Raw genomic sequence first — 461373 nt, 5'->3', positions numbered from 1 at the left:
CTGACGATAGCGGGGATTTTGTTCCAGAAATGGCCAGAGAGTGGTCATCACTTCACGGACTGCCTGAGCAAATTCGCTCTGATGCGGGTCACGCTGCTGAACACGATTCAGAAAGGAGTCAAGGGAGCAAGCCTGGTCCATAACTATAAGTTCCTCTAATATATTGGGATTATTTAATTTGTAACAAATATCTTCGTGATGTTGTGTTTTTCGACTATACCACCCGACAGGCTTTGTGACGCAAGCTAAATTTCGTCCTCAAGTTAAATTCATTAAACGCGCCGGGTCATAATAAAAAACGATGACCGAGGGGGGATTAAAGCTCCGCGCTGTTTTTACCGTTATAGTGAATATCAGAACATAACAGGAAGAAGCGTCGATGAAGCGTATTGTGATGGCTGTTTTGCTTGGGGTTTTCGCGGCTGGCAGTCAGGCCGACCAGCGGTTTGGAACCGGGGTGGATGTGAATATCCCGCCGGAGATCTTTAGCTCCAGCGGTCAGCGTCCACCGCCGTGTAACCAGTGCTGCATCTATCAGGAACAGAACTATTCAGAAGGGGCGGTGGTAAAAGCCGAGGGGGTCCTGTTGCAGTGCCAGCGCGATCCTAACGCTCTGAGTACGAATCCGCTGGTGTGGCGTCGCGTAAGAGAATAAACGCCTGTAACAAAGGGATATCCGCCGGGGCGAGGTTGTAATCCAGCGCCTCGTGCGGTGAACACCATACTAACTGGCTGTGATAGCGCGTTTCCGGCGTGCCGCTGAATTCCGCGACGTGCCAGGCGTGTAGGTTAATCAGCCGCTGCGACACTTCCCGTTGATGGCTGGCGATATACTTTGCGGGGCAGGCCTCAATGCCTAACTCCTCGCGCAGTTCACGCACTAACGCCGCGGGCTGGGTTTCCCCCGCCTCCACTTTCCCCCCGGCAAACTCCCACAGACCGGGCTGATCCGCATGCAGCGGACGCTGCGCCAGTAAAATTTTGCCATCCCGTTCGAGAATAGCGCAGACAACATCGAGTGTTTTTAGCATGGTCGTCAATAATGAATAAAAGAAAAAGAGTTAGGATCTGCGCACTTAACACGCCAGGAGCATCCTGTGAACGAGAGACCACCCGTCTGGGTTAAACCCATCGAATCCATCCCCACCATTCTAACGCCTGTCGCGGCAATGCAGAAAAAACATTATGGCGCAGTGCTTAATCCGCTGCGCTGGTGGGGAAGAATGCCCCGGCTGTTCTGGCTGGTGGCGCTGTTTGTAGGCTTTCTGGAACGCAAAAAATCGCCCCTTGAGCCGGTGCTGCGTTCGCTGCTGATGACCCGCGTCTCGCAAATTTGCCACTGCGCCTTTTGCATCGATGCCAACGCGCTGCGCCTAGCGGAACGCAGCGGCGGGCTGGATAAGGTGCAGGCCGTCGCGACATGGCGCGACAGCAGCCTGTTCAGCGAAGAAGAGCGCGCCGCGCTGGCCTATGCGGAAGCCGTTACCGCCACGCCGCCGGTGGTGGATGAGGCCACCAAAGTGGCGCTGCGCAAGTACTTCAATGACGAGGCGATTACCGAGATGACGGCGCTGATTGGTTTTCAAAATTTATCCGCCCGATTTAACGCGGCGCTGGATATCCCCTCCCAGGGATTATGCGCGATGAGAGGAGAAAAACCCGATGCTTGACCGTCACCTTCATCCGCGCATCAAGCCGCTACTCAACCGGCTGGTCGCAACCCTGGATAAACCGGGCATCACCCCGGATGGTATTACGCTGATCGGCTTTGCCATCGGGGTACTGGCGCTGCCGTTTCTGGCGCTGGGCTGGTACCTGGCGGCGCTGGTGGCCATTGTGCTGAACCGCTTGCTGGACGGGCTGGACGGTGCGCTGGCACGGCGGCGTGGATTAACCGATGCCGGAGGCTTTCTCGATATCGCCCTCGATTTTCTGTTTTATGCCCTGGTGCCCTTTGGGTTCGCGCTGGCCGATCCGGCGGTTAATGCGTTGCCAGCCGCCTGGCTGCTGTTTGCCTTTATCGGCACCGGGAGCAGTTTTTTGGCGTTTGCCGCCCTGGCCGCAAAGCACGAGATAGACAATCCAGGCTATGCCCACAAGTCGTTTTACTATCTGGGTGGCCTGACGGAGGGGACGGAAACGCTGCTGCTGTTCGTGCTCTTTTGCCTGTTCCCGGCGCATTTCGGGTGGCTGGCGTGGGTGTTTGGCGCGTTGTGCTGGCTTACCACCACAACGCGCATCTGGAGCGGGTATCTGACGCTGAAGGAGATTCAGCGCCAGCCGGGATCAGAGTGAACTGTCTGGCCCGCGTTCACCGCTCACCACCGGGTTCTGCGGATTGCTGCTCCACTCATACCAGCCGCCGTCATAGACGCCGACATTTTTCCAGCCCATCGCCCGGGCATACATAAAGGTTTCTGATGCCCGCCAGCCGGTGCCGCAGTAAAAGGCCACCTGCTGATCCGGCAGAATGTTCCACTGCTTCCACATCCTGGCGATATCATCCGCGCTGCGCATGGTGCCGTCCGGGTTATGGAAATCCTCCATATGGGTCGAGTCGCTTCCGGCGTGGCCCCAGCGGGCGCCCTGGATTTCACCTTTGGGTTTGATGTAGCTGTAGCCGCTGGTGACACCGGTAAACTCCGGCCACGAGCGAACGCTCACCAGCGAAGCGTCCTGACGATGCAGCAGGCCGCGGGCCTGTTCGGTGCTCAGCATCAGCTGCGGCTGACCAGGGATCGGTGCGCCAAAATCGGCGGCGGGTTTGACATTGTCGGGCGTGCCGCGCTCGACCGGCAGCTTCGCGTCATCCCACGCTTTCCAGCCGCCGTCCAGCAGGCGTACATCTTTCACGCCGGCATACAGCATGATCTGCGCCACGCGCGCGGCGGCGTAGACATCGCGTCCGTAGAGGATCACCGTGGTGTCATGGCGGATGCCGTGTTTCGCCAGCATCGCCTTCAGATCGGCATCAGAGACCTTGTTCCACAGCGGCTCGCTTTCCACTTCGTTGGTATCGATATAGTCCGCACCGGGAATATGGCTCAGCAGATAAAATTTCGGCGCACCCCAGGCGGCTTCAATCACTTTCCACTCGCCGGCAGGAGAGGCAGGGACCGGTTTTCCCTGCTGGAGCTGATGCAGCCACTGGGGATAGACCAGCTGTTCGAAATGGGCGAGACGCTGCAGGCGAGACGGGGTTTGCAGGGCATCATCGAGCAGGGTGATGTTGCTGAAGCCCGCTTCAGTCAGCCGCGCCTTCACGGCCTGGTTATCGCTGTCGCTGCCATATAACGCGATGGGGGTGGCCAGCGTCAGTTGATGCCGCATGGCCCAGGCTTTCAGCTGCGCCTCGGTCATGGCATCCAGCCAGTTGGCAGAGAGGTTAAGGGCCGAAGGTTCATGTCCGGATGGGCCATTCAGCGTCTGGGGCCAGCCGTTGTAAAAGGCGCTAATGCGGGTATCGATCACCGCGCCTTTCTGCTGCTGAAGCTCTGAAAGTGTGAGGGAGGGCGCCATATCAGCGGCAAAAGAAAAGAAAGAGGCGAGACCTAACGCGGCGGTCAGCGCGGTCAGTTGAGAAACACGTTTCATCGAAATGCCCGTCGTAAGAAAAAAGAGCGGTGATTGTGGCAATCCTCCCGACAAAAAACGTTGCGTTTGCGCAGGTTGCCATGGGATTCATCGCCAGTTTTCCATCACCAGCACCCGGCCCTCTGCGGAAATATCCTCTTCATCGTGGGTCACCTGAACGACGGGAATGCGCCGGGCACGCACTTCGGCAAAGACCCAGCGGCGAAACTGGTCGCGCAGCGTTTTATCCAGTCGGCTAAAGGGTTCATCAAGCAGCAGCGCCTGGGGCCGGGCCAGCAGCGCGCGCAGCAGGCTTACGCGGGCACGCTGCCCGCCGGACAGCGTGGCGGGATCGCGCTGAAAGAAACCGGGCAAATCGGCGGCATCCAGCGCCGCGATTACCTGCTGTTTACGCTGCTCCCCTTTGATGGACGCCGGAAGCGCCAGCAGCAAATTCTGTCCGACGCTGAAATGATCAAAAAGCAGTGCATCCTGAAACAGCAGACCCAGCCCGCGCTGTTCGGTGGGCTGCGTGTCGCAGCGCCGGGCGTTGATCCAAAGCTCCCCTTCGGCGTGAAAATCAGCGGGCAGGGCGCCCACCATCCAGGCAAACAGCGACGATTTGCCGCTGCCGGAAGGACCCATCAGGGTGAGAATTTCGCCGGGCACCACCGAAAAACTGACGTTGTGCAGCAGCGCCGTCTGGCGCAGTGAGAGCGAAACATCCTTAACCATCAGCATTAACGTAACCCCTGTCGAAAACGGCCAACCAGCCGGGAAAGCAAAATGCAGGCGGCGAAAACCAGCATCGGCAGCAGCAGTTGCCAGAGCGCCTGGGCTGCCAGCACCGCGCTACTGCCGCCGCTGCTGAGCGCTACCGCGTCGGTGGTGAGGGTGGCAAACCGTCCGCTCCCCAGCCACAGGGTGGGCAGATACTGCGCCACGCTGACGGAAAAGCCGACGGCAAACGCCGTCAGTGCCGGGCGGATCATCTGGGGGCATTTGATCAGCCAGAAAATTTTAAGCGATCCCCAGCCGAGGGTGCGGGCTGTCAGGATCATACGCGGATCGAGCCTGCGCCAGGCCGGTTGCATCACCAGCAGCATCCACGGCAGCACCCACAACAAATGTCCCCACAGCACGGCGACAAACTGCCCGTCCAGCTGCAACAGCAGCGCCAGCCGGTACTGCCCGGCCACCAGTGGCAGGGCGGGAAGGGCCAGCGGCAGCCAGACCCAGAAGCCCCCGCGCTGCGGGCCCCTTTCGAGCCAGAGGAGGATCATCCCCAGCGCTATCCCCGCTGAGAGCAGCCCCAGCGTCAGGCTCATCCCGGCCGTCTCCCGCGAAACGCTGGCATTTCCCGCGATCAGAACCAGCACCGCGATGCTGGCGATCCCGGCCAGGGGGAGCAGCAGGCCGCAGGCTCGCCCCAGAAGCAGCGGACGCGGCATCGGGCGCTCCCCGGAGATGGCCGGAATGGTGGTGCGCCAGCGCCGCCAGCTGATAAATATCGCGATGGCAATCAGCTCCAGCAGCAGAAGCAGGATCACGCAGACCAGCATCCCCTTCGCCTGCTGGACGCTGTCCCCCTGCGTCAGCCACTGCCACGCCAGCACTGCCAGCGTGGGAGGATTACCCGGCCCGAGGATCAGGGCCACATCCACCACCGACAGCGACCAGGCGATCACCGCCAGCATCACCGCCCCCAGCGCAGGCGCAATGGCGGGCAAGATCAGCCAGCGCAGCGCCTGCCAGCGTCCGTAACCCAGCGATCGCAGGATCGTCACCTTTTGCGCCAGCTCTTTTTCCGGCAGCGAGGCGTAAATCGCCCAGACCACAAAGGCGCTCTCCTTGACGGCGAGGGTCAGCCCCAGCCCGATCCCGTAGCGATCCACTATCGGTGAACAGAGCGAACAGAGGCGGTAGAGTTCTCCCCCTTCGGCAAATATCAGCAGCACGCTGACGGCAAACGCCACGTGCGGGATCGCCAGCAGCCACGGCAGGTGGTTGCACAGGCGTCGCCAGCGGCTGCCAGGCCACAGCGCGGCCACCACCGCGAGGGCCAGCATCAGCGCCCCGGCGGCGGCAATCAGGGTGGAAACCAGAGTGGCGGCCAGCGCCTGCGGGATCTGCGGATCGGCGGCCAGCGCCCGCCAGTTCTCAAGGGAGAAGATCGGGGGCAGCAGCAGGCCGAAGGCGGGCAGCAGCGGCAGGTACACCGCCGCCATCAGCACCCAGGCAAGCCCGCTTAGTGGGTGCCGTAACGACGCAGCCATTCCTGCTCCAGCGCATTCACCCAGGCGGCATGTGGTTCAGCGAGCGTTGGCGGAAGCTCAGCCGGCATAAACTGGCGCAATTTCTCCGCCTCTGCCGCCGGGAGTTTCTGTGGATCCAGCACAGTGGGATCGCCCCAGTTAGCCGGGTCCGCCTTGCGGATCTGTGCCTGCGGCGAGAGCAGGAAATTCGCGACAACTTTCGCCCCCGCGCTGGCGGAGGCGTTGGCCGGGATCGCCACAAAGTGTACGTTGCCGATCATCCCCTGCTGAAAACCAAAGCTGTAGCTGTCTGCGGGCAGCGCTTTGCTGGCCACTTTCTGCCGGGCGTGGGCCGGGTTAAAGGTGATCGACAGGTTTAAATTGCCGCTGGCCAGCAGGGCATCCATCCGCGCCGGTGAAGGCGGGAAGTCTTTGCCCTCGCGCCACAGATAAGGATGTAGCTTATCCAGCCAGGCCCACAGCGGAGCGGTGACCGCCGCAAAGGTGGCGCTGTCCGGCGGCTGTTTCAGCGCCTCCGGCTGGGTGGTTTGCGTCAGCAGCAGTTGTTCCAGAAACGCGGTGCCGGTAAAGTCGGGCGGCCGTGGGTAGGTGACGGTGCCGGGATGTTGCGTGGCGTACGTCAGCAGCGCCTGCGGGTCAGCCAGCGGTTGCGGCAGGCTCTTGCGGCTGGCGATAAAGGTCAGTTGCGCGCTGCCCCACGGAGACTCGGCTCCCTCGATCGGGATGGCAAAATCTTCGGTGACCGGTTTCGTGGTATCCACATAGCGCCAGTTAGGGAGCATTTGCGCCCAACCGGTCTGCAACAGCCCGGCGGTTTTGAGGGTGCGGAAGTTCTCACCGTTGACCCACAGCAGATCCACCGAACCGTTGGTTTTACGCCCGGCGCTGGCCTCGGTCTGGATGCGCTTCACCGCGTCAGCGGCATCCGCCAGACGGACAATCTTCAGGTTTATGGCGTAGTGGCTTTTCATCTCCCCGCTCACCCAGTCCAGGTAGCGGTTCACCGCCTCATCGCCGCCCCAGGCGTTAAACCAGACGGTCTGGCCGCGGGCATCCTCTTTGATTTTCTGCCAGCCGTCATCGGCCAGCGCGTGTCCTGCCATCAGCAGGCCCGTTAACAACATGCAAAAACGCACACGGCGCATAGTGCCTCTCTGTTATGAAGAAGTGCGGGAAAAGCGGGCGAACAGCCAGCGGGTGATAAGCGGCAGCAGCCCCAGTAGCGTAAAGGCAATGACCACGCCGGGGGAAAGGATATCACGCAGCGCGGCGATCTGCCCCAGCTGGTGTCCGGCATTAAGATAGACGATTGCCCCTGGCAACATGCCGAGCTGACTGACCCACCAGTAGCGCCACAATCCGATCGGGGCGATCCCGGCCAGCAGGTTGACCATAAAGAACGGAAACAGCGGCATCAGGCGCAGGGCAAAGAGGTAGAACGCCCCGTCCCGCGAGACACCGTCGTTAACCGTGCGCATTGGCCCGGCAAAACGGCGCTGCACCCAGTCCCGCAGCAGGTAGCGGCTGCTCAGCATCGCCAGCGTGGCCCCCAGCGTCGAGGCGAACGACACCAGCAGGATCCCCGGCCACAGGCCAAACAGCGCCCCGCCGAGCAGGGTCAACACCGCGGCGCCCGGCAGCGACAGGGTAGTGACCAGCACATAGAGAAGGAAAAAGAGTATGGCGCTTTGCAGCGGGGCCTGCTGGCAGTATTGCTGCAGGGCCTGATGCTGCGCCTGAAGGTTTTCCAGCGTCAGCGTTCCGGGCGGCAGTAGCTTAAAGAGAAGGGTAAAAGCGCCCAGAAGGGCGCAAATAAGCAGAACTTTACCGCGACGTACAGCCATTTACTTCACGTCGAAGGTCGCCCAGACCGGGGCATGGTCGGACGGTTTTTCCATGCTGCGAATTTCGTAGTCGATCCCGGTTTCGATGCAGCGCTCCGCCAGCGGGCTGCTTGCCAGCAGCAGATCGATGCGCAGGCCGCGGTTATCGTCAAAGCCCTTAGAGCGGTAATCGAACCATGAGAAGCGATCCTGGGTCTCCGGGTTGGCGTGGCGGAAGGTATCCACCAGACCCCAATCCATCAGACGGGCCATCCACTCGCGCTCCTCCGGCAGGAAGGAGCACTTCCCGGCGCGCAGCCAGCGCTTGCGGCTCTCTTCACCGATGCCGATATCCAGATCGGTGTGGCTGATATTCATGTCGCCCATGATCAGCACCGGATCGTCTTTCTTCAGCTCGGTTTCGAGGAAGGACTGAAGGTCCCGGTAGAACTTCTCTTTGGCCGGGAATTTCAGCGGGTGGTCACGGCTCTCGCCCTGCGGGAAGTAACCATTGATGACGGTGATGTTGCCAAGCGGCGTGGGTATTTCCGCCATGATGATGCGGCGCTGGGAATCTTCACCGTCTCCCGGGAAGCCGCGTCGCACCGAGACTGGTGTCTCTTTGGTGAGCAGCGCCACGCCGTAATGACCTTTTTGACCGTGATAGAAGACGTTGTAACCCAGTTTTGCCACCTCTTCGAGAGGGAACATATCGTCGTGAACTTTTGTCTCCTGCAGGCCAATGACGTCAGGCTGATGTTTTTCGACGATGGCCTGCAGTTGATGAGGACGGGCGCGCAGGCCGTTGATATTAAAAGAGACAAATTTCATAGTCGCTGCCAGTGCAAGGTGATTAGTGCAAGGATGGTAGCAGAATTTCCTCCCGCTGACTGCCGCCGCTGCGTATGTTCCACCCATTACTGCAACAAATCCTGCCGATAGTGCAATTTCTGCACCGTTCTTGCGCGTTACGCCCTCCGATGGCGCGTAAAAGGTATACAAATTTCGCGAGCGATCACAATTCCAGAATTATATTTTGCCTATGCATAATATTTCTGTTTTTCCTTCGGTAAAGCTGCGCTTGTTGTAAAAATATTCACTTTTTATGCAATAACAGTGAATAAATCCATGTTGTAACCTGTTGATATTTCGTTACCCCCTCCCGTTTATGCATTTTTATCGCTGGCTGGCACGAACGCTGCAATCTACATTCACAGGGCAAACACATAAATATTTAACATTTTATCAACCTTTTATTTACCGGATGAGGTCGCTATGTCTCTGTCAATTACGCGTGAAAACTTTGATGAATGGATGATGCCGGTTTACGCCCCGGCGGCTTTTATTCCGGTACGGGGAGAGGGCTCGCGCCTGTGGGATCAGCAGGGCAAAGAGTATATCGACTTCGCCGGAGGTATTGCGGTTAACGCTCTGGGCCACGCCCATTCGGCGCTGCGCCAGGCGCTGAACGACCAGGCGGCGAAGTTCTGGCACACCGGCAACGGCTACACCAACGAACCGGCGCTGCGGCTGGCGAAAAAACTGATCGACGCCACCTTCGCCGAAAAAGTGTTCTTCTGTAACTCAGGCGCTGAGGCCAACGAAGCGGCGCTGAAGCTGGCGCGTAAATATGCGCACGACAATTTTGGCAGCCAGAAAAGCGGCATCGTCGCCTTCAAAAATGCCTTCCACGGTCGCACGCTGTTTACCGTCAGCGCGGGCGGTCAGCCTTCCTATTCGCAGGATTTCGCGCCGCTGCCACCGGATATCCGCCACGCGGTCTATAACGATCTGCAGTCCGCCAGCGAGCTGATTGATGAGTCCACCTGCGCGGTGATCGTCGAGCCGATGCAGGGCGAAGGCGGCGTTGTGCCTGCCGATAAAGCGTTCCTGCAGGGGCTGCGCGAGCTGTGCGATCGCCACAACGCGGTGCTGATTTTCGATGAAGTCCAGACCGGCGTCGGGCGTACCGGTGAGCTTTATGCCTATATGCACTACGGCGTGACGCCGGATGTGCTCTCCACCGCCAAAGCGCTGGGCGGCGGCTTCCCGGTCGGGGCAATGCTCACCACCGATAAATTTGCCCGGGTGATGACCGTCGGCACCCACGGCACCACCTACGGCGGCAACCCGCTGGCATCGGCGGTGGCAAGTCAGGTGCTGGACATCATCAACACGCCGGAAGTGCTGAACGGCGTGAAGCAGCGTCACGACTGGTTTGTTGAGCGTCTTCAGGCCATTAACAGCAAAACCGGCCTGTTTAAAGAGATTCGCGGTCTGGGGCTGCTGATTGGCTGCGTGCTCACGGATGAATTCGCCGGAAAAGCTAAACTCATTTCACAGGAAGCGGCAAAAGCGGGCGTAATGGTCTTGATCGCCGGGGCTAACGTGGTGCGCTTCGCGCCTGCGCTGGTTGTCAGCGAAGAAGAGGTGCGGACCGGGTTAGATCGCTTTGCGCTGGCCTGCGAACAGGTGAAGTCCGGGGTGTCATCATGATGGTCATCCGTCCCATTGAGCGCGGGGATTTATCCGCCCTCATGCAGCTTGCCGGTAAAACAGGAGGTGGGCTGACCTCGCTTCCCGTTGATGAAAACACGCTCTCGGCGCGCATTGAGCGCTCCATCGAGACCTGGCAAGGGACGCTGCCGAAAGGCGAACAGGGCTACATGTTTGTGCTGGAAGATACCGACAGCGGAACCGTGGCGGGGATCTGCGCCATTGAGGTGGCGGTAGGTCTGAACGATCCCTGGTATAACTACCGTGTGGGCACTCTGGTGCATGCCTCGAAAGAGCTGAACGTCTACAACGCACTGCCGACGCTGTTCCTCAGCAACGATCACACCGGCAGCAGCGAACTTTGCAGCCTGTTTCTTGATCCCGACTGGCGCAAGGAGGGCAACGGCTATCTGCTCTCCAAATCGCGATTTCTGTTTATGGCCGCCTTCCGCGATCGCTTTAACGAAAAAGTGGTGGCCGAGATGCGCGGCGTCATCGACGAAACCGGCTTCTCGCCGTTCTGGAAAAGCCTGGGCGAGCGCTTCTTCTCCATGGAGTTCAGCAAGGCCGACTACCTGTGCGGCACCGGGCAGAAAGCCTTTATTGCCGAGCTGATGCCAAAACATCCTATCTACACCCATTTCCTCAGCCCCGAGGCGCAGGCGGTAATTGGCGAGGTCCATCCGCACACCGCTCCGGCGCGGGCGGTGCTGGAAAAAGAGGGCTTCCGCTACCGTAACTATGTCGACATCTTCGACGGCGGTCCGACGCTGGAGTGTGATATCGACCGGGTGCGGGCGATCCGTAAAAGCCGTCTGGTGGAGGTGGCCGAGGGGCAGCCCGCGCCGGGCGAATTTCCGGCCTGCCTGGTGGCGAACGAACAATATGACAGCTATCGCGCCACGCTGATCCGCGTGGACCCCGAATGTGAACGTCTGGTGCTGACCGCAGCGCAACTGGATGCCCTGAAATGTTGCGCTGGCGATCGTATTCGCATGGTGCGTCTGTGCCCCGAGGAGAAAACGGTATGAACTTATGGATTAACGGTGACTGGGTAACCGGCGAAGGTGAACTTCGCAGCAAACACAACCCGGTGGGGCAGGAGAGATTATGGCAGGGAGCGGATGCCAGTCCCGGGCAGGTTGAGCAGGCGTGCCGCGCCGCGCGCGCCGCGTTCCCCGGCTGGGCGAAGCTGCCGTTCAGCGCTCGCCAGGCCATCGTGGAGAAATTTGCCACCCTGCTGGAGACGAATAAGCAGGAGCTGACCAGCATTATTGCCCGCGAAACCGGCAAACCGCGCTGGGAGGCGGCAACCGAAATTACCGCGATGATCAACAAGGTCGCCATTTCAATCAAGGCGTACCACACCCGCACCGGCGAACAGCGTACCGAGATGGCGGACGGGGCCGCCACGCTGCGCCACCGTCCGCACGGCGTGCTGGCGGTGTTCGGTCCCTATAACTTCCCCGGCCACCTGCCGAACGGCCACATCGTGCCCGCCCTGCTGGCGGGTAATACGGTGATCTTCAAGCCGAGCGAGCTGACGCCCTGGAGCGGCGAGGCGGTGGTCAAACTGTGGGAGCAGGCCGGGCTGCCGCCGGGGGTGCTCAACCTGGTGCAGGGCGGGCGCGAAACCGGTCAGACGCTGAGTGCGTTGAGCGACATTGACGGGCTGCTGTTTACCGGCAGCGCCGGCACCGGCTATCAGCTGCACCGCCAGCTGGCCGGGCAGCCGGAAAAAATTCTCGCCCTCGAGATGGGGGGCAACAATGCGCTGATCGTTGACGATCCGGCAGATATCGATGCCGCGGTCCACCTGACCATCCAGTCGGCCTTTATTACCGCCGGGCAGCGCTGTACCTGCGCCCGTCGGCTGCTGGTCAAACGGGGCGCTGAAGGGGATGCTTTCCTGGCCCGTCTGGTTGAGGTGAGTGGGCGGCTGCTGCCGGGCGAGTGGGATGCCAGCGACCAGCCGTTCATCGGCGGGCTGATTTCCGAACAGGCGGCAAAAAATGTCTATCACGCCTGGCGGGAACATGTCGCCCGCGGCGGCCAGTCGCTGCTCGAGCCGCGGCTGGTGAAGGCGGGAACCTCTTTATTAACCCCGGCAATCGTCGAGATGACTGGCGTGAGCGGTGTGCCGGACGAAGAGGTCTTCGGCCCGCTGCTCTGCGTCTGGCGCTATGACGACTTTGACCAGGCCATCGCGATGGCAAACGCCACGCGCTACGGCCTGTCATGTGGGCTGATCTCCCCGGATCGTGAGAAATTTGATCAGCTGCTGCTGGAGGCACGCGCCGGGATCGTCAACTGGAACAAACCTCTCACCGGCGCGGCCAGTACCGCCCCGTTTGGCGGGGTGGGCGCCTCCGGCAACCATCGTGCCAGCGCCTGGTATGCGGCAGACTACTGCGCCTGGCCGATGGCAAGCCTGGAGACGCCGGCCATCGTCCTGCCGGAGCAGCTGAATCCGGGCCTCGATTTTACACGGGAGAAGCGTCATGAAAGCGCGTGAAGTTAACTTCGACGGGCTGGTGGGGTTAACCCACCACTATGCCGGACTGTCGTTCGGCAATGAGGCCTCCACAAAACACCGTTTTCAGATCTCCAACCCGCGGCTGGCGGCAAAGCAGGGGTTGTTAAAAATGAAGGCGCTGGCGGATGCGGGTTTTCCTCAGGCGGTGATCCCGCCGCAGGAGCGGCCTAACGTCCCCGTCCTGCGCCAGCTCGGGTTTACCGGCAGCGACGAGCAGGTAGTGGAGAAAGCGGGCACCCAGATGCCGCAGCTGCTCTCTGCCGCCAGTTCGGCCTCCTCCATGTGGGTTGCCAACGCCGCGACGGTGGCCCCCTCCGCAGATACCCTCGATGGAAAAGTGCATCTGACGGTGGCGAACCTGAACAACAAGTTCCACCGCGCCAGTGAAGCTGGCACTACGGAACAGGTGCTGCGGGCTATTTGCCGCGATGAGTCCCGATTCAGTGTCCATACAGCGCTGCCGCAGGTGGCGATGTTCGGCGACGAAGGGGCGGCTAACCATAACCGTCTTGGCGGCGATTATGGCGAGCCGGGTTTGCAGCTGTTTGTCTATGGTCGTGATGAGGGGACAGGCCCCGCGCCTGCCCGTTACCCGGCCCGTCAGACCCTGGCCGCAAGCCAGGCCGTTGCCCGCCTGAATCAGGTCAATCCGGGCCAGCTGATGTTTGCCCAGCAAAACCCGCTGGTGATCGACCAGGGGGTGTTCCATAACGACGTGATTGCGGTCTCGAATCGCCAGGTGCTGTTCTGCCACGAGCAGGCGTTTGTTCAGCAGTCAGCGCTGCTGCACGCCCTTGGCAATCGCGTGCCCGGATTTATGCCGATTGAGGTGCCGACGGAAGCCGTTTCGGTGCAGGATGCGGTGGCAACCTATCTCTTTAACAGCCAGCTGCTGAGCCGTGACGACGGCAGCATGATGCTGGTGCTACCCCAGGAGTCGCAGAACCATCCTGGCGTCTGGCGCTATCTGAATCAGCTGGTGGCAGAGGATAACCCCATCAGCGAGCTGCGGGTGTTCGATCTGCGCGAAAGCATGGCCAACGGCGGCGGTCCGGCCTGTCTGCGCCTGCGCTTGGTGCTCACCCCTGAGGAGCAGCGGGCGGTTAACCCGGCGGTGATGATGAACGATACCCTGTTCAACACGCTTAACGACTGGGTGGATCGCTACTATCGCGATCGGTTGACCCAGGCCGACCTGATCGATCCGCAGCTTTTACGAGAAGGGCGCGAAGCGCTGGATGCGCTGACCCGCATTCTGCAACTGGGCTCCGTCTATCCGTTCCAGCAATAAAGGAGGCGTTATGGAAAACTTTCTGGCGCTGAACATGGCCAATGAAACGCCCGCCCGACGGGAGGGCAAAGGGGCTTCGTTTCACTGGCGCTGGCTGGCACGCGGCGTGCTGGAGCTGATCCCGGAGGCAGAGAGCGAGCGAGCCCTGGTGCTCTCTGCCGGGATACACGGCAACGAAACGGCGCCGGTAGAAATTGTCGACCTGCTGGTCAGGACGTTGTTTCGCGGCGAGCTGACGCTGCGCTGCCGCCTGCTGGTCATCTATGGCAATCCACCTGCGCTGAGGGCGGGCAAGCGCTACCTGACCTGCGATATCAACCGCCTGTTCAGCGGGCGCGGGGCGCAGTTTCCGGCCTGCGAGGAGACCGAACGGGCGGCGTTACTGGAGGCACGGGTAGAGGCGTTTTACCAGCAGGCGGGGTCCGATCGCTGGCATCTCGATCTGCATACCGCTATTCGCGCCTCGTATCATGAGCGCTTTGGCGTGCTGCCCCAGCGCAGTCAGCCCTGGGATGAGGCGTTTATTCAGTGGCTCGGCGATGCCGGGCTGGAAGCGCTGGTCTTTCATCAGGCCCCGGGGGGCACCTTCACCCATTTCACCTGTGAGCGCTTTGGCGCCCTGGCCTGTACGCTGGAACTGGGCAAAGCGCTGCCGTTCGGCCATAACGATCTGACCCGCTTCGCCACGACTCATCGGGCGCTGTATGCCCTGCTGAGCGGTGAGGCACCCGAGCAGCATGTTGCTCCTGTCGAACAGTACCGGGTGGTGCAACAGATCACCCGCCGCAGCGAGGCCTTTGTGCTGCATATGGCCGCGCATACCCTGAACTTTACGCCGTTCCGTCAGGGCGTTTTACTGGCGGAGGACGGGGAGGAGCGCTATGAAGTACAAAAGCCGACCGAGTATGTTCTCTTCCCCAATCCGGCGGTGGCGTTTGGCTTACGCGCCGGACTGATGCTGGAAAAAATCCCCTGATAAGTCACAGCCCCGAAAAGCGTAACGCGGCGGGGCTGTTTATTTTCTGATTCATTTCTTCCATCATGCCGTTTATTGCAGATTATTCCTGGTTGTTTGCTTTATTATTAATCTGTTTGTCGGTATACTTCTCCACAATCTCTTTAAAATCATCTGCATGCATATTTTTGTTTCATCTCTCCACGCTTTATCCTTATTTCCTCCATATTTGACGATAATTTGTTTTTTACACTTTCATTGTTTTACCGTTGCTCTGACTAATTGACGATAAACCCCGTAAAGTTAATCTCGTCAACACGGCATAGCGCCGAAGAATAACTGAAAGGAAGGACAAAATTATGCGTAAATTAACTGCACTGTTTGTTGCCTCTACCCTGGCTCTGGGCGCTACCAGCGCGGCGTTCGCCGCTGATACCGCCACCACCACCACGGCTGCACCGACCGAAGGCAAAATGATGCATCACAAAGGTAAGCCGGGCATGCATCACGACATGATGTTTAAAGACCTGAACCTGACGGATGCGCAGAAAGAGCAGATCCGCGACATCATGAAAAGCCAGCGTGACCAGATGAAGCGTCCGCCGGTAGAAGAGCGCCGCGCAATGCATGACATCATCGCCAGCGACTCCTTCGATAAAGCGAAGGCCGAAGCGCAGGTTGATAAGATGGCCGAGCAGCATAAAGCCCGCATGCTGGCGCACATGGAAACCCAGAACAAGATTTACAACATCCTTACCCCGGAACAGAAAAAGCAGTTTAATGCCAATTTTGAGAAGCGTCTGACAGAACGTTCCGCGGCGAAAGGTAAAATGACCACCTCAGCCGAATAATCGGTTCAGCTATTCAAGACCGCCGGAGTCTTGTCCACTCAAGCAGATTTGCTGTGGGCAGGTCCGGCGGTTTTTTCTTTTCCAGCCTCTTGCCAGCCGCCGCCATCCCGGTATTCTCCTGTTATCGATTTGCAGAATGTGTTTGAAATTTCTGACGTTACTTTTTTCATCGTCAGACTAAGGCCCACCCGCACATCTGCCGATACTGTTCTGCAGCGACCTAACGATAACAAACAATAAGCGACCGCCCTGGGCGGGATGCTCTGGCGCGTATTGCGCCATTTGGAGTGGTGATGGAATTCTTCGATATCCGCAAAATGCCGATCAACCTCTGGCGCAACGGCGCGGGAGAGACGCGCGAAATATGTTGTTTCCCTCCTGCAACCCGGGACTTTAACTGGCGCGCCAGTATTGCCTCCCTTGCCAGCAACGGGGATTTTTCTGTTTCCCCCGGTGTTGATCGGGTGATCACCCTGCTGGAAGGGGGAGAAGTGCATCTGGATGGTGGAAAGGCGTTTACTCACACGCTGCGACGTCATCAACCCTTCAGCTTAGCCGGAGAACTGCCGGTCAAGGCGCAGCTGCTGGAAGGGCAGATGTCGATGGACTTTAACATCATGACCCGCCGGGATTGCTGTCGGGCTAAGGTGCGGGTGGCGGACCGCACCTTCACGACATTCGCCTCACGCGGCGGCGTGGTGTTTGTGCTGAGCGGCGCCTGGCAGCTCGGCGAAAAGCTGCTGACCGCCGATCAGGGCGCGTACTGGCATGAGGGCGACCATACCCTGCGATTGCTTAAGGACGAGGGCACCCTGCTGTTCAGCGAGATTTTCTGGCTTCCAGGCCACTGAGCGGAATGATCTCATACTTGCCCGCCAGCAGCGGCTTGCAGAGGATTTTATACCCATCCTGATCAAAACCGGCGGGCGTACGCAGCAGTTCCGCCGCCTCGTCCAGGCTTTCCACCGCGCCCAGCCAGAGCCAGTTATGGATAATGTGGTAGTGGGTCATCTCCGGGCGCGACTCTTTCAGCGCCACGGCGCAGTCCCACGGCCAGCAGGTGACGCCTATCGCCTGCAACCCCTCAACCAGCCGCTGCTGATGCTCTTCCACGCTCTCTTTCCCGCAGCAGGCCCCTGCACAGCGCTTCAGGGCGGAGCGGAAACAGGCCCGCCCACGGCTTAACGACTCCAGCCCGAGTAGGCCGTAACAGAGCTGTCGCTCGTCGGCCAACGTCTGTAAGGTTTGCAGCGCCGCCCGGCGGTTGGCGAACAGGCCATACAGGTTCGGGGTATGGGAGAAATCGACTTCGCGGGCATACACAATCTGCGGTTTGCCCTCAGCGATCTGCAGCGAGCAGAGCTGGCGATTGCGGCGTAATCGTTTATTGAACAGCGGCTGCTGCTCCTTGATTAAACGCGCTTCCAGCAGCAGGGCGCCCAGCTCGCCCGCGGTTTGCGTCCAGGTGATACGCCGGGACTGGCGCAGCATAGCGGCCTCGTCCGGCGTGCGCAGATGCGACAGCACCCGGCTACGGATATTGACGCTTTTGCCGATATAAAGCGGCATGGCATCGCTTTCGCCATGAAAGAAGTAGACACCTGGCTGCTTGGGGAGTGCCTCAAGCCACGGGCGCAGATGTTCGGGATATTCATAGATTGCTGCCGCTTCGAATTCAAGCCGCGGTGCCGATTGACGCCTGCTCACAACATACTCCTGATACTGTTCAGGCATACAGTGTAGCAGCAGTGGTGTGGTTAAAAAAGAGGCGGCATAAGCCGCCTCGTCAGAATTACGCTTTCCAGAAGTCGTCGAACACCGTGATCGGCGGGCGACGTTTGTGCTCGGTCTTCAGATACCAGCCTTCGATAATGCGAGCGGTGCCTTCGTCCAGCGTCTTGCCTTCCAGATAATCATCAATATTTTCATAGGTCACGCCCAGCGCGGCTTCATCCGGCAGGGAAGGACGATCGTCTTCCAAATCTGCGGTAGGGGCTTTTTTATACAGATGCTCCGGACAGCCCAGCGCGGCCAGCAGCTGTTTGCCCTGGCGCTTGTTGAGACGGAACAGCGGATTAATGTCGGTACCGCCATCGCCATATTTGGTGAAGAAGCCGGTCAGGGCTTCTGCTGCATGGTCTGTCCCTACTACTACGCCGCTGGTCATCCCGGCGATGCTGTACTGCGCCTTCATGCGCTCGCGAGCCTTTTCGTTGCCGCGGACGAAATCGCTCAGCTCAATGCCCGCATCGCGCAGCGCTTTTTCGCTGGCCAGCACCGCTTCTTTAATATTGACGGTCAGCACGCGATCGGGCTGGATGAACGCGATGGCATCCTGACAATCCTGCTCGTCGAACTGCACACCGTAAGGCAGGCGTACCGCGATAAACTGCAGGTCGTTATTCCCCGTTTCGGCACGCAGTTCGCTGATCGCCATCTGGGCGAGCTTCCCGGCAAGCGTAGAGTCCTGACCGCCGCTGATGCCCAGCACCAGCGTTTTCAGGAACGGGAACCGGGTTAAGTAGGATTTCAAAAAATCGACGCTACGGCGAATCTCTTCTTCCGCATTGATGGTGGGTTTAGCACCCAGTGCCTGGATAATCTCTTGTTGCAGAGCCATCTAGCCCCTCCGTTACACAAATTTGCCTGATGAATGTACTGTTAAAGCTAACCCGTCATGGGGAAAACGACAAGGATCACAAATTTGAATGGAGCGAAATAGAGCGATTTAGCAGGTTATCTTTGTTTTGCAGGAATTTTCCGAAAAAACTTTGCCGTCACGCTTGAGGTTGAAAAATGTGGTTTTCTATTCCAGGCTTACTTAACACGCTGATAAACAAGAGGACGGAATATGAACAAGAACGTAGCAGGAATGTTAGGCGCAGCGGCTGTACTGACTTTACTGGCGGGCTGTACCGCTTATGACCGCACAACCGATCAGTTTAAAGAGCCTGTGGTCAAAGATGTTAAAAAAGGGATGAGCCGCGCTCAGGTAGAGCAGCTGGCTGGTAAGCCATCATCTGAAGTGACGATGATCCATGCTCGCGGTACCTGCCAGACCTATATCCTGGGTCAACGGGATGGTAAAACCGAAACCTATTTTGTTGCATTAGATGACACAGGTCACGTTATGAACTCTGGCTACCAGACCTGCGCGGAATATGACACCGATCCGCAGGCGCCTAAAGCCTGATAACACTTTCCCTGAGCAGACCCAAACCGGCCAACTGGCCGGTTTTTCTTTATTCCCCTCCCTAATCTTAATTCTTATCGCGAATTATTTGCCCGAAGTGTGAAGGCTGTCATAACTGCAGGTCAATGAGAGACAATTCTAAAACTTCCTGGATTACCACTGACATTTCCCTTGCCGTATACTCATCCCATCAGACCAGCCTGCGAGAAGGACGCCCGGTAAGGGCGCTGATGTCGCAGCTAACGCGGTGGCCATATAAGAGGGAAGTCATTATGGAAAAGAAACATATCTATCTGTTTTGCTCAGCGGGCATGTCAACATCACTGCTGGTGTCAAAGATGCGTGCGCAGGCCGAGAAGTACGAAGTCCCGGTAATCATTGAAGCCTTCCCTGAAACGCTGGCAGGCGAAAAAGGCACCAGTGCCGATGTAGTACTACTGGGGCCGCAAATTGCCTATATGCTGCCAGAAATTCAACGTCTGTTACCGAATAAACCGGTTGAAGTAATCGACTCTGCGCTGTACGGCAAAGTGGATGGTTTGGGTGTTCTTAAAGCTGCTGTAGCAGCGATTAAAAAAGCTGCTAATTAATTTATTTTTTATTTTTCCCGTCAAAGAGCAATTTCACACACACTTACGCCGCAATATTATTGCGGCATTTAAGGGCATTTTCTATGAGTAGATTTATTGCTGCGCTTGAAAAGGTACTCCTTCCTTTTGCAGTTAAAATAGGAAAGCAACCGCATGTCAACGCCATTAAAAACGGCTTTATTAAATTAATGCCGTTAACACTGGCTGGGGCCATGTTCGTTTTAATTAACAACGTTTTTCTTAGCTTCGGTGATGGTTCATTTTTCTATTCATTAGGCGTTCGTTTAGATCCCTCAACTATTGAAACGTTAAATGGTTTCAAGGCCATCGGCGGCAATGTGTACAACGGTACGCTGGGTATTATGTCGCTGATGGCACCTTTCTTTATCGGAATGGCGCTGGCAGAAGAGCGTAAAGTCGACTCGCTGGCCGCCGGTTTATTATCTGTCGCGGCCTTTATGACCGTTACCCCTTATAGCGTCGGTGAAGCCTATGCAGTAGGCGCTAACTGGCTGGGCGGGGCGAACATCATTTCCGGTATTGTGATCGGTCTGGTCGTGGCGGAAATGTTTACCTTTATTATTCGTCGCAACTGGGTGATCCGCTTACCGGACAGCGTTCCGGCATCGGTATCGCGCTCCTTCTCGGCGCTGATCCCGGGCTTCATTATTCTCTCCATCATGGGGACCATCGCCTGGGCACTCTCTCACTGGGGCACTAACTTCCACCAGATCATCATGGACACCATCTCTACACCGCTGGCATCCATGGGTGGCGTGGTAGGCTGGGCTTACGTGATTTTCACCTCCCTGCTGTGGTTCTTCGGTGTTCACGGTTCTCTGGCGCTGGCTGCGCTGGACAGCGGCATCATGACCCCATGGGCGCTGGAAAACGTAGCGCTCTACCAGCAGTACGGCTCCGTTGACGCGGCACTGGCGGCCGGTAAGACCTTCCACGTGTGGGCGAAACCGATGCTCGACTCCTACATCTTCCTGGGCGGTACCGGGGCGACACTGGGTCTGATTATCGCGGTGTTTATCACCTCCCGTCGTGCGGATTACCGTCAGGTGGCGAAGCTGGCCCTGCCATCAGGCATCTTCCAGATTAACGAGCCCATCCTGTTCGGTCTGCCAATTATCATGAACCCGGTGATGTTCATTCCGTTCATCCTGGTGCAGCCGCTGCTGGCCGCCATTACCCTGACGGCTTACTACATGGGCATTATCCCGCCGGTTACGAACATTGCACCCTGGACAATGCCAGCCGGTCTGGGCGCCTTCTTCAACACCAACGGCAGCGTAGCGGCCTTCCTGCTGGCGATATTTAACCTGGGCGTGGCAACCCTGCTCTATATGCCGTTTGTCGCCATCGCTAACAAGGCCCAGACCACCATTGATGAAGAAGAGAGCGAAGAGGATATCGCCCTCGCCCTGAAATTCTGATGTCGTATGACGCGGGGCGACCCGCGTCAGTACAGGAGAGAAAACATGTTTGATTTAGATAATGTGGTAGCAGAAGCGGAAGAGGTCGTAGAGAACGATCTTGAAGAAGTGGTGATGGGACTTATCATCAACTCCGGTCAGGCCCGCAGCCTGGCGTACGCGGCGCTGAAAAAAGCCAAGCAGGGCGATTTCGACACCGCCAAAGAGATGATGGCCCAGTCGCGCACCGCGCTCAATGAAGCGCACCTGGTGCAAACAAAACTGATCGAAAGCGATCAGGGTGAAGGTAAAATGAAGGTCAGTCTGGTGCTGGTACACGCTCAGGACCATCTGATGACCTCCATGCTGGCGCGTGAGCTGGTGGCGGAACTCATCGAACTTCACGAGAAAATGCAGTAAGTCAGACTGATAGCAGGAGGTCAGCGCCATGGAAATCACTACCGCCCGGGAACAACAGCTGTTTAATGGTAAAAATTTTCATGTGTTTATCTACAACAAGGTGGAGAGCATCAGCGGTCTGCATCAGCATGACTACTATGAGTTCACCATTGTGCTGACCGGCCGCTATTTCCAGGAGATCAACGGCAAGCGGGTTCTGCTGGAGCGTGGGGATTTTGTTTTTATCCCGATGGGTTCTCACCATCAGAGCTTTTACGATTTTGGCGCCACGCGCATTCTCAACGTCGGCATCAGTAAACGCTTCTTCGAAACCCACTATTCGCCGCTGCTGCCATTCTGCTTTGTTGCATCGCAGGTTTATCACGTTAAAAGTGAATTCCTGAACTGGATCGACACCGTTATTGCCTCGCTCAACTTCCGCGATAATGAATTCGATGAATTTATTGAAACGGTGACCTTTTATGTCGTCAACCGCCTGCGCCATTATCGCGAAGATCAGCAGGCGACCGACGATATTCCGCAATGGCTGCGCACGACCGTTGAAATGATGCATGACAAGCTGCGTTTTGGTGAAAACGCGCTGGAGAATATGGTGGCGCTGTCGGGTAAATCCCAGGAGTACCTGACCCGTGCCACCCAGCGTTATTATCAGAAAACGCCGATGCAGATTATTAATGAAATACGGATCAATTTCGCCAGAAAACAGCTGGAAATCACCAATTATTCGGTGACGGATATTGCTTACGAAACCGGTTGTAGCAGTCCGAGTCTGTTTATTAAAACCTTTAAGAAATTGACCTCATTTACACCTAACAGCTACCGGAAAAACCTCACAGTTATTAATTAACGTCCGGCGGTATTACCGCCGGGAATATCGATTAACAGACTTGCCCAATATAAGTGGGACGGGATCGCTATACTTAAAAAGCGGATCTCCAGGGAGAATATTATGCAAAAGAAACTTAAAGTCGTAACCATTGGTGGCGGAAGCAGCTACACCCCGGAATTACTGGAAGGCTTCCTTAAGCGTTATCATGAACTGCCGGTCAGCGAATTGTGGCTGGTTGACGTGGCCGAGGGCCAGGAGAAGCTCGATATTATTTTCGACCTGTGCCAGCGCATGGTGAAAAAAGCGGGCGTGCCGATGACCGTGCATAAAACCCTCGACCGTCGTCAGGCGCTGAAAGATGCTGATTTCGTGACGACGCAGCTGCGTGTCGGCCAGCTGAAAGCGCGCGAGCTGGATGAGCGTATCCCACTGAGCTACGGCTATCTGGGGCAGGAGACCAACGGTGCAGGCGGGCTGTTCAAAGGGCTGCGCACCATTCCGGTGGTGTTCGACATCATTAAAGATGTACAGGAGATCTGTCCTCAGGCGTGGGTGATTAACTTCACCAACCCGGCCGGAATGGTCACCGAAGCGGTTTATCGCCATACCGGGTTCAAACGCTTCATTGGGGTCTGCAATATCCCTATCGGCATGAAGATGTTTATTCGCGATGTGCTGGCGCTGACCGACAACGACGACCTCTCTATCGACCTGTTTGGCCTGAACCACATGGTCTTTATCAAAGATGTCCTGGTCAACGGCAAATCACGCTTCCCGGAGCTGCTGGATGGCGTTGCCAGCGGCACCCTGAAAGCAAGTTCAGTGAAGAACATCTTTGACCTGCCGTTTAGCGAAGGGCTGATCCGCTCCCTGAATCTGCTGCCATGCTCCTATCTGCTCTACTACTTCAAGCTGAAAGAGATGCTGGCGATCGAGATGGGCGAATACTACAAAGGCGGCGCCCGCGCGCAGGTGGTGCAGAAGGTGGAAAAACAGCTGTTCGAGCTCTATAAGAACCCGGATCTGAACGTGAAGCCGAAAGAGCTGGAGCAGCGCGGCGGGGCTTACTACTCCGATGCAGCCTGCGAAGTGATCAACGCCATCTACAACGACAAGCAGGCGGAGCACTACGTTAATGTGCCGCACCACGGCCACATTGATAACATCCCGGCTGACTGGGCGGTGGAGATGACCTGCATCCTGGGCCGCGACGGGGCGAAGCCGCATCCGCGCCTGACCCATTTCGATGACAAAGTGATGGGGCTTATCCACACCATCAAAGGCTTTGAAGTGGCGGCAAGCCAGGCGGCGATCAGCGGCGAGCTGAACGACGTGCTGCTGGCGCTGAACCTGAGCCCGCTGGTGCACTCCGATCGCGATGCCGAGAAGCTGGCGCGGGATCTGATTCTGGCCCATGAAAAATGGCTGCCGAATTTCGCCGCCACGATCGATAAACTGAAAAGCGAGCAGCACTAAGAGGGATCGCTATGGAATATCTGCTGATCGTCAATGCCGATGATTTTGGCCTCTCAAAAGGGCAGAACTACGGCATCGTGGAAGCCTGTCGGCACGGCGTGGTGACCTCTACCACCGCCATGGTCAACGGCGAAGCCATTGAGCACGCCGCGGCGCTCAGTCGGGATCTGCCCGATCTGGGCGTGGGGATGCACTTTGTTTTGACCCTTGGTATGCCGCTGACCGCCATGCCAGGGCTGACCCGGGACGGGCTGTTGGGTAAATGGATCTGGGAGATGGCAGAGCAGGGGAGGTTACCCCTGGAGGAGATCGCCCGTGAGCTGGACTGTCAGTTCAATCGCTTTGTCGATCTCTTCGGGCGCGAACCGACCCATATCGACAGCCATCATCACGTCCATATGATCCCGGCCATCTTCCCGCTGGTGGCCGAGTTTGCCCGCCGCAAAGGGGTGGCGCTGCGTGTGGATCGTCAGGTCGACATGCCCGGCGAAACGGGGGGCGATCTGCCGCCCACGACGGACGGTTTCAGTAGCGCATTTTATGGCGATGAAATCAGTGAAGCGCTGTTTTTAAGCGTACTGGACAGGTCCCTACAGCAGGGAGAGCGGTCGCTGGAGGTGATGGCGCATCCGGCCTTTATCGACAATACGATCCGTAAAAGCGCTTACTGCTGGCCACGGCTGGCGGAGATGGAGGTGCTGACCTCGACGTCGTTGAAGTATGCGATTGCCGAGCGCGGGTATCGTCTGGGAACGTTCAGGGATTTGTGAGGAATTGCCGGGTGGCGGCTTCGCCTTACCCGGCCTACAAATTCAATGGAACCTTACGCCGGGTTTTATCCGGTTAGCAAATTACACGGAACCGTAGGCCGGGTAAGCGCAAGCGCCACCCGGCTTTTTTTATGCAGGTATTTGGTCAATCTTACTGCTGCGCGACCATACCCGGTGCGCCGCCATCAGCAACGTCAGCTCATCCATAAATGCACCCGCAGCCGTGTCGCCTTCGACGATTCCTTCTTCGCCCTGATCTGCCACCTTCAGCAGCGGCTTAAACTGACGGGCATCGCCAGCCAGCGCAATCGGCTTGAGATGCTTGTACGCTTCCAGCAGATAGTAAGCGGCGTCGCCGTTATTCAGCAGGCTCTGAATATCGCCGCACGGCACGACGACCGCATCGACGGTCAACGACGGTGAACCGGCGAAGGTGGCCGCCACTGGCAGCACCGAGCCATCATCAGCGGTGACTTCACCCATACGCGAATAGAGCAGTTTGGCATGGACGCCTTTGGCCTTCAGCGCCCGCAGCACCGCCAGCACATCGCTCGCCCGCGGGGTATCGTTCAGCAATACCGCCACCACGCGACCTTTAATATCGCCGCCAGGAACGGCATACAGGCTGAGGGAGGGATCCTTTTTCACGCCGTTAACATCCTGCGGCGGAACCATATTACGCTGCTCGTCGGTAAGGGTGATGCCCAGGTTGTCCGCCACGCCCTGTGCGAGAGTAATATCGATATGAGCCAGCTGATCGACCACCCGCTCGCGGATGTAGGCGCGCACCACTTTGCTCAACTCAAAGCTGAAGGCACCAATGATATGCTCCTGCTCAACGGGCGTCTGGCTCTGCCAGAACAGCCGTGGATGGGCATAGTATTCGGCGAAAGAGGGACTGCGCTCGCGGATCTTCGATCCCTCTACGCGCTCCTGATAGGACTCGAACCCGCCCCGTTTTGGCCCCGGCGGCGTTTCGCGCGGCCAGTTGTCATTGATCGAGTTTGGCTCGTAGTTCGCCGGGTTGGTGTCGATCTCCATGCGATGCATCCCGTCCCGCTGGAAATTATGGTACGGGCAGGTGGGTCGGTTGATCGGGATCTCATGGAAGTTAGGCCCGCCCAGGCGACTGATTTGCGTATCGGTATAGGAGAACAGACGCCCCTGCAGTAGCGGGTCGTTGGTAAAGTCCATCCCGGGAACGATGTGCCCTGGGTGGAACGCGGCCTGCTCGTTTTCAGCAAAGAAGTTGTCCGGGTTACGGTTGAGCACCATTTTGCCCACCAGCTGAACCGGCACCAGCTCTTCCGGGATCAGCTTGGTCGGATCGAGGATATCAAAATCAAATTTGAACTCGTCCTCTTCCGGGATCAACTGGAAACCGAGCTCAAATTCCGGGAAATCGCCTGCTTCAATGGATTCCCACAGGTCGCGGCGATGGAAGTCCGGGTCGCGTCCGGTAAGTTTTTGCGCCTCATCCCATACCAGCGAGGCTTTACCGGCTACCGGTTTCCAGTGGAAGCGTACAAAGGTGGCTTTGCCTTCGGCATTAATCAGCCGGAAGGTATGAATGCCAAAGCCCTCCATGGTGCGGTAGCTGCGCGGAATGCCGCGGTCGGACATTGCCCACATCACGTTATGCAGGGTTTCCGGCTGCAGCGATACGTAATCCCAGAAGGTATCGTGTGCGCTCTGGCCCTGGGGAATAGCCCAGTGAGGTTCCGGTTTTACGGCGTGAACAAAATCGGGGAACTTGTGTGCGTCCTGAATAAAGAAGATCGGTGTGTTGTTGCCCACCAGATCAAAAACACCCTCGTCGGTGTAAAACTTGGTGGCGAAACCGCGAATATCGCGCACCGTATCAGCGGAACCCGCGCCGCCCTGTACCGTGGAAAAGCGCACAAAGACCGGTGTGATTTTATCCGGATCCGACAGGAAATCGGCTTTAGTAATCTCTTTCAGGCTTTTGTAAGGCTGGAAATAGCCGTGAGCGGCGGAGCCGCGCGCGTGTACGATGCGCTCCGGGATACGTTCATGGTCAAAGTGGGTGATCTTCTCCCGCAGGATAAAGTCTTCCAGCAGGGTGGGACCGCGGGTACCGGCACGAAGGGAGTTCTGATCGTCACTGATACGCACGCCCTGGTTGGTGGTCAAAGGGAAGTTTTCACCCCCTTTGCGAACCCCCTCCAGGGCATTCAGTTTCTGGTTGCCGGTATCTGGCGCCTTCATGCTGCCGGGGGCCGTAGGCTCCTGACCTGGCGGAGTAGGGACTGGACTGGCGCGGTGAGAACCGTCCGCCGGGGCCAGCGAGTCCATTCCGGGTTTCGCTTCGCTGGCATCGTGAAGCGGGGATTGTTCAGGTTTATGGGTCTTATCATTTTGCGACATTGCACTCGTCTCCTTTTCATTGCTGAAATGCGGCCGTTTTTGCGTCAAAACTCAATAACTATAGAACATTACGGGTTATAGACCGGGTGAAAGGCCGAACTAAGGCCAGTGCTTATGCTTGATAAAACACGTGAGGCGCGACGCAGGAGGGGCAATCGGCTATGATAAGAATTTGCTGATTTTTATGTTTGTTTAGTGAAACTGCCGCTTATGAAACCTCTTCGCCAACAAAATCGCCCTGTGATCAGTTACCAGCCTCGCGTTGAACCTGCGCCGCCAGAACATGCCACCAAAATGGATGGCTTTCGTGACGTCTGGCTGTTACGCGGCAAATATGTGGCCTTTGTCCTGATCGGGGAGCGTTTTCGTCGTTCTCCTGCTTTTACCGTACCGGAATCAGCTCAGCGCTGGGCGCTGCAGGTCCGTCAGGATGAAGAGGTTGAGGATTAACAGAGATAAAAAAACCGCCGTCATTACTGAAGGCGGTTTTTTTTAACTCAGAAGGCGATTAACGGTGCGCGAGCTCCGCATCGTCTTCACTTGCCAGGATGGTTTTGTCGGTCTGCTTCAGCCACTGGCTGGTCAGCGTCCCGGCGGTCATGGAGCCGCTGACGTTCAGTGCGGTACGACCCATGTCGATCAACGGTTCAACGGAGATCAGCAGGGCCACCAGCGTTACCGGCAGACCCAGCGCAGGCAGAACAATCAGTGCCGCGAAGGTTGCACCGCCGCCCACACCGGCCACACCGGCAGAGCTCACGGTGACAATCCCCACCAGGGTCGCAATCCATACCGGATCCAGCGGGTTAATCCCAACCGTTGGGGCAACCATCACCGCCAGCATGGCAGGGTAGAGACCTGCACAACCGTTCTGGCCAATCGTCGCGCCGAAGGAGGCGGAGAAGCTGGCAATAGATTCTGGCACGCCCAGACGACGGGTCTGCGCTTCCACGTTCAGTGGAATGGAGGCGGCGCTGGAGCGGCTGGTAAAGGCGAAGGTCAGTACCGGCCACACTTTGCGGAAATATTTCAGCGGGCTGACGCCGTTTACGCTGAGCAGAATGGCGTGAACCACAAACATAATGCCCAGACCGAGATACGAGGCCACCACGAAGCTACCCAGCTTGATGATGTCCTGCAGGTTCGAGCCCGCAACCACTTTGGTCATCAGCGCCAGAACGCCATACGGGGTCAGCTGCATCACCAGACGCACCAGCTTCATCACCCAGCTCTGCAGGGTATCGATGGCGGTCAGTACGCGCTGGCCTTTCGGCGCATCATCTTTCAGCAGCTTCAGGGCTGCCACGCCCAGGAAGGCGGCGAAAATCACCACGCTGATGATCGACGTCGGGTTGGCACCGGTCAGATCGGCAAACGGGTTTTTCGGGATAAAGGAGAGCAGCATCTGCGGAACGGTGAGATCCGCTACTTTACCCGCATAGTTGGTCTCGATGGCGGTCAGGCGCGCGGTCTCCGCGGTGCCCTGCACCAGGCCTTCTGCCGTCAGGCCAAACAGGTTGGTGACCAGCACGCCGACCAGCGCCGCGATAAGCGTAGTAAACAGCAGCGTACCGATGGTCAGAAAGCTGATTTTCCCCAGCTGGGAGGCGTTATGCAGACGGGCAACCGCGCTCAGAATAGAGGCGAAGACCAGCGGCATGACGATCATCTGCAGCAGCTGGACGTAGCCGTTGCCGACAACGTTAAACCACTGAATAGACTCTTTCAGCACCGGATGGCTGGAACCGTAAATGGCCTGCAGCGCCAGGCCAAAGACCACGCCCATGACCAGACCGACCAGCACTTTTTTAGCCAGGCTCCACTGTTTATGACGCGCCTGCGCCAGCAACAGCAGTAGGCCGACGAACACCACAATGTTCGCGATTAATGGAAAATTCATCCCCGTTCTCCTGATTTAATATCAGATCGGTATCAGTCCGACCTTATTGGCGCAAGGTTAGCAGAAGTGTGATCCAGTCGCTTATATCCAAATGGAATGGGTTATGCCAAAACGGTTAAGTTTGTCCAGTTACTGCTCACTTTGCAGATGAATAAAGCGGTTGAACTGAAATTGCAGCGAATTGATCATGTGCGAAGACCAGCGCACGGCGCCGTTTTCAGGCAGCGTCTGAGGCATCCAGACGGCCCAGGCAAACAGGGCCATGCACAGCGCACGCTCCAGCTGGTTACCTTTTTGCGGTCGGAGGATAGGCAAACGAAAACGCCAGCGGCAGGGCCAGAGGAGGGGAACTCCTGCCGGGGTGAGCATGTCGGCCAGGATATGGCTCAGGTAACCCAGCACCATTCCCTGAATGGCGTCTGCGGGAATGAGCCAGCTGTCGGGTACTTTTAAATAGAAGAGGGTCAGGGCGGCGAACACTGCCAGCAGGCTGTGGGTAAACCCACGATGGCCGCAGGCGCGGGCAATGGGTTTGGAGATCCACTTCAGCCGCTGCCCGAGCAGCGACTTAGGATGATCGATATCCGGTAACAGGCAGGTCAAAACCGCCGATGGCACAATATGCCACCAGTCACCCTGCGCCAGCACTGGTGTAAGCTCAGCGTTCTTGGCAAACACTGCGCAGGCGAGAGAAAAAAGCAGATGACCTTCCGCCGTCATGATAAAACCCACTAAACTGTCGATGCATCCAGTATAGGGATTTTATACAGTATACGGAAGTAGTGACGGTGTAACTCTTTGTCACAAAGCTGTTAACGCGCCAGCCAGCCACCATCGACGGCAAGGGTATAACCGTTCACATAGTCCGAGGCGGAAGAGGCCAGAAACACCGCCGGCCCCTGGAGATCGTCTGGCTTGCCCCAGCGACCTGCCGGAATACGGTCGAGGATCTCTTTGCTGCGCTGTTCGTCGTCGCGTAGCTGCTGGGTGTTGTTGGTCGCCATGTACCCCGGGGCGATGGCGTTTACGTTAATACCATGTTGCGCCCACTCGTTGGCAAGCAGCCGGGTGAGCCCCAGCACGCCGCTTTTTGACGCGGTATAAGAGGGAACGCGGATCCCCCCCTGGAAGGAGAGCATGGAAGCGATATTAATAATTTTGCCCCCTTGCCCCTGCGCAATAAACTGGCGGGCCACGGCTTGAGAGAGGAAAAAGACCGACTTCAGGTTGAGGTTCATCACTTCATCCCAGTCTTTCTCACTGAAGGTCAACGCATCTTCCCGGCGGATGGTCCCGGCGTTATTCACCAGGATATCGACCCGCCCCATGCCGGTCACCGCCTGTTCAACAAGACTTTCAATAGCATCCTGCTTGCTGAGGTCGGCCTGAATAGCCAGAAACCGGCGCCCCAGCGCCTTCACGCCTGCAGCGGTCTCTTCAGGAACGCGGCGATTGACGCTGACAATATCGCACCCAGCCTGGGCCAGACCCAGCGCCATGCCCTGGCCGAGGCCGGTATCACAGCCGGTAACGATGGCAACTTTTCCTGAAAGATTAAAGGCATCCAGTATCATACAGACCTCAGTGTGTAGGGGGGTATAGTTGTTCTGAGGTAAGCATAGAATCAGTTATCAGGAAGATCAAATTAAAATGAAATGGTGTTTCAAAAATTTTTAAGGCGGTCATGTTTGCGGGCAACAGGGTGCTGCCCGCCAGTGACGATTACCCGCGTAGATGCGCCACGGTGAGCGCCTGCAGGGAGGTCAGTTTGACATCGGCCAGCGCGTAGCGTGCGTCGTGCTGGTTCTCTTCCGCAGGCACGACAATAGAGCGCATCCGGGCCGCTTTACTGGCAATCATGCCATTCACGGAGTCTTCCAGCGCTACGCAGGCGGTTGGGTCGACGCCCAGCTTCGCGGCGCAATCCATATAGACCTGCGGATGCGGCTTGCTGTACGGGAGCTTTTCTGCCGAGGCCAGCGCGTCGAAGCTGTCGCGCAGATCGAACATGATCAGCACCTTCTCGAGCATATGCAGCGGCGAGGCGGATGCCAGACCGACCTTCAGCCCCTGCTCTTTACAGAGTAATACGGCCTCACGCGCGCCTTTGAGTAAGGGACGGGTCTCTTCCACCAGCGTAATGGCGCGGTTAATAATGCGATCGGTCACTTCATCCCGGCCCGGACCTACCCAGGGCTGGTGGGCGTACCAGAGTTCAACCACCATATCGATGCGCAGGCCGAGGGTATCCGGCAGTTCGTGGCGGCGGCTGATATCCACACCCAGACTCGCCATCACATCCAGTTCAGCCCGATCCCACAGCGGCTCAGAATCAATCAGTAATCCATCCATATCAAAAATGGCAGCAACAATTTGACGTGGCGTCGACATGCAACCTCTCCTTTCGTTGGTTTTAGCAGCGGTAAGCGCTACCTCACCCTGGCAATTTAGCATATCGCCAGTAAAGAGCGGGCGAAAATGAGATCCAGCAGGTAGACTTAGCCTCAAAGGATGTAATTCGATTATGAGGAAACAATGACATATCAACAAGCTGGACGCGTCGCGATACTGAAACAGATCGCCGGATGGGTGATTTTTATCCCGTCAGTTATCTCGACCATTATTTCTGTTCTGAAATTTATCTATGACCACAGCGAGAAGCAGGCCGGAATCAACGCCGTGATGCTTGATTTTGCCCATGTCATGATTGAGATGATGCGGTTCAATACCCCATTCCTGAACTTTTTCTGGTACAACTCGCCGACGCCCGATTTTCGGCAGGGGATGAACATCGCATTCTGGATTATTTTTGCCCTGATCTTTATTGCTCTCGCGTTGCAGGCTTCGGGAGCGCGGATGCGCCGCCAGACGCGCATGATCCGCGAAGGGTTGGAGGCGCAGCTGATTCTGGAGAAAGCGAGAGGGGAGGAAGGATTAACCCGTGAGCAGATCGAATCACGTATTGTGGTGCCGAATAACACTATTTTCCTGCAAATATTCACGCTCTACGTGCTGCCCGTGCTGATGATCGTCGCCGGCTACTTCCTGTTTTCGCTGCTCGGCCTGATCTAAGCGTTCGCTGCCGGGCGCTGAAGCCCGGCAGCCTGCGCGTTATGCCGCCAGTACCCGCTCCAGCGCTCGCTGCGCATTCACCATATGCTCCCCACCAAACAGAATGGCGCGGTTCATCAGCGTATAGAGCTGATACACCGGCTGCCTTTCCAGAAAATCTGCCGGCAGTGGGGATATCGACTGATAGCCATCATAAATTTGTGGCGGCTGCTCAGGATGCAGCGGCAGCATGGCGAGATCGCACTCTCTGTCCCCCCAGTAGCAGGCCGGATCAAAGATATAGGGGCCATTCGGACCCAGCGCGCAGTTGTCCGACCATAAATCGCCATGCAGCAGCGAAGGCTGCGGCTGGTGTGAGGCCAGGCGCTGCTGAATATGATCGACAATTGCGTCAATATTGCCGAACTCCAGCCCTTTTTCCGCCGCCAGTTCGAGCTGCCAGCCGATGCGCTGTTCGGCAAAGAAGGTTGACCAGCGTCGCTGCCAGGCGTTGGGTTGTGGGGTGGTAGAGAGATCGTTGTCAAAATCGAGGCCAAACTGCGGCTGCTCGCTCCACTGATGCAGGCGGGCGATCTGCTGCCCCAGAATAAAGGCATTGTGCGCGTCGAGCGGACGGGGAGGGAGATAGTCCATCACCAGAAAACTGTAGTCGCGATCGCTGCCTACGGCCCGGACTGTCGGGACAGATACGGTTTTGCTGCGGGAGAGCAGTTCCAGCTGATCGGCTTCTGCCGTGAATATCGGTAACAGTTCACGTTCGTCGCATTTCACGAAGAGATCGAGGCCCGCATAGCGCAGATGCCACGCGGCGTGGATTTCGCCCCCTGGCAGCTCATTACGCAGTTCAATTTCACCTTCGCCCAGCTGTTCACTTAAAAGATGACTGATAGCCTGCCACATGATCGCTCTCCCATGTTGTCTGCCAGATCATAAAGTTAGCGTGAAACTATGGTAAAAAAATACGAGCTAACGCACAGTTGGGCCGTTTGGTTGGCCCTGGGGCATTTATTGTTGCTCTTTATGCCAGTTTTCCCAGCGCGTGACTTCAACCTGCGGCTCTTTCCCGGTTGCGCTCTCAACCAGCCCCGACGCCAGCGCCTTCACCTCTTCTTCACTCAGCGGGGTAACCAGACCATAAGTATGGGTGCCCAGCTCATGCAGCGTGCCCTCATCGTCAGTCATGGTCAGTAAAAAACCTCCGCGGGTGAGGTTGTTGTTCATTTCGTTGAGCTCGGTCAGCGTATCTTCATGCACTTGAATGGTTACCACGTAGCGCGCGATCTCTCCACTGCTCATCATTCACCTCGTTGTTATCCCGAAATTTTTTAGCATAGTCGATTCATGCTATTTGTCGCCCTCGCCGGATAACCGGGAGGGCCGCCATTACGCATTTGCCAGATAGTTGAATATCTTCTGCGTATCTTCCAGCGAGCAGAGTCGGGTGCCGTGATTAATGGTTGCCGCGCTGCCTGCGGCCACGCCGTACTGGGTCATCTCCCGTAAGGATGCGCCTTGCGCCAGTTTCAGGGTCATGGCACCGACCATGCTGTCACCTGCGCCGACGGTGCTCTGGCTTTTCATCGGTGGCGGTACCACTTGTACCGAGCCGGTTTCATCAACGGCCAGCGCCCCCTGGGGACCCAGGGAGACGACGACCCGCCGCGCTTTGCCGCTTTTCACCAACTCCTCAGCGGCCTTACGTACATCGTCTGGCTGGCTGAGGTCACGATTGACCAGCGCGCTCAGCTCTTTCTGGTTGGGTTTCACCAGCTCAATATTGCCAAGGGTCAGCGCGGCGCTGAGCGCCTCCCCGGAGCTGTCGACAATGCAGCGAATGCCGTTCTGCTGGGCAGCGTGGATCAGCTGCGTCAGTTTTTCAGTTTTCACGCCGGGTGGCAGACTACCGCTGATAACGAGCAATGCGCCGCTCTCGATGGCCAGCACTTTCTCTTCCAGCTGGCGGAACTCATCTTCGCTTAGCGTCGCCCCAGGCATCACAAAGCGGTATTGCTCGTTAGAGGATTCAACGTGAACGTGCAGGTTTTGCCGGGTCCAGTCCTTGGCCTCAACCGTATCGACGGCGACCTGCTCGTCGGCGAGGAGAGAGACGAGATGTTCACCCGTTGCACCGCCCGCGGGAAAGATGGCTGTGGCTTTTCCGCCAAGGCGCGTAATCGCCCGGGCGACGTTAATGCCACCGCCGCCGGGCTCGAAGACCGGCACGCTGCAGCGGAGTTTACCTTCAGGATAGATTTGTGCCGTCAGGGTAGCGCTGTCCAGGGAAGGGGAGAGCGTCAACGTAAAAATACGATCCATGCTTATCTCCTGTAAGTGAGGTTTGCATTAAGCCTGGCACCGAACCCACAGAAGGGAAAGTAATAACAATATGATTTTTAATATAAATATCTTTACGTAACGTGACTGTTTTTTATAAATATTAGAGGGCTTTGAGATCGTTCTTATTCTAAAAATGAAACAAGAAATCATTGCTATGTTATTTGAGCCTTTTTATAATTTGTTACCTTTCCAAGGATCCCATGGCATTGATCCGCAAGAAAGTTTCCGGGACCGTAATGGTCTCTTTTTTTGTTGTACGGACTCTTTATAAATGAAGCTCTTAAAGACAGTACCCGCTGCGATGATGTTAGCGGGAGGCCTGCTTGCGTCAATGAATGCAGCAGCCGATGATTCCGTTTTTACTGTCATGGATGATCCCTCCACTGCACAGAAACCCTTCGAAGGCAACCTTAACGCAGGTTATCTGGCGCAATCGGGCAATACGAAAAGCTCTTCCCTGACTGCAGACACCACCCTGACCTGGTACGGCAACACGACCGCCTGGTCGCTGTGGGGTAATGCAAGCAATACCTCCTCTAACGATGAGCGTTCTTCCGAGAAATATGCGGTCGGTGGGCGTAGCCGTTACAACATGACCGACTATGATTATCTGTTTGGCCAGGCGAGCTGGTTAACCGATCGCTATAACGGCTATCGTGAGCGTGATGTCGCCACCGCCGGTTACGGTCGGCAGTTCCTGAACGGTCCGGTACATAGCTTCCGCTTTGAATTTGGTCCGGGCGTACGCTATGACGAATACACCGACGGCGACACGGAAACCCAGCCGCTGGGCTACGCGTCCGGAACCTATGCATGGCAGATGACCGAAAACGCGAAATTCAGCCAGGGCGTTTCTGTCTTTGGCGCTGACGACACCACCGTCAACTCCGAAACCGCGCTTAACGTGGCAATCAACGCCCATTTCGGGCTGAAAGTTGCATACAATGTGACCTGGAACTCTGAGCCGCCAGCGTCTGCGCCGGAACATACCGATCGTAGAACCATCGTCTCTCTGGGCTACAAAATGTAATTATCGCGGGCCAAGTCTATATTGGCCCTTTTTTGATTTTTGTGCTGATAAATAACAAACACCGTTTTAAAATATAGCGCTAGCCGATATCTCCATATTCTCTCCACAATTCCTCGCTTCGTTAACTATTCAATTTATTTGACACGAATTGATAAATATTTTGACTATGCAAAAGTGTGATCCAGATCTAAACTATGAACACAGGCTAGATATTGCCTTAAGTTGGTCTGTATTAATTCAGTAAGAGAAAAACATTATGAATAAAATCACAACTGCATCTGCAGCATTGGTGCTTTCTGCACTGTCATTCGGCGTATTTGCCGCTGACGCTGTATATAACTCTGCCAGTGACACCTCTACACAAATCGGCATTACTAAAGCCTCTGATGTAGAAGCCGGATCGAACATCGCCCCGGGCTCGCAATCTACCGGGCAATCCATGGATGACGCGTTCGACGTGCATAAACTGGTCGCCGGTGAATGGTCCTGATTGAATTGTCAGATTACCTGAATTCATTTGCGGGCCGTTATTGCCACTAAAAAAAACCGGATTTTGACGTACCGGTTTTTTTATTTTTGTCGTTTTTGTAAAGTTAATTAAAACGAAGTTTTATATTCGCGCCATTATTAAAGGCACGACGCAAAATAACATTATAGGTCAGGGGAAAGCGTTGCGATTACCCCCAAATCATTGCCGCCCAGCGTAATAACAGCATGGCAACGCAGATGGCGATTAACACAATCACCATCTTCCAGTGTTTTTTTGAAAAGCGTTTCGTTGGCATCCGATCATCCTTGTTCATTGATTCATGCAGTCTACCAAAGAACAAAGATAATTGCGCTTCACCGGGGTGCTAAATCCTCAGGCACCTGCAACAACCGCGTCAAAACCAGTGAAACTTATCTGCCAGAATCACGAGTAAGGCGGTGGCAGAAAGAATGTTCAGGATAACGACTGTTTTGCTGGATACGTTCATAATTTGCCCCATGGAATGTTGAAGGACCAGTTCAAGAATAGCTCAGCAACTCGCTATTGCGAGCAGCTGTCTGAAATTCCACGTCAAACTCATGCAAAAGTACTAACGCGTTCATTCTACCTGTAAAGGGTGTTTTCACACTTTCGTTAGTGTTACCATCTCCGGGCTGATCGTAAATTGTCATTTGTCTGATTTCGATCCTGTGCATGGTTGCGGGCCAATTTGACGATTGTTGGTCAGATGGTTTTGCAATTCACTGTAAATTAAAGATTATTTTCTTTGCATATGCTCTTATGTGTGGGGCATCACTGCAAATAAGGACATAAAATGCCTGTTATTACTCTTCCTGATGGCAGCCAACGCCATTTTGACCGCGCTGTAAGCCCAATGGATGTTGCGCTGGATATCGGCCCGGGACTGGCGAAAGCCACTATCGCTGGCCGCGTAGACGGTGAGCTGGTTGATGCTTCCGATTTAATTGAAAACGATGCGAAGCTGTCGATCATCACCGCGAAAGACGAAGAAGGTCTGGAGATCATTCGTCACTCCTGCGCGCACCTGCTCGGTCATGCGATCAAACAGCTGTGGCCTCACACCAAAATGGCAATCGGCCCGGTTATCGACAACGGCTTCTACTATGACGTTGACCTTGACCACACCCTGACCCAGGAAGATATCGAAGCCCTCGAAAAGCGTATGCACGAGTTGGCTGAGAGCAACTATGACGTCATTAAGAAGAAAGTGAGCTGGCACGAAGCGCGTGAAACCTTCGTGAAGCGTGGCGAAAGCTACAAAGTCACCATTCTTGACGAAAACATTGCTCATGATGATAAGCCTGGCTTGTATCATCATGAAGAATATGTCGACATGTGCCGTGGACCGCACGTGCCGAACATGCGTTTCTGCCATCACTTCAAACTGATGAAGACCGCAGGCGCTTACTGGCGTGGCGACAGCAACAACAAGATGCTGCAACGCATCTACGGTACCGCTTGGGCCGACAAAAAAGCCCTGAACGCGTATCTGCAGCGCCTGGAAGAAGCGGCGAAGCGTGACCACCGTAAAATCGGTAAACAGCTCGACCTGTATCATATGCAGGAAGAGGCGCCGGGTATGGTGTTCTGGCATAATGATGGCTGGACTATTTTCCGCGAACTGGAGACGTTTGTACGCTCCAAGCTGAAAGAGTACCAGTATCAGGAAGTAAAAGGCCCGTTCATGATGGACCGTGTGCTGTGGGAAAAAACCGGCCACTGGGACAACTACAAAGATGCGATGTTCACCACCTCTTCTGAGAACCGTGAATACTGCATCAAGCCGATGAACTGTCCGGGTCACGTTCAGATCTTCAACCAGGGTCTGAAATCCTACCGCGATCTGCCGCTGCGTATGGCGGAGTTCGGTAGCTGCCACCGTAACGAGCCATCAGGCGCGCTGCATGGCCTGATGCGTGTTCGTGGCTTTACGCAGGATGACGCGCACATCTTCTGTACTGAAGATCAGGTGCGTGATGAAGTTAACGCCTGTATTCGTATGGTCTACGATATGTACAGCACCTTTGGCTTCGAGAAGATCGTGGTCAAACTCTCAACTCGTCCTGAAAAACGTATCGGCAGTGACGAGACCTGGGATCGTGCTGAGGCGGACCTGGCCGTCGCGCTGGAAGAGAACGGTATCCCGTTTGAATACCAGCTGGGCGAAGGCGCATTCTACGGTCCGAAAATTGAATTTACCCTGTATGACTGCCTCGATCGTGCATGGCAATGCGGTACTGTACAGCTGGACTTCTCCCTGCCGCAGCGTTTAAGCGCCTCTTACGTTGGCGAAGACAACGAGCGTCAGGTTCCGGTAATGATTCACCGTGCGATTCTCGGTTCTCTGGAGCGCTTCATCGGCATCCTGACCGAAGAGTTCGCTGGCTTCTTCCCAACCTGGCTTGCGCCGGTGCAGGTAGTGGTGATGAACATTACCGATTCTCAGGCTGATTACGTTAAAGAATTGACGCAGAAACTACAAAATGCGGGCATTCGCGTAAAAGCAGACTTGAGAAATGAGAAGATTGGCTTTAAAATCCGCGAGCACACTTTACGTCGTGTCCCGTATATGCTGGTCTGTGGTGATAAAGAGGTGGAAGCAGGCAAAGTAGCCGTTCGCACCCGCCGTGGTAAAGACCTGGGCAGCCTGGACGTAAACGAAGTGATTGAGAAGCTGCAACAAGAGATTCGCAGCCGCAGTCTTCAACAACTGGAGGAATAAGGTATTAAAGGCGGAAAACGAGTTCAAACGGCACGTCCGAATCGTATCAATGGCGAGATTCGCGCCCAGGAAGTTCGCTTAACAGGTCTGGAAGGCGAGCAGCTGGGGATTGTGAGTCTGAGAGAAGCAATCGAAAAGGCTGAAGAAGCTGGAGTAGATTTAGTTGAAATCAGCCCTAACGCCGAACCGCCAGTTTGTCGTATCATGGACTACGGCAAGTTCCTTTATGAAAAGAGTAAGTCTTCTAAGGAACAGAAGAAGAAGCAAAAAGTTATCCAGGTTAAGGAAATTAAATTCCGTCCTGGTACCGACGATGGCGATTATCAGGTAAAACTCCGCAGCCTGATTCGCTTTCTGGAAGATGGCGATAAGGCCAAGATCACACTGCGTTTCCGCGGTCGTGAGATGGCCCACCAACAGATCGGTATGGAAGTGCTTAACCGCGTCCGTGACGATCTGAGTGAACTGGCAGTAGTCGAATCCTTCCCTACGAAGATCGAAGGCCGCCAGATGATCATGGTGCTCGCTCCTAAGAAGAAACAGTAAGGCCTTCAAGTAGCAATTCCTGTGGAGCCGACAGGCTTCGCAGGTTTTGTTCGCCTACGTTTCGTTTATTTAACAATGCGAAGTGGAAGTTATTAAAATGCCAAAAATTAAGACCGTACGCGGTGCTGCTAAGCGCTTCAAAAAAACCGGTAAAGGTGGTTTTAAGCACAAGCACGCTAACCTGCGTCACATTCTGACTAAGAAAGCTACCAAGCGTAAACGTCACCTGCGTCCAAAAGCCATGGTTTCTAAAGGCGATCTGGGCCTGGTAATCGCGTGCCTGCCGTACGCATAAGTCGTTAACGTTTAACTTTTTTAACTTAGAATAGATACAGGAGAGCACACATGGCTCGCGTAAAACGTGGTGTAATTGCACGTGCACGTCACAAGAAAATTTTGAAACAAGCTAAAGGTTACTACGGTGCGCGTTCACGCGTATACCGCGTTGCCTTCCAGGCTGTTATCAAAGCAGGTCAGTACGCTTACCGTGACCGTCGTCAGCGTAAGCGTCAGTTCCGTCAACTGTGGATTGCGCGTATCAACGCAGCAGCACGTCAGAACGGTATTTCTTACAGCAAATTCATCAACGGCCTGAAAAAAGCCTCTGTTGAAATCGACCGTAAGATCCTGGCTGACATCGCCGTATTCGATAAAGTAGCGTTCACTGCTCTGGTCGAAAAAGCGAAAGCAGCTCTGGCATAAGCCAGTTGAAAGGGGGAGCTTTGCTCCCTCTTTTCGTTTCAACAGCATCAAAACATTGACAATTTTCTGGCGACCCTTTTCAATAGGGCGACAGGTTCCATACCACACAAGGTAACGCAAGCATGAATGCTGCTATTTTCCGCTTCTTCTTTTACTTTAGCACCTGACATCAGGAGGCTAGCGCGTGAAAGACGAAACGGAAAACAGCGCCAGAAAGCCTCCTGATGGAGGCTTTTTTCGTATCTGCCGCTTGTAAATATCGCTACATAACGAGGAAAACCATGTCACATCTCGCAGAGCTGGTTGCCAGTGCAACGGCCGCCATTAACCAGGCCTCAGATGTTGCCGCGTTAGACAATGTCCGCGTGGAATATCTGGGCAAGAAAGGGCAATTGACCCTTCAAATGACTACCCTGCGTGAATTGCCGCCAGAAGAGCGCCCGGCTGCAGGTGCGGTAATTAACGAAGCCAAAGAGCAGGTTCAGCAGGCGCTGAACGAGCGTAAAAACGCGCTGGAAAGCGCTGCGCTGAATGCGCGTCTGGCTGCAGAAACCATCGACGTCTCCCTGCCGGGTCGTCGTATTGAAAACGGTGGCCTGCACCCGGTCACCCGGACTATCGACCGCATTGAAAGTTTCTTCGGTGAGCTCGGCTTTACCGTGGCGACCGGCCCGGAAATCGAAGACGATTACCATAACTTCGATGCCCTGAATATCCCAGGCCATCACCCGGCACGTGCTGACCACGACACTTTCTGGTTCGATGCTACCCGTCTGCTGCGCACCCAGACCTCTGGCGTGCAGATCCGCACCATGAAAGAGAAGCAGCCGCCAATCCGCATTATCGCGCCGGGCCGCGTCTATCGTAACGACTACGATCAGACCCACACCCCAATGTTCCATCAGATGGAAGGGCTGATCGTGGATAAAAACATCAGCTTTACCAACCTGAAAGGCACTCTGCACGACTTCCTGAGCAACTTCTTTGAAGAAGATCTGCAGATCCGTTTCCGTCCTTCCTACTTCCCGTTCACTGAACCTTCTGCCGAAGTCGACGTGATGGGTAAAAACGGCAAATGGCTGGAAGTGCTGGGCTGCGGCATGGTGCACCCGAACGTCCTGCGTAACGTCGGCATCGACCCGGAAGTTTACTCCGGCTTTGCGTTCGGTATGGGGATGGAGCGTCTGACCATGCTGCGCTATGGCGTGACCGACTTACGCGCTTTCTTCGAAAACGATTTGCGTTTCCTCAAACAGTTTAAATAAGGGCAGGACAGAACAATGAAATTCAGTGAACTGTGGTTACGCGAATGGGTAAACACCTCGCTCGACAGCGAGGCGCTCTCTAACCAGATCACCATGGCAGGCCTGGAAGTGGACGGCGTTGAGCCGGTTGCAGGCGCGTTTAATGGCGTGGTTGTGGGTGAAGTGGTGGAATGCGGCCAGCATCCGAATGCAGACAAACTGCGTGTTACCAAAGTAAACGTGGGCGGCGAACGCCTGCTGGATATCGTCTGCGGTGCGCCAAACTGCCGTCAGGGCCTGAAGGTAGCCGTGGCGACCGTTGGGGCGGTGCTGCCTGGCGATTTCAAAATTAAAGCGGCGAAACTGCGCGGCGAGCCATCAGAAGGCATGCTGTGCTCTTTCTCTGAGCTGGGTATTTCTGACGATCACTCTGGCATCATTGAGCTGCCAGCAGATGCACCGATCGGTACCGACCTGCGCGAATACCTGAAGCTCGATGACAACACCATCGAAATCAGTGTGACCCCGAACCGTGCCGACTGCTTAGGCATTATCGGCGTTGCGCGCGATGTCGCTGTGCTGAACCAGACCGAACTGAACGTGCCAGAGATTGCACCGGTTGCTGCCACCATCAACGATACCGTATCGATTCAGGTTGACGCACCGGATGCCTGTCCGCGCTACCTTGGCCGTGTGGTTAAAGGCATTAACGTGAAGGCACCCACTCCGCTGTGGATGAAAGAGAAGCTGCGTCGCTGCGGCATCCGCTCCATCGATGCGGTGGTTGATGTGACCAACTACGTTCTGCTGGAACTGGGTCAGCCAATGCACGCGTTCGATAAAGATCGCATCGAAGGCGGCATTGTGGTTCGTATGGCGAAAGAGGGCGAGACCCTGGTTCTGCTCGACGGCAGCGAAGCCAAACTCAATGCCGACACGCTGGTGATTGCCGACCACGGCCAGGCGCTGGCGATGGGCGGGATCTTTGGCGGCGACCACTCCGGCGTGAACGATGAAACCCAGAACGTGCTGCTGGAATGTGCATTCTTCAGCCCGCTCTCCATTACCGGTCGCGCACGTCGTCACGGCCTGCATACCGACGCTTCTCACCGCTATGAGCGCGGCGTGGATCCAGCGCTGCAGTACAAAGCCATGGAGCGCGCTACCCGCCTGCTGATCGACATCTGCGGTGGGGAAGCCGGTCCGGTTGTTGATGTGACCAGCGAGGCGCATCTGCCGAAGCCTGCGACCATTACCCTGCGCCGCAGCAAACTGGACCGCCTGATTGGCCACCACATTGCCGATGCGCAGGTGAGCGACATTCTGCGTCGTCTGGGCTGCGACGTGACCGAAGGTCAGGACCAGTGGACAGCCGTTGCACCAAGCTGGCGTTTCGATATGGAGATCGAAGAAGATCTGGTGGAAGAAGTGGCCCGCGTTTACGGCTACAACAACATCCCTGATGAGCCGGTGCAGGCAGGCCTGGTGATGGCCTCCCATCGCGAAGCCGACCTCTCTCTGAAGCGTGTAAAGACCATGCTGAACGATAAAGGCTACCAGGAAGTGATCACCTACAGCTTCGTTGACCCGAAAGTGCAGCAGCTGATCCACCCGGGCCAGGAAGCGTTGATCCTGCCAAGCCCAATCTCCAGCGAAATGTCCGCTATGCGCCTGTCGCTGCTGACCGGCCTGCTGGGCACCATCGTCTACAACCAGAACCGTCAGCAGAGCCGCGTGCGCATTTTCGAAACCGGTCTGCGCTTCGTGCCGGACACTCAGGCGAGCCTGGGTATCCGTCAGGATCTGATGCTGGCGGGCGCTATCTGCGGCAACCGCTATGAAGAGCACTGGGATCTCAGCAAAAACAGCGTTGATTTTTACGACCTGAAAGGCGATCTGGAATCGGTGCTGGATCTGACCGGTAAATTGTCTGAAATTGAGTTCCGTGCTGAAGCCATTCCGGCGCTGCATCCGGGACAAAGTGCCGCGATTTATCTGAAAGGTGAACGCGTTGGTTTCATTGGTGTTGTGCATCCGGAACTGGAACGCAAACTCGATCTCAATGGCCGTACACTGGCGTTTGAACTGGAGTGGAACAAGGTCGCAGACCGCGTCATTCCTCAGGCTCAGGAGATTTCTCGCTTCCCGGCAAACCGTCGTGATATCGCCGTTGTGGTGGCTGAAAATGTGCCTGCCGCAGATATTTTGGCCGAATGTAAGAAAGTTGGCGTAAATCAGGTAGTTGGCGTAAACTTATTTGACGTGTACCGCGGCAAGGGCGTGGCAGAGGGCTTTAAGAGCCTGGCTATCAGTCTGATCCTTCAGGATACCAGCCGTACACTCGAAGAAGAGGAGATTGCCGCTACCGTTGCCAAATGTGTAGAGGCATTAAAAGAGCGATTCCAGGCATCATTGAGGGATTGAACCTATGGCGCTTACAAAAGCTGAAATGTCCGAATATCTGTTTGATAAGCTTGGGCTTAGCAAACGGGATGCCAAAGAGCTGGTTGAGCTGTTTTTCGAAGAGATCCGTCGCGCTCTGGAAAACGGTGAGCAGGTGAAACTCTCCGGCTTTGGTAACTTTGATTTGCGCGACAAGAATCAACGTCCGGGTCGTAACCCGAAGACGGGTGAGGATATTCCCATTACGGCTCGCCGCGTGGTGACCTTCAGACCCGGCCAGAAGTTAAAAAGCCGTGTCGAAAATGCTTCACCCAAAGCAGAGTGAGATGATCTAACTAAAAAGGCCGCGAAAGCGGCCTTTTTTCTTTGCGCTGCTGTAAACCCACCGTAAAATCAATTACATCTTTTTCCCGCAAAATGATTCCAATGTCTGAATTTGCCCGTCTGCAATACCGTTCCGATCTGCATAAAGTGCTCTTACTGCTGCTGGCGCTGATCACCGCGCTGGGGTTGAGCCTCTGCGCGGGCGATCAATGGATCGGGCCGCAGTCGTGGTTTACGCCGCAGGGAGAGCTGTTTATCTGGCAGATCCGACTGCCACGAACCCTGGCCGTGGTGCTGGTGGGCGCTGCGCTGGCGTTAAGCGGGACAATCATGCAGGCGCTGTTTGATAACCCGCTGGCGGAGCCTGGCCTGTTGGGCGTTTCGAACGGGGCGGGAGTCGGATTGATTGCCGCTGTGATGCTGGGTGGGGGAGCCCTGTCCGGTTGGGAACTGAGCCTCTGCGCTATTACCGGGGCACTCATCATTACCCTTATTCTGTTGCGCTTCGCCCGTCGTCATCTCTCAGTGAGCCGTCTGCTGCTTGCCGGGGTGGCGCTGGGCATCATCTGTAGCGCCCTGATGACCTGGGCGGTCTATTTTTCTACCTCATTTGATTTGCGCCAGCTGATGTACTGGATGATGGGCGGCTTCGGTGGCGTGAATTGGGAACAGGGCTGGCTGATGCTGTTGCTGGTGCCTGCCATCGTCTGGGGCTGCTTTCAGGCCGCGCCGCTGAACATCCTGGCGCTGGGCGAAGTCTCTGCTCGCCAGCTGGGACTGCCGCTAACCTTCTGGCGGAACATTCTGGTGATCGCCATTGGCTGGATGGTGGGCGTGAGCGTGGCGCTGTCTGGCGCCATCGGCTTTATCGGCCTCGTTATCCCCCATATGCTGCGTTTGTGTGGCATCACCGACCATCGGTTGCTGCTGCCTGCTGCGGCCGTGACAGGCGGTGCTACGCTGCTTATTGCCGACATCATAGCGCGTCTGGCACTGACTGCAGCAGAGTTGCCGATTGGTGTTGTCACCGCTACGCTGGGAGCACCGGTATTTATCTGGCTATTATTAAAAGCGGGCCGCTGAGGCTGCCACACTGAACATCAACCTGAGGGAATGTTATGCCGAACGATATTCTGAACACCGAAGTGACGACAATTGATGGAGAAAAAACCACTCTGGAAAGCTACAAAGGCAAAGTGCTGCTGGTGGTTAACGTGGCCTCCAAATGCGGTTTGACGTCCCAGTACGAGCAGCTGGAAGCGATGCAAAAGGCGTGGGAAAAAGAGGGGTTCAGCGTGCTGGGCTTCCCATGCAATCAGTTCCTCGGCCAGGAGCCAGGCAGCGAAGAAGAGATCAAAACATTCTGCAGCACAACCTATGGCGTAACCTTCCCGATGTTCAGCAAAGTGGATGTTAACGGTGAGAATCGCCATCCGGTTTATCAGAAGCTGGTTGCGGCAGCACCAACCGCCGTGGCGCCAAAGGGTAGCGGTTTTTATGAACGTATGGCCAGCAAAGGCCGCGCACCACTCTCTCCGGACGACATCCTGTGGAACTTTGAGAAGTTCCTGATCGGTCGCGACGGGAACGTGATTCAGCGCTTTTCTCCGGATATGACCCCAGACGATCCGGCCATCACCTCTGCGGTTGAAAAGGCGCTGGCCAGCTAATGACCGTCCTGATGCAGCTCAGCGCCGTAGCGGTGAAAGGGCGGCTGGGCCCGCTCGATATCACCGTCAATAGCGGGGAGATCGTTCATCTTGTCGGGCCGAACGGTGCCGGGAAAAGCACGCTGCTCTCCCGTATGGCGGGTTTAACCGGTGGTGAAGGGGAGATTACCCTGTTGGGGGAACCCCTCTCACGCTGGTCGCCCACGTCGCTGGCCAGCCGCAGGGCATATCTGGCGCAGCAGCAAACTGCGCCGTTCGCCATGCCGGTCTGGCACTATCTGACGCTGCATCAGCACAATAGCCCGCAAAAAACGCTGTTAAGTGACGTGGCAGCGATGCTGGGTATTGAAGATAAGCTGTCCCGCCACGTCAGCCAGCTTTCGGGTGGAGAGTGGCAACGCGTGCGGCTGGCAGCGGTGATCCTGCAAATCCATCCCCAGGGCAATCCGCACGGTCAACTGCTGCTGCTGGATGAACCCATGAGCAGTCTCGATGTGGCCCAGCAGGTGGCGCTCGACAGAGCGTTAAGCGCGCTGTCACAGCAGGGCGTTGCGGTGGTCATGAGCAGCCACGATCTCAACCATACGCTACGCCATGCGCATCGCGTCTGGCTGCTGAAGCGGGGGCAACTCATTGCCAGCGGGGCGCGTGACGTCGTGCTGACGCCTCCGAATCTGGCGAAAGCGTATGAGATGTCTTTCCGCCGTCTGGACATCGAAGGTCACAGAATGATTATTTCGACGTCACAGGAATAACCGCTTGTTGCACAGCGACATATTCACAGGCTAAATTACAGAAAATTCAAAAAATCAGAGGATTCGTCGGGAATGCGATTCTGTTTTCTCCTGGTAGCCGCGCTATTTCTTGCAGGATGCAGCAGTCATCGCGCACCGCCGCCCAATGCGCGGCTGTCTGATTCTATCGCCGTGATTGCAGGCCTTAACGATCAGCTCCATAGCTGGGGGGGCACGCCTTATCGCTACGGCGGCATGACCCGCGGTGGGGTGGACTGCTCGGGGTTTGTCCTGCTGACGTTTCGCGACAAGTTTGCCCTGCAGTTGCCGCGTGAAACGCGCCAGCAGGCGACAATAGGCACCGAAATTGATAAAGACGATCTCTTACCGGGCGATCTGGTCTTCTTTAAAACCGGTTCCGGAGAAAGCGGTCTGCATGTCGGGATATACGATACTGATAACCAATTTATACACGCCTCGACCAGCCGCGGCGTGATGCGTTCGTCTCTTAATAACGTCTACTGGCGTAAAAACTTCTGGCAAGCCCGGCGCATTTAACCCCGTCGCGCCAGCCGGGCGCGACGCAGCTTTCTCTTTAAATGAGATTCGTTTCTGAGCATTAATTTACAGGGACCAGAGGTGGGAATTAATGTTAAGCAATTGTGGTAGTTAGCGAATACTGGCTATTAAACAGCAACCAGGATAAGATTATTTCAGGACTAAGGAAAATCCGAAAATTAAATGGAACGAATGAAATTATTCTTATTAAAATCCATAAGGTTGAATTGCTTCAGCATATGTTTCAGGATGTCATGTATCGTCTTTAAATCAGGACGGATGCCATGATTGTGATGCTGGATATTGCGTATCAAACAGAATTTTTATTGGTCCCTGCGCGCCATGACTCAGGAGCGCTAAAAGGACTTGAAATAAACGTCAACTTTGTTGGCGTTAACAACCAGGTGCGCATACCTACCGAGCTGGTGCGGCCTATGCTAACGCCTGTGCAGGAGTTGATGCTGTTTCAGGAGCAGCTCGCCTTGCTTGAAACCTGCAAACTCTTTTTTATTCAGCAACAGCTCATCGCCTGGATAAATATCTCGCCAGTCATCGTTGAATACCTGATAACAGAAGACGAAGGTGTTTCAATATGTGAACGATATCCATGGCTGGAGTTCACCATTTATGAAAACTACCCTGACCTTAATAAAGGCAATTTAAATACCACGCTAATGAATTTCGCGCTGCGCTTTCCGCTGGTGTTGGGTAATTTCGGAACCGGGGATGCGTCAACCAAAGCCATTTTTGATGGCATGTTTAAACGCGTCGCGCTGGATAAAAATTTCATTCAGAATCATCTTGCTGAAAATACCTTCGATCCTTTTTTACGGGCTATCTTTGCCCAGGTATCGTCGTACTGTCAGTCGCTGATGGTAGCGGGCGTCAATGATGAGATCGTCTTGCAACGGCTGTCGGTTTACGGCTTCAGTGCCATGCAGGGTAACCTTTGGCCTGCCGTTCCCCTTGAGCGGATCACGTCGCTGGTGCAGTGATAACCTTGGTCTTAACCGGTGTTTAACATCTGACAAACCCACTACACTAAAAGCAGGAGGACCTATGACCCTGTCTTTTACCGCGCACTGGCATGATGAACTACCCGGTTTTTACACGGCCCTGAAACCCACGCCCCTGAACAATGCCCGTCTAATCTGGCATAACACGGCGCTGGCAGACGAACTGGCAATCCCGGCCTCGCTCTTTACCCCTGAACAAGGCGCTGGCGTCTTTGGCGGCGAAACACTGCTGCCGGGCATGCAGCCGCTGGCGCAAGTCTACAGCGGGCACCAGTTCGGCGTCTGGGCCGGACAACTGGGAGACGGGCGGGGGATCCTGCTTGGCGAACAGCAGCTTGCCAATGGCCAAACAATGGACTGGCACCTGAAAGGCGCCGGACTCACGCCATACTCGCGTATGGGCGATGGCCGCGCCGTGCTGCGCTCCACCATCCGCGAAAGCCTGGCTTCTGAGGCGATGCATGCTCTGGGCATTCCCACTACCCGCGCACTGTCGATTGTCACCAGCGATACCCCCGTCGCGCGTGAGACGATGGAGCAGGGGGCCATGCTCATCCGTGTTGCCCAGAGCCATGCCCGTTTCGGCCATTTTGAACACTTCTACTATCGCCGCGAGCCGGAGAAAGTCCGCCAGCTGGCAGATTTTGTTATTCGTCACCACTGGCCGCAGTGGCAGGACGAGGCCGATAAGTACATTCTCTGGTTCCGCGACGTGGTGGCGCGTACCGCATCCCTGATCGCCAGCTGGCAGACGGTGGGCTTTGCTCATGGCGTAATGAATACCGATAACATGTCGATCCTCGGGCTGACTATCGATTATGGCCCGTACGGTTTCCTCGACGACTATCAGCCAGGTTATATCTGCAACCACTCCGACTATCAGGGGCGTTACAGCTTTGATAACCAGCCTGCTGTCGGGCTGTGGAACCTGCAGCGTCTGGCCCAGTCCCTGTCGCCGTTCATTGATGTTGAAGCGCTCAACGACGCGCTGGATGGCTATCAGGAGGTGCTCCTGCAGCAATACGGCAAACTGATGCGCCGCAAGCTGGGGCTGATGACCGAGGAGAAGGGCGATAACACTATCCTGAATAATCTGTTTGCGCTGATGGCTCGCGAAGGCAGCGACTACACCCGCACCTTCCGCATGCTGGGGCACACCGAGCAGCAAAGCGCCGCTTCGCCGCTTCGCGATGAGTTTATCGACCGTCAGGCCTTTGATGACTGGTTTGCGATTTACCGCGCGCGCCTGCAGCAGGAGAACGTTGCCGACGATGTGCGTCAGGCCCAAATGAATGCCGTCAACCCGGCGATGGTGCTGCGTAACTGGCTGGCGCAGCGGGCGATAGAGCAGGCCGAAAAAGGCGATTACGCTGAGCTTCACCGCCTGCATAAGGCCCTTCGGACGCCGTTTGCTGACCGTAACGATGACTATATCAGCCGCCCGCCGGACTGGGGCAAGCGGCTTGAGGTAAGTTGCTCAAGCTAACGCGTGAGAAAACCGGCTGCGGTGGCGAAGAGGTTATTTTGTGAGGATGAGTTTTCCGGCATGTGTCTGGCGCAACAGGTAGTGCTGACCATGATGCTCGATGATGACGCGTCCCTCTTCGCCCAGCAGTTGTTTACTGTCGATACGGCGATCGGTCGCCTCCGGGGCCGGCGCTGTTTTGTCTTCATGACGGGCAAGCGTTGCTGCAGTGTTATCCATACGTGACATATAAATTTTTAAAATAGCAATCAATGTAACATTGATAATCATTATCGATAAACTGACCGGTTCAGCAACTGTTTTTGTGAGAAAAAGTAAGGGGCTTGAGAGATGCGCCCTGAAAAAAAGCCCGGAGTCGCTTAACTTACCGGGCCTGCAGCATCAGATTGTGGGGTTTTGTAGGCCGGGTAAGGCGTAGCCGCCACCCGGCGCAAGTGCTAAAAGCGTGAGTCCACCGCCGCCGCAAGTTTATCCAGCAGCACTTCAGTATCTTCCCAGCTCAGGCAAGGATCGGTAATTGACTGGCCGTAAGTAACAGGCTGGCCGACCACCACTTTTTGCGTACCTTCGCGCAGGAAACTTTCGGCCATCACCCCGGCAATGGCGCTGGAGCCGTTGCGGATCTGCTGGCAAACCTCGTCGCAGACATCAAGCTGGCGACGGTGCTGTTTCTGACAGTTACCGTGGCTAAAATCCACTACCAGCTGTTCCGGCAGGTCGAACTCCCGCAGGGTATCGCAGGCTTCCGCAATATCCTGCGGATGATAGTTCGGCTGTTTGCCGCCACGCATAATGATGTGGCCGTAGGGGTTGCCGCTGGTCTGATAGATGGTCATCTGACCGTTCTTGTCCGGCGACAGGAACATATGGCTGGCGCGGGCGGCGCGGATGGCATCTACCGCGATGCGGGTATTGCCGTCGGTGCCGTTTTTAAAGCCCACCGGGCAGGAGAGCGCCGAGGCCATTTCACGGTGGATCTGGCTTTCGGTGGTACGGGCGCCAATCGCCCCCCAGCTGATGAGATCGGCAATAAACTGTCCGGTCACCATATCGAGAAATTCAGTGGCGGTAGGCACGCCAAGCTCGTTGACCTGCAACAGCAGTTTGCGCGCCAGCTGGATGCCGTGATTGACCCGGTAGCTGCCGTTTAAATCGGGGTCCGAAATCAGCCCCTTCCAGCCTACCACCGTGCGCGGCTTCTCAAAGTAGGTTCGCATCACGATCTCCAGCCGTGACTGGTGCTTATCCCGGAGTCCTTTCAGGCGCTGGGCGTAGTCCATCGCCGCGTCGAGGTCGTGAATAGAGCAGGGACCTACAATCACCAGCAGGCGGCGATCGTCCCCATTAAGGATTTTTTCAATACGTTTACGTGACGTTGTCACGTGCTCGGCCACTGCCGCAGAAACAGGGTACCGCTGGGCCAGCTCTGCTGGCGTCACCAGGCTATCGATACGCGCTGTGCGGAGTTCATCGGTTTTATTCATGGTATTTCTCAGAATGTAGTGCTTCATCGGTAACTTACCGGGAAGTGATGGGCATCACCTTAAACCAATCCCCGCTGATTTCAAGTGCAGGGCACAGACGTGCCCTGTAATGGGGAGCGAGTATAAAGGATTGTGAACTAATGTACTAGCCTGTTAGTACATGCGGCGATTCAGGCCCATAATATCGAGAATTTTGGTGGCGATCTCTTCGACCGAATAGTTGGTGCTGTTCAGACACGGAATATTGTTTTTGCGGTACAGGGCTTCGACTTCAGCCACTTCCATACGGCACTGGCGCATGGAGGCGTAGCGGCTGTTTTCCCGGCGCTCTTCACGGATGGCCGCCAGGCGTTCCGGGTTAATGGTCAGACCAAACAGCTTATGTTGCAGGGGTTTTAACGCCGCCGGGAGTACCAGATTATCCATATCATCAGCGATAAAAGGGTAGTTGGCGGCGCGGATCCCGAACTGCATCGCCAGATAGAGGCTGGTAGGGGTCTTACCGCAGCGCGACACGCCGAGCAGAATGACCTGAGCCTGATCGAGATTACGCAGTGAGATGCCGTCATCATGGGCGAGGGTGTAATCGATGGCGGCAATACGCGCGTCATATTTAGTGATGTTCGCCGGGTTCAGCCCATGGGTGCGGTGCGCCACCGGGGTGGGATCCAGCTTCATCTCCTGCTGTAGAGGGGCCACCAGCGCCTGGACGATATCCTGGCAAAAGCCTTCGCTCTGTAAAATGATCTGGCGAATCTCCGGGATCACAATCGAATAGAAGACCAGCGGGCGCACGCCGGTCTGCTGAAAAATGGCATCGATTTGATCTTTCACCGCTCTGGCGCGGCTCTCATTTTCCACAAACGGCAGGGTGATGCTGTTAATGGAAACCGGGAACTGCGACATCACCGCATGGCCCAGTACTTCGGCGGTGATGGCCGTACCATCGGAAATATAAAAAACGTGGCGATCGACAGCATTATCCATTTTGCACACTCGGTATATCAGATGTAATTGACTGAAAGCATAAATTAAAAAAGTAAAATACAACAGGCAATGTACGCTGGAAAATTAAAATGAAACGCTATTTTTATTTTAATTGAAAGGGGTGTTTCATTTTTCAAAATCACACTAAAGTCTGAGTATTTTTGTGGGAATCCATAAGAATCATCAGGTTAGGATTTAAGCGGGAAGAGTCTGAAAAGCTAAAAAATAAAAGTGCTTACACGATTCACCGTTTTTTTAGTGCGAATAAATATGACAGTATAAATACGCAGTAAGGAACTTCTTAAAACCCGTTCATATATCATAAAAGGATTGTTTCGATGTCCAACAATGGCTCGTCACCGCTGGTGCTTTGGTATAACCAACTCGGCATGAATGATGTAGACAGAGTTGGAGGCAAAAATGCCTCCCTGGGTGAAATGATTACAAATCTGTCCAGTATGGGTGTCTCCGTACCGAATGGATTTGCTACCACCGCCGATGCTTTTAACTATTTTCTGGATCAAAGCGGCGTAAACCAGCGCATTTACGAACTACTGGATAATACGGACATTGATGATGTCTCCGAGCTTGCTAAAGCCGGGGCTCAGATCCGACAGTGGATCATCGACACACCTTTCCAGCCTGAACTGGAAAAAGCCATTCACGACGCCTACAACCAGCTTTCCGCTGACGATGCGCAGGCCTCCTTTGCCGTGCGCTCCTCTGCGACCGCAGAAGATATGCCGGATGCCTCCTTCGCCGGACAGCAGGAGACCTTCCTCAACGTGCAGGGCTACGATGCGGTGCTGGTGGCGGTAAAACATGTGTTTGCCTCCCTGTTTAACGACCGCGCAATCTCCTATCGCGTGCATCAGGGTTATGACCACCGCGGCGTTGCGCTGTCGGCGGGCGTGCAGCGCATGGTGCGTTCAGACCTGGCCTCATCAGGTGTGATGTTCTCTATTGATACCGAATCGGGTTTCGATCAGGTGGTCTTTATCACCTCTGCCTGGGGTCTGGGCGAGATGGTGGTGCAGGGGGCCGTCAACCCTGACGAATTCTATGTCCACAAACCAACCCTGGCCGCGGATCGCCCGGCTATCGTGCGCCGTACCATGGGGTCGAAAAAGATCCGCATGGTTTACGCCCCGACCCAGGAGCACGGCAAACAGGTTCGTATTGAAGATGTGCCGCAGGAACAGTGCGACCGCTTCTCCCTGACCGATGCCGAAGTGCAGGAGCTGGCGAAGCAGGCGGTGCAGATTGAGAAGCACTATGGCCGTCCGATGGATATCGAATGGGCCAAAGACGGTAACACCGGCAAACTGTTCATCGTCCAGGCGCGTCCGGAAACCGTCCGTTCCCGCGGCCAGGTGATGGAGCGATACACCCTGCATGCCCAGGGCAAAATCATCGCTGAAGGCCGTGCCATCGGCCATCGCATCGGCGCAGGCCCGGTGAAAGTGATCCACGACATCAGTGAAATGAACCGTATCCAGCCGGGCGATGTGCTGGTAACTGACATGACCGACCCGGACTGGGAACCGATCATGAAAAAGGCCTCGGCGATTGTCACCAACCGTGGCGGTCGAACCTGTCACGCGGCGATCATTGCCCGTGAGCTGGGTATTCCGGCGGTTGTCGGCTGTGGTGACGCCACGGAACGCATGAAGGACGATGAGAATGTCACCGTCTCCTGCGCCGAAGGCGACACCGGTTATGTCTACGCGGAGCTGCTGGACTTCAGCGTGAAGAGCTCCAGCGTGGATACCATGCCGGATCTGCCGCTGAAGATCATGATGAACGTCGGCAACCCGGACCGGGCGTTTGACTTCGCCTGCCTGCCTAATGAAGGTGTTGGTCTGGCGCGTCTGGAGTTCATCATCAACCGTATGATCGGGGTTCACCCGCGTGCGCTGCTGGAGTTCGATGACCAGGATCAGAAGCTGCAAAAAGAGATCCGCGAGATGATGAAGGGCTACGACTCGCCGAAAGAGTTCTATGTTGGCCGTCTGGCTGAAGGGATTGCGACGCTGGGTGCGGCCTTCTTCCCGAAACGCGTCATCGTGCGTCTCTCTGACTTCAAATCTAACGAATATGCCAACCTGGTGGGCGGCGAGCGTTACGAACCAGAAGAAGAGAACCCGATGCTGGGCTTCCGTGGCGCCGGTCGTTATGTCTCTGACAGCTTCCGCGACTGCTTTGCCCTGGAGTGCGAAGCGGTAAAACGCGTGCGCAACGATATGGGGCTGACCAACGTTGAGATCATGGTGCCGTTCGTGCGTACCGTGGATCAGGCGAAAGCGGTCATTGACGAACTGGCGCGTCAGGGGCTGAAGCGCGGCGAGAACGGGCTCAAAATCATTATGATGTGTGAGATCCCGTCCAACGCCCTGCTGGCAGAACAGTTCCTTGAGCACTTCGACGGCTTCTCTATCGGCTCGAACGATATGACGCAGCTGGCGCTGGGTCTGGATCGCGACTCTGGCGTAGTCTCCGCGCTGTTTGATGAGCGTAACGAGGCGGTCAAAGCGCTGCTGTCGATGGCCATCCGTGCCGCGAAGAAGCAAGGTAAGTACGTGGGTATCTGTGGTCAGGGACCTTCCGACCATGAAGATTTTGCCGCATGGCTGATGGAAGAGGGGATCGACAGCCTGTCCCTCAACCCGGACACCGTAGTACAAACCTGGCTGAGCCTGGCCGAACTTAACAAGTAACATTCAGGTTCTGCACGATAAAAGGTGAGGATATTGATCCTCACCTTTTTTATTTTCCCCGAGACTTGCTCTCCATCACAAATAAATCAAAAAACTAAATATCATAATTTGTCTGTTAATTTAGACAATTGTTAGCAGGCAAGGCGTTGCTAATAATTGAGCCTCGAATGCGCACGAATCTGATTCTTGCGCAGCTGGTTGAAATAATTTTAACCTGATAAAAAAGGCTCATTAAAAATGACAATTTCCTCTGTATTGAGTACGAAGGATAAAATAGGCTATGGATTAGGTGATATGGCCAGCGCGCTGGTGTGGCAAACGGCGACGTTATTTTTGGCCTACTTTTATACCGATGTTTTTGGTCTACCTGCGGCCATTATGGGTACCATGTTTTTAGTCGTCAGGGTAGTGGATGCCTTTGTCGATCCCTGTATTGGGGCGCTGGTCGATCGCACCCAAACCCGCCACGGTCGTTTCCGCCCCTGGCTGCTCTGGTTCGCCATTCCGTTTGGCGTCAGTTGCCTGATTACCTTCTATGTACCGGACGTAGGCGCCACGGCAAAAATTGTCTATGCCTGTGTCACCTACGCCATTTTAAGCCTTATCTACTCCGCCATTAATGTGCCTTACTGCGCAATGCCCGGCGCTCTGACGCTGGATCCGCGCGAGCGCCACTCCCTGCAATCCTGGCGTTTTGGTTTGTCGTTTATCGGCGGCCTGATCGTCACGGTTATCGCCTTACCGCTGGTCTCTTATTTAGGCAATGACAATGTTCAGAAGGGCTATTTTTATGCCATGAGCCTTATGGGGTTATTAGGCATTATCTTATTCTTCTGCTGTTTCTTTATGACCCGCGAACGTTATTCTCCCCGTAATGACACCTCGGGCTCAATGCTGACGGATTTAAAATTGCTGGCCGGAAATAGCCAGTGGCGAATCGTTTTTCTGTTCAATATTCTCCTGCTCACCGCGGTGGTCACGCGTGGATCAGCAACGATGTATTACGTGAAATATGTTCTGCTGCGCCCTGAGCTGATTTTTGCTTTTATTGTCTCGGGGATGGTGGCTTCGCTGAGCGGCGCTTTATTATCCGAACGCCTGCTGGGGAAATTTGACCGGGTTCGCGCATATCAGTGGACCATTATTACCTTCGTTATTTTTGGCGCGCTGATTTTCTTCATTCCGCCTTCCCAGGTCTGGCTGATCTTTGGTTTGAATATCATCTTTAGCTTCATACAAAACCTGACCACGCCGCTCCAGTGGACAATGTTCTCGGACGTGGTGGACTACGAAGAGCATCGCAGCGGCCGCCGGCTCGACGGGCTGGTGTTCTCTACCGCGCTGTTCGCCATCAAATTTGGTCTTGCGCTGGGCGGTGCCGTGGTGGGCTGGGTGCTCGGGATGGTGGATTACGCACCGGGAGAGGCCACCCAGACCCCGCACGTGCTCTCTACGATCAACGCCTTGTTCACCCTGATCCCCTGCGGCCTGTTTATTTGCATGGTGCTGTTGCTGGCGGTCTACAAGCTCAACAGCCGACTGGTGGATAACATTGCGCGTGAACTCGCCAGCAAACGTGAAACCCGTAACGAGGCTGGGCACCTCAGCCCGGCAATTCATTCCGCAACTCAGGAGTAACTGATGACTGCTATTTACAAGGATGCGGGCCGTCCCGTGCAGGAGCGCGTCGCCGACTTACTGGCGCGCATGTCCCCGGAAGAGAAATTTGCCCAGATGCACGCCTACTGGCTGATCCTCGATGAGAACGGCAATCACCGTGAGCGTAGCGATCTGAGCGATGAATTTGCCGGTGTAAGTGAACAGGCCGCCCTGAGCGAACGCCTGAAACTGGGCGTCGGGCAGATCACCCGTCCGCTGGGCACCCACATCGTTGATGCCAGAACCGGCGTGCGTGCCGCTAATCGTCTGCAACGCATGATGATGGAGGAGACGCGGCTCGGTATACCGGCGCTATTCCACGAAGAGTGCCTGGTGGGGCTGCTGTGTAAAGACGCCACCCTGTTTCCCTCCTCGCTGAATTACGGTTCAACCTGGGATCCGGAGCTGGTGCAGCGTGCCGCTGAACAGATAGGTAAAGAGGCCCGCTCGGTTGGCTGCCAACAGGGGCTGGCACCGGTGCTGGACGTCTCCCGCGACGTACGCTGGGGGCGTACAGAAGAGACCTTTGGCGAGGATCCGTGGCTGGTGGGTGTCATGGCAACGGCATATGTGAAGGGCTTGCAGGGCGATAAACGCGATCTGCTGGCGACCCTCAAGCACTATGTTGGCCACTCCTTTAGCGAAGGGGCGCGCAACCACGCCCCGGTTCATCTTGGTTTCAGCGAACTCAACGACACCTTCCTGCTGCCCTTTGAGATGGCGGTTAAGCTGGCGAATGCCGGATCAGTAATGCCGGCTTATCACGATATTGATAATCAACCCGGCCACAGCGACCATTTCCTGCTCACCACCGTGCTGCGCGAGCAGTGGGGCTTTGACGGCATCATCGTGGCGGATTATGGCGGCGTGAGTCTGTTGCATCAGCATCATGGAGTGTCTCACGATGCAGCCGAATCGGCCGCGCTGGCCTTTAACGCCGGGCTGGACGTCGAACTGCCAAAAGATGACTGCGCCCGGCATCTGGCCGGGGCGGTGGAGCGGGGCCTGATGGCCATGGAGAAAGTGGATGAGATCGTCGCCCGCGTACTGACCGAAAAATTCCGCCTTGGACTTTTTGAACATCCCTATGCCGACGAAAACGCCATCGATCTGCAAAGTGACGAGACTCGCCGGGTGGCCCGCGAGGTGGCGACGCGCTCGCTAACCCTGCTGGAGAACCGCGGCGTTCTGCCTCTCTCCGGTAAACCTCGCGTGGCGGTGATAGGGCCCACGGCGGACGATCCGCTGGCGCTGTTAAGCGGCTACAGCTTCCCGGTCCATTTGATCATCAGTGACATGGTGGAAGAGACCGCCCAGGTGACCACCCCGCTGCAGGCGCTGAAACACTACCTGGGCGAGGCCCACGTTCAGTATGCGCAAGGGTGTCATATCATCGAAAAACGTATGGCGGGGGCCCCGGTTTTCCCAGGGGACAGCAGCGGCAAACCGATGCAGCAGTCGCCGGTTTCGCAGGATACTCACCTCATCCCGCAGGCCGTGCGGGTCGCCAACGACAGCGATGTGGTAGTGGCATGCGTGGGGGACCTGGCGGGCCTGTTCCAGAGCGGCACTGTGGGTGAAGGTTCGGATACGGACAGCCTGAATCTGCCCGGCGTACAGCAGCAGTTGCTGGAGGCGCTGGTGGCGACCGGTAAACCGGTGATCGTGGTGATGACGGGAGGGCGACCATACAACCTGCAGGGGCTGGAAGATCGTGTAGCGGCCCTGATGATGGCCTGGGCGCCGGGTCAGGAAGGCGGCTGGGCCATTGCCGATGTACTGACCGGGCGGGCAGAGCCACAGGGCAGGCTGGTAGTCAGCGTACCGAAAAGCGCGGGGGCAATGCCTTTCTACTACAACCACAAGCTGAAAAGCGGCGGTACGCCGTTCGCCTTCCACTTTGGGGCTCGCTATCCCTTTGGCTATGGCCTGGGCTGGACGACCTTCAGCTGGGGAGCCGCACGGCTGGCTGAGAGCAGTGTGCCCGTCGACGGCGAAGTGACGCTGAGCATCGACGTGAAAAACAGCGGCGAGCGCAGCGGGAGCGAAGTGGTCCAGGTTTACGTCCGGGATAAAGTCGCCAGTCAGGTGCGGCCGTTGCAGGAGCTAAAAGCCTTCCAGCGCGTCACCCTGTCTCCGGGGGAAAGCGCCACGCTCACCTTCACGCTGCCAGTGGATCTCTTCAACTTTACGCGGCGGGACGGCAAACGCGTTGTCGAACCGGGTGAGTTTGAGCTGCAGGTTGGGGCATCATCGGCAGATATTCGCGAGGTGGTGACGGTGAACGTGACCGGTCAAACGCGGGTGCTGACGGGTGAGTGGAAGATGCTTAGCAGATGCTCAGTAAGCCAGTTATAACGTAAGTGAGCTTACCCTGGTTCTTAATCAGGGTAAGCCCAAATTAAGTGATTAAAAAAATCCTCTTTTTTCCTTGAATAGCACTAATCCCTCAAAAAAACGGTTCGTATAGGAATAATCTTATGCGCCTGAAATATGCCCTGTGCCGCAAAATAGATCATGCTCAAATATTGCGCAATTATTGGCGGCACTTAATTCGCAAGGGCCTGTTTATCGTTAATAGAATGTCTAGAATTTATTCTTGATAGTTTGCTCATGCAACGGTCCGCGGGCTGAATTGAGCAAGACACATCTCGTTTCAGGATCAGGAATTCCTTCAGCAACGATGAAAATTGATAACAGAATGATAACGGTCAAACTTGTTGCTGAGAAGTTGGAGTGATGTCAGCGAATAATAACTAATGATGGTAGCAAGATTCTTCTAATTTTTTTCAGGAAATATATTTAATGAAACTTAAAGCCGTGGCTGTGGCTTGTATCTGTGCTGTGTCTTTATCTGCGTGCTGTACTATTGTCGATGGAACCAAACAAAAAGTAGCAATTAACACTGATGCACCTGCGTTATTTAGTGTCAGGAATGCTGATGGAATGGAAGTCGCTAAAGGTATCGCTCCTACTACCGTTAATTTAAAACGTGGTGATGCGCCTTATCACGTAGAAGTAAGAAGAACAGAAACAAGTCCTGTTACTCGAGGCGATATAAATGATAGTAGTAATGGCTGGATGTGGGGCAATATTCTGTTCGGTGGTTTAATTGGAATTGGTGTAGACCACTTTGACGGGGCAAGCCGTGAACTTGATAAGCAGATAACACTGGTTACTATGAAAGATCCTAACCACCCTGAGCAGAACGCTAATGATTTTCAGCATGTAAGTGCTTTGGGTGAAGTGCCAGTAACACCTGTCACGATTAACAACACTATAAATAACAAGCAGGGTTAATTTGAAGTTTAAGTCTGAATTAAATGCGGTAGGGAGAGGTAGTTCTCAGAGCAATGGATAGAGGACTGTAGAGCAGGCCGCGTGTTATCGCAACGTGATATTGAAGGGCAGAGCTTTTAGAAGAATGCAAAGAAACCGCTGAGAAGTTTGGATGGGTTTTCACCATTCCGGAGAAGTTGGACACGCACCTTAACGAACGATGCAGGCTGGGCATCTAAGCCAACAGCATGACAAAAGCAGAGTTCAGCTTAGTACAGGCGAAAAGGAAAAAATGGGCCACTCCCGCTTCTAAGAGTGGTGCGCTATGGTTTCAGGCTTGATGACTATTCGCAAGCAAGAACCAGTGCGTTTCACACGCTTCGAAATGACACATATATTAAGCGGTTGATTTATAAGGGGAGATAAAGAGCAGCCTCTTTATACTTCAAACGGTTTGACACTAATGCTCTACGAAGCCGGTAACTTACTGAAAAAAAAGCCCATCGTGGGAGATGGGCAAAGACTACACACAGCAATTCGTTGTTTCACTCAGGGGATTTCCATGCTTATAAATCAAGGTGTTGTTGATTCATAACCGTGACCTAATAGTAGGCATAGGGAATTTTTGCGTCGATCAGATTCGTCTCAATAGTTTAAGAAGCATGAAGAATTTATGAAGTAGATTGAAGGAATTACGAGCAGGAGAGGCTTTAGCAGCGCTTAAGGGAAATCAAATTGATAAGTGGTGCTTAACATTCTGGTGGGCGAACCCACCAGAACGGGAGCGTTACTTTTTGACCTCGTCCGTTTCGTTAAGGGCGGCAAGCAGCATATCAGGATCGGTTGGCGGCAGCGGGACCTCATGGACCCACGCAGAGAAGAGTCGCCAGGAGACGGCCAGCAGTACCGGTCCGATAAACAGGCCGATCATCCCAAACGCAATCAGCCCCCCGATAACGCCGGAGAGGATCAGAATCAACGGCAGGTCGGCACCCATGCGAATCAGAATCGGGCGGATAACGTTATCCATCGTGCCCACCACGCAGCTCCACACCAGCAGGAAGGTGCCCCAGGTGGTATCGCCGCTCCAGTAGAGCCAGACAATCGCCGGAACCAGAACCAGCAATGGCCCCAGCTGCATCAGGCAGGTTAACAGCATCAGCACCGTAAAGAGGGTGGCGTAAGGCACCCCGGCGATCGCCAGACCCACACCGCCCAGCACCGACTGCACCAGGGCCGTCACCACCACACCTAGCGCCACGGCACGCACGGCCTGCGCCGCCAGCAGCATCGCCGCGTCGCCGCGCGTCGAGGCCAGACGGGTGGCGAAATGGCGAACGCCCAGCGCTACCTGCTCGCCGCGCCAGTAGAGCAGGGCGCTGAACAGCAGCATCAGCACGCAGTGGACCACAAAGCGGCCAAGATGCGCGGCGGTACCCACAAACCAGGTGGTGGTGGCGCCAATATAGGGCCGTACTTTCGCCATAATTGCGCTGCCGCCCATATCCAGCAGGTTATGCCAGCCGGCATAGAGCTTATCGCCAATCAGCGGGATATCGTTGAGCCAGGCCAGCTCCGGCAGCGTCATATCGCCGCTGGTAATACTGGTGATGAGCGGGCCGCTGCCGTCAACCAGGCTATTGACCAGCAACGCGACAGGAATGACAAAGAGCAGGACCAGCAGTAACGTCATCACCAGCACCGCCAGCGTCCGGCGGCCAAACAGTAAGCGTTCAAGACGAATAAATAGCGGCCAGGTGGCAATAACCACCGTTCCTGCCCAGGCAAAACCGAGAATAAAGGGTTGAACAATCCACAGACACGCAATAATCATGATTGCCAGAAACAGCACCGACAGCAAAACTTGTGCAACGTCCCTGGGCTGGTGTCGATTGACCATAGATGAAATTTACCTTTTAAGAACACCGGCAAACCGGCGAGAACATAAAACCGCATCACTACAATCATTAGTGATTTCAGCCATTTTTAACAGGCAGATTCTGCCTGTAATTCTGTCGGGCGGATACGTTTAAAATGTGATACAAAATGTGAGACACAACGCAAACGATTATCTACAACTCTTAAGATTGGGCAGGGTCGACAGTAATGATCCCACAAATTTCTCAGGCACCCGGCGTCGTTCAGCTGGTGCTTAATTTTTTGCAGGCACTGGAGCAACAGGGTTTTACCGGCGATACCGCCACACGTTATGCCGACCGGCTGACCATGGCGACCGACAACAGTATCTACCAGCTACTTCCCGATGCAGTCGTTTTTCCCCGTTCTACCGCTGATGTGGCACTCCTGGCCCGTGTGGCCTCCCAGGAGCGTTTCGCTTCGCTGATTTTCACCCCTCGCGGCGGCGGCACTGGCACCAACGGCCAGGCGCTTAACACGGGGATCGTCGTCGATATGTCCCGCTACATGAACCGCATCATCGAGATCAACCCGGAAGAGGGGTGGGTGCGGGTAGAAGCCGGGGTAATCAAGGATCAGCTCAATCAGTTTCTGAAACCTTACGGCTATTTTTTTGCCCCGGAGCTGTCGACCAGTAACCGCGCTACCCTCGGTGGGATGATCAATACCGACGCCTCAGGTCAGGGCTCGCTGGTCTACGGTAAAACCTCCGATCACGTTCTCGGCGTGCGGGCGGTACTGCTGGGCGGCGATATTCTGGATACCCAGCCTGTGCCGGTTCAGCTTGCCGAAACGCTCGGCAAGGACAACACCACCGCCGGGCGCATCTACCGCACCGTGCTGGAACGCTGCCGCGACAACCGCCAGCTGATTATTGATAAATTCCCGAAGCTGAACCGCTTCCTGACCGGTTACGATCTGCGTCATGTCTTTAATGACGATCTCAGCCAGTTCGATTTGACCCGCATCCTTACCGGCTCAGAAGGGACGCTGGCCTTTATTACTGAGGCGCGTCTCGATATCACCCGCCTGCCAAAAGTGCGCCGCCTGGTGAATGTGAAGTACAACTCTTTCGACTCTGCGCTGCGTAATGCGCCGTTTATGGTGGATGCCCGGGCGCTGTCTGTTGAAACCGTTGACTCAAAAGTGCTCAACCTGGCGCGGGAAGATATCGTCTGGCACTCGGTCAGCGAGCTTATCGCTGACGTGCCCGATAAAGAAATGCTGGGCCTGAACATCGTTGAGTTTGCCGGCGATGACGCAGCGCTTATCGAAAGCCAGGTTGCTGCCTTATGCCAGCGGCTGGACGAGCTGATCGCCCGGGGCGAAGGCGGAGTGATTGGCTGGCAGCTGTGTAACGATCTCGCTGGCATCGAACGTATCTATGCGATGCGTAAAAAAGCGGTGGGGTTGCTGGGCAACGCCAAAGGGGCTGCCAAGCCGATTCCGTTTGCTGAAGATACCTGCGTGCCGCCGGAGAACCTGGCGGACTATATCGTTGAGTTCCGCGCTCTGCTCGACAGCCATGGCCTGAGCTACGGCATGTTTGGCCATGTTGATGCCGGGGTGCTGCACGTACGCCCGGCGCTGGATATGTGCGATCCGCAGCAGGAGATCCTGATGAAGCAGATCTCCGATGAGGTGGTGGCGCTCACCGCCAAATATGGCGGTCTGCTGTGGGGCGAGCACGGAAAAGGCTTCCGCGCAGAGTATAGCCCGGCCTTCTTTGGCGAACAGCTCTATGGCGAGCTGCGCAAAATCAAAGCGGCCTTTGACCCGGATAACCGCCTCAACCCTGGTAAAATCTGTCCGCCGGAGGGTGTCGACGCCCCGATGATGCAGGTGGATGCAGTCAAGCGCGGCACCTTCGACCGCCAGATCCCAATAGCCGTGCGCGCCTCCTGGCGCGGTGCGATGGAGTGTAACGGTAACGGCCTGTGCTTTAACTTCGATGCGAAAAGCCCGATGTGCCCGTCAATGAAGATCACCAGCAACCGCATCCACTCGCCGAAAGGACGTGCGACGCTGGTGCGCGAGTGGTTGCGTCTGCTGGCCGACCGCGGCGTGGATCCGCTGGCGCTGGAGAAAGAGCTGCCGGAGAAACGCGCCAGCCTGCGCACCCTTATCGCGCGCACCCGCAACAGCTGGCATGCGAGTAAAGGCGAGTACGACTTCTCCCACGAGGTGAAAGAGGCGATGTCGGGATGCCTGGCCTGTAAAGCCTGCTCTACCCAGTGCCCGATAAAAATCGACGTGCCGGAGTTCCGCTCCCGCTTCCTGCAGCTCTATCACAGCCGTTATCTGCGCCCGATGCGCGATCACCTGGTCGCGACGGTGGAGAGTTATGCCCCGCTGATGGCCCGCGCGCCGCGCACCTTTAACTTCTTTATTAACCAGCCGCTGGTACGCAAACTTTCCGAGAAGCATATCGGCATGATCGACCTGCCGCTGCTCTCCACGCCCTCCCTGCAGCGTCAGATGGTCGGCCACCGCTCTGCCAACCTGACCCTTGAGCAGCTTGAGGCGCTGAGCGCGGAGCAAAAAGCGAAAACGGTGCTGGTGGTGCAGGATCCCTTTACCAGCTATTACGATGCCCAGGTGGTAGCGGACTTTATTCGTCTTGCCGAGCGGTTAGGTTACCAGCCGGTGCTGCTGCCGTTTTCACCAAACGGCAAGGCGCAGCACATCAAAGGTTTCCTCAGCCGCTTTGCGAAAACCGCGCAAAAAACCTCGGACTTCCTTAACCGGGTGGCGCAGCTGGGTATGCCGATGGTCGGGGTTGATCCGGCGCTGGTGCTCTGCTATCGCGATGAGTACAAACAGACCCTCGGTGACAAGCGCGGCGACTTCCACGTCATGCTGGTACATGAGTGGCTGCCGACGATCCTCGATGCGCAACCCGCCCAGGAGACCAGCGGCGAGGCGTGGTATCTGTTCGGACACTGTACCGAAGTAACCGCATTGCCGGGCGCGCCAGCACAGTGGGCGGCCATCTTTGCCCGTTTTGGCGCGAAGCTGGAGAGCGTCAGCGTCGGCTGTTGCGGCATGGCCGGAACCTACGGACACGAGGTGGTGAACCACGCGAACTCGCTGGGCATCTACGAGCTCTCCTGGCACCAGGCGATGCAGCGCCTGCCGCGCAACCGCTGCCTGGCGACCGGCTACTCCTGCCGCAGCCAGGTCAAACGCGTCGAAGGCAACGGCGTGCGCCATCCACTGCAGGCCTTACTGGAGATTATGGGATGATCTGGAAACGCGCAGTGACGTTGCAGGCGTTAAACGCCATGAGTGACGGAAATATGGTGGGCTTGCTGGATATCCAGTTTACCCGCATCGGCGAGGATGAACTGGAGGCTACCATGCCGGTCGACAGCCGCACCCATCAGCCTTTTGGGCTGCTGCATGGTGGTGCGTCGGTGGTGCTGGCCGAAACCCTGGGCTCGGTGGCCGGCTACCTCTGTACCGAAGGAGAGCAGAAGGTGGTGGGGCTGGAGGTGAATGCCAACCATATTCGTTCCGTGCGCAGCGGCCGGGTACGCGGCGTCTGTCGCGCGTTGCATGCTGGCTCGCGCCATCAGGTATGGCAGATTGAGATCCTGGATGAGCAGAACCGTTTATGCTGTTCGTCGCGGCTGACTACCGCGGTGATATAAAGCGAAAGGCCGCGAATGCGGCCTTTTTTCATTTTTTATCACCTTGAAATACCGACGTTTACTGGCGGGCCGCAAGAAATGTTAATTCGCGCACCCGGGTTTATGAGATTATTCCTATGCTCCTTCAAGAGCTAAGCCATATTGAGTGCCGGAGATAAGCGCCGGATGGAGCGAGAAGCCCTTAAGATTACCTCTGGTAGTCTTAAGGGCTTTCTTTTTTCCGCATTCAGTAATCGTTATTAATGTCCTGCATAGCAGACAGGATAACCAGACCGGTAATGACGACGGCAACGACGGCAACGATGGCGATGGTCACAAGTACAATGAGCATTTCCCCTCCGTATGTTGCCCTTTTGCCGAAGCATAGCGCACCCGGCGGCGATCGCCTCAGTCTTCCGACTGATATTCAGAATACGCCTACAAAAAGAGAACACCCTGCTGGTGGGCTGTTTTACCTAGTATCTGGCGGGGAGCTTGTTGATGCTAATCAGTCGACCCTCTTCCATTTCCACGTAACCACCAGCTTTCAGATCGGCTAGAATACGCATCACCCCGCTGCGCGAAAGCTGGGTTTTATCCCGGATATACCTTTCAGCGGTGATCCTGGCGCGAAAACTCTCGTCTTCGGCCATCAATTCCTGCAACTGCTGGCGAATTAATTCATACGCGGTGGGTGAGCCCACTGGCATAACGTGGTGATAGAGTCGGTTATAAACAAACATCAGGTGGCGGGAGACAACGCTCCACAAATCTTTTTCTGTACAGATGTCGTTGACTTTATCGGTCGCAAGCGTACCAATAACGCAAGGCTCAAGGGTTTTGAAGTAGTTGTCGAAGTAGATATCCGTCAGGTTTGCCAGACCCAAAATTGCCGGGCTGTTGGCGGTTGAAAGCAACATATCGTTGCTCTGGCGATAAATCGCCACGCTGCCCTCAATAATCAGATAAAAGACACCCTGACCATTGATACAAAGCTCGAACCGCTCTCCCCGTTGGGCGTGGTGAAGGGTCGCGTAGGGTTGCAGATGGGATACAAGCTCCTGCGCCCAGGGCGACCCACGCTGAGCCTGACCGGGCGGCGTCGTTGGCGATGGCATAAAATGACCTGCTGGATGAGGCTGACGTAATGAGGGTTATTATAGTGCTTGTGCGCCCTCCTGGCTCCGCGTTATGGCTCCTTAATCAATATTTCAGCGGCAGATGATGAATATCAATCAGTACCCCCCGCTGCATGGCGATATATCCCCCGGTTCGTAACTCCGACAGGATACGCATGATCCCGCTTCGGGACAGATAGGTCCGGCTTTTGATATAGGCTGCCGCGGTGGTGTTGAGCCGTACCGAGTCAGGCTCCTGTAACAGTTCGACTAACTGCAGACGAATAATGTCATACGCGGACATTTGCGATATCTGTGAACAGTGTTCATAGATTCGGGAAACCGTATAAATCAGCAGCCGCGAAAAGGGTTCCCATAACCCCTCATTGGCTACGATCTGATTAAATAAGGTCAGAGGCATGGGCGCCACCTCAACATCTTCCAGGGCTCGGGCGTATAAATGTTCCGAACATAGCTGACTGCTAACGCCAATAAGAAAAGGACCCGATTCAGAATTCAGCACTACGCCGTCGCCACGCCTATGCAGGGCTACGCTGCCACTTAATAACAGCCAGCACTGCCGTATCTCCCCATCGTAATAGTGCACCACATCGCCTTTATTTATCGTCACGGTCTCGGTAAAAGGACGAAGATGGGCAATCAGTTTTTCTATATCTGCAAAAGGTTTAAACGCCAGCGAAGAGGTGGTGGGAGTGCCCTTTACCGCCGTCATTCGGGTATTCATCAGGTGACCTCATCTTACTGAAACTAACGGTGATTCTTAACCGGGCGCGATTATCGTAAAAACTATTGATGCTGGGAATATCAGTCTCGGGTCTAAAAATAGACCGGCCGTGGCTGTTTATGATTAACATATTGATAAGATTTGTTTTTCTTGCAGAGTCTATTAATAGACCAGACGCTCAGACGGGGCATTCTATTCACTGAAGAACAAAAGTGAGAGCATCCCGGGCTGAATCTCGGCGCTGAAGGGCAGGCAAAAAAAAGAGTGGCAAAGTCTAAAACTAGACCGAGAAATAATTTGAGTTCAGGAAAGTCTTTATATAAATTGCATCATGTGAGTGAAATTTGACCAGGGTGATTTATATAAAGTTACGATGGCACCTCTTTTACTCACAAAAAGGAACTAGCATAACGGGCATAAAAAAATAAAAGGTGATTCACACCTTATGGAATGCTTTTGCCCAAAAAATGGTGATGGTAAGTGTTATTAAGGACATAATTCTATGAAAAAGACTATTGTTGCGTTAACGGCTCTGGCTGCAGTCTGCACTTCTTCTGTCTTTGCGGCAGCAGGTACGGTTAACTTTGCCGGAAATATTCTGGATTCTGCCTGCGACGTTGCTGTCGCTTCGCAAAACCAGACCGTAGTTATTGGCGATTTTTATAAATCTGAGTTCGCGGGTATGGGAGACCGAACCGCAGCAAAAGGCTTCGATATTATATTAAGAAATTGTCCAAATACCGTAACATCAGCAAAGGTTCGTTTTGACGGTACGCCGGATCTTGTTAACCCAAGTCTGCTGGCCATTAATACTGCGGTTTCGGGTGCGGCAACGGGCGTGGCAATTAATCTGATGTCAGCAGATAAAGTGGATCTGCCGTTGCATGGCGAGAATAACTATAACTATGAACTGACCAGCGACCAGGATAATACCCTGAAATTCTACGCGCAGTATATTTCGACAGCGTCAAGCGTGACGGCAGGTCCGGCAAACTCGGTCGCTAATTTCTCTGTTGTTTATAACTAATGACCTGACCGGACATCAGGTGGGGCCGGAACACGGCCCCGTTGTCACTGAGGTATGTAATGAAATTTGTTCACAAAATCCTGCTCGCCAGTCTTTTTATTGTGACGGGCGTTTCGGCTGTACAGGCAGGGATCGTTATTGGCGGAACACGGCTTATATTTGACGGCAGCAAAAAAGAGGCCGCTATCAACGTCAATAATCCTGATAACTCACCTTATCTGGTTCAGTCGTGGATAGAGGGAGTGAGTGACAGTGCGCCGAAACCGCCTTTTATCATTACGCCACCTCTCTACCGGCTGGATAAAGGACAACAAAACGTTGAGCGGATTGTATTAACCGGGACACTGCCACAGGACCGCGAGAGTCTGTTCTGGCTGAATATCAAATCGATCCCCTCGGCAACGACCACCGAGAATTCGCTGCAAATTGCGGTGAAAACACGAATTAAATTAATTTACCGTCCGGCAGGCTTAAAGCGCTCAACACCAGAGGAACAGGCGGATAAATTAATCTGGCGACGTAACGGCAATAAAATTGAGATCGTTAACCCCACTGATTATGTGATGAATTTTAATGAAATCACTGTTGGGGGTAAAAAAGTACCAGAGGCAACCTGGATATTGCCTCATGGACAAACGGCAATTTTCCTTCCCGCACAAACTATGGGCAGCGCCGTGGTCTTTAAATTGATTAATGATTTTGGCGGCATAGGGGACGCACATACAGCAAACCTGTGACCGCTAAAAGGTTGCAGGTGATATTCATGGAGCAGTATTAAGATGGAAATCAGCGGAAATAAAGCCACCTGGCTGGCAGGGGTTATTACCGTTGTCCTGGCCGGTGAGGTAAATAAAATTCAGGCGCGCGAATTTTTTAACCCCGAACTGATTGAACTCGATAATCCGGGGATCGACAGAGCCGATCTGAATGGCTTTGAAACAGGTTCTCAGGCTGCGGGTGTTTATCATGTCGATATTGTTCTTGATGGTCAGCTGACGGACACCCAGGACGTTACGTTTCATAAGGTGACAGACAGTGAGGGTGAGTCGCGCCTTGAGCCCTGTCTCAGCGTAGACCAGTTGCGTCAATGGGGGATTAAAACCGAGCGCTTTCCGGGGCTCAGCCAGCCAGGCACGCCGTGCGCGCATCTGGCGGCTATCCCTCAGGCCAGCACCGATTTTCAGTTTGCCAGCCAGCGCCTTGCCATCAGCGTTCCACAGGCCGCGCTGACGATACAGGCCAGAGGTTTTGTTCAGCCTGCGCTCTGGGATGAGGGGATCACCGCCGCCATGCTCAACTACTCGCTCAGCGGTGCAAGCATTATGAATAAAAACGGCGGCAGCGACAGCAGTCAGTACGCCAACCTGCGGCCGGGTTTGAATATCGGACCGTGGCGATTGCGAAACTACACGACCTGGTCACGGGGCAGCGAAGGTCAGACGCAGTGGGATAACGTTTATACCTATGCCCGAAGGGGCATTGTCCCGCTGAAAGCCCAGCTGACGCTCGGGGACAGCGCGTCACCGGCAGATGTGTTTGACAGCATGCCTTTTCGCGGCGGACAACTCGCTTCAGACGATGACATGCTGCCGGATTCGCTCAGGGGCTATGCGCCGGTGGTGCGCGGTATTGCAAGGACCAACGCGCAGATCATTATTCGCCAGAACGGCTATCAGATTTACCAGAACTACATCGCACCGGGCGCCTTTGAAATTACCGATATGTACCCGACCGGCGGCGCAGGGGATCTCGAGGTCACTATTAAAGAGGCCGACGGCAGCGAACAGCATTTTACCGTGCCGTTTGCCTCACTCCCGGTATTGCAGCGTGAAGGGCAGCTGAAGTACGCCGTCACCGGCGGGAAATATCGCTCATGGGATCATCGCGTGGATAAAACCCCGTTCAGCCAGTTCACCGGTATCTACGGAATTCCGTATGGACTGACCCTGTATGGCGGATTTCAGGGGGCGAGTAAATACCAGTCGCTGGCCGCCGGAATGGGAAAAAATATGGGCAATTTCGGTGCCTTTTCGGCAGACGTCACCCAGGCCTGGTCTACTCCGCAGGATCGCGCAAAATCGAACGGCCAGTCATGGCGGATGCGCTACAGCAAGAATTTTGTCAACAGCGGGACCCATGTTGCCATTGCGGGCTACCGCTACGCCACGCGGGGTTATTACGGGATGCAGGAGGTGCTGGACACCTATGGCAGCGACAGCGCGCTCAACGACAGGCGCCGTAATCGCGCCGAGTTAACCCTGAGCCAGATGCTTGGCAACCACCTGGGCTCGCTGATGTTAAGTGCCGTAAGGGAAGATTACTGGGATATCAGGCAACCAAAGATCTCATGGAGCCTGGGCTATGCCAATTTCTGGCAGAGCGTCAGCTACGGCCTGACCTATACCCGGAGTAAAAGCGGCAGCGACGGCACGCGTGGTGATGCCAAAGAGCAGATGGTGGCCTTAAATATCAGCGTTCCGCTGGGAGCCTTCCTGCCGCAAACCTGGGTGAATTACGGTATGAGCGCCAGTAAAAACAGCGGCACCACCCACAGCCTGGGGATGAACGGCACGGGGCTGGAAAACAATGCCCTGAGCTGGAATGTGCAGCAGGGTTACAGCACGGATAACGTCGGCTATACCGGCAATATAAACGGTGATTACAAAGGCACTTATGGTGAGGTGACGGCGGGTTACAGTTACGATCAGTACAGCGACCGGCTGAATTATGCCCTCCAGGGGAGCGTGGTCGCCCATGCCGACGGCGTGACCTTTTCTCAGACGCTCGGCGAAACCAACGTGCTGATAAAAGCGCCCGGCGCGGCAGGGGTAGGGATACAAAACCAGTCCGGGACGAAAACCGATTACCGCGGTTATACCCTCTGCAGCAACATGACACCCTACCGGAAAAATGACGTTTCGTTGTTGACCGATACCCTGCCTGACGATGTTGAACTGGAACAGACGGTACAGACCGTGATCCCGACCCGGGGCGCGATTGTGCGCGCCAGCTATGTCGCCAGCGTCGGGCTGCGGATCCTGATGACGCTCACCCGACAAAATGGTCAGCCGGTGCCTTTCGGCGCTATCGCGACGGTGAACGGAGCGCAAAACACAGGTTTCATCGTGGGTGACGGCGGCCAGGTCTATTTAACCGGTTTGCAGCCAGATGTGAAATTAACGGTGAAGTGGGGCGAGGCGGCACAACAGCGTTGCCAGGCTCACTACACCCTTAATACCCAACAACCTCCCGGCGAGATAATTCGTGCGGATGTGGTTTGCCATTAATTGAATGATTGTGGATGACTCGACATGTCTATTATCAGGTGCCTGTTCATCCTGGCGGGAATACTCTTTCCACTGTATGGCTATGGATGTGATTACACCTATATCGGTGCCCCGTATAGCATTAATTACGGCAATATTATCGTTCAGCGCGATCTCCCGGTCGGGCAGGCGATCAGCAACGAAATTTATGGCTCGCTGGCGCTGACCTATAGCTGTACGCCAACGGGGAATGAAGGTTCAACCGCAGGCATGAAGAGCGGGGGACTGGCTTATGCGTTCACCACCGCCAACGGTCGCCGGGTATATCAAACCGGGTTGCCAGGCGTCGGGATCTCCGTGGGATATTATGAAAAAACCACCGCCGGGAGCGCCAGTTTTAATGGAACCACCTGGTTAGGGGCCGATCTTTTCAGCGCCTCCTGGAGCTCGAACGCCAATGAAGTACACGCCAGCAATTTCCAGCCGATTATTCAGTTCTGGAAAACTGGCGATATTACGTCGGGTTCTGTGAACGGACTACTGGCCTCCTTTGTCGCCTGGACAGAGCAATATCGGGGCGGCACGGCGGCACCGGATGTGCCCGTCTATGCCGGAACCGGTTCGATTACACAGGTAGCCTGCGCCATCACCACGCCAAATCTGGTATTCCTTCTCGGCGACGTGCCGGTAAGCCGTTTCGGCGATACGGTCGGCACCCTCCCTGAGGGGGGACAAAACACGCAAAACCTCGGCCTGAACTGCGACGCTGGGGCGAAAATTAACGTCACGCTGAACGGCATTCAGTACCCCGGGCTCAGTAACAACAGCGTGCTGGCGTTAACCGGCCAGGGCTCGGCGGGCGTAGCTGACGGCGTGGGTGTCGAGCTGCTTTATAACGGCGAGCCGCTGGTTTTAAACAGCACGATTGCCCTTAAACAGACGAGTGGCGGTCAGGAGAGTATGCCGATCACCGCCCGTTACTATCAAACCAAAACCTCAGTAAGCACCGGAACCGCGAATGCCAGTGCCACCCTGATCCTCACCTATCAGTAAAAGGAAACGATCGATGAGGCTGAATATTATCGGGATAGCGATCATCTGGCTGTACACCGCTGCAGCGTTGGCGACGGATGCGGTAAGCGTCTCAGTAAAAGGGAGAATTATCGCCTCTCCCTGTATTTTTAATGGCGGAAATTCGAGTGTGAACGTCAATCTGGGAAACATGCAGGCGAAGAATATGGCTACGCCGGCGTCATCCTCCACGCCTGTGCCTTTTTCGCTCAACTTTACCCAATGTCCGGCGGCTACCCAGAGTGTGACGGTCAGCTTAACCGGGACGGCAGATCCCGTGGCCGGAACGCACTATTACAGGAACAGCGGCACTGCCACAAATATCGCGCTGGGCATTATTGAAACCGGTACGGGGAATTTAAAAGGTCCGGGGAGCCGCATGACTCAAAATATTGGCGACGATCGTACTGCAACCATGAATTTGCAGGCCATTGCCTATTCCGCTACCGGTGGCGTCACGCCTGGAACTATCAGCGTCGCCGTGGTCGCGACGCTGGAATACAACTGAACGAGTGAGGGAAATACCGACGATGGTCAACGTGCTTATTAATGAGACAGAGACACTTTACTGTTATGCGCTGAAAAAACTGATTGTCGATCTCTTCGGGACGCAATTCGGGTGTGAAATAGAGTTTATGACGGAATTTACCCGGGAGAATATTAGCAACGCCGATCTCATGGTGCTGTCACTGTGCCGGGGAGAGCCCTTTATCTGTACGCCAGAATTACTGGCGCGCAGGAAAGGGGTGATGATTGGTCTGGTCAATGGCGAACACTACAGTAAAGAGACATTACCGGCCTGTTTTCAGGAGATGATTTTCGTGTCGCGGGATGCGCCGCTGAGCGATTTTTATCGGGTATTCAGTTCGGCCTGGCACACCCTGCAGCGCCACGAAGAGATCAGGGTTAACCCCGTCTGCGCCGAGTGTCAGCACCGGACTTTATCTCCGCGGCAGACGGTGATTATGGCGAGCCTGTACCAGGGGCTCTCGACGCCCGCTATTGCACAAAAGCTGAAGATCGACAGCAAAACGGTGTATGCCCACAAATATGATGTCATGCAAAAATTCCAGCTGGAGAGCGATCACCATCTGCAGGCATTGCTGACCCGAATGCGGGACAAAAATATGCAAATAAACCTGCTGCGTGAATGTCTGAAAGCCTGATTGTGCCTGTGACGCTCTGAAAGATGCCCGCCTGCGCGGGCGTCTTACCTGTCTGGCTATCCCAAAAATAGGCATTTTCTATACATATTTTAGCTTTTGACCATTTCCACCGATTTCCTCCTCTAATTCCCAATATTATCAAACAATTAAACAATCTCCGTCAGGCCTGTTAAGCCCGTCATCAGGGTCTATGCTTAATAAAAGTATTTAAAAATGGCGGTTAAGCCGAATGACCCTGCAAGTGAGGGGTTGAAGTGATAATCATTATCACTAACATGGTGTTATGCCCAGAGGGCGCAATACATGAGGTGGACTTATGGAACAGCATTCAGAAACGTTTGATCCAACAGATTTTGCATGGCGTGGATTATCGCTGACCCCTGCCGCAGCGGCGCACATTCGCGAGCTGGTGAGCAAACAGGCGGGTATGCTCGGCGTGCGGTTAGGGGTAAAACAGACCGGCTGCGCCGGTTTCGGCTATGTCCTCACCACCGTCAGCCAGCCGGAAAAAGACGATCTGGTTTTTGAACATGACGGCGCCCGGCTCTATGTGCCGCTCCAGGCGATGCCGTTCATTGACGGTACGGAAGTGGATTACGTGCGCGAAGGCTTAAACCAGTTATTCAAATTCAATAACCCGAAAGCCCAGAACGAATGCGGCTGCGGCGAAAGTTTTGGGGTATAGGCGGTATTATGTCTCGACATACTGAAGCAACTGACGACGTCAACACCTGGTCCGGCGGCCACATTAATTACAAAGAGGGCTTCTTCACCCAATTGCAGACCGACGAGCTGGCAAAAGGGATTAACGAAGAGGTCATTCGTGCCATTTCCGCCAAGCGTAACGAACCCGACTGGATGCTGGAGTTCCGGCTGAATGCGTTCAAGGCCTGGCTGGAGATGGAAGAGCCGCACTGGCTGAAGGCGCACTACGACAAGCTGAACTATCAGGATTACAGCTACTACTCAGCGCCGTCCTGCGGCAACTGCGACGACACCTGCGCCTCTGAGCCTGGTGCGGTACAGCAGACCGGGGCCAACGCCTTTTTAAGTAAAGAGGTGGAAGAGGCGTTCGAACAGCTCGGTGTACCGGTGCGCGAAGGACGCGAGGTGGCGGTGGACGCCATCTTTGACTCCGTCTCGGTCGCCACCACCTACCGGGAAAAACTGGGCGAGCAGGGGATCATCTTCTGCTCCTTCGGGGAGGCTATCCACGATCACCCTGAGCTGGTGAAGAAATATCTTGGCACCGTGGTGCCGGGCAATGATAACTTCTTTGCCGCCCTGAATGCGGCGGTGGCCTCTGACGGCACCTTTATCTACGTGCCGAAAGGCGTACGCTGCCCGATGGAGCTCTCCACCTATTTCCGTATCAACGCCGAGAAAACGGGTCAGTTTGAACGCACCATCCTCGTCGCCGATGAGGGGAGCTACGTCAGCTATATCGAGGGCTGTTCCGCTCCGGTGCGCGACAGCTATCAGCTGCACGCGGCAGTGGTGGAGGTGATCATCCATAAAGACGCCGAGGTGAAATACTCCACGGTGCAGAACTGGTTCCCGGGGGATAACAACACCGGCGGTATCCTGAACTTCGTCACCAAGCGCGCCCTGTGCGAAGGTGAAAACAGCAAGATGTCGTGGACCCAGTCGGAAACCGGCTCCGCCATCACCTGGAAGTACCCGAGCTGCATTCTGCGCGGGGATAACTCCATCGGTGAGTTCTACTCCGTGGCGCTGACCAGCGGGCATCAGCAGGCCGATACCGGCACCAAGATGATCCACATCGGCAAAAACACCCGGTCGACCATCATTTCGAAAGGGATCTCCGCAGGGCAGAGCCAGAACAGCTATCGCGGCTTAGTCAAAATCATGCCGACGGCCACCAATGCCCGTAACTTTACCCAGTGCGACTCCATGCTGATTGGCCCGGACTGCGGGGCGCATACCTTCCCGTATGTTGAGTGCCGTAACAACAGCGCCCAGCTGGAACACGAAGCGACAACCTCGCGGATTGGTGAAGATCAGCTCTTCTACTGCCTGCAGCGCGGCATCAGCGAAGAGGATGCCATCTCGATGATTGTGAATGGTTTCTGTAAGGATGTGTTCTCTGAACTGCCGCTGGAGTTTGCCGTGGAAGCACAAAAATTACTGGCGATTAGCCTTGAACACAGCGTCGGTTAAGGATTAAGGAAAGCACATGTTAAGCATTAAAGATTTACAGGTCAGTGTGGAAGATAAAGCGATCCTGCGCGGCCTGAGCCTTGAGGTTCGCCCGGGCGAAGTGCATGCGATTATGGGCCCTAACGGGTCGGGTAAAAGTACGCTGTCAGCGACTTTGGCCGGGCGCGAAGATTACGAAGTGGTTGGCGGTTCGGTCGACTTTAAAGGCAAAGATCTGCTGGAACTGTCGCCGGAAGAGAGAGCCGGGGAGGGCATTTTTATGGCCTTCCAGTACCCGGTAGAGATCCCAGGCGTCAGCAACCAGTTCTTCCTGCAGACCGCGCTGAATGCCGTGCGCAAATACCGCAGCGAAGAGGAGCTGGATCGTTTTGATTTCCAGGACCTGATGGAAGAGAAGATCCAGCTGCTGAAGATGCCGGAAGATCTGCTCACCCGCTCGGTCAACGTCGGTTTTTCCGGCGGGGAGAAGAAGCGCAACGACATTCTGCAGATGGCGGTGCTGGAGCCGGAGCTGTGCATCCTCGATGAAACCGACTCCGGGCTCGATATCGACGCCCTGAAGATCGTCGCCGACGGCGTTAATGCCCTGCGCGACGGCAAGCGGTCGTTTATCATCGTCACCCACTATCAGCGCATCCTTGATTACATCAAACCCGATTATGTGCATGTGCTCTATCAGGGGCGGATTGTGAAATCGGGTGATTTTACGCTGGTCAAACAGCTGGAGGAGCAGGGCTATGGCTGGCTTAGCGAACAGCAGTAACGCGCTGCAGCAGTGGCACCGCCTGTTTGAGGCGCAGGGCGGAACCCGCTCTGAACAGGCCCAGCAGCACCTGCAGCAGATGCTGCGCCTCGGGTTGCCGACACGTAAGCATGAGAACTGGAAATATACCCCGCTGGAAGGGCTGCTTAACGGTGAGTTTGTTTCCCGCACCGCCAGGGTGGCAGCGAGCGATCGGGATGCCCTGGCGCTTACCCTGGACGCCACGCGGCTGGTCTTTGTTGACGGACGTTTTAGTCCGGAACTGAGCGACAGCACCGACGGCAGCGGGTTTGAGGTGACCATTAACGACGAGCGGCAAAGCCTGTCGGCACCGATTCAGCCGGAGCTGTTCCTGCATCTGACCGAAAGCCTGGCTCAGAGCGTGACGCATATCAGCGTGAAACGTAACGCCCGTCCTGAAAAGCCGCTGCTGCTGATGCACATCACCCAGGGGCTTGAAGGCGAGGAGATCAACACTGCTCACTATCGTCACCATCTGGCGCTGGCCGAAGGGGCAGAGGCGACAATCGTCGAACACTATGTCAGCCTGACCCCGGCGCACCATTTCACCGGCTCGCGCCTGACCATGAACGTGGCGGCCAACGCCCGGCTGCACCATATCAAGCTGGCGTTCGAGAACCCTGCGAGCCACCACTTCGCCCATAACGACCTGCTGATGGCCGCCGATGCGACGGCATACAGCCACAGCTTCCTGTTGGGGGGCGCGGTATTGCGCCATAACACCAGCACCCAGCTGAATGGCGAAAATAGCACCCTGCGCATCAACAGCCTGGCGATGCCGGTAAAATCTGAAGTGTGCGACACCCGTACCTGGCTTGAGCACAACAAGGGCTACTGCAACAGCCGCCAGCTGCATAAAACCATCGTCAGCGATAAGGGCCGGGCCGTCTTCAACGGGCTGATCAACGTGGCGCAGCACGCCATCAAAACCGACGGCCAGATGACCAACAACAATCTGCTGATGGGGCGACTGGCGGAGGTGGACACCAAACCGCAGCTGGAAATTTACGCCGATGATGTGAAATGCAGCCACGGCGCCACTGTGGGGCGGATCGACGATGAGCAGATGTTCTATCTGCGCTCCCGCGGGATCGATAAGCAGGCGGCCGAGAAGATGATTATCTACGCCTTTGCCGCCGAACTGACCGAAGCCCTTGACGATGAAACGTTAAGACAACAGGTGCTGGCACGTATCGGCCAGCGTCTGCCTGGAGGTGTGGCATGATTTTCCCTGTAGAGAAAGTGCGGGCGGATTTTCCTGTCCTGACCCGTGAAGTAAACGGTCTGCCGCTTGCCTATCTCGACAGCGCCGCCAGCGCGCAAAAGCCCACGCCGGTGATCGAGGCCGAGGCGGAGTTTTACCGGCATGGTTACGCGGCGGTGCACCGGGGGATCCACACCCTCAGCGCCGAGGCGACGCAGCGGATGGAGAACGTCCGTACCCGCGCGGCAACATTTTTGAACGCCCGCTCGCCGGAGGAGCTGGTTTTTGTTCGCGGCACCACCGAAGGGATCAACCTGGTGGCCAACAGCTGGGGCAGCGCCGAAGTGCACGCGGGTGATAACATCATCATCAGCCAGATGGAGCACCATGCCAATATCGTGCCCTGGCAGATGCTGTGCGAGCGCGTCGGGGCGGAACTGCGGGTCATCCCGCTTAACGAGGACGGCACATTACAGCTTGAACAGCTGGATACCCTGCTGGATGAACGCACCCGGCTGGTGGCCATTACTCAGATCTCCAACGTGCTGGGTACCGAAAACCCGGTAGCGGAGATTATCGCCAAAGCTCATGTGGTGGGGGCGAAAGTGCTGATTGATGGCGCCCAGGCGGTGATGCACCATACGGTGGATGTCCAGGCGCTGGACTGCGACTTCTACGTCTTTTCCGGCCATAAGCTCTACGGGCCTACCGGTATCGGCGTGCTGTACGTCAAAGATGAGATTTTACAGGCGATGCCGCCGTGGGAAGGGGGCGGGTCGATGATCGCCACCGTCAGCCTGAGCGGAGGCACAACCTACGCCCGGGCGCCGTGGCGCTTTGAGGCGGGCACCCCGAACACCGGCGGCATTATCGGGCTGGGCGCGGCGATGGAGTATGTGTCAAACATCGGCCTTGATGCCATCGCCGAATATGAACAGATGCTGATGCGCTATGCTCTGGCGGAACTTGCCAGCGTGTCGGATCTTACGCTGTACGGCCCGGCGGACCGTCAGGGTGTTATTGCCTTTAACCTTGGCAAACACCACGCCTATGACGTGGGCAGTTTTCTCGATAACTACGGGGTGGCGGTGCGAACCGGACACCACTGCGCTATGCCGCTGATGGCGTTTTATCAGGTACCGGCGATGTGCCGCGCATCGCTGGTGATGTACAACACACTGGAAGAGGTCGACAGACTGGTGGCCGGGCTGAAGCGTATCCACCAACTGCTGGGCTAAAAAGAGGGCAAGAGATGGCTGCATTGCCAGACAGAGATAAATTGCTGCGTAATTTTACGCGTTGCGCAAACTGGGAAGAGAAGTACCTCTACATCATTGAGCTGGGGCAGCGTCTGCCTGCCCTCAGCGAAAGCGACCACGTCCCGGAAAATAGTATTCAGGGGTGTCAGAGCCAGGTGTGGATAATAATGCACCAGAATGAAGCCGGGGTGATTGAATTAGCGGGCGACAGTGATGCGGCAATAGTCAAAGGCCTTATTGCCGTCGTGTTTATTTTATATCAGCAGATGTCCGCCCAGGATATTGTCGCTTTTGACGTTCGCCCGTGGTTTGAAAAAATGGCGCTCACTCAGCATTTAACCCCCTCCCGATCCCAGGGGCTTGAGGCGATGATCCGCGCAATCCGCTCCAAAGCCGCCAACATTAGCTAAACTATCAGGACAGCCCTCATTCTGCTCCGCGAGACGGCTCCCGCCTCGCGGATTTTTCAGCTTTCTGACGTTCTGTCAGTGAATAAGGAATCTCAGTATGAAGCGCGCGTCTTTATTAACTCTCATTCTTTTAGGTTCGCTCAGCGCGCTTAATAGCGCCCGGGCGGTGGATTATCCTTTGCCACCGGCTGGTAGTCGGTTAATCGGGCAAAATCAGACCTATGTTGTTCAGGAAGGTGATAATAACCTGCAGGCCATTGCGCGCCGGTTTAATACCGCTGCGCATTTAATACTCGAAGCCAATAATACTATCGCCCCGGTCTATCCGGCGCCGGGAACGGTGATCACCATTCCGTCGCAAATGTTGCTGCCGGATACCCCCCGGGAAGGGATTGTGGTGAATCTGGCGGAGCTGCGGCTCTACTTCTATCCGCCGGGTGAAAACAGCGTGCAGGTCTATCCACTGGGTATTGGACAGCTGGGGCTGGACACGCCGGTGACCACCACCCGCATCAGCCAGAAGATCCCGAATCCGACATGGACGCCAACTGCGGGCATCAGAGCGCGCTCGCTGGCCCAGGGGATCAAACTGCCGCCGGTAGTACCCGCAGGGCCAAATAACCCGTTAGGACGCTTTGCACTGCGTTTGGGCGTGGGTAACGGTGAATACCTGATCCACGGCACCAGCGCGCCGGACAGCGTGGGGCTGCGCGTCAGTTCCGGTTGTATGCGTATGAATGCGCCGGATATCAAAGCGCTCTTCGCCCAGACCTCTGTCGGCACACGGGTGCAGATCATCAATGAGCCGGTGAAGTTCTCAGTTGAGCCGGACGGTAAGCGCTACGTTGAAGTGCATCGCCCGCTGGCGACGATGGAAGGGGAGAATCCGCAAACGCTGGCGATTGCCCACTCCAGTGCGCTTGCATCCTTTATATCGCAGAGCGGCAGCGATAAGACGTTGGTGAACAAAGCGTTGTCGCGTCGGGCGGGTATTCCGGTAGAGGTATCGACAGGTGCCGGGGCGAATGTTAACAGTACCGGGCTCTCAGCGAAGAACTTGCTTTCGCCGGTAGGGCATGAACAGGCGATTCAGTAAAGCGAAATGAGGGGCAAAAAAAAATGGCGCACAATGTGCGCCATTTTATTAACACAGGTACTATTACTTACGGTATTTAGTAGCCTGGTTGTCCAGACGCTGGTTAGCGCGAGCTGCGTCGTCTTTAGCAGCCTGAACGTCGGAACGCATTGCGTTCACGTCGTTGCTCAGCTGGTCAACTTTAGCGTTCAGAGTCTGAACGTCAGAAGACAGCTGATCGATTTTAGCGTTGCTGGAGCAACCTGCCAGCAGAGTAGAACCCAGGATTACCGCGCCCAGTACCAGTTTAGTACGATTCATTATTAATACCCTCTAGATTGAGTTAATCTCCATGTAGCGTTACAAGTATTACACAAAGTTTTTTAGGTTGAGAATATTTTTTTGATGGGAATATGCCTATTTTTGATCGTTCGCTCAAAGAAGCACCTGTTTTGACTATTTCGAGGAAAATATTGTGTTAAAACAGACAATTTTCATCGGATTCATCTTAGAAAACGACCCCGTTAAATAGAAAAACCCGATTTGCTTTTTTAATAAATTTGGCTGATAGCGGAAATAAAAAAAGCGCCCCGAAGGACGCTTTTTATACAAACTAATTCGAACGAAATTATTACAGCACGTGAACAGATGCGGTATTAGTGGTGCCGCTTGGAACCAGTGCACCAGAAACCATCACCACTACGTCGCCTTTCTGCGCCAGGCCACGTTCAACCAGCTGCAGGGCCACTTCTTTACCCAGGCGGTAGAAATCATCAGTAGAGGCGATCTCTTTTACCAGGTGTGGAACCACGCCTTTGCTCAGCACCAGCTGACGCGCAGTGGTTTCGTTGGTGGTCAGCGCCAGAATGGTCGCGTCCGGGAAGTATTTACGCACTGCGCGAGCAGATTTACCGCCCTGGGTGGCGACGACAATCAGTGGCGCTTCCAGTTTCTCGGCTGTTTCTACCGCGCCACGGCACACGGCTTCGGTGATGCGCAGTTTACGGCTGTCGTTGTTGTAATCCAGACGGCTCTTCATCACGCGGTCGGTACGCTCACAGATGGTCGCCATGATGGAGACCGCTTCCAGCGGGTATTTACCTTTAGCAGATTCGCCAGACAGCATTACCGCATCGGTACCATCGAGGATGGCGTTTGCCACGTCGCCAGCTTCTGCGCGGGTAGGGCGTGGGTTTTTGATCATGGAGTCCAGCATCTGCGTTGCGGTAATAACCACTTTACGCGCGCGAACACACTTCTCGATCATCATCTTCTGCGCGAAGATTACTTCTTCAACCGGGATCTCAACGCCCAGGTCACCACGTGCAACCATGATGCCGTCAGAAGCTTCGAGGATTTCGTCGAAGTTGTTCAGGCCTTCCTGGTTTTCGATTTTGGAGATGATCTGGATGTTTTCGCCGCCGTGGGCTTTCAGGTGCTCACGGATTTCAACAACGTCAGAACGTTTACGGATAAAGGATGCCGCAACGAAGTCAACGCCTTGCTCGCAGCCGAAGATCAGGTCCTGTTTATCTTTTTCTGCCAGCGCCGGCAGTGCGATGGAAACGCCTGGCAGGTTAACGCCTTTGTTTTCGCCCAGGTCGCCGTTGTTCAGCACTTTACAGATAACTTTGTTACCTTCGATAGCGGTGACTTCCATACCGATCAGGCCGTCGTCCACCAGAACGGTGTTACCGACGGACAGGTCGCTGGTGAAGCCTTCATAGGTCACAGCAACGATTTCACTGTTGCCGACAACAGACTTGTCTGTAGTGAAGGTGAAAGTCTGTCCCGCTTTCAGCGAAACGTCATTGCCGCCTTCCAGTTTAATGGTACGAATTTCTGGACCTTTGGTATCCAGCAGGATTGCTGCTTTTTTACCGGTCTTGCTCATCACGTTGCGCAGGTTCTGGATGCGCTGGCCGTGTTCAGCATAGTCACCGTGAGAGAAGTTCAGACGCATCACGTTCATGCCGGCGTCCAGCATCTTGGTCAGCATCTCTTCAGATTCGGTTTTCGGGCCGATGGTGCAAACAATTTTCGTCTTTTTCATGACAGTCTTAGTCTTTAAGTTGAGAAGGATATGGAAATCTCGCTCCGCGGGCGCAGAGCCCTGGAGTCAAACCTGTGTTGCGAAATTTTTTATGGCACGCAGTAAGGATAGGTGACATCAATTGAGCGTGCAGAAGAATGTGTGCCTGTGTTTCAGCCCAGGGAGAGAGGTTAAGTTGTATGCGTTGTTTTTTGTAGTCCAAGCGCTGAAACCATTCATCAGAAGACAGGCGCGCATTATACGCTGAAAGATGCGCAAAAGGAAAATGAAAACAGCGTTTCAAAAATTATATATGCAGTTTTACAAAGGGTTGTTATCAATGCGTTAAGGTTGACTGCGTAGATGTTGCGCCCGCGAAAAACCTTCAGGCAAATGTCCCATTTTTATGCGTTTCGCCATGGCGACTTTTTAGCTATCGATTGCAGAAAATAAGCAAAGAGCCTTCTCCCCACGCGCCACGCCTCTTATCACTCAAAGTTATAAGATATTCGTTTTCATTCATTCAAAAGCTAATAACGGCTGTTTACTATCGTTTGGACATCCATACTGCTAAACCGCCACAGGCGAACGGATTACCCGAAGAATGATTGTACTCAGGAATATTTCGAAGATTTTTGACAACGGAAAAGTGGCGCTGACAGCCGTTGATAACGTGAACCTGACGATAGAGCAGGGGCAAATTTATGGAATTATTGGCTACAGCGGCGCGGGTAAAAGCACCTTAATCCGCCTGCTTAATGGTCTGGAAAAGCCGACCACCGGCAGCGTGACCATTAACGGACACGACATCTCCGCGGCGAAAGGTGAAACCCTGCGCCAGGCGCGGCTGAAAATCAGTATGGTGTTTCAGCACTTCAATCTGCTGTGGTCGCGCACCGTGAGCGAGAACATCGCCTTTTCAATGCAGATTGCCGGGGTGCCTAAAGCCAAAATCAAAGCCCGCGTGGCAGAACTGGTTGAACTGGTGGGGCTGAAAGGCCGCGAACAGGCTTATCCGTCCCAGCTTAGCGGTGGGCAGAAGCAGCGCGTCGGCATTGCCCGCGCGCTGGCCAATAACCCGGACGTGCTGCTCTGTGACGAGGCCACGTCGGCGCTGGATCCCCAGACCACCGATCAGATCCTCGATCTGCTCCTCGACATCAACCGTCGTTTCAAGCTGACTATCGTGCTTATTACTCATGAGATGCACGTGGTGCGCAAAATCTGTGACCGCGTGGCGGTGATGGAAAACGGCAAAGTGGTGGAAGAGGGCGACGTGCTGCAGGTCTTTACCCATCCTCAGCAGCCGATTACGCAACAGTTTGTGCGTCAGGTCAGCCAGTACGCCGAAGACGAAACCTTTAACAGCGAGCTGGCAAACGAACTGGAAGGCACCGTTATTAAGCTGACCTTTACCGGCCACAGCACTCACAAGCCAGTCGTCGGGGAACTGACGCTACGCTACGGCCTGCCGTTTAACATCCTGCACGGCAAAATGACACAAACCGCCCACGGCGTCTTCGGCCAGCTCTGGCTGCACGTGGTGGCAACAGATGAACAACTGAACAATATCCTCGCCGATTTGCAGCACAGTGATATTGAAGGCGAGGTAATTAAACATGGCTGAGAATCTCTTCCCACACCTGAAATGGGACCAGCTCTGGGCGGCCACCCTGGAGACGCTGTATATGACCGCGCTCTCCGGCGTCGCCACCTTTGTGCTCGGCCTGATCCTCGGTCTGGCGCTGTTTTTAACCGCACGGGGTGGCATGTTCCACAACCGCACGGTCTACAGCGTCATTTCGATTGTGGTGAACGTCTTCCGCTCCATCCCGTTCATCATTTTGATTGTGCTGCTGATCCCCTTCACCAAAACCGTGGTGGGGACCATCCTCGGGGCCAACGCCGCACTGCCTGCGTTGATCGTTGGTGCCGCGCCTTTCTACGCCCGTCTGGTGGAGATCGCCCTGCGTGAAGTGGACAAAGGGGTGATCGAAGCGACGCGCTCAATGGGCGCCCGACTCAGCACTTTAATCTTTCGCGTTTTACTGCCGGAATCATCGCCTGCCCTGGTGTCAGGGATCACGGTGACGCTGATTGCCCTGGTGAGCTACAGCGCCATGGCGGGGGTGATTGGTGCCGGTGGTCTGGGAAATCTGGCTTACCTGGAAGGATTCCAGCGCAACCATGGTGACGTCACGCTGGTGGCAACGGTGACCATTTTGATCATCGTTTTCATTATCCAGTTCTGCGGCGACATCATTACTTCCATTCTTGATAAAAGATAAACACAACAATACACAGGAACCATCATCATGAAAAAGACACTGACGTTGATCGCCGCAGCAACCCTGAGCGCCCTGAGCTTTGCCTCCTGGGCTGATACCCTGACCGTGGGGGCCTCCAACACCCCGCACGCCGAGATTCTGGAGCAGGCGAAGCCGATTCTGGCGAAACAGGGTATCGATCTGGAGATCAAACCGTTCCAGGACTACATCCTGCCGAACACCGCGCTGGCGGGTCGTGACATCGACGCCAACTACTTCCAGCACATTCCATACCTGAACAGCGTGCTGAAAGATCACGCCGGGGATAAAGAGTACGATTTCGTCAGCGCCGGGGCGATCCACATCGAGCCAATCGGTATCTACTCCAAAAAATACAAGTCGCTGAAAGATCTGCCGGAAGGCGGCAAAATCATCATGCGTGATGCGGTCTCTGAAGAGGGACGTATCCTCTCTATCTTCGAGAAAGAGGGCGTGATCAAGCTGAAGCCGGGCATCGACAAAGTGACCGCGCGCATCAGCGACATCGTTGAGAACCCGAAAAAGCTGCAGTTCACCCCGAACGTCGAAGCGTCCCTGCTGCCGCAGATGTATAACAACGACGAGGGCGCGGCGGTTGTCATCAACGCCAACTACGCCATCGACGCCGGTCTGGATCCGGTTCACGACCCGATTGCGGTAGAGAGCGGTGAAAACAACCCGTACGCCAACATCATCACCGTGCACCGTGGCGATGAGAAGAAGAAAGACATCGTGGCGCTGGTGGACGTGCTGCACTCTAAAGAGATTCAGGACTGGATCCGCACCAAGTATAAAGGCGCGGTGATCCCGGTTAACAACTGATTTATCCGTTTGATTTCAAAGCCCGGCGAGCCTCTCGTCGGGCTTTTTTGTATAACGGCGATGAATCTATTAAGCTGGCATTTTAAGGCAACGGAGTGAAAGTCATGGGCAATGTAACCAAAGACGAAGCGCTGTATCAGGAGATGTGTCGCGTGGTAGGCAAAGTCGTTCTTGAGATGCGCGATTTGGGGCAGGAGCCGAAGCATATCGTTATCGCCGGGGTACTGCGCACCGCGCTGGCAAACCAGCGGGTGAAACGCAGCGAATTAACCACCCAGGCGATGGAAACCGTCGTTAAAGCGCTGGCCGGTTAAGCCGCCAGCGTTTCGCCAGCTGTTCAACGCCACAGCACAGCAGGTAATAGACCACGCCAGTAAAAATAAAAATAGCCGCCGGGTAGATCTGAACCCGGTTGTTCACCTGGCCTGCCACGGTGGTCAGCTCCGGCACGTTGACAATAAAGGCCAGCGAGGTGTCCTTCAGCAGGCTGATAAAAATCCCCATCAGCGAAGGCAGGGTGTTGCGCAACGCCTGTGGCAGCAGGAGTAACCCCAGTGTTTGCAGCGCGCCAAACCCCTGCGCCTGGGCCGCTTCATACTGCCCGGCAGGTAGCGCCCGCAGCCCGGCCAGCACGGAGTGCATCACCGCGGCGGCGGTAAACCATGCCAGCGCCAGCGTAACGGTGAGCGCCCCCGGCAGATCGCCGCCTGTCAGGAGCGGCAGCAGATACCACAGCCAGAAAATGACAAAAATCAGCGGGATCCCGCGGATAATCTCCGCCCACAGGAACAAGGTGTTGCGTATCGCCCCCGGAAACCGCCACGCCAGGCCCGCCAGCGCTATTCCAGCCGGGAACGCCAGCGCCGCGGCACCCAAAGCCATCAGTAGCGTCAACAACACGCCGCCGGGCTGCCCGGCTGCAGCCCGCCCCCAGAGCAGATAATCCAGGTTACCGGTAATGACAGTAAGTCCGGCTAACATTTCTCTTCACTCCGGGGGGTGATGGCGGCTTTACGGCGCCGTTCGGTTGAGGGGCCCAGTTTCGTCAGCAGGACGCCCATCGCCACGCCGGTGAGCAGATACAGTACCGTGCCGATGCTGAAAGCCTCCAGCGCGTGGGCGTTATAGCTCTCTGTCTGCCGCACCTGGTAGGTGAGCTCCGCAAAGCCGATGCCGCTCGCCAGCGAAGAGAGTTTCATGAGATTGAGGTACTGACCCACCACCGGCTGCCAGGCGTTCGCCAGCCCCTGCGGCAGCAGGATGTACCGTAACAGCGGCCAGGGGGAAAAGCCCTGCGCCAGGGCGGCTTCCCGCTGCCCGGCGGAAACGGCGCGTAGCCCGGCGGTGATCTCCTCGGTCAAAAAAGCCGAGGTAAAGACTCCCAGCCCCCAGGCGGAGCAGAGAAACTCTGGCGTAAACCACCAGACCTGACCCGGCAGCACTGACCAGGCATGATCGTCCATCACAAAGGTGCGAAACCCCTGCGGCAGCCCGTTCCAGGCGGCGAAATACCAGAACAGCAGCTGCACCAGCAGGGGCGTATTGCGAAACAGCGACACCCACAGGGCGACGATATTCGCGCCGATGCGCCCCCCGGCGAGACGCAACCCCAGAGAGGCGAGAGTAATAAGGCTGGCGACCACCATCCCTGCCAGGGTCACCCACAGGGTGGTGAGAAAACCGGAGAGGATCCACTGCAAGGGCTGGCCGGTCAGCACCCCTTGCCAGTCGAGGGCAGGCATCACAACGCTCCCGGATGCAGCGGGTTCAGCACCTTCTGCAGAAAACGCTGGGTGCGCGGATGGGCAGGATGCTGAAAGAACTGCTCTGGCGGAGCCACCTCCAGAATGTGCCCGCCATCGATGAACACCACCCGGTCGGCAATCTCCCGGGCAAACTGCATCTCATGGGTGACCACAATCATGGTGATCCCGCTGTGGGCGAGGGCTTTCATCACCAGCAGGACTTCGCCAATCATCTCCGGATCGAGGGCCGAGGTGGGCTCGTCAAAAAGGATGATCTGCGGCGAGGAGGCCAGGGCCCGGGCGATCGCCACCCGCTGCTGCTGCCCACCGGATAAGGCTTCCGGATAGTGATCGGCTTTATCCGCCATCCCCACCTGCGCCAGCAGTGCATCGGCGCGGGTGTCGGCCTCTGCCGAATGCCAGCCATGAACGTGCCTCAGCGCCAGGGCGATGTTTTGTCGGGCCGTCAGATGGCTATAGAGATTAAACTGCTGGAAGACAAAACCGACCCGGCTGCGCAGCTGGCGCAACGCCTGGCGGGAGAGCTGACGCGTCGATTTCCCGTCAATCAGGATGTCGCCGGAGGTGAGATCTTCTAACTGGTTGATCAGGCGAATCAGCGTCGATTTACCGGAACCCGACGGGCCGAGAATGGCGACCACTTCACCCGGCGTGACGCTGAGGTTGATGCCTTTCAGCACCGGGCGGTCGCCGTAGCGTTTCACCACCTCGCAAAAGGTGACGCTGGCCTGTTGCAGATGTGAAAAATCCGCGGCACGGGCCGCGGAGCGAGAGAATAAACCTGACAGCATATTACTGGACTTCTATTTTGAAGGCGCGAGGCTGCGGGGAGGGCGTCTGTGGACCAAACCAGACATCATAGATTTTTGCCGCGTCGCCGGTATTCTCCAGCTTCACCAGCTCATCGTTCACCACCTTTAACAGTGCGGTTTCGCCTTTTTTCACTCCGACGCCAATCTCTTCTTTACTTAGCAGATCCGGGAGGATCTTAAAGTTGGCTTTATCGGGCGCCTGCGCCAGCAGACCTGCCAGAATGGTGCTGTCCTGGGTGATCGCCTGCACGTTGTCGTTGCGCAACGCCGTCAGCGCCAGCGGAATATCGTCATAAGAGAGCACGCGCGATTGCGGAAAACGCTGATGCAGCGCCTGCTCCCCGGTCGTTCCTTTCACCGCCCCGATACGCGCCTTGCTGTAGGCCTCCAGTTTATCCGCGCCCTTGGCCGGGACCAGGAACTGCTGCCCGGTCACGAAGTAGGGGGTCGAAAAGTCGATCACCTGTGCCCGTTCCGGGGTGATGGTGATATCTGCCACAATCAGATCCGCTTTCCCGGACTGCAGCAGCGGAATGCGGTTAGCCGGGTTGGTGGCGACCAGCTCCAGTTTTACCCCGAGCGATTTTGCCAGCGCTTTGGCGAAGTCGACATCATAGCCGACGAGCTCGTGGCTTTTCGCATCCACTGAGCCAAACGGTGGGTTGGCATCAAACGTTGCGACTTTCACCACACCCGCCGCCTTAATATCCGCCAGCTGGTCTGCCTGCGCCTGGGTGGAAACCATCCCGACAGCGGCCAGTAAAGCCAGTGCCAGCGTCCGTTTTGTGTGTATTGCCATAGGTTCCTCTGTTTCTGTTTTTATTTTGTCCTCATACGCTCCCATACCCGGCGCGGGTAGCCAAATGCCAATATTGTCTTTGCTTAACGAAAAAAATCATTAGTGAACAGCGCGTTATCCAGCGGTTAAAGCAGCGTTGCTTTTGCGCCTGGCGCAAATCCTCTGCCGGAATCGGCATTTCCATCGCCGACAGATTGCTGTTGTACTGCTTTCAGGCTGAGCACAAGAGGAAGACAGACATGGGCAAACTAATGAGTACGTTACGGCGGTTTTTTACCGCACGATCGGAAGAGAACAGCGCGCAGCGTATTATTGAATCCATTCTGCCTGTCGCCAGCCTCTATGGTGTGGATATCGCCAATATTGACCCGGAGTGGTTCCATGACCAAACGCCACGCTGAACACCGCCTGGTGCGGGAAACATACTGGAATGAGGTGTGCGATCTTCACCGCGCCCTCTGCCATTCTGGACGCTAACATCCAAAAATCGCCGCAAGTTTTGTCCACGGCTTAGCTTCCTGCTAAGGTCTCTGGCGTCCTTTTCCTGCGCCAGTTAAATGAATGAACAGCAAAAACTATCTACAACGAGGGCTCCTGATTTGGCTCACGCTCTGCCTGCTCAGCAGCGTGCTGCTGTATGCCGAGCAGATCCGCCGTCAGTTCTGGGATCGGGACCGGGAGTTCGCCATGGCCTTTGCTGAGGCCGGCGCGGTGCTCACGCAGAATGAGTCGGTGCTGCCGCTATTAAATGGCGATGAAGATCTGGCGGCATTGCGTAAAAAATTCCCGCAGATACGCAACCTGCAAAAGACGCAGGGACGCGCCCTTGACGCCGCGCGGGTTGAACCTGTAGGCGATACGCAGTACTGGCTCTACAACCCCTGGCGGCAAATACGGGTGCTGATCGATACCCGGTCGGTGATCGGCGCCAGCCCGCATTTTACCCGCCTCAGCCTGGATCTCCGCGGCAACGCCTCGCTACCTCCGGGGGAGGCCTTCTGGCACTGGCAGCGGCAGTTCCCGCAACATACCCAACCCTTTACCCTCCAGGCCGAGGCCCGACCGGCCTGGCTGAACGTTGCCCTGCTGCCGTTTGTCCTGCTCTGGCTGGGATGGGCGACTGTAGTTGCAGCAGGCGGCGTGATCCTCTGGCAGCGTAAGCAGCGGCAAAATGCCGACCAGCGCGCCTGGTACTATCAGCATGCCAAGCTCAATACCTTGGGAGAGATCACTGCGGGTATTGTGCATGAGATTAACCAGCCCCTGACGGCGGCGCAGACCTGGATCCAGGGGGCGCAGCGCCAGCTGCGACAGGATAATCCCGAGGCGGTGTCTCAGGCCCTCGGGTCGGCGCTGGTGCAGACCCAGCGGATAGGCGAGCTGCTGACTCGCTTTCGTGAACACGTCACTCAGGAGAGGGTGGAGCTGGGCGAGGTGGATCTGGCCCGCTGCTGGCAACAGGTCGGCAATTTGCTGGAGCACGAGCGCACCGCCAGACACATTCGTCTTACCCATGAATTTGCAGCCGATGCCCGCACGCTCTGCGCCGACCGGCTCTGGTTGGAGCAGGTGTTGCACAATATCCTCAGCAACGCCATTCAGGCGCAGCAGGAGAGTGCGGCGGGCTGGGTGCATATCCGCAGCCAGCGCAACGGCGAGTTTATCCGGATAGAAATAACCGACGGCGGGCCGGGCTTTACTCAGGATGCTTTACACAACGCCTTTATGCCCTTTTACAGCGGGCGGCAGGGCGGGATCGGCCTGGGCATGACCTTAACGGAGTCGTTAGTCACCAGAATGAATGGCACCCTGACGCTGGATAATGCCCCGGAGGGGGGCGCCAGGGTCCGGTTGCAGTTTGCTTATCACGGGAGTCAGGAAAATGGATAACGTCATCTGGTTAATTGACGATGATGCGTCGGTCAGGGAGTCGCTGGTGTTTCTGCTCTCCGGGATGAGCTGGCGCGTGGAACCTTATGAAAGTATTGCGGCCTTTACGGCCACCCACGGCGCGGAAAAAGCGCTGACCGGCTGCCTGCTGCTGGATATGCGCATGCCGGGCAAAGGCGGCCTGGCCTGGCTGGAGGAGGGAACATGGCCCTGGCCGCTGCTGCCGGTGATCCTGATGACGGGCCACGGCACTATCGATGCCTGTCGACGGGCGTTTCATAACGGGGTCTTTGAGTTTTTCACCAAGCCGCTGGATGCCGATAAGTTGATCGAATCCATTACCGCCGCGCTTGCCGAAAGCCAGCAGCGGAGGGGGCGGTGGCTGGAGGCCCGGCGGATCAGGGCGCTCTTTGAGCAGCTCACCGCTCGGGAGCACGAGGTGCTGCTCGCCCTGATGGCGGGGAGCAGCAATAAAGAGGTCGCCGGCCGGCTGAACCTCTCGCCGCGAACGGTGGAGGCGCACCGGGCGTCGGTGTTTGTTAAGCTGGGGGTTTCCAGCCTGGTGCAGGCCATCCGGGAATATGACAAATTGCAATCCGTAGAACTACCAAGATAACTGCGTAGTCGACCGAATAACTTTTCCTCGCCCGCTTCGGTACGCTGCCTCTGTTTCCACTTACCCGAGGATGTGCGATGAAAAAGTTAATGATGGCAGCAGTGTGTGTGGCAGGAATGATCAGCGTATCGGCGCACGCAGAGTCCGTGGCGCAAAAAAATCTCTCTCTGACCCAGGCGAACGCCCTGGCCAGCGCGGCCATTCAGGCCTGTACGGCTAAAAATTATCAGGTCAGCGTCACGGTGGTGGATCGTGCCGGGGTGGTCAAAGCGGTGCAGCGCACGGATAACGCCGGTCCGCACACCCTGAAAGCCAGTGAGATGAAGGCCTTTACCGCGCTCAGTACCAAAAATGCCTCGGGTAAAGTGATGGAGTCTGCGCAGAGCAACGCGGGCGCGCAGAACCTGCGTGATATCCCGGGCCTGCTGCTGGCCGGTGGTTTGCCGGTGAAGGAAGGGGATGAGACGATCGGTGCCATCGGGATCGGCGGCGCGCCGGGTGGGCACCTGGATGAAGCCTGCGCGCAACAAGCCATTGATGGCCTGAAGAAATCGTAAAAACGCCCGGCGGCGCTGCGCTTACGCGGCTCTGAGGGAAGGATGTTGTAGGCCGGGTAAGCGTAGCGCCACCCGGCATAAAACTAAAAGCCCCGGCGCTAGTCCGGGGCTTTTTTATCAGATCTTGCAGGCGTCGCCGCAATCATCATCCGCCACGATCGCCTGGGCTTTTTTATCCGCATCTTCAAGGCGTTCAGCGTTACGTTCTTCGGCTTCGTCCAGCCCGTCAAACACCAGATTGTTGAGATCAATTTCCATCGTTTACCTGCTTTGTTCGGTTTTTGTTCCAGGTCGTATTATAGAGCAAAACAGAGGGAGGAGGCACCCCAGCGCACATAAGGATAATCCTTGCCATACTGATGACTCACCCGGACTCAGGAGGCGTTGTGATCGTCTTATGTAAAACCTGCGGCACGTCTTATGACGCCGACCGCGAACCGCAGCACTGCGCCATTTGCGAAGATGAGCGCCAGTATGTACCCACGACGGGCCAGGAGTGGCTTGATTTTTCCGCCCTGACCCGCACGCACACCAACAAGTGGCAACAGCTTGAACCCGACTTATTGGGCATCAAAACCGTGCCCGCGTTTGCCATCAACCAGCGCGCGATCCTGCTGAAAACCGCACAGGGTAATGTGCTGTGGGACTGCATCGCCAATCTCGATCCCGCCACCCAGGCGCTGGTGACCGCGCTGGGCGGTATCGACGCCATCGCCATCTCGCACCCGCACTACTACACCACCATGCAGGATTGGGCGGCGGCCTTTAACGCCCCGGTATACCTGCACGCCAGCGATCGGCAGTGGGTGATGAGGGAAAGTCCGGTGCTGCGCTTCTGGGAGGGGGATTCGCTGGAGATCGCCCCTGGCGTGACGCTGCACCGACTGGGCGGCCATTTTGCCGGCGGGACGGTGCTGCACTGGCACCGCGACGGCGGTATTCTGCTGGCCGGGGATATTCTGCAGGTCACGCCGGGCAAAGATGCGGTGTCGTTTATGTGGAGCTACCCGAACATGCTGCCGCTCCCGGCAGGCGTCGTGGCTGAGATCGCCGCCCGGCTGGAAAAGGTTTCCTTCGAACGCCTCTACGGCGCCTTTGAAGGCCAGAACATTTCCGCGAACGCGCGGGACATTGTCCTGCGGTCGGTCCAGAAATATATTGCTTGTCTGAAGTCGTGACCGGTGGGTAAACTCAAAAAACCGTGATCTCGATCATGCCTGTAACAATCACAAAAAAATGAGACATTGCTATGCAACATATCATTGAAGGTTTTCTCAGCTTTCAAAAAGAAATTTTTCCGCAACGTAAAGACCTTTTCCGCAGTCTGGCCTCCAGTCAGAATCCCAAAGCGCTGTTCATTTCCTGTTCTGACAGCCGCCTGGTGCCGGAGTTAGTGACCCAGCAGGAGCCGGGACAGCTCTTTGTCATTCGCAATGCTGGCAACATCGTGCCGCCTTTCGGGCCGGAGCCGGGCGGTGTTTCCGCCACCATCGAATATGCGGTGGTCGCCCTGGGCGTGACCGATATCGTGATCTGCGGCCACTCTAACTGTGGCGCGATGAAGGCGATTGCCGACAACGCCAACCTCGAGCCGATGCCTGCCGTCTCTCACTGGCTGCGCTACTCCGATGCGGCGAAAGCGGTGGTGGAAAAGAAAACCTGGGAAACCCCGACCGACAAGGTCAACGCCATGGTGCAGGAGAACGTCTTCGCCCAGCTGAGCAACATCAAAACCCATCCTTCAGTGGCGGTCGGCCTGCGTAACAACGCTATTCGCCTGCACGGCTGGGTGTACGATATCGAAAGCGGCGAAATTCGCGCCCTGGATAAAGAGACGAAAACCTTCGTTTCGCTGTCCGATAATCCTGGCGTTTACTTCGAGTAACACGCCGCATTCAGGGCGGGCGATCCCGCCCTGATTTTCCTTACGGTAGCGCCTCAAGTTTCAGACCCGCGCGCTTCGCCGTTTCCGGCAGCAGATCCGCCGCCGTGACGTACCCGTCCGGATCCAGACAGCGGTTTGCCGCTCTCGCCTGTTGCAGTATCTCTTCATCCCAGTAGACGCGCTTACGCTGATCGCCTTCGGTGGTCAGAATGCACTCCATGTCGCCATCCAACGCGCGATAACGCCGCCAGCTGTTCGCCGGAACCGAAATGACCGAACGCTCAGGGGCGACAATGCTCACCTCTTCGCCCTCTTTATTCCAGGTCACCTCCAGCGTGCCTTTAAAGACCATGATCACCTGCACGTCCGGGCAGAGGTGGCGACCTACCACATGCTCCGTGGCCAGGCGCAGCCACTCAACGGAAAAACCGTGCGGGTTAACGATAGCAGGCGCGGCGTGTTTATCCTGGCTGATACCGAACCCAATCACCGGCGCAATCTCGCCGCCATGGCCCGGCAGCACTGAATCCAGTAACCCCGCCGCAGACCAGCGGCGATCCTCTCCGGTTACCGCCCGCTGACGCATCTCCTCCACGGAGTAGTGGCGCAGGGCGGCGATCTCTTCTGCAGGCAATGGCGCCAGCAGTCCTGCCGGTTCCGGGAGGGTATCGCCCGCATTTACGTCGATAAGCATGTTGTCTTTGCTCAGATAAAGGCCATACTCGCTGGCCGCGTTCAGAATCGACGGATGCCAGATAATCCCCCCGGTGTTATTCCCCCCGAGTACCGTGTAAACCATGCCGCAGGTCTCTTCTTTACTGACATTGGTAAAGCCGCGGAAGATCCAGGTGGGAATAGAAAGAATGGCCGGAGCGCTGAACTCGGCTTCATTTTCCCCGTTGGCTCCCCAGCGAAAACGCCAGGTGCCCTCGTGAATCAAGAACACTTCGGCGGTGAAATGCAGATGTAGATTGTTGGTCACCCCTTTTGGCATCGCCGCGGCGCCGATATTAAAGCCGTGCGGTTCCGGGATGTTCACCACCTGAGCGGAGGACTGAGTGACGCCAGGGCCAATAAAGGAGTAGTTCTGTTTCAGGTGGGAGCCGGGTAGTTTGCAATCGATAAACGCAAGATTGCAGGACACCATATCTTCAGGGGCAACCAGACGGCTGCGAGCCAGTTCGGGGCTAATGTGACGTGCTTTCATCTTTTCTCCTGTTAATAACCTGATGCGCCGGTAGTGGGGAGCGCATTGCCCCGCGCCAGGGCGATGGCTTCGCGTGAGGCGCGGCCAAGTTGCATGACATCGTTCGCTGGGGTGACAAACTGAAAACCTTCGCTAATGCGCCGGGCGGCAGCCTCACCAGAGGTGCAAAAGATCCCGGCGATTTTTTGCCACTGACGACACCGACTGACGACCCGCTCAATGGCAGCCAGCATCTCAGGGTGACGGGATTCGGCGCTGGCGCTGCCGGTCAGGGTCAGCGACAGATCGTTCGGGCCAATAAAGACCCCGTCCAGCCCGTCGGTGGCAAGGATTGCATCCAGGTTCGCCAGCCCATCACGGGTTTCGATCATTGCCAGGGTCAATATTTCGTCGTTGGCGTGCTGCGGATAATCCGCGCCACCGTAGAGCAGCCCCCGGGCAGGGCCAAAGGAGCGGTTGCCCAGCGGTGGATAACGGCAGGCGGCTACAAAGCGGCGGGCCTCTTCAGCCGTGGAGATCATCGGGCAGATAATGCCGTAGGCACCCGCATCCAGCATGCGCATGATCTGCGCCGGATCGTTATCCTGCACCCGCACCAGCGGCACCGCCGGGGTAGCGGAGAGGGCCTGCAGCATGGAGAGCGCGCTGGCGAAGTCAATCATGCCGTGCTGAAGATCGACGGTGACGGCATCAAAACCCTGATGGCCTGCGATCTCCGCGCTGTAGCCCGACGGGATGGCCAGCCAGCCGTTAATGACGGCGCTGCCGTCGGGCATTGCCTTGAGTCTGTTTTTACGCATCTAAACACTCCTGGATCCAGTGACGTAGCGGGTGAGCGACCTCATCCGGCGCTTCAAGCAGGGTGAAGTGCCCGGCTGAGGCGAGGGTGACAAGCGTCGCCTGAGGCGCACTCTCAATAACCCGCTGGTGGTGAGACGGCGTGCAGATGGGATCGTGCAGGCCGTTGATAACAACGATGGGGCAGGCGAGGGCCGGGAGCGCCCCGCGATTGTCCCGCCGGGTAATGGCGATTTCGGTCTGCGTCGGCAGGATGTCGGGCCCGCATTCTCTGGCCATCTGGCAAATCAGATCGTGCAGGGCGGCATCCTGCGTGCGCGTCGGGGCAACGTATTTCGGCCACAGGCTGGCGGAGAGCCATTTCGCCACACCCTGCTGTCGCGCCACGCGCACCGCCTCACGTCGGGGAGCCGCATTTTCTGGCGCATCGGCAAGGGGATTGACTGACAGCAACGCCAGCCCGGCGATACGCTGTGGCGCGTCGGCGACCATCTGCAGGGCCACAATCGCCCCCAGCGAAAAGCCAGCCAGCAGGAAGCGCGGCGGCAGTTCGCGCAGCAGGTTTCGCGAGGCGTCTGCCGCCGACGTCGCGTCGGTCAGCGTAATGCAGAGCACGTCAGAGAGGTTGAGCCTGTCGAGTACCGGCTGCCAGAGACGCGCGTTACAGAGCGTGCCGCTAATCAGCACCAGCGGCAGGGCGTGATTATCCACAATCTTACTCCTCAGGTTGCGGTCCAGCCGCCGTCGACCATCAGCGCGCTGCCGGTGATCATCGCTGCGGCGCCGGAAGCCAGGAACACCACTGGCCCCATCACATCTTCGACGGTACCGGTACGTCCGAGCTTGATATTCTCCAGCACATAGTGGCGAAAGGCGGGGTCGGCCAGCGACGATGCGGTCAGCGCCGTCTCAATAAAGGTCGGGCAGAGGGTATTAACCCGGATCCCCGCCTCGCCAAGCTCCAGCGCCATGGCTTTGGTTAACCCTTCCAGCGCAAATTTCGACGCGCAGTAGACGCTGCGCTTAGGGCCGCCGACATGCCCCATCTGGGAGGAGATGTGGATGATCGAGCCTGCTATTCGCTCCTCACGCATCCGGGCGGCGATCCGCTGGCTGACAAAAAAGGTCGCCCGCAGGTTGATCGCCATCACCGCATCAAAGCTCGCCTCGCTGACCGCCAGAAACGGTTCGTGGCGAGCCAGCCCGGCGCTGTTGACCAGAATGTCGAAGGCGGGCAGGGCTTCGGTGACGGCCTCCACCTGGGCGACATCGGTGATATCCAGCGCCACCGGACGCAGCAGCAGCCCGCGTTCGGCGGCGAGGGTGGCAGCCGCATCCAGCGCCTGGCGATCCCGGGCGGCAATCCACACCTCTGCGCCACTCTGCGCCAGGGCGACAGCGCAGGCGAATCCCAGTCCGCGGGAGCCGCCCGTCACCAGGGCCCGCTTTCCGTGCAGGCCGAAGGAGGGCATCTCAGGAAACGCCATGACTTACACCTTCTCTCTGATCGGCGCCGGGGTGGCGTAAGGCACCTCCACCTGGCCGTAGCGGCGGACGCGGATATTGGCCTGCTCAGCATGTCCGGCGAAGCCTTCCAGCAGCGAGAGGCGCGAGCAGTAGCTGCCGATCTCGGCGGTGGCTTCATCGCTGAGGACTTTCTGCCAGGTGCAGGTTTTCATGAATTTCCCCACCCACAGGCCGCCGGTGTAACGCGCCGCTTTTTGCGTGGGCAGCGTGTGGTTGGTGCCGATCACCTTATCGCCATAGGCAACGTTGGTGCGCGGGCCGAGGAACAGGGCGCCGAAGTTAGTCATGTTGGCCAGGAACCAGTCGTCCCGGGCGGTCATAACCTGGACATGCTCAGAGGCGATGCGATCGGCTTCCGCGAGCATCTCTTCGTAGCTGTCGCAGACGATGATCTCCCCGTAATCGCGCCACGCCTGGCGGGCAATATCAGCGGTGGGCAGTTTTTCCAGCAGGCGATCGATCTCGCGCAGCGTCTCTTTGGCAAGGGTCATCGAGTTAGTCAGCAGAATCGCTGGGGTGGTTACACCGTGCTCGGCCTGTCCCAGCAGGTCGGTGGCGCACATTTCGGCGTCAACGGTCTCGTCGGCAATCACCAGCGTCTCCGTCGGACCGGCAAAGAGGTCAATCCCGACCCGACCAAACAGCTGGCGTTTGGCCTCCGCCACAAAGGCGTTACCGGGCCCGACCAGCATATCGACCGGCGAGAGCGAATCGGTGCCCAGCGCCATCGCGCCGATGGCCTGAATTCCCCCCAGCGCATAAATTTCCGTGGCGCCAGCCATTTTTTGCGCCGCGACGATTGCGGGTGCCGGTTCGCCGCCGAACGGCGGCGCGCAGCTTACGATGCGGGAGCAGCCCGCCACGTTGGCGGTGATAATCGACATATGCGCCGAGGCCAGCAGGGGATACTTTCCGCCCGGGACATAACACCCCACCGCATTAATGGGGATGTTTTTATGCCCGAGAATCACCCCCGGACGGGTTTCAATTTCCAGATCCCGCAGACATTCTTTTTGAGCGCGGGCGAAATTAAAGACCTGCTCCTGCGCAAATTCGATATCGTGAATATCCTGGCGGCTTAATTTATTGATGCAGGCATTAATTTCCGCGTCGCTCAGGCGATAATCCTGCCGATCATAGCGATCAAACTTAATGGATAATTCGCGAATAGCTTTATTACCGCGTTTTTCAATATCCGCCAGAATAAGCTCTACCGTTTCCCTTATTTGACGCTGCGCATCCTGACGTTCCTGAACCGGTTTACTGGTTTTAAGCATATAAGCCACAATCTCTTCCTCGCATAATTAAGGTGACAACTGTCCTCCCGGCGGGCCGGGATAAATGTTTGGGTGATTAAAAAATTACTGGTCGCGCGCGGGCGCGAGTGGGGCGTTAAGGGATAATTCCGCAGACGGCGGCATTTTACGGCTATTCACCCAGCGCACGGAGAGCGGGGTGGCAATGGCCGCGATAACCGACAGGCCAGCAATAAAGAGATAGCCGGACGACAGATTAATGTGCTGCATCATCACGCCCATGATCACCGGCCCGGCAAACATGCCGCAGGAGTAGATGGTCTGGAACAGACCCATGCGCGTGGACTGCTCATCGGAAGTGGTATTGACCACGCTCAGGGACATAAAGGCCGCGAACGCCATCCCGAACGAGAAGCCCGCCAGCGCCTGCAACAGATAGATGACATACATATTGCTGGTGAAGGGGATGCCTAAGGTCGACAACACCTGCAGGACAATGCCCAGCACCGCCGTCTTCATCAGCCCAAGGCGCTGATAAAAGAGGCTGCTGCACAAGGCGATGGCGAGGGCGTAGAAGATCAGATGGATGTTACTCAGCAGGGTTAGGATCCCGGCACGCCCGCCTAACTGCTCGGCATAGATCGGCGTCAGCGTATCGCGGGTAGCAAAAGGCACCAGGATAACGAGGGTCGCCAGGATACCGATCAGCCACACCGAACGATCGGCCAGTTGCAGGCGGGCACCGGCGATACAGGCTTTCAGCGTCGGGGCTTTGACCGGATCGTGTACATCCTGGATGCGGGTGGTGAGAAGCAGCGCCACCAGCGCCGAGACGCAGGAGACGAAAAATGCGATGTTGTTCTCAAAATAGTGAATCAACAGACCCCCGATGCAGTTGCCAAGGAACACCCCCAGCGGCCCTGCCAGCGCCAGAAAGGCCACCGCAGCAGGGGCGTCTTTGCGGTCAAAATAGCGAATAAAGAGAATGTTGTAGAGCACCCAGGTGGCAGCGGTGACGCCGTCAGCCGCCTTCGCCAGATAGAGGGTGAGGGCGTTAGGCTCCAGCCATGCCAGTGGCCAGGCGATAATCGGCAGGACCAGCGCGCCCTGGATAAAGATTTTTCGACTCTTCACCACATCGGAAACAATCCCCAGCGGAAAGCGGATCAGCAGCGTGGCGAGGCCGCTGGCCCCCATGATGATCCCCATCACCTGCGGCTCCATCCCCTGATTGATCATCATCGGGGCCAGGAACGCATCAATGCTGTGAATACAGATAAAAAACAACACGCTGATGATAAAAAAGAGCCGGGCTTCGGGTCGGCGTAACAGTGCTCGAAACATGGTTGTGAACCTCTTAAAACGTAATGGGTTAAAACCAGTCAAGTACAACGTTTACCGGCTCAATCCCTTTGGATACTGACCAGGCTGCCCGGTACAATTGACGGTGTGAATATTTCTCTGCATACGTATTCAAAAATTGAAGTTACGAAAAGGTTTCAAATTTGTAAAGGTCGTTTATCACCATTGTGAAAAAAATAATTTAGGCTGTTGCATACGCATGCAAACATGGTGTAAGTATAAAAAGTACCCGCTTCCTGCGGCGCGGTGACAGGGAATAGCCCTGCCACAAGTGCCGATGAGGGGAGTAACAGGGATAAGGAACTCACGGTAATGAAACGTAAGACTTTTACAGCGGTGACCTCTCAGCAGGTGGCGCAGCTGGCGGGAGTATCACAATCGGCGGTGTCCCGCACCTTCACGCCGGGGGCGAGCATCTCACCGGCAACGCGTGAGAAGGTGCTTAAGGCGGCACGTGAGTTGGGCTATCGGCCTAACGCCATCGCCCGCTCGCTTAACACGGCCCGCTCGCGGATCATCGGCGTGGTGATCTCCTATTTTGATAACCAGTTTTACCCCCAGGTGCTTGAGGCGCTGGCGCAAAAGCTGGACACCCTTAACTATCACCTGCTGCTGTTTGTCGGCGATCGCGACGGGAATGTTGACCGGATTTTCGACCAGATCATGCAGTACCGGGTGGACGGCATCGTGCTGGCTTCGGTCACCCTGTCGCTTGACCTCTCCCAGGAGTGCCTTGCCGCCGGGATCCCGGTGGTGCTGTTTAACCGCAGCGAAGAGAGCGGGATGGCATCGAGCGTTAACAGCAATAACGAGGCGGCATCCCGCCAGATTGCCGAATTTTTACTGGCGGCAGGACATAAACGCTTTGCCTACGTAGGCGGGGTGGCGGACTCGTCCGTCAACATTGCCCGTCAGCGCGGGTATTTGCAGGCTTTGCAGGAGCAGGGCATTGATGATGTCCGGGTGGTGAACGGCAATTACGATGCCCAGGAGACAGCCCGTGCGGCCTATGCGCTCTTCTCTGCATCCCCCGCGCCGGACGCCATTTTTGTCGCCAATGACCATATGGCGGTGATCGTCATGGATGTGGCGCGCTACGAGTTTGGCCTGCGCATCCCTGAAGATGTCTCCATTGTGGGTTACGACGATATCGGCCCCTCCGGCTGGGCATCCTATGCATTAACTTCCGCGTCACAGCCCGTCGAGGCGATGGTCAGCGCCACGGTGGAGCTGCTGATGAAGCAGATCGACAGCGGTACGATCGAACCTGAACAAATTACCGTGCCGGGCAAACTGGTGGTACGCCACTCCGCGCGCCGACCGCATGCGGGGGCTATCGACGCCGAGGGTTATTACATGTTCCAGACGCAGGAGGACAAATGAGCAGATTGCCGGGCTTCAGCCCTCAGTTCGATTCGATCCAACAATTCATTCTCACCCTGACGCATGTGGTCTGGGAACAAAAGGATATCGGCCAGCTTGCCGACTTCTACGCTACGCCGGTAGTCTTTATCACCCCGGAAAAACAGCTGACCGATCTGCCGCAGTTTATGCGCCTGACCCTGGAGGCGATGCACAGCTTTCCCCAGCGCACCGTGCTGACAGAGGACATTCTGGCGACCGAGAATCCCGGCAATGAGTACTACGCCGCCCAGCGTACCATCGCCTGCATTCGTCATATGGGCGAGGGCTTTTTCGGCGCACCCAGCGGCAAAACCCTCTGGGTGCGCACCTGGGCCGACCGTATCTGTGCCGACGGCGCGGTGCGTCAGGAGTGGCTTTTGCAGGACAGAGCGGCGATTGTTGCCCAGCTCGGACTTAACGTGCAGGAATTTGCGCGCAATCTGGCGGGCATGCAGGAGCAGCTGGGTATTCCCCGGGCGACCGCCGAAACGCTGGACGCCCGCTGGGCGGGTGGCCCGGAGGGGGATGATGTCGATGGGCCGATTGCCGGGGTAGTAGAGCGCTATCTCACCATGTGGGCGGGCGGTAACAGCGGCACCGTGCCGGGTCTGTATCATCCTGCCGCCACGCTCTATGCGCCGGGCCACTGCAGCGGCACGGGAGAGCAGGAGATTGCCGCGCTACTGTCGGGATACCGCGCCTCCTTTGCCGACAGTGAAGTGCAGCTTCACCACCTTATCGTGCGCCGGGACCCTGGCGAGCCGGTGCGTATTTCGCTGCGCTGGTCGCTCCTGACCTGGCACGACGGATATGGCAAGTTTGGCGTGCCGACCCGTAAGCCGGTATCGATCACCGGTATCAGTCAGCTTGAATTACGCGATGGTTTAATTATTCGCGAATATCTTGGTATTGATGAATTAGCTATCTGGTCGCAAATCGTCAATTAACCGGAGGACCACCTCCGTTATATTTCTTACCTGAACGTTTTTAAATCCGCCGCAATAAATATTGCGGCTCCATTCTCCATCCATTCCGGGTGCGGGATCGTATTGTCTGAAAACAGAAGCAGGGGTTTATATGTCTTCAACTGAAGCAACAAATAAAGCACCAGCCGTACCTGAAAAAAATAATAAGCTCACCCGTGATGAACCGGTGTTACAGGTTGAGCGTCGCGACTTTATTGATTTAGTGCCGGAGAAACGTCCGCGGGCGCAATCATTACGCGGGTTCGATGAGTGTTATACCGATATTGTCGATTATATTGTTCGCTGCACCCATAAAATATGGGATGAACGCGACGTGGGATTAATTTACACCCACTATACGCACAACTGCGTCTTATATAACGCGCTGGGTACTCTCTATACCCGCGAGCAGGTGGTGCAGGATACGCTGCAACGCCTGGTGGCTTTTCCGGAGCGCCGCGGCATGGCGACCCAGGTGATCTGGAACGGTAACGACGTGGACGGTTTTTACACCTCGCACCTGGTGACCGGCAGCGGGCGCCATACCCAGTTCAGCCACCTTGGCAAACCGACCAACCGAACGTTCGTCACCCGCACCGTGGCCGACTGCATGATCCACGAGAACAAGATCTATCGCGAGTGGGTGGTGAGCGACAACATGTCGCTGATGAAGCAGCTGGGACTGAACACCGATGAAATCGCCTTTAACATGGCGAAAGAGCAGTTCGACAAGGGCTTTCGCGTTACCGATATCGGTGAAAACGGCCGCATGCTGGGGCAGTATCCGCCGGAGATGGTCTGCGATGTCTCCATCGCCCATACCGACACCGAAGAGCAGTGCCTGCGCTGGATGCACGAAATCTATAACCGCCGGATGCTCGGCAAGATCAAAGAGGTCTACGCGCCGAACGTTCAGTGGCACGGCCCGCTGATGAAAGAACTGTACGGCACAGCGTCGGTGACGCACCAGACCCTGGCCCTGATCGGCATGATCCCTGACGGCGCCTGGCTGCCGCAACACATCTGCTCCAACCCGTGCGACGAAGGCGGCACGAAGGTAGCGATACGCTGGATCATCGAGGGCCACCACCTGGGCTACGGCGAGCTGGGTAAACCGACCGGTAAACGTCTGTTCGTGATGGGGATGTCTCACTACCACATTATTAACGGCAAAATTGTCGACGAGTGGGTGCTTTACGATCACCTGGCGCTGCTGGCACAAATCAAACTGGGTCAAATGGAGGAAGCATAATGTCTGTACAGTCAATTGTTGACCAGGTGAGCTGGATCAAACGTCCCCAGGGGCAGGATGCGCAGGCCGACAAATCGTTAACCGACACGGTCGGTGGCATTATTGCGCGGGTAAAAGACGAGGGCGACGCGGCCCTGAGAGATTTCTCGCGGCAGTTTGATAAGGTGGTGCCCGCGCAGTTTGAAGTCACGGCCCAGGAGATTGAGACCGCGCTGCGCGAGATGGACCCGCAGACCCGCCGCGACAGCGAGTTTGCCATCGCCCAGGTCAGGCGCTTTGCCGAGGCTCAGCTTGCCACCATGCAGCCGCTGGAGGTGGAAACCCTGCCAGGCGTGCATCTGGGGCACCGGATTATCCCGGTTCAGACGGTGGGGTGTTATGTGCCGGGGGGCCGCTATCCGATCCTCTCCGCGCCGGTGATGTCCATCGTGCCCGCCACGGTTGCCGGATGCGAACAGATCATCGCCTGTCTGCCGCCCGCAGCACACCCGTCGATGATTGCGGTCTGTCACCTGGCCGGGGCGCACCGGATCTTTAAAATTGGCGGCGCTCAGGCGGTGGCAGCCATGGCCTGGGGAACGGAGAGCGTACCGGCGGTGGATAAAATTGTCGGACCGGGCAACGCCTTTGTGAACGAGGCCAAGCGCCAGGTGTTTGGTAAAGTGGGGATTGACGCCCTGGCGGGGCCGAGCGAGATCTTCACCGTCGCCGACGACAGCGCCGATGCGCGCATTATTGCTGCCGATCTGCTGGCGCAGGCCGAGCATGATGTCCACACCCGCGTCGGGCTGGCAACCACCAGTCGGGCGATCGCCGAGGGGGTACTGTCAGAAATTGAGCGCCAGCTGATGACGCTGCCTACCGCCGCGACCGCGGGCGAAGCCTGGCGTCGTCAGGGTGAAATCGTGGTCTGCGACAGCGAAGAGCAGCTGATCGCCTTTGCGGATCATATGGCGACCGAGCATCTGCAGGTCCATACCCGCGACCCGCACAGCACGGCGGCGAAAATCCGCAATTACGGCTCGCTATTTATCGGCCAGAACGCCAGCGTGGTCTTCTCGGACAAATGCTGCGGCACCAACCACACCTTACCAACCATGGCGGCGGCACGTTACACCGGCGGGCTGTGGGTGGGGGCTTACGTTAAAATCTGTACCCATCAGTGGATCGATGAGCAAGGCATCGCGGCGATTGCGGAACCGGCCATTCGCCAGAGCCGTACCGAGGGGATGCAGGGGCACCGCCGCGCCGCGGAGATCCGTCTGCATCCGGAAGCGCTGGATGCCATCACCTCCGGGCTGCGGGACTGATTGCAACGGGAGGTCAGCGCGCTGCGCTGGCCTCCGGCATGACTGTGAAGAGGACGAAATGCAAAAGAGTCGGTTGATCCCCCCAAGGGATGCCCCCGAAGAGATAGCCCGGCGGCTAGCGATCATCGCCGGGCAGCCGCAGCTGAACGCAATCCTCGGCATCAACCCGGTGGCGCAGGCCCAGGCGCACATCTGCCAGTCGCTGCGGCGTCGCGGCCAGTTGCTGGGGGCGCTGCACGGCGTGCCGCTGATCGTCAAAGATAATATCGCCTGCGCCGGACTGCCGATAACGGCAGGGTGTCAGGCCCTGGCCGCGCTTCGGTCCACAGAGGATGCGCTGGTGGTACGCCGTCTGCGGGCTGCCGGGGCGATAATTCTGGCCCGGGCCAATATGTCAGAGTTTGCCTTCGACGTCCGCTCCCGCAGCTCCCTTGGCGGCGATGTGCATCATCCGCTTTTCCCAGGCATCACGGCAGGCGGCTCCAGCGGCGGCGGCGCGGCGGCGGTGGCGGCAGGGATGGCAGAGGGGGCGTTAGGAACCGATACCGGCGGCTCGATCCGCATCCCGTGCAGCTATACCGGGCTGGTGGGGTTAAGACCGCGGGTGCGCAGGGAGCAGATGGAGGGCATCGCGCCGCTCTCTCTCAGTAAAGACACGGTGGGGCCGATGGTACATAGCGTGCAGGATGCGGCCCTGCTGCACTGGATTATTCACGGCCAGACGCCACGGACCCTTGAACCCGTTTCGCTGAAAGGGGTGCGTTTTGGGGTGATCCGCACCCTGGAAGGGAGCGACTCACACCTGGGAGAGGTATGGCATGCCGCCCTCGCGCAGCTTGCGCGTCACGGCGCAACGCTTACGGAGATCGACCTGCCGATACTGCGCGATGTCGAGGTAGCAACCTGCCTGAGCCTGTTCGAATTTCGCGTGGGATTCGATGCCTGGTTAAAGCAGCAGCCAGGGGCCCCAACGGATCTACATGCGATTGTGGCATCCGGGCAATTTTTGCCGGAGTTTTTGCCGCTGCTGACCCAGATGCTCGCCTGCGACAAACTGAAAACCCCTGCGTGGCGCGCCGAAAGAGAGCTGCGGCGTCGGCTGCGCCACACTCTTGGGCAGGTAGCAGAGCAGGCGGGGGTCGACGCTTACCTTTACCCTACGGTGTGCCGTATACCCGACAGCCTGGATAAGATGCCGCCCGGATGTGCGCCTGAGCTGGCGGCCATCAGCGGTTTCGCCGCGATCACGCTTCCTTGCGGCAGAACGCGCAGCGGCTTTCCCGTGGGGCTGGAAATTCTCTCTCCCGCAGCCGATGAATCTCCGCTGCTGGCGTTGGCCGCCGCCTGCGAAACCGCCTTTACTCCGCCATAAACGGCAATCGCCTGCGTACGCGGGAGGCGGGCTGAACGGCGGCTTTCGCCATCGCTTCGCCGATCTCCGCACAAGCCACCAGACCCTGGACAAAGGGACGATCGTGCATCAGATAGGGCAGAGCGCCGAAGGCGATGCGCCCGCGCAGGTACTCCGGTGCCAGTAGGGTGTAATCGTCGCCGACGTCGGGGATATCTTCTCCCGCAGAGACAAGCTGTTCGCGCATGGAAGGGAACGGCAGGTCTTTGCTTTTCAGCGCTTTCTGCCCGCGGGCGTCGATAAAGGTATCAAAGATCCAGCGTTTACCCTCGGCGTGAATGACCGTCCGGGTCCCTTCTGCGGTCAGTTCATACTCATTGCCCAGCGCCTCGATGCTGATGATGCCCGCCTCGCGCAGGGCCAGCAGTCGGCGCACCGACCGTGAGGGGATCGCCGCATAATTGTCGATAAACATCCGCGCCAGCCCCGTTTTAAAGCGTTCTCTGTCGGTCTCATCCAGGTAGGGCACAATCTTCTCCACGGCCTCATGCAGCCGCAACACGGTGTAGCGCCACGGCAACGTGCGGTGGTTCCGCTTGTTGCGTTCCACTTCATCCAGGTTTGAGACCGCCCAGCGGAACGGGCCATGCTTCTGGCGATCGGCAAACCAGGCGTCGCGGATGCTGTCGGCGGTGAGGGTGTCCAGGGCGATCGCCTTGCTCCACTGCGGGTCGGCCTGCGTCAGCTCTTCAACCATTAGTCTGAACACCCGGTCGAGCAGGCCGGTGGTGCCCTGCTGGATCGCCGCCTCGATGGCCGTTTCCGTAACCACGGTTAACGGCTCGTAGGGGATAGGGCAGTAGAAATCGGCTTCGGGCAGGATGCCAGAGCGGGACATCAGCACAATCTTCAGCGCCTCGCTCTTCTCATCGAGCCGGTAGTGGATCTGCTCGCCATCGGTCTCAATGAATTTGCCATGCTGTACGGCGACGGCCATTGCCGCGTCCAGTCCGCTCAGGGAGGTACCTAAAATGCCCACCTTGCCCGCGCCGATGCTGGCCTCCATCAGCCCGGACCAGGGGCTCGGGAAGAAGTCGCGTGGGGAGGTATCTTCGTCCGGCCAGACGTGGCCGGTGGCGATCACCGCCAGATCGAACTGGTCAGGAGTGAGTTTGCCGTCGGTCCAGATGCTCACCCCCTCGGTGCTGGCCAGCAGATCGCTCACCTGACAGGACTCCTGGACGGTGATCTCGAAGCCCTGTTTTCGTGCATGCGCGATGAGCGTCTGGAACTGGTCACGGAAATACTGGCCCAGCAGAATGCGCGGCAGGAACTGTCGGTCGTGCAGGGTGGATTTCTGCACGCCGTAGCGCGCAAGATGCGTCTCGCTCAGGGTGCGCAGCCACGCGAGGTAGGTGGAGAAAAGGGGCGGGATCTCAATGCTGGCGATGTTGGCCAGCATCATGCGCGAGTTATCTTCATCGCTATAGGGCATCCCGACGCCGGCCTCTTCAGCCTGTTCATAAACGGTGACGGAAAGCGGTGTATTCAGTTTCAGAAGAGAAAAGAGGGTATAGATCCCTGTGGGACCTGCTCCGACAATGGCAATTTTTTTCATTGTGTTTACCTGCTGTTTTTTTTACCGAATCCATGGAAAAAATGCTATGCAGGTTAAGTGTGGTAGAAAACGGGTGATGAGCAACTCAGAAACGAAGCGAAAGTGATAAATCAGAGAAGAAGAGGGATTGCACCATTTCAGAACTGAAATGGTGCGTCCGAGTGGACTCGAACCACCGACCCCCACCATGTCAAGGTGGTGCTCTAACCAACTGAGCTACGGACGCAGAATGGTGCGTTCAATTGGACTCGAACCAACGACCCCCACCATGTCAAGGTGGTGCTCTAACCAACTGAGCTATGAACGCATTGTTGTGTGTGACAACGGGGACGGATATTAGCGGCAGTGGTCGCATGAGGCAAGAGGCAAACCGCAATTTTCTTTCAGATTTCACGCGATTGCTCTATTCCCGCGCAAAATGAAGAGAAAGTAGCCGCCCGCAGGCGGCTGGCGGGTGATTAACGTGCAGCGCGTTGCAAAATCACGCTGGATGGCTGGCGCTGTAAAAAACGCATGCGCAGCATCATCATAACGGCGGCGGAGGTCAGACCGATGATAAAGCCCATCCAGAAACCGGCCGGGCCCATACGATCCACCACCAGATCGGTGAGCGCCAGAATATAGCCGCTCGGCAGACCCAGCACCCAGTAGGCGATAAAGGTGATAAAGAAGATCGACCGCGTATCTTTATAACCTCGCAGCACGCCGCTGCCGATCACCTGGATTGAATCGGAGAGTTGGTACACGGCCGCGAGCAGCATCAGATGGGAGGCCAGCAGCACCACTTCCGGGTTGTCGTTATAGAGCAGGGCGATCTGCTCGCGCAGCGTGACGGTGAACAGCGCGGTGCAGACGGCCATGCACATGCCTACGCCAATGCCGGTCCGGGCCGCGATTTGCGCATCCAGCGTGGAGCCCTGACCGAGGCGATAACCGACGCGAATGGTCACCGCGGCAGCAAGCGACAGCGGCAGAACGAACATCAGCGAGCTGAAGTTAAGGGCGATCTGGTGCCCGGCTACATCCACAATCCCCAGCGGGGAGACGAGCAGGGCGACCACCGCGAACAGCGTCACCTCGAAGAAGAGCGCCAGCGCGATCGGCAGGCCCAGCTGCACCAGACGTTTGACCACCTCCATGTCCGGCTGGCTGAAACCCGCTTTGTTACGGATATCACGCATGGAGCGGGCACGCTTCACATAGGAGAGCATGCCGAAGAACATCACCCAGTAGACTGCCGCCGTGGCAACGCCGCAGCCGATGCCGCCCAGTTCAGGCATGCCGAAATGACCGTAAATAAAAATGTAGTTCACCGGAATATTGACCAGCAGGCCGATAAAGCCCATCACCATGCCCGGTTTGGTCTTCGCCAGACCTTCGCACTGATTACGCATCACCTGGAAGAATAAATAACCCGGCGTCCCCCAGAGAAGGGCGCGTAAATAGCCGACGGCTTTATCCGCCAGGGCTGGGTCAATATTGCGCATGGCGTGAATAATATAGCCCGCATTCCACAGCACCAGCATGATCAACACCGAGACCAGACCGGCCAGCCAAAAGCCCTGGCGGATCTGATGGGCGATACGATCCCGCCGCCCGGAGCCGTTAAGCTGGGCAATCACTGGCGTCAAGGCCAGCAGCAGGCCGTGGCCGAAGAGAATAGCCGGTAGCCAGATAGAGGTACCGATGGCTACCGCGGCCATATCGGTGGCGCTGTAACCACCCGCCATAACCGTATCGACGAACCCCATTGAGGTCTGGGCGATTTGCGCGAGTATCACCGGGATTGCCAGAGCTAATAACTGACGCGCTTCACTCATGTACTTCTGCACGTGAACACCTTTGGTTTTGTTGTTATTTGAATGCAAAAAAAGCCGCTGCGAAAAACAGCAAGAAGAAGATGCGGGGAATTCCAGCTATTGTAGCGGGGATAAGCTAATTATCTAGTGAAAAAATCGCCAGAAAAGGTGGGTACTGGCAACCTCTATTTTCAACTGTTATTGTGGTGAGATTAAACGGTGTTAACACCGAAGGAACAAACAGGAGTCATAAGCATGTTTACTGGTATTGTGCAGGGCACCGCGAAACTGGTGTCCATTGATGAAAAACCCAACTTCCGCACCCATGTCGTCGCCCTGCCGGATGAGATGCTTGATGGGCTGGAGACCGGGGCATCGGTTGCACACAACGGTTGTTGCCTGACGGTGACTGAAATTAACGGTAATCTCATCAGCTTCGATTTAATGAAAGAGACGCTGCGCATTACCAATTTGGGCGACCTGGTTGAGGGCGATATTGTTAACGTGGAGCGCGCCGCGAAATTCAGCGACGAAATTGGCGGGCATTTAATGTCAGGCCATATTATGACCACCGCGGAAATCGCCAAAATCCTCACCTCAGAAAATAATCGTCAAATCTGGTTCAAGGTGCAGGATCCGTCATTGATGAAGTACATCCTCTATAAAGGTTTTATTGGCGTGGATGGCATCAGTCTGACCGTCGGTGAAGTAACGCCTACCCGATTCTGCGTCCACCTGATCCCGGAGACGCTGCAGCGCACCACCCTTGGCAGCAAAAAGCTGGGTCACAAAGTGAATATCGAAATCGATCCGCAAACCCAGGCGGTGGTCGATACCGTAGAGCGCGTACTGGCGGCAAAAGAGGCCGCCGCTATCCAGCAGACGCTCAACGACGCATGATAAAAAAAGACCCCGGCAAGCCGGGGTCTTTTTTAGCGGGCCACCCTCAGGCCGTGCTCCACACCGCGGCTGAATACCACCTGCCACAGCTGAATATCACGGGCGCGAAACGCACCGGCACAGGCATTCAGATAGTAGCTGAACATCCGTTTAAATCGTTCAGAATAGTTGTCGGCGATCTCCGGCCAGCTGGCAATGAAGCGCTCATGCCAGGCCATCAGCGTGGTATCGTAATCAGCGCCAAAATTATGCCAGTCCTCCATCACAAAATGGGCTTCGCTGGCGTTGGCAATCTGGCGAACTGAGGGTAAACAGCCATTCGGAAAGATGTACTTGTCTATCCAGGGATCGACGCGATGGTCGGTTTTTCTCGAACCAATGGTATGCAGCAGGAACAGGCCATCCGGCTTCAGGTTACGATCCACCACCTCAAAATAGGTGTTGTAGTTTTTCGGCCCCACGTGCTCAAACATCCCCACCGAGACAATGCGGTCGAACTGATCGTTCAGATCGCGGTAATCCTGCAACAGGATGGTCACATCCAGCCCGGCGCAACGCGCCTGCGCCATGCGTTGCTGTTCCGCTGAAATGGTCACACCGACTACGCTGACGCCATAGTGCTGCGCCATAAACTCTGCCAGACCACCCCAGCCGCAGCCGATATCCAGTACCCGCATACCGGGCTGTAGCTGCAGTTTTTCGCAGATGAGGCGCAGTTTATCCTGCTGCGCCTGCTCAAGCGTGGTGGCCTCTTTCCAGTAACCGCAGGAGTACTGCATCGCCGGATCGAGCATGCGGCTGAACAGGTCGTTGCCAAGATCGTAATGCTCTTTGCCGACAATCCAGGCGCGCTTTTTACTTTGCAGGTTGAACAGGCGGGCAGTGGCAATGCGAAGGGTATCCTTGAGGTGGCTGGGCAGCTGTGATTCAAGACCCGCGCGCAACACCTTGTGAAAAAAGATGTCCAGCCGTTCGCACTCCCACCAGCCGTCCATATAGCTCTCGCCGAGACCCAGCGAGCCCTGCTTCAGGACGCGTTTAAAAAAATCGGGGTGTTTAATTTGTAGATCGGAGGATGCCGGGCCGTTGATGGTGATACCCGCGCGGCTCAGCAATTCATTGACTATCCGGAACCAGTCATCATTCCGGATGCTGACTTCTTCTATACACGATGAACTCATAGCTTCTCCATCACCTGATGTGATTAGAACCCATAAACAGCGTAGACGCTCTTTATGGAGAGTGAGAAATTTCACGGTGTGACCCGTGAGGCTAATATCCGACGTAGAACAGAGGAAGGGAGAGGACCCTTGCCGAAAGGCCATCCATGGTAAAACGGGAGCACTCCGGCTCCCGTTAACACTTAATATTTGTAGTATTTATCAGAACGCTTCAGTCAGTATAGGACTGATATCATGGTGATTCAACAAGATATTGTTAGCGCGCTAATTAACTATCCTGTCAGGCGTGGGAAGATTCGGCCTGCGGGCGCTCATCCTGCTGGCCCGCAGGGAGATACTGCATCCGATAGCCAAGCGCAGCCAGCACGACGGTTGCGACCATTACGCTGGTGGTGGTGAGCAACGGGGTAGCAATCAGCCAGGAGACCAGCAGGCTGGCGAGGAAGCAGAGTCCCAGTTGCAGGGTGTTCTGCAGCGCCGCCGCGCTGCCGGTCGCCTGCGGGAAGGGACGCAGCGCCTGCGCTACCACGATAGGGTAGATGGCACCGTTCGCCACTGCCATCAGGCAGAAGGGGGCCAGCAGCGCCGCCAGGCTGACGCCCGGAATAAACCCGACCGCCCAGGTGCCGATCACGCTCACGGCAAACAGGCCCAGCAGCCACGGCAGCATCTGGTGACCCGACCATTTTTGCAGGGCGGCGCGGCAGCCGTACCCCCCAATCAGGAAGGCGATGGTCTGCGGCACATAGCTCAGGCCAATCACCGCCGGGCTGTAGCCCATATCGTTGAGGATAAACGGCGAGCCGGTCAGCCAGGCGAAGAAGCTGGCGGAACAGGCAGCGTAGATCAGCACGTTACCGCGGTAGATCCGGGAGCGAAGCAGGGTAAAGAAGGTCACGCGGGAGGTTGGCTGCGCCTCTTTTACCGTCACTGGCTTCAGGAAAAAGGCCGGGAGCATCAGCACAAGGGTAATGGCAAACAGCACCGCAAAAATGGCCTGCCAGCTGAAATGGGCGAGGATCCAGCTGCCGAGCAGCGGTGCCAGCGCCGGCGACAAGCCAACCAGCGGCATGATGGTGGCGAAAATGCGGTTGGTTCGCGAGGCCGGGTAGTAATCGGTCACCAGCGCCTGCCATGTCACCGCCGCGGCGCAGACGCCCACCGCCTGGATGAAGCGCAGCACCAGCAGCCAGGTGGCGTCGCGTACCCACAGCATGCCGAGGCAGCCGAATGCAAAGATGGCTAAGCCAGCCAGCAGAACCGGCTTGCGTCCGAAGCGATCAGACATCGGTCCCCAGAGCAGTTGTGCGAAGGCAAAACCGGCCAGGAAGAGGCTCAGGCTGGCGCTGATGGCGGCAGCCGGGGTTTGCAGATCCGCCTGCATGATGGCGAACGCAGGCAGATACATATCGGTGGCGAGAAAGCCCAGCACGCTCAGGCCGCCGAGCCAGACTAAAAATCCTTTCCCGGGTTGCATTGTTTTATTGTCCTTATGGATGCAGGTTTAGGTAGCCGCTGAGTGTAGGCAGTGCAATCCCGCTTGTGAAACGCTAATATTTGGCGGTTGCATTCAAATTTTTTGCAGGCAGAAAATGTGGTCAGAATATTCCCTTGAAGTGGTGGATGCCGTTGCGCGTAACGGCAGCTTCAGCGGCGCGGCGCAGGAGCTACATCGCGTCCCGTCAGCCATCAGCTATACGGTGCGTCAGCTTGAGGAGTGGCTGGCGGTGCCACTGTTTGAACGGCGTCACCGTGATGTGGAGCTGACGCCTGCAGGGCTGTGGTTTCTGAAGGAGGGGCGCTCTGTTATCAAAAAAATGCAGATCACCCGCGAACAGTGTCAGCAGATCGCCAACGGCTGGCGCGGGCATATCTCCATTGCGGTGGATAACATCGTTCGTCCCGAGCGCACCCGTCAGATGATCGTCGACTTTTATCGCCACTTCGCTGACGTTGAGCTGCGGGTCTCCCAGGAGGTCTTTAACGGTGTCTGGGATGCGCTGGCGGACGGCAGGGTGGAGATGGCGATCGGCGCGACCCAGGCGATACCGGTGGGGGGACGCTACGCGTTTCGCGATATGGGGATGCTAAGCTGGGTCTGCGTGGTGGCCAGCCACCATCCGCTGGCCGCGCTTCCCGGCCCGCTCAGCGATGACACTCTGCGCAACTGGCCGTCGCTGGTGCGGGAAGATACCTCCCGCTCGCTGCCGAAACGGATCACCTGGCTGCTGGACAACCAGCGGCGGATCGTCACCCCGGACTGGGAATCCTCTGCGACCTGCCTGTCGGCCGGGCTGTGCGTGGGGATGGTGCCGGTCCATTTTGCCCGGCCCTGGATAGACAGCGGCAAATGGGTGGAGCTGACGCTGGAAAACCCGTTCCCGGATGCGGCCTGCTGCCTCACCTGGCAACAAAACGACATGTCACCGGCGCTGGCGTGGCTGCTGGATTATCTGGGGGACAGTGAAACGATGAACAGGGAGTGGCTGCGGGAGCCAGAGGTACTGGCTCCCTGAGCGGATCAACGGCGGTAGTCGCGGAACGGACCATCGGCGACGGAGCGGCGTTCGATCAAACGCGGATGCACTTCAATAGACTGCGACTCTTCACGTTTGTTGACGATACGGTCGAGCAGCATGTTGAAGGCGGTCTCGCCCAGCGAATCTTTTGGCTGGTGGATGGTGGTCAGCGCCGGGGTGAAGAAACGGGCGTTGCGCACGTTATCATACCCGATCAGCGAAACGTCCTGCGGCACGCGCAGCCCCATCTCGTCAGCGGCACACAGGGCACCCATCGCCATCACATCGCCGCCGCAGAAAATAGCGGTCGGACGCGGCGTCTGGGAGAGGATCTGCTGCATGGCGCGATAGCCGGACTCCGGCTCAAAGTCGCCCTGCACGATCCAGTTTTCTGGCACCGTGATTAACGCTTCTTCCATCGCTTTCATAAAACCAGCCAGACGACCGGCGCCGGTGTTGCGCTCCAGCGCGCCCGGGATGACGCCGATATCGCGATGACCGCGTTCGATCAGATAACGTCCGGCCATGTAGCCACCTTCAAAGGCGTTATCAATGACCGAGTCGGTGAAGTCGGCTTTCGCTTCGCCCCAGTCCATCACCACCATCGGGATGTTGCGATACTCTTCCAGCATCTTAAGCAGCGGCTCCGGATATTCCGAGCACATCACCAGCAGGCCGTCGACGCGCTTTTGCGCCATCATCGACAGATAGGCCCGCTGCTTCTCCAGGCTGTTCCAGGCGTTGCCGAGGATCAGGGTGTAACCTTTCTGGAAGCAGTTTTTCTCTACCGCTTCAATAATTTCTGCGAAGTAGGGGGCTTCGCTGCTGGTCGCCAGCAGGCCGATCGATTTGGTGTGGTTCACCTTCAGACTACGGGCGACGGCGCTCGGAGAATAGTGCAGCTCTTTGATCGCTGCCCAGACGTTGTTACGCGTCTCTTCCGCCACAAAGCGGGTTTTGTTAATAACATGTGATACGGTTGTAGTGGAAACGTTTGCGCGTTTCGCTACGTCTTTAATTGTTGCCATCAGATGTCACTCCAGACCATATCTTAAGCTCCTGAAAAACCAATAGGTAAACGTTTGCCTTCACTCGCCCTAATTGCGCAATTTGAATTGCGGTACGCCGGGAAAACGACACAGGACGTCAGGAGGGGGTCAATGGCCGGTACGCTAATAAATTTAGCGTGGAATTTTGGCTGATCTTGACCAAAAGGGGAAGAGTAAAAATCGATATCATTCTAAATCCAGCAAGATTTTTACCCTGAACTGTGCAAAAATGAGCAAGCTCACTCTTCGTAGGGTGATTAAAAGGAGAAAAATTGATGAGTACCGATCTTAAGTTTTCGCTGATTACCACCGTTATTGTTCTGGGTCTGATCGTTGCCAGCGGACTGACGGCTGCGCTGCACTGATATTTGCGAGGGAGTTAACGCTCCCTCGTCTCCTTACTCTCATTGTTACGCTTCTTGCAAAAATCTTTTGCCAAATTGTTAACTTCTCATTTTTTGTGATTGATGTCATGCTTTCGCCTTCATTGTTCTGTGTCGCCTGACGACACGGTATCCGGAGTTGAAGTATGAAAATCAATTTTCCGCTGCTGGCCCTGGCCATTGGCGCATTTGGCATCGGCACCACCGAGTTTTCTCCAATGGGACTGCTACCGGTTATCGCCCGGGGTGTGGATGTCTCTATTCCCGCTGCGGGCATGTTAATCAGCGCCTACGCTATCGGCGTAATGGTAGGGGCGCCGCTGATGACCTTGCTGCTTTCCCATCGCGGCCGTCGTAATGCGCTGATCTTCCTGATGGCGATCTTTACCGTCGGTAACGTGCTGTCGGCGCTCTCCCCGGATTACACCACCCTGTTGCTGTCGCGTATTTTGACCAGCCTTAATCACGGCGCCTTCTTTGGCCTCGGGTCGGTGGTCGCCGCAAGCGTGGTGCCGAAGCATAAACAGGCCAGCGCCGTAGCAACCATGTTTATGGGGCTCACCATCGCCAACATTGGCGGCGTACCTGCCGCAACGTGGATGGGCGAAGCTATCGGCTGGCGGATGTCCTTCCTGGCGACGGCGCTTCTGGGCGTGGTCTCGATGGTCGCGCTCTTCTTCTCCCTCCCTGCGGGCGGCGCGGGCGAAAAGCCGAAGGTGCGCAAGGAGCTGGCGGTGCTGATGCGCCCGCAGGTGCTTTCCGCCTTGCTGACCACGGTGCTGGGCGCCGGAGCGATGTTCACCCTCTACACCTACATTGCGCCCGTTCTGCATGACATTAACCAGGCGACGCCTGCTTTTGTTACCGCGATGCTGGTGCTGATTGGCGTCGGTTTCTCGCTCGGCAACTTCCTGGGCGGCAAGCTGGCGGACCGCTCCGTAAGCGGCACCCTGAAAGGCTTTTTACTGCTGCTGATCGCGATTATGTTGGCGATCCCATGGCTGGCACGTAATGAAGTGGGGGCGGCGTTCGCGATGGTGGTATGGGGGATGGCGACCTTTGCGGTGGTACCGCCGCTGCAAATGCGCGTGATGCGCGTGGCAAGCGATGCGCCAGGGTTATCCTCTTCCGTCAATATCGGGGCGTTTAACCTGGGGAATGCGCTGGGTGCGGCGGCAGGTGGTGCGGTGATCTCCGGCGGGCTGGGGTACAGCTTTGTTCCGGTAATGGGGGCCATCATTGCCGCGCTGGGGCTTCTGCTGGTGCTAATGGCCGACAGAAAACAACCTGAACCGGTTTGCGCCGCCGAATAACACCAAAACGCAGAAGGCCCGGCCTTCTGCGTTTTTCGTTATGCCGCGAAGTTCTTCGCAACAAATTCCCAGTTTACCAGCGCCCAGAAGTGCTCAAGGTAGTTCGGGCGCGCATTACGGTAATCGATGTAGTAGGCGTGTTCCCATACATCCACCGTTAACAGCGGGGTAGCGTTGCTGGTCAACGGCGTGCCCGCATTGGACGTGGAAACGATGGCCAGCTTCCCGTCCGCCTCTTTCACCAGCCAGGTCCAGCCTGCGCCAAAGTTTTTCACTGCGGCGTCGGTAAACTTCGCTTTAAATTCCGCAAAGCTGCCAAAGGTGGCGATGATGGCGTTAGCCAGATCACCCGTCGGTTCGCCACCGGCCTGAGGCGCCAGGCAGTGCCAGTAGAAGGTGTGGTTCCACACCTGGGCGGCGTTATTGAAGATGCCGCCCTCAGAACTACGCACGATCTCTTCCAGGGTTTTCCCTTCAAATGGGGTGCCGGCGATCAGGTTATTCAGGTTGGTGACATAGGTCTGGTGGTGTTTGCCGTAGTGATACTCCAGGGTTTCCGCAGAAATATGCGGGGCCAGGGCGTCTTTTGCATACGGTAATGCAGGTAATTCAAACGACATTGCTTCTCTCCTTATTATGGTGAACCATCCAATAACCATATTGAATGTAAGGATAGAGTAGCAAATTGAAAGACCCTACAAAAGAGGAACTTACCCCGCAGGCTTACCCGCGGGGTAGGGGGTTAACGCAGCGTGCTGGGCTTCATCACGCGGCGAGCGCCAACGTAATGGCGCTGCCAGTAGTCTTCGCTCAGGGAGGTGATCTGAATATCCTGGCCGGTGCGCGGCGACTGAATAAATTTGCCGTTGCCAACGTAAACACCAACGTGATCGGCGGTGCCGCGACCCTGGGTGCGGAAGAACACCAGATCGCCGCTTTCGAGCTCACCGCGATCTACCGGGGAGGCGTCACGCAGATGGTACATTTCGTTGGCGGTGCGCGGAATGCGGAACTTCACCAGATCTTTATAGGCGTAATAGACCAGACCACTGCAGTCGAAACCGGTACGCGGTGAGCTGCCGCCCCAGCGATATGGTTTACCAATCTGGCCCATCAGCTTATTTAACGCCGTTTTCTGCGCTTTTTGCACCCGGACTTTGTGCGCTTCGGCAAGGGTCGTGGTCTTGCTGGTTTTCACGCACTGCGCTTTACGTCCTTTACGAGATGTACATTTTTCTGTCACAACGCGGGAAGCGGTTTGAGTTGTACGGGGCGCGCTGCGGGAGGAATTTTTGCTTTTCTTACTGGAGGTGGCTGGCTGTGTTTTAGCGAGGCTGCTTTTTTTGCTGCTGCTCTTTTTACTGGCGGTGCTTTTTTTGCTGGTGCTCTCTTTTTTCGTGGTTTTGCCGGTGCTGCTTTTTTTCTTCGGTTCGGTGGCTTTTGCCAGATGCGTTTTGTGGGCGGCAGAAGGCCGCGCCTGCTCTGAGGCATTTGCCACCGGCGTGAAGGTGAGAGATGAAAACAGCAAAGCACAGAGCGTGATCGAGAATTTATTTATTCGCGCCACTGGGCATTCCCCTGGTAATAGCTGGATATAAATTATCCTGCGTCTGATTTACAAAACTTGTCGATTCTAATCTATAAAAAGCCCCTGCGTTAATAAACTTTTTGCATCTAAAACTGCGTTTCGTTAGCAAGTGCAAAAAATCGGAATTTCAACCGGTTGATTTGTACATTCGCTGAGCAAAGACGCAGGGGGGAACGGGATAAGGTAGTTTTACAATGCAACTTTACGCCACGCGCGGTAAAATCATATACGTGACGAAAATGTTATTTTCCGTAGTCGGCCTGAAACGCTACAATGTCAGACTATTGCCGTAACAGAAGTAAAAGGAAGCAAGACATGAGCACTACTATTGAAAAAATTCAGCAGCAGATTGCTGAAAACCCGATCCTGCTGTACATGAAAGGTTCTCCGAAACTGCCTAGCTGTGGTTTCTCCGCTCAGGCGGTGCAGGCGCTCTCTGCCTGTGGCGAACGTTTTGCTTACGTTGATATTCTGCAGAACCCGGATATCCGCGCTGAGCTGCCAAAATACGCTAACTGGCCGACCTTCCCGCAGCTGTGGGTTGACGGTGAACTGGTTGGCGGTTGCGACATCCTGATTGAGATGTATCAGCGCGGCGAACTGCAGCAGCTGATTAAAGAGACGGCTGCGAAGTACAAATCTGAAGAGCCAGGCGCCGAGTAATCTCGCGCACGGTAAATAAAAAAGCGACCTTCCGGTCGCTTTTTTTATGCGTTGTTGCCAACATCTGGCAGCGGCCAGCCGCCGAGACGCTTCCAGCGGTTAACGATTTCGCAAAACAGTTCCGCCGTGCGTTCGGTATCGTACAGGGCGGAGTGCGCCTGTGTGCCGTCAAAATCGATACCGGCGGTAATACAGGCTTTCGACAGCACGGTTTGCCCCAGCGCCAGCCCGCTTAAGGCCGCGGTATCAAAGGTCACAAACGGGTGAAACGGATTACGTTTCAGCGACGCGCGCTCGGCGGCAGCCATCATAAAGCTGTGATCGAAGGTGGCATTGTGCGCCACCATGATTGCGCGATTACAGTTCTGCTCTTTCATGCCCTTGCGCACCATTTTAAAGATGGCATGCAGCGCGTCATATTCACTCACTGCCCCACGCAGCGGGTTATGCGGATCAATGCCATTAAATGCCAGCGCCTCAGGCTGCAGGTTCGCCCCTTCAAAAGGTTCAACATGAAAATGCAGCGTGGAATCCGGCAGCAAATTGCCCTGTTCATCCATCTTTAACGTGATGGCGGCAATTTCCAACAGCGCATCGGTTTTGGCGTGAAATCCAGCGGTTTCGACATCAATCACGACAGGATAAAAACCACGAAAACGGTCGCACAGACCGGTAAGTTGAGCGTTATCGGACATCTGGATCTCTTACAAGGGGAAAAAAGCAGTGCGTATTATGGCAAATTTTGAGGCGAGATGCAGTAAAACAACGGGCGCATGGCGCGCCCGTCAGGATCAGTTGCCCAGACCGCGACCGGCGTCTTTGGCTTCGATCAGTTCGATTTTATAACCGTCCGGATCTTCAACGAAGGCGATCACGGTGGTGCCGCCCTTAACCGGACCCGCTTCACGGGTCACGTTGCCGCCATTGCTGCGGATACGCTCGCAGGCTTCTGCCGCGTTATCCACTTCCAGGGCGATATGGCCGTAGGCTGTGCCCAGCTCGTAGCTATCCACACCCCAGTTATAGGTGAGTTCGATAACCGCTTCGTCGCTCTCCGGGCCGTAACCGACAAAGGCCAGGGAGTATTTGTATTCCGGGTTTTCGCTGGTGCGCAGCAGGGTCATGCCCAGCACGTTGGTGTAGAAATCGATGGAACGTTGCAGATCGCCAACGCGCAGCATGGTGTGAAGTAGGCGCATATTATCCTCTTAGCTTTTATCATCTTGAACAGAAACGATGTTTTAGTATAGCGGCGAAGTGTCGCCGCTATCAATGCGAGGGCTTATAAAGAGGGGTAATCGGTGTAACCTTCCGCGCCGCCGCCGTAGAAGCTCTCCGGACGCTGCGGGTTCAGCTCGGCTTTGCGCTGCAGACGAGCCACCAGGTCCGGGTTGGCGATATAGGCGCGGCCAAAGGCCACGGCATCGATCAGCCCTTTGTTAATCAGATCTTCGGCTTTCTCCGGTGTATAAGCCCCGGCACCGATGATCACGCCCGGGAAGCGGTCGCGCACTTTCTGACGGAAGGCATCGGTGTATGGCTCGCCGCCGGCCCAGTCTGGCTCGGACATGTGCAGATAAGCGATGCCGCGTTTTGCCAGCTCTTCGATCAGATACAGCGCGTCGGCTTCTTCGTTCGGGCCGTTATCCACGTTCTGGAAAGAACCGATTGGCGAAACGCGAATACCAATACGATCCGCGCTCCACTCTGCAGAAACCGCATCAATCACCTCGAGCACCAGACGGGCGCGATTCTCAACGCTGCCGCCATACTGGTCAGTACGCTGGTTAGAGGAAGGCGACAGGAACTGGTGCAGCAGATAGCCGTGGGCCCCGTGCAGTTCAACCAGATCGAAACCGGCTTCGCGAGCATTGGCGACGGCCTGGCGGAAATCGTTCACGATCCCCGGGATCTCGTCCAGCGCCAGCGCACGTGGCGTGGTGGTGTCAACGCGGATGGCGTTGCCATTCTCATCGCGCAGGGAGGTGCGGGTACCCGCATTGATCGCAGAAGCAGACACCGGCGCCTGACCGCCAGGCTGGATGCTGCTGTGGGAGATACGGCCAGTGTGCCACAGCTGAACCGCGATGCGGCCATCTTCAGCATGCACGCCGTCGGTAATTTTCTTCCACGCCGCGATCTGCTCTGGGCTGTGCAGGCCAGGGGCGCCGGCATAACCTTTCGCCTGAGCAGAAATTTGCGTGGCTTCAGAGATGATCAGTCCTGCGCTCACGCGCTGGCGATAGTATTCGCCCATCAGCGGCGTCGGGATATCACCCGGCTCAATGCTGCGCAGGCGGGTGAGGGGCGCCATAAAGACACGGTTTGGTGCTTCGATCGCGCCCACCTTAAGCGGGGTAAACAATTTTTCAGCTGACATAAAGGCTCCTGAGTAGACCGGTCGTCTAGTAATTTGCGAAATAAAAACGCCTGTTAACTGCCAGGCGTAGCAATAATCGTTTTGACATGATCCAGGGCGCTTTCAAGCGGCAGCGCGCTGCGGGACATTTTGGCCTGCAGATTGGCCCCCAGCCACAGGGAGTAGAGCACCTGCGCCTGGGTGAGCGGTTCCCCGACGAAGGCCAGGGATTTCTCCTCGCGACCCTTCGCCAGCGCCTGCGCCAGCAGGGCGATGACACCCGTGGCCCCTTTATCCATTGCCGTGCGCATATCTTCCGAGAGATCGCACACTTCAGCAGAGAGTTTTACCGTCAGACAGCCGCTGATAATGCCCTGGGCGCAGAACTGGGCCAGCGTCTCCTGATAATAAGCCAGAACACGATCGCGATAATTGCCCTGACCGCTGGCGAAATGGCTGGCCAGACGCTGATGGTAATCCGCGTAATGCCGCTCCAGCAACGCCACGCCAAACGCCTCTTTTGAGCGGAAGTAGTGATAAAACGACCCCTTCGGCACATCGGCGGTTTTCAGTAGCTCGCTCAGACCCATCCCGGTGAACCCGCGGTGCATACAAAGACGCTCGCCGGTCGCAAGGAGATGTTCGCGTGTATCGTGTTCAGTGTGCTTATTCATGTCGACAATGTAATAGACCAATCGGTCTATTGCAAGCCTTACGTTCGACGACAGGCAGTAAGCAGATCCATCTGCGGCTGATAAACGGAGGTGCGAATGTTCATCATCCCCAGCACCGTGGAGAAGAGATTATCCTGCGACACCGCCTCTTTCGCGGCCTGGTTACGCAGGCACTGCGCATCCACGCCAAAGTTCTTTTTATAGTCCTGCGAGAGCCAGAACATAAACGGAATGTGCGTCTGCTGCGAAGGTGCCAGCATGTACGGCGTACCGTGCAGGTAAAGACCGTTTTCCCCCAGCGATTCTCCGTGATCGGAGAGATAAACCAGCGCCGTGTTCATCGTCGCCTGACGCGCCTTCAGGGCATCAATGGTTTTACTCACCACGCTATCAGTATACAGAATGGTATTGTCGTAGGTGTTCATCAGCGCCTGGTGATCGCAGTCCTGGATCTGGTTAGTGTCACAGGTCGGCGTAAATTTGCGGTACTGCTCCGGATAGCGCTGATAATAGGCCGGGCCGTGGCTGCCCATCAGGTGGATCACCAGCACCGTATCCTGTTTAAGCCCATCCAGGGTCTCATTCAGACGATAGAGGTTAACGTCATCAATACAGGATTTATCCTTACAGAACTGATCCAGCTTCCACTGGGTCATGTCGGTATGCGGGATGCGATTACAGGCCCCTTTACAGCCGCCATCGTTATCCCGCCACAGCAGGTTTACCCCGGCGTGGGCCAGCACATCCAGCAACCCTTCCTGATGATGGGCCAGATCGGCATCATATTTTTTGCGTGGCATTCCTGAAAACATGCACGGCACGGAGACGGCAGTTTCCGTGCCGCAGGATGAGGCCTGTGGGAAGTTGATCATCTCCTGCTTTTCCAGCTCAGGGTTAGTGTCACGCCCGTAACCGTTGAGGGAGTAGTTTTCAGCCCGGGACGCCTCGCCAATCACCAGCACCAGCACGGTTTTTTTCTGCTGCGCCAGCAGCACCGGGCCTTTACGCGCGTCTTCCCCGAGGTGGATGAGAGTCTGGTCGCCCGCAAACCAGCGCGCCTTGCCGTACTTAACGATGGCGCTGACGTAGTTTGCTGGCGTCACCATTTTGACGATGCCTTTGTTATTGCGAAACAGCGAGGCGTAGTCCTTATAAAAGAGCGCGGCCACCAGAAGGATCACCACCAGGCTGGCGAGGATGGCCGCCACGCGCATCAACAGCGTCTGCCACCACTTACCCGGACGAATACGAATCAGCGCCAGCACGGCGGCCGGCACCAGCCCGGCTATCGCCAGCCACAGCATCAGCTGCGGGGTGATGAGCGCCGTGGCCTCCTGAGAGTTGGTCTCGAAGACGTTAACCATCATATTCTGGTCAATCACCGCGCCGTAGGTAAACATGAACCAGGTCGCCGCCGCGCATCCCAGGGTGAGCAACACCAGCAGCGGTTTACGGATAAGTGGAATATTCAGAACGCTGAAGACAATGACCCAGCCGCAGAACAGCACCAGCGGCACGGTCAGGGCAAAAACAAAATCATGCAGCCGGACGGGGGCGATGACCTGCCAGCTACGGTGAATAAAGAGGGCGTTTAACAGGGTAAACAGGAGCGCGCAGCCCAGCGTAAATCGCGTGTCGTTACACTGTAACTTTTTTAACATCTGCATCATCGTCAACCAGCAAGAATAGTGATGAGGCGAGTATAGGGAGCGAAGATTAGTGAAACCTTAATGCCACAATTCTGTGGTTGACCTCTTGCGTAACCCCGGCTTAAGGTCTTCACTTTACTGAATCTTGGGTATCGGGAGGTGCGTGTGGCTGAACAACTGGAGTTCTTTCCTGTCCAGAGCCCGTGCCGCGGTATTTGCCAGTCGGATGAGCGAGGGTTTTGTCGCGGCTGTATGCGCAGCCGGGAAGAGCGTTTTAACTGGCAATCAATGAGCGATGCCCAGAAACAGGAGATCCTGCGCCTGTGCCGTCAGCGTCTTTTGCGCAAATTGCGCGCAAACAAGCCCCCTGAAGCTGAAGAACCTCAGCAGCCCTCACTTTTTTAGCGTCACAAACGCGTATACTCTCCCCAGACTTTTTTTAAAGGAAATTGCTATGGTTCAGCGTATTACCCTTGCCCCGCAGGGCCCGGAGTTTTCTCGTTTTGTGATGGGCTACTGGCGTCTGATGGACTGGAACATGTCCGCCCAGGAGCTGGCCAGTTTTATTGAAGAGCATCTGGATCTGGGGATCACCACTGTCGATCACGCCGATATTTATGGCGGCTATCAGTGTGAAGCGGCCTTCGGCGAGGCGATGAAGCTCTCTCCCGCGCTGCGTGAGCGTATGGAGATCGTCACCAAATGCGGTATCGCCACCACGGCGAAAGCGGAGCATGCCCTCGGCCACTACATCACCGACCGCGACCACATTATTCGTAGTGCAGAACAGTCCCTCACGAATCTGGCGACCGATCGCCTTGACCTGCTGCTGATCCACCGTCCCGATCCGCTGATGGACGCCGATGAGGTTGCCGAAGCCTTCCTCGCCCTGCACCAGAGCGGCAAGGTGCGCCATTTTGGTGTCTCTAACTTTACGCCAGCCCAGTTTGCCCTGCTGCAGTCGCGTCTGCCGTTCACCCTGGCGACTAACCAGGTTGAAATTTCGCCGGTTTATCAGCCGCTGCTGCTGGACGGTACCCTCGATCAGCTCCAGCAATTGCGTATTCGCCCGATGGCCTGGTCCTGCCTCGGCGGCGGTCGCCTGTTTAATGATGATGCCTTCCAGCCGCTGCGCGATGAGCTGGCGAAGGTGGCCCAGGAGCTGAATGCCGAAACCATCGAGCAGGTGGTCTATGCGTGGATTTTACGTCTGCCATCTCAGCCGCTGCCGATCATCGGTTCCGGCAAAATTGAGCGCGTACGTTCGGCGCTGGCAGCAGAGCAGCTGAACATGACCCGCCAGCAGTGGTTCCGCATCCGCAAAGCCGCGCTGGGTTACGACGTGCCGTAATTCTCTATTTGTCTGACTTTCCGGTTAAAACGTTGCCCCTGGTATAAACTTAAGGGGCAAAAAATAACCAAGGAGGTCATATGAAGCGATTTACTCTGGCAGCGTTGACGCTGGTGGTTTGTGCAGGTGCGCAGGCTGCCAGCGAAGAAGTAAAGATGAACCTCGTCACCTCTCAGGGGATCGGCCAGTCCATCGGGACAGTCACCATCACTGAAACCGATAAAGGCCTTGAGTTTTCCCCGGATCTTAAAGCCCTCCCTCCGGGCGAACACGGTTATCACGTCCACGCCAAAGGCTCCTGCGAACCGGCCATGAAAGATGGCAAACCGTCCGCCGCTGAGGCCGCGGGTGGACACCTCGATCCCCATAACACCGGCAAACATGAAGGGCCGGAGGGGATGGGCCACTTAGGCGATCTGCCAGCGCTGGTGGTCAATAATGACGGTAAAGCGACCGACCCGGTCGTTGCCCCGCGCCTCAAAAAGCTGGACGAGGTGAAAGGCAAAGCGCTGATGATCCATGTCGGCGGGGATAATATGTCGGATCACCCTAAACCTCTGGGCGGTGGCGGGGAGCGTTATGCCTGCGGGGTGATCTGATCGCTCAGGGTGCCCGGAGCGGGTGCCTGTTCCAGCTGGGATAGCGAGCAGTGCAGCCGCCAGATCAGGGCTGCAAGCTCCTGTCCGGCGGGCTGCGGATGATGCGACAGGGTGTCACAGATACGCTGAAGCTCATCCAGCGTGGCGGCCAGGGGACGCTGCTGTACGCCGCGTTCGCTCATGATGTCACGCAGTAGTGAGACGGCGACGTCCCGCACCCGTGCCAGCGGATCCGAGCGCGTCTCCCAGTCCCGTAACTGCCAGACCACATGGCTGCAGTTCAGCAGCACCACTCCCCAACGCAGCAGCCAGCGTCGCGCCAGCGCATCCTGACTGTTATTGAGCTGGTTCACATGGTGATAGACCAGCGATTCATAGCCATTCTCGCTGAGCCGCGGCTTGCGGCTCAGCTGATCGACAAATCCGCGCCGCAATTCGCGAATGTGACGACGGCTCTTACGCGCATCCGAGCCGGGGCGCAGCACCGCAAAGGCCAGCCACGTCAGCCCCACGCCAAGAATTTTTGCCAGGTTGTCATTAAGGAAATCGGCAAAGTCATACACCGGTGGGTTGGTCACCGAAATAAACGAACCCATAAAGACAATAAGCTGCCCCCACAGACCGGCGAGGGCGGGCATCTGCTGCTTCAGCAGCTGCATGGTGGTCAGCAGCGGGAAGAGAAACAGCAGGAACAGCCAGAGGTCCGAGATCTGCACCATCAGGCCAAACTTGACCACAAAGCTGAAGAGCGAGAGCAGGATCAGGGTGCGCAGCAGCAGGGTGAGCGAGTTAAAGGGCGAGGCCGCCACCGAATAGAGCACGCTGCTGATCGCGGCCAGGGTCAGGGCCGCCCCTCCGGCTTCCCACTGGGCGGTAATGGTCCAGGCGCCCACCAGACTGAGAGCGCAGAAGGTGCGAAACCCGCTCCACAGCGCTTCCAGATTATCGGTATGCCGGGCCAGCGCCGGGCTGCGGGGAACGATAAACTCTGTTATTGGCGTCGCGGTTTCAACGGCTTTTATCCAGCGGCTGCTCTGTAGATAAAGCCGGCAGAAATAGCGTAGCCGCTGCCAGAAAGCACGATGGCGGTAATCCGCGTCGTTGCCTGGTCTCAGCGGAGCAAGGATCCGCGCCACGGTATAAAAATCGGCGTCAGGCCGGGCAAGGGTGGCGAGCAGTTGGTCAATGACCTCCCGGGTGTCGGCGGGCGGATTGGGCCAGTTCAGCAGCATGCGGCGAAGACTGGAGATGGCGCTGGTCATCCGAAGCTGCTGGTGGAGGAGATAATTGAGCAGGGCATTCTGGCGGCGAAAACGGTAGTGGCTCCAGAAAGCCTGAATGCGTAGCAGGTTCATGGTCAGGATCTGGGCGATAACCTTTTCGTGGGCCAGGCGAATGGCATCGTTACTGTCGGGCTGCCACAGCAGGCTGGCGTGCTCCAGCAGCCGGGTGTGCATGGTTTTCAGCGCGGTAATAAGGGCTTTGCCGTCGGAGGTGCTGGGCAGGATCATCATCATTACCCCGCCGCTAAGGATGCCAATAATGACCTCGCAGACGCGGGCCTGGGCGATATCCCACAGCTGGGTGGTGTCGAGAATATCAATGACCGGAAAGGCGATGATCGCCGCGGTGTATCCGGCCAGCTGGAAGGCATAGGCGACGTTATTGGTGAAATGGGCGCAGGCCCAGGTGCAAAGCGCCAGCCAGGCCGCCATGCTGAACAGAAATAGCCACGGATCGTTGAGCGTATGACCAGCAATAATCAGCGCTGCGGTGGCGCCGAGCAGGCTGCCCGCCACCCGGCCAAGGCTTTTACTGATCACACCGCCAACGGTCGGGAAGCTGACCACCGCCGCCGAGGTCATCGCCCAGTAGGGTTCGTCGAGGTTAAGACAGTAGGCGACGGTGAGAGCCAGGCACATCGCAATCCCGTTGCGCAGGGCATAGCGCCACTGCGCCGGAGTCGCCTTTATCCATGGCAGGTTGCGCCAGAAGAAAGCGGGCAGGTTCACCGGGCGGTTCCCACAGAGACGGTGCAGGTCGTGCCGGAGACCAGCGTCAGGTCAGACGGCAGCTTGTCAAAACTGATGCGCACCGGGATGCGCTGCGCCAGCCGCACCCAGGGAATATTGGGTTTCACGTCGGGCACCAGTCCTGAATCGGTCTCCACGCTCTGATCGTAGATAGCCCGGCCAATACTCGATACGTGACCTTGTAACGTTTGCGAACTGCTGTAGAGTACGATCTGCGCCGGTGCGCCTTCGCGGATATGCCGGAGCTTGGTCTCTTCAAAATAGCCCACCACGTAAAAGGAGTGGCTGTCGACCAGGGCGAACACCGGCTGGCCGGTGGTGGCGTAATCGCCCACCCGGGTAGAGAGATTGGTGACCCAGCCGTCCACCGGCGCTTTAACCACCGTCTGAGTCAATTGCCACTGCGCCTGTTTTAGCGTGGCTTCAGCCACCGCTACGTTGGCCTGCATCGCCTTGACGTTGATATTGGCGGTATCCAGATCTTCAGCAGAAATATAGTTTCGCGACAGATGGCGACGTCGGTTTGCTTCGTTGTTCGCTTTCGCCAGATCGGACTGGGCTTTAGCCAGCTGCGCCTCGGCGTTGAGCACCGCAATATGGAAAGGGGTTTCATCAATTCTGAAGAGCACCTCTCCCGCATGGACAAACTGGTTATCCTTAACGTGCAGGGTGGTAATGGTGCCGGAGACCTGGGGCGTCACGCTGACCTGTTCGGCGCGTACCTTTCCATCCCGGGTCCAGGGGGACTGCATATAATAATTCCATAGCCACCATCCGGCGATGATCGCCACGGCCAGAACCAGTAATGATGAAAAATATTTGATTGTTTTCATAAGCATAGTCACCACACAATGAGCAGAACCAGTCCCAGGCAAACTGCAAGGACGAACAGCGAAAGATCCATCAGCATGGGGTGCCAGATTTCACCGGAATAGATCCAGTCGCGGAGCAAGCGGTGGGTGACAAGCCAGAGAATAAAACCCAGCATCACCGCTTTGAACAGAGGGGGAAAGTAAACCGAGGCACCTACTATCAGATCCTGAAGCGGTAACCCCGAGGCGTTAAGCGTGAACGTCACGTGCCGGTTCCTTTGCAAATGGGGAGTGGCCAAAAAGCGCGGCCGCATAACGCGCTGAGGCGTCACAACAAAGTGTAAATCAGACTCTCATCAAGGATGTATGCAGTATTGCATTTGTTTTGGCAATATAAATGCTGCACACTATTCTAAAATCAGTATAATAACTTAGCAAGCTAATTATAAGGAGATGAAATTGGAATCGCCACTAGGTTCTGATCTGGCAAGGTTAGTACGCATCTGGCGTGCTCTGATTGACCATCGCCTGAAACCTCTGGAATTGACACAGACGCATTGGGTCACGCTGCATAATATCCATCAGCTGCCACCCGACCAGTCACAGATCCAACTGGCAAAAGCGATTGGCATCGAGCAGCCATCACTGGTACGTACGCTCGATCAACTGGAAGAGAAGGGGCTGATCTCACGCCAGACCTGCGCCAGCGATCGTCGTGCCAAGCGGATTAAACTCACAGAGAAAGCCACCCCCATCATCACAGAGATGGAGGCGGTGATCAGCAAAACGCGCGGTGAGATCCTCTCCGGGATCACGCCCGCCGAACTGGAACTGCTGATCTCGCTGGTAGCGCGGCTAGAGCACAATATCAATGAGCTACAGTCCCGCGACTAACCTTTAAAAAAGCCTTGCGAACGCAAGGCTTTTTCTTTACTGGAACACGACCACCCGGTTACGCCCGCTCTCCTTCGCCTCGTACATCGCCTTATCTGCATGTTCGACGCACTCTTCAGCGCTGATTTTCCCTGTGGCGGTAAACACGCCCATACTGATGGTGATGGGCTCGGGGAGTTGTCCGTCGGAGCTAGCTTTATCGAAGCTGCTCAGTTTTAAGCGTATCCGCTCCGCAACCTGGCGCGCCGCTTCAGGGGGAGTATGGGTTAACAGCAGGACAAACTCTTCTCCTCCAATGCGCGCCGCAACGTCCTGTGGCCGGACGGAATCCTTCAGCAGCTGAGCGACAAACTGCAACACTTTATCCCCCTGCAGGTGCCCGTAGCAGTCGTTGATACGCTTAAAACGATCGAGATCGCTGACGATAACCGAGACCGGCTCCGTCGATTTTACCGTACGAAGGGCGTGGTTCAGGGCATCATAAAAATAGCTGCGGTTGTAGAGCCGTGTCAGCGGATCGCGAATGGAATTCTGGTAAGACTGTTGGGTAATGACTCCAACGTATTGATAGTGTTTTATGTTCAGATAATGCCCGATGACTTTGTCATGCAGCTCCACCGATTTTGAGAACGACAGCGACTTCCGTCCCAGCCGTGCCAGGTGCTGCCTCAGATTCAGGTTATGCCGCTCAATTCGCTGCGTATATCGCTTGCTGATTACGTGCAGCTTTCCCTTCAGGCGGGATTCATACAGCGGCCAGCCATCCGTCATCCATATCACCACGTCAAAGGGTGACAGCAGGCTCATAAGACGCCCCAGCGTCGCCATAGTGCGTTCACCGAATACGTGCGCAACAACCGTCTTCCGGAGCCTGTCATACGCGTAAAACAGCCAGCGCTGGCGCGATTTAGCCCCGACGTATCCCCACTGTTCGTCCATTTCCGCGCAGACGATGACGTCACTGCCCGGCTGTATGCGCGAGGTTACCGACTGCGGCCTGAGTTTTTTAAGTGACGTAAAATCGTGTTGAGGCCAACGCCCATAATGCGGGCGGTTGCCCGGCATCCAACGCCATTCATGGCCATATCAATGATTTTCTGGTGCGTACCGGGTTGAGAGGCGGTGTAAGTGAACTGTAGCTGCCATGTTTTACGGCAGTGAGAGCAGAGATAGCGCTGATGTCCGGCGGTGCTTTTGCCGTTACGCACCACCCCGTCAGTAGCTGAACAGGAGGGACAGCTGATAGAAACAGAAGCCACTGGAGCACCTCAAAAACACCATCATACACTAAATCAGTAAGTTGGCAGCATCACCAGACTGTTGATACTTCAGATGCGATTCACGATAAAGATTAAATACGTCGTACAGCAGGACAAACATAATCAGCAGCGTGGCGACAGCCTCAAATAACCGTGCGCGATACCACGAGATATCTTCTGCCTGCCCGCCCAAAAACAACATGGCTAGCGTGGCGATATAACAGAGGCATAAGAAATTACCGCCAATCCAGAACAGATTGCGTACCCGCGTGGTACGCAGCAGCGCGGCTAATGCAATAACCCAGAGCGTGATGAGCGTAATGTTAATGGGCCGTTTCCACAGCAACAGATATTGCCGGGTTTCGTTGTCGACCAAATGTAATGATAATAACGCAACGTTGCTGGAGTACAGCCAGGCCAGTATCAATATCAGGACCGTAAATATAAACATGCCTGTAATGACAGAAAGATGGAAAATCCGTGACAGCGGCCGGTTACGGATTGCATACAGCACAGCCGCAACGATAAACAGTACGCCCATCAGCAGATGACGGAACGTAAAGTAAATCATGGCGTCGTTATAGTTAATGATACTGTACCGATAGATATCCAGCCACGCCGGGAAGCTGGAGAGCGTGCCCACCATCAACAGAGCGGAGCCGATAAAGGCGAATGCAAAGCACATCAGATATAAACGCATTCTGTCGCACCAGTATTTCATTACCATAAAACAGGCAATAAACAGGTGAAATACCAACAAAAAAATGGTGAGCATGGGAAAAAGAAGCGGTGAAAATGATGCAGTCTTTTCAACCACTCCAAAAAAGAGAGAATGTAAAATCCCGATGACAATAAAGCAGCCCAAAAAGAACTGCACATACTTGTTCTTAATATAATGATTTATCGCAAGCATATATTTTTTAAATAAAGAGGGAAAAGGATTTGCGAATGATCTCATATGCGCAGATGGAATACTTTGCGCAGGAACAAGCAGTATGAAAATTAAATATAAGCGGCGTGAATGTATCTGGTGAATATATTTGTGGGGATGATACTTAATGGAATAGGGCGTGGTGAGCTGACCACGCCCATAGGGTTATTAACGAGGGGAGACGGTGACCTGGCTGCCGTTGCTGGCCAGTACCACACGTTGACCAGCAGCAAACCGGGTGTTGCCCTGTTTCTGGACCACCATAATGGTGCTGCCGTCATCCTTGCGGATCTCTAACTCAACGCCCTGGGATTTGTTCATCGCACCCTGGACGCCCTGACCCGCAACACCACCGGCTACGGCACCCGCAGCGGTTGCCAGAGAGCGGCCAGTGCCGCCACCCACGGTGTTACCGAGGAAGCCGCCCAGTACCGCACCGCCAAGTGCGCCGATCACGTTGTTCTCATCACCACCCTGAATCTGTACCGGGCGCGCGTTCACGATGGTGCCGTAAGTGACATTCTGAACCTGTTTCGCCTCAGAGGCACTGTAAACATCCCCGGAAAGGGAGTTGTCATTAACACAGCCAGCCAGAGTGAATCCAACCAGCGAAACGGCCAGTACACGTAAAATCATTTGAATCTCCTGTTCACCAAAAACGCTCGTTGAGCATCCGTTATGGCTAAATTATATGGCATCGGGTGCCATAAATCCTATATTTGCTCAAACACAATCAGAATGGTACTCGATTCTCACTCAACCATAGCTATACAAGCGACGATGTCACCCTGCAGGCGATACGGATTATTCCTGGAATGACGCCCAGCAACAGCTATTGTTAAAAAGTATGAGTCCGCCGTAGCATTGATAATCGGTTTATGGTGGAGTGAGTTATCAGCCCAAACGGATTAAGGAAAACGGATGAAATCGGGTCGCTACATTGGCGTAATGTCAGGAACCAGTCTGGATGGTGTGGATGTCGTCCTGGCGGCAATAGACGAGAATATGGTTGCCCAGCAGGCAAGCCTTAGCTGGCCTATTCCCCAGGAGACGAAACAGGCGATCCTGAATATCTGTCAGGGCCAACAGCTGACGCTGTCACAGCTGGGACAGCTTGATACGCAGCTCGGACGCCTGTTCGGCGATGCGGTGCTGGCGCTGATGAATCAGGAGAATCTGCGTCCTCAGGATGTGGTGGCGATCGGTTGTCACGGGCAAACGGTCTGGCATGAGCCTGGCGGCGACGCGCCGCATACCTTGCAGATAGGCGATAACAACCAGATCGTCGCCAAAACCGGCGTGACGGTGGTGGGGGATTTCCGCCGCCGCGACATGGCTCTCGGCGGGCAGGGCGCCCCGCTGGTTCCCGCGTTCCACCACGCCCTGCTGGCGCATCCGACGGAGCGCCGCATGGTGCTCAATATCGGCGGCATCGCCAATCTTTCTTTATTGATCCCAGGCCAGCCGGTACGCGGGTTCGACACCGGGCCGGGAAATATGCTGATGGACGCCTGGATCTGGCGTCAGGCGGGTAAAGCCTACGATAAAGACGCCCAGTGGGCCTGCAGCGGTAAAGTCATTATCCCGCTGCTGCAAAGCATGCTCTGCGATCCCTATTTTGCCGCACCGGCGCCGAAAAGCACCGGACGCGAATACTTCAACTACGGCTGGCTTGAGCGTCAGCTGGCGAACTTCCCGGGCCTGGCGCCTGAGGATGTACAGGCCACGCTGGCAGAGCTTACTGCCGTTTCAGTGTCGGAACAGGTGCTGTTGAGCGGGGGCTGCGAGCGGTTGCTGGTGTGCGGCGGTGGCAGCCGTAACCCACTGGTGATGACCCGTCTCGCCGGTCTGTTGCCGGGCACGGAGGTGACCACCACCGACAAGGCCGGGATCAGCGGCGATGACATGGAGGCGCTGGCCTTTGCCTGGCTGGCGTGGCGCACGGTGGCAGGCCTGCCGGGGAACTTACCCTCGGTAACCGGGGCGCGCGAAGCGAGCGTGTTAGGTGCTGTTTTTCCAGCGAATCCGCGGCAAAATCAGAGTTAACCGAATTTCACTTAAGCCTGGTGTGGGTGAGAATAGCCGAAAAAACGGGAGGGCCTTCGCGCCCTCCGGGACCAAGAAAGTCTTCGGAATTTACCCATGAAAAAACTGCTTCTTGCTTTTACTCCCTTTCTGCTGGCGAGCTGTAGCGTTTACAACCAGTTCGTCGAGCGCATGCAAACCGACACGCTGGCCTATCAGTGCGACGAAAAGCCCCTTACCGTTAAGCTCAACAATCCCCGTCAGGAAGTCAGTTTCGTCTACGACAATAAGCTGCTGACGCTGAAACAGGGAATGTCCGCCTCCGGGACCCGTTACAGCGACGGGGTGTATGTCTTCTGGTCGAAAGGCGACAGTGCAACGGTCTACAAGCGCGATCGCATTGTGCTGAACAATTGTCAGATCGAAAATCCGAAGCGTTGAGATTTTGCAGGGGGCGGCGCACAATAGCGTCACCCATTGTCAACGTCAGTTAACGCCATGCCAGATAACGACGAATTGCAGAAAATTGCGCACCTTAGGCGCGAATACACCAAAGGCGGCCTGCGTCGCCAGGATCTCCCCGCCGAGCCGCTGGTGCTGTTTGAGCACTGGCTGAAACAGGCCTGTGAAGCACAACTGGCCGATCCCACCGCGATGGTGGTTGCCACCGTCGATGAAAATGGCCAACCCTACCAGCGTATCGTGCTGCTCAAGCATTACGACGACAAAGGGCTGGTGTTCTACACCAACCTCGGCAGCCGTAAGGCGCAGCATCTGGAAAACAACCCGCGTATCAGTTTGCTCTTCCCGTGGCATATGCTGGAGCGCCAGGTGATGGTCACCGGTTCCGTTGAGCGCCTCTCTACCCTTGAAGTGGTGAAGTATTTCCACAGCCGTCCGCGCGACAGTCAGATTGGCGCCTGGGTCTCTAAACAGTCAAGCCGCATCTCTGCCCGCGGCGTGCTGGAGAGCAAGTTCCTTGAGCTGAAACAGAAATTCCAGCAGGGCGAAGTGCCACTGCCAAGTTTCTGGGGCGGCTTCCGCGTCTCTGTTCAGCAGATGGAGTTCTGGCAGGGCGGTGAACATCGCCTCCACGACAGGTTTATCTACCAGCGCGATAACGGCGCGTGGAAAATCGATCGGCTGGCACCGTAATCCCCGAAATTTGTTCTCTTAAGCGCTGGCGCTACGTTGGTCAGCGCTTTATTCTATGTACCTTTCGCGTCTGGCGAAAAGTCGTGTACCGGCAAAGGTGCAGTCGTTTTATACATGGAGAATTTGATGGCAAGCAGTAACTTGATTAAACAATTGCAAGAGCGGGGGCTGGTAGCCCAGGTGACGGACGAGGAAGCGTTAGCAGAGCGACTGGCGCAAGGCCCGATCGCGCTCTATTGCGGCTTCGATCCTACCGCTGACAGCTTGCATTTGGGGCATCTGGTTCCTTTGTTATGCCTGAAACGCTTCCAGCTGGCTGGCCATAAGCCTGTGGCTCTGGTCGGTGGCGCAACGGGTCTGATTGGCGACCCAAGCTTCAAAGCCGCTGAGCGTAAACTGAATACGGCGGATACCGTAGAGGAGTGGGTCGCGAAAATCCGCAAACAGGTCGCCCCATTCCTCGACTTTGACTGTGGTGAAAACTCCGCGATCGCTGCGAACAACTACGACTGGTTTGGCAGCATGAACGTGCTGACCTTCCTGCGTGATATCGGCAAGCACTTCTCCGTTAACCAGATGATCAACAAAGAAGCGGTGAAGCAGCGTCTGAACCGTGACGATCAGGGCATCTCCTTTACCGAGTTCTCCTACAACCTGCTGCAGGGGTATGACTTTGCCTGTCTGAACGAGCTGCACGGCGTGTCGCTGCAGATTGGCGGCTCCGATCAGTGGGGTAACATTACCTCCGGTATCGATCTGACCCGTCGTCTGCACCAGAATCAGGTCTTCGGTCTGACCGTTCCGCTGATCACCAAAGCGGACGGCACCAAGTTCGGTAAAACTGAAGGCGGTGCGGTATGGCTCGATCCGAAGAAGACCAGCCCGTACAAGTTCTACCAGTTCTGGATCAACACCGCAGATGCTGACGTTTATCGCTTCCTGAAGTTCTTCACCTTTATGGACATTGAAGAGATCAACGCTCTTGAAGAAGAAGACAAGAACAGCGGTAAAGCGCCACGCGCCCAGTACGTGCTGGCCGATGAGGTCACGAAGCTGGTTCATGGCGAAGAGGGCTTAGCGGCGGCCAAGCGCATTACCGCCAGCCTGTTTAACGGCAACCTGAGCGATCTGAGCGAAGCAGACTTCGAACAGCTGGCGCAGGATGGCGTGCCGATGGTGGAGATGGACAAAGGTGCCGATCTGATGCAGGCCCTGGTCGACTCTGAGCTTCAGCCGTCCCGCGGCCAGGCGCGTAAAACTATCGCCTCCAACGCCATCACCATCAACGGTGAAAAACAGTCTGATGCAGAGTACGTCTTCGCTGACAGCGATCGCCTGTTTGGTCGTTATACCTTACTGCGTCGCGGTAAAAAGAATTACTGTCTGGTTTGCTGGAAATAATCATAAAAGCACAGGGGCGTGGGAAACCACGCCCCTTTATTTTTTCAGGGTTGTGGTAAGAAAATGAAGAATATCCTCGCCATCCAGTCCCACGTTGTTTTTGGGCATGCTGGCAACAGCGCCGCAGAATTTCCGATGCGCCGTCTCGGGGCCAATGTCTGGCCATTAAATACCGTTCAGTTTTCCAACCATACGCAATACGGTAAATGGACCGGTTGCGTGATGCCGCCCGCTCATCTCACAGAGATTGTTCAGGGCATCGCTGATATCGACAAACTCAAAACCTGCGATGCCGTGCTGAGCGGTTATCTGGGTTCAGCCGAGCAGGGCGAGCATATTCTCGGTATTGTTCGCCAGGTGAAGGCGGCGAACCCGGCGGCGAAATACTTCTGCGATCCGGTGATGGGCCATCCGGAGAAAGGCTGTATCGTGGCCCCTGGCGTGGCGGAGTTTCACGTGCGTCACGCTTTACCGGCCAGCGACATCATTGCCCCAAACCTCATTGAACTGGAGATCCTCTGCGAACATCCGGTAAACAGCGTGGAGGAGGCCGTTGCGGCGTCCCGTGAACTGATTGCGATGGGGCCGGAAATCGTGCTGGTGAAACATCTGGCCCGCGCCGGAATCAGCCCGGATCGCTTTGAGATGCTGCTGGTGACCAAAGATGAAGCCTGGCACATCAGCCGTCCGCTGGTGGATTTTGGCAGTCGTCAGCCGGTGGGTGTGGGCGATGTGACCAGTGGTCTGCTGCTGGTGAAACTGCTGCAGGGGGCAACGGTGTGTGATGCGCTTGAGCACGTCACGGCGGCGGTGTATGAGATTATGATCGCCACGAAGAACATGCAGGAGTACGAGTTGCAGGTGGTGGCGGCCCAGGACCGTATCGCGAAGCCAGAACACGTTTTTAGCGCGACCCAGCTTTGACATTAATGCCCGGCGGCGCTGCGCTTGCCGGGCCTACAGAGCTCGTAGGCCGGGTAAGCGCCAGCGCCACCCGGCAATAAACCGCTCTCTTACTTCAACCCTTCCGCTTCCAGTGCTGCCGCTACGGCAGGACGCTCCGCCATACGCGCCATATAGGCGTCAATATGGCTTAATCCTTCCATGTTCAGCTTCACGGCCCGCGCCCAGCGCAGGACGGTAAACAGATATGCATCGGCAATGGTAAAGCGCGGCCCACAGATCCACTGATCGTCTTTCAGCGACGCGTTCACATACTGCAGTTTCTTCTCCAGCAGGGCGCGAACGGTCGGCTTGTACTCTTCCGGGGTGTCCGGGCGGAACAGCGGGGTAAAACCTTTATGCAGTTCGGTGGCGATGTAGTTCATCCATTCAATGGTTTTATAGCGAGCGATAGTGCCGGCTGGCGCCAGCAGTTGGCGATCCGCGACGCTGTCCGCCAGGTACTGCATAATGGCAACACCCTCGGTGAGCAGGGTGCCATCTTCCAGCTGCAGGGCCGGAACCTGGCCTTTAGGGTTTACCGCGAAAAAATCATCGCCGTTTTCCAGACGCTTTTGCATCAGATCAACACCGTTGAGGGTGAAGTCTTTACCGCTCTCGCGCAGCGTAATATGGGAGGCAAGAGAGCAGGCGCCTGGTTTATAGAACAGTTTCATCGGTCACTCCTGTTTACGTAGGTTTACCCTATGTTAGTGCGCGCCATAATAAAAAAAAAGCCGCTAACGCACAGTTAGCGGCTTGTATTCAGTCGTTTCCCGATGACATTACACGGCGGCGGTGCTGCTCGCTTTAGCGGTAGTGTCGTCGTCCTGAGTCATGCGGTTCAGTTTTGGTGCAGTCAGCATCATCAGCACAGCGATAACCGCAGTGGCAATACCAATCTGCAGGAACACATCACCATAGACATGCAGAGACTGCAGCGGATCGGTCACATCAGAAGGCACAGCCATCAGGTTGGCGATCTTACCGGCGATGATAGCAGCGCCCGCAGTGGTCAGGAACCAGCTACCCATGATGAAGCCCATCAGGCGCTGTGGCACCAGCTGTGCAACCATCGCCAGGCCCAGACCGGAGATCATCAGCTCACCGATAGACTGCAGCGCGTAGCTCAGGATCAGCCAGTTCACGGAGACGATACCCGCGTCGCTGGCGAATTCCGCGCCCAGCGGCAGTACCAGGAAGGCACCAGAGCAGAGCACCATGCCCACCGCGAATTTGTGCGGCATTGGCAGGCGGTCGCCCATCTTGTTGTAGATGGCAGCCAGGATCGGGCTACCTACCATGATCCAGAACGGGTTCAGGGCCTGGAACTGCTCAGGCTCGAACGCAATACCCAGGATAGAGTGCTCAACGTTACGGATCGCGAAGAAGTTCAGAGAGGTTGGCATCTGGCTGTACAGCACGAAGAAGACAATCGCTTCAACCATCAGAATGAAAGCAACCACCATCTTACGACGCGCTGCGCCCTGCATGGCAAAGGCTTCTTTCGCGAAGATGCAGACGATACCCAGCGCAACCACGCCCAGCACCGCACGGGCGATACCCTGGTTGTGCAGCAGCCAGGTGGCGATAGCAACCAGCACGACAACACCGACCAGCGTTGCCAGCAGTTTACCCATCTGTACTGGCGCAAAGTCAGGTTTTGAACCGTAGTCTTTCACCCAGCTGCGGCAGAACAGGAAGTTCACCACGGTGATCAGCATACCGACAAAGCTCAGGGCAAACGCCACGCTCCAGCCGAATTTTGCTGCCAGCCACGGGGTCGCCAGCATGGAGAAGAAGGAACCGATGTTGATGGACATGTAGTACATGGTGAATGCACCGTCCAGACGCGGGTCATCTTTCTTATAGCAGGTAGAAAGCAGGGCAGACGGGTTCGCCTTGAACAGGCCGTTACCCACCGCGATGGTCGCCATACCCAGGTAAACCACGCCAGCATCGTGACCAGACCAGGCTACCAGACCATAACCGATCGCCAGAACGATGGCGCCCAGCAGAATGACACGTTTGGTTCCCAGTACTTTATCGCCCAGCCAGCCACCAATTGCGACCAGACCGTAGACCAGAGCACTGAAAGAAGAGAACAGGGTGATGGAATCGGCTTCGGACATACCCAGTTGTTTCACCAGGTAAACCGCCATGATCCCTTGCAGACCGTAGTAACCAAAACGCTCCCACAGCTCAATAGAGAATATGAGATAGAACGATTTCGGTTGTTTGAAAGCGTTAAGACTTACGCTCTCTTCAGCTGGTTTATTGTTTGCAGTAGACACATATACCTCTTTTTTTACATCCCATATTAACGGGGGTGTTCATAGCGTGATGACCGTAGTCCATCCGCTTTATAGTTATAGTGGGAGGGGAAACGGCGGGTAATGTTCACTATCCTGACCCGTCTGGCAAGACGTTTGTAATAGTCTGTTACATTTAACTCCTGCGCTATAATGCGCCAGAAACCTAAATGTTATTTAGCGTTAAATTTTCCCGTTTCGTTGAAAGTGGTTTTTTTCACTGTCTTTCAGGAGAAAAAATCGTCATGTGGCGATATGTTCTGCTGTAAAAGGTGTTGGGCAGTGATATGGCCTATATTCTGAAAAATAACCGGACATATCTACGGGTAGGGAGGGGGTATTTCTTGATGCTGTAGGGCTTTAGTAGCCATTTTGACACATAAAATTAACAGTGTGTGAACAGGGTGATCGCGATCACATTTATATAGAAAATTTTGCTGACGAAAAAACAATTAACCTGTTTGATTGTTATATAGCCGCACAATGCACGAACCCTAAAGTTTAGCTCAGACAGAAAAGCTGCAAAAAGTGAGCCTGGTAGATAGTCATGCTCACTATAAGGATTTTGCGTTATAAAAAAACCGTCTGATGACGGTTTTAGTGGTCTGTTTTCTCTTTATATTCACAGAGATCTTCGATAATACAGGAGCCGCAGCGGGGTTTACGCGCAATGCAGGTATAGCGCCCGTGGAGGATCAACCAGTGATGGCAGTCGACCTTGAACTCCGCAGGAACCACTTTCAGCAGCTTATCTTCAACCTGCTCTACGTTTTTGCCGGGGGCGAAGTTGGTGCGGTTGCAGACGCGAAAGATATGGGTATCCACGGCAATGGTCGGCCAGCCAAATGCGGTATTCAGCACCACGTTAGCGGTTTTACGGCCCACGCCGGGCAGCGCTTCCAGCGCCGCGCGATCTTCCGGTACCTCACCGCCGTGCAGCTCTATCAGCATCCGGCAGGTCTTGATCACGTTCTCGGCTTTGCTGTTAAACAGGCCGATGGTCTTGATGTACGACTTCACCCCCTCAACGCCCAGCTCCAGCATCGCCTGAGGCGTGTTGGCGACAGGGTAGAGCTTCGCGGTGGCTTTATTGACGCTCACGTCGGTGGCCTGCGCGGAGAGCAACACCGCGATCAGCAGTTCAAAGGGCGAGGTAAAATTCAGCTCGGTGGTCGGGTGCGGGTTATTCTCCCGCAGGCGCTGTAAAATGGTTAAACGTTTCTCTTTGTTCATGAGGCCTTCTCAGGGATCCCTTCCTCTACGCTGCGCGTGGCAGCGCGGCGTTTACGTTTCTCATCAATGAGGTATTTCACCGCCAGCATCATCCCCAGGCCAATAAACGCGCCAGGGGGCAGCATCGCCAGCAGGAACGGCGTATCGGTATGGAACACCTCAATGCGCAGGACTTTGGCCCAACTGCCCAGCAGCGCATCTGCGCCATCGAACAGGGTACCGTTGCCAAGGATTTCACGCATGGCGCCCAGCACAAACATCGCCCCGGTCGCCCCCATACCGATGGCAAAGCCATCAAAAGCTGAAATTAGCGGATCGTTTTTCACCGCAAAGGCTTCGGCGCGGCCCACCACGATACAGTTGGTCACAATCAGCGGAATAAAAATCCCCAGCGACTGATAGAGGCCAAAGGCGTAGGCGTTGATCAGCATCTGCACGACGCTCACCACCGAGGCGATAATCATCACGTAGATTGGAATACGAATCTCCGACGGCGTCCAGCGGCGCAGGGCAGAGATCGACAGGTTGGTCAGGGTCAGTACCAGGGTGGTGGCAAGGCCAAGGCCCAACGCGTTGGTAACGGTGGAGGTGACGGCCAGCAGCGGACACATCCCCAGCAGCTGTACCAGCGCGGAGTTGTTTTTCCACAGCCCCTGAACAAAAACCTCTTTTACCTGGCTCATGAACGCTCCTCACAGGCGGGCAGATTGTTAAGTTGTGCGGGCAGCGATTGTGCGTAAATCCCCGCACGTTTAACGGCGTTCACTACCGCTCGTGGGGTGATGGTCGCACCGGTAAACTGATCGATATCACCGCCATCTTTTTTCACCGCGAACGCCGGATCGTCAATACCGTGGATCACTTTACCCGCGAATTGCAAAATCCAGTCGCTTGAGCGGGTTTCGATCTTATCTCCAAGCCCTGGCGTTTCGTGATGCTCGGTCACGCGCGTACCCAGCACGGTGCCGGAAAAATCGGTGCCCACTAGCAGCCTGATAGCGCCGGAGTATCCATCCGGGGCGGTGGCTTCCATCACCACGCCGGTCGGCGTATCGCCTTTACGGTCGATAAAAATACGGTGGGTGCCTTTGCCAAGCGCTGGCGTCTGGACAAGATAACAGCTCTTCTGCAGATCGTTATCGTAGATATCTGCCGGGATCACCTGGTCAAACAGCGCTTTTTGCTGACGGGCCGCCTGTTCATCAATGGTGGCTTTGGTTAAGCCGTTGACCAGCGCGGTCATGCCGGTGAGCACGGCGGCAAAGAGCGCCAGCGTCACGCCGTGTTTTTGCATCGTTTTTAACATGGCGAGATCCTTAGCGATGGCCGTACACGCGCGGACGCGTGTAGTAGTCGATGAGCGGAACGGTGATGTTCGCCAGCAGCACGGCAAAGGCCACGCCGTCCGGGTAACCGCCAAAGCTGCGGATCAACCACACCAGCAGACCCGCCAGCGCGCCAAAAATCAGGCGCCCACGGTTGGTGGTGGAGGCCGTTACCGGGTCGGTAAGAATAAAGAAGGCGCCCAGCATGGTCGCGCCGGAGAGCAGATGGATCTGCGGCGACGCCAGCGACTCCGGTGAGAAGAACCAGCCCAGGCCGGAACAGACCGCCAGCGTTACCAGGAAGCTCACCGGGATATGCCAGCGGATCGCTTTCTGCCACAGCAGGAACAGGCCACCGGCCAGATACGCCAGGTTAACCCACTGCCAGCCCGCGCCTGCCAGCACGCCGCTGTATATCGGGTATTGCAGGATCTGCTCCACGCTATGACCGGCGTGCAGGGACGTTTTAAAGGTATCCAGCGGGGTCGCCTGGCTAATACCGTCGACACCCATCCGCAGGGTGTTCATATCCGCGCCGCTGGCGGTATGGCCGGAGAAGATCACCTGCACGGCATCCATAAAGCCTGGCACCGTCGCGGCAATCTCATGCGGCGGCAGCCAGCTGGTCATCTGCACCGGGAAGGAGATCAGCAGCACCACATAGCCAATCATCGCCGGGTTAAACGGGTTATGCCCGAGGCCGCCATACAGCTGCTTGGCGATGATCACCGCGAACACGGTGCCGAGCACCACCATCCACCACGGAGCGAACGGCGGAATACTGATGGCCAGCAGCAGGCCGGTGAGCAGGGCGGAATTGTCCGCCAGGATTTTGCCCACCGCGATTTTTCGCAGTTTAAGTACCAGTGCTTCGGCTGCCAGTGCGCTCACACAGCCAAGGATAATCTGCAGCAACGTACCCCAGCCGAAGAACCAGAGCTGTACGGCAATGCCCGGCAGCGCGGCCAGGCAGACCAGCATCATAATGCGCGATGTCTGGCGCTGGTTATGGGTATAAGGGGAGCTTGCGATTCTGAAAACCATTTAATCCTCGTTAACTGCCTGCTGTGCGGCTCTCTTCGCCTGTACCCGCGCGATGGCGGCAGCCACTGCCGCTTTGCGTGGATCGTCATTGGCTGCCGGCTCTTCTTCCTGTTGCGCCGCCTTGCGCGCTTTTGCTCTGGCAATGGCGGCTTCGACTGCCGCTTTACGCGGGTCGACGGGGGCGGGTTCTTCCTGTTTTACTTCCGGTGGCACGGCTTTACGGGCTTTGGCCCGGGCAATCGCCGCTTCGACGGCCGCTTTACGCGGGGCGACCGGAGCCTGTTCAACCTGAATATCATCCTGCTGCGCCGCTTTGCGGGCTTTCGCGCGGGCGATGGCCGCTTCGACCGCGGCTTTACGCGGATCGACTGGCGCTGGCTCGCTCTGGTTCTCTTCCGGTGGCGCCGCTTTGCGGGCTTTTGCGCGGGCAATGGCCGCTTCGACCGCGGCTTTACGCGGATCCACCGGAGCAGGCTCGGCCTGAGTCTCTTGCGGTGGCGCGGCTTTGCGGGCTTTTGCGCGGGCAATCGCCGCTTCGACCGCCGCTTTACGCGGATCGGTTTCTGTTGATGCGGCAGCAGCCTGCGCTTTTTCCGCCTGACGGGCGCGGGCCTCTGCTTTGCGCGCTTCGCGGGCGGCAATCATCTCGCTGTTATCCGGGCGCTGACCCGCCGGGATCACCACATCTTCTGTCGCGGTGGCTTTCTTCTCACGCACACGCGCCAGGGCAGCATTAATGGCATCCTGGTCTTTCGCCGCAGGCTGAACTGCCGCTTTCTTATGGCGCTCTTCGCGGGCGGCTTTCTCGCGCTCAAGGCGCTGCTGGCGCGCTTCAAACCGTGCTTTGGCGTCGGCAGCGCGTTTCTCTTCCTGGGCGATGGCGTAAATTTCGGCTTTCTCGACGCGGAAATATTGCACCAGCGGAATATTGCTTGGGCAGACCCAGGCGCAGGCGCCACACTCAATGCAGTCGGCCAGGTTGTGGGATTTCGCCTTATCGTGGATCTGCCCTTTGCTGTACCAGTAGAGCTGCTGAGGCAGCAGATCCGCCGGGCAGGCATCGGCACAGGCGCTGCAGCGAATGCAGCCTTTCTCTTCCTGCTCTTCGCCCATCTCGCTGACAGACGGGGCCAGCAGGCAGTTGGTGATTTTTACCACCGGGACATCCAGCCACGGCAGGGTAAAGCCCATCAGCGGCCCGCCCATAATTACCATTTGCTCGGCGCTCGGGCAGAACCCGGCCTGATCCAGCAGATGACGAACCGGCGTGCCCAGACGCGCCCAGACGTTGCCGGGACGGCTAACCGATTCCCCGGTAAGGGTAACGACGCGCTCGGTAAGCGGCTCGCCGTCAACAACCGCACGTTTAACGGCATAGGCGGTACCGACGTTCTGCATCAGGACACCAATGTCAGACGAGCGACCGCCGTGCGGGACCTGCTTGCCGGTTAAAATCTGGGTCAGCTGCTTGGCGCCACCGGAGGGATACTTGGTGGGGATAACGCGCAGGCTGATATCATGGCTGCCCGCCAGTACCGCACGCAGCATGGAGATGGCCTGCGGTTTGTTATCTTCAATGCCGATCAGCACTTCCTGCGGCTGCAGAATGTGCGCGAGGATGCGAATGCCCTCGACGATCTGCGCGGCACAGTCCTGCATCAGTCGATCGTCCGCGGTGATATACGGCTCGCACTCGGCGGCGTTGATAATCAGGGTTTTGATCTTGTCGCCGCCGCCCTGCAGTTTGTTGCCGGTCGGGAAGCCCGCGCCGCCCAGACCGGCGACGCCAGACTGGTGAATGCGTTCAATCAGCGCCTCGCGGCTGTGGCTGCGGTAGTCGCTCCAGCCGTCGCGCTCAATCCAGCGATCTTCGCCATCGGCGTCGATGATGACGCACAGCTCAGAGAGGGCAGAAGGGTGGGCAACGGTATGAGGAGCAATCGCCACCACGGTGCCGGAGGTCGGGGCATGCACAGGCAGCATACGTCCGCGTCCAAAGGTCAGCGGCTGGCCGCGTAACACGCTGTCGCCAGGTTTAACGCACAGCTCACCCTCAGCACCGATGTGCTGTTTAAGGGGGATAATAAAACGGTTGGCCAGCGGGATCTGGCGCAGCGGCGTGCCGCTGGACTGGGTTTTCATCTCTGGCGGATGAATACCGCCATCGAAATCCCAGATCTTCTCTTTTCTGAAGGCAGAAAATAACTTAAGCATGTTGTTCCACAGGAATAATGCGCACCGGAATGGTCTGAAGATCCCATTTCCAGCTATCGGTCGTGGTGGCTACCGGGCGTAACTCAATGCACTGGGTCGGGCAGGGGGCGACACAGAGGTTACAGCCGGTACACAGGTCTTCCATCACGGTATGCATGGCGCGCGTGGCGCCCACGATGGCATCTACCGGGCAGGCCTGAATACATTTGGTGCAGCCGATGCAGTTGGGCTCATCGATCACCGCCAGCATGCGCACCGGCTCCTGTGCGCTTTCATCACCATCGACCGGCTGAGGGTCGACGTTCAGCAGTCCGGCAATCTTCAGCATCACCGCTTCGCCGCCAGGCGCACAGCGGTTAATTTTTTCGCCGCCGTTGCCCACCGCCTCTGCGTAAGGGCGACAGCCAGGGTAGCCGCACTGCCCGCACTGGCTTTGCGGCAGCAGCTCATCAATTTTTTCGACAATCGGGTCATCCTCCACCGCAAAGCGGCGCGAGGCGTAACCGAGAATGATGCCAAACAGCAGCCCCAGAACACTGAGGGCAGCAACGGCAATCCAGATTGCATTCATTACAACTTCACCAGACCACTAAAGCCCATAAAGGCCAGAGACATAAGACCGGCGGTAACCAGCGCGATGGCGTTACCGCGAAACGGTGCCGGAATATCCGCCGCGACCAGGCGTTCGCGGATCGCCGCAAACAGCACCATCACCAGCGAGAAGCCGACCGCGGCGGAAAAGCCGTATAGTGCCGACTGCAGGAAATTGTGCCCAAGGTTAATGTTGAGCAGCGCCACGCCGAGCACCGCACAGTTGGTGGTGATCAGCGGCAGGAAGATGCCGAGCAGGCGGTATAACGCCGGGCTGGTTTTACGCACCACCATTTCGGTGAACTGCACCACCACCGCGATAACCAGAATAAAGGCCAGCGTGCGCAGATAGGTCAGGCCGAGGGGGATTAAAATCCAGGTATCCACCCACCAGGCGCAGATCGAGGCGAGGGTCAACACGAAGGTGGTGGCCAGCCCCATCCCCATTGCCGTTTCGAGCTTTTTGGAGACGCCCATAAATGGGCACAGGCCAAGGAACTTCACGAGAACGAAGTTGTTTACCAGCACCGTGCCGACAAAGAGCAGTAAGTAATCGGTCATTATTCAGCCTGACATAAAAAAGCCGCCTATTATCGGATAAACCGGCGCAGGCGACAACAGGTTAACTGTAAGGTTATTACGGGTTCACAAAGGTGTTCTTTACGCGGGCCGAGCGCTTAAAGTACGGCACGAACAGCGCGGTCACCAGCAGTGGGAAGAGGAGTTGACGCACTGCCAGCGCATCGGAAACCGGCGAAAAGGCGAAGGCTTTCACGGCCAGCAAGACAGAGACCAGCAGCCAGATAATATAGTGCTTAGGCACGCTGCAGCGGCGTTTAAAAAACGCGATGGTCAGCCACAGCGTGTAGTACCACATGGCAATCGCAAAGGCGAAAGAAATAAACCACATGACGATAGCGGAGGTATTTTGCGCGCCCAGCGTTTTAAGCGCATGCGGCGTAATTAATGCAGTGGAATAAAGTACCAGCGCCAGCGAGGCACTTAATAATGCAACCAGCAGCCAGGCGAGCGGAGCAAGTAACCAGCCGCCAATTTTTTCTCCAGCCGTTGTGGTCATGTTCTCTCCCGATAGTCAGCGAAAAGCGCGAACTGCAAATTAGCAGGGGCGAGAGTATATAACATTTCCAGGCAATGGGTACCCTTTTAGAGCACGTAACGCCACACCGACTTAGGCACTTCGCCAATGTTGAACAGGCGTCCCCCAGAGACCAGCTCAGCGCGGCGATGGTCAGCGGCGCGGTACATGCTGATAATATCCTGATTGTCACTCAGGGTGTAGTTCAGGTGGTCAAACAGCTTTTCCAGGCTTTCAAGGGAATTAATTTTGCGAAATTTTAATAAATAGTCCTGAACTGTCATTTTAATAATTTTCCATATAAGAGTGAGTAATGCCAAAGGAGTAATTCGGTCGAATAATAAACGGTTCAAATAAGACGTAAACGGTTTGCCAAAGCGCACCGGCAAAAATAAGACTTTTCTTGACTGATGAAATCAGGCGTCGGTCGACGCCTGGCGAAGAAGGTTAACGCTGTTCATGACGGCTGGCAATAAGCAACTGACATCATATGTCGCTATTTTTGATGAGCGTATGAGGCTTGGCCTGGTTGACCGTATTTACCGGCTCAGGGGGCTGGTAGTTATCAATATGACTGGCAATGGCGAGCAGTATCACCGACACGCCCAGTACTATCCATCCCGCTAACTCGATAATGCGATTAATTATTGTCGTCATGATTCTTGGTAATGTTTTATCCATAAATACAGATCCAGAATTTTACAGCGCGATATGCCGCTGAGCAAGCGCTTTACATGGATGTTTTGCGATTGTATTCAGCGAGTTATAAAAGTTAATCAGAAATTACTGATTGCTTCTCTTGCTTTAGGGCAAGGTCCGCCAGATTAATCTATTGTGACGGGAGAGGAGATAGTGTGAAATATGCAGGTCAAAAGATGAGAGGCGATTTCATGAGCGACAAAATCCGTGTGGGATTAATAGGTTATGGTTATGCGAGTAAAACGTTTCATGCCCCGCTGATTGATGGCACCCCGGGGATGGAGCTGGCAGCAATTTCCAGCAGCGATGCGACGAAAGTCCATGCCGACTGGCCAACCGTGCCGGTGGTTTCTGAGCCGAAGCATCTGTTTAACGATCCCAATATCGATCTGATTGTTATCCCGACACCGAACGACACCCATTTCCCGCTGGCAAAAGCGGCCCTTGAAGCGGGCAAGCATGTGGTGGTGGATAAACCCTTTACCGTGACACTGTCACAGGCGCGGGAACTGGACGCGCTGGCGAAAAGCCTGGGTAAACTGCTCTCCGTCTTCCACAACCGCCGCTGGGACAGCGACTTCCTCACCGTTAAAGCCCTCATTGCCGACGGTTCTCTGGGGGAAGTGGCATTCTTCGAATCACATTTCGACCGTTTCCGTCCGCAGGTGCGTAATCGCTGGCGTGAGCAGGCGGGTCCGGGCAGCGGCATCTGGTACGATCTGGCCCCACATCTGCTTGACCAGGCCGTTAACCTCTTTGGTCTGCCGGTGAGCCTGAACGTCGATCTGGCCCAGCTGCGCCCTGGCGCCCAGGCCACGGACTACTTCCATGCGGTGTTAAGCTATCCGCAGCGGCGCGTGGTACTGCATGGCACCATGATGGCGGCGGCGGAATCTGCACGTTACATCGTGCATGGCTCCCGCGGCAGCTATGTGAAGTTCGGTCTCGATCCGCAGGAAGATCGTCTGAAAAACGGCGAACGTCTGCCGCAGGAAGACTGGGGCTATGATATGCGTGACGGCGTGCTGACCCGCGTGGAAGGGGAAGAGCGTGTGGAAGAGACCTGGCTGACGCTGCCGGGCAACTACCCGGCCTATTATGCCGGTATTCGCGATGCACTAAACGGCGACGGGGAGAACCCGGTCCCGGCAAGCCAGGCGATTCAGATTATGGAACTGATTGAGCTGGGTATCGAGTCCGCGAAACATCGCGCGACCTTGTGTCTCGCGTAAAAAATAAAGCCCGGCATTGCCGGGCTTTTTCTTATCCGCGTGCGACCTTGTCGCGCAGCGCCTGCTTCTCGGCAGGCGTTAAAAATGCCATCTCCAGACCATTGATCTGCGCCTGGCGAATCTGCTCGCGGCTCAGTCCGGCCTGCGGGGCGGCCACCGTGTATTCGTGAATGATATCGACTCCCTGAACTGCCGGATCGTCAGTGTTCAGCGAGGCCATTACCCCGTGCTCAAGGAAGGTTTTCAGCGGGTGGTGCGCCAGCGTCGCCACGGTGCTGGTCTGAATGTTGGAGGTCAGACAGGATTCGATCCCAATGCGTTGTGCCGCCAGGAAATCCATCAGGGCGCGGTCTTCCACCGCCTTCACCCCGTGACCAATACGCTCGGCGCCCAGCTCGCGGATCGCCTGCCAGATGCTCTCCGGGCCCGCCGCTTCACCGGCATGGACGGTGATGTGCCAGCCTGCGTCACGGGCGCGATTGAAGTGGGAGAGGAACAGACTGCCCGGGAAGCCCAGCTCGTCACCCGCCAGATCGACCGCAGTGATATGTTCCCGGTGAGCCAGCAGGGCTTCGAGTTCCTGAAGACAAGCGGCTTCGCCAAAGGTACGGCTCATGATCCCAATCAGGCGGGCTTCCACATTAAAGGCTTTACAGCCTTCGCGAACGCCAGCGATCACCGCCTCTACCACACCGTCAACCGGCAGGTTGTGGGACATCGCCATATAGCCCGGCGAGAAACGCAGTTCAACGTAATGCAGACCGTTGCGCGCGGCGTCCTCAATATTCTCGAAGGCAACGCGACGGCAGGCTTCCAGCGAGGCGAGGACTTTTACCCCCCAGTCGAGCTTGCTTAAAAAGCTCACCAGATCCGGTTCATTTTCCGTAACCTGCACATGTGGGATCAATGTCTCAAGGGTCTGTGCGGGCAGGGCTAAATTATACTGGCGACCAAGATCAAGAATGGTCTGGGCACGGATGTTGCCATCAAGGTGGCGATGAACGTCAGTTAACGGGAGGGTGGTATCAATCATGGTCGCACTCTTTATTAGGTAAAGTGCGACACATTATAAAAATAAAACGGAGCAAAAAGCTAATTGCGCAAGATAAATATCCGTTGCGCAATGCTATTACCGCAGGGCGTGAATCCCGGCAATCAGTCTTTCCACCCCTTGCTCCAGCTTACTGCGCGGGCAACCCGCATTGAGTCGGATAAAACCGTTACCCTCTTCGCCATAGGTATATCCCGGCATAATCGCTACTTTTTGCTGCTCAATCAGCACGTTTTGCAGCTTTCGGTCGTCGATATTTAGCGGTCGCAGATCGATCCACGCCAGATAGGTCGCCTCTGGTGGCTGCCAGTTTAACGCGGGAAAGGCACCATTGAGTCTGTCGGCTACATAGTGCAGGTTAGCCTCCAGATAATTGCGCAGCGCATCCAGCCAGGCTTCACCCTGTTGGTAGGCGGCAATATGCGCCACCAGCGCCAGCACCGACGGCGAAGAGAGGCCGTCGCGCCCCTTCAGCGCCTGCAAATAGTCCATGCGGCTGGCTTCATCACCGATCAAACCGTATGCGCCGGTAAGAGCAGGAATATTAAAGCTCTTGGATCCGGAGGTGAGAAGCGCCCATTTTCCCTGCGCCACTTCGCACCAGGGGATGTGCTGATGGTTGCCCCATACCATATCCATATGAATTTCATCGCTGATGACCGCCACGCCGTGCCGCGCACAGAGTTCAGCCATGGTCGCTAACTCGCTCCGGGTCCAGACTTTGCCGGTCGGGTTGTGCGGGCTACAGAGCAGCAGGATCTTGTTCTGCGGCTGTGCCAATACCGCTTCCAGTTCGGCCATATCGCACTGCCAGCCCGCCGCCGAGTGTTGCAGGCCGACGGAAACCACCTGACGGTCATTACCGGCAATAGCATTGTAAAACGCATCGTAGGCCGGGGTGTGGATCACTACGCCATCGCCTGCATCCGACCACTGGCGAATCAGCTCTGAGATCATATAGATCACCGAGGGGCCATAGACGATGGCGTCGGTGTCGATAACGCTGTCAAAGCGCTGGCGAAACCAGTGGGCCACGGCGGCCAGGAACTCGTCATTTTTCCAGCGGCTGTAGCCAAACACCCCGTGGCCGATGCGGGTATGCAGGGCGTCGATGATGCAGGGGGCGGTGGCAAAATCCATATCCGAGATGGTAAAGGGCAGCAGATCGGCGACGCCGAAACGGTCGGCAATATAGTCCCACTGAGTACACCAGGTGCCGTGGCGATCCACGACGGTAGAGAAATCAAACATGACGTCGTTCCTTAAAATAAAACCCCCTCATGGCGAGGGGGTTGAGGTATCAGGCCTCTACTGTTCGCATCAGAGTCGCCAGCTCGTCTTTCACTGATTGTACCTGCGGGCCGATGACCACCTGCAAATTATGCTGGTTTAACTGTACCACGCCGATAGCACGGTTGGCCTTCAGGGCGTTGGTATCCACTCTGGACATATCCGCCACCGACAGGCGCAGGCGGGTGATGCAGTTATCCAGCGAGGTAATGTTTTCCGCACCGCCCAGCGCCGCCAGAATGGCAGGGGTGTTGTAGCCCGATTTGCCGATCGTGCCTGCAACTGCCTGTTCAACGCTGGTGGCCGCGTCGGTATCGCGTCCCGGTGTTTTCAGGTTAAAGCGGGTGATGGCGAAGCGGAAGATGCCGTAGTAGACCGCAAACCAGATCGCCGCCACCACCGGCACCAGATACCACTTGGTCGACAGGCCGTGCAGGATCCCGAACACCACAAAGTCGATGACGTTGCCGTCGGTGTTGCCGATGGTCACGCCTAACACCGCCATGATGGTAAAGCCCAGGCCGGTCAGCACGGCGTGAATGAGATACAGCACCGGTGCCACGAACAGGAACAGGAACTCGATCGGTTCGGTGGTACCGCCGACCACGCAGGCGATTACGCCGGAGATCAGCAGGCCTTTAATTTTATGACGGTTTTCCGGGCGGGCGCAGTGGTACATTGCCAGCGCCGCACCCGGCAGGCCGCCGAGGAAGGCCGGCATTTTACCCTGCGACAGGAAGCGGGTCGCGCTCTCGGAGAAGCCGTGGGTGGTCGGGCAGCTCAACTGCGCCTGGAAGATGGTCAGCGCGCCGCTCACGTCGTGACCGCACACTTCCATCGTGCCGCCCGCTTCCGTGAAGCGGATCAGGGCGACAAGAATATGCTGAAGTCCAAATGGCAGCAGCAGACGCTCACCGGTACCGAAGATCATCGGGCCAAAATCACCGGCGCTGTTGATAATACGGCCAATGCCGGTAATGCCCATGGCAAATACTGGCCAAATCAGCGGAATGATCAGACCAAACAGGCCCATCACCACCAGCGTCACAATCGGCACAAAACGGGTGCCGCCGAAGAAGGCCAGCGCATCAGGCAGACGGATATTGTGAAAACGTTCATGCAGCATCCAGATGATCACACCCGCGATCACGGCCCCGAGGATGCCGGTATCAATCGACTGAATACCAATTACGCTTTGAATGTTATTGGCTTTCAGTACTGCCGCGTCGGTGGTCGGCAGAATGCCTTTGGCGGTCAGCCAGAAGTTCACCGCCAGGTTCATCACCGCGTAGCCCACAAACCCGGCAAAGGCCGCCACGCCTTTGTTTTCGCGGGCCAGCCCCAGCGGGATGGCGATGCAGAACATCACCGGCAGGAAGCTAAAGGCAAAGGAGCCGACCTTGCTCATCCAGATAAAGATCGCCTGCAGCACGGGGTTGCCGAGGAACGGGATCAGGGTAATAACATCGTGGCTGCTGAGCGAACTGCCGATACCCAGCATGATCCCGCAGAAGGAGAGCAGAGCCACGGGCAGCATAAAGGTTTTACCCAGTTGCTGGAAAAACTCCCACAGCGAGATTTTTTGTGCTGCTTTCGCCGTCATAAAACGACTCCTTTATTGTTAAAATAAATTTACCTGCCTCAGTGCTGCGAGAAGATAAAACGTTTTATCAAAGTTTAGTGCGCGCTAAATCACATTCTCAGGCTTTGGCAGAGAGTATAAAGATAACGTATTGATAAAACGTTTTACCGATCTCATTATCAGGGAGACACCTCCACACATGGCTGTAGCGAAAAAAATTACCATTAACGACGTCGCGCTGGCGGCGGGTGTCTCCGTGAGCACGGTTTCACTGGTTCTGAGCGGGAAAGGGCGCATTTCCCCTGCGACGGGGCAGCGCGTCAACGAGGCGGTTGAACAACTGGGATTCGTTCGCAACCGCCAGGCCTCGGCGCTGCGGGGTGGACAAAGCGGGGTGATTGGCCTGATCGTCCGCGACCTGACCTCGCCGTTCTATGCCGAACTGACGGCGGGCCTGACGGAGGCGCTGGAAGCCCAGGGGCGGATGGTCTTTTTACTGCATGGCGGCCGGGAGGCGGATCAACTGCTCCAGCGCCTCGATATGCTGCTGACGCAGGGGGTGGATGGGGTGATCGTTGCCGGGGCCTCCGGGGTAAGCAATGAACTGTGCGAGCGCGCGGCAGCCAAAGGGGTTCCGCTGGTGTTTGCCTCCCGCGCCAGCTATCTTGACGAAGCGGATACCCTGCGCCCGGACAACATGCAGGCAGCACAAATGCTGACCGAACATCTTATTCGCCGCGGCCATCAACGGATTGCCTGGCTGGGCGGTAAAAGCTCGTCGCTGACGCGCGCCGAAAGGGTGGGAGGCTACTGTGCGACGCTGATCAAATACGGCCTGCCGTTCCACAGCGAGTGGGTGGTGGAGTGTGAATCCCGCCACAAGCAGGCGGCAGAGGCGATCGGCAACTTGCTGCGCGCCAGCCCCACCATCAGCGCCGTGATTTGCTATAACGATGTTATCGCCATGGGCGCCTGGTTCGGCTTAATCCGTGCCGGACGGCAGAGCGGGGAAGGCGGGGTGGAAACCTTCTTTGGTCATCAGGTGGCGCTGGGCGCCTTTGCGGATGTGTCAGAGAACGCGCTGGACGATCTGCCGATTGTCTGGGCCACCACCCCGGCGCGGGAAATGGGCTACACGCTGGCCGACCGTATTATGCAGCGGATCGATAAAGCCGACGTGCAGGCGGGGCATCAGATTGTATCGGCCCGCCTGGTGACGGTGAAATAACTTTACCCATGCGGCGTGAGCGGGTTACGCGCCAGCCGCGCCTCCAGTGCCTCGACAAACTTGCGCACCTTAAGCGGAATCAACCGCGACGTCGGGTAGACGGCCCAGACGGCCAGCGCTTCCGGCCTGGCATCCTCCAGCGCGATCCGCTCCACCAGGCCTTGCGCGAAGGCGGGCTCAAGGTACCAGCGGGACAGGTTGGCAACGCCCATGCCGCCCAGGCACGCCTCAAAGATCGCCTCGATAGAATTCGCCGAAAACCGCCCCGATACTTTCTGTTTGCTTCGCTGTCCCCCCTGGTCGAACGCCCAGTGGGTGGTATCAGAGGTGGTTAAACAGCTGTGCGCCGCAAGATCGCTGAGCGTTTTCGGATAGCCATGCTCCGCCAGATACGCTGCGCTGGCGCAGAGGTCACGGGGGTTATCACAGAGGCGATGCGCCACCAGACGGTTGTCCCGCAGCGGGGCGATACGTAACGCCACGTCTATTCCTCTGCCGACAATATCAACCTGCTCATCGGTGGCGAGCAGATCGACCTGCAGGGCGGGATGCTGGCGCATAAAGTCGGGCAGCATCGGGGCGATGATTTTACGGCCAAACGCCGCCGAGGCGGTAATGCGAAGCCGCCCGGAAAGGGAGGCGCCATCAGGAAAGAGGTCGGCCAGGGCATTGGTTTTATCTTCCAGCAGCGCCTGGGCATGGGGTAAAAAGACCTCGCCGTCGCTGGTGGGTGAAAGGGAGCGTGTGGTGCGATGCACCAGCCGCACGCCCAGCTCCGCTTCCAGATTATTCAGGCATCGCGAGGCCGCCATGGCGCTCATTGAGAGCCGCCGTGCGGCACCCGCCAGGCTTCCCGCTTTTATCGCTTCAACGAACACTTCCACATCGTCCAGTCTCATTATCTCGCATCCCGTTATACTGGCCTATCAAATTACACATCTACACTAATTGTCGTTATAGCGCCATAGTCACTCCACATCCTGATAAACAGTGAATTCGGAGTGAAGATGAAAAAGATGACAACGGTTTTAGCGCTCAGCAGCCTGTTTTTGGCGGGCTCTGTGTGGGCAGACGCACCCGCGCAGATTAAACAGCAGGTGCCGGGTTACTATCGCCTGGCGGTGGGGCAATATGAGGTAACGGCGCTTTTCGATGGCTACAACTATCTCTCGCCGTCGCTGTTAAAAGGGCTCTCAGCCGACAAAATTCGCGACCTGCTGGCGCAGCATAAGATTGATGCCGAGCGCATGCCCACCTCCTTTAACGCCTTTTTAGTCAACACCGGTAAGCATCTGGTGATGATCGACAGCGGGGCGGGCCACTGCGTGCCGCAAACCGCAGGGCAATTGATTCCCAACATGCAAGCCTCCGGATATCGTCCTGAGCAGGTGGATACTATCTTCCTGACCCACCTCCACCTGGACCATGTCTGCGGCCTGAGCGATGCCGCGGGTAAGGCGCTATTCCCGAATGCCACGGTTTACGTGCCGCAGGCGGAAGCTGACTACTGGCTGGATCCGGCGAAAGAGGCCAGCGCCCCCGCCAACGCAAAAGAGTATTTCGCTATCGCCCAACACGCCCTGGCCTCTTATAAAGCGGCGGGACGCCTGAAAACCTTCGTGCCGCCCGCCTCGCCGATCCCTGAAGTCCAGACGGCCTACGCACCCGGCCATACGCCCGGCAGCACGGTGTATCGTTTTGCCTCTCAAGGGAAAGGTATCAACTTTATCGGCGACCTGATTCACGCCCCTGCGGTGCAGTTCCCGCACCCGGAAGTATCGATTCGCTTTGACGTGGATGCGCAAAAAGCCACCTCATCACGTGGGCAGGAGTTCAACGCCCTGGCAAAAGAGGGCGAATGGATGGCGGCAGCGCACCTGGCGTTCCCGGGCATCGGGCACATTACCGCCAACGCTCAGGGTTACAGCTGGAACCCGGCGATTTATGGCCCGTATCAACGTGCGGCCGACGTGCCATTGCTGAAATAAGACGAGGAGAACAGAATGAAAAGTTACACCGTAACAGCGAATGGCATCCGTCAGTTTGTGGTTGAAGAGGGGGAAGGCGCGCCGGTGATCCTGCTCCACGGCTTCCCGGAAACAAACTACGCCTGGCGCTATCAGATTCCGGTTCTGTCGAAGCATTACCGGGTAATAGCCCCGGACTTGCGCGGGTACGGAGAAACGGATAAACCGGCCTCCGGCTACGATAAACGCACTATGGCGCGGGATATCCTGGAACTGATGAACGCCCTGGGCCTGAAGAAAGTGGTGCTGGTGGGGCACGACCGCGGCGCGCGTGTCGCCACCCGCTTTGCGAAAGATTATCCGGAACGGGTGGATCGTCTGGTGGTGATGGATAATGTCCCGACGCGTATCGTCGCGCGGGATTTAAACGCCTCCATCGCCCGGGCGTACTGGTTCTTTCTGTTCCACCTGGTGCCCGATCTGCCGGAAGCCCTGATTGCCGGTCGGGAGCATATCTGGCTACGCCACTTCTTCTCGGACTGGACTTACGATCCTTCCACCATCAGCGGCGAGGCGTTTGATACCTACGTCCGGGCCTATCAGGCACCCGGTGCCGTGCGGGGGGCGATGGCCGATTATCGCGCCAACGCAGAGGATGTGGCGCAGGATCTGGCGGACGCGGAGGTTAAAATTGCCTGCCCGGTGATGTCGCTGTGGGGTAATGATTTTCACGCCGTGGGTAAGCTGTTTGATATGCAGAGCGTCTGGGCGGAAATGGCGGACGATCTGAGGGCGTATGGTATTGAAGAGTGCGGGCATCTGCCGCAGGAAGAGCAACCGGAGCAAGTGAACGCTCTGCTGATGGACTTCCTGACCGGCTGGAAAGGATGACTGGCAATAAAAAACCCCTCCGCAGAGGGGTTTTGCTGTTTACTGCTGAGGAACCGCAGGCGCTGGCGGAGCAGCCGGTGCTGGCGGAGCCGCAGGTTCATCCGGTACCGCCAGGTTCAGGGCCGGTACGCCAAACATGCCGACAAACTCCTCCAGCGGCATCTTCTGGCCATTCAGGGTCACCTGACCATTGCTGTACTGCAGGCTGGTGCCGATCACGTTATCTTCCACGGTGGTGATGCGGAACATCTGTCCCATCGCCGCCAGGCCTTTCACCTGCTGGCTGGCCAGCTTGCCGGCATCATCCTCGTTATAGCCTTCCAGCTTCGCAATCTGGGTCATGAATTCGGTTGCCATGTCCATCGGGATGGTCAGCTTGCTCTCCAGCGATTTCACGCTGCGATCCACTTCCTGCGCCAGGGTCTGCGCTTCACCGGTGGCGGTGGCGGGATCCTTCATGAACAACGAGAGGTTGAAGTTGGTTTCGCCTTTGCTGTTTTTCCAGCTCAGCGGCGCGATAGTCACCACCGGCTCGCCTTTGAGCAGGATCGGCAGATTACCGAAGAAAGCTTCCGCCGCTTTCTGCTGATAGAGCGCCGGATTGTTGGTCATCAGCTCTTTATCTGCCAGCAGCGCCTGGCTCTGGGCGCGATAATGCTGGCTGAACTGGTGCCATGCCTGACCGTCAATATTGCCGATCTTCAGGGTCAGCTTGCCGGTACCCAGATCCTGATTCTGCACTTTCAGGCTCTTCAGGTTGTAATCCAGCTGGCTGTTGATGCTCTTGCCATCTTTAGAGAGATCCGCGGTGGCTTTCAGATCTGTGCCTTCCAGCACCGCCATCTCTTTGCCTTCAATGGCGATAGCCATTTTATCGAGGGTCAGTTTCTGATCGCCGATGCGCTCGTCAAAACTGGTCAGACGGCTGTTGCCATCAATGCTCAGGTTATTGAAGGTCAGCTGGACTTTCTGATCGTACTCGTTCACCGCGTTGACCCGGCCGCTTGCCGCTTCACCTTTCAGCGAGACGTTTTTGCCGTCGCGATCGGCATCAAGCTGGAAGTTACCGCCGCTGAACGCAACCTGCTCGTCGCCATTCTCGTAATTCAGGGCTTTCAGGGCGATATCAGAACGGGTATCACCGGCATAGCTGATGCGCGTATTGACCTCAAAAGGCGACTCATTTTTCGCCAGATCGAACAGCGGTTTAGAGGCTTCGTTATTGACCAGCGTCGATTTGACCGAGGCCATAGAGGGGATGAGGTTGAAGGATTTCAGCTGGGCCAGCGGGAACGGACCGTGGTCGACATCTTCGTTCAGCACCAGGCTCTGTCCCGGTTGCAGCCACGGATTAGTGGTTCCTGCTACCGGCTTAACGACCATCTGCAGATGGCTGCTGAACACGCCGCGCTGATAATCCTGATAGCTCAGCTCCAGCCCGGCTTCTGGCGCGGTACGCTTAAGTTCACTGTTCGCCTGGGCCACCATCTCGCCCAGACGGCTCTCCAGCTGTTTCCCGGTGTACCAGGCCGCGCCCGTCCAGACCAGCCCTAATGCAACAATAACGCCTGCAGCTATAACCGATTTTTTCATCGTGATTATCCATAAAATGAAACCGAGCGGTGAAAACCGCCCGGTGAGGTCATAAGGTTAGCAATAGCTTAGCAAAAATTGTTAAAAAATTCAGCAGGTCACTGGAGCTTGTTGAATACCCGCGCCAGACGCCCGACGCCGCTGACGCTAACCGGGGAATCATTCGCGGCAATAAAGGCCGACTCACCAGGCTTCAGCACCAGGCGCTCCTCGCCCTTGCTCAGCACCGCTTCACCCTCAACGCAGAAGAGAATAGCCGCGCTCTGCTGGGCAATACGGGTCTCTTCGCTGCTGAGATCGTGCAGGGAAAACGCAAAGTCCTCCACCGGGATGGGGAAGTCCAGCTCTGCGCCGTTTTTAACCGGCTGGGTGAGCAGTTCAGCTGCCGGTTTCGCGACGAATTTGACGTTGGCTACCAGTTCAGGGATGTCGATGTATTTCGGCGTCAGCCCCGCACGAAGTACGTTATCGGAGTTAGCCATTACCTCCAGCGCCACCCCTTGCAGGTACGCATGCGGCGTTTCGGCAAACAGGAACATCGCTTCGCCCGGCTCCAGTTTCACCACGTTCAGCAGCAGTGGAGAGAAGAGGCCGCTGTCGTCCGGGTAAAATTCCGAAATCACGCGGATGGTCTGCCAGGGTTCGCCTTTCTGGCTGTTCAGGGCCGCTTTCAGTACCGCCAGCGCACGGGATTTTTCGTCCCCCTGCATATTCAGCAGGCTGGCGAAGAGGTGGCTCAGGCGATCGGCATCCGGTTGTTCGAGGAAGTGAGCAATGGCGCTGTGCGCCCCGGCAACCGGCTGCAGCAGCGAAACGATCTCAGAGAACTCGCGGAAGGCGTTCATCGCCAGGAACGGCGTCAGGGCAAAGACCAGTTCCGGTTTGTGGTTCGGATCTTTATAGTTACGCTCGGCGGCGTCCAGCGGAATGCCTGCCGCGTTCTCTTTCGCAAAACCCGCTTCGGAGGCCTGCTTGTTCGGGTGAACCTGAATAGAGAGCGGCTGATCGGCGCACAGCACCTTAAACAGGAACGGCAGCTCGCCAAAGCGTTCGGCGACGGCGCTGCCCAACAGCGTGGCTTTATCACCCTCGATAACGTCACGCAGGGAACGTTCGCCCTGGGCATCGGTAATTTTTGAGCTGCTCTTCGGGTGCGCCCCCATCCACAACTCTGCCATCGGGAGGTTGTCCGGGTTGGCGATACCGTAGAGATCCGTTAACGCAGTTTTACTTCCCCAGGCGTAGTGCTGCACTGAGTTGATGAGTTTTTGCATTATCAAGCCCTGTTTCAAATGTGGAATTAACTGCCCGTATTAAAGCAATAAACCGGGCGGATGTAACCTGCGCGCGGAAAAAGTCGTACTAGTCTCAGTTTTTGTTAAAAAATTGTGTAGGATAGGCTGACTCGCTTTTAAGCAGGGCAGCGGAACATCTGCTCTAAATAAACAGACCGAAGCAGTAAGTGAGAGATCAATGTCGAATAAACCCTTCCATTACCAGGATCCTTTCCCGCTGGCCAAGGATCAGACCGAATATTACCTGTTAACCCGCGACCACGTTTCTGTCTCTGAGTTTGAAGGACAGGAGATCCTGAAAGTTGACCCGCAGGCCCTGACTTTACTGGCGCAACAGGCGTTCCACGATGCCTCGTTCATGCTTCGCCCGGCGCATCAGCAGCAGGTGGCCGATATCCTCAGCGACCCGCAGGCCAGCGAAAACGACAAGTACGTCGCCCTGCAGTTCCTGCGTAACTCCGATATCGCGGCAAAAGGCATTCTGCCAACCTGTCAGGACACCGGCACCGCCATCATCATGGGTAAAAAAGGCCAGCGTGTCTGGACCGGTGGCGGCGACGAAGCGGCCCTGGCGCACGGCGTGTATAACACCTATATCGAAGACAACCTGCGCTATTCACAAAACGCCCCGCTGGATATGTATAAAGAGGTGAATACCGGCACCAACCTGCCGGCGCAAATCGACCTCTACAGCGTGGATGGCGACGAATACAAATTCCTCTGCATCGCCAAAGGCGGCGGTTCAGCGAACAAAACGTATCTCTATCAGGAGACCAAAGCGCTGCTCACGCCGGGCAAGCTGAAAAACTACCTGGTGGAGAAGATGCGCACCCTCGGCACCGCGGCCTGTCCGCCGTACCACATTGCCTTTGTGATCGGTGGCACCTCGGCGGAAAGCACCCTGAAAACCGTTAAGCTGGCCTCGACCAAATACTACGACAATCTGCCGACTGAAGGTAACGAGCACGGCCAGGCGTTCCGCGATGTTCAGCTTGAGCAGGAACTGCTGGTGGAAGCCCAGAACCTCGGCCTTGGTGCCCAGTTTGGCGGCAAATATTTTGCCCACGATATCCGCGTGATCCGTCTGCCGCGCCACGGCGCATCCTGCCCGGTGGGGATGGGCGTCTCCTGCTCGGCGGACCGCAACATTAAAGCGAAGATCAACCGCGACGGGATCTGGATCGAGAAACTGGAGAACAACCCAGGTAAATACATTCCGGAAGCGCTGCGCAAAGCGGGCGAGGGCGAAGCGGTACGCGTTGACCTGAACCGTCCGATGAGCGAGATCCTGGCTCAGCTCTCTCAGTACCCGGTCTCCACCCGTCTGTCACTGAACGGCACCATTATTGTCGGTCGCGATATTGCGCACGCGAAGCTGAAAGAGCGTCTGGATAACGGCGAAGGGCTGCCGCAGTACATCAAAGATCACCCGATCTACTACGCGGGCCCGGCGAAAACCCCGAACGGCTATGCCTCTGGTTCCCTGGGGCCAACCACCGCCGGACGTATGGACTCCTATGTCGATCAGCTCCAGGCCAACGGTGGCAGCATGATCATGCTGGCGAAGGGCAACCGCAGCCAGCAGGTGACTGACGCATGCCACAAGCACGGCGGCTTCTACCTCGGCAGCATTGGCGGCCCGGCTGCGGTACTGGCGCAGGGCAGCATCAAGAGCCTCGAGTGCGTGGAATATCCCGAACTGGGGATGGAAGCGATCTGGAAAATTGAAGTGGAGGACTTCCCGGCGTTTATCCTCGTGGATGACAAAGGTAACGACTTCTTCAAACAGATCCAGTCCTCCCAGTGTTCGGCCTGTGTGAAGTAATCTGACAAGCCGGGTGGCCGCACGCCACCCGGCACAAAAAGAGCGCACAAAGCGCCATACCCTTTCGTCGTTCTCATCAATACTTATTTCTTTGAGCTGTGAGCAATCCACTTCAGTGTTATCAAGGAGAAAGTAATGACCACCTCACGCAGTGAGAAAGATTCGATGGGCGCCATTGAGGTCCCGCAGGACAAACTCTGGGGCGCGCAAACCCAGCGTTCACTGGAACATTTCCGTATTTCCACTGAGAAAATGCCGGTTTCGCTGATCCAGGCTCTGGCGCTGACCAAACGCGCCGCAGCCAAAGTAAACCAGGATTTAGGCCTGCTGGCGGCGGAAAAAGCCAGCGCCATCATCAGCGCCGCCGATGAAGTGCTGGCGGGTAAACATCCTGATGAATTCCCCCTCGCCATCTGGCAGACCGGCTCCGGCACCCAGAGCAACATGAACATGAACGAGGTGCTGGCGAACCGCGGCAGCGAGCTGCTTGGCGGCGTGCGCGGCATGGAGCGCAAGATCCACCCCAACGATGACGTCAACAAAAGTCAAAGCTCCAACGACGTTTTCCCGACGGCGATGCACGTGGCGGCGCTGATTGCCCTGCGCGAGCAGCTGATCCCCCAGCTGAACGTGCTGAAGCAGACGCTGAACGAGAAAGCCCGCGCCTTCGCCGATATCGTCAAGATTGGCCGTACCCACCTGCAGGATGCCACGCCCCTGACCCTCGGCCAGGAGATCTCCGGCTGGGTGGCGATGCTTGAGCACAACCTGCGCCATATCGACCATAGTCTGCCGCACCTGGCGGAGCTGGCGCTGGGCGGCACCGCGGTAGGCACCGGGCTCAACACCCATCCTGAATACGCGGTGCGCGTGGCGGAAGAGCTGGCGACCATCACCGGGCAGCCGTTTGTCACCGCGCCGAACAAGTTCGAGGCGCTGGCGACCTGTGACGCGCTGGTCCATGCCCACGGGGCGCTGAAAGGGCTGGCGGCCTCGCTGATGAAAATCGCCAACGACGTGCGCTGGCTGGCCTCTGGCCCGCGCTGCGGCATCGGTGAAATCAGCATCCCGGAGAACGAGCCGGGCAGTTCCATCATGCCGGGGAAAGTGAACCCGACCCAGTGCGAAGCCATGACCATGCTCTGCTGTCAGGTGATGGGCAATGACGTGGCGGTGAATATGGGCGGCGCCTCGGGCAACTTTGAGCTGAACGTCTATCGCCCGATGGTGATCCATAACTTCCTCCAGTCGGTGCGTCTGCTGGCGGACGGGATGGAGAGTTTTAACGAGCACTGCGCGGTAGGCATTGAACCGAATCGCGAGCGCATCAGCCAGCTGCTCAACGAGTCGTTAATGCTGGTGACGGCGCTCAATACCCATATCGGCTATGACAAGGCGGCGGAAATCGCCAAAAAAGCGCACAAAGAGGGGCTGACCCTGAAAGCCTCCGCCCTGGCGCTGGGGTATCTCACCGAGGCCGAGTTCGACAGCTGGGTCCGCCCGGAAGCGATGGTCGGTAGCCTGAAATAGCTACTCCGCCACGTAAAGGTGCAGTCGCGGGATGATCAATCGCAGCGGCTGCGCCTGCGGCTTATAACGGTGCTGAACGTTGTCAGCATCGTAATTCAGCAATTCACCAATGTCCGGGATCACCGCCCCCTGATCGGCATCGTACAGGGCGATCAGCGGCGTCGGGCAAGCGTACTGCACCTGCTTTTGCTGCCCGGCATACCAGACCCGGGCAATAGGCTGCACCTTCACCGGCCGCTTGATCTTCAGCCGCGCTTGCGCAGGCAGGGAGTGAATGGCCGTGTATTCGGCCTCCAGCCGCTCCACCCACTGATCCCGCGACCAGGGCGCGACGGCACGTGGGGACTTCAGGCTTTTTTCCAGCATCGCCAGCACCTCATCGCGGGTGAAATTTTTGATGATGTGCTTATTGGCCCAGCCGAAGCGCAGGGTGGCGGGGTGGTTAATCACCGTTAACGTGCGATAGGCGTTGAGGGTAATCAAACCTGGTAGCTGGTGATGCACCCACTCAAAGCGGGCGGCGGGAGCCAGGCCTGACTCCTCGGTGACGATTTTTTCAAATGCTGCTTTTAAGGCGTTAATGCTCGCGATCTGTTCCGTAAGCTGCATCCGGTGGGCGGCATCACTCTGCAGGCAGATCACCCCCGGCAGGCGCACGGCGACCTTGCTGCTGCGGTTCTCCGACTGCTGCTGGATAAACAGGTGCCGATAGTGCTGGAGCGCCATCGTCAGCGCCTCCTGGCCGATATGCTGTTTCACCGGGATGGCGTTAAGGGGATCGTGCTCGGCGCCTTTGGCGACGTCCGGCAGGGAGAAGACGCGGCCCGCCAGTAAGCGGCAGGTTTGCAGATCGTCCGTGAGTTGCGCCAGTTCGTGCTCCATCTGACGAAAGGTTGAGTTTAAGCGTTCGATAAGATCGTAAGTTGCCATAGCACACCACATTAGTTACAACATACTTAATTTATAGCACAGCACGCCCGGTCAGGCCAGCGTGCGGTAAAGGTCAATCAGGGATGGGCAGGGCGATATGATGCCAGACGGGCCAGGTAAAGCAGAACCGGGCGCCGCCGAGATCGCTGGCTTCGCAGCTGACATCCCCCCCAAGCGCCTGGGCAATAGAATAGACGATCGCCAGCCCGAGGCCGCAGCCGCCGGTGGCGCGGTCCCGGCTCGGGTCGAGACGGACAAAAGGCTCAAACACCCGCTGGCGGGCCTCTGGCGCGATGCCGGGGCCATCATCCTCCACCGACAGCAATGCCCGGCTGCCGTTCAACTGCAACGCGATACGCAGGGTGTTATCGCTGTAGCGCAGGGCGTTGTTAACCAGGTTATCCAGCACCCGTTCCATCAAACGCATATCCAGCGCGCCGTAGTCGCCGTTGACGCTGTCGATCAGCAGGGTGCGCTGCGGGTTGACGCTCTGCACGTCTTCAACGTAGCTGCGCAGCCATGCAGGCAGATCCGGGGTGGTGAGCTTGAGTTCATTCTGCGGACGGTCGAGGCGGGCATAGGTCAGCAGCTCTTCAATCAGCGCCTCCAGCTGGCCGATATCGCGGTTCAGCGCCTGCGACTCCGCCGCGGTCAGGTTTTCACTCATCTCCAGCCGGTAGCGCAACCGTACCAGCGGGGTGCGCAGCTCGTGGGCGATACCGTCGATCAGCTGTTTTTTGCTGGCGATCAGGGCGTTGATATTGTCTGCCATCTGGTTAAAAGCCACCCCCAAACGCTCAAAGCTGGACCCGCTGTCGAAGTGGATCCGCTCGGTCAGGTGCCCGTCGCCGAAACGCTGGGCGGCGGCCTCGAGGCGCAGCATGTCCTGCCAGTGGGGGCGCATCCAGATAAACACCGGGAAGGCCAGCGAAATGGCGATAAAGGCCAGCAGGGCGATATCCAGCAGGCGCATCTGATGCAGGAAGTAGAGATAAGGTACCGGGCCGACCGCCAGGACGTAATGGCTGCGCGGAATACGCTGAATAAAGGTGTACTGATCGTCCAGCGCCACGATATCGCCTTCGCGCAGCCGCTGCATGGTCGGGGCATCCAGGGTGTATTTCTTCAGCGGCTCAATGCGCAGTTTGAATGACAGGTTCAGATCCAGCTCTTTGATGGTGCGTGCCCAGTCGTGAGGGGGGATCTCACGCAGTTCACTGCGCATCAGATAGAGCGAGCTTTTCATCAAATCATCCAGCGACTGTCTGCCCGCCCGCTCGGCGGTGAACTTATAGACCAGCCCAACCAGCATGGTCATCACCAGGAAGCAGACGAACAACAGAAGGTAAAACTGCACAAACAGTTTTTTCATGAAATATCACCCAGCTACAACGCGTTAAAAAGGCTGCCCGAACGTAAGATTGACTCGCTAAGAGCGGGCATCGCCTACTTTACGCAATGGGCTGCCGCATGGCATAGCGAATGTTGAAGGTTTTGCCTTGTTTCATCACGTCCGCTTGCACATGCCAGGCGTCTTCAATCAGAGCAGGGGTCAGCACCGCATCAGGCGGGCCGCTGGCTATCACGCTGCCGGATTTCAGCAGGACCAGCCGGTGGCAGTAGTTGGCGGCGAGATTCAAATCGTGCAGGGCCACCACCACCGTAATGGGTAGCTGCCTAATCAGCGTCATCAGCTCCAGCTGATACTCGATATCCAGATGGTTGGTCGGCTCATCGAGGATCAGCAGCCGTGGCTGCTGGGCCAGGGCGCGGGCAATCTGGCAGCGCTGCCGCTCTCCGCCGGAAAGCTGCCGCCACAGCCGGTGACGCAGCCCGTCAAGTTTCATCAGGCGGATAGCGTGCTCAACTGCCTGGTCGTCCTTTTCACTCCAGCCAAAAAGCCCCCTGCGGTGTGGCGTGCGCCCCAGCCGGACAATCTGCTCCACGTAGAGATCGCCATCCACTCCGGCATGCTGGGGAACAAAGGCCAGCTGTTTGGCCCGATCTCTCACGGAGATTTTATTGAGCGGGGTGCCGTTCAGCTGAATATGGTGCGCATGACGCGGGAGTAACCCGGCCAGACAGCGCAGCAGCGTCGATTTTCCCGAGCCATTTGGCCCTAACAGGCCGACGATTTCACCCGCCTCCAGTTGCAGATTGATGTTGTTCAACACGTTGCGGGACTGGAAGGTGACCTGCAATCCGCTTAATGAAAGGTTCATACGTTTTTCTCCCGGCTGCGATAGAGCAGAACCACAAAGGCAGGCGCGCCGACTAACGCGGTGACCACACCAATGGGCAGGACCTGATGGGTGATGAGCGTGCGGGAAACCACATCGGCGAGGATCATGAAATGACTCCCGATCAGGAAGGTCAGGGGAATTGAGCGGCGATGCCCGGGGCCGCACAGCATCCGGGTAACGTGCGGGATCACCAGCCCGATAAACCCCACCGCGCCAATAATACTGACCATTACCGCCGTCACCAGCGCGCAGGTGAGCAGCAGGATAATGCGCACCAGGGTGACCGGCACGCCGAGGGTAGTGGAGACTTCATCGCCAAAGGTGAAGGTATCCAGCGCTCGTGAAAAGGCGAAGATCACCATAAATCCGGCCAGCACGACCACCAGAGCCAGAATAGCATCCGGCCAGCGAACCCCGCTCAGGCTGCCCAGCAGCCAGAACATCACGCTGCGTGACTGCTCGGCATTGGCGAAGGTGCTGACAATGTAGGCGGTCAGGGCGTTAAAGAGCTGCGTCCCGGCGATGCCCGCCAGCAATATCCGTGGTGGGCTGTCGGTCATGCCGTGGGTGATAAGCATGATAAGCCCGAACGCGCAGCAGGCGCCGATAAAGGCGCCGCCGCTGATGCCCAGCGTGCTGCCGCCAATCCCCAGCAACATCACACAGACGGCCCCCAGCGATGCGCCGGAGGAGATCCCCAGCAGATAGGGCTCCGCCAGCGGGTTTCGCAGGATGGCCTGCATCACCAGGCCGCAGAGCGCCAGCCCCCCTCCGCTGCAGGCGGCCATCAGCGCCCGGCTCATGCGGTACTGCCAGACAATGCCTTGCTCAATCTGGGGCAGCACATAGCTACCCAGACCCAGACCGTTGAGAATGGCTTTACCTGCGTTCGCATACGACACCGGCATATCCCCGACGGTGGCAGCGAAAACCAGCATCAACGGCAGCGTCACTATCCCAACGGCCATCAGGCTATGCTGCCGCCAGCGCGGCAGGGTAAAGGGGGCGCGGAGAGTCATGATACTCATTGTTCAGCCTGGAACGTTGCCAGTTTTTCGCCGATCGCCTCAACGGCATCGACATTACGCAGGGAGGGGTTGAGTGACATCGCGGGTACCACCACGATCTGCCCCTTTTTCACGGCGGGGATGTTTCGGGTCACCGGATCGTCGTTTAAAAAGGTCTTTTTAACTGCCACATCATCCGCAGGGTAGAGACGGCGGGACATCTCAGCGATGACGATCACGTCAGGCTGCGCCTGGGCGATATGCTCCCAGGTCACGGCAGGCCATTCGTCATGGGAATCAATGATGTTTTTCAGCCCAAGCGTGTGGCTGATCCACCCCGGCGCACCGTAATCGCCGGCCACCCAGGGATCGCCTTTCAGACGGCTGCTGGAGAACCAGAACACCACTTTCAGGGGACGAGTTTGTTGCGCGGCAGCACGGACCTGTGCCTGCTGAATACGCTGTTTCAGCGCCTCGTTAAGCGCATTACCTTGCGGCTGAACGTCGAAAATGGTCGCCAGTTCATCGATTTCGCGTTCGATTTCGGCGATGGAAAACGGTGTGCTCCGCGCCCCGTCGCCGTTCGAGCTGTCGGTGACGCTTTTGCCGATGCAGTCGGCAGGAGAGATCCAGGTCGGGATGCCCAGTGTAGCGAACTGTTCCCGGCTGCCCGTTTCCCCCTGCGGCCCGATATGCCAGTGATACTGGGCCAGCACCAGATCAGGACGCTCCGCGGTGACCGCTTCAAAGGAAGGGGCGTTATCCGCCAGCTTTTTCAGTCCGTTACCCTGTTTTGCCAGCGCATCGGGCAGGGGGCCAAACCAGACTGAGGTCGCGCTGATCTTCTTTTCGAGCCCCAGCGCCAGCAGTAATTCCGTCTCGTGTTGCCCCACCGTCACCACCCGTTGCGGGGCCTGAGTAAAGGTCTCCTTGACCCCGCAGTTCTCTACCGTCAGCGGATAAACCGTGGCGGCGACTACCGGCTGCACGAATAAAGTAAGGACAAAAGCCAGCGCCCTGTTTTGATTAAACACGTTCCCATCCTCATAAATGTTATGTTATAACATAATACATATTATGCGGGCGGGCGCAAAAGGTTAATCATCAGGAGTAAAAAAGGGCGGCTGTCGCCCCTGCTATACGTCCCAGGCGTGGGGCGCGAAAAGGTAGCCTTTGTTACGCACGGTTTTAATGCGAAACGGCTCGGTAGCGTTATCCAGCAGCTTCTTGCGCAGGCGGGAGATGGCCACGTCCACGCTGCGGTCCATGCCATCGTAGCTGACGCCGCGCAGGTTTTTCAGCAGCGCGTCCCGATCCATAATCTGTCCGGCATGGGTTGCCAGCTCCCACAGCAGATCGAAATCTGCCGTCGACAGCGCCACCTGCTCGCCGGAAAGCAGCACCTGACGATTAACCGGATCGATGGAGAGTGTGCCAAAACGCAGCGCCTTGTGCGGGGTGAGCTGCGGGGAGGGGGATTCGCTGGAGGCGGCAACGTGCTGGCGCAGATGCAGGCGCACGCGCGCCAGGAGTACAGCCGGTGGGGTGGTTTTCAGGATGTAGTCGTTAGCCCCCATCTCCAGGGACAAAATGTGGTTCATGTCGCTGTCGAGGGAAGTAAGCAGCACAATCGGCCCGTTCCAGCGGGCGCGCAGATCCCGGCACAGGGTCATGCCATCTTTACCGGGTAGCATAATATCCAGCAGCACCAGATCGGGTTTTTCCCGCGCCACCACCTCTTCTGCGCGGTCGCCGCGTGGTTCGACGATGACCTCAATATCATGTTTACCCAGATAAGCGGCGATCAACTGACCGACTTCGGGTTCATCCTCAACGTATACGATCTTGTTCATAGCAAGGCTGTGTCTGCGGAAAACGCCAACATACACCGCGCAACCTTAACCTTCCATTAATCATTCGCAAAATGTTGCCGTTCCGTTATGCTGCCCGACATTGTTATTGTCTTGTTAAGGGGGAAAGCATGGGGCTGGTAATAAAAGCGGCGTTGGGTGCGCTGGTGGTGTTACTGATTGGGGTACTGGCGAAAAGCAAAAATTATTACATTGCCGGGTTGATTCCGCTGTTTCCCACCTTTGCCCTCATTGCCCACTATATCGTCGCTTCGGAGCGCGGGATCGAGGCGCTGCGGGCGACCATCGTGTTTGGCATGTGGTCAATTATTCCCTATTTTCTCTATCTGCTTTCGCTCTGGTACTTCACCGGCATGATGCGTTTGCCCCTGGCGCTGGGCGGGGCGGTACTCTGCTGGAGCCTCAGCGCCTGGGTGTTAATTTTCTGCTGGAGCCGCTTTCACTAACGTAAAGGACGCCCGCCATCCACGCCAAAGGATCGGCCCGTGACGTAGCAGCTGGTCAGAATATAGTCGATCAAATCAATCACCTCTTTTTCTCCCGGGGCGATTTTCATCAGGGACTTATTCAGCGCCTTCTGGCGATAGTCAGCATCGTCATGTTCATTAAACATGATCAGCGACGGCGCGATGGCGTTGACTTTCACCTCCGGGGCCAGCTTGCGGGCAAACGAGCGGGTCATGTTATCCAGCGCGGCTTTGCTGGCGGCGTAAGCAATGTGCTTATCGCTGCCGCGCTCAACCACGTAGTCGGTAAAATGGATGATGTCGCTGGCGGCATGGCCGTGACCGCGCAACAACCCTTGTAGAGCGTGGTTGAGCAGGTAAGGGGCATGGACGTGGATCTGCAACATGCAGGAGAGCGTGTCGCTGAGCGAGTGCTCCGGGGATTCCGCCATCCATGCGCTGGCATTATGGATGATGGCGCGTAAGCCGGTGGTTTCCGCTTTTATCTGGTCGGCAAAGGCCAGAATGCCCTCGTCAGAGGAAAAATCCGCCTGAATACAGGTTGCACCCGCCTCGCACAGGGTCTCAATCGCCGGGTATTTTGTGCGATAGCTGACAATGACAGGCTGGTGAAGATTCAAGAAATGGTGGGCAAGCGCGAGGCCGATACGACGACCTCCGCCAGTAATCAGGATCGGGAGCGGTTTTGCCTGTCCCATCGTGTTCTCCTTATCCGTTCGACGATGGGACGCGGTTGCTTATCCCATCAACATCCACGTTGCCGGTAATGCGGCAACCAGTAATAAGCCAATCAGCACGATTTCACGGCGCTTCAGCGCGTGCTGGAGCTGGTGCGTGCGACGGGCATAAATAAACACCAGCAGTCCCGGCGCATAGAGCACGACGGAGAGCAGCAGATGCATCGGTCCGGAGGCATACAGCAGCCATAAGCCGTAAATACAGGCGCCCATCCCCACGACGGTATGCATCGGTCGGGTAGCTATTTTTAACAAATATGCGCCCACCAGGAAATAGGGTACCAGAATCATCTCGGAGGCGATGGTTAACAACGTGTTATAGTCTGAACCTGTGAGCCAGATCAGCACCAGACAGATCTGCACGCTGATGTTGGTCAACCACAGCGACGCGGACGGCGCATTGTTTTTGTTCTGCCGCGCGAACAGACGCGGGAAGGCTTTATGGGTTGCGGCCAGGAACGGCACCTCTGCCGCCATAATGGTCCAGCTCAGATAGGCGCCGCATACGGAGACGATCAGACCGGCGGCAATCACCACCTCGCCCCAGGAACCCATCATTTTCACCATCAGGCCCGCCATCGAGGGGTTACGCATCTCCGCCAGTTCCGGACGCGCCACCACCCCCAGGGAGAGCAGGGTGACCAGCAGATAGACCCCTAATGCGGCCAGTACGGCCAGCAGCGTGGCGCGACCAACATCGTGCTTATTGCGCGCCCTGGCCGAGACAACCACCGCGCCTTCCACCCCGATAAAGACCCACAGGGTGATCAGCATGGTGTTTTTCACCTGCTCCCAGACCGGGACACCCAGCGCCACGCCGGAAAAGTCCATGCTGAAGAGATCGAGACGAAACGCAATAAACGCCAGCACGATAAAGAGCCCCAGCGGCACCAGCTTCGCAAGCGTTGCGACCAGGTTGATACTGGCCGCGGTCTGGACGCCGCGCAGTACCAGGAAATGCACGACCCACAGCAGCACCGAGGAGCCGACAATGGATTGCCAGGTATTGCCATCGCCAAACAGGCGCAGTTCAGGGGAGTCGGTAAAGAAACTGAGCGCAGAGAAGACGATCACCAGGTAAGAGACGTTGGCGATCACCGCGCACAGCCAGTAGCCCCAGGCGGAACAGAAACCCACCAGCTCACCAAAGCCTTCACGGGCGTAGGTAAAAATACCGCCGTCGAGGTCGGAACGAATGCGCGTCAGCAGCAGCATGGCGAAGGCCAGCAGCAGGATCCCGATGCCGGTGATCCCCCAGCCAATAAGCAGCGCAGACGGGCTGGCGACGGCCGCCATATTCTGCGGCAGACTGAATACACCCGCACCGAGCATGGAGCTTAAAACAAGCGCAGTTAAAGCGCTCAGGCCAAGTTTCTTTTCCATTGGCTTCCTTTTTAAAAAGGGTCAGATCCAGAATAATTATTTCGTCGAAGCGCATAAAAATGGTGGATCACACTAAGGCGCGGGATTTTACGGAGTGTTACGAGCGCATGCAATGAGGAAGGGCTGAATTGTGGCGGTAAAGCGAAAAAAAAGGCGGCATAACGCCGCCTGAGTGAACCCGGGTACTTATTTGTACAGGTCAGCGCTGATGGTCGTGTTATTACCGCGCTCCTGCCACTGGCGGGTGATGTGGTAATACTTGGCCCCTTTCTTCGCCGCACGCTTCGCCACCTGGTAAGAAATTTCGGTCATGTTGCCGTAGTTACCGGTGAACTTGATGCTGTCGAACGGAATCATCTGCGCGGCAGTGGCGTTGTTCAGCTCTTCAATTTTGGTGCCGTCGTTGAGCGTAACGCTGTAACGACCGCCTTTGGTGGTCTGGGTTTCGAAGAAACGGCCCACACCGGCAACGGAAGCGCCTGGTGCAGCGCTGGTCGCCACGCCCGGGATTTCCACTTTCTTCGCTTCTTCGCCGCCTTTGGCAATGGCTGCGCGGCCAGCATCAGAGTCAGCCGGAATGGCATCCGGGCTCTGCAGGACACGTTTTTTCGCATCTTTTTTGTAGATGTAAGCAGTGATGCGCTGGTTGCCGCCCTGGTTAGCATCGATCTGGCGAACGATGTAGTAGGAGTCAGCCCCTTTCGCTTTTGCGGCTTTGGTGATGGCATCGTTCACTTCCGGCTGGCTGCGGTAGAAGCCCTGAATGGTGACAGTATCATACGGCTCAAGCAGAACGGCCTGATCTTTCGGCAGCTCCATCACGCCGTTGATCACACGGTTTTTCACCTCATCCGCTTTCGGGGCATCGGCTTTATAGAGCGCAACGGTGACGCGCTGGTTGCCGCTGCTGCCGTATTCGGAGTTATCCACGACGTAGAATGCGGCGGCGCCCTCTTTATCGGCACGTTTGGAGGCGGCATTAACTGCATCGCCAATTGCGTTAAAACGACCTACGATCGTAACGTGATCGTAAGGTTTCGTTGCAGCCGCTTGCTCCGGCGTTAACTCTGTCGCGGCATTGGCAGACAGAGCGGTCGCAGCAAGGAGTGCGGACGCCAGGAGAGTGTTCTTAAGCTTCATAAAAATAATCCTTCGCCTTACGCAAACCAGGTACTGGTGTAGTTGTTAATTTGAAAACGTTGACGATTATTGCATTTAACACCCTCTGCTGTCTGCGCCATTTTTTATAGCGAGCAGCAAGGGGGCGATCAATTTCCATAACCTTTAGAGATATGTTGAAAAAATACCCGTTTGACCACTAAAACTAATAAAGCATATAACTTTCACAAGTTGATTTAATGTTAATAAGTTGTTTCTAGCTGGCGCTATATCGTGTTTTTACCGCTTCGACTGAGCTAAACATCGGCCCTGGCGACGAAATAAAGGTAGATATGCCTGTCAGAGATGCAGATCACTTATTTTTGACAGTTAAAGGCATAAAAAGTGTTTTCTTGCTGTGGATCACAGGCGGTATTTTCAGTAGGTTATAGAAAGTTTGTTACTGTTTTATTTTCTGCGGATAGTCGTGAGCGGCAGGTTAACGCCTGTTGCTGTCGTTATATATCCGTGATGAATATTCGACAAACCATCATCAAAAACCGATGGAAGGGATTACTATGCGTATTGGGGTACCAAGAGAACGGTTTGCCAATGAAACCCGTGTAGCGGCGACACCAAAAACGGTGGAACAGCTCCTAAAACTGGGTTTTACCGTCGCGGTTGAAAGCGGCGCAGGCAAGCTGGCAAGTTTCGATGACGAGGCGTTTGTTCAGGCGGGCGCAGAGATTGTAGATGGCGCAAACGTCTGGCATTCGGATGTCATTCTGAAGGTCAATGCACCAGAAGAGGATGAAATCGCGCTGCTCAATCCGGGCACCACGCTGGTGAGCTTCGTCTGGCCAGCCCAGAATCCGGAGCTGATGGAGAAGCTGGCAGCGCGCGGCGTCACCGTCATGGCGATGGACTCTGTGCCGCGTATCTCGCGTGCGCAGTCGCTGGATGCCCTGAGCTCTATGGCGAACATCGCCGGTTATCGCGCCATCGTCGAGGCGGCACATGAGTTTGGTCGCTTCTTTACCGGCCAGATCACCGCTGCGGGTAAAGTCCCACCCGCGAAAGTCATGGTGATTGGCGCAGGCGTTGCCGGTCTGGCAGCTATTGGCGCGGCGAACAGCCTCGGCGCAATCGTTCGTGCTTTTGATACCCGTCCGGAAGTAAAAGAACAGGTGCAGAGTATGGGCGCCGAGTTCCTGGAACTGGACTTCAAAGAAGAGGCGGGCAGCGGCGACGGCTACGCCAAAGTGATGTCCGAAGCCTTTATTAAAGCCGAGATGGCGCTGTTCGCCGCCCAGGCGAAAGAGGTGGACATCATTGTCACCACCGCGCTCATTCCGGGCAAACCGGCACCGAAACTGATCACCCGCGAAATGGTCGACTCTATGAAGGCCGGTAGCGTGATCGTCGATCTGGCTGCGCAAAACGGCGGTAACTGCGAATACACCGTTCCGGGTGTGGTCACCACCACCGCTAACGGCGTGAAGGTGATCGGCTATACCGATCTGCCGGGCCGTCTGCCAACCCAGTCCTCCCAGCTCTACGGCACCAACCTGGTGAACCTGCTGAAGCTGCTCTGCAAAGAGAAAGACGGCACGATCACCGTTGATTTTGAGGACGTCGTCGTGCGTGGCGTCACCGTGGTCCGTGAGGGTGAAATCACCTGGCCAGCACCGCCGATTCAGGTTTCCGCGCAACCGCAGGCCGCCGCCAAAGCCGCCCCTGCACCAAAAGAGCCTGAAAAACCCGCTTCGCCGTGGCGTAAGTACGCCTTGATGGCGCTGGCCATTATCCTCTTTGGCTGGCTGGCAGACGTGGCACCGAAAGAGTTCCTCGGCCACTTCACCGTCTTCGCGCTCTCCTGCGTGGTGGGTTACTACGTGGTGTGGAACGTTTCCCATGCGCTGCATACGCCGCTGATGTCGGTTACCAACGCCATCTCCGGGATCATTGTGGTCGGAGCATTATTGCAGATTGGTCACGGCGGCTGGGTCAGTTTCCTGAGCTTTATCGCGGTACTGATCGCCAGTATCAATATTTTCGGTGGCTTCACCGTGACTCAGCGCATGCTGAAAATGTTTCGTAAGGGATAAGGGGTAACCTATGTCTGGAGGATTAGTTACCGCTGCATACATTGTTGCCGCGGTCCTGTTTATTTTCAGCCTCGCGGGGCTTTCAAAACATGAAACGTCGCAGCAGGGCAACAATTTTGGTATCGCCGGGATGGCGATTGCGCTGATTGCCACGATTTTCGGACCGGACACCGGCAACGTCGCGTGGATCCTGGTGGCGATGATCATCGGCGGTGCTATTGGTATTCGTCTTGCCAAACGCGTGGAAATGACCGAGATGCCGGAGCTGGTGGCGATCCTGCACAGTTTCGTGGGTCTGGCGGCGGTACTGGTTGGCTTTAACAGCTACCTCTATCACGAGCCGGGGATGGATCCGATTCTGGTCAATATCCACCTGACTGAAGTGTTCCTTGGCATCTTCATCGGGGCGGTGACCTTTACCGGTTCTATCGTGGCGTTCGGTAAGCTGCGCGGCAAAATCTCTTCTAAACCGCTGATGCTGCCAAACCGTCACAAGCTGAACCTCGCCGCGCTGGTGGTGTCGTTTCTGCTGATGGTAGTTTTCGTGCGCACCGACAGCGTGGGCTTGCAGGTACTGGCGCTGCTGGTGATGACCATCATCGCGCTGGCATTTGGCTGGCACCTGGTGGCCTCTATCGGGGGTGCCGATATGCCGGTGGTGGTTTCCATGCTGAACTCCTACTCCGGTTGGGCGGCGGCGGCGGCGGGCTTTATGCTGAGCAACGACCTGCTGATCGTCACCGGTGCGCTGGTGGGTTCCAGCGGTGCGATCCTCTCCTACATCATGTGTAAAGCGATGAACCGCTCGTTCATCAGCGTGATCGCCGGGGGCTTTGGTACCGACGGACAAACTTCCGGCGGTGAGGAAGAGGTAGGTGAGCATCGTGAAATCAGCGCGGAAGAGACGGCTGACATGCTGAAAAATTCGCACACGGTCATCATCACCCCAGGCTACGGCATGGCGGTAGCGCAGGCGCAGTATCCGGTTGCGGAAATCACCGAACGTCTGCGTGCTCGCGGCATTAAGGTGCGCTTCGGTATTCACCCGGTTGCCGGCCGTCTGCCAGGCCACATGAACGTGCTGCTGGCTGAGGCGAAAGTGCCTTACGATATCGTGCTGGAGATGGATGAGATCAACGACGACTTCTCCGACACCGATACCGTGCTGGTTATCGGCGCCAACGACACCGTCAACCCGGCGGCACAGGACGATCCGAAGAGCCCGATCGCCGGTATGCCGGTTCTGGAAGTGTGGAAGGCGCAGAACGTTATCGTCTTCAAACGCTCCATGAACACCGGTTACGCTGGCGTACAGAACCCGCTGTTCTTTAAAGAGAACACCCACATGCTGTTTGGCGATGCCAAGGCCAGCGTGGATGCGATCTTAAAAGCGCTGTAAGCCTCTCTGATTCACTCTGAATAAACCGCCCACCAGGGCGGTTTTCTTATTTCTGCCGCCAATGTATTCCATCTGTCTATACTTTTAACTTTGTGTAAAGGGAGGAGAGATAATGCGGTTTTTGTCCCACTTCGATTTTTTGGCGCTCATGATGACCCCCACGTTCTGGATTGGCTTCGGTACCGTGGTGGTGGTGACGCTTCTGGTTTACTGGCTGTTAAAGCGCATCATCACCTTTGTACACAAGGGGATCACCAACTGGGGCGATAAACATCCCACCACACGCCGGATGCAGCTGATCCTCACCGAGATGCTGAACAGAACCAGCCGGGTCATGCTCTTTGTGGTCGCTTTTCTTATCAGCCTGCGCTTCGTGGAACTTCCTGACCGCCTCTCCGGCACTCTCAGCCACGCCTGGTTCCTGGTGCTGGCGATTCAGGTGGCGCTGTGGATGGATCAGGGGGTAGTCTCCTGGCTACGACACGTGATGCTGGCGCCGGGAAGCCATAAAAACCCCGTGACGCTGGTGATCACCGGCCTGATCCTGCGGGCGGTTGTCTGGTCAGTGATGCTGCTCTCTATTCTTGCCAACGCGGGCGTTAATATCACGGCGCTGGTTGCCAGCCTGGGGGTGGGGGGTATCGCCATTGCGCTGGCGGTGCAAACTATCCTGAGCGACGTCTTCGCTTCGCTCTCAATAGGGTTCGATAAACCCTTTGAAATTGGCGATTTCGTGGTGTTTAACGATGTGGCCGGGACGGTGGAGCATATCGGTCTTAAAACGACGCGTATTCGCAGCCTGAGCGGGGAGCAGATTGTCTGCGGTAATGCGATCCTGCTTCAGCAAACGCTGCACAACTATAAGCGTATGCAGACGCGCCGTATCGTCTTTACCTTTGGCGTCGCCAGCGACACGCCGCCTGAGAAGCTGCGCATCATTGGCGATAACGTGAAAAAAATCATCACCGATATCGGCGAAACGCGTTTCGACCGTGCCCATCTGCTCGGTTTTGACAAAGACCGCCTCACCTTTGAGGTGGTGCATATCGTCAACACCGCGGATTACAACAAATACATGGATATCCAGCAGGAGATCAATATCCGGATCCTGGAGAGCCTGAATGAGGAGGGGGTAAAACTGGCCCTGCCGAGCATGGTGCTGCATGCGCCGTGGATGAAAGAGGGCGACAGCGCACAGCCTTCGACACAGCCCGCCACCGAGAGCTAGAAAAAAAAGCCCGCCAATTGGCGGGCTTTTTTACATTTAGTCGTCTTCGTCGTCGTCGAGCTCAACCGGGGTCTGGTACTGATCGGGCTTGATGACCAGCAGATCACAGCGCAGATGGTCGATCACCTGTTCGGCGGTGTTGCCGAGGAAGGCGGCTGAAATACCGGTGCGGCCAATAGTACCTAACACCACGATACCAGCCTGCAGATGCTCGGACAGGTCGGGGATCACCTCTTCAGGCAGCCCTTTTTCGACATGAGTCAGTTTTTCATCGATACCAAATTTTTGCCGCAGCGATTTCATCGCCAGCAGATGCTGGCCGCGGATGGCGTCGTTATAAACGGTCGGGTCAAATTCCGGGAGTTCAATGGCGATATTGATGGGCGTAACCGGGTAGGCGCCCACAAGGTGGACTTCGGTATGGTTGACCTTCTCGGCGAGATAGAGCGTCTCTTTGATCAGCTTCTCGTTGAGGGCGTTGTGGTAGTTCTCTTCGCTGGCAAGATTGACCGCCACCACCGCTTTGCCGCCTTCCGGCCACGGCTGGTCTTTGACCATCCACACCGGGCACGGACATTTGCGCAGCAGGTGCCAGTCAGTCGGCGTGAAAATCACCGCTTCCAGCTTGTCGTGCTGGTGGGCCATTTTCAGAAGCAGATCGTGTTCGCCGCTCACCACTTCCTGGATGATGGCTTCAAACGGACGGTTATGCCACACCACCTTAATCTCAATGGGTACACCGGCATCAAGATAGAATTTTGCCTGTTCGCGGATCCAGGCCGTACGCTGGCTGATCACGCCCTGACGCATAGCGGTGCGTTCGTCAGGCGACAGAAGGGTGGTCATTTCGTAAGAAAAGTCATATATCGGCAGAAACGCTTTGATTCTGCCACCAATCCGTTGATGTAAATAGACAGCTCGTCGTAACGCCGGTTGATCGTCCTGATTAGGATCGATGGCCACCAGCATGTTTTGATACTTTGCCATACAGGTCTCCTTACTACTGTCACCACAGTCTGTAAGTAAAAGAGTAACCTATATATATAAAATGAAACAGAGGGGAAGTTTTGCCAGATCAATAAATCAGTAAAATTACCGATCTGGCATACAGCAGTCAGATGAATTTATGCGACGTTACGCGAGTGGCCCGCCAGCACCGCCAGCGCTTCACCATTCTCAATGGTGATGTATTTACCTTTTACCGCCAGCATGCCGCTTTTCTGGAAACGACCCAGCAGACGGCTGATGGTTTCAACGGTCAGGCCCAGGTAGTTACCGATATCGCCACGGGTCATGGTCAGACGGAACTCACGAGGAGAGAAGCCGCGCTCAGCGAAACGACGGGAGAGGTTGTAGATAAACGCCGCCAGGCGCTCTTCTGCATTCTTTTTGGAAAGCAGCAGAATCATATCCTGATCGCCTTTGATCTCACCGCTCATCAGACGCATCATCTGCTGACGCAGGTTAGGCATTTTGCCTGACAGATCGTCCAGAGTTTCAAACGGGATTTCGCAAACCATTGAGGTTTCCAGCGCCTGGGCGAAGCTCGGATGGTTACCGGTGCCGATAGCGTCAAAGCCGACCAGGTCGCCCGCCAGGTGGAAGCCGGTGATCTGCTCGTCGCCCTGTTCGGTGATGGTATAGCTCTTGATGGTGCCAGAGCGGATAGCGTACAGCGATTTCAGTTCGTCTCCCGCTTTGAACAGCGTCTGCCCTTTCTGAATCGGCTTTTTACGCTCGATAATATTATCAAGCTGATCAAGCTCGTGCTCATTCAGGGTAAACGGGATACAGAGCTGGCTGATGCTGCAGTCCTGACAATGGATAGCACAACCGCCAGACTGAATGCGTCGAATAATTCGCTTTTCCGGGATCATAGGTATGCTCAAGCCTTAATTGATATTGGTCAATTTTAACATCTTTTTTGACCCTGCGTAAGCCTGGGGAAACCATCAATAAGGACAAGAAGCGTGAATGTGTTAGCATCTTCTTGAAATTCCACAACTTGGTTGCGGATATTTCGACTAACTTAAGGAATATTAAGCACTAAAAGCCTGGAACTACAGCAGTAAATAGCCTTCATGACGCAGTAACCACTCTTTGCGCTGCACCCCGCCAGCATAGCCGGTGAGGGTGCCGTTACGTCCGATAACGCGATGGCAGGGCACCACAATACTGACCGGATTGGAGCCGTTTGCCGCCCCGACGGCACGCGCCGCGCCCGGGCGTCCAAGCTGTGCGGCCAGCTGCCCATAATGCATCACCTGGCCGCAGGGAATGGAACGCAACGCCTGCCACACCTCACGCTGAAAAGGGGTGCCTGCGGTGGCGGTTGGCAGGGTGTCGATAATGCTGAGATCGCCCTCGAACCAGGCGGTGAGCTTTTCGCTCAGCCCGCCCGGATTGCTGGCGCTGATGCGCTCGTAGCCCTGCGCCCGGTAGTGGATATTCAGCAGTTCCACCATCCGGTTGCTGTGCTCCTCCCACTCAACGGCGCGCAGGTTGAATTGCTCATCGGCAATGACCCATAGCGGCCCGAGGGGCGTTGCAATTTTGTCTTCGAGTAATCTCAGCATCTGGCACATTCCTTAGTTCAGTCGCGGGTAGACCCCTGGCCCGATAGGCAGGCCGACAAGATACCACGCCACCAGCATCAGCAACCATACCCCTAAAAAGATAAGCGGATACGGCAGGACCAGCGAATAGTAGGTACCCAGTTTCGCCTCGGGCTTATAGCGCTGCAGGAAGCCTAAAAACAGCGGTACAAAGGGGGAGACCGGCGCCAGCGGGATCACCGATGAATCCGCCACGCGAAAGAGGATCTGCGCAAAGGCGGGGTGGAACCCCAGCAGCATGAACATCGGCACGAAAATAGGGGCCAGAATCGACCAGATGGCCGAACCGCTGGCGATAAACATGCACAGCAGGGACGACAGCAGCGCCAGGCCCACAAACGCCGGCACGCCGCTCAGCCCGGCACTCTCCAGAATATCGGTCAGTCCCACCGCCATAAATTTGCCCATATTGCTCCAGTTAAACATGGCGACAAACTGCGCCAGCGGGAACACCATCACAATAAACCCGGCCATCTCCTTCATCGGCTCAATCATCAGCTGAGGCAGATCGCCCTGACGACGCACCTTGCCCGTGGCGATGCCGTAGGCGAGTGAGACGACAAAGAAGAAGAGGATGATCAGCGGCACAATGCCTTTAATAAACGGTGAGGGCAGCACGGTATGTTTCACCGGATCGCGCAGGATGCCGCTCTCCGGCACCACCATCAGCGCAATAACGGCGATAAACAGCAGTGACACCACCCCGGCCACCCGCAGCCCCCGGCGCTGCTCCGGCGATAACGAATCCAGCTTTTCATCGCTGCTGCCCTGCCATTTGCCGAGACGCGGCTCAACGATCTTATCGGTGATAAGCCCCCCGACAATCGTCAGCACAATCACCGAGCTGGCCATAAAGTACCAGTTGTCGATCACGCTGACGTGCATCGCAGCATCAATAGTTTTGGCCGCTTCGGTGCTGATGCCCGAGAGCAGCACGTCGGTGGTGACGATCAGCAGGTTGGCGGTAAAGCCACAGCCGACCCCGGCGATGGCCGCCAGCAGACCCGCCACCGGATGCCTTCCCACCGCAAGGAAGATCAGCGCTCCCATCGGGGGCATGATCACCAGCGCGGCATCCGATGAGATATGGCTGAAGAAAGCGATAAACAGCACCATATAGCTGGCGTAACGCGCGCTGACGTGGGAGGCCATCTTGACCATCAGCGCAGGCAGCAGGCCGGAACGTTCAGCCAGACCCGCCCCCAGCACCAGCGCCAGGATGGCCCCCAACGGTGCGAAGCCGCTGAAGTTTTTGACCACGTTCGGTAAAAACCAGTGCAGACCTTCAACGCTGAGCAGGTTCTTTACCGCCACCATGCTGCCGTCAGCCGGATTACGGGCGCTGACGTCAAAGGCCGATAATATGGCGGTAGCGACCATCAAAATCACAATCAAATAGACAAATAGCAGGAAAGGATGGGGCACTTTATTGCCGATCCTTTCAACCCAACCATAGAGCTTGCCGGTAGGGGAATGCGAAGGTATGGATGACATACTCATGGGCGTTCCTCGGGAGTGTTGTGTTGTTGTGTTTTATTATTTTAAAGGTGACGGCGTCACGTTTTCTGGGATCGGGCAAACGTACGGTTTTTCATTTATTTGTTGAGTAAACTCCTCGCGGCAGGCGGCCAGCAGCGCCGGATCCTGAAGAAGCGCCAGGGCGGTTGCGCCCATCACTTTGCCCGCCTGCAGCATGCCTTTATGGGCAATGGAGGTGCGACCCTGGGCAACCAGTTGCCAGGTATGGAGCGGTGTGCCCACGGTAAAGCAGGGGCTGAAGCACTGGGCAACCGGCATTTTCCAGCTCACATCACCCACGTCGGTGGAGCCCGCCAGCACGTTATCGGTGATGGCATAAGGGGCCACCTCGTCAATCAGCAGGGTCTGCTGATGGCGGCGGGCAAACGCTTTACCCGCTTCACCCCCGGTCGCGGCGATATTTTTCAGGCTGTTCTGCAGATCGTTGTCGCTCAGCGTGGCGCGGATCTCCGCCGCGAAGGCGCGCTCCTCGTAGCTCCACTCTGGCGTAGCGTAATGCTGAACGGCGCGGTACATGGCGGCCTCCAGCGTCCGGTTAGGCAGGTAGCTGGAGCAGGCCTTTTCAAAGCGTCGCTCCACGGTGGTTTCGGTCATCAGCGCCGCGCCCTGAGCAATCTTTTCGATACGCTCATAGATCTGCTGCGCGTCGGCCATCTCCGGGGCGCGGATCAGATAGAGCACTTCCGCCTGCGCCTGCACCACGTTCGGTGAGATGCCCCCGGTATCGGTGATGGCGTAATGGACCCGGGCTTTTTCAATAATGTGTTCATTAAGGAAATTGGTGCCGGTGGTCATCAGGGTGACGGCATCCAGCGCGCTACGGCCAAGATGCGGGGAGTTAGCCGCATGGGCCGCGGTGCCGTGAAAACGCCATGCCACCTGGATGTTGGCCAGGGTGCTGACGTTAAACATGCCTGCGAACGCTTCGGGGTGCCAGGTAACGGCGGCATCCACATCGTCGAACAACCCCTCACGCACCATAAAGGTTTTTCCCGATCCGCCTTCCTCGCCGGGGCAGCCGTAAAAGCGCACGGTACCGCTGCCGCCGTGCTGCTCCAGCCAGCTTTTTACCGCCACCGCGGCCGCCAGCCCGGCGGTGCCGAGCAGGTTATGCCCGCAGCCGTGGCCGTTGGCCCCCGGGGTGTCGCTTTGCGGGGTGGCGCAGTGCGCCTGCTGGCTTAATCCTGCCAGGGCGTCATACTCACCGAGAATGGCAATAACCGGTTTCCCCTCGCCGTAGCTGGCAATAAAGGCGTTCGGTATGCCACCTGCCTCGCGGGACAGGGTAAAGCCCGTCTCTTCCAGGGCGCTGGCCAGCCGTTCGGCAGACCAGAACTCTTCGAAACGGGTCTCCGGGTGATCCCAGATCGCATCGGCAATGGCGGTAAACTGCTGCGCGCGGGTGTCGATGGCGTCCTCAACAAAACGGTAAATTGACGACATTACACACCTCGCGTCCACGGGAAGTTAAGCGCGGTACGCGCCAGGGTTTCGATGGCAATCAACATCACCGTCTCATCGAAGTCGAATTTTTCGTTGTGATGTCCGGCGCTGAGGGTGGTACCAAATACCATATAGGAGGCAAGCCCGCCGTTTTGCTGGACCCGGGCCATCATCAGGGTGGCATCTTCTGAGCCGGCAGGGGCTTTCACCTTATCGATAGCCTGCTCAACGCCAGCCACCTGTTGCGCCTGCTCGCGTAAGTAGTTCACCCACGCCGGGGACGGCGTGCTGGAGGTGGCCGCACCCATCAGCCGCAACTCGCTGCTGACGCCATACATCGCCGCTGCACCGTCTATCACCGCTTTGGCGCGCGCAAAGACGTAGTTGTTAATCGCTTCGTTCTCGCCGCGGGTCTCCACTTTCAGCTGGGCGCTGGCGGGCACGACGTTACGCCCGCTGCCCGCCTGCATCACACCGACATTGACGCGCGACGCGCCTTCGCTGTGCGGGGCGATACTGTGCAGACCAATGGCGGCCTGGGCAGCGGCCAACAGGGCATTGCGCCCCTCTTCGGGTTTGCCACCCGCGTGCGCCGCTACGCCGGTAAAGCGCACGTCGAATTTGGTGGTGGCCATGAAGTTATCGCTGCCGCAGATGACGGTGCCCGCAGGGACGCCAGTACCAATGTGGATGGCGGTGAAATAGTCCACGCCGTCGAGCGCGCCGGCCGCCACCATCGCCCGTGCGCCGCGGGTACCTTCTTCGGCAGGCTGAAAGATCAGTTTGATGGTGCCGTTGAGCTGCTCGCGGTACCGCATCAGCAGATGCGCCAGTCCAAGGCCGATAGTGGTGTGACCATCGTGGGCGCAGGCGTGCATCATGCCGCCGTTACAGGAGGCAAAACCTTCCCGGAAAGGTAGATGGTCGTTGTCGCGGGCTTCATCGAGATCCAGCGCGTCCATGTCCACACGAAACGCCAGCGTCGGCCCGGGGCGGCCCGTTTGCAGCGTGGCGACAATACCGGTAAAACCGCCTTCGAAGGCGCCAAGCCATTTTTCAGGCGCGCCTTGCTGACGGGCGCGGGCAAAGGCTTCTGCCAGGGTGGCATCGTCAGGCAGGCCCATCCGGCTGTCGGCATCGACCACATCCCGGCCCATCGCCAGGTCATAGCCCAGGCGATCCAGTCTCTCTGCGACCTTTGCCGCGGTGCGGAACTCCACCCATCCGGATTCAGCAAAATGGTGAAAATCGCGTCGCCACGCGATGAGTTGGGGGAAGAGGGCCTTCAGGTCCTGCGCCAGTGTATGCATATCGTTTCCTGTATCATAAGAATATGTGAACTGCTTCACACTGTGATAGTTTTTACTTATCACTAACCGTTTTTTCACAGATTTAACCGTTCGTGGCTTACCCTGGCACAATCAATTCCATTACAGTAGATGACAGTTTCTTTTCTCTGATAAACAACGGTTATCGGTGCCGACATGACATTTCAGGTTAAATTTCACCAGTTGCGGGCGTTCGTGGAAGTGGCAAAACAGGGAAGCATTCGGGGAGCCAGCCGGGTACTGAACCTGTCGCAACCGGCGCTGACCAAATCGATCAAAGAGCTGGAGGAGGGCATCGCGGCGCAGCTGTTCATCCGCCGCAGTAAAGGGGTGACCCTCACCGAGTGCGGAGAGAGTTTTTATCAGCATGCCAGTCTGATCCTCGAAGAGTTGCGCAGCGCCCAGGATGATATTCGTCAGCGACAGGGCCAGCAGGCGGGGCAGATTAATATTGGCATGGGCGCCAGTATTGCTCGTTTGCTAATGCCCGCGGTTATCACCCGCTTCCATCAGCAACACCCCCAGGTCAAAGTGCGAATTATGGAGGGACAATTAGTTTCGATGATTAATGAATTACGTCAGGGCGAACTCGATTTCACCATAAATACCTATTATCAGGGGCCTTATGATCATGAATTTACGTTTGAAAAATTGTTTGAGAAACCGTTTGCGATATTTTGTCGCGAAGGTCATCCGGCGATTGGCGCTAAATCAATTAATGAGTTACTGAAATACAGCTGGACAATGCCAACACCCCGCGGCAGTTATTATAAGCAGCTGGAAGAGATGTTTTCTCATCGCGAACAGATCCCGCATATAGGCGTGGTATGTGAAACCTTTTCGTCAAGTATCAGCCTGGTGGCGCACAGTGATTTTCTTAGCATTTTGCCGCAGGAGTTAGGCTGCGACCCGCTGCTGGCGCAGCGTCTGGTCATGATCCCGGTTAAAGAACCCCTACCAAAAGCCACCTATTACCTCATTCAAAGAAGGGATTCACGACAAACGCCGTTGACTGCATCTTTAATCACACAATTCAGACGCCACGCCCGGCAGGTTATTTCTTAACCACATTAAGGTTAAAAAAATGGAGCCTGTCGACATCCAACAGACCCCACAGTACACACAGCATTGCTCCACATGCGACTCTGCTTATTGTTTCCATAGTGCAGATACCTTTGTATATATCATTTCCTGACAATAATACAGATAAGAAAGCGCCTGGTTTTTAAAAGTTTTACCTAAGTCATAAACTTTATCATTAATAAAAATAAACTTCAGGCAGGTTTAATTACCAATTAAAATAACTGTATTTATTATTATTTTCTTATCGGTTGTCCTTTGGCCGTGCAGACAGGGCAACGCCGCATTGAGCCAGGGTAAGGGGGGAGGTATAGTAGCCTGTCAGCTAAGCAGGAGGATGCCATGAACCCAGAAGATAAATCGCTTTTTCTCGATGCGATGGAGGATGTCCAGCCCCTCAAGCGCTGTGCTGAGGTCCACTGGCAGCCAGCGCGGACCACGCGCACCCGCCAGCCTGTGGATACCACCCAGCTTGATAACTTTCTGACCACCGGCTTTCTGGATGTGATCCCTCTGGCCGAGCAGCTGGCTTTCCAGCGTGAAGGGGTACAACAGGGAGTTATCGACAAGCTGCGCTCGGGTAAATATCCGCGTCAGGCGAGCCTGACCTTGCTGCGCCAGCCCGTTGAGCAGTGCCGCCAGCAGCTCTACACCTTTATCCGTCAGGCGGAGCGTGACGGTCTGCGCAACCTGATTATCATTCATGGTAAAGGGCGCGACGACAATTCTTACGCCAACATCGTGCGCAGTTATCTGGCGCGCTGGTTAACGGAGTTTGAAGCGGTGCAGGCCTTTTGCGTCGCCCAGCCGCACCACGGCGGCAGCGGCGCCTGTTACGTCGCGCTGCGTAAATCAGGTGAAGCGAAGCAGGAAAACTTTGAGCGTCACGCCAAACGCAGCCGTTAGCGTATGGAAAACACCGCTTTATGCTATCGCCAGTTTGGTGAGCCTGGGACTGTTCTGCGGCGGGAAACGGCGATAAAAGCGCCGCTGCAGCCGGGATATCTTCGGGTGCAGATGCTGATGGCGCCGGTCAACGCGTCGGATCTTATCCCCATTACGGGCGCTTACCGCCATCGCATTACCCTGCCTGCCGTCGCCGGATACGAAGGCGTAGGGCGAGTGACTGCCGCGCCGGACAGCGCGGCTGCGCTTATCGGCACGCGGGTTTTGCCCCTGCGCGGGGAAGGCACCTGGCAGCAGTATGTGGATTGCCCGGCGACGCTTGCAATCCCGGTTCCGGATACCATTCCTGACTCGCTGGCGGCGCGGGCGTTCATCAATCCGCTGGCGGCCTGGCTGATGCTCAGCCTCTATCCCCCACAGGGGAAACGGGTGCTGTTGACGGCCGCCGGTTCGGACTGCGCCATTTTGCTGGGGCAGTGGGCGCTGCGGCAGGGCGCAACCGAGGTCTACGGCGTTCACCGCTCGGCGGTACACGCAGATCGGCTGCGGGCGATGGGGATTATCCCGGTTGCCCAGCACGAGCTGGACAGCGTGCGTGCCCTCGCTGCGGCCAGCGATATCGTCTATGACGCCACCGGCGGCGAGCTGGCGCTGGCGATTCTGGGGGCGATGGACAAAAGTGCCGCCTTTATCTGCTACGGTTTGCTCTCCGGTCAGCCCTTTGCATTACAGCGTCACTTTCCGTCGGTGCACTGGTTTCATATCCGCAACTATCTGGATGCACTCGCACCTGAGGCGTGGCAGGCCACATTTCGCGATATCTGGTTATGGCTTGTCGCCAGCCATTACAGTGACACGACGCTACTGCCTTTTACCGACTGGCAGTCGGCGCTTGCCCATTACCGCCAGGCGGGACGAACCCGCAAGCCGGTGCTGGAGTTTGGCTAACCGTCACGTTTCCCGGCTCATATCGCTGAGCAGCAGGGCAATGCTTTTGCCGCCCTGAGTCTGCTCCAGCGCAATCTTCGCAATAATGGTCAGGGGCACCGACAGCAGCATGCCAACCGGACCCAACAGCCAGCCCCAGAAGATCAGCGACAAAAAGACCACCAGGGTGGAGAGACCCAGCCCGCGGCCCATCACGCGGGGCTCGAGGATATTGCCGAAGATCAGGTTCACCAGCAGATAGCCTGCCAGCAGCACCAGCGCAGCGTAAAAACCGCTGAAGACCAGCACCTGGGCGATAGGGGGAATGGCGGCCAGCACCGAACCGATGTTAGGGATATAGTTCAGCGCAAAGGCCAGCAGCGCCCAGACAAAGGCGAACCGTACTTCCAGCGCCGCCAGCATCCCCCACACCACCAGCCCGGTCACCAGACTGATGGCGGTCTTCAGCACCAGATAGTGCGACACGCTGTCAAGGGCGCGCTGGATGGCAGCCATGCCTTCCACCGGGCGGGTCATCAGCGGCTGGAGTTTCGCCGGCAGCTGTGGCACCTCCAGCAGCATAAAGACCACGGTCAGCAGCAAAAGAAAAATGGAGGTCATGGCGCTGGAGAGCTGGGCCAGCAGGGCGGTTACCAGCGTCATAGCGGCATTGGGGTCGATATATTTCAGCAGCTCTTCCATCGACACTTCAATTCCGGCCCGCTGTAGCCAGGGCTCAAGATGCAGCAGCGGAACGGCCAGCGAGGTGCGATAGTGCGGCAGGGTGCGGGCCAGTTCATTCAGCGAGGTGCCTAGATAAGCCACCAGCAAAGCCATCAGCACCACGATAAGCAGGATCGGCAGGGTAATAGCCAGCACGCGTGGCAGACGAAGCCGCACCAGTCTTCGCACAACAGGCTGAAGCACCACGGCGATAAACAGCGCCAGGATAAAGGGCACGATAATATCCGCCGCGAAACGGATCCCGGTCAGTACAATCACCAGCATGCCAAGCATGATGACTATTTTTAATCCGTTGAGGGTAATAATGGGTTTCGCCATGCTGGCTCCTGATAATGTCCTTTATATTTATTCTAACGGTGCAGCACGTTTAATAAATTAACCAAACGCAAACGATGAGGGTAAAGAAATGAAAAAACTTTGAGTAAAATCCTGGCTTATGGTAGAAATCAGCTGTGTTTAACTACCGGAGACAATTTTCATCTGCAATGACGAGAAGCAATACCGCAGATAATTGTAATTTTATGGACAATCTGTTCAGTACCGTTTTATCAAAAATCACTCCCGCTCTGTTCTCCTCTTTTTGCCTTATGTCTGGCGAGCAACACTGGCGCAACGCGCTGTAGACCCTCTCTCTGCCTGAGCTGGCGCATTGCGTCCGGCTAATCTGTTACGTTTTTTTTATCCGGCTGCCGTTACTGGCGAGCCGCGAAGGATTATATTCTCAAGCAGGAGAAAAAGATGTTTTACTGGATCCTCTTAGGTCTTGCTATCGTTGCTGAAATAACCGGCACCCTCTCCATGAAATGGGCCAGCGTCACCGGCAGTCACAGCGGCTATATTTTAATGCTATCGATGATTGCGCTGTCCTATATTTTCCTCAGTTTTGCGGTTAAAAAAATCGCACTGGACGTGGCCTACGCGTTATGGGAAGGTATTGGTATTTTGTTAATTACGCTCTTCAGCGTGATGCTGTTTGATGAGTCGCTTTCCCTGATGAAAGTGGCCGGTCTGACGACGCTGGTGGCGGGCATCATATTAATTAAATCCGGCACCCGAAAACCGGCAAAATCGCGTACGGAGGTGACCCATGCAGCAGTTTGAGTGGATCCATGCCGCCTGGTTAGCCCTGGCTATCGTGCTCGAAATTATTGCCAACGTTCTGCTCAAATTCTCAGACGGTTTTCGCCGCAAAACCTACGGCCTGCTGTCGATTGCCGCGGTACTGGGCGCCTTCAGCGCGCTGTCACAGGCGGTGAAGGGGATTGATCTGTCGGTTGCGTATGCCCTGTGGGGCGGGTTTGGTATTGCGGCAACGCTTGCCGCAGGCTGGATCCTCTTCGGACAGCGGTTGAATCAAAAAGGGTGGATTGGCCTGGTGCTCCTCCTCGCCGGAATGATCATGATAAAACTGGCCTGATAACGTCGCTGCCTGTCATTACAGGCAGCGAAATTTATCTCCTGTATTACGCTTAGACGGAGGGCATAAAAAAGGACGGTGACTGAATGCGTAACCCTTTAAGCTGGCATAAAATTCCTTCTGCCAAGACCTTGTTTGCCATGATCTTCATGGCAGGGGTCGGCTTAATTTTCTCTGTGGTCGCCTTGCTCTATCTCTCCCTCAACCTTATCAGCAGTAAAGCCAACGAAATCGACGAGCAGCGCACCGCGCTCTCGGTAGAGGGCGCGATTCAGACATCGGTGAACCGGGTCTGGTCGCTGGTGATTGATAACGCGGTCTGGGACGATGCCGTGCGGGAGGCCTATCGCCCGGCGCTCGACATCGACTGGCTCTACAACACCTGGGGCGCGGGCTATAAAGTAAATAATCTCTATGACGGCACCTTTGTACTCGACGAACGGTTTCGGGTGCTGTGGGGATCGTTCCAGGGCCAGCCTTTCGCTGAAAAAAACCTCGACTTCTTTGGCGACGGTTTAAAATCGCTGATCCTGATGCATACCAACGCCCTGCGCTCAGATAAAAATATCTACGCCGGGATCACCCGTACCCGGGCAGGGATTGCTTTTGTTGGCGTTGGCCTGATCCGTCCGACGATTGGCAGCCTGCGGGTGGGGGATAATACGCGTCGTTTTCTGGTGATCACTCGCCACATCAACCCACAAATCCTGCGCGATCTCGGGAATACATTTCAGATCGATAACCTGACCTTTACGCCGGAGCGGGTGAGCGACGTCAGCGTGCCGCTAAAAAGCTCGTCCGGCGAAGTGCTGGGCTATCTCTCATGGCAGCCGCGACTGCCGGGGGCCGCAGCGGCGAAAGCGGCCTCCCTCGACATCACGCAGATCGTCTTGCTCACCGCGGCGCTGATTTTGCTGTTTATCCTCTTCAGCTGCGTGGGGCTATATAAACTGGCGCGGGGGGAGACGCTGGCGCGGTCGGTGGCGCGCACCGACTGGCTGAGTCATCTACCCAACCGCCGGGCGCTGATTGAAGAGCTGGAGCGGGTGAGCCAGCGCGGCGATACCGATCGTAAAAGCGTGGTGTTTATCGATCTCGACGGCTTTAAGGACGTCAATGATATCTACGGCCATGAAGTGGGTGATGCGCTGATCGTCATCATCGCGGGCGCGCTGCGCGACAATGTGCCTAAAGACGGCATGCTGGCCCGGATGGGCGGCGATGAGTTTGCCATGACCATCGGGGGCGACAACGCCGAAGCGCTCGCCTCGGCGTTTGGTGGCTTTGTGCTTGATTATCTCCACTCGCCCATCGTCGTCGGTGAGCGTTCCATCCACATTGGCGCCAGTATCGGCATCGCCAGCGGCACGCTGGTGGAGTGCACCAGCACCGAGCTGTTCCGTCGCGCCGATATTGCCATGTACCACTCGAAAATTACCGGCAAGGGGCGGGTGACGCACTATGATGCCGAGCTGAACAACGCGCGCGAGCGTCGGCTGGCGATTGAGGGGCAGATCCGTCATGGTCTGGAACATAATGAGTTTGACGTCTGGTATCAGCCGATCATCGATGCCCGCAGCCAGAAAATGGTCGGCGTGGAAGCGCTGGTGCGCTGGCCGCGGCGTCCCGAGGGGCCGCTGGCGCCGGATGAGTTTATTACCGTCGCCGAAACCAGCGGTCTGATCTACGGCCTGGGGCAGTTTGTCCTCAGAAGGGCCTGTCAGGACCTGGAGCCATACACGGATTTAAAACTCTCGGTCAACATCTCCCCGGCGCAGTTTCGTGATCCCGAATTTGAAGCCAAAGTGGAAGGTGCGCTGGCCCTCAGCCGCTTTCCCCCCACGCGCCTGCAGCTGGAAGTAACCGAAACCTACGTGCTGGAAAATCCCGAGCGGGCACGCTCAGCCATCAATAATCTTAAGGCGCAGGGCATCGCGGTGGCGCTGGACGATTTCGGTACCGGCTACTCCAGTATCGGCTATCTACGCCGCTTTAACTTCAATACCATCAAGATAGATAAATCGCTGGCCGGGCTGTTGGATCATGACGAACAGGCCTCGGCGCTGGTGAGCGGTACGGTGCGCATTGCCACCGCGCTGGGGATGACGGTGGTCGCAGAAGGGGTGGAGAACGAAAAACAGATGAAGCTGCTGCGTCTGGCGGGCTGCGATCAGCTCCAGGGCTACTGGTACAGTCAGCCGATGCCGATAGAGGCGATTATGGCGCTACGCCAGCAGCGCCAGTGTTAAGTCACTCCTGGGCCAGCTCTGCAAGCTTGTCACGAAAACCGGTGATCGACAGGGCGCGGTTATCGGCCCGCCAGCGATCTTTCGCCGCCGGGGCCGAGCTTTGAACGCCGATAAGTTGCCAGCCTGCGGAGGTATTCAGCATCAGCGGCGAACCGCTGTCGCCGGGCAGGGTATCACACTGATGGGACAGCACGCTATTTTGCGCCCAGCCGGTGACGATACAGTCCTGATGGGTGTACAGCACATCCAGATGATCTTCCGGGTATCCCGCCTGGCTCACCTTGCGATCGGCCTCTTTCAGGGCGGCAGTCAGCTCCGCTTTATCCCCGGCAAACAGTGGTAGCGGGGTGATACCCGATGGCGGGTTGCGCAACACCACTAGACCAAAATCCCACGAGGCGGCAGAAGGCGGCACAATCCAGCCATCGCCGTCGGCTTTCAGCCGTCTGCCTAGCGAAGCATCGACGCGGCCTTCAATGCCGTGGATCTCATAACGCCAGCTCCCCTTTTGAGAGATGAAGCGCAGGGCAACGGCCTTATCCGGTTTACCTTTCGGCGGCACCAGCAGACAGTGTCCGGCGGTCAGCGCCAGTCGAGGGGTGATGAGGGTGGCGGTACAGAGATTTCCGCTGGCTGTCTCCAGCTGGCCAATGGCTTCCCACGGCGCGCGGGACGGATCGGCGACACGCGTGCGATCGTCATGACCAAAAAACAGCGTTTGAATCTCTTTGGCGTTCGCAGCCTCGTTGTCGCCATCGTCCGCATGACTTAATCCAGAAAAGAGAAAAAATGTTCCCAGCACAATCGCAACAGATTTACGCATATCACCCTCTAAAGGGATTAATTATGATTATTAAATATGAACCCTGGTAATTAACTATAGACGGGACAGCGCGAAAGTGGGAGTAAAATCAGCGTACTACAGTCAGGAAATATAAAACACACCCGCGACAAGTGCGCATAAAATAAGCGTGACAAGAATTAACTCAAACCGATAGCGCTGCAACATAACGCCCTCCGGATAAAAAAACGGCGCTGCCACCTTGCCGGTACAGCGCCGATGACCAACGTGTCCGTCTCGGACACGTTAAGCTAAGCGGGCTTATGCAGCCGGTTTTGCAGTTGGAGCAGCAGCTTCGTGTTTCACTGCTTTTTTATGGTGTTTTTTCGCTGCCTGCGCTTTCTGGGCTACAGGTGCGGCCTCTTCTTTCTTCACAGCTTTTTTGTGGTGCTTTTTAGCCGCCTGCGCTTTTTGTACAGCGGCTTTTTTGTGTTTTTTATGGTGCACGGTTTTCGCAGCCGGTGCCGCGGTAGAGGTGGCAGCCGGAGCCGCGGTGTTGGCAACAGCGTCAGCGGCGAATGCAGCAGAAGAGAGACCCATAGCAGCGGCAACAACCAGAGCTAATACCTTTTTCATCATCTTACCCTCGAATTGGTTTTTTCATTTAACCCCACTGCGGGGCCGTTGAAAGAACTATATCCCTGAAATTTCGGGGCTTCCGTGAGTGATTGGTATCGGCGTGTAACCATATGTACAACGCCGGGTCGATGACCCGGCGTGGGGGATTACAGATAGCGCGAGGTCAGATGATCGCGGAAGTAACGGCTGTTGAGATCTTCTCCGGTCGCCTGCTCAATCAGCTGGGCGGTGGTGAAGCGGCTGCCGTGCTGCCAGATGTTCTGGCGCAGCCAGTCGAACAGGGCGCTGAAATCCCCGGCGGCGATGGATGCGTCCAGTCCCGGTAGCGCGGTTTTGGCCGCACTGAACAACTGCGCGGCGTACATAGCGCCTAAGGTGTATGACGGGAAGTAGCCAAAACCGCCGTCGGTCCAGTGGATATCCTGCATACAGCCGTTGCGGTAATTATCTTTTGTTGATAAGCCCAGCCAGGCCTGCATTTTCTCATCCCACAGCGCCGGAATGTCCTCCACCTCGATTTCGCCGTTAATCAGCGCCCGCTCAATTTCATAGCGCAGCACGACGTGTGCCGGATAGCTCACTTCGTCGGCATCCACGCGGATATAGCCAGGCTTCACCCGCTGGTTCCAGGCGACAAAATTCTCTGGTGTAAAGGCCGCCTGGGTGCCGAAACGTTCATGGACGGCCGGGAGCAGGTGGTTGAGGAACGCCTTGCTGCGTCCGAGCTGCATTTCAAAGAAGAGGCTCTGGGATTCGTGGATAGCGGTAGAACGCGCCAGGGCGATGGGCTGACCAAGCCAGTTGCGCGGCAGGTTCTGTTCATAGCGTGCATGGCCGGTTTCGTGGATCACGCCAAACAGGGCGCTCAGCAGTTCGTCTTCGTTGTAGCGGGTGGTGATGCGCACATCTTCCGGCACGCCGCCACAGAATGGGTGAGCGCTGACGTCCAGACGGCCCGCGTTAAAGTCGAACCCGAGGCTCTTCATCGCCTCCAGCCCCAGCTCACGCTGAATGGCGGTCGGGAACGGCCCCTGCGGCGGCACGAAGGATTGCTGCGCCTGCTTCTCGACCACCTGTGCCAGCAGATCCGGTAGCCAGGTTTTGAGATCGCCAAACAGCTCGTCCAGCCGGGCGCTGGTCATGTCCGGCTCGAAGATATCCAGTAGCGCGTCGTAAGGGGTGCAGCCTTTGGCCTCGGCGCGCAGGCGGGCCTCTTCCCGGCTCAGTTTCACCACCTCTTTCAGGTTGACGGCAAAACCCTGCCAGTCGTTCGCGGGACGTTGGGTGCGCCAGGCATGCTCGCATTTACTGCCCGCCAGCGATTTGGCTTCAACCAGCGATTCCGGCAGCAGCGCAGCCTGCTGATAGTGGCGTTTCATCTCCCGCAGGTTAGCCTGTTCAACGTCGTTAAGATCTTCGCTTTCGGCGTTACGCAGCCAGTCGGCCACGTTTTTATCGGTCAGGATTTGATGCTGCAGGACGCTCAGCTCTGCCAGCGCTTCACCCCGCGCGGCGCTGCCGCCCGCAGGCATCATAGTAAACATGTCCCAGCTGGCGATGGCGGAGAGGTGGGAGAAGCGGGAGAGACGCTGGAAGGTGCGGGTGAGTTGCTGATAGTTATTCTTTTCCATTAAGACCTCGTGTCTGCATCAACTGATAGCTAAAAGTACCATCAGGTTGGGCGAAACACGAGGTCACGTCATATTAATGCAGTCGTTTGTGCAGATTAGCCCCCACCACCAGCGCCCCACACAACATCAACGCAATAAACCCGCCCACGCCGTTCCAGCCATACTGATGCCAGAACACGCCGCCGAGCGTCCCGGCGATGCTGGAGCCGAGATAGTAACTGAACAGATACAGCGACGAGGCCTGGCCCTTGGCGCGACGGGCGCGCGGGCCGATCCAGCTGCTGGCGACCGAGTGAGCGGCAAAGAAACCGGCGGAGAAGAGCAGCATCCCGGCAAAAATCATCCACAGGTTAGCGAGCAACGTCAACAGAACCCCGGCCAGCATCACGCCGGTGGAAACCAGCATTACCGGCCCACGCCCGAAGCGGGTGGTCATCGCTCCGGCTTTTGGGGAGCTCCATGTACCAGTGAGATAGGCCACCGACAGCAGGCCCACCAGCGCCTGGCTCAGATGCCACGGCGAGAGCATCAGCCTGTAGCCGATGTAGTTAAAGAGGGTGACAAACGAGCCCATCAGCAGAAAACCGGTGAGAAACAGCAGCGGCAGACCCCGATCCCGCCAGTGCAGGCGGAAGTTAATCAGCAGCGTTTTGGGCCGCAGCGCGGTGGGGCGAAAATGGCGCGACTCCGGCAGGATCTTCCAGAACATCAACGCGGAGGCCAGGGCAAAGCAGCCGATTGCCGCCAGCGCTATTCGCCAGCTAAAGAAGTCGGTAAAGACGCCGCTCAGCAACCGCCCGCTCATGCCGCCGATGGAGTTACCGCTGATGTAGAGCCCCATCGAGAAGGCGACAAAGCTGGGGTGGATCTCCTCGCTGAGGTAGGTCATGCCCACCGCCGCCACGCCGCTGAGGGAAAGCCCGATCAGCGCGCGCATGATTAAAATCCCGTGCCAGCTGGTCATCATCGTCGACAGCAAGGTACAGACCGACGCCAGCAGCAGTGCGGTGACCATCACCGGCTTACGTCCGATAGCGTCCGAGAGCGGCCCGGTAAAGAGCAGGCCGACCGCCAGCATCCCGGTCGAGATTGAGAGGGAAATACTGCTGCTGGCCGGGGAGACGCCAAACTCCTGGGATAGCACCGGCAGGATCGGCTGCACGCAGTAGAGCAGGGCAAAGGTGGCAAGCCCTGCGGAGAAAAGTGCCAGCGTGACGCGCATAAACTGCGGGGTGCCGCGTTTGATAAACCGAACCGGTTGCGCGTTGTTGGGTGAGAGTTCGATATCATTGATTGGGGCGATATCAGCCGTTGTTGTACGACTCACGTAAGTTCCTTGCTTCAACATCCCCGTGATTTCTGGTGACGGGTATGACCACAGGGATCAGGGTAGGAAATTGTAAATATTCTGTCTAATATATTAATAATCTCAAATGATACGTTTAAAATATGGATATCGAACTGCGTCATCTGCGCTACTTTGTCGCCGTCGCTGAGGAGCTGCATTTTGGGCGCGCGGCGGCGCGGCTCAATATCTCTCAACCGCCTCTCAGCCAGCAAATCCAGGTTCTTGAGCAGCAGGTAGGCGCTCGCCTGCTGGCGCGCACCAACCGCAGCGTCGGGCTGACCCCCGCAGGGCGACAATTTCTGGCGGACAGCCGCCAGATTCTGAGCATGGTGGAAGAGGCAGCTGCCCGGGCAGAGCGCCTGCACCATGGCGAAACCGGCGAGCTACGCATCGGATTTACCTCCTCCGCACCCTTTATCAGCGCCATCTCCCAGACCCTCTCGTCGTTTCGCCGCCTGTCGCCGGATGTGCACATCCAGACCCGGGAGATCAATACCCGGGAGCAGATTGTCCCCCTCAGCGAAGGCTCGCTCGATCTCGGCCTGATGCGTAACACTCAGTTGCCGGATACCCTGGCCTGGCAGCGGGTGCTGCGCGAACCGCTGCTGGCGATGATCCACCGGGATCATCCCCTGGCGGCAAGAGCTGAAATCTCGGTGACGGAGCTGGCGCAGGAGCCGTTTGTCTTTTTTGACCCGCACGTTGGCACCGGTCTGTACGACGACATCCTGGGATTACTGCGGCGCTATGGAGTAAACCCGGTGATTACCCAAGAGGTAGGCGAGGCGATGACCATTATCGGACTGGTGGCGGCGGGGCTGGGGGTATCGATCCTGCCGGCCTCGTTCAGACGGCTGCAGCTCCATGAGATGCGCTGGGTGGCGCTCACCGAACCGGACGCGGTTTCAGAGATGTGGATGGTATGGTCAAAACACCATGAACTCAGCGCGGCGGCACGGCGGTTCAAAGATCTGCTTATCAACGCGGCAATGGGTCGCTGACCGGCAAAAAAAGCGGGTAAAAATGTGCTGTAAATCACAAGGCTAAGTAAAAATTTGACGATTACTGTAGAAGTGCTTCACCATAGCCCACAGTTTATTTCGAAGCGCGAAAATAAGGGAGTACGTGGTGGTTGCTGATAGTCAGCCAGGGCATATCGATCAGATTAAGCAGACCAATGCAGGTGCAGTATATCGCCTGATTGATCAGCTTGGGCCGGTCTCGCGCATCGATCTTTCTCGGCTTGCGCAACTGGCGCCTGCCAGTATCACCAAGATTGTGCGTGAGATGCTCGAAGCTCACCTGGTGCAGGAAACAGAAATTCAGGAGCCGGGCAGTCGCGGCCGTCCGGCCGTTGGGTTGGTGGTGGAAACCGAAGCCTGGCACTACCTCTCATTGCGCATCAGCCGCGGTGAAATTTACCTTGCGCTGCGCGATCTCAGCAGCAAGCTGGTGGTGGAAGATCGGCTGCCGCTGGAACTGCAAGCTGTCCAGCCGCTGGAAGTGCGGATCACCGCCCTAATCGACCAATTCTTCATTCATCATCAGCAGAAGCTGGAACGCCTCACCGCCATTGCCATCACCATGCCCGGTATCATTGATACGGAAAATGGAATTGTCCACCGGATGCCGTTCTACGACGACGTCAAAGAGATGCCGCTGGGTGAGGTGTTGAAAAATCACACCGGCGTGCCGGTCTATATTCAGCATGATATCAGCGCCTGGACGATGGCCGAGGCGCTGTTCGGCGCCTCTCGCGGCGCCCGGGACGTGATTCAGGTGGTGATCGACCACAACGTGGGGGCCGGGGTGATCACCGATGGCCGCCTGCTGCACGCGGGCAGCAGCAGCCTGGTGGAGATTGGTCACACCCAGGTCGATCCCTATGGCAAGCGCTGTTACTGCGGTAACCACGGCTGTCTGGAGACTATTGCCAGCGTTGACAGCGTGCTGGAGCTGGCCCAACTCCGGCTCGGCCAGTCGATGAGCTCCGCGCTACACGGCCAGCCCCTGACGGTCGAGTCGCTCTGCGCCGCTGCGCAGCAGGGCGATCTGCTGGCAAAAGATATTATTACCGGCGTCGGCACCAACGTCGGGCGGATCATTGCCGTTATGGTTAACCTGTTTAATCCGCAGAAAATCCTCATTGGCTCGCCCCTGAGCCAGGCGTCGGATGTGCTCTTCCCGGCAATCGCCGACTCCATCCGCCAGCAGTCCTTGCCGGCCTACAGCAAGCACATCATGGTGGAAAGTACTCAGTTCACCAATCAGGGCACGATGGCCGGCGCAGCGCTGGTGAAGGATGCGATGTATAACGGCTCACTATTGATTCGTCTGTTGCAGGGTTAACTGTTTTTTTACAGTCTTACCAAAAATTGCGCTATCTCAAACCGGGCAGATAGCGCATGCCTTAGACTTCCTCCACTGAATTATTTCCTTCATTTATATTTTCAGAGCATAACGGTGGAGTAAGTGATGCTTAAGCGTTTCTTTGTAACGGGTACTGATACCTCCGTCGGCAAGACGGTGGTGTCCCGCGCCTTGCTGCAAGCCATGATGGCCAGCGGAAAGCGTGTTGCAGGGTACAAACCGGTAGCCAAAGGGAGTAAAGAGACGCCAGAGGGATTGCGCAATAAAGATGCGCTGGTGCTGCAAAGCGTCTCCTCTTTAGAACTTCCTTATCATGCCATTAACCCCATTGCGCTTAGCGAAGATGAGAGCAGCGTGGCGCACAGCGGGCTGGTGAATTACACCCTGTTATCGAACGGGCTTGCCAGCCTGAGCGAAAAAGTGGATCACGTGGTGGTCGAAGGGACCGGCGGCTGGCGCAGCCTGATGAACGATCTGCGCCCGCTGTCAGAATGGGTGGTGCAGGAGCAACTGCCGGTGCTGATGGTGGTCGGTATTCAGGAGGGCTGTATCAACCACGCCCTGCTGACCGCCCAAGCCATCGCCAACGACGGCCTGCCGCTGGTGGGATGGGTAGCGAACCGCATCAATCCGGGCCTGGCGCACTATGCCGAAATTATTGATGTGTTAAGCAAAAAGCTGCCTGCACCGCTGGTGGGTGAACTGCCGTACCTGCCGCGCGCCGAACAGCGTGAGCTAGCGCAGTATATCGACCTCTCTGCTTTCGGCCAGGTGCTGACCGTAGATCGAATCATGGCGTAACGTTCGCGACAGCACGGACGCCACCACACAGGCAATCAGCAAACCGGGCAGCAGAACGTACTGCCCGGTCATTTCACAGACCATCAGCGCCGACATGATTGGTGCGTGCGTCGTGGCGGCGAGCAGCGTCGCCATCCCTGCCAGCCCCAGCAAAATCGCGGTGTCAGAGCCGGGCAACCACAGCATAAAGAGCTGGGCAAACAGCATGCCGGTCGCCATGCCGACAAACAGCGTTGGCGTAAAAACCCCACCCGGTGCGCCCGAGCCGCTACTGGCCAGAACCGCCAGCAACTTGCAGATAAATACTCCCGCAATGACCGACAGCAGCGGCGGTGCCAGCAGGAACCCCTGTACCACGCTGTAGCCATTCCCCCAGACCTTAGGGGTCAGCAGCGACAGCAGGCCAACGATGAGGCCACCCAGCGCAAGCTGCCACGGTGGAGAGAGCTTAAGGCGCAGAAACAGGGAATGGCTGAAGGCCATAAGCCACATTAGCGCCGGGCCACAGATGCCTGCCAGCAGGCCCATTCCCACAATCAATGAATAATCTACCCCGGTCAGCGTGTCGCTGAGGTGTACCTCATACAGCGTATTCGCGCCGGGGCTGAGCAGGCGTGTAGTGAGCAGGGCTACGACGGCGGCAATTACTACCGGGCCGAGCGAGGCCAGCATCAGGGTGCCAAACAGGATCTCGGCGATGAACAGGCTCCCGGCTAACGGGGCATGGTAAGCGCTGGCCATCCCGGCGGCGGCACCGCAGGCAATCCACAGTTTCCATTCCGTTTTGGGGGTAAAGCGCTGGGCGAAAAAGGAGGCGGCGAGGGCGGCCAGCAGGATCATCGCCCCTTCCCGGCCAATGGCGCTGCCGCTGGCGACGACCAGCAGCGACGCCAGGGATTTGACCAGGCTGGCGGCGTAGTCAAACTGTCCGTCACCCGTTTCCAGCGCCTCCATATAGTCGGTGGGCGCATGGGGCCGCTGCGCGGTCATTTTCTGCCATCCCCACAGCAGCAGCCCGGCAGCCAGCCCGCCGAGAGCAGGGGTCAGGGCGCGTCGCCAGGGTGACAGAGCGCTGGCGGCATTCACCAGACTGCCGCTTTCGTTACTCAGAAACAGCCACTCCAGTAAATAGAGAGCATGGCGGAACAGGGCCACGGCCAGTGCCGCCAGCACACCGGTGACGCTGGCAATCAGCAACCGGCGAAACATCGCGCGGATGTCAGGGTAAGCATGGAGTCGATGCATGGGTTACGCGTAAATGGGGAAGATACAATATTTTGACGGGAAAACGCGGGGTTAGCAATGCGAAGAGCCGGGCAAGGCCCGGCTTACAATATTAACTGTCGCTGTGAATATTCAGCGCCCGGCGCGTGCGGCCGGAGCTTAAGTATTCCGCAATATAGTCCTGAGAAATTTCGCCGTTATAGCGCCCCTCTTCATCGACAATCGGCATCCAGCTGGTGTTGCTCTCATACAGACGCGACAGCACCACGCGCAGGTTGTCCTCCGCTTTGCCGGTCATGCGGAACGGGTGGAGCAGATCGGCGCAGGTGCCGGTGGCATTGCGCGCTTCCCGGCGCTTCACAAAGCCCAGCGGTTTGCCATTTTCATCCACCACGGTGACGGCGCGAATGTCGTTGTCGTCCATGATGGCGAAGGCTTCCGGCAGCGGCGTGGCTGGTCGCACGGTCAGGGTTGGCTGTTGATCCGTGACATCGCCCGCGGAGACCAGCAGCAGACGCTTCAGGGTGCGGTCCTGGCCAACGAACGAGCCGACAAATTCATTGGCCGGTTTCGCCAGCAGTTCGTCCGGGCTGGCGCACTGAACAATGCGCCCCTGGCGGAAGACGGCAATACGGTCCCCCAGCTTCAGCGCCTCGTCGATGTCGTGGCTCACCAGCATCACCGTTTTTTTCAGCTTGCGCTGCATCTCAAGGAACTGGTTCTGGATCACCTCGCGGTTAATCGGGTCCACCGCACCGAAAGGCTCATCCATCAGCAGTACCGGAGGATCCGCCGCCAGGGCGCGAATCACGCCGATACGCTGCTGCTGACCGCCGGACATCTCCCGCGGGTAGCGGTTAAGGAACTTATGCGGATCCATTGCCACCATATCCATCAACTCTTCGGCGCGGGTTTTACAGCGGGCTTTATCCCAGCCCAGCATGCGCGGCACCACGGTGATGTTCTCTTCGATGGTCATGTTCGGGAACAGGCCAATCTGCTGGATCACGTAGCCGATGTTGCGTCGCAGGGTCACGGTGTCCATCTCGCTGGTGTCCTGGCCGTTAATCTGGATGGTGCCGCTGCTCGGGGTAATCAGCCGGTTAATCATCTTCAGGGTGGTGGTTTTACCGCAGCCGGATGGGCCGAGCAGGACGCACATCTCCCCTTCGGGCACGTTCAGGTTGACGTTGTCTACGGCCTTAAAAGTCTGGCCGTGCTTCTGTGAAAATTGTTTGGTGAGGTTTTCCAGTTTTATCATTATCGAATCCCCTTTGGAGTCAGTACGATCTGCAGGCGGTGCAGTAACCAGTCGAGCACAATCGCTAACAGACAAATCATCAGCGCGCCCGCAATCAACATACGAATATCGCTCCCGCCAATGCCGTTTAGCAGCAGCAGGCCAAGCCCACCCGCGCCGATGACGGCGGCAATGGCCATCACGCCGATATTCATTACGACCGCGGTACGGATGCCGCCGAAAATCACCGGCAGCGCCATGGGAATTTCTACCCAGCGCAGGCGTTGCCAGAAGGTCATGCCGATGCCGCGACCTGCTTCTCGCAGTCCGGGCGGCAGGCTGTCCAGCGCCGTATGGGTGTTACGCACAATCGGTAGCAGCGAGTAGAGAAACACGGCGGTAATCGCGGGCAGGGCGCCAATACCCTGACCGATCATGGAAAAGAGTGGGATCATCAGGCCGAACAGAGCAATGGACGGGATGGTCAGCACGATGGTGGCAATCCCCAGCACCGGCGTCGCCAGCCATTTGTGACGGACAATCAGAATGCCCAGCGGCACGCCGATAATAATGGCTAAGCCCACCGCCAGCGCCACCAGCCACAGGTGCTGGAAGGTCAGGGTCATGATGTAACCCCAGTTATCAAGAATGTAGTGAACGGTATCCATAGCGCCTCCTTACAGCAGCTGCTTGCTACGCAGGAAATCACGGGCGACCTGCTGCGGTGACTGATGATCGATATCCACCTTCTTGTTCAGCTCGGTGATGACGTCGTTGTTGAGCTGGGCGGAGAGGGTGTTCAGCGCCTCTTCCAGCCCCGGGTTGGCTTCCAGCGTATCCTTGCGCACTACCGGGGTCACCGCGTAGCTCGGGAAGAAGCCTTTGTCATCTTCCAGCACCTTCAGGTCGAAGCCTTTTACGCGTCCGTCCGTGGTGTAAACCAGCCCGGCATCGACAAAGCCGTCGCGCACCGCGTTATAGACCAGGCCGGGGTCCATCTGGCGAATTTGCGGGCGATCGAGCTCCATGTTGTAGGCCGCCTGCAGCGGCTTCATGCCATCGCTGCGCCCGGAGAACTCCAGATCCAGACCCAGCATCCAGTTGTTATCCGGGTCGGTTTTGCGCACCTGCTCAATCTTCGCCACCAGCTCTGACATGGTGTTGATATTTTCTGCCTCGGCGCGCTTACGCTGCATGGCAAAAGCGTAGGTGTTGTTCATGTCAGCAGGTTTGAGCCACACCAGTCCGTGCTTCGCATCCAGACGTTTCACCGTCTCGTAAGACTCCTCTGGCGACATGCGTTTGTTGATGTGGTTAAAGATGATCAGCGAGGTACCGGTGTACTCCCAGGTCATATCGATCTGCTTGTTGATCATCGCATTACGGGAAATGACGGTGGCAATGTTGGTCTGAGGCTTAACTTCAAACCCTTTCTTTTGTAGGTACTGCACGGTCATCGCCGAGAGAATATGCTGTTCGGTAAAGCTCTTGGTCGCCAGAATCAGGGGCGCTGCGAGCGCTTGGCTGGTAAAGAGCGCGGCGGTACAGAGCGCCGCCAGGCCGGTAAACAGTCTCATAGAAGCTCCTTATTATTGTTATCGTGCGAGATGCGGGCTCATCAGTCGGCCCAGCGCCGCCAGCAGCGTATCCAGAATCAGGGCGAACAGGGCGGTGGCCGCCGCGCCCAGGATCAGCGTCGGGAAATCATTCAGGTAGATGCCGGGGAAAATCAGCTCGCCATAGCTGCTGGCGCCAATCAGGAAGGCCAGCGGTGCGGTACCGACGTTAATGGCGGTGGCGATACGAATACCGGAGAGCATTACCGGCCAGGCGTTAGGCAGTTCCACCTGGCGCAGACGCTGCCATTTGGTCATCCCGATGCCGTTTGCCGCTTCCAGTAACGATGCCGGAACCGAGCACAGTCCGGCGTAGGTGTTACGCACAATCGGCAGCAGCGAGGCGAGGAACAGGGCGATAATGGCAGGCGTATCGCCGATGCCAATCACCACCATTGCCAGGGCCAGAACCGCCAGCGGCGGCAGGGTGTTGCCGACGTTAAAAATCTGCATGACGTATTCGGCGATACCGCGCGCGGCCGGACGGCTCAGCAAGATACCGCTGGGGATACCGACCAGCAGGGCGAAGAACATGGATGAGAAGACTAAAATCAGATGCTGTTGCCCGAGATAGACCAGGTCAACCTGGCGCGCTTTGATCGTCTCCAGCCCAATTCCCCAGACGAGGAGGGCGACGACCACAATAATCGCGCCGACAAAAAGCAGCGAGCGTTTGAGTAATGGATGCATTGCAGTGTGTCTCCCTGTGCGCATGCGTTATAGCAACCACCGGTTGCCTGTTGTTATGCCATGTTTTGGCAGGGGTACTGGAGCTATAGCAAGGGTTTGGGAAGGGTTCCAGCGAAGCGGTAAAATCTTTAACCTTATGAAAACAGGGGTGATAATGGGTTAAGCCTTACGGGATAAGGGTTGGATAGGGGCAGGCGGAATAGTCTTAAAGATAATTTCGTTAAGTGACAACGTCACTTAACGAGTGGAAGGCATCTGTTATTTACTCAGCGCAGCGCGGACTTTTCGCACGCGTAGAGAGGTCGTTATGATGGAGAAGGCGGCCACGAAAACCAGCATGAATCCCAGCGCCAGCATCGCAGTAAACCCAAACCACCTGAACAGGACCAGCCCGGCAATCCCTCCCGTAATGAACGAGAAAAGGGTGGTGAGATGGGTTGTAAGTTGGCTGCGTTGTGCCGCCGTATCTTTGGAGTAATCCCGGCGTAGCATCGCCACCACCACGGAGGCCAGCGAAATGCCTGCGTCGGTTAAGGTGCCGGTAATATGGGTGGAGCGTACCCGCCCGCCGGAAAGTTGGGTGGAGGTGGAATTATGAATCCCCATCAGCCCGCAGAGAAAAACAATAATTTCCCGGTTAGTCGTGAAGGTATGAAAATAGATTTCATGCAGAGAGACGCCGGCCAGTAATAACCCTTCAATAAACAAAACCTGACAAAAAATGAGACGCACATTGTGCATGATGCCCCATAAAACAATAATCCGCGCAATAATTGCCCCCGTCACAAATGACAAAATAATGGTGGCGAAGAAAATAATATCGTTCAGATCCGTTGAGGAGACTTCACTGGAAAATTGTGAGGTATTGCCTGTCATATGGGAAGGAAAGAAGCCGAAAGCCCCCAGCGCAATGGCATTCAGCAATCCTGCGGAGGTCGCCAGCCAGAGGGCAAGACGACGATCCTCCTGGTGGGTTCGTTCTTTCTTAAGTTTAATCAGCAAAGAATACCTCCGGTTTGAGCTTTGCCTGAATAATCAGGCTAGCAAAGCCTGGTCATGGATTGTCCAGGATAGTACTTAATTATTAAGGCACCGGAGGTGGGCGGGAATTAAGTAATTAAATAAAATAACCTTGATAACAAAGTGCTTATTTACTAGGCAGCATTATGCTCAAAGCATGCCATTATTTCCGTGGTGCAAAAACGCCGGACGCTGATTTAAACGTTCAAACCAGGCCTCGATAGCGGGCACCGGCGGATGCTCAAAAGGGGTCATCTTCCAGCGGTTCACCGACAGCCCCAGCACCACATCGGCCAGGGTAAAAGTGTCGCCCGCCACCCATGCCCCGGTGTGTTGCAGCTGCTGCTCAAGGATCGCGATATGGTGGTTCCACTCCTTAATCCCGGCGGCAATTCGCGCCGGATCGTTAAAGTCCGGGTTTTTACGCCCCAGGGCCGGGAAGACATAGCGCCAGGCGTTGTTAAATTCCGAAGCCTGCCAGTCCATCCAGCGTTCGACGTTAGAGCAGGCTTGCGGATCTGTCGGGAGAAGGTCGTCGCGCCCGGCCTTAAGCGCCAGATAGCGGCAAATGGCATTGGATTCCCAGAGCACGAAATCATTGTCGATCAGCACCGGCACCATCGCATTCGGGTTCAGCGCGCGGAAGGCATCCGTTTCCGTTGAGGCGAAGCCGCTGCCGTAATCTTCCTGCAGATAGTCCAGACCCACTTCTTCACAGGTCCAGAGCACTTTGCGCACGTTAATGGAGGTGGTTTTGCCGAGGATTTTTAGCATGATGCAGGTGTCCTTTGTCGGGTGAGTTAACAACAGAGCCGTTATTCAGTGAGTTTAGGGCAAACTTTGGTGGGGAAGTATTCCTGTTGGCTTACCATCTTCCGATAGGCGGCAGGCGTCATGCCTGTGAGTCGACTGAACACACGCCGCATGACATCCGGACCTGAGAAACCACATTCTGCGGCTATTTTTTTCGCGGGCAGCTTCTCTTTTTCAATCAGCAACCGCGCTTTTGATACGCGCTCGCGCTCCAGCCATTGAGCCGGGGTCAAACCGATCTCCTGGCGAAAAATACGCGTAAGGTGCCTCTCACTAAGGTTGATGTGTTGCGCCAACATGGCAACAGAGCCAATCTCTTTAATATTCTGAATTGCCCAACGCTGAAGATCCTGGAGCGCTGAGCGTCCGTTCAGAGAAAGTTGGCTTCGTCTGACAAAGTGAGACTGATTAACAGGTCGGCGAAAGAACATCACTAACTGATCCGCAACCTCGGCCGCAATTTCCCGCCCCAGATCTTCTTCTACCAGCCTCAGTGCCAGATCGAGGCCGGATGTCACACCGGCGGCAGTACGCACCCTGCCATTGGCGATAAACAGCGCATCGCTTTCCACAACTATTTCAGGATGTCTGATAGAAAGCAGTTCTGCACAATTCCAGTGGGTGGTGACCTGCTTACCGTTGAGTTTTCCGGTAAGCGCCAGCAGCAGCGCGCCAGTACATACGGATCCAAACCGCTCACTTTTTTCGCATAAGGCGGTAATACCCGCCAGGACATTGCTCTCTGGCATATAACCAGACATACCTGGTGCGCCCGCAATGAGAAACGTATCAGGAACGAGTTCTGAAATATCCGCGAGGGAAAAATCTGCCGCAAGCCTGACGCCGGACGAGGCCTGCACAGCAGAGCCACTGACGGAAACGACATACAGACGATAAAATTGACGTCCCAGGATTCTGTTAGCCTCAGCAAAAACATCTATAGGCCCGCCTACATCAAGCAACTGCACGCCCGGCACCGCCAGTATGGCTATGGTATGACTCATTTTCTCCTCCCGGCGTCTGAATAAATCCAGATGTCCCTATTCGTCGTAAAAGTACGGTGGCAGACATGAATGATAAACCCTAATTTAGAGGCGCACCATAGCCATCTAAGGAGTTATTCATGCGTTCTGCAATTAAAGGTATCAGCGTCCCGGACAGCCGTATGGCCAGAGAAGCCACGGAATTTATCAGGGACACCGAAACAGAGCTGCTGTTTAATCATTCAAGCCGGGTTTATTACTGGGCGGCCCTGGCCGGACAGGAAAGGGGTCTGAAAGTAGACAGTGAGCTGCTGTACATTGGCTGTATGTTTCATGACATTGGGCTCACCCATGAGCATTGCAGCTGTGACAAACGTTTTGAAGTAGACGGCGCCAATGCGGCACGTACCTTTCTGGAGGGATATGGTATCGCTCCTGCCGGCATTGATAAGGTATGGACAGCCATTGCACTCCATACCACACCCGGCATACCTGAGTTCATGGCACCAGAAATAGCCCTGGTTACTGCAGGCGTGGAAATGGATGTGCTGGGAATCGATTATGAAAAATTCTCAGAAGCAGATATTAAAGCGGTTACGCAGCAGTATCCCCGTACGCCAACATTTAAAGAGGATATTATTCAGGCATTCTATGACGGTATAAAACACAAGCCGCAGACGACATTCGGTAACGTAAAGGCTGACGTTATTAAGGATAAAGAACCCGGTTTCGCACCTTTTAACTTCTGCAACATTATCCGGCAGTCACGCTGGCAAGGCTGAGCCGCCGCAACGCAATAATCGAATGAGGGCAGCAGTTAAATATCAGGGATGATCTTGAGCATAAAATATGGATGATGCCTTCACAGGCGGCGCATGGCGTTTAGCTGAAGACGTCATGCGCCTTTTTGCGGCAGTTATCGGTTGACGCATAGATAGATTGAGCCAGACCAATGCTGCTGTTTTTAGCGGGGGCAGATCTATCCGCTGCTCTGCCATGAACCCTGCCAGAGATAATTCCCGGGTCCATCAGTCATTGAACGGTGGGACTATGTAACCTCCTGGACCGCTGGCTCATATCGTAACGTCTCAATAATCATCGAGAGTGCTGGCAGGAGCTGGCGCTCGCTGGAGTAGAAAATGTGGAACCCCTGGCGCAGCGGGCACCACGTCTCAAGCACTGATCGAAGACGGCCCTGCTCCAGCCAGGGGCGGGCGAGATTTTCCGGTACAAAAGCCAGACCATATCCCGCCAGAGCTGCATCGAGCGCCGCATATACCGAGTTAAAGATCAAAGGGCCATCGACACGACAAGCCTCCCGAGTGTCACCCTTTTTAAGTTCCCAGGGGCTGATACCCTCTTTCATGGAGTAGCGGGTATTGATGCAGGCGTGTCGGGCCAAATCCTCCGGCGTGAGCGGCAGCTGTCTTGCAGAAAGATAATCAGGGGAGGCCACAATGACGTTTCGCCAGTCGGGTGAAATCCGCACGGAAGCCATATTTTTGCCGATCCTGTCGCCTGGCCTGATACCGGCGTCAAAGCGATCGGCAACAATATCGGTCAGGGCCGGATCGTTCGATACCTCCAGTTTAACGTCAGGATAGTGCAGCAAAGCAGCGGAAAGGCGCGGCCAGACAAAGGTGTTCCAGGCGAAATCCGACGCCGTGATGCGGACCGTCCCGGCGATCTTGCTGCCCAGCTCGCTCAGGGAGGCCAGTTCCCCGGCAATGACATCGAAGCGGGGAGATACCCGCTCAAGCAAGCGCTGCCCGGCCTCGGTGGGAGAGACGCTGCGCGTGGTGCGCATCAGCAGTCGTAGCCCCAGCCGCGCCTCCAGATTACGGATGGTATGGCTTAACGCCGACTGGGAAACGCCCAGTTCGGCAGCAGCCCGGGTAAAACTGCGTTCCCGGGCAATAGTAATAAACGCCACAATATCCCTGAAGATTTCGCCTGACATATTCCGCCTCGGTTATGCGTGAAACACGCCGTTATGCCTGATTCTCATGGAAACGCAACGCTTCAACCATCAGCGTCATGGCCCGGGAATGCTGGCGCCGGTTAGGGTAATAGAGATGCAAGCCCGGCCAGAGCGGGCACCATGCTTCGAGTACCGACACCAGCTCGCCTGAATCCAGCCAGGGCTGAACCATATCCTGCGGCAGGTAGGCCAGCCCCAATCCTGCTTTTGCGGCTTCGAGAATGTCGTAAGCGTTATTACAGATGACGGGGCCGCCGATCCTGACGGAGAACTCACGCTGACCCTCGGTAAATTCCCAGTCATAAAGGCCGCCATAAGTAGAGGTGCGCAGCCGAATACATCTCTGCTGATCGAGTGCCTCAGGCCGCCCGGGGACTGGAAATCGCGTAAAATAGTCCGCCGATCCGACCACCGTATTCTTCACATCCGGACTGATACGCACGGAGATCATGTCCTGCGCCAGCTCCATACCGAATCTGACACCGGCGTCATAGCCTCTGGCGGCAATATCGACGCTGGCATACTCGCTGATCAGCTCAACGGTGATATCGGGATACTGCTGCAAAAAGGGGGAGAGTTTAGGCCACAAAACCTGGCGAATGGCATAGTCAATGGCGGTGATGCGCAGGGTGCCGGTCGGCTTGTCCCGCAGATCGTTCAGCGATTCAAGCTCTTTCTCGATGTAGGCAAATTCGGGCACGATCCTGTCCACCAGATGTTGCCCCGCCATGATCAGGGATACCCGACGCGTGCTACGCAACAACACGCGTACGCCGAGCCGCTCCTCCAGACCGCGGATGCTGGCGCTCAGGGCCGGCTGGGTTACTCCCAGTTGCGCCGCAGCCCGGGTAAAACTCCCGGTTTGCGCCACCGCAATAAGCGCTAAAAGATCGCTGAAACCCTCACGAGCCATTTCTTCCTCACACGGACGCGACACAGGAGATAAGTCAGGTTTAAAAACATTAATGAATTCTGTTTATAAATGCAAGAAACAGGCCGCACTGGTCTGGGTTGACTACGTCAGGTATATTTATTTGCAAGCAAACAAGGATGGGAAGAAATAATTTCCGTCAGGCGTAATCAAGAAATAATTGAAAAGAGATTGAACGGCGCGGGTGAATATTTTTCATCACGCTGAAGGTTCACGAAATTACCATTAAAACAGATCAATCATGCTGATAGAAATATCGGTCAGGAGACGTTATGTCATTATCTAAAGTTTCATTATTGCTGGCATCATTATTTGTTGCCAGCGCTGCATATTCTGAACAACCCCAGCCAACTACCGTTGCCGAAGGTATTAATGCCATGAACGCACAGAAAGTGTCGTTTCAGAATGGTGATGTCAAAATGGCGGCCAATCTCTACCTGCCGCCTGATTACGATAGCGCGAAAAAATACCCCGCCATCGTCGTTTCTCATCCCTGGGGCGGCGTAAAAGAACAGACCTCGGGTCTGTACGCCCAACAGCTGGCAAAGCGCGGATTTATTACCCTGGCCTATGACGCTTCTCACTACGGCGAAAGCGGCGGTTTGCCGCGTGACCTGGAAAACCCGGCAGACCGGGTACAGGATATTCGCAGTGCGATTGGCTACCTGAGCAGCCTGCCGCAGGTTGATGCCGCACGCATCGGGGCGTTGGGCATCTGTGCTGGTGGCGGTTATACCCTCCACGAAGCGCAAACCGATCTGCGGGTGAAAGCGGTCGCCGGGGTCGTGACCTACGACATCGGAGATGCGACCCGAAACGGTATTGAGGGGGCGCCGGTCTCGGCTGCCGACAGGCTGAAATTACTGCAAAGCGTCGATGCGCAGTTAAATAAAGAGGCCGCCGGTGCCCCGCTGAAGGTTGAACAGCTCCTCCCGGCGCGGGATAGCGTCGATGCCAGTACGCCGAATTTTGTGCGGGAAGCGACGGAATATTATCTCACCCCGCGGGGCGCGCATCCGAATGCCCGAAACCGCTATGTCGTGACCAGCCCGGGGCTGCATATGGCCTATTACCCGCTGGAGCATATGGAAGATATTTCTCCCCGGCCGGTATTATTAATTGCGGGCGAAAAAGCAGAGACCCGTAAATTTAGCCAGCAGGCTTTTGATAATGCAAAACAGCCGAAGGAATTAACGATTATTCCTGGCGCATCGCATTTTGATTTATATGACAAGCCGCAGTACGTCACTCCGGCGGTGGATAAACTCGCTGCGTTCTTCGGTAAACATCTTTAACAGCCAGCTTAGTATTTAAACAGGAAAAATATTATGACCTATTCACTCAATAATAAAATTGCCTTAGTGACCGGTGCCGCTTCGGGTATTGGTCTCGCCACCGCCCAGGCCTATGCTGCGGCGGGTGCATCCGTCGTGCTGGCTGATATTAACGCCGGGGCGGTGACGCAGGCCGCAGAGTCGCTGGTGGCTTCCGGCTATACCGCTAAAGCGATGACCTGCAATGCGGCGGATCTGGATGACGTCGCCGCGATGGTGCAAGAGACCGTCGCGACCTTTGGCCGCCTCGATATCGCCTTCAATAACGCCGGGATCCAGAATGTGCTGGCAGAGATCGCGGATGCGACAGCAGAGGATTTCGACCGCGTCACGGCGGTCAACCTGCGCGGCGTCTGGGGCTGCATGAAGTACGAACTGCAGCAGATGCGTAAGCAGGGCAGCGGCGTGATCGTGAACTGCTCATCTATCGGCGGGATTGTGGGCGGTGCAGAACGTGCTAACTACCATGCCGCCAAGCATGGCGTGCTGGGCCTGACCAAAAGTGCTGCGCTCGAGTATGCCGCGCGCAACATTCGCGTTAACGCCGTCTGCCCGGGGCTTATCTGGACCCCGATGGTTGATGCCATGGTTGCCTCAGGCCAGAAAGAGGCGCTGGAGGCGATGGTGCAGGGCGTTCCTATGCAACGTCATGGCAGGGCTGAAGAAATTGCAGACGTGGTGCTTTGGCTCTCCAGCGATGCGTCATCCTACGTGACAGGCCAGTCCATATCCATTGATGGCGGCCTGACCATGCGTTAACGCAAGAGTGGGTGGCGTACAAAGCAGGCTGACGCCATCACGTTAGGCCAGCCTGTCTGAGGGATAGCGCCTATTTCACCAGAGCAAACAGATCGTTCAGCGATTCGCTCATGGTGGGGTGGGTGAAGATCTGATCGCGCAGCACCGTGTACGGCAGCCCGGCATCCATGACCGTTTTTACGATGTTGATCACCTCATGCGAATCTGCAGCCAGTAACGACACGCCCAGTATCTGCTGAGTGTCATTTTCGACCACGGCTTGCAACATTCCCCGGGTATCGTTGATAACGCGTGCCCGCGGGATCGCCGCCACCGGCAGTGACACCACCTGAATATTTTTTCCCTGCTCCCGCGCCTGCGCTTCCGTTAAGCCGATACGCGACAACGTAGGGGTCATAAATACCGAATAAGGGATATTCAGCCGATCGTCCGTGGTACGCGTTCCTTCACCCAGCAGCTGATCGTACACGATGCGGTAATCATCGAGGGAGACATAGGTAAACTGCGGCCCGCCGGTGACATCACCCATCGCCCAGATGTGGTCTGTCGAGGTTTTCAGTCTCTTATCAACCTGGATGGCGCCGCGCGCGTCCGTTAAGACTCCGGCATTTTCCAGCTTCAGCGCCCCGGTGGCAGGGTGGCGGCCGGTGGCGACCAGCAGGAGATCCATCTGGCGATCGCCCTGCGGGGTGTGCAGCGTAACGCCCTCACTGCTGCTGGTAACGGCGTGAACCGCCGCGTTCAGCTCTATTGTGACACCCTGATCCTGCAGGATTGTGGCGACCGCCGCGCTGATGTCGTTGTCTTCCCGCGCCAGAAACTGCGATGCGGTTTCAAACAGCGTGACTTTGCTGCCGAAACGCGCAAACATCGACGCAAATTCAACGCCAATATAGCCGCCACCCAAAATACCCAGACGCTCTGGCAGGCTGGATAAATTCAGAATGCCGGTGCTGTCAACAATGCGTGGCCCGGCGATCAGCCCTTCAATCTGCGGAAAGCGGGCTTCAGCGCCGGTATTAATGAAAATACGGTCCGCACTGAGCGTGCGGATCGCCTCTCCTGACGTGATTTTCAACGTATGGGGATCAAGAAATTCCGCCTGCCCGTCGATGACATCCACTGACTCGAGATTCGCCAGATTGAGATAATTTTTTTCACGCAGGAATTCAACCACTGAGGCTTTCCGCTGCGCAGCCTCAGTAAAGTCAGTGGTGGCCTGCGCATCATGTACCAGCGCTTTGGTGGGAATACAGCCGATGTTAATGCAGGTGCCGCCATACATGGTTTTCGATTTTTCCACGATCGCCACACGCCAGCCAGCGCGGCCCAGCGCCGCCGCCAGCGTTTTGCCCGCTTTACCAAATCCGATGATTGCTGCCTGATAATGGTTCATCTTACTCTCCGCGATAGAAGCGTTAACCGGGTTTTCGCCTCTGGCTACCATTCAACAGTGATTTTCCCGAAGTGCTTTCTGCCGGCCATGTGACTGAATGCTTCACCAACAGAAGCCAGACCTTCAAAACGGTCGGAGATGACGGGACGGATGCCGGTTTGATTCAGGGCTCTGACAAACTCCTGTTGCATACGATTGCTGCCGACCACCAGCCCCTGAAGACGGGCCTGTTTTGCCATTAGCATCGCGGTCGGTATAACGCCTTCCATACCCGTCAGGACGCCAATCAAAGCAATATGGCCCCCAATGCGCACTGCTTCTATCGACTGCGCCAGCGTACCCGGCCCACCGAGTTCAATGACAACATCCGCACCGCGGCCACCCGTGATCTCCTGGACCCTTTCTCCCCACTGCGGCGTTGAGCGATAATTGATGACGTGATCGGCTCCCAGCGCTTTTACCCGCGCCAGCTTCTCATCAGAAGAAGAGGTGACAATCACGTTCGCCCCCATACTTTTGGCAATCTGTAGAGCGGTAATCGACACGCCGCCGGTCCCTAACGTCAGGACCGTATCGCCCGCCTTTAATCCTGCATCGACGACCAGGGCTCGCCATGCCGTCAGGCCAGAGGTGGTCAGCGTGGCGGCTTCAGCATGACTCCATCCGGCAGGCGCAAGGGTAAAATGCGAGGCCGGGCGCACAACATATTCCGCGGCAAATCCCTGGGCGCCATCGCCTGGGGTCTGCCCGAAGTCACCGACTGACGCTATGACATCACCTTCTGTCCACTGAGGGAAAAAGGTGGATAAAACCCTGTCGCCCGGTTTGAAATCAGTGACACCTTCGCCGGTCGCGTCTACCACGCCAGCGCCGTCAGCCATCAGGATGCGCCGATCGGCGGTCGGCACCTTGCCGCTGGCGACGAGTAAGTCGTGGAAGTTTAAAGAGGTGGCATGGATTGCCACGCGGATCTGGCCCGGACCAGGTTGTCCAGGATCGGGCAAATCGGTTAATGAAATATGATCGAGCCCACCGGGGGCATTCAGCACTATCGCCTTCATAATATCGCTCCGAACAGAAGACGGTTCAGTCACCGTCATAGCCGTAAATGAAGGCCAGCGACCCTGGCTGGCCACGGAATTACTGCAGATGGATTTTGAGCTGGGAAGCCGCCTGGTTGATTGCGGTTCTCACCGCTGGTTCTTCGCTCAGGGCATTCAGCAGGCCATAGTCATGGATCAACCCGTTATAGCGCGTGACGGTAACCGGCACCCCCGCCTTATCGAGATTGCGCCCGAACGCTTCACCTTCATCACGCAGCACGTCCAGCTCGGCTGTCTGAATAAGGGTAGGCGGCAGCCCCTTAAGCTCTTCAGCCGTCGCGCGTAAAGGCGAGGCCAGAATCTTATTTCGCTCTTTATCCGAGGTGGTGTAGTTATCCCAGAACCATTTCATCATGTTCCGGGTAAGGAAATAGCCGTCAGCGAATTCATTATAGGAAGCGGTATCAAAGTGCGCGTCCGTTACCGGCCACAGCATGACGTTATAACGGATCGCTGGGGTGTTAAATTGTTTTGCCTGCAGCGCGACGGCAGCCACCATATTGCCGCCGACGCTGTTTCCTGCCAGCGCCAGGCGTTTTCCGTCAACGCCGATTTCTGCGCCATGTTCAGCCACCCATTTCGTGGCCTCATAAGCCTGCGTGATGGCAACAGGATAGTGCGATTCAGGCGAAGGATCGTAATTGACGAAAACAGCCGCCGCCCCCGAAGCGTTTACAAGATCCCGGACCAGTCGTTCATGTGTTGGATAGTCTCCCAGCACCCAGCCACCCCCGTGAAAAAACATGAACACAGGCAGCGTCTGCGTTCCGCTGTTTTCGGGTTTTACCACCGTCAGATTCAGGGGCTTGCCGAGAACGGTAATCGTTTTTTCGCTTACCTGCGCCGCTGGCAATTTAGCCCCTTGCTGGGCTGAGACCAGCACCAGGCGCGCTTCCTGCGGGGTTAGGGCCTCCATCGGTTTTCCGCCGCTGCTGTTCAGTACCTTGAGAAATGAAGCCACCCCGGCAGTAGGCTCTGGCCTGTTTTGTACGGGCGCTGCCCATGCGGCGGTGACCTGCGTCGCTAATAACAGGGCACTGACACTCAGTTTCGTTTTCATTATTTTTTCCTGGGGAATAGTTGATGGTGAATATGCGATGAAAAATACTGATCACTCTGTTTCTTCAGGCATTACACCTTTGAAGAAGGCCGATAGCGCGCCGCAGGTACATTGTGAGAGAAGTCTTCAATGATCGCCTGACGCGCCTGCTCCCACTGCTGAAGACGGTTTTCGTCATGCAGCGAAGGGATAGTGATAAGCTCCCCGCGCTGGAACCCGACCAGCGCCGCATTAACCATATCTTCGGCCTGCATAACGATACCCGGGTCGAGTTGGCTCAGCGGGAGGCCTCCGTTATCCCAGAATGGCGTCGCCGTTGCGCTGGGCAGGACAGCCTGAACCTGAATACCTTTGTCGGCTAACTCCCGGTGCAGAGAGCGGGTGAATGCCAGAACATAGGCTTTACTGCCGCCATATACGCCATTCAGCACTTCAGGCGCGATCCCCACAATGGAGCCAATATTGATGATGGCACCCCGGCCACGCTTAACGAAGCCGGGAACCACAGCGTAAGTCAGTCGGGTAAGGGCAATGATGTTCAGGTTGATCATGCTCGTCATCTGCTCAACGTTACTGTCAACGAGCTGAGTATGGGTGCCCATTCCCGCGTTATTCACCAGCAGCGTGATGCTCGCGTCATTACGCAGTTTCTCCTCGAGGGTGGCCAGCTGCCGCGGATCGTTCAGGTCCGCCGCCACGACCTCCACGTTACGTTCGCTGTCGGCGGTGATATGGCTTGCCATCTGATTGAGCCGGTTATGATTGCGGGCAACAATGATCAGGTCGTAACCCATTCTTGCAAGCCGGGCAGCATACAGCGCGCCCATGCCGGTTGATGCACCTGTTACGACCGCCGTTCCTTTCACTGAATCACTCATTTAAATCACCTCGATAGGGTGTAAGGGATGAATTGAGATTACGTGAAGACGCCAGAGAGAAAATGACGTAAACGGGCACGATTTCGGACATTTTGCGTCGGTGTGTTTTAAATCCAGTAAAAACTGCGTCGCGCCAGGTAATTAACGTATTGCCTGATGAATCGTTTTTTTGGTAAATCTTCCGGGTGAGAAAATAATGACAACAGACGTCCAGCCAGGGGGCTGGGAGCCCACTATAGACAGGGTGATTGAGATTTTACTGAAGAAGGATTAATGACATGCATCGGGTAGGGCTCCTTATTTCCGACCAGTTCCAGTCTCTCGCGTTATCGACGCTGACAATTTTTGAATTTGCTAACCTGGTATTAGGCGAACCCTTCTACCACTGCACGGTATATTCAGAAAAGGGAGGAGAGGTGGCCTCGTCTTACGGGATAAATGTCATCACCCAGCCGCTGTCTGAAGAGAGCCAGGTTGATACCTGGCTTGTGGGTGGCGTACTCACTCCCGTCGCCTTACCGGCAACCGCGGGGGTGATACATTTTTTGCAAAATCATGCGTCCGGCGCGCGCCGTATTGCCGGAATTTGTACCGGTGCCTTCGTGCTGGCTCAGGCCGGGCTATTGCAGGAGAAACGCGCCACGACACACTGGGCTTATACCCACAGCCTGAAAGTCCTTCACCCCACCATACGAACCGAAGAGGACCTGATCTACATTATCGACGATCAGATCTGGACGTCGGCTGGCATGACCGCCGGGTTTGATATGGTCCTGGCGATGGTTGAAAAAGATCAGGGTACCGATGTTGCACGCAATATTGCCCACCGTATGGTCATGAATCAGCGCCGGACGGGAGGGCAGCGCCAGCATTCAGAACTGCTTGCCATATCCCCTAAAAGCGACCGCCTGCAGCTGGCGATAGAGTATGTCCGGCAAAATCTGAGCAAAACGCTCACCGTTGAGCATCTTGCCCATGCTGTACATCTGAGTGCCCGTCAGCTCAATCGCCTGTTTTTAAATGAAACGGGTAAATCCCCGGCGCGGGTGATAGAACGATTGCGGCTTGAGGCTGCACGACTGATGATTGAGAAGAGCCGCTTACCGCTGGAGGTGATCGCCCGTGAGTCAGGCTTCCGGGACCGGCGTCATATGCGCAATGTCTTTATGCGCGGATACGGTATTCCACCGCAGTCGTTACGCACAGGGAAAGGCACGCTGGCCTCCTGATGTTCAGCGCTTACGTGCCGTGAAAAACGTCAGCACTACCGCACTCAGCAGCAAAATAGCACTCATGCCAAAAGTGCTTTGCCAGCCAACGTTATCGAACACCATGCCGCCCGCCGTGGAACCCAGGGCGATAGAGAGCTGGATCACCGCCACCATCAGTCCGCCATCGGCCTCTGCATCCTCGGGCAGAGTACGGGCGAGCCACGTCCACCATCCCGTTGGCGCTGCGGTGGCCAGCAGACCCCAGAGTCCCAACAGCAGGGCGACGATCCAGACGCTGTGCCCGGTCAGGATCAACATTCCGGCAATGATGGCCATCAGCAGGGGAATCGCCATTAACGTCTGGTAAAAACGCGCATTTAAAAAGGCGGCGATAATCAGCGTGCCAACAAATCCCGCGATACCGATGGTAAGCAGGATCAGCGACAAGCCGGAGGCGCTAACGTGGGTGACGGTTTCCAGGAATGGGCGCACGTAGGTGAATAACGCGAACTGTCCCATAAAGAACAGGCCACAGGCTAACAGGCCCACGCGCACCACAGGCTGGCGGAAAAGGCGCAATACCGTACCCTGTGCCGCCCGGTCATTCTCCATCTTCGGCAGGCTAAAGCACTGCCAGATGAATGCGATCATTGCCACCGAAACCAGGCACAGGAAGGCTCCGCGCCAGCCGATGGTGGCCCCGAGATAGCTGCCGACCGGGGCGGCTACCACCGTTGCCAGGGCATTACCGCCGTTGAAAATCGCCAGCGCACGGGAGACCTGATGTTGCGGCACCAGGCGGATGGCCGTTGCGGCAGACATGGACCAGAAGCCACCGATGGCGATCCCAATCAGGGCGCGCCCGACCATATAAACCAGGTAGCTGGAGGCAAAGGCAATAAGCAGCCCGGACGCCGCCATCAGCGCCGTCATACCCAGCAGAAGCGTTTTACGGTTCATATTCCCGGCAATATGGGTCAGGCTCAGGCTGGTCAGGACCGCCAGCGCGCCGGATATGGCAATCCCCTGGCCGGCCAGACCCTCGGTGACGCCTAAATCGCGGGCAATGGGCGTTAGCAGGCTGACCGGCATAAACTCCGAGGCAATCAGGACAAATACGCACAGGGTCATGGCAAAAATACCGCCCCAGTACGCGCGTTCGTTACTCTGTGTGGTTTGGCTCAGTGTGGACATAATCAGATTTCACGAAGGGGGAAAACAACGCCACCTGCCAGGGACAGGTGGCGGAGAGGATTACTTCAGACTGGTTTTGAAGAACTGCTCGAACTGCGCAAACGGGATCTTACCGGCGACATTGTCGTAGAGATCGACATGGTTAGCGCCCGGGACAACCACCAGCTCTTTCTGCTTGCTGCCTACGGCTTTGTAGGCATCTTCAGCGAAGTAGCGCGAGTGGGCCTTTTCACCAGTGACGATAAGTGTCGGGATGGTGATCTCTTTGGCATAGCTCAACAGCGGCATGTTCATAAACGACAGTGGCATGGTCGCGGTCCATGCGCCGATGGAGTTTACGGAGCGCTCGTGGAAACCACGCGGCACCCGGTAGTAATCAAAGAACTCTTTCAGTACCGGATGCGGATCGGCAGGTAACGCTTCCGGCAGAATACGATCAGCGGCGGTCGCTTTGCCGTTTTCGACATAAATATCATGTCCGGCATGGGCAAAGGTGCCGCTCTCTGCGTCTTTCCAGCGCTGCTCGTTCAGATACTCGAGCACAGCATGGCGATCGGCTGCCGAGTAGCGGTCTTTACCATCGCCCACGCCGTGGCCCATCGCCCGGCTCATGTCGTACATTACGCTGGTGGCGACCGCTTTCACGCGGGTGTCCATGGAGGCTGCGTTCAGCGCCATGCCGCCCCAGCCGCAGATGCCAAGGATACCGATGCGGTTACGATCCACCTCTTTTTGTAGTCCGAGGAAGTCCACCGCGGCACTGAAATCTTCGGTGTTGATATCGGGAGAAGCGACATTGCGCGGCTGGCCGCCACTTTCGCCGGTGTAAGAGGGATCGAATGCCAGGGTGACAAAGCCCTTCTCCGCCAGGGTCTGGGCATAGAGGCCGCTGGACTGCTCTTTCAACGCGCCGAACGGTCCGCTGACCGCGATCGCCGCCAGCTTGCGATCGCCCCGGTCTTTCGGCAGATAGAGATCGCCCACGAGCGTAATGCCGTAGCGGGTCTGGAAGGTGACTTTACGGTGATCGACCTTTTTGCTTTCAGCAAAGGTTTTGTCCCATGTGGTGACCATCGATACCGGGGCGTTCGGATTGGTTGTCTCTGCATAACTCATGGTTGTTACTCCACTTAAAGAGGCGCATAGCAGCATTGCAGGCATGGCCGCTGACAGTTTTTGGGTGAATGTTTTCATAAGAGGTACCGGGCTGTGTTGTGATGTTGAGGCCAGTATAGTTAGCAGAAATAGTGCTGATTAGAGGGCGAAAACTGCTAGGATTCATACCATATTGTTATAAATTGGTGGGGCATGATGGCGAAGCGGGAAAATTACAACGAACTGTATCTATTTATGCAGGTGGCGCGAGAGGGCAGCTTTACCGCTGCCGCCCAGCGGCTGGGGCTGGCGCAGTCGGGGATTAGCCGCTCTGTTCGCGACCTGGAAGAGCGGCTGGGCGTGCAACTGCTGGTGCGCACCACGCGCAGACTCTCCCTGACCCAGGCGGGGGAGCAGCTTTATCAGGCGACAGAATCTGCCTTCGATGCTCTGGATACCGGGCTTGCCACACTGGCGCACTACCGCGAAACGCCTTCCGGGACGGTACGCATTAACGCCAGCCAGCATGCCATTGATAAATGTCTGTTGCCAAAGCTGGCGGTATTTAAGCAGCGTTACCCCGATATCCGCCTGGAGCTGATGAATGAGAGCCGCTTCGTCGACATCATTGCCGAACGATTCGATGCCGGGGTCCGGCTTGGGCCGGAGGTGGGGCAGGGGATGGTCGCGGTGCGCATTACGCCCGATATGGAGATGGCGGTGGTCGGTACTCCCGATCATTTGCGTCGCTACGGCTTTCCGCAAACGCCTGCGGATTTAGCGGCCCACCCCTGCATTGCCTACCAGTTTGCCGACGGCAGCCTTTACCAGTGGGAACTGGTTCAGGAGGGTAAGAGCGTCAGGCATCGTCCCGAGGGGCAGTGGGCTCTGTCCGACAGCTACATGGAAGCCGAGGCCGCCCGGCTGGGCCTGGGACTGGCTTACGTGCCGGTTGAGCTGGTGGCAGATGATTTAGAACGCGGGACGCTGATTCGGGTGTTGCAGCGCTACAGCCTGCGCATGGACGGGCTGTTCCTCTATTATCCCCATCGCAACGTGTCGCCCGCCTTAAGAGCGGTGATCGATACGCTGAGAATGTAGATTTCCAGGCCGGGGTTGCGAAGCGCCTCCGGCGAACCATTTCTGGAAGGCGCCTCGCAAACCCCAAATTAACCCTGTGTAATTCAGGGTTAACTCTTTTCTTCACGTAATCAGGGCCGTAAAGTCTTTGCATTGCGGCATATCCGCAACCGGGCGTAGGAACCCGTGGGCATAAAGCGATCGTGTTTTGTCGCCACAGCGCATTCCCCTTTTAAAATCATGGTGGCGCTGGCGGAGCAGCTGTATGGCTGGCCGTTTTCTATGTGGGCGGTATTCCTACCTCCGTCAGCGCTACCCCCCGAGCGTAGGAACTAACGGGTGGTTAACAAAACAACATGTAGAGGAAGTTTTATGATGGCTACTGTTCCAACCCTGACTCATCTGCAGTCTGACGAAAGCGTTATTCAGCAACTTATTACCCACCCGGTGCCGGCCGATGCGGACCTTTTCGTAACCGTCGATCGTTGCGCCGCCCTGGTGAGCGTGCTGCTCGAAACCGATGATACCGCGACCCGCGCTGCACTCTGTGAACGCCTGCTGCAAACCCTTCGTCAGCTGCGACACCTCAGTGATGCCGACCTTCCGCCGCACCTGATAGCCCAACTTATCGAAGGGGAAAAACTCACCTCCTGTGTGCCGGACTGCTGGCAGGAGACCGCGATCCAGGTGGATTATGCTCTGGACCTGACGCAAGCGATTATGGGCGGAACCCTTCCTGCCAGCGTCGCGAAAGGGCTGACCGGTCTGCTGCACGATCTGGTCTGGTTGCTGGCTGCGTTTGTGAAAGAGCCCTATATTACGACGCACTGATTGCAGGCGATGTCTTAGGGGCTTGCCGCCCCTTTGATGACACTATTCAGCACTTCCCAAACGTTTATTACGGTGTCGAGCAATAACCGTAAAGCGCAGGCAAGTAACGATTTTGCGCGAAGTAAAGCGCGACACCTTGTGAGGTTATTGTCCAGTCATTCAGTACGGTTCTCCGATGCCGGGCATGCAGCCAATGTTGAGCATAATGCTCTGGCACATAAGCTAACCAATCAGAACTGATATCTCCTGGAAATCGGCTATATCAGGCCGTTCATCTATAATGACTATTGCAGTTGAAATTGCACAGGAAGCTGCACCCTGGTCAACACTCAGCTGAAAGCGTTCAAATAACGTGGCCATACAAATAAGTAAGTGAGGCCGAGAGTGACTGACTTGCCCCCAATAACACTTAAGAATTAATAAAATTCTGTTTATCCGGGAGATTAATAATGAAAATAGCCAGGTTTGTATATTCCGCTTTAATTGGCGTTGTCGCCAGCTGCCGTTCTATGACGCCGATGGCGGCCCTCGCAGCAGCACGCCTTGCCAGGCGCGACACACCGGGAAGCCTCATGCTATTGGACCGTCCGTTATTCAAATTTGGCGCGTTAGCGATGGGGGCAGGTGAGCTGTTTGGCGACAAGATGAAGTCAGCCCCGGACCGCACCGTATTTTTGGGCTTGTCAGCGCGTGTGGCCAGTGCAGGAATTGCGGGCGCCGCGTTGGCACCCAAGGGAGAAGAAAAAACCGGGGCAGCAATCGCTATCTCTGCCGCTGTGCCACTTGCGTATGCCACACTTGCGGCCCGCAAAAAAGCCATAGCAGAAATTGGGCAGACCAGAAGTGGTATAATTGAAGATACGCTCATCGTCGCTATCGGAGCAGCGGTTGTCTACTTCGCAACACGGCCAAAACGTCTTTGAACGTTCTCAGTCTTAAAAGGTTTATCCCCGGCAGGTCATAATGAAGGGGCCAGTAACGGCTTCTGGCACGAAGCGGTCTCCGGCACCTACTATGATTATGCGCGGCTTTCTGAGCTTAATCCGCAACCAGCCACATATCGGCTTCTTCAAACATCTCTTCGAGCATACGGTTCAGCTTTTCCCGATCGCTTTTACTGGCATCGCTATTCAGGCCGTTCGCCTGCATCGGCTTAACCTTCACCTCGGCATCCGGAAAGATCCGATGCACTCGCTTCGTCAGTTCAGCCAGGATGATCTCTCTGGCGCCCGGAAGCCCGGCAACATTTCGTTTGTCGTACACCAGTTCAACGAACATCACATACCCCTTATAAATACTGTTTTAATGTACAGCATTTTCACCGGGGTAATGATGCCTGTCAAGGTCGCCCGTATGACTGTATTCATAATCGTCGTGCGATGTCCTCTAACCAGTCAGGGAGGTGTGATTGATACCAGGTTTGATACAAGGAGAACGCGCTCTTTTGCCGCTCGTAAAGTAACACAATGACTTCGGTGACAATCCATGCCTTAGCGATGGCAATTTCTCTCGTTAATTCATTGACACTATGGTGATAAGTTAACGTGCAGTAGCGTTCAGCGAGGTCCGTATACGCTCGCATCGTCCCCATTCCCTTTATAAGTGGGGCAAGGTCGATAGCAGGACTCCCTTTTCCAAACCGTTCCCAGTCGAACAGCACGACCTCACCATTTTCTCTTCTTCCCCAGTTACCCGCATTGCTGTCCCCTGAAATCAGACGGTGGCCTCTAAACAGCACATCACTACGCTGCTGAAATTGCTGAAGCTGCCGTGCGCTTTTCTCAGGTAACGCCAGCAGGATGAGCGCTTTTTCGAGCGTCCTCTCTGACCATGAGTGCGGGTGGTAGTGCCATGCGGTATTCACCGGATAACGGTGCAGACGTGCCAGCATCGTGAGAACCTCATCACTGGCGACATCAGACTGTTCAACCGGGTAAGGAATATACTCCATGCATAATTTGCGTAGGGTGGCATCGGCGGAAAAGAGCGCCGGGGTCGCAATGCCCGCCTCGTTAAGCGACGTGGCAGCGCTCTGATAAAAACCAAACTCCACCGCGCCAACAGGAGACTTTTCAATAACCGCCTGGCCGCTATGACTGACCGTTAGCGCCACATTGGCGGCGCCCATTCTGGATAAATCCCGTGCAGGCATACCAGATCCTCTCAGCAGTAGCGGGTGGGTTGCTCAGGATCCAGAGTGTAACGTAAATGGGCCGTTGCGCTAAAAACTGCCGCCCGCATTGCAGGCGGCAGCCACTGTCAGAACAGAACCGAGTAGTTCAGGCCAAATGTACGGCCACGGCCTTTGTAGGTATAGAGGTTTTCAGCACCGTAGGTTGGGCTGTAGAGGCCTGGTGCGCGCTGGCCCCATGCGGTGGTGTAATCTTCATCCAGCAGGTTTTCGACGCTGAAGCTCAGCTTACCGACTGGCAGAAGGTAACTGCCCAGGAAGTCCACGGTGTTATAGCCATCGATCTTCTTACCGGCTTCATCAGAGAGGTCGAACGTCTGGGTGCTTTGCACACGCAACGTCCAGTCGCCCGGCGCCCAGGTGACCCATGCGCTCATCTTGGACGGGCTGGCGCTGTCTACCGTCAGCTTTTCCCATTTTCCGTCGACGCGGGTTTCCGATTTGATGACGTTGAAGTTTGTGCCGGTGCTCCACTCGCTGTCAGTGAAGAAATAGTCGATTTGGCCTTCAACACCGTAGATGCGACGTTCGTCATCTTCAACGTTGATGGTCATGTCGCTTTTATTAATGTTGATGGTTTTGTCAGACAGAGAGTAATAACCGGCAATCTGCGTACGCAGATTATCCCCGGTGTAGCGCCAGCCCAGCTCGTAGGCATCAACCTTGATCCCGTCGAGTTTTGAGTCGTTCACGTTCACGCTGTTGACCAGGCGATAATGGCCGTTCACCAGCTGATAGGTGCCGGAGCCGTAATATTTCGCCAGATCCGGGATCTCAAAGCCCTGGGAGAAGTTAAACCACAGCTGCTGGCGTTCGGTCAGATGTCCCAGAATACCGGCGTTAAAGAGCAGGTTGTTGTAATCCGTCTTCCCGCCCGGCACGGCGTCTGCGGAGGTCGCTCTGCCCGTGGCAATGGCCTGCTGCTGCGTGTAGCCAATAAAATCATCGACCTTGTTTTCCGTGTACTGATAGCGCACGCCACCGCTCAGGGTGATCGCGGAGAAGTCGTAGCTACTTTGCAGGAACGGGGCGAGGTTAGTGATGCTGTAGCCTGGATAGCGTCCTACGTTATAGGCATTATCCAGCTTCATGCCCCCGCTGGCCGCCGCTTTGTTGAGGTCGAAAAATTGCTGGTTGGCGTCGAAAGTTTCATGCTCGGCATCCACACCCCATGTCAGCGTCAATGCCTCCACCGGCTTGCTGTTGATGGTGAGCTTGCCGCCGTAGAAATCGGTTTTTTGCTGCGATGCGCCAATGCTGGTGACCCGACCGCCGGAAAGGGTAGGGAAGGGGTAATAGGTCAGGCTCTCATCGCGGTAGTAAATCTGGGCGAGCAGATCCTGGCCCCAGAAATCGGTATTGGAATATTGCAGGTTAATCAGGTGACGTTCGGTGCCGGGAATACGGTCGGAGTCGAGATTGTTTTTGTTATAGGCGTTGCCCGCGCCCGTTACTGCCGAGAAGTTCTCGCCCAGATAAAGGCCGTGCTTACCGTCAGATTCACTTTTGTAATACTGGGTGGTGAGCTGCAGCTGCTGATGATCGTCGATATTCAGCGTGCCGGTGCCCATCACGTCCAGACGGTCAGAGTATTGCAAACCGGTCTGGGTGTTATCGATGATCACCTCATCGCCATTGCCATCGTACCAGCCGCCAAAGCGCTGATAGGCCACTGAAAGACGCCCGGAAGCGTTATCGTTGCCGCCGCTGACCGCCGCTGCGACGTTCTCGTCATTATCGTTATGGCTGTTAAAGCCCGTTTTCAGGCCGGTCTGGAACTCCACTTCCGTTTCCGGTTGGCCCTTTTTGGTCACGATATTGATTAAGCCGCCGGTACTGCCGCCGCCGTAGAGGGAGGTGGCGCCTGAGATGACTTCGATGCGGGAAATATTAAACGGATCGATTGAATCCAGCTGGCGGCTGTCGCTGCGCGAGGAGTTTAAACGCACGCCGTCCACCATCACCATCATGGATCGACCACGCATATTCATCCCGTAGTTGGTGCGCCCCTGGCTGCTGACGTCCATGCCGGGAATTAACTGCGCCAGCACCTCTTTGAGCTCCTTACCCCCCTGAACCTGCTGTTCAATTTCAGCCTGTTCCACAACCCAGGTGGTCTGCGCCATGTCGGCGATGCTGTGATTTGTACGGCTGGCAGCGACCACCAGAGTCTCATCTTTTTGTACTTCAGCAGAGGCATTGGCGGCTAATGTCATGAATAAACATGAACTTAGCGCGCGATAACTGTGCGATTTCATTATTGTGATCATCCTGATTTTTCAACGTGCCGGAGGCATGGGCGCCCCGTAGCGCAAAAGCATCACCGCAAAGGTGATAGTGATTATCAAGATGATATGAATAATCATTTCAATGTAAACAGGTAATGTTAAAAATTGTTTCTATAATGGCATGATATTTATGGGGTTTTTGTGGGTGAATCGTAGCTCGAACCCCTGCTTAAGTGGGGCAATATCAGAGGTTGACCCACGCGTGTCGCCGTCGTCACGACAGTAACCGCTTCCTATGGTGATGAATCATCCCCGCCATTATCTGGAAGGGATCTCAGCATCGCTGATACTGCGCTCAGGCTTCATTTTTACAAGGCTCAGCGATTACCACAGGTTTTCTGAGCTTTTCTGACAGCCGCAGGCTCATCAGCGCCAGCAAAATAAAGGAGATTGATATGCCGGCCAGCCCGTAAAACCCCGCCAGGGGATAAACCCACGAAGCTACCGCAGAGCCAAATCCGATGCCGCCGAACATAAAGGCGCTGGTCAGCGCCAGAGCGATACCACGGTGCCGGACAGACGACAGTTCAACGATCCTGCGTTGTTGGCTGGGCCAGAGCAGATCGGTGGCAAAGGCCCAGACAACGAGCATCACCAGCAACACGCCCAACATTTTCGGCAGCAGGGCAATCAGCATGGTGTCTACAACCAGCAGCGTCATGCCCGCCATCAACAACCTTTCAGACGTAAAGCGCGCGGCGGCTCGGGTGACCCAGAGGTTGCCCAGCACGCCAGCGATGCCCAGTACCGCAAGCGCTGCGGAGAGAGCCTGCGTCCCGCCGGTGTAGGTATCGCGTATAAGCGGGGCGATGAACGAATAAAAGCTGTAAACGCCGGAGGTAATGAAAAACACCACCAGGAATGCCGTCAGGTATTTGCCTTGTGACAGGACGCTGACCATTTCAGTGAGTCGGATGCGCGACCCTGCGCTCTCATCCGGCACTGTCAGGAGAATATTCAGCCCGCTCAGCAGGCTTATCACACCCACCAGGGCAAAAAGCGCTTTTGCTCCCCACAGGCTGGCAATCCACGCGGCGAGGGGAATACCGGCGAGGCTCGCCATCGATACCCCAAGCAGCACCATCCCGATCGCGCGACCGCGTTGCTCTTCATGAACCAGCTCTGAACCCAGCGCAACCAGCACCGGGCCGATAAATCCTGCCCCTGCGCCCATCAGTATGCGGGAGGCGAGGAGCGCATCGTAGGAGGGTGACAGCGCAAACGCGAAGGCGCCAGAGCCAAAAAGCCCGATGCCCGTGAGCACCAGCTGACGGCGGCGCCAGTGGCCAAACATCACCTGAACCAGCGGGGCGGCCAGGGCAAAGGTCAGGCCGAAAATACTCAGTAAGCGTGCGCTCTGCGCATCGGTCAGCTGCCAGGCGGCGGAAATAGCGGGCAGGCTGCCCGCGACAGAGAGCGCACCGGTCGCCTGGACAAAATAAGCGATGCTCAGCGCGCGCAGGGCGCGGCGCTGGGAAGCGGTGATAACAGCGTTCATGATTCATCTCCGGAAAAGAACAGGAGCGCGAGGCCCCTGCAGAGCTTACTGAACAGGGATTGGGTTATCCGCAACTGACTGGTTGAACTGGTTCACCAGGGCATGTTCGTTTGCCCCCGGGTTATCGCGCACAGGCAGCACGCGATCGACGATAGCTTCAATGATGTCTGTACCGAGCTTGTCAAACGTCTCGCTGATGAATGCATCCAGCGGCATGGCGCGCGGGTCACCACTTTTGTAAATCAGATCCGTATCCACCCACGGCGGAGAAATTTCGATGACCTGCACGCTGGTGTCGCGCAGCAGGAAGCGCTGGGAAAGGGTGTAGGAGTGAATCGCGGCTTTCGTCGCCGAATAGAGCGCGTTGGTGGCCAGCGGCAGGAAGGCCAGCACCGAGCTGTTGTTGATCAATACGGCGTCCGGCTGCTGTTTGAGGTGCTCAATAAACGCCGCGCTGACGCGCACCGGCCCCAGAATGTTAGTGTTCAGCAGCGTAACCGCCTGGGCGTCATCCAGCTCGCCTGCCGCATTGTCAAACGGCATGATACCGGCATTATTGATGACCACGTTCAGGGCCGGATAGCGCTTCAGCACCTGCTCTGCGGCGGCCTGAATGCTGTCGGCGCGTGTCACATCCAGCACCACATAATCCATGCCCGGACTGGCGGCGGTGACATCTTTCAGCAGCGCCTCCCGGCGCCCGGAGATGATCACCTGGTTACCCAGCTGATGGAATTTTTCTGCCATCGCGCGGCCAATGCCAGAGGTACCGCCGGTAATGAAGATAGTGTTATTGGTCAGTTTCATGGTCTTACTCCTTCGCAGAATCGTTAAGGGACGGAATGGTAATGCGTGGGTCGCGAGCAAATCCGATGAGCGCCATTGTCACAGCACGGCGTGGCGGTGGCGCGGACCAGGTGGGCGTGCTGCGTCATGTTGTTCACCTTGTCAGTTATCGGGTTGGTGAATACATAGTACGCAGTCAGATGCCGGCGCGGCTGACGAGAAAGGTCGTGATTTCGGACATCATGATGGCCTGAGATCGGCCATCATGCGTGGAGAGGGAGAGGAGCCAGAAAAAGAGGACGATCAGGCTTTGCCGGTGCGCAGCGACTGAGGCGGAATGCCGTAACCCCGGATAAAGACCTCCCGCATATGGCGGCGATCGCGAAAGCCGGATTCACGGGCAATGACCTCCATCGACAGCTTGCTCTGCTCGATCAGTAGTCGGGCATTTTCCAGCCGCAGTCCTTCAATCGCTTTGGCTGGCGATTTTCCCGTTTCAGTGCGGAACAGGCGGCTGAGCTGCCGCGCGCTGACGTGGACCGCATCCGCAATGCTCTCGATGGTCAGGGGTTTGCTGAGGTTGTTACGCGCATACTCCAGGGCTGACTGCAGACGGTCGCTGCGGGGGGCGAGCATCAGCATCTCAGAGTGCTGCGTCTGCCCGCCGGAGCGCCGATGGTGCATCACCAGCAGATGGGCCACGCTACGGGCCACCTCGGCCCCCAGGTCTTTCTCAACCATGCCCAGCGCCATATCCAGGCCGGCGGTAAGCCCCGCAGAGGTCCAGATATAATCGTCAATGATAAAGATGCGGTCCTCTTCGACGCGGGTAGTGGGATGCAGGGTCTTGAGACTCTGCGCGTGCAACCAGTGAGTGGTGGCGCGACGATCAGATAACAGACCCGCCTGACCCAGCACGAACGCCCCGGTACAGATCCCCGCCACCCGTCTCGCCCGGGGGGCGTGCGTCTGCAGAAACTCAACGATACCCGGTGATGCTGGCAGTTCCAGGGGCGTTAACACGCCCGCCACCAGCCAGGTGTCAATCTCCATGTTGGCAGCGACTGGCTGGCTGTCAACGCCGAAGCCGTAAGAGGTTTTCACAGAACCGCCGCGTTCTGAATAAACGTTACAATCATAAAAAGGTTCGCCAGCTACCTGGTTCGCAAACTCAAAGATACTCAGCGTGGACAATCCCAGAACCTGAAAATGATCGGAAATCAGTAAGCCTACCCGGTGCATCATTGTCTCCTGATACTCCTTTGACCAATACGTATCTGCGGTCACTCTGGAAGAAACCAGGATGAACACAGACGTTGACTGCGTGTTTCTGGATGATGCGGAAGCACACATTGCCCGCCAGGCACAGCAGGCGGGGGCAGAATATAAAATCACCGCAAGCGATAGCGGCAATCAGGTTGATATGACCGCAACGCTGTCAAAATAAGCCCAGTAAGGCCATTTCCCTGAAATGGCCTTTTATCAGGCGCTGTCCGCGGGTTGCGCATCCTGAGCACCCGGCAAAAAAGCAGGATGAGTGTGCATTAGCGCCGTGACAGCTTTGAGTTTTTCACGCAGCTGCGCATGTAGCTCGCGTATCGCAGGCGAGAACTGTTTACGGTGAGGGCAGATAAGGTTAAGTGGCACCGCCTCCCCAGGCTGATCCGGCAGCAACACCTCAAGCCGGCCTGCCAGCACGTCTGCGCTGACATCGATCCAGGATTTATAGGCAATACCCATTCCCGCCACGGCCCAGCGACGGGCAAGATCCGCATCGTCACACAGCATCCGGCTGCTCACCGTCAGCTGGCGTTTGCCGCCCCTTTCGGGGAAGGTCCATCTGTCATAAACGTGACCGTTCAGCGTATAAAGCAGACAGTGATGCAGAGCCAGATCGTCGAGCTGTCGTGGGCGGCCCTTCTTATTCAGATAGGCGGGAGAGGCGACCAGCACACGCCGGTTATCTTCCGCCAGAGGCAGCGCAACGTAGCTGCTGTTTTCCAGAACGCCGTAGCGGATAGCTACGTCCACCGGATCGCGAAACACATCGCTGACGTTATCGGACATGAATATGCGCAGCGATACTCCGGGATGCTTCTCGCAGAACGCGGTGATCACCGGCAGTAAAACGTTGCGTCCGAGATCTGAGGGGACGGAAATTTTTAGCTCACCCTGGATCTCATTTTCTCCGCTCTGAAGTCGCTCCGCGCCCGCCTGCAGAATATTCAGCATCTCCTGCGCATAGGGTAGCCAGGCTTCCCCTTCGGCGGTGAGACGCAGGCTGCGGGTTGAGCGGGCAAACAGCCGTTTATTCAGATCCCGCTCAAGGCGATTGACCGCCGCGCTGACCTGGCCGGGGAGAATATCGGCTTCACGCGCGGCGCTGGAAAAACTGCCCAGCGCGGCGGAACGGACGAACAAGGTCACATCTTCAAGACGTATCATGCAGACTCCAGAGTAGGAAAGGTTTTCTGTTTCACGCTGACAGAGGGCTTATCGTTAGCGGGCAGGCTTCAGCCAGGGTAGACCAGATATTCTCAGCCATCACGTCGCGGTTCTCTCCGGAGTCCTCTTCAGGAATGTTAAGCCCTGGCTGCGCCACAATTGCGCTGCGGAAGTTGCGCACAAGGGTCAGCGCTTCGACAGGCTCGCGGCAAGCGTTAACCAGAAAACAGCCGTCAAAGGCGGGATTGTTGAAGGGCGCTGCCCTCAATATAGTCCCAGCCATGCGGTTGTTTTTGCAGCAAAAACCAATCGCTTTAATATGCGTTCTGTGCGTCAAAAAAGCCAGACTGCGGAAAATAAAAAACCGATCGGTTTAAAATGCCTTGCTTGTTGAGCAAGGCCGCGCCGGGCCTGGCAAAACCTGTTGCAGGGGGCGCACCCGCTATATCTTCGTTAACGAAAAAAGGCCCAGCGCTTCACGCACCGGGCCCGTTAAAAGTAAAAAATCAGGAGAGGCGTGGGGTTACGCTCTCCTGCGTCGCTGACGTTATAAACCCTCAGCTCACTTTGGGAAAATCGACAACGGTGTCGTTCACGCGGTTAACCATATTGGTAAAAAGGATGGCGCTAACGGCACCGATAGTTTCCACGACCTGCTGCTCGCTGAATCCCGCCTGACGGAAGGTCTCGACGTGCTCAGCCGCCACGGTACCGCGGGATGAAACCAGGTACTGAACAAACTTCACCAGCGCATCAATGTGCGCATCCTCGCTGAAGCGGGCTTCGCGTAATTCATGCGTCTGATCGTCAGTGTATCCGGCCTTTTTTGCCATCAGCGTATGTGCCGCCAGGCAGTAGTCACAGCCAGACTCTTCGCTTACCGCAAGGTTAATGGCTTCCAGCTCACGCGCACTGAGACTCCCCTTATGCAGTGTGGCGTTCAGTTGCAGCATCTGGCCCAGTATTTCCGGGGAATGCGTGCCAATGGTCAGATAAGCATTCGGTACTTTACCCATGCTGCCTTTGATAGCGCTGAACAGCTGTGCGGTTTTACCGGTTGCTTCGCCTTCGGTGATGGCATGTAAGCGGCTCATCATTTGCTCCTGATTTCATTGCGGTAAGTGTCAGGTGACAGAACGTGAATTGTTTTGTCACGCCGGGTTCAGGAGCACACTACTGCGCCAGAAGAAGAGGAAAAAGACCGCAGCCGAATTAAGACTTTCTCTCGAGGAGGTTAAATGGAGCTGATTACAGCGTCATAAGCATTACGTTGCATCTTATCGTACACCGTCAGTAAGACCCCAGGCAGCTTGAGCCAGCAGCGTAATCGAAGCTATACACCCGTAAACCCGGCTGCGGTAAATATTCCCATTAAATCAGGGGGAGGAGAATCATCCCCTATACTGACAACTGCGGTTGTCATTTCCACAGGAGGCGACGCGCGGTTAATGACCTGACATCAATCTTACCTATGACCATCAGGAGAACCCTATGCAGAAACGTAATAACCTGAAAATGCTGCTGACCGCATCGGCAGTAGCCGCGATGTTCTGCACCGTCGGTGTGCAGGCCCAGTCGACAAGCGCCGCCCAGAGCAGCGCCACAAACCAGACTGCAGCGGGCGAAAAGCTCAGCTCGGGTGACGAAAAAGCGTTGAAGGATATGGCCCAGGCCAATATCAATGAGGTTGCCGCCGCTAAAATCGCGCTGAGCAAGGCGCAGAGCAGCGACGTTAAAGCCTTCGCCCAGAAGATGGTCGACGACCACGGTAATGCCCTGACTAAAGTGCAGGGGGTCGCCGAGAAAAAAGGTGTGACCCTGCCGACCGAGCCGGACGCGCAACATAAAGCGATGGCAGATAAGCTGGAAAAAGCGAGCGGCGATGACTTTGACAAGATGTATATGGAAAACGCCGGCACCAAGGATCATAAGATGGTGCTCTCTAAGCTGCAAAGTGACGCCAAAAACATCAAGGATCCCGATGTGAAGGCCCTGGCCGACGAGCACACCCCGGTGGTGGAGCAGCACCTTAAGTCAGCCGAGCAAATGATGATGGACTCCGATAAGAAAGATAACAAGTAACCCGATTGTCCGGAGGGCGCGGCTATCCAGCGCCCTCCAGGGCACCACCACAGTGCACCATCCCCGTACGCCCTCCCCAAAACGGTGAAGCCTGAGGCTTACAAAACGCCAACCTGTTAATAAACCTCATAAAAAATTTCTGGCACACCCTTTGCTTTAATCAATGTGAAAGGGCAGTGCACCACACAATCTGAAAAATAGCTGGCTAGGGTTCCGGTTCACGTATGTGGATGGCTGGTCCAAGAGCTGGCGACCTCTGAGAGGTTACACGGCGGGACAAAAGCCCGGGAGACAGCAGCACCCTCGGTGTCGCGCTGCCCCCTAATTTTGTGCCACTCAGAGGTCAAGCATGAAGAAAACGCCATTACTCCGCACCCTTGTATTGTCGCTGGCGATGCTGGTCAGTCTCCCCACCTTTGCCGCCGTCAAAAAAGAGTTTAACGTCTGCTGGACCATCTACGCCGGGTGGATGCCCTGGGGCACGATCAGCACCAGCAAAATCATCGATAAATGGGCCGATAAATACGGCATCAAGATCAACGTCGTACAGCTCAACGACTACATCGAATCCATCAACCAGTACACCGCCGGCCAGTTTGACGGCTGCACCATGACCAACATGGACGCCCTGACCATTCCGGCGGCGGGCGGGGTGGATACCACGGCGCTGATCCTCGGCAGCTACTCGGAAGGCAACGATGGCGTGGTAATGAAGGGCGAGGGCAAGACCCTCAATGACCTGAAAGGGATGAAAATCTACCTGCCGGAACTCTCCGTTTCCCACTATCTGCTGGTGCGCGGGCTGGAGAAGGCCGGGCTGGCAGAGAAAGATGTCACCGTGGTCAACACCTCGGATGCGGATATCGTCTCCGCCTTCGGCACCGACAGCGTGAAGGCCGCCGTCGCCTGGAATCCGCAGCTCTCTGTTATCAAAGGCACGCCAAAAACCACCGAGGTGTTTAGCTCCTCGCAGGTGCCGGGCGAGCTGATTGACATGATGGTGGTTAACAGCGAAACCCTGAAGGATAACCCGGCGCTGGGCAAAGCCCTTACCGGGGCATGGTACGAAATGATGGGCCTGATGAAAGCCCAGGATGCCACTGCTCTTAATGCGATGGCAGCAGCGTCCGGCACCGATCTGACGGGCTATCAGGCGCAGCTGAAAACCACCCACCTGTTCTACACCCCGCAGGAGAACCTGGCGTTTGTCACCTCACCGGATCTGGCAAAAACCATGCAGCGCGTGGCGGCGTTCTCCTTTGATAAAGGGCTGCTGGGTGAGGGGGCACAGAGCGCCGATTTCATCGGCATGCGTTTCCCGGGGGACGTTACTCAGGGCGATGCGGGCAACGTAAAGCTGCGCTTTGATGACAGCTTCGTGAAAATGGCCGTTGCTGGCCAGCTGTGATGACGGACGGAGTCTCCATGCGACAGATTAATCGCCATCCCACCTCCGGCATGCGGCTGATGCTTGTGATGTTGCCGTTTGTCCTGCTGCTGGCGGCCTACTTTTTTGGCTCGGCGGTGCGGCTGGACGCTAACCCACACGACAAGCTGCTGCCCGGCCTGCAACAGATGCTGGATGCGATCTCCCGGATGGCCTTCACCCCGGACAAGCGCAGCGGAGAGTACCTGTTCTGGGTCGACACCCTGGTGAGTCTGGCCCGGCTGCTGGTGGGGCTGGCGATTGCGTCGCTTATTGGCCTCTGCATTGGCGTGACCGCCGGGGTCTTCCCCCTGTGGCGCGCCTCGCTCTCGCCGCTGATGACGGTGCTGTCGATGATCCCGCCTCTGGCGATTCTGCCGGTGCTGTTTATCGTCTTCGGCCTGGATGAGCTTTCGAAAATAATGCTGATTGTGATCGGCATTACCCCGATGCTGGCCCGGGATCTGGAGCACCGCGCCTGTGAAATCCCACCGGAAATTCTGATCAAAGCCCAGACGCTGGGGGCCAACAGCTGGACGCTGGTGCTGCGGGTGGTGCTGCCGCAGCTGCTCTCGCGTCTGCTCACCTCCCTGCGCCTGCTGCTCGGTTCCGCGTGGTTATTCCTCATCTCGGCGGAGGCAATCTCTTCGACTGCCGGGCTGGGATACCGCATTTTCCTCGTGCGCCGCTATATGGCCATGGATGTGATTATCCCTTACGTCCTGTGGATCACGCTGCTGGCCTGGCTGATGGATCTCGCCCTGCGCCAGCTGCACAAGCGTTGTTTCCCGTGGGCAGAAGGAGGCAAAGCATGAGTTTTATCACCATCGACAATATCTGGCAGGAGTATGGCGACCACGTGGTGCTGGAGCGCCTGAATCTGCAGATTAAAGAGGGCGAGTTCTGCTCGATGGTCGGCGCGTCCGGCTGTGGGAAATCGACCTTTCTGCGCCTGCTCCTCGGCCAGGAAAAACCGAGCCGGGGCACTATCACCCTCGACGGTAAAACCCTGGTCGCCGAGCCGGACAGTCACCGGGGCGTGGTGTTCCAGCGTTACTCCGTCTTTCCGCACCTCAGCGTGCTGGATAACGTCGCTATCGGCCTCGAACTGCCGCAATCTCCGCTACTCGGACGGCTGTTTGGTGCGAAAAAACGCGCTGCCCGGGAACAGGCGGCGGAGATGCTGACCAAAGTGGGGCTTGGCCATGCGCTGGATAAATACCCGGCGCAGCTCTCCGGCGGGATGCAGCAGCGCCTCGCCATCGCCCAGGCTTTTATCATGCAGCCCCGCGTCCTGCTGCTGGATGAGCCCTTTGGCGCGCTGGATCCCGGCATCCGCAAAGAGATGCATGCGCTGCTGCTGCAGCTGTGGGGCGAAACCCGCATGACGGTCTTCATGGTCACCCACGATCTCTCCGAAGGCTTCAACCTCGGCACCCGTCTGCTGGTGTTCGACAAAGTGCGCCTCGATCCGCAGGCCCCGAACGCCTACGGGGCGCGCATTACCTACGACATTCCGCTCAACGAGAGACGGCTCTCCAGCCTGAGCGGAACGACTCACGACAACGTTTATGCCTTAAGGGGTTAACGCTATGACGACGACTTTACGTGAAGAGATCCTGCCGGGCGGCGGTCACCTCTCCTTTGTGCTTAAGCGCGGGCAGATCCTGCGCATGACCGACCCCGACGGCGGAGCGAACGTCAGCCTGATGATGCTCAACGCCCATGAGAAGAGCGAGCGCCTGAGCCTGCCGGATACCCTGAAAGGCCAGCACACCGCGCGCCTGACCGCCGGGCACTGCTTCTACTCCGACATGGGCCGCGTGCTGGCGGGCATCATTGCCGATACCTGCGGCTGGCACGACCCGTTTGGCGGCGTACTCAACGCCGCCGAAGCCACCGAGAAATATGGCCAGGGGCGCTATCAGGAGCTGCGCAACGGCTTCTTCCGCAACGGCACCGACAACCTGCTGGTGGAGATGGGCAAATGGGATCTCATTCTCGAAGATCTGCTGATGGTGGTCAACTTCTTCAGCAAAGTGACGGTGGACGACCACGGCCAGTTCAGCTTCCACAGCGGCCATTCACAGCCAGGCAGTTACGTGGAGCTGTTCGCCCCGATGGACACCCTGGTGGTGATGACTGCGCTGCAACATCCGATGGATCCGTCCAGAGAGTACGCTCCGCGTCCGGTGCAGCTGAGCTGGCGACAGGCGGAAGATGAAGAAGCGGCGATAAACGCGCTGCTGACGCGTCCGGAAAACGGTCGCGCCATCACCAACACCCAACTTTTCGCCCTGTAAGGAGCCTGATGATGACCGTAGCCAGCGTAAAAGAGGCGCAACACGCCAGCTTCCGCCATGTGATCCCGGCGGGGGAGCCCTACCTGTTTGAAGTGAAAAAAGGCCAGACCCTGCGCCTGCTGGATCTGGAGGGCAACCAGGCGGTGGATACCCTGTTCTACAACGCCGATAACCCGCGGGAGCGCTACGACGCTCAGCGCACGCTGCGTCGGCAGAACAACGCATATCTGACCAGCGGAAGCGTACTTTACTCCAACCTTGGCAACCCGCTGCTGACCATCGTGGCCGATACCTGCGGGCGGCACGACACGCTCGGCGGGGCCTGCGCCCAGGAGAGCAACACCGTCCGCTATGCCCTCGACAAACGCCATATGCACAGCTGCCGGGACAACTTCCTCTGCGCCTGTCTGCACGATGGTCGCCTGCAAAAGCGCGATATCGGGGCCAACATCAACTTCTTTATGAACGTGCCGGTGACTCCCGAGGGCGGGCTGACCTTTGCCGACGGCATCTCCGCTCCGGGCAAATACGTCGAGCTGCGTGCCGACTGCAACGTTATCGTGCTGATCTCCAACTGCCCGCAGCTGAATAATCCCTGCAACGGCTGGAACCCGACGCCGGCGGAGGTGCTGATATGGAACTGACGCCGAACCGCTGGCAGCGTCTGCGCCAGATGCTCTACCGCCTGTTTGCAGTGCGCGCCGGCCGGATCCTGCCGTAACGCTTTTTTCCCCGTGGACGACCATGTGGTGAGCCAGTTTCCGGCGGGACGACCCGCCACCATTGAGTCTGAACTATGTTGACGAAACTCCTGATTGCCAACCGCGGGGCGATTGCCTGCCGCATCCTGCGCACGCTGCGCGCCATGAACATCGGCGGCGTGGCGGTCTATTCCGAGGCGGATATCAGCAGCCTGCATATCCGCGAAGCCGACGAAGCCCTGAGCCTGGGCGACGGCCCGGCGGCCAATACCTATCTGGTGAGCGAAAAAATCATCGCCGCGGCGAAAGCGACCGGTGCTCAGGCGATCCATCCGGGTTACGGTTTTCTTTCCGAGAACGCGGCCTTTGCCGAGGCCTGCGAAGCCGCGGGCATTGCTTTTGTCGGCCCTACACCGGAGCAGCTGCGCCTCTTTGGTCTGAAACATACTGCCCGCGCCCTGGCGAAAGAACACGGCGTACCGATGCTGGAAGGCACCGGACTGCTGGCGGATGTGAACGCGGCGCTGGAGGCAGCGGAGCAGGTCGGCTACCCGGTGATGCTGAAAAGCACCGCAGGCGGGGGCGGGATCGGCATGCGTGTCTGCTATACCCCGGCGGAACTCTTCGAAGCCTTCGACGCGGTGGTGAGGCTGGGGAAAAACAACTTCAGCGATGCAGGCGTCTTTATCGAGAAATACATTGAGCGGGCGCGTCATCTGGAAGTGCAGCTCTTCGGCGACGGCAAGGGGCAGGTGATCGCCCTCGGCGTGCGCGACTGCTCGGTGCAACGGCGTAACCAGAAGGTGCTGGAGGAGACCCCGGCGCCCAACCTGCCAGAGGGCATGGCGGATGCGCTGTGTGAGGCGGCGATTAAGCTGGGCAAAGCGGTTAACTACCGCAGCGCGGGCACGGTGGAGTTCGTCTACGACAGCGACGCCGCCCGGTTCTACTTCCTTGAAGTGAATACCCGGCTGCAGGTGGAGCATGGCGTCACCGAGCAGGTGTGGGGTGTGGATCTGGTGCGCTGGATGATTGAACTGGCGGCAGGAATTCTGCCTCCGCTGGCGGCCCTGCGCGACAGCCTGACCCCGGCGGGCCATGCCATCCAGGCGCGGATTTATGCCGAAGATCCGGGCCGTCAGTTCCAGCCATCGCCCGGCCTGCTTACCGAGGTGGTTTTTCCGGAAGATAACCGCCGCACGCTGCGCATCGACAGCTGGGTGGAATCGGGCTGCGAAGTCCCGCCCTTTTTTGACCCGATGCTGGCAAAAATTATCGCCTGGCAGCCAACACGCGAGGCGGCGATTCAGACTCTCCACGCGGCGCTGGGTGAGACGCGTCTGTATGGGGTGGAAACCAACCGTAGCTACCTGCAGCAGATTTTAACCTTCACACCGTTCGCCTGCGGCGAGCCCTGGACCCGCTGCCTGGAAGGGCTGGACTATCACGCCGCCACGCTTGAGGTACTCAGCGCCGGGACGCAAACCACGGTGCAGGACTATCCGGGGCGTACCGGCTACTGGGCGGTAGGGGTACCGCCATCAGGACCGATGGACAGTCGCGCGCTGCGTCTTGGCAACCGGCTGCTCGGCAACGACGAAGGGGCCGCCGGGCTGGAGATCACCCTCAGCGGCCCGACGCTGAAGTTCAACTGCGATGCCCAGCTGGCGGTGACCGGGGCGGAGATCGCCCTTATTCTGGATGGCGAACCCCTTGAGACCAACCGGGTCTACGAGGTGCAGAGCGGCATGACGCTGCGGATGGGGGATATTTGCGGCGATGGCGTGCGCAGCTATCTCTGCCTGCGCGGTGGATTTAACGTGCCGGACTATCTCGGCAGTAAAAGCACCTTTACCCTGGGACAGTTTGGCGGCCACGCCGGGCGCGCGCTGCGTACCGGTGACGTGCTGCACATTTCGCCCTTAACCGCCCCATGCCCGGCGCAGACGCTTCCCCCGGCGCTCTGCACCACGCTTGAGCCTGTGCGTACGCTGCGGGTGATCTACGGCCCGCACGGCGCGCCGGAGTATTTCACCCCGGGTTACATGACCACCTTCTTCGCCACCGACTGGGAAGTGCACTTCAACTCCAGCCGCACCGGGGTGCGCCTGATCGGGCCTAAGCCTGAGTGGGTGCGCGAGAGCGGCGGCGAGGCGGGACTGCATCCGTCGAACATCCACGACAATCCCTATGCTATCGGCGCGGTGGACTTTACCGGGGATATGCCGGTGATCCTTGGTCCGGATGGCCCGAGCCTGGGCGGGTTTGTCTGCCCGGTCACCATCATCGAAGCCGATCTGCACGCGGTGGGGCAGCTGAAAGCGGGGGATAAGGTGCGCTTTGTTCCCGTGGATATCGCCACCGCCCGGCAGCTTGCCCAGGCACAGGCCGCCCAGATCGCCAGCCTGTATCCGCTGGACGTGGCGTGGCAGCCGACCGAACCCGCCTCGCCGGTGGTGCTGGAGCAGGGGCAGGCTGATAAACGGCTGGTGGCGCGGCTCTCCGGCGATACACACCTGCTGCTGGAGATTGGCGATCCGGAGCTGGATCTAGTCCTGCGTTTTCGCGCCCACGCCCTGATGCAGGCCCTGGAGGCGCGGGCGCTGGATGGGGTTATCGACCTGACGCCAGGCATCCGCTCCCTGCAAATACACTACCAGCCGGAGGCGCTGAGCCTGGCGAGCCTGCTGGATACCGTGTCTGGGCTGTGGCAGGCGGTGTGTGAACAAGATGCGCTTGAGGTGCCGTCGCGCGTCGTCTGGCTGCCGCTCTCCTGGGACGATCCGGCCTGCCAGAAAGCCATCGACAAATACATGACCACCGTGCGCCGGGATGCGCCCTGGTGTCCGAGCAACCTCGAGTTTATCCGCCGCATTAACGATCTGGCGAACGTCGATGAAGTCTATAAAACGGTATTCGACGCCAGCTATCTGGTGATGGGGCTGGGGGATGTCTATCTCGGCGCCCCGGTGGCGACGCCGTTGGATCCGCGTCATCGTCTGGTCACCACCAAGTACAACCCGGCCCGCACCTGGACGGCGGAAAACTCGGTGGGGATCGGCGGAGCCTATCTCTGCGTCTATGGCATGGAGGGGCCGGGCGGGTATCAGTTTGTCGGGCGCACCTTGCAGATGTGGAGCCGTTATCACGCCGTAGAGGATTTCGGCGGCAAGCCCTGGCTGCTGCGCTTCTTCGACCAGATTCGCTTCTATCCGGTCTCTGCTGAGGAGCTGCTCACTATTCGCCGCGATTTCCCGCTGGGGCGTTACCCGTTGCGCATTGAGCACACCAGCCTGAAGCTGGCGGAGTATCAGCAGTTTCTCGCTGACGAAGCGCAGAAAATTAACGCGTTTCGCGCCCATCAGCAGGAAGCCTTTAACGCCGAGCGCGAGCGCTGGATTGCCAACGGCCAGGCGCATTTCGACAGCAGCGATGTGCTGGCGGATGAGGGCGATGATGCCCCGCTGCAGCCGGGTCAGGCGGGCATCGACAGCCCGGTTTCCGGCAACCTGTGGCAGGTGAGCGTGGAGGTGGGCAAAGCGGTCCGCGAGGGGGATGTGCTGGTGGTGCTGGAGTCGATGAAGATGGAGATCCCGCTCCTTGCCACCCAGGACGGGATTGTCAGTCAGGTGCGCGTTCAGCCGGGCTCCCCGGTACGGGCGGGTCAGTGTGTGGTGGTCCTGGAGAAAACAGTATGAAGCATCCCTTTGATTTACGTCTCGATGTACTGACGCAGGCCTACCGCGAAGGCCGCCTCATCCCGCGGGAGGTGATTAACACCCTGCGCGAGCGGGCGCTGGCGCTAAACCCTGAGTTCAACGCCTTTATTTATCTGCTCACATCCGAGGAGCTGGAGCCGTATCTGTCGGCGCTTGAGGGCCACTCTCCGCAGACGCTGCCCCTCTACGGCGTGCCGTTTGCCATTAAAGACAATATCGATCTGGCGGGCATCGTCACCACCGCAGCCTGCCCGGCGTTTGCATACCGGGCTGAGCAGGATGCCACTATCGTCGGCCAGCTGATCGCTCTGGGGGCAATCCCGCTGGGGAAAACCAATCTCGACCAGTTCGCCACCGGCTTAAACGGCACCCGCTCGCCGTATGGTGCCTGTCGTAACAGCGTCAATGCGGATTATCCATCCGGGGGCTCCAGCGCGGGGTCGTCGCTGGCAGTGGCGCTGGGGCTGGCGAGTTTTGCCCTCGGCACCGACACCGCCGGGAGCGGGCGCGTTCCGGCATCGCTCAACAACCTGGTCGGGCTTAAGGCCACCAAAGGGTTAATCTCCACTGCCGGGGTAGTGCCTGCCTGCCGCACCCTGGACTGCGTGACCTTCTTTACCGCCACGGCGGAAGAGGCAAGCCAGCTGCTGGCGCTGACGGCGGTGAAAGATCCGCGCGACGACTACAGCCGCGCCAATCCAGCCTGGAACGGCGCCCAGGCATTTGGTCTGCCTGAGGCCGGGTTCCGCTTCGGCGTACCGGATCGGCTGGAATTCCTTGGTTGCACCGAGAGCGAAGCGCTCTATCACGCCGCAAAAGCGCGGTTGATCGCCCTCGGCGGCGTGCCGGTGACCATCGACTTTTCGCCGTTTCTGGCGGCAGCGACGCTGCTTTATAAAGGCCCGTGGGTGGCGGAGCGCTATCACGTGGCGGGGAAACTGATTGAGCAGCAACCGGATGCAGTACTGCCGGTGATCCGCGATGTGCTAAGCAAAGCGCCCGGTACCGATGCGGTCGCGGCCTTTGACGCGCAGTATCAGCTTCAGCATTTTAAACGCCTGTGCGATGAGGTCATGGCGACCCTTGACTGCGTGCTCACGCCCACCTATCCACGCCCGGTGACGCTGGCCGAGCTGGCGGAGGAGCCGGTAAAGCGCAATTCCGAGCTGGGGGTTTATACCAACTTTATGAATCTGCTGGATTATGCCGCCGTGGCGGTGCCTGCCGGGTTCATGGCGAATGGCCTGCCGTCAGGCGTGACGCTGTTTGGCCGGGCCTGTACCGACCAGTATCTGTTGAGCCTTGCCGGGGCGTTACAACGTCACCAGAATCTGCCGCTACCCGGCGATCGTGCGTTACAGGCGACGGCACCCCTGACCACGGCCAGCCACGATCGCCTGCCGGTGGTGGTTTGCGGGGCACATCTGGACGGGCTGGCGCTGAATTACCAGCTTCGCCAGCGCGGGGGAACCTTGCGCGAAACCACCCGCAGCGCGCCGCATTATCGCCTGTTTGCCCTCGGCGACGGGAAACGGCCCGGCATGGTGCGCGACCGCGAACAGGGGGCAGCAATTGCTGTGGAAGTGTGGGATCTGCCCCACGCCGAGGTGGGATCGTTTCTGGCGGGCATTCCGGCGCCACTGGGACTGGGGAAAGTAGAGCTGGAGGACGGGCGCTGGTTAACCGGGTTTATCTGTGAGGAGTACGGCCTGCAGGGAGCACAGGATATTACCGCTTTCGGCGGCTGGAGATCCTGGCTTACTCATCAGAAGTAAGCCAGGAGAGGGTTAACGGTAGAGCGGCTTTTCGGCGACCGGGGTCAGCAAGCCGGATTGCCACTCTGCCAGCGTCAGCTGTGCCAGTTTGCCCAGCGCGCGGTAGAACGGGTGGCCTGCGTTTTCGACAAACACCGAAAGAAAGCGCGTGCTCCAGGGCAGCAGATGCCAGGCCAGTAGCTGGTCGCGCTCTGCATCCCGGCCCGTTTCTGCCAGCCATGCCGCCATCAGCAACAGGGTGCCAATGTGATCTTCCGGCTCGTTGTTCGCCATCTCAAACACAATACCGTTTTCCCGCATCCACTGGCGCAGCGCCAGAGTGGAATCCCCGAACAGTACGCTCTCGCGATCCAGCCAGACCGAGCCCCACGGCGGCGCGGGCAGCGCCCACGGGCCCAGAAACAGCCGCTGCCAGGCGGTACGCAAGGGTTCATCGGCAGGCTGGCGAAGCTCGTCGGCAATGGGGGCCAACAGGGACTCATCCAGCGGCCAGTCCTGCTGCCAGTCGTTGTGGGTTAAGGCCGTGACCAGCGGCGCGGCTTCGGGGCTATCCGGAGCGTAGTAAAACAGCGCGCCCAACACACGGGCAGTAAAGGCAAACGACTCTCTCATGACTTCATCCTTCATTTGCGCGGGTTGCCCCGCGCTGAAACATTAATTGGCTACGCCTTTTCAATTTGCACCAGATTGGTGTGCTGCGGATTGCCCTTCGCCAGGGGGGATGGGCGATGGGTTGTCAGCGTGTTGATGCAGGAGCCGTGGTCAATGCGATCCCCGGTCATGTTGGCATCGTGCCAGGCTCCCTGGCCCATCGCGCTGACGCCCGGCATAATGCGCGGCGTCACTTTCGCCGGAATGCGCAACTCACCGCGGGCATTATAAACCCGCACCATGTCGCCGTTCTTGATCCCGCGCGATGCAGCGTCTACCGGATTGAGCCACACCTCCTGACGGCAGGCGGCCTGTAGCACATCGACGTTGCCATAGCTGGAGTGGGTGCGGGCCTTGAAGTGGAAGCCAAAAAGCTGCAGCGGAAACTGGCTGCGGTCCGGATCGTCCCAGCCTTCGAAGGTGGAGGCGTAGACCGGCAGCGGGCTGATGGTTTCATCCTTCTCCAGCTGCCAGGTGCGGGCAATATCGGCCAGCCTGCTGGAGTAGATCTCGATTTTGCCTGACGGCGTTTTAAGCGGATTAGCGACCGGATCGTCGCGGAATTTTTTGTAGGCGACGAAATGCCCGTTCGGATCTTTACGCTTGTAGATGCCCATCGCTTTTAATTCCTCGTAAGAGGGAAGCTGTGGATCTTTCGCCACCATCTTCGCGTAGAGGTACTGCAACCATTCGGCCTGGGTCCGGCCTTCGGTAAAGCGCTGATAAACGTTCGGGCCGAGGCGCTTCGCCACCTCGCTCATGATCCAGTAGATGGGCTTGCGTTCGAATTTTGGCGCGGTCACCGGCTGGAGGAAGATGAGATAACCCATGTTCCCGGCATAGTCGTTGGGAATGATGTCCTCCTGCTCGACGGTCATCAGATCCGGCAGCAGCAGATCGGCATATTTCGCCGAAGAGGTCATAAAATTGTCAATCACCACAATCATTTCGCATTTACTTTCGTCCTGCAAAATGTCGTGGGTTTTATTGATGTCCGAATGCTGGTTAATGAGGGTGTTACCGGCATAGTTCCAGATGAACTTGATCGGCACGTCGAGCTTATCCTTGCCGCGCACCCCGTCGCGGGTGGCGGTCATCTCCGGCCCGCGGGCGATGGCGTCGGTCCAGCTAAAGCAGGATATCTGGGTTTTGACTGGGTTCTCCGGCAGCGGCATCCGCTCAATGGTGATGGTGTAAGTGGATTCACGCGCGCCGCTGTTGCCGCCATTAATACCAACGTTGCCGGTCAGGATAGGGAGCATGGCGATGGCGCGGGAGGTGAGCTCGCCGTTGGCCTGGCGCTGCGGCCCCCAGCCCTGGCAGATGTAGGCCGGTTTCGCGGTGCCAATTTCCCGGGCCAGCTTAATGATGCGATCGGCGGGAATGCCGGTGATGCGCGAGGCCCACTCCGGGGTTTTGGCGGTGGCATCATCACCCTGGCCCAGAATATAAGCCTTGTAATGACCATTCGCGGGCGCGCCTTCCGGCAGGGTGGTTTCGTCGTAACCGACGCAATATTTATCGAGGAAGGGCTGGTCGACGAGGTTTTCGTTAATCAGTACCCAGGCGATGCCCGCCACCAGCGCGGCATCCGTTCCCGGTCGAATCGGGATCCACTCATCTTCACGCCCGGCGGCGGTGTCGGTGTAACGAGGATCGATGACGATCATGCGCGCATTCGAGCGTTCGCGCGCCTGTTCAAGGTAATAGGTGATCCCGCCGCCGCTCATGCGCGTTTCCGCCGGGTTATTACCAAACATCACCACCAGCTTGCTGTTTTCGATATCCGAGGTGCTGTTGCCCTCGTTGCTGCCGTAGGTGTAGGGCATCGCGCAGGCAATCTGCGCGGTGCTGTAAGTCCCGTAATGGCTCAAAAAGCCGCCGTAGCAGTTCATCAATCGGGCCACAAGCGAGGCGTAAGGTGATGAGCGGGTAATGTTACCGCCAACAATACCGGAAGAGTAATTAATGTAGACCGCTTCGTTGCCGTATTTACCCACCACGTTACGCAGGCTGGTGGTGAGCAGATCCAGGGCTTCATCCCAGGAGATGCGTTCAAACTTCCCTTCACCGCGTTTGCCCACGCGTTTCATGGGATAGTTCAGACGATCGGGATGGTTGATGCGTCGACGAATCGAGCGTCCGCGCAGGCAGGCGCGCACCTGATGGTTGCCATAGGTGTCGTCGCCGGTGTTGTCTGTTTCAACCCAGTACACTTCATCGTCACGCACGTGCAGCCGCAGCGCGCAACGGCTGCCGCAGTTGACCGAACAGGCGCCCCAGACCACTTTATCTGCGCGTGCCTGCTGCACTGCCGCGGCTGCGGGACGTAAACCAAAGGGTAATGACAGGCCGCCCGCGGCAAGCGCAAGGGATCCGATGGCGGTCGATTTGACGAGGGTACGGCGGCTGATCCCGCCGCTATGCTCACTATCTGACATGACTCACTCCATTACGTTCGTCGTTTGAAAACTGATTTCAGCCGTGATGACGATCGGGCTAATGGAGGGGAGTGTTACCCATTAAGTAGGGGGTGGTATTAATGTATATCAAAACAAACGAAATTCCCCCGCGCTAACGGGGGGAATATTCACTGCGGCTCGCGAGGTGCCGGGGCCTGATTGCCACCTCCGCTTACCGGATAGTTGCCGCTGCTGGTGCGGGTATAGAGGATTTTAAGAGTGTCATTGGCGCAGTGGCCTACCACTTCGGCGTCAGGTTTGTCGGCCTGATCGTTCGGCACGATGTTCAGCATAAAGCCGCTCTCCGGCACGCCGTTATTGATGATCCGCTGCTGAATATCGCTTTTGATGCGCTCGCAATTATCGGGTGCCGCCAGCGCGGCCGGGGCAATGCCCGCCAGCAAAAGTGCAGTAATCCAGGGTAACCGTTTCATATCTGCCTCCTTACGACTGTGTGTGACTATAATAGTAGCAGGGATAGTGTAAACGTTTGTATTTGCTACACTGCCCGGGATCCTCTTCTGCTATTGGTAGGTCATGTGAATAAACACGCGCTTATGTTTGTCCTGGCGGCACTGTTGACGGGGTGTGATAACTCCGCCGCGCCGCTGTCGTTTACGCCAGAGATGGCCAGTTTTTCTAACGAATTTGATTTTGATCCCCTGCGCGGGCCGGTGAAAGATTTCAGCCAGACGCTGTTCAATGATAAGGGGGAAGTGGCCAAGCGCGTCAGCGGCACGCTCTCTACGGAGGGCTGCTTCGACAGCCTGGAGCTGCACGATCTGGAGGCGAACACCGGCATCGCCCTGGTGCTGGACGCCAACTACTATCTGGATGCGCAAACCCAGCAGAAAAAGCTGCGGCTACAGGGAAAATGCCAGCTGGCGGAACTGCCCGCATCGGGGATTTCATGGGATACCGATGACAACGGTTTTATCGTCAGCGCTCACGGCAAAGATATGGAAGTGAACTATCGCTACGATGCAGATGGTTATCCACTCGGTAAAACCACCGTCTCCGGGGAGCAACAGCTCTCCATTACGGCCACACCGGCGGCGGACAAGCGCAAGAAACTGGACTACACCTCGGTCAGTCAGCTAAACGATAAGCGGCTGGGTAAGGTGAAGCAGACCTGCGATTACGATCGCCACGACAATCCGGTGGCGTGCGAGCTGGTGGTTACCGATGAGAGCGTGAAGCCGGCGGTGTCGCGCAAGTACACCATCAAAAACACGATTGAGTACTACTAAGCACCGCGCAAGAGCCTGCACGGTGCTTAAGGGAACAATCAGGGGGCCAGGGCACGGCCAGTGCGGCGGTCAAGGCAGCGCAGGGTGTTGGGCTCCCAGTAGGCGTTCACATTGGCGCTCTGCTGGCACTTATCCCGGGCGTCAAAAGCCACATCTTCTTTATCCCACTCTTTTTCCACGCGGCTGTTCACCTTATGGCGCAGGCTGCGGGTATCGTTCCACTGCTCTTTATCCATGGCGGCATTTTGACGGCTCTGGGCGCTGTCGCCAGATTCAATAATCAGTTTGCTGGTGTTGGCGGATACTGGCGCGATGAAAACAGCAGCCAGCAGGGCAGCCAGGCAGAGGCGTGTGCTCATTTTACGCATAGCGATTTCCTTGTAGACGGTGAACATTCGATAATTCCACCGGAGTTGTTACATCAGTCCATTTTGAGGGCATACCCACATCAGGCGTGTGGAAGGGTTCCTTTCACATTCAGGTATGATACCTCATCACACATCAGACAACGTTAAATATGTTTAAAACAACTTTGCTCTTTTTTGCCACCGCCCTGTGCGAAATTCTCGGCTGTTTTCTGCCCTGGCTCTGGCTGAAAAAAGGCGCTTCTATACTGCTGTTGATTCCCGCGGGCGTAGCACTGGCGCTGTTTGTCTGGCTGCTCACGCTACATCCCGCGGCAAGCGGGCGCGTCTATGCCGCTTATGGTGGGGTCTACGTCTGCACGGCGCTGTTGTGGTTGCGGGTGGTCGATGGCGTGAAGCTAAGCCTCTACGACTGGGCCGGAGCACTGGTGGCGCTGTGCGGCATGCTGATTATCGTGGCAGGCTGGGGGCGCGCCTGAGCGCCCAATCTGTGATCCAGCGAAGGTTTTTTAAACTTCATACTTGTATGGTAGTAGGGTAATTGCGTAGATTTCCGGCATCACAGTAAAAGATGTAAGGAACCGGAAAATGAAGATTGTAGGGGCTGAAGTATTTGTCACCTGTCCAGGGCGTAACTTTGTCACGCTGAAAATCACTACCGACGAGGGAATTGTCGGCCTGGGTGACGCCACCCTTAATGGCCGCGAGCTTTCCGTCGCGTCATACCTGAAAGATCATCTCTGCCCGCAGCTGATTGGCCGTGATGCCCACCGTATCGAAGATATCTGGCAGTTCTTCTATAAAGGCGCCTACTGGCGTCGCGGTCCGGTCACCATGTCGGCGATTTCCGCTATCGATATGGCGTTGTGGGACATCAAAGCCAAAGCCGCCAACATGCCGCTGTACCAGCTGCTGGGTGGCGCCTCCCGTGAAGGGGTGATGGTCTACTGCCACACCACCGGTCACACCATTGACGATGTGCTGGAAGATTACGCCCGCCATAAAGAGATGGGATTCAAGGCCATCCGCGTACAGTGCGGTGTGCCGGGAATGAAAACCACCTACGGCATGTCTAAAGGAAAAGGGCTGGCCTATGAGCCTGCCACCAAAGGCAACTGGCCGGAAGAGCAGCTCTGGTCAACGGAAAAATACCTCGATTTTACGCCAAAACTGTTTGACGCCGTGCGTAACAAATTTGGTTTCAATGAACACCTGCTGCACGACATGCACCACCGCCTGACGCCGATCGAAGCCGCGCGTTTCGGTAAGAGCATTGAGCAGTACCGCATGTTCTGGATGGAAGACCCGACCCCGGCAGAGAACCAGGAGTGCTTCCGCCTGATCCGTCAGCACACCGTCACCCCGATTGCGGTGGGCGAGGTGTTCAACAGCATCTGGGATTGCAAACAGCTGATCGAAGAGCAGCTGATCGACTACATCCGCACCACCATCACCCACGCGGGCGGCATTACCGGAATGCGTCGGATCGCCGATTTCGCCTCTCTCTACCAGGTACGCACCGGCTCACACGGCCCGTCGGATCTGTCGCCGGTTTGCCACGCGGCTGCGCTGCACTTTGACCTGTGGGTACCAAACTTTGGTGTACAGGAGTACATGGGCTATTCCGAGCAGATGCTGGAGGTCTTCAACATCAACTGGACCTTTGAAGATGGCTACATGCATCCGGGCGATAAGCCGGGCCTGGGCATCGAGTTTGATGAAAAACTGGCGGCGAAATATCCCTACGATCCCGCTTACCTGCCTGTTGCACGTCTCGAAGACGGCACGCTGTGGAACTGGTAAAGGAGCAAAAAATGAAAAGTATCGTTATTCAACAACCGAATTCGCTGGTGATCGAAGAGCGTTCGCTACCCGCGCCTGCACCAGGCGAAGTGCGCGTCAAAGTGAAGCTGGCCGGTATCTGCGGTTCCGACAGCCATATTTATCGCGGCCACAACCCGTTCGCCAAATATCCCCGTGTGATCGGCCATGAGTTCTTTGGCGTCATTGATGCCGTCGGTGAGGGCGTCGACACCGCACGCCTGGGCCAGCGCGTCTCGGTTGACCCGGTGATCAGCTGCGGCCACTGCTACCCGTGCTCGGTCGGCAAACCGAACGTCTGCACCTCGCTGGTGGTGCTGGGTGTGCATCGCGACGGCGGCTTCAGCGAATACGCCGTGGTACCCGCTAAAAATGCCTGGGTCATTCCGGATGCCGTCAGCGATGAACATGCGGTGATGGTTGAGCCATTCACCATCGCGGCCAACGTCACCGGCCACGCCAGCCCGACAGAGCAGGATGTGGCGCTCATTTACGGCGCTGGCCCGATGGGGCTGGTCACCGTCCAGGCGCTGAAGGGCGTCTACAAGGTGAAACAGGTCATTGTGGTCGATCGCATCGACGAGCGTCTGGCGATGGCCCAGCGCAGCGGGGCGGACTGGGTCATCAACAATGGCAATCAGTCTCTGCAGGCGGTGCTGGAAGAGAAGGGCGTCAAACCGACGCTGATTATTGATGCGGCCTGTCACCCTTCTATTTTGCAGGAGGCTGTCAATCTGGCTTCGCCGGGCGGGCGCATTGTGCTCATGGGCTTCTCCAGCGAACCGAGCCAGGTTGCGCAGCAGGGGATCACCGGTAAAGAGCTTTCCATTTTCTCGTCACGTCTGAACGCCAATAAATTCCCGGTGGTCATCGACTGGCTGGAGAAAGGGCTTATCGACCCTGACAAACTGATTACTCATCGTTTTGAGTATCAAGACGTTAAAGACGCTATTGAACTGTTTGAGAAAGACCAGCGGCAGTGCTGCAAGGTATTACTGACGTTCTCTTAATAATAATACTGAATGCGGTTTAGCGGTACGCATCTTACCCTTTCGAGATAGCCAATATGACTCAACTACAACATGAAAGATCCACATCTGACCTGATAAAAGCCGCCGTATCCGGTTGGCTGGGTACCGCGTTAGAGTTCATGGACTTCCAGCTTTATTCGCTGGGCGCGGCATTAGTCTTTCACGAAATCTTCTTCCCGGAACAGTCGGCGGCGATGGCGCTGATTCTGGCGATGGGTACCTATGGGGCGGGCTATATTGCCCGTATCGTTGGCGCCTTTGTCTTCGGCAAAATGGGTGACCGCGTCGGACGCAAGAAGGTACTGTTTATCACCATCACCATGATGGGGATCTGCACCACGCTGATTGGTGTGCTGCCGACCTATGCACAAATTGGCATTTTCGCGCCGGTGCTGCTGGTGACGCTGCGTATTATCCAGGGGCTGGGCGCAGGGGCGGAGATCTCCGGTGCGGGCACGATGCTGGCGGAATATGCGCCGAAAGGGAAACGCGGCATCATCTCTTCACTGGTGGCGATGGGCACTAACTGCGGCACCCTGAGCGCCACGGCGATCTGGGCAGTGATGTTCTTTGCCCTCGACCGCGAACAGCTGCTGGCCTGGGGATGGCGCGTGCCGTTCCTGGCAAGCGTGGTGGTGATGATCTTTGCCATCTGGCTGCGTATGAACCTCAAGGAGAGCCCGGTATTTGAGCAGGTTAATACCGACGATGCGCCTGTTCAGGCTGCGGTTGAAGAAAATACCCTGGGTGGGATGCTGAAAAGCAAATCCTTCTGGCTGGCGACCGGTCTGCGCTTCGGCCAGGCGGGTAACTCCGGCCTGATCCAGACGTTCCTCGCCGGGTATCTGGTCCAGACGCTGCTGTTTGATAAGGCCATTCCGACCGACGCCCTGATGATCAGCTCTATTCTCGGCTTTATTACTATCCCGCTGTTGGGCTGGTTGTCCGATAAATATGGTCGTCGTCTGCCTTACATTCTGCTGAGCCTTTCCGCCATTATTCTGGCCTACCCGATGCTGTCGATTATTGTCGACAAGTCGTACAGCCCTGGCGTGATCATGACTTCGATTATTGTTATCCATAACTTCGCGGTGCTGGGACTGTTCGCCCTGGAAAACATCACCATGGCCGAGATGTTTGGTTCCCGTAACCGTTTCACCCGGATGGCAATTTCAAAAGAGGCGGGTGGTCTGATTGCGGTTGGTTTTGGTCCGGTACTGGCAGGGATCTTCTGCAACATGACCGGCTCCTGGTGGCCAATCGTGGCGATGGTGGTGGTTTACTCCTTCATCGGCCTGATCTCAGCCCTGCTGATGCCAGAGGTATGTGACCGCGATCTGAGCACGCTGGAAGATGCTGCAGACGATAAAGCTGCCGCGCTAAAGATTCACGGTAAACATCGCGCCATCTCGTAATAACTGATGACTCCTCTGTAAACGCAGGGGAGTCTTTTTTTATGCCTCTCGATAATCAACGCTAATAAATAAAAACTTCACAGAAGCATCGGGAATTAACTGGTTTTTTTTCAGGTAAGGAAACTGTATGTCTCGTGCAAAGAAAAACGTCACCATTCCGGTGAGTATTGGATATGGCCTGACCGATATTATGGGTGGCGGCGCGTTTACCGTAATTGGCGCATGGCTGTTATTTTTCTACACCACCTTTGTTGGCTTATCGCCGATTGAAGCGGCCTCGATCGTCGCCATTGCCCGTATTGTTGATGCGGTGGTCAGTTTATTTATGGGCAGCTTAACGGACCACTTTTATAAAAACTATTTTGGCAAGAAATTTGGCCGTCGGCGTTTTTTCCTGCTGATTGGCGCGCCGTTGATGCTGGTCTATGCCTTACTGTGGCTCGATGGCATGAGTTACGCCTTTTATCTGGCGGTCTATCTCGCCTTTGAGATCATCGCCGCGATGGTCCTCATCCCCTGGGAAACTTTGCCTTCCGAAATGACCAAAGAGTTTAATGGCCGCACCAAACTCTCAACCTGCCGGATGTTTATGTCGGCGTCCGGCACCTTTCTGGCGACCTTTATTCCTGGACTGCTGATTGGCTATTTTGGCGAGCAGAACACCAGCGCCTATCTGATTAATGGTGTGATTTTCGCCGTGCTGTTTATGTTCTGCGTCTTTATCTCATGGAAAGTAACATGGGAGCGGGAGCTCACCCCGCAGATGCAGGCGGAACTGGAAAAGTCAGCTATGCCTGGCAGCCTGTCTGATAAACTGCGCGCCATTATCGACCTGTTTAAATCCTACGCCTCGACGCTGAAAATCCGCGCCTTCAGAAAGCATCTGGCGATTTATCTCCTGTCGTTTACCGGCAAAGATGTCTATAACACCGTGTTCGTCTTCTTCTGCGTCTACTGCCTTAACGTCTCGTCATCGCTGGCGGGAAGTCTGCTGTCGATGAGTATCGTGGGCCTGCCGGTAACGCTTATTGCAGGGCTTGGGATCATCAAATATGGTCCGGCCCGGCTCTATGTCTTCGCCTATGCCCTGATGATGCTCTGTCTGGCTGGTTTCCTGGCGGTCTATCAGATCCCGTCGCTGAATACCGTTGCCACGCTCTTCATTCTCGCCGGACTCTATCAGGTGGGCCGCTGTGTGCTGGAGTTCACCCCGTGGAACGTATTCCCGTTCATTCCTGATATTGACGAAATGGTCAGCCGCCAGCGCCGGGAAGGGTTGTTCGCTGCCGTCATGACTTTCTCCCGTAAAACCACTGTGGCCATCGCCACCTTTGTGGTCGGCTTGCTGCTGCAAAGCGGCGGTTTCGTGAAGGGGAGCCAGGTTCAGCCGCCGGAAGCGATTCATACGATCGCCATGCTGATGTTTATCGGTACCGCCGGGCTGCTGATGCTGGCCCTCTGGCAGGCGCTGACGTTCCGTCTGAATAAACAGACACACCAGATCTTCGTGGAAGAGGTCGAACGCCTTCGCGCCAACGGCGCCAAAACGGCGGTTGATCCTGATGTTCGACGTATCGTGGAAGATCTGACGGGCCATGACTATGACAGCCTCTGGATGGAAGCGGCTCCAGCATCAGTGATGCCAAAAGAGAGAGCCACAACCGTGGGTTGAGTGGTTCACAACCTTGCGGTTTATAGCGAATGTTGTCACACAACTTTGCATTGGTGTCACACCAGATGGTGAAAAGTTAACGTAAATCAATATCGACGTATCAACAATCAGTATGGTTAACGGCAGAGAATTTTTTATGCCACCTACCATTCTAGTTAGGTTAGTAAGCCGGGTCAGGGAGTCAAGCCGGCCCGGATTCATCGCTTAATCACATTAACGAGTACTATCATGAATAATCCGTTATTACAGGCGCAAGCTACGATTCCTCACTACAACCGGGATAACCTGCAATCACGCATCGTGCACCTGGGGTTTGGTGCCTTCCACCGCGCGCATCAGGCGGTCTATAGCGATATCCTCGCCGCCGAACACGGCAGTGACTGGGGCTATTGCGAAGTCAATCTGATCGGCGGTGAGCAGCAGATAGCCGATCTGAAAGCCCAGGATAATCTCTACACCGTTGCTGAAATGTCCGCGGATGCATGGACAGCGCGGGTCGTTGGCGTGGTGAAAAAGGCGCTGCACGCGCAGGTGGATGGTCTTGAAGCGGTCCTGTCCGCCCTGTGTGAACCGCAGGTGGCGATCGTCTCATTAACCATCACCGAAAAAGGGTATTGCCACGCCCCGGCGACCGGGCAGCTGATGCTGGATCATCCAATGATCGCCGCCGATCTACAGAATCCTCATCAGCCTGTCTCCGCTGTAGGCGTGGTGGTGGAAGCGCTGGCGCGACGTAAAAACGCCGGACTGCCAGCCTTCACCGTGATGTCCTGCGACAATATGCCGGAGAACGGTCACGTCATGCGCAACGTTACCTGCGCCTATGCCCGCGCGGTCAACGCTGAGCTGGCGGAGTGGATTGAAGCCAACGTCACTTTCCCGTCAACCATGGTCGACCGTATTGTGCCTGCCGTGACTGCCGATACGCTGAACAAAATCGAAGAGATTACCGGCGTGCGCGATCCGGCGGGTGTGGCCTGCGAGCCGTTCCGCCAGTGGGTGATTGAAGACAACTTTGTTGCGGGTCGTCCGGCGTGGGAAAAAGCCGGGGCCGAGCTGGTGGCGGACGTCATTCCGTTTGAAGAGATGAAGCTGCGCATGCTGAACGGCAGCCACTCCTTCCTGGCGTATCTGGGCTATCTGGCGGGTTATCAACACATCAATGACTGCATGGAAGACGCGAACTACAAGCGCGCCGCCCATGCGCTGATGTTAAACGAGCAGGCGCCGACGCTGAAAGTGACTGGTGTGGATCTGGGGCGTTATGCCGATCTGCTGATCGACCGTTATAGCAACCCGGCGCTGCGCCACCGGACCTGGCAGATCGCGATGGATGGCAGTCAGAAGCTGCCGCAGCGTATGCTCGACTCCGTGCGCTGGCACCGGGTGCATCAGAAGCCATTCCCGCTACTGGCGCTGGGGATTGCCGGCTGGATGCGTTATGTCGGCGGTGTGGATGAGCGCGGCGAGGCCATCGAGGTGTGCGATCCGCTGCTGTCGGTGATCCAGGCCGCGGTAAACGGCAGTGCTGAAGGGGCATCCCGTGTGAAGGCGCTGATGGGTATCGAGGCGATCTTTGGTAAGGAACTGCCGCAGGATGCGACCTTTGTCGAGGCGGTAACCGCGGCGTATCAAATGTTGCTGGAGAAGGGGGCGAAAGCCGCGGTGGCCCACTATATTGCGGGTTAACTCTGCCGAATGCCGCCGCCATGGCGGCATTCATTTTGGCTACTCTTCGCTAAACCAGTCACTATTTTCCTGACGAATTAACTGTACTGACTCGCCAATTTCCTGCAGATGCAGGGTCATCGCTTTTTCTACCGCATCGGCGTCACGCTTTTCCAGGGCATGGAAAATATCCAGATGCTGGCGCAGCAGCATCTCCGGCGGTGATACGTGATTAAGGCTCATGTAACGCACCCGGTCCATGGTCGCCTTGATGTTCTCGATAGTGTCCCACGCCAGCTGACAGCCAGCAATTTGCGCCAGCTTCTGATGAAATTCATCGTCGAGCAGGAAAAAGTCATTCAGCTGTTTACGCTCAATGGCGATACGCTGCTGATGCAGATTCTGCTCCAGCTGATAGCACTGATGATCGTCGACCAGGCTTGCCGCGCGACGGACGACGGCGCACTCGATGGCCTGGCGGACAAAACAGCCGTTTTGTACCTGACTGAGGGAGATCTTATTGACGTAACTGCCGCGCTGGGGGCGGATCTGAATCAGGCCATTTTCCGCCAGCTTGATAAAGGCTTCGCGAACCGGCTGCCGGGAGACATCAAAACGTACCGACACCTCTTTTTCTGATAAAGGGGTTCCCGGCGGGATCAGACAATGCACGATGTCGCTGCGCAAAATACGATAAATTTGCTGATTTACGGGTTGTGTCGGATTAAGTTGCGATTCAGCGGCCATTCGATGTGATTTCTCAGAGGGTTAACCCGGAAATACTACCATTCTTTTACCCGGTATCCCAGACCCGGCCCGCAGGCCGGGCGGGGAAAGATCATCCGCGATGGACGCTCAGGCCTGCAAAGCTCTGCGTCACCGGCATCATCTCAACGGTGTTGATGTTGACGTGCTTCGGCAGCGTGGCTACCCACCAGACGGCTTCGGTGACATCATCCGGGGTCAGCGCAGTGGTGTTCTCATAGGTTTTGTCCGCTTTCGCATCATCGCCTTTAAAGCGCACATTGGAGAACTCCGTACCGCCCACCAGACCCGGCTCGATATCCGTTACGCGGATAGCAGTGCCGTGCAGATCGGTGCGCAGGTTCAGGCTGAACTGGCGTACAAAGGCTTTGGTCGCGCCATAGACGTTGCCGCCGGCATAGGGCCAGCTACCGGCGGTCGAGCCGATATTGATCACATGACCGCGGTTGCGCTCCACCATGCCGGGCAGTACGGCGCGGGTCATATAGACCAGGCCTTTGTTGTTGGTGTCGATCATCGTTTCCCAGTCTTCCACACTGGCTTTGTGTGCGGGCTCAAGACCCAGCGCCAGCCCGGCGTTGTTGACCAGCACGTCGATGTCACGCCATTCCGCTGGCAGATTGACAATCATCTCTTCAATGGATGCGCGGTTACGCACGTCCAGCTGGGCGGTCAGAATGCTGTCGCCGAGCTCCTCTTTCAGCTCCTGCAGACGCTCCTGACGGCGGCCTGTGGCAATCACTTTATGGCCGTTTGCGACGAAGCGACGCGTAATGCTTTCACCAAATCCAGCTGTCGCCCCGGTAACTAAAATAATCATGTCACTGTTCCTCAACGCTTTTTGTGTAATACTACCATAGCATGTGATCTGACGCAGAGTAAGGCGACTTTTTAGCCCCTTCAGGTGACAGAGATTGCAGTGGCTGCCGGGCTGGCCTACTCTGGTGAAATTTACCGTATTCAGGAGTCTGATATGTCTGGCACCAACCCGTTTTTCACAAGCAGCACGCTGCCGTACCAGGCACCGCATTTTGATTTGATCCGCGACGAACATTATCGTCCGGCCTTTGACGAAGCCATCCGCCAGAAGCGCAAGGAGATAGCGGCGATAGCTGGCTCCGCGGATGCGCCTGATTTTGCCAATACCGTCCTGGCGCTGGAGAAAAGCGGCGAGCTGCTGAGCCGGGTAAGCAACGTCTTCTTCGCCATGACCTCGGCGCACACCAATGACTACCTACAGCAGCTGGAAGAGGCGATTTCCACCGAACTGGCGGCGCTTTCTAACGATATCTGGCTGAATGACTCGCTCTTCGCCCGGGTGGACGCCATCTACAATAACCGCCAGACGATGGCGCCGGATGCCGAGTCCCTGCGGCTGATTGAGGAGTTGCATCAGCGCTTTATTCTGGCTGGGGCCCGGCTGGGGGAGGCGGAAAAGCAGGCGCTGAAAGCGCTTAATACCGAATCCGCCGCGCTAACCAGCCAGTTTAACCAGCGTCTGCTGGCGGCAGACAAGGCGGGTGGGCTAGTGGTGGATTATCAGCATCAACTGGATGGCCTGAGCCCGGCGGAACAGGCCGCGGCTGCCGAGGCCGCAGCGGAGAAGGGACTCAGCGATCGCTGGCTCATTCCGCTGCTGAACACCACGCAACAGCCGGCCCTGCAACAGCTACGCGATCGTCAGACCAGGGAAAACCTCTTCAACGCGGGCTGGCTACGCACGCAAAAAAACGATGCCAACGATACCCGCGAGGTGGTCGCACGTCTGGTGGCGCTCCGGGCGCGTCAGGCTGAACTGCTGGGCTATGACAGCTACGCCAGCTGGAAAATTGCCGATCAGATGGCGAAAACCCCCGACGCCGCGCTGCAGTTTATGCGGGGTATCGTTCCTGCTGCGCGCGGTCGCGCCCTGCAGGAGCAGGCTGACATTCAGAAAGTGATCGATGAAGAGCAGGGCCATTTTCAGGTTCAGGCCTGGGACTGGGCCTTTTACGCTGAACGCGTGCGTCTGGCGAAGTACGCTCTGGATGAATCACAGGTTAAACCCTATTTTGCTCTCGACAGGGTGCTGACCGACGGCGTCTTCTGGGCGGCGACTCAGCTTTTCGGCATTACGTTTGCCGAGCGCAAGGATATCCCTGTCTACCACCCTGATGTGCGAGTCTGGGAGATTTTCGATCACCACGGAGAAGGGATGGCGCTCTTTTACGGTGACTTCTTCGCCCGCGACTCGAAAGGCGGCGGGGCGTGGATGGGTAACTTTATCGAGCAATCCCATGAAGCCGGGACGCGGCCGGTGATCTACAACGTCTGCAACTATCAAAAACCGGCTGAAGGCCAACCAGCGCTAATCTCGTGGGATGATGTGATCACCCTGTTCCACGAATTTGGCCATACTCTGCACGGCCTGTTTGCCAGCCAGCGTTACGCCACGCTCTCTGGCACCAACACGCCGCGGGATTTCGTGGAGTTCCCGTCACAAATCAATGAACACTGGGCCAGCCATTCCGAGGTCTTTGCCCATTATGCCCGCCATTACGAAACCGGGGAGCCGATGCCCGACGCGCTGCGCGAGAAAATGCTCAGCGCCACCCAGTTTAATAAAGGCTATGACATGACCGAGCTGCTCAGCGCCGCACTGCTGGACATGAACTGGCACGGAATAACCGCCAGCGAAGCCCCAGCAAACGTGGAGGCGTTCGAAGCCGCGGCGCTGGAACGCGAACAGCTGGATCTCCCTGCCGTACCACCGCGCTATCGCAGCAGCTACTTCGCCCATATCTTCGGCGGCGGCTATGCCGCAGGCTATTACGCCTATCTCTGGACCCAAATGCTGGCCGACGACGGCTATCAGTGGTTCGTGGAAGAGGGCGGGCTGACTCGCGAAAACGGGGATAAATTCCGTGAGGCGATTTTGTCTCGTGGGAATAGCACTGATTTAGCTGAACTTTATCGCGCGTGGCGTGGGCACGATCCCCAGTTCGAACCGATGCTGGTGAACCGCGGGTTGAGTGCGTAGAGGTTTATCTGGCTGGAAACAGAACCGGGCGCGATGCCCGGTTTTTTGTCCGTTTTTTTCTTCCCCAAAACTCCTCCAAAATTCCTCCCCAAAATGAATCCTTAAATTCTGCGAAATTTGCAGGGGATACAGCCCAATTATTCACGTAGCTACACCTTCGCTTTCACCCAGTCGAGGCCGCGATCGTTATGATACTGCGCTGTCATCCTGTCTGATGAGTGACCCAGTAACTGCTGGGTGTTGATGCCTTGTTCTTTATACAGACGAACTGGGGCGTTACCCAGGCGACGGCCCGTGCCCATGGTTATACCGGTGACGTGCGCAACCTGACCCGCGAGCATGTTCTGGAAATCCTCGAGGCTGATTACTGGGATGGCCCACGCTTCGACCAGGTTGCAGCTGTATCCCCAGTCATCGCCGCCGAACTCTGCGACACCGGCGTGAACATGGAGCCTTCGGTACAGGTTAAATAGTTCCAGCGCTGGTTGAACGTATTCAACAATTAACAGCAGTTCTATCCCGACCTGATCGCCGACGGCCGGATTGGCCCGCGCAGCATCAGCGCGCTGAAATCTTTGCTGGCGAAATGCGGCAGTGAAGGGAAGATGGTATTACTCCGGGCACTGAACTGCAGCCAGGGTCAGCGTTATCTCGAGTTGGCAGAGCAGCGCCCAGCTAACGAGTCATTCGCCTATGGCTTGATCCGGGAGCGCGTAAGCCTATGACCAAAATGAAAACCATCCAGGCTTTTATCGTCACAGCTGCGCTGGTGGCTTGGGACGCATGCGTGGCCGGGAGAAGGCAGAAGCCAAAGCGGATAAGCAGCGAATCGACGAGAACGCCGCAGCAACTAAAGCAGCTGCAGAACGTCGTGTTGAAGTAACCAAAGAGGCCCGCAATGTTCAGCAGACAGTTAGCCATATGCCTGATGATGTCGATCGTGAGCTGCGCGCAAACTGAACCCGCAAAGGTTGAGCTCATCGACATCGGCTGTGATTGGGTAAAGGCAATCACAGCCGCCGAGCATGGCTGGGATGTGCTGGATAAGCAGACGAAGAAAGACATCTTGGCGCATAACAAGGCGTGGCGGGTGAACTGTCAGACGAAATAGAACCTCATCCCTGAGGCTCTGACACAGTCTCTCCTCTGGACTTTAATCATAGGAAATTCACACAGCCTCGCATCCGCGGGGCTTATTACTAACTGAGGAAACCTGATGAGCGAAGCAAAACCGCTGGATGGCAGCACCATTAAGGGCTACCGCACGTTAACACCTGGCGACATTGAGCGTATGAACCGCCTGAAAGGGGTAAGTCGCCATTTTTGCAGCCTGCTCGATACCGAGCGCGGTGAGCTGCTGGCTGTCCGTAATGGCCCAGCAATGCTGAGCGATGAGCAGGCGCGTGAAATTGATGATGCTCTGCGTAGTTTGTCGATCGCGCCCACTAAAATGCATGAAGCCTGTATGTGGGATTTTCGGGCTATTGCGCGCCCGGACGCTGATTGCTAAGCCATTCCAAAGCTCATATGCTGGTGGGCTTGATAATGGAGCAAAGTACAAATTTCTGCGGATTAGATCGTCGGTGTTAATGTCACCCCTCACTTAAGTGAAGGAGGTTATATGGATAACATCGAACGAGAGTCATTAATCAGAGAATTGGTTGCTGCTAATGAAAGAGTGCTTAAAGAGTATGGCCTCATGGATGTTAAATGGGGCGCTACTTTCTATCTTGATGGGAAAGAGGAAGTGAAGGCCTCAAACATCTTAGGAAGTATTGGTCCCGTGACGAAAAAGTAAAAAGCCAACCCCGGACATCCGGGGTTCTTTCTTGCCATCATGATGAGTACAAACAATAGGCATTGATTGAGTGCCTGTGATAAAGCTTTTTGTTACAATTGCTTCACTAAGTATGGTGAGGCAAAAAATGGACGCTAATTATATTGCGTATGAAGCGCTTACCGCCAGCAGAGAGGCGGCTGATTGGGCTTTTTGGTCAATGGTTGGCACTTGGTTTGCTGGGGTGGCGACATTCTTCGCAGTATGCGTTTCTTTGCATCTGGGTTTAAGAAAACCGAGAGTACGCATTAGTTGTCAGATTTCCCTCTCGATTTTCTTTATTGGGCCATATCGTAACAATGGTGTCTCCATTGTTATTACGAATCAGTCGCTATACGCAGTAAAGGTTACATCTGTTAATTGGGTGTTCAAGAAAAACATAAATTTCTTCCAGCCGTTCTCTTCTAAGTATTCGATGAAATTGCCTCAAAAATTAGACTATGGTGAACAAGCGACCTTATGGATTGATTTGGATAATGATTCAAAATGGATCGAACAGATAGCTGAGGGTTTAAAAGAACAAGGTGCAAACCCTAAAGACTTCAGGTGTGTAGTAAGTGTAACCACTGGCGAAAGTTTTACTTTTAAAGTAAATAATTCATTAATGGAAAGAATAAACACCCATTATCAGCAGATCTCCAAACAAATATAATTTTAAGTAATCAGCCACCGGTAGTTGCCAGTGGCTGGTGATTACTATCGCAATGGTCAGACCCATCGTAATGTCATAACAACGGAACGCCAGTAACCTTGAAATGAATTAGGCTCAGGGCGAACATTGAAAGCAGGTATACTGCCGGGGTGTTAATAATTGCTGCAAGTATGTAGGGATAGTCCATGTATTTTCCTTCTGTATAATTAGTTGGTTCGAGATATGTGTTGTCTATTGTGTTACTTAATAGGCTTACGCTTTCCTCGTTCTGTAGTCGGCCCTAATTCTCAATTTTAGTTCTGGCTGGTTATCTCCTTTATTTTTCTCTCTCAAATAAGCGTCCATTCATATCAATACGCATTGGCAAGGCGAGAATGACTCCTTATTAGTCGGCCATAATTGTGTGACGTTAAAATTCCAACACGTTGGACAAGCTGCAACCCTAACGAAAATGTGACTGACGCGATTAGCATGCCAGCAATGGTCATATTCATCGAAACAGAGAGAATCTGCCCCATATTGATAAGCGACGCCTTCCTGACTACCGACTATTACGAAAACTCGGGCGAGGGCTTGCGGCACTACATGAAGGTGCTGAAAGACCGGGGCTACACCTACGGTGAGCGCTGGGGGCCGCACGATATCGAGAACCGCGAGTTTGCTGCTAACGTGAAATCCTGCAAAGAGCTGGCGTGCAAAGGATAAGAAATTGACGGTTAGATGCACTCGCTGAATTTCAAAGTCGTACCGAAAGCGGGCATCGATACTGGCATCGAGTCGGCGCGTGAAATCCTCCCGCGTTGTGTATTCGATGAGAAGAAATGCTCGGAAGATATCTCTCACCTTGAGGGCTACCGAAAAGAGTGGGGCGACAAACGCGGCCGCTGGAAAGACAAGCCTCTCCATGACGCTACTTCACACGGTGCTGACGGCTTCCATTACTTCGCAGTGACGAAGAACAACCGCAAGCAGGTCGGCGCAGTATTCTTCTAAGGAGCATCGCCAGTGAGCGAACAAGATAACGGCCTTCAGCTGGCTGTGAATAACCTCGCCACTGAAATGCGGCGAGCGAATTACTTGAATGCCATCGGCATCGGTGGCGGCAAGACGAAGCGCCTGACGCTCTATCAGGGATTCGGCTACCCGCGCACAATCACCTTCAGTGACTTCTACAACATGTATCGCCGCAATGCCGCCGGGTTCGCTGTTGTGCACCGCTTGCTGGTTGGGTGCTGGCAGGATTACCCGGTCATCATCGACGGTGATGAAGCGGAAGAGGCGAAAGAGACCAATTCGTGGGAAAAGAAAGTCACCAAATTAATGAAAAAGCTGTGGTCGAAGGTAAAAGACGCTGATCGCCGCAATATAGTTGGCCGTTATTCCGCGCTGCTGCTGCAGGTGAAAGACAACAAGTCATGGAGCGAGCCAGTCGATGTAAAACTGGTGAAGACACTCGGTAAGTCTGCGCTGGCGAAGCTTGTCCCAGTAATGGGCTTCGTATCCCCGGCTACGGACTATGTAGAGCGCAGGCTCTGCTTGGAAACTATCTGCAATGTTGGCATCGATACCCGCATTCTGGAAACTTCATCCGGATTTGCACTGATCAAGCCGGCCAGCCGACTACCTCAGGGGCAGGTGCTACTAATCCTATCCGCCGGGCGAATGCAGTTTGTAAAGTTAAGGGAAGGGCATTAATAACGGATGATGGCGAGGCGCCCGAAGGTGAGGCCGCAGAAGAAGTGGAGGTAATGGGCAGGGTGACTTTCTTCATAAACAACATGTACGCTGATGACTCTCCGGTTTAAGATGCCGCTCATATCTGTAAACTCAAGGACCGATTGATAAATCTTCATACGAAGTAGCGACTCTTTTTGTGCTTTAACATGACTTTAACTGAATAGTTCGAGGCATATATCTTCAAAGCTGAAACTGAATGATGATATTGTGAATAAGATATTTTCGACAATGTTATCAGCGGACATGCGGTGCTTAACCTAAATTAAATTGTGCCAATGTGCAGGTTCGCACTAACATATAAACGATAATTAATAGTGCAGCAATTCTCTGGGGGTTGTTATAGAAATGGAAGAACTTAAATCAAATTCAGTTTCAGACCGCGATTGTAATCTGGTCTATGCATCGGCCTCTTCGGGCGATGTTGACGCCCAAATTAAACTCGGAAAAATGTACCGTGACGGCGACGGAGTTGAAAAGGACGGCAAAAAGGCTGTCGAGTGGCTGACAAGAGCTGCAGAACAGGGTAGTTTAGATGCCCATTACCTTTTGGGCGACATATATGCTTCAGGAAACGGAGTCCCTCTTAGCTATTCAAAAGCCCTGGAGTGGTTCAAATTTCCGTTAGATCAGGGCGACTCGGATACTCAGGTTTACGTGGGGTGGCTACACGAAAATGGATTTGGGGTCCCTAAAGATAAGTCAAAAGCTGCGGAATATTACGCTCTTGCGGCAGAACAGGGGCATAGCACTGGCCAACATAATCTCGGAAACTTTTACGAGCAAGGACTTGGGGTGCCCAAAGATGAGAATAAGGCATTCGAATACTATTCATTGTCAGCGCAACAAGGGGATAGCGATGGCCAGGCAAAATTGGGGGCAATGTATATTGCTCGTCATGACTATGAAAAAGGCAAAGACTATCTTCGCATGGCAGGTGAGAATGGCAACCAAAGGGCTCTTGAAACGCTAAAGAAAATTGAAGCGGTACAAGAAAAACACAGAATCGAAGACAGCATCAAAAAAGTCACCTGTCCTTACTGCAAAAAGCAAAGCGTGTGGGGGGAAAAATTTTGCACCGGCTGCACAGCTCGGATTAGGTATGAACAGTTAAGGAAATATGAATATATAGGTTTAGGTCTCGGTATTGTTTTCGTTGGATTTGCTATAAGTCAGAGCTTTTCATTTAGTGAAACAGCCGTTATTTTCTTCGCTATATGGTCTTTATCTCTCGTCCTCGGTAAATTGTTCGGTGAAAAAAGACCTATGTTCAGCAGAGACTAAGTCTTCAGCCTCACAAATCGATTTTATTTTCTTCTGATTTGGGCAGTGAGTTGCAGGTTGGCAAAAATTCCGAAGTAAAGTTTGTTAGACGGTTAACTGCGCCCCGTTTATCGCCGTCACTGTCCCGGTGATAAACGGTTCCAGCCTTAGATAATCCCCCTCTACGGCTACTTTTCAGAAAATATCGTTACGCCTGAACAAAGAAAATTTCTTTAATAGAAGCTCGCCTTCATGACCAATATGGAGCGAGACAAACCTTTTATTGCTGACGTGTATCTTGCGTCCACTTCTGGTACAAAACGTCCTACCGTGGGCGATACAGTTAAAGACCTAATCCGCAACCATCCACATATCGATCTCTTCAAACATCGTTTCTAAAATGCGACTCAGCTTTTCAAGGTAGCTTTTGCTGGCATCTCTGTTTAATCCGTTCGCTTGCATCGATTTTTCCGGCGGTCGGACGCAGTTTGCAAAGTTCATAGGAAAAGCGTTAATCACGGAAGTTGGCGAAGCGATATAGGGTGCGGCAGCCGAAGAAGTCGAAGTAATGGGCAGGGTGACTTACTTTATCATTCGCTCGGACGCTGATGATGATTCTCCGGTGTAAAAGCGGTGCGCACTTTAAATCGTATGGGGAGCGATACCCGCCGTTTAAACAGAGTTCTGATTGAAATATGAGCTAAATTGACCAAGGATAAACCGTTTTTCGGCAAAATTCTTCCCCAAAACGTTATGCAACTTACTGAGTAGTATGGAGTTGTATTGGTAGCTAAAATGGTGCAAATCAACACTTCGATTGCAACATAACTTTTTTTTTAATAAATAAAAACGCCACTGGAATAGTATGCTTCGCCCATATCTTCGGAGGCGGCTACGCAGCCGGTTATTACGCCTAGCTCTGGACCCAAATGCTGGCCGACGACGGCTACCAATGGTTTGTGGAAGAGGGCGGACTAAACCGCGAAAACGGGCAGAGATTCCGCGAGGTGATTTTGTCCCGCGGAAACAGCACTGATTTAGCTGAACTTTATCGCCAGTGGCGTGGGCACGATCCGCAGATTGAACCGATGCTGGTAAATCGCGGGTTAAGCGCGTAGGACTTTTCAGGCTGGAAACAGAACCGGGCGCAATGCCCGGTTTTTTCACCTGAAAGATGCATCTGCCAGCTCAGTTGAACCTCTTGTTTATCCTCCCGCCTCGCTCGATATAACCATAAGCATGCCTTATATTTTAAAGGTGGCGATTTGCCGCATATGCCAACAGGAGTTCAAAATGAAATCCAACGAGCAAGGTTCGAACAAAGATCAGTCTAAGCAGTCACAAAAGAACCCCAAAGACGACCAATCCAAACAGAAACCGGGTAAAGCCAGGTAGACTCTCATAACTAAGTTTGACGGAGGTTTTATGACTGATCGTCCAGATTACGTTGATCCTCTTCCTGATGATGAAACGCTTCCTGATGATGACATCCCTGACACACCTGATGTGAATGACCCGCTGGTCGAGGATGACCCTGATATCACCAGGAGACCGCTATAAAAATTTAATAACCGCCTTCGGGCGGTTTTTTTATGTAAAGCGTGCACAGCTATGTTGTCTAAAGGTAAAACGTTAAAGTGGAAAATAACGCGCAACGATATTGGTCAGGAGACGTAATGGATTTTTCCCCTTTTATGCACGCGTTAGCGGCACTTCTTGTCCAGTGTCTGTGCGGTCTGAAATGGAATCGGTGGGGTACGGGCGGGGCGCTGGGTTCGCTGTGGTTTATCGCCCGGGAACAGACTCAGGCTGAATACCGCTGGATTGCTCTGTTTGGTCACGGCAAGCGCGCCAATATGCCGTGGTGGGGCGGGTTTGACTGGCAGGTCTGGAATGTCGCCAGCCTGCTCGACTGGCTGGTGCCGGTGGTTGCCTGCACCCTTATCTGGCTTTTATCCTGCTCCATGCGCCAGAAAAGGGCAAATATCCCGCAGCTATAGCGCATGTTTAGTCTTTATTTATCTTCCCCATGCTAGCTTATTGAGGATCCGCAGCCTGGTATGGAATGCCGGGTCCGTAGATAGCAAAATACAAATCTATCCATGCAAGCATTTACCGCCAGTCTCTGGCGGTTTTTTTTGCCTTTCAGCCGCTACATGAATTTTTTTCAACACCAATGAATTTTTCTCGTTTGCCGTAAGCCCGGCGCTGTGACATCTTTTTTAGACATTTAGCCATCCAGAAGGCTAAAACTTCAAGAGATGAATTATCACTGTCGGCAATTACCTGGCGGCAGTTAAAGGAGAAAAGCATGCAGCGACAACACGCCCCGTACCGTGCCGATGTGGTAGGCAGTTTCTTACGACCCGACGCCATCAAGCAGGCGCGGATCCAGTTTGCCAGCGGTGAGATTAACGCGCAGCAGCTGCGTGCAGTAGAAGACGAGGCGATTCGCCACGTGGTTGAACAGCAGTGCGCCTGCGGCCTGCAGGTGGTGACCGACGGCGAGTTTCGTCGCGCCTGGTGGCACTTTGATTTCTTCGACGGCCTGCAGGGGGTGGAGCGCTACGAATCTGAGCAGGGGATCCAGTTTAACGGCGTGCAGACCAAAGCCCACGGCGTGCGCGTCACCGGCAAACTGGGCTTCGGCAGCCATCCGATGCTCGACGACTTCCGCTATCTGCAGAGCATCAGCGGTAATGCACAACCTAAGATGACCATCCCAAGCCCGAGCGTGCTGCATTTCCGCGGTGGGCGTAAGGTCATCGACGCCACGGTCTACCCTGATCTGGAGGTCTATTTCGACGATCTGGCACAGACCTGGCGCGATGCTATCCACGCGTTCTACGACGCGGGCTGTCGCAATCTGCAGCTGGACGATACCGTCTGGGCCTATCTCTGCTCCGACGATCAGCGCCGCCAGATCCGCGAGCGGGGCGACGACCCGGACCAGCTGGCGCGTACCTATGCCCGTGTGCTGAACAAGGCGCTGGAAGGCAAGCCGGACGATCTGACTATCGGGCTGCACGTCTGCCGCGGCAACTTCCGCTCGACCTGGATTTCCGAAGGGGGTTACGAGCCGGTGGCGGAGATCCTTTTCGGCACCGTGAATGTTGACGCCTTCTTCCTGGAATACGACAACGATCGCAGCGGCGACTTTGCCCCGTTACGCTTTATCCGTCCGGGCAAGCAGCAGGTGGTGCTGGGTCTGATCACCACCAAAAGCGGCGAGCTGGAGAACCCGGAAGGGGTGAAAGCGCGTCTGGAAGAGGCAGCGAAGTATGTCGCGAAAGATCAGATCTGCCTCAGCCCGCAGTGCGGCTTTGCCTCCACCGAAGAGGGGAACGCCCTGACCGAAGCGCAACAGTGGGACAAGGTGCGTCTGGTCACGCAAATCGCCAGCGAAGTCTGGTAACCGCTTCTCACAGCGTTGCATTAATAAAGTGCAACGCTGTGCCATCCTGATCCGCGCCTGCTTTCAGAATTCTCCCCAGCCCCCTGAATCCACAGTTTTTTCGTTCTGGCATCCTTTTTGCTCTGTCTCATCCTGAATGCTTTTTCTGCGTCCACGCCGTAACGGACGATTTCGCACAGCGTTTCTTTTCAGGAGTGAAAATTATGCATCGTCGTACCTTGTTAAAAGCTTTTGCTTTGTCGGCCTCTGTGGTGGCCATGGGGATGAGTTTCAGCGTGCAGGCCGCCGACACCATTAAAATTGGCATCATGCACTCCCTCTCCGGAACGATGGCGATTTCGGAAACGCCGCTTAAGGACGTGGCGTTGATGACTATCGATGAGATCAACGCCAAAGGCGGCGTGCTGGGTAAAAAACTGGAGCCGGTGGTAGTAGACCCTGCCTCCAACTGGCCGCTGTTTGCCGAAAAAGCGCGTCAGCTGTTAAGCCAGGATAAAGTGGCGGCGGTGTTTGGCTGCTGGACCTCGGTGTCGCGCAAATCGGTCCTGCCGGTATTTGAGGAGCTGAACGGTCTGCTGTTCTACCCGGTGCAGTACGAAGGGGAAGAGATGTCGCCGAACGTCTTCTACACAGGCGCGGCACCTAACCAGCAGGCTATCCCTGCGGTGGAATACCTGATGAGTGAAGACGGCGGGGCGGCGAAACGCTTCTTCCTGCTCGGCACCGACTACGTCTACCCGCGCACCACCAACAAAATTCTGCGCGCCTTCCTGCACTCCAAAGGGGTTCAGGATAAAGATATCGAAGAGGTCTATACCCCGTTCGGCCACAGCGATTACCAGACCATCGTCGCCAGCATCAAGAAATTCTCCGCCGCAGGGAAAACCGCGGTGGTCTCCACCATCAACGGTGACTCCAACGTACCGTTCTACAAAGAGCTGGCGAACCAGGGCGTAAAAGCCACCGAGGTACCGGTTGTCGCCTTCTCGGTAGGGGAAGAGGAGCTGCGCGGCATCGACACCAAACCGCTGGTGGGTAACCTGGCAGCGTGGAACTACTTCGAATCGGTGGATAACCCGGCCAACCAGACCTTTGTTGCGGCGTACAAAAACTGGGCGAAAACGCAGAAGCTGCCAAACGCCGATACGGTCGTGACCAACGATCCGATGGAAGCCACCTACGTAGGCATCCATATGTGGGCCCAGGCGGTAGAGAAAGCGGGCACCACCGACGTGGATAAGGTGCGTGCCGCCATGGCGGGCCAGTCCTTTAAAGCGCCGTCGGGCTTCACCCTGACCATGGATGCCACCAACCACCATCTGCATAAGCCGGTAATGATTGGTGAAATCGAGGGTAACGGCCAGTTCAACGTGGTGTGGCAGACCGAAGCGCCGGTACGCGCCCAGCCGTGGAGCCCGTTCATCGCCGGAAACGACAAAAAACCCGACACGCCGATTAAAACCGCCAGCAACTGAATCCGGATCAGAGAGGTAAAGCCATGAACGTCATGCGCACGATCTTCGCTCTCGTATGGCTTGCCGGACTGCTGCCAGGGATGGCGCAGGCAACGGACGCCGATAATTTTGTTGCCGCCAGCCGCAGCCAGCAGGCCGTTCTGCTGGAGCAGTGGGCCGCCGCGCCGGATCCGTCCAGGCTGCCGCTGCTGCGGGCTCTGAAACAAGAGAATGTTGTTGTCGACGACAACAAACACGCTTTTACCCGCCAGGCGGGCGGGTTAATCCCCCTCAGTGATGCGGCTCAGGCGCAGGGCTCACCTAAAGCGGTGCGCCTGACCAACCGCCTGAGGGTGCTGGCCGCCACCGCGCTCGCTACCCATCAGTTGACAGGTGACAGTGTCACCGAAAGGCTGGCGGCAGCGCGTCAGCTTCAGCGCGATCCCCAGCCGCAGATGCTGCCGTTTTTACAACGCCAGCTGGCGAGTGAAAGTGATGATGGGGTGCGGGAGGTGTTGAGCCTCGCCGTCGCCAGTCTGCAACTGACCAGCCCGCAACCCGCGGTGCGCAAGCAGGCGGTGACGCTGCTGGGAGAATCGAGCGACCCGGAAGTGCAGGCCCGCCTGCTGCCCTATACCCACGCTCAGACGGAGCCGGATAGTGAAGTACGCGAGGCCGCGGCGGAAAGCCTGCGCCAGATCCAGCATCGTCAGACGATAAGCGACCTGCTGGGGCAGGCGTTTATGGGGCTGTCGCTGGGCTCCATTCTGCTGCTGGCCGCGCTCGGGCTGGCGATCACCTATGGATTGCTCGGGGTGATCAATATGGCGCATGGGGAGATGCTGATGCTCGGGGCTTACGCCACCTGGCTGGTGCAGCAGGCGATGGCGCAGTTTACCCCGCAATGGCTCACTTTTTATCCGCTGTTGGCGCTGCCGGTGGCGTTCATGCTGACGGCGTCGGTAGGTATGGCCCTTGAGCGCACGGTGATCCGTCATCTCTATGGCCGTCCGCTGGAAACCCTGCTCGCCACCTGGGGTATCAGCCTGATGCTCATCCAGCTGGTGCGCATGCTCTTCGGGGCGCAGAACCTCGAAGTGGCGAACCCGGCATGGCTCTCCGGCGGCGTGCAGGTCTATGCCAGCCTGATCCTGCCGTGGAACCGGCTGGTGGTGCTGGGCTTTGTGCTGCTGGTGCTGTTTTTCACCTGGCTCATCCTCAACAAAACCCGTCTGGGGCTGAACGTGCGGGCGGTAACGCAGAACCGCAGCATGGCCGCCTGCTGCGGGGTACCGACCGGGCGCGTCGATATGCTGGCTTTTGGGCTCGGATCGGGAATTGCCGGGCTCGGCGGCGTGGCGCTGTCGCAGCTGGGTAACGTCGGACCGGAGCTGGGCCAGGGTTACATCATCGACTCCTTCCTCGTGGTGGTGCTCGGCGGTGTGGGTCAACTGGCTGGCAGCGTGGCGGCCGCCTTTGGTCTGGGGATTTTCAATAAGATCCTCGAGCCGCAGATGGGTGCCGTGCTCGGCAAAATCGTGATTCTGGTGGCGATCGTTCTGTTTATTCAGAAGCGCCCTCAGGGGTTATTTGCACTGAAAGGGAGGGTAATCGACTGATGAGCCAGCCACTGACCTTAACCCTGGCGCGGAAAGCGCCGCGCAGCGTACCGATACTCGGCGCCCTGATCCTCGCCGCACTGCTGGTGCTGCCGTTTCTGGCGCTGCTGCCCGCCACCCATCCGTTGGCGGTCTCTACCTGGATGTTGACGCTGGTGGGCAAAATCCTCTGCTATGCCATCGTTGCCGTGGCCCTTGATCTGGTGTGGGGCTACGCCGGGATGCTCTCGCTCGGCCACGGTCTCTTTTTTGCCCTCGGCGGCTACGCCATGGGAATGTACCTGATGCGTCAGGCCGCAGGCGACGGATTACCGGCGTTTATGTCCTTCCTCTCCTGGAGCGAATTGCCCTGGTACTGGTGGGGCACCCAGCATTTCGCCTGGGCGCTGGTGCTGATCGTCATGGTGCCCGGCCTGCTGGCACTGCTGTTCGGCTGGTTTGCCTTCCGCTCGAAAATTAAGGGGGTCTACTTTTCGATCATGACTCAGGCGCTGACCTTCGCCGGGATGCTGCTGTTCTTTCGCAATGAAACGGGCTTTGGCGGCAACAACGGGTTTACCGGATTTACCACGCTGCTGGGCTTCTCCGTGACCGCCACCACCACGCGTATCGGATTGTTTATTGCCACCGTACTGCTGCTGGCCGCCTCGCTGGCGGTGGGCTATGCGCTGGCGAAAAGCAGGTTTGGCCGCATCCTGACGGCGGTGCGGGATGCGGAAAACCGGCTCACCTTCTGCGGCTACGATCCGCGCGGTTTTAAACTGCTGGTCTGGACCCTGTCCGCGGTGCTGTGCGGATTGGCCGGAGCGCTCTACGTTCCGCAGGTGGGCATTATCAACCCCGGCGAGATGTCGCCCACTAACTCCATCGAAGCGGCGATCTGGGTGGCCCTCGGCGGACGCGGAACCCTGATCGGCCCGGTAATTGGCGCGGCGTTGGTCAACGGCGCGAAAAGCCTCTTTACCGTGGTGATGCCGGAGTACTGGCAGCTGTTTCTGGGGCTGATCTTTATTGCCGTTACGCTGTTTTTACCGCGCGGGGTCACGGGCCTGTTGCGCAAAGGAGATAAATAATGCAGCCAGCCGAAGCGTTATTTACCCGCCAGCTTCCCGGGGATCGTTACCGCGATCAAACTGACCCGGTGTTGCAGCTGGAGGGGATCAACGTCAGCTTTGACGGGTTTAAAGCACTTACTGATCTGTCGCTCAATATTGGCGTGGGGGAGCTGCGCTGCGTGATTGGCCCCAACGGCGCCGGGAAAACCACCCTGATGGATGTTATCACCGGTAAAACGCGGCCCCAGAGCGGGCGGGCGATTTACGATCAGACGACCGATCTCACCACCCTCGACCCGATAGCCATTGCCCGCCAGGGCATCGGGCGCAAATTCCAGAAGCCGACGGTGTTTGAAGCCCTGACGGTATGGGAAAACCTTGAGCTGGCGATGAAAGGAGATAAGTCAGTGTGGGCCAGCCTGCGCGCCCGGCTGAGCTGCGAGCAGGGGGACCGGATCAACGAGATGCTGAGTCTGCTACGCCTCGGCGGGGAGCGGCATCGCCGGGCGGGGTTGCTGTCCCACGGCCAGAAGCAGTTTCTGGAGATCGGCATGCTGCTGGTGCAGGAGCCGCATCTGCTGCTGCTCGATGAGCCGGCCGCGGGGATGACCGACGCCGAAACCGAGTATACCGCCGAGCTGTTCCGCACCCTGGCGGGTAAACACTCCCTGATGGTGGTGGAGCATGACATGGGTTTTGTTGAAACCATTGCCGATCACGTGACGGTGCTCCATCAGGGCCGGGTGCTTGCGGAGGGGTCGCTGCGAGACGTGCAGGCCAACGAACAGGTGATTGAAGTCTATCTTGGACGCTAAGGAGCGCGGATGCTAAAGGTTAATGAACTCAATCAGTATTACGGCGGGAGCCACATCCTGCGCGGGGTCAGCTTTGAGGCGCTGCCCGGCGAAGTCACCTGCCTGCTCGGGCGCAACGGCGTAGGTAAAACCACGCTGCTGAAGTGTCTGATGGGGCTGATCCCGGCGCGCAACGGGGAGATCCTCTGGCAGGGCAAAAATCTCACCCAGGCTAAACCGCACCAGCGGGTGCAGGCGGGTGTCGCCTATGTGCCGCAGGGGCGGGACATTTTTCCCCGACTGACGGTAGAAGAGAATCTGCTGCTCGGGCTATCGCGCTTTCCGGCGCGCGAGGCAAAGCAGGTCCCGGAGGAGATCTGGCAGCTGTTTCCAGTGCTTAAGGAGATGAAGCTGCGCCGGGGCGGCGATCTCTCGGGCGGGCAACAGCAGCAGCTGGCAATTGGCCGGGCGCTGGCCAGTCGTCCGCAGCTGCTGATTCTGGATGAGCCGACGGAGGGGATTCAGCCGTCAGTGATCAAGGAGATCGGCCAGGTGATCCGCCAGCTCGCCAACCGGGGCGATATGGCGATCCTGCTGGTGGAACAGTTCTATGATTTTGCCGCCGAGCTGGCCGACAGTTATCTGCTCATGTCCCGGGGAAGCATTATCCAGCGCGGGCGCGGAGAGAACATGGAGCAGGAGGGTGTCCGCGGCCTGGTCGCAATTTAACAGGGTTGTTTTGCGCAATGTTATACTATAACATCCTCGCTCACTTAAACGGAGTGAGGATATTATCTTGGCAGGACATATTGGTAAGTTTGCAATAACTCTGGGGGCGCTGCTGGTCAGCGGCCAGCTGTATGCCCATTCCCATGGACATCAGATGACCGAGGCGGAACAAAAAGCGGCAAACGGCGTGTTTGACGATAAAGATGTAAAGGATCGCCCGCTCTCCAACTGGGACGGCGTCTGGCAGTCGGTCTATCCGTTTCTGCTGAGCGGCGATCTCGACCCGGTATTCAAAAAGAAGGCGGAGAAAGACAAGAGTAAAACTTTTGATCAGGTAAAAGCCTATTACCGCACCGGTTACGCCACCGACGTAGAGAGCATCGGCATCGAAAATAATGTGATGGAATTTCATCGCGGGAAAAACGTCGCCAGCTGCGAATATGTCTCTAGCGGCTACAAGATCCTGACCTACGCTTCCGGTAAAAAAGGGGTGCGCTACCTGTTTGAATGTAAGGACGCCAGCAGCCAGGCGCCGAAATTTGTCCAGTTCAGCGACCATATTATCGGCCCGCGCCAGTCCAGCCATTTCCATATCTTTATGGGCAACACCTCCCACGAGGCGTTATTAAAAGAGATGGACAACTGGCCAACCTACTATCCAAACGAAATGTATAAAGAGCAGGTCGTTGAGGAGATGTTGCACCATTAATTTCGGTGCGATATGTGTGCCGGGTGGCGGCTGCGCCTTACCCGGCCTACCAATATTTCGGAATTCATTAATACTTTCTTCAAGTTATGTGTGCTTATATCTCATCCTGTAATGCTAATAAAAAATTACTGATGGGAGGAGTATGTATTTCAATGATGCAATCATTACTTCTGTGCAAGCTGATAAAATCCTTGCTCTTAAGTTGGATAAGGCGGTAGCAGGCGTCAAGGATAACGTCACCTCCACTCTTAAGCAAATGGAAGGTGGTGTAACCCGTGCATCGTATTATATATCTTGCTTTTTAGAGAATTATCAGGATGTATGTGCGAAACTTAAGCATGAGGATGCAAGGTTTATCTCTGGTCTTATCCAGTTATATAAAGATCGAGATGTTATTTTTGAAATGATTCGACTGTATATAGAAATTCATTTTAAAAATAAAACAGAAGGGCGTATTCAACATATCCTTCGCAAACTTGTTAAAGCTGGTGTTTATCTATCAACAACAGGCACGACGAACCGGTTGCTCACTATTTCTGTGGCAACTGCGATCTGCCAAAGCTACAGTTTTCATGCCATAGTACACGGGCGACTAAGTCAAGCCAGATCGCTGATTCTAAAAGGAAGCGTAACAGCTACAGCAGTTTCGCTCAGCGTTTATGGTTTAGTTCATGAAGCAGCGCTTTGTGCTGATAATCTTAAGATATTTAATGCATTTTATTATCAAGTGCTCTATGCGCGTAAACTTGAAATGATGTATTTCATTATCGAGCCATTAATTACCCGTAGCCCCTATCTAAACCCCATGATTATATCAGATGATGAGCTTGTTGATTTAATTGTCAGGCTAATGAGGTAAATTATGCGGTTCTTAAAAAAATGGTTGAAAGAAGAGTTTGTCCTGTTTCTATGGGGATGGGGATTTTGTTTATCAATTGTTGTATTTGCTATGTTCGCTGTCTCTCACTTTCCTGATGTTGCCATCGAGTTAACAGGATTATTCATTTTATTTCTTATTGGTTTTCACGTTTTTCTCTGGTTTAAATTTAAAAAGTAATAGAGAGGATATAAAATATGTCTAACCCCGCACATTTATGGCTTACGGATGACAACGGTTCACCCATAGTTGGTCCTTGTCTTATGCCTGCCCGACTTGGTTCTATTGAACTGCGGTCTGTTAGTCATCATGTTTGGTTACCCTCGGATCCAAATACGGGTAAACTAAGTGGGACCAGACTTCATACTCCTGTAAAAGTCCAGAAAGAGTTTGATAGAACGACGCCATTGCTGTTTCGGGCACTTTGCGAAGGCCGTACATTAAAAACAGCAACGCTGAAGATGTATCAAACCAACGACGCTGGTATTGAGGTAGAGTATTTCAATATTGTCATGGAAAACGTCAAAATTTGTGCCATTACGCCGAATTTGCATCCCAGTGGTATGACAAGCACGCACCTTGAAGATATTGAATTACGGTATGAAAAGATTCTGTGGAAGTACATCGATGGAAATATTCTCTACGAAGATAGCTGGAACCATCGTGTATTCGCGTAAAATGTGAACATTAAGCTCCAGTGTTATTCAGACTGGCCCGGCAAGCGCCGCGTCGCCGGGCGCTGCTCTTAAGCTACACGAGGTAATTCATCCCACGCCTTCATCCGCATCCCGCGCAAAATCATCATCCACGCCAGCACAATGGCGACCATCATGATCACAAACAGCGACCAGTGTGGAAGATGGGTCAGGATCAGCCCGGTGATCATCGGGTTAAACGCCGCACCCAGCCAGCCAAGGGCCTGGGCGGAGAAGTAGCTGGCCTTCATGCCCGGCGGGGCGATGTTGTCGATCAGCATATATTCACCTGGCGCATAAATAATTTCGCCGATGGTAAACACCGCCGCGGCAATACCCCAGTAGACCAGATTCTCGCCGGAGAGCATAAACCCTGCCAGACCCAGTACGAAAAATAGGGTGCCCAAGGTCATCAGCGGGCGAATATTACGCGCCGACAGTTTACGACCAATGATGTATTGCAGGGAGACCACCAGCGCGGCATTCACCGGCAGCACCACGGCCACCACCTTTTGGGCAAAATCGCTGTCGTAATCGGCCGCCAGCACATACTGAGAGATACAGCTGGCGAATGAGCCGCCCACGTAGGAGGCCAGCAGCCCCGAAAGGGTGTACCAGAACAGTGCCCGGTCACGAAGCAGCACTGACGGCTGCCATGGCACCGGGGCGTTTTCACCGTCGGCCGCCACGCTTTTCTGCACGTACCGCTGCACCAGCACTAACGGCAGCGCAGCGCAAAAGGCGGCAACCCAGAACGGCAGTTGCAGGCTGTACATCACCAGCAGCGTGCTCAGCGGCGGTCCAATGGTCCAGCCAATGTTCAGAAAACTGTAGTTTAACGAGAAAACGCGCGCCTTTTCCGCCGGGCTCAGCACATCGGAAAACCACGCCTTCAGCACCGTGGAAAAGACCGAATAGGCGCAGTTGATGAGCGAGAATGCCAGCACCACCATGACTGCATTATCCACCAGCGGGATCGCCAGGAAGCCCAACGCCACTGCCGTAATGGCGATCAGCATATAGCGGTTTTTATCGAACTTGTCGGCCAGAATGCCAAACCCTAAGCTGAAGACCACGCCAATCGTCAGGGCCACCGTCAGGGCATAACCAATATTCTCCACGCTCATGTTGAAGACGCGGGTTAAATAGATGGTCATAAACGGCAGCGTGGCGCCGCGGCCAATGGTGAGTAATAGCGATGAGGCCAGCAGCGCTGCGGTTGAACGCCTGAGAGACTGTTTCATTTTCCTGCCCGACAAATGCATGTAAATTTTTGTAATATCTATCAGGATTATCACGCCATAAGCATCTTGTATAGCACCCAATTTATCCCTAAGTGCTTTGCCTGCCTGTCAGAATTAATGATCTGTTCCTCGCCCGTTTTTTTCGTTACTTTGATAAGTGTTTACAAAAATTTAATAAACAGGGGCAGGGTATGACGCGCAAAGACGGGCTGCTGGCGTTGCTGGTCGTGGTGGTTTGGGGACTGAATTTTGTGGTGATCAAAGTCGGGCTGCACAATATGCCCCCGCTGATGCTGGCCGGTTTACGCTTTCTGCTGGTAGCCTTCCCGGCGCTCTTTTTTGTCGCGCGCCCGAAAATCCCGTTTCGTCTGTTGCTGGGCTACGGTCTGACCATCAGCTTTGGTCAGTTTGCCTTTCTGTTTTGCGCCATTAACTTCGGCATGCCTGCCGGGCTGGCTTCCCTGGTGCTGCAGGCGCAGGCATTCTTTACCATCATCCTTGGAGCAATGGTGTTTGGCGAGCGGCTGCAGGGTAAGCAGCTGGCGGGGATCGCTCTGGCCGTCGTCGGCGTGCTGGTGCTGGCAGAGGCCAGCCTCAACGGGCAGCACGTCGCGCTGCTGGGCTTTTTACTGACACTGGCGGCGGCATTCAGCTGGGCCTGCGGCAACATTTTCAACAAAAAGATCATGCAGCTGGAGACGCGTCCGGCGGTGATGTCGCTGGTGGTGTGGAGCGCGCTTATTCCGATTGTGCCCTTTATGCTGGCCTCCTGGCTGATGGATGGCCCGACGGTCATGCTTAACAGCCTGGTCACTCTCGATCTCACCACCATTTTGTCGCTTTTCTACCTGGCCTTTGTCGCCACCATTATCGGCTATGGCATCTGGGGCTCACTGCTCGGACGCTACGAAACCTGGCGGGTGGCGCCGCTGTCGCTGTTAGTACCGGTGGTGGGGATCGCCAGCGCGGCGCTGCTGTTGGATGAAAAGCTCGGCGCATTGCAACTTGCAGGGGCAATTCTGGTGATGGCAGGGCTCTATATTAATGTCTTTGGTTTTCGCTTGCGCCGGACAGCGCGGGTGAGAAGCTAAAAAAAAGCCCCGCGCGGGCGGGGCAAAACGAATTAATTGTGCTGATTGTAGTACGGCACCCCTAATTCGTCGGATTTGTCGCTGCCTGCGCCCATATGGTTAAAATCGTGAGGCGACTGACCGTTAGCGGTCGGCAGAATCATCGTGTCGCGGCTGTGTGGCTGCGGCACGGATGGCGTTTGCTCCGCAAAACTCTGGCCTGAGACCAGCACCAAAGCGGTAAAGGCGGCGGAAGCGAATAGTTTCATGATTTCCTCGATACGTCTTAGAGCCTAACCCACCAGGCTCTTAATACAGGCGATTAGCAGTTACAGTGATTGATCGGAAGCAGATACCGGGATTCCCCATGCATATTGGTAATACGGTATTTATGCGGTGGCACATCGAAGTAGTTCTTGAACGTGCGGGTCAGGGTCTGTTGCGATTCAAACCCGTAACGCTCAGCCAGATACAGGATCGGCTCGTTACTTTCCTTCAGCTTCTGTGCGATTTCCGTTAATTTGCGGCTGCGGATGTACTGGCCTAATGAGTGGCCGGTCTCTTTTTTAAACATCCGTTGCAGGTGCCATTTTGAGTAACCTGAGCGCTCAGACACTTTTTCAAGCGAGAGCGGTGACTCCAGGTTATCTTCGATCCAGTCCAAAATGCTATGAATAGTGATGGCGTCAGTATTGCGTCTGGACATCGTCATACCTCTTTCTGTTTACGGCAGGATTTTCTTAAGCAAACGCTCAAGAGTTGCCACTTCGTCCGCCGTTAAGTTTTTTGTTAGTTCCTGGTGCAGCTCTTGTCCTACTAATTGATGACATTTTTCACACATTTCCGCGCCGTTGCTGGTCAGTTGCAACAGCACGCCGCGTTTGTCATTTGGATTCGGGCGGCGTTCAATCCACCCTTTGCAGACCAGCCGATCGATCATTCGGGTCAGCGCGCCGAGGTCCACAGATAAGATTTTCTTCAGCTCAACCGGGGTAATACACCCTTCGCAGCGCACAGAACAGAGCACTTTAAACTGCGTAGCGGTGATATCCAGCGGCGACAGATAGTCATTGAGCAGGCGATCTTTCTTCTGGTTAACCATATAGATAAGGCGACCCAGCGGAATGATTTCGTTGAAGAGGTCACTGGTGCTTTTCACAATGGTTGCCCTGGCAAGTAGTTTAATCACGGCAGATATTATTGCTCAGGCAACTATAAGTCAACTGAATGCATTTGCTTATGACACGATTTGCTAAAGCGATTCAGATCAAGTTTTTGCCCGTTTTGTCGTTCTATCCATCACCAGAATAAATTGATTCCGTAACGAAAATATTACTTACGATGTGTGCGTGGCTGAAACAGGCGGTTTAACCTTATACTTGCCCGGTTAAATTTTGATAAGGACAACTCAGTAAAATGGTTGATTTAATTAAAGCAATTGGGCTTGGGCTGGTGGTATTGCTGCCGCTGGCTAACCCGTTAACTACCGTTGCGCTGTTCCTGGGTCTGGCGGGCGATATGAACCGTGAGCAACGTAACCACCAGTCGCTAATGGCATCCGTATACGTCTTCGCGATCATGATGGTGGCGTACTACGCCGGGCAGCTGGTCATGAACACCTTCGGGATCTCTATTCCCGGCCTGCGTATCGCGGGTGGGCTGATCGTTGCTTTTATCGGCTTCAGAATGCTGTTCCCGGCGCAAAAAGCGACGGATACCACCGACGCGCAGGACGCGCTTGAGGAGAGGCCGGGTAAAGAGGTGCCGAATATCGCCTTTGTGCCTTTGGCGATGCCAAGCACCGCAGGGCCGGGGACCATTGCGATGATCATCAGCTCCGCCTCAACGGTGCGCAGCGGGTCAACTTTTCCGGAGTGGGTGGTGATGCTTGCGCCGCCGCTGATCTTCGCCCTTATCGGCGTGATCCTGTGGGGCTGTCTGCGCAGCTCCGGCGCCATTATGCGCTGGGTGGGCAAAGATGGTATCGAAGCGATCTCCCGCCTGATGGGCTTCCTGCTGGTCTGCATGGGCGTGCAGTTTATCATTAACGGCGTGCTGGAAATTATCCAGACTTACCCCTAATCATTGAACCGGGTGGCATTCTGCCACCCGGTCGCCTCGCTAGCCGTGATGGGGCTGCTCTTCCAGTGCGACGGGCCATTTGCGGAAAATCAGTACCGACCAGATTAACGCCGCCAGCGCCGGTATCGCCCCCAGATAGCCAATTGATGCCATCGACAGATGCAGGCTTATCTGATTCCCCACCAGCGCACCTGCGCCAATCCCCAGATTGAAAATGCCGGAAAAGAGCGCCATCGCCACGTCGGTGGCATCGGGCGCCAGCGCCAGCACTTTCACCTGCATCCCAAGACCGATAATCATGATCGCCACGCCCCAGACAAGGCTCAGCAGCGCCAGATGCATTTCGCTCCCGGAGGCGGGAAGCAGAAGCAGCAGACACGCCAGCAGCAGGCCAATGGCGCTGCTGACAAGCGTAGAGGCGTGACGGTTGCCGAGCTTACCGAACAGCAGACTGCCGATAATGCCGGCGCCGCCCAACAGCAACAGCAGTACCGTGGCAAAGCGGGCGCTGAATCCGGCAACCGACTGCACAAACGGCTCGATATAGCTGTAGGCGGTGTAGTGGGCCGTCACCACCACGACCGTCAGCAGATAGAGGCTCATCAGCGCAGGGCGACGTACCAGCAGCGGCAGGCTTTTCAGGGAGCCGGAGTGCTCGCTCGGCAGTTTCGGCAACAGTTTGATCAGACACAGCAGAGTGAACAGCGCCCCGAGGCCGATAATGAAAAAGGTGGTACGCCAGCCAAAATACTGCCCGACAATGCGGCCCAGCGGCAGCCCGAGCACCATTGCCAGCGCGGTGCCGGTCGCCAGCAGGCTCAGCGCCTGAGCGCGTTTCCCGGCAGGGGCCAGACGGATAGCCAGCGAGGCGGTAATCGACCAGAAAATGGCGTGGGCAAACGCAATCCCGATCCGGCTTATCACCAGTACCGTAAAGTTCCATGCCAGGAACGACAGCACATGGCTGGCGATAAACAGCACGAACAGGCCGATCAGCAACGCGCGGCGCTCAATCTGGCTGGTGAGCAGCATAAAGGGGAGCGACATCAGCGCCACCACCCAGGCGTAAATGGTGAGCATGATCCCCACCTGCGCCGTCTCCATGCCGAAGCTGCTGGCGATGTCCGAAAGCAACCCGACAGGGACGAACTCCGTGGTGTTAAAGATAAACGCGGCGACGGCGAGCGTCACCACCCGTAGCCATGCGACCCGGCGGGAAACTGTGTTGGTTGTCATAGGAATGTCAGGGATCGGTTACGTATATGAGGTGTTTTGATCTTAAAACCATCACTGATGGAAATACAATCATTTTGTGATGCAGATCTCACTGTGGTGGCAAAGTAATCGCTGGTGAAATCGGTTATTTTCCATGAATATAGGATGCAACATTAAGTTAACAGTAGGTAGAGCGATGCAGGAAATTGAGTTTTATCTCGTTGATGCGTTTAGCGATAGCGCATTTGGCGGTAATCCGGCGGCAGTGTGCCCCCTCGCGGAGTGGTTGCCGGACGAGACGCTGCTGAAGATGACGCAGGAGCATAACCAGTCGGAGACCGCCTTTTTTGTGCGCCATAAAGGTGGCATCGAGCTGCGCTGGTTTACCACCCACGGCGAGGTCAACCTCTGCGGCCACGCGACGCTTGCTACCGCCTGGGTATTATTTAACGAGATGGACTATCCCGATGCCCGGATCCATTTTGATACTGCTTCCGGCAGGCTCACCGTCAGCCGCGACGGTGACTGGTTAATCCTCGATTTCCCGGCCTGTCCGACGGAGGCCCAGACCCCACCGCCAGAGATGCTCCATGCGCTGGGGATTGACCGCTATGTCGAGGCCCGTAAGGGGCGCGCCTGGGTGCTGGTGCTGGAAAACCGTCAACAGGTTGAGGCGGTTACGCCTGATATTCAGGCCATGACCCCCGGCGAGCACAAAGTGTCGATTACCGCCCGGGGCGAGGGCGAATACGATTTTGTCAGCCGCTTTTTCTCGCCGGGCGTGGCATTGTGGGAAGATCCGGTCACCGGCTCGGCGCATACCATGCTGATCCCCTACTGGAGTGAAAAGCTGAACAAAACCTCGCTGTTTGCCCGCCAGGTCTCTGCGAGGGGTGGCGATGTGCGTTGTGAACTGAAGGGCGACCGGGTGCTGATGAGCGGCAAAGCATCGCTCTACATGAAAGGTCATCTATTTTTACGCTAATAACAAGGGTTAACCCAATGAAAGAAATAGCATACTATCTGGTCGATGCGTTTAGCGACCGCGCATTTGGTGGGAATCCTGCAGCCGTTTGCCCTCTGGAGGCGTGGCTGCCGGATGAGGTTCTGTTAAAGATGGCACAGCAGCATAACCAGTCGGAAACCGCGTTTTTCGTGCGCACCGATGCGGGCTTTGAGCTGCGCTGGTTTACCACGCAGTACGAAATTAACCTTTGTGGCCACGCCACGCTTGCCAGCGCCCACGTGATTTTTGAGTATCTCGACTACCCGCACACGGAGATCGTCTTCTCAACCCGCTTTGTCGGCGAACTGCGGGTTAAGCGCAGCGGCGACTGGCTGACGCTGGACTTCCCTGCATGGGGTTGTGAGGTGGTGGAAAACCCACCCGAACTGCTGTTCAGCACCCTGGGTATCCGCGAGGCGAAAGAGGTGCGGGCAGGGCGCGATTATATGGTAGTGCTGGAAAACCAGCAGCAGGTTGAGGCCCTAACCCCGGATATCGACGGCATGATGCCGCTGGGTAAGATGGTCTGCGTCACCGCCCCGGGGGATGAGTATGACTTTGTCAGCCGCTTCTTCTGCCCGGGCGAAGGGGTGGCGGAAGATCCGGTTACGGGCTCCGCCCACAGCATGCTGATCCCGTACTGGAGTGAGAAGCTGGGTAAAACCGCGATGCAGGCTCGCCAGGTCTCCGCCCGCGGGGGCGATCTGCGCTGCGAGCTGAAGGGCGACCGGGTGTTGATTGGTGGCCAGGCGGCGCTCTATCTGAAAGGCACCGTGTTCCTCCGCACGCTTTAGAAGCCTTTGTTGTGCTTTAACCACTCCACCTCTTCAGGGGTGGAGCTTCTTCCCATAATGCTGTTGCGGTGCGGATAGCGGCCAAAGCGCGCAATAATCGCCTGGTGTTTGATTTCCGCACTAAGAAAGCCCGGCTCATTCAGGGCGGTAAACAGCCGCTCTGCTTCCTGATGAATGACCCGTGATTCCGCATGCATCATCGGCAGTAGCGAGACGCCCTTTTGGTTGCTGTCCAGTTCATGCCACATCGGCTGATAAACCAGCTCCTGAGCCAGAATCAGGGCCATACCATCCTGCTGCCAGGCACGGGGATCGTTGCGGTTCAGGTTACGCGAAAGCTGATCCAGCAAAATAATTTCCGCCAGCCGTCCGTGCGGCCTCTCCCGCCAGTGAAATAGCTCCCCCCGGCAGGCGGCCTGCCACAACGGGTAGAAGCGATGTTTGCACTGGGCGTCAAAATCATCGTTACGGGAAAACCAGAGCGCCTGGTGTTGGTCGTGAAACCAGAATTCAAGAAGCGGGGTGTATTCCATGGCAGCTCCGGCGTTGGGGATAGTGGTTAAAACGTAGCACAATTGTTGCTCACTCTCTGTGGGAGAGGGGCACACATTACCCTCGTCGGCATCGCCCGGTGGCGCTGCGCTTGCACGGGCCTACAACCCCCCGTAGGCCGGGTAAGGCGTAGCCGCCACCCGGCTAAAGGCCGCACAATCTACCCCAACGACGCCCCCCCGCACAGCACCAGCTCCTGCCCGGTGATGGGCGCGGCCTCGGCGCTAAGCAGGTAATTCACCATTGCCGCCACCTCTTCCGGGGCGATGAGCCTCCCCATCGGCGGTACTTTTGGCGGTGACGTTTCCCGCCCTGGCGCGCTCAGCATCGGCGTCTGGGTTGCCCCCGGCGCGACCACGTTGGCGGTGATCCCCCGCGGCGCCAGCTCTGCCGCCCAGCTGCGCACCATGCCTACCAGTGCCGCTTTGGTGGCGACATACTGCGACCGGCCCGCGGCGCCGCGAGAGGTACGGCTACCGATAGCCACCAAGCGTCCACCGGCGCTCATCCGTGGGGCAAAGTGGTTGAACAGGATCTCGGCGGCGTGAATATGCAGCCCCCACAGGCGGGCGCTGACTGCCGGATCCAGCTCACCGAGCGGGGCGGCAGCCATCATCCCAGCGGCGTGAATAATCGCCTGTGGCACCGGAAGGGCGTTAAGCGCGGCAGAAATCGTGACAGCGTCACTTAAATCGACGCTCAGGCTGGTGAAGTTCGGATGAGCGTTGTCCACACCGCGACGGCTGATGCCCGTTACCTGCCAGCCCTCGGCCAGCAGGCGGTTAACGATCGCTTCGCCGATGCCGGAGCTGGCTCCCGTGACGATGGCTGAACGCATATCACCCCTCCAGCAGCGCGCGCGGCACTTTAAACACCGCCTTGCGCACGGTCATGGGTTCATCCACGGCACATAATGCCTGATGGGGTTCCCCGGGCAGGAACACCGCAAAATCACCGGTGCGCAGGGTGATACTCACCGGATGCACCGCGCCGGGAGCGATAAAGAGATCCGGCTTGCGCTCTTCATCGCCCGCCTGGGCCAGCGACTGCATGCCGGCGTTAATGATCTCTTCACCCGCCAGCACCACCTGAATATCGGCCCACTGATGGTGATATTCAGTATGGCGCTCGTCCTGCGGCTGGGTCTGCGCCGGGCCGATATGGCAGAACCACGAACAGCCTTCCGGCTGCCAGCGTCCGTCATCCCGGGCAGTCAGCGCCGCCAGAGTGCACTCCGGGCGATGGAGGATCTCACGGAGAGCGCAGGGCAGCCCTGCCAGCGGCAGGGCGTTAAGGTGACCGATAATCACTGTTGCGACTCCTTGACCCATTCCGGCGATATGCGCACATATTTGATCGCCTGACGGAAATAGGTGTAGGCGATATGCAGCGTGCCGTCGGAGCTCTGCTTGATGCTGGGATAGGAGAACTCACGGTTGAGCTTCTCCAGCGAGTTGTTGGTCATGCAGTAGCCGTCGCCTTCATCGAGATTGCGCTGCCAGGCCCAGCTTTTCCCGCCGTCGTTGGAGATTGCCACCGTCATCGGCGCGCGCGGTGCGCCCCAGAACGCGGCGCGGCCATCGGTCACTTCCGGCTCTTTACGCCCGTCGCCGTCGTCGATCTCGTCATACAGCGAGGCGCGGCGCTCCAGCGCCCCCGCCGCGCTCATGTGGTTGAACACCAGCGCCAGCTCGCCGCTCGCAAGGGTGGTGACCTGAATCGACGAGTTGTTGTTCGGCAATTCAGTCGGCTCCGGCACCGACCAGCTTTCGCCGTTGTCCAGCGACTGGCTGATGTAGATATTATCCGCCCAACGGCTACGATACAGCGCCACCAGATTGCCGTTTTTCAGCGCCGTAATGTTCATATGCACGCAGCCCAGGCTCTCCGGCACCTCGACATCGCGCCAGCGTTTCCCCTGATCTTCCGAGATTTTCACCGCGCTGATGTCGTCGTTACCCACCCATTTTTCGCCCGGCTTAGTGCGGCAGTAGAAGACCGGCAGCAGCCAGTTGCCGTTCTCCAGCACCACGATGGGCTGGCGAATAAAGGTGCCGGGCTTATCGAGCAGGGTGGCGATCTCCCCCCAGCTCTGGCCCAGATCCTCAGACTTGCGGTAGCGCACGATGGCGGTATCCTGGTTGCCGGAGATCTGCGCGGTCCACAGCAGCCACAGCACGTTGTCAGGGGCCAGGAACAGGACCGGGTTCTGCTCCGAGCGGCTGGCGTCGTCGGAGAGCTTCACCGCCTCGCTCCACTGATTGCTGCCGGGGGCCAGGCGCGACCCCCACACCGAAATATCAGCGATCCCTTCCTGGGTGCCGCCGAACCAGACGCACATCAGGGTGCCATCCGGCAGCGGCAGCAGATTGGCTGCGTGGTTCTGCGGGCAGGAAGAGGGCAGCATCGCTGTTTCCACGCGGGCATCCTCTGGCTGCGGGCGAACAATCCCGTCACGGGTTACGGTTACAGACATATCAGACTCCATTATGTTGAACAGGGGCATGCGCTTTGCGATCCGCTTTATTTGGGATGATGCGGTCGAGAACCATAATCACCGCCGGGGTGATCAGCGCGATGTACATATTGTTAATACCAAACGGGTCGCCCAGCAGATACCACAGCGAGGTCATCACGCAGGCGCCAATCAGGCCAGCGTTGGCACCGCGGGTACTTTTGAAGAACGGGGCGTAGAAGGCGATCACCGCCACCACCGAAATCGACAGACGAATGGCGCGAGTGAAGAACGACAGCTTCAGCACTTCCGGTACCAGCAGGACGAAGATCAGCGGCAGGAAGCCAATCAGCAGCGATAGCCAGCGGGTCGCTTTAAACTCCTGCTCCGGGGTCGGGTTGCGGTAGGGTACATAGAAATCTTTCACCACCAGCGAGGCGATAGCCAGCGCCACGGTACTCACGCTGACAAAAATCGACGCCACAAGTGACGTTGTCACCAGGCCAGCCAGCCACGGATTCATATCCTGCAGGAAGATAGGCATGGCGTAGAGGCTGTCGATCTCCGGGTGCAGATACTTCGCCGCCACGCCAATCACCGCAATCGCCAGGGCAATCGGCAGACAGAAGAAGAAGGCGACCCAGGTGGAGCGTTTAGCTGATTTCACATCTTTGGTGGACGAAATAGCCTGGATAACGAACTGGGTACAGAAGATGGAACCAATGGTGCCAATCAGCCAGGCAAAGATGGTGCTGGCACCAATGTTGCCATCCCAGGTCCAGTAGTAGCTCGGCATCTGCTCAATCATGGGCGTAAAGCCGCCGGTTTTAGAGAGCGCGAAGCCCATGATCGCCAGGATGCCGAAATACTTCAGGGCGCTGTGCAGCAGCGTTACCCAGGCCACGCCCTTCATACCGCCAAAGGCGAAGTAGAAGGTACTGACAATGGCGGTAATAAACGCCGCGACCGGAAGATTGACCTTCAGCACGGTGGAGATCGCCGCCGCGCCGGAGACATAGTTACCGACGTTTACCAGCAGCAGGGCGTAGATCATGATGATGGAGATGATGTTTTTGGTGCTGGTGCCGTACTTTTCGGCAATCGCCCCAGAGATGGTGATTTTGCCGGTGTTATAAATGCGTTTCACCAGCAGCAGGCCGAACAGCGGGAAGCCGATGGCTGCGCCAATCACCGACCAGGAGGCGGCAAAACCATCCTCGAACGCCGCCTGGGCGGTCCCGATGGTGGACTTGGCACCGATATATTCAGACATCAGCAGGATCCCGACGATAAAGGCCGGCATCGCCCGGGAGCCTTCCATAAAATCACCGGTGTTTTTACTGCGTAACCGGAAGGTCAGCCAGGTGGTAAACAGGATGTAGACAATCACGATGCCTACGATGATCAGGGTATCTTCAGCGGTAAAATTGTTCATCTTTGCCTCTCTTCAGGGCGTAGGAAACCTGGGCACACCCGGTGCCCGGTATTCTTATGGACGAAATCAAACGCCGGTTACTGCAGTGACTTCGTCACTATCTGGCGGATCTGTTCAGTCTGTTGCGCATCGAAAGCCACCGCGTAGCGGCTTTCACCCACCTCTTCACCCATCACCTGCAGCGCTTTTTTTACCGCCGCCGGAGAGAAGGCCACTTTATACAGATTCGTGCGCAGTTCAGTCACGCCATCCTGCGCCCGACGCGAGCCCTCAATATCGCCCGCATGGAAACGCGTCCAGATGGCGTTGATCGCCTCCGGCGCCACGTTCGCCAGCCCGGAAATGCAAGCAGAGCAGCCCTCAACAAAGCCCTGATGGATGAGCGAATCGGGGCCGTTGAGCACGTCAAAATCGTCGATATCCGCTACGGCTTTCAGGAATCCGCTCAGGCTCTCGTAGCTGCCTGCGCTGTCCTTAATGCCGATGATGTTCGGGTGCGAAGCCAGCACCCGCGCAGTTTGCGGCTCGATGGTATTGCCGGTGCGCGCCGGGATGTTGTAGAGAAATACCGGCACCGTCAGGGCATCGGCGATAGCGGTGTAATGGGTAATCAGTTCTGCCTGGGTCAAGGGAACAAACCATGGGGTGATCACCGAGACGGCATCCACGCCGAGGGTTTCAATTTGCTTGCCGAGACGAATAGTGGCGCGGGTGGAGATCTCCCCGATATGCGACACCACCGGCGCACGCCCGGCGACCTCTTCCACGCAGGCGCGGGTGACGGCCACTTTTTCCTCTTCGGTCAGCACGAAAAACTCCCCGTTGGTGCCGCCACAGAAAATGCCGTTACCCGCCGCCAGCTGACGCTGGATCTGGCGTTTCAGCCCCGGCAGATGCAGGGCGCCGTCGTCCGTAAAGGGGGTGACGATCGCCGTCAGCACGCCTTCAATCTTGTTACGCATTATTCACTCCTTCGATATTAACGTTCGGGGAACAGGGTCTGGTAAATACCCTGTACCTCGGCATGGCTGACCTGACGCGGGGCGTTATTCATCAGGCGTTTTACGTTCAGGGCGGCATCGCTCAGGGAAGCGATATCATCCCGCGGGACGCCCAGCGTCTCGAGGTTGTCCGGTAAGTTCAGGCGGCGCACCAGGGCGGCAAACCACTCCACCAGCGCGTGGGATTTCGCTTCCATCGACAGGGAGGTATCGGCGCCCGGCACCAGATCCCACACCTGGGCAAATTTTTCCACCGCGTCCGGGCGCACCACGCGCATGCAGGGCGCTAACAGGATGGCGTTCGCCACCCCATGCGGCAGGTGATATTTGCCGCCCAGCGGATAGGAAAGGGCATGCACCAGATGGGTCCCGGCATGGGCAATGGCCACGCCGCCGTAGTAGGACGCCCACAGCATTTCGAGCTTCGCCGCCAGGTTGTGCGGCTCGGCGCAGGCGGTTTCGATGTTATTGACCAGCTTGCGCAGACCAATCAGCGCTGCGTTATCGCTCACCGGATTCGCGACGGTGGCGGTAAAGCACTCGATCAGGTGGCACAGGGCGTCGATCCCGGTCGACGAGGCGATGTGCGGCGGCATGCTGGTGGTGAGTTCCGGCAGCAGCGCCACGTAATCGGGCAGCAGTACCGGGGAGATGATGCCGATTTTGGTGCTCTGCTCTGGAATGGCGAGGATCGCGTTCGGCGTGGCTTCGGAGCCGGTACCGGCGCTGGCGGGAATCAATAATGAAGCAAGGCGCTGGGTCGGTTTTTCACCTGCCAGCAGGGCGTCCAGCCCCGGCGAGGCCGGATGGCACAGCACGGAGAGCAGTTTCGCTACATCCAGTACGCTGCCGCCGCCTACGCCCACCACCAGATCAAAAGCGGTATCGTTGATGTCAGCCAGCAGAGCGTGAACGTCGTGATGCGTGGGCTCTGGCGGCACGCGCTCAATCACGCTGACGCTGCGGTTATCGGCTTCCAGCAGGGCGCGGATAGCGCGGGCGGCCTCCAGACGGGCGATATTACCGTCGGTGACCAGTAAAAGGCGCGACTTGCCTGCCAGCAGTGGCGCGAGGGCCGGGATCGCACCCGCACCGCTGATTATCGTACTGTTAATGGTTAACACATTGCTCTCCTGTTGCTGTGTCTGTGATTGATTTCGCTCAAAACAGGCAATCACAGTCATCGTGTCTCTAAATTTATAATTTATTCGCAAACCGAATAACTTGATCTTGCTCACATATAATCAATCATGATTGAATATAATCATTAACAGGAACGACGAACCTTTGAGGATGAACGTGAACAACCTGAACAGAGAGATCGTGGTGATCGCCGACGACTTTACCGGTGCCAACGATGCGGGGGTGAGCCTGGCGCTAAGCGGTAAAAAAGTCAGCGTGGCGTTTCAGACGCCTTTTACCGACGACACCGATGCGCTGGTTATTAATAGCGATAGCCGGGCGATGAAGGCATCAGAGGCGGCTGAAAAACTGACGCAGTATGCGACCGACGTTCACGCGGCCAAATGGCTGATTAAGAAAATTGACTCAACGCTTCGCGGCAACCCGGGCGCTGAAGTAGAGGCGCTGCTGAGGCTCAGCGGTAAGGGCCAGGCGATTATCGCCCCGGCATTTCCGGCCGCCGGGCGCACCACCGAAGAGGGCCTCTGCCTGGTGAACGGCGTGCCGGTGACGGAGACCGAGTTTGCCAGCGACCCGAAAACCCCGGTGCGCCACGCGCAGGTAGCGAAGGTGCTGGCGGAGCAAACCCGGCTTAAAAGCAGGGTGGTCACGCAGGCGGAACTTGCCACGGCGCTCGCGAGCGATGCGCGTCTGGTGATTGTGGATGCGCAGACCGACGCGGAGCTGGACCAGATTATCAACACGGCGTTTGCCTGCGATGAAAAGCCGCTGCTGGTGGGCTCCGCCGGGCTGTGCGATGCCCTGGCGCGCCGTCTTACCACGCCGCGCCAGCTCTTGGCGGTTATCGGTTCGATGAGTGAAATTGCGCAAAAGCAGATCCAGCGTGTGCGCGGCCAGCACAATGTCAGCACGGTATTAATTGATATCAATGATGTGTTTAACGGGACGATGGCGGGATACCAGCAGCAGATCGCCCAGGCGCTTGCGGCAGGCCAGCACTGCGTGGTGCATACCTGCGCTGACACCCAGGCACGGCATCAGATAGAGACGCTCTGCCAGCAGCACGGATTAAACCGCGCGGCGCTGGGAGAGACTATCAGCGCCTTTCTGGGTGCGCTGACGCGTAACGCGCTGGAGACCCGCCGCCCGGCGGCGCTCTATGTCTCCGGCGGCGATGTGGCGATGGCAGTTGCCAGCGCGCTCAACGCACAAGGTTTTGCCATTCGCGGACAGGTGGCGCAGTGCGTGCCGTTTGGTCGATTTTTGGGTTGTCGCTGGCAGGGGCCAGTCATGACCAAAGCGGGCGGTTTTGGTACTGAAACCACGCTGCTTGAGGTTTTGCATTTTATCGAGGAGAAGATGAGTGACTAATATCATTGCTGTAACGATGGGTGACCCGGCGGGCATCGGCCCGGAAATCATTATCAAATCCCTGACCGAGGGTGAGCTCTCCGGCGCGCCTGTCGTGGTGGTGGGTTGCGCCCGTACCCTGCAACGGGTGCTGGAAAAAGGTATCACCGCGCCGGCAGAGTTACGTGTGATTACCCGCGTCAGCGAGGCGCAGTTTGGCCCGGCGATCATTAACGTGCTGGATGAGCCGCTGGCGGACCCCGAAGCGTTACAGCCAGGCGTCGTACAGGCGCAGGCGGGGGATCTGGCCTACCGCTGCGTGCGTCGCGCCACCGAGCTGGCGATGGCGGGGGAAGTGAAAGCCATTGCCACCGCGCCGCTGAACAAAGAGGCGCTGCATCTGGCGGGCCACCACTATCCGGGTCATACCGAACTGCTGGCGCACCTCACCGACAGCAAAGATTACGCGATGGTGCTCTATACCGATCAGCTGAAGGTGATCCACATCACCACCCACATCGCGTTGCGCAAATTCCTTGATACCCTCAACCAGGATCGGGTAAAAACCGTGATTGGCATTGCCGATACCTTCCTCAAGCGCGTGGGCTACACCAATCCGCGTATTGCGGTGGCCGGGGTTAACCCGCACGCCGGGGAGAACGGTCTGTTTGGTGACGAAGAGATCAAGATTGTCGGCCCGGCCGTTGAGGCGATGAAGGCGAAGGGGCTGAATGTGTTCGGGCCGTGTCCGCCGGATACGGTGTTTATGCAGTGCCACGAAGGCATGTACGACATAGTGGTGGCGATGTATCACGATCAGGGCCATATTCCGTTAAAATTACTCGGTTTTTACGACGGGGTGAACATCACCGCCGGGCTGCCGTTTATCCGTACTTCTGCTGACCACGGCACCGCATTTGACATTGCGTGGTCAGGTAAAGCGAAGTCTGAGAGCATGACGGTTTCTATCCAGTTAGCGATGCAAATCACACGGGAATAATATGAAGGGATATAGCCGGTTAGAACAGATAATGGATTACCTGAAAGGGCACAATCTGGTGACAGTGGATCAGCTGGTGGCGGCAACGGATGCCTCGCCTGCGACCATTCGCCGGGATCTGATTAAGCTCGATCAGGAGGGGGTCATCAGCCGCACCCATGGTGGCGTGACCCTGAACCGGTTTATCCCTTCCCAGCCCACCACCAGTGAAAAGATGCAGCGCAGCCTGGCGGAGAAACACGCCATCGCCTGCGCCGCCGCCAGTTTTGTTAAGGCCGGTGACGCGGTGGTGCTCGATGCGGGCACCACCATGATTGAACTCGCGCGCCAGCTTACCCATCTGCCGCTGCGCGTCATCACCAGCGATCTGCATATCGCCCTGTTTCTGTCAGAGTTTAAGCAGATCGAGGTGACGATCATTGGCGGGCGCATCGACGATTCCAGCCAGTCCTGTATCGGCGAGCATGGCCGCCGCCTGCTGCAGAACGTCTGGCCGGATATCGCTTTTGTCAGCTGTAACGGCTGGGATCTGGAGCGCGGCATTACCTCGCCGACGGAAGAAAAAGCGGCCCTGAAGCGCGATCTGATTGCCAACGCCCGACGCCGCGTACTGCTCGCCGACAGCACGAAATATGGCGCCTGGTCGCTGTTTAATGTGGCGCATCTCAACTCCCTGACCGATATCGTCACCGATAAACGTCTGGATGAGAATGTGCAGCAGACCTTAAGCCAGCTGGATGCTACGCTGACCTTAGCCCCTTAAGGCTCAGGGCAGGCGGGCGATATTGGCCTTAATCACCTCTACCGAATGGCGGAACTTCTGCTGCTCCTCTTCCGCCAGTTTTAATTCAATGATCTGCTGAACGCCGCTCTGGGCCAGCACCGCGGGCACGCCAATCGCTACCCCATCAACGCCATACTCACCCTCCAGAATGCAGGAGATCGCCAGCGCCCGGTGGCTGCCGGTGAAAATATTGCGGCAGATCTCGGCGATGGTGGCGGCGATGCCGTACTCCGTGCAGCCCTTGCGGGCATAGATCTCAAAGCCCTGTTTGCGTACGCGCTCGGCCAGCTCGTCAAAATCCAGCGTCTGGCCGGTATGGCGTTGATATACCTCGGCAATGGGTGAGCCATATACCGACGAATGGGACCAGACCGGGAACTGCGTATCGCCATGCTCGCCGAGGATAAAGGCGTCGATGCTCTGGGCGCCGATATCCAGCGCCTGCGCCAGGGTCCGCCGCAGACGGGTGGTATCCAGCCAGACGCCGGTGCCGATCACCTGATTACGCGGCAGGCCGGAGAGCTGCCACACCTGCCAGGTGATGATGTCGCACGGGTTGGTGGCAATCAGAAAGATGCCGTTAAAGCCGCCCGCCATCATCTGCGGAACAATATTCTTCACAATGCTGGCTGTGGCGGTCAATTCATCCAGCCGCGTCTGGCCCGGTTTGAGGGCGCCGCCGGAGACGGTGATCACCGCGATATCCACATCGGCACAGTCGCTCGCCTCGCGGGTGGAGATGCTCATCATGCCGGGCATATAGGCGGCAGCATCCGCCAGGTCCCAGGCGTGGCCTTCACTGCGCGGCTGGTTGATATCCACCAGCAGCAGCTCTTCGCAGATATTCTGGTTCAGCAGGGCGTAGGCAGCGGAGGTGCCGACGTTTCCGGCCCCGATAATCATCACTTTACGGGCTTTGGTGTTCATTGTTTTCCTGAGATGTTAACCGTGACTGTGCCCAAACTTACGCCGCAGTCGCGGGAGGCGCAATGGTCAGGCGCAGCTATAAGTTAAAAATATGCCGTTGCGTTTGTCGGCCAGCGTTATGGTGGAGAAAAACGACAAAAGGAGCCTGCCATGTATTCCATCACCTCTGAATCGCCCGCCCATCCGGATATCACCACCCTGATTGCCGCCCTGGACCGTTACCAGAGCGCGCTCTATCCGGCAGAGAGCAATCATCTGCTGGATCTGACCGGGTTGCCCGACCATGCGCTGATAATGATGGTGATCCGCGATCGCCAGCTTAACGCCGTCGGCTGCGGAGCGATCGTGCTGAACGGTGACGGCAGCGGCGAGATGAAGCGGGTTTATATCGATCCGACCCATCGCGGACAGCAGTTGGGTGAAAAGCTGCTGGCGGCGCTGGAAGACGAAGCGCAAAGCCGGAGCTGCCATACCCTGCGGCTGGAGACGGGGATCAAGCAGCTTCCGGCCATCCGGCTCTATGAACGCTGTGGCTACCAGCGGTGCGAGGCGTTTCCTCCCTATGCCCCCGATCCCCTGAGCCTGTTTATGGAGAAGATGCTGGTGGCTGACCTTCGTTTAGCAGCGCTATAAACGCCTCCAGTTGCCGGGTCATCGCGCCCCGGCGCCATACCAGCCAGGTGGTGAGCCAGCGCCAGTTTTCCGCCAGCGGCCAGGCGGCCACCTGGTGATGTCCGGGCATACTTTCCAGCATTGAACGGGGCATCAGCGCAATGCCCGCCCCGGCAATGACGCAGGCCAGCATCCCGTGATAGGACTCCATTTCGTGGATGCGCCCCGGCGTGGCGCGATCCGCATGAAACCAGCTCTCGAAATGGCGGCGGTAGGAGCAGTTGGCGCGAAAGGCATAGATATCGTGCCCGCTGATGTCGGCGGCCCGCGCAACCTCTGGATGACCGGCAGGCACCACCAGCATCATCTCCTCCCGGTAGACCGGCATGCCCTCCAGCTCCGGGTGGTTTAATGGCCCGTCCACAAAGGCCGCGCTTAGCGTCCCTTCCAGTACCCCGTCAATCATCGTCCCCGAAGGGCCCGTCGCCAGCGCAAACTGAATGCGCGGGTAGCGCTGGTTAAACTGCGCCAGCGAGGCCGGGATACGTACCGCCGCGGTGCTCTCCAGCGACCCGAGGGTAAACAGCCCCTGGGGTTCATCACCGGCCACCACCATCCGCGCCTCATCCACCAGGGCGAGGATCTGTCGGCTATAGCGTAAAAAATTATGCCCAGCGGGTGAGAGGCGCAGCCGCTGGTTCTCGCGGATGAACAGCGCCACGCCAAGATCGGCCTCCAGCTGTTTAATGCGGGTGGTCAGGTTTGAGGGCACGCGATGCACTTTCTGCGCGGCCTGGGTAATGCTGCCGGTCTGGGCGACGGCGTTAAACATCTCCAGCTGGGTCAGATCCATATCGTTCTCGTTTCGTGAATAAGGTGGTTATTATTATTCATTTTTAAGAAATAGCAGATCGCGCCACACTATCGCAACTGTTAATACACGGAGCCGATCATGACGACACCTTCTGCTACCCATGCCCTGTCCATTAACCCGGCAAACGGCGAAACCCTGGCTGTCTGGCCGTGGGCGACCGTCACCGAGGTTGAACAAGCCCTTGCACAGACCGATACCGCTTTTCGCCAGTGGCGCAGCGTGCCGGTGGCGGCGCGTGCGCAAAAGCTACGCGATCTGGGCGCCGCGCTGCGCAACCGTGGTGAAGAGATGGCGCAGATGATCACGCGCGAAATGGGCAAACCCATCGCCCAGGCGCGCGGGGAGGTGGCGAAATCCGCCGGTCTCTGCGACTGGTATGCTGAACATGGCCCGGCCATGCTCAATACCGAGGCAACCCAGGTGGCGGACGCAGTGATTGAGTATCGCCCGCTGGGGCCGGTGCTGGCGGTGATGCCGTGGAACTTCCCGCTCTGGCAGGTGCTCCGTGGCGCGGTACCGATTATTCTGGCGGGCAACAGCTATCTGCTGAAACATGCTCCGAACGTACTGGGCGCGGCGAACCTGATTGAAGCGATCTTTACCGACGCCGGATTCCCGCAGGGGGTGTTTGGTCAGCTGAACGCCACTAACGACGGGGTGAGCCAGATGATCACCGATCCGCGCATTGCGGCGGTCACCGTCACCGGCAGCCTGCGTGCCGGGGCCGCCATTGGCGCGCAGGCCGGGGCCGCGCTGAAAAAATGCGTCCTTGAACTGGGCGGTTCCGATCCCTTTATTGTCCTGAACGATGCCGACCTGGATCTGGCGGTGAACGCGGCGGTGACCGGCCGCTATCAGAACACCGGGCAGGTATGCGCGGCGGCCAAGCGCTTTATCGTCGAGGCGGGTGTTGCCGATGAGTTTAGCCGTCGCTTTGTCGAGGCTACCGCGGCGCTGAAGATGGGCGCGCCTGAAAACGAAGAGAACTATCTCGGCCCGATGGCGCGTTTCGATCTGCGCGACGAGCTGCATCAGCAGGTTCAGGCTACGCTGGCCGAAGGGGCGACCCTGTTGCTGGGCGGCGAAAAGGTAGCGGGGGCAGGGAACTACTATGCGCCGACCGTGCTGGGGAATGTGACTCCAACGATGACCGCGTTTCGTCAGGAGCTGTTTGGCCCGGTGGCGGCGATTAGCGTAGCAACCGATGCCGATCACGCGCTTGCCCTGGCTAACGACAGCGATTTTGGGCTTTCGGCGACAGTCTTTACCGCCAATGCAGAGCTGGCCGACCGCTTTGCCCGCCAGCTCGAGTGCGGCGGGGTGTTTATCAACGGCTACAGCGCCAGCGACGCCCGCGTGGCGTTCGGCGGGGTGAAGAAGAGCGGCTTTGGCCGGGAGCTGTCACACTTTGGCCTGCATGAGTTCTGTAATGTGCAGACGGTGTGGAAAGACCGGGTTTAACTTTGAGCCCATTGTTCCGCCGGGTGGCGCTGCGCTTACTCGGCCTACAAAACCTGTAGGCCCGCGCAAGCAAAGCGCCGCCGGGCGTTACCAGGTTTGACGTTGTACCTGTATTCCTGCCGGGTGGCGCTGCGCTTACCCAGCCTACAAAACCTGTAGGCCCGCGCAAGCGAAGCGCCGCCGGGCGTCTGTCATCATTCTGAAATAGTTCTGTCATTTTCACTGCGTAGACTCGTCCACGTCTAAGTCATTGTTAATGAAGAAATCATGAACTTAATGCAAATTTTTCGCCGCATTACTCCCCGGCAGTTTGGTTTGTTGGCGGGGATCTTCTGTATCATCGGCCTCTTTTCCGCGTTGCAAATCTCTTCATCGGTCTTACTTTCCGTCTCCCTGCGCGATGCCCAGCGCAACGAACAGCGCAACCAGATGGCCTGGCTGCAACAGGCAAAGGTCGATCAGGCCCGCATCTCGTTGCTGGCGGCAAGCGATCTGCTTAATCGCGCGGGGGTTTATTTTATGCAGGATAAAGAAACCGGCTCGGACGGCAGCTGGCACAGCCTGATGGACGAAGCGCAACAGGCGCTACGTGATTCCCAGCAGGCCTGGCAGGCGTGGCAGGCAATGAACCCGCCGCAGGATGAAGCACTGCTCAATAGCTACCAGTTGTTTTTCGACGCTATCCGTGAGCAGGCCGACGGGCTGGTCAACGGTCAGTCAATCGATGCCTTTTTTGCCGTTCCTGCCCAGGCATTTCAGGCCGATTTTAATGACAACTATGCCCGCTATCAGCAGGCGAGCGCCCAGCGCGCCACGGAGGGGCGACAGCGGCTGACCGCCAGCCTGTCCGACCTGCAATCGCTGTTCCTGCTGGCCCCGGTTGTCCTGCTGGGGATTGCGGTTGCGGTGTGGTTTGCCATGTCCCGCTGGGTGATCGTCCCGCTGCGTCGCCTTATCGCCCATATTAATTTGCTGGCGGCGGGGGATCTCTCTTCGCCGCTACCCACCGTGACCCGGTTTAACCGCGAGATTGCGCAACTGGGCGGTAGCGTGGAGACGCTGCAACAGGGCCTGCAACAGCTGGTGACCCAGGTCAGCGAGGCGACCACCTCGATGGTGACCAATATTGGCTCGCTGGCGCAGGGCAATCAGGATCTCTATCAGCAGTCTGCGCGTCAGGCGCAGGAGTTGAAAGAGGTGACCGCGCATATTGCCGCGCTGGAAACCCACGTCGAAGGAAACAGCGGCTACGCAAAACTGGCAAGCTCACGGGCGGACGAGGCGCGGGAGATGGCGGCAGGGGGAGACCGGATGATGGAGACGGTCAATGCCTCAATGGCGGCCATCGTGGAGCGCTCTTCGGAGATGCGCGGTATTGTGGCGATCATCGATAATGTGGCGTTCCAGACCAACATTCTGGCGCTGAACGCGGCCATTGAAGCGGCCCACGCTGGCAACCAGGGGCGTGGATTCGCCGTGGTGGCGCGGGAGGTGGGGCTGCTGGCGCGTAAAAGCAGCCACTCGACCCAGACCATCCAGCAGCTGATCAACCACTCGTTGCAGGGCATCGAAGATGGCTCGAAAGCCGTCACCCGGCTGGAGGATAACCTCCAGCAGGTGATTGGCCTGGTGGGTAATCTTTGCAGTCTGCTGAATGAGATCTCCGTTGCCACCCTCAGCCAGGGCGAGAGTATTCACCGTATGACCAGCCAGCTCCAGGCGCTGAACCAGGTGGCTCGCCAGACCGATGCGCTGGTCAATACCGCCTCTGAAGCCTCCCAACGGCTGCACGATGAATCGGGCCTGCTGTTGCAGGCCGTCTCGCGGTTCCGACTGCCTGCCTGACGCCATCCATAAGCCTCTGTTATACTCGCAGGCCGTTTTTGGCCTGTGAGCAAGGAGCAACCGATGGCTGCGAACATCAATAATCAGATGCTGGACGCCATTCTGGCGCAAGTACGCCCCCTGTTGGGCAAGGGTAAAGTTGCCGATTACATCCCGGCGCTGGCCTCGGTCAATGGCAACAAACTCGGCATTGCCATCACTACGGTGGACGGGCAGCACTTTCAGGCCGGTGATGCCACCGAGCGTTTTTCCATTCAGTCGATTTCGAAAGTCCTGAGCCTGGTGGCGGCGATGCGTCAGTATGACGAGGATGAGATCTGGCAGCGGGTAGGGAAAGATCCCTCCGGTCAGCCGTTCAATTCGCTGTTGCAGCTGGAGATCGAACAGGGCAAACCGCGTAATCCGTTTATTAACGCCGGGGCGCTGGTAGTATGCGACATGCTGCAAAGCCGCCTGAGCGCACCGCGCCAGAGAATGCTGGAGATCGTGCGTCAGCTCTCCGGAGTAAGCGATATCGGCTACGATTCCGCCGTTGCCCGTTCGGAGTTTGAACACTCGGCGCGCAATGCGGCGATCGCCTGGCTGATGAAGTCGTTCGGCAATTTCCATAACGACGTGCCAACGGTGCTGCAAAACTACTTCCAATACTGCGCCCTGAAGATGAGCTGTGTCGAACTGGCGAAAACGTTTCTTTTTCTGGCTGCTCAGGGTTATGCCCCGCATCTCTCCGAGCCCGTTGTTACGCCGATGCAGGCCCGGCAGGTCAATGCGTTGATGGCGACAAGCGGGATGTATCAGAACGCCGGTGAGTTTGCCTGGCGGGTGGGGCTGCCTGCCAAATCGGGGGTAGGTGGCGGGGTAGTGGCGATCGTGCCTCACGAGATGGCGATTGCGGTCTGGAGCCCTGAACTGGACGACGCGGGGAACTCCCTGGCGGGCGTCACGGCGCTGGAACACCTGACTCAGCAGCTGGGGCGTTCAGTCTATTAAGCACTACCTGTGCCGTCACGCTGACGGCGCAATTGATAAGCACTGCTAACTGGAAGATGATAGTTATCCCCTTAATGTGATATACATTAATCCCAAACTTTTAACATTCATCCGCGTGGATGTGTATTCAATGTTAAAAGCAAACCTATGGATTGATATTGCATGTCTTCTGCTCACGCCAGAACATTCACACTTTTTCAGCCGCACAGTCCGTTCCGAAACGCGGCGGGAATAGTGGTATTGACCACGCTGTTCTATTTTATCGGCGCGCAGCTTCGTCTGATGGAGTCGCTGTCAATGTTCTGGCCGCTCAATGGCGTGATGGCAGGGGTGTTTGCCCGCTACGCTTACCTGAACCGGCCTCGCTATTACGTGATGTCCTATATCGCCATGCTGGTATACGACGCCATCACCACCGACTGGGGCATCTCCTCGCTGGGCATTAACCTCTCGAATATGGTGTTTATTGTCACCGTAGCCCTGTTGGTCCAGCGCGACAAGCAACTGAAAAACCGCACCCCGGATCCGGTGAATGCCCTGCGGCTGTTTAACTATTGTCTGCTGGCTGCGCTGCTGAGCGCCCTGCTCGGAGCGGCGGTGGCGGGCGGGGTGGACAGTCGCGCCTTCTGGCCGCTGGTCGCCGACTGGTTTAGCGAACAGTTTTCTACCGGGGTATTGATTGTCCCCTGTATGCTGACCATGACCTGGCCCACGTTCAACCGGGCCATACGTGCCAGTCATTTGATGCCGGTGGTGTTACTGGTTATCTCGGTGATGGCCTCGGTCGCAATCGGTGGGGCCGGTGCGCTGGCGTTTCCGCTACCGGCGCTGATCTGGTGCGCGGTACGCTATTCGCTGCCGGCAACCTGTCTGTTGACCTTTGTCACCGGGACGGTGGAGATCACCTTGATTGGCAACTCCATCATCACCATCGTGGCAACCACGCCGCTCACCACCCCGATGATGTTCTCTGCCCGCCTGGGGATCGCCACCCTGGCAATCTGCCCGGTTATGGTCTCGGTCAGCATGGCGGCGATCAATTCCCTGATCCGCCAGGTTTCCCTGCGTGCCGATTACGACTATCTGACTCAGGTTTACTCCCGCTCCGGGCTGTATGAGGCGCTTAAAAATGTTGAAGGGAAGCGCAAAAGCCCGCGGCTGACCGTCATGCTGCTGGATATCGACTATTTCAAAAGCATCAACGACAACTATGGTCACGAATGTGGCGATACCGTTCTGGCCGCTTTTGCGCGCAAAGTGCAGGAGACGGTAGGTAACGCAGGGCTGGTAGCGCGAATGGGCGGCGAAGAGTTTGCCGTGGTGGTGAACTCCGCTTCAGCCGGGCAGGCATATGCTCTGGCGGAGCGTATTCGTACCACGGTTGAACAACATCCCTTTAACTGGCGGGGGCAGACGCTCTTTTTAACCGTCAGTATTGGTCTGGGCAGCGGTAGGTCGGAGCCGTCACAGCTCACAGAGGTGTTTAATCGTCTGATGACTGAAGCGGATGATTATCTGTATCGTTCGAAAAAAGCAGGTCGAAATCGTACCAGCGCCCGAATGACAGAGATAAAAACTACCGAACAGGCGGTAGCGCCTTCGGAACAGCTGTAATCGTTTGCCAGGGCGCAGTGACGCCTTTTACCATATATTCACGAAACTGATAAATGCCTTGATACAAAAATTCAACGTCAATAATATAAAAGGGTGATTATATCGGAAAAATCGTGTGATGAACGGAACTGACAGATTCAGTAAATCCCCTCGCGTGCCTGGCAGTCGGTTTATCAAACGCATGTATCTGATGCGAATGCTTGGAACCTTCCTCTGCTTTATTCCTATTCTCTCTGTCCTGCTGGAACAGCAACGTTCCGTCTGGCTTATGGGATTGCTGGCCATCAACGCCTTTGTCTGGCCAACTTTGGCCTGGTGGCGCGCCCGGTGTTCTTCGACGCCGCTCCTTACCGAACATCAGAACCTGGTTTTAGACGCCGGGGCAGGCGGCTTCTGGATCGCCATGATGGCGGTCAATCCGCTGCCTTCCGTCGCCATTGCCACTATCTTACTTGCTGACCGGCTGGCGGCGGGTGGCTTTCCGTTGATGAAAAAGGCCGGGGCGGTGATGGTGGCGGTCTTTATGGGGAGCTGGCTGTCGCAGGGAATGGCGCTGGTGCCGTGGATGTCGCAGCGTACCCTCTATGCCACGCTGCCGTTGATTGCTATCTATACCGTGGCGCTGAGCGTGCTCACCAACAGTATCGCCATGCGGCTGCGCTTCAAATCGCGCGAGCTGGAGCGCATTGCGATGATGGACCCGCTGCTGGACATTGCCAACCGGCGTCTGCTGGAGGAGCGTATCGATCATGAGCTGCATAAACTGCAGCAAACCTGCCACGATTCGGCGCTGATGTTTATCGATATCGATAACTTTAAAGAGGTCAACGATCGCTACGGGCACAAGGTAGGGGATATGCTTTTAGTGACAGTGTCACAAATTTTGCATATCGCCAGCCGTCAGAGCGACACCCCGGCGCGACTGGGTGGGGACGAGTTTGTGATCCTGCTGCCCGATACCACCCTCGACGAAGCGCGAGTGGTCGCTACCCGCATTATGGATGCGGCAGCGGTTATCGGTGACGTCGCGGAAGAAGCAGTCCATTGCATAATGAGTATTGGCATTGCCTGCGCCACCCGGGAGATGGGAAATGTTACAGACTGGTTACAAGCTGCCGACGCCGCACTGTATCAGGCTAAACGCGATGGTAAAAACCGCATTTTTGCCCACTGACCCGCCTCAGGATGCGCTAAGCTTTTAAAAAGCCTGACGTACGGAGCCCGTATGAAATCACCCTCACTACCCAGCAATGAAGCAAAGCGTCTCAGTGCCTTGCGTGAATCCGGGCTGCTTGAACCAGAAGATCACCCGACTTACGCGCGCATCACCCGGCTGGCAAGACGCGTGTTTGGCGTGCCGGTGGCGATGATCAACCTGGTTGACGAGCACGTTGTGGTCGTTAAATCCACCGATGGCGGCGACCCGACCAACCTGCCGCGAAATCTCTCGTTTTGCGGCCATACCGTCCTTAGCGATGCACCGCTGGTGATCCCCGATACCCTGGACGATACCCGCTTTGCTGATAACCCTCTGGTCACCGACGACGATCCTATCCGCTTTTACGCGGGTTATCCGCTGCGCCTGCCCGGTGGGGCCACGGTGGGATCGCTCTGTATTATCGATCACTATCCACGGCCTTTTTCGCCTTCTGACATTGAGGCGCTGGCCGATCTGGCGGCACTGGTGGAAGCGGAGTTTGCCGCCGCCAGCGCCAGTATCACTGACCCGCTGACCGGGCTCTACAACCGCCGGGGCTTTCATCATCTGGCGACCTATGCCATTCGCGCTGCCCGCCGTCGGGCTGAGCCTTTAACCCTGGCCTGGTTGGATCTCGATCGTTTTAAGCAGATAAACGCCCGCTATGGCCGCACAGATGGCGACAACGCCCTGAAGGCGATGGCCGGTCTGCTGAGCTCCACTTTTCGTGAAGCCGACGTGCTGTCGCGCTACGGCGGAGATGAGTTTGCCATTCTGTTTGCCAACAGCGACGAAAAGGGGGCATGGATCGCCATGCAGTTTCTTACCGAACAGGCGGCGAACTGGAACGAGCATGCCGAATATCCGTGGGCGCTCTCCTTCTCCTGGGGCGTGCGCGAGTTCGATCACGACCGCGACGATCTCAAGAGCTGGCTGGCCACTGCCGACCAGATGATGTACTCCATGAAACAGCAGCGAGGTACCGGATGTTGAGAAGGGGAAGTAAACCCCGCAGGCGTTCTGGTCTACAAATTCATATAGATCCTGTCACAATTCACACCGGAATTGATCAAAACAGGGGTTCGCGGTCGTAAAGTTTGATAAGTTATCGTACCAATCTTATCAGGCTGTATGACTAATCATTACAAGGACCCCATTGTGAACACACTAAACCGTCGTGATTTCCCCGGTGCTCTCTATCCTGAACGTATCATCCAGGTTGGTGAGGGCAACTTCCTGCGCGCGTTTATTGACTGGCAGATCGATCTGCTTAACGAGCATACCGACCTTAACGCCGCTATTGCGATTGTGCGCCCCATCAAAAGCGATTTTCCGCCTTCGCTGAGCACTCAGGACGGCCTGTATACCACCATCATTCGCGGCCTGAACGAGCAGGGCGAAGCGGTCAGCGACGCGCGTCTTATCCGCTCGGTGAACCGTGAGATCAGCGTTTACGATCAGTACGATGAATTCCTGAAGCTGGCGCATAACCCGGAGATGCGCTTTGTCTTCTCTAACACCACGGAAGCGGGGATCAGCTACCACGCCGGGGATAAGTTTGAGGATGCGCCTGCGGTCAGCTATCCGGCAAAACTGACCCGCCTGCTGTTCGAGCGTTTCAGCCATTTCAACGGGGCCGCCGATAAAGGTTGGGTGATCGTGCCGTGCGAATTAATTGACTACAACGGTGATGCCCTGCGTGAGCTGGTGCTGCGCTATGCCCAGGAGTGGGCGCTGCCTGCGGCCTTTATCCAGTGGCTCAACGATGCCAACACCTTCTGTTCAACACTGGTGGACCGTATCGTCACCGGCTATCCGCGCGATGAAGTGGCTGAGCTTGAAGCCTCTCTGGGCTATCACGATGCCTTCCTCGATACCGCTGAACATTTCTATCTGTTTGTGATCCAGGGGCCTAAATCGCTGGCGCAGGAGCTGCGTCTCGATAAGCTGGCGCTGAACGTGCTGATTGTTGATGACATCAAGCCATACAAAGAGCGCAAAGTGGCGATCCTCAACGGCGCACATACCGCGCTGGTGCCGGTGGCGTTCCAGGCGGGGCTGGATACCGTGGGTGAAGCGATGAACGACACCGAAATCTGCGCCTTTGTCGAAAAAGCGATTCATGAAGAGATTATTCCGGTGCTGGATCTGCCGCGCGATGAGCTGGCCTCGTTTGCCAGCGCGGTAACGGGCCGTTTCCGCAATCCGTATATCAAGCATCAACTGCTGTCGATAGCCCTGAACGGCATGACCAAGTACCGCACCCGCATTCTGCCGCAGCTTCTGGCGGGGCAGCAGGCCAGTGGCAAACTCCCGGCGCGCCTGACCTTTGCGCTGGCGGCCCTGATCGCCTTCTACCGTGCGGAACGTAACGGCGAAAGCTATCCGGTGCAGGATGACGCGCACTGGTTAACCCGTTTCCAGCAGTTGTGGACGCAGCATCATGACCAGCAGATAAGCTCGCGTGAGCTGGTGACAGCGGTGCTGAGCGTCAGCGAGCACTGGGAGCAGGACCTGACCCAGGTGCGCGGGCTGGTAGAACAGGTTGCGCAGGATCTGGATGCCATTCTTCATCAGGGCATGCGCGCTGCCGTCAAACCACTCTGCTAAGCCATTGAGCCTCCCTCTCTCCTGACGGGAGAGGGGGAATACCCGCATCGGTTACGTTGACAGGTTACTTGTTTTAGTTACAACATACTTTAATCCCTTCTTCTTTTCCCAAAATGAAACACTGTGCGGTCTGAACAGGCTTAGCAAAACGACAGCATTTTTTAACATACTTGCAACCGTGATAACGATCACGTTTAATAGTCACCGCTCTTTTTTCCCGATGAAGCTGACTATGATCGTTCGACCCCAACAGCACTGGTTGCGTCTTATTTTTGTCTGGCACGGTTCCGTGCTGACCAAAATCTTTTCCCGCCTGTTCCTCAATTTTTTGCTCTCCATCGTGGTGATCCTGATGTTGCCCTGGTATACCTCGCTGGGCATCCGGCTGACGGTCGCGCCGTTCAGCATTCTTGGGGTCGCCATCGCAATCTTCCTCGGTTTTCGAAACAACGCCTGTTACGCCCGCTATGTTGAGGCGCGACAGCTGTGGGGGCAGTTGATGATTGCCTCGCGCTCCCTGTTCCGGGAAGTGAAAAACACGCTGCCGGAGGATCCGGCGTTAGGGGAGTTTGTCCGCCTGCAGATCGCCTTTGCCCACTGTCTGCGCATGACCCTGCGCAAACAGCCCCAGGCTGGCCAGCTCTCAAAATACCTGTCAGCAGAGAACCTGCGAGCGGCGATGGACTCCAGCTCCCCGGCGAACCGCATCCTGCTGATTATGGGGGAGTGGCTGGCAGTAAGACGCCGCAATGGTGAACTGTCGGATATCCTCTTTCACAGCCTGAATATTCGCCTGAATGATATGTCCACCGTGCTGGCGGGCTGCGAGCGGATCGCCAACACCCCGGTGCCGTTCGCCTACACGCTGATTCTGCACCGTACGGTCTACCTGTTCTGTATCATGCTGCCGTTCGCGCTGGTCAGCGACCTGCATTACATGACGCCGTTCGTCTCGGTATTGATTTCCTATACCTTTATCTCGCTCGATACCCTGGCGGAAGAGCTGGAAGAGCCGTTCGGCGTCGAGAATAACGACCTGCCGCTGGATGCCATCTGCAATGCGATGGAGATTGATTTATTGCAGATGAACGACGAGCAGGAGATCCCGGCGCGCAAACTGCCGGACAAGTACTACCAGCTGACGTAATTTCCCCGGGTAATCAGGCCGACTTTTGTATCGCAGTGTATCTGCGCGCGAGCGCGATACACCGCCTTGCAAAACGGCCAAATCTGCACACATTCGCCATACATCAGGGTGATGAGATAAGCGGGTCGAATACCTGACCCGGAGAAATCACCATGATGAACAAACTGGCTTACTCAACCTTGGCTTTAACCCTCTCATTCGCCACCGTATCCGCCTGTCAGGCCGAGGCGGCGGGCAGCTATTATCACGCGGCCTTTAAGCAGATTCACCAGATTGACGCAGGCGATCTGAATATTGGCTATGTCGATATCGGGCCGAAAAACGGCGAACCGGTGATCCTGCTGCACGGCTGGCCGTACGATATTCAGAGCTATGCCCAGGTGGCACCCGCGCTGGCAGCAAAAGGCTACAGAGTGATCGTGCCGTACAACCGCGGTTTTGGCACCACGCGTTTCCTGTCGTCTACCACCCCGCGTAATGGCCAACCGGCGGCTATGGCGAAAGATGTGATTAACCTGATGGACGCCCTGAAAATCAAACGCGCGGTCTTTGCCGGTTACGACTGGGGCGCGAGAACGGCGGATATTGTGGCGGCGCTGTGGCCTGAGCGCGTGAAATCGCTGGTTTCGGTGAAGCGGGTATCTGATTGGTAATCAGCAGGCGGGGGCGAAACCGTTGCCGCCGAAGGCCGAACTGCAGTGGTGGTATCAGTTCTACTTCGCCACCGAGCGCGGTGAGAAGGGATATGCGGCCAACACCCACGACTTTGCGAAACTGATCTGGACCCTGGCATCCCCCGGCTGGAAATTCAGCGATGCGACCTTTAACATCAGCGCCAAAGCGCTGGATGACCCGGATCACGTGGCGGTGACCATCAGCAACTATCGCTGGCGTCTGGGGCTGGAGCGGGGTGAAAGCCGTTACGACAGCTATGAGCAGAAGCTGGCGGCCGCACCGACCATCAGCGTGCCCACCATCACCATCGAAGGTGATAACAATGGCGCACCGCATCCGGAGCCTGCGGCGTATGCGGCAAAATTCACCGGCAAGTATCAGCATCGCACCTTTACCGGCAATATCGGCCACAATCCGGCCCAGGAAGATCCGCAGGATTTCGTCAAAGCGGTGGTGGATGCGGACAAGTTATAAGCCAGCTATGCTATTTTTTTGCCCATCGCTGAAAAACAGGAGCTTAGGGTGGAGACAACCGATCACATTCTTGTCGTGGATGATGACAGAGATATACGCGAGCTAATCGTCGATTACCTGGTGAAGTCCGGCTATCGCGCCACGGGTGCGGCCAACGGCAAGGAGATGCGCGCCGTGCTCGACAGGCAGGCCGTGGATATGGTGGTGCTGGATATCATGAGCCGGGGGACGATGGCCTCACGCTTTGTCGCCAGCTGCGCAGCGGTCAACATAAGGATCTGCCGATTTTGATGCTGACCGCGCGCCTTGACGATATGGATCGCATTCTGGGCCTCGAGATGGGAGCAGACGACTATGTGGTTAAACCCTTTGTGGCGCGTGAGCTGCTGGCGCGCATCAAAGCGATACTGCGCCGGTTTCGCACGCTGCCGCCCAATCTGCAGGTGACCGAAGCCGGGCGGATCATCGCCTTTGGCGACTGGCAGCTCGACACCAGCGCCCGTCATCTGCTGGATGCTACCGGCACCATCGTGGCGTTGAGCGGGGCGGAGTACCGTCTGCTGCGGGTATTTGTCGATCATCCTCAGCGCGTATTAACCCGCGATCAGCTGCTTAACTTCACCCAAGGGCGGGATGCAGAGCTGTTTGAACGTTCAATCGATCTCCTGGTCAGCCGGGTGCGCCAGCGCTTAAATGAGGATGCGCGCACACCACTGTATATAAAAACAGTACGTAGTGAAGGCTATGTCTTTTCGATGCCTGTAAGCATTGTTGAGGCCAAAGAATGAGGCTCTGGCCGCGCTCGCTCCATTACCGCCTGCTGCTGATTGTCCTGCTGGGGTTGCTGCTCGCCAATGGTCTGAGCCTGACGCTGGTGTTGGCCGAGCGCATGAGCAGCGCCCGGCACGTGATGCTCGGCAATCTGGAAGATGATGTTTCCACCAGCGTGGCGATTCTGGATCGACTGCCGGCAAACGAGCGGGCGCAATGGCTCCCGCGTCTTGAGAGGGGCAACTATCGTTATCTGTTGGGGCCAGGTGAGCCGGGGGCGCCTCCGGCGGATGCCCGTTCACGGGATGCAGTCCGGACCCTGACGGAAACGCTCGCGACCCACTATCCGCTGCGCTTCACGGCAGTGCCGGGGCCGGTTTCGCACATTCAGGCCCACCTGACGCTAAGCGACGGCTCGCCGCTGACGCTGGATCTCACCCCCCGCATGCCCCCGGTCGCTCGCTGGCTGCCGGTGGTCTTTGTGACCCAGCTTTTATTGGTGGTGATCTGCGCCTGGCTGGCGGTGCGCCAGGTGGTGCGGCCCTTTACCCACTTTACCCGGGCAGTGGACACGCTCGAACCCACCAGCCCCAATCCGCTGACGCTCACTGAGCAGGGGCCGCTGGAGGTACGTCAGGCGGCGCGCGCCTTTAATGCCATGCAGGCGCGGATCCAGACGTCGCTGAAGGAGAGGGCGCAGATCCTGGCAGCTATTTCCCACGATCTCCAGACGCCCATTACCCGTATGCGGCTGCGCGTGGAGATGGCCGACCAGCCGGATCTGCGCGACAAGCTCACCCAGGACCTGGACAGCATGACGCGCCTGGTGCGCGAGGGGATAGACTACGCGCGCTCGTCCGGCGTGGCGCCTGAACCGGTTCGTAATGTCGATCTCTATACCTTTATTGATACGCTGGTCTGTGACTACAGCGATACCGGCAAAAATGTGCAGTTCTCGGCGGCGAGAACGCACGTGCCTTTTGCAACCCGTCCGCAGGCGCTGCACCGGATCCTCACCAATCTGCTGGATAATGCCCTGAAGTTTGGCGATAAGGCAGAGGTGACGCTGACGACAGGTGATAACAGGGTGCAGATTGCCGTGGAGGATAACGGACCGGGTATTCCGGAGCATGAGCTGGCGGCGGTGTTGCAGCCGTTTTACCGGGTGGAGTCTTCCCGTAATCGGGAAACCGGGGGGACGGGGCTGGGGCTGGCGATAGCGGCACAGCTTACGGGGCAGTTGAATGGGAAGTTGCAGTTGGTGAACCGGGCTGAAGGGGGGCTTTGCGCACGGATAACGTTGCCAATGGTTTGAGTTTTTACCCTATCGCCGGGTGGCGGCGTTGCCTTACCCGGCCTACAACATAGCGATGCTAAAGCAATCGAATTATTACAGTAGGTTAAAAGACTTACAGCGATGCCCGTGTCCGGCTGAAAATCGCTGAGGCGTTGACCGCAGGCCGGGGCGAGGCGCATGGATGCGCCGAGAGGGGGCGACCTACATGGATGTAGGATCGCCCCCGACCCGAAAGCCGGAGGGAATAAGCCGAAGGCACCGCAACGCGGCGATTTTCTTTGCCGGGAGCCGGGGTAGCCAGGGGGGAGGCGGCGAGCCCCCCTGGCACGTTCACGGGTGACGTTGTTTACAGAGAAGCAAGGAACGTAAGGTGAACGGAACCACCTCGGTAGCCACATGTATACCCATACCTTTCATAACGCCAATTGTACCGCAATGTATCTCCGCTCAACGCCCATACATCACCTGACAAAAACCCCTATCCCTCAACACACCTCAAACACATCCCCACGCTGTAATGGCCTCACTATCAACTGGTAAGTGAGGTGTTTATGTTTCTCGTGATCGCATTTTTAGGCGGCATGGTCAGCCTGCTCAGCCCCTGTACGCTTCCCGTTATTCCTCTGCTGTTCGCCGGATTTCGCGGCCAGCGGCGTCAGCTTGTCGCTATGCTGTGCGGTATGGTGATGATGTTTACCCTGGTCGCCAGCCTGATCGCTGTCGCCAGTGACTGGGTGGTCAGCGCCACCATCGTGGGACGCTGGGTGGCGCTGGTACTGCTGAGTCTCGCCGCCCTGGCGTTGATCTTCCCATCTTTTGCACAGCGCATCGCCGGGCCAGCGTTACGCCTCGGCAATGTGATCAATTCCCGGAGCAACTCTACCCGCGGCTTAGCCTCGGCGGTGCTCGCCGGGCTGGCAGTCGGGCTGCTGTGGTCGCCCTGCGCCGGTCCGGTGTTAGGGGCTATTCTCAGCCTGAGTCTCGCGGGACATAACCCGATTGCTACCGGCAGCCTGCTGGCAGCCTATGGCAGCGGTTGTGCAGTGATGCTCGCGCTGCTTGGCTTCAGTGGGCAGGCGCTTATCGCCCGCCTGAAAGCCAAATCGGGCCTGATGGAGGGGCTGCGAAAAACCGCGGGGGTGATGATGCTGATGTCCGTCGCGTTTACGGCGTTCGGTCTGAACAGCGTCTTTCAGGGGGCAAACGGGCTGGCCGACCGGCTGGAGAAAACGCTGCTGCAACTGGCGCCAGGGAGCCAGACTCCGCCGACGCTTCAGCCGGTGGCACAGCCAGTCACCACCAGCGTGATGCCCTCTCTGGATGGTGGTACCGGATGGCTCAACGGCGAGCCGGTCAGCCCGGCGTCGTTAAAAGGCAAAGTGGTGCTGATCGACTTCTGGACCTGGGACTGCATTAACTGTCAGCACTCGCTGCCGTACGTTCGCGACTGGGCCAACAAATATAAGTCACAGGGTCTGGTGGTGGTCGGCGTCCATACCCCGGAGTATCCGTGGGAGAAACCGCTGGCCTCGGTGCAAAAAGCCATTAACAAATGGCAGCTGCCGTACCGGGTGGTGACTGACAATAACTATAAAATCTGGACCGCCTTTGGCAATCGCTACTGGCCTGCGCACTACTTCTTCGATGCCAAAGGGCAACTGCGTTACGCCTCTTTCGGCGAAGGGAATACTGACAAGCAGGAGCAGGTGATCCAGCAGCTGCTGAAAGAGGCAAAAGCGTAGCTACGGTGTGCGTCGGGCGATGATAAACAGCCGCGGAAAGGCCAGCAGTATCTGCCCATTTTCCTGGAGTGGATACTGCTCCTCCAGCAGCTGATGATAGCGATGCAGATAGCGCTGCTGCTCACTCTCATTGAGATCCTGAAGCCACGGACGCAGGCCAGTGGCGCTTACCCAGTCGACGATCGCCTGGTGGGAGGCCATCTGGTGATAATAGGTCGTACGCCAGATATCCACCTCGCAGCCCGCTTCGGTCAGGATATCGTAATAGGCATGGACGCCGGGGAGCGCTGCCCGGCCGCGATCCGGATAAACCTGTTCTAACGCCACCTCACGCATCAGCACGTGGGTGGGCTCCAGGTCGTTATCCGGCATCTGGATAGCCAGTACGCCGTGCAGTTTCAGCATTGAGACCAGATGCGGCAGCAGTTCATAGTGATTCTCTACCCACTGCAAGGAAGCATTGGCGTAAACCACGTTCAGGGTGCGTTCGGGACGGTAGTGGCGAATATCCGCCTCAATAAACCGACACCCTGGCAGGGCGGCTCTGGCTTCTGTGAGCATGGCGGGCGAGGTATCGACGCCGGTTATCTGCGCCGTGGGCCAGCGCTGCTGCAACAGCGCCGTGCTGTTGCCCGGTCCGCAGCCGAGATCGACCACATCGGTAACGTTATCCAGCGCAATCCGGGACAGCAACTCTAAGGCGGGGCGGGTGCGCTCCGCGCCATATTGCAGATACAGGCCAGGGTTCCAGTCGGTCATGCGGGCATCTCCAGTTTGATCTTTTCTGAAGTGTAGATGATGGGGTTTCAGACATGACAGAAATCCCTTTCTGTCGGTGCGCGGATGTTAGACGATCTTCTTCAGGATAACGTGATAGAGCAGCATGATGGTTTTGCCGTCGACGATAGTGCCATCATCAATAGCCCTGAGCGCCTGTTCAATGGGCCATTCCAGCACTTCGATATCTTCACCTTCGGCCTCGATACCGCCCCCTGCGCCGGTGCGATCCCCTGCGTGATATTCCGCGATGTAAAAATAGAGCTTTTCGGTGACGGAGCCGGGGCTCATAAAGGCTTCGAACACCTTCTCCACCTGGTCAATCTGGTAGCCGGTCTCTTCTTCCACTTCGGCTTTGATGCGCTTTTCCGGGGCCATATTATCAAGCAGGCCTGCGGCGGTTTCGATCAGGTAACCGTCGTGACCGTTTATATAGACCGGAAAGCGAAACTGGCGGGTGAGGATCACCGTTTTTTTCTCGCGGTTATAGAGCAGGATGGTTGCACCGTTTCCCCGATCGTAGGCTTCGCGATTCTGACGCTGCCACTCTCCGTTGCGACGGCGCAAATCGAAGGTATATTTTCTGAGTGTGTACCAGTCATCTGACAGCGTTTTGCTGTTGAGAATGCGTACTTCTGCACGAGTTGATTGCACGATGCCTCCTGTATAGGTAGAGTGACCATCATAGTCTGCACGTTCGTGCAATATCAAGATCAAACATGCAACCTCAGGAATCCCTCATGCTCACCCGTCAACGCAAACAGCTGATCCTTGAAAAACTGAATACCGAAGGAGAGGTGCTCTCTAAAACCCTCAGCATCGAATTTCAGGTGTCGGAAGATACCATTCGCCGGGATCTGCGCGAGCTGGCAGCCGAGGGGCGTTTACAGCGGGTGCATGGCGGCGCGCTGCCGGCATCAAAAGCGGTATCCAGCTTTGCCGAGCGCAGCCACCTTGGCATCGACGCCAAAAAGCGGGTGGCGCAGAAGGGGGTTGAGCTTATCTCGCCGGGACAGGTGGTGATCATTGATGGCGGGACGACCACGACCGAGCTGGTTCGCTGCTTGCCGACGGATCTCTCCTTTACGGCGGTCACCCACAGTCCCGGTATTGCGTTGGCGCTGGTGGACCATCCCCGGGTTGAGGTGATCCTGATTGGGGGGCGTTTGTTCCGCCACTCTATCGTCACGGTGGGAGCCGCCGCGATTGAGGGTATCGAACGTATCCATGCAGATCTCTTTTTCATGGGGGTAACCGGTATTCATCCGGAAGCGGGGTTAACCACCGGTGATTATGAAGAAGCGTGCATCAAACGCGCATTTTCCGGCAGGGCCGCCGAAACGGTGGTACTGGCGTCGCCGGAGAAGATTAATACCGCTTCACCCTTCCTGATTGGCGGGCTTTTGCTTATCAATACCGTGGTGGTTGAACCGGATACTGACAGTCGCTGGGTTGAGGCGGTGGTCGGGCAGGGCGTGTCGGTTGTTAAAGCGTGACGCGAAAATGCTAATCGCAGGAAGAGCGCAGCCGTATAAGCTACGCTTTTGCAGTAACCTGTTCATTACTAAGGACTACGTGATGCTGCAAAAAATCAGCCTTATATCCCTTGCCTGTTTACTCTTCACCGGCTGTATGTCCATGTCCGGTGAGGGCACTTCGCCCGAAGAGAAGAAGTTTCGTAAAGTCGAGGCCGCGGCGAAAGAGTGTGCCGAGATTGTGAAAAACCAGACTATCGAACTCACTGCCGAGGGCAAAGACGCCGACACCCGCTGGACGACCATCGACTATGTGGGGCCCGATCAGCGTACCCGCACCGTAGAATATCGTACCTCGTCGGTGCTGGATAACGGCGAACCGGGTAGAGCGTGGCAAACCTGTATGTCGGATAAAAAAGCGCTGGTGCCTGAGCTGAAATTATAAGGTCAGGCCACCTGGGAAAGAAAAACTACCGGCTGCCATCTGCCGGTTTTTTTGCTATGCGTCCCGGCAAACAATATACTAAAATACATTATATAAATATGTATATCGATGGGGCATATCGTGACTACGAATAGCGATATTCAGGATGCAATGAAACAGGCGGCACTGGGGGCTGCGGAGCTTTTGCGCGGTTTGTCTAATGCGGACAGACTCCTGTTGATGTGTCAGTTAAGTCAGGGGGAAGCGAACGTTGCGCAGCTTGAAGAGGCGGTGGGGATCCGTCAGCCTACGCTGTCCCAGCAGCTGGGGGTGTTGCGGCGTTTAAAGCTGGTGGAGACCCGACGTACAGGTAAACAGATTTTCTACCGGATTGAGGATCCGCGGATCTTCACGCTGCTTAACACCTTATATGACCTCTATTGCCCACAGAAAGGTATCGATCATGAGCGTTGATTTCTCTCACTTTACGCCACTGATTAGCCTCGCGGGCGGGGTATTAATCGGGCTTGCCGCCATACTACTGATTCACTTCTGCGGGCGAATCGCCGGGATCAGCGGCATTGTGGCGGGGATGCTAACGAAACAGACCCGTAAAGAGGGGTGGCGGATAGCCTTTTTAGTCGGTCTTATCGGTTCACCTCTGCTGTTCAGCCTTTTCTTTCCCTTACCTGAGATAACGGTTCATACCTCGTGGCCGCTGATTATCGTGGCGGGCCTGCTGGTGGGCGCCGGGACGCGTCTGGGATCCGGATGTACCAGTGGGCATGGCGTCTGCGGGCTGTCGCGTTTTTCCAGACGCTCCCTGGCGGCCACGCTGACCTTTATGGCTGTCGGCATTGTTACCGCAACGCTGACCGGTTTCTGGCTCGGTTAAGGAGGAGATATGTTAATGGCCATTGCCGCGTTTCTGTGTGGCCTGATTTTTGGCGTGGGTTTGCTGATAAGCGGGATGGCAAATCCCGATAAGGTGCTTGGCTTTCTGGATCTCTCTCAGCCCTGGGATCCCTCTCTTGCCTTCGTGATGCTCGGGGCGATTGCGGTGGGGATAGTCGGCTTCAGGTTAGCTAGAGGCAGACAAACGTCGTTTTGCGGGGCGCCGATCCGACTGCCGGAGAATAACACCGTAGACCGCGCGCTGCTGGTGGGCGCCATCCTGTTCGGCCTGGGTTGGGGACTGGCGGGTATTTGTCCCGGACCGGCGCTGGTCTTGCTGGGGGCGGGCGCAGGGAAGGGTGTGCTGTTTGTGTTGTCGATGCTGGCCGGAATGTGGATCGTGAACAAAGCCCGGCCAGCGTAAAAAATTAGGCTGGAAACCTTGACCCGATTTGCCCGATCCTGTCAGGTAATTCATCCCATCATCCATCTGTTTAGAGAAAGAGAGCGCTATGAAACTCTATGTGTATGAGCATTGCCCGTTCTGTATCCGCGCGAGAATGATCTTTGGTCTTAAAAAGGTGCCCTTCGAGCTGGGCGTGATAATGGAAGGGGATGTCGAAACGCCAACCCGTATGGTGGGCAGAAAGGTCGTGCCGATCCTGCAAAAAGAAGCGGGCGTTTACATGCCGGAAAGCATGGATATCGTCCATTATGTCGATGAGCTTAATGGTGCGCCGGTCATCAAAGGTGAATGCGATCCCCTGATTGAGGCCTGGTGCAAAGAGAACACGCGCACCGTCTTTAACCTGGCGATCCCACGTTTTACCCGAGCGGATTTTAAAGAGCTGTCCACCCCAGCCGCGCGCGAAGCCTATACCCAGCGTGAGATAAAAGCGTTTGGCGATCTGGAGGCATTAATGGCGAATAGTCAGGCCTTTATCGATACGCTGGTGGATGAGCTGGCTAAAATCGAGCCCTATCTGCGTGCCAGACACCCGATAAGCATCACCGATTTTTATCTTTTCCCGGTGCTGAACTCGCTGACGATTGTGAAAGGCTTCCCGTATCCGGACTACCTGAGCGACTATCTGGACCACGTTGCGACATCCTGTAACGTACCGCTGTTTACCGATAAGGCATTGTAATTGAAGGTGGGCTCGCCCCCTGAACATAAGCAAGTTTATCCAGCGCATTTTTGGCTGCAACACAAACAAGGAAGTGCTATACTGTATATAATTACAGTATAGGGGGTGCATAATGGCTGTTGAAACAAAATATGTTGTCGTAAGAAAAGGTGAAGAGAAAATGACATTTGCCAGTAAGAAAGAGGCTGACGCTCACGACAAATTGCTCGACCTCGCAGAAGCGTTTACCGACTGGCTGGTGCAAAGTGACATGCAGATGGATGAAACGCAGGCTGAAAATCTGGGGCTCTATCTCGCCGAGCAGAAAGAGGCCGTGCAGCATATTCTGCGTACCAGCAAACTTCCCGATCTCAATGCCGCAACAGCAGCAGAGAAAGCAGCGTCAGATGAAAGTAGCAGTAAAAAAATCAGAGCAGTTAAAGCTGCCTGATCAATACATCATCGCTGATCCTGTCGCCGCGAGTGGGAAACTGCTCGCGGTTTTTTTTGCCATATGCCAGGCGCAGATGGGTGAATGTGGTAAGGAAGGCAGGAAACAGGCAGGGCATTAACGTAATCGTCATCGCTGATGCCTGTTCCTCGCTCAATAACAGAAGTGGCCCGTTTAAGCACGGTGCGGTAAGTCGCTCATTATCTCTTGTATTTCATTAAACAGTCTTGCCAGATGGAAACCATCGCAAACGGAATGGTGGACCTGAACGGCGAGAGGCAACAAGGTCTTTCCATCCTGTTCGTAGTATTTGCCAAAGGTGAACATGGGCGCGAAAAAGTTCTTCATGTTTGCAACGTTGACATTGAAACTGGTAAACGTTGCCCAGGGAATAGCCGATACGAAAAATATATTGTCCGGTGACTCGCCCTTAGGCCAGTAAGAAAGGTTATTCCCGTAGCGTGCAACGTCCTCAGAATAGGTTTTTTGGAAGTGCTCCATATTGCCATCGTAATGACTCCATAATGATGAAAACGTCTCCGTTTCATTATGAAAAATGGTGTAGCTTGGATAAACTTCCTTCCATATAACCAGCTCATCGTCTTTCATGGCCATACGAAACTCGGTATGCCTGTTTACGACTTCAGAAATGATGGAGATGATAGTAGGGTAAAACTTCCAGCCCACATCTTTAATATGTTTCAGCAGATCGGTGATGTCTAAATTAACAGTCTGGTTAATGGTGCTCTGAGCAAAAGACTGAAATACCGCAAAATGCTCCTTCCTGGCCCAACGAGATAAGTCAACAGGCGTATAGTCTGGGATTGTTTTTTTCATTTTTAACCCTTTGATTAGCGATGTAATTCAGCGTTCAGCGTAAGATTTTTCCATGATAAACCAGCATATCTCATTATCACGCTGATATGCATCGGTAAAGTGAGGCTGATTGCCAGTTACGTTAAGAAGAGCGGTGACTGCGACGGTACCTTAAACATTGCTGCGCAAAGCGCTCCTTTTAAAGCTGTTTCCTGCGCTTCACTGAGTACATCACTTCGTCACTTTTTTTGATCATTTCGTCAAGCGACGAATACTGGCCCTGATCATTGTGCAGAACGCCAGAAGAGTAATTGATATTGTACGGTTTACCTGATTTTTCGTTGTAATCGTCAACCCCCCGACGAAGCGCATGCAAAAAATCCTCCGTACTGCTCCGGGTGGTAATGAGCACGGCGAATTCGTCTCCACCCAGCCGACCGGCAATATCGCCGGGCTTCAGGAACTGAAACAACAGTCCTGAGAAGACTTTCAGAACCTCATCGCCTTCAGCATGCCCCCAAAGATCATTGATAGGTTTGAATTTATCCAGATCAAAAAAGATAAGGCTGAACGGTGTATTACGCTCAGTGAGGGTGCGGAACCGTTTTTCTCCTGTCCGGTAAAAACCCCGCCGATTAGCTATTCCGGTCAGGCTGTCGGTCATTGCCATGCCGATGACCTGAAATTCATCCTCAACAATGAAGGCAAGATCCTTGAGTGAAGCAATATCCTCGTCGTTAAAGCTACGAGGGAGGGTATGAATGAGGCAAAGCGTACCTGCCACTTTTCCGTCAGGCAGATGCACCGGGTAGCCAGCGTAAAATCTGATGTAAGGTTCACCGGTGACCAGGGGATTATCATGAAAACGCTCATCAACAGATGCATCGTTAACGATAAAAGCGCCATCCTGCAAAATGGCATGCCCACAGAATGAGATATTACGTGGCGTTTCCCGGACACCGAGACCCTCGCATGCAATCAACCATTGTCGCTCGCGATCCAGCAGGCTTATCAGGACCACAGGTACCTGAAAGATTCGCCTGGCAAGCCGGGTAAGACGATCAAAACGCTCATCGTCTCTGGTATCAAGCAGGTCTGCGAGATAAAGCGACTTTAGTCTTTCTTCTTCATTTTCCGGTATGCCGGGGAATTTCATAGAACCTCAACGACTTATGCGCGTTTTTGATGTTTTCATCTACACCACAATATTCTTTAGCTGAGTATAGGATAAGCAGAAATTACCCGCCTGTCTGGACACTGATATCTGTTTCTGTCGGGCCTTGTCAGCGTGAGAACCGTATCCATTTTTAAAAATGGCAACAACCGCGCCATCTGCTTGTTCCGCGAAATGGATTTTGAGGGGGGGCGAATTGGAGATCATCAGAAAAAGGTACAGCATCATTCTGCGCCCCGTCCGGCCGACCTGGGACTCGTTCGCGAAGATGGAGAAAACGCCCGCCTTTTACCGCAGGCGGACGATCTCTCTTCTGTTTATTTCGAAGGCAGCTGACACTGTATACCCTGGCGGTTGCACCGCAAAAAAAAGTCCGGGACAGTGCCTCTGACGGGGAATGGCGTCAAAGACAGGACAAAGAGATTTATTTCGCGGCTTCCTCAATAAGTGTGGCTACGTCCTGGGGATGAGAAACCATCACGACATGGGATGCCCCTTTGATCACCACGGTGTGCTTTGATCCCGCGCGTTCAGCCATAAAACGCAAACTTTGGGCAGGGATATTTTTGTCGCTGTCACCATAAATGAAGTAAGAGGGCACTGTTTTCCAGGCGGGGGCTTCCGATTTTTCAGTTAATGCTGCTTCGGTCACAGGTCGTTGTCCTGCCGCCATCAGCGCAGCTTTTTCAGCTGACACGTCATGAGCGAATTGCTGGTGGAACTTCGACTGCTCAATGGACAGATCGACGTTACCATCAGCCAGCTTAACCGGCGCGGAAAGCGCCTCGCCAAGAGTGCCACCGGGGAATTTCCCCGCCAGTTCAGCGGCAGCCTCACCCGTGTCAGGAGCAAATGCGGCGACATAAACTAGTGATTTAACATTTTTCGTTTCCCGGGCTGCGTTCGTTATCACCTGGCCGCCATAGGAATGCCCGACAAGTACAACAGGTCCTTTAATATTGTTCACAACAGAAGAGACGTAAGCTGCATCAGTCGAAACACTGCGCAGCGGATTAGCCGCTGCGACGACGTTATACCCATCTTTCTGCAGGATGCGGGTGACATCATTCCAGCTTGATGAGTCAGCAAAAGCACCATGAACCAGGACAACAGTCGGCTTTGCGGTTTCGGCGAAAGCACTGGCAGACAGCAGAGCGGTAGCAATAGCGAGGGAGGCAGCAAATTTAGACATGATAGTTTCCCTTTTAACACAGTTGATAAGGTATGCGTATGATGGGTGTGGCCTGTATGGAACAGGCCACCTCGTTAGCCGCGAATAAAGCCCAGGACGTCAGCATTAAAGCGGTCGGCCTCTGTTTCAGCCAGACCATGTGAGCCGCCGGCATATATCTTCAGTGTGGCGTTCGCAACGATCTCAGCGGCGCGGTGTGCTGATGCCTTAATGGGCACAATCTGGTCATCGTCACCATGAATAATCAGAGTAGGGCGATCAATCTGCTGCAGATCGCGGGTGTAGTCGACCTCGGAGAACTCACGGATGCAGTCATATTGTCCTTTAATACCTCCCTGCAACCCGATCCTGCGAAAGTTTTCCCGCAGCCCGTCATTGGTTGGTACATGGTCGCGATTGAAGCCATAGAATGGAATGGTCAGGTCGAAGAAGAATTGAGCACGGTTTTTGGCCGTTCCTTCGCGAATGGCATTAAATACCTCCAGCGGAGTGCCGTCGGGATTAGCATCGGTCCGGAGCATCTGAGGAGGTACTGCGCCAACCAAAACAACTTTAGCTACACGGGAAGTACCATGACGACCGATATAATGTGCAACTTCGCCACCCCCTGTGGAATGACCTACTAAAATCAGGTCTTTCAGATCCAGCGCTTCAATAAGTTCGGCCAGATCGTCAGCATACTGATCCATATTGTTGCCATGGAATGTCTGGTCCGAACGCCCGTGGCTGCGCCGGTCATGAGCGATGACCCTGAAGCCATTCTGGCTGAAGAAAAGCATCTGCTGATCCCAGGCGTCAGACGATAACGGCCATCCGTGAGCAAAGAGGATTGGCTGACCTGAACCCCAGTCTTTATAGAAAATGGCAGTCCCGTCTGTCGTTGTGAATGTGGACATATCGTTCTCCTGTTATGAATTGTATGTTGCTGCGCAATTGATTTGTGCGCGACTTGTTTGTGTGTGAATTAATCTGGCATTACTTTTTGTTGTTGTCAATCGCTTGCAATTAAATCGCACACAAATTATTTTAGAGGGACTGGAGGACATATGACTAAAGAGATAAATACCGGGGATTTACTTCCGGATGTGCACGGCATGCTCTGCTTCTCGCTATATTCCGCGGGACATGCGTTTACGCAGCTCTATCGCCCAATGCTCGATAAGCTGGGTTTAACCTATCCCCAGTACCTGGTGATGATCACTCTGTGGAATCAGGATGGACGCACTGTGAAGGAACTGAGTGGAATACTCTTCCTTGAGTCCAGCACGCTGACTCCTTTACTTAAGCGGCTGGAGAGTGCGGGGTTGATCACCCGGACACGCAATCCGAAGGATGAACGTGAAGTGCTTATTCATCTGACAGAGAAGGGGGACACACTGAAAATTGAGGCCAGCAATATCACGCGCTGTATTGTGGATACCCTTGGAATGGATGCGGATGCAGTTGCTGACATTAAATCATCAGTCGATAAGATCCGTGATCAGATACAGCGTGCACAGAGACCGGACAAGTGATGTTTCATAGACCGGGACGTCGCGATGCCATCCCAGCTGCGTGCCGGGTAGGTATTCGGTGACGAGCAGATGGGAAATCGTCCCGTGCTCAATCCTCAGCCAGTCGGCGACGCGGTTTCGCAGCGGAACCAGACGTGCATCAAGCCTCGGACTGGGCTTGACGGTATGCGTATTGAAATCGTAAAGCCCGCCGAAGCTGAGAATACGGACCTTTGATTCATACTCTTTATACCGTGCAGGCATGAGAGGCAGCGTGGCGATAATCTCCAGCAAACCTGTCTCTTCTTCCGGCGTGAGAAAGTCGGCCTGATAAATCAAGCCCGGAATGGAGGGTAGCCCTTCGTCTGCAAACAAATCAAACTGCATGTATCCTCCGAAACCATCACTAAACCTGACCGGCGTTACTCGTCAGGATCGCCATTCCTTTTTTTTAGCCTGGCCGCAAGCCAGGGCGCGGTGAGGCTTTTCTTACTGCGGCTGACCTCTTCCGGCGTGCCGGCCGCAATGATACGTCCGCCGTTTTCGCCCGACCCGGGACCGAGATCGAGAACCCAGTCGGCTTCTGCGGCAATGAGCATATCGTGCTCCGCCATGACCACCGTATCGCCGCGCTGAACCAGACTGTCGAGGACCCGCATCAGCTTGTCCATGTCCGCTGGATGCAGCCCCGTGGAGGGCTCGTCAAGCAGATAGAGTGTTTTACCCCGCTGTACGCGTTGCAATTCCCAGGCGAGCTTAATGCGCTGGCATTCGCCGCCGGATAGTTCGGTGGCGGGCTGCCCCAGTTTCAGGTAGCCGAGACCGAGCGAGGCAAGCGCGGCCAGGGAGCGCTGGATGGTGTCATTATGTCTGAACACCTCAACGGCTTCATCGACGGTGAGATCCAGCACGTCTGCTATCGTTCTGTTATGCCAGCGGACCTGGAGTGTATCCTCATTGTAGCGCCGTCCGCCGCAGGCGGAGCAGGGCGCGCTTGCCTGGGGCATAAACATCAGTTCGATAGTGATCTGTCCCTGTCCGTCGCAGGCGGGGCAGCGGCCGGCGGGCAGGTTAAAGGAAAAGCGGCTGGCGTCAAAACTTCGCTTTTTCGCTTCGTCGGTATCGGCAAATAGCTTGCGCACGGTATCAAAGAAGCCGGTATAGGTCGCCAGGTTAGAGCGCGGCGTGCGCCCGATGGGTTTCTGGTCGATGCGGACCAGACGTTTCAGAGTAGTCCCGCCAGCCGTGATCTTACCCTGTACCTCCGGAACCAGGCTGTCTTCCTCTGACTCCTCATCCTCAGGGGTTTTGTCGAGTCGCTGAAGCAGCGCCGGGAGCACCCGGGCCAGAAGCGTGGACTTGCCCGATCCGGATACGCCGGTGATGGCGGTCATCCGTTCAAGAGGGATGCGGACATCCAGCCCGTGAATGTTATTGCAGGTGATTTGCTCAAGCTCCAGCCAGCGATCGGGAAGTTCACGCCTGCGCAGGCCCGGACGGTGTTTGTCGAAGAGGTAGCCTGCGGTAGGTGAGCGGGAAACCCGTGCCAGACCGGATGGCGCGCCGTTATAAACGATCTCACCGCCCAAGTGCCCGGGACCGGGCCCCACCTCCGTGAGCCAGTCGGCTTCGGCGATAACGTCCAGATTATGTTCGACAATAACCAGCGAGTTGCCAGCCTCCAGAAGCAGGCGCAGGGACTGGAGGAGGGCGCGAACATCTTCCGGATGCAGACCGGCTGCCGGCTCGTCGAGCACGTAGATCACGCCAAACAGGCGGGAGATAAGCTGCGTGGCCAGTCGGATACGCTGCAGCTCGCCGGAAGAGAGCATGGTAGTCCGCCGACCGAGAGAGAGGTGGCCGAGGCCTAGCCTTTCGAGCTGGTCGAGGCGGCCGCAGATATCGGTCGTCATCCTGATGACGGCCTCCCGCAGCGCGGCTTCGCCAGGCATATGCGGCGAACGGCCTTCGGCAAAGGGTAAAAACAACCCCTTTAACTGCGTTATCGTCAGCTCACCCATTTCGGCAATGTCATGGCCCGCAAAGGTGTAGGCCAGAGCATTGCGGTTGAGCCGTTTGCCGTGGCATTCGTTGCACGGCGCCACGGTGATGAAGCGGGAGAGGCGTTTTTTCACTGACTCCTTACCGCCCGAATAGCTTTGCAGAAGATATTTTCTGGCACTGGTATAGGTACCGGTATAGGCGGGCTCGGTGCCTGCCGCGAGTGCCTCCTGGCGCTGCTCCGCATTTAGCCCCATGAAAATCGGCACTGACGGCTGTTCGTCGGTGAAGAGGATCCATTCCCGATCTTTTTCAGCCAGCGTATTCCACGGGGCATCGATGTCGTAGCCCAGCGAGTCAAGAATTGAGCGCAGGTTTTTTGCCTGCCAGCCGTTGGGCCAGGAGGCTATCGCCCCTTCGCGGATGCTAAGCGACCCGTCAGGAACAAGCGCGTCGGCCTTCACTTCATGCACCATGCCCATGCCCTGACAGGCAGGGCAGGCGCCCTGAGGATTATTGGGCGAGAAGGCTTCTGCCGGCAGGAACGGGATGTCGGTGGGATGGATGCCAGCACGTGAAAAAAGCAGCCTGAGGGTGACGGAGATCCGCGTCAGGCTGCCAACCGTTGAGCGTTCCTGCGCGCCGGCCCGGCTCTGCTGCAGGGCTATGGCGGGCGGCAGCCCGTCTATGCCGTCCACGTCCGGTGCCGAAGCCTGCTCAATCAGGCGCCGCGCATGCGGCGCAACAGATTCCATAAACCGTCGCTGAGCCTCGGCGTAGAGTGTGTCGAACGCCAGGGAGGATTTACCCGATCCGGATATCCCGGTAAAAACCACCATGGCATCACGGGGAAAGGTGAAGGAAACGTCCCGGAGGTTATGCGTCCTGGCTCCATGTACAGTGACGCCGGTACGGATATCCTCAGGCTGTACATTTATGCTTTGCGATAGTTTTTCTGATGACATTAGTTCCCCTGATAATGCGTCAGTCCGTCGATATTATTAGTTTCGCCTTTCACGTAAGAGCTCCGCTCTGACTGAAAAGGGCCGGACAGACAGCATGAGAAAAGAACTTCAAGGTTAGTCCCGGGTCGCGTATTGGACAATTGCCTGTTTCGGTAATTCAGTCGTGACGAAATGGAATGTCAGTACGGGGTAAGATGGCAGAACTGCTACACCTATTTACAGGAGAAGATGATGAACCTGGTAGACGGTATTGAGGCGTTCGTGAAAATCGCTGACCTGGGCAGCTTCGCGGCCGCGGCGCGCGAGCTGAATATTTCCCCCTCTGCTGTAAGTAAGCTCGTCAGCAAAACAGAAGAGGAGCTGGGTACGCGCCTGCTTAACCGTAACACGCGTGGTTTAAGCCTGACGCAAGAAGGTAAAATGTTTCTTGAGCGTAGCCGGGTAATACTTAATGAACTGACAGCAGCGAAGGAGGAGCTTTCGTCTGTATCAGGCGAGCCTAAAGGCAAGCTTCGAGTGAGTATGCCTTATATACCGTCCTTTTTCCTGCCGGTGATCAGCCGTTTTATGGCGCAATATCCGGCAGTAACTCTTGAGGTAGATCTTAGCGACAGACTGGTTGATGTGGTGGAGGAGGGATTCGATGCGGTAATACGCGTCGGCCAGTTGTCAGACTCCCGGCTGACAGCCCGCTCGCTCGGTAACTGTGTCATGAATCTGGTGGCATCACCGGATTACCTCAGGCGACACGGGATTCCTGCCTGCGTGGAGGATCTCAATTCCCATACCTGTATTCAATACCGCTATCCCTCAAGTGGGCGCACGGAGCCCTGGCCACTTCTGAATTCAGCATCCGGAGTGCAGAATGTTATCCCTTCTCTCGTCTGCAACAGTACGGACATTCGCCTTGGGCTGGCACTTGACGGCAAAGGTATTGCTTTTATGCCGGGGCTGCTCACGGAAAAATATATTGAATCAGGTGAGCTGAAAATTGTGCTGGAAAATATTGTCGAACAAATCTATGAAATCAATCTGGTCTGGCCCACGAATAAATATGTGCTTCCCAGACTTAAAGCCTTTACGGATTTTATGGTGAATTATTTTACCGGAAATTAATAACTGTCAGAAAGGTTTCTCTCTTTCATTCAGGATACTGTCTGAAAGAGAGAATATGGAATTAAACCAGCTTCAGCATGATCGCACTGAAGATAATAAGAAAGATACTTGCCCCCTTGAGCAGACGAATTTTATCTCCGTTAATCAATACGCCTACCGCAACGGCACCGATGGTACCCACCCCCGTAAAGATGGCATAGGCCACGGAAAGGGGAATCTCGCGCATGGAGATACTCAGCGAGCTGAGCGCAATGGCAAAGAGTACAATGGTAGCCAGAAGGAACGTGATCTTACGGCGAGCGGTTCCGGCATTGGCATAGCCATTCAGAGTGGAAATACCCGCAATCTCGAAGCAGGCGGCAACAAACAGAATGAGCCAGGAAATCATGATTTTGCTCCTTTAACACCAATAACGCCCAACATCAGGGTGACCACGAACACGATACGGAGGATTTCTGGCTGACCTCCGTGAAACAGGGTGTCGGTCATTTCTACCAGTACCACAAATAGGGTACCGAGACCGGTATAAACTACATACGCGATACTCGCCCTGACATATTTGAACGACAGCATGAATATGCCGAAGCTGGCCACCACGCAAACCACGGTCAGAAATATTTCAAATGGACTTTGGGCATGCTTAAGACCGAATGCCCAGGCGCACTCAAACATCGCGCCGATGATAATAAGAATGAGACCTCTGGTGTTCATAACAATTCTCTCTTCAACAACTTCAGTGAGTTAAATTTCCATTTCGCCACAAAATATTCACGAAAGATTCTTGTCGCGGAAAAATAATTAAAATAGATCAGAAATGTTTAAATTAATAAACACTGATCGAGTCAAGTTTATTTGGTTACGCAATGGAATAAATGTAATAGTAAGACTCTCATTCTGTCCGGGCAATACACTTTATTGATATTTCAGAAGTGACAAAATGGAAATATCACTCATTGGAACTTATCTGAGTCTGAAAGGAGGCTAGGCTTGACCCATGATAACATTGAGGCGTGACGTGAAGGGCTGTCGCGTTCCTGACAGGATTTTGGGCTTTCTTGTCGCTGGAGAACGCAAGGGGCTTGCCGTGTTGCTCGAGATACTCACGGGTGGCCATCATGTAATCAAAGGCTGATTCAGTCTCACCAAAGCGGAGGTGCATCAGGCGACCAGTCGCGTCATCAATAAAGACGAGCAAGCAGTATTTCGGCGCTTGACCTTCAAACTTCAAACCAGTCATGTGGAGAACCATCAATCCATCAGACACAGCGTCTGACGTTCGGTCAGAGTAAGCTGGTGAGCAGCATCACGACGGCGCATGCGTTTTTCAACAACTGACGGGTTGTCCGGCTCAGTTCTTTATAATACTGCAGGTACTACGTTGGTGCGCATAATGTATATTATGTTAAATACGGTCTATGGCAGCAACGCAGACGTACCGGGCCTCGTATTACGCGCCCAGCTTTATCCCCTCGCCTCAGCTTCTCATTCATCACCGTACACTCCGACACACCTCAAGCACTTTTTCTCTCAGCCATCGATGACCGGGATCCCTTTCCATTCTCGGATGCCACATCTGCGACACCGTGATGGCACGGGTCTTAAACGGCAGTTCGAATACATGCAGTTGCTCCGTCATCTGCGGGTTTTGCAAATACAACGCCGGAACCATGGCGATAAGATCCGATGCCAGCGCCACGGACAACGCCGTCGGAAAGCCAGGCACCACGCTTGCCACCTTACGCGACAAACCTGACTCCGCCAGTGCATCATCCACAAACCCATGTAATGAACCATTCGGTGCGGCCACCACATGGCCCCAGGCGACATAATCCTTTACGCTGATTTCCGGTAACGATGCCAGCGGATGCGTCTTACGAACGGCACCGACAAAACGGTCCTGAAAAAGCCGCTGCAGGCGAATTTCCGGGCCCATATTGCTCTGGACGCCAATTTCCAGATCGACCAGACCCTCACGCAGATAACGTGACGTTTTTTCCGGCTTGGGCGCGAAACGGATACAGACGTCCGGGGCTGCCTCAGCCACAGCGGCAATCAGCGCCGGGCCAAACGCGACGACAAACCCATCGTTGGCCCGGATGGTAAAAATCCGCGCCAGACTTTCCAGCCTGAGCGTCTCCATTGACGGCTGTAACACTGCCCTCGCCTCCTGCACCGCATTTCTGGCGCGATCCCGGGAGGCTTCAGCCCAGGGGGTCAGCACCATATTTCGTCCGGCTCGCACCAGAATCGGATCGCCCGTCACCTCACGCAGCCTGTTGAGCGTGCGGCTCATGGCGGATGCACTTAGGTTTAAGCGCCGTGCAGCACCGGCCACGCTCGCTTCTGCCAGCAGAATGTCGAGTGCGACCAACAGGTTAAAATCGGGATCGGACATGATAAACCTCAGATAAGGCGTTCGGTGCAATGATTAAGTGTAAACCATGCGTCTTCCGCCTTATATACCTCGTGCTTATAGTTTCGTCATCAAAACCATATTCAGGAGTTCAGATGATGATGCTATTTTCAAACCAACCCGGTGATGACGGGCTGCCTGGCCCGGAGCGCGCCCGGGTGATGATCGCCGTAATGGTGACCACCCTGATGGGGGTATTTGATGGCACCATGATCAACATTGCCCTTCCCTCTATGGCGCAAGCGATGCGGGTGCCTGCAAGCTACGCGGTCTGGTTCGCTAACGGTTACCTGCTCTCTGCGGCCATGACGCTGATGATCTTCGCCTCGCTCGCGACGATCTTTGGCACTCGCCCCATATTTCTTGCGGGGCTCACCACCTTTACGCTGACTTCACTGGGCTGCGCAGTGGCAACTACCCCTGAAATGCTTGTGGCAATGCGTATCCTGCAGGGGATCGGCGGTGCGGCGACGTTAAGTATTGCTCCGGCGATCCTGCGCAGCGTTTTTCCGGGACGCCTGCTTGGCCGCGTGCTGGGTCTGCATGCCCTGCTTATTGCATCCAGCACCGCCATTGGCCCGGTGCTGGGCGGTACAATACTGGATACCCTGAGCTGGCAATGGTTGTTTGCCATTAACATTCTTCCGGGAACCTTAGCCCTGTTGCTGGCTTTCAGGGCGTTACCCGGAAAAACAACGTCCGGCAAAACGGCGTTTGATCTCCCTGGCGCGGTACTGTCAGCGACCCTTTTGGGGGCAATGATTATGGCGGCGAACAGCCTTCACCTGGCGGCGGTCTGCTGGGGACTCCTCGCCCTGTTCAGCACGATGCTGTTTATCTGGCATATCCGCCGCGCCCGGGCACCCATACTGCCGCCCGTCATATTCAAGAACGGACGTTTCACCCTCGCGGCATTAACGTCACTGGCCTCTTTTGTCAGTCAGGGGATCACCTTTGTTGCGTTGCCTTTCCTGTTTCAGAGCGTATATGGCTACAGCCCTGTTGTATCCGCGCTGTTGTTCGTGCCCTGGCCGATAGGTATTGTACTCATCGCACCCCATGCCGGCCGCTGGGCAGACACGGTTTCTGCGCCGCTAATCTCCACTGTTGGGCTGGCCATCTTTGTGGTGGGGTTGATCCTGCTGGCGATGCTGCCCGCCTCGCCTTCCGTATGGGATATCGGCCTGCGTAGCCTGGTTTGCGGCATCGGATTTGGATGTTTTCAGAGTCCTAACAACCGGGAAATGTTGTCGAATGTTGCCCGCGAACAGGCAAGCTATGCATCCGGGGTATTATCCATTGCTCGAACTTTCGGGCAGTGCCTGGGCGCCGCTGTTGTTGGTATCCTTCTGAATTTGATATCGCCGGAAACCGGCCAGACGTTGAATGAACGGGCTGTCCACTTCGCCCTGTGGGTCGCTGTCGCTGCGTCTGTCGCTTCAGTGTTGTTTAGCCTCAGCCGACTGCGCAGAACGCATGCGCTTTCGTTAGGAGGAAGCAATCGTTAATCTTCTCAACTAGACTTCTTAGCGGCTGTACGTCTTTAACTGCGGACGCAGCCCACTTCACTCAGGTTCTTTTATTCCCCGAGAGGTCTATCATGTCATTTGTTACCACCAACGATGATGTCAGTATCTTCTATAAAGATTGGGGTCCTAAAGATGCACAGCCCATTTTCTTCCACCACGGCTGGCCATTAAGCGCTGACGACTGGGATAACCAGATGTTGTTCTTTTTAGCTGAAGGTTTCCGCGTTATTGCCTCCGACCGTCGTGGTCATGGCCGCTCAAGTCAGGTCAGCGATGGACACGATATGGATCACTACGCCGCCGATGTGTCTGCCGTTGTGGAACATCTGGATCTGCGTAACGTTGTCCATGTTGGTCACTCCACCGGCGGCGGACAGGTTGCACGCTATGTGGCGAAATACGGTCAACCGCAGGGTCGCGTGGCGAAAGCGGTATTAATCAGCGCCGTACCGCCATTAATGGTGAAAACGCCGGAAAATCCAGGCGGTACACCCCTGGAGGTTTTTGATGGATTCCGTAAAGCGCTGGCCGCAAACCGGGCGCAATTTTATCTCGACGTGGCGACGGGCCCCTTCTACGGCTTCAACCGAGCGGGGGCTGAAATATCCCAGGGGACTATTCAGAACTGGTGGCGGCAAGGGATGATTGGCAGCGCGAAAGCGCACTATGAAGGCATTAAAGCCTTTTCAGAGACGGACCAGACCGACGATCTGAAAGTGATCACCGTGCCGGTGCTTATTTTGCAGGGTGATGACGATCAGGTGGTGCCTTATAAGAATGCCAGCCTGCTTCAGGATGAACTTATCAGCAACAGCACGCTGAAAGTTTATCCGGGCTATCCTCACGGGATGCACACGACGCACCCTGATACGATCAACAAAGACTTACTCGATTTTATCCGCAGCTAAGTCAATGATTCGGGTGGCCTCCGCCACCCGTTTTATTTCAGCGCCCTTTATAAGGAGGCTTTCAACCGTGCGACCGCCTCTTTCAGGTTTTCATCCGTGACGCTGACGTAGGACATGCGCAGCGTGTTGTGATCCGGCTCGTTACAGTAGAAGAACTCCCCTGGCACGTAGACCACGCCGTTGTTGAGGGTCTTTTTCAGCCACTCGGTAGTGTTCATCTCATATTTAAATTTCGCCCACAGGAACATGCCACCCATCGGTTTGTGGAACGTCAGGTGATCGCCCAGGTCGCGCTCCACCGCCTGGCAGAGGATCTCGCATTTGTGTTTATAGGCGTCACGGATCAGCGCGATTTGTCCCGCCAGGCGTCCCGTGGTGAGATAGTGATAAGTGAGCGACTGCGACAATGTGCTGGTGTGTAAATCGGTGGCTTGCTTGAGGATCACCACCTGACGCTTCACCCAGTCCGGCAGCACTAACCAGCCTACCCTTGCCCCCGGCGCGAGGATTTTTGAAAAGGTCGAGGTGTAAATCACGTTATCGCTGCACCCCATCTCTGCCGCCCAGGCTTTTAATGGCGTGAAGGTGTTGTCGGTAAAATTGATTTCGCCGTAGGGATCGTCTTCGATAATCACAAAATCGTAGCGCTGCGCTAATTCCACCAACTGCTTGCGTCGCAGCTCTGTCAGCGTTACGCCGCCTGGGTTGCCAAACGTTGGTACGATGTAGACCGCTTTAATCGGCGTGGTCTTAACCAGCGCTTCGAGCTCATCTACGATCATCCCTTCGCCGTCGGTACCCACCGACATCAGGTTAGCCTCGGCTAACTGCAGAACCTGCAGGGCCGCGAGATAGGTTGGACGTTCAACGACAACAATGTCGCCCGGGTTGATCAGCGCACGGGCCAGAATATCCAGTGACTGCTGGGAGCCGGATGTGACGACAACCTCGTCGATACCGCAGCGGATCCCCCTGCCGCTCAGCAGCTGACAGATTTCGCCGCGCAGTTCCGGGCTACCTTCGCTCAGACCGTACTGAAAAGCCTCCTTCCAGGTGCTGGAGAGCACCTTTTCCATTGCCATTTCCAGCCCTTCACGATCGAAAAGTTCGGGGTTGGGTATGCCCCCACCGAGTGAAATCACCCCTTCCATCTTGCTGTGTTTTAATAGTTCTCTGATCGCCGATGACTGGAGGTTTTGTACTTTGTGGGCAATTTTGTTCTGCGACATCTTTCGTTATCCTGGTTTGTTGTCTCCCAATCTAAGTATCACATGTCGGCGGCTTTGATAATCACTTTCTGCGGCAGAAAAACGAGGAATAACAATTGCAGAAGCCGGAGCACGACGGCTCCGGCAGTAAGGATCAGAATTCGATACGGGCGCCGAAGTTATAGCGGCGGCCTTCCAGCATCGAAGACTGGTTGTACGAGGTGCGGTAAACCGGGTTTGCGTCAAACAGGTTATAGATGCCGGTCATGAGTGTAACGTTTTTGTTCAGATGGTAACGCGCGCCTAAATCGACCAGCGCGTAGGCTTCTGTTTCGCTGGAATTGCCGATGTCCGGTGAGGTGCTGCGCCAGCTCGCTTTGCTCCATAACGCCAGGTCGTTTAGCGCATTCCATGTCAGAGAGACGTTAGCCATGCTTTCCGGGAAGTCACTCAGGGCGTAACCTTTATACTCGCCGCTCTGCTGTTCGCTGTGAGTCCAGGTATAGTTGGCATTGGCTCTCAACGATGAGGTGACCTGCCAGTCGCCGTTCAGCTCCACGCCGTAGATTTCGGCATCGCTGACGTTGAAATACTGGAAGACGGAGTCAGCGACGTAACCATTATACCTACACTGCTGCGAGGCCGACGCGGTACAAATGACCCGGTCGCTGATTTTGTCCTTGAATTTGGTGTAGAAGACGGTCGCGTCCAGCGCCAGCGCATCCTGCTGCCAGTAGACGCCAAGCTCGGTGTTGACGCTCTCCTCCGGTTTGAGATCGTCATTACCGATGCCTATTTCCGAATAAGGATAAGCCCCATACACGCTGGTAAAGCCGGCATTATTCTGGCGCAGATCCGGTTTTTTATAGCCCGCCGACACACCGCCCTTCAGCGCCCAGTTTTCATCAAGGGTCCAGTTGCCGTAGATCTTAGGCGTGACGTGATAACCAAAGTAGCTGTCGTGATCCAGACGCGCCGAGGTCGTTAAGGTGAAATCCGGGACGATCATCCATGCATCTTCGGCGAATACCGCCCAGCCGTTGCGCGATATTTCGCTCACCGGCGTTACGCCCGGCGCCTCTTTATCTTTAATGCCGAACTCATCGTCCAGCTCATTGCGGGTAAAGTTGATGCCCAGCGTCAGCTTGTGGTCGCCGAGGGTAAAGGTGTTGGCGCTGTTCGCCTCGTAGTTTTTCTGGGTAATAAACTGTGATGCCATTCCCGGCACGCGGTACTCGGTTTTCGCTTTCTCGTAGCTGACGAAGTTTTTCACCTCCAGTATGTCGCCATACCAGGCGTGCTGCGACAGCGAAGCCGCGTCGCGGTCGAAGCCCCAGTACCACTGTTTATCGTTATGCGTTTTCTCCTGATTCCCTTTCGTAGCGTTCAGATCCCAGAGCTGGGTCTCCGTTGGCGACAGGGCAATCGTTGCGTCCAGGTTGCCGGACTGATGCTTCACAAAACGCTCGTCGTTGACGCTATCATCGTCACGACGGTCGAGATAATCCGCGGCCACGCTCACCCCCAGTTTACCGGGGATCACCGGGCCCATCACAAAGGCATTGGTCTGGTTGGTGTTGCCGTACTCGCTCTTCTCCTGCAGGAAGTAGTTATCCTCCAGAACGCCGGTCCACTTCTCCAGGTTGTACGCTTTTTTAGTGATGACGTTGACCACACCGCCGATGGCGTCAGAGCCATACAGGGATGACATCGGCCCGCGGATCACTTCGATGCGCTCGATGGCGGCCAGCGGTGGCATAAAGGCGGCCTCGGTACCGATATGGTGGCCGTACGGGCGGGATTCGCGGGTAGCCTGTTTAATGCCGTTCACCATGTAGGAGGTATAGGTGGAGTCCATCCCGCGCATCTGGACATCGCCAGTCGCCAGGCTGCCGTGGCCGTTACCCACCAGGAGACCCGGCATCTCGCGCAGGGCTTCGGTGACGTTCTGGTTAGAGCGGGTGTTCAGCTCCTTTTCATTCACCACCGAGATGGTTGCTGGTGCCTCGCGACGTTCCTGGCTGAAGCCGGTCGCGGTCACGACCAGCTCATCTTCGTTAATGGCGGTGGATTCCGCGGCGAAAACGGCCGCAGGAAGGTTTGCCAGGGCGAGCGAAACCGCCACGGCCATGCGTGTCTGCTTTATCACAACAGGATCCTTAGAGCTGGGTTAAATCAATCTTGAGCACGTAGTCAGCTTTGTGAGCTTTCTCATCCTGCTTGACGCTGGCATAGAGCGTGCTGGCATCGGCAGACAGCACCAGGCTGTTTGGCATCGCCGTGGTTTTAATGGTGTGTTTCAGGTGATAAGTGTTTGCATCGATCACGCTAATCTGGCTATCGTTACGATGGGTGACGTAGACCTCTTCACGCGCCGGGTTATACAGCACGCCAACGGAATTAGGAGTCGGTACACGATGAAGCAGCTTGCCGGTGTCCAACTGCACAACCAGCACATCTTTGGTGTTGGTGTCGGCGATATACCCCACCCCTTTGGCACTGTTTAGCGCGATATTCAGGAAATAGTGCTCCGGATCGGCAGGATCGACCTTCACGCGGCTGAGCAGCTTCGATGTTTTAGCATCCAGTGCGATCAGTTCCCCAACGCCCGACACGACATACACCTTGTCGCCCGCTTCATCTACTGCAAACCCGACCGGCTCAAGTTTTTCAAGGGTTTGGGCCAGTGCCTGCTTCTCGGTATCCACAACCCAGAGTAATCCTTTATCCTTACGCCCTATCCCCGAGACATAAAGACGCTGATGCTTCTTATCCAGCACCACTTCACGCACGTGCACGCGATTTTCTGGATCTGACGTGTCGCTCAGCTGAATTGTTTTAATGGCTTTATCAGTACGGGTATCGAGCAGCGTGACTGACCCTTCCAGCGAATTACCCAGATAAAGGCGATGATTTTCTTCGTCCAGCGCGACGGCAAATGTGCGACGTTCCGTGGGGATCTTCGCTTCAATTTGCAGCGTCTGCGCCGCCAGCTTAAAGACCAGTCCGTCCGTTTTGTCTTTATCAAAGGAAGGTGCTGACGCGGCATAAAGGGCCTGCTGGCCCTTATCGTAAGCCAGCTCGTACACGCCGTGCCCAAGTGACTGGGCGACGAAATCTTTCTCGGTAAAGGTTTTAGCTAGTGCAGCGCCAGAGTGCATTGCCAGGGAAATGGCGACGGCGCACAGGGTTTGCTGTATTAGGGTAGAGGGAATATGCATGTCATTTTTCTTTACAGTTGCTTACGTAAAGAAAAATGATAATGAAAATAAATATCATTAACAATTACAAATGGCGTATACTACCCTACCAATTTTTGTACCGATTTAATCGAAGCGGCTTATTCTCGCCGCCTGGCTTGCCAGACCGCGGAAAATCGCCCCGCTTATCTGTTCCGGAAAATCCGCCGGTAATTCCGCTCTGACGGTGGCGATTACTTCATCCGTGCGGTCGGCCATCTCTTTCATCAGCCTCCGGGCGAGTCCGCTTCGATAAACAGACTGAAATTCTTACCGTGACCATCAATTGCGGCCAGCATCCAGAACAGGATCTGCGCTTTTTACCACTCCTTTGTCCAGCTGGGGTTATCGGGCAGCGTCGACCCTCTTTTCACCACATGGAGTTCCAGATCCAGCGCCGCGAGAATTTTGAACAGGGTTTCCAGCTTGGTGGATTCAGGTTTGTTCTCGAAATCCGATACCGTAGTTTGTTTAATGCCAACCTGTTCAGCGGTCTCCGATTGCGTTAACTTATTGACCTTACGCTGATCTCTGACTGCCTGTGCCAGTGCGCCTGCCGTTGTTACTTTCATGCTTGCCCCTCATAGAGGATATGTTAGAAAAATCCCCTATAGGGGATAAAACAAGAATAACCCCTATAGCGGTTAAATTCAATTTATCCCCCACAAGGGATAAAAAAGGGCAGCTGGCCCTACTTTTCTGTCGAGCGACTGTTCAGGGCACGATGTTTAGGTACGTTGAATTATGAAGGTATATTGTATGTTGTAACTATTGGAGGGTGTTCACAATATCCTGGTATGAGAGAAAACTAATACTCCACGCTTTATATTCTCAAGAGCGAGAAGCCCTCGGAATTAAATATCTGAATCAATCATTAATAGGCAATTTCCTCTAAGACAAAAGTGCCAGAAAAAGACAGACCTCATGAAGACGACAGTCCAGCAAACTAACGAAACGGGGGATCGTTATTTAAAGACCCGGTTAAGCATTATTATCGTTTAACCGAAACGCATCCAATAAAAAAAGGACCACCAGCAACCAATGATTTTATTCATCTTTTTAACAGGCGAAGCCGGAACATGCTGAAAAACGCCGCGTAGCGCCAGGAAGTCAGGCTATCATTGATGAATAAGACAGTGATTTTTTCTCATTGAAGACCAGGACGTCAACATATAACGGGTGAACTCCGGGGTATTCCTGTTGCCCTGTTTTACTGGTTTGAAATTATTTGGAGAGGATGGTTATGGTTGAATGTTTTACGAAAAATAATACTCGAAATTTTCCGCGGATGTATTTTTCGCCATAGGTATGGGTAATTAAAAAAGGCCAATAAATTTAAACATACTGGCTGTGTATATTTAAAACTGCCCATAAGGGAGCAATGTATATGGCTATATTCAGGTCATTCTGGCAGGCAGGATTCGAAGGCGCTGATTTTATCACCCGGGCGGGTCATCCCCTTTCAATGGATAACGCAACGGCGCATGACGTACGGTATGCCGAGGATTACCGCGCGCTTATGCCCTTCAACATGCACACGGTAAGAGAGAGCGTCGGCTGGCGTCTTGTTGATAAATCAGGCAGTTACGACTTTACCTCCGTCGCAAAAAAAATGATGTCGGCAAAAGAGAACGGTATCCAGATTTGCTGGACGATCTGTCATTACGGCTTTCCCGCTAATCTCGATTTTTTCTCACCGGAATTTGTCTCTCGCTTCGCTCATCTGTGTGGCTCGCTGGCCGCGTTTTTGCGCCCCTGGTATGAGGAGCCGCCGGTCTACTCTCCCATCAACGAAATCTCATTCACCGCCTGGGGCATTGCGGAAGGATTGTTTCCCACCTCCCCGCCGGGCGTGGGCGAAAGCATGCTGGTCAAGCGACAACTCGTTCGGGCCGCCATAGCCGCCTGCGACGCCATCCTGACGGCCGATCCCAGAGCGCGAATTTTACATTGCGACCCGTTAATCCATCTGATTTCTCCGGATGACGACCCTGCAAATATTGAGCAAACCGAAGCGTTTCGTACCGCGCAGTTTCAGGCGTGGGACATGCTGACGGGCAGGCATGAGCTTGAGCTGGGTGGCCATCCGCGCTATTTGGATCTGATAGGCGCCAATTACTACCACGACAATCAGTGGATAATGGGCAACAACCAGCGCCTGCCGTGGCACCTGGGTGACGGTCGGCGACGGCGATTGCACGACATGTTGCAGGAGACCTGGGAACGTTATCGCCGCCCTATTCTGCTTGCCGAAACCAGCCATGTGGGTAGCGGGCGCGGCGCCTGGATTAACGATGTCGTCTCAGAGGTGGCTCAGGCGCAGCTGGCAGGCGTAGAGCTTGCAGGCATTTGCCTTTACCCGATTATCGACCGCCCCGACTGGGAGAATAACGCAAACTGGCATCACTCTGGCTTATGGGATGTGAGGCCCGACAAAGAGCGAGAGCTGAATGCCGTTTACGCCCGGGCTCTTAAACATGTCCAGACCCGGCTGGAACACTTTCACCAACTAACTGGCGTCACTACCTGCACCAGCACAGAGGTATCAGGCATGAAAAAAATCTATGTTTTTAGTCACCTGCGCTGGGATTTTGTTTTTCAGCGCCCGCAACATCTGATGACACGGCTTGCTCAGCACTACCAGATCGTCTTTATCGAAGAGCCGCTGCATTCCGTTGGAAAACCTGAGCTGAAGATTTCCCAACCCGCGCCGAATGTGACGGTCATCCAACCGCAGACGCCGTCAACAGAGCCGGGTTTCCATGATGGACAGATCGCCTGGCTGGAAACACTGCTGGCAGAGATACGCGAAGAGGATGAGACCCCGGTCGTCTGGTTCTACACGCCGATGGCCCTCCCTCTGCTGAAGGTCTTTACCCCCGCCGTCGTGGTGTATGACTGCATGGATGAACTGGCCGCCTTTGAAAAAGCGCCCCGCCAGCTATTGCAACGAGAGTCAGCCCTGCTGACGCGGGCGGATATTGTCTTTACCGGCGGGCCAAGCCTGTATGCGGCAAGAAAAGGACGCCACCCGAACATTCACTGCTTTGCCAGTAGCGTGGATGCGGTGCATTTTGAACAGGCGCTGGATCGGGCAAATCACCATCCTCTGCAGGATGCTATTCCACACCCGCGCCTGGGCTATTACGGCGTAATCGATGAACGCATGGATTTGTCGCTGATCGCCGCCCTTGCCGATGCGCACCCGGAGTGGCAAATCGTGATGGTTGGTCCGGTCGTGAAGATAGATCCGTCAACTCTGCCGCAACGAAGCAATATCCATTACCCTGGCATGCAGCCTTATCAGGCTCTGCCCCATTTCCTTGCCGGGTGGGACGTCTGCCTGATGCCGTTTGCGCTGAATGAATCCACTCGCTTTATCAGTCCGACGAAAGTGCTGGAGTACATGGCCGCGCAGCTTCCTGTGGTGAGTACCGCCATCGCCGATGTTGAAAAACCCTATGGCCACATTGTGGCTGTCGCCCGGGATCATGCCGCCTTTGTCGCCGCTTGCGAAGAGGCGCTGGCATTGTCTGAGGACGAGCGCGCCTCGCAACGGCAGATCATGCAAAACATCGTCGCCAGTACCTCCTGGGACACAACCGTGCAAAAAATGCATGAGCTGATTGGGGAGGCGCTCTCTCGTCATCAGGCGCAGGAGACAGCGACAACGGATGCCGGGGGTGAAGATGTCTCACCTCAGGCAGTTTTACGCCTGATCCCCCCTGCCAGAACGGGTTCAGAAGTAGAGCCATGCTTAATTCTGGGCGCCGGGCCAACCGGCCTGAGCGCGGCCTATCACTTTGGCGAAGGGGCAACCTTACTGGAGCGTAATGAGACGGTGGGAGGCTTGTGCCGCTCGGTTCAGGACAAGGGATTTACCTTCGATTATGCGGGACACATTATGTTTTCCGCCGATGAAGAGGTGCTGGCGTTATACAACATCTTACTGGGTGACAATATTCACTGGCAGATCCGCGAGGCCTGGGTCTATACCGACGGCGTCTATACCCGCTATCCCTTCCAGGGATCGCTTTACGGCTTGCCGGCGCCGGTGATCAAAGAGTGTATTCTGGGTGCCATCGAGGCGCGTTACGGTACCGGGTCAGAGGTGAAAAGCATGGCCTCGACCTGTGGTAATAGTGCCGAGACGCATCGCCGCCATCATCATGACTGCTGTGCCGATGGCGCGGTGCCGGACTACACCAGCACAGGCCAGAACGTACCGCCGGAAGGCAGTTTTGAAGACTTCATCTATGAAACCTGGGGCAAAGGGATCGCCCGTCATTTTGCCATTCCCTACAATAAAAAATTATGGACGGTGCCACTCTCAGAGATGGAGACCTCATGGCTGGGCGGACGCGTCCCCTTGCCCGATCTGGACCAGATCATCGAAGGCGCGCTGGGCGAAACGGCGAAGCCTATGGGACCCAACGCGCGTTTCGGCTATCCCCTGAAAGGCGGTTTTCAGGCGCTGATGTCCGGCTTTGTGCCGCACATAAAGGGCCGCATTGAAACCGGCGCCGAGGTCAGCAAAATCTACGTCAATCAGCATATTGTCGTGCTCTCTGACGGCAGACAGTACCGCTATGAGCAGATGATCAGCACGCTGGTGCTGCCGGAGCTTATCCGTCTGATGGGTGACGAAGTACCGCCAGAAATTCGTAAAGCCGCAAAAGGCCTGCGCCATGTCTCCGTCCGCTGCGTCAATCTGGGCGTTAATCGCGACACCCTGACGGATAAACACTGGATCTACTACGCTGGCAAAACCGTATTCCACCGTATTTTCGTGCAGGGCAACGCCAGCCCGTTCTGCAGTCCGCCGGGTGCGTGCGGCCTCACCTGTGAGATAAGCTACTCCCCGGACAAACCACTGCCCGCTGACGGCCAGGCGCTGATCGACAGATGTATTCAGGAGTGCATCGAGGTTGGGATCATCTCGGAAACCGATGAAATCCTCACCAGCAATCAAATCGACATCCCTTACGCCTATGTCATCTATGACCAGCAGCGTAAAGAGAATGTTGAGATGATTAGAAAATGGCTGTTGCTGCACGGCATCACGCTGGCCGGACGTTACAGCGAGTGGGAATACTACAATTCGGACCATGCGTTTATCGCCGGTAAGGCGGCGGTTGAGAAGGTCCGCCAGTCTGCGTATCGCCACTCTGTTTCATAGTGGTGACAGTGTCACGAAACGTAACCAGAGGGCACAAAATGTGCCCTCTTTCCGTTTACTCAGCGGGTAAACCGTTCGCCAGCGTGGAGAAGTAGCGCTGTTTCTGCCACTCCGCACGATTACCGATGACGTACAAGCGTTGTTTCGCCCGGCTGACTGCAACATTGAGCAGATTTGGCCGGCTGGCCGCCCATGATTTAGCGCCGGGCCGCTGAACATTTCCCCCAAGGACAAATATCACAATGCTGGCCTCTTTACCCTGGGTGGTATGCACTGTGCCGGTCTTTTGAGTGTCAAACCCTAGTTCAGACGCCAGTTGGGATAACTTCTGCGCACAATCTTTGAACGGTGAAACCAGGAAAATATTGTCTGGCTTTACGCCATGACTATCCCGCAGGCCCGATAACAACGTTCTGACCGCTTCACCTTCCTCTGCAATCCAGTTACCTTCACATGCCTTGCCTTCGACATCAATCCAGCAACTTTCCGGCAAGGGCAAGGATACCGCCTTTTTCCCATGAACCATGAGACCGTCATAAGCAACCGCATTACTGACGGTGAACATCGGATCGTCACAGCGGCGATGAACGCGAAGCGGACAGCCAACCCAGACCTGCCCATTATCGGGGTCAGGCAAAAGCGTGCCCAGATCCATCGTGTGATCGGCCAGGATTTGCGCCGACACCATCCCCGGCCACCAGCACGCTGAAACGCCATAATGCTGCGCCAGCGCCCCTTCCACGACTTTAGCGATCCCGCTAACCGGTTCCAGCTGTTTTGGATCCCCTACGACAACCGTTCGGGCTGCACGCCAGATGGCGCCTGCGGCCTGCTGGGGTAACGCCTGCCCCGCTTCATCGATAAGCAACCAGCCAATCGCTTCCCTGCCAATCCGTTTAAACATGCGCGGGACGGAAGCAAAGGTCGTTGAAATGACGGGAACGACAAGCGTCAGGGAATTAAGCGCCAGCTCAGCCTGCTCCTCTGACAAATTCTTGCCTTGTAGCCAGTTACTCACCAGATTGATATTGCTGATGAACGGCTCCGGATGATGCTCAATAAAGGCCCTGTGAACATCCAGGGCGGCCAGGAACAACGCCTGTCGGGCTTTTTGCCACGCGTCGTCCGCCCAAGGCGCGGACTTCTCTCGCACCTCATCGCTGGCATGGGGATCGGGCCAGACATCACCCAGTGCCGATTTTGCCTCTTCTGACCGCGCTTGCGTTGAGATGAGCTCCAGGTGCATCTCGCTCAGAGCACGATCAATCTCCTGCAACTGCCGCGTCTGGTCCCTAACGCTCTTCTCTGCCTCCTTCTCTTTGCGTTCGAGGGCATCCCGTTCTGTCTGGTATACCCCCATCTTTGCACGAAGGTGATCGCTCTCCTGGGTTAAACGATGATAACGCTCCCGCCACTCACGATGGGCGCGTCCCCATGTGGAGATCCAGTCCAGGAAGGTGGGCTTATGGGAACCATGCTGTTCCAGGCGCTTGCCGGCAGCCTCAAGCTGCCCGCTCCATTCAGCGTAATGGGCCTGATGCTCGATTTTTTCAACCTGGATCTTCGCCTGCGTCTCCTGAGCCTGAGTCAGATGGGCTGCCGTCAGCGTCCGGGCGTCGCGCTTTTCCAGAATGCGCTGATGAATCTCATCGATCTGCTTATCCAACGTTGCGTAGTCGATCAGTTGCTGACGTATTGCCTCTTCCCGCTCCTGCGCCTGTGTAAAATTCAATTTCGCCTTATCCCAGGAGATGGCGGGTTTTCTTTTCCCGGCTTTTATCAGTCTGAGATGGTAAGCCAGCCCTTCCCCCCGCTGAGGCGTGAACGTATCTGGAGGCAATAACGGCGTATCCTTATTTTCTTCCGGTTTTCTCCACCAGAACACCTTCATAAAAGTGTTCCTGTTGCCTTTGTTGCCCAGTCTGGCCGCCAGCAAACCCCAACCCGGCTTACCGATCAGTTCAGAAACCAGATCGGCAAAATAATCACTTTCACCATGCACGCTTTCCGGCACGGCGTCTGCGCCGGGAAGTTCAAGCGAGATATTTTCCACCGCGCCGTTATTTGCGGAGGCAACGACAATCGAAGACCCCTTTATGGCAGGATGCAGAGGATAGTAAGGGTATCTGTCGTCCCCAAGAATGAGCATATTTTTGCCCGCGAAGACCTCATCTTCATGGCGAATCAAACTCCCGGCCCGTTGCGTCACCACCGCGGCAACCACATCCCGCAATAAGGTCGTTTTCCCCGTCCCGGGAGGACCATTCACGGCAAAGATACCGGATTGATCGGCGTGGCGACGCCAGATCTCGTTAACCGCTAACTGTTGGCTGAATGCCAGAGGATAAGGCGAAGGCCAGGCGCCCGCAGGGGGTTGCGTGGGAAGCAATCGCTGAAAGGCGAGCCGTAAACCCTCGGGTGAACGTAGGTCGATACGCGCTCTGTCAGGTTCAGAGACAGCACGCATATACTCAACGAATCCCGGTCCTGCATCGTTTTGCTGCCAGGCGTGACCAAGGTTACGCAGCTCGCTGATACAAAAACTGTTTAATAAACCATCCTGTACGGGATCAACCTTCTTTTCTTTATCTTTGTTATCCGGTGTTGGCTGCTCCCCGGCGGGCTTCGGTGCCTTAACCTGGATACATTTCACAAGACAGACAAACTCAGATTCCAGGGTTGAGTGCGGGAAAAGCGTTTTATCAACCACCAGCGCCACCAGCTTCTGGATCCAGTCGATATCCGGGCTGTTCCCGTTAGCCTCTAAAAACGCGGCTTCATCGGCTATCCATTGCATAAGACGCAGGGTTAAGGCATCGAAACCGGCGAACCCACTATCAACAAGAGGGAGAGTGTCACCTGGCGGAGGTAAGTCGGAAAAATCTACGGGAACGTTGTTCTCAAGCGCCGCCACGCCATCCTTATGGTGCAGGATTTGACCGGCAGCCCATGCGGAGAGCGACAGCATAAATGTCTGATACAGCGGTATGCCCTGCTCATTGAAGCTAATATCAAAAAGCCGACTATTGACTCGTCCCCTCTCTTCAACGACATCATCATGCGCGCCAATCTTCTCTTCCAGTTGCTGAGAAAGCGCCGTGGCATCATAAACACCGCATTGCGCGGTATAGAGCCAGACTTTGTCATCTTTAAGAGGTTTATCGGTGTGTCTGGTATCGCGCCAGGGGAGATTGCCACCTTGCGCAACTTTATAGGCTGGCCGGAACAGATCGTCGGGGTTATCTTTGTCGAGTTTCTGAGGCGTAAGCGCCTCGACCGCTTTCCAGAACTGAAAAATGTGTTGTGCCTGCATCTGCTGTTGAAATACCTGAGTAGGAGGTGATCGTTCGGCTGTTTGGCGCATTGCTAAGCAGCAAGAATAAAATACTTACACGAACAAATAATACCCCTGGTAACAAATGGGTCAACCTTGCAGACAACAGAAGAACGCTATAGTCAACTGAACCCTAACACATTTTTCGCTGAACAATTGAAACCCAGGGGGACAGACAACAGGGTCACAGCATTGACTTCCCTCCGAATAGAACGACAATAAACGTACCCGGCGACATTCGTATAACTGGAGCTTATCATCGCCTGTTCACGTCGTTCTCAGCTTGCCACTCACCTTAAGCGCTCCGGCGCGCTCATCGCCGCGCTTATACTGGTCAGTTGTAGCTCAACTCCCCCCAAATCTCTGGTAACGCCGCTACCGCCGGTCGCGAAACAGCCCCTGCCCGATAAAAGCGCGCGTCACGAGCCGGTGCGCGGCGTCTGGCTGGCAACCGTCTCCCGTCTCGACTGGCCGCCTCAGGCGTCAGTGAATGGGCGCAGCGCACCGGCGCGGAACGCCATGCAGCAAAAGGCCCTGACCGATAAGCTGGATAACCTGAAAAGCCTCGGGATCAACACCGTTTTTTTCCAGGTGAAACCGGACGGCACGGCTCTGTGGCCCTCTAAAATATTGCCGTGGTCCGATATGCTGACCGGCAATATAGGAGAAGACCCCGGTTACGATCCGCTGCAGTTTATGCTGGATGAAGCCCACAAGCGTGGGATGAAAGTGCATGCCTGGTTTAACCCTTACCGCGTCTCGACCAATATCCGCCCGGGTACGGTCGCCGAGCTGAACCGAACCCTGAAGCTGAATCCGCCCAGCGTCTATGTCCTGCATCGGGAATGGATCCGCACCGCAGGCGATCGCTTTGTTCTCGACCCCGGCATTCCGGAAGTCCGGGACTGGATCACCAGCATCGTGGCGGAAGTGGTGTCGCGCTATCCGGTCGACGGCGTGCAGTTTGATGACTACTTCTATGCCGAGTCCGCAGGCTCGAAGCTGAACGACAGCCAGACCTATCGCCAGTACGGTCAGGGCTTTGACTCAAAAGCCGACTGGCGGCGCAACAACACCCAGCAGCTGATAACCCAGGTGTCGCGAACCATTAAACAGCTAAACCCGAACGTGGAGTTTGGCGTCAGCCCCGCTGGGGTATGGCGTAACCGCTCCCACGATCCGGCCGGGTCCGACACCCGGGGTGCGGCGGCTTACGACGAGTCCTTCGCCGATACCCGCCGCTGGGTGCAGCAGGGCCTGCTGGATTACATCGCCCCCCAGCTCTACTGGCCTTTCGCCCGGGATGCCGCACGCTATGACGTGCTGGCTAAGTGGTGGGCCGACGTGGTGAAACCGACCCATACGCGCCTCTATATTGGCGTGGCGCTCTATAAAGTGGGCGAACCCTCGAGCAAAGAGCCCGACTGGACGGTGAAAGGCGGCGTGCCAGAGCTGAAAAAACAGCTCGATTTGAATGAATCTGAGCCGAACATCGACGGCACGATTTTGTTCCGCGAGGACAATCTGAATCAGCCCCAGGCGCAGGATGCGGTACGGTATTTGCGGACGCGCTGGGGATCGTGATGAGGATAGACGCGTGACCGCTACTGTTGTAGCGGTTTCACGTTAGACGAACAACCTCAAACTCTTCTGCAACAAGCTCCATATCCTCCGAAAAAGAGCCTTCCTGCGTAAAGAAGCGCTGATGTTCTTTGCGCCAGTACGCAAGGCTAAGATCGCCTTCGCCTTCTTTGCGGGCAAACTCAGCGCTGACATCACAAAAACGCACCAGACGCGCTGAAACCAGCCTGACAACGCAGGCAGGTCGCTCTTGCCCATCCAGGATGATGATGTAACCGCCAATGGTGGAGCTCGCGCCTTCTTGCTGATAAGAGGCCAGGGAGCCACAGGTGGCTGTTTTTATCCCCCTTCTGATCAAGTCTGCAAGCTCGCTGGCCAGTGCTGGACTGTCACCCATCTGCCAGACAGTCGCACCTGGATACTTCACCTTTAATTCATCAACTGCAGTCATAAAAATCCTCTTAATCGCACAGGAACATAATGCCGGGGGCGCTGCGCTTGCCTTCACGTTGGCCGACGCAAGCTATCCATTTAGCGCCCTGCGATCAACCCCTTACATTTTGGGGGACCGCATCATTATTGCTCCAGTTTTTACTGGCATACATTCCAGTGAGATTGAGGCAATATTCGGCCTGTAATGTCGATGGGTAACGTTGCTGGCTTCCGGCTTTTCTTGTACCCTTCCCCGCTTTCAGACCTTTAATAATAACCGGATGCATATGACCGCTCACCCTTCCAGAGATCCGCTGCACGGCGTCACCCTTGAGATGATGGTTAACGCCCTCGTGGCGCGCTATGGCTGGGCGCAGCTGGGCAAGCTGATTAAAATCAACTGCTTTAACAGCGACCCCAGCGTCAAATCCAGCCTCAAATTTTTGCGCCGCACGCCCTGGGCTCGCGCCGAAGTCGAAGCCCTCTATCTGGATTCGCTGGAAGATACCGCGCCGGCCAAAGCCGACGACGATACCTCCAGCCCCTGGGAGAGAGCCCGGGCTAACCGTTAAGGTCGACGCAACAGCACGATACTGCGCCCCGCCAGCGGGAAGTCAGTATCCGGGGTGATAGCCTGGCCCAGGTTGTCATCCTGCACCGTACTTAGCTCCAGCACCCAGCCACCCTCACCGCAATCCGGAATACGGAACGGTACCGCAGCCTCGTATGGATTGATCAGCAGCAGCACCTCCTGCCAAATCCCGTTTTCTGCCTCTAAATCGGCCCGGGTCAGATAGAGCCCAAGGGTGGTGCCTTCATCCCAGTGCTCTGGCAGTTGCAGGCCGCCACCCGCGTTGTACCACAGGATCTCCATCCCATCACGCCAGCTCTCGCGGCGTAACAGCGGCTGGCGGGTACGCAGCTCAATAAGATGCCGGGTAAAATTACGCAGCATCTCGGCGCTTTCCGGCAGATCCTCCCAGTGCACCCAGCTGATCTCGCTGTCCTGACAGTAGCCATTGTTGTTCCCCATCTGGCTGCGGCCAAACTCATCCCCCGCCAGCAGCATCGGCGTGCCGTGCGAAAAGAGCAGCGTGGTGAGGAAGTTGCGTTTCTGCTGTTCGCGCAGGGCGTTAATCTGCTCGTCGTCGGTAGGCCCTTCGGCGCCATAATTCGATGACCGGTTATCATTGTGGCCGTCGTTATTATCTTCGCCGTTTGCCTCGTTGTGCTTCTCGTTGTAAGAGACCAGGTCGTTCAGGGTAAAACCGTCATGGGCAGTGATAAAGTTGATGCTTGCCCACGGACGACGCCCGCGTTGGTCGTAGAGATCGCCGGAACCGAGCAGACGCGCGGCAAAGTCCGAGGAGACGTTATCCCCGCGCCAGTATTCGCGCACGGTATCGCGATATTTGTCATTCCACTCGCCCCAGCCGGGTGGGAAGCCCCCCACCTGATAACCACCAGGGCCGATATCCCACGGCTCACCAATCAATTTCAGCCGGGAGAGCAGCGGGTCCTGCATCATGGCATCGAAAAAGCCCCCGCGCTGGTCGAATCCTTCCGGCTCGCGACCCAGAATAGTACCGAGGTCAAAGCGGAAACCGTCGATATGCATCGATTCGGCCCAGTAGCGCAGGGAGTCCATGATCATCTGCAGCACTCGGGGATGGGAGGTATTCACCGTGTTGCCAGTACCCGTGTCATTCACATAGTAACGGTGCTGGCCTGCAATGGTCCGGTAGTAGGAAAAGTTGTCGATCCCCTTGAAAGAGAGTGTCGGGCCCAGCTCGTTGCCCTCGGCGGTGTGGTTATAGACCACATCCAGGATCACTTCGATACCCGCATCGTGGAAGGCGCGCACCATATCGCGGAATCCCTGGATGCCGTTCGGACCGTAATAGCGCGACGCCGGGGAGAAGAAGTTCAGGGTGTTATACCCCCAGAAGTTTTTCAGTCCCCTGTCCAGCAGATGTTGATCGTCCGGGAAGGCGTGCACCGGCAGCAGCTCCACTGAGGTGATGCCGAGGCTTTTGATGTAATCCACAATCGCTTTATGCCCCATCCCTTCAAAGGTGCCGCGCAGCTCAGGCGGAACGGCCGGGTGAAGCTGGGTAAAGCCCTTCACGTGGGTTTCGTAGAGAATAGTTTCAGACCACGGCACCGCCGGGCGATGCGGGTCCTGTGCGTCGAACACCCGAGGGTCGATAACCCGGCATTTCGGGGTAAACGGCGCGCTGTCCCGGGTATCAAAGCTGAGATCGAGATCATCATGCCCCAGCTCATAGCCAAAATGGGCGGCGTTCCAGTTAAGCTCGCCGGTTAACGCCCGGGCATAGGGGTCGAGCAGCAGTTTATGCGGGTTAAAGCGGTGGCCGTTTTCGGGATCGTAAGGACCATACACACGATAGCCATACAGCGCGCCCGGCTGCAGATCCGGAACGTAGCCGTGCCACACTTCATGGGTGTATTCCGGTAGCTCCAGGCGGGCAATTTCATGCTGACCCGTCGGATCAAACAGACATAGCTCAACGCGTTCGGCACAGGCCGAAAAGAGCGCAAAATTGACGCCTTTGTCGTCGTAGTTTGCGCCGAGCGGGTAACTCTGCCCCGCCTCAATCTGATAGATCTTATTATTTGCCATAACATCTCTCCCTCGAACCATCATTATTAGCCGCAGGCCAGTAACACCCGCCAGCAATCCTGTGCATCATGTAACTTCAGGCTTTCGCCCGGTATAACGATTTCACCGCTGAAACAGTCCTGATAGCGACGCCCGGCCAGTTCAGCAGGCAAGACAACCTCCGTATCGCCCCACAGTGCCGCGCCGGTCAGTGGAAACGTCTGTGCGGCGCTGGAAAACGCCAGACGCGGTGCCACCACGATCAAGACGTCGTCGTCATCCACGCGAGCAAAGGCGATGGCTTTGTCCGCCCTTTCACCCCGGGTCAGCAACGCGACATAGCTGCCCAAGCGGAACAGCGCCGGTTTACGCTGGCGCAGATTCAGCAGCGTGCTGGTGACATACACCTTAAGCTGGCCGTCGAGCCAGCTCGCCTCACGGGAGGCGGTATGCACATCGGCGCTGTTGAGCTGCTGGTTGAGCTGCGCGAAATCCGGCTCGCGGCGGTTATCGGGGTCGACGAGGCTAAAGTTAAGCCCCTCGCTGCCCTGATACACATCCGGTACGCCCGGGGCAGTCAGTTTGATCACCGTCTGGCTCAGGCTGTTTACCAGCCCGGCGCGGATAAACGGGCGTAACGAGGTGCTGAAGTCGCGCAGAAAATCCTGATTGTCCGGTGAGAGCAGATGGCGGGCATACTCCAGCACCACCGTCTCATAGGCTTCGTTGCTGTCTACCCAGTCGGTGCGCAGCTTGGCCTCGCGCAGCGCTTTCTCCACAAAGGCCAGGAAGCGCACTTCCAGCGCGTTCAGACCCGCTGCATCCTGGGGATCGAGTCCAGGTGGCCAGACTCCCGCCAGCGCCTGATATAACATCCAGGTGTCAGCGGCTCGTGGCGCCGTGCCGTCGTTCAGAAAGCGGACATGGGTCTGGTTGAGTTGCTGCCAGCGGGCCACGCACTCGGCCCATACCTGCGGCGCTTCTGTCAGAGTATAGAGCCGGGCGCGGGCATCTTCCCCGCGCTTGGTGTCGTGGGTTGAGGTGCCCGAGAGCGCATCCGGCTGGCGCTCACGTCGCGCCGTCATTTCGGTATGGAAACGCGTCAGCGAGAAGGCGCGCGGCACCGGTTCGGCCCCGACTTCGTTAAGGGCCAGATCCATGTGCTGGCGGAAAAACAGCGTGTCCTCTACGGATTTCGCCATCAGCGGCCCGGTCAGCTGCTGGAAACGGGTGCGGAACTGGCTGGCGGTATCGCGGGCCTCATCGCTGACTTCGCCGGTCAGGATACGGGTCAACAGCGTGAGCGCGTCCGGGTCGGCGTTAACGTGGGTCAGCACGTTTTGTAGCAGCCGGATATCCGCACTGGACATCCCCTGCGCGGTGCCATAGGTGCGATAGACCGGGAAGGCCACCAGCAGCTCCCGCAGCGCCAGGCGCAGCAGCTCTTCATCAATCGCCACGCCTTCCACGTGCGCCAGTTTTTTGGCCAGCGTCAGCAGTGTGGAAAACTCCCCGGCAAAATTGCGATCCACCATCAGCAGGCGCGCCGCACGCAGTTCAGCGTGCATGTCCACCGGGCTACCCACCACCGCGTCGTAGGCCTGACGCAGGCTGTCGATTTTGTCGTCATCCACCAGCACTTCCGAGAGTGAGGCGATGAATTCATACCCGGTCGTGCCGGAGATCGGCCAGTCTGTGGGGAGGTTCTCCCCTTTACTGAGGATCTTCTCTACCGTGATGTAGCAATCGGCTCCCGCCTCCTGCCGCAGACGTTGCAGGTAAGAGCGCGGGTCGGCCAGACCGTCCACATGATCGATGCGCAGCCCCTCCACCGCCCCCGATCGCACCAGGGCCAGGATTAGGGCATGGCTGTCATCGAAGACCGCGTCGTCCTCAACGCGCACACCCACCAGGCCGGTGATCTCGAAGAAGCGCCGCCAGGAGAGATCCCGCGGGGCGTCGCGCCAGCTGGTAAGTCGCCACGGCTGCTGGTCATGCAGGCGTGCAATCGCCTCACGCTCGCGCAGGTTCAGAACCTCTTCCTCGCGTCCCATCCAGCTCTCCGGAATGAGCGGATAGAAGTTGTCATAAACGGCCAGCGCCGGTTTACCGGTGTTGGGATCGCGCTGGATGCTGATCTCCCCGTTCGCCAGTACCACGTCAAAGTCATCGCCCAGAAACGGCAGCGTCAGGCGACGGGACCAGTCGATATCAAAGTGACGGGCATAGCGGCTCTGCTCGCCGTGTTCAATTACATCGCGCCACCAGGCGTTTTCAAGCGAGGTGGACATATGGTTCGGGACGATATCAAGGATCAGCCCCAGGCCAGCCGCCTTCAGGGCGCTGACCAGCCGTTCAAATCCGGCGCGACCGCCAATGGCCGGGTCGATCTCATTGGCGTCGGTCACGTCATAGCCGTGGGTCGAATCGCGGGCAGCGGTAAAAATCGGCGAGGCATACAGATGGCTGATGCCAAGTTGCTGCAAATAAGGCACCAGACTGGCGGCACGATCAAACGTCATGCCATTACGAAACTGGATACGCCAGGTCGCTGTGGGGATCATCAGGTTGGTTCTCCAGGGGCAAAGCGGACAATAAGGGTGTCGGGCCGTAATTCGGTATGGATCTCAGGCCAGGCAAAGAGGGTTTCACCCGGCAGATCGGGCAACGCCTCCGTATGGCCGCCGACGTTAAACGCCAGCGACAGGGTTCCCCGTGGAAACGTCCAGGTGACTGCCACGCAGCCGGGTGCCAGGTCCAGCACCTTGCCCCCACCGTTGCGGGCGGTTGCCAGCAGCGGCACAATCACCTGCTGACGCAGTTGCAACAGGTGGCGGGTAAAGCTCAGCCAGCTTTCCCCCTCCGGCTGGTTAACTTTGTCCCAGTCGAGTTTCGATCGTGTAAAGGTCTCCAGCGCATTCGGATCGGGCACGCCCTCCTCCTGATGGCTGGCATGGTCGGCGAACTCCTTCGCCCGTCCTTCCCGTACCGCCCGCGCAAGATCACCGTGAAAATCGGTAAAGAAGAGGAATGGCCGGGTTTCACCGAACTCCTCGCCCATAAACATGAGCGGGATATGCGGCGACAGCAGCAGCGCGGCCAGCAGCACCCGAGTGCGATCCTCCCCGATAAGGGAGAGCAGACGATCCCCCTGCGCCCGGTTACCCACCTGGTCGTGATTCTGGATAAAGTCGACAAACGCCACCGGCGGCTGGTCGATGCTTTTAACCCCGCGTGGCTCCCGGTCCCGGGGAGTGATTTCGCCCTGATAGGCAAACCCTTCCGCCAGCGCCCGGGCGACCCATTTTTCCGGCTGATGCGCAAAGTCCCGGTACCAGGCGTGAGTCTCCCCGCTGGCCAGGACGTGAATGGCATTGTGCAGATCGTCATTCCATTCGGCGGTGTAAAGCGACGGGGAGCCGTCCTCACCGTAAGGATGCAACGAGATAATGTTGCGGTTGTCTTCAGTGGTGAGATGGATCGGGCGATCGGTTATCTGCGCCCGGATGCGTTCAGCAATTTCAACCAAGATATGTTTTTCAGACGAATCTGCAATGTGATCGATGGCGTCGAAGCGCAATCCGTCGAAGCGGAACTCCTCCAGCCAGTACAACGGTACGCCGATCATAAACTGACGCACGGGGGCCACATCGTAGGCGATGCCATTTCCCCAGGGGGTCATTCGCTCCGGATGGAAAAAGTCCGGCGACAGGCGTGGGAGGTAGTTCCCCTCCGGACCAAAATGGTTCAGCACAATATCCAGCACCACCGACAGCCCCAGGCCGTGGGCGGCATCCACAAAGGCTTTCAGCTCATCCGGCGTACCGTAGGTGCTGTGCGGGGCATAGAGCAACACCCCGTCATAGCCCCAGTTGCGATTACCTCCCGCCTGCGATACGGGCATCAGTTCAATCATTGTGATGCCCAGCGAGGCCAGATATGGCAGCTTGTCGGCTGCCGCGCGGAAGGTGCCTTCCGGAGTAAAGGTACCGATGTGCAGCTCATAGACCACGCTCTCTTCCCAGCGTCGGCCCTGCCATTCGGTGTTGCGCCAGACATAGCTGTCAGGATCGCACACCAGCGAAGGACCGTTTACATCCCCTTGCTGGGCGCGGGAGGCGGGATCCGGCACCGCAGTGCCGTCTGCCAGAATATAACTGTAGGGTGAACCGGGTTTGACGTAGTCAACCGTCAGTTCGAATCCGCCGTCACCGGTCGGGTGCATCGCCAGCGTTTCGTCGTTGAGGCGCAGGGAGACCTGCTCCTGACCGCTGGCCCATAGATGGAAGCGAACCGTGTTAGCATCAATGTGTTCACAACCCCAATACGTAATAGATTTAGCTGTCATTCCACCACCTCGTTTGACCCGTGTTCCTCAGGGTGCTTAACGTTTATCGTTACGCAGAGGGAAAAAGAGAAAGTGCGGCGGCAATCCGCCGCGCATGCACATCAAGCATAGACCAGGAAATTAATGTGAGATGGGTCACGACGAAGCGGCAGGAAGAAGTGTGGTCAGGGTGTTGTCGGGCGGCTGCTGCGCCTTACCCGGCTTACGAACGATAAACCTGCATGCCCGGCAAGCGCAGCGCTGCCGGGCAATCAGACATTGCCTTATGCCGGTTCCGGGAGGCGGAAGCTGGCAATACTTTGGGTGAGGTGTCTGGCTTGCTCTTCCAGCGAAGCCGCTGCTGCCGCAGACTCCTGCACCAGTGCGGCGTTCTGCTGGGTCACGCCATCCATTTCGGTCACGGCCTGTCCTACCTGACCAATGCCGCGGCTCTGCTCTTCGGACGCCACCTGAATCTGCTCCATCAGCGCGTTGACTTTGTTCACCGAGGTGATGATGGCATGAATGACTTCACCCGAGCGATTCACCAGCTGCGAACCGTTTTTCACGCTGGAAACCGACTGGGCGATGAGGTTCTCAATATCCTTCGCCGCCACGGCGCTTTTCTGCGCCAGGGTGCGCACTTCAGTCGCCACCACCGCAAATCCACGCCCCTGCGTCCCGGCGCGAGCCGCTTCAACGGCGGCATTCAGCGCCAGAATATTGGTCTGGAAAGCGATGCTGTTAATGACGCTGGTGATATCTTCGATGCGCTGAGAGTTGGCGGCGATGGTGTTCATGGTGTCGATCACCTCGCGGGTCACGGCCTCCCCGGTTCGGGCGTTGTTCACCGCATCCTGCACCAGCTTACCTGCCTGGTTGACGTTCTCGGTATTATTGGCAACCGTCGCGCTCAGCTGCTCCATGCTGGCGGCCGTTTCCGTCAGGGCTGCGGCCTGCTGCTCGGTGCGGGAAGCCAGGTCGATATTGCCGGAGGCAATCTCCTGCGAGGCGTGGTTGACGGTATGGCAGGCAGCACGTACCTGAGAGACCGTATCCAGCAGGGCCAGACGCATCTCCTCCATCGAGCCCATCAGCAGGTCGATCTCATTGTTCGATCCGGTTTTCTGCGGGACCGCTTCCGTTAATTTACCGGCGGCGATCTGGCTGCAGTGCTCACGGGCGAGATGAATCGGCGCGAAGACAAACCGCTTCATCAGGACGCTTACCCCAACAATGACCACCACAAAAAGGGCGGCAAAAGCGATAATGATGGTTAAGCCGGAAGAAAACTGCGACCGCGCATCGTCATTTAACTGTTTCGCGTATTTCTGGTGCACCGACAGCACCTCATCGAGAACAATTTCGTACTGACGGTCGAGGCCAGAAATCTGCGGGATCAGCGCATCAAACTTTGCCTTGTCATGGGCAGAGGCCGCCTCAATCAGCGGCACCAGGCCACGATCGCGGTAGGCCAGCCAGCCGTCATTATAGTTTTTCACCAGCGGCGCTTCGTCCGCCAGGCGGGGGGCGTCATTAAAGGCGGCGAAGGCGCCATCGGCTTTGGTCAGAGCCAGCTTAACGGAGGCCAGCTTCTCATCGAGACCGGTGGTGTCGCCACTTTCCACCTGTTTCATATACTCCATAACCCGCACGCGCAGGGTACGGCTGTGGTTAATGGGATCGATAATGGATAACACCACCTGAATCTCTTTATTCACGTTATCCAGGGAGTTGTTGCTTTTAATGGCCAGCCAGACGTTGGTAGCGGCACTGGCGACAAAGAAAAACAGCAGGGCAAGCAGGATGGCAAGAGACGACTTTTTTAACGACATAAATACCTCAGAAACAATACGGTCTGAGGTATTATCGGCAGCGCAAAATTAACATTGAGTTAAAGTTATTTATTAATAAAAAAGCCGAAAAACAATTTAATTTATTAAAATCACTGCATTACAAAATAACTGCTAATAATTTAACCTGTGAAGCATTGTAAATATTCAGCTATTTACTCAATCCTTATTGCTGAATATTTAATCGCTCAGAAAAGGCGCGCTGGAAAACTGCGGCCAGTGGATCTCTCCTACCCCATTTAATTTTGGCCGGGAGAAGAGAAAGCCCTGAAAACGCTTAATGCCAGCCGACTCCAGCCAGCACCACTCTTCGATCTTCTCGATGCCCTCGGCCACCAGCGCAATTTCCAGGTCGGTACAGCAGCTGATAATCGACTTCACAATGGCCTGCTTCGGGCCGCTCAAATGGATGTCGCTGACAATCTCACGGTCGATTTTGAGCTTATCCGGCTGGAAACGGGTTAACAGCGACAGCCCAGCATACCCGGAGCCAAAATCATCGATCGCCAGGCCAATACCTGCCGCCCGAAGCTGCTTAATGGCGCTGTTAAACTGGTTAAATCCGGAGATCATTTCGTTTTCAGTAACTTCAATGACCACCTGCTCCGGCTGCAGGCCGTGGATGAGGATCTGATCCATCAGAAAATCGACGGCGCCAGGGACGTTCACCAGCGACATCGGCAGCAGATTAACGGCGATTTTATGATCGCCAATCCCAATTTTCTCCGCCAGCGCAAAGGCATACGCCTTGGTCTGCAGGTCCACTTCGTACATTTTGTCCTGATCAATGGCGCTAAAGAAGCGTTCCGGGCTTCCCCCGTCGTTACCGCGGATCAGCGCTTCCAGCGAAGAGATTTTCCCCTCGGTGGGTTCAATGATCGGTTGCAGAGCAAACTGGCAGACCTGGTTATCGATGGGCCCGTTGATGCATTTCCCAAACGGGGCGTGTTCCGGGGCCAGTTTCCATCTTTCCGGCAGAAAAACCGCTCCGTCGCGGGTGGGCTGTTCCCGTGTAATAAACGACTGAATAAACTTAAACACCCGATCCTGCGCCGCCAGATAGTAGTCCAGCTTGCTGTAGCGCAGCACCGATGAGAGCACCGATTTTTGGCTATCCACCAGCAGGTCGAAGAGCAGCATGCCCACATTTTCGAAGCGCCTGCGCGGGCCATAATCGCGCATCAGCTCCACCACGCTGTGATGGCGCTTGTCGCTGCGGATCTTACAAAACAGTTTTTCAAGGACCTCTTCTGGCCCTTCAAGGATCTGCAGGAAATCGGCGCCGTTAAACAACAAAATGCCCGTCACGTCCAGGGCAGAATTGCGCTGCCTGGCTTTCTCAACAAGTGAAATAAGAGATAATGATTGGCAGGATGGATTTAACTGGCTTTTATAAATGAGAGTCGTCAGCACAGCTAGTTTTCCTGGTCGAATGTTAGGCCTTTTAAGCTCTTGTTTAGCATAAATTACATTCGTGGACTAATAGTATTACGAGGATATATCCAGAAAAGATCGATTCGGCTCAAAAATAATCAATGTGAATGTTTATTGAGGCCATAAAGGACAGAAAACATCCCTGTTGTTGAAGATGAGCATGCCATCCATGGCACGTTCAGGTAGCCCGGTTTGTGTCAGATTTGCGCCATCCCACCGTCCACAAACAGCTCTACAGCGTTGATAAAGCTGGCGGCATCGGAGGCGAGGAACGCCACCGCTTTACCCACCTCTTCCGGCTCGCCAATACGCCCCATCGGCACCGTAGCGGCTAAAGCATCAAACAGCCCCTGCCGCTGATCTTCTGGCACCAGTTCTCCCAGCCCAGGGGTTTTAATCGGGCCCGGGCTGACCACGTTCACCCGAATGCCGCGCCCCTGCAAATCCAGCGCCCAGGAGCGGGCGAAGTTTCTTACCGCCGCCTTGCTGGCGCTATAGACGCTGAAGTTAGCGGTGCCTTTAATAGAGACCGTGGAGCCGGTCAGGATCACCGATGCTTTGTCGGCCAGCAGCGGCAGCGCTTTTTGAACGGTAAACAGTACGCCGCGGACATTGGTGGCAAAAATGCGGTCAAAGTGTTCTTCGGTTATCGCCCCCAGAGGCAGCATATCGCCCCCGCCAGCGTTAGCGAAAAGCACATCCAGCCGCCCGGACTGTTCGGCGATTTGGGCATAAACGGTATCAAGATCGGCGAGTACGGAGGCGTCGGCGCGAATGCCAGTGACCTGCCCGCCGAGGGTGGCGACGGCGTTGTCCAGCTCCGCCTGGCGGCGACCGGTGATATAGACCTTCGCCCCTTGGGCTTGCAGCTCTTTTGCCGTTGCCAGACCAATGCCGCTGGTGCCGCCGGTGACGAGTGCGATTTTACCTGTTAATGCTGTGTTCATTTTGCTTTTCCTTCCACATTGTTGGTGTGGAAGCACTGTAGCCCTTGCGGCATTAGCGAAAAATTAGCAAAAATGGAAATCACTTTTTCCCTGTGGGAATAATCTCTGTGGCGGAGCGCCTCTCTATGGATCAATTACTGGCCATGCGTGCCTTTACGCGCGTAGTGGAAACCGGCAGCTTTACCCGGGCGGCGGACTCTCTGAATATGCCCATCGCCACCCTCAGCAAGCTGGTGAAAGCGCTGGAGGCCCATCTGGATGTGCGGCTGCTGCAACGCACAACCCGCCGGGTGACGGCGACGCCAGAGGGCCAGGACTATTACGACAAAGCCCGCCGGGTGCTAATTGATATCGAAGAGATCGACACCTCTTTCAGCCAGGCGAAACAGCAGCCCCAGGGGCACCTGCGCATTGACGTGGGCGGCTCAACGGCGCGAGACGTGCTGATCCCTGCGCTGCCGGACTTTATGCGCCGCTATCCCGCTATCCGTATCGATCTTGGCGTGGCCGACCGGCCGGTGGATCTGATCAGCGGCAATGTGGACTGCGTTATCCGCGGCGGCGCGCTGGAGGACTCTTCGCTTATTGCCCGGCATATTGGCAATGCGGAGATGGTCACCTGTGCCACACCGGGCTACCTGAAACAGTTTGGCATCCCCGCCTACCCGGAGGAGCTGCGCAATGGTCACAAGCTGGTGAGTTATCTTTCGCCGGTAACCGGGCGCGCCGTGCCGTTTCGCTTTACCCATGAGAATGAGACCCGCGACATTAATCTTGTGCATCATATCGGGGTGAACGAGAGCAACGGTCATCTGGCGGCAGCGGTGGCCGGGATGGGGATAATACAGACGTTTAGATACTCAGCAGGCGCACTGCTGGAAGCGGGCACGCTGGTGGAGATCCTCGACAAGTGGCGCCCGCCGCACTACCCGTTTTACGTGGTTTATCCGCAAAACCGGCATATGACGCATCGTCTGAGGGTATTTATCGCGTGGCTGGCGGAGGTCTTTCCCGCCGCGGTGAAGGGATAGCCGGGCGCAACGCCCGGCAGGACAATCAGTTCAGCTGATAGTCGAGGGTGATTTCCGCTTTCAGCAGCTGTGAAACCGGGCATCCCGCTTTCGCTTTCTGGATAATGCCGTCAAACTGCTGCGGGTCGATGCCCGGAACGGTCACTTTGCTCTGCAGAGCGACTTTGCTGATGGCGAAACCGCTGTCGGTTTTGTCCAGCGAGACATCGGCAGTGGTGTCGATGGAATCGGCGGTATAGCCCGCCTCACCCAGCATCAGCGACAGGGCCATAGAGAAACAGGCCGCATGCGCAGCACCAATCAACTCTTCCGGGTTGGTACCTTTTTCCCCTTCAAAACGGGTATTGAAGCCGTAAGGCTGCTGATTAAGAACGCCGCTTTCCGTCGAAACTGTCCCCTTGCCGCGTTTAATATCACCAGACCAGTGTGCTGAACCGTGCTTATGAATTGTCATTCTTGCTCTCCTTGTTGGCTTACAAAGCATTCAGTATAGACCACGCTGAAGAGCGAGCCCGAAAGAGTGATATATCAGGATTATTCTGTGAAGTCGGAGAGGTTATGGCTATTGCAATCAGGCGTTTTCCGTGTAATTTAAATCCGTCCTCGCCGATATTTATTTTAGAGGCCAACTAACACAGGAATATTTTTAACGAGTCCAATGAATATATTCTATTTTTTAAGATCATGAAAAAGCATGATTTTATGACAGCAATATTTCTGAGAGGATTCTTAAACACAGCGGCAAAAATATTTGTCATTCTGAATATCACGATGTTTTTGCGAACCGGACCATTAAACAGAAAACGACACGGAGGCAACATGTTTAATTATTATTCTGCAAATACGACATCCGCACAGCCGGAACTGGTTAATGCTATCGCACAGGGTTTACGCGCTGAAATGGGCGCTGTCACTGAAGATGATATTTTGATGGAACTGACCAAATGGGTCGAAGCCTCAGATAATGACATCCTCAGTGATATCTACCAGCAGACCATTAACTACGTTGTCAGCGGGCAGCACGCCAGTTTCTGAAAACCTGCTATGCTGGAGAGGCAACCTTAAGGGTTATATTTCGATCACCTTATCACTATCAACAGGATGGAGGAGTCAATATGAAATCGAACCGTCAGGCACGCCATATTCTGGGACTGAACTACAAGCTGTCTAACCAGCGCAAAGTGGTGATTGAGGGGGGCAATGAAACGCAAGTCACCCACGCCACCGGTAGAAAACGCCACGAACCAAAGTAAGTTCTCCCTAAAGATCCCCGACACCATCGGCAAAACCGATGGTGTTTTTATTTGTATGTTGCAGTTTTTAACATCCACCTCCTTTATACTACCTGCCTGACACCCCCTATGGGCACGACAGCGAAGATGATGAACAACAGTGCCAGGGACGGATATGCAAAAATTAAGTGAGTAACATGGACAACAAAGCCAAAAAAAATCGCTCCCTCTATATTCCTTACGCCGGTCCGGTTCTGCTGGAGTTCCCTCTCCTGAACAAGGGCAGCGCCTTCAGCATGGAAGAGCGCAGCAACTTCAACCTGCTTGGCCTGCTGCCGGAAGTGGTTGAAACCATCGAAGAACAGGCCGAACGCGCGTGGATCCAGTACCAGGGATTCAAAACCGAAATCGATAAGCACATCTACCTGCGCAATATTCAGGATACCAACGAAACCCTCTTCTACCGCCTGGTGCAAAACCATCTCGACGAGATGATGCCGGTGATCTACACCCCAACCGTCGGCGCCGCCTGCGAACGTTTCTCGGAAATCTATCGCCGCTCACGGGGCGTGTTTATCTCCTATCAGAACCGTCACAACATGGATGATATTCTGCAGAACGTCTCCAATCACAACATCAAAGTGATCGTGGTAACCGACGGCGAACGTATTCTGGGACTCGGCGACCAGGGGATCGGCGGAATGGGCATTCCGATCGGTAAGCTGTCGCTCTACACCGCCTGCGGCGGCATCAGCCCGGCCTACACCCTGCCGGTGGTACTGGATGTGGGCACCAACAACCAGCAACTGCTTAACGATCCGCTCTATATGGGCTGGCGCCACCCGCGCATCACCGACGACGAGTACTATCAGTTCGTGGATGATTTCATCCAGGCGGTAAAACACCGCTGGCCGGACGTACTGCTGCAGTTTGAAGATTTCGCCCAGAAAAACGCCATGCCACTGCTGAATCGCTATCGCGACGAAATCTGCTCCTTTAATGATGATATTCAGGGCACCGCAGCGGTAACGGTCGGCACGTTGATTGCGGCCAGCCGCGCGGCGGGCAACCAGCTCAGCTACCAGAAGATCGTCTTCCTCGGCGCCGGTTCCGCCGGGTGCGGCATTGCCGAGCAGATCATCGCCCAGACCCAGCGCGAAGGGCTCAGCGAAGAGCTGGCGCGTTCCCGCGTATTTATGGTCGACCGCTTCGGCCTGCTGACCGACGCCATGCCAAACCTGCTGCCGTTCCAGACCAAACTGGTGCAAAAGCGTGAGAACCTCAAAAACTGGGATACCGATAACGAAGTGCTCTCCCTGCTGGATGTGGTCCGCAACGTGAAGCCGGACATTCTGATCGGCGTTTCCGGCCAGACCGGGCTCTTCACGGAAGAGATCATCCGCGAGATGCATAAATACTGCGCGCGTCCAATCGTGATGCCGCTATCGAACCCGACCTCGCGCGTGGAAGCCACCCCGCAGGACATCATCGCCTGGACCGAAGGCAATGCACTGGTCGCCACCGGCAGCCCGTTTGCGCCAGTGGTCTGGAAGGACAAAATCTACCCGATTGCCCAGTGCAACAACTCCTATATCTTCCCGGGGATTGGCCTTGGCGTTATCGCCTCGGGTGCCTCGCGCATCACCGATGAGATGCTGATGTCCGCCAGCGAAACCCTGGCGAAGCACTCTCCGCTGGTCAATAACGGTGAAGGGCTGGTTCTGCCGGAGCTGAAGGATATTCACGTGGTGTCGAAGGCGATCGCTTTTGCCGTGGGCAAAATGGCGCAGCAGCAAGGGGTGGCGGTGAAAACCTCTGCCGATGCGTTGCAGCAGGCGATTGACGAGAACTTCTGGAAGCCGGAATACCGCAGCTACCGTCGGACATCGATCTAAAAGCAAAAAGGCAACGCAAAAAACGGCAATCCCGGATTGCCGTTTTTTTTTCTCGCAGTGACTCCGGCGGATGTTCAATACTCCCAGGGCCCCGGCACCCAACGGAAAACATTGCCATCAATGGCGACGTGACACACGGCCGGGAATGAGAGATGCGTCGCCACCAATGCCTCCCGGTTAGCGGCAAGCTCCTGCAAAAGCGCCACCCGCACGCGTGCAGCCTCTTCAGGATAGTGGTCAAAGCCGTTATACCACTCAGGATGATCGAACCCGACCGGGAATACCGCGTCTCCGGCGAAGGTCAGCCGTTCACCGCGGGAAGCAAGACGAACGACGCTGTGGCCCGGGGTATGGCCGCCAATACGTGTCACCAGAACGCCGGGGGCCACCTCATGACTCTCCTTGAAGGTATGCAGCTGGCTTCGGTATTCCTCCAGGAATCTTGAAGCCAGCTGCCGCAGCGCATCCGGGAAGCCTGTCGGCATGGAAACCTGCGAAAAATCAGGTGACGCCCAGAATTTTACCTCTGCCTCAGCCACATGAATGCGCAGATCCCCACGTAAACGCGCCTTCACGCCCGGGATAAGCAGACCGCCAATATGGTCCATATGCAGATGGGTGATCACCACGTCCGTAACGGTAGTCAGATCGATGCCCGCCGCCTCCAGCCGCTGGATCGTCCGCCCGGCGCGTGGCAGCTCGGGGAAGGCTGCCCCCATACCCGCATCGATAAGAATGGTGCGATCGCCGCTCTGCACCACAATGACATTGAGTGCCCATTCAAGCTCGTCGGAAGGCAGGAACTTCTCCTCAAACCAGGCGGTTCTGATGGCCGGGTCGGCATTATGTCCCAGCATGGGTCCCGGCAACGACAATATCCCATCGCTGACAACAAGGACATCAATGTCACCGACCTTCAGCGGGTAGCGCGAGGGAACAGCGTCAGGATCTTGCGCGTAATCATTGGCGGCCATCGGCTCTGCCGCGACGTTAGATAATTCCATAGTACCTCCTGATAATAGAGAGATGGTGAATGAAAAATTCGCCTATACTCTGAAAATCCTCTCTTCCGGCATGGCGAAGATTGTCATGAAAAATCATGAGATTGCACTTAACGATCCCGTTAAGGAGATGACCAGGGTCTTAAAAAATCAGCCAGAATTTAGCGTTACCAGCAGTAACCCCCTGTCAGGGAACTGTTACCGTTGGCCGCACGGGCCACTACACGAAACCATTGCGCCACTGAATCAACACGTTGTTATTGCCCACCTCGGCAATATGCAGCGCGTGGAGCGCAAAACGGATAACAAACTCGTCAAAGAGACTATACGGGAGGGCACAATCTCAACCATTCCCCTCGGCAGTACCTCGCGCTGGGATATGTATGGCGCCGTTGACGTAATTCATTTTTATATCCCTGATCCGCTATTCAAATCCCTGTTACAGCAAGTGGATGCGCCCCCTGCTGAGCTACTGCTGCGGACGGCGCATTATGATAAAACCACGGCAAATATCATCTCAGCCATCAGCGATGCCCTGTCGGAACAGAGCAAAATCAAACAATTGCTCTGTGAGCATCTGATGCTTGCACTTATGGTCCAGTTGATACAAAACCACGCCTCTCTCACCCTGCCTTCGCAGCAGAGCACCGCCGTGTTGTCACCACGCTCGCTTATGCATTCGCTTGATATTCTCGACAGCAGTCCCGTCGGGGATATCACGATCCAGGCTCTGGCGGCGGAGCTGGGTATCTCATCTGCGCACTTTTGTCGCGCGTTTAAAAACAGCACTGGCCTGACCCCTTATGGCTGGCTCAAGCAACGCGTGATGGAACGCGCTTTTGCTCAGTTACAAACACCCCATAAACAGGTGTCTGAAATAGCGCTGGAAAGCGGGTACAGTTCGCAAAACGCGTTTACCAGTGCGTTCAAAAAAATGACGGGATTAACCCCCAGCCAGTTGCGCAAAAAGAACAGCGTCGCCGGATAAAGGCTCGCAACGTAGCCCATCGCGGGCGTTAAACATTACGGCACAATCACGTAGTCCGGGTTAGCAACAGAGAACATTTTCTCCCGGTTGGGCTCGGGGGGATAAATCCATTGGGTATTGATTTCCTGCTTAATTTTTTTGGCCTCTTCGCCCTGATAGATGACCTGGTGATCCCAGCCTTCGGTATAAACGGCGCCCCATTTGCCCAGATCGAGACAGGTGACATACTTAGGCTGGCTGTAGGGATGCAGCGGCAGCCCCAGCAGCTCCGCCGCTGCGTTATGGCCGGCCACGCGGCCCAGGCTCATCGCATGCTGACAGGACATCACGTTATAGTTGCCCACATTGTCCGTCGGCACCTTCACCGTATCGCCGGTGACGAAAATGGAGCTAGCTTCCGGTGCCCGTAAGCAGGAGTCGCCTGTCACACGCCCTAACGGATCGTGTTCACCGGGAATAAAGCGGGTTAAAGGATTCGCGCGCATTCCGGCGGTCCAGATCACCGTGTTGCTGGGAATAAAATCGCCATCCGAGAGCGTCACCCCATCGGCACTGATGGCCGAAACCCTGACGCCGGTACGCACCGCGATGCCACTGCTGCTCAGCGCCTGGTTGATGATATCGCAGGCCTGCTCCCCCATCGCCTGACCAATTCTGGCCGCATTATCGACGATGATGACCTGGGCTTTATTCTGCGCACCAAACAGAGCGCTCAGGCGCTCCGGCATTTCCGTTACCGTCTCCAGCCCTGTTAATCCGCCCCCGGCGACCACAACGGTGTTTCGCGCCTGCGAATCTGGCGCCCTGGCCAGGGCCTGTAAATGGTTATCAAGCTCCCGGGCCTTTTCCAGCGAACTCACATCAAAGCTGTACTCTTTCAGCCCGTCGAGCTCCGGATGGAAAACCTGACTGCCCGCCGCCAGCACAAAGCTGTCAAAACTGACCGTACTCTCTTCTTCAGGCTTGCTGACGGTAATGGTTTTATTTTTCGCATCAATATCAACGACGCGGCCCCGAATATATTTCACATTCGCCGCTTGAAGTACTTCCAGAATAGAGGGGTCCATACTGTCAAGAACGGCCTCATACAGTCGTGGGCGTATGGTTAATTTCGGCTCAGGTGAGACAAGAAATATATCCACCCGATCGTCTGCATTATTTAAATGCACCAGCCTGGCCGCAGAAATAGCCGCCCACATACCTGCAAAGCCGGCACCGGCCACGATAATACGTTTGTTCATATTAATACCTGCAATTGATTCAGATAAGGATATTGATATCGCCGGAAATAAACATATAGGAAATCACCGGCAAAAACTTCATCAAAATTGATGGCATCCCATCGATTTTGATATTTTTTCGAACGGCAGAAAAATTATCGTTTTAAATCTGGCCCATACCGCCATCGACGCTGAGATCAATACCTGAAATAAAGCTGCTTTCGTCAGAAGCCAGGAACAGCGCAGCGGCTGCCACCTCTTCGGGTAAACCAAAGCGTCCGGCCGGGATACGGCTCGCCACCTGCATATCAAACAGCTCACGCTCGGCCTCCGATACGCCCATTTTACTGATGATAGGCGTGGCAATGGGGCCCGGACTCAGGCAGTTCACCCGTATCCCCCGGTCTTTGAGATCTGTTGTCCAGCTGCGGGCGAAAGAACGCAATGCGGCTTTGGTTGCCGCGTAGATGTTGTGCCCGTCCAGGCCTTTATGATGCGCGACAGAGGAGGTCAGAATGATTGATCCCCCTTGCGACATCAGCGGCAACGCCTTCTGAACGGTAAAGAAAGTACCTTTGACATTAATATTAAACTGACGGTCAAAGTCCCGTTCCGTGGACCCAGGGAAATCAGAAAGTAAAATAATGCCCGCGTTGGCAAAAACGATATCCAGTTTGCCGTACTGCTTTTCAATCGTTGAAAAGAGCGTATCGTGATTATTTAAATCACTACTATCGGACGCTATCGCGATGGCATTATTATCGCCAAGGATCTGCATAGCCTGATTTAACGTCTCTTCATTTCTGCCGGTTATTACAACCCTGGCGCCTTCATGAATAAATCGTTTTGCCGTTGCCAGACCAATACTACTGCTGCCGCCGGTAATTAAGGCGACTTTATTCTCTAATCGTTTCATATTTCATCTCACGTGCAATAACAGATAGCGATTATTCATAGCTATGAATACGTGCAGCGAGGGCATTTCGCCGTTCATTTAATAATGCGATCAGGACGTCGAGCGCCTGCAACTTATCCCGGTGCTGCGCCAGACACATGATAAAACGCTCATCATCCATATCGCTGACCTGGGAAAATTTCTCCAGCTCAGCGATCTGTCGGGTACTGAAGCCGCATTTTATCAATGAGGTTATCCATCTGACCTTGTCGACCTCCTTCGCATCAAAATCACGATAGCCATTATCCATTCGTCGTGACTGAATCAGTCCTTTCGACTCATAGTGACGCAGTACCCGGGTGCTTACGCCGGTGAGTTTTGCCAAATCGGACGGACGCATACGCTTCTCCTCGCTGTGGTCTTAACGTACAACATTGACACTAGTGTCAATGTAAAGCGACTGCGTGAAGAATGAATGTAAGCGAATATTACAACCCTTATCTTTCCGCTCTTTTCGGGGTTTCCGTCACCCACCAGAACACCAGCGCCAGCAAACTGACCATCGCCCCCAGCAAACACACTCCCTGCCAGCCAAAATGGGCCCAGGTGACGGTGGTGCCGATCGCCCCCAGCCCGCTGCCGACGGCGTAAAACAGCATATAGAGGCCAACCAGCCGACTGTGCGCATCTGGCCGGGTGCGAAAAATCAGGCTCTGATTGGTGACGTGTAGCGCCTGACCGCCCAGATCCAGCAGCACAATGCCGATCACCAGCGCCCAGAGTGACATCTCCATCAGCGACAGCGGCCACCAGGCCAGCAGCAGCGCAAGAAGCGCCATCGCGCTGGTGCGCCGTGCATATCCCCGATCCGCCCACTGCCCGGCCCGGGCGGCGGCCAGTGCGCCAACCACACCCGCCAGACCGAATGCGCCAATGGCTGTGTGGGAAAAGTGATAAGGCGCGGCGCTCAGGGGAAGTACTAACGCGCTCCAGAAAATATTGAACGCCGCAAACATCAGCAGCGCCAGGATGCCCCTGACCTGTAAGACCTTTTCCTGACGAAGCAGCGTCACCATTGAGGCGAGCAGGCGCGGATAGCTGAGCGTAGCATTAACCGCTGGTGTGGTAGGTAGCCCTCGCAACAGCGGGATCGCAATCATTAGCATGAGGAATGCGGCAAAGAAATAGACTCCGCGCCAGCCTGCAAGGTCACTCACGCCCCCGGCAAAGACCCGCGCCAGCAGCAGCCCGATAAAGACCCCACCCTGCGCTGCCCCCACCACCCGCCCCTGCTCGTGAGGCGCAGCCGCGTTCGCCGCATAAGCGATCAACCCCTGGGTCATCGCCGTACCGAGCAGGCCAACGGCCAGCATCGCGGCCAGCAGCACAGGCGCGGTTCGCGCCATCCCCACCGCCACCAGCGCGGCCACCAGTGCCAGAAGTTGGATCGTCATCAATCGACGACGATCCATCCTGTCACCCAGCGGCACCAGAAAGAGCAGCGCCAGCGCACAACCGGCCTGGGTGGCAGTGACAACGCCGCCGACCGCCGCCTGGCTGATAGCAAAATCCTGCGCCAGCGCATCCAGCAGCGGTTGCGCGTAATAGACATTCGCCACGCTCATTCCGCTGGCGATCGCAAAGAGCCAAACCAGGCTACGCGACAGACCCGCAGGTTTCGCCTCACCCGGCGATAACGCCATTTCCACTTTCATGCTCTCACACCCTCTGAATTGGTTTTAAAATAAAACCAAATAAAGGCTAGATGATGTGGTTTCAAAATGCAACCAACTAACATTCCTTGCTGAAAGGCACCTTCCCCGCTACACTCGCTTCATCCATCAACCCACTGAATAAAAAGGAGGCTAATTATGCTGTGCAATGAAATCTTTGATATTTCATTCCACCTTGGTGATCGCACCTGCTCAAGCGTTATCGGTTTCGTGCTGCGATAACTTCGGCTTGAGCGAAGACACCTAAGACATCCCTTCTCTCGGGCTTACCGGGTTATCGTCAGCGTTGATTGACGAGGCATTTCCATGCCTGTAACTCTTGAGTAAGCAAATGAGCACATTACTGACTGCACTTTCTCTCCGTGTTGATACCGCCTTTGACACGCTGTTTAACGATCTCACCTTTAGCCTGAAAAAAGGCGACCGCATTGGTCTGCTGGGCGATAACGGCTGCGGCAAAAGTACCCTGCTGAAGATCCTCGATGGCACCGAAACGCCGCTTTCCGGCACGGTGGCGCTGGCTGGCCACTGCCTGATGGCGCGGGTGGAACAGCATCTTCCGGAGACGATCTATCCGTTAACTATGCTGGATGCGGTGCTGGCGCAACTGCCGGTAGCCGAGCGTGAAAGCCTGCGCTGGCGGGCAGAAACGCTGTTGGCGAGCATGGGCTCTACCCCGGACGATATGGCGTTGCCCTCGGCGACCCTCAGCGGCGGCCAGCATACCCGTCTGCTGCTGGCGCGGGCGCTGATTAACGAGCCGGATCTGCTCCTGCTCGATGAACCCAGCAACCACCTCGATCTGCCTACGCTGCTGTGGCTGGAACAGTTCCTGCAAAACTGGTCCGGCAGCTTTGTGCTGGTGTCGCACGACAGACAGCTCCTGGATGCCGTTACTAACGGCAGTTGGATCCTGCGCGACAAAACTCTGCACTACTTCGCCCTTCCCTGCACCCGCGCCCGTCAGGCGCTGGCAGAGAAAGACGAGAGCGACGCCCTGCGCCATAAAGCGGAACAAAAGGAGATCGACCGGGTCACCGCCAGCGCGAAGCGGCTGGCGACCTGGGGCAAGGTCTACGATAACGAGGATCTGGCCCGCAAAGCCAAACAGATGGAACGTCAGGTGGAGCGGCTGAAGGAGAGCCAGACGGCGTTAACCACCGGCACGCCATGGACTTTAACTCTGCGTGGCGATGCGCTGCGCGCCGACCGGCTGCTGGAAGTTGAGACCCTCGACGTTCCGCCTGCCCCTGGCCTGCCGGCATTATTCTCGGTAGAGAACGTCCGGCTCAAAAGCGGCGATCGGGTGGCGATTGTCGGACGCAACGGTTGTGGAAAATCGTCCCTGATGCGGCTGATCTGGCGGCAGTTTAATGCCGGGGAAACGCAGGACGGGCTGAAGATCCACCCGCGCGTGGCAATGGGCTATTACGACCAGACTCTGCATCAACTGGCGGATGACGCCACGCTGATTGACGCTCTGGAGCCCTTCGCACCGAACATCCAGGATCGCAAGATGGCGCTGATCTCCGCCGGATTCGCCTGGGCGCGTCACGGGCAAAAGGTCAGCACCCTCAGCGGCGGTGAGCGTTCGCGCCTGCTCTTTATTGGCCTGACGCTGGCCCGCTTTAGCCTGCTGATGCTTGATGAGCCAACCAACCATCTGGATATGGAAGGCAAAGAGGCGCTGGCCGAAACGTTACAACAGTTCGAGGGTGGCGTGCTGCTGGTCAGCCACGATCGGCAGTTAATCAGTCAGAGCTGTAACCGCTTCTGGCTGATTGAAAAGGGCCAACTCAGCGAATGGCACGATGCCGACGCGGTGTTTGCCCGGCTGCGGGAAGAGAGCGGATTACAAGCCCAACCGGTCCCCGCTACCCCGTCCGTCAGCCAGGCTGAACCCACTGACGATCTGTTAGAGCGGTTGATTACGCTGGAAAGACTGCTGGAAGAAGATCGGCTGCGTAAGCCTAAACATCAGAAGCCGCAGCTTCAGGCGCAGTGGCTGGAGGAGATTGCCGCGCTGACGGCGCAGCTGTAGGAGATCGCCCGGCGGGTAGCCGCCGCCGGGCAATTTTTTACTTCGGCTGACGGGTTTTCCAGGCATCCCATGCCTGTTTGATTTCCTGCTTCGCGGTGGCGGCATCGTTAAAGCCGTTCAGCTCCACCGACTTGCGCCCTTCCGGCAACTGCTTGTAGACGCGGAAGAAGGACTCCAGACGCTGCTGCTCTATCTTCGGCAGATCGCTCAGCTCTTTGATGTCGTCATAGGTCGGGTCAATTTTGCTGGCTGGCACCGCCACAATTTTATCGTCTTTCTCGCCGCCATCGATCATCTTCAGCACGCCAATGGCGCGCAGTTTTATCAGGGTGCCCGGGGCCATCGGCGCGCGGGTGTAGAAAATCACATCCAGCGGATCGCCATCCCCCGCCAGCGACTGGGTCAGCGAGCCGTAGTTTGCCGGGTAAGCTACCGGCATCGACTGGAAGCGATCGGCCACGATAAAGCCGGTTTTGGCGTCGGTTTCATACTTAATGATCCCGCCCGCCGGAATTTCGGTGACGGCGTAGAACTCTTCCGGGTTGTTGTCAGGCTGAGGGAACTCAAGGATGTTTTGCGCCTGTACGGAAGCGGACAAAAGAACGCTCACTGCGAGAAGTTTTTTTACCAGATGCATTGTCTTTTTAACTCTTCGGTTATTGAGAAGACAACACCTTACGGTCTGGTTATGTCAGAAACATTACACATTTACTGCAGAAATAATAACCACTCTATTATTGAGCTCATTACTCATTTTGCGCGACCCTGGCCGCAAAAAAGCAATTAAATTATTACATTATGTTGCTACGGCCTTGTCACAATCATTAAATAACCTAATCCTTAATGGGTATTTCGTCCTGTCGAACCTGCCCCGCAGATCCGCAATATGAAAATGGAGAAACATATGAAAGCTGCTGTCGTGACCAAAGACCATCAGGTAGAAGTGACCGAGAAAACCCTGCGCCCGCTAAAACACGGGGAAGCGCTGCTGAAGATGGATTGCTGCGGCGTCTGCCATACCGATCTTCACGTCAAAAACGGTGATTTTGGCGATAAGACCGGGGTGATCCTCGGCCATGAAGGCATCGGTGTCGTCAAGGAGGTTGGCCCTGGTGTCACCTCGCTGAAACCAGGAGATCGCGCCAGCGTGGCGTGGTTCTTCGAAGGCTGCGGCCACTGCGAATACTGTAACTCCGGTAACGAAACCCTGTGCCGTAACGTGAAAAACGCGGGTTACTCTGTGGACGGTGGGATGGCGGAAGAGTGCATCGTCACCGCCGATTATGCGGTAAAAGTGCCGGACGGCCTGGATTCCGCCGCCGCCAGCAGTATCACCTGCGCCGGGGTAACGACCTATAAAGCGGTAAAAGTCTCTGAGATTAAGCCTGGTCAGTGGATCGCTATCTATGGCCTCGGCGGGCTGGGGAACCTTGCACTGCAGTACGCCAAAAACGTGTTCAACGCCAAAGTGATTGCGGTTGATATCAACGATGAACAGCTGAAACTGGCCGAGAGCATGGGGGCCGATCTGGTGGTCAACTCGCGTAATGAAGATGCCGCGAAATTCATCCAGGAAAAGACCGGCGGCGCACACGCTGCGGTGGTAACGGCCGTGGCGAAAGTGGCCTTTAACTCTGCGGTAGATGCCGTTCGCGCCGGTGGCCGTGTGGTCGCCGTGGGCCTGCCGCCGGAAGCGATGAGCCTTGATATTCCACGTCTGGTGCTGGATGGCATTCAGGTGGTGGGCTCGCTGGTGGGCACCCGTCAGGATCTGACCGAAGCCTTCCAGTTCGCCGCCGAAGGCAAAGTGGTGCCGAAAGTGGCGCTGCGTCCGCTGGGTGATATCAACGCCATCTTTAAAGAGATGGAGCAAGGCCAGATCCGTGGCCGTATGGTGATCGATTTCCGCTCATAAGCAGGCTGCTCTGCCCCGTTAACCGCGCCCCTCCCGGCGCGGTTTTTTTATTGCCACTTTCCGCAAATCCTTAGCTCAATTCCTTTGTTCCTTTCTTTTCTGCCCCGTCCGAAGATGCATTCGACGCTAACAAGAAGATAACAAAGGAATTCACCATGCAAACCCCATTTCGCCTGCCGCTGCTGACGGCGCTCATTCTTGCGACAACAGCTGCGTATGCTGCCGATACGCCGGTTAAAGGCGGCACGCTGGTCTATCTGGAGCAACAGGCCCACACCAACCTCTATCCCCCGGCGGGCGGGTTTTACCCCAACGGCGGGATCCTGAATCAAATCACCGACAAGCTCACCTGGCAGAACCCGAAGACCCTGGAAGTGGAGCCGTGGATTGCCGAAAGCTGGAGCACCAACGCGGATAAAACCGAATACACCTTTAAGATCCGTCCTGGGGTGACCTTCTCGGACGGCACGCCGCTGGACGCTAACGCGGTAGCGAAGAACTTCGATACCTACGGCAAAGGCAACAAGGCCCAGCGCCTGCCGGTGTCGGAAGTGATCAACAATTACGACCGCAGCGAAGTGATTGACCCGCAGACCGTCAGGTTTTACTTCAAAAAACCGTCACCGGGCTTTTTACAAGGAACTGCCACCATAGGATCGGGTCTGGTCTCCCTGAGCACGTTACAACGTAACTTTGAGGAGCTGGGCGATGCCCGCCATATCATCGGCTCTGGTCCATTTGTGGTGAAAGACGAAAAGCTGGGCCGCGAAGTTAACCTTCAGGCGCGGAAAGACTATGCCTGGGGGCCGAAAAACCTCGCCCAACAGGGCCCGGCGAACCTTGATGGCATTACCTACCTGGTGACCCCGGAAGACAGCGTTCGCGTCGGCGCGCTGCTGGCCGGACAGGCGGACTTTATCCGCCAGGTGCAGGCCTATGACGAAAAGCAGGCCACCGAACAGGGCTATCATATCTACGCCGCCCCGACCCGAGGCGTGAACGACAGCATCAGCTTCCGCCCGGATAACCCGCTGGTGGCCGATGTGCGGGTGCGCCAGGCGCTGCTGCACGCCACCAATGCGAAGCAGGTGGTCGAGACCCTCTACTCGCCTAACTATCCGCAGGCCAAATCGGTGATTGCCGATTCAGCCGCAGGCTATGTCGATCTCAGCGACAAGCTGACCTTCGACCCGGCCAAAGCCAGTCGCCTGCTGGACGAGGCGGGCTGGAAAGCAGGCAGCGACGGCATCCGCGCTAAAGAGGGCCAGCGTCTGGCCCTGACCATCTACGAATCCCTGCCGCAGCCGCAGAATAAAGAGGTGTTGCAGCTGGTGGCCCAGCAGTGGCGCCAGGTAGGCGTAGCCCTGAACGTGAAGGCGGGTGATGCCGGAAGCCACGTCCTCGATAACCTCGACCCGCTGAAGACCCCGCTCACCGTCTCGGAAGTGGGCCGTGCCGACCCGGACGTGGTGAAAAGCATGTTCTATCCCAACAATCGCGACGCCCTGCTGCAAAAAGGCGGCTCCAGCGACAAGGTCAACAGCTTCCGCGACGACAAGCTCAACGACCTGCTGGTCAGCATCTCGTCCGAAGTGGATCCGCAGAAACGGTTGCAGCTCACCGGCGATGCCCAGCGCTATCTGCTGGATAACGCCTATGTAATCCCGATCTTTGAAGAGCCCCAGGTCTTTGCCGGTGCCCCCTGGCTGAAAGGGGTGAGTTTTGAAGCGGTCGGTCGCCCGTCGTTCTACGGCGCGTGGATCGAGAAACACTAAGGAGGCGACGATGAGCCACTATCTGCTGCGACGGGCCGGGCTGGGAGTGCTGGTGCTATGGGCGGCGTTCACCCTGTCGTTCGTGCTGCTCCAGGTCCTGCCGGGGGACGCGGTGCTGATCAAGTTCCAGAATCCGGACCTGGGTCTGAGTCCGGCGCAAATCGAAGAGATGCGGATCGCGTACGGGGCCGATAGCCCCCTGTGGCAGCAGTATCTGCATACCTTTGAGGCGATGCTGCGTGGTGATTTTGGCTTCTCGGTGCAGGCGGGCGTGGCGGTGAGTGAGCTGATCGCCACCAACCTGCCGGATACCCTGAGTCTGGCGTTGCCCGCCTTTGCGCTGGCGGTGGTGCTGGCCTTCTCCCTGGCGCTGGCCTCGCGCCTGCCGGGGCTGCGCTGGCTGAGCAACGCCATTCAGTCTCTGCCGGTGCTGTTTATCTCCCTGCCGACGTTCTGGCTGGGGATAGCCCTGATTCAGCTGTTCTCGTTCCAGCTGCGGCTGATCCCGGTGATTAATCCGACGCCTCTGCAGGGGCTGATCCTGCCGATTATCGCCGTCGCCGTTCCCATCTCCGCCCCGCTGGCGCAGATCCTGATGCGCAGCCTGGATCAGGTGGCCGCCCAGCCCTTTGTCGCGGTAGCGCGAGCCAAAGGGCTGAGCGAAACCGCCGTTCTCTGGCGGCACGTTACCAGCAATGCCCTGCTGCCAGCGCTGAACATCGCCGGGCTGCTGCTGGGCGAGCTGATTGCCGGGGCGCTGATCACCGAAACCGTGTTTGGCCGCAGCGGTCTGGGGTTACTGACCCAGCAGGCGGTGAATAACCAGGATATCGCCGTACTACAGGCAGTGGTGATGATTTCGGCCCTCGGCTTTGTAGTGATTAATCTGCTGGTGGATCTGCTGATGCCGCTGTTCGATCCCCGCCTGCAAACCGTGACCGGAGGTGCTGCATGAGCCTTGTTGATTATGCGGCGGCGGCGCGCAAACGCATTCCCGCCTGGCGCGGTTTGCGCTGGCAGCCGGGACTCTGGTTTGCCTGGGCCATTATTGCCGCTGCCGCGCTGGCGGCCATTGCGCCGGGGCTGTTTACCTCATTCAGCCCGATTGAAGGCATTGCCGGCGCGCAGCGTCTGGCACCCCAGGCAGGCTACTGGCTCGGCACCGACCAGCTGGGACGCGATCTGTATACCCGCATCGTCTATGGTGCTTCGCACTCCCTGAGCGCTGCACTGGTGGCGGTGGCGATGGGGCTGTTTATTGGCACCGCTATCGGTGTCATTGCCGGAGCTTTTGCCGGACGGGTGGAGTCGGTATTGATGCGCCTGGTGGACGTGCTGCTTGCCATCCCGTCTCTGCTGCTTTCGCTGACGGTGATTATTCTTCTGGGCTTTGGGACCCTGAATGCCGCCATTGCCGTTGGGGTGGCGTCGATCGCCAGCTTTGCCCGCCTGGCGCGCGGTGAAGTGGTGCGCATCCGCCACACCGATTATGTCGAAGCGGCGTTTGGCAGCGGCGGGACCTTCTGGACCGTGCTGTGGCGCCACATTCTGCCCAACTCCCTGACCGCGGTGCTGGCCTTTGCCACCCTGCAGTTTGGTCAGGCCATTCTGGCCCTCTCCACCCTCAGTTTCCTCGGCTACGGCACCCCGCCGCCGATCCCGGAATGGGGCTTGCTGATTGCCGAGGGCCGGAACTATCTCTCAACCGCCTGGTGGTTAACCACCTTCCCCGGCCTGGTGGTGATTGCCGTGGTGCTGGCGACCAACCGTATCAGCCGTCAGTTAAGCGGAGGCCGCTCATGACCGTGTTATCTGTGGAAAACCTGACCCTCAGCTACCGCACCGGTCGCGAGTGGCGCGAAGTGGTGCATAACGTCAGCTTTACCCTCGGACGCGGGGAGATGCTGGCCTTTGTCGGCGAGTCCGGCTCCGGGAAAACCACCACCGCGCAGGCGATCATCGGCCTGCTGGCGGACAATGCCCGCCGTGACGCTGGCAGCATTCGTCTGAACGGCGAAGATCTCAGCCAGTGGTCAGCTAAACGGCTCGACAGCCTGCGCGGGGCGCGCATCAGCCTGGTGCCGCAGGATCCGGGTAATTCCCTGAACCCGGTGAAGACCGTTGGTGCCCAGGTGGGGGAAATCCTGCGTCTGCATCATAAGATGAGTAAGGCCGAGTGCGATAGCCAGGTGCTGGCCCTGCTGACCAAAGTCGGCCTCAGTCACCCGGAGCAGCGGATGAAGCAGTTTCCCCATCAGCTCTCCGGCGGCATGAAGCAGCGGGTGCTGATCGCTATCGCCATCGCCCTGCGCCCGGACATCATCATTGCCGATGAACCCACCAGCGCGCTGGACGTGACGGTGCAAAAACGCATTCTCGATCTGCTGGACCTGCTGCGCCGCGAATGCGGCACGGCGGTGCTGTTCGTCACCCACGATCTGGCCCTGGCCGCCCAGCGTGCCGACCGGCTGCTGGTGTTTCGCAACGGCGAGGTGCAGGAGCATGGCGCGACCGCCGACGTAGTGCGTGCCCCACAGCACGCCTACACCCGCCAGCTGCTAAGCGATCTGAACGGACAGCGGCTGACCATCGCCCCGGTAGCGGGTCGCCCACTGGCCTCGCCGGCTATTCAGGCTACCGGGATCAGCAAACGCTTTGCGCTGGGCAAAGGTCATCAGCTTCAGGCGCTGGACGCGGTGAGCTTTGCCGTGCCGCGCGGTAGCACCCACGCGCTGGTCGGGGAGTCGGGCTCGGGTAAAACCACCCTTGCCAGGATCCTGCTGGGCTTTGAGCAGGCCGACAGCGGTAAAGTGATTATCGATAATATTGATGCCACCACCCTCAGCCACGAGGCGCGTCGTCAGCTGCGACAGAAGATCCAGTTCGTCTACCAGAACCCTTTTGCCTCGCTGGATCCGCGTCAGACGCTGTTTGAAATCATCGAAGAGCCGCTGAAAAACTTCGCCCCGGTCAGCAAAGCCGAGCGCGCCGCCCGGGTGGAGAGCGTCACCCGGCGGGTGGCTCTGCCGCCGGAGCTGTTAACCCGCACCGCGCGGGAACTCTCGGGCGGACAGCGTCAGCGCGTGGCCATTGCCCGGGCCCTGATCCTTGAGCCGACCATTCTGGTGCTGGATGAAGCCACCTCGGCGCTGGACGTCACCGTGAAGGCGCAGATCCTCGCCCTGCTCCAGCAGCTGCAACAGCAGCTGGGCCTGACCTATCTGTTTATTACCCACGACCTCGCGACCGTGCGGCGCATTGCCCACAGCGTCACCGTGTTGCGCAGCGGTCAGGTTGTTGAGCACGGCGCAGTTGAGTCACTGTTTGCCGCACCGCAGAACGACTACACCCGCGAACTGATCGACGCCATTCCCCATTTTTCACAGAAGGAGTACGCATGACGCGTAAACGCCTGGGTTTCTTCACCCGCCTGCTGGACGCTGCCCCAGCCAAAGAACGCTATCGCCTGGCAACAGAGCAGATCCGCCATGCTGAACGCTACGGTTTTGATACCGCGTGGATCGCCCAGCACCACTTCCATGAACATGAGGGCGGCCTGCCCTCGCCGCTGGTGTTCCTCGCCCAGGTTGCGGCGTTCACCAGCCGCATTCGTCTGGGTACGGCCATTATCACCCTGCCGCTGGAGAACCCGCTGCGGGTAGCGGAAGACGCGGCGGTGCTGGATCTGCTGTCTGACGGACGGCTCGAGGTCGGGTTTGGCTCCGGCGGCACGCCGACCTCGTTTCTGCCGTTCGGGCTGACCATTAACGAGCGGGCAACGACCTTTGCCGAGCACCTGCATCTGATCCAGAGCGCCTGGCGCGGAGATTCCCTGACTCACCCCGATAACCATCTCTATCCGCCCGCGCCCGGCCTGACGGAGCGGGTGTGGATCGCCACCTTTTCGGTGGAGGGAGCAGTGCGTGCCGCACAGCAGGGTCACGGCCTGATGCTCTCCCGCACCCAGCCGCGCCCGGCGGACAATCTGTTATTGCCGCTGGATGCGATCCAGAATCCGATTATCGACGCCTACCTCGACGCGCTGCCGTCCGGCGTTGCCCCGCGAATTCTGGCCTCGCGCACCGCATTTGTTGCCGACAGCGATGCGTACGCGCTAAAGATTGCCGAACCGGGCCTGACCCGTCAGGCGCAGCAGCATCAGGCCGCCGGGCACGCCCTCGCAGGTGACACTGTCACGGATTATATCCGCCAGTTTGATGCGCACATCGGCGCGCCGCAGACGGTGCTCGCCTCGCTGGCTGAGGATTCGGTGCTGGCGCGCGCCACCGATATTTCGTTCCAGGTGCATTCGGTTGAGCCGTCGCATCAGGACACCTTACGTTCGATTGAGTTAATCGCAGAGCAGATCGCCCCTCATCTTTTATAAGGAGTCACTATGGCTTTAAGTCAGGATATTCTCTCCGAACTGGCGGAGATTGCCCCGGGTTCCGCGCTGGAACAGGCACGACTCACTCGCGAGGCGGCCACGCGTCATGCTCAGGGGAGCTACGAAACCTTATTCAGTCAGCAGGATGCCGACTTTGCGCTAGACGAACGTTTTGCGGTAGCGGCAAAAGTGGCGAAATGGCACAACGCCGACGCGCTGGCGGCCCACTATGCCGGGTTTGGCCTGGCCGATCCGACCTCCGTGCGTCTCACTCCCGCCCTGACCTTCGCCCGTCTGCTGACCTTCTCTCCGGTCCAGGCCACCCCGGGGGCGATCAATGCGCTCACCCTGGCAGGCTGGAGCAAAGAAGGGATTGTTACCCTGGCGCAGCTGATCGCCTTTGTCAGCTTCCAGAGCCGCCTGATCGTTGGGTTGCGTCTGCTCAATGACAAACCGGTAGCGGCCAGCGAGGCCCCTGTTGTGGCGGGCCACTGGCACACCGTGCCGCTCACCAAAAACGGCAAAGCCGCACCGGTGGTCTTTACCCAGCAAGAGCTGGGCTGGGAACCGTGGCTGGCACCCAAACCCCTGGCGGAATTCAGCGCCGACGAGCAGGCGCTCCTCGCTAAATTCGGCCATACTGACTCCAACTATTTCCGCCTGCTGGGGCGCAACCTGCCGGTGCTGGAACAACGAACGCTCACCGATAAAGGGATTTTCTATACCTCCGGCGGCCTGTCGCGGGCTGAGCGAGAGCTGGCTGCGGCGGTGACCAGCAAGGTGAACGGCTGCATTTACTGCGCCTCTGTCCATGCACGGAAAGCCAGCCAGCTGTCGAAGGATGATGAGGCGGTGGAAAGAGTGCTGGCAGTCGAGCCAGGGCAATCGCTGAGCAGCGGGCAGTCACCGCGCTGGCAGGTGGGGATCGATTTTGCCGCCGCGCTGTCGGTCACTCCACCAGCGGTGACGCCGGGGCATCTGGCAGCGCTGGAACGTGAGGGCCTGGATACCCTGGCCCAGCTGGATCTGGTGCAGTCTGCCGCGTTCTTCGCCTGGGCGAACCGTTTGATGTTAACCCTGGGTGAGCCCTCGCTACCCTAAGCGCGCATCAGGCTCCCGCTACGGGAGCCTTTTTGCCGTGGCGGTATATCTACAAAGCATACAGCCTCGCGAATAAACCGTGTAAACTACCTTTAGTAGACACTGGCGCGAGGGCAATATGGTCGTTAAACGGTTAAGAAAAGAGGATCGACGGATACAGTTGCTGGAGGTGGCTCGTGGGATTGTACGCCAGCAAGGCACCGAGGCACTGACGCTGGGCTATCTGGCCGAGCGGGCAAACGTCACCAAGCCCATTCCCTACGATCACTTCGGCGATCGTGAAGGGTTGTTGATGGCGCTGTATCAGGATTACAGCGATCGGCAGTTAAAAAAATTCCGTGAGACGCTGAATGTCGATAACAAAACGCTGGAAAACACCGTCCGCTTTTTCAGTGCCGCCTATATTGATTGCGCCATCAGCGCTGGGCCAGAGACAGGGCCTATCGCTGCGGCCCTGTCCGGCTCACGGGCGCTGCAGACATTCCGGGAAGCCTGCGTTGCCGAATGTGCAGACTGCCTGCGCACGGCGCTCTCCCCCTATATCACCCTGAAAGGAGTGCAGGGAGAAGCGGCGCTGACGGCCATTATTGGTGCGGCGGAGGCGCTTAGCACCGCTGCCAGCAACGGCGTACTGGCCCGAAACGTCGCGGAAGATATGCTCTGCGGCGCGATGTTTGGCGTACTGAACACCTGTGCCGACAGCACAAAATGAGTGGTGCCGACGGATTGACACTTAAGTTACCAATAGTAATATAGGTAGCAAGTTAACTTGCTGCTGAGGTGGTTATGTCTGTAACACATGTCATAGATAATGCGCTGATCGTGACGGCTCATCCTGTCGAAAATTCGTTATCCCACACACTGGCGGCGCGAATTGCCGCCCGCTTACGTGAACAAGGTACTCAGGTTGAGATTGCCGATCTCCACGCTGAAGCCTTTACACCGGCAATGCTGCGTCCCGATCTTGCCCTGTATCACGGGGATGCCAGCGCCCCGCCTGCCGATATCCGGCGTGAACAACAGCGCGTGGAGCGGGCAGATATGCTGGTGTTTGTCTTCCCGATCTACTGGTGGTCCGTTCCGGGTCTGTTGAAAGGCTGGTTTGATCGGGTACTCACCCTGAACTGGGCGTACAAGGTGGCGGAAGACGGTCGAATTGTGGGTAACTTACGCGATGTACCGGTACGCCTTGTCGCGACGGCGGGCAGCGATCTCAAGGGCTTTGATAAACACGGCTATTCGACGGCGATACGAACCCAGTTAGTCGAAGGCGTTTTCGGCTTTTGCGGCCTGAAGAATGTCACGCTGGACATTCTTTATCAGGCCGATACGGCCTCGTCAGAGCAGGTTGAAAATTTCCTGAAAAACCTCGAAAGCGTGATGTGAGTGCTTTTTGCCCGGCGGCGCTTCGCTTGCACGGGCCTACGGGATTTGTAGGCCGGGTAAGCGCAGCGCCACCCGTCATTTCACGCTCAGGCTATCGCCTGTGCATCAGCCTGCCCCCGACGGGCTTTCAGATACCCGTACATCAACAGCGACGACATGGCGCAGAACGACAGCGCCGCCGCAGGCAAGGTAACGTAACTCCAGCTAAAGCCCAGCGTAATCATCATCCCGCCAAAGTACGCCCCAATGGCGCTACCGAGATTAAACGCCACCTGCCCGCCTGCCGCACCGAGCATCTCCCCGCCCTGCGCATTTTGCAGAAGCAGGATCTGCAACGGTGCCGACAACGCAAACAGCCCGGCACAGCAGATAAAGCCCATCACCAGCGAGGCCGCAGGGAACGCACCGAAGGCAAACAGCAGCAGCAGGGAGAGCACAATGACCAGATCGGTGACGGCTGCAATCCGCAGCGGGCTGTAGCGCCCGGACAGTTTGCCGCTGAACAGGTTGCCCAGCACCATGCCGAGCCCCATCAGCATCATGATCGCGGTCATCACCCCTTCGGAAAAGCCGGACACGTTGATCATAAACGGCTTCACGAAGCTGAACCAGGCAAAGACCCCGGCATTGCCGAACATGGTGGCGGCAAAGATAAACCAGGGCTCTGGCTTTTTCAGAAAGAGAAACTGTTCCCGCAGACGGGTCTGCGTCTTATCGAACGTCTGCGGCACCCACAGTGCGACAGAGAGCAGCACCAGCAGATTGAATGCGGCAATCAGGAAGAAGGTGTAGCGCCAGCTGAACTGGTGCCCAAGCCAGGTGCCAAGCGGTACGCCGGCAAGATTGGCGACCGTCATCCCGGCAATCATCCCCGCCACCGCCAGCGTCACTTTGCCCGGCGGCGCAATGCGAGAGAGAAGAATGGTCCCGACGCCGAAGAACGCACCGTGTGGAAAACCAGAAACCAGCCGTCCAATCGCCAGCATGGTGTACGAGGTGGAGAAGGTAAAAATCGCATTGCCGATGAGGCACAGCGTTACCAGGAACAGCAGGATCGACTTTAAGGAGAACTTATTCGAAAAGATGGCGATGACTGGCGCGCCAATAACGACCCCGAAGGCGTAAAACGAAATCATATTCCCGGCGGAGGGAATGGTGATCCCCACATCCCGCGCCAGCTCGGTTAACACACCCATAATGCCAAATTCGGCCATGCCCAGACCGAACGTGCCAAGCGCTAACGAAAACACCGTCTTTTTCATACCACAGCCACTTGTTAAAAAATTGCGACAGACATTATTGAACAATCTTGTATGGTGAGCCAGTTCAAATCGCGCCGCTGGCAGCTTCATCCATTATTTCGGGTGGGGTGTGAATATTTTCCACCAATCCCCCTGTCCGTGATTACACTTCAAAGTGTTATGTCACACCGTCCCGGCAGAAACCCTGAAAGGAACGCATCATGGCAGATAAAAAGAAAAGCAAACCCGTTGCGACTAACACGCCTCCCGCCCCCCTTAAACGCAAGGAATATGAAAAAGAGCTGCATCGCCTGCATGAGGAGCTGGTAACGCTTCAGCGCTGGGTGGTGAGTAAGGGCCTGAAGGTGTGCGTCGTCTTTGAAGGCCGCGATGGCGCCGGAAAAGGGGGCACGATCAAAGCCCTGACAGAGCGCGTCAGCCCACGCGTGTTCCGGGTGGTGGCGCTGCCCGCCCCGACGGAAAAGGAAAAAAGCCAGCTCTACTTCCAGCGCTACGTGCCGCATCTGCCCTCGGCGGGGGAAATCGTGATTTTCGACCGCAGCTGGTACAACCGCGCGGGGGTGGAACGGGTAATGGGGTTCTGTACGGAAGAGCAAGTAGAGAAATTTCTCGACGGTGCGCCCATCATTGAAAAAGCGATGGTCGATGCGGGCATTATTCTGATCAAATACTGGCTGGAAGTGACGCCTAAAGAGCAGGAGCGTCGTCTGCGCGACCGCATTAACGACGGGCGAAAAACCTGGAAGCTCTCCCCAATGGACATTAAATCCTTCACCCGCTGGGATGAGTACACCGAAGCGCGTGATGCGATGTTCGCCGCCACCGACACCGCATGGGCCCCGTGGTTTGTCGCCCGCTCCGAAGATAAAAAGCGCGTGCGGCTGAATATTATCTCGCACCTGCTGTCGCAGATTCCCTATAAAGAAATTCCAGAAGAACCGGTGAAATTACCGAAACGAAAAATCGGCAAAGTTAAGCCGACCGCTTATCCGTTCCGTTATATTAAAGAGAAGTTCTGAGTATTACTGCCCTCCCGGTTATTTATCGGGAGGGAGATTCGCATTAATTTCACCTGTTTTCACCCTGTTGCTTTTGTCTGGAAGCCTGCTCGCAATTCCTGAATGACCAGGTGAATCGGTATTGTTTTTTATGGTTGGGGGTTGATAATGGCAGTGCCAATACAGGAGACAATAATAATGAAACTGGACACCCTTCAGAGCAATGCAGTTAAAGAACACCTAACCGGAGTGGCACCACGCCCGGAATTAACGGTAGAGGAGCGTATCGAGCAACGCAAACGCGATAAGGAATTCATGCAAGCTATGAATGAGTTTGTTGCGAAGGCCGGTTTGCTGTCTGACGATCCCTTTTTCGGAGGGATTTAATGTGCTTTCAGTTTGACATTTACCGTAATCCATCGGGCAGAACCAGTGAATTACACCCCTACCTGATGGTGATACAACATGATTATTATGATGATTTATCGACCCGTTTAATCCTGCCGTTAAGTTATCGTAATCATCTTTCAGGGCATATTAATCCGGCATCCGCTGTCATTAATATTGATTTTCAGACGTTATTTATGAATACGCCCGGTATAACCAGCGTGGAGAAAAGGAAACTCACCAGCAAGTATTTCGTCTGTAATATGCAGGCGGCAAGAGCCCGGGTGGTTGCAGCAATAGATGCAATAGTCACCAACACCTGACTTGCCAAAGTCCCCGCGCCGAAATCATCCGGAGCGGGGAGTTACTCCGTAGGCCCGCGCAAGCGCAGCGCCGCCGGGCAACAGAGCACCTTACTTCATCCCTTCACTCACATCTTTTTGTGCTTCCATACGCTCCACATCCCGATACCAGCGCGGATGGTGTTTCTGCGCCCAGCGGCGGCTCACCTTCCCTTCGATCATCCCTTTAATCGAGCCTTTGACCCAGAACGCCATATACATATGGATCAGAATAGCGTGGATCAAAATAATGGCCGAAGTCGCATGGATCAGCAGGCTGTAACGCACCACCTGCATCGGGAAATACTGGGCAAAGTACGGACGCCAGATAATGACGCCGGTCACCAGCAGCACAAAAATCATGCTCATGATGGTCCAGAACATCATCTTCTGCCCGGCGTTGTATTTACCCACTCTCGCAACTTTATGCTCGTTGCCCTTCAGCACCTCAACAATGCCCTTCAGCCAGGGAATATCCTGCTTGTCCGGGATGTTGTGATGCACAAAACGCACGAACATAAACATCAGCGCCACGAAAATCAGCACCCCGAAGAACGGATGCAGAATGCGCCCCATCTGCGGGGTGCCGAAGGTCTCCGTCAGCCATTGCAGGGTCGGGAAGAAGAACGAAATCCCTGACAATGACACCAGGAAGAAGCAGATCACTACCGTCCAGTGACAGGCGCGGTCGATAAACTTCGTGCGCACAATCATTTTCGATTTAGTCATGATGTTCCTCCTCCTCGTCATCCACCTCTTTGTTCGGCCCGATACCCACGTAGTGATAAATCAACCCGGCAAAGGTGGCGATAAAGCCCGCCGCAGAGAGCGGCTTCAGCGCCCCTTTCCACAGGTTGATGGAGGTATCGATCGCCGGGTCCTTCGGCAGGTTGTGATACAGTTCCGGCTGGTCGAGATGATGCAGGACATACATCACATGCGTCCCGCCCACCCCTTGCGGGTTGTAAATGCCCGCGTTGGGGTAGCCGCGCGCTTTCAGCTTATCGACGCGCTGCTGCGCAACCTCCAGCATCTCCTTTTTAGTGCCAAAGTGGATGGCCCCGGTCGGACAGGTTTTCACGCACGCTGGCTCTTGGCCGACGCTGACGCGGTCCACGCACAGGGTGCATTTGTAAACCCGGTTATCCTCTTTACTGAGGCGCGGCACGTTGAACGGACACCCGGCGATACAGTACCCGCAGCCAATGCAGTTCTCCTGCTGGAAATCGACGATGCCGTTGGCGTACTGAATAATCGCCCCGGCAGACGGGCAGGCCTTCAGACAGCCCGGATCCTCGCAGTGCATACAACCGTCTTTGCGGATCAGCCACTCCAGCCTGCCGTTCTGGTCGGTTTCGCTAAAGCGCATCACCGTCCAGGATTTGGCACTCAGATCCGCCGGGTTATCGTACACCCCGACGCAATGGCCCACCTCGTCGCGGATATCATTCCACTCGGAACAGGCCACCTGGCAGGCTTTGCAGCCCACGCAGGAGGAGACATCGATCAGCTTTGCCACTTCCGCTTTGTAGTCCCGCGCACGAGGCGCGGGCGTAAAGCCGTTAGTGGCGGAGCGTTTGATGACGTCTTGTGTTTCCATCGACATGTATTCGCTCCTTATGCTTTCTCGATGTTGACCAGAAACGCCTTATACTCCGGCGTTTGCGAGTTGGAATCCCCCACCGATGGCGTCAGGGTATTGGCGATGTAGCCCTTCTGCGCCACCCCCTCAAAGCCCCAGTGCAGCGGAATACCGACTGTTTCCACCTGCTGACCGTGAACGTTCAGCGCCTGCAAACGACGGGTGACCACCGCCACGGCACGAATAAACCCGCGCTGGCTGCTGACCTTGACGCGGTCGCCATTGGCAATGCCTTTGGCCTGCGCCAGGGACTCGCTGATCTCGACAAACTGTTCCGGCTGGGCGATGGCGTTTAGTCGCGCATGCTTGGTCCAGGTGTGGAAATGCTCGGTCAGGCGATAGGTGGTGCCGACGTACGGGAACTTATCTTTTCTGCCCATTCGCACGGCATCTTCCTGGTAGACACGCACTACCGGACTGGAGATCACCTTCGGGTGCAGCGGGTTCGTCCCCAGCGGCGTTTCCATCGGCTCGTAGTGTTCAGGGAACGGGCCTTCTGCCAGCTTGTCGATGGCAAACAGACGTCCCAGCCCTTCCGGCTGCATGATAAACGGCCCGGTATTGCTGCCCGGTGCGGCGGTATTGAAGTCCGGGATATCGTTCCCGATCCACTTTGTGCCGTTCCACTGGATAAGCATCCGTTGCGGATCCCAGGGCTTGCCGTTGATGTCCGCCGAGGCACGGTTGTAGAGCACGCGACGGTTAAGCGGCCACGCCCAGGCCCAGCCGAGCGTATTGCCCAGTCCTGACGGGTCGGCATTATCGCGGTTAGCCATCTGGTTGCCCTGTTCGGTCCAGCTCCCGGTGTAGATCCAGCAGGAAGCGGCGGTGGTACCGTCATCACGCAGCTGGGCGAAGCTGTTCAACAGCTGGCCTTTCTTCGCGATGAGCACGCCACTGGCGTCATAGAGATCCGCCAGCGCACGGCCGTTGTTCTCTTTCGCCACCTCTTCCGATTCCGGGCGATCCGGCTGTTTGTAATCCCAGCGCATGCGCAGCAGCGGCTCGACGCCCTTTCCGCCTTCCGTGCGGTACATCTCGCGCAGGCGATGGTAAATCCCGGCCAGGATCTCACCGTCATTGCGCGCTTCCCCCGGTGCGTCCTGTCCTTTCCAGTGCCATTGCAACCAGCGCCCCGAGTTAGCAATGGAGCCGTCCTCTTCCGCGAAGCAGGTTGATGGCAACCGGAACACCTCGGTCTGAATGGAGGCGGGATCCACATCGTTCATCTCGCCGTGGTTCTGCCAGAAGTTCGAGGTTTCAGTCACCAGCGGATCGATCACCACCATGTACTTCAGCTTGCTGAGGCTGGCGACAGTCTTGTTCTTGTCCGGGAACGACGCCACCGGGTTAAAGCCCTGACAGATGTAGCCTGTGACATCGCCCTTCGCCATCCTGTTGAAATACTTGATGACGTCCCAGGACTGATCCCATTTTGGCAGCCAGTTAAAGCCCCAGTCGTTCTCCTTCTGCGCTGCATCGCCGTAGAACGATTTCATCAGGCTGACAAAGAACTTCGGATAGTTGCTCCAGTAGTTCACCTGGTCAGGCAGCGTCGCTTTTGGCGTGCTGGCCGTCAGGTAGGTTTGCAGATCGGTCTGTTTTTCAGACGGCAGCGTCAGATAACCCGGCAGGCTTGTGGAGAGCAGTCCCAGATCGGTTAACCCCTGAATGTTGGAGTGACCGCGCAGGGCGTTCACGCCGCCCCCGGCCATGCCCATGTTGCCGAGCAGCAGCTGGATCATCGCCATGGTGCGGATGTTCTGCGCCCCAACGGTATGCTGCGTCCAGCCCAGCGCATACAGGAAGGTGGTGGTTCTGTCCGCCGCGCTGGTGGAGGCCAGCACTTCACACACTTTCAGGAAGTCGGCTTTTGGCGTACCGCAGATATTCTCCACCACCTCCGGCGTATAGCGGGAGACGTGCTGTTTCAGCAGGTTCCACACGCAGCGCGGGTGGGTCAGAGTCTCATCGCGCAGCGCATAGCCGTTTTCATCGAACTGATAGTTCCAGGAGGACTTATCGTACTGGCGTTTTTCGGCGTCATAGCCGCTGAACAACCCGTCTTCGAAGGCGAAGTCTTCCCGCACCAGCAGGTTAGCGTTGGTGTAGTGCTTAACGTACTCGGCGTTGATTTTGTTGTTTTCGATCAGGTACAGCAGCACGCCGGACAGGAAGGTGATGTCCGTGCCGGAGCGGATCGGCGCATAGATATCGGCCACCGATGCCGTCCGCGTAAAGCGCGGATCGACGACGATCAGCGTCGCATCGTTGTTATTTTTCGCTTCCATCGCCCAGCGGAATCCCACCGGATGGGCTTCAGCGGCATTACCGCCCATCACCACCACGACGTTAGCGTTTTTGATATCAACCCAGTGGTTGGTCATCGCACCGCGACCAAATGTTGGAGCAAGACTTGCTACCGTTGGTCCGTGTCAGACGCGCGCCTGGTTGTCTACCGCCAGCATGCCGAGTGAGCGCACAAATTTTTGCGTCAGCATGCCGGTTTCATTACTGGCCGCCGAGGCGCAGAGCATCCCGGTGGAGAGCCAGCGGTTGACCGTTACGCCCTGTTCGTTCGTCTCGACGAAGTTGGCGTCGCGGTCGGCTTTCATCAATCTCGCAATGCGGGTGAAGGCCTCATCCCAGGAGATGCGCTGCCATTTATCGGAGCCCGGCGCGCGGTATTCCGGGTAACGCAGACGGTTGTCGCTGTGAACATAGTCCAGCAGACCTGCCCCTTTCGGGCAGAGCGCCCCGCGGCTGACCGGATGATCCGCATCGCCTTCAATATGATAAATCGACGCTTTAGCGTTCTTCGCGCCATCACCCAGGCTATACATCAATAGCCCGCATCCCACGGAGCAGTATGTGCAGGTGTTGCGGATCTCTTTGGCACGCAGCAACTTATAGTTGCGCGCCTGAGCCAGCGCCATTTTGGGGGCAAACCCCAGAGCAGCTACTGTTGTCCCGGCCATACCGCCCGCGCAGATTTTAAAAAACTGTCTGCGACTGACGTCCATCGTTGTCCTCGTTAGATCATTGAGAAGTCCGGCGGAAAACTAACAGCAAAGCCCCTGTTTTTTTTGCGGCAAATCAATATCGCCGATCTTCGCCCTCTTAATAGTCAGCGCTGGCGGCTTTTACTAATGCTAAAGGGTTACTTCGGCACAGATAAATTCGCGGAAGGTACTGAAACAGTGCTATAAATTTGCCCCTTAAATTGATAGCCAGTGGAAATGCGATGGAGAGAAAAAAAGCCACCCTGGTCGGTCTGGCCGCGATCGTGCTCTGGAGCACGATGGTGGGTCTGATTAGGGGTGTTAGCGAGAGATTAGGTCCGGTTGGGGGCGCGGCGGCAATCTATACGCTGAGCGGTTTACTCTGTCTGTTAACGGTGGGTTTCCCCAGGCTGCGTCGTTTCTCGCCCCGCTATCTCATTGCCGGCAGCGTGCTCTTTGTCAGCTATGAAATCTGTCTTGCCCTCTCGTTAGGCTATGCCGCCACCCGCCATCAGGCGATTGAGGTGGGGATGGTGAACTATCTCTGGCCGAGTCTGACCATCGTGTTCGCCATTCTGTTCAACGGCCAGAAAACCACCCTGTGGGTGATCCCGGGCCTGATCATCGCCCTGCTGGGGGTGAGCTGGGTATTAGGCGGCGAAAACGGGCTGAACCCAACGGATATCGCCCGCAATATTGTCTCCAATCCGCTAAGTTATGGCCTTGCGTTCGTTGGCGCCTTTATCTGGGCAGCCTACTGCACCGTGACCAGTAAATACGCCAACGGCCAGAACGGCATCACCCTGTTTGTATTGCTTACTGCCGTGACCCTGTGGCTGAAATATGCCTTCAGCCCGCAGCCGGAGATGGTGTTTAGCGTGCCGGTGGTGATCAAACTTTTGATGTGCGGCGTAGCGCTGGGGTTTGGCTACGCGTCGTGGAATATCGGTATCTTGCACGGCAACGTGACGCTGCTGGCGGCGGCATCCTATTTCACCCCGGTACTGTCAGCGGCGCTGGCAGCGGTGCTGCTGAATGCGCCGCTGTCGTTCAGCTTCTGGCAGGGGGCGATGATGGTGTGCGCCGGATCGCTATTGTGCTGGTACGCCACGCGGGCCCGTAGGGGTTGAGTTTTGTAGGCCGGGTAAGGCGTAGCCGCCACCCGGCATTGTTGCTCCGGCACAGTCTGATTCCCCTAACCCTCTCCCTCAAGGGAGAGGTTACTGTTCCGCCGCAACCAGTTCTGAAGCAACTTCCCGTCCTGACTCATCTCTCCATCCTGACGCACGCACAGGTAGTAATCCCGGCCATCGTCGATAGGGAGATCGAAGATCTTCACCAGCTCACCGCTCTCCAGATAGGGTGCAATCAGCGGTTCGCGCATCAACGCGCAGCCCAGCCCCGCCTGTACCCCCGCCAGGGTTAACAGCCCGTCTTCAAACATCGGGCCGCTGCGCCGCAGCGGGCGTTTTACCCCCTGCTGGATAAACCACTGCTGCCAGGTGGTGCGCTCCTCATCATGCAGGAGCGGCATTTGCAGCAGCTGTTCGGGGGTATCGATATGCCCGTGCAGGCGCAAAAACGCCCGGCTACAGACTGGCACCATCTGCCCGGAGATCAGCTTTTCGCTCTGGTAGCCCGCCCACTGCCCATTGCCGAAGCGGATCGACATATCCGAAGCATCGCTCAGGTAGTTGCGGTGATTGGCGTAGACCACGTTAATTTCGGTCTGTGGGTTAGCCCGCATAAACCCGGGCAGGCGCGGAATAAACCACCCCATACCGAAAAGCGGGATCAGGCTGATGGTCACCTGGCGGGTCTGCACCTGCTCCAGCAGATGCCCGGTGGCCTGGCGCAGCACATTAAAGGCCGCGCGAATGGAGCGGTAATAATCCCGCCCCTGCTGGCTCAGGATCAGCCCGCGCCCCTGACGCTCGGTGAGCGGCATCTGTAAATACCCTTCCAGCACTTTCAGCTGATGACTCACCGCCGAGGGCGATATCTCCAGCTCCTGGGCCGCCTGCGTCACGCTGCCCAGCCGGGCTATCGCCTCAAAGGCTCGAACAGCACGGAGCGGTGGATCGTTCGCCAGCCGGCTCTCGGCAAAGGCCGACAACGCCAGGGATTGTTCTGTTTTATTCATATATTGATCTGTTATGGATAATCCGGTTAATCAGCCATTTATCATAATCATTAAAATCAATCAGATAGTGCAAGCTCCAAAAATCATAAGAAAGAATATATGCGTATTTCACAATTTAATTCAATTATTAGATGTTAGCCGCTGAAAAGAGCAATTTGTCGGGTAACAACGTTGGACACACTCATACAACAACTGATCAATGGCGTGATGCTGGGCAGCATCTACGCGCTGATCGCGCTGGGCTATACCATGGTGTATGGCATTTTGCGCATTATTAACTTCGCCCATGGCGATATTTTGATGGTCGGCGCGCTGACCACCCTCTCGGCGCTGAATCTCCTCAACGGCTATTTCCCCGCCATGCCGCAGCTGCTGCAGCTCGGCTTTGCGCTGCTGATCGCCATGGCGGTCTGCGCCCTGCTGGCGATGGCCGTTGAGCGCTTTGCCTACCGCCGCCTGCGTAATGCCCCGCGGCTGGCACCGTTGATCTCCGGGATTGGCGTATCGGTGCTGCTGCAAACCGTGGCGATGATTATCTGGTCGCGTAATCCGCTGATGTTCCCGCAGATCCTGCCGATGGACCCGATTGCCATCACGGCGGGTAGCGAGGCGCATCCCCCGGCGATTGTCACCGTCACCGGCATCGTTACCGTGGCGCTGGCGCTGATCGTCATGACCGGCCTGTGGCTGCTGGTGGAGTACACCCGCCTCGGCCGCGGTATGCGCGCGGTGGCTGAAAACCCACGCGTCGCCACCCTGATGGGGGTTAATCCAAACGCCATCATCACCCTGACCTTTGCGATTGGTGGCGTTTTTGCCGCGCTGGCGGGCGTGATGATGGCCAGCAACTACGGCAACGCCAGCTTCTCGATGGGCTTTCTGCCGGGCATTAAAGCCTTTACCGCAGCCGTTCTCGGCGGCATCGGCAATATTCGCGGAGCGATGATTGGCGGGATCCTGCTCGGCATTATCGAAGCGCTGGGCGCTGGTTATCTGGGCGAGCTGACTCACGGCGTGTTCGGCAGCAACTACCAGGACGTGTTCGCCTTTATTGTGCTGATTCTGGTGCTGGTCTTCCGTCCGGCAGGTCTGCTGGGCGAGCGCGTGGCGCACAGGGCGTAAGGGAAAATCATGACTGCCATTGAAATCAAAACCCCGGCGGCCAGCGGTAAATTCTGGTCCGGCATGACGCTCTTCGTGGTTGCCCTGCTGCTCGCGCCGATCGTGGCTACCCAGTTGGGTGGCAACTACTGGGTGCGGGTGATCGACTTCGCCCTGCTCTACATCATGCTGGCGCTGGGGCTGAATATTGTTGTCGGCTACACCGGCCTGCTGGATATGGGCTTTATCGCCTTCTATGCCGTTGGCGCCTATCTGGCGGCGCTTATGGCGTCACCGCATCTCGCAGAGGTGTTCCCGATCCTGAACCTCTGGTTCCCGCACGGGCTGCACACCTCGTACCTGCTGATTGTCCCGATTGCGGCGCTGGTCGCGGCGGTGTGCGGCATTCTACTGGGTGCCCCGACGCTGAAGCTGCGCGGGGATTACCTGGCGATTGTGACCCTCGGCTTCGGGGAGATCATCCGCATTCTGATGCGTAACCTCGACCGGCCGGTGAATATCACCAACGGCGCAAAAGGCATTACCGGCGTTGATACCCTCAACCTGTTTGGCCTGAAGTTCAGCGGCGTTTACCACTGGTTCGGCGTCAAAGTGCCCGCCCTGTGGCTCTGGTACTACCTGCTGATGCTGGTGATTGTCGGGATCATTTTTGTCTGCCTGCGCCTGCAACACTCGCGCATTGGTCGGGCGTGGCACGCTATCCGTGAAGATGAAGATGTCGCCCGGGCAATGGGTATCAACGTGCGCAACTTTAAGCTGCTGGCCTTTGCCATGGGCGCCTCCTTTGGCGGTGTGGCCGGGGCGCTGTTCGGCGCCTTCCAGGGCTTTGTCTCGCCGGAATCCTTCACCCTGCAGGAGTCCATTGCCGTGCTGGCGATGGTGGTGCTGGGCGGGATGGGCCATATCCCGGGGGTGATCCTCGGCGCGGTACTGCTCACCGCCCTGCCGGAGCTGCTGCGCAGCCAGGCGGCCCCGGTGCAGCAGGCGCTGTTTGGTTCGGTACTGATTGATCCGGAGATCCTGCGTCAGCTGTTTTACGGCCTGGCGCTGGTGCTGGTGATGCTGGTTCGCCCGTCGGGCATCTGGCCGAAGCGCCACAAGGAGGTAAAAGCATGAGCCTGTTAACCGTGCGCAATATGTCCAAACGCTTTGGCGGCCTTACCGCCGTGGATAACGTCTCGCTGTCGATTAACAAAGGCGAAATCTACGGCCTGATTGGCCCCAATGGCGCGGGCAAAACCACCTGCTTTAACCTGATCACCGGCCTGTATCCCGCTGACAGCGGTGAGTTCGCCATTGCCGATAAGCCCTACTTCCCGACCCAGATCGAAAAGGTAACTGCCGCGGGTATCGCCCGTACCTTCCAGAACGTGCGTCTGTTTAACGAGATGTCGGTGCTGGAGAACGTCATGGTGGGTCGCCACGTGCGTACCCGCAACGGACTCTGGGCGGCGCTTAGCCGTCACAAACGCGCCCGGGCAGAAGAAGCTCAGACCCTTGAGCAGGCCTGGCACTGGCTGGCGTACACCGGCATTGCGAAGTTTGCCCACTACCGCGCCTGCGATCTGGCTTACGGCCATCAGCGGCGGCTGGAGATCGCCCGCGCGCTGGCGACCGATCCGCTGCTGCTGGCGCTGGATGAACCCGCCGCCGGGATGAACGCGGCGGAGAAAGTGGCCCTGGGTGAGCTGCTGTCCCGCATTCGTGACGACGGCAAAACCCTGCTGATGATTGAACACGACGTCAAGCTGGTGATGGGGATCTGCGATCGCCTCACGGTGCTGGATTACGGCAAAACGCTGGCCAGCGGCACCCCGGACAGCGTGCGTCGCGACCCGGCGGTGATCGCCGCCTGGCTTGGAGGCAATGCTCATGTCTGAATTACTGAAAGTGGAACGTCTGGATGTGCATTACGGCGGTATCCAGGCGGTGCGCGAGGTCTCCTTTAGCCTGCGTGAAGGCGAACAGGCCACGCTGATCGGTGCCAACGGCGCGGGCAAAAGCTCCACCGTACGGGCCATCACCGGGCTGGAGCGTTTTGGCGGCAACATCGAATTTAACGGCAAAGCGGTCCGCAAACAGAAAGCCGAAGCGCTGCTGCGCGACGGGCTGGTGATGGTTCCGGAAGGCCGCGGCATCTTCGCCCGCATGACGGTGCTGGAGAACCTGCAAATGGGGGCCTGGCTTCGACGTGACGCTGTCACTGTCAGGCAGGAGATGAACGAGATTTTCGAACGGTTCCCGCGTCTGGGCGAACGGCAGCACCAGCTGGCCGGACTGCTCTCGGGTGGGGAACAGCAGCTTTTAGCCCTGAACCGCGCCCTGCTCAGCCGCCCGCGCCTGCTGATCCTCGACGAACCCTCCATGGGCCTGGCACCCAAAATGGTCGAGAACATTTTTGCCGTCATCGCCGGACTGCGCGAGCGCGGCGTGGCGTTGTTGCTGATCGAGCAAAACGCCCGGCTGGCGCTGGAGGTGACCGATCAGGCCTGGGTGATGGACAGCGGCAGCATCGTCCATCACGGCGAGTCCAGGGCGATGCTCGACGACGACCAGATTGCACAGATTTATTTGGGTGAAATGCCCGCTTAATACACCAACCAATATCAGGGAAAAATAATGAAAACCATTAAAATCAGTGCGCTCAGCGCGGCCATTATGCTCAGCGGGTTTGCCTCCACGGGTGCCTGGGCCGCCGACAGTGAAACCGTGGTGATTGGCCTGGCGGGCCCGCTGACCGGCCCGTCTGCCCGTATCGGTAAAGATCTGGAGAACGGTGCGCAGCTGGCGATTGACGATATCAACAAACAGCACCCGACCATCGGTGGCAAGGCGGTGACTTTCAAGCTGCAGTCGGAAGATGACCAATCGGATCCGCGTACCGCCGTGGCTGTGGCTCAGCGTCTGGTGGACACCGGCGTGGCTGGCGTGGTCGGCCACTGGAACACCGGCACCAGCATCCCGGCGGCCCGCGTCTATCACGATGCCGGTATCGCTCAGGTGGCCCCCGTTGCCACCGGTCATGCCTATACCAGACAGGGTTTCGACACCAGCTTCCGCGTGATGGGCCACGACGATGACGGCGGCCAGTTTGCCGGACAGTACGCGGTAAATACCCTGAAAGCCAAACGCATCGCGGTTATCGACGATCGTACCGCCTTTGGTCAGGGCCTGGCGGATGAGTTTATTAAATCGCTGGAAGCCCAGGGTGTGAAGATTGTTGACCGTCAGTACGTGGACGACAAAACCGTTGACTTTAGCGCCGTGTTGACCGCTATTCGCAGCAAAAATGCGGATCTGATCTTCTTCGGCGGCGTGGACAGCCAGGCGGCACCGCTGGCGCGTCGTATCAAACAGCTGGGTATGAAGACTACCCTGATGGGCGCAGGCGGCTTTGTCAGCCAGACCTTCCTGCAACTGGCGCAGAAAGAGGGTGAAGGCGTTGTCGCGCTGGAGCCGGGCCTGCCGGTGGATCAGATGCCGGGCGGCAAGACCTTCGAGCAGGCATACCAGTCCCGCTACCACACCCATATCGAACTGCACGCCCCCTTCGCCTATGACGCCACCCGCGTACTGGTTGCCGCGATGGAAAAAGCCGACTCGGTTGATCCGGCAGAGTACCTGCCTGCCCTGCGCGCCATCAGCTATTCCGGCGTCACCGGGCAGATCGCCTTTGATAACCAGGGCAATCTGAAGGCCCCGTCCTTCACCGTCTATAAAGTGGTAGATGGCAAATGGCAGCCGCAAACCGTGCTCGGCGGCGCAAAAGCTAAGTAACGCAGTGAGGCAATGTGATGAGTGATAATAATGAGCTGGGCATTCTCGCCCGCCGCAAAATTGAAGCAGAAATTATTAAACCAATTTACGAAATCCTGGTCCGCGAGATCGGCAAGACCCGCGCTCAGGCGGTGATTGGCGAGGCCATTGAGCAGGCCGCCATTAATGCGGGCAAAGAATTTGCCAGCAAGGAGCCAAACGGCGCGGACGTGAAGAGCTTTATCGCCCTGCAGTATCTGTGGGAGAAGGATAACGCTCTCGACGTAAAGGTGATCGACGCCGACGACCAGCAGTACAACTACAACGTCACCCGCTGTCGCTATGCCGAGATGTATCACGAGATGGGCCTCGGCGAGATTGGCCACCTGCTTTCATGCGCGCGCGACGAGAAATTTATTGTCGGCTACGCGCCGGACGTGGAGCTGACGCGCACCACCACCATTATGCAGGGCGGTAAATGCTGTGACTTCCGCTATCGCAGCACCAAGGACAAAGCATGATCCGCATAAACGCAGACCGCCTGTGGTCAACGCTGGAGAGAATGGCGCAGATCGGCGGCACCCCTGCCGGGGGGGTGACCCGCCTGGCGCTGAGCGAGGAAGATCGGATTGCCCGCAACCTGCTGCGCGAGTGGGCACTGGAGGCCGGTTTTAGCTGCGAAGTGGACAGCATGGGCAACATGTTTATCCGCCGCGCCGGTAAAAACCCGGCGCTGCCCCCGGTGATGACTGGTTCCCACGTGGATTCCCAGCCGCTCGGCGGCAACTATGACGGGATCTACGGCGTGTTGGCCGGGCTGGAGCTGCTGCGCACCCTGAACGATCATCAGGTTGAAACCGAGCGCGATATCGTGCTGGTGAACTGGACGAACGAAGAAGGGGCGCGTTTTGCGCCGGCGATGCTCGCCTCCGGCGTCTGGGCAGGACAGCTTACCGAAGAGTTTGCTTACGCCAGGATGGACAACAAAAAAGTCACGGTTCGCGACGCCCTTGAGGCCATCGGCTATCGTGGCCCACGCCCTGCCCGCGCCTTCCCGATCCACGCCTGCTATGAGCTGCATATCGAACAGGGACCTATCCTCGAAGATGAAGCCATTGATATCGGCCTGGTGCGTGCTGCGATGGGTCAGCGCTGGTTTACCCTTACTCTCGACGGGTTTGCCGCACATGCGGGCACTACGCCAATGCACAGCCGTCACGATGCGTTGACCGCTTTTGCGGAGCTGGCGCTGAAGGTGGAGGAGATCGGATATCAGCATGCCCCGGACGGGCGTGCCACCATCGGCATGGCGAACGTGACCCCGAATTCACGAAACGTCGTCCCGTCCCGGGTGGTGTGCAGCGTAGAGTTCCGCCATCCGCTCAGCGAGGCGCTGGAGGCGATGGAAACCGCGCTGCATCAAGCGGCTGCCGGTCTTTCGGCGCGTGGCGTGAGCGCCAGCGTCGAGCGCATCTTCGACTATGCACCTATCGCCTTTGATGAAACCTGTCTTGTCCGAACGGAACAGGCTGTGGCCGCGCTGGGCTATTCATCAAAATCGATGGTATCCGGCGCCGGGCACGATACCTGTTACGTCAGCAAAATCGCGCCTGCCAGCATGATCTTTATCCCCTGCGTGAAGGGCATTAGCCATAACGAAGCGGAAAAGATTCATCCGGAATGGTCAGAAAAAGGGGCCAATGTGTTACTGCATAGCGTGCTGAGTGCGGCGCAGGAGTTATAAACAGGCACTTTCCCCGGCCAACGGCCGGGGAGCCATTAATCGGAAACGATTAAAGTATGTTGTAACTAATGGCGGTTATTTCCCCAGCTTCGACAGCATCTCAGGGCGCATAAATTTATGGATCACCAGCATAAAGATCACCGACGGCACCAGCAGAATCAGCGCCGTAATGGAGGACATCTGATAATTCCCCGACATGCTGGCGGTATAGAGCAGTATTGGCAGCGTGTTGATCTCCGGCGCGCCGACAAAGAACGTGGCGGTAAACTCATCCAGCGACTCGAGAAAAACAAAGATGCTGGCGGCAATCAGCCCGGGGGCGGCCTGCGGCAGGATGATATGGAAAAAGGTGTAGACCGGCCCGGCGCCCAGATTGCGTGACGCCCGCGCCAGCAGCGGATCGAGCGCCGAGAACGCCGCAACGCTTATCCAGATGGAGTACATCAGCCCGTGCACGCTGTGCACCAGCACTACCCCGGCAATCGTCCCGTTCAACCCCCACTGGTAGAAGAGCCGCGCCACGTTCATATAGACCGTCAGGTTCGGGTAGGCCTGCGGGATCAAAAACAGCAGCATAAAGAAGGCGCGGCACGGCATGGACCGGTGCGAAAGCGCGTACCCTGCCGGGATTGAAATCAGCAGACACACCACCACCGACAGAAGAGCTATCAGGACGCTGATGGACAACGAGCCGGAGACGTCACTGTAAGGGCTAAAAACCTGCCCCCAGTACTTCAGCCCCCACTGACCGGGCAAGGTATGCGGGAAAAACCAGCTCTCCGCCACCGTCCAGATCAGCAGGTTAAGCAGCGGGCCAAACAGCGCCAGCACCAGAAAGGGGAGTAGAAGGGTTTGTAGAATAAAGCTGCCGCGAATTCTTTTAAACAGCGCGTTGATCAGGGATTTCCTTTTGCATTCAGGCTGTGGCGCAGATAGAACCAGGACATCGCGGCGCACATCAGGTATGAGATGACCCCCATCGCGTTAGCAACCGGATAGTCGCCATACGAGTTGACGCGAAATGCCATATCGACGGTCATCATCGTCGGGGTGCCAGTGCCGATCATCAGGGGAACTGACAGCACCGACATCATGGTGACCGTCGATAACACCATCGCGATGCCAATGGTCGGCAACACCTGCGGCAAAATAATGTCGAACAAGATACGCATCCGGGAGGCCGCGAGGTTTTTCGCCGCCAGAATATGGGTAGACTCCACCGCCGCCATGGCGCCGCTAATCAGCAGCGTGGTAAAGGCCATCTGTTTCCAGACAAAGGTAATAATGATCCCGCTCCAGCCCAGCAGCGAGGTGGTCTCCATCGGCGTCATTACGCCGAGGGCAACCAACGTATTGTTCATCAGGCCGTTCTTTGCCAGGAAGGTCCGCATCATCTGCGCGGCAACGATGAATGGGATAAACAGCGGCAGGCGGTATAAAAAGGCCAGCGCTTTAACGAGACGACGACAGGGCGAGAGCACAATCACGGCGGAAATAGTGATGGAGAGCAGCGCCAGGATCGCCAGTGAAACGAGCACAATGATCAGGGTAAAGAGAATATCGTTCGAATAGAGGCTAAACACTTTTTCAAAGTGCGCCAGCGTCAAACCTGTTTCATGGGTAAAAGCCGAAATAAGCGAATAGCCCAGCGGCCAGAGAAAGAAGATGCCAATCATCAGCGTCGCCGGAATAACCAGCAGGAAAGCGTGAAATGTCTGTCGCATGAATAATCACCGCTAAAGGTGCCTGGCAATAATCTGCCAGGCACGCCATACCCTCAGTTCGAAACCTGGCTCTCGTAACCTTCTTTGATAGCGTCAAAGTAGGGTTTGAGAGGGAAACTTTTGCCATTTTCCGCTAAGGTTTCCGGTGAAATTTCCGCGAACAGCTTCTGCCACGTCGCATCGTCCAGCGCCCCTTTCACATATTTCGCGTCGATGCCCGGGTACCAGTTAAATTGCTTCACGATCCCCTCAGCCTGAATCTCCGGGCTGGTCGCCAGCTCAATAAACTCCTGCGCCAGTTTTGCCTGCGCGGCTTTGGCCGGGATGACGTAATACATTGGCTGCCCCGGCATACCGGGTGCGATTAAGGTCAGCTTAATGGACGGCGGCAGCTTGCCCTGATCTTTCCAGCTGTAGAACATATCCACCCATACTGGCCCCATAGCAATTTCGCCCCGGCTGAGCATATCCAGCGTCCCGGCATTGCCCGGCGTAAAGGTGATGTTTTTATTAAATTCTTTCAGCTTCGCCCAGGCCGGCCCCCACTCTTTTTCAACCCCTTTATCATATGGCAGCGCGGTAAGGCGCTCGGCTGGCGTACCGTAGGCGTAGATCCAGCCCACCACAAAGCTCACGCCTGACATACCGTTTTTGATGCCGTTATAGCCGAAGGCTTTGGGATTTTTTTCCGACCATTGCACCAGCTCGTCGTAAGATTTCGGCGGAGTGGTGATGAGGTCGCTGTTGTAAGCCATCGCCGTCTGGCTCAGGAACATAGGCATCACGTAGCCGTCAACGTTGACCCCCAGCGCGTTTTTGGCGTTCTCTGCGGTGGTCATGGTGCCGGTTTTCACCGCCTGGCGGTAATTCTCAAGCAGCCCTTTTTCCACCAATTGGCCGCCTGCGGCCTGATGGACCACCGCCACATCTATATCCCAGCTTTTCGCGCCGCTCTGCGCCTGCGCCGTCAGCTTTTCAACGATCTTATTTGATCCGGCATCGCCGGGCCCGGTGCCGACTACCTGCACTTTTACCCCCGGATGGGCGGCCTCAAATTTCGGCCCCAGCCAGGTTTTGACGTAATCCACCATATTCTGGTCCCCGGCGGTGGCCACGTTGAGTACCGTTTCGGCATGCGCAGCGTGCAGGCAGCCCAGATAAAGTGCGGCAGTGATAGCCATTTTTGTTTTTACGGACATGAATGATCCCCAGAAAAGTGTGTGTCGGTTGGCATTACAAAGCAGGTTCAAAGGCATGGAGCGCAGCATCAGGCACATGCAGCACCACCGGCGAACGGTCAGGCCAGCATGTTGCGGAGTCTGCGAGTAAGATCTTTCCCCCACAGCGCACGCTGTGCCGGTAGTGATGACCCAAGAAGGCACTCTCCTCAACAATCCCTTCGAGGGTTAATCCTCCCGGTGCGGACGGCGGCAATGCGGCATGCATGGCGATATCGGCGCTGCGAAAATAGAGGGTTCTCCCCTGCCCGTCATCAGGAGTGATGCAGTTATCCGCCCCCATAAAATCGGCGACGAAAGGCGTTGCCGGGCGATGGTAAATCGCCTCCGGGGTGCCGATCTGTTCGATGCGACCGTTATTGAGCACGGCAATTCTGTCAGCCATCACCAGCGCTTCCTGCTGGTCGTGAGTGACGATCAGCGAGGTAAAACCGAGTCGCTTTTGTAGCGCTTTGATCTCATGGCGCACATTGAGGCGCACTTTGGCATCCAGGTTCGACAGGGGCTCATCGAGCACCAGCACATCCGGTTCAATTGCCAGCGCCCGGGCCAGGGCAACCCGCTGACGCTGACCGCCAGAAAGGGCTGTCACCTTTATTTCCGCATAACCTTCGAGGTTAATTATTTTTAATAGCGCCTGCACCCGACGGGTTATTTCCTCTTTTTTAACGCGACGGACTTTTAACCCGTAACCGATATTTTGCGCGACCGTCAAATGCGGCCACAACGCATAACTCTGAAATACCATGGTGATATTTCGCTGTTCCGGGGAGCTGTGGGTGATATCCCGGCCATTAATCGCCACGGTACCGGAGTGCACGGGTAAAAAACCGCATAACGCATTGAGCAGCGTCGTCTTTCCGCAGCCAGAGGGGCCGAGAAGCGCGATCATCTCGCCCTTGCCGACTGCCAGATGGATATCGTGAAGGACAATATTATTCCCGTAGGCAACTTTCAGTTTATCTATTTGCAAATAACTCACGCACGATCCCTTAATTCTTTCACGTCGCCGATGAACACGTGTTCATTTCTTTGTAAAAAAAACGCAACGTTCCAGCGCCATTATGTGCGCCTACTGTGTCGTCTGTTTGTGACAATTTGATTAAGTCCGCAAAATTTTTGGTGAGGCGAAATGAAAATAGATATTCTGGGTTGCGGCAGTGCTTTCTCCCTGCTGAATAATACGTCGGCAATCCGGGTCATTGATAACGCGGGCTATGAGGTGCTGATTGATTGCGGGCCAACCATTCCCCGGGCGTTATGGCAGCGGGGACTGGAGGTGAACGACATTGATGCCCTCTTTTTCACCCATATCCATCCGGATCACTGCACCGGGCTGACGGCGCTCCTTAACCACTGGAAAAGCTTCCAGCGAACGAAACCGCTGATTATCTGGTCGCAGCCTGCCCACCGCCCGGCACTGCTTCAACTGGCAAACCTCGCGAACTGGCCGGAAAGCGGGCTCTGCTTTGCTATCGACTGGCGCGACAGCACGCCGGAGTGGCGCTGGCAGAACTGGATCCTGCGGACCGCCTTTACCCATCACGAAATCCCGAACCTGGCCCTGCGAATTGAGGCGCCCGGCGCCACCCTGTTTTACAGCGGTGATGGCCGCCCGACCCCGGAAAGTATTGCCCTGATGGCAGGAGCCGATCTGGCCTTTCAGGAGTGCGCCTCGGCAACAGCGCTGCCCGACGATGCCTCGCATGGCGATTTCCCCGACTGCCTGGCGCTCTTCACCCGGCTCAAACTGCCTGCGCTGGGCCTCTATCATTGCCACGACAGCGCCCGGCCTATCCTGGCGCAGGCCTGTCAGCCCCATCCTGGTCTGTTCGTCAGCGAAGAGGGCATGACCATCGAGCTGCCCCTTCGCCGGGAGGAAACACGGTGAGCGACGCGCCTCGCAAGCAGACGGTGACCGCCGAGGATGTGGCGAGAAGAGCGGGCGTTTCCCGCGCCGTGGTCTCCCGCGCCCTGAGCAGCAACGGCAGCATCTCCCCCGCCACCCGGGAAAAGGTCTTACAAGCCGCCCGGGAGCTCGGCTATCAGGTGAATTTTCTCGCCCAGGGATTGAACCGCCAGCGGAGCCAGCTGATTGGGGTGATCGTCGCCCGCATTGGCGATCCCTTTCGCAGCAGCCTGCTGGAGGGATTACTCCATGAGATCCAGCGGCGCGGCTACCAGGCTCTGGTGAGCGAGATCACCGGCGAGGAGGATCTGGTTAACACTCTGCGACGCTTCACCCAGTTTCGCGTCTCCGGGGTGATTGTCACCTCCGGCAGGCCGCCGAAAGCTATCGTGAATGAGTGCGTCAGCCAGCAGATCCCGGTGGTCGGTATTAACCGCCCTCCCGACATGCCGTGGGTGGATTTTATCTGCTCAGATAACCAGCGCGGCGCACAGCTGGCCGCCGAACAGCTCTGGCGCGCCGGGTGCCGTCGCTTCGGCTGGCTTAATCACCCGGCCTCCACCTGGGCGGGCATGATGCGGGGCGAGGCATTTGTCCATGCGCTGCAACAACTAGGGGTCGACACCCTGCGCCAGCTCAGCTGGCTCGCCGCCCCGACGGAGGGTTACGATGGCGGGCTGGCAACCGCCCTGGGTTATCAAGGCGAGCTGCCGGAGGGGATTTTCTGCGCCAATGCGCAGCTGGCCTGCGGGTTTCTGGATGGGATGCGCCAGCGAGGCAAATCGGCCCCGCACGATTTTCATCTGATTGGCTTCGATAACACGCCGCAAAGCGGTCAGTTAAGCTATCAACTGACTACGCTGCATCAGGATGTCGCCGGGATCGCACGCCGCGCGCTGACACGGCTGCTGGCGCGGGCGCAAAACCCGCACCAGCCTTCGCAGGTGGAGTGGGTGAATGTAGAGCTGGTTTACCGACTCACCTCCCCCCGGCCCGAAGGGGTTTAGCCCCCGTCGCGCGGCGCCTTCGCCAGGCTAAACCAGATCCCGACGGCCAGCACCAGCAGCATCCCGCCTGCGCTGCCCAGCGCCACGCTGTGCGAGGTGATAAACGCCGTTTTCGCTGCCTCAATCACCGACTCAGCAAGGGTTGGCGGCAGATCCTGCGCAACCTTCAACGCCTCGCCGATGGAGGAGGACGCGTGCTCCTCCAGGCTGGCATTCAGCCCCTGCGGTAATTCAATGGACGCCGAGAAGCTGCGGGTCAGCAGCAGCCCGAAGATGGCAATCCCCAGACCGGCGCCCAGTTCATAGGACATGGTTTCAATCGCCCCGGCAGCGGCGGCTTTCTCTTTTGGCGCGGCGGCCATAATGGCTGAGGTCGAGGCCAGCAGCGCGCTGGCGGCGCTGAACCCCAGCAGCACCATCAGGCTCCAGGCCTGCCACTGCTGGGTGCTGAAGTCGAGCATCGACAGGCCAATGAAGCTGAGCGCGCTCAGCCCCATGCCGCCGGTCGCCACGATCCGCAGACCCAGACGCCCGACCAGCACCCCGGCGATCGGCCCGCTAAAGCCGCTGGCGACCATTACCGGCAGCATAAACATGCCTGCCTCAAAGGGGGTGAAGCCGTGGACAAACTGCAGCTCCTGGGCCATCAGCAGCTCAAAGCCCACCAGGGCGATCATCGCCGTCATCGCCATCACCACCCCGCTCAAAATAATGCGATGGCCGAACAGCCGCAGGTCGATCATCGCCGTGCGGGCGCGAAGCTGAATGCGGACAAACGCCAACAGCATCATTGCCCCGGTCAGCAGTGTCCCCGCCACCAACCACGGCGATATTGCCCCTTTAAGCGCAGTTTTGGCGCTGTAGACCAGCAGCAAAATCGCCACAATCAGCATCAGGGCATGGGTGATGTTAAGCGGCTGCTCGGGTCGGCCCTGCTGGGCGGGCACAAAACGCGCCGCCAGGGAGACCACCAGCAGGACAATGGGGACGTTGATTAAAAACACCGCGCCCCAGTAGAAGTGCGCCAGCAATATTCCGCCAATCAGCGGGCCGAAGGCCGCCCCGCCAGATCCCACCGCCGCCCAGACGCCGAGGGCAATATTACGCCGACGCGCATCCGGGAACAGGGTGCGGATCCCGGCGAGGGTGGCGGGAATGATCATCGCCGCCCCGATGGCAAGCAGCGCCCGCGCTGCAATCAACCACCCGGCGGAGGGCGCAAACGCCGCCGCCAGCGACGAGAGGCCGAACAGGCTACTGCCCAGGATCAGCAGGCGTTTAAACCCGATACGATCCCCAAGCGCCCCCATCGGCAGTACCATCCCGGCCATCACCAGCGAGTAGATATCAATGATCCACAGCAGTTCGTTGCCGCTGGCATCCAGGGTCATGCTGAGCGTCGGCGCGGCAACGTGCAGCACCGTGGCATCGATCGCGACCGGGATATAGACCAGCACAATAATCACTAACACTAACCACTGACGAAACATAACTTTCCTTATTTGACCAAACCTGGACACATGTCCAGATTGCGATCCTACGGAAAGTTGAACGCGTGTCCAGCTTTTTTGTTACACTGGTTATCCCCCAGTTGAGAGTTAAAATAATGAGCTATCTGAGCAAGGATGAGCGGCGGGAAGAGATCCTGCAGGCGGCGATGCGCGTGGCGCTGAGCGAAGGCTTTACCGGGATGACCGTCAGACGTATTGCCGCCGAAGCAAAAGTGGCGACCGGCCAGGTGCACCACCACTTTGCCTCCGCGGGTGAATTAAAGTCGCAGGCCTTTATCCGCCTGATACGCGCCCTGCTGGATGCCGAAATAGTCGCGGAAAATGCCAGCTGGCGCGAACGCCTGCATGCCATGCTCGGCAGCGACGACCGCAGTTTTGAGCCCTACATTCGCCTGTGGCGGGAAGCCCAGCTGTTAGCCACCCGCGATGCCGAAATAAAAGGCGCGTATGTGTTAACCATGGAGATGTGGCATCAGGAGACGGTAGCCATCATACGCGCGGGTGAACAGGCGAAAGCCTTTAATCTGAAAGACAGTGCTGAGAACGTCGCCTGGCGGCTCATTGGCCTGGTCTGCGGGCTGGACGGGCTCTATGTGTTATCCATGCCGCAGATGGACGATGCCGCATTTAATCAGCATCTTGATACGTTAATTACCCTCGAGCTGGGCTAATCATCAACATCTCTTAACTGTTACGATTTGTAACACAATAAGCGAACCCACTTCTCCCTTCTAAACTCATGGGTTCGTTTTTTATATCTATCCTTTCAGAAGACTCCCAAAAACATCTAATAATCTCTCACCAAAAATTCAGGTCTCTGCCTGAATGACTTTCTCTTTCTGCCATTTACGGATATGCAAGAGGGTAATATGTCACAACAAGCTGAGAAGAATAATCCTTATCTGTTAAGCAACTGGAAACCGGAAAACGCCGCATTTTGGGAAAATAAAGGCAAGCCGATTGCGCGACGAAATTTGGTTATCTCCGTGGCCTGTTTGCTGCTGGCGTTCTGCGTCTGGATGTTATTTAGCGCGGTGGCGGTCAATCTGAATAAGGTCGGTTTTAATTTTACGACCGATCAACTGTTTATGTTAACCGCCCTGCCTTCGCTCTCCGGGGCAATATTACGTGTTCCCTACTCCTTTATGGTGCCTATATTCGGTGGCCGTTACTGGACGGTATTAAGCACCGTCATTCTGATTATTCCCTGCGTCTGGCTGGGTATTGCGGTGCAAAATACCGCTACCCCCTATTCGGTATTTATTATTATCGCCCTGCTGTGCGGCTTTGCCGGTGCCAACTTCGCCTCCAGCATGGGCAATATCAGCTTTTTCTTCCCCAAATCGAAACAGGGCAGCGCGCTGGGTATTAACGGCGGGCTGGGCAACCTCGGCGTCAGCGTGATGCAGATGGTGGCCCCGGTGGTGATCTTCCTGCCGATGTTTACCTTTCTCGGGGTACATGGCGTGCCGCAGGAGGATGGCTCGTCCCTGTTTCTGGCGAACGCCGCCTGGATCTGGGCCCCGCTGCTGCTGCTGGCAACCGTTGCCGCCTTTTTCGGTATGAACGACATCGCCAGTTCAAAAGCAACCATCGCCAGCCAGTTGCCGGTGCTCAAACGTCTTCATCTGTGGCTGTTGAGCCTGCTCTATCTGGCGACGTTCGGCTCGTTTATCGGCTTTTCCGCGGGGTTCGCCATGTTGTCGAAAACCCAGTTCCCGGACGTTAACATCCTGCATCTGGCCTTCTTCGGCCCGCTGATTGGCGCGCTGGCCCGCTCCGCTGGCGGGGTGATCTCCGACAAGCTCGGCGGCGTGCGCGTCACGCTGGTGAACTTCATCTTTATGGCGGTGTTTACCGCCCTGCTCTTCCTTACCCTGCCAGGCTCCGGTTCCGGCAGCTTTACCGCCTTCTATCTGGTGTTTATGGGGCTGTTCCTTACCGCCGGGCTGGGTAGCGGCTCGACCTTCCAGATGATCGCTGTCATCTTCCGGCAAATCACCGTCTATAGAGTGAAACTGCGCGGCGGCACAGAGGAACAGGCGCAGAAAGAGGCAGTTACCGACACCGCGGCCGCGCTGGGCTTTATCTCGGCCATTGGCGCCGTGGGCGGCTTCTTCATTCCCAAAGCCTTTGGCACCTCGCTGGCGTTAACCGGCTCCCCGGTGGGGGCGATGAAGGTCTTCCTGGTGTTCTACATCGTCTGCGTGTTCGTCACCTGGCTGGTGTATGGCCGTCGGCAGAAGCACGTCAAATCATAACGATATTCAATATTTTGTGAGCAGTGTAACCCCGGGGTGGTGCGTCGCCCCGTCAGGAGAAACGTCATGAGTAAATTGTTGGATCGCTTTCGTTATTTCAAACTCAAAGGCGACACCTTCGCCGATGGACACGGTCAGGTGATGCACACCAACCGCGACTGGGAAGACAGCTATCGCCAGCGATGGCAATACGACAAAATTGTGCGATCCACCCACGGCGTGAACTGTACCGGCTCCTGTAGCTGGAAAATCTACGTCAAGAATGGGCTGGTGACCTGGGAAACGCAGCAGACCGACTATCCCCGTACTCGTCCCGACCTGCCGAACCACGAGCCGCGCGGCTGCCCGCGTGGGGCAAGCTACTCCTGGTATCTCTACAGCGCCAACCGCCTGAAGTATCCGCTGGTGCGCAAGAAGCTGATTGAGCTGTGGCGCGAGGCGCTGGCGCAGCACAGCGATCCGGTGCTGGCCTGGAACGCCATCCAGAACGATCCGCAAAAGAGCCAGAGCTACAAGCAGGCTCGCGGACATGGCGGGTTTGTTCGCTCGAACTGGAAAGAGCTGAACCAGCTTATCGCCGCGGCTAACGTCTGGACCATCAAACACTACGGCCCGGACCGGGTGGCGGGCTTCTCGCCCATCCCGGCGATGTCGATGGTCTCCTACGCCGCAGGCACCCGCTACCTCTCCCTGCTGGGCGGCACCTGCCTCAGCTTCTACGACTGGTACTGCGACCTGCCGCCTGCGTCACCCATGACCTGGGGCGAGCAGACCGACGTACCGGAATCCGCCGACTGGTACAACTCCAGCTATATCATCGCCTGGGGCTCCAACGTGCCGCAGACCCGAACCCCGGACGCCCACTTCTTCACCGAAGTGCGCTACAAGGGCACCAAAACCATCGCCATCACCCCCGATTTCTCAGAAGTGGCGAAACTCAGCGATCAGTGGCTGGCGCCGAAACAGGGCACCGACAGCGCCTTAGCGATGGCGATGGGACACGTGATCCTGAAAGAGTTCCACCTCGACAACCCGAGCGACTACTTCCTCAACTACTGCCGCCGCTACACCGACATGCCGATGCTGGTGATGCTCGATCCGCGGGAGGATGGCAGCCTAGTGCCGGGGCGAATGCTGCGCGCCTCCGACCTTGCCGACGGGCTGGGTGAAACTAATAACCCAGAGTGGAAAACCGTCGCCTATACCACCACCGGCGATCTGGTGGTGCCGAACGGCTCTATCGGCTTCCGCTGGGGTGAAAAAGGCAAATGGAACCTCGAGCCGCTGGCGGCAGGCCAGGAGACGGAGCTGGCGCTCTCCCTGCTGGGCACCCACGACAGCGTCGCCGGAGTGGCCTTCCCCTACTTTGGCGGCAATGAGAACCCGCACTTCCGCAGCGTGAAGCAGGAGCCTGTGCTGGTGCGCCAGCTGCCGGTGAAAACGTTGACCCTCGCCGATGGCCGTCAGTTGCAGGTCGCCAGCGTCTACGATCTGATCCTGGCAAATTACGGCCTCGACCGCGGGCTGGAGGATAACCTCGCGGCTAAAGATTACGCCGAGATCAAAGCCTATACCCCGGCATGGGGAGAGCAGATCACCGGCGTACCGCGCCGCCATATCGAGCAGATCGCCCGGGAGTTCGCCGACACCGCCCATAAAACCCATGGCCGGTCGATGATTATCCTCGGCGCCGGGGTGAACCACTGGTATCACATGGACATGAACTACCGCGGGATGATCAACATGCTGGTCTTCTGCGGCTGCGTGGGGAAAAGCGGCGGCGGCTGGTCGCACTATGTCGGCCAGGAGAAGCTGCGTCCGCAGACCGGCTGGCTGCCGCTGGCCTTTGCCCTCGACTGGAACCGCCCGCCACGGCAGATGAACAGCACCTCGTTCTTCTACAACCACGCCAGCCAGTGGCGCTATGAGAAACTCACCGCCCGGGAGCTGCTCTCCCCGCTGGCGGACGCCTCGAAGTTCACCGGCCATCTGATTGACTTTAACGTGCGCGCCGAGCGCATGGGCTGGCTGCCCTCCGCCCCTCAGCTCAACCTCAACCCGCTGCACATTAAGGCTCAGGCCGATGCGGCTGGCATGTCGCCCCAGGAGTACACCGCCCAGGCGCTGAAATCCGGCGATATCCGTATGGCCTGCGAGCAGCCGGACAGCGGCAATAACCACCCGCGTAACCTGTTTGTCTGGCGCTCGAACCTGCTCGGCTCCTCCGGCAAGGGGCATGAGTACATGCTCAAGTACCTGCTGGGCACCGAAAACGGCATTCAGGGCGACGATCTGGGGACGACCGATGACGTGAAGCCGGAAGAGGTGGAGTGGCAGACCGCCGCTATCGAGGGCAAGCTGGATCTGCTGGTGACGCTCGATTTCCGCATGTCCAGCACCTGCCTCTTCTCGGATATTGTCCTGCCCACCGCCACCTGGTATGAGAAAGACGATATGAATACCTCGGATATGCATCCGTTTATTCATCCCCTTTCCGCCGCCGTCGACCCGGCATGGGAATCCCGCAGCGACTGGGAGATCTATAAGGGCATCGCCAAAGTCTTCTCTGAGGTCTGTGTCGGCCATCTGGGCACTGAAACCGACGTGGTGTTGCAGCCGTTACAGCATGACTCCCCGGCGGAGCTCTCCCAGCCGTTTGACATTGCCGACTGGCGCAAGGGCGAATGCGATCTGATCCCCGGCAAAACCGCGCCGAACATCGCCGTGGTGGAGCGTAACTACCCGGACACCTACGAGCGCTTTACCGCCCTCGGCCCGCTGCTGGACAAGCTCGGCAACGGCGGGAAAGGCATCTCCTGGAACACCCAGGATGAGGTCGATTTCCTCGGCAAGCTCAATTACGTCAAGCTCGACGGCCCGGCGAAAGGCCGCCCGCGCATTGAGACGGCCATTGACGCCTCGGAGGTGATCCTCGCCCTCGCCCCGGAAACCAACGGCCAGGTGGCGGTCAAAGCCTGGGAAGCGCTGGCGGAGTTCACCGGGCGCGAACACAGCCATCTGGCGCTGAACAAGGAGGACGAGAAGATCCGCTTCCGCGATATCCAGGCCCAGCCGCGAAAAATCATCTCCAGCCCCACCTGGTCCGGCATTGAGAGCGAGCATGTCTCCTATAACGCCGGATACACCAACGTCCACGAGCTGATCCCGTGGCGCACCCTCTCCGGACGTCAGCAGCTGTATCAGGATCATCTCTGGATGCGCGCCTTCGGCGAAAGCCTGGTGGCCTATCGTCCGCCGATTGATACCCGCAGCGTCAGCCATATGCGCGAGATCCCGCCGAACGGCTTCCCGGAGAAAGCGCTCAACTTCCTGACCCCGCACCAGAAATGGGGCATCCACTCAACCTACAGCGAAAACCTGCTGATGCAGACCCTGTCGCGCGGCGGGCCCATTGTCTGGATGAGCGAAACCGACGCCCGGGAGCTGGGCATTGAGGATAACGACTGGATAGAAGCCTTCAACGCCAACGGGGCGCTCACCGCCCGGGCGGTGGTCAGCCAGCGCGTGCCGCCGGGCATGACCATGATGTACCACGCCCAGGAGCGCATTCTGAACATCCCCGGTTCGGAAGTGACCGGACGGCGTGGCGGCATTCATAACTCCGTGACCCGCGTCTGTCCGAAACCAACCCATATGATTGGCGGCTACGCCCAGCTCGCCTACGGCTTTAACTACTACGGCACCGTAGGCTCCAACCGCGACGAGTTCATCATGATCCGCAAAATGAAAAACATTAACTGGCTGGATGGCGAAGGTAACGACTAGGTACAGGAGGCGAAAAAATGAAAATACGCTCACAGGTTGGCATGGTTCTGAACCTTGATAAGTGCATCGGCTGTCATACCTGCTCGGTGACCTGCAAAAACGTCTGGACCGGGCGCGAAGGAATGGAATACGCCTGGTTTAACAACGTCGAAACCAAGCCGGGCATCGGCTACCCGAAAAACTGGGAGGATCAGGAGGTGTGGCAAGGCGGCTGGATCCGCGGCATCTCCGGCAAGTTGACCCCGCGGCTGGGTGGCAAGCTGGGGGTGCTGTCAAAAATCTTCGCTAACCCACAGATGCCGCAGATCGACGATTACTACGAGCCCTTTACCTTCGACTACCAGGATCTGCATCGGGCCAAAGAGAGCGAGCATCTCCCTACCGCCCGTCCACGCTCGCTGATTGACGGCAAGCGCATGGATAAAATCAAGTGGGGACCGAACTGGGAGGAGCTGCTGGGCGGCGAGTTTGAGAAACGCGCCCGGGATCGCAACTTCGACCGGATGCAGAAGGAGATGTACGGCCAGTTCGAAAATACCTTCATGATGTATCTCCCGCGCCTGTGCGAACACTGTCTGAACCCGAGCTGTGCCGCCACCTGCCCGAGCGGTGCCATCTACAAGCGTGAAGAGGATGGCATTGTGCTGATCGACCAGGACAAATGCCGCGGCTGGCGTCTGTGCATCAGCGGCTGTCCGTACAAAAAAATCTACTTCAACTGGAAGAGCGGGAAATCGGAGAAATGCATCTTCTGCTATCCGCGTATCGAATCGGGCCAGCCTACCGTCTGCTCGGAAACCTGCGTCGGACGCATCCGCTACCTCGGCGTCCTGCTCTATGACGCAGACCGTATCCAGGAGGCGGCCAGCACCGAGCATGAAACCGATCTCTACGAACGTCAGTGTGACGTGTTCCTCAATCCGAACGACCCGGCGGTGATTGAAGAGGCGCTGAAACAGGGCATCCCCCAGAACGTGATTGATGCTGCCCAGCGCTCCCCGGTCTACAAACTGGCGATGGACTGGAAGCTGGCCCTGCCGCTGCATCCGGAGTACCGCACCCTGCCGATGGTCTGGTATGTTCCGCCGCTGTCACCGATCCAGTCTTACGCCGATACCGGTGGCCTGCCACAGACCGACAGCATCCTCCCCGCGGTGGAAAGCCTGCGCATTCCGGTGCAGTACCTGGCGAACATGCTCAGCGCGGGCGATACTGGCCCGGTACTGCGCGCCCTGAAACGCATGATGGCGATGCGCCACTACAAACGTTCCCAGACCGTGGAAGGCGTAACAGATACCCGCGCCATTGAGGAAGTGGGGCTGAGCGTGGAACAGGTGGAGGAGATGTACCGCTATCTCGCCATCGCCAACTACGAAGATCGCTTCGTGATCCCGACCAGCCACCGGGAAATGGGCCGGGACGCCTTCCCGGAGCGCAACGGCTGCGGCTTTACCTTCGGTGACGGTTGCCACGGCTCCGACACCAAATTCAATCTGTTCAACAGCAGCCGCATCGACGCTATCAACATCACCGAGGTGCGCGAACATGGGGAGGGAGAGTAATGCAGATCCTCAAAATTATCGCCCTGCTGATTGAGTACCCGGACGAGGCGCTGTGGGAGAGCCGCGACGAAGCCCTCGCCCTGGTGGCGCAGGACGCCCCGAGGCTGCTGCCATTTGCGCAGGACTATCTCAATGCCCCGCTGCTCGACCGGCAGGCGGCGTGGTGCGAGGTGTTCGAGCGCGGGCGTGCCACCTCGCTGCTGCTGTTCGAGCACGTACATGCTGAATCCCGGGATCGCGGCCAGGCGATGGTCGACCTGATGAACCAGTACGAGCAGGCCGGCTTGCAGCTCGACTGCCGCGAACTGCCGGACTATCTGCCGCTCTATCTGGAGTATTTGAGCATCCTGCCCGAGGCGCAGGCCCGGGAGGGACTGCAGAACATCGCGCCGATCCTAGCGCTGATTGGCGGGCGATTAAAACAGCGGGAGGTAGCGCAGTATCAGCTGTTCGACGCCCTGCTGAAATTCGCAGGCAGTAAGCTATCAAGTGACAGTGTCACGCAGCAGGTGGCAGGCGAAAAACGGGATGACACCCGCCAGGCGCTGGATGCGGTCTGGGAAGAGGAACAGGTGAAGTTTATTGAAGATAACGCCACGGCCTGCGACAGCTCGCCGATGCAGCAATATCAACGACGCTTTAGCCAGGACGTCGCGCCCCAGTATGTGGAAGTCAGCGCCGGAGGCCCAAAATGACACACCATCTGAACGTCTTTTTCTTCGATATTTACCCCTACATCTGCGCCGCGGTCTTTTTCCTCGGCAGCTGGTTGCGGTATGACTACGGCCAGTACACCTGGCGCGCCTCCTCCAGCCAGCTGCTGGATAAGCGCGGCATGAACTGGGGCTCTAACCTGTTCCACATCGGCATTCTGGGGATTTTCTTCGGCCACCTGTTCGGGATGTTGACCCCGCACTGGATGTACGCCTGGTTTTTGCCGATGGCGGTGAAACAGCAGCTGGCGATGATCGCCGGGGGGATCTGCGGGGTGTTGACGCTGATTGGCGGCTCGATGCTGCTCTACCGTCGCCTGTTTAATCAGAGGGTACGGGCCACTTCGACTACGCCGGATATCGTCATTATGAGTATATTGCTGACCCAGTGCGTGCTCGGCCTGACGACCATTCCGTTCTCGGCGCAGTACCCGGACGGCAGTGAGATGCTCAAGCTGGTCGGCTGGGCCCAGGGGATCGTCACCTTCCGCGGCGGCTCATCGGAGATGCTGAGCGGCGTGGCCTTCATTTTCCGCGTCCATCTGGTGCTGGGGATGACCATTTTCCTGATCTTCCCTTTCACCCGCCTGGTCCACGTCTGGAGCGCGCCGTTTGAGTACATTACGCGGCGTTATCAGCTGGTGAGATCCCGAAGATAATCCCCAGCCACGCCGGGTGGCGGAGGTAAAAGCAAAACGGCAGCCTCGTTGCCTTTTTTGATGTTTGCACCCTCTCCCTGTGGGAGAGGGTTGGGGTGAGGGCAACAGACCGCACAACAACGCCGGGTGGCGGCTGCGCCTTACCCGGCCTACAAAGCGCACCACACCGTAGGCCGGGCAAGCGCCAGCGCCGCCCGGCGTTGTCAGCCCTCCCATGTATCAACAATGTTGACACATAAAAACCACGCAGCCTATGATAGTGATACTTTGTATTAACATCTGGAGTATTTATATGCCGCAGGTCACCGTTAAAAAATGGGGGAACAGTCCTTCTGTCAGGCTTCCCGTCGCGGTTATGCGTGAGGCAGAACTGAACGTAGACGATGTGGTAAATGTTAATGTCGACGAAGAGGGACGGATAATTTTGACACCGGTAAAAAGGGACGAACCGACGCTGGAATCGCTGCTCGCGGCAATTACTGACGACAATCTGCATAACGAAATCACATTTGGGGAACCGCAAGGCAAGGAGCTGCTGTAATGGACTACATCCCGGAAGCGGGTGATATCGTCTGGCTGGATTTCGATCCGCAGTCAGGACATGAACAGGCAGGTCACCGCCCTGCACTGGTTATTTCACCCGCCAGCTACAATGGACGCACCGGTTTAATGCTCTGCTGTCCACTCACATCGCAAATCAAAAACTACCCCTTTGAAGTGGCTATTAGCGGTTCACGCCGCAACGTCGCCCTCGCGGATCAGATCAAAAATCTGGACTGGCGGGCGCGAAACGCAGTGAAAAAGGGAACAGCCACCGCCGAAGAGCTGGATGCCGTGAGAATGCGCGCTAAGGTTTTAATCGGCTAACAGAAAGGGGCTTACGCCCCTTCCCGCTCTATTTCCCCGCCTGCGGATGGGTTTCAAACCCGGCCATCACTGCCGTGAGTTCCGCCAGCGTAAAGCCGTGCTTCGGATCATCCACCCCCAGCCCAAACCGCTCCTGCATCACCTGATAAAGTGCTTCTGCATCCGGCAGGTTAACCTGCTCCACCGCGTGGCCGTCCTGCCAGTGGGTGAAGTGGAAGTTGGTAAGGGTCAGTTTGCCGCCGTCCGGCAGATGGCGACACATCAGCAGATGATGACGGAAATGGGACTGCGGCCAGTGCGCTGACCAGAAGTTGCCCAACACGTAATCGGCCTGGTATTGCGCGGTGAGATCGAAGTGATACATCGATTGCCAGTGCTCGTGGTGACGGAACTGTAGCACCCAGTCGCTGCCGTCGTTGATTAGGCGGTACAAACCGTGCGGCGTGGCCTGCTCTTCTTCGGCGACTAAACGGATGGGCGCGGTCAGGGTCTGCCCGCCAAAACCGACGTCGGCGATCCAGCGTTCACCCTCCAGTTCCACCAGCAGCAGACGGTGGGTGCGCGGTGGCATCTGGGCCGGATTCGCCAGCACCACCCGACCCAGCAGGCTGCGAACGTTAAAGCCCACCTCACGCAGCACCCGCTCGAAGAGCCCGTTCTGCTCAAAGCAGTAGCCCCCGCGGCGGGCGGTGACCAGCTTATCGACCAGGGATTGATCGTCGAGCTGGATTTCACGCGGCAGCACTACATCGATATTCTCAAACGGGACGGCGCTGTTGTGATGCAGGTGCAGGCCCCGCAGGGTGGCGATGTCCGCAGAAACCGGCTGCTGCCAGCCGGTACGGGCGAGATAAGCGGTCAAAAACGGGGTCATAGTCAGTTCCTTTTACAGTTTTCCTTGTTTATAAACTAATTTACCCCGCTCACTGTTTCAAAAGTGCTTTTTATCCGCGCGAGGTGCGTTGCATGATCCCGAGCGCCGTTAACATCAGCACCAGCCCGGTAAGCAGCGTCAGGGTGGCCATCGCCATTCCCTGCCCGACCGATCCCTGTTCGAACTGCCGCCAGATGAACACCGACACGGTTTGCGTGCCCGCCGGGGCCAGCAGCAGCGACGTCACCAGCTCGCGCGAGGCGATGGCAAACACCATCAGCATCGCCGCCAGCATCGCCGGAGAGACCAGCGGCAACACGATAAAGCGCAACGCCTGCAACGCCGACGCGCCATGCACCCGCGCGGCAGGCTCAAGATTCCCACCCAGCTGGCGCAGCGCGCTGCCAACGTAGCGCACCGGCCACGGCAGCAACAGGCAGCAGTAGGACAGCAGCAATATCGCCCAGCTGTTATAGGGTGAGACCGGCCAGAACGGACGGTTCCACAGCAGGATCAGCCCCACCCCGACCACCACGCCCGGCAAGGCGGCAGGCATCAGGGAGAGCGCATCCAGAACGCCGCGCCCTTTGATCTTCTGCACCACCACCAGCCAGGCGGCCAGCAGGCCCAGCACGCCGGTGATACAGGCCGCCCCCAGCGCCAGCGACAGGCTGGTGCCCAGCGCCGACAGCGCATCCCCCTGCTGGCTGAAGAGCGCCGCATAGTGCCCGCCGGTCAGATTATCCAGCGTCACTCCGCCGGACAGGGTTCCCAGCACTCCGGACAGCGCCATCGAGGCCCCCGGCAGGATCACCGCGATAAACCCGGTCAGCGCAAAAACAACGACAACCGGCAGCGTAAAAATCCCGGCGCTGGCACCCATATTCTCCGTCGGTTTGCCGGTAATGCTGGTCACATCCTGATGCCCGGTCAGCTTTTTCTGCAGCCACCAGGCACTCAGGGCGATAACCACCAGCACCACGGAAAGCATCGATGCGCCCGAAAGATCGATCGGCCAGTCCGCCAGTTTTTTCTCGATATCGGTGGTGAGCATCACCACGCCAGCGCGCGTGCCGAGAGCGGCAGGCACGCCAAACTCTTCAATCGCCAGGGTAAACGCCAGCAGCATCCCCGCCGCCAGCGATGGCGAAAGCATGGGCAGCGTGATATGCCAGAACGCCCGGCCAGGGCTGGCACCGTGAACGCGGGCCACCAGCGCCAGACGCTGGCCGCTCGCCAGCAGGCTGCGCGACACCGCAAAATAGACCACCGGGAAGATATTCAGCGCCATCACCAGCACAATGCCGCTCCTGCTGAACAGCAGGTCGTTGAGATTGACCCCGGTGATCTGTTGCAAATAGCCGTTGGTTTGCAGGACCAGCATCCAGGAGAGCGCGGCGATATAGGGCGGGGTTAAAAACGGGATCAGAAACAGCAGATCCCACAGCCTCGGCAGCGGCAGGTTAAACAGTCCGCGCGCCACGCCGAGGGGAAAACCAATGAGCGCACTGACCAGGGCGACGCCAAGGGCAATTTGCAGCGTACCGCCCAACATGCCCGGCAGTTGCGGCTCCGCCAGTAGCTGGCTGATGCCGCTGAACGCCCCGGAGAACTGTCCGGCGCTGAAGTGCGGAAACACCGCCTGGAGCAGAATAAAGGTGAGCGGAAACGCCACCAGGATCAGCAATAATCCCAGCGTCGTTACCGATAAATATTTAGGATTCACGAAGCCGTCCTGAAGACGGGGTTGCCCCCGTCGCCTGATTATAAGGTGAAGAGCGTGTTGAAACGCTTGAGGATATCGCTGCGCTCGCTGCTACCATCGCTTTTGGTCGGCAGAATTTTCAGGTCGTTAAGCAGTGGACGTTTGGCCTGCACATCGCCACGGGCGGGCATCAACCAGGCATCAGCCACCATCGCCTGGCCTTCCGGGGAGAGAACGTAATCCACAAAGGCTTTAGCGTCATCCGCATGCTGGGTGGATTTGAGGATCATCATCGGACGCGGGGCAATCACCGTGCCGCTGGCCGGGAAGATCACCTTCAGGGATTCGCCCTGGCTGATGTTGCCATACGAGACATAATCCACTGCGCCGAACACTGCCGCTTTGGCTCCCTGCATCACCGGGGTGACCGCCTGCGCGTTCGGGCCGCTGACCACCATGCCGTTCTTTTTCAGCTCATTAAACAGGGTCCAGGCCTTATCGCCCATGCCATTCTGCAACCCGATCAGCAGATCGAGTGAAGCACCGGACAGCGCCGGGTCCGGGGTGGTGACTTTGTCTTTAAAGGCGGCGGTGGTCAGATCGTGCCACTCTTTCGGCTCCGGGGTGCCGCTTTTGGTGTTCCAGACGATGCCCAACGCCGACACGCCCTGGGCCACAAAGTCCTCTGATTTCAGATCCGCAGGCACGTTGGCCGCATTGGCGCTCTGGTACGGCAGCAGCCAGCCGCGGTTGTGCAGATCTTCCGCGGTATCCCAGGAGGCGGAGATCAGAATATCGGCCTGCGGGTTAGCCTGCTCCGCTTCGAGGCGGGCCATCACTTTGCCGGTGGTGGCCTGGAAGATATCCACCTTCACGCCGGTTTTCTTTTCAAAGCCGCTGGCCAGGTTTTTGGCGAGCGACCCCGGGCCTGCGGTGTAGAGGGTCAGCGCGTGTGCGCTGGAGATCATAACGGACGATAACGCCATGGCTAACAGGACTCCCTTTTTAACGGACATTGCAGCTTTCATGCGAACTCCCCAGAGGATGTAATCAAACGATCGGCAGCGACGCTGCCAGCAGACAAATGCACGATGCGATCGGCCAGGATTTCAGCCTCCCGGCGGTCGTGGGTAACATAGACGGCGGTAGTGCCGAGCTGGTGCAGCAGTGACGCCATCTCATGACACAAGGTTCCCCGCAGTTCGCTGTCGAGGTTGGAGAGCGGCTCGTCAAACAGCAGCACTCGCGGTTCTGCGACTATCGCCCGGGCCAGCGCCACACGCTGTTGCTGTCCGCCCGAGAGCCCCGCCGGTTTGCGATCGGCGAAGGCGCTTAAGCCGACGCGATCCAGTGCCTGCGCCACGCGGCTTTCGCGTTCCAGACGCGGAACATGGCGCATCTTCAGCGGGAACATCACATTCTGCGCCACGGTCATGTGCGGCCAGAGGGCGTAATCCTGGAACACCATGCCGATATCCCGGGCTTCCGGCGACAGCGCCCATCCGGTTTTCGCCACCAGGCGATCGCCAAAATGGATCTCACCCTGTGCGGGCTGGGTTAACCCCGCCAGCAGTCGCAACAGGGTGCTTTTGCCGCAGCCCGACGGCCCCAGCAGCGCAACCACGCTACCCGGCTCGATATGCAAATCGATTTGATTCAATACAGTATTCGCGCCAAAAGCGTACGACACGCCTTTAAGCGATATGGAAGTGAGCATCTTGTTATCCTCTTTGGGATTTGATGCTCGCCACTGTAGGCAGCTTGTGTTGCGAAAACATGACACCTTTGTTGCGTATTGATTTCCGATGGCTTTCAGACGTTTAATGCTCTGATGCTATTGATGAGGAATTTCTATGAGCCACTTCCGCCCCGTTGAGTTAATGCACGCCAGCCGCCTGTTAAATCACGGCCCGACCATCCTGATCACCAGCCGCGACGACAGCCTGGACCGCCGCAACGTCATGGCCGCCGCCTGGTCGATGCCGGTGGAGTTCGAGCCGCCGCGGATCGCCATCGTGGTGGATAAAAGCGCCTGGTCGCGTGAGCTGATTGAGCACAGCGGCATGTTCGGGATCGTGGTGCCCGGCGTGGCGGCCACCAACTGGACCTATGCCGTGGGCAGCGTCAGCGGGCGCGAGGAGGATAAGTTCAACTGCTACGGGATTCCGGTGATTAACGGTCCGGTGCTGGGGCTGCCGGTAATTGAAGAGAAGTGCCTGGCGTGGATGGAGTGCCGTCTGCTGCCCGCCACCTCGGCGGCAGAAAAGTATGACACCCTGTTTGGCGAGGTGGTCTCAGCCGCCGCCGATGAACGGACGTTCGTGGCCGGACGCTGGCAGTTTGACGATGATAAACGCAACACCCTGCACCACCTGGGCGCAGGCACCTTTGTGACCAGCGGGAAGCAGGTGAAAGCGCCTGAGTGAAATAACCAGTGTTTCTCAGGTGCCGGATTTTGCCCGGCGGCGCTGCGCTTGCACGGGCCTACATGAGCACGGGACACGTAGGCCGGGTAAGGCGCAGCCGCCACCCGGCGTTGCAGGTCCTGCACTGTAGTCAATATCTTCTAATAGGTCTTATAAGGGATCCGCATCCGGTCCAGCAGGTTGGTAAAATCCTGTACCGCCACGAAAGCCACTGCCCCTTTGCCGGGGATGACGTTGGTAATGATCCCCACCGTCTCCCCGGTCAGGCTGTCTATCACCGGCCCCCCGGACATGCCCGACACCGCCCCCGCCCCGGTGATGATGCCGTAGTAGCAGCCTTTGCGCTTAGCGAAGCCGTCGATCTTACCCCGGCTGGATTTGGGCAGGCTGTTTATGGCGCTGTAGCCAAACAGGGTGACGTTGCGTCCAGCCCGCGCCCAGGCAAGCTGATGCACGATCTTGCCGCGGTTGTTATCGGCAATGACCGCCACATCGCAGACCGGATGCTGGGCTCTGACCGGCTTCAGCAGCGGCACCGCGACGTGGGCGGCGGTGAGGGACAGTTGGCTTGAGACCGGGAAAGTGGTGCCCTGCATCCCGGCCGCAAGCCAGTTCAGCGGCGCAGGCAGGCCGATAAAAACCATATCCGCCTGCCGGGTGGCGGCAAAATCGGTTTTGCTGGTGCCGGACATCACCACGCACCCCAGCAGCGTAAGGGGTGCCATGAGTGCGGCGAGAGCATAATGCAGACGCTTCATGGTTCACCCCACGGGCCTACTTTTTCGACCGTCCGGCAATGATCTCATCGGCGACGATGCGCGGCGCTTCGGCGTAGTGGTGGAACTCCATGCTGTAGGTTGCCCGCCCCTGGGACATGGAGCGCAGCGTAGTGGCGTAGCCGAACATCTCCGCCAGCGGCACGTCGGCGCGGATAATCTGGCTGCCGAACTGCTCCTCCATCCCCTGCACCAGCCCGCGCCGGGAGGAGAGATCGCCCATAATGTTCCCGGCGTACTCTTCCGGGGTTTCGACCTCGACGTGCATCATCGGCTCCAGAATCACCGGATCGGCCTTGCGCGCTGCGTCCTTAAAACCAAAGATCGCCGCCATGCGGAAGGCCATCTCCGAGGAGTCGACATCGTGATAAGAGCCGAATGTCAGGGTCGCTTTGATATCCACCACCGGGTAGCCCGCCAGCACGCCGCTGTTCATCGCTTCCCGCAGCCCTTTCTCCACCGATGGAATATACTCCCGGGGCACCACCCCGCCTTTGGTGGCATCGACAAACGTAAAGCCGCTGCCCTGCTCCTGCGGCTCAAGGCTCAGCACCACGTGGCCGTACTGCCCTTTGCCGCCGGACTGGCGGACAAACTTGCCCTCAACGTCGTTCACCGCTTTGCGGATGGTTTCCCGGTAGGTCACCTGCGGGCGGCCAATATTGGCTTCGACGCCAAACTCGCGCTTCATGCGGTCGACGATGATCTCCAGATGCAGTTCGCCCATTCCGGAGATAATGGTCTGGCCGGATTCTTCATCGGTATGCAGATGGAAGGAGGGATCTTCCGCCGCCAGACGATGCAGGGCGATGCCCATCTTCTCCTGGTCAGCTTTGGTTTTCGGCTCGATGGAGAGGGAGATCACCGGGTCCGGGAACTCCATCCGCTCAAGGGTGATGACGGCGTTGGGGTCGGTCAGGGTGTCGCCGGTGGTGACATCTTTCAGCCCGACGCAGGCGGCAATATCCCCGGTGCGCAGCTCCTCGACGTCGTGACGGTCGTTGGCATGCATCAGGACGATACGCCCGATGCGCTCTTTTTTGCCCTTCACCGGGTTAAAGACCGCGTCACCTTTTTTCAGCACCCCGGAGTAGACGCGGATAAAAGTCAGTTGACCGACATAGGGGTCGGACATCAGCTTGAACGCCAGCGCCGAGAAGGGTTCGTCATCGTTGGGGTGACGCTCAGCGTGCTGGCCTTTTTCATCCACGCCGTCGATAGCGGGCACGTCGAGGGGGGACGGCATCAGCTCAATCACCGCATCGAGCATTCGCTGCACCCCTTTGTTTTTAAAGGCGCTGCCGCAGAGCATCGGTTGGATCTCGCCAGCCACCGTCCGTTTGCGCAAGCCGCGGATAATTTCTGCCTCGTCGAGCTCGTTGGTGTCGAGGTATTTATCCATCAGGTCGTCGCTGGCCTCCGCCGCCGCAGAGACCATTTTATCCCGCCAGGTCCGGGCAGTGGCCTGTAGCGCATCCGGCACCGGGGCATAGGTAAAGGTCATCCCCTGGGTGGCGTCATCCCAGATGATAGCCCGCATCTTGATCAGATCGACCACGCCGGTGAAATGCTCCTCCGCGCCGATGGGGATCACAATCGGCACCGGGTGCGCTTTCAGCCGGTCGATCATCATCTGCACCACGTGGAAGAAATCGGCCCCCGGACGGTCCATTTTGTTGACGAAGGCGATACGCGGCACCCGGTATTTATTGGCCTGCCGCCAGACGGTTTCCGACTGTGGCTGTACGCCCCCCACCGAGTCGTAGACCATTACCGCCCCGTCCAGCACCCGCATGGAGCGCTCCACCTCAATGGTGAAATCGACGTGCCCGGGGGTGTCGATGATATTGATCCGGTGCGGCTCATAGCTGCGATCCATGCCAGACCAGAAGCAGCTTACCGCCGCCGAGGTGATAGTAATCCCCCGCTCCTGCTCCTGCGCCATCCAGTCGGTGATCGCCGCACCATCGTGGACCTCCCCCATCTTATGGCTCACCCCGGTATAGAAGAGGATGCGCTCGGTGGTGGTGGTTTTACCGGCATCAATATGCGCTGAGATTCCGATGTTGCGATAACGTTCGAGAGGAATGGACCGGATCATGATGCATCCTTATTTTATGGACATGACAAACACGCGCTGGGTTAGCGCGTGCAGGTATGTAGATCAGTGTAGTGCCCTGTCAAAGGGGGGACGGGTGATTTACGGTGAGGGAATCAGAACGCGCAACAACGCCGGGTGGCGGCTGCGCCTTACCCGGCCTACGGGGCCGGTGCCGTTCCAGGCCGGGCAAGCGCAGCGCCGCCCGGCATTGCTCCTGTCAGGCGATCACTATTACCCGGATATCATTCACGTTGGTTAATGTCGGGCCGGTTACCACCAGATCGCCCGCGGCGGCAAAGTAGTTGTAGCTGTCATGCCCGCGCAGCATCGTCTTAGCATCCAGATTAGTGCGAGCCAGCGTATCTGGCGTGACAATTGCTCCCGCCGCATCCTCGGTGCCGTCAATCCCGTCGCTGTCCCCGGCGATGGCGTAAATCCCCGCCTCGCCCTTCAGCGCACAGGCCAGCGCCAGAAGGAACTCGGTGTTGCGCCCGCCGCGGCCACATCCCGTGTCGCCAATCGTCACCGTGGTCTCTCCACCGCTCAGCAGCACCGCCGGGCCTTTTACCGGCAGGCCGTGCTGTTTCACGGATTTCGCAATCCCGGCCATGATAATGCCTAATTGCGCGCTTTCCCCCTCCAGCGCATCCCCCAGGATCAGCGGGGTGTATCCCATCTTCTGCGCCACCGCTGCGGCAGCGGCCAGCGCGCCGGAGGGGGTGGCGATCAGGCGGATATCCTCGTCAATCTCTGCTGTCGTCACCGGGGCGCGCGAGGTGCGAAGCACGCGCATTACCGGTTCCGGCAGTTTCAGGCCATAGCGGGCGATAATCTCCAGCGCCTCTTCTGGCGTGGAGCTGTCCGCCACCGTCGGGCCGGAGGCGATGCTCTGGGGATCGTCACCCGGTACGTCGCTGATGATAAGCGTAATCACCCGGGCAGGCAGCGCCGCCAGCGCCAGACGTCCGCCTTTGATGTCCGAGAGCTGCTTGCGCACCGTGTTCATCTCGTTGATGGTCGCCCCGCTCTTCAACAGCGCTTTGTTCACCGCCTGCTTGTCGGCCAGGGTGATGCCCTGGCGCGGGAGGGCCAGCAGGGACGATCCCCCGCCGGAGATTAGCGCGATCACGCAGTCGTCGGCGGTGAGGTGCTTCACCTGCTCCATCATCAGCATTGAGGCCACTTCGCTCATGGCATCGGATACCGGGTGCGCCGCCTCGACGATACGGATTTTTTCTGTCGGCACAGCGTGCCCGTAACGCGTTACCACCACGCCCTGCAGATCCACATCCGGCCAGGCGGCCTCCAGCGCGGCGGCCATGGCGGCGCTGGCTTTCCCGGCGCCCACCACAATGCAGCGCCCGCGCGGTTTCGCCGGCAGGGCGTTAATCAGCGCCTCATGGGGGTCGGCGCTTTTCACCGCCGCCATGAAGATCTCAGTAAGCGCCCCTCGCAGGGCGCTGTCGTCGTGTTGTGCCATAGATCAGCCTTCTGCAATGGCGCGGATCACCGCCTGGGTGACCTCGCGGGTGTTGGACGTGCCGCCCACGTCGGGGGTCATGATCCCTTCGGCGCAGACCCGCTCCACCGCCGCCATCAGGCGTGCAGCGGCTTCCCCTTCCCCCAGATGCTCCAGCATCTGCGCCGCAGTCCAGAAGCTGGCGACCGGGTTGGCGATGCCTTTACCGGTGATATCAAACGCCGAGCCGTGGATCGGTTCGAACATCGACGGGAAACGCCGCTCCGGGTCGATATTGGCGGTCGGCGCAACCCCCAGACTGCCCGCCAGCGCCCCCGCCAGGTCGGAGAGGATATCGGCGTGCAGGTTGGTTGCCACGATGGTATCCAGCGATTCAGGATGCAGGGTCATGCGCACGGTCATGGCATCCACCAGCATCTTGTCCCAGGTGACGTCCGGGAATTCGCGGGCGACTTCGGCAGCGATCTCATCCCACATCACCATCCCGTGGCGCTGGGCGTTGGACTTGGTGACAACGGTTAACAACTTACGCGGACGGGACTGCGCCAGGCGGAAGGCGTAGCGCATAATGCGCGTTACCCCGGTGCGGGTGAAGATCGCCACCTCGGTGCCCACCTCTTCCGGCAGGCCGCGGTGCGCACGACCGCCGTGGCCGGAATATTCCCCTTCCGAGTTCTCACGCACGATCACCCAGTCGAGGGTGCCGGGTACCGCCTTGCGCAGCGGGGACTGAATGCCCGGCAGAATTTTGGTTGGCCGCACGTTGGCATACTGATCAAAGCCCTGGCAGATCGGCAGGCGCAGCCCCCACAGGGTGATGTGATCCGGCACGTCCGGCGCGCCCACCGCGCCAAAATAGATGGCATCAAAGGCTTTTAACTGCTCCAGGCCATCCTCCGGCATCATCACGCCGTGGGTTTTGTAGTAGTCCGAGCCCCACTCGAAGGTATGTACTGAGAAACGCATATCTCCCTGACGCTGGGCCAGCGCGTGTAAGACCTCAACGCCTGCGGTGATCACTTCCGGGCCGATACCGTCTGCGGGGATGGCTGCAATGGCGTAATCTTTCATGGTTTTTTCCTTAAATTAATGTTTTGACTGAATTAATGTTTCGTTGGCCTGCGCCTTGCGGCTGGACGCCGAAAGCCACAGCACCACCAGTGAAGAGAGGATCAGCAGCCCGGCGACAAACCACAGTCCCCAGGTATAACTGCCGGTCTGTTGCTTAATCAGGCCAATCATGAACGGGCCGACGAAGCCGCCCAGGTTGCCGAGGGAGTTGATGGTGGCGATCCCCGCCGCCGCTGCCGAACCGGAAAGGAACAGGGTTGGCATGCTCCACAGCGGTGGCTTGGAGGCGCTGATACCGCAGTTAACGATGGTCAGGGCGAGGATCACCCCAACGATGCTCGCCGTGCTGCCCGCCATAAACAGCCCTGCCGCAGCCACGATGCAGGCGGCAATCACGTGCCAGGAGCGCTCACCGGTTCTGTCGGAATGACGCGCCCAGAGCACCATCGCTGCTACCGCCAGCACCGCAGGGATTGCATTGAGCAGGCCAACGGTCATGGAGGAGACGCCGAGGGTTTTGATGATCTGCGGCGACCAGATACCCAGGGTGTAGAGCCCGGCGGAGGTGCCGAAGTAGACCAGCGACAGCGCGAGAACGCGTTTATCCAGCAGCCCCTTCCAGACGCTATGCTGCGCCGTGGCCTGTTTTGCCGCCTGCTCGCGTTGCAGGGTGGCAATCAGCCAGCCGCGCTCCTCTTCGCTGAGCCATTTCGCCTTTTCCGGGCGATCGGTGAGCCAGAACAGCACCACCACGCCGAGGATCACCGCCGGTACTGCTTCGAGGACAAACATCCACTGCCAACCGGCAAAGCCCATCATGCCGTGCATCTCCAGCAGCGCCGCGGAGATGGGCGAGCCGAGGGCGGTGGAGATAGGCGCCGCCGCCATAAAGATGGCCGTCACCTGGGCGCGCTTTTGCGCCGGGAACCAGTAGCTTAAGTAGAGGATGATCCCCGGGAAGAAGCCCGCTTCCGCCACACCAAGCAGAAAACGCAGGGTGTAGAAGCTGGTGGTACCCTGCACGAAGGCCATGCCGCCGGAGACCAGCCCCCAGGTGATCATCACCCGGGCAATCCAGATGCGCGCCCCGACCTTATGCAGGATCAGGTTGGAGGGCACCTCAAACAGAAAATAGCCGAGGAAGAAGATCCCGGCGCCGAAGCCAAACACTGCCGGGGAGAAGCCGAGGTCGGCGTTCATGGTGAGCGCCGCGAAACCGATATTCACGCGGTCGAGGAAGGCGATGAAGTACAACAGCATGATGAAGGGTACGATGCGCAAGGTGATTTTGCGCATTACCCGTTGTTCGATTGTGCAGGTCATGTGAGGTGTTCCTCATAATTATTTTGTAGGGTACGCAGTCGGGCTGCCCTGATGAGTATGCTGATATTTCTTGCATGATCATGCGCATCGGTTTATACAAAAAAATGCAATAATCGCGAGCGAGCCAAAATGGAACTACAACACCTGCGCTGTTTTCTGGCGGTAGCCGAAACCCTGCATTTCGGTCAGGCGGCCCAGCGCCTGGATATGCTGCCCTCCGCCCTGGGAAGGAATATTCGTCTTTTAGAAGAGGCACTTGGCACGCGGCTATTTACCCGCTCGACCCGCCGGGTAGCGCTGACGGAGAATGGCGTCTTGCTGCGGGAAGAGGCACGAAAGCTGCTCGCCCATGCCGACGCGATTATGTTGCAATTTCGTCAAAATCCACGCCGGTCGCAGCCGCTTTTGCGCGTCGGCACCATCGACAGCGCGGCCATCGGTTTGCTGCCCGGACTGCTGCAACTCTTCCGCCAGCACTACCCGGATGTGGAGATCCAGCTGTTCGAAGATAAGACCGTGCATCTGCTGCCGAAGCTGAAAAGCGGCAGGCTGGATCTGGTCTTTATCCGCCCGCCCGCGCAGCTCGACGCCCAGTTTGGCCGGGCATTTTTATGCAATGAGCCGGGAATTCTCGCCCTGCCCGCCAGCCATCCGTTTGCCGACCGGGAGAGGGTCGATATCGCGGAACTGGAAGGGATGCCGATGATCCTGCCGGAGCGGCGCTCGCGTCCGCACAGCCACGACCTGACCATGAATCTCTTTCATAACGCGGGCATTGAAGTGACAGTGTCACAGATGGCGGACGAGAAGCAGACCATTATCAACCTGGTGGCGGCGGGCATTGGGCTGGCGATTGTGCCCGCCTGGAGCAGTCGCTATCTGATGCCGGGCGTGAAATTTGTGCAGCTGAACGGCGCGGAGCAGATGGGGATGCCGCTGGAGGCGGTGTGGATGGCCGGGGCGCAGGATGAGATTCGGGATAATATGCTGGCGATGCTGGAGGAACATCCGGAGCTGTATGTGTGAATCGCCGGGTGGCGGCTGCGCCTTACCCGGCCTACACGGGTACAGTACACGCAGGCCGGGCAAAAGGCTTACATCGAATAACCCGGCTTCTTAATCAACTCATCCAGCTTCGGGCCAATCTCCGTATCCCAGACCTGCGCTTTCCAGTCGGCTTCTGCGACTTCGTTCAGGGCCACGGAAATGGCGCGATCTTTACTGTTCAGATGACGGGTAATCACCTCGGCGATATCCGCTGCCAGGGCGTTTTTTTGTTCGTGGTTCAGGTCGCGGGGAAAACATTTAATATCAACGTGTGGCATGTGCAGGGCTCCTTTTGAATGAGCATTCCAGACTAGCAGAGAATAGTGTTGTCTTTTAGCACCTTGTGCAGTTTCGGGAGCTTGCACACGCTATCGGCGATGGCCGTGATCTTCGGCGTGTTGGCGGCAAACCAGTCCGGGCGCGGACCCCAGGTGCGCATCACGCACAGGTAGCAGTCCACCAGCGTGATCTGCTCGCCAAAAGCATACGGGGTGGCTTTCAGGTGATTATCCAGCCACAGGTAGAGCGATTTCCGGTATTCACGGCAGTTTTGCTGTAACTGCTCCGGGGCGTCCGGTGCCCAGCGCTCCGGGTAGTCGGCATAAGTAAAGGTGGGATAGACGTTGGCTACCAGCCAGATCAGCAGGCGCTGAAACTGCTGGCGCTCCGCGCGTCCAACCGGAGGCGCAAGATCCGGACAGCGATCGAGGATCATCAGCGCGATCGCCGCCGTCTCCGTCATGATTTCGCCATTTTCCAGCTCGAGGGTTGGCACCTGACACAGCGGGTTGAGTTTTTCCAGCAGCTCACGGGTTGCCCCCGGCTTATCAAACCCGTCGACGTTGATAAACTGATACGGAATGTCGGCGAGGGTCAGCATCACCTCACTGATGGCTGAACCCCAGCCCGGTACGCCATACACTTTGATCATGATCGCTCCACTTCAGGGTCAAAACCCTAAGTGTAGAGCAGCATCAGTAGGTGATGCCTGGCGGATTGACCTCCGACTGCGTCACCGCTTCGCCCTGCTCGCCCCAGCGCGCCAGCACCTTGTGGTACTCCCCCCGCTGGATCGCCCCGTCGAGAGCGGCCTGTAAGGCATACACCAGTCCGTTCCCCTTTTTGGTCGTGGTCGCCACATACGCCTTCTTCGGCCCTAAGCCCACCACCCGGGTTTTGCCGGTCAGCGCCGCTTTGTAAGCCGAGACCGACTGCGGGCCGAAGAAGACATCCGCTCTGCCGGACTGGATATAGAGATTGCCGGAGGCGTCGTCGGTCAGGTAGACCGGCAGCGCAGGCTCGCGCCCGGCGTTCTTGTTCTCCTCGTTCCAGCCCAGCAGAATGCGCTCCTGGTTAGTGCCGGAGCCGACAATCACTTTTTTACCTGACAGATCGGCGGCGCTTTTAATCGACTGCACCTCGCTGGTGGATTTTACCGAGAAGGCCAGGTTATCGACGCGATAGGTGGCAAAATCAAACTTCTGTTTACGCTGCTCGGTCACCGCAATGTTCACCAGCGCCACGTCGTAGCGCCCCGAGGTGATGCCCAGCGGCCAGTCCTCCCACGCGGTCGGCACCAGCTTGAGCTTCAGACCGAGACTGCCCGCCAGCAGCCTGGCGATATCCGGATCGCTGCCGATGCGGGTGCGGTTATCGCTTGCCAGCAATGCCAGCGGCGGCGAGTTGAGCGCCGAAATGGCGACGGTTAACGTTCCGGGCTCAACAAATTTGTAGTTAGCGGGGATCTTCGCCACCGCCTGTTTATCCACCGTCACCGGTAGTGGCTGTTCGTTGGCCTGTAAATCAATTGCGGCGTGGCTTGTGGATACCACCATGAGTAACGCCAGTACTTCCTTTTTCATCTTTTCTCCTTACAGCACTTTGGACAGGAACTGCCGCGTTCGGGCGTGTGACGGTCGGTTCAACACCTCGTCGCTGCTGCCCTGCTCCACGATTTTGCCGTCGACCATAAACACCACCTGGTCCGCCACTTCCCGGGCGAAGCCGATCTCATGGGTCACCACCACCAGCGTCGTGCCGGAGCGGGCCAGCTTTTTGATCACATCCAGCACCTCGCCAACGAGTTCGGGGTCCAGCGCCGAGGTCGGTTCATCAAACAGCATCACCCGCGGACGCAACGCCAGCGCCCGGGCAATGGCGATGCGCTGCTGCTGCCCGCCGGAAAGGTGGCGCGACCAGGCGTCGGCTTTATCCCGCAGCCCCACCACGTCGAGCAGTTCGTAAGCCCGCTCGACGGCCTCTTTACGGCTCAGCTGTTTGTGGGCGATGGGCGCCTCAATCAGGTTTTCCAGCACCGTCAGGTGCGGGAAGAGGTTGAAGTTCTGGAACACGTAGCCGACGTTGACCCGCTGTTTGAGGATCGCCTTCTCTTTCAGCTCGTACAGCGTGTTGCCCTCCCGGCGATAGCCGATGTAATCCCCGTCAATCTGGATAAAACCTTCGTCAACCCGCTCCAGGTGGTTGATGGTGCGCAACAGGGTCGATTTGCCCGAGCCGGACGGGCCGAGGATCACCGTTACCGAGCCGGGCGGGATCTCCAGCGAGACGTTATCCAGCGCCTTGTGGCGGCCAAAGAACTTGCTCACACCGGTAATCGAAATATGTCCTTCAGGAGAGGCTGGCATGGACGGGCTCCTGTGTGGTTGGGGTGGTAACGGAACGGGTACGGGTGGCGCGGGAGCTGTTTACCGCCGAACGGCGCTCGCTACGGGCCAGGCCTCGCTCAACCAGATGCTGAATGGCCGAGAGCACGGTAGTGATCACCAGATACCAGACGGCACCGACCATCAGCAGCGGGATCACCTCCTGGGTGCGGTTGTAGATCATCTGGATGGTGTAGAACAGCTCCGGCATGGCCAGGACGTAGACCATCGCAGTGCCCTTGGCGAGGCTGATGATTTCGTTAAACCCGGAAGGCAAAATGGTGCGCAGCGCCTGAGGCAGAATGATACGCAGGGTGCGGCGTGAGGCCGGTAAACCCAGCGCGGCTGCCGCTTCATACTGGCCGTGATCTACCCCTAAGAAGCCGCCGCGAATGATCTCCGCGGTATAGGCGCTCTGCACCAGCGTCAGCCCGACCACCGCCGTTGAAAACTGCCCCAGCACGTTGATGGTCTCAAAGCTGCCCCAGGTGATGCCGGTAAACGGCACGCCGAGCGACAGCGTGTCGTAGAGATAGGAGAAGTTGTAGAGAACGATCAGCACCACAATCAGCGGCAGGGAGCGGAACAGCCAGATATAGCCCCAGGCGAGGCTGCTCAACAGCCACGAGGAGGACAACCGCGCCAGCGCCAGCACGCCGCCAAACACCACGCTAAGTACGGTGCCGATCAGCGTCAGGAGCAGCGTCTGCCCCACCCCTTCGAGGATCACCGGGTCGAAGAACCAGCGGGCAAACACCGCCCACTCCCAGCGCGGGTTAAAGGCCACCGACTGAATGACCACCGCCAGCACAAACAGCGCAACAATCGCTCCCACGGTGCGCAGCGGATAGCGCGCCGGGACCACTTTGATGGTTTCAACGTTGTTCATCGTCGTTCCTCAAGCTGATTTACTGAACGCTTCGCGTACCAGCGTTTTGGTGAAACGCAGCCGCCCGTCGAACGGCGGCTGGCTGTACTCTTCCGGGTCGCGGTTAAGATCGAACTGCGCCGTGTAGCCCTGGCTCAGGTAGAGCCGCACCGCTTCCGGCTGACGAAAGCCGGTGGTGAGGTAGATCTGGCTGTAACCGGCAAGCCTCGCCCGGCGCTCCAGCTCCTGCACTACCCTGGCGGCAAGCCCCTGCTGGCGCAAGGATTTGTCGGTCCAGATACGTTTGATCTCGGCGGTCTGCGCGTCGTAAGGCTTATAGGCCCCGGTGGCGATAATCTTTCCGTCGCGCTCCAGCACGATAAACAGCCCCTGGGGCGCCAGATACCACTCGGTCAGTTCCACCTCGGCATCTTTAGAGAAGTAGTCCCCGTAGCGCGCCGCGTATTCTCCGAACAGCCCGTTAATAATGGGCTGAAGATCGGCATCCTCCGGCGAAACGTCACGAAAAAGGTCGCTCATAGGTTCTCCTTAGTCGCCAAGACCAGCCGGGTTAACTTCCGAATGAGGAATGCGTTCCACACCTTCACCCCAGCGGTTCAGCACCTTGTCGTAGTCGCCGTTCTTGATCACGCCGTTGAGGGCGGTCTGCACCGGTTCCGCCAGACCACTGCCTTTTTTCAGGGTCACGGCGATGTGCGCCGCTTTCGGCCAGCCGCCATCCACGCTGCCCACCAGTTTGGTTTTACCGTTCAGAGCCGCTTTCCATGCGCCAATCACGTTCGGGCCAAAATAGGCATCCGCGCGACCGGACTGCAGCGCCAGGGTCTGGGCGGCATCATCTTTGGTGTAGATCGGCGTGAACGGCTTCAGCCCCTTCTTCTGGTTCTCCGCATCCCACGCCAGCAGGATCGCCTCCTGGTTGGTGCCGGAGCCCACAATGATCCGCAGCCCGGCGATATCCTCCGCCTTCTCAAGTTTCTTGATGGGGCTGGTGGATTTCACGTAGAAGCCCAGCGAATCTTTACGGTAGGTGGCGAAATCGAACTTCTCTTTACGTTCTTTGGTGACGGTAATGTTGCTGATTGCCGCATCGTATTTCCCGGAGGCGACGCCCAGCGGCCAGTCTTCCCAGGAGGTGGGCACGACGTTCAGCTCCAGCCCAAGGCTGTCGGCCACCAGACGGGCGATATCCGCCTCGCTGCCAATCAGGGTTTTGTTGTCATCGGCGAAGACCGTCAGCGGCGGCTGGCTCAGCCCGGCAATCGCCACGGTGAATTTTCCCGGCTCCACCGGTTTAAAACTGGCGGGCAACTGGGCGATGGCCAGGGGATTTTTTGCCGTGTTGATCGGCGTTTTGTTAGCCTCGAGGCTCACCCCGGTGCCGTTAATTGTGACGTTCTCTGCCCAGACGGCAGGGGTAAAGGCCAGCGCAAGCGCCAGAATAAGCGATGATTGTTTCATGGCAAGTTCTCTTATTGTTTTGTGAACTGATTAACGGGCTGCGCTAAACCCAGACTCTCGCGCAGGGTGGTGCCGGGGTATTCAGTGCGGAACAGGCCGCGCGCCTGCAACAGCGGCACCACCTGGTCAACAAAGCGCGGGAAGGTATCCGGCGTACCGCCCTGAATAATGAAGCCATCCGCCGCATGGCCTTCAAACCACTGCTGTAAGCCATCGGCCACCTGCTCCGGGGTGCCGGAAAAACGCGGGCGCGGCGAGGCGGCTTCCAGCGCCACCTGACGCAGGGTTAAGTTGCGCTCCCGGGCGTTGCGCTTGATCTCGTCGGTGGTGCTGCGGAAGCTGTTTTTCCCCAGGTCGCCAATGTCCGGGAAGGCCTCGTCCAGCGGATACTGGCTGAAATCGTGATGCTCAAAGTAACGGCCAAGATAGTTCAGGGCATCGTTGATGGAGACCAGCGCGGCGGTGGTCTGGTACTGCTGCTCCACGTCGTCATCATCTTTCCCGACGATGACGCTTACCCCCTGGAAGATATGCAGTTCGTCCTCCCGACGGCCATGCTGTTTAAGCTGGCTTTTCACGTCGTGCCAGAACGCCCGGGCTTCGTCAAAGGTGTCATGGTGGGTAAAGATGGCGTCGGCATGTTTCGCCGCCAGCCTTTTGCCGTCGTCCGAGGCCCCAGCCTGGAAGACAATCGGCCTGCCCTGCGGTGTGCGGCCAATATTCAGCGGCCCGGCTACCTTAAAGAAATCCCCGTGGTGATCGAGGGTGTGCAGCTTTTGCGGATCGAAGAACTGCCCGGTCGCTTTGTTACGCACAAAGGCGTCGCCCTCCCAGGAGTCCCACAGCCCTTTCACCACGTCGAGATATTCGTCGGCAATGCGGTAACGCAGGGCGTGCTCCGGGTGCTTATCCCGGGAGAAGTTTTTTGCTGACCCCTCCAGCGGCGAAGTGACCACATTCCAGCCCGCCCGGCCATGGCTCAGGTGATCGAGGCTGGCGAACTGGCGCGCCACGGTGAACGGCTCGCTATAGGAGGTGGATAATGTCCCCACCAGCCCCAGCCGGGAGGTGACGGTCGCCAGCGCCGACAGCACGGTCAGGGCCTCAAAGCGGTTGAGAAAATGCGGGATCGACTTCTCGTTGATGTAGAGGCCATCCGCAACAAAGATAAAGTCGAGCTTGCCCGCTTCGGCCTTCAGGGCCGTCTCTTTGACGAAATCAAAATTGATGCTGGCATCGGCGATTGCTGCCGGGTGGCGCCAGGCCGACATATTCCCCGACGCGCCATGCAATATCGTGCCCAGACGCAGCTGTCGTGTTGCGGTCATAGTGACTCCTTACCCTTAAAGTTGATTCAGTGCTTTTTCTGCAAGCCGGGCGAAATAGCGCGCGGCGGGTGCGATGAGGGCTTCGTCCGGGTTAAAGGCCGGATGATGCAATCCATAGGGGCTGGCGCTGCCGATGCTGACAAAGGCACCGGGGATCTGCTGGAGATAGACGGCGAAATCCTCCCCGCCCATATGCAGCTCCGCCTGCTGCGTCTCGTAGCCGGTCTCCCGCGCCACCGAGGTGGCAAACTCGGCCCAGGTGGCGTCGTTGACCAGCGCGGTAGGCCCGGCATACCAGGTGATGTCGATCTGCGCATTAAAGGCGCTGGCGAATCCGGCGGCGATCTCAGCTACCCGGGCCTTCACGTTCTGCTGCACTTCGGTGCGATGGGTGCGCAGGGTTCCTTCCAGCTCGACGTGCTCCGGCAGTACGTTCCAGGTGTTGCCGCCGGTAATGCGCGTCACGCTCAGTACCACCGAGTCGAGGGTGTTAACGTTGCGGCTGGCAACGCTTTGCAGGGCCGTCACCAGCTGGCTGGCGGTCACGATGGCGTCGTGACCTTCATGAGGACGGGCGGCGTGAGCGCCTTTACCGGTAATGCGCAACACAAAGCGGTCAACGTTGGCGTAGAACGGGCCGCCGCGGGTAGCAAAGTGTCCCACCGGCAGACCGGGTTCGTTATGCATGCCGAAGATGGCGCTGAGGTCGCGCAGGGCACCGGCGCGCACCAGGCTTTTGGCGCCGCCGAAGTTTTCCTCCGCGGGCTGGAACAGGATCCGCACCCGGCCATTGAGCGCCTCTTCCCGCGCTTTCAGCTGCAAGGCGGCGCCGAGGATCACGCTGGTGTGAATGTCGTGGCCGCAGGCGTGCATCACGCCAGGGTGCCGGGAGGTAAAAGCTACGCCGCTGCGCTCTTCAATTGGCAGGGCGTCGATATCGGCGCGCAGGGCAATCTGTTTTTCACCCCTCCCCACCTCGGCGACCACGCCGGTTTGCAGGTCATAGGGCAGGATGGCGATCCCGGCGTCACCCAGCCACTGACGCAGACGGGCGGTGGTCTGGACTTCTTCCCCGGAGAGTTCTGGGTTCTGGTGCAGCTCGCGGCGCCAGGCGATCAGCTGTTGCTCCAGGCTCATACCGCCACCTCCCGTTGCTGGCGGGCCTGGGCCAGCAGACGCAGGGACTGCACCCGCGCAGCGCCGTCGGCCACCGGGGTATCGATGATGAACTCGTCAATACCCCACTGCTGATGCAACGCCTCCAGCTGTTCGAGCACCAACTCCGCTGTGCCCACCAGCAGGGACTGAGCGCGACGAGCGATGCGCAGCGGCTCGCTGTTCGCCTGGCGGGCAAAGGCGTAGGCCTGCTCTTCGCTGGCGACGGTCACCCGCTGGCCGTTGGCCAGCTCAACGCCCCACACTTCTACTGCGCTTGCCAGCGACTCGGCCTGCGCCTGTGTGGGAGCAACAATGGCCTGCACCGCGACAATGACATCCCGGGCGCTGTGGGCGCGCCAGGTCTCAATGACCTCACGCAGAAGATCGGGGTCGCCATTCAGATGGGCGGCAAAAACAAAGTCCCAGTTGAGGCGGGCGGCGAGACGCGCGCTCTCCACGCTGGCACCCAGCAGAAAACCGGCGGCAGGCACCTGTGGCCGCGGGGTGGCACGCACCGCCCCCTCCTCTGAACCTGGGTTGATCCAGCCATCCAGCTGCGCCAGCTGTGTAGCGAAATCGCCCTTCTCCTGCGGATTGAGGCCGAGCTGGAGCGCCTTTGTCGAGAGCGGCAGTCCGCCGGGTGCCTTGCCGACGCCCAGATCCACGCGCCCAGGGGCAATGGCCGCCAGCAGGTTGAAGTTTTCCGCCACTTTGTAGGGGCTGTAGTGTTGCAGCATGACCCCGCCGGAGCCGACGCGAATGCGCCGGGTCTGTCCGAGGATCCAGGCAATCAGCAGCTCCGGGGACGGGCTCGCCAGTTGCGGGGTGTTGTGGTGTTCGGCAATCCAGAAGCGGTGATAACCCAGCGTCTCCGCCTGCTGCGCCAGGCTCAGGGTGCGGGCCAGCGCATCGGCGGCCGTTTCGTGTTCTGCGACAGGACTTTTATCCAGAATGCTGATTCGCCAGGACATGTTGCAATCTCGTTTGATTAAACATGTCGCCATTATTAAGGGGCGATTTCACCGCTGAGAAACAATTAATTTACATTTGGTTTGCCATATTTCAGAAATACCGCGACGGGTTAGCGCGCTGCACGTAGCTCCGCGAGCAGCGCTTCGGCCTGTTGTCGGGTGGTGATGCGGACGAAGCGGATATGGGCATAAGAGGGGTTGCGCATATCCGCCTCGTAGCGCGCCCGGTTGCTGCGCCAGGTTTTCAGCGTCCAGAGCAGGATCGACTCGCGACTCAAAAAGGAGCGGCGAAAGCTCTCCCGGTTGCCGGTGCCGGGCCACAGCTCCTGCTGCGTCCAGGCGCGCTTTACCGCCCGCGTCACCGCCTGACGCAGGGTGCGCGCCAGGCCGTAATCCACCCACACCACCAGATCCACGTCGCGCCATTTTATGGGCCGGGTGCGGTTATAGTTGCCGTCCAGCACCCAGCCAGGGGTCACGTTGAGGGCGGCTTCCAGCTTCGCAACGAGAATATCGTCCGGGGTGCCCTGCCACTCCGGAAGCCAGTAGAGGGTATCCATTTCGATACAGGGCAGCGCCAGTTCCGTGGCGATCCGGCGGGCGAGCGTGCTTTTGCCGCTACCGCTGGTGCCAATAATATTAATTTTCATCGTCTCACCTGTTGATCGGATAACCGTTATTAACCATGATAATGTTTTATCCTTGTTAATGAAACGCTATTTCGAAAGGTGTGATTTACATCATGGCTTGATTAACCCCTTTTCATTTGGCTTAAGTCGATTTATTTACCGCTCTGTTTTTCGCCTGCAATTTATTAATTGCATTTTTATTACATGAGCCAACATGAGACTGAAAAAAATAGTTAATTCAGGCGCTTTATAATTTTTTAAATTTTGTGGAGAATACGCCCGTCGTAATATTTAAGAATAACAATTTTACCTTGCCTGAACTTTTTTGGGCGGCTTCGCTTTACGCAGACATCACCCCGGAGTTATTTATGAGGCGTAACAATCACGTTACACAAAACGAGTATTTGCTTAACGAAGGCTCGACCTTAATGTCGACCACCGATATCCAGAGCCATATTACTTACGCGAACTCAGCCTTTATTGATGCCAGCGGTTATAAAGAAGAACATCTTATTGGTGAACCTCATAATGTGATCCGCCACCCGGATATGCCTGCAGAGGCGTTTGCCGATATGTGGTTTACCCTGCACGAGGGGGAGAGCTGGACGGGACTGGTGAAGAACCGCCGCCATAACGGGGATCACTACTGGGTGCGCGCCAACGTCACGCCGGTTTATCAGAATGACACGCTTACCGGCTATATCTCGGTACGCAATATTCCCGCGCGCCATGAGATAGATGCCAGTGAAGCGCTCTATGAGCGGGTGCGTAATAATCAGGTAAAAGGCCACCGCTTTTATAAAGGGGTGCTGGTTCGTCGGGGTCTATTTTCCTTTCTCTCGCTTTTCAAACGGCTCAGCACGGCAAAACGGATTAATTACTCCCTTGGGATAACCGCCCTGCTCGCCTTTGTCGTTTCTTTATCTCTCCCCGGCGGATTAATTCAAATTGCGGCGCTGGGGCTCCTCTTTATTTTGCAGGGCTTGTTTCTTAATGCCCAGATTTGTCGCCCGTTAAAAACCATTGTCAAAAAGATGCAGTGCGTGGTTTCCGGGCGCAAAACGGACTATACCCATTTTGAACGTGTCGACGAAATAGGCTTAATGATGCGACTGGTTAATCAGTCCGGTTTAAACCTCAATTCGCTGGTGGATGATGTAGGAACGCAAATCAGCGGCATCCGCGCTATCAGCCAGCAGGTGGCGAAGGAAGGCGATGCCCTGCAGGCGCGATCCGAAGAGACGGCGGACGATCTGCAGCAGACGGCCGCGGCAGTGGAAGAGATAGCCAGCGCGGTTCAGCAGACCGCAGATACGGCAGAACAGGCTATCCAGATGGCGGACCAGACCAGCGCCAGCGCGTACCGTGGCGAAGCCGTGATGAAGCAAACCATCGGCGTGATGCAGTCGGTATCAAAGGATAACGGCCAGATCGTCGATATCATCGCGGTGATCGACCGGATCGCCTTCCAGACCAATATTCTGGCGCTCAACGCCGCGGTGGAAGCGGCCCGCGCCGGTGAAGCTGGACGCGGTTTTGCGGTGGTGGCTGCCGAGGTGCGTAATCTGGCCCAGCACTCCGCGTCAGCGGCAAAGGAGATCGCCGCGCTTATCGAGAAAAACGTCGCCAGCGTCAACGCCGGGGTGGATATGGTAGCGCAGACCGAAGCGCAACTGACCACCATGATTGGTTCGCAATACTGCTGGCGACCCTGTTCATCTTTAGCGATGTGCCCGATCGCGGCGACAATATCGCCCTGATTTACTCCCTGGCCTGCCTGCCGTTGATCCTGCTGACCGCAACCACCGTGGTGTGCGGTAATCGTCTGGCGTCGCTGGCCTTTATTCTCTTTAGCGCGGTGGTTATCTACGCCTCATGGCGGGAGACCGGCCCCTTCTATTTTGCCCGCCTGACGCCGGAAGAGTCGATATTGCTGGCACAGTGCTACCTTTCCGCGGCCGCCCTGCTGCTGGTCTTTATCCGCGCCCAGAAAACACACCGTCCAGGGGATGGCCGTTTTCAGGGCGTGGCGTACTCTTTGGATCCTGAAAGTGGTCGTCTGCTCTGGGAGTCTCATGCCGACCCGCGCCTAAGTGCCGCATTAGCCCCTCTCACCAGCCGGGAAGCCCTGCTCGCCCGGGTTCCCGATGCAAAGCAGAAGCAACAGATGGTTGCCCGCTGGCAGGCGGTGGCGCAGGGTCAGCCCGTAACCGAGCCCTTTCGTTTTAGCCTGGCGTTGGCGGACCGCCCACCGGTGTCGATAACAGAGCGCAATATGCTGCTGATGGCGGATAAAGATCGCCCGGTGATTGTCGCCTTCTGGTCCGGCGAGAGAGGAAGCCTGTTTCAGACCACGCCGCAGGGGGAGGTTTAACGATGCTGCAGATCGCCTTTTTGCTCGCCGGTGCGGCATTTGTCCGGAAAGCGGCACCTTACTTTATGCTGGCGGGTGTGCTCTGGGGCGGGCTTGGGCTGGCCATTTTTATCGATGGCTTGCAGGGCGGGCTGCACTTTCCGCTGCATATCTTTGGCCTGTTTCTGCTGCTCGACAGTCTGGTATCCCTGACATTAGGGTCGGCGGCGAAAGGAACCCAGCGCGGCATCTTTTACTTCAAGGGCGGTCTGTTCCTGCTCATCGCCATGTTGATTTTATCCGGACGCCACGACGGCACGCTGGCGCTGGCCATCGTCTTTGGGCTGGCGTACTTCATTACCGGCCTGTTCACCATCGCCTCTGCTGTGGTGGTGCGCTTTACCCACTGGCGGCGAGCGCTGCTCGCGGGGGTGGCACAGATCCTGTTCGCCATTTTTCTGTTCCTGCCCTTTCCAACGCAGCATGACGGCACCGTCTCGCAGTTTATCGGCATGGTCATGCTCACCGGCGGGGTGCAGTCGGTGCTCCTCTCCCTGCGGATGCGGCAGGTCCGTCATGGCCGCTCGGTATTTGATATTCTCGCCCCGCAGACGTTGATCCCCGCCCGGCGCGAGGCGCTGCCGCCCACCGTGACAAACACGCCGGGCAATCAGCTGATTGTGCATGTCTGGACCCCGGAAGGATCGGCAAAACAGCAGACCCTGCCGCGCCCGGTCATTAACCGCTATATCGCCGCCGTGGATGCCAACGGGGTGATATCCACCGGCCATGCGGCGCTGGAGTGCCCTCCCCACCTCTACATCAGCCTCTATCCGGCAGCGGAGATCGACCGTTCCCCCTCCGAGTTTTTTAATCTGCTCAAAGCGGTGGAGGCGAACACCGTGGCGGGGAAATACCAACCTGACTATCGCTATGAGGCGGGGATCTGGTGCGAGTCCGACCGCAAAATCCACTTCTCCATTTTTAATGCGGCGTCGCTTAACAGTTTCTGGACGCAGTACCGCCAGACCGAAACCTATAACCTCACCTGGCGCAACTGCTCCAGCAGTGTGGCGTATGCCCTTGAAGCGGCTCTGGATGGCGTGTTGAAAGAGCGCTGTACCCGGGGCGGTTTTTTGCGGCTGCTGCTCATTCCGGAGCTGTGGATCGCCGCGCAGCTGCGCAAACGCGCCACCAATATGGCCTGGACGCCCGGGCTGGTGCTTGACTATACCCGGGCGCTGCACGCCATTGTGCATCCCAATGGCGTTTCGCTGATCACCTTTATCAAAAACCGATTTTCTACCCCTGCGGATACTGCTCGTCGGTGACTTTCTCCAGCCAGTCCACCGGGCTGCCGTTCACCGCTTCGGCGATGGCGATATGGGTCATCGCGGTCTGCGCGCAGGCACCGTGCCAGTGCTTAACGCCCGGTGGGATCCAGGCGATATCGCCCTGATTCAGGACTTCAGCCTCTTTACCCCACGCCTGTAGCCAGCCGCGACCCTGGGTAACGATCAGCGTCTGCCCCAGCGGATGCGTATGCCACGCGGTGCGCGCTCCGGGTTCAAAAGTGACGGTCGCCCCGCCCACTTTCGCGGGCTCGGTGGCCTGAAAAGGTGCGTCGATACGTACGGTGCCGGTAAACCAGGCCTCTGGTCCCCGGACGGAAGGTAATGAACCGCTGCGGATAATTTTCATGCTGACTCCTCGTTTGCTGTTGCGTTAACAGTAGCGCATGCCGGTGGGGAGGATTAGACTGCATAATCAGAAAGGAATGATGAATCAAATTCATATATCCGGAAATCCTGATGCTGAAAGAGAACTTTAACGACTTGCTGTCATTTATGGTGGTCGCCCGGGAGCGCAGTTTTACCCGCGCTGCGGCCCAACTTGGCGTCTCCCAGTCTGCCCTCAGCCATGCCATGCGCAACCTCGAAGCCCGGCTGGATATGCGCCTGCTTACCCGAACCACCCGCAGCGTGGCCCCCACCGAAGCGGGCGAGCAGCTCATTATGCGCTTAAGCCCCCACCTGCTGGAGATGGAACAGGCGCTAACCGCGCTGCGCAATATGCGGGATATACCGGCGGGTAATATCCGCATCACCGCAGGGGAGCATGCGATGAGCGCGGTGCTGTGGCCGGTGCTCAAACCCTTTATGGTTCAGTACCCGGACATCAATGTAGAGGTGACGATAGATAACGGCCTGACGGATATCGTCGACGGGCGTTTTGATGCCGGGGTGCGCCTGGGGGAGCAGGTTGCGAAGGATATGATTGCGGTGCGCATCGCGCCGGACATGCGGATGGCAGTGGTCGGCTCTCCGGACTATTTTGCCCGCTACGGTGAACCGCAAACCCCCGAGCAGCTGGCGAATCACCGCTGCATCAACATGCGCCTGCCGACGCGGGGTGGCCTGTATGCCTGGGAGTTTGTCCATAAGGGAGAGGAGATCCGCGTCCGGGTAGAGGGACAGCTTATCCTGAATAGCCTGCCCCAGCGTCTGGATGCCGCACAGGCGGGCCTGGGGCTGGCCTATGTCCCGGAGGAAACAGCGCAGGAGGCCATCGATCGTGGGCGGCTGGTCCGTACGCTGGAGGCATACTGCCCGGTGTTTGATGGCTACCACCTCTACTACCCCAGCCGCCGCCAGCACACCACCGCCTTTGCCTTACTGGTGGCGGCGTTACGTCGAAACTAGCCTGCTATCCGGCACAAAATATTTACTTCAGCATGCATCACTTTCACGCCGTTATTTTTTGCGTCGTTTATTAATTGCAGGTAGGATGCTTCGCCATGTTTTGCCTTATCCATACGCAGAATGACTGGAAAGGCAGAATATTTCCGCGCGAGAGCAATCGTTTGTATTGTCGACCGCCGGTTATGGACACGATGTTCTTGATTCAGACAGGCAAACAGGTAACTCAATGAAAACAAGCAATAAAAGCGCAGCCGATCATCACGCTGCGAAACGTCGCTGGTTGAACGCCCACGAAGAGGGCTATCACAAGGCGATGGGCAACCGTCAGGTGCAGATGATTGCCATCGGCGGCGCTATCGGTACCGGGCTGTTTTTAGGTGCAGGCGCACGTCTGCAGATGGCTGGCCCGGCTCTGGCACTGGTTTATCTGGTGTGCGGGATCTTCTCCTTCTTTATTCTGCGTGCCCTTGGCGAGCTGGTGTTACACCGTCCGTCCAGCGGCAGCTTCGTCTCTTATGCCCGTGAGTTTCTCGGTGAGAAAGCCGCTTACGTGGCGGGCTGGATGTACTTTGTTAACTGGGCGATGACCGGGATCGTGGATATCACCGCCGTGGCCCTTTATATGCACTACTGGGGCGCGTTTGGCGATGTGCCGCAGTGGGTGTTTGCCCTTGGCGCGCTGGCGATTGTCGGCACCATGAACATGATCGGCGTAAAGTGGTTCGCTGAGATGGAGTTCTGGTTTGCGCTGGTAAAAGTGCTGGCGATCGTCATCTTCCTGGTGGTGGGCACCGTGTTCCTCGGCAGCGGCAAAACGCTGGATGGCAACATGACCGGCTTCCACCTGATCACCGATAACGGCGGCTTCTTCCCGCACGGCCTGCTGCCTGCCCTGGTGCTGGTCCAGGGCGTGGTGTTCGCCTTTGCCTCCATTGAACTGGTGGGCACCGCGGCGGGCGAATGTAAAGAGCCGGAGAAAACCGTACCCAAAGCGATTAACAGCGTGATCTGGCGTATCGGCCTCTTCTATGTCGGCTCCGTGGTGCTGCTGGTTCTGCTCCTGCCGTGGAATGCCTATCAGGCAGGCCAGAGCCCGTTCGTGACCTTCTTCTCGAAGCTCGGCGTGCCGTACGTGGGCAGCATCATGAACATCGTGGTGCTGACCGCGGCGCTCTCCAGCCTGAACTCCGGTCTCTACTCCACGGGCCGTATTCTGCGCTCCATGTCGATGGGCGGCTCCGCACCGCGGTTTATGTCGAAAATGAGCAAGCAGCAGGTGCCATACGCGGGCATTCTGGCGACGCTGGTGGTCTATGTCTTTGGCGTATTCCTGAACTATCTGGTGCCGTCCCAGGTCTTTGAGATTGTCTTGAACGTTGCGGCGCTGGGCATTATCGCCTCCTGGGCCTTTATCGTGGTGTGCCAGATGCGTCTGCGCAAGGCGATCAAAGAAGGCACCGCCGCTCCGGTAAGCTTCAGAATGCCGGGCGCGCCGGTCACCTCCTGGCTGACCCTGCTCTTCCTGTTCAGCGTGCTGGTGCTGATGGCGTTCGACTATCCGAACGGCACCTACACCATCGCCACCATCCCGCTGCTGGCGATCCTGCTGGTGGCGGGCTGGTTCGGTGTGCGCAAGCGCGTACATGCGGTCCACAGCACCGCGCCAAAGCACCCGGATGAAGGCAAGCTCGACGGTCCGCTGGTGGAAGAGACGTCGCGTTAATCGCTTCAATTAAAAAGGGAAGGCAAATGCCTTCCCTTTTTTTTGCCCGGGGCCTACACAACCGGAGCAGGGATGCGCGCGATGACCTTAATTTCGAAATCAAATCCGGCAAGCCAGGTGACACCGACGGCGGTCCAGTTCGGATAAGGGGCCTGCGGGAAAATCGCCTGTTTGACCTGCATGATCGTCGGGAACTGATTCTCAGGATCAGTGTGGAAGGTTGTCACATCAATCAGATCGTCAAAGGTACACCCCGCCGCGGCAAGGGTTGCTTTAAGATTATCAAACGCAAGCTGCACCTGAGCGGCGAAATCGGGCTCGGGGGTGCCATCGACGCGGCTTCCTACCTGACCCGAAACAAACAGCAAATCGCCGGAACGGATGGCGGCAGAATAACCGTGTTCTTCATAAAGAGCATGACGGTTAGCGGGGAAAACCGGTTCGCGCTGGATCATAAGGTATCCTGTACTGTATCAACGTTGGAAAAGGCAAAGCGCAGCGCATAAAGATGATTTAATATACGCGGCGTATGTCAAATTAATCACACATACGCCGCGTATGTCAAATGAAGATGGAGAGATTATGGTTGCCAGACGCCGCAGCGAAACGATGGAAGAGAACCGTGCAAAACTGCTGATGGCTGCACGGAAAGCCTTTGCGGAAAACGGCTTTGCCGCCGCATCCATGGATGAATTAACCGCCAGCGTCGGCCTTACCCGCGGGGCGCTGTACCACAATTTTGGTGATAAAAAGGGGCTACTCGCCGCCGTTGTCGACCAGATAGATCGAGATATGGCACAGCGTGCGAAGGCTGAGGCCGCTGATGTGAGTGATGACTGGGAAAGACTGCTGGCGGAAGGGATCGCCTATATCAAAATGGCGCTTGACCCGGAGGTGCGACGCATCGTGCTGCTTGATGGCCCCGCTTTTCTCGGCGATCCCGCCCAGTGGCCCGGTCAGTTAAGCTGCCTTGAATCGACGCGCCAGAGCATCCTCAAGATGCTCGAACGCGGCGTGATTAAGCCTGTGGATGCGGGCGCTGCGGCCTATATGTTAAACAGCGCGGCCATGAATGCCGCACTGTGGATCGCCGCCAGCCAGGATCCGCAGAAGGCGCTGCCGGACATTATTAAGGTATTTACGCACCTGGCAAGCGGCCTGTGCCAGCGCGCGCAATAAAGGCGAAGCCGCACCCGCCTTTTTGCCCGGCGGCGCTGCGCTTGCACGGGCCTACAAAACCCGCATACATTCGTAGGCCGGGTAAGGCGCAGCCGCCACCCGGCACTGAACTTACAGCGCGATACGGATCACGTCATCAGGCTGGGTGGCTTCCTGCTGGCGGGTCGACTTCTGCTTCACCGTCACGTACAGGGTTTTGCCGTCGGCGGAGAGCGCCAGGCTGTTCGGGAAGGTCGGCGTGTCGTGCGTTTTGGTCACTTTGTAGGTTTTGGCGTCAATCACGCTCACCTTGCCCGCCTCACGGTGGGTGACGTAGGCTTCGTCCCGGGCCGGGTTAAACAGCACCGCCAGAGATTCCGGGGCTGCCACCTTGTTGATGATGCTGCCATCTTTCAGGGAGACAACCAGCACTTCCGGCTGCTTAGAGTCGGTGATGAACGCACGCTGGCCCTTAACATCCAGGCTCAGGTTCAGGTAAAAGTGCTCTTTACCGTCGTCCAGCAACTTCTTACGCGCGATGATTTTGTGGGTCGCGGTGTCGATGGTCACCAGCTCGCCGTCACCGTTGGTGGTGTAGAGACGCTTCGCCTGGGCATCCAGCGCCAGACCGGTGCTGAATTTGCCGGTGCCGGTAATGGTCTCTTTCAGCTTCAGCGTTTCGCCGTCCACCACCCAAATCACGCTCTCTTTGCCGATACCGGTGATATAGACGGTGTTCGTGGTGTCATCCGCCACCAGCTCACGCGGTTGCAGCGGTTTCACAGTCTCGCTGCGCTTACGATCGTCCAGCACCAGACGGCCCTTCACGTCACCGGTTTTCGCGTCAATGGCCGTTACCGCACTGTTGGTGGTGTTACCAAACCACAGGGTCTGGGTGGCGTTATTGATGGTGGCGCCAAACGGCTTCAGGTCGCTATGAATGGCCTGCGTCACTTCCAGCGTCAGCGGATCGAGGCGGTAGACCACCCCACCTTTATCCATTTTGCGGCTCTGGGTGGTGGCAACCCACAGCGCATTTTCCTGCTGGCTGACGGCCATTTCATATGCGCCTTTACCCACTGCTTTACGCAGCATCTCTTCTGCGGCATGAACATTAAAAGAACCGGCTACCAGCAAAGACCCCAACAGCAGTGAGCTACGCAGACGCGGCGAGCACAGGTGACGTAAATTCATAACAACTCCCTTTCGAGTAAATGGTACCGCTGACATCGCTTCCGGCTGGCAAAGTCATCGCTTCGCCTGATTATGGATGAGAATAGTAATCATTATTTATCTCATTGTGGAGTAATTCTTGATCGCATCAAGCTTATTCGCTGATTTAACCTACACTTGGGTTAACGCTACGTGCGGTTATGGTTTTCAAAATATTTACAAAAGATTTACCATACCCGCACATGTTCCATTTGGTTCGTCTTTCTTTTAAGCGGTTTTTTAATTCATGAAAATCTTTTCTGCCCGCAGGGCAACGCTCCCCCTGCTGTTGGTTCCTGTTGTTTTAGCCCCTGTCGCAGCGATGGCGGCCGACGAACAGACCATGATCGTCAGCGCGTCACCACAATCGCTCTCAGAGTTAGATACCCCTGCCGCGGTCAGCGTGGTTAACGGCGAGGATATACGTCATGCGACCCCGCGCATTAACCTCTCTGAATCCCTCGGCAGCGTGCCGGGATTACAGATCCAGAACCGACAGAACTACGCCCAGGATCTCCAGCTCTCAACCCGAGGTTTTGGCGCCCGCTCCACCTTTGGGGTGCGCGGCATTCGTCTCTATGTGGACGGTATCCCGGCGACGATGCCGGATGGTCAGGGGCAAACCTCGAATATCGATCTCAACAGCATTGAGAGCGTGGAAGTGCTGCGCGGGCCGTTTTCCGCCCTCTATGGCAACGCCTCCGGCGGAGTGGTAAACATGACCACCGAAACCGGGCGTGAGCCGAACACCGTCGAGGCCAGCAGCTATTACGGCAGCTACGGCAGCTGGCGCTACGGTCTGAAGGCCACCGGCGCGATGGGCGACGGCACCCAGCCGGGGGATGTGGATTACACCGTCTCCACCACCCGCTTCACCACCCACGGCTATCGCGACCACAGCGGCGCGCGTAAAAATCTCGCCAACGCCAAGCTGGGCGTACGCATCGACGACGCCAGCAAGCTGAGCCTGATTTTCAACAGCGTGGATATGAAAGCCAACGATCCCGGCGGGCTGGACTATCAGGAGTGGCGGGATAACCCGCGCCAGTCGCCGCGCGGCGATCAGTACAACACCCGCAAAACCATCAAGCAGACCCAGGCGGGCCTGCGCTATGAGCGCCAGCTCAGCGCCCAGGACGACCTCAGCGTGATGGCCTACGCCGGTGAACGTGAGATGACCCAGTATCAGTCGATTCCCTACCAGCCACAGCTGCGCCCTACTCACGCCGGCGGCGTGATCGACATGCAGCGCCACTATCAGGGGATCGACACCCGCTGGACTCACCGTGGTGAGCTGCTGGTGCCGATGACCTTCACCACCGGTCTGAATTACGAAAACCTCAGCGAAGATCGTCGCGGGTATGAAAACTTCGTGATGAACAACGGCGTGCCGGATTATGGCCAGAAAGGGGCGAAGCGCCGCGATGAGCGCAACCTGATGTGGAACGTCGATCCCTACCTGCAAACCAACTGGCAGCTGACACAGAAGCTCTCCCTCGACGCGGGCGTGCGCTACAGCTCCGTGTGGTTCGACTCTAACGACCACTACGTGCAGGGCGCTAACGGCGACGACAGCGGTGAGGCCAGCTACCACAAATGGCTCCCGGCCGGGGCGCTGAAGTACCGCGTAACCGACGCCTGGAACCTCTATGCCGCCGCGGGCCGCGGGTTTGAGACCCCGACCATCAACGAGCTCTCCTACCGTTCCGATAACCAGAGCGGCCTGAACTTTGGCCTCAAGCCATCCACCAACAACACCTACGAGGTGGGAAGCAAAACGCGCATCGGCAATGGCCTGTTCACTGCGGCGCTGTTCCGTACCGATACCGACGATGAGATCGTCGTTGACGCCAGCGCGGGCGGCCGCACCAGCTATAAAAACGCCGGTAAAACCCGCCGTCAGGGGGTGGAGCTCTCTCTGGATCAGCAGTTTGCTGAAAACTGGAAGCTGAAAATGGCGTGGACCTATCTGGATGCCACCTATCGCACCAACGTCTGTGGCGATAGCGACTGTAACGGCAACCGGATGCCGGGCATTGCCCGCAACATGGGCTATGCCTCCTTTGGCTGGCAGCCGGTCGAGGGGTGGTATGCGGGATCGGATGTGCGTTATATGAGCGACATCGAAGCTGATGACGAAAACAGCGCCAAAGCGCCCTCTTATACCGTTGTGGGTCTGAACACCGGCTATAAGCTGAATATGGGCAACTGGGGCATGGACATCTTTGGTCGCGTGGATAACCTGTTCGACAAAGAGTATGTCGGCTCGGTGATTGTGAACGAATCAAACGGGCGTTACTACGAACCGGCACCGGGGCGTAACTATGGGGTGGGCCTTTCCGTCTCGTATCGCTTCGAGTGATAAAAAAACCGGCAGCCCAGGCTGCCGGTTTTGTTTTATGCCATCTGTGCGCGCTGTTCCAGACGGAACGCCGCCACCAGCGACTCCAGCAGACGGGCCTGATCTTCCAGCGCCCCTGCCGCCGTCGACGAGGCGCCTACCAGCGAGGCGTTCTTCTGGGTGGTGGTATCCAGCTCCATCACCGCCCGGGAGATCTGCTCGATACCACGGCTCTGCTCTTCCGAGGCCGAGGAGATCTCGCCCATGATGTCATTTACGCGGGTGACGGAATCCACCACCTGCTCCATGGTCTGCCCGGCTTTCGCCACCAGCTCGCTGCCGGTAGAGATGCGGGAGACCGACTCGCTGATCAGCTGCTCGATATCCTTCGCCGCCTGAGAGCTGCGCTGGGAGAGGCTGCGCACTTCGCTGGCCACCACCGCAAAGCCCCGCCCCTGCTCCCCGGCGCGCGCCGCTTCCACGGCTGCGTTGAGGGCCAGAATATTGGTCTGGAAGGCGATGCTGTTGATCACCGCCGTAATATCGGTGATTTTTTGCGAGCTGGTGTTGATATCGCTCATGGTGCTGACCACGTCGCGCATCACCCGTCCGCCCTGGGTCGCAGTCTGCGAGGCCTCGGCCGCCAGCTGGCTGGCGTGACGGGCGTTATCGGCGTTGTTCTTCACCGTGGCGGTGAGCTCTTCCATACTGGCGGCGGTCTGCACGACTGCCGCAGCCTGCTGCTCGGTACGAGAGGAGAGATCGGTGTTCCCTTCGGCAATTTCGCTGGCGGCCAGCGACACCTGCGCCACGCTGCTGCGCACCTCGCCAATCATCAAGCGCAGTTTATCGTTCATCCTGCCCATCGCCCCGGTCAGTTTGCCCAGTTCGTCTTCTCCCTGCGGGTGGATATCGGAGCTGAGATCGCCGCTGGCGATACGCTCGGCCAGCTGCAGGTTCTGTTTTACCGGACGGGTGATCTGGCGGGTCACCCACCAGGAGACCAGGATACCGAAGAGGATCGCCGCCACGCCAATAATGGCGGTGATGGTACTGGAGCTATAGGCCAGCGAATCATTATGCGTTTTGACCAGAGCAATGATCTCGCGGATTGAGGCGCTGCTGTCGTCGCCAGCGGTTTTGACTTTGTCTTCCGCAGCTTTCAGCGCCGCGGTGGCCGCCGGGTCGTTTTTGTTTGCGTTCCAGGCCGTCATCGCGCTCTGCATTTCCGTCACGCTGCTGCCAAAACGGGCAAGGTGCCCGGCAATCGCCTCAACAATGGCCCTCTCTTTTGCCGTCCACTCCAGCTCACGAGCCTCTTCGGTCAGTTCAACGGCATGTTTGACGTAATTTGCCATCAGCTGGCCGGACTTTTCGTCACCGTTATAGAGGAATTTGAGGCGGTTGATCTTGGCCTGGAAGACCTCGATATTGATGTTGTAGATCAGGTTGGTTTGCTGGTAAACGTCGCGAATTTCTTTAAAGCGCATCACGCTGAGCAAGGTCGATACTGCAACCAGCAGCAGTACCAGACCAAAACCCGCCGCGAGCTTTCTGCTCATTTTTATATTACGTAATCGTTGACTGACACTCATTCCTGGCTCCTTAAAAGGCGAATGTGCCTTTTAAGGTTATCGGCAGAGGTCAGGGTTATTTCATAGTTAAGCTGGTCTTATCAGTAGGCTAATAAATAAACTTTCCGGCAGCAGCTTGTCTGCCGGAAAAAAGAAACAGCTCATATTTAGCGAAATTACCGCTTCGTTTATTTCTGGCCCTGTTAGTTTGCAAACTGCCTGATTAATATTTCATTCGCTTCGTCGATCGCTTTATCAATCGCCGCCCGGCTGGCTTCCTGATCGCCCTTCGCAAGGGCATCAAGCAGCTCATCGTAACGATAGGAGCGGCTCGGCAATACAATGTCTGGATCGTAGAGACAGTTAAAACAGGGCCCGATGCGCACCCATAGCTGTTCGATAAGCGATATCAGCGTGGGCATGTCGGCATAGTGATAGAGCGTAAAACGAAAAGCCCGGTTGGAGTGAAGCGCGCGCTCCACCTCGCCATTGCTCATCGCATCGTGAAATTTTTCTGAAAGATCGCGCAGCGTCTCTAGCTTTTCGTCGGTCATCTGATTGCATGCCGCCGCGACAGCCATGCATTCCAGCGACTTACGAATAGCATTGACTTCGCTATAACGCTCTAAAGTGACTTCCGGCACCAGAAAAGCCTGCGCCGGGGTCGCGTGCAGCGCGCCCGCGGAGACCAACCGCAGCAGCGCTTCACGAACAGGAGTAATACTGGTACCGAGTTTATCCGCAATATCTTTGGTGACGAGCCGTGCGCCTGGCTTTAACGCGCCGGCAATCAGCGCGCTTTTCAGACTCACCTCAACCTGCATCGTCAGGCTCATTCGTTGAGCTTTTTCTAAATTGTCCAAATCCAGCATGTTCTGTTCCTGTTACCCACACTTAACTTAATTTCACAGACGGTTAAATAAGGACCGCTGAGTATTTGATATATCCTGTATCGCATGCCTGATTTACGTCAAAAGAAAACTATCAATCATAACTTTGTGTGATTGAAAAAATAAAAGACCCCGTTTTGTATACCGCGTTTCGTTTATTCTATGCCTGTATAATTAAAGACGTTATTTTGAATTTTGCACAGTTTAGTATGGCGGAATAATCCGCCATACCTGGTACTATTCGTTATTGTTCGCGACACGTATCACGACTTTGCCGAAGTTTTTTCCCTCCAGCAGGCCAATCAGCGCATCGGGCGCATTTTCCAGGCCATCCGTCACCTGTTCGCGATAGTGGATATTGCCCTCTTTGACCCACTGCCCCATCTGCTGCTGAAACTCTTCGATGCGGTGGCCATAATCCTGGTTGATGATGAACCCCTGCATGCGGATGCGTTTTTTCAGGATGGTGCCCATCAGCAACCCGAGACGATCCGGCCCTGGCGGCAGGTCGGTGGCGTTGTATCCGCTCACCAGCCCACAGACCGGTACGCGCGCCTGGGTATTGAGCAGCGGCAGCACCGCGTCAAACACTTTACCGCCGACATTTTCGTAGTAGATATCAATCCCCTGCGGACACGCCTGTTTAAGCTGTTCGGCAAAGTCATCCGCATGATGATCCAGGCACTGGTCGAAGCCCAGCACCTCGGTGGCGTGACGGCACTTCTCCGCCCCACCGGCAACGCCTACCACCCGGCAGCCTTTCAGCTTGCCAATCTGCCCAACGGTGGAACCTACCGGGCCGGTCGCCGCGGCCACCACCAGGGTCTCACCCGCTTTCGGTTGGCCGATATCCAGCAGTCCCATGTAGGCGGTAAAACCGGGCATGCCCAGAATACCTAACGACCATGAAGGGTGTTCCGGGTTCTCACCCAGTTTCACCAGCCCGTTGCCGTCGGAGAGTTCATACTCCTGCCAGCCGCTGTAGCCGAGCACCCATTCACCCGGCTGATAGTCAGGGTGGTTCGAGGCCTCAACGCGGCTGACGGTACCGCCCACCATTACGGCACCAATCTCTACCGGCGGCGAATAAGAGGGCGCGTCGCTCATGCGGCCACGCATATAAGGGTCAAGAGAGAGCCACATCGTGCGCAGCAGAAGCTGGCCGTCGGCGGGCTGAGGGATGTCGGTGGTTTCTAAACGAAAGTTATCAGCGGTGGGGGCACCATGGGGACGAGAAGCCAGAACCCATTGACGATTTTGCGTTGAAGATTGACTCATACCTCACTCCTTTTTATAGAAACGTCCTTAGAGCCTAGCCTCATCTTCCCCTGCCCGCTTTAACATTATGAGCCGGACTGGTTAAGCCTGACGACAAGGTAGACGCACGGCTCGCCGCTTTCGTTAATAAACCGGCAGTCGTTCGGCGGGCCTAATTCCAGACAATCTCCGGCCCGCATTTCATGGCGGGTATCCCCCTCCTGAAACACCAGCTCCCCCGACTGAAGCCAGATAAGCTGGCGCGCAAGGGCATAAGAGGAGGCGGGCATCGGTACATCGCTGTTGCCGGGCAATTCAACCTGCACCAGGTCGATAGGCAGATCGGTACGCGGCGAGACGTGTCGACGCAGATAGTGGGTTTGTGGGTCGCGCCAGACAGGCTGGCTTTCAAAGCGCAGCAGCTTGCCCTCCTGCATCTCGGCGCGGGCAATAAGGGTCGACATGCTGATGCCAAACGCGCCAGAGAGACGGGCCAGCAAGGTGGCGGTCGGGCTGCTGTCGCCGCGTTCGATTTTATGGATCATCGCTCGTGACACGCCCGCCCGCTCGGCAAGCTCGCTCAGGGACCATCCACGCGACTCGCGTTCAAGCCGAATACGCGCGCTGATCCGTTGATTCATATTGTCTGACAGAATATTCATCACGCCATACTATAGAGAAAGTAATGGATTACCACTGGCTTTTTTCATAACGAAAAGATATGTGTTATGCCGTAGCGTTTTCAGCAACTGTTTGTGTAATATCGTGACATCGCGTACTACTATAGTGAACAACACACCCCGAGGTTTCAGATGCTTATTCGTCACGCCACTAAAGAGGATTGCGCCGCTATCGGCGAGATTTATAACCACGCTGTACTGCATACCGCCGCCATCTGGAACGATACCACCGTGGACACCGATAACCGCATCGCCTGGTTCGAGGCGCGCCAGCTGATGGGCTATCCGGTGCTGGTCAGTGAGCACGATGGCGTGGTCACGGGATATGCCTCTTTCGGTGACTGGCGCGCCTTTGACGGGTTCCGCCATACGGTTGAGCATTCGGTTTATGTGCATCCGGATCATCAGGGCAAAGGCATCGGGCGGGCGCTGATGGAGCAACTTATTGTTGAGGCCCGACGCATCGGCAAGCACGTGATGGTGGCCGGGATCGAAGCGCAGAATCATGCCTCTGTACATCTGCATGAAACGTTAGGTTTTGTCACCACTGGCCAGATGCCGCAGGTGGGGACCAAGTTTGGCCGCTGGCTGGATCTGACCTTTATGCAGCTTCAGCTCGATGAGCGCAGCGAACCGGATAACATCGGATGAACCAGACCCTGACGCTGGTATTTCTGGTGGCGGCGGGCATTGGGCTGGTGGTGCAGAACACCCTGATGGTGCGCATCACCCAGACCTCAAGCACCATTCTTATCGCCATGCTGCTCAACTCGCTGGTGGGGATTGTGCTCTTTGTATCGATCCTGCTGATTAAAAACGGCGTCGCCGGGTTCAGCGAGCTGGTTCACACGGTGCGCTGGTGGACCTTAATCCCCGGCCTGCTGGGCTCATTTTTTGTCTTCGCCAGCATCAGCGGCTATCAGTATGTCGGGGCCGCGACGACCATCGCCGTGCTGGTTGCCAGCCAGTTAATCGGGGGTCTGGTGATGGATGTAGTGCGCAGCCAGGGGGTGCCGCTGAAAGCCCTGATCGGCCCGGTATGCGGCGCGGTGCTGCTGGTGGTTGGCGCCTGGCTGGTGGCCAGACGCCAGTTCTGAATCAGAGGATCACCCCGCCTTTGGTCAGGCTCTCATGGCGGGCCTCCTGGTCCTCTTTGTACTGTTTACCGTGGTGGGCGATGGCGTTACGCAGGCGCTGCTGCTGGGTATAGCGATCTTCACGGCTTAACTCGTTATCCTCGCTAAGTTCGATCAGCAGTTCATTCATATGTGCAATCACGCTTTCGGCAATCGTTGCGTCAACGCGGGCGGTAACATCCTCTAAATGTGACATTGTCACTCCTTCTCAGCTTGCCCGGCGGCGCTACGCTTGCCGGGCCTACGGGTGCCATACACAGGCCGGGTAAGGCGAAGCCCCCACCCGGCGCGCTGTCAGTTTACTTTCGCCTTCGAGAAATCACTTCCCATCAGGCTCACGCTGTATCCGCTAATATTGCTGCGGGTAGCAAAGAAGGTTTTGCCGTTGGCCAGCGCAATCCACGGTGCCTGCTGATAGAAGATCTCCTGCGCCTGGCTGTAGAGCTTCGCACGCGCCGCGGGATCGCTGGTGAGCTTCGCCTTCTGAACCAGGTCATCATAGCCCTTGTCGCACCAGCGTGCAGCATTGGAGCCGGTTTTGATGCTGTCGCAGCCCAGCAGCACGTCGGCAAAGTTATCCGGGTCGCCGTTATCCGACATCCAGCCAAACAGGGCGCTATCATGCTCGCCTTTACGCATGCCGGAGAGGTATTCGCCCCACTCATAGGAGACGATCTTCGCTTTAACACCCACCTTCGCCCAGTCGCTCTGGATCATCTCCGCGATGCGGCGCGAGTTTGGGTTGTAAGGGCGTTGTACCGGCATCGACCAGAGGGACACTTCCGCGCCCTGCTCCAGCCCCGCCTGTTTCAGCAGCGCTTTCGCTTTTTCCGGATCGTAGCTGTAGTCCTGCACATCTTTATTAAAGCCCATCATATTCGGCGGGATAGGCGATTTTGCCACCGTGCCGGAGCCCATAAATACCGCGTTGATAATAGCCTCTTTATCGGTGGCGTAGTTCAGGGCCTGGCGCACCAGCACGTTATCAAACGGTTTTTTCTCGGTATTAAACGCCAGGTAGCCGACGTTCAGCGCATCGACGCTGTGAAGGGTCAGGTCTTTGTTCTTCTTGATCACGTCAAACTGCACCGGCGATGGCGCAGGAATAATCTGGCACTCGTTGGTTTGCAGCTTGGCGAGGCGGGTTTCAACGTTCGGGGTGATGGAGAAGATCAGATGTTTGGTCGGCACCGCGCCATCCCAGTAGTTCGGGTTGGCGATATAGCGGATAAGGGAGTCAACCTTATACTGCTGGAGCACATACGGTCCGGTGCCGATCGGCCAGGTATCGACATTTTCCGGGGTGCCTTTTTTCAGCATCGCGTCGGCATATTCCGCCGACAGGATCGAGGCGAAATCCATTCCCCAGTCGGCGAGGAAGGCAGCGTTCGGTTCGCTCAGCACAAACTGCACGTGGTTATCGTCGATCTTCTTCACCTCCTGGATCAGCTTATCCAGGCCGACGTCGTTAAAGTACTCGTAGTTGCCCTGAGAGACGTTGTGGTATGGATGGTTAGGGTCTTTCTGACGCATCACCGAGAAAATAACGTCATCGGCATTAAAATCGCGGGTGGGTTTAAAGAATTTATTGCTGTTGAACTTCACCCCTTTGCGGAGGGTAAAAGTATAGGTTTTGCCATCCGGCGAGATGGTCCAGGATTCCGCCAGCGACGGCACCGGAGTATTTTTGACCGGATCGAAGTTAATCAGGCGGTTATAGAGCACCTGTGAGCTGGCAACAAAGCTCGGGCCGGAGCTGGCGATCTGCGGGTTAAACGACTCCGGTGACGCTTCAGAGCAGTAGATAATGGTGTCGTTATTGGCCGCCCAAGCGGCACCCGCTGGCAGTAATGCGCTTAACGCCAGCGCAAGGAGAGTTTTCCCTGTAGACATGGTTATTACCTGTTTGGTTTTATTATAGAGAATGGTAATAACAGCACAGCACCTGCCCGCAGGCAAATAACGAAACACTATCAGGTTATTCTAAAGCAGTTATTTCCGCTGATTTTCCCGCCAATTGCCAGACGGTGATTTGCCTTAAGGTACATTCAACGTCAAGCACTTTCGACCGCCGCAATGCTGCAAGAAATCGCCCCTTTTGCCGTCTCTTCTGCCGTTTGTTTGCCGGCAGATTTCGTAAAGTAGACGCGTGAAAAAGTCTATGGGACCAAATCGTGGCAAAAACCCTTTTACGCAGCGGCAATCTGGATGATTTTCAGGCCGTTGGCGGCGGCGGACAGGCCGTTTTTGAATCAGCATTGCAAATCCGTGAGGCGCTGCGTCTGCGCAAACAGCAAGCCATTGTCGATTGCCTTGCCATTCCGCAGGTCAATGATGAGGGCGACCGGGTGGACTGGTACTCACCGGTTGAGGGCGCCGTTAAAAGCTGGAAAGCCGCCGATGAAGATGCGCGTTTTCGGGCGCTGCGCCTGCTGGAAGGCACCCTGTCTAGTGTCGAATCCCTGAGCAAAAAATCGCTTCAGTCGCCAAAAACCGCTCAGCAGCTGTTTGGTTCCCTGCTTTCCAAAGCGTTTCAGTTCCCCGGCGAAAACTTCCTCTTCCTGGTTGATGGCAAGCCGGTGATCACCTTCTGGGGTTTTGTGAACCTCAATGAAAACGCGCGGGATGACATTCTCGACTGCCTGCGCGCCTCCCTGCTGCCGGACCCGATGCCCGCGCCAGTGGCTGAGCCCGAACCCGAGCCTGAAACGGCCCCGGCCATCGTCTTCGAAAAAGCCGATGAACCGCTGGTTGCTGCCCCGGCGACGGTGAAGATCACCGCCAATGACCTCTACGAAGCGCAGCCCGCGCCGGTAATGAGCGCCAGCGAGCCAGAGCCAAAACCGGAGCCTGCCGCACCGGTGGTGCAGGCAAAAAAACGTCGCGTTCCGCTGTGGCCGCTGCCGGTTGCCGCCGTGGTGGTGGCCGCCATTGCCGCCCCGCTGCTGTGGCCAAAACAGGCACCTGTCGCCGAGCCGGTCAAAACCGCTGTTGCTGCCCCGGTGGCGATTGAGCCCAAACCCGTTGCCGCAGTTGAGCCTCTGCCACTGAATCTGCCGCTGCATCAGGCTGAAGTGGTGGCCGTTAAAGCCGAAGAGCCAGCCCCTGCGGAACCGGTGGTGATTGCCGCCATCCCGAAAGACGCGCTGGTCATGGACGCGGGCCAGGTGAAAGCCGGTTCAACCCGTTTCCTCAACGGTAGCTGGCGGGTCATGCTGGATGTCACCGATCCGATCACCGGCAAGCCGCCTTCACTGCGCTATCAAATCCAGAACAATAAAGGCTCTGCCCGCGTGGTGCACGGTGACAACGTAGTCTGCCGCGTGGCGGTCTTCTCCGGGCTGCACAGCAACGGTGAGCTGCTGATCAAATCCCGGGGCCACGCCCGCTGCGCTGACGGCTCGCGCTACCCGATGCCGGAAATTACCTGTAAGGCCGGCACCAGTGATGTGGCGGAATGCAGCGCGCGCTACGACGCGAAGACCGTGGTTCCATTGACATTCAGGAAGGCAGGTGCGTGATCCTATGCTGGTAAACCTTTGCGACTACAAACAGAGCGTCACGCTGATTGCGAACAGCGGCGTACAGTTTCTTGATTTTGGCCTGACGCCGCAGGACTCCGCCCAGAGCGGGCGGTTTGTGCGTAAAACCGCCAACGGCCCCCTGCTGCGCCTCGATTTCGATCTGGTGAATGGCCGCTATACCCTGCCCGCTACCAATGGCGGACAGCCGGAAGTGGTGAAACCCGAAAGCACCATTCCGCTTCAGCAGTCGCTGGCGGTGCTCGACGGTGTCTGGCTGCCGGTGCCGTTCCTGCGCTTTAACCCGCCGCGCACCTTCGTTGAGGGCCCGGACAACTGGGCCCGCGTGCAGGTGCGTAAGCTGGAGACCCCGGATAACGCCGGAAACAGCCACCGCGTGACCCTGGCGCTGGACAGCCAGATCGCCGCCCACGCCACCAGCGCCCTGTCGCCGGTGGAAAACGACATTCTCAACGGCACCCGTTTCGCGCTGGCCTGGCGCGACGACGAGGTGGCGAACTTCCTCGACCAGACCTGGATTGACGGCTGGCTGCGAGAGGCCTTCACCCAGTACGCCACCGGCGTGGAGAACCGCGCCGAGCGCGAGCTCCAGCTGGCGATGCGTAACTTTGAGTACCAGGCGCACTGGCTGAACGTTCTGGCAATGCTGGGCGAACAGCTCACGGTGCCGGAAGTCAAATTTGTCACCCACACCCTCAGCACTCCGGCGATCCCGGTGGATCTGATCCTCGATGTCGGCAACACCCACACCTGCGGGGTGATCATTGAAGACCACGGCGATGCCAACGACGGCCTGCGCCAGACCGCCGAGCTACAGGTACGCTCCCTGAGCGAACCGCAGTTCCTGAACGAGCCGCTGTTTACCAGCCGTCTGGAGTTTTCCGAAGCCCGCTTCGGCAAGCAGCACTTCTCAGTGGAGAGCGGCCGCGAAGACGCCTTTGTCTGGCCCTCTATCGTGCGTGTCGGCGACGAAGCGCGCAAGCTGGCGACCCAGCGACTGGGCACCGAAGGCAACAGCGGTATCTCCAGCCCGCGCCGCTATCTGTGGGATGAAACCCCGGTGGTACAGGACTGGCGTTTCAGCCAGATGAACAGCAAAACCCAGCGCGAACCGCTGGCGACCGCCTTCCCGCTGATGAACCTGATGAACGATGACGGCCAGCCGCTGTTCACCCTGCCGCAGGATGAACGTCTGCCGGTCTTCTCGCCGCAGTACAGCCGCAGCACCCTGATGACCCACATGCTCTGCGAGCTGCTGGCGCAGGCGCTGGGGCAGATCAACAGCGTGGCGACCCGTCTGCGTCTTGGCTTCCCGGCGTCACCGCGCCAGCTGCGCACCCTGATCCTCACCCTGCCGTCGGCGATGCCAAAGCAGGAGCGCGAGATCTTCCGCCGCCGTATGTTTGAAGCCATCGCCATCGTCTGGAAAGCGATGGGCTGGCACCCGCAGGATGAAGACTTCTCCAGCCGTAAACAGCAGGAGAAGAGCGTGGTGCCGGTGCCGGAGATCCAGATGGAGTGGGATGAGGCCAGCTGCGGCCAGTTAGTGTGGCTCTATAACGAGGCCATCTCCCATTACAACGGTCAGACCGAAGCCTTTTTCGCCGCCCTTGCCCGCCCGGATCGCGAGCCGGAGCCGGGCTGTCAGCCGGGCCGGGCCCTGCGCGTGGCCTCGATTGATATCGGCGGCGGCACCACCGATATGGCCATCACCCATTACCAGCTCGACGATGGCTCAGGCAGCAACGTCAAGATTACCCCGCAGCTGCTGTTCCGCGAAGGCTTTAAGATCGCAGGGGATGACACGCTGCTGGATGTGATCCAGCGCTACGTCCTGCCCGCCCTGCAAACCCAGCTGCAGAAATCGGGCATTGCCGACGCGTCTCTGCTGATGGCCTCGCTGTTTGGCGACTCCGGGCGCATCGACACTCAGGCGGTGCTGCGCCAGCAGACGGCTTTACAGCTGTTTATGCCGATTGGTCATGCGATCCTCGCCGCGTGGGAAGCTAGCGACGTTGACGATCCCCTCGACGGCCTGCACGCCACCTTTGGCGATCTGCTGACCCGCAAGCCGACGCGCAACGTGATGAACTACCTGCAACAGGCCATCGAGCACGCCCTGCCAGCCGGGTCGGCACCGTTCGACCTGTTTGCCGTCCCGCTGCACGTTAACTTTCGCGAGATGCAGGACGCGATGCTGGCCGGGCACTTTACCCTGGCGGCACCGCTGCATGCGGTGGCCGAGGCGATCTCCCACTACGCCTGCGATATTCTGCTGATCACCGGGCGTCCGGGCTGTCTGCCTGGCGTTCAGGCGCTGATCCGCCATCTGCAGCCGGTGCCAGTCAGCCGGATGGTGTGGCTGGATAAGTACCGGGTGCATGAGTGGTATCCGTTCAGCCAGCAGGGGCGCATCGGCAACCCGAAATCCACCGCGGCGGTCGGGGCGATGCTCTGTAGCCTGGCGCTGGATCTGCGCCTGCCGCGCTTTAACTTTAAGGCGGCGGATATCGGCGCTTATTCGACGGTGCGCTACCTCGGGGTGCTGGATAACACGGTAAATACCCTGCGCGAGGAGAACGTCTGGTATCAGGATATCGACCTCGACAAGTCGGGTGCGAAGCTGGATACGCGCCTGCACTTCCCGCTGCGCGGCAACGTGACGCTGGGCTTCCGTCAGCTGGCGAATGCCCGTTGGCCTGCCACCCCGCTCTATACCCTGAGCATTAACTCGGCGGAGCTGGCGAAATCCATTGCCGGAGACGGGGTGCTTAACGTGCGCCTGAAGCTGTGCGGCGGTAATAAACAGGATGGCCCGGAAGCCTTTGAGCTGAGCGATGCCTGGCTACAGGACGGTACGCCGGTGCCGGCCGATGCCCTGACCTTTAAACTGAATACTCTGGCCGATCGCCGACACAGCGGTAGCCATTACTGGATCGACAGCGGGAGCGTATACCTGAAATGAGAGCCACGACGACCACGACTCAGGCATTAATCGGGTGGATCAACGCAACGCGTCAGCACGCCCCGCTCCTCGATAACGACGCCGATGCCCTGCTGGCGAGACTTGCGGTGGCCGACGCGCGGGAAAAGGCCATTCAGCGGGCGCTGAGCGCCGGGAGCACCATCGGGTTATATGGTCACTCCCAGGCGGCGAAAGCCCATCTGCTCGCCACCCTGTGCGGCAGCGACAATCAGCGGATGAACGTGATTGTCGGCCAGCGAACCTTCGACTATTTTTCACACATCAATCCCGGCCACGCCCTGACCAACATGGCGTTGCGTTTTACCCCCACCGCAACGGAGGTGGCCGATGACGCGTTTCCGCTGCGCCTGAGCCTGCTCACCGAAGCTGAACTGGTGCAGGTGTTTCTGGCCCGCGCCACGCTCCCGGCGGTGGATAAATCCGTTATCGAGGCGCGTCTGGAGAAATGGCGCGCCCTGCGCCAGCCTCAGAGCGTACCGGGTATCACCTCCGCCGACGTCGGCACCATCGCCCGCTACTGGCGCGACACGGTGCCCGCCGCCGCCCAGCAGATGGACGATGCCCTGTGGCACCAGTTTGCCCTGCTGCTGCCGTCGCTGGATCTGAGCACCCGCGCCAGCGTCTGGTCCTTACTGTGGGGCGAACAGCAGGAGCTGACCCAGCAGTGGCTCAAGCTGGCGCAGATTCTGCACCAGACCAGCCACGCCCAGGCGCTGGCGGCGCCGCTGAGCCTGCTGGTGGATAATTTTGGCCTGCCGACCGAAGGGTTCCTCACCCGGGGCGATATCGCCCTGCCGGAGGTCCAGCAGGCGGTACTGCATCCGCTACACAACGGCGAGCTGCTTAACGCCATCAGCATCCCGCTGGATGTGCTGGCCCTGCTCACCCGGGAGCTGATCCTGCCGGTAGAAAACAGCGCGCTGGCTGGAGTGGATATTATTGATATTCCGGCCCCGTCAGCGCAGCCCGATTCACCGCTGGCCCAGGCGAAACTGCAGTGGCTGCTGGAGCACTATCGCCAGCAGCTGCAGCCGGATGTCCTGGTGATCTGCAATGCCACCGCCCATCACGGCCAGACCGCCCGCACCGCGAAAATGTTGCTTAACTGGGTGAAAGCGACCCAGCCGGGCGACGATGCCGCCCTGCCAGGGCTGGTGTGGGCGATTACGCCCCAGGACGCGCGCTTTACCCGCCGTTCCAACCTCGACGAAGCGGTGCAGCAGTTGCTCGGCAAACCCGGCCAGCACTGGGGAACGTTGCAGGCGCTGGACAGCAGCAGTATGCAGCGGGCGATTGAGTGGTTATCCCAGGCGACGCTGCCCGCCCAGCGCGAGACGCGTTTGCAGGGGTTACGCCAGCAGCATCAGCGGGAACTGTATCAGCTGATGCGGGGGTATCTGGCCCCGCTGACTCAGGATCCTGACGCCCAGCGCGGCACCGCCGAAGCGATGGTGCGTGCCCTGCAGGGGAGCGCCGCCCGTCACGGCGAGCTGCTGGAGGGGTTACTCCCGCCGCTGCGCGCCTTTGAAACGCTGCTCGCCGTGCAGCAGCCGCGCGAAGAGCAGGTCAACGGCCTGTTTACCGATGCCATCGACCTGTTTGCCGACAGCACCCAGGATAGCGATGAGATGTTGCAGCCGACGGACAAAGCCCGTCTGGCCCATCAGGTGTGGATCAACCATCTGCGCCAGTGGAGCCGGGATGAAGCTGTCGCCAGCCGTCTGGGGCTGGATACCGCGATCCTGCAGCAGATTGGCGATGTGCTGGTGATTGCCAGCTATCGTCTGAACCTGCTGGCGCAGCTGAAAAAGATTGTTGATACCGATAAAAGCAGCGCTGCACAGCTGCATGCCGCACTCGGCAATTTTGTGGGATGGGTAGGCTACGCTCAGACACCGGCTTCCGCCCGCCCGGCCAGCCGCATCCGCAAAGGGCAGCCGGTGTTTGTCACGCCTGTGGTTAACAGCACTGCGCCACGCTTGACCCGCCTGGGAGAGCAGCCGGTGCATGCAGCCACGGCCTATGTCTATGACTGGCTGGTGGCGCTCTATACCCAGGCGATTGATAACATCGGGTATCAGCATCCACATGATATTACCCATGACGATCGCAGAGCGTTGCAGGCCTTGCTCGCCTGATCTGGTGCAAGAACCTTAGCCGGTAAGACACGGCACAGGAGCGGTCTGTACCCCTCTAATCCACCTTTCTCTCGGTGGGCTGAGGGGAACATGCGGCAGTGAAGGTGGTTCCGTTCACCATACTTTCCTTGCTTCTCTGTAAACCGCGTCACCCGTGAACGTGTTAAGGGGGCTATCGCCGCCCCCTTAACAATCCCGGCTCCCGGCAAAGAAAATCGCCGCTTCGCGGTGGCCCTCAGCTTATTCCTTCAGGCTTTCGGGTCGGGCACCAGCCTGCATCCATGCAGGCTATGCCCTCTCGGCGCGTCCCTGCGCCCCGCCCCGGCCTTCCGGAAACGCTTCGGCGATTTTCAGCCGGACGAGGGAGCCGCTGTAAGCCTTTTATTATTACTGGGTTATTTCATTGCTTTAACATTCGTGTCGGGTTTTGTAGGCCGGGTAAGGCGAAGCCGCCACCCGGCAGTGTTGCGCCGGGCGGCACTGCGTTTGCCCGGCCTACAAACTCAGTTGTTCAACGTATCAATTGCCACGTGTCCATCCGGCGTTTGCAGTCAGCGTTGAGCGTGTCGGCGTAAAAACTTACCCGGTAATACAGCAGCCCTTCCATCACGCGCGCCAGCTTTTCGGCAGCGTCGTCGGTTTCCAGTAGCGTCTGGGCAAAGCGCTCGCAGTGGTTCGCCAACACGGTGAAATCGGTATTGTGAGAGTTACTGCGGCCCCTTGACCGGCTGAAAATCGCTGAGGCGTTGACCGCAGGCCGGAGGAGGCCGACCGTGCCACTGTTTTCTGTGGGGTTCCCTCCACTTTCAGAGAGAAGAAGTAAACCGTGCGAATTTGCCAGGGAAACAACAGACCGTCAGGAGTAAGCTAGAAAAGCGAAATCAGCAGCGCAACCGGAAAACTCATCGGCCAGGTGGAGCCCACCAGAAAGGCGCTCAGGAAGCGGATACGTTTGCGATCTTTAGAGAGAAACCAGGTGATAAGCGCGCTGATGGCCGCCATGACGGCGTAAAACATTAACATCTTTTGATACAACGTCATTTCAAATACCCAATGTGCTGTTCAATAACCGCGCGCAATATGCGACATATGTTGATATGGATCAAGCATTTTTGTTACACATTATCCACAGTTTTCGCGTGGTAATAACAGTTAGGTATATCTTGCTACAACTTTTTGGCGGGAGCTGGCGGGACAAACGCTGACCAGGACCGCATTTTGCGGCCCTGGAAGTC

Annotated in this window: 437 protein-coding genes, 2 tRNA genes, 1 other RNA gene, 15 pseudogenes, 1 riboswitch and 1 other annotated feature (1 of these 457 cut by a window edge); of the genes and pseudogenes, 234 read left to right on the top strand and 221 right to left on the bottom strand. The window is 56.9% G+C overall.

Annotated elements, in window-relative coordinates:
- On the bottom strand, window positions 1-141 hold the 5' end (the start) of the coding sequence (gene gdhA / locus C3406_RS11820; RefSeq protein ID WP_103823817.1) for an NADP-specific glutamate dehydrogenase. 1203 nt of this gene lie to the left of the window's left edge; 141 of the gene's 1344 nt are visible here — the first part of the coding sequence; the start codon lies at window positions 139-141; the stop codon falls past the left edge of the window.
- Between the two features lie 238 nt (window positions 142-379).
- Between gdhA and C3406_RS11815 the strand changes: the two genes are divergently transcribed.
- Window positions 380-655 (top strand): YnjH family protein, encoded by a 276-nt coding sequence (locus C3406_RS11815; RefSeq protein WP_103823818.1) that lies wholly within the window; start codon window positions 380-382, stop codon window positions 653-655.
- Here C3406_RS11815 and C3406_RS11810 read toward each other — a convergent pair.
- Window positions 606-1031 (bottom strand): pyrimidine (deoxy)nucleoside triphosphate diphosphatase, encoded by a 426-nt coding sequence (locus tag C3406_RS11810; protein ID WP_103823819.1) that lies wholly within the window; start codon window positions 1029-1031, stop codon window positions 606-608. The genes C3406_RS11815 and C3406_RS11810 overlap by 50 nt on opposite strands.
- A gap of 66 nt (window positions 1032-1097) precedes the next feature.
- Here C3406_RS11810 and C3406_RS11805 point away from each other — a divergent pair, with 66 nt between their 5' ends.
- Both C3406_RS11805 and C3406_RS11800 read left to right on the top strand, forming a co-directional pair.
- Complete coding sequence (locus C3406_RS11805) at window positions 1098-1670, top strand: carboxymuconolactone decarboxylase family protein (protein ID WP_301563230.1); 573 nt, start codon at window positions 1098-1100, stop codon at window positions 1668-1670.
- Complete coding sequence (locus tag C3406_RS11800; RefSeq protein ID WP_103823820.1) at window positions 1663-2295, top strand: CDP-alcohol phosphatidyltransferase family protein; 633 nt, start codon at window positions 1663-1665, stop codon at window positions 2293-2295. Before C3406_RS11805 ends, C3406_RS11800 begins: the two co-directional genes overlap by 8 nt.
- On the opposite strand, the gene C3406_RS11795 is transcribed toward C3406_RS11800, so the two are convergent.
- The 6 genes from C3406_RS11795 to xthA all read right to left on the bottom strand — a co-directional run bounded on the left by C3406_RS11795 (window position 2287) and on the right by xthA (window position 8503).
- On the bottom strand, window positions 2287-3594 hold the full coding sequence (locus C3406_RS11795; RefSeq protein ID WP_103823821.1) for a sulfurtransferase: 1308 nt from the start codon (window positions 3592-3594) through the stop codon (window positions 2287-2289). The two genes, C3406_RS11800 and C3406_RS11795, sit on opposite strands and share 9 nt — an antisense overlap.
- 87 nt (window positions 3595-3681) lie before the next feature.
- The gene (locus C3406_RS11790; protein WP_103823822.1) at window positions 3682-4314 is read right to left on the bottom strand and encodes an ATP-binding cassette domain-containing protein; all 633 of its coding nucleotides are present in this window, start codon (window positions 4312-4314) and stop codon (window positions 3682-3684) included.
- On the bottom strand, window positions 4314-5849 hold the full coding sequence (locus C3406_RS11785) for an ABC transporter permease family protein (RefSeq protein ID WP_103823823.1): 1536 nt from the start codon (window positions 5847-5849) through the stop codon (window positions 4314-4316). Before C3406_RS11785 ends, C3406_RS11790 begins: the two co-directional genes overlap by 1 nt.
- Window positions 5822-6985 carry an ABC transporter substrate-binding protein gene (locus C3406_RS11780; protein WP_476629938.1) on the bottom strand — a complete coding sequence of 388 codons (1164 nt, stop codon included), beginning with the start codon at window positions 6983-6985 and terminating at the stop codon, window positions 5822-5824. The genes C3406_RS11785 and C3406_RS11780 overlap by 28 nt, the downstream gene beginning before the upstream one ends.
- Before the next feature lie 21 nt (window positions 6986-7006).
- Window positions 7007-7693 (bottom strand): TVP38/TMEM64 family protein, encoded by a 687-nt coding sequence (locus C3406_RS11775; protein ID WP_103823825.1) that lies wholly within the window; start codon window positions 7691-7693, stop codon window positions 7007-7009.
- Window positions 7694-8503, bottom strand: coding sequence for an exodeoxyribonuclease III (gene xthA, locus C3406_RS11770; RefSeq protein ID WP_103823826.1), 810 nt, complete (start codon window positions 8501-8503; stop codon window positions 7694-7696).
- A gap of 444 nt (window positions 8504-8947) precedes the next feature.
- Here xthA and astC point away from each other — a divergent pair, with 444 nt between their 5' ends.
- The 7 genes from astC to ves all read left to right on the top strand — a co-directional run bounded on the left by astC (window position 8948) and on the right by ves (window position 16652).
- A complete protein-coding gene (astC, locus tag C3406_RS11765) occupies window positions 8948-10168 on the top strand; it encodes a succinylornithine/acetylornithine transaminase (protein WP_103823827.1) in 1221 nt (406 codons plus the stop codon).
- Entirely contained in the window at window positions 10165-11199 is a 1035-nt protein-coding gene (gene astA, locus C3406_RS11760) for an arginine N-succinyltransferase (protein WP_103823828.1), read from the top strand. The genes astC and astA overlap by 4 nt, the downstream gene beginning before the upstream one ends.
- Window positions 11196-12683, top strand: coding sequence for a succinylglutamate-semialdehyde dehydrogenase (gene astD / locus C3406_RS11755; RefSeq protein WP_103823829.1), 1488 nt, complete (start codon window positions 11196-11198; stop codon window positions 12681-12683). Before astA ends, astD begins: the two co-directional genes overlap by 4 nt.
- Window positions 12670-13995 (top strand): N-succinylarginine dihydrolase, encoded by a 1326-nt coding sequence (gene astB / locus C3406_RS11750; protein WP_103823830.1) that lies wholly within the window; start codon window positions 12670-12672, stop codon window positions 13993-13995. Before astD ends, astB begins: the two co-directional genes overlap by 14 nt.
- A 10-nt stretch (window positions 13996-14005) precedes the next feature.
- Complete coding sequence (gene astE / locus C3406_RS11745) at window positions 14006-14971, top strand: succinylglutamate desuccinylase (protein ID WP_103823831.1); 966 nt, start codon at window positions 14006-14008, stop codon at window positions 14969-14971.
- A gap of 338 nt (window positions 14972-15309) precedes the next feature.
- The gene (gene spy / locus C3406_RS11740; protein WP_103823832.1) at window positions 15310-15801 is read left to right on the top strand and encodes an ATP-independent periplasmic protein-refolding chaperone Spy; all 492 of its coding nucleotides are present in this window, start codon (window positions 15310-15312) and stop codon (window positions 15799-15801) included.
- 293 nt (window positions 15802-16094) lie between these two features.
- On the top strand, window positions 16095-16652 hold the full coding sequence (gene ves, locus C3406_RS11735) for an environmental stress-induced protein Ves (RefSeq protein WP_103823833.1): 558 nt from the start codon (window positions 16095-16097) through the stop codon (window positions 16650-16652).
- Here the strand turns inward: ves and cho are convergent.
- Both cho and nadE read right to left on the bottom strand, forming a co-directional pair.
- Window positions 16621-17508, bottom strand: coding sequence for an excinuclease Cho (gene cho, locus C3406_RS11730; protein WP_103823834.1), 888 nt, complete (start codon window positions 17506-17508; stop codon window positions 16621-16623). The genes ves and cho overlap by 32 nt on opposite strands.
- 85 nt (window positions 17509-17593) lie before the next feature.
- The gene (nadE, locus tag C3406_RS11725) at window positions 17594-18421 is read right to left on the bottom strand and encodes an ammonia-dependent NAD(+) synthetase (RefSeq protein WP_103823835.1); all 828 of its coding nucleotides are present in this window, start codon (window positions 18419-18421) and stop codon (window positions 17594-17596) included.
- A 231-nt stretch (window positions 18422-18652) separates the two neighbouring features.
- Between nadE and osmE the strand changes: the two genes are divergently transcribed.
- The 7 genes from osmE to chbG all read left to right on the top strand — a co-directional run bounded on the left by osmE (window position 18653) and on the right by chbG (window position 24500).
- Complete coding sequence (osmE, locus tag C3406_RS11720) at window positions 18653-18994, top strand: osmotically-inducible lipoprotein OsmE (RefSeq protein ID WP_103179284.1); 342 nt, start codon at window positions 18653-18655, stop codon at window positions 18992-18994.
- 272 nt (window positions 18995-19266) lie between these two features.
- Window positions 19267-19584, top strand: coding sequence for a PTS N,N'-diacetylchitobiose transporter subunit IIB (gene chbB, locus C3406_RS11715; RefSeq protein ID WP_103823836.1), 318 nt, complete (start codon window positions 19267-19269; stop codon window positions 19582-19584).
- 83 nt (window positions 19585-19667) lie between these two features.
- On the top strand, window positions 19668-21026 hold the full coding sequence (gene chbC / locus C3406_RS11710) for a PTS N,N'-diacetylchitobiose transporter subunit IIC (RefSeq protein ID WP_103823837.1): 1359 nt from the start codon (window positions 19668-19670) through the stop codon (window positions 21024-21026).
- Window positions 21027-21071: 45 nt separating this feature from the next.
- The gene (gene chbA, locus C3406_RS11705) at window positions 21072-21425 is read left to right on the top strand and encodes a PTS N,N'-diacetylchitobiose transporter subunit IIA (protein ID WP_103823838.1); all 354 of its coding nucleotides are present in this window, start codon (window positions 21072-21074) and stop codon (window positions 21423-21425) included.
- A gap of 28 nt (window positions 21426-21453) precedes the next feature.
- On the top strand, window positions 21454-22272 hold the full coding sequence (gene chbR / locus C3406_RS11700; protein WP_103823839.1) for a transcriptional regulator ChbR: 819 nt from the start codon (window positions 21454-21456) through the stop codon (window positions 22270-22272).
- A 102-nt stretch (window positions 22273-22374) separates the two neighbouring features.
- Window positions 22375-23730, top strand: a complete 1356-nt coding sequence (locus C3406_RS11695) for a 6-phospho-beta-glucosidase (protein WP_103823840.1) — start codon at window positions 22375-22377, stop codon at window positions 23728-23730.
- An 11-nt stretch (window positions 23731-23741) separates the two neighbouring features.
- Window positions 23742-24500, top strand: a complete 759-nt coding sequence (chbG, locus tag C3406_RS11690) for a chitin disaccharide deacetylase (protein WP_103823841.1) — start codon at window positions 23742-23744, stop codon at window positions 24498-24500.
- 129 nt (window positions 24501-24629) lie between these two features.
- On the opposite strand, the gene katE is transcribed toward chbG, so the two are convergent.
- Window positions 24630-26888: a catalase HPII gene (gene katE, locus C3406_RS11685; RefSeq protein WP_103823842.1), complete on the bottom strand. Its 2259-nt coding sequence runs from the start codon at window positions 26886-26888 to the stop codon at window positions 24630-24632.
- A 195-nt stretch (window positions 26889-27083) separates the two neighbouring features.
- Between katE and cedA the strand changes: the two genes are divergently transcribed.
- Window positions 27084-27338: a cell division activator CedA gene (gene cedA, locus C3406_RS11680; protein ID WP_103823843.1), complete on the top strand. Its 255-nt coding sequence runs from the start codon at window positions 27084-27086 to the stop codon at window positions 27336-27338.
- 58 nt (window positions 27339-27396) lie between these two features.
- Here cedA and C3406_RS11675 read toward each other — a convergent pair whose 3' ends face one another.
- The 4 genes from C3406_RS11675 to hxpB all read right to left on the bottom strand — a co-directional run bounded on the left by C3406_RS11675 (window position 27397) and on the right by hxpB (window position 31179).
- Window positions 27397-28788, bottom strand: a complete 1392-nt coding sequence (locus tag C3406_RS11675; protein WP_103823844.1) for an L-cystine transporter — start codon at window positions 28786-28788, stop codon at window positions 27397-27399.
- Window positions 28789-28917: 129 nt separating this feature from the next.
- Window positions 28918-29508 carry a metal-dependent hydrolase gene (locus C3406_RS11670; RefSeq protein ID WP_103179294.1) on the bottom strand — a complete coding sequence of 197 codons (591 nt, stop codon included), beginning with the start codon at window positions 29506-29508 and terminating at the stop codon, window positions 28918-28920.
- Window positions 29509-29600: 92 nt separating this feature from the next.
- Window positions 29601-30362: a 2-dehydro-3-deoxy-D-gluconate 5-dehydrogenase KduD gene (gene kduD, locus C3406_RS11665; RefSeq protein ID WP_103823845.1), complete on the bottom strand. Its 762-nt coding sequence runs from the start codon at window positions 30360-30362 to the stop codon at window positions 29601-29603.
- A 148-nt stretch (window positions 30363-30510) separates the two neighbouring features.
- On the bottom strand, window positions 30511-31179 hold the full coding sequence (gene hxpB / locus C3406_RS11660) for a hexitol phosphatase HxpB (RefSeq protein ID WP_103823846.1): 669 nt from the start codon (window positions 31177-31179) through the stop codon (window positions 30511-30513).
- Between the two features lie 144 nt (window positions 31180-31323).
- Here hxpB and C3406_RS11655 point away from each other — a divergent pair, with 144 nt between their 5' ends.
- Entirely contained in the window at window positions 31324-31860 is a 537-nt protein-coding gene (locus tag C3406_RS11655) for a YniB family protein (protein ID WP_103179297.1), read from the top strand.
- Between the two features lie 39 nt (window positions 31861-31899).
- Here C3406_RS11655 and C3406_RS11650 read toward each other — a convergent pair whose 3' ends face one another.
- The 3 genes from C3406_RS11650 to pfkB all read right to left on the bottom strand — a co-directional run bounded on the left by C3406_RS11650 (window position 31900) and on the right by pfkB (window position 34176).
- Window positions 31900-32760, bottom strand: a complete 861-nt coding sequence (locus C3406_RS11650; protein WP_103823847.1) for a fructosamine kinase family protein — start codon at window positions 32758-32760, stop codon at window positions 31900-31902.
- A gap of 105 nt (window positions 32761-32865) precedes the next feature.
- Window positions 32866-33156, bottom strand: a complete 291-nt coding sequence (ghoS, locus tag C3406_RS11645) for a type V toxin-antitoxin system endoribonuclease antitoxin GhoS (RefSeq protein WP_103823848.1) — start codon at window positions 33154-33156, stop codon at window positions 32866-32868.
- Between the two features lie 87 nt (window positions 33157-33243).
- On the bottom strand, window positions 33244-34176 hold the full coding sequence (pfkB, locus tag C3406_RS11640; RefSeq protein WP_103823849.1) for a 6-phosphofructokinase II: 933 nt from the start codon (window positions 34174-34176) through the stop codon (window positions 33244-33246).
- A 292-nt stretch (window positions 34177-34468) separates the two neighbouring features.
- On the opposite strand from pfkB, the gene C3406_RS11635 reads away from it, so the two are divergent.
- Window positions 34469-35227: a DUF481 domain-containing protein gene (locus C3406_RS11635; RefSeq protein WP_103823850.1), complete on the top strand. Its 759-nt coding sequence runs from the start codon at window positions 34469-34471 to the stop codon at window positions 35225-35227.
- A 256-nt stretch (window positions 35228-35483) separates the two neighbouring features.
- A complete protein-coding gene (locus C3406_RS11630) occupies window positions 35484-35717 on the top strand; it encodes a hypothetical protein (RefSeq protein ID WP_103823851.1) in 234 nt (77 codons plus the stop codon).
- Window positions 35718-35904: 187 nt separating this feature from the next.
- On the opposite strand, the gene yniD is transcribed toward C3406_RS11630, so the two are convergent.
- Complete coding sequence (yniD, locus tag C3406_RS11625; RefSeq protein WP_103823852.1) at window positions 35905-36012, bottom strand: small membrane protein YniD; 108 nt, start codon at window positions 36010-36012, stop codon at window positions 35905-35907.
- A 99-nt stretch (window positions 36013-36111) separates the two neighbouring features.
- Window positions 36112-36204, bottom strand: a complete 93-nt coding sequence (gene yncL, locus C3406_RS11620; RefSeq protein WP_103179304.1) for a stress response membrane protein YncL — start codon at window positions 36202-36204, stop codon at window positions 36112-36114.
- A 327-nt stretch (window positions 36205-36531) separates the two neighbouring features.
- On the opposite strand from yncL, the gene thrS reads away from it, so the two are divergent.
- The 14 genes from thrS to selO all read left to right on the top strand — a co-directional run bounded on the left by thrS (window position 36532) and on the right by selO (window position 49143).
- Complete coding sequence (thrS, locus tag C3406_RS11615; protein ID WP_103823853.1) at window positions 36532-38460, top strand: threonine--tRNA ligase; 1929 nt, start codon at window positions 36532-36534, stop codon at window positions 38458-38460.
- Window positions 38461-38463: 3 nt separating this feature from the next.
- A complete protein-coding gene (gene infC / locus C3406_RS11610; protein ID WP_023616141.1) occupies window positions 38464-39006 on the top strand; it encodes a translation initiation factor IF-3 in 543 nt (180 codons plus the stop codon).
- Window positions 39007-39103: 97 nt separating this feature from the next.
- Window positions 39104-39301 carry a 50S ribosomal protein L35 gene (rpmI, locus tag C3406_RS11605; protein WP_001124225.1) on the top strand — a complete coding sequence of 66 codons (198 nt, stop codon included), beginning with the start codon at window positions 39104-39106 and terminating at the stop codon, window positions 39299-39301.
- A 50-nt stretch (window positions 39302-39351) separates the two neighbouring features.
- Window positions 39352-39708: a 50S ribosomal protein L20 gene (rplT, locus tag C3406_RS11600; protein ID WP_000124850.1), complete on the top strand. Its 357-nt coding sequence runs from the start codon at window positions 39352-39354 to the stop codon at window positions 39706-39708.
- Window positions 39709-39825: 117 nt separating this feature from the next.
- Window positions 39826-39949 (top strand) — a sequence feature (Phe leader region).
- Window positions 39831-39875: a pheST operon leader peptide PheM gene (gene pheM, locus C3406_RS11595; RefSeq protein WP_001386830.1), complete on the top strand. Its 45-nt coding sequence runs from the start codon at window positions 39831-39833 to the stop codon at window positions 39873-39875. Its footprint overlaps the feature before it by 45 nt.
- 40 nt (window positions 39950-39989) lie before the next feature.
- The gene (gene pheS / locus C3406_RS11590; protein WP_103179306.1) at window positions 39990-40973 is read left to right on the top strand and encodes a phenylalanine--tRNA ligase subunit alpha; all 984 of its coding nucleotides are present in this window, start codon (window positions 39990-39992) and stop codon (window positions 40971-40973) included.
- Between the two features lie 15 nt (window positions 40974-40988).
- Window positions 40989-43376: a phenylalanine--tRNA ligase subunit beta gene (gene pheT, locus C3406_RS11585; RefSeq protein ID WP_103823854.1), complete on the top strand. Its 2388-nt coding sequence runs from the start codon at window positions 40989-40991 to the stop codon at window positions 43374-43376.
- 4 nt (window positions 43377-43380) lie between these two features.
- Window positions 43381-43680, top strand: a complete 300-nt coding sequence (gene ihfA / locus C3406_RS11580) for an integration host factor subunit alpha (RefSeq protein WP_006820203.1) — start codon at window positions 43381-43383, stop codon at window positions 43678-43680.
- 101 nt (window positions 43681-43781) lie between these two features.
- On the top strand, window positions 43782-44762 hold the full coding sequence (gene btuC / locus C3406_RS11575; RefSeq protein WP_103823855.1) for a vitamin B12 ABC transporter permease BtuC: 981 nt from the start codon (window positions 43782-43784) through the stop codon (window positions 44760-44762).
- Between the two features lie 35 nt (window positions 44763-44797).
- Window positions 44798-45349, top strand: coding sequence for a glutathione peroxidase (locus C3406_RS11570; protein ID WP_103823856.1), 552 nt, complete (start codon window positions 44798-44800; stop codon window positions 45347-45349).
- Window positions 45349-46104 carry a vitamin B12 ABC transporter ATP-binding protein BtuD gene (gene btuD / locus C3406_RS11565; RefSeq protein WP_103823857.1) on the top strand — a complete coding sequence of 252 codons (756 nt, stop codon included), beginning with the start codon at window positions 45349-45351 and terminating at the stop codon, window positions 46102-46104. Before C3406_RS11570 ends, btuD begins: the two co-directional genes overlap by 1 nt.
- A 72-nt stretch (window positions 46105-46176) precedes the next feature.
- On the top strand, window positions 46177-46641 hold the full coding sequence (locus C3406_RS11560; protein ID WP_103179311.1) for an NlpC/P60 family protein: 465 nt from the start codon (window positions 46177-46179) through the stop codon (window positions 46639-46641).
- Window positions 46642-46925: 284 nt separating this feature from the next.
- The gene (locus C3406_RS11555) at window positions 46926-47636 is read left to right on the top strand and encodes an EAL domain-containing protein (protein ID WP_103823858.1); all 711 of its coding nucleotides are present in this window, start codon (window positions 46926-46928) and stop codon (window positions 47634-47636) included.
- Window positions 47637-47700: 64 nt separating this feature from the next.
- A complete protein-coding gene (gene selO, locus C3406_RS11550) occupies window positions 47701-49143 on the top strand; it encodes a protein adenylyltransferase SelO (protein ID WP_103823859.1) in 1443 nt (480 codons plus the stop codon).
- Window positions 49144-49176: 33 nt separating this feature from the next.
- On the opposite strand, the gene hemP is transcribed toward selO, so the two are convergent.
- From hemP to ppsR, 3 genes are all read right to left on the bottom strand, one after another.
- Entirely contained in the window at window positions 49177-49413 is a 237-nt protein-coding gene (gene hemP, locus C3406_RS11545; protein ID WP_199182732.1) for a hemin uptake protein HemP, read from the bottom strand.
- A 167-nt stretch (window positions 49414-49580) separates the two neighbouring features.
- On the bottom strand, window positions 49581-50627 hold the full coding sequence (aroH, locus tag C3406_RS11540) for a 3-deoxy-7-phosphoheptulonate synthase AroH (RefSeq protein WP_103823929.1): 1047 nt from the start codon (window positions 50625-50627) through the stop codon (window positions 49581-49583).
- A 153-nt stretch (window positions 50628-50780) separates the two neighbouring features.
- Complete coding sequence (gene ppsR / locus C3406_RS11535) at window positions 50781-51614, bottom strand: posphoenolpyruvate synthetase regulatory kinase/phosphorylase PpsR (protein WP_103823860.1); 834 nt, start codon at window positions 51612-51614, stop codon at window positions 50781-50783.
- Between the two features lie 338 nt (window positions 51615-51952).
- Here ppsR and ppsA point away from each other — a divergent pair, with 338 nt between their 5' ends.
- From ppsA to C3406_RS11515, 4 genes are all read left to right on the top strand, one after another.
- Window positions 51953-54331 (top strand): phosphoenolpyruvate synthase, encoded by a 2379-nt coding sequence (gene ppsA, locus C3406_RS11530; RefSeq protein WP_103823861.1) that lies wholly within the window; start codon window positions 51953-51955, stop codon window positions 54329-54331.
- Between the two features lie 237 nt (window positions 54332-54568).
- Window positions 54569-55969, top strand: a complete 1401-nt coding sequence (locus tag C3406_RS11525) for an MFS transporter (RefSeq protein ID WP_103823862.1) — start codon at window positions 54569-54571, stop codon at window positions 55967-55969.
- A 3-nt stretch (window positions 55970-55972) separates the two neighbouring features.
- On the top strand, window positions 55973-58348 hold the full coding sequence (locus tag C3406_RS11520; protein WP_103823863.1) for a glycoside hydrolase family 3 N-terminal domain-containing protein: 2376 nt from the start codon (window positions 55973-55975) through the stop codon (window positions 58346-58348).
- A 447-nt stretch (window positions 58349-58795) separates the two neighbouring features.
- Window positions 58796-59290 carry a hypothetical protein gene (locus C3406_RS11515; protein WP_103826488.1) on the top strand — a complete coding sequence of 165 codons (495 nt, stop codon included), beginning with the start codon at window positions 58796-58798 and terminating at the stop codon, window positions 59288-59290.
- Between the two features lie 467 nt (window positions 59291-59757).
- Here the strand turns inward: C3406_RS11515 and rprA are convergent.
- Together rprA and ydiK are read right to left on the bottom strand one after the other, a co-directional pair.
- Window positions 59758-59868, bottom strand: an RNA gene (gene rprA, locus C3406_RS11510) — antisense sRNA RprA.
- Window positions 59869-60056: 188 nt separating this feature from the next.
- The gene (gene ydiK / locus C3406_RS11505) at window positions 60057-61169 is read right to left on the bottom strand and encodes an AI-2E family transporter YdiK (RefSeq protein ID WP_103823865.1); all 1113 of its coding nucleotides are present in this window, start codon (window positions 61167-61169) and stop codon (window positions 60057-60059) included.
- A 206-nt stretch (window positions 61170-61375) separates the two neighbouring features.
- On the opposite strand from ydiK, the gene ydiJ reads away from it, so the two are divergent.
- Both ydiJ and menI read left to right on the top strand, forming a co-directional pair.
- Complete coding sequence (ydiJ, locus tag C3406_RS11500) at window positions 61376-64432, top strand: D-2-hydroxyglutarate dehydrogenase YdiJ (protein ID WP_103823866.1); 3057 nt, start codon at window positions 61376-61378, stop codon at window positions 64430-64432.
- Window positions 64429-64839, top strand: a complete 411-nt coding sequence (gene menI / locus C3406_RS11495; RefSeq protein ID WP_103823867.1) for a 1,4-dihydroxy-2-naphthoyl-CoA hydrolase — start codon at window positions 64429-64431, stop codon at window positions 64837-64839. Before ydiJ ends, menI begins: the two co-directional genes overlap by 4 nt.
- Window positions 64840-65294: 455 nt before the next feature.
- Here the strand turns inward: menI and C3406_RS11490 are convergent, their stop codons facing one another.
- The gene (locus tag C3406_RS11490) at window positions 65295-65936 is read right to left on the bottom strand and encodes a winged helix-turn-helix transcriptional regulator (RefSeq protein ID WP_103823868.1); all 642 of its coding nucleotides are present in this window, start codon (window positions 65934-65936) and stop codon (window positions 65295-65297) included.
- 85 nt (window positions 65937-66021) lie between these two features.
- On the bottom strand, window positions 66022-66681 hold the full coding sequence (locus C3406_RS11485; RefSeq protein ID WP_103823869.1) for a helix-turn-helix domain-containing protein: 660 nt from the start codon (window positions 66679-66681) through the stop codon (window positions 66022-66024).
- 502 nt (window positions 66682-67183) lie between these two features.
- Between C3406_RS11485 and C3406_RS11480 the strand changes: the two genes are divergently transcribed.
- The 13 genes from C3406_RS11480 to ldtE all read left to right on the top strand — a co-directional run bounded on the left by C3406_RS11480 (window position 67184) and on the right by ldtE (window position 80145).
- Entirely contained in the window at window positions 67184-67708 is a 525-nt protein-coding gene (locus C3406_RS11480) for a fimbrial protein (protein ID WP_103823870.1), read from the top strand.
- 59 nt (window positions 67709-67767) lie between these two features.
- On the top strand, window positions 67768-68445 hold the full coding sequence (locus C3406_RS11475) for a fimbrial biogenesis chaperone (RefSeq protein WP_103823871.1): 678 nt from the start codon (window positions 67768-67770) through the stop codon (window positions 68443-68445).
- A 42-nt stretch (window positions 68446-68487) separates the two neighbouring features.
- A complete protein-coding gene (locus C3406_RS11470) occupies window positions 68488-70995 on the top strand; it encodes a fimbria/pilus outer membrane usher protein (RefSeq protein WP_103823872.1) in 2508 nt (835 codons plus the stop codon).
- A gap of 24 nt (window positions 70996-71019) precedes the next feature.
- The gene (locus C3406_RS11465; RefSeq protein ID WP_103823873.1) at window positions 71020-72027 is read left to right on the top strand and encodes a fimbrial protein; all 1008 of its coding nucleotides are present in this window, start codon (window positions 71020-71022) and stop codon (window positions 72025-72027) included.
- Window positions 72028-72040: 13 nt separating this feature from the next.
- Window positions 72041-72553, top strand: coding sequence for a fimbrial protein (locus C3406_RS11460; protein ID WP_103823874.1), 513 nt, complete (start codon window positions 72041-72043; stop codon window positions 72551-72553).
- A gap of 22 nt (window positions 72554-72575) precedes the next feature.
- Window positions 72576-73211: a helix-turn-helix transcriptional regulator gene (locus tag C3406_RS11455; RefSeq protein ID WP_103823875.1), complete on the top strand. Its 636-nt coding sequence runs from the start codon at window positions 72576-72578 to the stop codon at window positions 73209-73211.
- Window positions 73212-73527: 316 nt separating this feature from the next.
- The gene (gene sufA / locus C3406_RS11450; RefSeq protein ID WP_039029102.1) at window positions 73528-73896 is read left to right on the top strand and encodes a Fe-S cluster assembly scaffold SufA; all 369 of its coding nucleotides are present in this window, start codon (window positions 73528-73530) and stop codon (window positions 73894-73896) included.
- 8 nt (window positions 73897-73904) lie between these two features.
- Window positions 73905-75392, top strand: a complete 1488-nt coding sequence (sufB, locus tag C3406_RS11445) for a Fe-S cluster assembly protein SufB (RefSeq protein ID WP_103823876.1) — start codon at window positions 73905-73907, stop codon at window positions 75390-75392.
- Between the two features lie 16 nt (window positions 75393-75408).
- Entirely contained in the window at window positions 75409-76155 is a 747-nt protein-coding gene (gene sufC / locus C3406_RS11440) for a Fe-S cluster assembly ATPase SufC (protein WP_039029104.1), read from the top strand.
- On the top strand, window positions 76130-77401 hold the full coding sequence (sufD, locus tag C3406_RS11435; protein WP_103823877.1) for a Fe-S cluster assembly protein SufD: 1272 nt from the start codon (window positions 76130-76132) through the stop codon (window positions 77399-77401). The genes sufC and sufD overlap by 26 nt, the downstream gene beginning before the upstream one ends.
- The gene (sufS, locus tag C3406_RS11430; RefSeq protein WP_103823878.1) at window positions 77398-78618 is read left to right on the top strand and encodes a cysteine desulfurase SufS; all 1221 of its coding nucleotides are present in this window, start codon (window positions 77398-77400) and stop codon (window positions 78616-78618) included. The genes sufD and sufS overlap by 4 nt, the downstream gene beginning before the upstream one ends.
- Before the next feature lie 14 nt (window positions 78619-78632).
- Entirely contained in the window at window positions 78633-79049 is a 417-nt protein-coding gene (gene sufE, locus C3406_RS11425; protein ID WP_103179326.1) for a cysteine desulfuration protein SufE, read from the top strand.
- Between the two features lie 97 nt (window positions 79050-79146).
- Window positions 79147-80145, top strand: a complete 999-nt coding sequence (gene ldtE / locus C3406_RS11420) for a L,D-transpeptidase LdtE (RefSeq protein ID WP_103823879.1) — start codon at window positions 79147-79149, stop codon at window positions 80143-80145.
- Between the two features lie 63 nt (window positions 80146-80208).
- Here the strand turns inward: ldtE and lpp are convergent, their stop codons facing one another.
- The 3 genes from lpp to ynhH all read right to left on the bottom strand — a co-directional run bounded on the left by lpp (window position 80209) and on the right by ynhH (window position 82379).
- Window positions 80209-80445 carry a murein lipoprotein Lpp gene (gene lpp / locus C3406_RS11415; protein WP_001082307.1) on the bottom strand — a complete coding sequence of 79 codons (237 nt, stop codon included), beginning with the start codon at window positions 80443-80445 and terminating at the stop codon, window positions 80209-80211.
- Between the two features lie 310 nt (window positions 80446-80755).
- Window positions 80756-82177 (bottom strand): pyruvate kinase PykF, encoded by a 1422-nt coding sequence (gene pykF / locus C3406_RS11410; RefSeq protein ID WP_103179328.1) that lies wholly within the window; start codon window positions 82175-82177, stop codon window positions 80756-80758.
- A gap of 7 nt (window positions 82178-82184) precedes the next feature.
- The gene (gene ynhH / locus C3406_RS26840) at window positions 82185-82379 is read right to left on the bottom strand and encodes a protein YnhH (protein ID WP_476629937.1); all 195 of its coding nucleotides are present in this window, start codon (window positions 82377-82379) and stop codon (window positions 82185-82187) included.
- 381 nt (window positions 82380-82760) lie between these two features.
- On the opposite strand from ynhH, the gene C3406_RS11405 reads away from it, so the two are divergent.
- The 4 genes from C3406_RS11405 (at window position 82761) to fumD (ending at window position 85598) form a co-directional block, all read left to right on the top strand.
- A complete protein-coding gene (locus tag C3406_RS11405) occupies window positions 82761-83783 on the top strand; it encodes a methionine ABC transporter ATP-binding protein (protein WP_103179329.1) in 1023 nt (340 codons plus the stop codon).
- Complete coding sequence (locus C3406_RS11400; RefSeq protein ID WP_103823880.1) at window positions 83776-84444, top strand: methionine ABC transporter permease; 669 nt, start codon at window positions 83776-83778, stop codon at window positions 84442-84444. Before C3406_RS11405 ends, C3406_RS11400 begins: the two co-directional genes overlap by 8 nt.
- Before the next feature lie 27 nt (window positions 84445-84471).
- Complete coding sequence (locus tag C3406_RS11395; RefSeq protein WP_039029111.1) at window positions 84472-85284, top strand: MetQ/NlpA family ABC transporter substrate-binding protein; 813 nt, start codon at window positions 84472-84474, stop codon at window positions 85282-85284.
- A gap of 104 nt (window positions 85285-85388) precedes the next feature.
- Window positions 85389-85598: a fumarate hydratase FumD gene (gene fumD, locus C3406_RS11390; RefSeq protein ID WP_014831602.1), complete on the top strand. Its 210-nt coding sequence runs from the start codon at window positions 85389-85391 to the stop codon at window positions 85596-85598.
- On the opposite strand, the gene C3406_RS11385 is transcribed toward fumD, so the two are convergent.
- The 4 genes from C3406_RS11385 to C3406_RS11370 are packed head-to-tail and all read right to left on the bottom strand — an operon-like array spanning window position 85579 to window position 88661.
- Window positions 85579-86265 carry an ABC transporter permease subunit gene (locus tag C3406_RS11385; protein WP_103823881.1) on the bottom strand — a complete coding sequence of 229 codons (687 nt, stop codon included), beginning with the start codon at window positions 86263-86265 and terminating at the stop codon, window positions 85579-85581. The two genes, fumD and C3406_RS11385, sit on opposite strands and share 20 nt — an antisense overlap.
- Window positions 86259-87026 carry an amino acid ABC transporter permease gene (locus tag C3406_RS11380; RefSeq protein ID WP_103823882.1) on the bottom strand — a complete coding sequence of 256 codons (768 nt, stop codon included), beginning with the start codon at window positions 87024-87026 and terminating at the stop codon, window positions 86259-86261. The genes C3406_RS11385 and C3406_RS11380 overlap by 7 nt, the downstream gene beginning before the upstream one ends.
- A complete protein-coding gene (locus C3406_RS11375; RefSeq protein ID WP_103823883.1) occupies window positions 87026-87841 on the bottom strand; it encodes an amino acid ABC transporter ATP-binding protein in 816 nt (271 codons plus the stop codon). Before C3406_RS11375 ends, C3406_RS11380 begins: the two co-directional genes overlap by 1 nt.
- A gap of 1 nt (window position 87842) precedes the next feature.
- Window positions 87843-88661 (bottom strand): ABC transporter substrate-binding protein, encoded by an 819-nt coding sequence (locus C3406_RS11370; protein ID WP_103823884.1) that lies wholly within the window; start codon window positions 88659-88661, stop codon window positions 87843-87845.
- A gap of 239 nt (window positions 88662-88900) precedes the next feature.
- On the opposite strand from C3406_RS11370, the gene C3406_RS26280 reads away from it, so the two are divergent.
- The 4 genes from C3406_RS26280 (at window position 88901) to C3406_RS11355 (ending at window position 91724) form a co-directional block, all read left to right on the top strand.
- Complete coding sequence (locus C3406_RS26280; RefSeq protein ID WP_197080142.1) at window positions 88901-89062, top strand: hypothetical protein; 162 nt, start codon at window positions 88901-88903, stop codon at window positions 89060-89062.
- 160 nt (window positions 89063-89222) lie between these two features.
- The gene (locus tag C3406_RS11365; RefSeq protein WP_103823885.1) at window positions 89223-90551 is read left to right on the top strand and encodes a sensor histidine kinase; all 1329 of its coding nucleotides are present in this window, start codon (window positions 89223-89225) and stop codon (window positions 90549-90551) included.
- Window positions 90544-91167, top strand: coding sequence for a response regulator transcription factor (locus tag C3406_RS11360; protein WP_103823886.1), 624 nt, complete (start codon window positions 90544-90546; stop codon window positions 91165-91167). Before C3406_RS11365 ends, C3406_RS11360 begins: the two co-directional genes overlap by 8 nt.
- Before the next feature lie 77 nt (window positions 91168-91244).
- A complete protein-coding gene (locus C3406_RS11355) occupies window positions 91245-91724 on the top strand; it encodes a GlcG/HbpS family heme-binding protein (RefSeq protein ID WP_103823887.1) in 480 nt (159 codons plus the stop codon).
- A gap of 117 nt (window positions 91725-91841) precedes the next feature.
- Here the strand turns inward: C3406_RS11355 and C3406_RS11350 are convergent, their stop codons facing one another.
- Window positions 91842-91982, bottom strand: coding sequence for a hypothetical protein (locus tag C3406_RS11350; protein ID WP_032617828.1), 141 nt, complete (start codon window positions 91980-91982; stop codon window positions 91842-91844).
- 128 nt (window positions 91983-92110) lie between these two features.
- Here C3406_RS11350 and C3406_RS11345 point away from each other — a divergent pair, with 128 nt between their 5' ends.
- Together C3406_RS11345 and C3406_RS11340 are read left to right on the top strand one after the other, a co-directional pair.
- Window positions 92111-92902: an MBL fold metallo-hydrolase gene (locus tag C3406_RS11345; RefSeq protein WP_103823888.1), complete on the top strand. Its 792-nt coding sequence runs from the start codon at window positions 92111-92113 to the stop codon at window positions 92900-92902.
- Window positions 92903-92973: 71 nt separating this feature from the next.
- Window positions 92974-93609: a carbonic anhydrase gene (locus tag C3406_RS11340; protein ID WP_103823889.1), complete on the top strand. Its 636-nt coding sequence runs from the start codon at window positions 92974-92976 to the stop codon at window positions 93607-93609.
- 40 nt (window positions 93610-93649) lie between these two features.
- On the opposite strand, the gene C3406_RS11335 is transcribed toward C3406_RS11340, so the two are convergent.
- The 6 genes from C3406_RS11335 to C3406_RS11310 form a co-directional block, all read right to left on the bottom strand.
- Complete coding sequence (locus C3406_RS11335; protein WP_103823890.1) at window positions 93650-94816, bottom strand: cupin domain-containing protein; 1167 nt, start codon at window positions 94814-94816, stop codon at window positions 93650-93652.
- A gap of 11 nt (window positions 94817-94827) precedes the next feature.
- Entirely contained in the window at window positions 94828-95616 is a 789-nt protein-coding gene (locus C3406_RS11330; RefSeq protein WP_103823891.1) for an HpcH/HpaI aldolase family protein, read from the bottom strand.
- Window positions 95609-96325, bottom strand: a complete 717-nt coding sequence (locus tag C3406_RS11325; protein ID WP_233210559.1) for an alpha/beta fold hydrolase — start codon at window positions 96323-96325, stop codon at window positions 95609-95611. The genes C3406_RS11330 and C3406_RS11325 overlap by 8 nt, the downstream gene beginning before the upstream one ends.
- 11 nt (window positions 96326-96336) lie before the next feature.
- Complete coding sequence (locus C3406_RS11320; protein WP_103823893.1) at window positions 96337-97101, bottom strand: SDR family NAD(P)-dependent oxidoreductase; 765 nt, start codon at window positions 97099-97101, stop codon at window positions 96337-96339.
- Window positions 97102-97104: 3 nt separating this feature from the next.
- Complete coding sequence (hisD, locus tag C3406_RS11315; protein ID WP_199182733.1) at window positions 97105-98427, bottom strand: histidinol dehydrogenase; 1323 nt, start codon at window positions 98425-98427, stop codon at window positions 97105-97107.
- Between the two features lie 75 nt (window positions 98428-98502).
- Window positions 98503-99741, bottom strand: a complete 1239-nt coding sequence (locus tag C3406_RS11310; protein ID WP_103823894.1) for an MFS transporter — start codon at window positions 99739-99741, stop codon at window positions 98503-98505.
- 330 nt (window positions 99742-100071) lie between these two features.
- Here C3406_RS11310 and C3406_RS11305 point away from each other — a divergent pair, with 330 nt between their 5' ends.
- From C3406_RS11305 to C3406_RS11285, 5 genes are all read left to right on the top strand, one after another.
- Window positions 100072-101142: a LacI family DNA-binding transcriptional regulator gene (locus C3406_RS11305; RefSeq protein WP_103823895.1), complete on the top strand. Its 1071-nt coding sequence runs from the start codon at window positions 100072-100074 to the stop codon at window positions 101140-101142.
- On the top strand, window positions 101139-102110 hold the full coding sequence (locus C3406_RS11300) for a nuclear transport factor 2 family protein (RefSeq protein WP_103823896.1): 972 nt from the start codon (window positions 101139-101141) through the stop codon (window positions 102108-102110). The genes C3406_RS11305 and C3406_RS11300 overlap by 4 nt, the downstream gene beginning before the upstream one ends.
- A 130-nt stretch (window positions 102111-102240) precedes the next feature.
- The gene (locus C3406_RS11295) at window positions 102241-103380 is read left to right on the top strand and encodes a nuclear transport factor 2 family protein (protein WP_103823897.1); all 1140 of its coding nucleotides are present in this window, start codon (window positions 102241-102243) and stop codon (window positions 103378-103380) included.
- Window positions 103380-104690: a histidinol dehydrogenase gene (hisD, locus tag C3406_RS11290; protein WP_103179348.1), complete on the top strand. Its 1311-nt coding sequence runs from the start codon at window positions 103380-103382 to the stop codon at window positions 104688-104690. The genes C3406_RS11295 and hisD (C3406_RS11290) overlap by 1 nt, the downstream gene beginning before the upstream one ends.
- Window positions 104691-104748: 58 nt before the next feature.
- On the top strand, window positions 104749-106062 hold the full coding sequence (locus tag C3406_RS11285; RefSeq protein WP_103823898.1) for an amidase family protein: 1314 nt from the start codon (window positions 104749-104751) through the stop codon (window positions 106060-106062).
- Here C3406_RS11285 and C3406_RS11280 read toward each other — a convergent pair.
- From C3406_RS11280 to mdtK, 4 genes are all read right to left on the bottom strand, one after another.
- Window positions 106049-107659: an FAD-NAD(P)-binding protein gene (locus C3406_RS11280; RefSeq protein WP_103823899.1), complete on the bottom strand. Its 1611-nt coding sequence runs from the start codon at window positions 107657-107659 to the stop codon at window positions 106049-106051. The two genes, C3406_RS11285 and C3406_RS11280, sit on opposite strands and share 14 nt — an antisense overlap.
- Window positions 107660-107808: 149 nt before the next feature.
- A tRNA-Val gene (locus tag C3406_RS11275) sits at window positions 107809-107885 on the bottom strand.
- A gap of 4 nt (window positions 107886-107889) precedes the next feature.
- Window positions 107890-107966 (bottom strand) — tRNA-Val (locus C3406_RS11270).
- A gap of 151 nt (window positions 107967-108117) precedes the next feature.
- The gene (gene mdtK / locus C3406_RS11265) at window positions 108118-109491 is read right to left on the bottom strand and encodes an MdtK family multidrug efflux MATE transporter (protein ID WP_103823931.1); all 1374 of its coding nucleotides are present in this window, start codon (window positions 109489-109491) and stop codon (window positions 108118-108120) included.
- Between the two features lie 222 nt (window positions 109492-109713).
- Here mdtK and C3406_RS11260 point away from each other — a divergent pair, with 222 nt between their 5' ends.
- A complete protein-coding gene (locus C3406_RS11260; RefSeq protein WP_103823900.1) occupies window positions 109714-110358 on the top strand; it encodes a riboflavin synthase subunit alpha in 645 nt (214 codons plus the stop codon).
- A 32-nt stretch (window positions 110359-110390) separates the two neighbouring features.
- Here the strand turns inward: C3406_RS11260 and cfa are convergent, their stop codons facing one another.
- Window positions 110391-111539 (bottom strand): cyclopropane fatty acyl phospholipid synthase, encoded by a 1149-nt coding sequence (cfa, locus tag C3406_RS11255; protein WP_103823901.1) that lies wholly within the window; start codon window positions 111537-111539, stop codon window positions 110391-110393.
- A gap of 280 nt (window positions 111540-111819) precedes the next feature.
- A complete protein-coding gene (gene punC, locus C3406_RS11250) occupies window positions 111820-113016 on the bottom strand; it encodes a purine nucleoside transporter PunC (protein WP_103823902.1) in 1197 nt (398 codons plus the stop codon).
- 115 nt (window positions 113017-113131) lie between these two features.
- Here punC and punR point away from each other — a divergent pair, with 115 nt between their 5' ends.
- A complete protein-coding gene (gene punR, locus C3406_RS11245) occupies window positions 113132-114055 on the top strand; it encodes a DNA-binding transcriptional activator PunR (RefSeq protein WP_103179355.1) in 924 nt (307 codons plus the stop codon).
- Window positions 114056-114060: 5 nt separating this feature from the next.
- On the opposite strand, the gene purR is transcribed toward punR, so the two are convergent.
- The gene (gene purR / locus C3406_RS11240; RefSeq protein ID WP_103179356.1) at window positions 114061-115086 is read right to left on the bottom strand and encodes an HTH-type transcriptional repressor PurR; all 1026 of its coding nucleotides are present in this window, start codon (window positions 115084-115086) and stop codon (window positions 114061-114063) included.
- Window positions 115087-115382: 296 nt separating this feature from the next.
- Between purR and cydH the strand changes: the two genes are divergently transcribed.
- Window positions 115383-115472 (top strand): cytochrome bd-I oxidase subunit CydH, encoded by a 90-nt coding sequence (gene cydH, locus C3406_RS11230; RefSeq protein WP_103179357.1) that lies wholly within the window; start codon window positions 115383-115385, stop codon window positions 115470-115472.
- Window positions 115473-115636: 164 nt separating this feature from the next.
- Entirely contained in the window at window positions 115637-116803 is a 1167-nt protein-coding gene (locus C3406_RS11225) for an MFS transporter (protein ID WP_103823903.1), read from the top strand.
- Between the two features lie 38 nt (window positions 116804-116841).
- Here C3406_RS11225 and sodB read toward each other — a convergent pair whose 3' ends face one another.
- The gene (sodB, locus tag C3406_RS11220; protein WP_103823904.1) at window positions 116842-117423 is read right to left on the bottom strand and encodes a superoxide dismutase [Fe]; all 582 of its coding nucleotides are present in this window, start codon (window positions 117421-117423) and stop codon (window positions 116842-116844) included.
- Window positions 117424-117545: 122 nt separating this feature from the next.
- Entirely contained in the window at window positions 117546-118370 is an 825-nt protein-coding gene (locus tag C3406_RS11215) for a C40 family peptidase (RefSeq protein ID WP_103823905.1), read from the bottom strand.
- A 336-nt stretch (window positions 118371-118706) separates the two neighbouring features.
- Between C3406_RS11215 and grxD the strand changes: the two genes are divergently transcribed.
- Window positions 118707-119054, top strand: coding sequence for a monothiol glutaredoxin 4 (grxD, locus tag C3406_RS11210; protein ID WP_032617810.1), 348 nt, complete (start codon window positions 118707-118709; stop codon window positions 119052-119054).
- 44 nt (window positions 119055-119098) lie between these two features.
- Here grxD and rnt read toward each other — a convergent pair whose 3' ends face one another.
- The 5 genes from rnt to eptA all read right to left on the bottom strand — a co-directional run bounded on the left by rnt (window position 119099) and on the right by eptA (window position 123754).
- Complete coding sequence (gene rnt, locus C3406_RS11205) at window positions 119099-119749, bottom strand: ribonuclease T (protein ID WP_103823906.1); 651 nt, start codon at window positions 119747-119749, stop codon at window positions 119099-119101.
- Window positions 119750-119845: 96 nt separating this feature from the next.
- Window positions 119846-120253: a lactoylglutathione lyase gene (gene gloA / locus C3406_RS11200; RefSeq protein WP_103823907.1), complete on the bottom strand. Its 408-nt coding sequence runs from the start codon at window positions 120251-120253 to the stop codon at window positions 119846-119848.
- Between the two features lie 83 nt (window positions 120254-120336).
- Window positions 120337-121434: an alkene reductase gene (gene nemA / locus C3406_RS11195; protein ID WP_103823908.1), complete on the bottom strand. Its 1098-nt coding sequence runs from the start codon at window positions 121432-121434 to the stop codon at window positions 120337-120339.
- Between the two features lie 53 nt (window positions 121435-121487).
- Window positions 121488-122087, bottom strand: coding sequence for a TetR/AcrR family transcriptional regulator (locus tag C3406_RS11190; protein ID WP_103823909.1), 600 nt, complete (start codon window positions 122085-122087; stop codon window positions 121488-121490).
- A 38-nt stretch (window positions 122088-122125) separates the two neighbouring features.
- The gene (gene eptA / locus C3406_RS11185; RefSeq protein ID WP_103823910.1) at window positions 122126-123754 is read right to left on the bottom strand and encodes a phosphoethanolamine transferase EptA; all 1629 of its coding nucleotides are present in this window, start codon (window positions 123752-123754) and stop codon (window positions 122126-122128) included.
- A gap of 147 nt (window positions 123755-123901) precedes the next feature.
- On the opposite strand from eptA, the gene C3406_RS11180 reads away from it, so the two are divergent.
- From C3406_RS11180 to sodC, 3 genes are all read left to right on the top strand, one after another.
- The gene (locus C3406_RS11180) at window positions 123902-124141 is read left to right on the top strand and encodes a DUF1289 domain-containing protein (RefSeq protein WP_103179366.1); all 240 of its coding nucleotides are present in this window, start codon (window positions 123902-123904) and stop codon (window positions 124139-124141) included.
- Between the two features lie 49 nt (window positions 124142-124190).
- The gene (locus C3406_RS11175; protein ID WP_103823911.1) at window positions 124191-125087 is read left to right on the top strand and encodes an aldo/keto reductase; all 897 of its coding nucleotides are present in this window, start codon (window positions 124191-124193) and stop codon (window positions 125085-125087) included.
- 80 nt (window positions 125088-125167) lie between these two features.
- On the top strand, window positions 125168-125686 hold the full coding sequence (gene sodC, locus C3406_RS11170; RefSeq protein ID WP_103179368.1) for a superoxide dismutase [Cu-Zn] SodC: 519 nt from the start codon (window positions 125168-125170) through the stop codon (window positions 125684-125686).
- Here sodC and C3406_RS11165 read toward each other — a convergent pair.
- From C3406_RS11165 to C3406_RS11155, 3 genes are read right to left on the bottom strand one after another with little or no spacing between them, the layout of a single operon-like run.
- On the bottom strand, window positions 125665-127698 hold the full coding sequence (locus tag C3406_RS11165; protein WP_103823912.1) for an FUSC family protein: 2034 nt from the start codon (window positions 127696-127698) through the stop codon (window positions 125665-125667). The genes sodC and C3406_RS11165 overlap by 22 nt on opposite strands.
- A complete protein-coding gene (locus C3406_RS11160) occupies window positions 127695-128558 on the bottom strand; it encodes an efflux RND transporter periplasmic adaptor subunit (RefSeq protein ID WP_103823913.1) in 864 nt (287 codons plus the stop codon). Before C3406_RS11160 ends, C3406_RS11165 begins: the two co-directional genes overlap by 4 nt.
- 2 nt (window positions 128559-128560) lie before the next feature.
- Window positions 128561-128797 carry a DUF1656 domain-containing protein gene (locus C3406_RS11155; protein WP_103823914.1) on the bottom strand — a complete coding sequence of 79 codons (237 nt, stop codon included), beginning with the start codon at window positions 128795-128797 and terminating at the stop codon, window positions 128561-128563.
- Between the two features lie 187 nt (window positions 128798-128984).
- Between C3406_RS11155 and slyA the strand changes: the two genes are divergently transcribed.
- A complete protein-coding gene (slyA, locus tag C3406_RS11150; protein ID WP_103179372.1) occupies window positions 128985-129425 on the top strand; it encodes a transcriptional regulator SlyA in 441 nt (146 codons plus the stop codon).
- Window positions 129426-129461: 36 nt separating this feature from the next.
- Here the strand turns inward: slyA and C3406_RS11145 are convergent.
- The 4 genes and pseudogenes from C3406_RS11145 to slyB form a co-directional block, all read right to left on the bottom strand.
- Window positions 129462-129971 (bottom strand): annotated as a pseudogene (locus C3406_RS11145) (GGDEF domain-containing protein); the annotation flags it as partial.
- Between the two features lie 18 nt (window positions 129972-129989).
- Window positions 129990-130684: pseudogene (locus C3406_RS11140) on the bottom strand (IS1 family transposase); the annotation flags it as partial.
- Between the two features lie 55 nt (window positions 130685-130739).
- A pseudogene (locus C3406_RS11135) lies at window positions 130740-131597 on the bottom strand (MASE4 domain-containing protein); the annotation flags it as partial.
- 186 nt (window positions 131598-131783) lie between these two features.
- Complete coding sequence (gene slyB / locus C3406_RS11130) at window positions 131784-132251, bottom strand: outer membrane lipoprotein SlyB (protein WP_103179374.1); 468 nt, start codon at window positions 132249-132251, stop codon at window positions 131784-131786.
- A 285-nt stretch (window positions 132252-132536) separates the two neighbouring features.
- Here slyB and anmK point away from each other — a divergent pair, with 285 nt between their 5' ends.
- The 5 genes from anmK (at window position 132537) to pdxY (ending at window position 137120) form a co-directional block, all read left to right on the top strand.
- A complete protein-coding gene (anmK, locus tag C3406_RS11125) occupies window positions 132537-133661 on the top strand; it encodes an anhydro-N-acetylmuramic acid kinase (RefSeq protein ID WP_103824564.1) in 1125 nt (374 codons plus the stop codon).
- A 96-nt stretch (window positions 133662-133757) separates the two neighbouring features.
- The gene (gene mliC / locus C3406_RS11120) at window positions 133758-134081 is read left to right on the top strand and encodes a C-type lysozyme inhibitor (protein WP_103824563.1); all 324 of its coding nucleotides are present in this window, start codon (window positions 133758-133760) and stop codon (window positions 134079-134081) included.
- A 57-nt stretch (window positions 134082-134138) separates the two neighbouring features.
- Entirely contained in the window at window positions 134139-134795 is a 657-nt protein-coding gene (gene pdxH / locus C3406_RS11115; protein ID WP_103824562.1) for a pyridoxamine 5'-phosphate oxidase, read from the top strand.
- 126 nt (window positions 134796-134921) lie between these two features.
- Window positions 134922-136196 (top strand): tyrosine--tRNA ligase, encoded by a 1275-nt coding sequence (tyrS, locus tag C3406_RS11110; protein ID WP_103824561.1) that lies wholly within the window; start codon window positions 134922-134924, stop codon window positions 136194-136196.
- Window positions 136197-136259: 63 nt separating this feature from the next.
- On the top strand, window positions 136260-137120 hold the full coding sequence (gene pdxY / locus C3406_RS11105) for a pyridoxal kinase PdxY (RefSeq protein ID WP_103824560.1): 861 nt from the start codon (window positions 136260-136262) through the stop codon (window positions 137118-137120).
- Window positions 137121-137209: 89 nt separating this feature from the next.
- On the opposite strand, the gene gstA is transcribed toward pdxY, so the two are convergent.
- From gstA to blr, 12 genes are all read right to left on the bottom strand, one after another.
- A complete protein-coding gene (gene gstA / locus C3406_RS11100) occupies window positions 137210-137815 on the bottom strand; it encodes a glutathione transferase GstA (protein ID WP_103824559.1) in 606 nt (201 codons plus the stop codon).
- Between the two features lie 108 nt (window positions 137816-137923).
- Window positions 137924-139432, bottom strand: a complete 1509-nt coding sequence (gene dtpA / locus C3406_RS11095) for a dipeptide/tripeptide permease DtpA (protein ID WP_103824578.1) — start codon at window positions 139430-139432, stop codon at window positions 137924-137926.
- 615 nt (window positions 139433-140047) lie between these two features.
- A complete protein-coding gene (nth, locus tag C3406_RS11090) occupies window positions 140048-140683 on the bottom strand; it encodes an endonuclease III (protein WP_103824558.1) in 636 nt (211 codons plus the stop codon).
- Window positions 140680-141366: an electron transport complex subunit E gene (locus tag C3406_RS11085; protein WP_103824557.1), complete on the bottom strand. Its 687-nt coding sequence runs from the start codon at window positions 141364-141366 to the stop codon at window positions 140680-140682. The genes nth and C3406_RS11085 overlap by 4 nt, the downstream gene beginning before the upstream one ends.
- The gene (rsxG, locus tag C3406_RS11080) at window positions 141363-141989 is read right to left on the bottom strand and encodes an electron transport complex subunit RsxG (RefSeq protein ID WP_103826487.1); all 627 of its coding nucleotides are present in this window, start codon (window positions 141987-141989) and stop codon (window positions 141363-141365) included. The genes C3406_RS11085 and rsxG overlap by 4 nt, the downstream gene beginning before the upstream one ends.
- A 10-nt stretch (window positions 141990-141999) precedes the next feature.
- Window positions 142000-143052 carry an electron transport complex subunit RsxD gene (rsxD, locus tag C3406_RS11075; protein ID WP_103824555.1) on the bottom strand — a complete coding sequence of 351 codons (1053 nt, stop codon included), beginning with the start codon at window positions 143050-143052 and terminating at the stop codon, window positions 142000-142002.
- Window positions 143053-145266, bottom strand: coding sequence for an electron transport complex subunit RsxC (gene rsxC / locus C3406_RS11070; RefSeq protein ID WP_103824554.1), 2214 nt, complete (start codon window positions 145264-145266; stop codon window positions 143053-143055).
- On the bottom strand, window positions 145259-145837 hold the full coding sequence (rsxB, locus tag C3406_RS11065) for an electron transport complex subunit RsxB (RefSeq protein ID WP_103824553.1): 579 nt from the start codon (window positions 145835-145837) through the stop codon (window positions 145259-145261). The genes rsxC and rsxB overlap by 8 nt, the downstream gene beginning before the upstream one ends.
- Complete coding sequence (gene rsxA, locus C3406_RS11060) at window positions 145837-146418, bottom strand: electron transport complex subunit RsxA (protein WP_039029166.1); 582 nt, start codon at window positions 146416-146418, stop codon at window positions 145837-145839. Before rsxA ends, rsxB begins: the two co-directional genes overlap by 1 nt.
- 76 nt (window positions 146419-146494) lie before the next feature.
- A complete protein-coding gene (locus tag C3406_RS11055; RefSeq protein WP_103824552.1) occupies window positions 146495-146935 on the bottom strand; it encodes a DUF2569 domain-containing protein in 441 nt (146 codons plus the stop codon).
- An 86-nt stretch (window positions 146936-147021) separates the two neighbouring features.
- A complete protein-coding gene (ydgT, locus tag C3406_RS11050; RefSeq protein WP_103179389.1) occupies window positions 147022-147237 on the bottom strand; it encodes a transcription modulator YdgT in 216 nt (71 codons plus the stop codon).
- A 202-nt stretch (window positions 147238-147439) separates the two neighbouring features.
- The gene (gene blr, locus C3406_RS11045; RefSeq protein ID WP_168194517.1) at window positions 147440-147610 is read right to left on the bottom strand and encodes a division septum protein Blr; all 171 of its coding nucleotides are present in this window, start codon (window positions 147608-147610) and stop codon (window positions 147440-147442) included.
- 233 nt (window positions 147611-147843) lie between these two features.
- Between blr and C3406_RS11040 the strand changes: the two genes are divergently transcribed.
- Complete coding sequence (locus C3406_RS11040) at window positions 147844-148884, top strand: oxidoreductase (protein WP_103824550.1); 1041 nt, start codon at window positions 147844-147846, stop codon at window positions 148882-148884.
- A 31-nt stretch (window positions 148885-148915) separates the two neighbouring features.
- Here C3406_RS11040 and add read toward each other — a convergent pair whose 3' ends face one another.
- From add to malX, 3 genes are all read right to left on the bottom strand, one after another.
- Window positions 148916-149917: an adenosine deaminase gene (gene add, locus C3406_RS11035; RefSeq protein ID WP_103824549.1), complete on the bottom strand. Its 1002-nt coding sequence runs from the start codon at window positions 149915-149917 to the stop codon at window positions 148916-148918.
- Window positions 149918-150013: 96 nt separating this feature from the next.
- The gene (locus C3406_RS11030; RefSeq protein ID WP_103824548.1) at window positions 150014-151186 is read right to left on the bottom strand and encodes a MalY/PatB family protein; all 1173 of its coding nucleotides are present in this window, start codon (window positions 151184-151186) and stop codon (window positions 150014-150016) included.
- 49 nt (window positions 151187-151235) lie between these two features.
- The gene (malX, locus tag C3406_RS11025) at window positions 151236-152828 is read right to left on the bottom strand and encodes a maltose/glucose-specific PTS transporter subunit IIBC (protein WP_103824547.1); all 1593 of its coding nucleotides are present in this window, start codon (window positions 152826-152828) and stop codon (window positions 151236-151238) included.
- Between the two features lie 178 nt (window positions 152829-153006).
- Here malX and C3406_RS11020 point away from each other — a divergent pair, with 178 nt between their 5' ends.
- Window positions 153007-154035, top strand: coding sequence for a Mal regulon transcriptional regulator MalI (locus tag C3406_RS11020; protein WP_103824546.1), 1029 nt, complete (start codon window positions 153007-153009; stop codon window positions 154033-154035).
- A gap of 2 nt (window positions 154036-154037) precedes the next feature.
- Here the strand turns inward: C3406_RS11020 and C3406_RS11015 are convergent, their stop codons facing one another.
- Complete coding sequence (locus C3406_RS11015) at window positions 154038-154934, bottom strand: LysR family transcriptional regulator (protein ID WP_103824545.1); 897 nt, start codon at window positions 154932-154934, stop codon at window positions 154038-154040.
- Between the two features lie 117 nt (window positions 154935-155051).
- Here C3406_RS11015 and C3406_RS11010 point away from each other — a divergent pair, with 117 nt between their 5' ends.
- Together C3406_RS11010 and C3406_RS11005 are read left to right on the top strand one after the other, a co-directional pair.
- Window positions 155052-156023, top strand: coding sequence for an MBL fold metallo-hydrolase (locus C3406_RS11010; RefSeq protein WP_233210558.1), 972 nt, complete (start codon window positions 155052-155054; stop codon window positions 156021-156023).
- A 15-nt stretch (window positions 156024-156038) separates the two neighbouring features.
- Entirely contained in the window at window positions 156039-156893 is an 855-nt protein-coding gene (locus tag C3406_RS11005; RefSeq protein ID WP_103824543.1) for an alpha/beta fold hydrolase, read from the top strand.
- Window positions 156894-156932: 39 nt separating this feature from the next.
- Here C3406_RS11005 and C3406_RS11000 read toward each other — a convergent pair whose 3' ends face one another.
- A complete protein-coding gene (locus tag C3406_RS11000) occupies window positions 156933-158486 on the bottom strand; it encodes a YdgA family protein (protein WP_103824542.1) in 1554 nt (517 codons plus the stop codon).
- A 98-nt stretch (window positions 158487-158584) separates the two neighbouring features.
- On the bottom strand, window positions 158585-159760 hold the full coding sequence (gene manA / locus C3406_RS10995) for a mannose-6-phosphate isomerase (RefSeq protein ID WP_103824541.1): 1176 nt from the start codon (window positions 159758-159760) through the stop codon (window positions 158585-158587).
- A 199-nt stretch (window positions 159761-159959) separates the two neighbouring features.
- Between manA and fumA the strand changes: the two genes are divergently transcribed.
- Window positions 159960-161606 carry a class I fumarate hydratase FumA gene (gene fumA, locus C3406_RS10990; RefSeq protein ID WP_103824540.1) on the top strand — a complete coding sequence of 549 codons (1647 nt, stop codon included), beginning with the start codon at window positions 159960-159962 and terminating at the stop codon, window positions 161604-161606.
- Window positions 161607-161741: 135 nt separating this feature from the next.
- A complete protein-coding gene (gene fumC, locus C3406_RS10985; protein WP_103824539.1) occupies window positions 161742-163136 on the top strand; it encodes a class II fumarate hydratase in 1395 nt (464 codons plus the stop codon).
- Here fumC and tus read toward each other — a convergent pair whose 3' ends face one another.
- From tus to rstA, 6 genes are all read right to left on the bottom strand, one after another.
- On the bottom strand, window positions 163137-164066 hold the full coding sequence (gene tus / locus C3406_RS10980) for a DNA replication terminus site-binding protein (RefSeq protein ID WP_103824538.1): 930 nt from the start codon (window positions 164064-164066) through the stop codon (window positions 163137-163139).
- 73 nt (window positions 164067-164139) lie between these two features.
- Window positions 164140-165438 (bottom strand): two-component system sensor histidine kinase RstB, encoded by a 1299-nt coding sequence (gene rstB / locus C3406_RS10975; protein WP_103824537.1) that lies wholly within the window; start codon window positions 165436-165438, stop codon window positions 164140-164142.
- A gap of 79 nt (window positions 165439-165517) precedes the next feature.
- Window positions 165518-166288, bottom strand: coding sequence for an ABC transporter ATP-binding protein (locus tag C3406_RS10970; protein ID WP_103824536.1), 771 nt, complete (start codon window positions 166286-166288; stop codon window positions 165518-165520).
- Window positions 166285-167328, bottom strand: a complete 1044-nt coding sequence (locus C3406_RS10965; RefSeq protein WP_233210563.1) for an iron chelate uptake ABC transporter family permease subunit — start codon at window positions 167326-167328, stop codon at window positions 166285-166287. The genes C3406_RS10970 and C3406_RS10965 overlap by 4 nt, the downstream gene beginning before the upstream one ends.
- 5 nt (window positions 167329-167333) lie before the next feature.
- The gene (locus tag C3406_RS10960) at window positions 167334-168350 is read right to left on the bottom strand and encodes an ABC transporter substrate-binding protein (RefSeq protein ID WP_103824535.1); all 1017 of its coding nucleotides are present in this window, start codon (window positions 168348-168350) and stop codon (window positions 167334-167336) included.
- A gap of 102 nt (window positions 168351-168452) precedes the next feature.
- Window positions 168453-169169 carry a two-component system response regulator RstA gene (gene rstA / locus C3406_RS10955; protein WP_103824534.1) on the bottom strand — a complete coding sequence of 239 codons (717 nt, stop codon included), beginning with the start codon at window positions 169167-169169 and terminating at the stop codon, window positions 168453-168455.
- A 128-nt stretch (window positions 169170-169297) separates the two neighbouring features.
- Between rstA and C3406_RS10950 the strand changes: the two genes are divergently transcribed.
- Window positions 169298-169633 (top strand): GlpM family protein, encoded by a 336-nt coding sequence (locus C3406_RS10950; RefSeq protein WP_103179408.1) that lies wholly within the window; start codon window positions 169298-169300, stop codon window positions 169631-169633.
- On the opposite strand, the gene folM is transcribed toward C3406_RS10950, so the two are convergent.
- The 3 genes from folM to ydgH all read right to left on the bottom strand — a co-directional run bounded on the left by folM (window position 169630) and on the right by ydgH (window position 172914).
- Window positions 169630-170352 carry a dihydromonapterin reductase gene (gene folM / locus C3406_RS10945; protein ID WP_103824533.1) on the bottom strand — a complete coding sequence of 241 codons (723 nt, stop codon included), beginning with the start codon at window positions 170350-170352 and terminating at the stop codon, window positions 169630-169632. The genes C3406_RS10950 and folM overlap by 4 nt on opposite strands.
- A 39-nt stretch (window positions 170353-170391) precedes the next feature.
- Window positions 170392-171774, bottom strand: a complete 1383-nt coding sequence (locus tag C3406_RS10940; protein ID WP_103824532.1) for an amino acid permease — start codon at window positions 171772-171774, stop codon at window positions 170392-170394.
- 186 nt (window positions 171775-171960) lie between these two features.
- Window positions 171961-172914 (bottom strand): DUF1471 family protein YdgH, encoded by a 954-nt coding sequence (ydgH, locus tag C3406_RS10935; RefSeq protein WP_103824531.1) that lies wholly within the window; start codon window positions 172912-172914, stop codon window positions 171961-171963.
- 536 nt (window positions 172915-173450) lie between these two features.
- On the opposite strand from ydgH, the gene pntA reads away from it, so the two are divergent.
- From pntA to C3406_RS10920, 3 genes are all read left to right on the top strand, one after another.
- A complete protein-coding gene (gene pntA / locus C3406_RS10930; RefSeq protein WP_103179413.1) occupies window positions 173451-174980 on the top strand; it encodes a Re/Si-specific NAD(P)(+) transhydrogenase subunit alpha in 1530 nt (509 codons plus the stop codon).
- Window positions 174981-174990: 10 nt separating this feature from the next.
- The gene (pntB, locus tag C3406_RS10925; protein ID WP_103824530.1) at window positions 174991-176379 is read left to right on the top strand and encodes a Re/Si-specific NAD(P)(+) transhydrogenase subunit beta; all 1389 of its coding nucleotides are present in this window, start codon (window positions 174991-174993) and stop codon (window positions 176377-176379) included.
- A gap of 112 nt (window positions 176380-176491) precedes the next feature.
- On the top strand, window positions 176492-177607 hold the full coding sequence (locus C3406_RS10920; protein ID WP_103824529.1) for a mechanosensitive ion channel family protein: 1116 nt from the start codon (window positions 176492-176494) through the stop codon (window positions 177605-177607).
- A gap of 36 nt (window positions 177608-177643) precedes the next feature.
- Here C3406_RS10920 and uspE read toward each other — a convergent pair whose 3' ends face one another.
- From uspE to C3406_RS10890, 6 genes are all read right to left on the bottom strand, one after another.
- The gene (gene uspE / locus C3406_RS10915; protein ID WP_103179416.1) at window positions 177644-178594 is read right to left on the bottom strand and encodes a universal stress protein UspE; all 951 of its coding nucleotides are present in this window, start codon (window positions 178592-178594) and stop codon (window positions 177644-177646) included.
- Between the two features lie 137 nt (window positions 178595-178731).
- Window positions 178732-179484, bottom strand: coding sequence for a fumarate/nitrate reduction transcriptional regulator Fnr (gene fnr, locus C3406_RS10910; protein ID WP_032617879.1), 753 nt, complete (start codon window positions 179482-179484; stop codon window positions 178732-178734).
- 183 nt (window positions 179485-179667) lie between these two features.
- Window positions 179668-180183: a methylated-DNA--[protein]-cysteine S-methyltransferase gene (gene ogt / locus C3406_RS10905; protein ID WP_103824528.1), complete on the bottom strand. Its 516-nt coding sequence runs from the start codon at window positions 180181-180183 to the stop codon at window positions 179668-179670.
- Window positions 180184-180195: 12 nt separating this feature from the next.
- The gene (abgT, locus tag C3406_RS10900; protein ID WP_103824527.1) at window positions 180196-181722 is read right to left on the bottom strand and encodes a p-aminobenzoyl-glutamate transporter; all 1527 of its coding nucleotides are present in this window, start codon (window positions 181720-181722) and stop codon (window positions 180196-180198) included.
- A gap of 36 nt (window positions 181723-181758) precedes the next feature.
- The gene (locus C3406_RS10895) at window positions 181759-183204 is read right to left on the bottom strand and encodes a M20 family metallopeptidase (RefSeq protein WP_103824526.1); all 1446 of its coding nucleotides are present in this window, start codon (window positions 183202-183204) and stop codon (window positions 181759-181761) included.
- Window positions 183204-184514, bottom strand: a complete 1311-nt coding sequence (locus C3406_RS10890) for a M20 family metallo-hydrolase (RefSeq protein WP_103826486.1) — start codon at window positions 184512-184514, stop codon at window positions 183204-183206. The genes C3406_RS10895 and C3406_RS10890 overlap by 1 nt, the downstream gene beginning before the upstream one ends.
- Window positions 184515-184688: 174 nt before the next feature.
- On the opposite strand from C3406_RS10890, the gene C3406_RS10885 reads away from it, so the two are divergent.
- From C3406_RS10885 to C3406_RS10875, 3 genes are all read left to right on the top strand, one after another.
- Entirely contained in the window at window positions 184689-185597 is a 909-nt protein-coding gene (locus C3406_RS10885; RefSeq protein WP_103824524.1) for a LysR family transcriptional regulator, read from the top strand.
- A gap of 357 nt (window positions 185598-185954) precedes the next feature.
- Complete coding sequence (smrA, locus tag C3406_RS10880) at window positions 185955-186518, top strand: DNA endonuclease SmrA (protein WP_103824523.1); 564 nt, start codon at window positions 185955-185957, stop codon at window positions 186516-186518.
- Between the two features lie 3 nt (window positions 186519-186521).
- A complete protein-coding gene (locus tag C3406_RS10875; RefSeq protein WP_103824522.1) occupies window positions 186522-187466 on the top strand; it encodes a zinc-dependent alcohol dehydrogenase family protein in 945 nt (314 codons plus the stop codon).
- 3 nt (window positions 187467-187469) lie between these two features.
- Here the strand turns inward: C3406_RS10875 and C3406_RS10870 are convergent, their stop codons facing one another.
- Window positions 187470-188507 (bottom strand): AI-2E family transporter, encoded by a 1038-nt coding sequence (locus C3406_RS10870; protein WP_103824521.1) that lies wholly within the window; start codon window positions 188505-188507, stop codon window positions 187470-187472.
- 134 nt (window positions 188508-188641) lie between these two features.
- Here C3406_RS10870 and C3406_RS26835 point away from each other — a divergent pair, with 134 nt between their 5' ends.
- The 4 genes from C3406_RS26835 (at window position 188642) to C3406_RS10855 (ending at window position 191855) form a co-directional block, all read left to right on the top strand.
- The gene (locus tag C3406_RS26835; RefSeq protein WP_476629936.1) at window positions 188642-188812 is read left to right on the top strand and encodes a protein YdgV; all 171 of its coding nucleotides are present in this window, start codon (window positions 188642-188644) and stop codon (window positions 188810-188812) included.
- A 115-nt stretch (window positions 188813-188927) separates the two neighbouring features.
- Complete coding sequence (mdtJ, locus tag C3406_RS10865; protein WP_103826485.1) at window positions 188928-189290, top strand: multidrug/spermidine efflux SMR transporter subunit MdtJ; 363 nt, start codon at window positions 188928-188930, stop codon at window positions 189288-189290.
- Window positions 189277-189606 carry a multidrug/spermidine efflux SMR transporter subunit MdtI gene (mdtI, locus tag C3406_RS10860; RefSeq protein WP_103824519.1) on the top strand — a complete coding sequence of 110 codons (330 nt, stop codon included), beginning with the start codon at window positions 189277-189279 and terminating at the stop codon, window positions 189604-189606. Before mdtJ ends, mdtI begins: the two co-directional genes overlap by 14 nt.
- 86 nt (window positions 189607-189692) lie before the next feature.
- Entirely contained in the window at window positions 189693-191855 is a 2163-nt protein-coding gene (locus C3406_RS10855; RefSeq protein ID WP_103824518.1) for a bifunctional diguanylate cyclase/phosphodiesterase, read from the top strand.
- Between the two features lies 1 nt (window position 191856).
- On the opposite strand, the gene C3406_RS10850 is transcribed toward C3406_RS10855, so the two are convergent.
- The 5 genes from C3406_RS10850 to C3406_RS10835 all read right to left on the bottom strand — a co-directional run bounded on the left by C3406_RS10850 (window position 191857) and on the right by C3406_RS10835 (window position 196233).
- A complete protein-coding gene (locus C3406_RS10850) occupies window positions 191857-192678 on the bottom strand; it encodes a trypsin-like serine peptidase (protein ID WP_103824517.1) in 822 nt (273 codons plus the stop codon).
- A 102-nt stretch (window positions 192679-192780) separates the two neighbouring features.
- The gene (ydgU, locus tag C3406_RS26830; RefSeq protein WP_471778060.1) at window positions 192781-192864 is read right to left on the bottom strand and encodes a small membrane protein YdgU; all 84 of its coding nucleotides are present in this window, start codon (window positions 192862-192864) and stop codon (window positions 192781-192783) included.
- 93 nt (window positions 192865-192957) lie between these two features.
- Window positions 192958-193272: an acid resistance repetitive basic protein Asr gene (gene asr, locus C3406_RS10845; protein WP_103824516.1), complete on the bottom strand. Its 315-nt coding sequence runs from the start codon at window positions 193270-193272 to the stop codon at window positions 192958-192960.
- A gap of 149 nt (window positions 193273-193421) precedes the next feature.
- Window positions 193422-194906, bottom strand: coding sequence for a carboxypeptidase M32 (locus C3406_RS10840; protein WP_103824515.1), 1485 nt, complete (start codon window positions 194904-194906; stop codon window positions 193422-193424).
- A gap of 73 nt (window positions 194907-194979) precedes the next feature.
- Window positions 194980-196233 (bottom strand): MFS transporter, encoded by a 1254-nt coding sequence (locus C3406_RS10835; protein WP_103824514.1) that lies wholly within the window; start codon window positions 196231-196233, stop codon window positions 194980-194982.
- A gap of 122 nt (window positions 196234-196355) precedes the next feature.
- Here C3406_RS10835 and C3406_RS10830 point away from each other — a divergent pair, with 122 nt between their 5' ends.
- The 3 genes from C3406_RS10830 to bioD all read left to right on the top strand — a co-directional run bounded on the left by C3406_RS10830 (window position 196356) and on the right by bioD (window position 199425).
- On the top strand, window positions 196356-197255 hold the full coding sequence (locus C3406_RS10830) for a LysR family transcriptional regulator (protein ID WP_103824513.1): 900 nt from the start codon (window positions 196356-196358) through the stop codon (window positions 197253-197255).
- A 127-nt stretch (window positions 197256-197382) separates the two neighbouring features.
- Complete coding sequence (gene mlc, locus C3406_RS10825) at window positions 197383-198603, top strand: sugar metabolism global transcriptional regulator Mlc (protein WP_103824576.1); 1221 nt, start codon at window positions 197383-197385, stop codon at window positions 198601-198603.
- Between the two features lie 126 nt (window positions 198604-198729).
- Entirely contained in the window at window positions 198730-199425 is a 696-nt protein-coding gene (gene bioD / locus C3406_RS10820; protein WP_103824512.1) for a dethiobiotin synthase, read from the top strand.
- Here the strand turns inward: bioD and clcB are convergent.
- From clcB to C3406_RS10780, 8 genes are all read right to left on the bottom strand, one after another.
- Window positions 199360-200670: a voltage-gated ClC-type chloride channel ClcB gene (clcB, locus tag C3406_RS10815; RefSeq protein ID WP_103824511.1), complete on the bottom strand. Its 1311-nt coding sequence runs from the start codon at window positions 200668-200670 to the stop codon at window positions 199360-199362. The genes bioD and clcB overlap by 66 nt on opposite strands.
- Before the next feature lie 91 nt (window positions 200671-200761).
- The gene (gene osmV / locus C3406_RS10810; RefSeq protein ID WP_103824510.1) at window positions 200762-201910 is read right to left on the bottom strand and encodes an osmoprotectant ABC transporter ATP-binding protein OsmV; all 1149 of its coding nucleotides are present in this window, start codon (window positions 201908-201910) and stop codon (window positions 200762-200764) included.
- Complete coding sequence (gene osmW, locus C3406_RS10805) at window positions 201910-202557, bottom strand: osmoprotectant ABC transporter permease OsmW (protein ID WP_103179440.1); 648 nt, start codon at window positions 202555-202557, stop codon at window positions 201910-201912. The genes osmV and osmW overlap by 1 nt, the downstream gene beginning before the upstream one ends.
- 9 nt (window positions 202558-202566) lie before the next feature.
- Window positions 202567-203466, bottom strand: a complete 900-nt coding sequence (gene osmX / locus C3406_RS10800) for an osmoprotectant ABC transporter substrate-binding protein OsmX (protein ID WP_103824509.1) — start codon at window positions 203464-203466, stop codon at window positions 202567-202569.
- Between the two features lie 18 nt (window positions 203467-203484).
- Window positions 203485-204195, bottom strand: a complete 711-nt coding sequence (osmY, locus tag C3406_RS10795) for an osmoprotectant ABC transporter permease OsmY (RefSeq protein WP_103824508.1) — start codon at window positions 204193-204195, stop codon at window positions 203485-203487.
- A gap of 258 nt (window positions 204196-204453) precedes the next feature.
- A complete protein-coding gene (locus tag C3406_RS10790) occupies window positions 204454-205197 on the bottom strand; it encodes a YoaK family protein (protein WP_103824507.1) in 744 nt (247 codons plus the stop codon).
- A gap of 168 nt (window positions 205198-205365) precedes the next feature.
- Window positions 205366-205989, bottom strand: a complete 624-nt coding sequence (locus C3406_RS10785; RefSeq protein ID WP_103824506.1) for a glutathione S-transferase family protein — start codon at window positions 205987-205989, stop codon at window positions 205366-205368.
- A gap of 41 nt (window positions 205990-206030) precedes the next feature.
- The gene (locus C3406_RS10780; protein WP_103824505.1) at window positions 206031-207032 is read right to left on the bottom strand and encodes a GlxA family transcriptional regulator; all 1002 of its coding nucleotides are present in this window, start codon (window positions 207030-207032) and stop codon (window positions 206031-206033) included.
- A 119-nt stretch (window positions 207033-207151) separates the two neighbouring features.
- Between C3406_RS10780 and C3406_RS10775 the strand changes: the two genes are divergently transcribed.
- Window positions 207152-207793 carry an HD domain-containing protein gene (locus tag C3406_RS10775; protein WP_103824504.1) on the top strand — a complete coding sequence of 214 codons (642 nt, stop codon included), beginning with the start codon at window positions 207152-207154 and terminating at the stop codon, window positions 207791-207793.
- Window positions 207794-208059: 266 nt separating this feature from the next.
- Here the strand turns inward: C3406_RS10775 and C3406_RS10770 are convergent, their stop codons facing one another.
- The gene (locus C3406_RS10770) at window positions 208060-208971 is read right to left on the bottom strand and encodes a LysR family transcriptional regulator (protein WP_103824503.1); all 912 of its coding nucleotides are present in this window, start codon (window positions 208969-208971) and stop codon (window positions 208060-208062) included.
- Between the two features lie 31 nt (window positions 208972-209002).
- Window positions 209003-209905, bottom strand: coding sequence for a LysR family transcriptional regulator (locus C3406_RS10765; protein WP_103824502.1), 903 nt, complete (start codon window positions 209903-209905; stop codon window positions 209003-209005).
- Window positions 209906-210195: 290 nt separating this feature from the next.
- On the opposite strand from C3406_RS10765, the gene C3406_RS10760 reads away from it, so the two are divergent.
- Window positions 210196-211218: an alpha/beta hydrolase gene (locus tag C3406_RS10760; protein WP_103824501.1), complete on the top strand. Its 1023-nt coding sequence runs from the start codon at window positions 210196-210198 to the stop codon at window positions 211216-211218.
- A gap of 33 nt (window positions 211219-211251) precedes the next feature.
- A complete protein-coding gene (locus tag C3406_RS10755; protein WP_103824500.1) occupies window positions 211252-212016 on the top strand; it encodes an SDR family NAD(P)-dependent oxidoreductase in 765 nt (254 codons plus the stop codon).
- A gap of 70 nt (window positions 212017-212086) precedes the next feature.
- Here C3406_RS10755 and rclA read toward each other — a convergent pair whose 3' ends face one another.
- The 4 genes from rclA to C3406_RS10735 form a co-directional block, all read right to left on the bottom strand.
- Entirely contained in the window at window positions 212087-213412 is a 1326-nt protein-coding gene (gene rclA, locus C3406_RS10750; RefSeq protein WP_103824575.1) for a reactive chlorine resistance oxidoreductase RclA, read from the bottom strand.
- Between the two features lie 44 nt (window positions 213413-213456).
- Window positions 213457-214473, bottom strand: coding sequence for a zinc-dependent alcohol dehydrogenase family protein (locus tag C3406_RS10745; protein WP_103824574.1), 1017 nt, complete (start codon window positions 214471-214473; stop codon window positions 213457-213459).
- A 79-nt stretch (window positions 214474-214552) separates the two neighbouring features.
- The gene (locus tag C3406_RS10740) at window positions 214553-215575 is read right to left on the bottom strand and encodes an alpha/beta hydrolase (RefSeq protein ID WP_103824499.1); all 1023 of its coding nucleotides are present in this window, start codon (window positions 215573-215575) and stop codon (window positions 214553-214555) included.
- 71 nt (window positions 215576-215646) lie between these two features.
- Window positions 215647-216453: an SDR family NAD(P)-dependent oxidoreductase gene (locus C3406_RS10735; RefSeq protein ID WP_103824498.1), complete on the bottom strand. Its 807-nt coding sequence runs from the start codon at window positions 216451-216453 to the stop codon at window positions 215647-215649.
- A 278-nt stretch (window positions 216454-216731) separates the two neighbouring features.
- On the opposite strand from C3406_RS10735, the gene C3406_RS10730 reads away from it, so the two are divergent.
- On the top strand, window positions 216732-217682 hold the full coding sequence (locus tag C3406_RS10730; RefSeq protein ID WP_103824497.1) for a GlxA family transcriptional regulator: 951 nt from the start codon (window positions 216732-216734) through the stop codon (window positions 217680-217682).
- 3 nt (window positions 217683-217685) lie between these two features.
- Here the strand turns inward: C3406_RS10730 and C3406_RS10725 are convergent, their stop codons facing one another.
- Together C3406_RS10725 and C3406_RS10720 are read right to left on the bottom strand one after the other, a co-directional pair.
- Entirely contained in the window at window positions 217686-218858 is a 1173-nt protein-coding gene (locus tag C3406_RS10725; RefSeq protein WP_103824496.1) for an MFS transporter, read from the bottom strand.
- 60 nt (window positions 218859-218918) lie between these two features.
- Window positions 218919-220052, bottom strand: a complete 1134-nt coding sequence (locus C3406_RS10720; protein ID WP_103824495.1) for an alpha/beta hydrolase — start codon at window positions 220050-220052, stop codon at window positions 218919-218921.
- Window positions 220053-220169: 117 nt separating this feature from the next.
- Between C3406_RS10720 and C3406_RS10715 the strand changes: the two genes are divergently transcribed.
- The 3 genes from C3406_RS10715 (at window position 220170) to C3406_RS10705 (ending at window position 222787) form a co-directional block, all read left to right on the top strand.
- Window positions 220170-221054 carry a LysR family transcriptional regulator gene (locus C3406_RS10715; RefSeq protein WP_103824494.1) on the top strand — a complete coding sequence of 295 codons (885 nt, stop codon included), beginning with the start codon at window positions 220170-220172 and terminating at the stop codon, window positions 221052-221054.
- Between the two features lie 354 nt (window positions 221055-221408).
- The gene (locus tag C3406_RS10710) at window positions 221409-221864 is read left to right on the top strand and encodes a hypothetical protein (RefSeq protein WP_103824573.1); all 456 of its coding nucleotides are present in this window, start codon (window positions 221409-221411) and stop codon (window positions 221862-221864) included.
- A gap of 449 nt (window positions 221865-222313) precedes the next feature.
- Entirely contained in the window at window positions 222314-222787 is a 474-nt protein-coding gene (locus C3406_RS10705) for a hypothetical protein (protein ID WP_103824493.1), read from the top strand.
- A 115-nt stretch (window positions 222788-222902) separates the two neighbouring features.
- Here the strand turns inward: C3406_RS10705 and C3406_RS10700 are convergent, their stop codons facing one another.
- From C3406_RS10700 to C3406_RS10670, 6 genes are all read right to left on the bottom strand, one after another.
- Complete coding sequence (locus C3406_RS10700; protein WP_103179457.1) at window positions 222903-223142, bottom strand: DinI family protein; 240 nt, start codon at window positions 223140-223142, stop codon at window positions 222903-222905.
- A gap of 85 nt (window positions 223143-223227) precedes the next feature.
- The gene (locus C3406_RS10695; protein ID WP_103824492.1) at window positions 223228-224016 is read right to left on the bottom strand and encodes a phosphotransferase family protein; all 789 of its coding nucleotides are present in this window, start codon (window positions 224014-224016) and stop codon (window positions 223228-223230) included.
- 107 nt (window positions 224017-224123) lie between these two features.
- Complete coding sequence (locus C3406_RS10690; protein ID WP_103824491.1) at window positions 224124-226313, bottom strand: TonB-dependent siderophore receptor; 2190 nt, start codon at window positions 226311-226313, stop codon at window positions 224124-224126.
- A gap of 325 nt (window positions 226314-226638) precedes the next feature.
- On the bottom strand, window positions 226639-227841 hold the full coding sequence (locus tag C3406_RS10685) for an MFS transporter (RefSeq protein WP_103824490.1): 1203 nt from the start codon (window positions 227839-227841) through the stop codon (window positions 226639-226641).
- Between the two features lie 45 nt (window positions 227842-227886).
- The gene (locus tag C3406_RS10680) at window positions 227887-228648 is read right to left on the bottom strand and encodes an SDR family oxidoreductase (protein WP_103824489.1); all 762 of its coding nucleotides are present in this window, start codon (window positions 228646-228648) and stop codon (window positions 227887-227889) included.
- A gap of 282 nt (window positions 228649-228930) precedes the next feature.
- A complete protein-coding gene (locus C3406_RS10670; RefSeq protein ID WP_103824572.1) occupies window positions 228931-229869 on the bottom strand; it encodes a GlxA family transcriptional regulator in 939 nt (312 codons plus the stop codon).
- A 61-nt stretch (window positions 229870-229930) separates the two neighbouring features.
- On the opposite strand from C3406_RS10670, the gene C3406_RS26010 reads away from it, so the two are divergent.
- Window positions 229931-230074 carry a DUF1471 domain-containing protein gene (locus tag C3406_RS26010; RefSeq protein WP_146052364.1) on the top strand — a complete coding sequence of 48 codons (144 nt, stop codon included), beginning with the start codon at window positions 229931-229933 and terminating at the stop codon, window positions 230072-230074.
- 35 nt (window positions 230075-230109) lie between these two features.
- Here C3406_RS26010 and C3406_RS10660 read toward each other — a convergent pair whose 3' ends face one another.
- The 3 genes from C3406_RS10660 to C3406_RS10650 all read right to left on the bottom strand — a co-directional run bounded on the left by C3406_RS10660 (window position 230110) and on the right by C3406_RS10650 (window position 232166).
- Entirely contained in the window at window positions 230110-231072 is a 963-nt protein-coding gene (locus C3406_RS10660) for a LysR family transcriptional regulator (protein WP_103824487.1), read from the bottom strand.
- Window positions 231073-231103: 31 nt separating this feature from the next.
- On the bottom strand, window positions 231104-231355 hold the full coding sequence (locus C3406_RS10655) for a hypothetical protein (RefSeq protein WP_146052363.1): 252 nt from the start codon (window positions 231353-231355) through the stop codon (window positions 231104-231106).
- A gap of 274 nt (window positions 231356-231629) precedes the next feature.
- Window positions 231630-232166: a carboxymuconolactone decarboxylase family protein gene (locus tag C3406_RS10650; protein ID WP_103824485.1), complete on the bottom strand. Its 537-nt coding sequence runs from the start codon at window positions 232164-232166 to the stop codon at window positions 231630-231632.
- A gap of 397 nt (window positions 232167-232563) precedes the next feature.
- On the opposite strand from C3406_RS10650, the gene C3406_RS10645 reads away from it, so the two are divergent.
- The 8 genes from C3406_RS10645 (at window position 232564) to atzF (ending at window position 243078) form a co-directional block, all read left to right on the top strand.
- Window positions 232564-233154 carry a DUF4142 domain-containing protein gene (locus tag C3406_RS10645; RefSeq protein WP_103824484.1) on the top strand — a complete coding sequence of 197 codons (591 nt, stop codon included), beginning with the start codon at window positions 232564-232566 and terminating at the stop codon, window positions 233152-233154.
- A 194-nt stretch (window positions 233155-233348) separates the two neighbouring features.
- A riboswitch (guanidine-I (ykkC/yxkD leader) is annotated at window positions 233349-233447 on the top strand.
- A gap of 56 nt (window positions 233448-233503) precedes the next feature.
- On the top strand, window positions 233504-234562 hold the full coding sequence (locus C3406_RS10640) for a putative urea ABC transporter substrate-binding protein (protein WP_103824483.1): 1059 nt from the start codon (window positions 233504-233506) through the stop codon (window positions 234560-234562).
- Window positions 234563-234579: 17 nt separating this feature from the next.
- The gene (locus C3406_RS10635; protein ID WP_103824482.1) at window positions 234580-235395 is read left to right on the top strand and encodes an ABC transporter permease; all 816 of its coding nucleotides are present in this window, start codon (window positions 234580-234582) and stop codon (window positions 235393-235395) included.
- On the top strand, window positions 235392-236168 hold the full coding sequence (locus C3406_RS10630; RefSeq protein WP_103824481.1) for an ABC transporter ATP-binding protein: 777 nt from the start codon (window positions 235392-235394) through the stop codon (window positions 236166-236168). Before C3406_RS10635 ends, C3406_RS10630 begins: the two co-directional genes overlap by 4 nt.
- A gap of 4 nt (window positions 236169-236172) precedes the next feature.
- Window positions 236173-236883: an urea amidolyase associated protein UAAP1 gene (locus tag C3406_RS10625; protein WP_103824480.1), complete on the top strand. Its 711-nt coding sequence runs from the start codon at window positions 236173-236175 to the stop codon at window positions 236881-236883.
- Between the two features lie 8 nt (window positions 236884-236891).
- Complete coding sequence (locus tag C3406_RS10620) at window positions 236892-237527, top strand: urea amidolyase associated protein UAAP2 (RefSeq protein WP_103824479.1); 636 nt, start codon at window positions 236892-236894, stop codon at window positions 237525-237527.
- Between the two features lie 152 nt (window positions 237528-237679).
- Window positions 237680-241282, top strand: coding sequence for an urea carboxylase (gene uca, locus C3406_RS10615; RefSeq protein ID WP_103824478.1), 3603 nt, complete (start codon window positions 237680-237682; stop codon window positions 241280-241282).
- Window positions 241279-243078, top strand: coding sequence for an allophanate hydrolase (gene atzF / locus C3406_RS10610; RefSeq protein WP_103824477.1), 1800 nt, complete (start codon window positions 241279-241281; stop codon window positions 243076-243078). The genes uca and atzF overlap by 4 nt, the downstream gene beginning before the upstream one ends.
- Before the next feature lie 12 nt (window positions 243079-243090).
- On the opposite strand, the gene dmsD is transcribed toward atzF, so the two are convergent.
- The 3 genes from dmsD to C3406_RS10595 all read right to left on the bottom strand — a co-directional run bounded on the left by dmsD (window position 243091) and on the right by C3406_RS10595 (window position 246625).
- On the bottom strand, window positions 243091-243705 hold the full coding sequence (dmsD, locus tag C3406_RS10605; RefSeq protein ID WP_103824476.1) for a Tat proofreading chaperone DmsD: 615 nt from the start codon (window positions 243703-243705) through the stop codon (window positions 243091-243093).
- 35 nt (window positions 243706-243740) lie between these two features.
- Window positions 243741-246170 carry a selenate/tellurate reductase subunit YnfE gene (gene ynfE, locus C3406_RS10600; protein WP_103824475.1) on the bottom strand — a complete coding sequence of 810 codons (2430 nt, stop codon included), beginning with the start codon at window positions 246168-246170 and terminating at the stop codon, window positions 243741-243743.
- 149 nt (window positions 246171-246319) lie between these two features.
- The gene (locus C3406_RS10595; RefSeq protein WP_103824474.1) at window positions 246320-246625 is read right to left on the bottom strand and encodes a DUF1161 domain-containing protein; all 306 of its coding nucleotides are present in this window, start codon (window positions 246623-246625) and stop codon (window positions 246320-246322) included.
- Between the two features lie 105 nt (window positions 246626-246730).
- On the opposite strand from C3406_RS10595, the gene C3406_RS10590 reads away from it, so the two are divergent.
- Complete coding sequence (locus C3406_RS10590; RefSeq protein ID WP_197080145.1) at window positions 246731-247441, top strand: YnfC family lipoprotein; 711 nt, start codon at window positions 246731-246733, stop codon at window positions 247439-247441.
- 38 nt (window positions 247442-247479) lie between these two features.
- On the opposite strand, the gene C3406_RS10585 is transcribed toward C3406_RS10590, so the two are convergent.
- Window positions 247480-247809 carry a DUF1283 family protein gene (locus tag C3406_RS10585; protein WP_103179479.1) on the bottom strand — a complete coding sequence of 110 codons (330 nt, stop codon included), beginning with the start codon at window positions 247807-247809 and terminating at the stop codon, window positions 247480-247482.
- Between the two features lie 149 nt (window positions 247810-247958).
- Between C3406_RS10585 and C3406_RS10580 the strand changes: the two genes are divergently transcribed.
- The 6 genes from C3406_RS10580 (at window position 247959) to C3406_RS10555 (ending at window position 255434) form a co-directional block, all read left to right on the top strand.
- Window positions 247959-248285 carry a YnfA family protein gene (locus C3406_RS10580; RefSeq protein ID WP_103824473.1) on the top strand — a complete coding sequence of 109 codons (327 nt, stop codon included), beginning with the start codon at window positions 247959-247961 and terminating at the stop codon, window positions 248283-248285.
- Window positions 248286-248394: 109 nt separating this feature from the next.
- Window positions 248395-249609 (top strand): starvation-sensing protein RspA, encoded by a 1215-nt coding sequence (gene rspA, locus C3406_RS10575; RefSeq protein WP_103824472.1) that lies wholly within the window; start codon window positions 248395-248397, stop codon window positions 249607-249609.
- An 11-nt stretch (window positions 249610-249620) separates the two neighbouring features.
- Window positions 249621-250637: a Zn-dependent oxidoreductase gene (locus C3406_RS10570; RefSeq protein WP_103824471.1), complete on the top strand. Its 1017-nt coding sequence runs from the start codon at window positions 249621-249623 to the stop codon at window positions 250635-250637.
- Window positions 250638-250693: 56 nt separating this feature from the next.
- Window positions 250694-252073, top strand: coding sequence for an MFS transporter (locus tag C3406_RS10565; protein WP_103824470.1), 1380 nt, complete (start codon window positions 250694-250696; stop codon window positions 252071-252073).
- A 127-nt stretch (window positions 252074-252200) separates the two neighbouring features.
- The gene (locus tag C3406_RS10560) at window positions 252201-253745 is read left to right on the top strand and encodes an MFS transporter (protein WP_103824469.1); all 1545 of its coding nucleotides are present in this window, start codon (window positions 252201-252203) and stop codon (window positions 253743-253745) included.
- Window positions 253746-253973: 228 nt separating this feature from the next.
- Complete coding sequence (locus C3406_RS10555; protein WP_103824468.1) at window positions 253974-255434, top strand: mannitol dehydrogenase family protein; 1461 nt, start codon at window positions 253974-253976, stop codon at window positions 255432-255434.
- Between the two features lie 39 nt (window positions 255435-255473).
- Here the strand turns inward: C3406_RS10555 and C3406_RS10550 are convergent, their stop codons facing one another.
- Window positions 255474-256160, bottom strand: coding sequence for a GntR family transcriptional regulator (locus C3406_RS10550; RefSeq protein WP_103824467.1), 687 nt, complete (start codon window positions 256158-256160; stop codon window positions 255474-255476).
- A 91-nt stretch (window positions 256161-256251) separates the two neighbouring features.
- Window positions 256252-256998 (bottom strand): bifunctional NADP-dependent 3-hydroxy acid dehydrogenase/3-hydroxypropionate dehydrogenase YdfG, encoded by a 747-nt coding sequence (ydfG, locus tag C3406_RS10545; RefSeq protein ID WP_103824466.1) that lies wholly within the window; start codon window positions 256996-256998, stop codon window positions 256252-256254.
- A gap of 153 nt (window positions 256999-257151) precedes the next feature.
- On the opposite strand from ydfG, the gene dcp reads away from it, so the two are divergent.
- Complete coding sequence (gene dcp / locus C3406_RS10540) at window positions 257152-259197, top strand: peptidyl-dipeptidase Dcp (protein WP_103824570.1); 2046 nt, start codon at window positions 257152-257154, stop codon at window positions 259195-259197.
- 149 nt (window positions 259198-259346) lie between these two features.
- On the opposite strand, the pseudogene C3406_RS26500 reads toward dcp, so the two are convergent.
- Window positions 259347-259463: pseudogene (locus tag C3406_RS26500) on the bottom strand (integrase); the annotation flags it as partial.
- On the opposite strand from C3406_RS26500, the pseudogene C3406_RS10530 reads away from it, so the two are divergent.
- From C3406_RS10530 to C3406_RS10490, 9 genes and pseudogenes are all read left to right on the top strand, one after another.
- Window positions 259461-259922 (top strand): annotated as a pseudogene (locus C3406_RS10530) (glycoside hydrolase family 108 protein); the annotation flags it as partial. The pseudogenes C3406_RS26500 and C3406_RS10530 overlap by 3 nt on opposite strands.
- Window positions 259923-259971: 49 nt before the next feature.
- On the top strand, window positions 259972-260157 hold the full coding sequence (locus tag C3406_RS26495) for a hypothetical protein (RefSeq protein WP_103824465.1): 186 nt from the start codon (window positions 259972-259974) through the stop codon (window positions 260155-260157).
- Window positions 260096-260308, top strand: coding sequence for a hypothetical protein (locus tag C3406_RS10520; protein WP_233210556.1), 213 nt, complete (start codon window positions 260096-260098; stop codon window positions 260306-260308). The genes C3406_RS26495 and C3406_RS10520 overlap by 62 nt, the downstream gene beginning before the upstream one ends.
- Window positions 260309-260413: 105 nt before the next feature.
- The gene (locus tag C3406_RS10515; RefSeq protein WP_103824463.1) at window positions 260414-260707 is read left to right on the top strand and encodes an Acb2/Tad1 domain-containing protein; all 294 of its coding nucleotides are present in this window, start codon (window positions 260414-260416) and stop codon (window positions 260705-260707) included.
- A gap of 111 nt (window positions 260708-260818) precedes the next feature.
- The gene (locus C3406_RS26160; protein ID WP_158250568.1) at window positions 260819-260995 is read left to right on the top strand and encodes a hypothetical protein; all 177 of its coding nucleotides are present in this window, start codon (window positions 260819-260821) and stop codon (window positions 260993-260995) included.
- Window positions 260996-261122: 127 nt separating this feature from the next.
- Window positions 261123-261686, top strand: a complete 564-nt coding sequence (locus C3406_RS10510) for a hypothetical protein (RefSeq protein WP_103824462.1) — start codon at window positions 261123-261125, stop codon at window positions 261684-261686.
- A 540-nt stretch (window positions 261687-262226) separates the two neighbouring features.
- Window positions 262227-262679: pseudogene (locus C3406_RS10505) on the top strand (terminase); the annotation flags it as partial.
- 12 nt (window positions 262680-262691) lie between these two features.
- Window positions 262692-263174, top strand: a pseudogene (locus C3406_RS10500) (DUF1073 domain-containing protein); the annotation flags it as partial.
- Window positions 263175-263768: 594 nt separating this feature from the next.
- Complete coding sequence (locus C3406_RS10490; RefSeq protein WP_103824461.1) at window positions 263769-264704, top strand: tetratricopeptide repeat protein; 936 nt, start codon at window positions 263769-263771, stop codon at window positions 264702-264704.
- 330 nt (window positions 264705-265034) lie between these two features.
- Here the strand turns inward: C3406_RS10490 and C3406_RS26490 are convergent.
- A pseudogene (locus tag C3406_RS26490) lies at window positions 265035-265151 on the bottom strand (DinI-like family protein); the annotation flags it as partial.
- Window positions 265152-265552: 401 nt separating this feature from the next.
- Here C3406_RS26490 and C3406_RS10480 point away from each other — a divergent pair.
- The 13 genes and pseudogenes from C3406_RS10480 to C3406_RS10425 form a co-directional block, all read left to right on the top strand.
- Window positions 265553-265801, top strand: a pseudogene (locus tag C3406_RS10480) (M3 family metallopeptidase); the annotation flags it as partial.
- A 307-nt stretch (window positions 265802-266108) separates the two neighbouring features.
- Window positions 266109-266243, top strand: a complete 135-nt coding sequence (locus C3406_RS26485) for a hypothetical protein (protein WP_231604280.1) — start codon at window positions 266109-266111, stop codon at window positions 266241-266243.
- Between the two features lie 116 nt (window positions 266244-266359).
- The gene (locus C3406_RS10475; RefSeq protein ID WP_103824460.1) at window positions 266360-266683 is read left to right on the top strand and encodes a hypothetical protein; all 324 of its coding nucleotides are present in this window, start codon (window positions 266360-266362) and stop codon (window positions 266681-266683) included.
- Between the two features lie 311 nt (window positions 266684-266994).
- Window positions 266995-268098 carry a cobalamin-independent methionine synthase II family protein gene (locus tag C3406_RS10470; RefSeq protein WP_103179542.1) on the top strand — a complete coding sequence of 368 codons (1104 nt, stop codon included), beginning with the start codon at window positions 266995-266997 and terminating at the stop codon, window positions 268096-268098.
- Between the two features lie 203 nt (window positions 268099-268301).
- Window positions 268302-269573 carry an urea ABC transporter substrate-binding protein gene (gene urtA / locus C3406_RS10465; RefSeq protein WP_103824459.1) on the top strand — a complete coding sequence of 424 codons (1272 nt, stop codon included), beginning with the start codon at window positions 268302-268304 and terminating at the stop codon, window positions 269571-269573.
- Window positions 269574-269596: 23 nt separating this feature from the next.
- On the top strand, window positions 269597-271171 hold the full coding sequence (gene urtB / locus C3406_RS10460) for an urea ABC transporter permease subunit UrtB (RefSeq protein WP_103824458.1): 1575 nt from the start codon (window positions 269597-269599) through the stop codon (window positions 271169-271171).
- On the top strand, window positions 271171-272244 hold the full coding sequence (gene urtC / locus C3406_RS10455; protein WP_103824457.1) for an urea ABC transporter permease subunit UrtC: 1074 nt from the start codon (window positions 271171-271173) through the stop codon (window positions 272242-272244). Before urtB ends, urtC begins: the two co-directional genes overlap by 1 nt.
- Complete coding sequence (urtD, locus tag C3406_RS10450; protein WP_103824456.1) at window positions 272244-273041, top strand: urea ABC transporter ATP-binding protein UrtD; 798 nt, start codon at window positions 272244-272246, stop codon at window positions 273039-273041. The genes urtC and urtD overlap by 1 nt, the downstream gene beginning before the upstream one ends.
- Before the next feature lie 9 nt (window positions 273042-273050).
- The gene (urtE, locus tag C3406_RS10445; RefSeq protein WP_103824455.1) at window positions 273051-273749 is read left to right on the top strand and encodes an urea ABC transporter ATP-binding subunit UrtE; all 699 of its coding nucleotides are present in this window, start codon (window positions 273051-273053) and stop codon (window positions 273747-273749) included.
- 67 nt (window positions 273750-273816) lie between these two features.
- Window positions 273817-274458, top strand: a complete 642-nt coding sequence (zinT, locus tag C3406_RS10440) for a metal-binding protein ZinT (RefSeq protein ID WP_103824454.1) — start codon at window positions 273817-273819, stop codon at window positions 274456-274458.
- A gap of 142 nt (window positions 274459-274600) precedes the next feature.
- Window positions 274601-275317, top strand: coding sequence for a hypothetical protein (locus tag C3406_RS10435; RefSeq protein WP_103824453.1), 717 nt, complete (start codon window positions 274601-274603; stop codon window positions 275315-275317).
- A 3-nt stretch (window positions 275318-275320) separates the two neighbouring features.
- Window positions 275321-275515, top strand: a complete 195-nt coding sequence (locus C3406_RS26480) for a hypothetical protein (RefSeq protein WP_103824452.1) — start codon at window positions 275321-275323, stop codon at window positions 275513-275515.
- 17 nt (window positions 275516-275532) lie between these two features.
- On the top strand, window positions 275533-276012 hold the full coding sequence (locus C3406_RS10425) for an Hcp family type VI secretion system effector (RefSeq protein ID WP_103824451.1): 480 nt from the start codon (window positions 275533-275535) through the stop codon (window positions 276010-276012).
- Window positions 276013-276080: 68 nt separating this feature from the next.
- On the opposite strand, the gene ydeE is transcribed toward C3406_RS10425, so the two are convergent.
- Window positions 276081-277274, bottom strand: a complete 1194-nt coding sequence (ydeE, locus tag C3406_RS10420; protein WP_103824450.1) for an efflux MFS transporter YdeE — start codon at window positions 277272-277274, stop codon at window positions 276081-276083.
- 191 nt (window positions 277275-277465) lie between these two features.
- Here ydeE and eamA point away from each other — a divergent pair, with 191 nt between their 5' ends.
- On the top strand, window positions 277466-278365 hold the full coding sequence (gene eamA, locus C3406_RS10415) for an O-acetylserine/cysteine exporter (RefSeq protein ID WP_103824449.1): 900 nt from the start codon (window positions 277466-277468) through the stop codon (window positions 278363-278365).
- Between the two features lie 32 nt (window positions 278366-278397).
- Here the strand turns inward: eamA and marB are convergent, their stop codons facing one another.
- From marB to marR, 3 genes are read right to left on the bottom strand one after another with little or no spacing between them, the layout of a single operon-like run.
- Window positions 278398-278613: a multiple antibiotic resistance protein MarB gene (marB, locus tag C3406_RS10410; protein ID WP_103179554.1), complete on the bottom strand. Its 216-nt coding sequence runs from the start codon at window positions 278611-278613 to the stop codon at window positions 278398-278400.
- A gap of 53 nt (window positions 278614-278666) precedes the next feature.
- Window positions 278667-279050 (bottom strand): MDR efflux pump AcrAB transcriptional activator MarA, encoded by a 384-nt coding sequence (gene marA / locus C3406_RS10405; protein ID WP_139156372.1) that lies wholly within the window; start codon window positions 279048-279050, stop codon window positions 278667-278669.
- Between the two features lie 18 nt (window positions 279051-279068).
- Complete coding sequence (gene marR, locus C3406_RS10400; protein ID WP_103824448.1) at window positions 279069-279503, bottom strand: multiple antibiotic resistance transcriptional regulator MarR; 435 nt, start codon at window positions 279501-279503, stop codon at window positions 279069-279071.
- 257 nt (window positions 279504-279760) lie between these two features.
- On the opposite strand from marR, the gene C3406_RS10395 reads away from it, so the two are divergent.
- A complete protein-coding gene (locus C3406_RS10395) occupies window positions 279761-280426 on the top strand; it encodes a MarC family NAAT transporter (protein WP_103824447.1) in 666 nt (221 codons plus the stop codon).
- Between the two features lie 39 nt (window positions 280427-280465).
- Here C3406_RS10395 and C3406_RS10390 read toward each other — a convergent pair whose 3' ends face one another.
- A complete protein-coding gene (locus C3406_RS10390; RefSeq protein WP_103824446.1) occupies window positions 280466-281662 on the bottom strand; it encodes a sugar transporter in 1197 nt (398 codons plus the stop codon).
- Between the two features lie 175 nt (window positions 281663-281837).
- Here C3406_RS10390 and C3406_RS10385 point away from each other — a divergent pair, with 175 nt between their 5' ends.
- A complete protein-coding gene (locus C3406_RS10385; RefSeq protein WP_103824445.1) occupies window positions 281838-282626 on the top strand; it encodes a PhzF family phenazine biosynthesis protein in 789 nt (262 codons plus the stop codon).
- A gap of 17 nt (window positions 282627-282643) precedes the next feature.
- A complete protein-coding gene (locus tag C3406_RS10380) occupies window positions 282644-283441 on the top strand; it encodes a PhzF family phenazine biosynthesis protein (protein ID WP_103826484.1) in 798 nt (265 codons plus the stop codon).
- Here C3406_RS10380 and C3406_RS10375 read toward each other — a convergent pair.
- The 7 genes from C3406_RS10375 to C3406_RS10345 form a co-directional block, all read right to left on the bottom strand.
- On the bottom strand, window positions 283438-283974 hold the full coding sequence (locus C3406_RS10375) for a DUF924 family protein (RefSeq protein ID WP_103824443.1): 537 nt from the start codon (window positions 283972-283974) through the stop codon (window positions 283438-283440). The genes C3406_RS10380 and C3406_RS10375 overlap by 4 nt on opposite strands.
- 179 nt (window positions 283975-284153) lie before the next feature.
- Window positions 284154-284831: an SDR family NAD(P)-dependent oxidoreductase gene (locus C3406_RS10370; protein ID WP_103824442.1), complete on the bottom strand. Its 678-nt coding sequence runs from the start codon at window positions 284829-284831 to the stop codon at window positions 284154-284156.
- Between the two features lies 1 nt (window position 284832).
- Window positions 284833-285303, bottom strand: coding sequence for a NanQ anomerase/TabA/YiaL family protein (locus C3406_RS10365; RefSeq protein ID WP_103824441.1), 471 nt, complete (start codon window positions 285301-285303; stop codon window positions 284833-284835).
- Window positions 285300-286469 (bottom strand): sialidase family protein, encoded by a 1170-nt coding sequence (locus C3406_RS10360; RefSeq protein WP_103824440.1) that lies wholly within the window; start codon window positions 286467-286469, stop codon window positions 285300-285302. The genes C3406_RS10365 and C3406_RS10360 overlap by 4 nt, the downstream gene beginning before the upstream one ends.
- A gap of 1 nt (window position 286470) precedes the next feature.
- Complete coding sequence (locus C3406_RS10355; protein ID WP_103824439.1) at window positions 286471-287883, bottom strand: sodium:solute symporter family protein; 1413 nt, start codon at window positions 287881-287883, stop codon at window positions 286471-286473.
- A 77-nt stretch (window positions 287884-287960) separates the two neighbouring features.
- On the bottom strand, window positions 287961-288845 hold the full coding sequence (locus C3406_RS10350; RefSeq protein ID WP_103824438.1) for a dihydrodipicolinate synthase family protein: 885 nt from the start codon (window positions 288843-288845) through the stop codon (window positions 287961-287963).
- Between the two features lie 17 nt (window positions 288846-288862).
- The gene (locus tag C3406_RS10345) at window positions 288863-290008 is read right to left on the bottom strand and encodes an iron-containing alcohol dehydrogenase (protein ID WP_103824437.1); all 1146 of its coding nucleotides are present in this window, start codon (window positions 290006-290008) and stop codon (window positions 288863-288865) included.
- A 169-nt stretch (window positions 290009-290177) separates the two neighbouring features.
- Here C3406_RS10345 and dtnK point away from each other — a divergent pair, with 169 nt between their 5' ends.
- The 3 genes from dtnK to C3406_RS10330 are packed head-to-tail and all read left to right on the top strand — an operon-like array spanning window position 290178 to window position 293140.
- Window positions 290178-291398 carry a D-threonate kinase gene (gene dtnK / locus C3406_RS10340; protein ID WP_103824436.1) on the top strand — a complete coding sequence of 407 codons (1221 nt, stop codon included), beginning with the start codon at window positions 290178-290180 and terminating at the stop codon, window positions 291396-291398.
- Window positions 291391-292377: a D-threonate 4-phosphate dehydrogenase gene (locus C3406_RS10335; protein WP_103824435.1), complete on the top strand. Its 987-nt coding sequence runs from the start codon at window positions 291391-291393 to the stop codon at window positions 292375-292377. The genes dtnK and C3406_RS10335 overlap by 8 nt, the downstream gene beginning before the upstream one ends.
- Before the next feature lies 1 nt (window position 292378).
- Window positions 292379-293140: a DeoR/GlpR family DNA-binding transcription regulator gene (locus C3406_RS10330; RefSeq protein WP_103824434.1), complete on the top strand. Its 762-nt coding sequence runs from the start codon at window positions 292379-292381 to the stop codon at window positions 293138-293140.
- A gap of 3 nt (window positions 293141-293143) precedes the next feature.
- Here the strand turns inward: C3406_RS10330 and C3406_RS10325 are convergent, their stop codons facing one another.
- Window positions 293144-294088: an L-lactate dehydrogenase gene (locus tag C3406_RS10325; RefSeq protein WP_103824433.1), complete on the bottom strand. Its 945-nt coding sequence runs from the start codon at window positions 294086-294088 to the stop codon at window positions 293144-293146.
- Window positions 294089-294238: 150 nt separating this feature from the next.
- Between C3406_RS10325 and C3406_RS10320 the strand changes: the two genes are divergently transcribed.
- The gene (locus C3406_RS10320) at window positions 294239-294721 is read left to right on the top strand and encodes a GNAT family N-acetyltransferase (protein ID WP_103824432.1); all 483 of its coding nucleotides are present in this window, start codon (window positions 294239-294241) and stop codon (window positions 294719-294721) included.
- Here the strand turns inward: C3406_RS10320 and ptrR are convergent.
- Window positions 294675-295553, bottom strand: a complete 879-nt coding sequence (gene ptrR, locus C3406_RS10315; RefSeq protein ID WP_103824431.1) for a putrescine utilization regulator PtrR — start codon at window positions 295551-295553, stop codon at window positions 294675-294677. The two genes, C3406_RS10320 and ptrR, sit on opposite strands and share 47 nt — an antisense overlap.
- Before the next feature lie 99 nt (window positions 295554-295652).
- On the opposite strand from ptrR, the gene sad reads away from it, so the two are divergent.
- The 12 genes and pseudogenes from sad (at window position 295653) to C3406_RS10250 (ending at window position 311398) form a co-directional block, all read left to right on the top strand.
- Window positions 295653-297035 (top strand): succinate-semialdehyde dehydrogenase, encoded by a 1383-nt coding sequence (gene sad, locus C3406_RS10310; protein WP_103824430.1) that lies wholly within the window; start codon window positions 295653-295655, stop codon window positions 297033-297035.
- 267 nt (window positions 297036-297302) lie between these two features.
- Window positions 297303-298880, top strand: coding sequence for a methyl-accepting chemotaxis protein (locus C3406_RS10305; protein ID WP_103824429.1), 1578 nt, complete (start codon window positions 297303-297305; stop codon window positions 298878-298880).
- A gap of 63 nt (window positions 298881-298943) precedes the next feature.
- A complete protein-coding gene (gene glsB / locus C3406_RS10300; RefSeq protein ID WP_103824428.1) occupies window positions 298944-299870 on the top strand; it encodes a glutaminase B in 927 nt (308 codons plus the stop codon).
- Window positions 299871-300032: 162 nt separating this feature from the next.
- Window positions 300033-301484, top strand: a complete 1452-nt coding sequence (locus tag C3406_RS10295; protein ID WP_103824427.1) for a GGDEF domain-containing protein — start codon at window positions 300033-300035, stop codon at window positions 301482-301484.
- Window positions 301485-301665: 181 nt separating this feature from the next.
- Window positions 301666-302658 (top strand): sensor domain-containing diguanylate cyclase, encoded by a 993-nt coding sequence (locus tag C3406_RS10290; protein ID WP_103824426.1) that lies wholly within the window; start codon window positions 301666-301668, stop codon window positions 302656-302658.
- A 51-nt stretch (window positions 302659-302709) separates the two neighbouring features.
- Window positions 302710-303675, top strand: coding sequence for a sensor domain-containing diguanylate cyclase (locus C3406_RS10285; RefSeq protein ID WP_103824425.1), 966 nt, complete (start codon window positions 302710-302712; stop codon window positions 303673-303675).
- A 165-nt stretch (window positions 303676-303840) separates the two neighbouring features.
- A complete protein-coding gene (locus C3406_RS10280; protein ID WP_103824424.1) occupies window positions 303841-305292 on the top strand; it encodes a tagaturonate reductase in 1452 nt (483 codons plus the stop codon).
- Between the two features lie 232 nt (window positions 305293-305524).
- Window positions 305525-306439, top strand: a complete 915-nt coding sequence (locus C3406_RS10275) for a bestrophin family protein (protein ID WP_103824423.1) — start codon at window positions 305525-305527, stop codon at window positions 306437-306439.
- Window positions 306440-306591: 152 nt separating this feature from the next.
- A pseudogene (locus C3406_RS10270) lies at window positions 306592-307588 on the top strand (alpha/beta fold hydrolase).
- 48 nt (window positions 307589-307636) lie between these two features.
- A pseudogene (locus tag C3406_RS10265) lies at window positions 307637-308376 on the top strand (response regulator).
- Entirely contained in the window at window positions 308373-309674 is a 1302-nt protein-coding gene (locus C3406_RS10260; RefSeq protein WP_103824422.1) for an ATP-binding protein, read from the top strand. The pseudogene C3406_RS10265 and the gene C3406_RS10260 overlap by 4 nt, the downstream one beginning before the upstream one ends.
- Window positions 309675-310207: 533 nt before the next feature.
- On the top strand, window positions 310208-311398 hold the full coding sequence (locus C3406_RS10250) for a cytochrome c biogenesis protein/redoxin (protein WP_103824421.1): 1191 nt from the start codon (window positions 310208-310210) through the stop codon (window positions 311396-311398).
- On the opposite strand, the gene tam is transcribed toward C3406_RS10250, so the two are convergent.
- Together tam and C3406_RS10240 are read right to left on the bottom strand one after the other, a co-directional pair.
- Window positions 311399-312157: a trans-aconitate 2-methyltransferase gene (tam, locus tag C3406_RS10245; protein WP_103824420.1), complete on the bottom strand. Its 759-nt coding sequence runs from the start codon at window positions 312155-312157 to the stop codon at window positions 311399-311401.
- Between the two features lie 87 nt (window positions 312158-312244).
- Window positions 312245-312829 carry an NUDIX hydrolase gene (locus C3406_RS10240; RefSeq protein ID WP_103824419.1) on the bottom strand — a complete coding sequence of 195 codons (585 nt, stop codon included), beginning with the start codon at window positions 312827-312829 and terminating at the stop codon, window positions 312245-312247.
- Between the two features lie 86 nt (window positions 312830-312915).
- On the opposite strand from C3406_RS10240, the gene C3406_RS10235 reads away from it, so the two are divergent.
- The 7 genes from C3406_RS10235 (at window position 312916) to C3406_RS10205 (ending at window position 316546) form a co-directional block, all read left to right on the top strand.
- Window positions 312916-313671 (top strand): DeoR/GlpR family DNA-binding transcription regulator, encoded by a 756-nt coding sequence (locus tag C3406_RS10235; RefSeq protein WP_103824418.1) that lies wholly within the window; start codon window positions 312916-312918, stop codon window positions 313669-313671.
- Window positions 313672-313753: 82 nt separating this feature from the next.
- Complete coding sequence (locus C3406_RS10230) at window positions 313754-314095, top strand: hypothetical protein (RefSeq protein WP_103824417.1); 342 nt, start codon at window positions 313754-313756, stop codon at window positions 314093-314095.
- Window positions 314096-314203: 108 nt separating this feature from the next.
- The gene (locus tag C3406_RS10225) at window positions 314204-314548 is read left to right on the top strand and encodes an ArsR/SmtB family transcription factor (RefSeq protein ID WP_103824416.1); all 345 of its coding nucleotides are present in this window, start codon (window positions 314204-314206) and stop codon (window positions 314546-314548) included.
- Complete coding sequence (locus C3406_RS10220) at window positions 314538-314969, top strand: YeeE/YedE family protein (protein ID WP_103824415.1); 432 nt, start codon at window positions 314538-314540, stop codon at window positions 314967-314969. Before C3406_RS10225 ends, C3406_RS10220 begins: the two co-directional genes overlap by 11 nt.
- Window positions 314970-314978: 9 nt before the next feature.
- The gene (locus C3406_RS10215) at window positions 314979-315392 is read left to right on the top strand and encodes a DUF6691 family protein (RefSeq protein WP_233210555.1); all 414 of its coding nucleotides are present in this window, start codon (window positions 314979-314981) and stop codon (window positions 315390-315392) included.
- An 88-nt stretch (window positions 315393-315480) separates the two neighbouring features.
- Complete coding sequence (gene grxB, locus C3406_RS10210; RefSeq protein ID WP_103824414.1) at window positions 315481-316116, top strand: glutaredoxin 2; 636 nt, start codon at window positions 315481-315483, stop codon at window positions 316114-316116.
- A gap of 112 nt (window positions 316117-316228) precedes the next feature.
- Complete coding sequence (locus C3406_RS10205) at window positions 316229-316546, top strand: YebG family protein (RefSeq protein WP_103824413.1); 318 nt, start codon at window positions 316229-316231, stop codon at window positions 316544-316546.
- Here C3406_RS10205 and C3406_RS26155 read toward each other — a convergent pair.
- The 3 genes from C3406_RS26155 to C3406_RS10195 form a co-directional block, all read right to left on the bottom strand.
- Window positions 316533-316679 (bottom strand): hypothetical protein, encoded by a 147-nt coding sequence (locus C3406_RS26155; protein WP_158250567.1) that lies wholly within the window; start codon window positions 316677-316679, stop codon window positions 316533-316535. The genes C3406_RS10205 and C3406_RS26155 overlap by 14 nt on opposite strands.
- A gap of 41 nt (window positions 316680-316720) precedes the next feature.
- A complete protein-coding gene (catA, locus tag C3406_RS10200) occupies window positions 316721-317383 on the bottom strand; it encodes a type A chloramphenicol O-acetyltransferase (protein WP_103824412.1) in 663 nt (220 codons plus the stop codon).
- Window positions 317384-317561: 178 nt separating this feature from the next.
- Window positions 317562-318518: a sensor domain-containing diguanylate cyclase gene (locus tag C3406_RS10195; protein WP_103824411.1), complete on the bottom strand. Its 957-nt coding sequence runs from the start codon at window positions 318516-318518 to the stop codon at window positions 317562-317564.
- Between the two features lie 132 nt (window positions 318519-318650).
- Between C3406_RS10195 and C3406_RS26475 the strand changes: the two are divergent.
- Window positions 318651-318927: pseudogene (locus C3406_RS26475) on the top strand (AbrB/MazE/SpoVT family DNA-binding domain-containing protein).
- A gap of 33 nt (window positions 318928-318960) precedes the next feature.
- On the opposite strand, the gene C3406_RS10190 reads toward C3406_RS26475, so the two are convergent.
- Both C3406_RS10190 and C3406_RS10185 read right to left on the bottom strand, forming a co-directional pair.
- Window positions 318961-319728 carry an alpha/beta fold hydrolase gene (locus C3406_RS10190; protein WP_103824410.1) on the bottom strand — a complete coding sequence of 256 codons (768 nt, stop codon included), beginning with the start codon at window positions 319726-319728 and terminating at the stop codon, window positions 318961-318963.
- A gap of 74 nt (window positions 319729-319802) precedes the next feature.
- A complete protein-coding gene (locus C3406_RS10185) occupies window positions 319803-320624 on the bottom strand; it encodes an alpha/beta fold hydrolase (protein WP_103824409.1) in 822 nt (273 codons plus the stop codon).
- A 150-nt stretch (window positions 320625-320774) separates the two neighbouring features.
- Between C3406_RS10185 and C3406_RS10180 the strand changes: the two genes are divergently transcribed.
- Window positions 320775-321242, top strand: coding sequence for a MarR family winged helix-turn-helix transcriptional regulator (locus tag C3406_RS10180; protein WP_103824408.1), 468 nt, complete (start codon window positions 320775-320777; stop codon window positions 321240-321242).
- On the opposite strand, the gene C3406_RS10175 is transcribed toward C3406_RS10180, so the two are convergent.
- The gene (locus C3406_RS10175) at window positions 321189-321608 is read right to left on the bottom strand and encodes a 2OG-Fe(II) oxygenase family protein (protein WP_233210554.1); all 420 of its coding nucleotides are present in this window, start codon (window positions 321606-321608) and stop codon (window positions 321189-321191) included. The two genes, C3406_RS10180 and C3406_RS10175, sit on opposite strands and share 54 nt — an antisense overlap.
- A gap of 35 nt (window positions 321609-321643) precedes the next feature.
- On the bottom strand, window positions 321644-324061 hold the full coding sequence (locus C3406_RS10170; RefSeq protein ID WP_103824407.1) for an excinuclease ABC subunit UvrA: 2418 nt from the start codon (window positions 324059-324061) through the stop codon (window positions 321644-321646).
- Window positions 324062-324415: 354 nt separating this feature from the next.
- Here C3406_RS10170 and C3406_RS10165 point away from each other — a divergent pair, with 354 nt between their 5' ends.
- On the top strand, window positions 324416-325303 hold the full coding sequence (locus C3406_RS10165) for a LysR family transcriptional regulator (RefSeq protein ID WP_233210553.1): 888 nt from the start codon (window positions 324416-324418) through the stop codon (window positions 325301-325303).
- Between the two features lie 61 nt (window positions 325304-325364).
- Here C3406_RS10165 and C3406_RS10160 read toward each other — a convergent pair whose 3' ends face one another.
- From C3406_RS10160 to C3406_RS10145, 4 genes and pseudogenes are all read right to left on the bottom strand, one after another.
- On the bottom strand, window positions 325365-325691 hold the full coding sequence (locus C3406_RS10160) for a DMT family transporter (protein WP_103824405.1): 327 nt from the start codon (window positions 325689-325691) through the stop codon (window positions 325365-325367).
- Window positions 325688-326014, bottom strand: coding sequence for a DMT family transporter (locus C3406_RS10155; RefSeq protein WP_103824404.1), 327 nt, complete (start codon window positions 326012-326014; stop codon window positions 325688-325690). Before C3406_RS10155 ends, C3406_RS10160 begins: the two co-directional genes overlap by 4 nt.
- A gap of 343 nt (window positions 326015-326357) precedes the next feature.
- Window positions 326358-326556, bottom strand: a pseudogene (locus tag C3406_RS10150) (ISNCY family transposase); the annotation flags it as partial.
- 236 nt (window positions 326557-326792) lie between these two features.
- The gene (locus C3406_RS10145) at window positions 326793-327698 is read right to left on the bottom strand and encodes a LysR family transcriptional regulator (RefSeq protein WP_103824403.1); all 906 of its coding nucleotides are present in this window, start codon (window positions 327696-327698) and stop codon (window positions 326793-326795) included.
- A 116-nt stretch (window positions 327699-327814) separates the two neighbouring features.
- On the opposite strand from C3406_RS10145, the gene C3406_RS10140 reads away from it, so the two are divergent.
- Window positions 327815-329224 carry an MFS transporter gene (locus tag C3406_RS10140; RefSeq protein WP_103824568.1) on the top strand — a complete coding sequence of 470 codons (1410 nt, stop codon included), beginning with the start codon at window positions 327815-327817 and terminating at the stop codon, window positions 329222-329224.
- 92 nt (window positions 329225-329316) lie between these two features.
- A complete protein-coding gene (locus C3406_RS10135) occupies window positions 329317-330153 on the top strand; it encodes an alpha/beta fold hydrolase (protein WP_103824402.1) in 837 nt (278 codons plus the stop codon).
- A gap of 47 nt (window positions 330154-330200) precedes the next feature.
- Here the strand turns inward: C3406_RS10135 and C3406_RS10130 are convergent, their stop codons facing one another.
- The 5 genes from C3406_RS10130 to C3406_RS10115 all read right to left on the bottom strand — a co-directional run bounded on the left by C3406_RS10130 (window position 330201) and on the right by C3406_RS10115 (window position 335172).
- Window positions 330201-331382: an aminotransferase-like domain-containing protein gene (locus tag C3406_RS10130; protein ID WP_103824401.1), complete on the bottom strand. Its 1182-nt coding sequence runs from the start codon at window positions 331380-331382 to the stop codon at window positions 330201-330203.
- Between the two features lie 133 nt (window positions 331383-331515).
- Complete coding sequence (locus C3406_RS10125) at window positions 331516-333510, bottom strand: TonB-dependent receptor domain-containing protein (protein ID WP_103824400.1); 1995 nt, start codon at window positions 333508-333510, stop codon at window positions 331516-331518.
- A gap of 10 nt (window positions 333511-333520) precedes the next feature.
- Window positions 333521-334582, bottom strand: a complete 1062-nt coding sequence (gene yncE, locus C3406_RS10120; protein ID WP_103824399.1) for a 7-bladed beta-propeller protein YncE — start codon at window positions 334580-334582, stop codon at window positions 333521-333523.
- 105 nt (window positions 334583-334687) lie between these two features.
- Window positions 334688-334828 carry a type II toxin-antitoxin system HipA family toxin gene (locus tag C3406_RS26005; protein ID WP_139157100.1) on the bottom strand — a complete coding sequence of 47 codons (141 nt, stop codon included), beginning with the start codon at window positions 334826-334828 and terminating at the stop codon, window positions 334688-334690.
- Between the two features lie 92 nt (window positions 334829-334920).
- Window positions 334921-335172: a helix-turn-helix domain-containing protein gene (locus tag C3406_RS10115; RefSeq protein WP_103824398.1), complete on the bottom strand. Its 252-nt coding sequence runs from the start codon at window positions 335170-335172 to the stop codon at window positions 334921-334923.
- Window positions 335173-335987: 815 nt separating this feature from the next.
- Here C3406_RS10115 and C3406_RS10110 point away from each other — a divergent pair.
- On the top strand, window positions 335988-339779 hold the full coding sequence (locus tag C3406_RS10110; RefSeq protein WP_103824567.1) for an NAD(P)-binding protein: 3792 nt from the start codon (window positions 335988-335990) through the stop codon (window positions 339777-339779).
- A 55-nt stretch (window positions 339780-339834) separates the two neighbouring features.
- Here C3406_RS10110 and C3406_RS10105 read toward each other — a convergent pair whose 3' ends face one another.
- Window positions 339835-343092 carry a DEAD/DEAH box helicase gene (locus tag C3406_RS10105; protein ID WP_158250566.1) on the bottom strand — a complete coding sequence of 1086 codons (3258 nt, stop codon included), beginning with the start codon at window positions 343090-343092 and terminating at the stop codon, window positions 339835-339837.
- A gap of 267 nt (window positions 343093-343359) precedes the next feature.
- Here C3406_RS10105 and C3406_RS10100 point away from each other — a divergent pair, with 267 nt between their 5' ends.
- Window positions 343360-344697: a glycoside hydrolase family 10-like protein gene (locus C3406_RS10100; RefSeq protein WP_103824396.1), complete on the top strand. Its 1338-nt coding sequence runs from the start codon at window positions 343360-343362 to the stop codon at window positions 344695-344697.
- Between the two features lie 37 nt (window positions 344698-344734).
- Here C3406_RS10100 and C3406_RS10095 read toward each other — a convergent pair whose 3' ends face one another.
- Window positions 344735-345145: an ASCH domain-containing protein gene (locus C3406_RS10095; protein WP_103824395.1), complete on the bottom strand. Its 411-nt coding sequence runs from the start codon at window positions 345143-345145 to the stop codon at window positions 344735-344737.
- Window positions 345146-345413: 268 nt separating this feature from the next.
- Here C3406_RS10095 and C3406_RS10090 point away from each other — a divergent pair, with 268 nt between their 5' ends.
- Window positions 345414-345698 carry a VF530 family protein gene (locus C3406_RS10090; protein WP_103179608.1) on the top strand — a complete coding sequence of 95 codons (285 nt, stop codon included), beginning with the start codon at window positions 345414-345416 and terminating at the stop codon, window positions 345696-345698.
- On the opposite strand, the gene glgX is transcribed toward C3406_RS10090, so the two are convergent.
- The 6 genes from glgX to C3406_RS10060 form a co-directional block, all read right to left on the bottom strand.
- Window positions 345695-347770 carry a glycogen debranching protein GlgX gene (glgX, locus tag C3406_RS10085; protein WP_103824394.1) on the bottom strand — a complete coding sequence of 692 codons (2076 nt, stop codon included), beginning with the start codon at window positions 347768-347770 and terminating at the stop codon, window positions 345695-345697. The genes C3406_RS10090 and glgX overlap by 4 nt on opposite strands.
- A gap of 26 nt (window positions 347771-347796) precedes the next feature.
- On the bottom strand, window positions 347797-350313 hold the full coding sequence (gene treY, locus C3406_RS10080; RefSeq protein ID WP_103824393.1) for a malto-oligosyltrehalose synthase: 2517 nt from the start codon (window positions 350311-350313) through the stop codon (window positions 347797-347799).
- On the bottom strand, window positions 350313-352097 hold the full coding sequence (gene treZ, locus C3406_RS10075) for a malto-oligosyltrehalose trehalohydrolase (RefSeq protein ID WP_103824392.1): 1785 nt from the start codon (window positions 352095-352097) through the stop codon (window positions 350313-350315). Before treZ ends, treY begins: the two co-directional genes overlap by 1 nt.
- Window positions 352098-352360: 263 nt before the next feature.
- Window positions 352361-353911 carry a methyl-accepting chemotaxis protein gene (locus C3406_RS10070; protein WP_103824391.1) on the bottom strand — a complete coding sequence of 517 codons (1551 nt, stop codon included), beginning with the start codon at window positions 353909-353911 and terminating at the stop codon, window positions 352361-352363.
- A gap of 198 nt (window positions 353912-354109) precedes the next feature.
- Window positions 354110-355342, bottom strand: coding sequence for a diguanylate phosphodiesterase (locus C3406_RS10065; protein WP_103824390.1), 1233 nt, complete (start codon window positions 355340-355342; stop codon window positions 354110-354112).
- A gap of 218 nt (window positions 355343-355560) precedes the next feature.
- On the bottom strand, window positions 355561-356310 hold the full coding sequence (locus tag C3406_RS10060; RefSeq protein WP_103824389.1) for an SDR family oxidoreductase: 750 nt from the start codon (window positions 356308-356310) through the stop codon (window positions 355561-355563).
- 125 nt (window positions 356311-356435) lie between these two features.
- Between C3406_RS10060 and C3406_RS10055 the strand changes: the two genes are divergently transcribed.
- Window positions 356436-357341: a LysR family transcriptional regulator gene (locus C3406_RS10055; RefSeq protein ID WP_103824388.1), complete on the top strand. Its 906-nt coding sequence runs from the start codon at window positions 356436-356438 to the stop codon at window positions 357339-357341.
- 25 nt (window positions 357342-357366) lie between these two features.
- Here C3406_RS10055 and C3406_RS10050 read toward each other — a convergent pair whose 3' ends face one another.
- Window positions 357367-357795: an OsmC family protein gene (locus tag C3406_RS10050; protein ID WP_103824387.1), complete on the bottom strand. Its 429-nt coding sequence runs from the start codon at window positions 357793-357795 to the stop codon at window positions 357367-357369.
- A gap of 365 nt (window positions 357796-358160) precedes the next feature.
- Between C3406_RS10050 and bdm the strand changes: the two genes are divergently transcribed.
- The 3 genes from bdm (at window position 358161) to C3406_RS10035 (ending at window position 360468) form a co-directional block, all read left to right on the top strand.
- Window positions 358161-358376, top strand: coding sequence for a biofilm-dependent modulation protein (gene bdm, locus C3406_RS10045; RefSeq protein WP_039028747.1), 216 nt, complete (start codon window positions 358161-358163; stop codon window positions 358374-358376).
- Between the two features lie 80 nt (window positions 358377-358456).
- A complete protein-coding gene (gene sra / locus C3406_RS10040; RefSeq protein WP_103824386.1) occupies window positions 358457-358594 on the top strand; it encodes a stationary-phase-induced ribosome-associated protein in 138 nt (45 codons plus the stop codon).
- 176 nt (window positions 358595-358770) lie between these two features.
- On the top strand, window positions 358771-360468 hold the full coding sequence (locus tag C3406_RS10035; RefSeq protein ID WP_103179618.1) for an NAD-dependent malic enzyme: 1698 nt from the start codon (window positions 358771-358773) through the stop codon (window positions 360466-360468).
- Between the two features lie 74 nt (window positions 360469-360542).
- Here the strand turns inward: C3406_RS10035 and C3406_RS10030 are convergent, their stop codons facing one another.
- Window positions 360543-361472 (bottom strand): MBL fold metallo-hydrolase, encoded by a 930-nt coding sequence (locus C3406_RS10030; RefSeq protein WP_103824385.1) that lies wholly within the window; start codon window positions 361470-361472, stop codon window positions 360543-360545.
- Here C3406_RS10030 and C3406_RS10025 point away from each other — a divergent pair.
- The gene (locus C3406_RS10025) at window positions 361432-362457 is read left to right on the top strand and encodes a helix-turn-helix domain-containing protein (protein WP_233210552.1); all 1026 of its coding nucleotides are present in this window, start codon (window positions 361432-361434) and stop codon (window positions 362455-362457) included. The two genes, C3406_RS10030 and C3406_RS10025, sit on opposite strands and share 41 nt — an antisense overlap.
- Window positions 362458-362492: 35 nt before the next feature.
- On the opposite strand, the gene C3406_RS10020 is transcribed toward C3406_RS10025, so the two are convergent.
- The 4 genes from C3406_RS10020 to C3406_RS10005 form a co-directional block, all read right to left on the bottom strand.
- Window positions 362493-363698: an NAD(P)/FAD-dependent oxidoreductase gene (locus C3406_RS10020; RefSeq protein ID WP_103824384.1), complete on the bottom strand. Its 1206-nt coding sequence runs from the start codon at window positions 363696-363698 to the stop codon at window positions 362493-362495.
- A gap of 142 nt (window positions 363699-363840) precedes the next feature.
- Window positions 363841-364593 (bottom strand): glucose 1-dehydrogenase, encoded by a 753-nt coding sequence (locus tag C3406_RS10015; protein WP_103824383.1) that lies wholly within the window; start codon window positions 364591-364593, stop codon window positions 363841-363843.
- A gap of 31 nt (window positions 364594-364624) precedes the next feature.
- Window positions 364625-364972 carry a MerR family transcriptional regulator gene (locus tag C3406_RS10010; RefSeq protein WP_103824382.1) on the bottom strand — a complete coding sequence of 116 codons (348 nt, stop codon included), beginning with the start codon at window positions 364970-364972 and terminating at the stop codon, window positions 364625-364627.
- Window positions 364973-365069: 97 nt separating this feature from the next.
- Window positions 365070-366287 (bottom strand): MFS transporter, encoded by a 1218-nt coding sequence (locus C3406_RS10005; RefSeq protein ID WP_103829363.1) that lies wholly within the window; start codon window positions 366285-366287, stop codon window positions 365070-365072.
- Window positions 366288-366636: 349 nt separating this feature from the next.
- Here C3406_RS10005 and C3406_RS10000 point away from each other — a divergent pair, with 349 nt between their 5' ends.
- A complete protein-coding gene (locus C3406_RS10000; RefSeq protein ID WP_103821971.1) occupies window positions 366637-368346 on the top strand; it encodes an ABC-F family ATP-binding cassette domain-containing protein in 1710 nt (569 codons plus the stop codon).
- 37 nt (window positions 368347-368383) lie between these two features.
- Here C3406_RS10000 and C3406_RS09995 read toward each other — a convergent pair whose 3' ends face one another.
- On the bottom strand, window positions 368384-368983 hold the full coding sequence (locus tag C3406_RS09995) for an inorganic diphosphatase (RefSeq protein ID WP_103821972.1): 600 nt from the start codon (window positions 368981-368983) through the stop codon (window positions 368384-368386).
- A gap of 267 nt (window positions 368984-369250) precedes the next feature.
- On the opposite strand from C3406_RS09995, the gene adhP reads away from it, so the two are divergent.
- From adhP to C3406_RS09950, 9 genes are all read left to right on the top strand, one after another.
- Window positions 369251-370261: an alcohol dehydrogenase AdhP gene (adhP, locus tag C3406_RS09990; RefSeq protein WP_103821973.1), complete on the top strand. Its 1011-nt coding sequence runs from the start codon at window positions 369251-369253 to the stop codon at window positions 370259-370261.
- Between the two features lie 155 nt (window positions 370262-370416).
- The gene (locus tag C3406_RS09985; RefSeq protein WP_103821974.1) at window positions 370417-372036 is read left to right on the top strand and encodes a TIGR04028 family ABC transporter substrate-binding protein; all 1620 of its coding nucleotides are present in this window, start codon (window positions 370417-370419) and stop codon (window positions 372034-372036) included.
- A gap of 10 nt (window positions 372037-372046) precedes the next feature.
- Window positions 372047-372991, top strand: a complete 945-nt coding sequence (locus tag C3406_RS09980; protein ID WP_103821975.1) for an ABC transporter permease — start codon at window positions 372047-372049, stop codon at window positions 372989-372991.
- Window positions 372988-373839: an ABC transporter permease gene (locus C3406_RS09975; RefSeq protein ID WP_103821976.1), complete on the top strand. Its 852-nt coding sequence runs from the start codon at window positions 372988-372990 to the stop codon at window positions 373837-373839. Before C3406_RS09980 ends, C3406_RS09975 begins: the two co-directional genes overlap by 4 nt.
- Complete coding sequence (locus C3406_RS09970; RefSeq protein ID WP_103821977.1) at window positions 373836-375437, top strand: dipeptide ABC transporter ATP-binding protein; 1602 nt, start codon at window positions 373836-373838, stop codon at window positions 375435-375437. Before C3406_RS09975 ends, C3406_RS09970 begins: the two co-directional genes overlap by 4 nt.
- Window positions 375434-376423: a putative FMN-dependent luciferase-like monooxygenase gene (locus tag C3406_RS09965; RefSeq protein WP_103821978.1), complete on the top strand. Its 990-nt coding sequence runs from the start codon at window positions 375434-375436 to the stop codon at window positions 376421-376423. The genes C3406_RS09970 and C3406_RS09965 overlap by 4 nt, the downstream gene beginning before the upstream one ends.
- Before the next feature lie 9 nt (window positions 376424-376432).
- On the top strand, window positions 376433-377524 hold the full coding sequence (locus C3406_RS09960) for an alkylhydroperoxidase domain protein (RefSeq protein WP_103821979.1): 1092 nt from the start codon (window positions 376433-376435) through the stop codon (window positions 377522-377524).
- A 118-nt stretch (window positions 377525-377642) separates the two neighbouring features.
- Window positions 377643-378236 (top strand): TetR/AcrR family transcriptional regulator, encoded by a 594-nt coding sequence (locus C3406_RS09955; protein ID WP_103821980.1) that lies wholly within the window; start codon window positions 377643-377645, stop codon window positions 378234-378236.
- Between the two features lie 74 nt (window positions 378237-378310).
- On the top strand, window positions 378311-378910 hold the full coding sequence (locus C3406_RS09950; RefSeq protein ID WP_103821981.1) for an NAD(P)H-dependent oxidoreductase: 600 nt from the start codon (window positions 378311-378313) through the stop codon (window positions 378908-378910).
- Between the two features lie 86 nt (window positions 378911-378996).
- Here the strand turns inward: C3406_RS09950 and araJ are convergent, their stop codons facing one another.
- Window positions 378997-380172 carry an MFS transporter AraJ gene (gene araJ / locus C3406_RS09945; protein ID WP_103821982.1) on the bottom strand — a complete coding sequence of 392 codons (1176 nt, stop codon included), beginning with the start codon at window positions 380170-380172 and terminating at the stop codon, window positions 378997-378999.
- 200 nt (window positions 380173-380372) lie between these two features.
- Here araJ and ppk2 point away from each other — a divergent pair, with 200 nt between their 5' ends.
- The 3 genes from ppk2 (at window position 380373) to C3406_RS09930 (ending at window position 381880) form a co-directional block, all read left to right on the top strand.
- Window positions 380373-381191, top strand: a complete 819-nt coding sequence (ppk2, locus tag C3406_RS09940; protein WP_103821983.1) for a polyphosphate kinase 2 — start codon at window positions 380373-380375, stop codon at window positions 381189-381191.
- 177 nt (window positions 381192-381368) lie between these two features.
- Window positions 381369-381557 (top strand): type II toxin-antitoxin system CcdA family antitoxin, encoded by a 189-nt coding sequence (locus tag C3406_RS09935; protein ID WP_103821984.1) that lies wholly within the window; start codon window positions 381369-381371, stop codon window positions 381555-381557.
- The gene (locus C3406_RS09930; RefSeq protein WP_103821985.1) at window positions 381557-381880 is read left to right on the top strand and encodes a CcdB family protein; all 324 of its coding nucleotides are present in this window, start codon (window positions 381557-381559) and stop codon (window positions 381878-381880) included. Before C3406_RS09935 ends, C3406_RS09930 begins: the two co-directional genes overlap by 1 nt.
- Window positions 381881-381970: 90 nt before the next feature.
- On the opposite strand, the gene fdnI is transcribed toward C3406_RS09930, so the two are convergent.
- The 3 genes from fdnI to fdnG are packed head-to-tail and all read right to left on the bottom strand — an operon-like array spanning window position 381971 to window position 386563.
- Window positions 381971-382627, bottom strand: a complete 657-nt coding sequence (fdnI, locus tag C3406_RS09925; RefSeq protein WP_103821986.1) for a formate dehydrogenase-N subunit gamma — start codon at window positions 382625-382627, stop codon at window positions 381971-381973.
- Window positions 382620-383504, bottom strand: coding sequence for a formate dehydrogenase subunit beta (fdxH, locus tag C3406_RS09920; RefSeq protein WP_103821987.1), 885 nt, complete (start codon window positions 383502-383504; stop codon window positions 382620-382622). The genes fdnI and fdxH overlap by 8 nt, the downstream gene beginning before the upstream one ends.
- An 11-nt stretch (window positions 383505-383515) precedes the next feature.
- Complete coding sequence (fdnG, locus tag C3406_RS09915) at window positions 383516-386563, bottom strand: formate dehydrogenase-N subunit alpha (RefSeq protein ID WP_103826464.1); 3048 nt, start codon at window positions 386561-386563, stop codon at window positions 383516-383518.
- 221 nt (window positions 386564-386784) lie between these two features.
- Between fdnG and yddG the strand changes: the two genes are divergently transcribed.
- On the top strand, window positions 386785-387672 hold the full coding sequence (gene yddG, locus C3406_RS09905) for an aromatic amino acid DMT transporter YddG (RefSeq protein WP_103821989.1): 888 nt from the start codon (window positions 386785-386787) through the stop codon (window positions 387670-387672).
- Window positions 387673-387737: 65 nt separating this feature from the next.
- Here yddG and C3406_RS09900 read toward each other — a convergent pair whose 3' ends face one another.
- On the bottom strand, window positions 387738-388685 hold the full coding sequence (locus tag C3406_RS09900) for a LysR substrate-binding domain-containing protein (RefSeq protein ID WP_103821990.1): 948 nt from the start codon (window positions 388683-388685) through the stop codon (window positions 387738-387740).
- A 171-nt stretch (window positions 388686-388856) separates the two neighbouring features.
- Between C3406_RS09900 and C3406_RS09895 the strand changes: the two genes are divergently transcribed.
- Genes C3406_RS09895 through C3406_RS09865 form a run of 7 tightly spaced genes read left to right on the top strand, consistent with a single transcriptional unit; the run spans window position 388857 to window position 395307 of the window.
- Window positions 388857-389807 (top strand): branched-chain amino acid ABC transporter permease, encoded by a 951-nt coding sequence (locus tag C3406_RS09895; protein WP_103821991.1) that lies wholly within the window; start codon window positions 388857-388859, stop codon window positions 389805-389807.
- A 9-nt stretch (window positions 389808-389816) separates the two neighbouring features.
- Window positions 389817-390923 (top strand): branched-chain amino acid ABC transporter permease, encoded by a 1107-nt coding sequence (locus C3406_RS09890; protein ID WP_103821992.1) that lies wholly within the window; start codon window positions 389817-389819, stop codon window positions 390921-390923.
- Window positions 390920-391687, top strand: a complete 768-nt coding sequence (locus C3406_RS09885; protein WP_103821993.1) for an ABC transporter ATP-binding protein — start codon at window positions 390920-390922, stop codon at window positions 391685-391687. The genes C3406_RS09890 and C3406_RS09885 overlap by 4 nt, the downstream gene beginning before the upstream one ends.
- Window positions 391680-392399, top strand: a complete 720-nt coding sequence (locus C3406_RS09880; protein WP_103821994.1) for an ABC transporter ATP-binding protein — start codon at window positions 391680-391682, stop codon at window positions 392397-392399. Before C3406_RS09885 ends, C3406_RS09880 begins: the two co-directional genes overlap by 8 nt.
- Window positions 392400-392426: 27 nt before the next feature.
- Entirely contained in the window at window positions 392427-393584 is a 1158-nt protein-coding gene (locus C3406_RS09875) for a branched-chain amino acid ABC transporter substrate-binding protein (protein ID WP_103821995.1), read from the top strand.
- Window positions 393585-393601: 17 nt separating this feature from the next.
- Window positions 393602-394084 carry an L-2-amino-thiazoline-4-carboxylic acid hydrolase gene (locus tag C3406_RS09870; RefSeq protein ID WP_103821996.1) on the top strand — a complete coding sequence of 161 codons (483 nt, stop codon included), beginning with the start codon at window positions 393602-393604 and terminating at the stop codon, window positions 394082-394084.
- Complete coding sequence (locus C3406_RS09865; protein ID WP_103821997.1) at window positions 394081-395307, top strand: Zn-dependent hydrolase; 1227 nt, start codon at window positions 394081-394083, stop codon at window positions 395305-395307. Before C3406_RS09870 ends, C3406_RS09865 begins: the two co-directional genes overlap by 4 nt.
- 75 nt (window positions 395308-395382) lie before the next feature.
- Here the strand turns inward: C3406_RS09865 and C3406_RS09860 are convergent, their stop codons facing one another.
- Genes C3406_RS09860 through C3406_RS09845 form a run of 4 tightly spaced genes read right to left on the bottom strand, consistent with a single transcriptional unit; the run spans window position 395383 to window position 399251 of the window.
- Entirely contained in the window at window positions 395383-396207 is an 825-nt protein-coding gene (locus tag C3406_RS09860; RefSeq protein WP_199182711.1) for an ABC transporter permease subunit, read from the bottom strand.
- Window positions 396204-397031 (bottom strand): ABC transporter permease, encoded by an 828-nt coding sequence (locus tag C3406_RS09855; protein WP_103821998.1) that lies wholly within the window; start codon window positions 397029-397031, stop codon window positions 396204-396206. Before C3406_RS09855 ends, C3406_RS09860 begins: the two co-directional genes overlap by 4 nt.
- A gap of 53 nt (window positions 397032-397084) precedes the next feature.
- Window positions 397085-398230 (bottom strand): extracellular solute-binding protein, encoded by a 1146-nt coding sequence (locus C3406_RS09850; protein ID WP_103821999.1) that lies wholly within the window; start codon window positions 398228-398230, stop codon window positions 397085-397087.
- Window positions 398231-398264: 34 nt separating this feature from the next.
- On the bottom strand, window positions 398265-399251 hold the full coding sequence (locus C3406_RS09845) for an ABC transporter ATP-binding protein (protein WP_103822000.1): 987 nt from the start codon (window positions 399249-399251) through the stop codon (window positions 398265-398267).
- Between the two features lie 150 nt (window positions 399252-399401).
- Between C3406_RS09845 and C3406_RS09840 the strand changes: the two genes are divergently transcribed.
- Window positions 399402-400160: an MBL fold metallo-hydrolase gene (locus C3406_RS09840; protein WP_103822001.1), complete on the top strand. Its 759-nt coding sequence runs from the start codon at window positions 399402-399404 to the stop codon at window positions 400158-400160.
- Window positions 400157-401185, top strand: coding sequence for a LacI family DNA-binding transcriptional regulator (locus C3406_RS09835; protein ID WP_103822002.1), 1029 nt, complete (start codon window positions 400157-400159; stop codon window positions 401183-401185). Before C3406_RS09840 ends, C3406_RS09835 begins: the two co-directional genes overlap by 4 nt.
- Here the strand turns inward: C3406_RS09835 and C3406_RS09830 are convergent.
- A complete protein-coding gene (locus tag C3406_RS09830; protein WP_103822003.1) occupies window positions 401182-402675 on the bottom strand; it encodes an MFS transporter in 1494 nt (497 codons plus the stop codon). The two genes, C3406_RS09835 and C3406_RS09830, sit on opposite strands and share 4 nt — an antisense overlap.
- A gap of 116 nt (window positions 402676-402791) precedes the next feature.
- Between C3406_RS09830 and C3406_RS09825 the strand changes: the two genes are divergently transcribed.
- From C3406_RS09825 to mazF, 8 genes are all read left to right on the top strand, one after another.
- Window positions 402792-403367, top strand: coding sequence for a TetR family transcriptional regulator (locus C3406_RS09825; protein ID WP_103822004.1), 576 nt, complete (start codon window positions 402792-402794; stop codon window positions 403365-403367).
- Window positions 403368-403565: 198 nt separating this feature from the next.
- Entirely contained in the window at window positions 403566-404957 is a 1392-nt protein-coding gene (locus C3406_RS09820; protein ID WP_103822005.1) for a NarK family nitrate/nitrite MFS transporter, read from the top strand.
- 66 nt (window positions 404958-405023) lie between these two features.
- On the top strand, window positions 405024-408743 hold the full coding sequence (locus C3406_RS09815; protein WP_103822006.1) for a nitrate reductase subunit alpha: 3720 nt from the start codon (window positions 405024-405026) through the stop codon (window positions 408741-408743).
- Window positions 408744-408760: 17 nt separating this feature from the next.
- Window positions 408761-410305, top strand: coding sequence for a nitrate reductase subunit beta (gene narH / locus C3406_RS09810; protein ID WP_103822007.1), 1545 nt, complete (start codon window positions 408761-408763; stop codon window positions 410303-410305).
- The gene (gene narW / locus C3406_RS09805; RefSeq protein WP_103822008.1) at window positions 410305-411000 is read left to right on the top strand and encodes a nitrate reductase molybdenum cofactor assembly chaperone; all 696 of its coding nucleotides are present in this window, start codon (window positions 410305-410307) and stop codon (window positions 410998-411000) included. Before narH ends, narW begins: the two co-directional genes overlap by 1 nt.
- Complete coding sequence (gene narI / locus C3406_RS09800) at window positions 410997-411677, top strand: respiratory nitrate reductase subunit gamma (protein ID WP_103179651.1); 681 nt, start codon at window positions 410997-410999, stop codon at window positions 411675-411677. The genes narW and narI overlap by 4 nt, the downstream gene beginning before the upstream one ends.
- Window positions 411678-411969: 292 nt before the next feature.
- The gene (locus C3406_RS09795) at window positions 411970-412218 is read left to right on the top strand and encodes an AbrB/MazE/SpoVT family DNA-binding domain-containing protein (RefSeq protein ID WP_103822009.1); all 249 of its coding nucleotides are present in this window, start codon (window positions 411970-411972) and stop codon (window positions 412216-412218) included.
- A complete protein-coding gene (mazF, locus tag C3406_RS09790; RefSeq protein ID WP_103822010.1) occupies window positions 412218-412544 on the top strand; it encodes an endoribonuclease MazF in 327 nt (108 codons plus the stop codon). Before C3406_RS09795 ends, mazF begins: the two co-directional genes overlap by 1 nt.
- Window positions 412545-412572: 28 nt before the next feature.
- On the opposite strand, the gene nhoA is transcribed toward mazF, so the two are convergent.
- From nhoA to C3406_RS09770, 4 genes are all read right to left on the bottom strand, one after another.
- Window positions 412573-413418 carry an N-hydroxyarylamine O-acetyltransferase gene (nhoA, locus tag C3406_RS09785; RefSeq protein ID WP_103822011.1) on the bottom strand — a complete coding sequence of 282 codons (846 nt, stop codon included), beginning with the start codon at window positions 413416-413418 and terminating at the stop codon, window positions 412573-412575.
- A 70-nt stretch (window positions 413419-413488) separates the two neighbouring features.
- The gene (locus C3406_RS09780; RefSeq protein ID WP_103822012.1) at window positions 413489-415144 is read right to left on the bottom strand and encodes an ABC transporter permease; all 1656 of its coding nucleotides are present in this window, start codon (window positions 415142-415144) and stop codon (window positions 413489-413491) included.
- A 38-nt stretch (window positions 415145-415182) separates the two neighbouring features.
- Window positions 415183-416151, bottom strand: a complete 969-nt coding sequence (locus tag C3406_RS09775) for an ABC transporter substrate-binding protein (protein WP_103822013.1) — start codon at window positions 416149-416151, stop codon at window positions 415183-415185.
- A complete protein-coding gene (locus tag C3406_RS09770) occupies window positions 416148-416840 on the bottom strand; it encodes an ABC transporter ATP-binding protein (protein ID WP_103822014.1) in 693 nt (230 codons plus the stop codon). The genes C3406_RS09775 and C3406_RS09770 overlap by 4 nt, the downstream gene beginning before the upstream one ends.
- 136 nt (window positions 416841-416976) lie before the next feature.
- Between C3406_RS09770 and C3406_RS09765 the strand changes: the two genes are divergently transcribed.
- Complete coding sequence (locus C3406_RS09765; RefSeq protein WP_103822015.1) at window positions 416977-417549, top strand: flavin reductase family protein; 573 nt, start codon at window positions 416977-416979, stop codon at window positions 417547-417549.
- A 140-nt stretch (window positions 417550-417689) separates the two neighbouring features.
- Here C3406_RS09765 and C3406_RS09760 read toward each other — a convergent pair whose 3' ends face one another.
- The 5 genes from C3406_RS09760 to C3406_RS09740 form a co-directional block, all read right to left on the bottom strand.
- Window positions 417690-418307 carry a serine protease family protein gene (locus C3406_RS09760; protein ID WP_103829360.1) on the bottom strand — a complete coding sequence of 206 codons (618 nt, stop codon included), beginning with the start codon at window positions 418305-418307 and terminating at the stop codon, window positions 417690-417692.
- A gap of 16 nt (window positions 418308-418323) precedes the next feature.
- Window positions 418324-420426, bottom strand: a complete 2103-nt coding sequence (gene fusA, locus C3406_RS09755) for an elongation factor G (protein ID WP_103822017.1) — start codon at window positions 420424-420426, stop codon at window positions 418324-418326.
- Window positions 420427-420643: 217 nt separating this feature from the next.
- Window positions 420644-421906: a glycerate kinase type-2 family protein gene (locus C3406_RS09750; protein WP_103822018.1), complete on the bottom strand. Its 1263-nt coding sequence runs from the start codon at window positions 421904-421906 to the stop codon at window positions 420644-420646.
- Between the two features lie 3 nt (window positions 421907-421909).
- The gene (locus C3406_RS09745; protein WP_103822019.1) at window positions 421910-422977 is read right to left on the bottom strand and encodes a tartrate dehydrogenase; all 1068 of its coding nucleotides are present in this window, start codon (window positions 422975-422977) and stop codon (window positions 421910-421912) included.
- A 15-nt stretch (window positions 422978-422992) separates the two neighbouring features.
- Window positions 422993-424300: an MFS transporter gene (locus tag C3406_RS09740; RefSeq protein WP_103822020.1), complete on the bottom strand. Its 1308-nt coding sequence runs from the start codon at window positions 424298-424300 to the stop codon at window positions 422993-422995.
- A gap of 129 nt (window positions 424301-424429) precedes the next feature.
- Between C3406_RS09740 and C3406_RS09735 the strand changes: the two genes are divergently transcribed.
- Window positions 424430-425326: a LysR family transcriptional regulator gene (locus tag C3406_RS09735; protein ID WP_103822021.1), complete on the top strand. Its 897-nt coding sequence runs from the start codon at window positions 424430-424432 to the stop codon at window positions 425324-425326.
- A gap of 68 nt (window positions 425327-425394) precedes the next feature.
- Here the strand turns inward: C3406_RS09735 and pptA are convergent, their stop codons facing one another.
- The 10 genes and pseudogenes from pptA to C3406_RS09680 form a co-directional block, all read right to left on the bottom strand.
- On the bottom strand, window positions 425395-425625 hold the full coding sequence (gene pptA / locus C3406_RS09730; RefSeq protein WP_103822022.1) for a tautomerase PptA: 231 nt from the start codon (window positions 425623-425625) through the stop codon (window positions 425395-425397).
- Window positions 425626-425657: 32 nt separating this feature from the next.
- Window positions 425658-426278 (bottom strand): glutathione S-transferase family protein, encoded by a 621-nt coding sequence (locus tag C3406_RS09725; protein ID WP_103822023.1) that lies wholly within the window; start codon window positions 426276-426278, stop codon window positions 425658-425660.
- A 43-nt stretch (window positions 426279-426321) separates the two neighbouring features.
- The gene (locus C3406_RS09720; RefSeq protein ID WP_103822024.1) at window positions 426322-427209 is read right to left on the bottom strand and encodes a transporter substrate-binding domain-containing protein; all 888 of its coding nucleotides are present in this window, start codon (window positions 427207-427209) and stop codon (window positions 426322-426324) included.
- Window positions 427210-427218: 9 nt separating this feature from the next.
- Window positions 427219-427992 (bottom strand): amino acid ABC transporter ATP-binding protein, encoded by a 774-nt coding sequence (locus tag C3406_RS09715; RefSeq protein ID WP_103822025.1) that lies wholly within the window; start codon window positions 427990-427992, stop codon window positions 427219-427221.
- Window positions 427976-428899 carry an amino acid ABC transporter permease gene (locus C3406_RS09710; protein WP_103822026.1) on the bottom strand — a complete coding sequence of 308 codons (924 nt, stop codon included), beginning with the start codon at window positions 428897-428899 and terminating at the stop codon, window positions 427976-427978. The genes C3406_RS09715 and C3406_RS09710 overlap by 17 nt, the downstream gene beginning before the upstream one ends.
- A gap of 9 nt (window positions 428900-428908) precedes the next feature.
- Window positions 428909-429418: a GNAT family N-acetyltransferase gene (locus tag C3406_RS09705; protein ID WP_103822027.1), complete on the bottom strand. Its 510-nt coding sequence runs from the start codon at window positions 429416-429418 to the stop codon at window positions 428909-428911.
- Window positions 429419-429427: 9 nt separating this feature from the next.
- Window positions 429428-431688, bottom strand: a pseudogene (locus C3406_RS26470) (NtaA/DmoA family FMN-dependent monooxygenase).
- 15 nt (window positions 431689-431703) lie between these two features.
- Window positions 431704-432825, bottom strand: a complete 1122-nt coding sequence (locus tag C3406_RS09690; RefSeq protein WP_103822030.1) for an amidohydrolase — start codon at window positions 432823-432825, stop codon at window positions 431704-431706.
- Window positions 432822-433817 carry an LLM class flavin-dependent oxidoreductase gene (locus tag C3406_RS09685; protein ID WP_103822031.1) on the bottom strand — a complete coding sequence of 332 codons (996 nt, stop codon included), beginning with the start codon at window positions 433815-433817 and terminating at the stop codon, window positions 432822-432824. Before C3406_RS09685 ends, C3406_RS09690 begins: the two co-directional genes overlap by 4 nt.
- Before the next feature lie 110 nt (window positions 433818-433927).
- Complete coding sequence (locus C3406_RS09680; RefSeq protein WP_103822032.1) at window positions 433928-434467, bottom strand: P-loop NTPase family protein; 540 nt, start codon at window positions 434465-434467, stop codon at window positions 433928-433930.
- A 347-nt stretch (window positions 434468-434814) separates the two neighbouring features.
- On the opposite strand from C3406_RS09680, the pseudogene C3406_RS09675 reads away from it, so the two are divergent.
- The 3 genes and pseudogenes from C3406_RS09675 to C3406_RS09665 all read left to right on the top strand — a co-directional run.
- Window positions 434815-436134, top strand: a pseudogene (locus C3406_RS09675) (methyl-accepting chemotaxis protein); the annotation flags it as partial.
- 41 nt (window positions 436135-436175) lie between these two features.
- Window positions 436176-436820, top strand: a complete 645-nt coding sequence (locus C3406_RS09670; RefSeq protein ID WP_103822033.1) for a hypothetical protein — start codon at window positions 436176-436178, stop codon at window positions 436818-436820.
- A 2-nt stretch (window positions 436821-436822) separates the two neighbouring features.
- Window positions 436823-438130 (top strand): HdeD family acid-resistance protein, encoded by a 1308-nt coding sequence (locus C3406_RS09665; protein WP_199182702.1) that lies wholly within the window; start codon window positions 436823-436825, stop codon window positions 438128-438130.
- Here the strand turns inward: C3406_RS09665 and C3406_RS09660 are convergent.
- Entirely contained in the window at window positions 438102-438500 is a 399-nt protein-coding gene (locus C3406_RS09660; protein ID WP_103822034.1) for a (R)-mandelonitrile lyase, read from the bottom strand. The two genes, C3406_RS09665 and C3406_RS09660, sit on opposite strands and share 29 nt — an antisense overlap.
- Window positions 438501-438610: 110 nt before the next feature.
- On the opposite strand from C3406_RS09660, the gene C3406_RS09655 reads away from it, so the two are divergent.
- Window positions 438611-439501: a LysR family transcriptional regulator gene (locus C3406_RS09655; RefSeq protein ID WP_103822035.1), complete on the top strand. Its 891-nt coding sequence runs from the start codon at window positions 438611-438613 to the stop codon at window positions 439499-439501.
- A 226-nt stretch (window positions 439502-439727) separates the two neighbouring features.
- Window positions 439728-441224, top strand: a complete 1497-nt coding sequence (gene ansP, locus C3406_RS09650; RefSeq protein WP_103822036.1) for an L-asparagine permease — start codon at window positions 439728-439730, stop codon at window positions 441222-441224.
- A 53-nt stretch (window positions 441225-441277) separates the two neighbouring features.
- On the opposite strand, the gene C3406_RS09645 is transcribed toward ansP, so the two are convergent.
- Window positions 441278-441679 (bottom strand): RidA family protein, encoded by a 402-nt coding sequence (locus C3406_RS09645; protein ID WP_103822037.1) that lies wholly within the window; start codon window positions 441677-441679, stop codon window positions 441278-441280.
- A 127-nt stretch (window positions 441680-441806) separates the two neighbouring features.
- Here C3406_RS09645 and C3406_RS09640 point away from each other — a divergent pair, with 127 nt between their 5' ends.
- Complete coding sequence (locus C3406_RS09640) at window positions 441807-442403, top strand: TetR/AcrR family transcriptional regulator (RefSeq protein ID WP_103822038.1); 597 nt, start codon at window positions 441807-441809, stop codon at window positions 442401-442403.
- A 111-nt stretch (window positions 442404-442514) separates the two neighbouring features.
- On the opposite strand, the gene yncE (C3406_RS09635) is transcribed toward C3406_RS09640, so the two are convergent.
- On the bottom strand, window positions 442515-443576 hold the full coding sequence (gene yncE / locus C3406_RS09635) for a 7-bladed beta-propeller protein YncE (protein ID WP_103822039.1): 1062 nt from the start codon (window positions 443574-443576) through the stop codon (window positions 442515-442517).
- A gap of 265 nt (window positions 443577-443841) precedes the next feature.
- Here yncE (C3406_RS09635) and pqqU point away from each other — a divergent pair, with 265 nt between their 5' ends.
- Window positions 443842-445956, top strand: coding sequence for a TonB-dependent receptor PqqU (pqqU, locus tag C3406_RS09630; protein WP_103822040.1), 2115 nt, complete (start codon window positions 443842-443844; stop codon window positions 445954-445956).
- Between the two features lie 35 nt (window positions 445957-445991).
- Here pqqU and C3406_RS09625 read toward each other — a convergent pair whose 3' ends face one another.
- From C3406_RS09625 to C3406_RS09610, 4 genes are all read right to left on the bottom strand, one after another.
- Window positions 445992-447530 (bottom strand): methyl-accepting chemotaxis protein, encoded by a 1539-nt coding sequence (locus C3406_RS09625; protein ID WP_103822041.1) that lies wholly within the window; start codon window positions 447528-447530, stop codon window positions 445992-445994.
- 182 nt (window positions 447531-447712) lie between these two features.
- Complete coding sequence (locus C3406_RS09620) at window positions 447713-448381, bottom strand: GntR family transcriptional regulator (RefSeq protein WP_103822042.1); 669 nt, start codon at window positions 448379-448381, stop codon at window positions 447713-447715.
- 255 nt (window positions 448382-448636) lie between these two features.
- Window positions 448637-449677: an NADP-dependent oxidoreductase gene (locus tag C3406_RS09615; protein ID WP_103822043.1), complete on the bottom strand. Its 1041-nt coding sequence runs from the start codon at window positions 449675-449677 to the stop codon at window positions 448637-448639.
- A 65-nt stretch (window positions 449678-449742) separates the two neighbouring features.
- Window positions 449743-450318: a helix-turn-helix domain-containing protein gene (locus C3406_RS09610; protein ID WP_103822044.1), complete on the bottom strand. Its 576-nt coding sequence runs from the start codon at window positions 450316-450318 to the stop codon at window positions 449743-449745.
- 150 nt (window positions 450319-450468) lie between these two features.
- Here C3406_RS09610 and C3406_RS09605 point away from each other — a divergent pair, with 150 nt between their 5' ends.
- Both C3406_RS09605 and C3406_RS09600 read left to right on the top strand, forming a co-directional pair.
- Window positions 450469-450987, top strand: a complete 519-nt coding sequence (locus tag C3406_RS09605; protein ID WP_103179695.1) for a GNAT family N-acetyltransferase — start codon at window positions 450469-450471, stop codon at window positions 450985-450987.
- A complete protein-coding gene (locus tag C3406_RS09600) occupies window positions 450984-451433 on the top strand; it encodes a DMT family transporter (RefSeq protein WP_103822045.1) in 450 nt (149 codons plus the stop codon). Before C3406_RS09605 ends, C3406_RS09600 begins: the two co-directional genes overlap by 4 nt.
- Before the next feature lies 1 nt (window position 451434).
- Here the strand turns inward: C3406_RS09600 and C3406_RS09595 are convergent, their stop codons facing one another.
- Both C3406_RS09595 and C3406_RS09590 read right to left on the bottom strand, forming a co-directional pair.
- Complete coding sequence (locus C3406_RS09595) at window positions 451435-451668, bottom strand: YdcY family protein (protein ID WP_103822046.1); 234 nt, start codon at window positions 451666-451668, stop codon at window positions 451435-451437.
- A gap of 98 nt (window positions 451669-451766) precedes the next feature.
- Window positions 451767-453365 carry an ABC transporter substrate-binding protein gene (locus tag C3406_RS09590; protein ID WP_103822047.1) on the bottom strand — a complete coding sequence of 533 codons (1599 nt, stop codon included), beginning with the start codon at window positions 453363-453365 and terminating at the stop codon, window positions 451767-451769.
- A 281-nt stretch (window positions 453366-453646) separates the two neighbouring features.
- Here C3406_RS09590 and C3406_RS09585 point away from each other — a divergent pair, with 281 nt between their 5' ends.
- Genes C3406_RS09585 through C3406_RS09575 form a run of 3 tightly spaced genes read left to right on the top strand, consistent with a single transcriptional unit; the run spans window position 453647 to window position 460138 of the window.
- Window positions 453647-454993 carry an SrfA family protein gene (locus C3406_RS09585; protein WP_103822048.1) on the top strand — a complete coding sequence of 449 codons (1347 nt, stop codon included), beginning with the start codon at window positions 453647-453649 and terminating at the stop codon, window positions 454991-454993.
- Window positions 454994-454997: 4 nt separating this feature from the next.
- Complete coding sequence (locus tag C3406_RS09580) at window positions 454998-457979, top strand: virulence factor SrfB (protein WP_103822493.1); 2982 nt, start codon at window positions 454998-455000, stop codon at window positions 457977-457979.
- Window positions 457976-460138: a virulence factor SrfC family protein gene (locus C3406_RS09575; protein ID WP_103822049.1), complete on the top strand. Its 2163-nt coding sequence runs from the start codon at window positions 457976-457978 to the stop codon at window positions 460136-460138. Before C3406_RS09580 ends, C3406_RS09575 begins: the two co-directional genes overlap by 4 nt.
- A gap of 511 nt (window positions 460139-460649) precedes the next feature.
- On the opposite strand, the gene C3406_RS26150 is transcribed toward C3406_RS09575, so the two are convergent.
- Both C3406_RS26150 and C3406_RS09570 read right to left on the bottom strand, forming a co-directional pair.
- A complete protein-coding gene (locus C3406_RS26150) occupies window positions 460650-460823 on the bottom strand; it encodes a hypothetical protein (protein WP_158250551.1) in 174 nt (57 codons plus the stop codon).
- Window positions 460824-461005: 182 nt separating this feature from the next.
- A complete protein-coding gene (locus C3406_RS09570; protein WP_032610845.1) occupies window positions 461006-461179 on the bottom strand; it encodes a GhoT/OrtT family toxin in 174 nt (57 codons plus the stop codon).
- Window positions 461180-461373 lie beyond the last annotated feature (194 nt).

This window comes from Leclercia sp. LSNIH8, from assembly GCF_002920195.1.
GTDB lineage: Bacteria > Pseudomonadota > Gammaproteobacteria > Enterobacterales > Enterobacteriaceae > Enterobacter.
Note: the sequence above shows the minus strand (reverse complement) of the source record. Positions and strands in the feature narration are given on the sequence as shown.

Coding starts and splice junctions, on each gene's coding strand:
- thrS (WP_103823853.1), top strand. CDS start 36,532: ATGCCTGTTATTACTCTTCCTGATGGCAGCCAACGCCATTTTGACCGC.
- pheS (WP_103179306.1), top strand. CDS start 39,990: ATGTCACATCTCGCAGAGCTGGTTGCCAGTGCAACGGCCGCCATTAAC.
- C3406_RS11655 (WP_103179297.1), top strand. CDS start 31,324: ATGACATATCAACAAGCTGGACGCGTCGCGATACTGAAACAGATCGCC.
- C3406_RS09960 (WP_103821979.1), top strand. CDS start 376,433: ATGGCTTTAAGTCAGGATATTCTCTCCGAACTGGCGGAGATTGCCCCG.
- C3406_RS10870 (WP_103824521.1), bottom strand. CDS start 188,507: ATGGCGAAACCCATTATTACCCTCAACGGATTAAAAATAGTCATCATG.
- urtC (WP_103824457.1), top strand. CDS start 271,171: ATGAGCCAGCCACTGACCTTAACCCTGGCGCGGAAAGCGCCGCGCAGC.
- osmW (WP_103179440.1), bottom strand. CDS start 202,557: ATGGATACCGTTCACTACATTCTTGATAACTGGGGTTACATCATGACC.
- C3406_RS11650 (WP_103823847.1), bottom strand. CDS start 32,760: ATGTGGCAGGCTATCAGTCATCTTTTAAGTGAACAGCTGGGCGAAGGT.
- C3406_RS10840 (WP_103824515.1), bottom strand. CDS start 194,906: ATGGAAAAGAATAACTATCAGCAACTCACCCGCACCTTCCAGCGTCTC.
- C3406_RS10775 (WP_103824504.1), top strand. CDS start 207,152: ATGCGTTCTGCAATTAAAGGTATCAGCGTCCCGGACAGCCGTATGGCC.
- C3406_RS10965 (WP_233210563.1), bottom strand. CDS start 167,328: ATGACTCTCCGCGCCCCCTTTACCCTGCCGCGCTGGCGGCAGCATAGC.
- yncL (WP_103179304.1), bottom strand. CDS start 36,204: ATGAACGTATCCAGCAAAACAGTCGTTATCCTGAACATTCTTTCTGCC.
- C3406_RS10350 (WP_103824438.1), bottom strand. CDS start 288,845: ATGCGTAACAAGATTGAAGGCGTGCTGACGGCGATCGTCACCCCCTTT.
- C3406_RS11225 (WP_103823903.1), top strand. CDS start 115,637: ATGAAAATCAATTTTCCGCTGCTGGCCCTGGCCATTGGCGCATTTGGC.
- C3406_RS10005 (WP_103829363.1), bottom strand. CDS start 366,287: ATGAAAGTGGAAATGGCGTTATCGCCGGGTGAGGCGAAACCTGCGGGT.
- C3406_RS09930 (WP_103821985.1), top strand. CDS start 381,557: ATGTGCTTTCAGTTTGACATTTACCGTAATCCATCGGGCAGAACCAGT.
- C3406_RS11695 (WP_103823840.1), top strand. CDS start 22,375: ATGCAAAAGAAACTTAAAGTCGTAACCATTGGTGGCGGAAGCAGCTAC.
- bioD (WP_103824512.1), top strand. CDS start 198,730: ATGCTTAAGCGTTTCTTTGTAACGGGTACTGATACCTCCGTCGGCAAG.
- C3406_RS10950 (WP_103179408.1), top strand. CDS start 169,298: ATGGGGCTGGTAATAAAAGCGGCGTTGGGTGCGCTGGTGGTGTTACTG.
- C3406_RS09975 (WP_103821976.1), top strand. CDS start 372,988: ATGAGCCTTGTTGATTATGCGGCGGCGGCGCGCAAACGCATTCCCGCC.
- C3406_RS10035 (WP_103179618.1), top strand. CDS start 358,771: ATGGACAACAAAGCCAAAAAAAATCGCTCCCTCTATATTCCTTACGCC.
- C3406_RS11350 (WP_032617828.1), bottom strand. CDS start 91,982: ATGGAAATTGATCTCAACAATCTGGTGTTTGACGGGCTGGACGAAGCC.
- C3406_RS09725 (WP_103822023.1), bottom strand. CDS start 426,278: ATGATCAAAGTGTATGGCGTACCGGGCTGGGGTTCAGCCATCAGTGAG.
- araJ (WP_103821982.1), bottom strand. CDS start 380,172: ATGAAAAAGACGGTGTTTTCGTTAGCGCTTGGCACGTTCGGTCTGGGC.
- mdtJ (WP_103826485.1), top strand. CDS start 188,928: ATGTTTTACTGGATCCTCTTAGGTCTTGCTATCGTTGCTGAAATAACC.
- C3406_RS11370 (WP_103823884.1), bottom strand. CDS start 88,661: ATGGCAATACACACAAAACGGACGCTGGCACTGGCTTTACTGGCCGCT.
- C3406_RS09875 (WP_103821995.1), top strand. CDS start 392,427: ATGAAAACCATTAAAATCAGTGCGCTCAGCGCGGCCATTATGCTCAGC.
- C3406_RS09715 (WP_103822025.1), bottom strand. CDS start 427,992: ATGCCAGCCTCTCCTGAAGGACATATTTCGATTACCGGTGTGAGCAAG.
- sra (WP_103824386.1), top strand. CDS start 358,457: ATGAAATCGAACCGTCAGGCACGCCATATTCTGGGACTGAACTACAAG.
- C3406_RS10490 (WP_103824461.1), top strand. CDS start 263,769: ATGGAAGAACTTAAATCAAATTCAGTTTCAGACCGCGATTGTAATCTG.
- C3406_RS10895 (WP_103824526.1), bottom strand. CDS start 183,204: ATGTCGTCAATTTACCGTTTTGTTGAGGACGCCATCGACACCCGCGCG.
- abgT (WP_103824527.1), bottom strand. CDS start 181,722: ATGAGTATGTCATCCATACCTTCGCATTCCCCTACCGGCAAGCTCTAT.
- C3406_RS11010 (WP_233210558.1), top strand. CDS start 155,052: ATGACAACGGTTTTAGCGCTCAGCAGCCTGTTTTTGGCGGGCTCTGTG.
- ydgH (WP_103824531.1), bottom strand. CDS start 172,914: ATGAAGCTTAAGAACACTCTCCTGGCGTCCGCACTCCTTGCTGCGACC.
- osmX (WP_103824509.1), bottom strand. CDS start 203,466: ATGAGACTGTTTACCGGCCTGGCGGCGCTCTGTACCGCCGCGCTCTTT.
- C3406_RS10785 (WP_103824506.1), bottom strand. CDS start 205,989: ATGCTAAAAATCCTCGGCAAAACCACCTCCATTAACGTGCGCAAAGTG.
- C3406_RS09840 (WP_103822001.1), top strand. CDS start 399,402: ATGAAAATAGATATTCTGGGTTGCGGCAGTGCTTTCTCCCTGCTGAAT.
- pheT (WP_103823854.1), top strand. CDS start 40,989: ATGAAATTCAGTGAACTGTGGTTACGCGAATGGGTAAACACCTCGCTC.
- ldtE (WP_103823879.1), top strand. CDS start 79,147: ATGAAGCGCGCGTCTTTATTAACTCTCATTCTTTTAGGTTCGCTCAGC.
- C3406_RS10060 (WP_103824389.1), bottom strand. CDS start 356,310: ATGAACACAGCATTAACAGGTAAAATCGCACTCGTCACCGGCGGCACC.
- C3406_RS10030 (WP_103824385.1), bottom strand. CDS start 361,472: ATGGAATTATCTAACGTCGCGGCAGAGCCGATGGCCGCCAATGATTAC.
- C3406_RS09765 (WP_103822015.1), top strand. CDS start 416,977: ATGAGCCACTTCCGCCCCGTTGAGTTAATGCACGCCAGCCGCCTGTTA.
- C3406_RS11490 (WP_103823868.1), bottom strand. CDS start 65,936: ATGCCATCGCCAACGACGCCGCCCGGTCAGGCTCAGCGTGGGTCGCCC.
- C3406_RS10290 (WP_103824426.1), top strand. CDS start 301,666: ATGTATCTGATGCGAATGCTTGGAACCTTCCTCTGCTTTATTCCTATT.
- pdxY (WP_103824560.1), top strand. CDS start 136,260: ATGAAGAATATCCTCGCCATCCAGTCCCACGTTGTTTTTGGGCATGCT.
- C3406_RS10940 (WP_103824532.1), bottom strand. CDS start 171,774: ATGGAAAAGAAACTTGGCCTGAGCGCTTTAACTGCGCTTGTTTTAAGC.
- C3406_RS11335 (WP_103823890.1), bottom strand. CDS start 94,816: ATGAAAGCACGTCACATTAGCCCCGAACTGGCTCGCAGCCGTCTGGTT.
- C3406_RS09885 (WP_103821993.1), top strand. CDS start 390,920: ATGAGCCTGTTAACCGTGCGCAATATGTCCAAACGCTTTGGCGGCCTT.
- xthA (WP_103823826.1), bottom strand. CDS start 8,503: ATGAAATTTGTCTCTTTTAATATCAACGGCCTGCGCGCCCGTCCTCAT.
- C3406_RS10515 (WP_103824463.1), top strand. CDS start 260,414: ATGAGCGAAGCAAAACCGCTGGATGGCAGCACCATTAAGGGCTACCGC.
- C3406_RS10550 (WP_103824467.1), bottom strand. CDS start 256,160: ATGGCCGCTGAATCGCAACTTAATCCGACACAACCCGTAAATCAGCAA.
- sodC (WP_103179368.1), top strand. CDS start 125,168: ATGAAGCGATTTACTCTGGCAGCGTTGACGCTGGTGGTTTGTGCAGGT.
- C3406_RS10695 (WP_103824492.1), bottom strand. CDS start 224,016: ATGCCTGCACGGGATTTATCCAGAATGGGCGCCGCCAATGTGGCGCTA.
- C3406_RS09965 (WP_103821978.1), top strand. CDS start 375,434: ATGACGCGTAAACGCCTGGGTTTCTTCACCCGCCTGCTGGACGCTGCC.
- nhoA (WP_103822011.1), bottom strand. CDS start 413,418: ATGACCCCGTTTTTGACCGCTTATCTCGCCCGTACCGGCTGGCAGCAG.
- selO (WP_103823859.1), top strand. CDS start 47,701: ATGACCCTGTCTTTTACCGCGCACTGGCATGATGAACTACCCGGTTTT.
- sufB (WP_103823876.1), top strand. CDS start 73,905: ATGTCTCGACATACTGAAGCAACTGACGACGTCAACACCTGGTCCGGC.
- glgX (WP_103824394.1), bottom strand. CDS start 347,770: ATGGCAAATAATAAGATCTATCAGATTGAGGCGGGGCAGAGTTACCCG.
- sufD (WP_103823877.1), top strand. CDS start 76,130: ATGGCTGGCTTAGCGAACAGCAGTAACGCGCTGCAGCAGTGGCACCGC.
- urtD (WP_103824456.1), top strand. CDS start 272,244: ATGCAGCCAGCCGAAGCGTTATTTACCCGCCAGCTTCCCGGGGATCGT.
- C3406_RS10745 (WP_103824574.1), bottom strand. CDS start 214,473: ATGAAGGCGATAGTGCTGAATGCCCCCGGTGGGCTCGATCATATTTCA.
- C3406_RS11005 (WP_103824543.1), top strand. CDS start 156,039: ATGAAAAGTTACACCGTAACAGCGAATGGCATCCGTCAGTTTGTGGTT.
- C3406_RS11465 (WP_103823873.1), top strand. CDS start 71,020: ATGTCTATTATCAGGTGCCTGTTCATCCTGGCGGGAATACTCTTTCCA.
- C3406_RS10700 (WP_103179457.1), bottom strand. CDS start 223,142: ATGTTCGTTGAACTGGTGTACGACAAACGAAATGTTGCCGGGCTTCCG.
- C3406_RS10115 (WP_103824398.1), bottom strand. CDS start 335,172: ATGAAAGTAACAACGGCAGGCGCACTGGCACAGGCAGTCAGAGATCAG.
- C3406_RS11340 (WP_103823889.1), top strand. CDS start 92,974: ATGCAACATATCATTGAAGGTTTTCTCAGCTTTCAAAAAGAAATTTTT.
- C3406_RS11085 (WP_103824557.1), bottom strand. CDS start 141,366: ATGAGCCAGGTAAAAGAGGTTTTTGTTCAGGGGCTGTGGAAAAACAAC.
- C3406_RS11380 (WP_103823882.1), bottom strand. CDS start 87,026: ATGCCTGCCCTCGACTGGCAAGGGGTGCTGACCGGCCAGCCCTTGCAG.
- folM (WP_103824533.1), bottom strand. CDS start 170,352: ATGGGACAGGCAAAACCGCTCCCGATCCTGATTACTGGCGGAGGTCGT.
- C3406_RS09660 (WP_103822034.1), bottom strand. CDS start 438,500: ATGAAAATTATCCGCAGCGGTTCATTACCTTCCGTCCGGGGACCAGAG.
- C3406_RS11675 (WP_103823844.1), bottom strand. CDS start 28,788: ATGAATTTTCCATTAATCGCGAACATTGTGGTGTTCGTCGGCCTACTG.
- C3406_RS10360 (WP_103824440.1), bottom strand. CDS start 286,469: ATGTCTGTAACCGTAACCCGTGACGGGATTGTTCGCCCGCAGCCAGAG.
- fumA (WP_103824540.1), top strand. CDS start 159,960: ATGTCGAATAAACCCTTCCATTACCAGGATCCTTTCCCGCTGGCCAAG.
- C3406_RS09615 (WP_103822043.1), bottom strand. CDS start 449,677: ATGAGTCAATCTTCAACGCAAAATCGTCAATGGGTTCTGGCTTCTCGT.
- C3406_RS09610 (WP_103822044.1), bottom strand. CDS start 450,318: ATGAATATTCTGTCAGACAATATGAATCAACGGATCAGCGCGCGTATT.
- blr (WP_168194517.1), bottom strand. CDS start 147,610: ATGACGACAATAATTAATCGCATTATCGAGTTAGCGGGATGGATAGTA.
- C3406_RS26485 (WP_231604280.1), top strand. CDS start 266,109: ATGACTGATCGTCCAGATTACGTTGATCCTCTTCCTGATGATGAAACG.
- dtnK (WP_103824436.1), top strand. CDS start 290,178: ATGAACGTGAACAACCTGAACAGAGAGATCGTGGTGATCGCCGACGAC.
- C3406_RS26010 (WP_146052364.1), top strand. CDS start 229,931: ATGAACACAGACGTTGACTGCGTGTTTCTGGATGATGCGGAAGCACAC.
- C3406_RS10170 (WP_103824407.1), bottom strand. CDS start 324,061: ATGGTGGTTTTTACCGGGATATCCGGATCGGGTAAATCCTCCCTGGCG.
- rstA (WP_103824534.1), bottom strand. CDS start 169,169: ATGAACAAGATCGTATACGTTGAGGATGAACCCGAAGTCGGTCAGTTG.
- C3406_RS11000 (WP_103824542.1), bottom strand. CDS start 158,486: ATGAAAAAATCGGTTATAGCTGCAGGCGTTATTGTTGCATTAGGGCTG.
- C3406_RS09710 (WP_103822026.1), bottom strand. CDS start 428,899: ATGAACAACGTTGAAACCATCAAAGTGGTCCCGGCGCGCTATCCGCTG.
- C3406_RS09760 (WP_103829360.1), bottom strand. CDS start 418,307: ATGAAGCGTCTGCATTATGCTCTCGCCGCACTCATGGCACCCCTTACG.
- C3406_RS09815 (WP_103822006.1), top strand. CDS start 405,024: ATGAGTAAATTGTTGGATCGCTTTCGTTATTTCAAACTCAAAGGCGAC.
- C3406_RS10770 (WP_103824503.1), bottom strand. CDS start 208,971: ATGTCAGGCGAAATCTTCAGGGATATTGTGGCGTTTATTACTATTGCC.
- C3406_RS09935 (WP_103821984.1), top strand. CDS start 381,369: ATGAAACTGGACACCCTTCAGAGCAATGCAGTTAAAGAACACCTAACC.
- C3406_RS26155 (WP_158250567.1), bottom strand. CDS start 316,679: ATGACGATTACGTTAATGCCCTGCCTGTTTCCTGCCTTCCTTACCACA.
- sodB (WP_103823904.1), bottom strand. CDS start 117,423: ATGTCGTTTGAATTACCTGCATTACCGTATGCAAAAGACGCCCTGGCC.
- C3406_RS11305 (WP_103823895.1), top strand. CDS start 100,072: ATGAAACGTAAGACTTTTACAGCGGTGACCTCTCAGCAGGTGGCGCAG.
- C3406_RS09745 (WP_103822019.1), bottom strand. CDS start 422,977: ATGAAAGATTACGCCATTGCAGCCATCCCCGCAGACGGTATCGGCCCG.
- rstB (WP_103824537.1), bottom strand. CDS start 165,438: ATGAAAAAACTGTTTGTGCAGTTTTACCTTCTGTTGTTCGTCTGCTTC.
- rsxG (WP_103826487.1), bottom strand. CDS start 141,989: ATGTTAAAAACGATGCAAAAACACGGCGTGACGCTGGCGCTCTTTGCC.
- C3406_RS10355 (WP_103824439.1), bottom strand. CDS start 287,883: ATGAACAATTTTACCGCTGAAGATACCCTGATCATCGTAGGCATCGTG.
- C3406_RS10650 (WP_103824485.1), bottom strand. CDS start 232,166: ATGAGCCGCTTACATGCCATCACCGAAGGCGAAGCAACCGGTAAAACC.
- spy (WP_103823832.1), top strand. CDS start 15,310: ATGCGTAAATTAACTGCACTGTTTGTTGCCTCTACCCTGGCTCTGGGC.
- C3406_RS11355 (WP_103823887.1), top strand. CDS start 91,245: ATGAAAAAGTTAATGATGGCAGCAGTGTGTGTGGCAGGAATGATCAGC.
- rpmI (WP_001124225.1), top strand. CDS start 39,104: ATGCCAAAAATTAAGACCGTACGCGGTGCTGCTAAGCGCTTCAAAAAA.
- ptrR (WP_103824431.1), bottom strand. CDS start 295,553: ATGGATCTGACCCAGCTGGAGATGTTTAACGCCGTCGCCCAGACCGGC.
- C3406_RS09735 (WP_103822021.1), top strand. CDS start 424,430: ATGGAACTACAACACCTGCGCTGTTTTCTGGCGGTAGCCGAAACCCTG.
- astE (WP_103823831.1), top strand. CDS start 14,006: ATGGAAAACTTTCTGGCGCTGAACATGGCCAATGAAACGCCCGCCCGA.
- C3406_RS11560 (WP_103179311.1), top strand. CDS start 46,177: ATGCGATTCTGTTTTCTCCTGGTAGCCGCGCTATTTCTTGCAGGATGC.
- C3406_RS09685 (WP_103822031.1), bottom strand. CDS start 433,817: ATGTCCTGGCGAATCAGCATTCTGGATAAAAGTCCTGTCGCAGAACAC.
- cfa (WP_103823901.1), bottom strand. CDS start 111,539: ATGAGTTCATCGTGTATAGAAGAAGTCAGCATCCGGAATGATGACTGG.
- C3406_RS10165 (WP_233210553.1), top strand. CDS start 324,416: ATGATGAACCTGGTAGACGGTATTGAGGCGTTCGTGAAAATCGCTGAC.
- C3406_RS09665 (WP_199182702.1), top strand. CDS start 436,823: ATGCTGCAGATCGCCTTTTTGCTCGCCGGTGCGGCATTTGTCCGGAAA.
- nadE (WP_103823835.1), bottom strand. CDS start 18,421: ATGGCTCTGCAACAAGAGATTATCCAGGCACTGGGTGCTAAACCCACC.
- C3406_RS11040 (WP_103824550.1), top strand. CDS start 147,844: ATGAGCGACAAAATCCGTGTGGGATTAATAGGTTATGGTTATGCGAGT.
- C3406_RS11555 (WP_103823858.1), top strand. CDS start 46,926: ATGATTGTGATGCTGGATATTGCGTATCAAACAGAATTTTTATTGGTC.
- C3406_RS09575 (WP_103822049.1), top strand. CDS start 457,976: ATGAGAGCCACGACGACCACGACTCAGGCATTAATCGGGTGGATCAAC.
- kduD (WP_103823845.1), bottom strand. CDS start 30,362: ATGATACTGGATGCCTTTAATCTTTCAGGAAAAGTTGCCATCGTTACC.
- menI (WP_103823867.1), top strand. CDS start 64,429: ATGATCTGGAAACGCGCAGTGACGTTGCAGGCGTTAAACGCCATGAGT.
- sufC (WP_039029104.1), top strand. CDS start 75,409: ATGTTAAGCATTAAAGATTTACAGGTCAGTGTGGAAGATAAAGCGATC.
- C3406_RS11300 (WP_103823896.1), top strand. CDS start 101,139: ATGAGCAGATTGCCGGGCTTCAGCCCTCAGTTCGATTCGATCCAACAA.
- C3406_RS10095 (WP_103824395.1), bottom strand. CDS start 345,145: ATGACTGCAGTTGATGAATTAAAGGTGAAGTATCCAGGTGCGACTGTC.
- osmV (WP_103824510.1), bottom strand. CDS start 201,910: ATGATAAAACTGGAAAACCTCACCAAACAATTTTCACAGAAGCACGGC.
- C3406_RS09645 (WP_103822037.1), bottom strand. CDS start 441,679: ATGATCCAGCGCGAACCGGTTTTCCCCGCTAACCGTCATGCTCTTTAT.
- C3406_RS11815 (WP_103823818.1), top strand. CDS start 380: ATGAAGCGTATTGTGATGGCTGTTTTGCTTGGGGTTTTCGCGGCTGGC.
- astD (WP_103823829.1), top strand. CDS start 11,196: ATGAACTTATGGATTAACGGTGACTGGGTAACCGGCGAAGGTGAACTT.
- C3406_RS11795 (WP_103823821.1), bottom strand. CDS start 3,594: ATGAAACGTGTTTCTCAACTGACCGCGCTGACCGCCGCGTTAGGTCTC.
- aroH (WP_103823929.1), bottom strand. CDS start 50,627: ATGAATAAAACCGATGAACTCCGCACAGCGCGTATCGATAGCCTGGTG.
- C3406_RS10250 (WP_103824421.1), top strand. CDS start 310,208: ATGTTTCTCGTGATCGCATTTTTAGGCGGCATGGTCAGCCTGCTCAGC.
- uca (WP_103824478.1), top strand. CDS start 237,680: ATGTTGACGAAACTCCTGATTGCCAACCGCGGGGCGATTGCCTGCCGC.
- mdtI (WP_103824519.1), top strand. CDS start 189,277: ATGCAGCAGTTTGAGTGGATCCATGCCGCCTGGTTAGCCCTGGCTATC.
- C3406_RS09970 (WP_103821977.1), top strand. CDS start 373,836: ATGACCGTGTTATCTGTGGAAAACCTGACCCTCAGCTACCGCACCGGT.
- C3406_RS09985 (WP_103821974.1), top strand. CDS start 370,417: ATGCAAACCCCATTTCGCCTGCCGCTGCTGACGGCGCTCATTCTTGCG.
- gloA (WP_103823907.1), bottom strand. CDS start 120,253: ATGCGCCTACTTCACACCATGCTGCGCGTTGGCGATCTGCAACGTTCC.
- sufE (WP_103179326.1), top strand. CDS start 78,633: ATGGCTGCATTGCCAGACAGAGATAAATTGCTGCGTAATTTTACGCGT.
- C3406_RS10720 (WP_103824495.1), bottom strand. CDS start 220,052: ATGAAAACATTCACCCAAAAACTGTCAGCGGCCATGCCTGCAATGCTG.
- C3406_RS10295 (WP_103824427.1), top strand. CDS start 300,033: ATGTCTTCTGCTCACGCCAGAACATTCACACTTTTTCAGCCGCACAGT.
- C3406_RS11360 (WP_103823886.1), top strand. CDS start 90,544: ATGGATAACGTCATCTGGTTAATTGACGATGATGCGTCGGTCAGGGAG.
- C3406_RS10585 (WP_103179479.1), bottom strand. CDS start 247,809: ATGCGTAAAATGAGCACACGCCTCTGCCTGGCTGCCCTGCTGGCTGCT.
- ansP (WP_103822036.1), top strand. CDS start 439,728: ATGAAAACAAGCAATAAAAGCGCAGCCGATCATCACGCTGCGAAACGT.
- C3406_RS09770 (WP_103822014.1), bottom strand. CDS start 416,840: ATGCTCACTTCCATATCGCTTAAAGGCGTGTCGTACGCTTTTGGCGCG.
- C3406_RS09950 (WP_103821981.1), top strand. CDS start 378,311: ATGTCTGTAACACATGTCATAGATAATGCGCTGATCGTGACGGCTCAT.
- C3406_RS11055 (WP_103824552.1), bottom strand. CDS start 146,935: ATGACCACAACGGCTGGAGAAAAAATTGGCGGCTGGTTACTTGCTCCG.
- C3406_RS09590 (WP_103822047.1), bottom strand. CDS start 453,365: ATGTCTACAGGGAAAACTCTCCTTGCGCTGGCGTTAAGCGCATTACTG.
- C3406_RS10370 (WP_103824442.1), bottom strand. CDS start 284,831: ATGCGTTCAGCCATCGTCACGGGAGCCAGCTCCGGCATCGGCGAAGCG.
- chbA (WP_103823838.1), top strand. CDS start 21,072: ATGTTTGATTTAGATAATGTGGTAGCAGAAGCGGAAGAGGTCGTAGAG.
- C3406_RS10325 (WP_103824433.1), bottom strand. CDS start 294,088: ATGAACACCAAAGCCCGTAAAGTGATGATTATCGGGGCCGGAAACGTC.
- ihfA (WP_006820203.1), top strand. CDS start 43,381: ATGGCGCTTACAAAAGCTGAAATGTCCGAATATCTGTTTGATAAGCTT.
- C3406_RS11020 (WP_103824546.1), top strand. CDS start 153,007: ATGGCTGTAGCGAAAAAAATTACCATTAACGACGTCGCGCTGGCGGCG.
- C3406_RS11800 (WP_103823820.1), top strand. CDS start 1,663: ATGCTTGACCGTCACCTTCATCCGCGCATCAAGCCGCTACTCAACCGG.
- C3406_RS10190 (WP_103824410.1), bottom strand. CDS start 319,728: ATGTCTAAATTTGCTGCCTCCCTCGCTATTGCTACCGCTCTGCTGTCT.
- C3406_RS10205 (WP_103824413.1), top strand. CDS start 316,229: ATGGCTGTTGAAACAAAATATGTTGTCGTAAGAAAAGGTGAAGAGAAA.
- C3406_RS10640 (WP_103824483.1), top strand. CDS start 233,504: ATGAAGAAAACGCCATTACTCCGCACCCTTGTATTGTCGCTGGCGATG.
- C3406_RS10645 (WP_103824484.1), top strand. CDS start 232,564: ATGCAGAAACGTAATAACCTGAAAATGCTGCTGACCGCATCGGCAGTA.
- C3406_RS26005 (WP_139157100.1), bottom strand. CDS start 334,828: ATGAAAGAGATGGCCGACCGCACGGATGAAGTAATCGCCACCGTCAGA.
- C3406_RS10510 (WP_103824462.1), top strand. CDS start 261,123: ATGGACGCTAATTATATTGCGTATGAAGCGCTTACCGCCAGCAGAGAG.
- C3406_RS10855 (WP_103824518.1), top strand. CDS start 189,693: ATGCGTAACCCTTTAAGCTGGCATAAAATTCCTTCTGCCAAGACCTTG.
- C3406_RS09625 (WP_103822041.1), bottom strand. CDS start 447,530: ATGAGTGTCAGTCAACGATTACGTAATATAAAAATGAGCAGAAAGCTC.
- C3406_RS10285 (WP_103824425.1), top strand. CDS start 302,710: ATGAAATCACCCTCACTACCCAGCAATGAAGCAAAGCGTCTCAGTGCC.
- C3406_RS11260 (WP_103823900.1), top strand. CDS start 109,714: ATGTTTACTGGTATTGTGCAGGGCACCGCGAAACTGGTGTCCATTGAT.
- urtA (WP_103824459.1), top strand. CDS start 268,302: ATGCATCGTCGTACCTTGTTAAAAGCTTTTGCTTTGTCGGCCTCTGTG.
- C3406_RS11160 (WP_103823913.1), bottom strand. CDS start 128,558: ATGCTTATGAAAACAATCAAATATTTTTCATCATTACTGGTTCTGGCC.
- grxB (WP_103824414.1), top strand. CDS start 315,481: ATGAAACTCTATGTGTATGAGCATTGCCCGTTCTGTATCCGCGCGAGA.
- treY (WP_103824393.1), bottom strand. CDS start 350,313: ATGATCCCCACAGCGACCTGGCGTATCCAGTTTCGTAATGGCATGACG.
- C3406_RS10780 (WP_103824505.1), bottom strand. CDS start 207,032: ATGAGTCATACCATAGCCATACTGGCGGTGCCGGGCGTGCAGTTGCTT.
- fumC (WP_103824539.1), top strand. CDS start 161,742: ATGACCACCTCACGCAGTGAGAAAGATTCGATGGGCGCCATTGAGGTC.
- C3406_RS09605 (WP_103179695.1), top strand. CDS start 450,469: ATGCTTATTCGTCACGCCACTAAAGAGGATTGCGCCGCTATCGGCGAG.
- dcp (WP_103824570.1), top strand. CDS start 257,152: ATGTCTGGCACCAACCCGTTTTTCACAAGCAGCACGCTGCCGTACCAG.
- C3406_RS10220 (WP_103824415.1), top strand. CDS start 314,538: ATGAGCGTTGATTTCTCTCACTTTACGCCACTGATTAGCCTCGCGGGC.
- fnr (WP_032617879.1), bottom strand. CDS start 179,484: ATGATCCCGGAAAAGCGAATTATTCGACGCATTCAGTCTGGCGGTTGT.
- C3406_RS26480 (WP_103824452.1), top strand. CDS start 275,321: ATGCGGTTCTTAAAAAAATGGTTGAAAGAAGAGTTTGTCCTGTTTCTA.
- ydgT (WP_103179389.1), bottom strand. CDS start 147,237: ATGACAGTTCAGGACTATTTATTAAAATTTCGCAAAATTAATTCCCTT.
- C3406_RS10705 (WP_103824493.1), top strand. CDS start 222,314: ATGAAAATAGCCAGGTTTGTATATTCCGCTTTAATTGGCGTTGTCGCC.
- C3406_RS10625 (WP_103824480.1), top strand. CDS start 236,173: ATGACGACGACTTTACGTGAAGAGATCCTGCCGGGCGGCGGTCACCTC.
- hxpB (WP_103823846.1), bottom strand. CDS start 31,179: ATGTCGACGCCACGTCAAATTGTTGCTGCCATTTTTGATATGGATGGA.
- C3406_RS09955 (WP_103821980.1), top strand. CDS start 377,643: ATGGTCGTTAAACGGTTAAGAAAAGAGGATCGACGGATACAGTTGCTG.
- C3406_RS11570 (WP_103823856.1), top strand. CDS start 44,798: ATGCCGAACGATATTCTGAACACCGAAGTGACGACAATTGATGGAGAA.
- rsxA (WP_039029166.1), bottom strand. CDS start 146,418: ATGACCGATTACTTACTGCTCTTTGTCGGCACGGTGCTGGTAAACAAC.
- pntB (WP_103824530.1), top strand. CDS start 174,991: ATGTCTGGAGGATTAGTTACCGCTGCATACATTGTTGCCGCGGTCCTG.
- C3406_RS10385 (WP_103824445.1), top strand. CDS start 281,838: ATGCAGGAAATTGAGTTTTATCTCGTTGATGCGTTTAGCGATAGCGCA.
- C3406_RS10725 (WP_103824496.1), bottom strand. CDS start 218,858: ATGTCCACACTGAGCCAAACCACACAGAGTAACGAACGCGCGTACTGG.
- C3406_RS10760 (WP_103824501.1), top strand. CDS start 210,196: ATGTCATTATCTAAAGTTTCATTATTGCTGGCATCATTATTTGTTGCC.
- C3406_RS10135 (WP_103824402.1), top strand. CDS start 329,317: ATGTCATTTGTTACCACCAACGATGATGTCAGTATCTTCTATAAAGAT.
- eamA (WP_103824449.1), top strand. CDS start 277,466: ATGACGCGCAAAGACGGGCTGCTGGCGTTGCTGGTCGTGGTGGTTTGG.
- add (WP_103824549.1), bottom strand. CDS start 149,917: ATGATTGATACCACCCTCCCGTTAACTGACGTTCATCGCCACCTTGAT.
- C3406_RS09865 (WP_103821997.1), top strand. CDS start 394,081: ATGATCCGCATAAACGCAGACCGCCTGTGGTCAACGCTGGAGAGAATG.
- C3406_RS26160 (WP_158250568.1), top strand. CDS start 260,819: ATGGATAACATCGAACGAGAGTCATTAATCAGAGAATTGGTTGCTGCT.
- mazF (WP_103822010.1), top strand. CDS start 412,218: ATGGACTACATCCCGGAAGCGGGTGATATCGTCTGGCTGGATTTCGAT.
- astB (WP_103823830.1), top strand. CDS start 12,670: ATGAAAGCGCGTGAAGTTAACTTCGACGGGCTGGTGGGGTTAACCCAC.
- C3406_RS10070 (WP_103824391.1), bottom strand. CDS start 353,911: ATGTCGTTAAAAAAGTCGTCTCTTGCCATCCTGCTTGCCCTGCTGTTT.
- C3406_RS10570 (WP_103824471.1), top strand. CDS start 249,621: ATGAAAAGTATCGTTATTCAACAACCGAATTCGCTGGTGATCGAAGAG.
- C3406_RS10195 (WP_103824411.1), bottom strand. CDS start 318,518: ATGAAATTCCCCGGCATACCGGAAAATGAAGAAGAAAGACTAAAGTCG.
- mliC (WP_103824563.1), top strand. CDS start 133,758: ATGAAAAAACTGCTTCTTGCTTTTACTCCCTTTCTGCTGGCGAGCTGT.
- C3406_RS10215 (WP_233210555.1), top strand. CDS start 314,979: ATGTTAATGGCCATTGCCGCGTTTCTGTGTGGCCTGATTTTTGGCGTG.
- C3406_RS10670 (WP_103824572.1), bottom strand. CDS start 229,869: ATGCACCGGGTAGGCTTACTGATTTCCGATCATTTTCAGGTTCTGGGA.
- C3406_RS10425 (WP_103824451.1), top strand. CDS start 275,533: ATGTCTAACCCCGCACATTTATGGCTTACGGATGACAACGGTTCACCC.
- fdnI (WP_103821986.1), bottom strand. CDS start 382,627: ATGACTAAATCGAAAATGATTGTGCGCACGAAGTTTATCGACCGCGCC.
- slyB (WP_103179374.1), bottom strand. CDS start 132,251: ATGATTTTACGTGTACTGGCCGTTTCGCTGGTTGGATTCACTCTGGCT.
- C3406_RS10155 (WP_103824404.1), bottom strand. CDS start 326,014: ATGAACACCAGAGGTCTCATTCTTATTATCATCGGCGCGATGTTTGAG.
- C3406_RS11810 (WP_103823819.1), bottom strand. CDS start 1,031: ATGCTAAAAACACTCGATGTTGTCTGCGCTATTCTCGAACGGGATGGC.
- C3406_RS10175 (WP_233210554.1), bottom strand. CDS start 321,608: ATGCAGTTTGATTTGTTTGCAGACGAAGGGCTACCCTCCATTCCGGGC.
- C3406_RS11395 (WP_039029111.1), top strand. CDS start 84,472: ATGAAAAAGACACTGACGTTGATCGCCGCAGCAACCCTGAGCGCCCTG.
- yncE (WP_103824399.1), bottom strand. CDS start 334,582: ATGCATATTCCCTCTACCCTAATACAGCAAACCCTGTGCGCCGTCGCC.
- gstA (WP_103824559.1), bottom strand. CDS start 137,815: ATGAAACTGTTCTATAAACCAGGCGCCTGCTCTCTTGCCTCCCATATT.
- C3406_RS11515 (WP_103826488.1), top strand. CDS start 58,796: ATGAAACTTAAAGCCGTGGCTGTGGCTTGTATCTGTGCTGTGTCTTTA.
- astA (WP_103823828.1), top strand. CDS start 10,165: ATGATGGTCATCCGTCCCATTGAGCGCGGGGATTTATCCGCCCTCATG.
- C3406_RS09855 (WP_103821998.1), bottom strand. CDS start 397,031: ATGCGACAGACATTTCACGCTTTCCTGCTGGTTATTCCGGCGACGCTG.
- C3406_RS10890 (WP_103826486.1), bottom strand. CDS start 184,514: ATGCATACACTGGCGCAGGACCTGAAGGCCCTCTTCCCCCAACTCATC.
- urtE (WP_103824455.1), top strand. CDS start 273,051: ATGCTAAAGGTTAATGAACTCAATCAGTATTACGGCGGGAGCCACATC.
- C3406_RS10305 (WP_103824429.1), top strand. CDS start 297,303: ATGAACTTAATGCAAATTTTTCGCCGCATTACTCCCCGGCAGTTTGGT.
- C3406_RS09640 (WP_103822038.1), top strand. CDS start 441,807: ATGGTTGCCAGACGCCGCAGCGAAACGATGGAAGAGAACCGTGCAAAA.
- asr (WP_103824516.1), bottom strand. CDS start 193,272: ATGAAAAAGGTATTAGCTCTGGTTGTTGCCGCTGCTATGGGTCTCTCT.
- chbB (WP_103823836.1), top strand. CDS start 19,267: ATGGAAAAGAAACATATCTATCTGTTTTGCTCAGCGGGCATGTCAACA.
- C3406_RS10320 (WP_103824432.1), top strand. CDS start 294,239: ATGTATTCCATCACCTCTGAATCGCCCGCCCATCCGGATATCACCACC.
- C3406_RS10655 (WP_146052363.1), bottom strand. CDS start 231,355: ATGGCTGGGACTATATTGAGGGCAGCGCCCTTCAACAATCCCGCCTTT.
- bdm (WP_039028747.1), top strand. CDS start 358,161: ATGTTTAATTATTATTCTGCAAATACGACATCCGCACAGCCGGAACTG.
- C3406_RS10230 (WP_103824417.1), top strand. CDS start 313,754: ATGCTGCAAAAAATCAGCCTTATATCCCTTGCCTGTTTACTCTTCACC.
- C3406_RS10020 (WP_103824384.1), bottom strand. CDS start 363,698: ATGAACAAACGTATTATCGTGGCCGGTGCCGGCTTTGCAGGTATGTGG.
- C3406_RS10660 (WP_103824487.1), bottom strand. CDS start 231,072: ATGATACGTCTTGAAGATGTGACCTTGTTCGTCCGTTCCGCCGCGCTG.
- C3406_RS09880 (WP_103821994.1), top strand. CDS start 391,680: ATGTCTGAATTACTGAAAGTGGAACGTCTGGATGTGCATTACGGCGGT.
- fdxH (WP_103821987.1), bottom strand. CDS start 383,504: ATGTCGATGGAAACACAAGACGTCATCAAACGCTCCGCCACTAACGGC.
- C3406_RS11460 (WP_103823874.1), top strand. CDS start 72,041: ATGAGGCTGAATATTATCGGGATAGCGATCATCTGGCTGTACACCGCT.
- ydiK (WP_103823865.1), bottom strand. CDS start 61,169: ATGGTCAATCGACACCAGCCCAGGGACGTTGCACAAGTTTTGCTGTCG.
- tyrS (WP_103824561.1), top strand. CDS start 134,922: ATGGCAAGCAGTAACTTGATTAAACAATTGCAAGAGCGGGGGCTGGTA.
- narI (WP_103179651.1), top strand. CDS start 410,997: ATGACACACCATCTGAACGTCTTTTTCTTCGATATTTACCCCTACATC.
- C3406_RS09680 (WP_103822032.1), bottom strand. CDS start 434,467: ATGAAAATTAATATTATTGGCACCAGCGGTAGCGGCAAAAGCACGCTC.
- C3406_RS10635 (WP_103824482.1), top strand. CDS start 234,580: ATGCGACAGATTAATCGCCATCCCACCTCCGGCATGCGGCTGATGCTT.
- yniD (WP_103823852.1), bottom strand. CDS start 36,012: ATGCCAACGAAACGCTTTTCAAAAAAACACTGGAAGATGGTGATTGTG.
- ydeE (WP_103824450.1), bottom strand. CDS start 277,274: ATGAAACAGTCTCTCAGGCGTTCAACCGCAGCGCTGCTGGCCTCATCG.
- adhP (WP_103821973.1), top strand. CDS start 369,251: ATGAAAGCTGCTGTCGTGACCAAAGACCATCAGGTAGAAGTGACCGAG.
- C3406_RS10850 (WP_103824517.1), bottom strand. CDS start 192,678: ATGCGTAAATCTGTTGCGATTGTGCTGGGAACATTTTTTCTCTTTTCT.
- smrA (WP_103824523.1), top strand. CDS start 185,955: ATGAACCCAGAAGATAAATCGCTTTTTCTCGATGCGATGGAGGATGTC.
- C3406_RS09795 (WP_103822009.1), top strand. CDS start 411,970: ATGCCGCAGGTCACCGTTAAAAAATGGGGGAACAGTCCTTCTGTCAGG.
- C3406_RS09705 (WP_103822027.1), bottom strand. CDS start 429,418: ATGAGCGACCTTTTTCGTGACGTTTCGCCGGAGGATGCCGATCTTCAG.
- C3406_RS10875 (WP_103824522.1), top strand. CDS start 186,522: ATGGAAAACACCGCTTTATGCTATCGCCAGTTTGGTGAGCCTGGGACT.
- C3406_RS10630 (WP_103824481.1), top strand. CDS start 235,392: ATGAGTTTTATCACCATCGACAATATCTGGCAGGAGTATGGCGACCAC.
- C3406_RS10470 (WP_103179542.1), top strand. CDS start 266,995: ATGCAGCGACAACACGCCCCGTACCGTGCCGATGTGGTAGGCAGTTTC.
- C3406_RS10715 (WP_103824494.1), top strand. CDS start 220,170: ATGGCGAAGCGGGAAAATTACAACGAACTGTATCTATTTATGCAGGTG.
- grxD (WP_032617810.1), top strand. CDS start 118,707: ATGAGCACTACTATTGAAAAAATTCAGCAGCAGATTGCTGAAAACCCG.
- rsxC (WP_103824554.1), bottom strand. CDS start 145,266: ATGCTTAAGTTATTTTCTGCCTTCAGAAAAGAGAAGATCTGGGATTTC.
- C3406_RS10055 (WP_103824388.1), top strand. CDS start 356,436: ATGGATCAATTACTGGCCATGCGTGCCTTTACGCGCGTAGTGGAAACC.
- C3406_RS10010 (WP_103824382.1), bottom strand. CDS start 364,972: ATGCGTCCGTCCGATTTGGCAAAACTCACCGGCGTAAGCACCCGGGTA.
- pykF (WP_103179328.1), bottom strand. CDS start 82,177: ATGAAAAAGACGAAAATTGTTTGCACCATCGGCCCGAAAACCGAATCT.
- C3406_RS10555 (WP_103824468.1), top strand. CDS start 253,974: ATGAATAATCCGTTATTACAGGCGCAAGCTACGATTCCTCACTACAAC.
- cydH (WP_103179357.1), top strand. CDS start 115,383: ATGAGTACCGATCTTAAGTTTTCGCTGATTACCACCGTTATTGTTCTG.
- clcB (WP_103824511.1), bottom strand. CDS start 200,670: ATGCATCGACTCCATGCTTACCCTGACATCCGCGCGATGTTTCGCCGG.
- C3406_RS10380 (WP_103826484.1), top strand. CDS start 282,644: ATGAAAGAAATAGCATACTATCTGGTCGATGCGTTTAGCGACCGCGCA.
- astC (WP_103823827.1), top strand. CDS start 8,948: ATGTCTCTGTCAATTACGCGTGAAAACTTTGATGAATGGATGATGCCG.
- ghoS (WP_103823848.1), bottom strand. CDS start 33,156: ATGAGCAGTGGAGAGATCGCGCGCTACGTGGTAACCATTCAAGTGCAT.
- C3406_RS10740 (WP_103824499.1), bottom strand. CDS start 215,575: ATGAAAACGAAACTGAGTGTCAGTGCCCTGTTATTAGCGACGCAGGTC.
- slyA (WP_103179372.1), top strand. CDS start 128,985: ATGAAATTGGAATCGCCACTAGGTTCTGATCTGGCAAGGTTAGTACGC.
- ves (WP_103823833.1), top strand. CDS start 16,095: ATGGAATTCTTCGATATCCGCAAAATGCCGATCAACCTCTGGCGCAAC.
- C3406_RS09595 (WP_103822046.1), bottom strand. CDS start 451,668: ATGTCACATTTAGAGGATGTTACCGCCCGCGTTGACGCAACGATTGCC.
- C3406_RS11790 (WP_103823822.1), bottom strand. CDS start 4,314: ATGCTGATGGTTAAGGATGTTTCGCTCTCACTGCGCCAGACGGCGCTG.
- C3406_RS11295 (WP_103823897.1), top strand. CDS start 102,241: ATGTCTTCAACTGAAGCAACAAATAAAGCACCAGCCGTACCTGAAAAA.
- C3406_RS11630 (WP_103823851.1), top strand. CDS start 35,484: ATGAATAAAATCACAACTGCATCTGCAGCATTGGTGCTTTCTGCACTG.
- C3406_RS10885 (WP_103824524.1), top strand. CDS start 184,689: ATGACATTTCAGGTTAAATTTCACCAGTTGCGGGCGTTCGTGGAAGTG.
- C3406_RS11330 (WP_103823891.1), bottom strand. CDS start 95,616: ATGCGTAAAAACAGACTCAAGGCAATGCCCGACGGCAGCGCCGTCATT.
- C3406_RS11385 (WP_103823881.1), bottom strand. CDS start 86,265: ATGTTAGCCGGACTTACTGTCATTACCGGTAACCTGGATTATCTGCTC.
- C3406_RS10260 (WP_103824422.1), top strand. CDS start 308,373: ATGAGGCTCTGGCCGCGCTCGCTCCATTACCGCCTGCTGCTGATTGTC.
- rclA (WP_103824575.1), bottom strand. CDS start 213,412: ATGAACCATTATCAGGCAGCAATCATCGGATTTGGTAAAGCGGGCAAA.
- C3406_RS10185 (WP_103824409.1), bottom strand. CDS start 320,624: ATGTCCACATTCACAACGACAGACGGGACTGCCATTTTCTATAAAGAC.
- treZ (WP_103824392.1), bottom strand. CDS start 352,097: ATGACAGCTAAATCTATTACGTATTGGGGTTGTGAACACATTGATGCT.
- ynfE (WP_103824475.1), bottom strand. CDS start 246,170: ATGTCAGATAGTGAGCATAGCGGCGGGATCAGCCGCCGTACCCTCGTC.
- glsB (WP_103824428.1), top strand. CDS start 298,944: ATGGCTGCGAACATCAATAATCAGATGCTGGACGCCATTCTGGCGCAA.
- C3406_RS10000 (WP_103821971.1), top strand. CDS start 366,637: ATGAGCACATTACTGACTGCACTTTCTCTCCGTGTTGATACCGCCTTT.
- punR (WP_103179355.1), top strand. CDS start 113,132: ATGTGGTCAGAATATTCCCTTGAAGTGGTGGATGCCGTTGCGCGTAAC.
- ydgU (WP_471778060.1), bottom strand. CDS start 192,864: ATGTTGCAGCGCTATCGGTTTGAGTTAATTCTTGTCACGCTTATTTTA.
- C3406_RS11310 (WP_103823894.1), bottom strand. CDS start 99,741: ATGTTTCGAGCACTGTTACGCCGACCCGAAGCCCGGCTCTTTTTTATC.
- lpp (WP_001082307.1), bottom strand. CDS start 80,445: ATGAATCGTACTAAACTGGTACTGGGCGCGGTAATCCTGGGTTCTACT.
- sad (WP_103824430.1), top strand. CDS start 295,653: ATGACGACACCTTCTGCTACCCATGCCCTGTCCATTAACCCGGCAAAC.
- eptA (WP_103823910.1), bottom strand. CDS start 123,754: ATGCAGATGTTAAAAAAGTTACAGTGTAACGACACGCGATTTACGCTG.
- C3406_RS09775 (WP_103822013.1), bottom strand. CDS start 416,151: ATGAAAGCTGCAATGTCCGTTAAAAAGGGAGTCCTGTTAGCCATGGCG.
- C3406_RS10475 (WP_103824460.1), top strand. CDS start 266,360: ATGGATTTTTCCCCTTTTATGCACGCGTTAGCGGCACTTCTTGTCCAG.
- C3406_RS10830 (WP_103824513.1), top strand. CDS start 196,356: ATGGATATCGAACTGCGTCATCTGCGCTACTTTGTCGCCGTCGCTGAG.
- chbR (WP_103823839.1), top strand. CDS start 21,454: ATGGAAATCACTACCGCCCGGGAACAACAGCTGTTTAATGGTAAAAAT.
- hemP (WP_199182732.1), bottom strand. CDS start 49,413: ATGATTATCAATGTTACATTGATTGCTATTTTAAAAATTTATATGTCA.
- sufS (WP_103823878.1), top strand. CDS start 77,398: ATGATTTTCCCTGTAGAGAAAGTGCGGGCGGATTTTCCTGTCCTGACC.
- dmsD (WP_103824476.1), bottom strand. CDS start 243,705: ATGAAGGATGAAGTCATGAGAGAGTCGTTTGCCTTTACTGCCCGTGTG.
- C3406_RS11485 (WP_103823869.1), bottom strand. CDS start 66,681: ATGAATACCCGAATGACGGCGGTAAAGGGCACTCCCACCACCTCTTCG.
- C3406_RS11470 (WP_103823872.1), top strand. CDS start 68,488: ATGGAAATCAGCGGAAATAAAGCCACCTGGCTGGCAGGGGTTATTACC.
- osmE (WP_103179284.1), top strand. CDS start 18,653: ATGAACAAGAACGTAGCAGGAATGTTAGGCGCAGCGGCTGTACTGACT.
- C3406_RS10110 (WP_103824567.1), top strand. CDS start 335,988: ATGGCTATATTCAGGTCATTCTGGCAGGCAGGATTCGAAGGCGCTGAT.
- C3406_RS10580 (WP_103824473.1), top strand. CDS start 247,959: ATGTTTAAAACAACTTTGCTCTTTTTTGCCACCGCCCTGTGCGAAATT.
- chbC (WP_103823837.1), top strand. CDS start 19,668: ATGAGTAGATTTATTGCTGCGCTTGAAAAGGTACTCCTTCCTTTTGCA.
- C3406_RS11635 (WP_103823850.1), top strand. CDS start 34,469: ATGAAGCTCTTAAAGACAGTACCCGCTGCGATGATGTTAGCGGGAGGC.
- anmK (WP_103824564.1), top strand. CDS start 132,537: ATGAAATCGGGTCGCTACATTGGCGTAATGTCAGGAACCAGTCTGGAT.
- C3406_RS10145 (WP_103824403.1), bottom strand. CDS start 327,698: ATGTCCGATCCCGATTTTAACCTGTTGGTCGCACTCGACATTCTGCTG.
- C3406_RS11320 (WP_103823893.1), bottom strand. CDS start 97,101: ATGGCGTTTCCTGAGATGCCCTCCTTCGGCCTGCACGGAAAGCGGGCC.
- osmY (WP_103824508.1), bottom strand. CDS start 204,195: ATGCATCCATTACTCAAACGCTCGCTGCTTTTTGTCGGCGCGATTATT.
- katE (WP_103823842.1), bottom strand. CDS start 26,888: ATGTCGCAAAATGATAAGACCCATAAACCTGAACAATCCCCGCTTCAC.
- C3406_RS10140 (WP_103824568.1), top strand. CDS start 327,815: ATGATGCTATTTTCAAACCAACCCGGTGATGACGGGCTGCCTGGCCCG.
- C3406_RS09740 (WP_103822020.1), bottom strand. CDS start 424,300: ATGACCTGCACAATCGAACAACGGGTAATGCGCAAAATCACCTTGCGC.
- punC (WP_103823902.1), bottom strand. CDS start 113,016: ATGCAACCCGGGAAAGGATTTTTAGTCTGGCTCGGCGGCCTGAGCGTG.
- yncE (WP_103822039.1), bottom strand. CDS start 443,576: ATGAATTTACGTCACCTGTGCTCGCCGCGTCTGCGTAGCTCACTGCTG.
- C3406_RS09870 (WP_103821996.1), top strand. CDS start 393,602: ATGAGTGATAATAATGAGCTGGGCATTCTCGCCCGCCGCAAAATTGAA.
- rspA (WP_103824472.1), top strand. CDS start 248,395: ATGAAGATTGTAGGGGCTGAAGTATTTGTCACCTGTCCAGGGCGTAAC.
- C3406_RS11015 (WP_103824545.1), bottom strand. CDS start 154,934: ATGAGACTGGACGATGTGGAAGTGTTCGTTGAAGCGATAAAAGCGGGA.
- btuC (WP_103823855.1), top strand. CDS start 43,782: ATGTCTGAATTTGCCCGTCTGCAATACCGTTCCGATCTGCATAAAGTG.
- ppk2 (WP_103821983.1), top strand. CDS start 380,373: ATGGCAGATAAAAAGAAAAGCAAACCCGTTGCGACTAACACGCCTCCC.
- urtB (WP_103824458.1), top strand. CDS start 269,597: ATGAACGTCATGCGCACGATCTTCGCTCTCGTATGGCTTGCCGGACTG.
- C3406_RS10735 (WP_103824498.1), bottom strand. CDS start 216,453: ATGAGTGATTCAGTGAAAGGAACGGCGGTCGTAACAGGTGCATCAACC.
- C3406_RS11190 (WP_103823909.1), bottom strand. CDS start 122,087: ATGAATAAGCACACTGAACACGATACACGCGAACATCTCCTTGCGACC.
- C3406_RS09720 (WP_103822024.1), bottom strand. CDS start 427,209: ATGAAAAAGGAAGTACTGGCGTTACTCATGGTGGTATCCACAAGCCAC.
- C3406_RS10765 (WP_103824502.1), bottom strand. CDS start 209,905: ATGGCTCGTGAGGGTTTCAGCGATCTTTTAGCGCTTATTGCGGTGGCG.
- atzF (WP_103824477.1), top strand. CDS start 241,279: ATGAAGCATCCCTTTGATTTACGTCTCGATGTACTGACGCAGGCCTAC.
- nemA (WP_103823908.1), bottom strand. CDS start 121,434: ATGTCAGCTGAAAAATTGTTTACCCCGCTTAAGGTGGGCGCGATCGAA.
- tus (WP_103824538.1), bottom strand. CDS start 164,066: ATGGCAACTTACGATCTTATCGAACGCTTAAACTCAACCTTTCGTCAG.
- catA (WP_103824412.1), bottom strand. CDS start 317,383: ATGAAAAAAACAATCCCAGACTATACGCCTGTTGACTTATCTCGTTGG.
- C3406_RS11525 (WP_103823862.1), top strand. CDS start 54,569: ATGACAATTTCCTCTGTATTGAGTACGAAGGATAAAATAGGCTATGGA.
- C3406_RS10375 (WP_103824443.1), bottom strand. CDS start 283,974: ATGGAATACACCCCGCTTCTTGAATTCTGGTTTCACGACCAACACCAG.
- narW (WP_103822008.1), top strand. CDS start 410,305: ATGCAGATCCTCAAAATTATCGCCCTGCTGATTGAGTACCCGGACGAG.
- C3406_RS10970 (WP_103824536.1), bottom strand. CDS start 166,288: ATGAACCTTTCATTAAGCGGATTGCAGGTCACCTTCCAGTCCCGCAAC.
- narH (WP_103822007.1), top strand. CDS start 408,761: ATGAAAATACGCTCACAGGTTGGCATGGTTCTGAACCTTGATAAGTGC.
- C3406_RS10620 (WP_103824479.1), top strand. CDS start 236,892: ATGATGACCGTAGCCAGCGTAAAAGAGGCGCAACACGCCAGCTTCCGC.
- C3406_RS10105 (WP_158250566.1), bottom strand. CDS start 343,092: ATGCAGGCACAACACATTTTTCAGTTCTGGAAAGCGGTCGAGGCGCTT.
- C3406_RS09900 (WP_103821990.1), bottom strand. CDS start 388,685: ATGAATAAAACAGAACAATCCCTGGCGTTGTCGGCCTTTGCCGAGAGC.
- C3406_RS10090 (WP_103179608.1), top strand. CDS start 345,414: ATGACCGCTCACCCTTCCAGAGATCCGCTGCACGGCGTCACCCTTGAG.
- C3406_RS11785 (WP_103823823.1), bottom strand. CDS start 5,849: ATGGCTGCGTCGTTACGGCACCCACTAAGCGGGCTTGCCTGGGTGCTG.
- uspE (WP_103179416.1), bottom strand. CDS start 178,594: ATGGCAAAGTATCAAAACATGCTGGTGGCCATCGATCCTAATCAGGAC.
- pntA (WP_103179413.1), top strand. CDS start 173,451: ATGCGTATTGGGGTACCAAGAGAACGGTTTGCCAATGAAACCCGTGTA.
- pptA (WP_103822022.1), bottom strand. CDS start 425,625: ATGCCACACGTTGATATTAAATGTTTTCCCCGCGACCTGAACCACGAA.
- ydfG (WP_103824466.1), bottom strand. CDS start 256,998: ATGATTATTTTAGTTACCGGGGCGACAGCTGGATTTGGTGAAAGCATT.
- C3406_RS10690 (WP_103824491.1), bottom strand. CDS start 226,313: ATGAAATCGCACAGTTATCGCGCGCTAAGTTCATGTTTATTCATGACA.
- C3406_RS10395 (WP_103824447.1), top strand. CDS start 279,761: ATGGTTGATTTAATTAAAGCAATTGGGCTTGGGCTGGTGGTATTGCTG.
- C3406_RS10680 (WP_103824489.1), bottom strand. CDS start 228,648: ATGAAACTGACCAATAACACTATCTTCATTACCGGCGGTACCTCTGGC.
- marA (WP_139156372.1), bottom strand. CDS start 279,050: ATGTCCAGACGCAATACTGACGCCATCACTATTCATAGCATTTTGGAC.
- C3406_RS09580 (WP_103822493.1), top strand. CDS start 454,998: ATGCTGGTAAACCTTTGCGACTACAAACAGAGCGTCACGCTGATTGCG.
- sufA (WP_039029102.1), top strand. CDS start 73,528: ATGGAACAGCATTCAGAAACGTTTGATCCAACAGATTTTGCATGGCGT.
- chbG (WP_103823841.1), top strand. CDS start 23,742: ATGGAATATCTGCTGATCGTCAATGCCGATGATTTTGGCCTCTCAAAA.
- C3406_RS11455 (WP_103823875.1), top strand. CDS start 72,576: ATGGTCAACGTGCTTATTAATGAGACAGAGACACTTTACTGTTATGCG.
- C3406_RS10330 (WP_103824434.1), top strand. CDS start 292,379: ATGAAGGGATATAGCCGGTTAGAACAGATAATGGATTACCTGAAAGGG.
- C3406_RS10710 (WP_103824573.1), top strand. CDS start 221,409: ATGGCTACTGTTCCAACCCTGACTCATCTGCAGTCTGACGAAAGCGTT.
- C3406_RS09620 (WP_103822042.1), bottom strand. CDS start 448,381: ATGCTGGATTTGGACAATTTAGAAAAAGCTCAACGAATGAGCCTGACG.
- nth (WP_103824558.1), bottom strand. CDS start 140,683: ATGAACAAAGAGAAACGTTTAACCATTTTACAGCGCCTGCGGGAGAAT.
- rsxB (WP_103824553.1), bottom strand. CDS start 145,837: ATGAATGCAATCTGGATTGCCGTTGCTGCCCTCAGTGTTCTGGGGCTG.
- C3406_RS10390 (WP_103824446.1), bottom strand. CDS start 281,662: ATGACAACCAACACAGTTTCCCGCCGGGTCGCATGGCTACGGGTGGTG.
- C3406_RS09995 (WP_103821972.1), bottom strand. CDS start 368,983: ATGCATCTGGTAAAAAAACTTCTCGCAGTGAGCGTTCTTTTGTCCGCT.
- pfkB (WP_103823849.1), bottom strand. CDS start 34,176: ATGGATCGTATTTTTACGTTGACGCTCTCCCCTTCCCTGGACAGCGCT.
- C3406_RS11400 (WP_103823880.1), top strand. CDS start 83,776: ATGGCTGAGAATCTCTTCCCACACCTGAAATGGGACCAGCTCTGGGCG.
- C3406_RS10920 (WP_103824529.1), top strand. CDS start 176,492: ATGCGGTTTTTGTCCCACTTCGATTTTTTGGCGCTCATGATGACCCCC.
- C3406_RS10235 (WP_103824418.1), top strand. CDS start 312,916: ATGCTCACCCGTCAACGCAAACAGCTGATCCTTGAAAAACTGAATACC.
- C3406_RS11285 (WP_103823898.1), top strand. CDS start 104,749: ATGCAAAAGAGTCGGTTGATCCCCCCAAGGGATGCCCCCGAAGAGATA.
- hisD (WP_103179348.1), top strand. CDS start 103,380: ATGTCTGTACAGTCAATTGTTGACCAGGTGAGCTGGATCAAACGTCCC.
- pdxH (WP_103824562.1), top strand. CDS start 134,139: ATGCCAGATAACGACGAATTGCAGAAAATTGCGCACCTTAGGCGCGAA.
- ppsA (WP_103823861.1), top strand. CDS start 51,953: ATGTCCAACAATGGCTCGTCACCGCTGGTGCTTTGGTATAACCAACTC.
- C3406_RS10180 (WP_103824408.1), top strand. CDS start 320,775: ATGACTAAAGAGATAAATACCGGGGATTTACTTCCGGATGTGCACGGC.
- rnt (WP_103823906.1), bottom strand. CDS start 119,749: ATGTCCGATAACGCTCAACTTACCGGTCTGTGCGACCGTTTTCGTGGT.
- C3406_RS10435 (WP_103824453.1), top strand. CDS start 274,601: ATGTATTTCAATGATGCAATCATTACTTCTGTGCAAGCTGATAAAATC.
- ydiJ (WP_103823866.1), top strand. CDS start 61,376: ATGATCCCACAAATTTCTCAGGCACCCGGCGTCGTTCAGCTGGTGCTT.
- ppsR (WP_103823860.1), bottom strand. CDS start 51,614: ATGGATAATGCTGTCGATCGCCACGTTTTTTATATTTCCGATGGTACG.
- C3406_RS10755 (WP_103824500.1), top strand. CDS start 211,252: ATGACCTATTCACTCAATAATAAAATTGCCTTAGTGACCGGTGCCGCT.
- C3406_RS11405 (WP_103179329.1), top strand. CDS start 82,761: ATGATTGTACTCAGGAATATTTCGAAGATTTTTGACAACGGAAAAGTG.
- C3406_RS09980 (WP_103821975.1), top strand. CDS start 372,047: ATGAGCCACTATCTGCTGCGACGGGCCGGGCTGGGAGTGCTGGTGCTA.
- C3406_RS10565 (WP_103824470.1), top strand. CDS start 250,694: ATGACTCAACTACAACATGAAAGATCCACATCTGACCTGATAAAAGCC.
- C3406_RS11280 (WP_103823899.1), bottom strand. CDS start 107,659: ATGAAAAAAATTGCCATTGTCGGAGCAGGTCCCACAGGGATCTATACC.
- C3406_RS26280 (WP_197080142.1), top strand. CDS start 88,901: ATGGGCAAACTAATGAGTACGTTACGGCGGTTTTTTACCGCACGATCG.
- C3406_RS09825 (WP_103822004.1), top strand. CDS start 402,792: ATGAGCTATCTGAGCAAGGATGAGCGGCGGGAAGAGATCCTGCAGGCG.
- yddG (WP_103821989.1), top strand. CDS start 386,785: ATGGAGAGAAAAAAAGCCACCCTGGTCGGTCTGGCCGCGATCGTGCTC.
- C3406_RS09655 (WP_103822035.1), top strand. CDS start 438,611: ATGCTGAAAGAGAACTTTAACGACTTGCTGTCATTTATGGTGGTCGCC.
- C3406_RS10730 (WP_103824497.1), top strand. CDS start 216,732: ATGCATCGGGTAGGGCTCCTTATTTCCGACCAGTTCCAGTCTCTCGCG.
- C3406_RS11480 (WP_103823870.1), top strand. CDS start 67,184: ATGAAAAAGACTATTGTTGCGTTAACGGCTCTGGCTGCAGTCTGCACT.
- C3406_RS10225 (WP_103824416.1), top strand. CDS start 314,204: ATGGGGCATATCGTGACTACGAATAGCGATATTCAGGATGCAATGAAA.
- fumD (WP_014831602.1), top strand. CDS start 85,389: ATGGGCAATGTAACCAAAGACGAAGCGCTGTATCAGGAGATGTGTCGC.
- C3406_RS09690 (WP_103822030.1), bottom strand. CDS start 432,825: ATGAGCCTGGAGCAACAGCTGATCGCCTGGCGCCGCGAGCTGCACCAG.
- C3406_RS10685 (WP_103824490.1), bottom strand. CDS start 227,841: ATGAACGCTGTTATCACCGCTTCCCAGCGCCGCGCCCTGCGCGCGCTG.
- rsxD (WP_103824555.1), bottom strand. CDS start 143,052: ATGGTTTTCAGAATCGCAAGCTCCCCTTATACCCATAACCAGCGCCAG.
- fusA (WP_103822017.1), bottom strand. CDS start 420,426: ATGATCCGGTCCATTCCTCTCGAACGTTATCGCAACATCGGAATCTCA.
- C3406_RS10160 (WP_103824405.1), bottom strand. CDS start 325,691: ATGATTTCCTGGCTCATTCTGTTTGTTGCCGCCTGCTTCGAGATTGCG.
- pqqU (WP_103822040.1), top strand. CDS start 443,842: ATGAAAATCTTTTCTGCCCGCAGGGCAACGCTCCCCCTGCTGTTGGTT.
- C3406_RS11365 (WP_103823885.1), top strand. CDS start 89,223: ATGAACAGCAAAAACTATCTACAACGAGGGCTCCTGATTTGGCTCACG.
- C3406_RS11775 (WP_103823825.1), bottom strand. CDS start 7,693: ATGGCTGTACGTCGCGGTAAAGTTCTGCTTATTTGCGCCCTTCTGGGC.
- C3406_RS10050 (WP_103824387.1), bottom strand. CDS start 357,795: ATGACAATTCATAAGCACGGTTCAGCACACTGGTCTGGTGATATTAAA.
- C3406_RS09820 (WP_103822005.1), top strand. CDS start 403,566: ATGTCACAACAAGCTGAGAAGAATAATCCTTATCTGTTAAGCAACTGG.
- C3406_RS10130 (WP_103824401.1), bottom strand. CDS start 331,382: ATGTCGCAGAACAAAATTGCCCACAAAGTACAAAACCTCCAGTCATCG.
- marB (WP_103179554.1), bottom strand. CDS start 278,613: ATGAAACTATTCGCTTCCGCCGCCTTTACCGCTTTGGTGCTGGTCTCA.
- manA (WP_103824541.1), bottom strand. CDS start 159,760: ATGCAAAAACTCATCAACTCAGTGCAGCACTACGCCTGGGGAAGTAAA.
- C3406_RS11670 (WP_103179294.1), bottom strand. CDS start 29,508: ATGACGGCGGAAGGTCATCTGCTTTTTTCTCTCGCCTGCGCAGTGTTT.
- malX (WP_103824547.1), bottom strand. CDS start 152,828: ATGACGGCGAAAGCAGCACAAAAAATCTCGCTGTGGGAGTTTTTCCAG.
- C3406_RS09850 (WP_103821999.1), bottom strand. CDS start 398,230: ATGTCCGTAAAAACAAAAATGGCTATCACTGCCGCACTTTATCTGGGC.
- C3406_RS09600 (WP_103822045.1), top strand. CDS start 450,984: ATGAACCAGACCCTGACGCTGGTATTTCTGGTGGCGGCGGGCATTGGG.
- C3406_RS11520 (WP_103823863.1), top strand. CDS start 55,973: ATGACTGCTATTTACAAGGATGCGGGCCGTCCCGTGCAGGAGCGCGTC.
- btuD (WP_103823857.1), top strand. CDS start 45,349: ATGACCGTCCTGATGCAGCTCAGCGCCGTAGCGGTGAAAGGGCGGCTG.
- C3406_RS10595 (WP_103824474.1), bottom strand. CDS start 246,625: ATGAAACGGTTACCCTGGATTACTGCACTTTTGCTGGCGGGCATTGCC.
- C3406_RS10275 (WP_103824423.1), top strand. CDS start 305,525: ATGATCGTTCGACCCCAACAGCACTGGTTGCGTCTTATTTTTGTCTGG.
- C3406_RS11030 (WP_103824548.1), bottom strand. CDS start 151,186: ATGTTTGATTTCTCTACCGTCGTGGATCGCCACGGCACCTGGTGTACT.
- C3406_RS11375 (WP_103823883.1), bottom strand. CDS start 87,841: ATGCTGTCAGGTTTATTCTCTCGCTCCGCGGCCCGTGCCGCGGATTTT.
- C3406_RS09570 (WP_032610845.1), bottom strand. CDS start 461,179: ATGACGTTGTATCAAAAGATGTTAATGTTTTACGCCGTCATGGCGGCC.
- C3406_RS09890 (WP_103821992.1), top strand. CDS start 389,817: ATGACTGCCATTGAAATCAAAACCCCGGCGGCCAGCGGTAAATTCTGG.
- C3406_RS09830 (WP_103822003.1), bottom strand. CDS start 402,675: ATGTTTCGTCAGTGGTTAGTGTTAGTGATTATTGTGCTGGTCTATATC.
- C3406_RS11475 (WP_103823871.1), top strand. CDS start 67,768: ATGAAATTTGTTCACAAAATCCTGCTCGCCAGTCTTTTTATTGTGACG.
- C3406_RS10015 (WP_103824383.1), bottom strand. CDS start 364,593: ATGAAACGATTAGAGAATAAAGTCGCCTTAATTACCGGCGGCAGCAGT.
- ogt (WP_103824528.1), bottom strand. CDS start 180,183: ATGCTGAGATTACTCGAAGACAAAATTGCAACGCCCCTCGGGCCGCTA.
- C3406_RS11175 (WP_103823911.1), top strand. CDS start 124,191: ATGGTTCAGCGTATTACCCTTGCCCCGCAGGGCCCGGAGTTTTCTCGT.
- C3406_RS10520 (WP_233210556.1), top strand. CDS start 260,096: ATGTTCAGCAGACAGTTAGCCATATGCCTGATGATGTCGATCGTGAGC.
- C3406_RS09750 (WP_103822018.1), bottom strand. CDS start 421,906: ATGGCACAACACGACGACAGCGCCCTGCGAGGGGCGCTTACTGAGATC.
- C3406_RS10560 (WP_103824469.1), top strand. CDS start 252,201: ATGTCTCGTGCAAAGAAAAACGTCACCATTCCGGTGAGTATTGGATAT.
- tam (WP_103824420.1), bottom strand. CDS start 312,157: ATGACCGACTGGAACCCTGGCCTGTATCTGCAATATGGCGCGGAGCGC.
- rplT (WP_000124850.1), top strand. CDS start 39,352: ATGGCTCGCGTAAAACGTGGTGTAATTGCACGTGCACGTCACAAGAAA.
- purR (WP_103179356.1), bottom strand. CDS start 115,086: ATGGCAACAATTAAAGACGTAGCGAAACGCGCAAACGTTTCCACTACA.